Genomic DNA, 449435 nt, shown 5'->3' on the forward strand with positions numbered 1-449435 from the left:
CAACTCCACGACCTCGACTCCCTGCCCGGGACGCGAGTGGTCGTGCTGGCGAACCTGGAGCCGGCGGAACTGTTCGGCGTCGAATCCAACGGGATGGTGCTCGCCGCGGGCGAGGGGGCGGACCTCCTGACGACGCTCGAGGACGCCGACCCCGGCGAGCGGGTGCGGTAGGCGACCGCGGTCGGTGCCGACCGGCTTTTTCACCCACCCCGTCGAAGGGAGCGGTATGCGACGGGCAAAGATCGTCTGTACACTGGGCCCCGCCTCCGACGACCGGGCGACGATCCGCGAACTCGCGGACGCCGGGATGGCCGTGGCCCGCCTCAACGCGAGTCACGGCACCCACGAGGACCGGGCGGCGCTGATCGAGCGGGTCCACGAGGTCGACGCCGCCATCGACGACCCGCTCTCGGTGATGCTCGACCTCCAGGGTCCGGAGGTCCGGACGGCCCCCCTCGACGACCCCATTCACCTGGAGACCGACTCGACGGTCCGGTTCGTCGAGGGCGACGCGGCGACACCCGAGGAGATCGGGCTCTCCTACGCCCTCGGCGCGGTCGACCCGGACGACCGCATCCTCCTCGACGACGGCCGGATCGAGGCGCGCGTGACGGCCGTCGACGGCGACGTCGTGACCGCCCGCGTCGTCTCCGGGGGCGAACTCGGGAGCCGCAAGGGGGTGAACGTCCCCGGCGTCGACCTCGATCTGGACGTGGTGACCGAGCGCGACCGCCGGGACATCGAGGTCGCCGTCGAACGGGGCGCGGACTTCGTCGCGGCGAGTTTCGTCCGCGACGCCGCCGACGTCCTCGCCGTGACCGACGCCATCGAGAACGCTGGCGGCGACATCCCGGTCGTCGCGAAGGTCGAGCGGGCGGGGGCGGTCGACAACGTCGACGAGATCGTCGCGGCGTCCTACGGCGTGATGGTCGCCCGGGGCGACCTCGGCGTGGAGTGCCCGCTCGAAGACGTGCCGATGGTGCAAAAACGGATCATCGGGACCGCCCAGGACGCGGGCGTTCCCGTCATCACCGCGACGGAGATGCTGGACTCGATGGTCTCGGCCCGGCGGCCGACCCGGGCGGAGGCCTCGGACGTGGCGAACGCGGTGCTCGACGGCACCGACGCGGTGATGCTCTCGGGCGAGACGGCCATCGGCGACCACCCCGTCCGGGTCGTCGAAACGATGGACCGCATCGTCCGGGAGGTCGAAGGGAGCGCGGAGTACGACGAGACGACCGAGGGGCGAGTGCCCGCGGCCGCCGAGGAGTCCCAGACGGAGGCGCTGGCGCGCGCGGCGCGGTATCTCGCCCGCGACCTCGGGGCGGCGGCCATCGTCGCCGTCTCCGAGTCGGGCTATACGGCCCGCGCGACGGCGAAGTTCCGACCGAGCGTCCCCGTCGTCGCGACGACGCCGCGGGATCGGGTCCGCCGCCAACTCGCGCTCTCGTGGGGTGTCGACTCCCAGTACGCCGCCTACCGCGACGACATCGAGGGGATGATCGACGCGGCGGTCGACGCCGCCATCGACGCCGGCGCCGCCGAGAGCGGCGACACCGTGGTCGTCCTCACGGGGATGATGACGGAACTGGAGGGGACGAACACGACGAACACCCTGAAGGTCCACGTCGCCTCCGAGACGGTCGCGACGGGCCGGAACGTCGTCAACGGGCGGGTCGCCGGCCCCGTCTTCCGCTGTCCGGACGGCGACCTCTCGAACGCCCCCGAGGGTGCCATCGTCGTCCTGCCGGCCACCTTCGACGGCCAGTTCGCGGGCGACACCGGTCGCATCGGCGGGATCGTCGACGCCCGGCCGGGGATGACGAGCTACGCCGCCGTGATCGCTCGGGAGCGCGGCGTGCCGATGGTCAGCGGGGCGCCGCTCCCGGACGAGGTCGCCGACGGCACGACCGTGACGGTCAACGCCGACCGGGGTGTCGTGTACGAGGGCGACGTGACGCCGCGCGAACACCAGCGGTGAGCCGCCGCGGGTCGGTATCCCTTTCAGTGACCGGCCGCTACCGACGGGCATGAGCGCCGTTCCGGAGGAGGACCGCGAGGACGACGAGTCGCAATGGCGGTTCGCCCTCGACGAGGTGGGCGAGGACGCCGAACCCGACGCGCCGGACCCCATCGAACCGGAGACGCCGTCCCTGGAGAACGCCGCCTTCGTCCTCCTCGGGGTAGCCCTCTCGATCCTGCTCTTCTATGCGGCCCTCGCCGGGCTGTGACTGTGGCCGGCGGGGCCGGTAGTATAAACGCCCGCGGCTCAAAGGCGAGGACATGGTCGTCGCCACGAGCGTCCTGCAGGCGGGGATCGAACTCGGTCCCCAGACCCTTCCACTCCTCCTGGTGATCGCGGGGCTCGGCCTGTCCATCGCGGAGGCGATGGCACCGGGTGCACACTTCGCGGTCCTGGGTGTCGCCTTGCTCGGGGCCGGCATCGTCGGCCTGTTGCTGGGACCGATCGCCGGGCCGCTCGTCCTCGCAGTCCTCGTTCTCGTCTTCGGGGGCCTGGCGCTCGCGGGCTACCGCCGGTTCGACCTCTACGGGGGCGCGGGCTCCGGGCGGACGAGCGACTCCAACTCGCTCCGTGGCCGGACGGGACGCGTGACCGAACGGGTGACCGAGGGGTCGGGGGAAGTGAAACTCGACCGCGGCGGCTTCAACCCCAACTACAGCGCCCGCGCGCTCGACGGCGAGATTCCCGTCGGCGCGGAGGTGCTGGTGGTCGACCCCGGCGGCGGGAACGTGCTCACCGTCGCCTCGCTGGACGAGATGGAAGACGACATCGACGCCGAACTCGCCAGGGAGCGAGCCGCGACGGCGGCGGAAGCGGACGACGGGGAGTCAACCGGCGAGGAGGAGTCGGAACGGGCCTGACCGTGGCGTTTAAACCGACGCCGGTCCGAACGGAACGTAATGGCTTTTGAGGAGCTGCTGAGCGATCCGGTGATCCAGAAGTACCTCCACGAACTCGTCGGGCCGACGGGGATGCCGGTCGCCGCCGCGCCGCCGGACGGGGAGGTGACGGACGAGGAACTCGCCGAGGAGTTGGGGTTGGAACTGAACGACGTGCGCCGTGCCCTGTTTATCCTCTACGAGAACGACCTCGCCAGCTACCGCCGCGTCCGCGACGAGGACTCGGGGTGGCTCACCTACCTCTGGACGTTCCAGTACGAGAACATTCCGGAGAACTTGGAGGAGGAGATGCACCGGCTGCTCGACGCCCTGGAGGAGCGTCTCGAGTACGAGCGAACCCACGAGTTCTACCTCTCGGAGCCCGCGGGCATCCGCTTCGAGTTCAGCGAGGCCATGGAGTTCGACTTCCAGTGCCCGGAGACGGGCGCGCCGCTCGAACCGATGGACAACGACGACCTCGTCGAGGCGACCGAACGCCGGATCGAGGAACTCCAAGGCGAACTCAACGTGGAAGTCACCCGCTGATGGTCGTCCTCGCAACCAAGTGTTACGTCGAGGGGTCGGCTCGCGAGCGGGCGCTCGACGGGATGGACGCGCTGGTCGACAACGCGGTCGGCGACCTGGACGTGGAGTGGGAGGTCGGCGTCCGCCACGACGACTTCGTCTCGGTGACGATCACGGGCGACGACGCGGTGGCCGCGCGCAACGCCCTCGGCGAGGAGTGGGGGGCGATCGGTACGGGCTTCGAGGACGGCGAGACCTACGTCGGGACGCTCGAATCCTGGGACGACGAAGGGGTCGTCCTCGACGCGGGCGAGCGGGTCCGGATCCCGGCCGACGAACTCGGCCTCGGCCCGGGGTCGCCGTCACAGATTCGGGACCGGTTCGGTCTCGTCCAGCACCTTCCCCTGCGCTTTACCGCGGGCGATCCGCCGCGGCTGGCCGACGCCGAACGCGACCGGCTGTTCGAGTGGACCCGCGGCGACAACGGCCGACTGAACGTCAACAGCGCGACGCGGGGCGAGGTGCGGGCGACGATCAACCGCGCCGGGCACGCCCGCGACATCGTCACCGTCGAACGGCTCGGGTTGCTCGAACAGAGCGTCGTCTGTGCCGAGGGAACCGACCCGCCGGGGCTGCTCGCCAGCGTCGGCGAGTACCTCCCCGCGGAGCTGAAGTGTGTCATCCCCTGATCGATGAACCGCCGCCAGTTGCTCCCGCTGATCGGGCTCGTGGCGCTGGTCGTCACCTCGGGCTGTGCCGGCTTCTTCGGCTCCCAACCCATCTCCAACGAGCAACTGGACGAGGAGCCACCGGCCCCGTACGTCTGGGACAACGAGGTGAACGCCCACATCACGATCACCGAGAACGCGCGGTTCCAGGCGGTCTACCGGCTCGACGACGAGCGGATGGAGCTGTTCCGCCGCGACGGCTTCGGCGGTCGGAACGCCATCCCCGTCTCGGCCGTCCGCTATCGCTACCCCAACGGGACGGTGATCACGGGGACGGAACTCGTCGCCCGCGGCGGGTCGATCAACCGCTCGCGCGAGCGGGTGTCGGTCGTCCTCCCCGACGACGCCCCGAGCGACGGCGGCGGCCGCCTCGCCTTCACCTCCTCCAGTACGCCCAAGCGGTTCAGCCTCCCGACGTTCGTCAACGGCTCGTACGCCGTCGTGTTGCCCCCGAACCGCCGGGTCGAGGTGTTCCCGTTCGGGACGGTCAATCCGCGCGGCTACGAGGTAGAGACCGACGGCGACCGGCGGATCATCCGCTGGGATGGCGTGGAGGCCGACTCCGTCTCGGTGCAGTTCTACCTGCAGCGCGACCTGCTGATCTTCGGCGGGGCCGCGGCCGGCCTGACCGTCGTCGGCATCGCGGGCGCGCTCTACTACAAACGACGGATCGACGAACTCCGCGAACGGCGGGAGGAACTCGGCCTCGACGTCGAGACCGAGGACGACGAGTTCCGCGACGACCCGCCGCCCGGGATGGGGTAGCCGTCGCGAGCCTTTTCACCTCGCCCCGTCTACGGCGCCACATGCGAGTCGCGGTCGTCACCGTCGGCGACGAACTGCTCTCCGGGGACACGGTCGATACGAACGCCTCGTGGCTGTGTGACCGGCTCGACGACCGCGGGGTGTCCGTCGAGCGGATCACGACCGTCCCCGACCGGGTCGCCGACATCGCCCGCGTGGTCAACGAGTACCGCGCGGAGTACGACGCGGTCATCGTCACGGGCGGCGTGGGCCCGACCCACGACGACGTGACCATGGACGGCGTCGCGGCGGCGTTCGGTCGGGCGGTCGTCCCCAACGAGGCGGCCGCGGCGTGGATCGCCGACCACGGCGACTACTCGGCCGACGACCTGACCGAGGGGACGACCCACCTCCCCGAGGGCGCCCGCCTGCTCCGGAACCCGGAGGGGGTGGCACCGGGGGCCGCCCTCGAGTCGGTGTACGTCCTGCCCGGGGTCCCCGCCGAGATGAAGGCGATGTTCGAGACGGTCGCCGGGGAGTTCACCGGCGAGCGGGGATACGTCGAGGAGGTCCACACGACCGAACCGGAGAGCGCACTCATCGACCGTCTCGACGGGGTGCAGGAACGGTTCGACGTCTCGATCGGGAGCTACCCCGGCGACTCGGTCCGGTTGAAGGTGATCGCTGCCGACGCGGCGACGGCCCGCGACGCGGCCGACTGGCTCCGCGAGCGCGTCGATCTAGCGACGGAGGTAGAGCAACCAGAGCAGGGTGACGGCGAGACTGGCCAGTAGTACCACCGCGCCGGTCGCCTCGATGGGGAGCGGTTCCCCGGACTGTAGCGGGAGCATGGTCGCCCCTATCGCCGGCAGTCGCTTAAACGTTCGTCACGCCGCCCGCGTGGGGAGACTTTTGCCCGTCCCGACGTAGCACACACCATGCGACTCGGGTTCCTGGTCAATCCCATCGCGGGCATGGGCGGACGGGTCGGCCTCAAAGGCACGGACGGGAAAGTCGAGGAGGCGCGCGCCCGGGGTGCCGACCCGCGCTCGCCGGACCGGGCGCGACGGGCGCTCGACGCCCTTCACGACCGCCGTCCCGACGCGACGGTCCTGACCTGGGGCGCGCCGATGGGTGCCGACCTGGCCCGCGAGGTCGGTTTCGACCCCGAGGTCCTCGGCGCTCCCGCGGGCGCGGAGACGACGGCCGCGGACACCCGCGAGGCCGTCGCTGCGTTCGTCGACGCGGGCGTCGACCTCGTCTGCTTCGTCGGGGGCGACGGCACCGCCGCTGACGTCGCCGACGCCCTCGAGGGGACGGACACGCCGATGCTCGGCATCCCCGGCGGCGTGAAGGTTTACTCGTCGGTGTTCGCCGTCTCGCCGGAGGACGCCGCCGACGTGATCGACACCTTCGAGCGGACCGAGCGCCGGGAGGTGATGGACATCGACGAGGACGCGTACCGCGAGGGGTCGGTCGACCCCGAACTCCGGGCGGTCGCCCGGGTGCCGGTCGGCGAGAACCTGCAGTCCTCGAAGCAGACGGGGAGCGGCAACGTCGAATCCCTGGCCGAGGGGTTCGCCGACGGCGTCGAACCCGGCGTGACATACGTCTTCGGCCCCGGGAGCACGGTCGGCGCCATCGAGGACGCGCTCGGATTCGAGGGGTCACCACTCGGCGTGGATGTGTGGCGCGACGGCGAGGTGCTGGCCACGGACGCCACCGAGTCGGAGATCCTCGACGCCCTCGGCGAACGCAACGTGATCGTCGTCTCGCCCATCGGCGGACAGGGGTTCGTCTTCGGGCGCGGGAACCCACAGCTCTCCCCGGCGGTCATCCGTCGCTGCGACGTCGAGGTCGTCGCCTCCCGGTCGAAACTCGACGACATCGGACGGCTTCGGGTCGACACCGACGACCCCGAACTCGACGCGGAACTGCGGGGCTGGACCCAGGTCCGGGTCGGCCGGTTCGAACGGCGGCTGATGGAGATCGCCTAAAACCACCGCACATCAACGCCTTTGGTCACGTATAATGGTGCATAGTGAAGATTAAGGTCGTTGGGGGCAGTACCTGTGGTATGGAAACACGGAAAGTCCAACGGCTGGGGCCGTCGACGCTGGCGATGACGCTCCCGGCGGAGTGGGCCAAGGAACACGACGTCGAGAAGGGCGACGAGGTGTCGCTCCGTATGGGTGGGAAGGGGACGCTGACGGTGCTGCCGGAGTCGGCGAGCACCGAGGGATCGACGGCGACCATCCACGCCGACAACCTCGACGCGGGGGCGCTCGAACGCGCCATCGTCGCCCAGTACGTACTCGGGCGGCGCGTCATTCACATCCAGAAGTCGGAGGGCGCCCTCGACAGCGAGCACATCAACGCCGTCTACCGCGCCGAGACGCAGTTGATGGGCCTCGGCGTCATCGAGGAGACGCCAGAGCGGATCGCGATCCGCTGTTCGGTCGACCCCGAGGACTTCACCCTCGACAACCTCCTCGAACGGCTGGAGAACACGGGGAGCACCATGCGCGGCGAGTCGGTCAAGGCGCTGGCCCACGGCAACGCCGACCTGGCCGAACGGGCGCTGAACCGCGAGCGCCAGGCGAACAAGATCTTCGTCCTCCTGCTTCGCCTGATCTTCATGGCGTACCAGAACCCCAACCTCGCCCGCGCGGTCGGCCTCGAGTCCGGCTTCCCCCTCATCGGCTACCGGTCGGTGGCGAAGAACCTGGAACTCACCGCCGACAACGCCGAGGACATCGGCAACATCGCGCTGGACGCGAAGAACAACACCATCGACGTCGACGGTTCGACGATGCGGGCGATCCGCGAGTTCACGGATCAGGTCGACGAGATCACCGTCACCGCCGTCGAGGCCGTCGTCGAACGCGACTACGACAAGGCCATCGCCGTCGGGCGGATGTTCGAGGAGATCAGCGACCGGGAGATGGAGCTGATCCGGAGCCTCCCCGACATGCCGAAGGTCGAACTCCTGCGGACCCGCGAGGTGCTGGTGAGCCTCCAGCAGACCGCACAGTACGCCATGCGCAACGCCGAAATCGCGGCGAACCTCGCGCTCAACGAGGAGTCCGAACACGTCACCATCGAGTAGTCACCGAACCGCGGCCGCCCCGCGCGGCGACCGCACGTCGAGCAGGCCGTCGTCGTCGGTCGGCGGCGGGGTCGGCGTGGGCGCCGGTGTCTCCGTAGGTCCCGGCGTCGCCGTGTCCGTCGGCGTCGCCGCATCCGTGGGCTCCGGCGTCGCCGTCTCCGTGTCCCCACCGTCCAGCAGGCCATCGTCCGTGGGCGTGGGCGTCCCCTCGTCGTCCGTGGGCGTGGGCGTCGGCGTCGCTTCGCCGTCCACGCCCGTCCCCTCCTCGTTGTCGAAGATGTCCGTCTCGATGGTCTCGGTGTAGGTCAGCGGCGCCAGCGGGATATCGACGGTGCCGGTCGGCAGTTCGACCCGCGCCGCGAAGTCGATCCGTAGCTCGGTCCGCTGGTCGTTCTCCAGGTGGGTGACCCACCACTCGTCGATGTTGCCGTTGTCGAGGGTCGTCGTCGCCCGGATGGTGCGGGTCGACTCCGGCGGGACCGTCCCGTGGCCCTCCGTCGCGCCGGTTCCCATCTCCACGCCGTTCATCGTCGCCCGATAGCTCAGCTCGGAAATCGGGACGGGGTACGGGTTGGGGTTGTAGACGACGAATCGCATGTCGATCTCCGTCGCCGAGGAGTCGACCGTCCCCCACTGGGCGCTCGTCTCCTCGATGTAGAGGACCGGTTCGCCGTTGGGCCCCTCGTCGCCGACGGGGCGGCGTTCGGTGGAGTCGAACGCCGAGATGATGTCCGTCTCGATGGTGCGGGTGACCTTCGGCGCGCCGAAGGAGGCGCCGAGCGCCGACGAGTGGACGTCCGCGTTGACGGCGAGTTCCGTCCGCTCGCCGTTGTTGAGGTGGCTCACCCACCACGCGGGGATGCGCTCGTTCGCGAGGTAGGTCGTCATCGGCACCGTCGACTCCCCGCTGGGGAGCGCGAGTCCCTCCTTGACGCCGGTCGCCATCCGGATGCCGTTCATGTCGATGGCGTAGTCGACGGTGAGGCCCCCGAGGCTGGCGCCGACGGGGTTGGGATTTTGCACCGTCAGGTCGCTCTCGACGACGGTCGTCGTCTCGTTGACGCCGCCGAACCGGTTGTCGACCCCCGAGACGGTGGGCTGTCCGAGGACGAAGAACGCGACCCCCGCGAGTAGAAGCACGACCACGACGCCGACGGCGATGGTCCCCCTCGATGGCATACGGCGTGGGTCGGGCGGCCGGGACATACGGCTTGTGGCTTCCGCCGTCGACGCCGCCGAATCGCCCACGAGACTTTTTAACCCCTCGCTCGTAACCCAAACCGCTCCGAATGTCTCGACACGCAGCCAGACCTCCCGGTGACAACACCGACCTCGACTGGTGCCACGAGGCGGTCCAAGGCGTCTCCAGAACGTTCGCGTTGACCGTCGACGTACTCGACGAACCGATGGCGTCGTACATCTGTGTCGGCTATCTCCTCTGTCGCGTTCCCGACACCGTCGAGGACGCCGATCACATCCCGCCGGCCGAACAGGCGCGGCTGCTGCACGAGTACGACCGCGTCCTCGACCCGGCGGCCGACACCGACGCCGAGGCGTTCCGCGCCTCGGTCGACGAGTGGCTCCCGGCACCCGACGAGCGAACCGACGACTGGGAGGTCGTCGCCAGCACCCCGCGGATCGTCCGCACGTTCGAGGGGCTCCCCGACGACGTGCGCGAGGCGGTCACCCCGCCGGCCCGCGAACTCGTCCAGGGGATGGCGATGTTCGTCGAGCGCTACGCCGACGAGGGTGGACTCCGCATCCAGTCCCGCGAGGAACTGGAGGAGTACTGTTACTACGCCGCCGGCACCGTCGGTACCCTCGTGACGAACCTGGTGGCCCGCGGGAACCTCAGCGAGGGGCGTCGCGCACGCCTCTACGACACCGCCGAGGAGTTCGGGCTCCTACTCCAACTGGTCAACGTCGCCAAGGACGTCTACGACGACTACACCGAGGAGGACAACGTCTACCTGCCGGCGGAGTGGCTGGCCGCCGAGGGCGTCCCACAGGAGGAGGTCGTCGCTCCCGAACACGAATCCGGGGCGGCGGCGGTCGTCCGCCGCACCGCGCGCCACGCCCGCTCCTTTCTCGACGACGCCCAGACGTACCTTGAGACGGTGCCGACGACGGACGGCAACACCGTCGCGGCGTGGGCCATCCCCTTCCTGCTCGCGGTCGGGACCCTCCGCGAACTCCTCGCTCGCCCGGAGGACGCCCTCTCCGATACCGGCGTGAAGGTCTCGCGCCAGGAGGTGTTCGCCGTCGTCACCGAGATGACGGGCGCCTCGTCCGGGTCGCTCGAGGACCTCCGCGAGGATATCGCCGGGGAGCCCTACCACCGGGCGCGTGGCGGGGCCGACTGATCCCGTCAGGTGACGACCGCGTACGTCATGAGGAACCCGAAGTAGAGCACCACGAGCGCGCCGAGCGCGAGCAGTCTGAACCGCTGTAGCTTCTCCTCCTCCCGCTCGCGGGCGTCGTCGAACGCCGCCCGCTCGGTCGCCGACAGGTCGCCTGGATGGTCGAGGCCGCGGTGGAGCGCGAGATACTCCTCGTCGGCGAACGGGCGGCCACAGCGCTCGCAGGCGTGGGCGGTCGCGTCGGGCGGGACGTCGGTGTCGGCGTTGTCGGTCACGGTCACGAGGCGATGAAGGGGGGTGCGACGTACGGTTCGGCGACGATCCAGAGGCTGAGCATGGTGTAACAGACCATAACGGCGGTCACGCCGTACTGACTGCGGACGGCTTGGAGCCGCGAGGGGAACAGTTCGTAGGCCGTCGCGTGGGCGACCCAGACGGCCAGCAGGTGGCCGAGGAGGACGAAGGCGAACTCCAGGCCGCCGAACCAGCCGGGGAGGCCGGCGAGCTGTGGGGGCGACGGCGGCGGCGAGAGCGGCGCGGCGGCGACGGCGACGAACGTCGGCCCGAGGACCAGCACCGATACGAGGTTGTGGGCGAGGTGGTAGCCAGCGGCGATGGGGAGCAAGGACGGGGCGAAGCGCCGCGCCAGTTCCCCGACCGAGAGGTAGGTGTCGGCGCGTCGTCGCCCCACCCGTGCCGCCGCCCGATAGGCCAGGTAGAACAGCCCGGCGCCGACGAGGTACGCAGCGAGGTAGGCGGCGAGCGGCGGGACCCCCACGCCGGCGACGGCGCGGACGCCGGCCGCCCAGGGACCGGTCGCGACGAACCCGTCGTAAGTGGTGACGAAAAGCAGGGCGACGACGAAGGCCACGTCCCCGGCGCCGTCGAGTCGCGTGTCGGGGAGGTCGCTCCCGGGGAGTCGAAGCCGGAGGCGACCGTCGGCGATGCCGAGCGGCGCGAGGCGGCCGTAGAGTCGGAACGCCCGCGAGAGCGGGTCGACGGACCCGAACCATCGATCCGGGCCGAAGACGACGGCGCCCACGAGCGTCACCGCGGTGTATCCGGCGAGCGCCGTCGCGAGGAGTCGTGCGTCGTCCGCCAGCGGCGCCGTGACCTCGACCCACACTAAGAGGAGGAGGGCGGCGACGCTCGGCCACGCGCCCAGCCTGTCGGGGTAGGGGCGGTCGAGGGTCGGGAGACGCTCCGCCACCGTCCGGAAGGGGTTCAACGCCGGCCAGGTGTTCCCGAGCAGATACGTCGAGGCGACGTAGCCGCCCCACCAGCCGACCCAGACGACGAGCACCGCGAGGTTGCGGACGCCCGTCGCGTCCTCGAGGATCCCGACGCCGAACGTGACGGCGAGGACGGCGACCCCCAGGGTGCCGGCGAGGCCGTGACCCACCCGTCCCGGGGTCGGGAGCGGCCGCGCCCAGTCGTGGATCGCCGCGACCAGGCGGCGGTCGGTGACGAAACTGGCGAGGAGAAAGGAGACGCCGACGACGCCGCCGCCGGTCAGCAGGAACAGCCAGGTGGGGACGGCGACGGGGTCGCGCGTCGCGCCACGGAGGCCGCCGCTGTGGGCGGCGGCGCGGCCCACGCCGGCCGAGAGCCACCAGGCGACGCCGAGCACGGCCGCGACCGTCGGCACCCACCGCCGCCGTCGCTGGCGTCGTCGCCGTCGTGGTTCCACGGCCATCGGTCGACAGTTGGGGTGTCCCCGACGAGTAGCTTCCGGAACCGACTCGGCCGCGTGGCGGGTCCGGTTGGGAGGATTTTTGGTAGTCGAATCGCAACGGGGGGGTATGAGTACGGATCACGGCGGGGACGACCATGGACATCACCTCCCGGCAGTCGAGGACTGGCCCCGGGGGTTCGGCGAGGCGAGTTGGTGGCCCTTCATCACGGCCCTGGGTGCGGGCGGCATCTACCTGGGTGCGGCCCTCTTCATCGTCTCGGGCGGGTCCGAATCGACCATCGACCCCATGCTCGCCCCGCTCGCGACGTCGGCGAGCGTCGGCGCCTTCCTCTTTGGCCTGTACGGCTGGATCTATCACGCCTTCGTCACCGAGTTCTGGTCCAGCGGCGCCGACGAGACGAGCGCGTCGGCCCTTCGCTGGGGGATGATCGCCTTCCTCGGGTCCGAAATCGCCACCTTCGGCGGGGTGTTCACGTACTACTTTTTCATCCGCGCGGGCACGTGGCCGCCCGGCGAACTCCCGCACCTGACCGGATCGCTCGTCATCATCAACACGGCCATCCTGGTGGCGTCGAGTCTCACGCTCCACTGGGCCCACGTCGCCATCCGTAACGACGACCGCCGGAAGTTCGCGCTCGGCCTCCTGTCGACGCTCATCTTGGGACTGGTCTTCATCGGCGGGCAGGTCTACGAGTACTACGAGTTCATCGTCCACACCGAGTTTACGGTCACCTCCGGACTGTTCGGGTCGGCCTTCTACGGACTGACCGGCCTCCACGGTCTCCACGTCTCGCTCGGCGGCGTACTCCTCGCCATCGTCACGATCCGCGCGCTGGCCGGCCAGTACTCCGCCGAACGGCACGTCTCGGTCAGCACCGTCTCGATGTACTGGCACTTCGTCGACGTGGTCTGGATCTTCCTCGTCGTCATCCTCTATCTCGGCGGGTCGGTCGGCGCCTGATCGGCGTCCCCCGCCGTAAATTTATGTAGCCACACGCGACAGCTATTGCCATGGAGGATTTCGAGCAACTCGTGTCGTCGCTCACGCCCCGGGAGGAGAACGACGAGATCAAACTCTACCAGAACACCGTCTCGGTGGCGTGTCCGGTGTGTGAGGAGCCGTTCGACGACCTCGTGGCCTGCAAGAAGACCGAAACCAGCCTCGAACAGATCGAACCGCTCGACATCTGCGTCACGGTCCACGAGGGCAGTCCGCTGCTTTTCACCCACAAACACTGACCGCGCGACCGATCCCCCCGCCGTCGGCACCGCGGTTAAGGGGACGGCCACCGACCCCGTGGTATGGCACGGGAAGTGACCCACACCGCGACGGGACCGAAGATCATCACGCCGGCGGACATCGACGAGGAGAAAGGCGACGTGGCGGTCTGTCTCTGCGGCCTGAGCGAGGAGTACCCCTTCTGTGACGGCTCCCACAAGCGGGCGGAGGGGGAGGATCCGGACGAACGCTACAAGTACGTCGACGGGGAGCGCCGTCGGGTCGCCGTCGAGTTCCGCGACGAGTAGCGCCGCCGGGGCGTCGGCGCCGTCGCCGCCGGTTGCCGGAAAGTATTTGCATCGCTCGGGGGCATATTCGATAATGGACAGCGAGATTCTGGACGCGGTGACCGAGTGGGGAGCTCGCCCCGTCTCCGACGGCGTTGCCGGGTTGTACGACCTCGCTGACGAGGAGTTCTCGGGGGCCGTCACCGACGGTACTGCCTGGACGTTCGTCCTCAACGGTCGGTATCTGGGAGTGTTCGACGGCGACGTCCACGACTTCGAGGACGCGTCGCTGACGGCCTACACCGCCCCCGACGTCTCCCTCCCGCTCCTCTATGCGATGCGGGCCCGCGGCGGCCAAACCCGCGGTCAGTATTACTCCAACGAGACGCCGCTGACCGAGATCGACGAGACGCTCTCCTCGGGGAACTTCGTCGGCTACGTCGAACTCTCGGAGAACGTCCTCTCCGGGGATTACTACGTCGTCTACTACGGCGGTCGGTCGCTCCCGGTCGCCTACGTTGGCAACAGCCGACGCCTCCTGACGGGCGACGAGGCGTTCGAACGCGCGGCCGACGAGGTGGGCATCTACTCGGTCGTCGACGCCGACGTCGACATCGTCGAGTTGCCGGAACCGGACCCGCGCGAGACGGACGACGCCGGCGCGGGCGCCGGTGCCGGTGGGGCGGCCGGTGCCGCGGCCACCACGACCGACGCCGCCGGGGCGGACGCGCCCGCCGACGCCGCGGACGACGTCGCGTTCGACGACGTCGACACCGGCGACGGGACGACCCCCGCCGGAACGGGTCCCGACGACGCCGCGGACGGCGCCTTCGCCGACGCGACGACGGATCACCGGTCGGCGGACGCGGACGCTGCGGACGAGGCCGATACCGACGCGCCGACCCCCGACTGGGCGACGCCGGAGGTGGCCACCGACGACGCGGACGACGAGGCCACAGGGGAGGAGACGGCCGCCGGCGTGGACACGAACGCCGACGCGGCCCCGGAGGACGAGGAGACGGACGCCGAGGCGGACGCGAACGCCGACGCGGCCCCGGAGGGTGGGACCTCCGCCGCGGCCGACGGGGCCGACGAGCCTGCCGCGGACGACGCGGCGTCGGCGATGGACGCGGGGACGGTGACCACCGAGGACGTGGCGCTGGAGCCGGCGACAAACGAGGAAGCCGGGGATCCGACGGACGGGGACGGAACGGCCGACGAGGCGGCCGACGCGGACGCGACGGGCGACGGTGCGACGGACGCCGAACCGACGGGGGCCGACGAGGCCACCGACGCGGACGCGACGGACGACGGGACCGCCGACGGGGTGACGGCCGACCAGGTCGCCCGGTTGCGACACGAACTCGAGGCCGTCCGCGAGGCGAAATCGGAGGTCGAGGCCGAGCGCGACCGGATCGCGAGCGAGCGCGACGAGCACCGCGCCGCGGTCGAGCGTCTGCAGGAGCGCGTGGCCGAGTTGGAGGCCGAGATCGAACGTCTGGAGGACGACGACGCCGCGGCCGTGGCCACAGACCGGACGCTCACGCCCGCGGAGGCGCTCGCGGGGACGAACCTGTTCGTCCGGTACGAGGACAAGACCGCGGGGACGCTCGAACGCGCCGCACAGGGTCGGATCGACGCGTCGACGCTCCGCGACAACCTCCGGATCGACCACCACACCGAGTTCGAGACGGAGGGCTTGGCCGTCGACGGCCGGCCGTTCGAGGCGTTCCTCCGCGGGACGACCGAACACCGGTTCGTCGAGTGGCTGTTGACCGCGCTGACCTACGAGATCAGGCAGACCGACACGCGGGCGGGGCTCTCGAAGCTGTACGAGGCCATCGAGCGGATCGACCGCATCGACCTCGGCGGCGAGGTCGACGTGTCGGCAGAGACCCGTCCGGAGGCGACGTCCGAGTCCTTCGACGTGGTCTTCCGGGACAAGATGGGCGATCCGCTGTTCGTCGCCGCCATCGAGGATGATCGTGACCCGACCACGGCCTCGGCCGTCGAGGAACTGATCGAGAGCGCGAGTCGCGTGAGCGAGACGGCGACGACGCTCGCGGGTGCCTTCTTCGTCTCGACGAGCTTCTTCGAGTCGGCGGCGATGAAAGCCGTGGTCGATGCCACCCGTGGCGGCCTGTTCAGTCGGAGCTCTCGACGGAGTTACGTAAAGCTCTCACGGAAGTCGGGGTTCCACCTGTGCTTGGTCGAGGCGCGAGACGACGATCTCTTTTTGACCGTACCGGACCTCTAACTCTGGATCTCGGCCGTCTCTTCGATCTTCATCGAGTCGAGTTTGTCGACGATGGAGTCGATCTTCTCGTCGAGTTCGTCGACGAAGTCGGCGGTGTCCTCGGTGGTGATCGCTCCCTGGCTCGACGGCTCGATGAGGTTCTCCTCCTCGAGGACTCGCAGGGAGTACCGGACCTTGTGATGCGGGTAACCCGTCTCGTTGGACATCTTCACGATCCCGATGGGTTCGTTGCCGATGACCATCTTCAACACCTGAAGATGGCGTTCCAGCATATCGACTTCTTTTTCGAGCCTGTCTATCATGACACTTGTTAACTTGTCGTAGCGGGTTTTAAAAGTTGCTGTGAGACCCGGCGGCTCGGAAGCGGACGCTCTCAGGTGCGCGTTGGGAGTAGTTAACGCTTCGGGTCGCGGCCGGCGTCCCCGCGTCTCGGTCGGCGTGAGCGTATCGTAATCGGTTTAGCGAGGGGGATGGAATCCCCGATCGGACATGACTGTCACCATCGTCGGATCCCAGCTCGGAGACGAGGGCAAAGGTGCCCTCGTCGACCTGTGGGGTGGGAACGCCGACATCGTGGTCCGGTACCAAGGCGGGGACAACGCCGGCCACACCGTCGTCGAGGATGGCGAGGAGTACAAGCTGTCGCTGGTGCCGAGCGGTGCCGTCCGCGGGAAGACGGGGGTCCTCGGCAACGGCTGTGTCGTCAACCCGCGCACGCTGTTCGAGGAAATCGACACCCTCCGGGAGCGGGGACTCGACCCCGACGTCCGCGTCGCGCGCCGTGCACACGTCATCATGCCGTACCACCGCGTCCTCGACGGCATCGAGGAGGACGTCAAAAGCGACGACGACCTGGCGGCCGGCACCACGGGTCGTGGCATCGGCCCCACCTACGAGGACAAGGTCGGCCGCCGCGGCATCCGGGTCGGCGACCTGCTCGACCCCGAGGTGCTCCGCGACCGACTGGAGTACGTCGTCCCCCAGAAGCGCGCGCTCGTCGAGGAGGTGTTCGGCCTGGAGGCCGGCGAGGAGTTCGACGTTGAGGCGCTCCACGAGGAGTTCGCCGACGTCGGCCGCCGCCTCGCCGCGGAGGACATGACGGTGAACGCCGGCGACTTCCTCGCGCGCCGACTCGACGACGGCGCGGAGTTGCTGTTCGAGGGTGCACAGGGGACCTCCATCGACATCGATCACGGTATCTACCCCTACGTGACCTCCTCGAACCCGACCGCCGGTGGGGCGTCGACGGGGTCGGGTGTGGGTCCGACCGTCGTCGGGCGCGGCGAGGTGGTCGGCATCGTGAAGGCCTACCTCTCCCGCGTGGGCACCGGGCCCCTGCCGACGGAACTCGACGGCGACGACGAGGACCTCGCGGACTACATCCGCGAGAAGGGTGGCGAGTTCGGCACCGTCACCGGCCGACCGCGCCGCATCGGCTGGCTCGACGTGCCCATGCTCCGCCACGCGGCCCGGACCAGCGGGTTCACGGGCATCGCCGTCAACCACCTGGACGTACTGGCCGGCCTGGACGAGGTGAAGGTCGGCGACGCCTACGACATCGACGGCGAGCGCTTGGAGACGATGCCGGCGACGACCGAGCGCTGGGCGGAGTGCGAGCCGATCCTGAAGGCGTTCGAGCCCTGGCCGGAGGTCGACTGGACCGCCGTCGCCGACGACGGATACGACGCCCTCCCCGCGAACGCCCGCACGTATCTGGAGTATCTGAGCGACGAGGTCGGCGTCCCCATCTACGCCGTCGGCGTCGGCCCGGACCGCGCGGACACGGTCGAACTCGTCGATCCGTTCGAATAGCGGCCCGTCGCACGGTCGGCGACGGTGCAGGAGGCCTTTGACCTCCTGCGACGAGTCCCACTCATGCGCCGTTCCCTCCGCTATGCGACCGCCACCCTCGCCGCCGCCGTCGTCACCGCCTTTGCCGCCTCCACCACCGGATCGTTCAGCCTCCCGCTCATGTCGGTCCCTATCGTCTACGGCCCGACAACATCAATCATCCTGGCTCACCGAGCTACGTGGGTCGAACTGACCCGACAAGCCGACCCGTCACGAAAACTCGGAGCCATCGGCGGTGGGGTCGGTGCCTTCGCCCTCGGGGCGCTGATGCGGGTCTCCATCCCGGTCGGGATGACCGCGTTCGGCCTGTTCGTGTTCGGCATGGCCATCGCCATCGCCGACGTGTCGACGCTCGACCGGTAAGAGCGAGCCTCGACGCGGCACCGGAACACGGCCTCACCGGGGCAACGGTTTTATCGCCACCTCGCGCACGTACACGTATGGTGACCACGACCGAGCGGGACGGTATGACGTGGTACGAGTGTGAGAGCTGTGGGATGTTGTTCGACGACCGGGACGACGCCAGACAGCACGAGGACAACTGCGACAGCGACAGCGCCGACCCCTCCTATCTCCAGTAACTAGTCTCCCGCGACCAGTTCGTAGGACTCCTCGCCCCAGTCGTCCTCGACGAAGACGAACACGCGGCCGCGCGCCGTCGACAGGTCGGCCTGCACCCGACACCGCATCCCGTCGGGCGTGCCGACGGTCACGCCCGGGAATATCTCCTCGGTCTCCCCGCCGTCGAGGACGATCCGACCGACGCCCGTCGATTCGAGGATGTCCTCGTGGGTCTTGCGGTCGTTGACGTACATCAACACGCCCTCGGTCCCGTCGGGGTCGGTCACGAGGACGTGGACCGCCTTGCCGGGGGCCGCCGAGAGCGTCTCCGTTACCTTCTCCGGGACGCCGCGGTAGAACGCCGTCCGACCGTCGAGGTACTCCACTTCGACGCCCCCCTCTTCGAGGGTCACCGGAAGCGTACTCGGAGCGACGTCGGTGCGGATGGTCATACCGTCCGTACTGTGCGCCCGGGCAAAAACGTCGCGTCACGTCCCCGCCGCGTCGAGGGCCGCCGCCGCGATCAGGCGAACGCCCGCGAGACGCTCTCGTCGGTCGATTCGGCGCTGATCTTCTCCCACGCGGAGACGAAGTCGTCCATGTAGATCTCGGTCCGGTCGTCGCGGATGGCGAACATCCCGGCCTCGGTACAGATCGCCTTGATATCCGCACCGGACGCGTCGGTCGCCACGTCGGCCAGTTCCACGAAGTCCACGTCGTCCGCGACGTTCATGTTGCGGGTGTGGATCTTGAAGATGATCTCGCGGCCCGCGTGGTCGGGTTTCGGCACCTCGATGAGGCGGTCGAACCGGCCGGGACGCAGGATCGCGGGATCGAGCATGTCGAAGCGGTTGGTCGCCGCGATGATGCGGACGTCGCCCCGCTCCTCGAAGCCGTCCATCTCCGAGAGCAGTTGCATCATCGTCCGCTGGACCTCGGCGTCGCCGGAGGTCTTCGAGTCCGTCCGCTTCGACGCGATGGCGTCGATCTCGTCGATGAAGAGGACGGCGGGCTCGTTCTCGCGGGCCACCTCGAAGAGGTCCCGGACGAGCTTCGCTCCCTCGCCGATGAACTTGTGGACGAGCTCGGAGCCGGCCATCTTGATGAAGGTCGCGTCGGTCTGGTTGGCGACGGCCTTCGCGAGCATCGTCTTCCCGGTGCCCGGCGGCCCGTGGAGGAGCACGCCCGACGGGGGGTCGATGCCCACCTGCTCGAACATCTCGGGGCGGTCGAGGGGCATCTCGACCGTCTCGCGGACCTCCTGCATCTGTGTTTCCAGGCCGCCGATGTCCTCGTAGGTCACGTCGGGACTGTGGTCGACCTGCATGACGCGGGCCCGCACGTCGGTCTCCTTGTCGAGACGCTTGACGACGGACAGCGAGTTGTTCACCGCCACCCGCGAGTCGGGCTCCAGGTCCGTCCGCATCTCCTCGGTGACCTCCGTCAGGGCCTCCTGGTTGTTGCCGTGCTGTTTGATGATGACGCCCTCGTCGGTCAGTTCCTGCACCGTCGCGACGAACAGCGGCGACTGCTTGAGCTTCTTGTTCTCGTGGGTCAGCCGCTCCAGTTTCTGCTGGTACTTGTTGTTCTCCGCGTTCGCGTCCAGCAGCTTGTCGCGCATCTCCTCGTTTTGCCCCTCCAACACGTCCAGCCGCTCGCGGAGGGCCTCTATTTTTTCCTGCTGCGACGCCGCCTCCTCGTCGTACGGGAGGTCGACATCGTCCACAGTGTCGGTCATCGTCCCGTTTAAGGCGCAGACTCATAAGAGACTTCGGGTGGGCGCGGCCTTCGCCGTGACTCGGCCCCGAATCGACCCGGACCTCCGCCAATATATTACTATGAAAAATAATATTCGATAGCAAATATTATTATCCTGTATGCCCCATCGAGAGGTAAGATGAGTACGACCGAGACAGTCGCTCCGGACGCGGAATCGGATCGGTGGGCGGACGTCCGCGATCTCCCACCGAGCGCGAAGCTCGTCGCGAAGGTACTGGACTACAACGAGACGCTGAGCCAGAGTCAGCTAGCCGAGGAGACGCTCCTCCCGCCGCGGACGGTTCGCTACGCGCTCACGCGACTGGAGGACGCCGGCGTCGTCGAGTCCCGGTTCTCCTTTTCCGACGCCCGCAAGCGGCTCTACTCCCTGAAGGTTTAAGTCCGAACGGGCGACCACCGCCAGCCGTGACCGACGACGTCCGCGACGCGCTTCGCTCCCTGGCGACCGACGAACCCCCCGCCCCGGCCGCGACGGTCGACGAGGCCGTCTCGGCGCTCGACGACGTGCGCGCCCTGGCGGCGTTCGTCGACGACGGCGGGATCGACCGGCTCCGCCGCGCCGTCGCGGCCGCGGAACGGGAGGGGGCGGAGAGGACTGCTCGCCGGGGGCGGCGGGCGCTCGCGACCATCGATCGCTGTCGGACGGCGGCCGCCGACCACTTTCGCTCCGGTCGCGGAACGGTTTTGAGTGCCGACGATCAACCTCCCGAGCGATGACACGGGTGATCCACACCGGCGACACCCACGTCGGTTACCGTCAGTACCACTCGCCGGAGCGCCGGCAGGACTTCCTCGACGCCTTCGAGGCGGTGATCGACGACGCCGTCGACTCACAGTCGACGGGCAATCGGACGGGGTCCGACGGGACGGTCGACGCCGTGATCCACGCCGGCGACCTCTTTCACGACCGCCGTCCGGACCTCCCCGACCTCCTCGGCGTCCTCTCCGCGCTCCGCCGCCTGGCGGCCGCCGACGTGCCCTTCCTCGCCGTCGTCGGCAACCACGAGGCGACCCGCGGGGAGCAGTGGCTCGATCTCTTCTCGGATCTCGGGCTGGCGACCCGCCTCGGCGCCGAGCCGACGGTCGTCGGCGACACGGCGTTCTACGGGCTCGATCACGTCCCTCGGTCCCGCCGCGACGAACTCGACTACGACTTCGCCCCCCACGACGCCGACGCGGCCGCTCTGGTGGGCCACGGCCTGTTCACCCCCTTCCCGCACGCCGACTGGGACACCGAGACGGTACTCGACGAGGCGACGGTCGACTTCGACGCCGTGTTGCTCGGCGACAACCACGTCGCCGACACCGCCCGCGTCGACGGGACGTGGGTGACGTACTGCGGCTCGACCGAGCGGGCCAGCGCCGACGAACGCGACGCCCGCGGCTACAACCTCGTGGAGTTCGGATCCGACGCGGGCGGCGACGCGACCGTCGACGTCCGCCGGCGCTCGCTCGACACCCGCCCGTTCGTCTTCGTCGACGTGGAACTCGCCGCGGGCGAGGGGGTCGATCGGGTCCGCGAGCAGGTGCGCCAGCACGACCTGACCGACGCCGTCGTCGTGGTGTCGATCACCGGCGAGGGCGACCCCGTCACCCCCGCCGCAGTCGAGGAGGCGGCGCTCTCGGCGGGCGCCCTCCTCGCTCGTGTCACCGACCACCGTGCCGTGGGCGGCGATACCGACGCGACCGATACCGACGTGGAGTTCGGCGACCCCGACGCCGCCGTCCGGGAGCGCGTCCGCGAGATGGACCTCTCCCCGACCGCCCGCCGTCTCGACGAGACGGTGCGGGACGGCGCGCTCCCGGACTCGAACGTCCGCGACCGGGTCGCCTCGCTCGTCGACGACGCCGTCGCGGAGGGATCACTCGCCGACGCCGCGGACGCCGAGGACGCCGACGCCGAGACGAACGCCGCGGACGCACGGAACGGTGCGTCCGACGACCAGGTCTCCATGGAGGACTTCCAGTGAGGTTCGATCGGATCCGCCTGCGGAACTTCCGTCCCTACGCCGACGCTGACCTCGACCTCCGGGACGGCGTGACGGTGATCCACGGGCTCAACGGAAGCGGGAAGTCGTCGTTGCTGGAGGCGTGTTTCTTCGCGCTCTACGGGTCCAAGGCGCTGGAGGGGACGCTCGACGAGGTGGTGCGAAACGGGGAGACGGAGGCCGAAATCGACCTGTGGTTCACCCACGACGACGCCGCGTACCACGTCCACCGTCGACTCCGGCAGTCCGGCGACCGGACCTCGACGGCGGACTGTACCCTCGACGGCCCCGACGTGACCGTCGAGGGCGCACGCGACGTCCGCGGGTTCGTCGCCGACCTGCTCCGCATGGACGCCGAGGCGTTCGTCAACTGCGCGTACGTCCGGCAGGGCGAGGTGAATCAGCTCATCAACGCCTCCCCCGACCAGCGACGGGACGTCATCGACGACCTCCTGCAACTGGGGCGGCTGGAGGAGTACCGGGAGCGCGCCGCGACCGCCCGCTTGGGCGTCGAGGACGTCCGCTCGGGCAAGCGGGGTGAACTCGAGAAGGTGGAGTCACAGATCGAGGCGAAGGAGGACCGGAACCTCCACGCCCGTCTCGACGACTTGGAGGGCGAGCTCGCCGACGTGACCGAGCGGATCGAACACTACGAGCGACAGCGCGAGAAGGCCGAGCGGACGAGAAGCGAGGCGACTGCGATCCTCGAGGAACACGAGGCAAAGCGGGAGCGACTCGACGCCATCGAGGGCGACATCGCGGACCTCGAGACGGCGATCACGGAGGCCGAGGACGAACGCGAGTCGATCCGGGAGTCGATCCGCGAGGCGCGCGAACGGATCGCCGACCTCGAAGCCGACCTCGAGGAGCGCCGCGACGCCGCGGGGCTCGACGAGGCGACGGCGTCGGCGGTCGAACGTCGGCGGGCGGAACTGGACGATAGCGAGGAGTCGATCCGCGAGGCCAAGAGCGAAGCGAACGCGTCGGCGACGGGGCTGCGAAACCAGGCGACGAACCTCGCGGAGAAGGCCGACGACTTGGCCGACCGAGCCGACCGCGCCGAGAAGCGGGCCGCGGAGCTACGCGAGGCGGCGGAGGCGGCCACGAATGCGGCCACGGACCACGAGGAACGGATCGAGGACCTCGACGCCGAGGCGACCGACCTGCGCGCCCGGTTCGAGGACGCGCCGGTCGATCGAGGCGAGGCCGCCGACCGACGGTCGGCGCTCCGTGACCGCCGCGCGGAGCTCCGGGAGCGGATCGCGGAACTCGAGGCCAAACGCGAGGCGGCCGCGGAGCGGGTCGCCGAGGCGGAGGAACTACTGGCGGCCGGCAAGTGTCCCGAGTGTGGACAGCCGGTCGAGGAGTCGCCACACGCCGACCGGATCGAGACGGACCGCGAACGGGTCGCGGAGCTGGACGCGGAACTGGAGTCCGCCCGCGAACGGGTCGCGGAGCTCGACGACCGGATCGAGATCCTCTCCGATCTCGCCGAGGCCGAAACGCGCCTCGACGAACTCGCCGAGGAGCGCGAACGCCTCGCCGAGCGGGCGGCCGAGAAGCGGGACGAGGCGGCGGACCGACGGGAGGAGGCCGAGGAGCACGAGTCGGAGGCGGCCGACCTGCGCGAGCGGGCGGAAGAGACTCGGGAGGTCGCGGCCGAGAAACGCGAGGAGGCCGCCGAGGCCGAGGAACGCGTCGAGGAGTCGACCGCCGAACTGGAGGCCCTCGCCGAGACGCGGGCGGCGGTCGACGCCGTGGCGTCGCGGCTGGACCGTATCGCGGACCACGAGGACGAGATCGAGCGCCTGCGCGGCGAGGCGGAGCGGATCGAGGAGACGAACGACGAGCGTCGGGAACGGCTGGCCGAGAAGCGGGAGCGCCGCGACGAGTTGCGCGAGGCGGTCGACGGGGAGGCCATCGAGGCGGCCCGGGAGAACAAGGAGAAAGCCGAGGAGTACCTCGCGGAGGTCGACGAGGAACTCGATCGGCTGGCGTCGACCCGCGACGACCTGCAGACGAAGATCGGTGGGGTGCGGAACGAACTCGACGCGCTGGAGTCGCTCCGAGCGGAGCGCGACGCCCTCGCCGAGCGGGTGGCAGCCCTGGACGACCTCCACGCGGAGGCCGAACGGCTGGAAGCCATGTACGGTGACCTGCGCGCGGAGCTCCGCCAGCGGAACGTCGAGACGCTGGAACGCCTCCTGAACGAGACGTTCGACCTCGTCTACGGCAACGACGCCTACGCGCACCTGCGGCTCGACGGCGACTACGAACTCTCGGTGGTCCAGAAGGACGGGAGCGAACTCGACCCCGCCCAGCTGTCGGGCGGCGAGCGTGCGCTGTTCAACCTCAGCCTCCGGTGTGCCATCTACCGACTGCTGGCCGAGGGCATCGACGGCGCGGCGCCGATGCCGCCGCTCATCCTCGACGAACCGACGGTCTTCCTCGATGCGGGCCACGTCTCGCGGTTGGTCGACCTCGTCGAGGAGATGCGCGAGATGGGCGTGGCTCAGATCGTGATCGTCAGCCACGACGAGGAACTCGTCGGCGCCGCCGACGACCTCGTCCGGGTCGAGAAGGACCCCCGGACCAACCGGTCGACGGTGTCGCGGTCGCATCCGGCCGCCATCCCCGAGGAGTGATCCGGACCGTCGGCCCCGGGTAGCGGCGATCGGTTCACTCCGTCCCGCGGAGGGTCCGCACCGCCTCGCGGGTCGTCTCGGTCGCCTCGTAGCCGCGCTCGCCGGCGACCTGCGTCCCGGCGACCAGCCCGGCCGCCCGGAACTCGGCGAGCAGACCGTGAAGGTCGCTCTCACAGAGGTCGTAGGCGTCGAGGAGCGTCCGGGCGGCGACGGGGCCGCGGTCCACGAGTTCGACGAGGAGGCCGAGCGCCCGGTCGTTCGGCACCGCGGTGAGGACGCGCCGGGCCGGCGTGGGGATCCCCTCGGCGGCGGTCCGGAGTGGCTCGGTTTCGGCGTCGGCGTGTAGATCGGCGTTGGGCAGGTAGCGCTCGGTGCCCGTCGCCGGATCGCGGACGAGACTCGACTCCGCCGATCGCTTCACGAGCAGGTACCGGTTGCCCTCGTCGTCCCGGACGCTTCGCATGGTCCACACGAGGCGATCGGTGGGGTTAGGGGTTGTGTTCGTCGGCGTCCGTCCCGTCGTCGTCGTCGCTCCGTCGCCGGAAGGTCCGATAGTGGTGATAGACGCGCAGTCCGGCCACGGCGCCGATCAGGACGAGGACGAGGCCGGTCCGCCACTCTCCCCGGAACCCAACGAGCATGGGGGCGAAGGCGAGACAGAACACCGCCACGTTGGCCATGAGGACGCTCCGCCAGAACAGTCCCCGAACCTCGGGGTCGATGTCGCTCGGATCGACGTCCGGGGTCGGAGCGGTCGGCGCGGTCGGTGGATCGGGGCCGAGGTCCTCCGCACGCAGCTCGGCGGGCGCTTTCTCGGCGTCGTCGTCCCACGCGTCGTCGTCGCCCCACGGATCGGACGGCACGCTCTCAGAGAGCGAGCGCGGCGACAAAAGGGGTTCGCTTGCCGGATTCAGGCGAGTTCGTAGATGGGCACCGCCGTCGACGACTCCACCCACGCGAGCGGGTTCTCCGCGTCGTACAGTACCGTTCCGTCCTCGACCTCGTACGCCTCGACGGTGTCGATCCCGTCGTGATCCGGACGGCGTTCGTCCGCACTGTCCCACCGGCCTGCGTCGACGTGGTCGGACATCGTCACGCCGCTTGGTAAGAAATCACATGGTATATGTCTTTCCGTCGTGGCAGCGTTTCCGCGGCGGAGTGGCTGGGTTTTTATCCGGAAGTCCCGAAGTGAGCGGCATGGAACAGGCGGAGCTTACGGGCTCTTGGGGAGCCGACGACGCCGACAGGCCCGAGGCGGAGGCGATGGCCGTCGCCGGCGACGTCAGCCAGTCGGTCACCGAAGTCGTCGACGCGGCGGACCTGAAGTTTCCGGACCCCGAGGGGGCGGTCGACCTCGCGGTCACCCAGGTCGACTACACGGTCGAGGGACAAGGTGCCGACGAGTACCCCGTGGTGCACGTGTTCGGCCGGACGCCGGACGGCGACGCCGAACACGTCCGCGTCCTCGGGTTCGAGCCGTACTTCTACGCGCCGACGGCGAGCCTCGACGACGACGACCTTGACCGCGACGTGATCACGCGCACGGAGACGGGTTACGAGAGCATCCGTGGCGAGGACCTGACGAAGATCTGTACCCGGACGCCCCGCGACGTGGGGGCGATCCGCGACGAGTTCGACCACTACGAGGCGGACATCCTCTTTCCCAACCGGCTGTTGATCGACAAGGACATCGGGAGCGGGGTTCGCGTCCCCGTCCGCCGGCTGGAGAGCGGGGCGATCCAGGTGCCACACGACGAACTCGAACCCGTCGACGTCCCCACGGATCTGCGGGTGAACACCTTCGACATCGAGGTGGACGACCGCTCCGGGTTCCCCGAGGACGGGGAGGAGGCCATCGTCTGTCTCACGAGTCACGACTCCCGCCGCGACGAGTACGTCGCGTGGCTGTACGAGGCACCGGTGGGGTCGGGCGTGGCCCCCGCGGCGCTGGACGACTACGACGGTCTGGAGGACGACGTGACCGCCGAGATCAGGGCCTTCGAGTCCGAGGCGGCGATGCTCGATGCCTTCCTCGGCTACATCGAGGAGACGAACCCGGACGTGCTCACGGGGTGGAACTTCGAGGACTTCGACGCCCCCTACCTCATCGACCGGCTGGAGACGCTGGGCAAGCGACCGGACGTGGACCACGACCTGAACCCCGACCGCCTCTCGCGGATCGGCGAGGTGTGGCGAAGCGACTGGGGCGGCCCCACGATCAAGGGACGGGCCGTCTTCGACCTGCTCTACGCCTACAAGCGGACCCAGTTCACCGAACTGGAGTCCTACCGGCTGGACGCAGTCGGCGAGATGGAACTGGGCGCGGGCAAGGAACGCTATCCGGGCGACATCGGCGACCTCTGGGAGGACGACCCCGAGCGACTGCTGGAGTACAACCTCCGGGACGTGGAACTCTGTGTCGAACTCGACCGCAAGCGCGACATCATCTCCTTCTGGGACGAGGTGCGGACGTTCGTCGGCTGTAAGTTGGAGGACGCGCCGACGCCGGGCGACGCCGTCGACGTCTACGTCCTCCACAAGGTCCACGGCGACTTCGCGCTCCCCTCGAAGGGGCGAGCCGACGCCGAGGACTACGAGGGCGGTGCCGTCTTCGACCCGATCACGGGGATCAAGGAGAACGTCAGCGTACTGGACTTGAAATGTTTCAGTGCGGATACGGACGTCCTGACTCCGGACGGTGAGCGAAACATCGCCGAACTGGAGGTCGGCGATCCGATATACACGCTGAATCCGGACACGTTTGAGTGTGAGGTCAACCCCGTCGAGGAAACCCACCAGTACGAGAACCGGTTCGGTGAGCTCCACCACCTCTCGGGCAACACCCACGATCTGAAAGTCACCGAGAACCACCGGTTCCTCTACTCGAAAGAGCGCGGCTGGGACGACCAGCGGCCGTCCGACTTCACCTTCGACGAGTACCGAGAGATCCCGGAGAACGAACGGTTCGCGTTCCCACAGCACGAGCCGATGGACGGTCGATCACCCGAAACCTTCGATCTGATCGACGAGGTCGAGGGAGGACAGGTCGTCGTCTATACCGACGACGATCTCCGATCGTTCAGAGCCACACTCCCCGAGGACGTCACCACCTCGATGGAACTCGTGCACGGTTCATCGTCGACGATGGGGATCCAGAAGGCGGTCGGCAAGTACCTGATTCCCGTCGAGACGTACCGTACCCACCGTTCCCTCGTCGACCGACACGCGGACGAGGTGTTTCTCAAATACGGGAAACAGCACTGCGAGACGCCACTATCCTTCGAGATGGACGACTGGCTGGCGCTCGTTGGCTGGTTCGTCACTGAGGGGAGCGTTGACCACGCTGGGGGACGCATCACGATTCACCAGGAAGGCCGGACGGAGCGGGAGGCGATTCGAGACCTACTCGACCGGTTGGGTATCGATCACAACGTCGACGAGCGGGGAATCAACGTTTCGAACCGGTATCTTCTAGAGTGGTTCGCCGACAACTGCGGCGAGGGATACACCGACAAGCAGCTCCCCGAGTGGGTGTTCGACTTGGACGGCGAGCTCCTGTCGCGGCTCCTCGATACGATGATTCGAGGCGATGGGCGGTACACCGATTCCGGCCTGGCCAAATTCTGGACGAAGAGTGACGAACTCAAAGCCGGCATCGTCGATGTCGCGGTCCGATGTGGGCACAAGCCGACGGTCTCTAAGCAGGCGGACGGGACTTGGTACGTTTCCGCCGGCAAGCGCGGTTCGTTCAAGAAGGCGACGAACGCGACGGTCGAGGATCACGACGGCGACGTGTACTGCGTTACTGCGGCCGACAACCACGTGGTCTTGGCCGGTCGTAACGGGAACTACCAGTGGGTCGGCCAGTCGCTCTACCCGATGTGCATGGTGACGATCAACGCGTCGCCCGAGACGAAAGTCGACCCCGAGGACTACGACGACGACACCTACCACGCACCCAACGGGACCCACTTCCGGAAGGAACCGGACGGCGTCATCCGGGAGATGGTCGACGAGTTGCTCGAAGAGCGCGAACAGAAGAAAGCCGAGCGCAACGACCACGACCCCGACAGTCAGGCCTACGAGCAGTACGACCGGCAGCAACAAGCTGTCAAGGTCATTATGAACTGTTTCACGTCCGACACCGACGTGTTGACGCCCGACGGCGTCCGAAATATCCGGGATCTCGAGGTCGGTGACGAGGTGTACTCGCTCGACCCCGAGACGCTGCGGATGGAAGTCAAGCCCGTTACCGAGACGCACGCGTATCCGAACTACCGGGGCGACCTCGTCGACATCGAGACGAGCAAAATCGACTTCAGCGTCACGCCGAACCACCGGATGCTCGTCCGGAAGGACGATACGAACGGCGAGTCGTGGGAGGACTTCCGATTCGTCGAGGCCGGCGATCTGAACGAGTCGTCACACTACGAACTACCGCACGGTTGGGAGGGTCCGGACGGTGGGCGACTGGAGACGGTCGATCTAACCGAGTTGCTGGACGGCGACTACGAGGTGTGGGCGAACAACGACGTACACGGACACACCCTCGCCGCCGAAGTCGGCCACTACCCGGACAAGATGGAGAAACAGGGTTCCGATGGGACGGGTTACGTCTTCTCGGCGACCGAGTTCGAGGAGCACCGCGAGTATCTGAACGAGTGCTGTTCCGAGTTCTACGTTCACGCCGAACGGGGCCGGAAGTGGATTCCGCGCTTTTACGATGGCGACGACTTCCTCGAACTGCTCGCGTGGTACGTCACCGAAGGGTCGGTGTACACGTCCGAAGACAAGCAGTTCGGGGAGCAGTTCAGAGGTAGTGCCACGACGATCAAGCTTGCACAGGAGGCGGTTGCCGACGGCGGCGAGGGTGACGGCCACACCGCAATCGGCGAGTTGCTGGACCGACTCAGCTTCGACTACTACGTCGACGACCGGAGCTACCAGGTCACCTCACGATTGCTCGGCCGGTGGCTCGAAGATACGTGTGGCAAGAACAGCTTCGAGAAACGGATTCCCGAATTCGTCTTCGAGGCCAGCCGCGAGCAGAAGGAGCGATTCCTCGACACGCTCATCGCAGGCGACGGCGACCGGCAGGTGAACAGTTGGCGATACACCACGTCGAGCGAACGACTCCGAGACGACGTGTTGCGCCTCTGTGCGCACGTCGGGCTGACCGCCAGCTACAACCGCGACAGCGGATCGTGGCGCATCTACTGCACCGAGGACGCAAAGAACAGTTTCCGGATGCACCGGTCGGGAGGTCAGAGTACCGCCGACGATGGTGCGTACTGTGTCACCGTCGCGGACAACAATACGCTCCTCGCGGGCCGGAACGGTAGATTCCAGTTCGTCGGGCAATCGCTCTACGGCGTTCTGGGGTGGGACCGCTTCCGCCTCTACGACCGGGAGATGGGCGCGGCCGTCACCGCCACCGGACGGGACGTCATCGAACACACCCAGTCCGCGGCCAACGACGTGGGCTACGAGGTGGCCTACGGCGACACGGACAGCGTCATGTTGGAACTCGGGGAGGACGTGGAGTCCGAGGACGTCCCCGACGAGGTTCGGGAGGCCCACCCCGAGATGAGCGAGTCGGAACTCCGACAGGTCGCCGGCGCCATCGAGACGGGGTACGAACTCGAGGAGTCGATCAACGACTCCTACGACGAGTTCGCGCTGGAGGAACTCAACGCCCACGAACACCGCTTCCAGATCGAGTTCGAGAAGCTTTACAGACGCTTTTTCCAGGCAGGGAAGAAGAAACGCTACGCGGGCCACATCGTCTGGAAGGAGGGGAAACACGTCGACGACATCGACATCACGGGTTTCGAGTACAAGCGCTCGGACATCGCCCCGATCACCAAGGAGGTCCAGCGACGCGTCATCGAGATGATCGTCACGGGCGAGGACGTCGACGACGTCGAGGAGTACGTCCACGACGTCATCGAGGACTTCGAGGCCGGAAACGTCGACCTCGACGACGTGGGCATCCCGGGCGGCATCGGCAAGCGACTGACCGCCTACGACACCGACACCGCGCAGGTCCGGGGGGCGAAGTACGCCAACCACCTGCTCGGCACCAACTTCCAGCGCGGCAGCAAGCCCAAGCGACTGTACCTGAAGAAGGTCCACCCCGAGTTCTTCCGACGGCTGGAGGCCGATGAGGGGTTCGACCCGCAGACCGATCCGCTCTACGGCGAGTTCAAGCGTGATCCGGACGTGATCTGCTTCGAGTACGCCGATCAGATCCCGGACGCCTTCGAAGTCGACTGGGACAAGATGCTCGAAAAGACGCTCAAGGGGCCGATCGCCCGGGTCATCGAGGCGCTCGGCCTCTCGTGGGACGAGGTGAAAAGCGGCCAGCGACAGACCGGTCTCGGCCAGTTCTGAAAGCTGATTTCTACATCTCGAAACAATAGTTACTGTTGTCGGAACTCGAAGGGGGAGAATGCGTAAGCATTATGCGTGTTACACCCCAGTCACTCGATAGGGACATGGCAACATTACAGATCAACAACCTTCACGCGAAAGTCGCAGAAGAGGACGGCGAGAGTATCCTTCGTGGCGTCGATCTCACGGTCGAATCGGGCGAGATTCACGCCCTGATGGGACCGAACGGCTCGGGTAAGTCGACGACCGCGAAGGTGATCGCCGGCCACCCGGCCTACGAGGTCACCGAGGGCGAGATCACGCTCGTCCTCGACGACGAGGACCTGGCCGACGTCGACGAGGAGGTACCCCCCGAGAAGCGCGAGTGGGACCTGCTCGATCTCGAACCGAACGAGCGCGCCGCGCTCGGCATCTTCCTCGGGTTCCAGTATCCGGCGGAAATCGAGGGCGTCACGATGACGAACTTCCTCCGACAGGCGCTCAACGCCAAACACGAGGAGCGCGAGGAACTGTTCGAGGACGAGGACGACGAGGCAACCGAGGACGAGGACGACGCCGGCTACGACACCTCCCCGATGGAGGGTGAGGCCGACGACGGCGAGATCGGTGTCGCCGAGTTCCAGCAGCTCCTGAAGGAGAAGATGGAGCTGCTGGACATGGACGAGAAGTTCGCACAGCGCTACCTCAACGCCGGGTTCTCCGGCGGCGAGAAGAAACAGAACGAGGTGCTCCAGGCGGCGATCCTCGAGCCGTCGGTCGCGGTGCTCGACGAGATCGACTCGGGCCTGGACATCGACCGCCTGCAGGACGTCTCCAAGGGGATCAACGCCCTCCGTGACGAGCAAGGCACCGGGGTCCTCCAGATCACGCACTACCAGCGGATCCTCGATTACGTCGAGCCCGACCACGTCCACGTGATGATCGACGGCGAGATCGCCGAGAGCGGCGGTGCGGATCTGGCCCGGAAGCTCGAGGACGAAGGCTACGACTGGGTCCGCGAGCAGGTCTACGGGACAGCGTAATACGGCTACACCCACAACACAACACCATGAGCTCAGATCAAGACCATCTCAAAGAGACGGACACCGAGGCTCGCTTCGAGTTCAAGAAGGAGGAGCGCTCCTCCTTCCAGGCCGACAAGGGCCTGACCGAGGAGACGATCCGCGTCATCTCGGAGGACAAGGGCGAACCAGAATGGATGCTGAAACGCCGGCTCCGGGCCCTGGAACAGTTCCAGGAGATGCCCATGCCGACCGACTGGCCGGGCCAGCCCGACCTCTCCGAGGTCGACGTGGACGAAATCGTCCCGTACATCCGCCCGGACGTCGAGACGCGCGAGAGCGTCGACGACTGGACGGACCTGCCGGACGACATCAAGGACACCTTCGACAAACTCGGCATCCCCGAGGCCGAGAAGAACGCCCTCTCGGGCGTCGGCGCCCAGTACGAGTCCGAAGTCGTCTACCAGAACATGCAGGAGCAGTGGGAGGACAAAGGCGTCATCTTCTGTAACATGGACGAGGCCCTTCGGGAGCACGAGGAACTCGTCCGCGAGCACTTCATGACGAAGTGCGTGCCGCCGAGCGACAACAAGTTCGCGGCGCTCCACGGCGCCATCTGGTCCGGCGGCTCGTTCGTCTACGTCCCCGAGGACACCGTCGTCGAGATGCCGGTCCAGGCGTACTTCCGGATGAACTCCGAGGGGATGGGCCAGTTCGAGCACACGCTCATCATCGCCGAGGAGAACTCGGAGGTCCACTACATCGAGGGTTGCAGTGCCCCGAAATACTCCGCGTTCAACCTCCACTCCGGCGGCGTCGAGGTGTTCGTCGACGATGGTGCCCACGTCCAGTACTCCACGGTGCAGAACTGGTCGAAGAACACCTACAACCTGAACACCAAGCGCGCCCTCGTCGAGGGCGACGGTCGCATGGAGTGGATTTCGGGATCGATGGGGTCGAAGGCGACGATGCTGTACCCCTCGACGGTGCTCAAGGGTCGCGGCGCCTCCGACAACCACATCACCATCGCCTTCGCGGGCGAGGGGCAAAACATCGACACCGGGGCGAAGGTGTACCACAACGCCCCGGAGACGAAATCGACCATCGAGTCGAAGAGCGTCGCGAAAGACGGTGGCCGCACCAACTACCGCGGCCTGGTCCACATCGCCGACGGCGCGTCGGACTCCTCGACCAGCGTCGAGTGTGACGCGCTGATGTTCGACAACGAGTCCACCAGCGACACCATGCCGTACATGGAGATCAACGAGTCCGCCGTCGACGTGGCTCACGAGGCGACGGTCGGAAAGATCGGTGACGAGGACGTCTTCTACCTCCAGAGCCGTGGCCTGGACGACGACGACGCCAAGCAGATGATCGTCTCCGGCTTCATCGAGCCGATCACGGAGGAACTACCGATCGAGTACGCGGTCGAACTCAACCGTCTCGTCGAACTCGAGATGGAGGGGAGTCTCGGATAATCATGAGTGCGCAGGTACCAGCGGACCTCTCGGAAGCGACGGTCCACGAGATAGCCGACAGCCGCGACGAGCCGGACTGGCTCCGCGAGACGCGCCTGAAGGCGCTCAAGGCCCTCGACCACCTCGAGATGCCCGACGTCATCCAGACGCCCGGGCGTCGGTGGACCGACCTCGAACAGCTCGATTTCGCCGAACTGGCGGACCCGCTGACCCAGTCCGACGACACCGAACGGCTCACCGACGAGGGCGTCGAGGTGCTCTCCTTCGACGACGCGGTGGCGGAACACCCCACGCTCCTCGAAGCGAAGTTCGGCTCGATCATCGACCCCGAGACCGACTACCTGACGGCGCTGTCGGTGGCGCTGTTCACCACCGGCACGTTCGTCTACGTGCCCGAGGGCGTCGACGCCGAGGACGTGACGATCCGGACCGACATGAACTCCCGGTCGCTGTTCAGTCACACCCTCGTCGTCACCGAGGACTCCTCGTCGGTGACGATCCTCGAACGGATCGACTCCGGCGACGACGTCGACGGCGCGCGCTACTACAGCAACCTCGTCGAGGTCGACGCCGGCGAGAACAGCTACGTCCAGTACGGCTCGCTCCAGACGCTCGACGAGGACACCTACAACGTCACGCGCAAGCGCGGCGACGCGGGCGTCTACTCGACCATCGACTGGATCGAGGGCAACATCGGCTCGCGGCTCACCCGCTCGGACATCGAGACGGAGCTCAACGGCGACAGCTCCGAGAGCCAGATCGTCGGGGCCTTCTTCGGCCACGACGACCAGCACTTCGACGTGAACGCGCGGGTTTGGCACCAGGCCGAGCACACGACGGCCGACCTCGTCACCCGCGGCGTCCTCGACGACACCGCCCGATCGGTGTACGAGGGCGTCCAGGACGTGGGTCGCGAGGCGTGGGACACCAACTCCTACCAGCGCGAGAACACGCTCATGCTGAGCGACGACAGCGAGGCCGACGCCTCGCCGAAGCTCATCATCAACAACCACGACACCGAGGCCTCCCACTCCGCGACGGTCGGACAGGTCGACCAGGAGGACCTGTTCTACCTCACCTCGCGGACGATTCCCGAGCGGCAGGCACGGAACACCCTCGTCGAGGGCTTTTTCGTCCCCGTCCTCGAGGAGATCGAGGTCGAGGAGCTCCGCGAGGACCTCGAAGCGGAGATCACGGCTCGCCTGCGCGAGTAGGCGGTCACGGGCCGCAGGGAACGCCTTAAGTTCCCCTCGCCCCGATTGCTTCGTATGATCGTCCCGACCACACACGTTCGGAGGTGGCAGCCGTTCCGATGAGCGTCAGCCATCGGGTCGGCTCCGACCACCAGCTCGCCCGCCTCCTCCAGATCGGGATCGTCCTCGAGGAGGTCGTCGAGGCGCGGGCACACCACCACTACCAGTCGCTCGGCGCCGACCGGGAGCTCGACCCCGAAATCGAGACCTTGCTGGCCGACGCAGCCGAGGAGTCGGCCGCACACCGGGAGCGACTGGAGGACGTGATCGCCGACCTCGACGCGGAGTCGATCCCGTTCGAGGACATCGAGACGCTCGTCGAGGCCCAGTACGCCCAGACCAAACCGGACGATTTCGACGGCGTCCTCTACGATCAGCTCTGTAACGAGGAGACGGCGTACAAGTTCTACGACGACCTCGTGTCGGCCATCGAGGCCAGCGACGCGCGGTTCTCGGTGGATCGGGACCGACTCCTCGACACCCTGCGAGCCATCCGGCAGGACGAGGCCGACGGCGTCGAAGACGTAACGAAGATCATGGAGACACGCGATTAGCGATGAACACGGCAGACCAGTACCTCAAGGCGATCTACCTGATCCAGGAGATGGAAGACGGCCCGGCGGCGACGGGGACGCTCGCGGACATGCTCGACGTGAGCCCCGCCAGCGCCAACGAGATGATCGGCAAACTCGAGAGCCGGGACCTCGCGGAACACGAGAAGTACAAGGGGGTTCGCCTCACCGACGAGGGGATCGCTCGCGCCCGCGACGCGATCCAGACGTACTGCATCATCGAGCGGTTCCTCGCGAACGTCCTCGACGTCGAGGAGTTCCGCGCCGAGGCCCGTGAGCTCGAGGCCGTCATCGACGACACGGTGGCCGACCGCCTCGACACCATCATCAACCGCAACCCCAACTGTCCGGACTGCTTCGACGCCGAAACCGACGCCTGTCGGGAACTCGAAATCGAGTGCGAGCGCCCGGCGGACTGACGGAACGGCTGGATTTATACCGCGTGACCGTCGAGACGGGAACGCCGTGGTCCCACGGTGAGGGTGCAGGGCACCCGAGTCTCGCGGGACGAACGGAGTGCAGTCCCGTGGTGTAGTGGCCAATCATCTGGGCCTTTGGAGCCCAGGACGGCGGTTCGAATCCGCCCGGGACTATTTTTCAATGAAGAATACAGAGAAAATAATTCCGGCGCCGGTCACTACGCATCTTCGTCCGTCCGGAACTCGAACCGCGCACCGCCCTCGCGGCCCTCGGTGACGGAGACGGTCCAGCCGTGTGCGTCGGCGATCCGTTCGACGATGGCCAGTCCGAAGCCGGTGCCGTCCGAGGCGGTCGTGAACCCGCGCTCGAAGACGTCGTCGCGTTCGTCCGGCGGGATGCCGGGGCCGTCGTCCTCGACGGCGAAGCCGGGGGAGAAATCGAGCGGGCTGACCCACACGTGGAGGCCGTCGTCGGGATCATCAGTGGAGCCGTGTTCGACGCTGTCACCGGCTTCGCCGGTTTCCCGAGGGATCTCCGATCCCTCGCTGTCGCCGGACTGCGTCCGGCTGCTCGTGGAGCCATGCTCCACGCTGTTCCGAAACAGGTTGGCGAGCAGTTCCCGGAGCTGGTCGGGGTCGGCGTCGACCGCGATGTCCTGTACCGACAGTTCGGCGTCCGGAGCGTCGATGCCCGTCCACGCCTCGGTCGCGGCACTCTCCAGGGAGACGGGTTCGGGGTCGATCACTCGCTGTCCGTGTTCGGCCATCGTCAGCAGGTCCTCGATCAGCGTCTCCATCCGATCGACGGTGTCGCCGATGCTCGCACAGAGGTCGTTGACGGCCGCGGCGTCGACGGTGTCCGCGGGACCGTCTGCCGCCGACTCCCGGTCGACGGTCGCGCGGAACTGCTTGAGTTCGGCGTCGAGTGCGGCGAGCGGGTTCCGGAGGTCGTGGGCCACCGTCTCGCCGTACTGCTTGAGTCGGTCGTTCTGTGCCTCCAGTTCGCGTTCGTAGGCCTTGAGTTCGCTCACGTCGCGGTTGATCGCGACGAAGCCGGTGATCTCGCCGTCGTCGTCGCTGATCGGGGCGATGGTCTGGTCGACGACGTACTCGCTCCCGTCCTTGCGTTCGTTGACGACCTCGCCCTGCCAGACGTCGCCGTCGCGGATCGTCTCCCAGAGGTCGTGGTAGAACGCCTCGTCGTGTGTCCCCGACTGGAGCAGCGCGGGCGTCTGCCCGATGGCCTCCGCCGCCGAGTAGCCGGTGACGGACTCGAAGGCGTCGTTGACGTACTCGATCCGGCCCTCGGCGTCGGTGATGAGGACGCTGTGTCCCGCGTGGGCCACCGCGCTCCGGAAGCGTTCGAGGTCACGCTCCTGTCGCTTGCGCTCGGTCGCGTCCCGGACCGTGTTCACCTGGTAGGGTTCGCCGTCGATGCGCACCCGCGAGGTGACGACCTCGACGGGAACGCACTCGTCGGTGTCGAGACGTCCGATCCGCGTGTCGTAGATGCGCCGCTCGCCGTCCTCGAACGACGACCAGTACGCCGGGAACCGCGACCGATCGAGCCGCGGATCCAGCGAGCACATGTGGTGTTCCCGGAGTTCGTCGCGATCCGTCCCGAACTGCTCGGCGAGGCGTTCGTTGACGTACGTCGCGTAGCCGTCGGCGTCGTAGGTTCCGATGCCGATCCCCGCCTGGTCGATGGCGCGCTTGAGGAACGTCAGGTTCAGTTCGCGCTCCTTGCGCGCCGTGATGTCGCGGTTGATCGCGACGTAGCCGATGGCCTCATCGTCACCGTCGCCGTCGTCGTCGCTGATCGGGGCGATGGTCTGGTCGATGACGTACTCGCTCCCGTCCTTGCGTTCGTTGACGACCTCGCCCTGCCAGACGTCGCCGTCGCGGATCGTCTCCCAGAGGTCGCGGTAGAACGCCTCGTCGTGTGTCCCCGACTGGAGCAGCGCCGGACTGCGACCGAGCGCCTCCGACTCCGTGTAGCCGGTGACGGACTCGAAGGCGTCGTTGACGTAGGTGATCCGGCCGTCGGCGTCGGTGAGCAACACGACGTGGCCGGCGTGTTCGACGGCGCTCCGGAACTGGCGGTTGCGGCGCTCGCGCCGGGCCCGGGTCTCGGCGCGTTCGGTGGCGTCGGCAACGAGGGACCCCGCCGTCGTCAGGGCCTCGGTCGTCCGCTCGTCGAGCGCGTCCGCCCGGTGCGTGGCCACGTGGAGCACGCCCGTTACCGTCCCGTCGTCGCGGAGGGGGACGGCCGCGGTCGCACCGCCCTCGTCGCCCGGTGTGTCCCCGCCGCCACGCTCGACGGCGACCTCGCCGGTCCGGATCGCCCGTCCCGTCGCCCCCGCGTCGGCCGGGACCTCGTCCCCGGAGTAACCCGCGTCGTCGCCGGCCGCCGCTCGACGCGTGACGACGTCCCGTTCGGGGTCGTGGTCGCCGATCCAGACGGCGGCGTACGGGCCGGCGTCCGCGACGGCCTCGCAGACGCGTCGGTCGACCTCGCTCCGGGTCTCCGCCGCGGCGAGCGCTCGGCCGACGGCCTCGACGAGCCGATACGCCCGCTCGGCGCTCGCGGCCCGCCGCGCCGCCCGTTGTCGCTCGACGGCGCCGTCCACCCGGTCGGCGAGCGATTTCGCGTCCGGGTCCGTCAGGACGACGGACCGATCGTCGGCGAGCCCGTCGGCCTCCGTCGCCGCGACGACGAGTACCGGCAGGTCGCCGACCGCCGCCCGCACCGCCGTCAGGGACGCGTCGTCCTCGACGACGACACAGTCGAACGCGGCCTCGGCGAGTCGGACGCTCGCGTCCGCGGCGTTCGTCACCGTCTCGACCGTACAGTCGGTCCACGGTTCGAACCGGACCGTCGGCGACTCGTCGACGACGTGGAGGACGCGACCCGGTTCGGTCGTTCCGCTCATGGCGTCCGATTGGCCAGGTGCGGTAAATAACCCCTGAACGTTCTCAACGACTGGCGACGATCCGGCGAACCGCGACGGCCGCCGGTCACCACCGTTTTGCGTCGGGCGGGCGAACGCTCCCCGATGGAACGGCTCCCCCGCGACCTCGCCGTCTGTGGCACGTTCGCGTTGGTGTCGGGGCTGGTGCTGTGGCCGCCCGGTGCCGTCTACTGGACCGCCGTTGCGACGGTCGTCGGCGAGGCCCCGACGATCGGACTGGTCCTCCTCGTGGCTGTCGCCCTCGGCGCCGCCTTCGGTCGCGTGACCCGGATCGGCGTCCCCCGGTTCCTGGGCGGCGGCGTCCCGGCCTACGTCGTCGGCATGGTGGCGATCCGTCTCGTCGTCGCTCCCGACAGTCCGGCGCACCTGCTCTGGTACGCCGGCCTACTTGCCTGTCTCGGCGGCGGCGTCGCGCTCGATCGGTACGTCCGGCACGCGTCGGCGACCCCCTGATCGGGGAGAGACGTCGAACTCACAGCGCGCGCTCGATATACCGGTTGACGGCGTGCACGCGGTCCTGGCGGAACGTCCACACGGCCTCCCACGCGTCGTCGCCGACCCGTTCGGCCACGAGCGCCGCCGACCGTGCGTCCCCGTCGTCCGTGTGGTGGACGACGAACCAGGAGGAGCGAAACTCCCCGGTGTAGCCCGCGTGGACGACGCCTGGGAACGACTCCGGCGGCACCCAGTCCGGGACGCCGTAGACGTGGACGTCGACGTCGGCCGTCCCGAGCCGTCGGTACACCTCTCGGGTGCCCCGCTCGTCGTCGAGTCTGGACAGTCGCTGGAACGACGACCGCAGCCGCCCGGCGCCGTGCTCCCAGGCGAGTCGCTCGATGTACCGCGATATCGCGATGAGCGGCAGCTTCTCCGAGTGAGCCGCCGGGTAGCCACGGACCCTGAACGGCGTCTCCGCCAGCCCTTCGAGGACCGCCGGCATCGTCACGTCCTCGAGTGCCCTCGTCCCGGTCACGTAGAGGTCGGAGTTGACCAGGAGCAACTCCTCTTCGAGTGCCTGCAGCGGCGACGAGGCGATCACCTCCCGGTCGTCGTCGAGGAGCAACACCACGTCCGCCTCGGCGTCGGGAACGTCCAGTTCCTCGACGTCGACGTGCTGTTCGGCGAACAGCTCCTCCAGCATTTCCTGGATCGGTCGCGGACGGGTCCGATTCACGACCGCCAGCGACCGATCGGCGACCGGTCCCCGCTCGATGAACGACGCGAGTGAGTCCGGCGGGTCGATCATCCGTCGTCGCGTCCGGCCAGCGGGTGGATACCGTTCGTCCTCCGGTGCGTGTCCGTCGACGGGCACGGCCAGTTGCCCGCCCCGCAATCAGTCGGTCCGTGGGTCGTCACGGGGTGCCTCCTGACACTCTTCGAGGTGTTCGGGGAGGGTTTCGACGCGGTTCCCACAGAACGGGCATTGGGTTCGCATGTGGGTTCTCAGGGAACATTGCTCACGATGCGGTTTGAGACTCCCGATCAAATTATCGGATCTGGTAACCAGGGACCGAAGTCCCCGCAGTCGGCGCCGGGACCGTCCCCGGACCGCGACGCGTCTACGGGCGCTTGAGCGCGCCGTCCTCGTCGAAGAGGCTGTGGCTGTCCTTGGGTTCGCCGGGGTACTCCCGGGCGGCGTCGGGGTCGAACGTCACGCCCAGGCCCGGTTCGTCGGGCACCTCGATGCTTCCGTCCTCGACGGTGAAGTCGTGGTCGATGATTTCGTCGGCCCAGTCGACGTCGCGGCTCATGTGTTCGAGGACTTCGAGGTTCTCGATCCCCGCACACAGGTGCACCGAGGCGGCCGTACTGACTCCCGCGTTCGGGTTGTGAGGCGCGACCGTCATGTACCGGGATTTCGCCATCGACGCCGCGTGTTGGACCTCCTGGAGGCTCCCGTAGTTCGTCACGTCGGGCTGGACGATGTCACAGGCCTGCTTGCGGACGACGTCCTCCATCGTCTCGTTGTTGTAGATGCGTTCGCCGGTGGCGACGGGCATGTCGACGTGTTGGGTGACGTCGGCCATCACCTCGCGGTCCTCGAGTTCGACCGGCTCCTCGAGGAACATGATGTCGTACTCGGAGAGCGCCTCGGCGACTTCGATGGCGCCCCGACGGGTGAACCGGCCGTGGCAGTCGAGGCCGATGCCGACGTCCCAGCCGACGGCGTCGCGCACGGCCTCGAGGAGGTCGGCCACCTCGTCGAGCTGGTCGTCGGTGAGCGAGTACTCGTAGTGGGCGAAGGGATCGCACTTCAGGGCCGGATACCCGGCGTCGATGGCCTTCTTCGCGTGGTGGGCGTAGTTCTCGGGCGTGCGCTCGCCGATGTGCCAGCCGTTCGCGTAGACGGGAATCTCGTCACGGACCTTGCCCCCGAGGAGTTTCCAGACGGGTTCGCCGTAGTGTTTGCCGGCGATGTCCCACAGGGCGATGTCGACGGCCGCGGCTACGGCGTTGATGAGTTTTCCGCCGCGCCAGGCGAAGGGATAGCGGCGGAGTTTCCGGCTGATCCCCTTCCGGTTCAGCGGGTCCTCGCCGATCACGTAATGTTTGTGCGCCTCGGCGGTGGCCTCCAGCGCAGCGGTCAGCCCCTCCCCGCTCAGAGCCTCGCCGACGCCCGTAATCCCGGTGTCGGTGGTGACTTGGACGAAAAACCAGTTGCGCCAGTCCGCGTCGACGACGAACGTCTCCACGTCAGTGACTCGCATACCCGATGACGACCGAAGACGATGATACCTTTTTCGGTCGCCCGCCGGCGGTCGTCCGCGTTCCGACGGCGTGGGACAAAGTTTATCCCCGGTGCGGGGGTGGGTAGGCCCATTCACACCATGACCGATATCCGAGGGATCGTCCCCCCACTCGTGACGCCGTTCGCCGAGGACGGCAGTATCGCCGACGACCGACTCCGCGACCACGTCGACTTCCTGATCGAGGCCGGCGTCCACGGCCTCTTTCCCGGCGCCTCGATCGGCGAACTGTCGAACCTGAACACCGACGAACTCGAACGGGTGACGGCCACCGTCGTCGACCGGGCCGACGGGTCGGTTCCGGTCTACGCCGGCGTCGGCGCCAGCGGGACGCTCGAAGCCGTCGAACGCACGCGGCGGGCGGACGCCGCCGGGGCCGACGGCCTCGTCGCGATCACCCCCTTCTTCCTCGAAACGGACCAGGAGGGACTGTACGACCATTACGCCCGTATCGCCGACGCGACCGACCTCCCGATCCTCCTCTATCACCTCCCCGACATGACGGGACAGACCTTCGCGGTCGACACCGTGGCCGACCTGGCCACCGCCTTCGACAACGTGGTCGGCCTGAAGGACAGCAGCGGCGACCTCACGTGGGGCTCCCGCATCATCGGGAACACGCCCGACGAGTTCGTCTACCTCCAAGGGCTCGGCTCGTTGCTCCTGCCCAGTCTGGTGCTCGGGGCCGACGGCGGCGTCACCGGCACCGCCAACGTCGCGCCGGAGCCCTTGCTCGACGTCTACGAGGCCTACCGTGCCGGCGACCTCGACCGCGCCCGGACGACGCAGGTCGAGACGGTCACGCCGCTCGCCGACGCGCTCATGGGCGGGACCTTCCCCGCCGCGTTCAAGCAGGGCGCACGGCTCGCCGGGCGGGATCTGGGCGTTCCGCGACCCCCCATCCAACGCCTCTCCGAGTCCGAACGGACGGAGCTGCACGAGGTCATGGACGAACTCGACCTCCTCGCGTCGGGGTAGCCGCCCGCTCGCCCCCACGATTGATGTCCCTGGCGGCGAGAGGCCGAACCGATGTCCGTACCGTCACTGACCCTGCCGAGCGGAGACGAACTGCCGGTCGTCGGCCTCGGGACATGGGACCTCGACGACGACGCCGTCCGCGGGTCCGTCCGCGCCGCCCTCGACGGCGAGTACACGCACGTCGACACGGCCGAGGGCTACCACAACGAGGCCGCCATCGGCGACGTGCTGGCCGACTACGAGCGCGAGGACCTGTTTCTCACCTCGAAGGTCCTCCCCAAGAACCTCAACTACGGGAACGTCGTCCGGGCCTGCGAGCGAACCCTCGATCGGCTCGGCACCGACTACCTCGACCTGTACCTGATCCACTGGCCGAACCCGGCCATTTCGCTGCGCGAGACGCTCGACGCCATGGAGACGCTCCACGACCGGGGGAAGATCCGGAACGTCGGCGTGTCGAACTTCACCGGCTACCAACTCAGTAACGCGCTGCACGTTAGCGACGTCCCCATCGCCGTCAACCAGATCGAGTTCAACCCGCAGTTCCAGCGACACGACCTCGTCGAGTACTGCCAGTCCGAGGGCGTCGTCGTCGAGGCCGCCGCCCCGCTCGCTCGGACGGCCTGTCTCGACGACGAGACCATCCTCGAACTCGCCGAGGCGTACGACCGGACGCCCGCACAGATCGTGCTCCGGTGGGCCGTCGAGAAGGATATCGTCGTCCTCCCCAAGTCGAGTTCGGCCGCTCACGTCGCGGAGAATATCGACCTCTTCGGGTGGGAACTGGACCCCGCGGACCACCGCCGGATCGACGAACTCGACCGAGGGGAGCCGGTCTACGACACCCTCACGCGGGACTGGTCGCGGGACGTCTACGGCGTGCCGAAATAACGAGGGCGCCGACCGACTATCGCTTCTCGACTGCCCGCTTCTCCCAGTCCTTCTCGAAGAGGTTGATCGTGTGGACCTTGTCCTCGGTGTAGGCGTGTTCCGCGATGACGTCGTGGTCGAGCTCGATCCCGAAGCCCGGGCCCTCGGGCACCTGGACGTAGCCGTCCTCGACCTCCAGCGGGTCGACGAGCAGGTTGTCGACCCAGTCCACGTCGTAGGTCTGGAACATCTCCTGGATCATGAAGTTCGGCGTCGAGGTACAGAAGTGAGAGTAGATGGCCCCCGCGACCGGCCCCTGGGGGTTGTGTGGCGCGATGCTGACGTGGTCGGCCTCCGCGAGGCCCGCGATCTTCTTGCCCTCGGTGATCCCGCCGGTGTTCATCAGGTCCGGCTGGAAGACGTCGACGTCCGTCCGGGTGACGAGGTCGAAGAAGTCGTGTTTGGTCATGTGGCGCTCGCCGGTCGCGACCGGGATCGGCGACTTGTCGGCCACCTCGGCGAGGCTGTTGATCGAGTCCGGCGGACACGGCTCCTCGAACCACGTCGGGTCGAACTCGTCGAGTTCGCGGGCGATGTCGACGGCCTGCCCGGCGGTGAACCGGCCGTGACACTCGATGAGCAGGTCCACGTCGGGGCCGACCGCCTCGCGCACCGCGCGGACGATGTCGACCGAGTGGTTGAGGTCCTTCTTCGACATGCGCTGCCACGCCGTGCCGAACGGGTCGAACTTCATCGCGTCGTAGCCGTCGTCGACGACGCGCTCGGCGGCCTCCGCGAAGCCTTCGGGCTCGCCGTCCGTGTCCGTGTACCAGCCGTTGGCGTAGGCCCGGAGTTCGTCGCCGTGGACCTTCCCGCCGAGCAGTTCGTAGACCGGCTTATCGAGGAGTTTCCCTTTGATGTCCCAGCAGGCCATGTCGACCGCGGAACAGACCGTCGTGTTCACGACGCCCTTCGAGAACCACTCGTCGCGGTACATCTCCAGCCAGATCTGCTCGGTGTCGAAGGGGTCCTTCCCGACGAAGTAGTTCGACATCTCGTCGATGGCCTTGGCGACCGTCCGTGGCTTGTCGTGGGTCGTCGCCTCGGCGATGCCGGTGACGCCGGCGTCCGTCTCCACCTCGACGAACACCCACGGTTTCCAGGGGTTCGCGACCAGATACGTCTCTACTCCGGAGATACTTACGTCTGACATGTGCATACGGCTCCCGAAGGAACGTGCTTAAGCGTACCGATGCGACCAATCCCGCCGCCGTCGGCCGTCGACACGAACGTATATGACGGTCGCCGCGCATCGGACGGTCGTGCCGGACGAACACCACAGCGCGGCCGTCGACTACGAACCCATATCGGTCGACGGAAAGACGGTCGTCGTCGTCGGCGGAACGAGCGGTATCGGCCGAGCGATCACCCTCGCCCTCGCCATCGAGGGAGCGAACGTCGTTCCGACGAGTCGAACCGAGGAGCGGGTCGCCGCCACCGCGGCGGCGGCTCGGGAACGCGGCGCGGCGGCGCTCGAACATACCTGTGACGTGACCGACCGCGACTCGCTCGACGCGCTCGCGGACGCGGCCGTCGAGCGGTTCGGTACCGTCGACGCCGTCGTCAACTCCCCCGGCGCCATCGCCCGCGCGTCCGTCGCCGACGTGACCGACGACGAGTGGGCGCGCGTCCTCGACGTCCAGCTCACCGGCGTCCACCGGACCGTCCAGACGTTCCTCGACCGGGCCGACCTGGAGAGCGTCGTCAACGTCGCGTCGCTGTCCTCGGCGCTCGGCATCGAGGACTTGGCCGCCTACTCGGCGGCCAAGGGTGGCATCGACGGCTACACGCACGCGGCCGCGAAGGACCTCGGCCCCGACGTGCGGGTCAACGCCGTCCGGCCGGGGTTCGTCGCCACCCCACAGACCGCCGACGCCTACGCCGAGGGGAGCCACCGGTACGAACGCATCGTCGAGCGGGCGTCGATCGGTCGGATCGGCCGCCCCGCGGACATCGCCGGCGCCGTCGTCTACCTCCTCAGCCCCGCCGCGTCGTACGTCACCGGCGAGACCATCACCGTCGACGGCGGGTTCACCCCGAGCGCCTTCTGACCGGGGGCCGGGAGTCACCCGTCGCCGCCCGAGGTGCACACTTTTGTCGCTCGCTCGTGAGCGTGGGGTATGGATCCCGACGAACTCGACGACAGCATCGCCTTCGTCACCGGCGCCAGTTCCGGCATCGGCCGCGCCGCGGCCCACCGACTCGCCGAGGCGGGGGCGCACGTCGCCCTCGCGGCGCGCCGCGAGGAGCGCCTCGAATCGATCGCCGACGCCATCCGCGCGGACCACGACCGGGAGGCGCTCGTCGTCCCGACGGACGTTCGCGACCCCGAGCAGGTCCGGTCGGCGGTGACCGAAACCGCCGACACGTTCGGCGGCATCGATGTCGTCGTCGTCAACGCGGGCCTCGGGGTCGACAAGGACGTCGAGTCGCTCTCGGACGAGGAGTACGGACTGATGACCGAGGTGAACGTCAACGGGACCTTCTACACCGCCCAGGCGGCGCTTCCACACCTCCGCGCGTCCGACGGCAACCTGATCTTCCTCGGGAGCTTTTCGGGCCAACACCCCCGCCCCTACAACCCGGTGTACGCCGCGACGAAGTGGTGGGTCCGCGGGTTCGCCCTGAGCCTCGAGGGCGCCGTCGGCGACGACGGCGTGGCCGTCACCGTCGTCAATCCCACCGAGGTGCGAACCGAGTTCGGGTCGGAGACCGACGATCCGCTCGCGGAGCGCTACGACCCGGGCGAGGTGACCGAACCCGCGGACGTGGCCGACGCCATCGCCTTCGCGGCGGCCCAGCGCCCGCCGAACACCGTGAGCGAACTCGACCTCTACCGCCGCGACAAGTTCTCGCATTTCTGAGATCCGTCCCCGTATCGGGATGCCGCCCCCGAGTCGTCCCGCAAATTTATGGCACTGACCCGGGATGACGAGGTATGTCGCCGACGATCACGAAAATCGAGAGCACGGAGTTCTCCTATCCGCTGGAGGACGTCGGACAGAACCCGGACGGATTCAGCCTCGTCTACGACCCCGGCGAGACGACCCACCGGAAGCAGTTCGCGCTCCGGATCCACACGGATACGGGGATCACGGGGACGTACGTGGGGGGGAACTCGCCGGCGGCGGCCCAGATCAACACGTTCGCGGACTACCTGATCGGGAAGGATCCACTGAAGCGCGAGAAACACTGGTCGGAGATCAAGCGGGCGCTGCGGAAGTACGACCGGATGGGGATGGGTCCCGTCGACATCGCCCTCTGGGACTTCGCGGGCAAGTACTACGACGCGCCGATCCACGAACTCCTCGGCACCTACCGGACGCGCCTGCCCGCCTACGCCTCCACCTACGAGGCCGACGAGAACGGCGGCCTCGACTCCCCGGAGGCGTACGCCGACTTCGCCGAGGAGTGTCTGGACCTCGGCTACCCCGCCTTCAAGATGCACGTCTGGGGGTCCGACGAGTGGCGCGACATCGACCGGGAGATCGAGACGGTCCGGACGCTCGGCGAGCGCGTCGGCGACGAGATGGACCTGATGCTCGATCCGGCCTGTCAGTACGAGACCTTCGCCGACGCGCTGAAGGTGGGTCGTGCCTGTGACGAGGCGGGCTTCTTCTGGTACGAGGATCCGTACCGCGACGGCGGCATCTCCCAGCACGCTCACCGGAAGCTCCGGGAGAAACTCGATACGCCCATCCTCCAGACCGAACACGTCCGCGGGCTCGAACCCCACTCCGATTTCGTCCAGGCCGACGCGACCGACTTCGTCCGCGCCGATCCGGAGTACGACGCGGGCATCACCGGCGCCATGAAGATCGCACGCATGACCGAGGCGTTCGGTCTGGACGTGGAGTTCCACGCGCCCGGCCCGGCCCAGCGACACTGCATGGCCGCGACCCGTAACACCAACTACTACGAACTCGCCCTGGTCCACCCCGAGGTGCCGAACCCGATCCCGCCCGTCTACGAGGGCGGCTACTCGGACTACCTCGAAACCGTCGACGAGGACGGCACCGTCTCGGTGCCCGACGGCCCCGGTCTGGGCGTCGAGTACGACTGGGACTACATCGAGGACAACAGCACGGGCTCCCTGCACGTCTACGACTGATATTCGTTGTAAGTCATTACCGGTCGTTCGCCGGACTGTCCTGACGAACGACCGGGACACGGTTACAATAATCCGTACGAGTTCGGTCGCTCCCCCACCGCGGGGATCGACGTCCCGTTTCAGTCCTTCGCCTTCGCCTTCACGTACGTGACGGGACACGGGGCGTTCAGCAACACGTCCTGGGCCGTACTGCCGAAGACCGCCTTGCCGACCGCCGAGCGCGTCCGCCCCGAGACGACGACGCGGTCGCTCTCGGTCCGTTCGGCGATGCCGATGATCCCGTCGCTGATGTCGCCGACGACGCCTTTCACCTCGTAGTCGACGCCGTGTTCGTCGAAGACCTGCTCGAAGTGTCGGACCGACTCGTGGCGCTCCAGCACCTCGTCGACCTCCGTCTCGGCGAGGTCGGACATCCCGAGGTCCTCGGCGATTTCCTGGAACTGGTCCGGCGTGAAGACGTGTGTGATCACGACCGTGGCGTCGGCCGGCTTCGCGACCTGTACGACCGTCTCCGATAACTCGTCGAGGCGATTCTTGTCGTTCGGACCGACGGTGAGGAGTACCGTCTCCAGTGGCTCGAACATCGACCGTGGGTACGCGCATGGAGTTGAAAAACCCCACCGCTGTGCGGTCGCCGGTTCCGGTGACCGAGACGTCCCGGGATCCGTGCCGGCTCCGGTCGCCTGCAGTCCCTCGGTTGTCGTCGCCCTCGGAAGGTATACTTATTACGCGGTCGCCGGACTTCGGGGGTATGGCGCTGACGATCACGAAAATCGAGAGCACGGAGTTCTCCTATCCGCTGGAGGACGTCGGGACCGACGAACACGGGTTCAACCTCGTCTACGACCCCGGCGAGACGACCCACCGGAAGCTGTTCGGCCTGCGGATCCACACGGACGCGGGCGTCACGGGGGAGTACGTGGGGGGGAACTCGCCGGGAGCGGCCCAGATCAACACGTTCGCGGACTACCTGATCGGGAAGGACCCGCTCCAGCGCGAGAAACACTGGTCGGAGATCAAGCGCGCGCTCCGGAAGTACGACCGGATGGGAATGGGTCCCGTCGACATCGCCCTCTGGGATCTGGCGGGCAAACACTACGACGCGCCGATCCACGAACTCCTCGGCACCTACCGGGAGCGGATTCCGGCCTACGCCTCGACGTATCACGGCGACGAGGTGGGGGGGCTCGACTCCCCGGAAGCCTTCGCCGACTTCGCCGAAGAGTGTCGCGACGCCGGCTTCGACGGGTTCAAGATCCACGGCTGGGGCGGCGGCGACGACACCCGCGACCTCCGGCGCGAGATCGAGGCGGTCCACGCCGTCGGCGACCGCGTCGGCGACGAGATGGACCTCATGCACGACCCGGCCTGTGAACTGGAGACGTTCGCCGACGCCCTAAAACTCGGCCGCGCGCTCGACGAGGAGGGCTTCTTCTGGTACGAGGACCCGTTCCGCGACGGCGGCATCTCCCAGCACGCTCACCGCAAACTCGGCGAGAAACTCGATACGCCCATCCTCCAGACCGAACACGTCCGTGGCCTGGAGATGAAATCCGACTTCGCGGCCGGCGACGCGACCGACTTCCTGCGGGCCGATCCGGAGTACGACGCGGGCATCACCGGCGCGATGAAGGTGGCCCGGATGGCCGAGGCGTTCGGCCTGGACGTGGAGTTCCACGCGCCGGGCCCGGCCCAGCGACACTGCATCGCCGCCACCCGCAACACCAACTACTACGAGATGGCGCTCGTCCACCCCGAGTGTCAGAACACCCAACCCCCCGTCTACGAGGGCGGCTACTCCGACATGATCGACGCCGTCGACGACGACGGGACCGTTCCCGTCCCCGACGGCCCCGGTCTGGGCGTCGAGTACGACTGGGACTACATCGAGGACAACAGCACGGGCTCCCTGCACGTCTACGAGTGACGTCGCGGTCGACCGTCGACCGCCGACGATGTATTTATCTATCGTGGTCACCGACCGTTGGCATATGACGGTCGGACCCGACGCAGTACACGAACTCATCGTCGAGTCCGGGTGGTCCTATCCCGTGTCCTCGCGACGGCTCGAGCGGAACATGCCACTGGAGAACATCACCCTCGACGAGGACGGTAACTCCATGATGCTCGCGGAGTTCCTGAACGAGGCCGACGTCGAACGCTTCGAGAGTCGGGAGGACCTCGAACGGAAGCTCCAGCCGGTCTGCGAGGCCGAGAGCGCGGCCCGCCAGACGAGCATCGTCGGGCGACTCAAGCGGACCTTCCTGGGATGAACAAACTCCGGACGGTCACGTGGGGCGGCGGTGGTCTCGTGATCCTGGCGGCTATCTGGGCGACGCTTCATTACGGCGGCCCCGGGCGGTTCCTGCCGACGGCCGCCATCGGCCTCGTCGCGGCCACGCTCCCCTTCGGCATCGCCTACTCCAAGAGCGCGGTCACGTCGCTCCGGCGGCGGTTCGCCGACGTCGACGAAGGGATCAGCGCCGAGACGGGGTCGATCTTCGTCTCGCGGTCCACCGTCGACGACCCGGTCGACTGCCTCGAATCCATCGTCGACGCGGTCCGATCCGACGCCAACGCCGACGACGTGGAGCGTGAGTCCTTCCAGGAGGGGCCGGGATTGATGGTGATGTACACCGGCTTTCACAACTCCTTCGTCCGGATCACCGAGGCCGGCCGGGTCGTCGTCACCGGCACCTCCGAACACACCCACGACCTCGCGGACACCGTCGCCGAGGCGTACTCCCTCTCCTTCGACCGGACGCGGAACAACCCCTTCTCGGGCATGGAGCCGATCCGGGGCGCCCCGCGGGTGTTCCTCGGCGTCTTCGTGATCGTCCTCCTGCTCGTGGGACTCGGCACCGTCGGCGCCGCCGCGTACCCGTCGGACGCGTACAACCCCGCCGAGCGGACGGTCATCACCGGCATCGACGCCCGGGGGGACCTCGATCCCGGAACCAGCCGGGCCGAGACGCGCCTGTCGAAGGCGGCGTTTCTGGTCGCCATCGTCGACGAGGAAGCCCAGGAGGTGACGTGGGTGCAAAACGATAGCGAGCGCGTCACCGAACACGGGCGGCAGGCGTTGCGGGTCTCCCGCGACGCGGAGGCGCTCCTGGCCGCGGCGCGCGACGACTCGCTCACGCCGGCCCAGGCCGAGCGGGCGACCCGGGTGGAACGGCGGCTGGTCGACGCGCGGATGGCCGTCGCGGCGGCGATGACCGAACGGGTGGAGAACGACTCGGTGAACGAAACCGCCGACATGCGGCGGGTCGTCGAACGACTGCGGGCGACGGACGAGCGGTCGACGGCGTCCTGACATCCTCCCACGGCTAAAGCCGTGGGGTTCCCCCACCGGAGGTTGCACCCACGGACACCGAGGGGTTCGCAGGTTCGTCGTCACGCGGGACGATGACCTGCGTTTCGGGCTCTGCCAGTACAGTCCCCGCTTCAGACAGCGGTTTCGAGAACTTGCCCGCGGCTCGGTTGCCGATGTTTAGCGAACCGTTCTTGTCGTCCAGCCCCCACTCGGGACACTCGAAGCGTCCCTGCGTTGCTCGGACGCCTTCGCTGTCACAGCGGCTGCACGTCTGCGACGTGTCGTATTCGTCGATCAACTCCACGCCGATGCCTGCGTCTTGACATCCTCCCCGCCCTAAAGGGCGGGGATTCCCCGAAGGGGATATTCAGGTTGCGCGTTTCCTCGGGCCTCAAGTACGCTTTCGCGTGGGCCGTCGAAGGTCGCCGTCCAGTTGTGACCACGGACGTGCTTTCCAGCGCGTGTAGCCCTGTCAATTGGGCCTTCCTCCCCGCAATCTGCGGGCGTCAACGGCGTGGAACGTAGTTCCACGGGCAATCGGGCGTAGCCCGATGACGACGGCTGGCTATTCAACCAGCGAGGTAGCACGGTTCGCGTCAGCCGAACTGTTACGCCGTGCATGGTTCACCCTCCCGTTGTGCGATATTCTCCGAAGCGTTCAGGTCGGCGTGTCGTCCACGGCCACACTCCGTACACGAAAAGTGGTCGCCATCACGGGTTCCCATCGAACCACACGCCGAACACCGCTGGCTGGTATGGTACGCATCGACCTTTTCAACGCGAACACCAGCGCGTTCGGCTTTGTACGTAATGAACTGTTGGAGTTGGTGGAAGTGCCACGAGTGGACGCCCGACCACGAACTGTTCTCGCGGATGCCTTCGAGATCTTCCATCCGAATGACGGGGTTCTCGAACTGTTCCGCGAACGTGATGAGGCGACGGGAGAGTTTGTGGTTCATGTCTTTGATCCGACGCTGTTCTTTGTCACCCACGCGGTTGCGTGCGCGAAGCGCACCCGCTTTCGATAGCGACTCGCGTAGGGAACGATATTTGCGTCGAACGTACTTCGCCTCACCACCAGACACCAGCATCGACTCGTCCTCATCGTAGGCGGTCACAGCGAGGATGTGTCGTTCACCAATATCGACACCGATGGGCGTCTCGCCCGACGTATCGGCGTCGTACTCGATATTGAACGTACAATACCAGTCGTCTCCGCGACGGTAGACCTGTAGACGAGTCTTGTCGGCGTCACCTTCGACTAGTCGGTCTACTGGATTGGCAATGTCGTCGTACACCTCTATCGGGGTGTACCACCATTGAGAGACGCATGGGAAGCCGACGACGACCGTGCCGTTCTCAGTCGTGTCGATTTCCCAGTTCTGGTTGTTGACGGCGAACGGCTGACTCTCTCGGTAGCGAACCTCTCCGTCCTTATTATGGTCGGATTTTGCCTCCCGGATGGCTTGGTTCTGGATTGCCGAGTAGAGGTCGTTGTCGATGCTAGCCGTGGTCACGGATTTGCCAAAGTCGCCGTTCTCCCATCCGTCGATACAAAATTGCTTGGTGTCACGGTAGAGGCGAGTGGCGTGTTGCCACTCTTTGCGCCGTGAGAGGGATGGATTGTGGAACTTCGCGGTGACGGCCACCGTGACCATTACATTTGTAATTAGGTATGCTGTCTTAAGCATCTATTGGAATATCAGGCTGTGCTATCGTCGGTGGATTGTGTCGTCGTTTGTCGGATTCATCCCCGCCCTGAAGGGCGGGGCTTTCTCCTCGCACTTCCGTAAAAAAGACGTCGGGGGGTCGTCAGTCGGCGGTCGTGTCGGACTGCTCCGCGGTCGCGCTGACGTCCGTGTCGGGGAAGCCGTGGACGAGCGCCTCGCCGGACGCGCTGTCGAACAGGTGGATGTCGTCCTCGTCGAAGGTGAGCCGGACCGTCTCCCCCTCGGTCGGTTCGACCTCCGAGGGCGTCCGGACGCGGAACTCCTCGCCGGCGAGGTCCAGATAGATGAAGTTGTCCGAGCCGACGACTTCGACGACGTCGACGGTCGTCTCGATGCTCTTTGCCGTCGGCGCGTCGGGGTCGATCCGGACGTTCTCGGGGCGGATGCCGAACTCGACCTCGGTGGTGCTGGAGTCGAGGGGCTGGAGCAGTCGACTGCTCACCTCGTAGTCGAAGTCGTCGCCGACGAGCCGGCCGGAGCCGTCCGATTCGAGTTCCAGGTCGACGTCGACGAAGTTCATCGACGGCGAGCCGATGAAGTTCGCGACGAAGCGGTTCACCGGCTCGTGGTAGACCTCCTTCGGTGCGCCGACCTGCTGGAGCGTCCCCTGATCGAGGATGACGATGCGGTCGGCCATCGTCATCGCCTCCTCCTGGTCGTGGGTGACGTAGACGGTCGTGATCCCGACCTCGGAGTGGATCCGGGAGAGCTCGGTCCGCATGTGTTTGCGGAGCTTCGCGTCGAGGTTCGAGAGCGGTTCGTCGAAGAGGAACACGGAGGGCTCGCGGACGATGGCCCGACCGGTCGCGACGCGTTGCTGCTGGCCGCCGGACAGCGAGGACGGCTTCTTGTCGAGCAGGTCCTCGATGCCCATCATCTCGGCGGCCTCCTGCACGCGGCGATCGATCTCCTCGTCGTCGAGGTCCGTACTCAGGTGGAGGCCGTAGGCCATGTTCTGCCGCACCGTCTTGTGCGGGTACAGCGCGTACGACTGGAACACCATCGCGATGTCCCGATCCTTCGGCGATTTCTCGTTGATCCGTTCGTTCGCCAGCCGGATCTCCCCGTCGGTGACCGTCTCCAGGCCGGCGATCATGCGGAGCGTCGTCGACTTCCCACAGCCGGAGGGGCCGACGACGACGATGAACTCGCCGTCCTTGATGTCCAGATTGAGCTCTTCGACCGCGACGATGGTCTCGGCGCTCGTGTCGAATACTTTCGTTACGTCGTCTAGTTCGAGGCGTGCCATGGTTGTTGTAGTCGGATTCGATGTCGCACCATTTATTATTTGGCTCTCGGTTCGTCGTGGCGTTTCCGGTGAACGGGCCGTAGCGGCCCGAGATCAGCTATCCGGGCGTCCCTCCCAGGCCCTCACCGACGTACCGTCGCGACAGGCCGTAGAAGATCACCGGCGGGGCGACGAGCAGGACGAGCGACGCCATCAGCACGTTCCACTCCCGGAGCACGTCGCTCCCGAGGATGTAGTAGATGGCGACCGTCGCCGTCCTGACCTCGGTGTCGGTCGTGAGCACGAACACCCAGAGGAAGTTGTTCCACGCGGTCAGGAAGGCAAAGAGCGCCGCCGCCGCGACGGCCGGCAGGCTCAGCGGCAACACGACCCTGAGGAAGGCCGTGAGTTCGTTGTGGCCGTCGATGAGCGCCGCCTCCTCGATGCTCTCGGGGATGCCCTGCCTGAAGAACCCCTGGAGCAGCCAGATGTTCTGTGGCAGGACGAAAATCGAGAGGGCGATGATCACACCCACGAGGGTGTTCACCAGGTCGAGGAAGTAGAACACCTCGTAGACCGGAATCGTCAGCACGATCCACGGGAACATGATCGTGAACACGGCGGTGTAGAACAGCGCCTTCCGGCCCGGGAAGTCGAGTCGGGCGAAGGCGTAGGCCCCCGGGATCGCGAAGAACAGCGAGATGACCGTCGCGGCCACGGAGACGATGATGCTGTTCCGGAAGAACGTCACGAAGGCGAACCGGTCCCAGATCTGTGTGTACGATTCGAGTGTGAGCTTACTGAGCGCCGGGATGAACCCCGTATCGGGGCTGATCGCGGCGATGTTCGTCAGGAACGACGTCCGGATCACCCAGTAGTACGGGACGATGGCGAACAGCGCGAAGGCGGCGATGCCGGCGTACAGGAGCGCGCGGTTTCGTTTGGTGTCGTTGAGCATGGTTAGACGTACAGGTTCTCCTCTTCGCTGATCGCCTTCACGTAGATGACGGCGGCGGTCATCGACAGCAGGACCATCGCCATGCCGACGGTGTACGCGCGGGCGAAGTTGTTGTTGACGAACGCGACGCGATACGTGAGGATGCTGAGGAGCATCGTCCGGGTCCCCGGACCGCCGCCGGTCAGGGCGAACGGCTGGGAGAACTCGGCGATGTTCCAGGCGGTCCGCAGCGAGAGGATGACGATGGTCGGGATCAGGAGCCGGGGCACCGTCACGTCACGGAACCGCTGGAGGCGGTTGGCGCCGGACTGGGCCGCCGCCTCGTACTGTTCGCTCGGGATGCTCGCGATGGCGGCCGCGTAGATGATCGCCGAGTAGGCGTAGTCGTGCCACGTCTGGGCGACGATCAGCGAGATGAACGGCCAGACCCCCGTCGCGAGGAAGGCCGGGGCGTCGACGCCGAAGACGGCGAGCGCCTTGGCCATGAAGCCGAAGTTGTTGTCGAGGAACCACATCCAGACCACACCGCCGGCCAGCGGCGCGGCGAAGTACGGCGACATGATCAGGGCCCCGACCCAGTCTTTGGCCGCTTCGCCCAACTCGTTCAACAACAGTGCGGCGAGCAGTCCCAGTCCGAGCTGGAGGAACGTCGTCCCGGCGACGAACGCGATGGACCAGCCGAACGCGTAGACGAACAGGTCGTTCGTCACGAGCCACTGGTAGTTCGCCAGGCCGATGAACTGGCCCGGTTCGCCCAGCCTGGTGTCGGTGAAGGTCATCGTGACCCCACGGACCATGGGATAGTAGAACAGTGCCGTGAACGCGAGGAACGTGGGTATGATGAAGACGTACCCCGTCCAGTTCTCCCGGAGTCGATCCGTGAGTGTCCGCTCGTCGAGCCCGTACTGCTCACGGATCTCCTCTCGGGTGCGTCCTTGTCTCTGTGCCATGGTCTCACTGACCAATATAATCGTGATAAAAGTTTCCGTCCGCGCCGCAGGGGGTCCCGACGGCGGGTGTCGATCACCCGACGTGACGGGGATCGCCGTTCAGTTGTTCTCTTCTTCGAGTCGGGTCAGCACCCGCTCGCGGACGATCGAGGGCGTCTCCTGGACGCCGTGCTGGCCGGCGATGGCCTGGCTGATCGTCTCGTTGATGTCGGTCCAGCGGATCGGGTCGGTCGGCCAGACGTCCCACGGGCCGCCCGTGTTGCTGTACTGGTCGCCGTACTCGACCTGGTTGGTGAGCGACTGCTCGAAGTTCTGCGGGAGGTCGTACTCGTCACGGAGCGCCTCGAGCTTGGGGTCGAGTCCCGGGATGGCCTCGTAGTACTCGCCCCACGCGGGGAGGACGAAGTCGTTGTCCTCGAGCAGGTAGCGACCGAGCGCGAAGGCCCCTTCCTTCTGCTGGTCGCTCACGCCGTCGAAGATGGTGTGGCACTGCTCCAGTCCCCAGACGTGACCGCCGTGTTGACCCGAGTGGCCGCTGAGGTCGTCGATGCCGATGGCGTCGCCGAAGTCCTCGTCGAGCTGCGGGTCGGGCAGCAGCATGAAGTCGCCCTCGCCGTCGTTCCAGCCGATGCTGGCGTTCTCGTCGACGGAGTACCACCGGTTCGCCGTCGCCAGCGCGTACGTGAAGGAGGCGACCTGCCCGCTGAGCATCAGCGCCGGGATGTCCTCGTCGCCGCGCGTGGCGGCCTCGGCGCTACTGAACTCGTTGGCGAGAGTGATACACGCCTTGATCATGCCGTCGGTCTTCTGTCGGTCCTCCTCCATCTCCTCGTTGTTGATCACGACGGTCGGGTCGGTCCCCTCGCCGCGGATCCACGGGTCCGTCCCGTCGGTGTAGGCCGTTCGCGCGTAGCCCCAGTAGGACTCGAGGTCGCCCGGGACGCCCGTCTCCTCGTAGGCGATGATGTCCTGTTCCTCGTCGATGGTCTGGAGGACATCGTAGAACTGGCTCCAGGTCTTCAGCTCCTCCATCGGATCCTCGACGCCCGCCTGCGAGAACGTCTTCGGCCGGATGCCGAGGTTGCTGTTGGTGTTGCGGATGGCACCCAGCGACCAGTAGTTGCCGCGGAACTCGGCGACCTGCTGGCCTGCCGTCGTCAGGTCGTCCGGGAGGGTGTCGGTCCCTTCCATGAACGAGGCGTGGTCGACGAGCTGGTCGTTCCGGAAGAACTGGAGGCCGAGGCCGCCGGACTCCGCCAGCGCCGGCGGGTTCCCGCTCTGCACGCGGGAGGTGAGGGACTGCTGAACGTCGCCGTACGACGCCGTCTGGAGGTTGACCTCGTAGCCGTCGTTCTTGGACGCGAAGTCCTCCATCGAGTCCTGGAAGTGGCGCTGGATGTCGCCGTTCTCCACGGCGTTCGCGGAGAGGAAGTCGACGGTGACGGTTTCGCTCCCACCGCTGTCGTCGCCGCCGTCGCCGCCGTCTCCACCGTCGCCGCCGTCGCCGCCATCTCCACCGTCGCCGCCATCGCCGCCGTCGCCGCCGTCGCCGCCGTCTCCACCGCCGCCACCGCCACAACCGGCGAGCGCGCCCATGGCACCGACACTCGCCGCACCCGTCGTGATCTTCACGAAGTCACGTCGGCTCGTCTCTTCGTCATCGGTGTCCAGACTTACCCCGCTGGACCCGTCTTCCGTGTCTCGGGTTGACATACGCCTACTCTTGCTGACCCGTGATATAAATAATTAACCACTCCATTTCGACGCCCGGACGGGGATCTCTCTCTTCGTCACGCGATTTCACGGAGAGGGATGGGACTGGCGCCCTGAGGGACGCCCACAGTCACCGTTCCGCCGAACGTTTATCCTCCCTTGGTGGGGAGAGACGGACGCGTCGTGGACCCTCGGACGACGACCGTCGTCCGCCCACGAACTCACCCATGTCCGACCGATTCCGCCCAGTGTCCCCCTCGCATGGGCGCGTGACCCTGGCGCTGACGTTCGGCTTCGTACTCGCGTACCGCGTCGAACAGAACGTCGCGTACGTCCTCGGTATCTCGCCCCGACAACTCGTCACGCTCGATACGTTCCCGGCGAACGCGCTCACGCAGGTGTTCGCCCCCCTGCTCCACGCGAGCGGCGACCACCTCGTCGCGACGCTCGTGTGGGTCGTTCCCTTCGGCTACTTCCTCGAACGGCGCCGCCCCTGGCAGGACTACGTCGGCTTCGTCGTCGTCGCGGGCTTTCTCACGACGACGCTCGTCCCGGCCCTGTTCGTCGTCGGCGGCGTGGCGCCCGGACTGGGTATCGGCGGGAGTGGCGTCGCCCACGCGCTCGTCGGCCGCGAGGCCACGGCCCGACTCCGAGAACTCCCCCGATGGCGGTCGCTCCCGCGCGTCGAGTGGGGTATCGCCGCCGTCGCGACGGTCGGACTGGGGGTGACCCTCCTGGGCCTCGCCGACCCGCCGGCCGGCACGAGCGTCGTCGGCCACGCGACCGGGTTGGTGGTTGGTGTCGTCGCCGGGGTCGGTGAACGGTACGTGTCGGCGACGCCCGACCGGTCGGCGGGGTGAGGAGCCGGCGCCCCCGACGACGGTGGTCCAGCCGGTACTGACTTGCAAGCCCCGACGGTACATAGGGCCATGCAGACGCTCATTCTGGCGGCTGGCCAGGGGACCCGCATGCGGCCGCTGACCGAACGGTGGCCGAAACCGATGCTCCCGGTCGCCGGGCGGCCACTCGTTGCGCATACGGCGGCTGCGGCGGTGCAGGCGGGGGCCTCGCGGTTGGTGTTCGTCGTGGGTTACGAGGCAGAGGCCGTTCGCGCCCGCTTCGGGACGGAGTTCGAGGGCGTCCCCGTGGACTACGCCGTACAGGACGTCCAGCGTGGGACGGCCGACGCCGTGCGGGTCGGAGCGGCCGAACTCGACGACGGCCCCTTCGCCGTCCTGAACGGCGACAACCTCTACGATCCGGAGTCGCTCGCCGACCTCTTCGACCGTGGCCCGAGCGTCGGCTCCTACCGCGTCGCGAACCCGAGCGCCTACGGCGTCCTCGACGTCACGGAGGGACGGGTCACGGACGTCGTCGAGAAGCCCGAGACGCCGCCCTCGGAGGTGATCAACACCGGTGCGTACGTCTTCCCCGCGGCGGCCCGGGAGTGGCTCGACGTCGAGAGTAGCGACCGCGGGGAACGCGAGCTGACGGACGTCCTCGGCCGCGTCTGTCGGGAACGGACGGTGACGGCAGTCACGCTGGATCGCTGGCTCGACGTGGGTCGACCGTGGGAACTGCTGGCGGCCAACGAGTGGAAACTCGGGGAGTGCTCCCGACGGATCCAGGGTGAGGTCCACGAGGACGCGGACCTCCGCGGCGGCGTCGTGGTCGAGTCGGGAGCGACCGTCGATTCGGGAGTCGTCATCGAGGGCCCGGCGCTCGTCCAGGACGGCGCGACCGTCGGGCCGAACGCCTACGTCCGCGGCGCGACCCTGCTCGGTCCGGAGACGACGGTCGGCCACGCCGTCGAAGTGAAGAACAGCGTCCTGATGCGCGGCGCGACGGTCGGTCACCTCTCGTACGTGGGCGACAGCATCCTCGGACGTGACGTGAACTTCGGTGCCGGCACGACGGTCGCGAACCTCCGTCACGACGAAGCGCCCGTCACCTGCGAGGTGAAAGGCGAGCGCGTGTCCACGGGGCGACGGAAGTTCGGCGTCGTCTGTGGCGACGACGTGAAAACGGGGATCGACACGAGTTTGAACGCCGGCGTGTCGCTCGCCGCCGGCGCCACGACCGCACCGAACGAAACGGTCGTGGACTCGGTCACCCGCGACTGACGTCGCGGACGTCCCCTCGGCCGTCGTCGCTCGGGCCCGTCGGGGCTGCCGGCAGTACGTATATACTCCATCCACCACGCTAGTCGGCCATGCGTACGGTTCCCGTTCCGCTCGTCCCCCGCCGCCTTCGGTATCTCGGGGCCGGTGGGGTCGCCGCCGCGTTGCTTTAGTTCTCCGTCCTTGGCCTTCCCCCGTCGTCGCCACGCCCGAGTCCGTTCTGGGACAAGCAACTGCACGTCCTCGGGTACGCCGGCTTCGCACTCGCGTTGGCGTACGCGACTGCCCACCTTCGGGATCGCCTCTGGATCCGGATCGCGCTCGTCCTCGCCGTCGCCGTCGGCTACGGGGTCGCGATCGAACTCCTGTAGGGGCTACATCCCGACCGACACCTCTCGGCCGCCGACGCGCTGGCGAACGTCGCCGGCGCACTGCTCGCGAGTGGCTGGTTTCTCCTCGAATCGCGGATCCGATACCGCCGTCTCCGGCGGCTTCCCTCTCCGTAGCGCGAACTGCCATCCGTCGGGCGGGTCCGAGACGCCGACGGCGGCTCGCCCCCACGAGCGGCGTTCTCCCGAACGGCCCGCGTCACTCGACGGTGACGCTCTTCGCGAGGTTCCGCGGCTTGTCGATCGACCGTCCCTTCTCGTTCGCGACGTGGTACGCGAACAGTTGGAGGACGACGTTCGCGACCACCGGCTCCAAGGGGCCACACGCCGGAATCTCGAAGACGGTGTCGACGTCGGTGGTGAGCGTCGGTTCGCTCGTGACGCCGACGACGGGCGCGCCGCGTGATTCGACTTCCTTGACGTTGTGGACGGTCTTCTCGGCCGCCGTCCCGTCGGTGAGGATGGCGATGACCGGCGTCTCGGGCGTCACCAGTGCCAGTGGGCCGTGTTTCAGTTCGCCGGCGGCGAAGCCCTCCGCGTGATCGTACGAGATTTCCTTGAGTTTGAGGGCGCTCTCGAGCGCGACCGGGTAGCCGGTCCGCCTGCCGATGTAGAAAAAGGCCTCGCTGTCGGCGTAGGTCTCGGCGGCGCGTTCGATCGTGGGTTCCCGATCCAACACCTGCTGGACCGCGCCGGGGAGGTCCCGGAGGCTCTCGAGGAACTCCGTCGTGGCCTGTGACGAGAGGGTCCCGCGCACCTGTCCCAGATGCACCGTGAGGAGCGTGGCCGTCGCGACTTGGGAGACGAACGTCTTGGTCGCCGCGACGCCGATCTCCGGACCGGCGCGAATGAAGATCGTGTCGTCGGCCTCCCGAGTGACGGTGCTCCCGAGCGTGTTCGTGAGCGCGAGCGTGCGTGCGCCCGCTCCCGCGGCCTCGCGGAGTGCGGAGAGCGTATCGGCCGTCTCGCCGCTCTGCGTGATGGCGAGCACGAGCGTGCGCCACGGATCGCGCTCCCCGTTGAACTCGTATTCGCTGGCGATGTGGACGGTAACCCGGACGCCGGCGTACGTTTCGAGCAGTTCCTTCGCGTAGAGACCGGCGTGATACGAGGTCCCACAGGCGACGATCTGCACCTCCTCGACGGACTGGAGATACTCCGTGGGCAGGTCGACGTCGAGGTCGACGTCGATGGCGAGGTCGTCGATTCGTCCGGAGATGGTCTGTCGGAGCGCGCGCGGTTGTTCGTGGATCTCCTTGAGCATGTAATGCTCGTAGCCACTCTTGCCGGCGGCCTCGGCGTCCCAGTCGAGGGTGTCGGTCGGTCTGTCGACGGACTCTCCGCCGTTGTAGATCGTGACGTCATCCGCCGTCAGGTGGGCGATATCCCCCGATTCGAGGTACGTGACCCGGTCCGTATGCTCGACGAACGCGGTCGCGTCGCTCCCGATGAACGTCGCGTCGTCGCCGTGACCGATCAACAGGGGGCTATCCTCGCGTGCGACGACGATGCCGTCGTGACCGGCCGCCGTCGCGGCGATGGCGTAGCTTCCGTCGAGTCGCTGGGTCGCCCGCTGCACCGCGCTCAGCAGGGAGACGTCGTCGGCGAGCTGTTCCTCGACGAGATGTGGAATCACTTCGGTGTCGGTCTCGCTCCGGAAGACGTGTTGCTCGCTGAGTTCCGTCTTGAGGGCGTCGTAGTTCTCGATGATGCCGTTGTGGACGACGGCCACCTCGCCGGTACAGTCCGTGTGGGGGTGGGCGTTCGTCTCCGTGGGTTCCCCGTGAGTGCTCCACCGCGTGTGTCCGATCCCGGCCGTGGCGTCGGCCGACCGTGGCGCCGTGAGTTCGTCGACCTGCCCCGCCGTCTTGGCGAGGGTGAGCGTCTCGCCGGTGAGTGCGATACCCGCCGAGTCGTAGCCGCGATATTCGAGGTTCTCGAGCCCCTGGTGGACGATCCGTCCCGTGTCGTCCGAGCCGACGCAGCCGACGATCCCACACATACGATCAGCCCCGCTGTACGTGGCTGCCGTCCTCGACACGCCCCGACACGTAGGTTCCGCCGTCGAGCGTGGCGGTGTTTCCGACGATGGTTCCCGGCGTGATCGTCACGTTGCCCCCGCCAGCGACGTTGTCCCCGATCAATCCCCCGAGCGTGACGTCGCGGTGGACGTCCTCCGAAAGGACGACGTCGGCACGGCCGCCTTCGACCGTCGTGTTCGGGCCCAGTGTCGTGTTTGCGCCGACGATGCAATCTGTCATCACAGTACCACTCTTGATTGTCACATCAGTTAAAAGAATCGTATTTTTCAGTATCGCGCCGGCGCCGATACTAACGTTGTCGCCGAGGCTGACGCCGCTCAACACGGCCGCCTGTGGATGGACGACCGCGTTCTCCCCGATGGCCGTGGAATCCGCGACCACCGCCGAGGCGTCGATCGTCGCACTCTCGGGGATCGCGTCCGGCGATCGCTCCGTCCCGAGGAGTGCGTCGTTGCCCGCGAGGAGGTCCCACGGCGCCGAGACGTCCAGCCACGTCCCCTGATAGCGAACGGCTTCGAGTCGCCGCTCGTCGATGAACGTCCCCAACGCCTCCGTCAGCGCCCGTTCGCCGTGTGCCTCGATACGGCGAATCGCGGCGAAGATCTCGGGGCCGAAGGCGTAGACGCCGGCGTTGATGTAGTCCGATTTCGCGCGGTCGGGGTGTGGCTGTTCCTCCAGTCCGACGACCGTCCGGCCGTCGAGTTCGACGACCCCGTACCGACTCGGCTGTTCGATGCGGGTGATCGCCATGACCGGATCGTTGGTCTCCCGCTGGCGCTCGACGACCGCGTCGACGACCGTCGCGTCGATGACCCGGTCGCCGTTCAACGCGACGAACGACTCGCCGAGATGCGATTCCGCCTGTAACAGTGCGTGTCCGGTCCCGAGTTGTGGGTCCTGGACGACGTACGAGATATCCAAGTCGCCGTAGCTGTCCTCGAAGTGACTCTGGATGCGATCACGATTCGAGCCGACGACGATCAGTACCTCGGTGATCGCCGTCCGGGTGAGCGCGTCGACGATGTGCTCCAGGATGGGCCGATTCGCGACCGGGAGCATGGGCTTCGGACGGTTCTCCGTGAGCGGCCAGAGCCGCCGTCCCTTCCCCGCGGCGAGTACGACTGCTTTCATATCCACTGATCGTCACGATACGACATAGGCTTTTGCCGGCCGCGGCGGCGGGCTGCAGCCGTTTCGCTCGTTTCGAGCCACTGGTCGGCTGGTGGACGTGACCGACGTGGGTATGATCCCCGCCGGTCGGTGGCGCCATCGTCGCCATTCCGGTCGCGGGACCGGTGAGACCGGACGTCGATCCACCGGCGTGAGGGGAGTCCTCGTGGCTCGACCTCCCGACCGGCTTGCATTCGACCGTCGCGACTCCCTCCACACGCCGCCCCGGGCGATGGGGACGGCGGCGGATCGGGTCCGACAGCGGACCGACCGCCCTCGATGGGCGCGATGACAGCCGTCGGGCACGCCGAGACGGTCGCCGTCGTATCGAGGAACGGGCCACGGCTCCAGCCGCGGGAGCGCTCCCGGCGGATATCACGCGGCGTGAGGCGCTACACCTTTTACGTGCCGTGGCGATAGTCCATCCGATATGAACGCTGTCGTGCTCGCGGCCGGCGAGGGGACGCGACTCCGCCCACTCACCGAGGACAAACCCAAGGGGATGGTCGAAGTGGACGGGAAGCCGATCCTGACGCACTGTTTCGAACAGCTGGCCGAACTCGGTGCCGACGAACTCGTCGTCGTCGTCGGGTACCGCAAGCAGGACATCATCGAGCACTACGGCGACGAATTCGAGGGCGTTCCGATCACGTACGCGCACCAGCGCGAACAGAAGGGACTGGCCCACGCGCTACTGACGGTCGAAGAGCACGTCGATGACGACTTCATGCTCATGCTCGGCGACAACATCTTCCAGGCGAACCTCGAGGACGTCGTCCGCCGTCAACGCGAAAACCGCGCCGATGCCGCGTTCCTCGTCGAGGAGGTCGACTGGGACGAAGCCAGCCGATACGGGGTCTGTGATACGAACAAGTACGGCGAGATCACCGACGTCGTCGAGAAACCCGAGGATCCACCCTCGAACCTCGTGATGACGGGCTTCTACACGTTCTCGCCCGCGATCTTCCACGCCTGCCATCTCGTCCAGCCGTCGAACCGCGGCGAATACGAGATCTCGGAGGCGATCGACCTGCTGATTCAGAGCGGTCGGACGATCGACGCCATTGGGCTCGAGGGATGGCGCGTGGACATCGGCTACCCGGAAGACCGAGACGAAGCCGAAAGACGGCTCGCCGACGACAATGACGTCTCCGAGTGATCCTCCGACCGCCCCACCGTGACGAATCGACCGATGGTGTCTTGACACTTCGTTTCGATGTCGTCCGTGATGCGAATCCTCCGCGTCGCCCAGAAACTCTACCCCGAGGTGCCCGGCGGCGGCACCTACCACGTTCACGCGATGAGTCGCGATCAGGCTGCGATGGGGCACGACGTGACCGTGTTGACCGTCGGGACTGAATCCGACCGTCCCCACGTCGAGGAGCGCGAGGGGTATACGGTCGTCCGGTATTTCCCGACGGTCTCGCTTCTCGGGAACGATATCTCGGCCGGTCTCGCGCGTCACCTCGCCGGGATCGACACGACCGAGTTCGACGTGTGCCACGCCCACTCGCATCTCTACTTCTCGACGAACCTCGCGGCGCTGAAGCGGTGGATCGGTGGGCTTCCACTCGCGATTACCAACCACGGGCTCTACTCCCAGAACGCACCGCAGTGGGTCTTCGACGCCTACCTCCGGACGCTCGGCCGGTGGACGTTCGATCGGGCCGACGCCGTCTTCTGTTACACCGACACCGACCGCGAACGGGTGCGCGACCTCGGCGTCGACGCCCGGATCGAGGTGGTGCCCAACGGCATCGACACCGGACGATTCAGGCCCGACGGCCCCGGAGGCGACCGGATCGATCACGACGGCCCGGTCGTACTGTTCGTCGGCCGGCTGGTCGAGGGGAAGCGGCCGGCCGACGCCGTACGGGCGCTCGCCCGCGTCCGGGACGCCCACCCCGACGCCGCGCTCTACCTGTGTGGCGAGGGGCCGCGACGGGACGACCTCGTCGCGCTCGCGGCAGAACTGGGGATTCGCGAGGCCGTCTCCTTCTGCGGACAGGTGCCCTACGACGACATGCCGGCCGTCTATCGGAGCGCCGACGCGCTCGTCCTGCCGAGTCGGGCCGAGGGACTCCCCCGGACCGTGATGGAGGCGATGGCGACCGGCGTCCCCGTCGTGTCGAGCGACCTACCGCAGGTGCGGGAGCTGGTGTCGAGCGGGGGGTACACGGTCGAGTTGGGCGACGTCGAGGGGTTCGCCGAGCGGATCGATGCGTGTCTGGAGGGACAGTATCCGGCGGGTGGGCGCGAACGGATCGTGGCGGAGCACTCGTGGAGCGACACCGTAGAGCGGACGACGACGGTGTTGGAGAGGATTCGTCGGTCTCGGTGAACGCTCACGCAGCGGATCGGGACCGATCGGGACTGTCGATCGCCCCTCACCGATGTTCGTCGATCCATTCACAGAACGCCTCGAACTCCTCCGCGCCGGCATCGTCGGCGATATCGTGGAGTGTTCCGATACTGATCGAGTCGTGAGCCGGCACGGTCACGACGCGGGCGTCCGTGTCCTCGTGGCCCTCCGGCGGGTCCCAGCGGAGGATCAAGTGGTCGCCCGTGGTGCGGACGTGCCGAAAGCCACCGACGTTCACGAGTACCTTGTACACGTCCTCGCCCGAGAAGTCCCGCGTTACCATCGCTACTGTAACACGTCCGGGAGGTCGTCGGCTTGCGTCCGAGCGACCTCCGGATCGACGCCGAGGTCGCGGATCTCGGCGTCGGTCGGCGGCCGACCACCGTCGCCATCCACCGCCTCGACGACCGCGTCGAGATTCTCGAGTGCAACGCTCCGACTCTCGCCCTGTGCCGTCACGCCAGCACCGAGATCACGAGCCGTCCACTGTCCGTTCGGATTCTGCAGCAGTCGGATTTCCCGGCCGGTCGCGTCCTCATCGCCCGAGTCGGCTCGTGCCATAGACGACGGTAGTTCGCCGAAACGCAAAACGTTTCGGACGGTGTGTCCGTCTCGGGATCGGGACATCCCGACCCACGATTACCCGCGGACAGGTGCCGTACGACGGGATCCCCGCCGTCTACCGCGGCGCCGACTCATCCATTTTGCCGAGCCGAGGGCGTCCCCCGGACCGTGATGGAGGCGATGGCGACGGGCGTGCCCGTGGTGGCGAGCGACTTGTCGCAGATGCGGGATCTGGTGTCGAGCGGGGGGTACACGGTCGAGGTGGGTGACGTCGAGGGGTTCGCCGACCGAATCGAGGCGTGTCTGGACGGCGAGTATCCGGATGGGGGGCGGGCGCGGATCGTCGAGGAGCACGGGTGGGAGGAGACGGTCGAGCGGACGACCGAGGTGTTGGACGGGCTTCGTGAGGGGTGAGCGTCACTGGAGGTAGCCGAGATCCTCCAGTCGCTCTTTCGTGTCGTCGGTCATGTCGACCGTGCCCGAAACGTCCGCGTGCTCGAACGAGTCCAGCCAGTCGTCGAGCGTCGACGATAGTCGACTGACCTGCTCGGGATTGTCGTCGGACAGATCGGTTCGTTCCTCCGGATCATCGACTACGTCGTATAGTTCGGTCGAGCCATCCGATCCCCGGATCAACTTCCACTCGTCGTCGCGGATCGCCCGGAGCGAGCGGTCGTAGCGGCGCACGTCGTCGGGGAGAGTCCCGACCCGTTTCTCCAACGCGTCCATCGACGGCTGTGGGGCGAGGTATTCGCAGATGGCGAACTCGCGCGGATCGGCGTCGGCGTCGGGATGGAACGACCGTCCCTGTGCCTGTTCCCTGAATTCGGGTGCGTCGACGCCCGCGGCGTCCAACAGCGTCGGTCCGAGATCGGTCAACTGGACGAGGTCGTCGACCGTCCCGCCGCCCGTGAAGGGGCCGCCGTGGATGACGAGTGGCACGTGTAGTAGGGTGTCGTACAGGCAGTACTGGTGATCCATCAGCCCGTGATCGCCGATGTTCTCGCCGTGGTCCGCGGTGACGACGAAGATCGTATCCTCCCACTCCCCGGCCGCTTCGAGGTGGCGGCGGAGTTCGCCGATCCGGTCGTCGAGGTACGCGATCTCGGCGCGATACAGGGCACGCAGGATCTCGAAGTCGCGGTCGGTCATCTCGACCGTGTCCGCAATGTAACCCCACGCGTCCTGTGGCACGTCCATCGCCTCCTCGAACGTGACGCCGTCGGGCAAGAACCGCTCGGCGTGTTCCCGTGGCGGCCGGTATTCGAGGTGCGGTTCGAGGTAGTTGACGAACAGGAAGAACGGGCGGTCGTCGGTTCGATCCGCGAGCCAGTCGGCGATCCACTCGTTCGTTCGCTTCGCGCCGTCGTCGCCGCGGTTGCGCAGGAACTGGCCGTAGACGGCGTTGGCGAGGTTGGTCAGGGGGTTGCCGTCGAAGAGTCGGCGCACGACGGCGCGGAGCTTGTCGGTTCCCTCCTCGGTGCGTGCGATCTCGCCGAGGTCCGTGTCGGTCTGGACGTACTGCCAAGTCTTCACGAACGTCTCGAACCCGCGGGCGAAGCCGAACTCCTCGCTGATCCAGGTGTTGTTCGAGACAGCGACGGTCTCGTAGTCGGCCACAGCGAAGGTCTCGGCCAGCGTTTGGGGCTCGTCGGAGAGTCGCTTGTGGCCCGCGTGAGCGCCGTGTTTGGAGGGGTCGGTGGCGGTGAAGAGGGAGGCGTGGGAGGGGAGGGTCCAGGGAGCCTTCGCGATAGCCGTGTCGGCAGAGACCCCCGACCCGGCTATCTCGACTAACTCCGGCGTGATCGTGCTCCGTTTCGCAAGATCAACCGCTGACACTCGTGCCGTATCCAGGACCAACAGGACGACGTTCGTCATTTGTATCCGAGGGCCTTCAGGCGCTCTTCGACCCCGCTCGACTCGTCCAATTCCGGAATTTCGACGTTCTCCGAGGTCCGTTCTATCTTCTCGAATCGTTCGTCGAGCACCTGCTGGAATCGCTCCATTACGTCCGGATGGTCCTCGGATACGTCCCGGGTCTCGTCGGGATCGGTTTCGAGATCGTACAGATATCGCTCTTTCTCTTTCCCGTCGAAGAGGAACTTCCAGCGGTCGGTTCGGAATCCGAATCGGAGCGCGTCGTCGCCGCGCATCTCCTTCTCGGTCACGATCACGTCGAACGATGGCGATTCCCCGTCCCGGATCAGCGGTAGTAACGACTCTCCGACCATCCGTCTCCGCATCTCCTCGGAGAGAGTCGCGCCAGCGAAATCGAGTGCAGTCGGCAGGATGTCCACACAGCGGACGGATTCGTCGACCGTCCGCCCCTGCGAAATTCCTGCCATCTCGGGGAACCTGATGATGAGCGGAACGTGCGTGAGAACGTCGTACGGCAGGTTGCTGTGTCCGTAGTCGTCGTGTTCGTAGAACTCGTCGCCGTGATCGCCGACGATGGCGACGGTCGTGTTCTCCAGATCGCCGTTACGGTCGAGTTCGCCAAGGAAGCGACCCAGTTCGGCGTCCAAGTACTCCACCTCCAGCCGGTAGTTCCTCCACAGTTCCTCGTGTTCCGCCTCGGTTACCTCGTGCGGCGAGTTCACCGCGGCCTTTCGCCACAGCTGCTCGGCCCGGAACTTGTTCCGATAGGTAAAGTCGTCGCCCGGCAGGTACGGCCCGTGGACGTCCATGTACTGCGTCCAGAGGAACCACGGCTCCGCGGTCTCGGCGATCCAGTCGGCGAGTTGTGCGTCGATAGTCGATGCCGGGAGATACGGCGTCCGGCTGAGGATACGGACGAATTTGTTCAGATACCGAAGCACGTCGTCCGGCAACGCTTCGAGGACGCCGTCGGGATCGTAGGGCAGGATGTTCTCCTCGAACGTGTCGAATCCCCGGTGGAAGTTGCGGAGTCGGGAGACGTTCGGATTCGAGTGAATCGCGCCCGTGGTGTAACCGTTGTTCTTGAACTCCTCCGCGAACGTCGGCTGCGTGTCTTCGAGATACCAGTGGCCGCCGTATTCGAGCGGGTAACGCCCCGTGAGCATGGCGGTCATCGCCGGGGCGGTGCTGATACCCTGGGAGAAGCAGTTGGAGAAGACGATTCCGTCGTCGGCGAGTGCGTCGAGATTCGGCGTTTCGAAGGCGTCGTCGCCGAAGACGGCATCGTATCGGAGTGAGTCGACGACTAGGAAGAGTACATTCGGTGAATCGCCCGGCGTGTCCTGATCGTTGTCTACTGGTGATTCTGTCATATCTCCACCGTCTTGTCAGATGGATTTATTGGTTGGCTGTCTAAATCTTTGCACGTGTCGGATCACATATGAAAATATCGGCGTGTGGCATATGTGGCGCCTCGAAACTGACGGCGGTCGTCTCGCATGCCGAACCTGATATTTTAATAATATCATGTGATAACTAACCAGTCGTGTACGGCCTCTCCCAACTCAAAACGGTCGTTAAACACCCACGGTGGTTGTACCGGGAGCCATACCGGATATACAACCACGCCCGACAGGGAGTCCCGTATTATCGCGCCGGTGTAGATATCTTCGAGCAAGACTGGGATAACTTGGTAATTCTCGACGCGGCACGATACGACGAATTCAGTAGACATCTGGACGAAGCCGGCTTCGTTGATGGAGAGTTGCACAAGTATACATCCAGGGGTGCCACGTCGTCGGAGTTCATCCGAGGGAATTTCACCGACCGAGAACTACACGATACCGTCTACGTCTCGGTGAATCCTCACTACGCCCGTCTGCGTGACGAATTGAACTGTTCGGTCCACGACTACATTCCACTACACAACAACGAGTATCGGGATGCCATCGATGGTCTGACGACCCAACCACGAACGGTTACCGAACAGGGAATCGCTGCTTCCGAAACGTACCCCAACAAACGCTTGATCGTACACTATCTCCAGCCCCATCAGCCGTATTTAGGGAGTACGGCACAATCGAACCTCGACCACGGTCACGGGCTGATCGATACGATTCGCAAGAACAGCATCACCGACGACGAGTTGCGAATGTATTACCGCGAGAACCTAGATCTGGTCCTCGAAAGTGTTCTGACGCTACTGGACGAACTCGTCGGGCGAACTGTCATCACCGCCGATCACGGCGAGTTGCTAGGTGAGTCCGTTCCCCCGCTCGGCGTTCACGAATACGGACACTTCGCCGGAATGTACGTTCCGGAGTTGTTGGAGATACCGTGGTTCGTGGTGTCGGCTCGCTCCGAGAAAGTTATCACCTCCGAGGTGCCAGCGACCGAGGAGGATATCGATATGGATGAGGTGAAGAGCCATCTCCAAGATCTAGGATACCGCACCTAATTTACGACGAAGGGGATGGTTTCGAGTTCTTTCCAGCACGCCGAGTGTCAATCGCTCGGAACGGCCGAAGGTATGCTTTCATCGTCATTTATCGTCATCCGGAGTGCGTATCCGGTCGCCCCCGCTAACAGGAACGTGTCCGTAGAGAATCCGAAAAATGTGACGGATCCGAACAGGTCGGCGATCATAAACGTAACAAGCAGGCCGACAATCGTCAGTTCGTTGACCGAAACGGCAGTCCGGAGGCAGTTCAGCGCCCCCAGTTGAATCCGAAGGTAGGCGAGTAACCCGAGGACGCCGGTGTTGAGAAGCATTCGCAGGTAGCCGTTGTGTGGTCCGGATGGGGTGCGTCCAACGATATATGGTTCAAGCAGTTGGGACATGTTCCCTGCGCCGTATCCGAAGAGTAACGCTCTCGGGCTCTGTGAGACCGCTTCGACAGCAGCGATCCACAACGGCACGCGATTGTTGAGGTCGTATGTCGCGAGTGCGGTCGGTCCTGGGAGTATGTTGAATACGATCCCGAACACGACTAGGCTCCCGACTGCTCCGATGGCTACAACCGGAACGCTCGCCAGTGCCCCCCAGTATCGCTGTGCGAATACGACTGCAAATCCACCTGTGAGCCCTAGGAGTATGGAGCGATTCTCTGCGAGTACGATCACTACGAGACAAAGCGCTAGTCCGGCTGCAGCAACTCTGCGACGCTTTCCGCGTATCGTCTGTGGAACTAACCCCCAGACGCCTGCTCCTGCGATAACACCGAGCGACTGGGGATTCTGGAAGATGGATTTGATGACGAAACCCGATCCTGGTTTCCAGCGAAACGCCGGAAACGGCGCCAACAGGAGCGCGAGGACACTCATCGACAGCCCGACGACACCGAGACTGAGCAGGAACGACCGTTTTGGAATCGCCTCCGGGAGGAGGATCACGAGTACGACCGCTGAGAGTACGTAGGCAGGTACGCGGAGCAGCCCTGGTAGATTGGGATTCAACGCAAGATGACTTCCGTAGAGGACGAGCAGCGTTGTAAGTGCCAGTAACGTTCCGCGGTGAATGCGGAATTCGGATTTGTGCTGTACGCAAAGCGTGCCGACATAGACGAACGCCGTTAGGCACAGTGTCTGTGAGAGTAACGGCGGTGCGAAGGGCGTGTAGAGGAGTAACGTTGTGAGAAGAAGTCCTCCTACAGCGACTTCCCGTAGCGTCGTGTTCACAATATATCTTGTTGCCTGATGGATAATAATTGGTTCTCCTTGACAGTCGTTCACAAGGAGGGCGCTAATTCTCGATAAAGGTCAGCGTATTTATCAACTGTCTGTCGGATCGAGAACCGGTGTATCGCCCGTTTGTATCCTTGTTCCGCAAGTTCCTGACGAAGTTCCGGATTTTCGAGGAGGCGAACGACTGCGGTTGCTATCGCCGACGGGTCTTCGGGCTTGACGAGCAGTCCGGTGTCCCCGATGACCTCGTCGAACGCGGGGATGGTCGTACCGACGACCGGCCGCTTGGCGATCATCGCCTCGGCGACCGTGAGGCCGAACCCCTCCCACAGCGAGGGAAAGACGGCAACGTCGAAGTTCGGGAGGAAGGGATACACCTCTGGGACGTACCCCGTGAAGTGAATATCCTCGTCGTATCCCGTCTCTCTTGCCGCCGTCTCCAGCTCCTCACGTAGCGGTCCATCCCCTAAGATGAGGAGCTTCGCGTCCTCGCGTTCTTGCTTTATTTCTGGGAAGGATTGGATTATATACGAGAACCCCTTCTGTTCCAGATGTTTTCCCACTGTTCCGATAATACAATCCGATGGGGAGAAGGGCGTGTACTGGTCAAGGACCTCGTCGGAGCGATCGAACGTCGCTGTTATCGCATCCACGTCGACCCCGTTGTGGATGGTTCTCCGCTTCGTCGTATCGCCGAGGAGCCATTCCTCCCAATCCGAATACGAGTCGGACACTGCACCGGTGACGCCGACGACGACATCGGCGAGCGGTAAACTCACCCCGTTTACCGTTCGCGTGAATCTCGAATACCCCGAGTGAACGTTGTGTTCGACGCTGACGATGTGAGGGATTCTACTTGCCCGTCCAGCAGTTCGCCCCCACACGCCCGAAATCGGCGAATTGGTGTGCAGGATGTCGTGTGTCGACCGGCGGAGATGCCCGATCAGGCGATAGAACGCACCGAGGTCGTAGTTCGACGAGGCGCCGAGGTCGACGACGGTCGTGCCGTGTTGCTCCAGCTCCTCCCGAAACGTTCCCTCGCCGAACATGTAGTAGACGGTCGTCTCGAACTCCGAGTCAGGGAGGTGGCGACAGATGTCGAAGAGCAGTTGTTGGGCTCCGCCGTGTTCCTTGTTCAGGTTCCCGATGATGAATGCAATGTCGATCAATGGAATCGATCTTAGTATCTGTCAGATGAACACGGCAATCAACTTTTCGCAAAACTGAGGCCGCGTGTTTGGCTGCACGTTCTTTTCGACACCGATGATTTCCCATTAGTGAGGTAAGATTTTTAGCGCGTGTAGTCTACACGACGACAAAATGTCTGATCCGCTCGTCTCCGTTGTTATCCCAGCATATAATCGCCCCCGGAAACTCGAACGTGCGCTCCAAAGCGTCCTCGATCAACAGTATTCTGCGATTGAAATTATTGTCGTTGACGATTACTCCTCTCCCCCGATTCGTGAAGTTCTAACAGTCGAAGATCTCCCGTCTTCCTCGATCCAAATCATCCGACACGATGAGAACAGAGGCGGAAGCGCTGCTCGCAATACGGGGATTGATGCTGCTGAGGGGGAATACATTGCTTTCCTTGATGACGATGATGAGTGGAGGAAAACAAAGATTGATCAGCAAGTGAGAGTATTTCAATCAGCATCAGAAGAGCTTGGTCTGGTCTATACTGGTATTGAACAGAGAGATTCAGGCGGAAAAATAAACGGAGTGACGAGACCAGAAACTCCCAGAAATATCAAAAAGCGTCTCTTGCTTGACGACTTCATCGGGACCTTTTCATCTATAATGGTCCGCAGCGAAGTCCCCGAGGCAGTCGGAAAGTTGGATGAGAGATTTCCCTCATGGCAAGATTGGGAGTTCTATATCCGTGTTGTACAGTCGTACGAGGTCCGCGCTATTCCAGACCCACTGGTGATTCGGCATAATGAGGGCGAGCAGATCAGCGACAACTTCGAACGAAAGAAAAACACGACAGTACCGTTACTAATAGACAAATACCGTCCACTCGCTGATGAATATGGGTGGACATTTAAAAGGAAGTGGCTAGCAAATCTGAACTTTCGTCTTGGCTACTCCGCACTCTCAAACGCCAAATACGACGAAGGAAAACGGTTCTTGCGCCGCTCGATTCGTATGAACCCGTTCGCAGTTGAGCCATACCTGTATCTCGTCTTTGCTGTTGGTGGCAAAAGGACGTATGAACCGGCAAGGCGATTGAGGCGCGCCCTTGTTCGGAAGCTGAATTAATACTATGGTGTTCAGAAGACAGTGGCAGAAAGTCCCGTTAGCTCAACCTGCATTTTTATGTGCTGACTAATTATATCTGTACGTCATGTCGTATCGGGCAAAAATAGTCAGTCAACTAAAGAAGATACGATCTAAATTGTACTCTGGATGGGTCCGCCGTGCGATCCGTCAAACGGGGCTTAATAAACCACTTTCATATCTATATTGGCATCTTCTACATTTAATCTCTGATGATATTATTGAACATCGTATCCTAGATATCTCCGTAGAATTTCATACGACCACCCTCCACGAATATCTACGATTTCGTGATCTTGTTGGTGAACGAGCCATTCTGGAAGATGTTTTGATATCTATTCAAAAAGATGATATTTTTTACGATGTTGGCGCTAACGTTGGAACATATACGTGCTTTGTGGCATCTAAACTCGAATCTGGTCAAGTTATTTCATTTGAACCTGTCACTTCGAATACAAACCGACTCCGTCAAAATCTCGAATTGAATGGTCTTAGTGCAGAGACTGTGCAGGTCGCGCTTTCGGATACCAATGACACTGTTGAGTTTATGCTTTCAGATGATGCGACCGGGGCTGGTGAACATGCCATTGCGACGGACAGTGGTGGACAGACGATCGAGGTTGAAACATCTCAGGGTGACTCTCTAATTAAAAGATACGGATTACCAAAGCCAACGGTCGTGAAGATTGACGTAGAAGGGGCCGAGCACTTAGTACTCCAAGGTCTTCAAACGACACTCCGTGATAATTGCCGTTTGGTGTATGTGGAGGTACATCCAGAGAAAATATCTGATTTTGGCGGATCTGAATCGGATGTTCGTTCTTTGCTCACTCAGTGTGGGTTTGAAATTTCAGAGATGGGGCAACGGGGCAATCAAATTTTCTTACGTGCACATAAACAAGACGTTTAGTATCTCGTTTATAATCCGGAATAACGTTCATCCGTTCGAAATTTATCATGTCTGATCATGGTTTCCGCGGCATCCTCGCCAGCGCCTCCGTCGTCGGGGCGGGAATGCTCTTCTCGAAGGCGATCACCCTCTTCGCGGAGATCGCGGTCGCCCGCGAACTGGCCACCGCGGAGTTCGGTGCCGCGATTTTCGCGTACACTATCTTGCTCACGATCGGAGGCATCGCGCTCATCGGCATCCCGGAGGGCTTCACCTACTACCTCTCCATTCTGGACGAACGCGGCGACACCGAGTCCGCGTTTCGGATCGTCGTGTCGGGGGTCGTCATCCTTGCCGTCGTCCTCGGTACTAGCGTCTTCACGATATACGCCATCCCGTTCGCGCTCGTCGAACCGTTCGGCGTCTCACGCGCTCAGTGGGGGTGGCTCGAGTTACTGGCGCCGCTCGCTATCGCCTATCCCGTCTCACAACTCTCGTTCGGAATCATGCGCGGCTACGACCGCTCCCTGCCGAAAGTGCTCTCCGACGACGTACTGAACAAACTCATCGCGTTCGGCGCGCTCGGCGTCGCTATCTGGCAGAACGCCGGGATGCTGATCTTTCTGTCGTTCTATCTCGGACAATATCTTTTGAGTAGTCTATTCGCCGGCGGCTACGCGATCTACCTCCTCAAAACGAAGCTCACGCGAGTCACCGCCCTCGACCGATTCGGCGAGGACGCTCGTCGACTCTTCTCGTACTCGTGGCCGCTTGCGTTCAAGAACGCGACGCGTCGGCTGCTCGGTAATACCGATATCGTGCTCGTCGGCGCCTTGCTCGCGTCCTCTGCCGTCGGCTACTACCGAGTCGGATACGTCATCTCTCAACTCGGGATGATCGCGTTGGTTTCGATCACGTATCTGTTTACGCCGCGTATGGCTCGTCGGTACGATAACGACGATCGGGAGGGGATGGAGTATCTGTACCGTCGAGCGACGAAATGGAGTACGCTTCTCGCCTTTCCCCTTCTTCTCACGATGATATACTATCCAACTGAACTCATCGAACTGTTCTTCGGGGCGGAATACGCCCCCGGTTCCGTCGTTCTGATCATCCTCGCCGTTGATGTTCTCTTTCGGACCGGAATGGGAACGGCAGCAGCGGTTCTCCGGGCAATCGACCGTACGCGCGTCGATTTCGTCGTAACCGCGGTAACGACGATCGCGAACGTGGGGTTGAGCTACGTGCTCATTCGAGAATTGGGCGTCGTCGGCGCTGCCGTCGGTACGTTCTTGAGCATACTCTTCATGAATACCGTCCAGATTTTCTTGGTTTACTCGTTCGTTTCCATTCACCCGTTTTCGAAACGGTACATCACAGGGACGGTGAGTTTGGGTGTCGTGAGCGTCCTGATTTTCCTCTTGATCGATTCTACCATCGGCGATATGACGATCGGACGAATCAACCTCTCCGTCACGATGGTGCTCTTTGCAGCCGTATTCGTTACTGCCGAGATTCTACTCGCTTGGTTCGGCGGGCTACTCATACGGAGCGAAAAGGACGCAATACACGAAGCCGTACGCGGACTGTCGTCTCGTATTCCCTGATTTCCTGGCTGTAAGAATGTTGAAAAATAAATAGGATGGCCCAAAAGATAGGGGTATGTCGGCGTCACCGCCAAACGTACTCCTCCTCTCACTCGACAGTCTCCGTGCCGATCACCTCCCGACCGCCGGATACGCCCGCGATACCGCTCCAGCGCTCACCGAATTCGCCGACCGCTCGGACGTGACCGTCTTCGAGAACGCGTTCGCGACGACGGCGTGGACGCTCCCCTCACACACGTCACTCTTTACCGGACTCCCGACGATCCGACACGGGCTCTACGACAAAGGACTCCGTATCGACCCGGAACACACGCTCGCAGCTCACCTCTCGAATGCGGGCTACGACACGGTTGCCTTCTTGAACAACGGCTGGTTGACGAACGGCGGCGTCACCGACGCGTTCGACGAGGTCATCGAGATATTCAACCAAGATATCTCGTCCGGATTCGTCGAACGGAATCTCAACCGACTGGAGATGCTGTTCTCCATGCAGGATAGCGGTGCTGACGACTCGATTCGGCGTTTTCGGAAGCGGCTCGACGGCCCGTCCGGTTCCCGCGACGAATCGCCGTTTTTCGCGTTCTTTCACCTGATGGAACCACACTACCTGTACAATCCGAGGCGGCCGTATCACAAACAGTACGTCGGCCAGTCGGTCATGCGGTTGCTGATCAAACAGCGCGAGATATACACGCAACGTGGCAAGTACTTCGCCGGGGAAACGTCGATCTCACCGAAACAGATGCGCGGATTCGTCGATCTCTACGACTCCGAAATCCGGTATCTGGACGACAGAATCTCCACTCTGTTCGACGATCTCCGACGCGCCGACGAGTTCGACAACTCGCTCATCGTCGTCGTGGGCGACCACGGCGAACTGTTCGGTGAGCACGACCTCATCGGCCACCACTTCTCCCTCGCAGACGAGCTGCTTCACGTCCCGCTGTTCGTGAAGTGGCCTCACGGCACGAATCCGCTCGCCGCGACCCGATCGAACGCCTCCGTCAGTCTCTCGAACGTGTTCAAGACGGTCCTTGACGTTGCTGGGGTCGAGCCGTCGACTGACTTCGACCGAGTATCCTTGCAGGAGCAACACGCGAACGACAACCGGCGGATCTTTGCCCACTACCGAGCTCCCGAATCCATGCTGGAATCGTTCCGTGACCAGGTCGCACGTCCCTTCTCGTACGACGACGAGTACGATACCGAACTATCGCTCGTTCGTGACGGCACGGACACATTGGTCGTCGCCGGCGACGACGTTCGACTGTACGACCTCTCGACGGATGCGGGCGAAACGAATGATCTGAGCGACGACCGACCCGAGAGAGTTGCCGAGTTGCGAACCGTGCTTGACGAGCATCTGTCCCAAGAACCCCTCGCGACCCAGTCGACGGACGGTTTCAGTGAAGGAGTTCAACAGCAACTCGAAGACCTTGGATACATCTAACGGATGTCAGACCAACGTTCGTCCAGGAGTTCGTCTCACGCCGTCTCACGCCTGCGGAAATATTATATCAATTGATAGTTTTCTGTACAACGATGCCAAACGGTGATCCGTCGTGAACCTAATCGACGACAACGGCAACCTCTTCGGCCTTGTCAACCTCGTCGACGCCCTCGTCGTCCTCGTCGCCCTCGCCGTCGTCGTCGCGGGCGTCGCGTTCGTCCTCTCGTCCGGTTCCGACGACACCGCCTCCGCCACCGCCACCCGTTACGCCACCCTCGACCTCGGCACCCAGCCGGCCTACGTCGCCACCCTGATCACCGAAGGCGACACGATCCGGCCCGACGACGCGGAGAACCTCACCATCACCGACGTCTACGCCACGGCGGCGGACGACGGTCGTCACCTCTACGCCCGCGTCCGAATCAACGGCACGCTCGATGGCGAGGACACCGTCACCTACGGCGGCGACCCCCTCCGCGTCGGTCGCGATCTGGATCTCACGACCCCCGACTACGCCGCCGGCGGCACCATCACCGCCGTCGACGCAGCGACCCCTGACCTCCCCGTCGGCGAGACGGACGTCCTCCTGCGGACGACGGTCTCGGCCGCCAACGTCGACGCGATCCGACGCGGCGACGAGTACCGGATCGACGGTCGGACGGTCGGGACGGTGCGGTCGGTCGAGGCCTATCGAACCGGCGAACCGGGGCGGGTGACCGCCCACGTCGGCGTCACGTACCGCACCTACCGCGCGAGCGACGGGCAGCGGTTCGCCGGTGCGCCCGTCCGGGAGGGGGTGAGCCTCCCGCTGGAGACGGACGCCTACGCCTTCGAGGGCGAGGTGGTCCGCGTGGGCGCCACGGAGCCACGCGGCGAGCGAGCGACCCGCACCGTCCGACTGGAGATCGAAAACGCCGACCCCGATCTGGCCGACGGGCTCCGGAGCGGATTGGCCGAGCGCGTCCGCGACGAGACGGTCGCCGAACTCACGAGCGTCGCCGTCGAGCCGGCGACGATGGTACTCACGAGTCAAGACGGGGACGTCTACCGCCGGGATCACCCCGTCGAGGAGGACGTGACGCTGACCGCCGATCTGCGGGTGCGCGAGACGAACGCCGGGCTCCGGTTCAAGGGCGAGACGCTCCGACAGGGCCGAACGATCGCCCTCGACTTCGGGACCGTGACCGTCGAGGCGACGGTCGTGGAGGTGCGATAAGATGAGCCACTCCGACGACGCCGAGTCGCGACTCGCCGCCGCGGTCGCCGACTCGCGGATCGTCGCGACCCTCGACGACCGCCTCGCCGGGGTCGGTCGAGGGGAACGGACCGAACGTCTCGCCGCGCGGACGCGCCGCGTCGTGACCGACTCTTTCGTCTACCGCTGGCTCACCGCCGAGCCCGACCCCGAAGTGATCGTGATCGACCTCCGGGAGACGTACACCGTCGGCCCGTTCGTCGCGGTCGTGGACCGCTTGGTCGAGGGATTCGACGCGGCGGCCACGTCCTCCGGAGCGGTCGCGCTCGCCCGCGGCCTGCTCGGGGAGTTCCGTGCGGCGCCGGTCCGACTGCTCGGCGCCGCCGTCGCACTCGGCTGTGCGGGCGGACTCCTCGCGGGGGCGGTGCTGGGGGCGCTCGGCGTCGTGTCGACCGCGGTCCTCGTGGCGCTCGCGGTCGCCGGACTCGCGGGCACGCGCGTCACCGCGTCGTGGGCCGACCTCGTCGAGTCGCGGGTGGGGCGACTCGTCGCCGCCGCGCTCGAACCACCCGACACCGGTGACGACGGCTCGGTGGATGTGGACGAACGGAAGCCACCGGAGTGAGCGCGTTCCCGTACTCGCACCGCCGACACGACCAAAATCGACGCCCTGCCGGCAGTATCGGGTCGGAATCGTGGGATCGACACGTCCGGGACGCCGTCCGCCTCGGTGGGGAGTATCTCGTCGCCGGCTACTGGGACGGACGGTTTCGCGTCCCCGTCGCTCGCCGCCGGCCGCTCAGGAGTTCAACACGAGCGGCTCGTACCACTCCCGATTCGCCCGGTACCATTCGACGAACTTCCCGACGCCTTCGCGAATCGTATGGCTGGGCTCGTAGTCCAACAGGGTCCGCGCTTTCGTGGTGTCGGCGTGGGTGTGGTCGGCGTCGGCGTCGTGGCGGTCGGCGAACTGCAAGTCGAGGTCGGGGTCGATCCGGTCCCGTACCTCCGCAGCGAGCGTCCTGATCTCGATGTTGTCGGTGCTCCCGATGTTCAGCGCCTCGCCATCGGCGGCGTCCGTCGCCAGGAGCGTCAGATTCGCCTCGACCACGTCGTCGATGTAGGTGAAATCGCGTGTCTGGGTGCCGTCGCCGTAGACGACGGGCGGCTTCCCGTTCATGCATCGCGAGACGAAGTTGGTGATCGCCATGTTGGGTCGCATCCGCGGGCCATAGACGGTGAAATAGCGAAGCGCAACGACCGGCAGGTCGTACACCTCGGCGTACGCGCAGGCGTAGCGCTCGCTCGCCAGCTTGGATGCGCCGTAGGGACTCACGGGCGTCGTCGGGTGGTCCTCGTCGTAGGGGAGGTAGCGCGGTTTGCCGTACACGGAGGAGGAACTCGCGACGACGACGCGTTCGACATCGTGGTCGCGTGCCGCATCGAGGACGTTCAGCGTGCCGTCGACGTTCACCGCGTCGTAGAGCCGCGGGTCCGCGACACTCGACCGGACGCCCGCGCGGGCGGCCTGATGGAAGACGTAGTCTGCGTCGGCCACGAGGCCGGTGACGAGTTCCTCGTCCCGGATGTCGCCTTCGACGAACTCGTAGCTGCCTCCGCCCTCGGCCGCTTCCCGGCCCACAGCGACGTTTCGCTCCTTGAGCCCCGTATCGTAGAACTCGTTCAGGTTGTCGAGGACGACGACGTCGTGTCCCTTTTCGACGAACCGTTCCGCGAGGTGTCCACCGATGAACCCTGCGCCCCCAGTGACCAGTGTCTGCATCGTTCTCCTCATCCTCGAATAGTAGCAAAAGCCTGTTGCTGATCTGGCGAATCGCGCCCGTTGATCGCCGTACGGATCGACGGGGGTCGGCTGGGCCGTTCCCACCACCTGCCGGGCGAGCGGACGCCCCCGCTCCCCGTCGACGGATCGGATTGTCACCCGTGGTGTGAACGTGTCTCCGACGTTGACCGGCACCTCGTACGACAGGCCGGCGTCGAGACACGAAACGCCGCGGACTACCGGCCCTCGCCGCTGCGGCGGTCGGCCGACAGTCCGGAACACTCGGACCGTCGACCGCCTCACTCCCCATCGCGGTTCTCCCCCTCTCGGGCCCCGCTACTCGCGCAGCGCCCGCGCCTGTACGCGTCCGGGTTCGGCGACGGTAAAGCGGTCGCCGACGACCGCGTGTTCGATCACCCGGGGATACCGAAACGAGGCGGCGTGGTGGCCGAGCGCGCCCGGATCGGCGCCGAACCCGCGCCACATGTCGTAGTGGGTCGGGAGGAGTCGGTCGAGTTCGAGTTGGGTGGCCGCCTCGACGATCTGATTTTCGTCCATGTACCAGCGGTTCCGTTCGACCGTGTCGGTCTCGGGGTCGTAGGTGTTCGCGACGGAGCCGAACGCGAGGGCGCCGACATCGACGTCGAACGAGTCGGCGACGGTCCCGAAGGCCTCCGGCGCCGGCCGACTGTCGCCGCCGTGGAAGAAGGTCCCCGAGTCGTGTTCGACCACGTAGCCCACCTCCGCGATGGCGTCCGGGTCGTTGGCCGCCACCGCGTGGATCGTGAGGTCGCCGACGGTGAACGTGCGTCCGGGTTCGACGACGTGTTTCCGCTCGTTCGGCACCCGCATCTCCCCGTCGTAGTCGGGCTCCTCGTACGCCGCCGTGGTCGCGTACACGTCCGCACCCAACTCCTCGACGAGCGGGCCGTACGACGGCGGATGCATGTGATCGATGTGTTCGTGGGTCGCCAACACCGCGTCACACTCGGTCGCGTCGGCGGGATCGAGGGGGACGGGGATCATGCGGACGAGGTTCGGCGGATCGCCGTCGCCGAAGTACGGGTCGATGTAGACGGTGGCCTCGGGGGACCGGAGGACGAACCCGTTGCAGCCGAGATACCACAGGATCAGTTCGTCGGGGTCGGTCCCCTCGATCTCCTCGCGGACGAACCAGTCGCCCCACGTGGCGTGAATCATACGCCGAACACCACGACTGCGGGGATAATTCCTTTGACGATCCCACCGCCCACGTGGACGACGGATCCCCACTGACACGACTGCTATCCCACGGATTGTGCCGCGCTCGGCACGTGGAATCCCCTCTCGATCGTGTGTTCGGCGGTTCGCGTGCCACACGGTCGCCGACCGTACGGCCGACCGATACGACACATTATTCACCCCGCGGGGTACGATGGCGTGCATGGTCAACGAGGAGTTGGTTACCGGCGTCCGTACCGTCTGTGACGTCGTCGAAACCGCTCTCGGTCCGTTCGGGGCGAACAAACTGCTGATACAGCGGGACGGCACGGTGACGGCGACCGCCTCGTCGACGGAGCTACTCGATCGATTCGACGTGTCCGATCCGGCCGTCACGCTCCTGGACACCGCCGCGTCGGACTTCCACGACGCCTACGGCGACGGCACGGGGACCGTCGTGACGCTGGTCGGTGCCCTCCTCCGGGAGGCGGACCGCCTCGTCGAACGCGGCCTCCACCCGACGGCGATCGAACGCGGGTTCCGCGAGGGGCTGGACGTCGCGCTCGACGCGGTCGACGGCGCGGCCCACCCGCTCTCGGCGTACGAACCGGACGACGTCGCCAGGACCGCCCTCACGGCGACCCGGAACCCCGCGGTCCGGCGGTCCGTCTCGGCACAGGTCGCCGACGCCGTCGCCGAGGCGGGCCCCGAGGCACGCGACCGGGTTCAGGTCGTCTCCCGAACCGGTGGCGCGACGGCCGAGACGGACCTCGTGTCGGGGGTCGTGATCGAGCGGGGGCCGGTCCTCGAATCCATGCCCCGATCCCAACACGGGACGGGGATCGCCGTCCTCTCCTCGACGGTCGACGTGCCACACGCGGGGAGTCAACTCGGCCGTGTCAGCCGCCGCGTCACGCTCGACGCCGACTCCTTCGAGGACCGCGAGGCGCTGCGCGAGCGCGAGTCCGAGGCGTTCGACGAGCGGCTGGCGGCGGCGGTCGACGCCGGCTGTGGCGTCGTGATCACCGAGCGGGCGATCAACGAGCGCGTCGAGTCGGCGCTCGCCGCGGCGGGGATCCTCGGCGTCCACCGGGTCGACGCCGACGTCGTCGACCGCGTGGCGCGGGCGACCGGCGCGACGGTCGTCCCGACGCTCGAGCAGGTGTCGGCGGCGACGCTCGGCACGGGCGACGTCGACGTCCGGCGCAAGGCCGGCCGGGACATGACGTTCGTCACGTCCGACGCCGGCGAGCCGACCCACACCCTGTTCTGTCGGGCGCCCGACCCGCGGACGGTCCGTGCCTTCGAGCGCTCGGTCGAGGCCGCCATCGCCGCGACGGCCGCGGCCACCCGCGACGGGCGTGTCGTCCCCGGCGGCGGGGCCATCGAGGCGACCGCCGCGCGCGCCGTCGACCGGGCGGCCCGGTCGCTCTCCGGCCGCCAACAACTCGCCGCCGACGGCTTCGGGAACGCCCTGCTCTCCGTCCCCCGGGCGCTCGCGGCCACCGCCGGCGTCGACGCGGGGCAGGCGGAGGTCCGGCTGCGCGTCGCCCGCACCGAGGGCCGCGACGCGGTCGGGATCGACGTCCTCGCGGGGACGACCGCGGACGTCCTCGGGGAGTCGCCGGTCGTCGAACCCGCGTCGCTGAAGGCGGCCGTGTTGACGACCGCCGCCGAGGCGGCGATCCAACTGATCCGGATCGACGAGCGACTCGACGCGACCGACCTCGGCGACGAGGAGGAGATAGAGCCCGAGACCGAGTCGGCCGACGCCGACGCCGACGCCGAGGCGGCCCGCGACGGCGCCCCGTAACCGGCGACGACGGGCGGCCGACCGACGACTACTCGCGTTCCGGGCGCGGGGTGTAGCTGTACAGTTCGACGTTCGGATACAGTACCGAGTCGATCGTGAGCAGTTGCTCGACGATGGCGGCCGCCGTCTCGACCGCCTGGGAGAACACCCGTCGCGGTTCGACGATTCCGGCCGTCCACGCGTCGATCGGCTCGCCCGTCTCGGCGCTCAGTCCCGTCGCCGTGGGGCCCGACGCGTGCGCCGACCGCAGGTCGGTCACGGCGGTGACGGGGTCGTAGCCCGCGTTGCGGGCGAGGGTGGCCGGGAGTCGTTCGAGGGCGTCGGCGAAGGCGCGGACGGCGAGTTGCTCGCGGCCGCTCACCGACGTCGCGCCCTCGCGGAGCGAGGCGGCGACCGCCGCGGCCGGCGCGCCCGCCCCCGGCAACACCTGGCCGTCGATGGCGGCCGTGGCGACGGTCTCGAACGCGTCCTCGACCGCCGTCTTCCGCCGCTGTACCTCCGCCTGGGTCGCCCCGCCGGTGACGAGGGTGGCGACGGGACCCGGACAGCCGTCGAAGACGGTCCAGACCTCGTCGCCGGCCCGTCGCTCCTCGACCCGCTCGGCCCGCCCCAGGTGATCCGGCGTGAGGTCGTCGAGGTTCGAGACGACCGTCCCGCCGGTCGCCGTCGCGAGCCGGTAGACGTCCTCTTTGGGGTAGGTGGCCTTGTCCACGACCGAAAGGCCCGCCCGCTCGAACGCCGTGACGACCGATTCGTCGAGCTTCTCCTGTGAGACCACGACGTCGACGCCGCCTTCGACGAGGCGCTCGGCCGCGGCGTCGATACGGGCCGCCAACTCGGTCCGGTAGCGGGTCGCCGCCTGCGGCGAGGAGAGGTGAACTCCCTCGCCGCCGTCGAGGACGCTCGCGGTCTCCTCGAAGTCGATCTCCCGGTCGACGATGGCCACCCGGGCGTCCGTGATCGGTTCCGTGACGCCCCGGCCGGTCGGACCGGCGTCCGCCGGACGGGACAACACCAGTCCGTCGTCGGTCCGCGTCTCGACGCCGGGCGCCGCGAGCACCTTCGCGTGGTCGGTGTTGACCCAGTCGCCGTCGCCCGCGTCGCCGAGCCGGCGGACGGTCGCGGCGACGCGCGCGGACAGGTCCCGGCGTACGTCCCGGTCGAGCGCCGTCGTCATCGTCGTCGCGGCGACGTCGGCGAGTGTCTCCTCGTCGTCGGCGTCGACGGGGCGGGCGAGTTCGTCGAGCACTTCGCCGGCGTGCGAGCGGGCGATGCCGTACCCGACGATGACGCTACTGGGCGCGAGTCCCCGCTCGACGAGGTCGAACCCCTCGTCCATCAGCGCCCCCGCGAGCAGGACCGATGCCGTCGTCCCGTCGTGCAGTCGGTTCCGCATCCCGTCGACGCCGTCGACGAACAGCGCCGCGACCGGATGTCCGAACCCGTCGCCGCTCTCGATGGCTTCGAAGAGCCGTCCGGCGTCGTCGATCCGGCGTAGGTCGTCCCGGTTCCGTCGGTCCGTCGTGCCGACGAGTTTCTCCATCCCCGTCGGTCCGTACGTCGACTCGACGAGCGTCACCGTCGCGTCGACGGCTCCCCGGACGTACTCGCGGGCGTCCTCGTCGCGGAGCGTCCAGTCGTTCCGATCCCGGTCGTCGAGGCGGGCGTCGTCGCTTCGCTGAACGGCCATACCGGCCTCTCGCCGTCGACGGTGATTAATTGTCGGTGTCTAGCTCGACGCCGCAGCCGAGACCCGCACCACCTGCTTGCCGACGTTGTCGCCGCTGAACAGGCCGAGGAAGGCCTCGGGGGCGTGTTCCAGCCCCTCGACGACCGTCTCGCGGTGTTGCAGGTCGCCGGCCGCCACCCACTCCCGGAGGCGCTGGGACGCCCGCTCGAAGCGGGGCGCGAAGTCGCTCACCAGGAGCCCCTGCACCGTCGCCCGCGGCGCGATGAGTTGGGGAAGCTTCCGCGGCCCCGTCGGCACCGTCTCGTCGTTGTAGTGGGCGATCTGTCCGCAGACGGCGACGCGGGCGTCGACGGTGAGGCGCGTGAACACCGCGTCGGTGATCGGTCCCCCCACGTTGTCGAAGTAGACGTCCACCCCGTCGGGCGCGGCGTCGTCGAGGGCCGCCCGGTAGTCGTCGGTCTCGGCGTAGTTGATCGCCGCGTCGAAACCCAGGTCGTCGACGAGCCAGTCGACCTTCTCGTCGGTGCCGGCGAAGCCGACGACGCGACAGCCCTGGAGCGCCGCGAGTTGGCCGACCGTCGACCCGACGGCGCCCGCGGCCCCGGAGACGACGACCGTCTCGCCCGCCCGCGGTTCGGCCACGTCGAACAGGCCGAAGTAGGCCGTCCGCCCCGGCATCCCGAGGACGCCGAGGTACGCCGGGAGGCCGGCGACCGACGGATCCACGTCGGTCGCGTCGTCGGCGTCGAGGACGGCGTAGTCGGCCCACGACCCGCGACCCGCGACGATATCTCCGGGTCCGTACCGGTCGCTCCCGCTCTCGACCACCTCGCCGACGACGCCGCCCGAGAGCGGGTCGCCGACGGCCCACGGCTCCGCGTACGACGCCGTGTCACGCATCCGGCCGCGCATGTACGGGTCGACCGAGAGGTAGCGCACGCGCACCAGGAGTTCGCCGGGGTTCGGCGTCGGTCGCTCGCCCTCCCGCAGGTCGAAACAGTCGGCGTCCGGTTCGCCCGTGGGTCGCTTCGCCAGGTGCCACCGTCGGTTCGTCTCTCGCATGGGTGGACTTCGGGGCCGTGACGGAGATACCTTCCGTCCGCCGGCTCACTCCCGCATCGGCGACTGCGACAGCGCGACGGTGTCCCCGTCGGAGAGCGTCGCGTCCGCGTCGGCGTGGCTCCCGTTCACCAGCACGACCAGCCCGCCGGTGAACGACGACGCGTCGCCGATATCGAGAGCCGCGAGCAGGTCGGCGACCGTCGCGCCCCCATCGAGGGTACGCGGGCCGTCGCCGTCGTCGACTGCCGCCGCCACCTCGCCGTAACACCGAACGTCGACGCGCATGGCTCGGGCTGTGCGCTCGGCGGACAAAAGTCGTCCGACGACGGGGACACCTACAAGACGGCTCGGGGCGTGGTGCCGACGATGGAGGTTCACTTCGACTTCTTCGGCCCGATGCGGGAGGCCGTCGGCCGCAAGCGCGTCACCCGCACGTTCGACGAGGCGCCGACCGTCGGCGCGGCGCTGGAATCGCTCCGCGAGTCGTTCGACGGACTGGACGACTACCTCCGGGCGACGGACGGCTCCCGGCGGGCGACGGTGACCGTCGACGGCCGGAACGTCCGGCAACTGGACGGCGACGGGACGGTCCTTTCGGACGGCGCCGTGGTGCGGCTCGCGCCGCCGGTCGTCGGGGGTTAGTCCGCCGTCGACGACCGGGTGGCGGCGTACTCGGCGACGACGTCGTCGGAGACGGTGCCGTCCGGGTTCCAGCCGCGGAGGTCGTAATACTCCTCGACCGCCTCCTCCATCCCGGGGATGTCGTAGGGGAGGGTGTCGGCCTCGCGGTCCATCCCGCGCTCGTTGTTGAAGTGTCGTTCGAGTTCGACCGTCCGGGCGCCGACCTCCTGGAGTTCCTCGTAGTCACACTCGAAGAGCGCCTCCAGTGTCTCCTCGGTCACGTGGTCGGTGCCGCCGGCGAACGCACAGACGATCCCCGAGTCGCGGAAGGCGGCGTGGTTCTCGCGGCGCATCACGAGCTCCGGCTTGCCCTCCAGGGTCTCGGGGTCGACCTCGCCGTCGTACTCCACGCGGAGGGTGGTGGAGTACATGTGGTCGCCGCCGCGGTTCGCGACGGCGTAGCTGAGCGCCTGCCCGTAGAGGACGCGGCCGTCGTGGGCGGCGAACTCCATGTCCTTGACCGTGTAGTTCCGGACGCCGAGTTCGTCGGCCGCGCGGGAGACGCCTTCGGCGAGGAGGTCGCCGACCCCCTCGCGGGTGGCGATCCGTTCGATCGTCTCGTGGATCAGGTCGGCGTTGCCGAACTCGTCCTCGGCGGCGAGGTACGCGGCGACGGCGTTGCCACAGGAGATGGTGTCCAGCCCATAGACGTCACAGAGCTCGTTCGACTGCATCACGTCGACGATGTCGCCGACTTCGCAGTTGCTCCCGAAGGAGAACACCGTCTCGAACTCGGGGCCCTCCGTCTCCAGCCCCGTCGCCTCGTCGCGGGTCGGGAGCTTGCAGGCGAAGGCACACATCGAACACGACCCCTTCTTGTATTTCTTCTCCTCGACGGCGTCGCCGCCGATCTCCCCGGCGTCTTCGAAGTGGTACTTCTCGAAGTACCGCGTCGGCAAGGAGAAGTTGTCGTTGATGAACTCCGTGCCGCCGGTGGTTCCCTGCCGGCGCATCAGGTCGTCGGAGGTGGCCGCCGCGCTGTGGACCTCCTGCTGGACGTCCTCCGGCAGGGCCACGTCGGGTTCGCTGTCCCCCTCGAAGGTGATGGCCTTGACGTTCTTCGAGCCGAGGACCGCCCCCATCCCGCCCCGACCGAACGCGCGACTCTCGTAGGTCATCACGCAGGCAAAGCGGACGCGGTTCTCCCCCGCCGGGCCGATGCAGGCGATGTTCTCGGCGTCGAGGTCCCGCTCGCGCTTGACGTATTCGGTCACTTCGGGTACCGTCGCACCCGCCAGCTCCGGCGCTTCGGCGAACTCGACGCCCTCGTCGGTCACGTGGAGGACGAGGAGTTCGTCGGACGCGCCGGTGATCTCGACGGCCGGATGGCCCGTCGCGACGAAGTTCCGCGAGAGGTACCCCCCGGCGTTCGTCGACAGGAGGCCGTCGGTCAGCGGCGAGAGGCCCGTGCAGTTCATCCGTCCGGTGAACGACATCCCCGACTGCTGGAGCGGGCCGGTCGCGAAGTAGATCCGGTTCTCCGGCCCGAACGGGTCGGCGTCGAACGGGATCCGGTCGTGTGCCAGTTTCGTACAGAGTCCCCGTCCCCCGACGAACGACGACAGTTCCGTCGTGACGTCGACGGCCGTCGCCTCCTGTGTTCCGACGTCGATGCTGAGCAGTGGTCCCTTCGCGTGATTCATTACCAACTCCTCTAGCGTCGGTGGCAAAAAGTGTGTAGGCTCGACTGTGGCCCCCGGTTCCGTCAGCGTTCGATGTCCGTCTTCCCGCCCTCCTCGACGAGGGCGCGAACCTCCGCCGGCGAGACGCGGGCCATGTCGCCCTCGACGGTCCGCTTCAGGGCGGCGGTCGCCGCCCCGTAGGCCATCGCGTCGGGGACGGGAGTGCCGTCCAGCCGTTCGGCGAGGAAGCCGCTGGCGAAGGCGTCGCCGGAGCCGAGCGGGTCGACGGTGTCGGCCGGGAACGTCCCCTGCCGGCTGACGGTCCCGTCGTGGACGGCGATGGCGCCCTCCTCGCCGAGCGTGACGACCACCGTCTCGAAGCCGTACTCGGCGGCCAGGTCGCGGGCCATCCGCTCGGCGTCGCCGTCGAGCGCGAGCACCTCGCGGGCGTCACGTTCGGCGACGAACAGGACGTCGACCGACGGGAACAGGCCGGCGAGCGTCTCCCGGGCCGTCTCCGGGGTCCACAGTTTGTCCCGGTGGTTGACGTCGAAGGCGGTCGTGACGCCGGCGTCCCGCGCCGTCTCGAGGAGGGTGCCGGTCGTCTCAGCCAGACCCTCGGAGAGCGCCGGCGTGATGCCCGTGGTGAAAAACACCTCGGCGTCGCGGATCCGGTCGAGGGGCGCGTCGGCGGGCGTGGCCTCCCTGATCGGCGCCCCCTCGCGGTCGTAGATGACGTCGCGGCCGCGGGGCATCCCCCCGCGCTCGAAGTAGTAGGTGCCGACGCGACCCGTCTCCGTCCACGTGACCAGGGGTTCGACCCCCTCGCCGCGGAGCGCGTAGGCGATTCGCTCGCCCAGGTCGGTCGCGGGCAACAGCGACGCCCACGCCGCCTCGACGCCGAGGTTGGCGGCCCCCACCGCGACGTTGCTCTCGGCGCCGCCGACGTGGACGTCGAGGCGGTCGACACGCGAGAGCCGGTGGCCCCGGGGCGGCGTGAGACGCAGCATCGTTTCGCCGAACGTGACGAGTTCCGACATACACGGTTGCAAACCCCTGTGGGGGTTAATACCGGTGGTTCCGCCCCCGGCCTACAGCACGTCGAGTTCGCGGAGTTCGGACCGGAGCGCCGCCCGCTCGTCGTCGTCCATCGTCCGGAGCGGGGCCCGGAGGCCGCCGACGTCGAACTCGAGGTCACGCAGCGACAGCGCGGTCTTCACCCCGGCCATGTACGGCCCGCGTTTCAGCGCCGACCTGACGGCGAACACCCGCGACTGGAGGCGTCGTGCCTCCGACTCCCTGCCCGCGTCGTAGGCGTCGTACAGGTCGACGACGAGTTGGGGGAAGACGTTGGCGACGGCGCTCACCATCCCCGCACAGCCGACCGCAAGTCCCGTGAACAGAAGCGAATCCGACCCCGCGAGGAAGGTCAACTCTGGGTGGGCATCGATGGCCTGTGCGAGCCAGGGGACGTCCTTCGAGGAGTCCTTGACGCCGGCGACGCCGTCGAGGGTCGCGAGGCGGCCGAGGGTCGCGAGCGACAGTTCGTTGCCCGTCTTGCTCGGGATGTGGTAGACGTACACCGGGACGTCGACCGCCTCGGCGACCGCCCGGTAATGCTCGACCGCGGCGTCGCCGTCCAGCGGGTAGTAGTACGGCGTGACGACGACGACGCCGTCGGCGCCGGTCGCCGCCGCGTGCTCGGCGTTGGCGACCGTCTCCCGTGTGCTCTCGGCGCCCACGCCCGCGATGACGGGCACGTCGACGGCGTCCACTACCGTCTCGACGACGGCCCGACGCTCGTCGCCGGTCAACAGCGGGAACTCGCCGTTCGTCCCCAGGGGAAAGACCGCGCGGGCCCCGCCGTCGACGACGAACCGTGCGTGTGCGGCGGTCGCGTCGTGATCCACGGCCCCGTCGTCGTCGAAGGCCGTCACCGTCGGCGGGACGACGCCACGAAGGTCGAGCGGGTCCCCCGTCCCCGGATTCGGCGCTGAGTCCGTCATACGCCCCGTTCGGTCCGGCCCCGTGAAAAAGACGCCGACCGCTCACTCGGGTACTGTCCGGATCGAACGGTACGACTGTGACCACCTCGCTACCCCGGACTCCAGCGACTCGGGGCGTTCGGGGTGTTCCTACCCTCACTTACGTCTCCGAACACTACCGCTCACTCGAGTTCGGCGATGCGGTCGAGCGCGAGGACCGTCCGGAGCATCTCGGCGGCGTCGCCGCGGTCGAACACGAGGTCGTCGGTCGAGCGGACGTGATCGAGCACGTCGGCCGAGGCGTGGTCCGGCGCGGCGGCGACGCCCGCGTCGTGTTCGTCGACCCACTCCATCACCCGCAGATCGCTCTTGCTGTCGCCCATCACGAGCGCGAACGGGTCGTCGACGCCGAGGACGTCGAGCGCGGCCTCGACGCCGACGACCTTGTTGAGTTCGCGACTGCCGACCTCGGCCGCGTCGGCCTCGTAGTAGGCCACGTCGATCCGCTCGAAGAGCGCCGACAGCGGCCCCGGGACGGCCGTCGCGTCCGCGTCGGGTCGTGCGTCGCTCGCCGCGAGCACCCGATCGATCTCCGGGTCCGCCGCGGCGTAGTGGACCCGCGCCCACCCGTTCGGCTCGACGTCCACGTCGGCGACGTTCGCGACGGCCTCCTCCAGCAGGTCGAGGAGGTAGACCAGTCCCTCGTCGATCACCTCGCGGGCCCGGTCGCTTCCGGTCTCGAAGTTCGGCTTGAGCGTGACGTTGAACTCGTTGCCCTGGAGGTGACAGCCGTGGCGGAGGCGTTCGGGGGCCGCCGAGAGGACCCGGGATCGGATCTCCCGGAACGTCGTTTGGATGTCGTCGTCGAGTTCCTCGTAGAGCAATCGCTTCGTCCGGGCGCCGTGCCCGGGCGTGAACACGCCCGTCCCGGCCTCGTAGACGACGCTCACCGACCCCGAGTGGACGAGTTCGTTCCCCAACCCCTGGATGAGAAAGCCCTTGACGTTCTCCAGGGTCTGGCCCGTGCAGATGACGATGGGGACGCCCGCGTCGTGAAACCGGGTGAGGAGGTGGAGCGTCTCCCGCGGAATCTCGTTGTCGGTGCGGCCGGCCGAGCGGAGCGTCTCGTCGACGTCGAGGACGAGGACGTTCACCGCCCGCCCGTACGCCGAGTGGAGGTCGAGGCCGGTGAAGGCCTGCTCCCGGGTCGCGAGGCTCGCCAGTTCCGCGAACGTCTCCCCGCCGGCCGCGTACGCGGACCTGATCTCCTCCCGCATCGCACGGAGCTCCTCCGCGGCGCTCCGCCAGTGTTCGAGGGCGACCGGCGAGTCGACCGGGGGAAACAGGTCGACGAACTCCCGGTAACTGCGCAGTCGCTCCGTGTCGAACTCCTCGTACAGCCGGTACAGTTGGTCGTAGCGTTCCATGGCTTGGTCGGATCGCGTCGGGCCGAATCGGCGCCGCGTACTCCGTCGAGGTATTAACTCGAAAACCGATAAATCTTTTTCGACAGCAACCCAGGGGACGAGCATGCGAGCCATCGGCATCGAGTCCGGCGGCGACCGACCGCGACTGTTCGACGTGGACCGCCCGGAGCCGGCGCCGGGCGAGGTGCTCGTTCGGACGCTCCGGGTCGGCGTCGACGGGACCGACCACGAGGTGATCGCCGGCGATCACGGCGGCTTCCCCGCCGACGAGGAGCGACTCGTCCTCGGGCACGAGGCGGTCGGCGTCGTCGTGGATCCCACCACCACCGACTTCGAGCGCGGCGACGTCGTGACCCCGATGGTGCGTCGGCCCCCGCCCGGCGGAACCAACGCCTACTTCGAGCGCGCCGAACCCGACATGGCCCCGCCGTCGGCGTGTGTCGAGCGGGGTATCGACGGCGCACACGGCTTCATGAGCGAGTACTTCACGAGTCCCGCGCCGTTCCTGATTCCGGTCCCCGAGGCCCACGCGGCGTGGGGCTTTCTGGCCGAGCCGATCAGTGTTCTGGAGAAGGCACTCGACCTGGCGCGGGTGTCCCGGTCGTCGTTCACCTGGGAGCCCGAGACGGCGCTGGTGCTCGGCAACGGCGCGCTCGGCCTGCTGGCGGTCGCCCTCCTCGCCCCCGAGATGGACGTCTACTGTCTGGGCCGGCGCGACCGTCCCGATCCGACGATCGACCTCCTCGAGTCGCTGGACGCGACCTACGTCGACGCCCGCGAGACGCCGGTCGGGAAGGTGCCGACCGCTCACGAGCCGGTCGACCTGGTCGTCGAAGCGACGGGCGCGCCACGACACGCGGTCGAGTCGGTCGACGCGCTCGCCCCCAACGGCGTCGCCGCGCTGCTCGGTCTCCCCGGCTCCCAGGAACTCACCGTCGACGCCGGGCGGTTCCACGAGGACCTCGTGATGCACAACAAGGCGGTCGTCGGGAGCGTCAACGCCGGGCCCACCCATTTCCACGCGGCCGTCGACCGGCTCGAGACGCTCCCCGCGTGGTTCTTCGATCGGTACGTGACCGACCTCGTGCCGGTCGATCGGTTCGAGGCGGCGTTCGGTCCCGACACGACGATAAAGGCGGCCGTGGAGTTCGATACCGTATGAAGAACGTCGACGACCTCATCGAGAGCGCGGGGGAACTGTCCGAGCGCGGTTTCTCGAAGGGCGAAATCGCCGACGAGTTGAACGTCTCCCGGGAGACGGCCAGGTGGCTCGTCGAGCGGACGGGCGGCGCCGGCCCGTCGGCGCCGCCGGCGCCCACCGACGCCGGCGGCCCACACGACATCCACGTCGACTGGAGCGCCATCGGGCGCGACTCGGCCCGGCTGACCTACGTCGCGAAGGCGATGGCCGACCTCCTCTCGAAGCAGGGCGACGCGGTCGACCTGACGGTCGGTATCGAGAAGGCCGGCGGCCCGCTGGCGACGGTCGTCGCCCAGGAACTCGACACGGACGTCGCGGCGTACGCCCCCCGGAAACACCAGTGGGAGGAAGGCGACCTCGGGGAGTTCGAGGGAACGTTCTCCCGGAACTTCGCGGACATCCGCGACCGGGCGTGTTACGTCGTCGACGACACCATCACCAGCGGGACGACCATGACCGAGACGGTCGAGGCGATCCGCGAACGGGGCGGCGAACCGGTGGCCTGCGTCGTCCTCGTCGACAAGCAGGGGACCGACGCCATCGACGGCGTACCGGTCTACTCGCTGGTGCAGGCGATCCGCGTCGGCGACGACACATGACCGGACCGTCGTCGGTCGTGGACCGACTGGCTCGCGACGCGCCGGGGTGGTTGCCGTGACGGACGACGACCTGCGCCGGACGCTCGCCGCCGTGGGGGAGACGTTCGACCTCGGGGAGTACGAGATCGAGGCGTACGTGACGGTGCTCGAACACGGGCAGTTGACGGCGGCCGAGGTCGCCGAGCGGACCGACATCCCCCAGCCACGCGTCTACGACACCGTGCGGAGCCTGGCCGATCACGGCTTCGTGGAGGTACACGAGTCCCGGCCGATGCGGATCGTGGCGGTCGACCCGACGGAGGCGTTCGACGACGTGCGGACGACCCTCGCCGACCTGGTGGAGGCGCTCGAACGCCGGTACACCGCCCCCAGCCGCGGCACCGAGGCGGCGTCGCTCGTCAAGTCCCGGCCGACGATCCTCCGATATCTGGAGGACGTGATCACGGCCGCGGAGTACGAACTGCTGGTCTCGCTGACGCCCGACCTCTTCTCGCGGTTCGAGGACGCACTCGCCGAGCGACGCGCCGAGGGCGTCGCCGTCGACCTCCTGCTCTCGCCGGCCGCCGAGGTTCCCGGGGCCGACGCGTACGACTACACGGACGTGGCGTCGAGCGTCCGCGCCCGACGGGGCGTGACGACGCCGGTCGCCGCCGTCGCCGACGGCGAGTACTCAATCTACACTGCGCGCGAGGCGGTCGGATCCGGCCCGGCGGGGTACGGCGTCGTGTTCAACCGCTCGGAGCTGGGGTCGCTGGTGTCGGGATTCCTGAACACCGTCGTCTGGGGGTCGGCCACGACGCTGGTCGAACGGACCGACGACCGCCCCTCCCCGCGGCGGTACGCCTCGCTCCGGCGCTGTGTCAACGACCTTGGCGACCGGAACGGTCCCCACCACGTCACGGTCCGGGGGCGGGACGTGGAGACGGGCGAGCCACGGACCGTCGAGGGCCGGATCGTCGACGTCGCCGGCGACCGCAGCCGGATGACCGCGTCGCTCACGGTCCGCACCGACGACGGCGACGTCGCCGTCGGCGGCCAGGCCGCGGCCTTCGAGGACGTCGAGGCGACCGAACTCGTCGTGGCGCGGGACGAACCGCCGGGTCGCTGAAGCCGGCGGTCCCGCGATCCGTCCGGGCGCGGTCAGTCCCCCGGCGTCTTCGACGTGTGCTCGACGCCGGTGATCTCGAAGCGGGCCCCGCCGTCGGCACCCTCCGTGACGGAGACGCTCCAGCCGTGTGCGGTGGCGATGCCCTCGACGATCCGGAGACCGAGTCCCGTCCCGTCGTGTGACGTCGAGTAGCCCGCCTCGAACACCGCCTCGTGGTCCGCTTCCGGGATCCCAGGACCGTCGTCCGCGACGTAGAACCCACCCTCGCAGTCGCCGACGGTGACGGTGACCGTGGCGTCGTGTGGCTCGCTGTTGCCGGCTTCTCGAGGGATCGGAGATCCCTCGCGGTCTCCGGACTGCGTCCGGCTGCTCGTGGAACCGTGTTCCACGCTGTCGTCGGCCTTCGGTCGACTGCTCGTGGAACCGTGTTCCACGCTGTCGTCGGCCTTCGGTCGACTGCTCGTGGAGCCATGCTCGACGGAGTTCCGGATCAGGTTCTCGATCAGTTGCCGGAGGCGACTGCGGTCGGCGACGATCCTCCCGTCGGTCCGGACGTCGAGGGTGGCGGCGTCCGTCTCGACGGTCTCCCAGCAGGTTCGGACCAGCGTCGCCAGGTCGATGGGTTCCATCTCCCCGACTTCGGTGCCCTCCCGGGCGAGCGTCAGGAGGTCCTCGATCAGCGTCTCCATCCGTTCGAGCGACCGCCGGACTGGCGGCAGACGCTCGCTGTCACAGTCCTCGGCCAGGAGTTCGAGTTGGCCCGTGGCCACGTTCAGCGGGCTCCGGAGGTCGTGTGAGAGGACGCTCGCGAAGGACTCCAGGTGGTCGTTCCGCCCGGCGAGTTCCCGCTCGCGGGCGCGGAGCTGTTCCCGGCGGTACACCTGTTCGAGCGCCGTGGTGAGGCTACTGGCCAGGATCTTCCCGAGGACCAGATCCCGCTGGTCGAAGGCGCCGGCAGTCGTCGATCCCGCGATCAGGATGCCGTCCTCGCCGAGTGGCAGGTAGAGTTCGCTCCGGAGCGTGGAGTCGGAGTCGTAGACGTCCGGGTCGTCGTGGACGTCGTCGACCGCGAACGCCTCCCCCCGCTCGTAGCTGCGCCACGCGATACTCTCGCCCGCGGCGAACGTCGGCGGCTCGCCGATGATCTCGCCGAGGGCGTCCGTGTACGCGATGGGGACGAGCCCCGCCTCGTCGTCGAGGAGGTGGACCGAGTTCGCGTCGAGTCCGAGGAGGTCCCGTGCGGTCTCGACGCCGATCTCGGCGATCCGTTCCCGCGTCTCGGCGGCCATCAGCTCCCGCGTCGTCTCGTTCAGGGCTTCGAGTCGGCGCTCGCGCCGGGCGCTCTCGGTGACGTCCCGATACACCCAGAGGTGGCCGTCGCCGTCGGGCAGGCCGATCCGCCGGTAGTTCCGGGCGAACGTCCGGCCGTCACGGAGGGTGAGCGACTCGTCGCGGGCGTCGTCATCGCCCGTCACCGCCGCCTCGATGCCGTCGACGAACCCCTCGGAGTCCTCGAACATGGCGCTGACCGCCTCCGCGAGTCGCTCGCAGTCCTCGCCGACCGCCTCGGCGGGCGTCCCCTGCATCCCGAACAGATCGAACAGCTGTTCGTTGGTCTTCAGGACGTTGCGGTTCTCGTCCTCCGCGAGCACGCCGACCGGGAGGGTGTCGACGAGCGCCGAGAGGAGGGTGTTCGTCCGTTCCAGCGCCCGCCGGTTGCGCTTGCGCTCGCTGGTCTCGCGTGTCGAGATGATGATCGACACCACCTCGCCGTCGTCGTCCGTGACGGGGCGGAAGACGCCCGTGATCGAGTACGGGTTGCCGTTCGGTCCCGTGAGTTCGAGGTCGAACTCGACGTACTCCCCGGCGGCGGCGCGGCCGATCCACGCCTCGATCCGCGACGCGGTGTTGCCCCCCTCGTCGAACCACGGCGTCCGCGAGAAGCGCCGCCCGACCACGTCGGCGCGGTCGGCGTCCACGTAGGCCAGCGCCGTCCGGTTGATGTCGAGCACCGTCCCGTCGGTGTCGAGTAGCCCGACGAGGATGTTCGGATCCTCGAAGACCGCCCTGTACCGTCGCTCCTTGCGTTCGAGTTCCGCCTCGCGTTCCTTGTACGCGGTGATGTCCCGGGAGATGCCGACCGCCCGCCGGTCCGGTGCCCCGTCGGTGTCGACGGTGGCCCTGAGCCAGCGGTGGCCGCCAGTCTCGGGGTCGGGCGTCGTCCGGTATTCGATCTCGCCACGCTCCCGATCCCCGTCGATCACCTCCCGATGGAAACGCCGGAACGCGGCCCGGTCCTCCGGATGGACGACGGTCTCGCAGTGGTCCTCCCACGTCGGCACCTCCGCGGGTCGGTGGTCGAAGAACTGCTCGTACGCGCCGTGGCGGACGACGGCCCCGGTGTCGAGGTCGATCTCGAAGACGACCGACTGCGTCCGGTCGAGTGCGAGTTGCATCCGCTCCCGTGCCCGTTCGAGTTCGTGCTTTCGCTGCTCGCGTTCGGTGACGTCGACCGCGATACCGAGGACCGCCCCCTCGTCGCCGTCCGTGAGGTCGTACGGCAACAGTCGGGGTTCGAGGACGCGCGTCCGCCCCGCGGCGTCGGGGAGTTCGACGTCGGTCACGCGCTTCGGTTCCCCCGTCCGCAGGACCTCCTCGACGTCGCCCCGAACCCGTTCGGCCGCCTCCGCGCCGAGGACCTCGTCGACGGTGGCGCCCTCGATTTCGTCCACCGTGGTGTCGTGAAACGCCGCGAGGGTCTCGTTCGCGAGCAGGTACGTCCCCCCGCGGTCCACGACGAACAGGAAGTGCGGCAGCGAGTCGACGATCTCCCGCAGGCGGCGTTCGCTGCGCTCGACCAGTCGCTGCGAGCGGTCGTGTCCGACGGCGTTGACGATCCGGTTGGCCAGGACGGCGTACTGGTCGGTGCCCGCCTCCTTCTGGAGGTAGTCGGTCACGCCCGCGGAGATGGCGTCGCTCGCGACCTCCTCGCTGCCCTTGCCCGTAAAGAGGACGAACGGAAGCGAGGGCTCGGTCTCGCGGACGGTCTCCAGGAACTCGATCCCGTTCCGGCCGGGCATGTCGTAATCCGAGACCACACAGTCGTACGCGCCCGCCCGGAGCCGTTCGAGGGCCTCGTCGACGTCGTCCGCCGTCTCGACGGTCAGTCGGTCGCTCTCGCGTTCCAGAAACGTCGCGGTCAGTTCGGCGAAATCGGGGTCGTCGTCGACGTGCAGGACGCGAACGGGATCGGGGGGGTCCCAGCTCATCGGCGGCCGTACGACGAACGGGCGAATAACCGTTCGGATGCGAGTATCAGGGTTGAAAACCCCGCGTCGCCCCGTCCCACCAACCTATATCCCGGCGCCACGCGCAGGCTCAGGGGATGGCTCCCTACGAGGCCTTCGACGAGAACGTGGAAGTCCACGGACGGACGATCCTCAGCGTCGTCGACGACGCGCTCGCCCGGTTCGCCGAGTCCTATCGGGAGGCGGCACGCGACGCCCTCGCGGAACACGGCATCGACGATCCGTCGCCGGACGAGTGGTACCCACAGCAAGCCTGGTTGGACACGTTCGAGGTCATCGCGTCTGAGCTGGAACCGCACATCCTCGACCGCGTCGGCGAACAGATCCCCGACGTGGCCGAGTGGCCGGACGACCCCGGTTCGGTCCCCGAGGGACTCCGCGCCATCGACGACGCCTACCGACGGAATCACCGCGGCGGCGACATCGGATCCTATCGGTTCGAGGCGGTCGGCGACCGGGAGGCCGAGGTGACCTGTCGGAACCCCTACCCCTGCCCGTTCGACCGGGGACTGATCCGTGCCGTCGCCCGGAACCACGCTCCCGTCGAGTCGTTCGTCTTCGTCGAGGAACGGGGCGACCGGTGTCGCCGCGACGGCGACGACGCCTGTGTCTTCACCGTGTCCTGGTAGTCAGTCGCGCTCGTAGGCCTCGATGGCGTCGATCAGCTCCTCGACCGAGTGGTCCATCGCGAGTTCGAGAAGCGTCTCGAACTCGTCGTAGGTGGTCGCCAGGTCCTCGATGTGTGCGCGTGTCGCCGTGTCGCCGTCGTCGACGCGGGACAGGGACCGGTCGAGCGTCCGTCGCGTCGACCCCATCTCCCGGGCGACGTGTTGCTGGAGGACGTCCCGGACGACGAACCACAGATCCGTCTCGGGTTCGAACCGGACGCGCCGTCCCCCGCCGCCCGAGGAGCGTCGGCGGATCAGCCCGATCCGCGTGAGTCGCCGGGTCACGTTGCTGATCGTCGACTTCGCGTACCCCGTCTCCTCGACCAGCTCCGGGATCGAAAGCGGTTCGGCCGCGAAATAGAGGACGCCGTACACCCGTCCCGCGCTCCGACTCAGTCCGTACACCTCGGCCGACCGCTCCATCGACTCGATGACTTCCTCCCGAGCGGCCGCCGACCCGTCCCCGCTCATCGTCGCCCCCCGCCGGCTGGGGTGTCGGTCCACCGTTCGTTCACGGCCGTACGTGACGAACCGTAAGTATTAAACTGTTCGGTCTGTTCGTTCGGAATGAGCCGAACAAACAGAATAGACGGCTCACTCCCCCGCACCGACGCCGGACCCCCTCCCCCGTGGTCCGTGCGACACACGCTTCGGCCCACTCGCTCCCCGCAGATGCACCACACGTCACCCCGCACGCGTCCCCGCTGTGATCGTCTCGTCGACCACGCCACGAGCGGTTCCCTTCCCGTGGTCCTTGCCGTCGTCTCGGCGCTCGCCCTCCTCCACCCCGTCGCTCCGGTCGTCGGCCTCCTCCTCGCTGCCGGCCACCTCGGGCGCAGCCACCGCGTGTGACACCGCGGTGCGCTCGTCACCGTTCGTGGCGTTCCGGATTCCGACGTTCTATATGGGCTGACAGTTTGTCCCCCGTATGGATCCACATCTGGTGGCCGTCGTCGTGGGCATCCTTCAGGGGGTGTTCGAGTGGCTCCCCATCTCCAGCGAAGGGAACGTCGCCATCGCGTTGACCGCACTGGGCGAACGTCCGGACGTCGCCGTCTCCTACGCCCTCTTTCTCCACCTCGGGACGGCCGTCTCGGCGACGGTGTACTACCGGGAGGAGGTGCGGACGGCGCTGGCGTCGTGGTCCGACGTCCGAGTCGGCGACGCGTTCGACGGCGAGACGGCGACGCTCTCGTTCGTCGTCCTCGCCACCGCCGCCGCGTCCGCCGTCGGCCTCGTCGCCCTCGCCGTCCTCGACGCCGTCGTCTCCGAACTCACCGGCGGCGCCTTCGTCGCCCTCGTCGGCGCGTTGCTCGTCGCGACCGGGTTACTCCAGCGGTTCGCCGGTGCCTACGCCCTGGCGACCCGGTCCACCCCCGACGCCGTCGACGCCGTCCTCGTCGGCGGCCTGCAGGGACTCGCCATCCTCCCCGGCGTCTCCCGGTCGGGGACGACCACGAGCGCGCTCCTCCTCCGGGGACACGAGGGCGCGGCCGCCTTCCGGCTGTCCTTCCTCCTCAGCATCCCCGCCGCCCTCATCGGCGGCGGCGTCGGCGTCGTCCGCACGGGCGGCGTGGCCGTCTCTCCCACGGCGGGGCTCGTCGCACTCGCCGTCGCCGCCGTCGTCGGCTACGCCACCATCGACCTGTTGATGCGGGTGGTCCGCCACGTGCCCGTCTGGATACTCTGTGTCGGGCTCGGCGGGTTGGCCATCCTCGGCGGTCTGGCCGTTTAACCGTCGATTAAGCGCCGTTGGCGGTTCGGAACGCACACCCTGTAGCTCGGTAGGACCGGATTACCTTCTCCGATGGATCGGCCGTCCCCTCGGGTGTGATGTATTAACAAGTAACTAACCAAATAGATGTGCGTCCACGCCACTGGTAATGCTCTCCGGGTGGCGATACCGGCTCGTCAGTGGGGTTGGGGCCACGGCGCTCGCGGCGGGGAGTGTCGCCGCCGCGAACCACCCGATCGCGCAGCGACTGGCGGTGGTGGTTCCGGTGTTCGACCGCTTGCCGTCGACGACACTCTCCAACGGCGACCTCTCGCTCGCCATCGCGACGACGCTGTTCGTCGTGCTCGGTGCCCTCGTCCCGCTGTTCAAGCCGCGCCCGCGACGCGTGCTCGATACGATCCTGCTCGTCGAGAAGCGGGTGGCCCTCGCCGCCGTCGCCCTCGCCGCGGTCGGCTACTTCGATTACACCTACCGCCTCCCGCGGACGACGCTCGTCCTCACGACGATCGGCCTGGGCGTCGTCCTGCCGGCGTGGTTCGTCGCGGTCCGCCGGAGTCCACGGGTCGACCCCGAACGGACGGTCGTCGTCGGCGACGATCCGGAATCCATCGACGAGGTGGTCCGCGAGACGGACGTTCCGGTCGTCGGCTACGTCGCTCCGTCGATGCTCGCGAACCCGCGTCGCTCCGCCCCCGTCACCGACGGGGGGACGGCGTCGGCGACCGACGGCGGGTTGACGCCGGATTCGAAGTGTCTCGGCGGGCTCTCCCGACTCGACGAGGTGCTGATCCGCCACGACGCCGACGCCGCGCTGCTCGCGTTCTCCCACCCCGACCGCGGGGAGTTCTTCGGCGCGCTCGATACGTGTTTCGCGGTCGGCGTCCCGGCGATGGTTCACGACCAACACGCCGACGCCGTGTTGACGACCGGTGTCGAACGCGACGAGTTCGTGGCTATCGACCTCGAACCCTGGGACCTCCAGGAGCGCCTGCTCAAGCGTGCGTTCGACATCTGCTTCGCGACGGTCGCGTTGCTCGCCCTCGCGCCCCTCCTGCTCCTCATCGCCGCTGCGATCAAACTCGACAGCCCCGGCCCGGTCCTCTACAGTCAGGAGCGGACGGCCGAGTTCGGCGACACGTTCACCGTCTACAAGTTCCGGAGCATGATCCCGGACGCCGAATCCGACACCGGTGCCGTCCTCAGCGCCGAAGACGACGGCGAGGTGGATCCGCGCGTGACGCGTGTCGGGCGTCTCCTCCGGGAGACCCACCTCGACGAGGTTCCCCAGCTCTGGTCCATCCTCGTCGGCGACATGAGCGTCGTCGGCCCACGGCCAGAGCGGCCGGAACTCGACGACGACATCCAGCAGAGCGTTCACACGTGGCAACAGCGCTGGTTCGTCCGCCCCGGTCTGACGGGGCTCGCCCAGATCAACGACGTGGCGAGCACGGAACCCTCGGAGAAGCTCCGGTACGACGTGGCCTACATCCGGAATCAGTCGTTCTGGTTCGATCTGCGCATCCTCCTGCGTCAACTCTGGATGGTCGCCGAAGACGCTGTCGGGTTCCTCCGATGACGATGTCAACTGACGGAAGAGTTAACGCACGACCTGCCGAACCGCCGTACACGCACACCCCATGACTGCTCTCGGTCCCACCGATCGTTCCGTACTCGTGACTGGCGGCGCGGGGTTCATCGGAAGCCACCTCGCCGACGCGCTCGTCGACGACAATGACGTGTGCGTCCTCGACGACCTCTCGCGCGGGTCGCGCGACGCGGTCCCCGACGCCGCCGAGTTCGTCGAGGGCGACGTTCGTGATGCGACGACGGTGGAACGCGTCTGTGCGGACGTGGACGTCGTGTTCCACCAGGCGGCCAACATCAGCGTCGAGCGTTCCGTCGAGGCTCCGGTCGAGACCCACCGGGTGAACGTCGACGGCACCCTCAACGTCCTCGAAGCGGTGCGGGACGCGGACGCCCGCGTCGTGTTCGCGTCCAGCGCCGCCGTCTACGGCGAACCGTCGAGGGTGCCGGTCGCCGAATCACAGCGGAAGTCCCCGTCGTCGCCGTACGGCGCGGAGAAGCTCTCCGCGGACCGGTACGTGCGGCTGTACGCGTCACTCTACGATCTGGAGACCGTCGCGCTCCGCTATTTCAACGTCTACGGGCCGGGGGGAATCGCGACCGACTACAGCGGCGTCATCGACGCCTTCCTCTCGCGTGCGCGCAGGGACGAGGATCTGCCCGTCCACGGCGACGGGACCCAGACCCGGGATTTCGTCCACGTCTCAGACGTCGTGCAGGCGAACCTCCGTGCCGCCGTCACGGACCACGTCGGGGAGGCGTACAACGTCGGCACCGGGGGGAGCGTGACGATCGATCGGCTGGCGAATCTGATCGTCGACGTGACCGACTCGGCGTCGGACGTCGTCCACACGTCGCCCCGCCCCGGCGACATCGACGAGAGCGAGGCGGACATCGGCCGTGCGCGTGACCGACTCGGGTACCGTCCACGAATCACGCTCCGCGACGGCCTAGAAACGCTCGTGGGAACGACGACATGAGGACGACACAGCCTCGGACGGTCGGAACACGGGTGGTTTCCGATGACTGATCACTCCGAGGGGACGGACGAAGGCGGTACAGTATCCGGAGACGGCCGTCGGATTCGCGTTCGAACCGCCCTCGTTCTCGCCCTCCTGCTCGTCGTCCTCGTCCGCCTGCCCACGATCCAGGCGGTCTTCCGCGACGACTGGGTCGTCCTCGTCTCGAACGATCCCTACGCCTACCGGTACCTGGCGGATCAAGCGTTGCTCGACGGCCCGCTCCCGTCGCTTCCGGACCGGGCGGTCCAGGGGGAACCGCTCCTCGTCGCGACGCTCGCGGTGGCGACGTGGCCCTTCGGCGCGGGAACGTGGGGCTCGGGGTTCGTCGTCGCGTGGTACCCCGTCGTCGCTGCCGTCGCCACGGCGGCCTTCGTCTACGGCGCCGCCACGCGACTCACCGACGACGTCCGCGTCGGCCTCGCCTCCGCCGGGCTCCTGGCCGTCACGCCGGCGCACGCCTACCGGACCGCGCTCGGCGTCGCCGACCACCACGCCTTCGATTTCGTGTGGCTCGCGTTGACCGCGCTGGCCGTGATCGAACTGCTCACGCGGGGGGAGCGTGACCGCCGCACGTGGCTCGCCGCGGCCGCCCTCGCCGTCGCGGTGGCGGGACAGTCGCTCTCCTGGGAGGCCGCACCGCTCCTCCTGTTCCCGCTCGTTCCGGGGCTCGCACTCGCGGCGCTGGTGGAGATCCGACGGCCGGGTCCCGAGCGGCTGGTGCCGGTCGCCGCCGGCCTCGTCGGGGGCGCGGCGCTCGCCCACTTGGTTCACGTCCTGCTCGGCTGGCAGTACGCGGCCGTCGTCTACGCGCTCGACCTGCTGGCGCTGGGGAGCGTGGGTCTGGTGGCGCTCGTCGTCGCCGTCCGCCGACTCGACGGCTCGTGGACGTGGCTCCTGGCCGCCGAGGCGGGTCTCGGTGTCGCCGCCGCCGTCGCCGTCCGGTCGACTCGGCCGCTCGTGACCGAACTGCAGTCCGGTGTCGCCTTCTTCTCCTCGACGCAGGCGGCCGAACTCACGGGCGTCGGTGCCAACTACGGGGCGGTCGGCGTCCTCGTCCTCCTCGGGTTCGCGTCCGTGCTCGCCGCGCCGATGCTTCCCCTCGCGGTCACGTGGGGGTGGCGACGGCTCGAACCCAGCTGGTTCGTCGTCGGCGTCTACACCGTTCACTTCGGCGTGTTGGCGGCGCTCCAGCGGCGGTTCGCCGGCGAACTCGCGCCCTTCGCGGCCATCCTCGGCGGCGTCGGGTTCGTGATGCTCGCGTCGTGGTTCGACCTCGTGCGGGCACCCGCGCCCCGGCGAACCGAGGGTGACACCGTCTCCCCGGCCGTCGCCGCCGACGGCGGTGACGGCGCCGACCTCGCCGTCCCGGACCGGACGCGCGTGGCACTGCTCGGCGGCCTCGCGGGCGTCGCCGTCGGAGCCGGCGGGCTCTACTCCGCGCTGATCGACCGACGCCTCGTCATCGACGACGCGACCTACGAGGCGGCCCGGTGGATTGCCGGTTACGTCGACGACCACGACGTCGCGTATCCGGAGAGCTACGTCCTCAGCAAGTGGGGGCGAAACCGCGTCTACAACTACTTCGTGAACGGGGAGGCGGCGTCGTACGGCTACGCGCGACGCCACTACGAGGACTTCCTGTTCTCGAACGCGAACACCGAGGCCGACTGGTACGCGGAGTTCGACGGGCGTGTCGGATTCGTCGTCACCCGCGACTTGCCCCACCTCGGGCTGATCGCCTCGTCGACGGTTCAGTCGACGCTCCACGACCGGTTCGGGAGCGCCGAGATCCGCAGTATCAGCGGTGTCGGCCACTTCCGAGCCGTCTTCGCCACCGACGATGGGGCGCGGAAGGTGTTCCGGCCCGTCCCCGGCGCGACCGTCCGCGGGCCGGCACCGACCGGCGAGGACGACGTCCGTCTCGCCACCGAGGTGTCGATTCCGGGTGCCGACTTCGAGTACGTCCGCCGGGCACCGGTAACGGACGGGACCTTCGAGGCGACGGTCGCCTATCCGGGCACGTACCGGATCGGCGGCGGCGAGGAGAGCGTCGAAATCACGGAGCGCATGGTCAGCTCGGGGGAACGCGCCACCGTCGAGCGCTGACACCGCCGAGAAACGACGGCCATACGGCCGTTAACGGGCGATTATCTATGAGCGAGCGTGGTGTGAGTACGACCGACTCATGTCCTTCAGTGACCGAGTACACCACCTCCGACAGCCAGAGTACACCGGTGAGAACCGCTGTGTTCCGTGCACGGTGGTCAACCTCGCTATCGCGGCCCTGCTCGGTGGTCTCGTGGCGATGGTCTCCCCGCCGCTGGCAGTCGCCGTGTTCGCGGGCTCAGTCGCTGCGATCTATCTCCGGGGCTATCTGGTTCCGGGGACGCCGACGCTGACGAAACGATACCTCCCCGACGCCGTGTTGAAACTGTTCGACAAGCACGACCCCGACCCGCTGGCGATCGCCGACGAGGCGGACATCGAGTCGTTCCTCATCGAAGTCGACGCCGTCGAGGAGTGTCGGGACGGGACCGACCTCTGTCTCACGGAGGCGTTCCGGACGGCTTGGAACGAGCGCATCCACCGACTCCGCGAACGCGGCGACGAGGACGAGGGGATCGCCGCCCTGTTCGAGGGCCTGGACATCGACGCCGAACGGGTGCGGGTCGAGTCCTACGGCGACGCCTACGAGGCCTATATCGACGACACGCGCGTGGGCCAGTGGGAGTCGCGGGCGGCCTACCTCGCCGACCTGGCGGCGGAGGGCGAACTCCGCGACCGCCATGCGGGCTGGCACCGTCTCGGGTTCGACGCACGGACGGAGGTGCTCGGCTCCCTGCGACTGTGGCTGGAGCGCTGCCCGTCCTGTGACGGTCCGGTGACGCTCGGCGAGGATACGGTGGAGTCCTGCTGTCGCTCCATCGACGTGATCGCGGCCACCTGTGAGGACTGTGAAGCGCGGGTCTTCGAGGCGCAGTTCTCGCCCGAGGCGATGGCCGCGGACTGAGCGGATATCCCTACTCCTGCTCGTCGAGGATGTACTGGAAGTACGGCGTCATCGCGTCGCGGGCCTCGTCCCACCGGCGCATGTCGTGGAGTTCGACCCCGAGGGCGTAGCGCGTCGGTTCGGGGCCGAACCCGGCCTGTCCGTGGCGGGGCTTCTCGGGATAGGCTGGGTTCCCGAGGGCCGCACGGAGTTCGAGCATCTGGGCCTGCATCATCGGCGACCAGTAGTCCTCGCCGGTCTTGTGGTTTATCCAGGCAGTCGTCGTCAGTTCGGCGTACCGCGGATCGATGTCGGCGACCTCCGCCCGGCGTTCGAAGGCGTCCTCCATCGGGGACCAGTCGGCCGCTTCGAGGCGTTCGGGATCCAGGCTACCGTTGACGCGGCAGGATTCCTCGATTTCGTCTTTGACCCAGAGGGCGTCCACGTAGCCGAGGGCCGCCCGAACCGCCTCGGTCTCGTCCAAATCCGGAAACTGGAGGGCGTCGACGGCGCCGAACGCTTTGATCGACGCTTCACGCCGGCGCTGGTCGTGATGAATGAATCCGTTACAGAGCTGTTCGGCCATGTAGGACGCCGACCGTTCGACGTCTTCGGGAAGTGACGGCAGTTGTGCTTGGGTGGGGGGAGTTTCTTTCATTTACGTCTCCGACTCTGATGGACTCGGCGATAAGTTTACCCACGAAATTCTCACCTGTGATATCGCGGGTAACCATCTCCGGTTGATTCGCTCGCTTTTCGGCTCTATGAGCCCCATTGACATACGATCTATTCAGCTTTTCGCTATCACGTTCGATATTTAAACCCGGAAAAACGTTATAAATCTCACAGGAGTTGTTGGAGATAGAGCCAGCGGCGGGACCAGAACTGGTAGAGCGTCGAGGCGGCGATGGCGAGGAGGAAAAACGACGCCCAGAGGAGCGGATCGACGGCGGACACGAGGGGCGTGTCGGTCGACGCGAGTACGATCGTGAGCAAGGAGAGCGTGCCGACGGCACGATAGTACGTCGCCCAGGTGACGCCGTAGCGTGTGACTACTTCCATATACAGGTCCACCTGTCGGGCCGGTTTCCGAAGGATGATCGTCTTCCGGTCGCTGTCGTAGTCGACGATGCCCGCGTCGTCCAGTTTCGGCAGATGGGTCTGGTGGAGCGAGACGTAGACGCTGTCGCGGATGTTACTCGGTGGTGGTGATTCGTCGGTCTCGATCTCGGCGATGTGGACTGCCAGATCCCGGAGCGACACCTCGCGTCCCCGATCCTGGAGACACTTGATGACGTTTCGCCGTCGGTCATTCCGAAGGATGTCGTGGATGTCCGTTTCGGGAAGTACGTCGTCCGTCTTGAGTAGTCCGATGTTCATGGGTGGCGCCCGGGTTCACATGCACCAACACGACAGGGGGGCATAATTATCAGTATCTTAATCGATCGAAGGCTGAGTCTGTGAACGACGTTAATTCCCGGTTAGGTGTCCTTACCACTGGGAAAATTCTGGGGTTTCAGGGCCTCTAGAACGTTAACAACTGATTAACGCCCCCATCAGGGGGGCACGGGCGCTCCCGTGGCCCCGCGCCGGACGTTCGGCCTCAGTAACCGTGGCTTTACTCGCGTTAGTCCGACGTTATGTGAGCGAATTGGCGATTAGCTATGATAGTGGGTGGTATGTGATCCATGTGAGTCACCCACACCGGTTCACGACGACGGTTCGACTCCGTCGGTGGGCATCCCCTCACGGGGGGAACAAAAAATGACGGACGAACGATTCGACATCTCACGGCGGAAGGCCCTCGCGGCCTTGGGGACGATCGGCGTCGCCTCGGCCGGTGCGGGGCTCGGGACCAGCGCGTACTTCTCCGATCAGGAGACGTTCGAGAACAACCAGCTCGTGGCCGGCACGCTCGACGTGGGTGTTGGTTACTCGGCGCATTACTCTGACTGGATGGCAAACGAGGAGGGGACCCCGGAAGACGAAAACGTCGACAGTCTCCGGATGTGGGATGGGCCGATAAATACGACCGGTGGTTCGGGCGATCTTACGGGCGACGAGGTCGGGCTTCCCGCGGACGACGCGTGGCTAATCGCCGTCGGAGACGAAGATGATGCCGAAGAGTTCCTCGACAATACCGAGTACCAGTCGTTCAACGACGACGGACTGGACGACTGTCCGCTTGACGATGGTGAGCAGGCTGACGACGCAGAGGCTCCGGTGATCAATCTCGAGGACGTGAAGCCGGGCGACTTCGGTGAGGTTACGTTCGACTTCAGAATCTGTGACAACCCCGGCTTCGTGTGGCTAAACGGCCAACTCGAATCCGCCGCGGAGAACGGTCTCACCGAACCCGAAGCCGACGATCCGCAGGAGGATGGCGACGCAGATTCGACCGACCCGGAAGACGTCGAACTCCTCGACGTCGTCCAAACGGCTGTCTGGGTCGACGATGGGGACAACTATCAGGACGGTGAGGAAGAGCCGCTGGCCGTTCAATCCTTGCGCGACCTCTTGATGGATCTCGACGACGATGGCAACCGGGCTGGAGTTCCCCTCGCTGGAAACACCTCCCCGGAGGAAGGCGGTGCTGCGGCCGACGCCCGAAACTGCTTCGCGGGCGACGAGAAGCACTCGTTCGTCTTCGCGTGGTGGGTTCCGATCGACCACGGCAACCAGATCCAGAGCGATCAAGCTTCGTTCCGACTCGGCCTCTACACCGAACAGTGCCGCCACAACGACGGCAGCGGCATGAACAACGAAGGGCTCGAGGACGAGGTCGACGACGACCAGGAGACGTCGACCCCGGCTCCCTCGTAGTCGCACGCGATCCAGACCCACTCGGAGACGGCGTTTCCCCGCGCCGACGGCGGTTCGACTCCGCCGGTGGGCATCCCCGGATGGGGAGTGACACCATGACGGACGGCGAATTCGACATCTCACGGCGGAAGGCGCTGGCCGCGCTCGGCACGATCGGCGTCGCCTCGGCAGGGGCCGGACTCGGCACGAGTGCGTACTTCAGCGACCAGGAAACGTTCGAGAACAACCGGCTCGTGGCCGGCGAGCTGGACCTGAAGATGGACTGGGAGGAGCACTACTCCGACTGGTCCGCGGACGAGAACGACAATCCGGACGACGGGTCCCTCGACATCCGGATGGAGGAACCGGAGAACTCGGGCGACTACACGCGATATCCCGCCGGTGTGGAGGACGAGACCGAAGGGCTCCATTCCCTCTGGGTTGCGAACGGCGACGTGCCGCAGTTCCAGGACAACACCGCCATCGAGGCGTTCCCCGACGACGACGACGACGGCATCGCCAGTTACGGTGACTTGGTGGACAACAACGCCAGCGACGAGGGCTTCCCCGGCAACGACGAGAACGATCTCTCGCCGACAGCCTGCGATATCCTGGCGGACGTCGGCGACGACGACGGTGGACTCAGCTCCGATTCGCGGACGAACGCCACCATCGACGGACAGACGACCAGCCCCGGCGATCCGCTGATCAACTTACAGGACGTGAAGCCGGGTGACTTCGGCGAGGTCACGTTCAGTACGCACCTCTGTGACAACGACGGCTACCTCTGGATGAACGCTCCGGGTGGTCTCACGGCGGACGAGACCGGAACGACTGAGCCCGAAGCCGACGATCCGGAGGAAGGAGAGGGCGTCGAACTCGTGGACACAGTGCAGACGGCACTCTGGTACGACAATAACTGTGATAACGTCCCACAGGAGGACCCGGAGCCGGTCGATGTAATCGCAATCGCGGACACTTCGGCGTCGATCAGTGACGAAGATCCGGACAACCAGCTCGAACTACTGACACAGGGGGCGAACGCGTTCGTCGAAGAGCTGCCGAACGGTACGTTACCGAGCGGCTCACGAGCAGGCGAGGAAATCGTCCGGATCGGCCTGATGTCGTTCGCTGGCGGTGAGGACATCGATACCCCCGTGTCTCTTGAGGCGACCGTCGGACCTGTCGATCAGTTCCTCGACGGCGACGGAAACGGGATCGCAGGTGACTTTCTCCCCGACGAGACGGCGGGTAACACGCCAATGGCCGGCGCCCTCGATATCGCTCGGGGGATCCTCAATGATCCCTCGCTCGATGGCGTCCGCGAATCCGACGTCGACAAGAAGATTCTCCTCGTCACTGACGGTGCCCCGAACTACAGCTACGGGATCATCGAAACCGGTCTACCAAACGCGGGCGAGGAAGGCGTCCAGTACGGCGTTGATTACAACGGTACGTCGATATACTCCGAGAAGTTCGTCGAAGGAATCCATCCGGAGAACGACGATGGCGACGGCGGAACGCCCGGTCTTGGCAACGACCCGTTCGAGGGTTCGGACGACTTCCCCGATGGTGGCGAGGAGTCCACGTCGTCTGACCAAGAACGCTACGAGACGTGGCAGATCGCCAGCGAGGGATCGGACTACGGCTTCACCGCAATCAACGGCGACACCACAAACGACGACGACGGGATGGAGATACTCGTGGCCGGCATCGCGAACGAAGATGTGGGCCTCGGCGATGCACTCGACTCCTATCTCCAGATGCGTATCGCATCGACGCCGAGCCAGTTCTACGACACCAATTTCAGCGCCGATATTAGGGATACTGCCCGTCAGATCGCTCGCGACGTCGCTGCGGGCGGCGCCGGCGGCGAGGAGTACATCTTCCGGGGAGAGACGCTCGCGGACGCCATCGATCGCCTCTCCGACGGGAACGGCATCCCGCTCGACGGCGACCGGACCACCGAAGGCCGGCAGTGTTTCGACGCCTCCGCGACCCACTGCTTCGGCTTCTCGTGGTGGGTGCCGATCGATCACGGCAACGAGATACAGAGCGACGCCGCCTCCTTCGACATCGGCTTCTACACCGAGCAGTGCCGCCACAACGACGGCAGCGGCATGAACAACGAGGAGGTCACGCCCGCGGAAACCGACGCCTGAACCACCGCCCGCTCCCCATCCCACCCCGCGCCGGTCGCGGGAGTCACGCGGTGACTCCCCGGCGGTTCGACTCCGCCGGCGGGCCTCGATGCCACTCGATTCAGTCAGTCGGCGGCGACTCCTCGCCGCGGTCGGGGGCGTTGGCGCCCTCTATCTCGGCGCCGACAGAGCCGGTGCTATCCTCGGCGACCCGGTGGAGCTGAATCAGCGGACGGTCAACGGAACGTACGCCCGGGAACACGAGTTCACGGACGCGCCGCCGCGGATCGCGCTCTCGTGGCGCGAGGTGGTGAACGGCCAGGTCCGGGAGGACACCACGGACGACGTGGCCGAGACGGGTGGCGTGGGGTTGATCGTCGACGAGGCGGTGATGCCGGGCGACAGCGGGGCGGTGACGATGCGGGCGGAGCTACTCGAACGGGACACGGAGACCCAGGACGCGGAGCTGTACCTGGTCTACCGACTCACCGAGACGGCGGAGAACGGCATCAACGACCCCGAGCGTGAGGCCGGGGACACCTCGCCGAACGACGGCGAACTCGATGACTACACCGAGATCAGCGTCTGGATCGACGACGGCCTTCTCGGAGGAGACGGTGAGTTGAGTACGCTGCCGGTCATCGGGGACGACCCCGTCGCTTCGGGGACGCTCGCGGAAGTCGACACCTCGCAACTGGACGGCGACCCGCAGGCGAACACGGGGGGATACCAGCTCTCCGTCGACGGCGAGACGTGTCTCTCGCCAGGCGCCACGGTGTACGTCTCCTTCGAGTGGCACATTCCCGAGACCGTCGGCAACATCATCCAGGGGGATTCGGCGGTCTTCCAACTCGGCTTCGATCCGAGGCCGTGCCCGGGGGGCTAACCATGCTGATCCGTGGAGTTAATGACCAATTAGCGGGGTCCGTGCGGGTGAACGAAACCGGCTGTGCCGGTCGATTCGGTGCCTCTGACTCCGGAACGAGCCATCGCTGGGTCACTCCTTCGTTACGTTCCGTTCAGGGACGGCTTACCCGCGCCCGTGTCGTGTCAAACGAGCGGATAACTAAGACCGTTACAGGGGAGGATAGTAGTGATGGACACGACGGGGGAGACCGACGGGGGATCGAGTCACTTCGGGAGGTGCCTTCGATGATCGCCACGCATCGACACACTCCGGTTCCGAGCGCGAGGTGGCGGCGATGAACGTGCGTTCGCTGAGCGATCGGAACACGCTCCGGCTGGCGATGAACGTCCTCGGCGTGCTGATCATCGTCGCCATCGTGGTGCCCTTTATCGTGTACGCGGTGCCGGGCGTGGTCGGCGCCGACCACGGGCTGGTCGTCCTGTCCGGCAGCATGGAGCCGAAGATGAGTCCCGGTGACGCGGTCATCGTCCGCGAAGTTCCGCCGTCGGAGATCGAAACGGGGGACGTCATCACCTTCCAGCGGGAGGGCTCCGACACGCCGACGACCCACCGCGTGATCGAGATCCAGCAGACGGAGGAGGGCACCGCCTACGTTACCAAGGGTGACGCCAACGAGGACCCCGATAGGGGGACCGTTGCACACAGCCGCGTGGTCGGCGAGGTGATCTTCGTGATCCCGCTTCTCGGTCACGTGGTCCAGTTCGCGAACACCCAGGTCGGGTTCCTCGCGCTCGTGCTCACCCCGATGGTGTTGTTCGTCCTCTCGGAACTCTGGGAGCTGGCGAAGTCGGTCCGTGAGCCGGACACGCCGGCCGCGACGACGGCGACCGACGAGCCGTCGGTCACGTCGGCGTCCTCGACGGCCGCTGGCGCCGACGTCGGAACGGGCGCGACCGGTGACACCGACGAGGAGAGCGGCGGGTTCACACTCACCCGTTCGAGCCTCCAACTGATCTTGCTCCTGTTGGTGCTGTACGCCCCGTACAGCGCCTACGTTGCGTACACGATCCGGGAGGCGTGGGCGATCACCGCTGCGACCGGAACCGTGATCGCGCTCCTGTTCTGTCTGGTGATCTATCTGGCTAGTCGCGGCGCGGGAAGTGACTCGAAGCCGACGGTGGCCCGATCGACCGACGGCATCGTCCGCCACGGAGAACTCCCGGCACGGATCGGCGAACGGACGACGGTTCCGCTGGATTCGATCGAGTCGCTTGTCCAGATGGCGCTCGACCGCGACAACTGGGTCATCTACGACGAGGACGAGGACACGTACTACGTGGCTCGGGACGACGCGCTGTACCTGCACCGCACCTCCCCCGAGACGGACGGCGGGGTGACGGTGGAGGCGGCCGGTACCGAGGACGACCGGGTGTCGACCGACGAGTCGACGACTGGAGGTGGCGGTTCGTGACCGACGATCGCTTCCTCTCGCGCCGGCAACTCCTCTGGGCGGCAGCGACCGTCGGAGCTGCGGCGTCGACTGGGGGTGGCACGGCCGCGGTGTTCAAGGACTCCAACCGCTTCGAAGCGACGTTAACCGCGGGCACGCTCGATCTGACGACGTCCTGGTCCAGCGGTGATGGGAGCGACTCCTCGTTCGAGGTGTCGAGCAACGAAGGCTCGCAACGGATCGATATCGCCCTCTCCGGCAACCCCTCGTACGTCTGGTTCGGGACGAAATGCAAGGAGTGTACCGCGGTCGAGGAGGAACTGTCCGTCCGCTTCGGGGTCGACCGCGACGGCTCCATCGAGTGGCTCGACGGGTTCGACGGAACCGCGGACGGCTACCTGTCGCTCCGCGAGGCGCGGGATCGATTCGTCGACGGCGTCCTTCTCGGCGAGTTCGATCCGAGTAGCGACGCCGCGCTCCTCGTGGAGTGGACGACCGAGGAGGGGGTCACCGACGAGTACTCCGCCACGTTCGGGTTCGACTTCTACGCTACCCAGCGACGTCACGTGATGGATCCGTCGACGGTCGAACCGCCGTGGGGCTGCGATCGGACCTGCGGCGCGGAGACCGCCGGGCTGCCGGCGATCAGTTGGGTGTCGTTCTGTGGCGATCCGGACTTCGACCGCGAGTTCACCCCCGAGCGGAGCGACGACGAACGGACCCTGTTGCTCGAGACGGACGACTACACCGTCCCCGACGACGTCGAGCGGATCGGTGTCAAGTACGGGACGTACATCGACGTCTTCGAACACACGGGACAGGAGGCGGTTGAGGTCGGGACCGACGACGCCGTGGCGACCTTCGAACAGACCGGCGGCAACGAATACACGAACGTCGACACCGGCGAGGACGGCGACTGGGACAGCAGTAGCTTCTGCAACGGGCTGGGCGGCTGCAAGTACGAGTTCCCGGACCGCACGCCGGGCGGGTGGGAGGACTGCCGGGAGGCGTCGTCCGACGCCTCCCGACAGTCGTTGCTGCCCGGTCCGTTCGGAGGTGATCGTTGACCATGTCATCGCTCGACCAACCCGGATTCGACTGGACAGCCGTGGTCGCACTCGTCGCCATGTTCGTGGTCGTCGCCTCCGCGACCGGCGCGGGGACGTACACGGTGTTGTCCGACGACGAGAACGTCTCGGCGAACGTGACGATCCAACCCAACGTCCAACACGGGATGGTCGAGGTCACCCCCGTCCAGTGTTCACCGACTATCAGATCCGACGATCCCTCGAAAGTGGACATAACGAACGTCGAGGTCCTCGGCTCCGAGGAGGTGGCCGAGCGGGAGACCTGTGCGCGCATCACGTTCTGGCTCAGCCCGTCGCTGTTCGAGGGAACGAACCAATCGCCCGACGACGCCGCCCTGATGCACAAACACGACGGCGGTTGGTGGAAACTCAACACGACGGTCTCGTCGACCGATCTCGGACTCCTGTCCTTCTCGGCGTTGACCGACAAGTTCAGTCCGTTCGCGGTGGCCGTCCCGACCGGACCGGCCACCACCGTCCAGAACGGGACGACGATCAACGAGACGACGATCAACGGGACGACGAACACCACGGTCAACTCCACGACGGCCGACGAGCCGGTCAACGGGACGACGGCGAACGCGACGCCGACCGACGGGACGGCGAACGAAACGGGATCGAACGACCCCGTGCAGAACTCGTCAACGACGGGCTCCGAGAACGGGTCCGCACCGACGGACAACACGTCCGAAACCGGGGCAGCTGGCAGCTCCGGTGCCCCGAGTGGTTCCGACGACAGCGACACCGACGCCGGTACGCCGAGCGACGATGGCTCGGCGGACGACAACGACGAGTCGGCGAGTGATGAGTCGGAGACCGACGACGGTGATTCGACGGACGAGGACTCCGACAGCGAGGACTCCGACAGCGAGGACTCCGAGAGTGAGGACTCAGACAGCGAGGACTCCGACAGCGAGGACGAGTCCGACAGCGACGACGACTCCGACAGCGACGACGACTCCGACAGCGACGACGACTCCGATAGTGAGGACGGCTCCGACAGCGAGGACTCCGAGAGTGAAGACGATGACTCGACGGACGAGTCCGACAGCGAGGACTCCGACAGCGAGGACTCCGACAGCGAGGACTCCGACAGCGAGGACTCCGACAGCGAGGACGAGTCCGACAGCGAGGACCCCGACAGCGAGGACTCCGACAGCGACGACGACTCCGACAGCGAGGATTCCGACAGCGAGGACTCCGACAGCGACGACGACTCCGACAGCGAGGATTCCGACAGCGAGGACTCCGACAGCGACGACGACTCCGATAGTGAGGACGGTGACTCGACGGACGACTCCGACAGCGAGGACTCCGACAGCGAGGACTCCGAGAGTGAAGACGATGACTCGACGGACGAGTCCGACAGCGACGACGACTCCGACAGCGACGACGACTCCGATAGCGAGGACGGTGACTCGACGGACGACTCCGACAGCGACGACGAGTCCGACAGCAAGGACGGTGACTCGACGGACGACTCCGACAGTGACGACGGATCGTCGAGCGACGAGTCCGACACCGGTGGCGACGGGTCGTCGAGTGACGATTCGAGTTCGGATACCGACGACGGCGGCGACTCCAGCGGTGACACTTCCGGCGACTCGACGAGCGGGGATTCGTCCAGCGACGGCGGTGACTCGACGAGCGGTGGAGACGACACCTCGAGCGGTGATTCGTCGGACGGCGACTCGAGCGGCGATTCGTCGAGCGGTGGCTCGTCCAGTGACGGCGGCGATTCGTCCGGCGGCAGTGACTCGTCGTCCGGCGGCAGTGACTCGTCGTCCGGCGGCTCGGATGGTGGCTCGTCCAGTGACGGCGGCGATTCGTCCGGCGGCAGTGACTCGTCGTCCGGCGGCTCGGATGGTGGCTCGTCAAGTGGCGGCGGCGATTCGTCCGGCGGCTCGGATGGTGGCTCGTCCGGATCGGACGGTAGTTCCTCGGAGGATGGATCCGGATAACGATGGCGTCCGGTGGTCGCGAACTGTCTCGGGTCGTCAATCGGTTCGTCGGCGCCCTCCGTGGCTCTTCCCGACCGCTGTGGACGATGCCCGCCGCCGCGCTCGGGTTCTGGATCGTCAGGGTCCCCGGGATGCGGCCGCGGGCGCCGAAGCGAAACGTGCTCGTCTCGCTCGTCTATCTCTACGCGCTCGTCGTCCTGGTTTCGATCGGAGTGATCTGACTGTCGTAACGCCTAATAGTCGAACAGTCTTTTTTTCGACAATGAGATACACACGAACGCAACGGAGGTGGGACCGTGGGGGTTGAGATCAAGGAGTCGGCCGTCTCCGACGAGGAGTTCGCGGAGATGAAGCAGTTCGTCTCGGACTACCTCGTGGCGAGCGTCGAGAACGAGCGCGACGGCGGGCGGATGCGGTGGTATCCGTGGCACAGCGCCGAGTATCGCTTCAACCACACGCTGAACGTGGTGGACCTGGCGACGGAGATCGCCGACCGCGAGGGTGCCGATATCGACGTCGTTCGCGTCGCCGCGCTCTTTCACGACATCGCGAAACTCGAAGCCGAACAGGAGCGCCACGCCGACGAGGGGGCTCGCGTCGCCCGCGAGTATCTCGCCACGCACGGCGACTACCCCCAGTCGTTCGTCGATCAGGTGACACAGTCGATCCGCGAACACTCCTATCAGGGCCCACTTTCGGACGTCTCCCTGGAGACGCGGTGTCTCATCGAGGGCGATATCCTCGACAAAGTCGGCGCCAACGGCACCGTATTGATGCTTCTCCGCATGGGTTACGAGTCGCGCACGCATATGGACGCCGGCGAGATGATCGACCGCGTCCTCGAACGCGGCCGCGACGCCGCACGGCGCGTCGAGAGCGACGCCGCGGAGGGAATCGCCCACCAGCGGCTCAAGCGGGTGAAGTGGTTCCGCGAGTGGCTCAGCGAGGAGATTCCCGGACTCGAAGGGCGAAGCGACGACGACGAATCGTAACCGACCGGATCAGTCGTCGCCGGTCTGGGCCGTTCCCGCACCGATCTCGCCGCTTCCGGCCGCCGCCGCCGGTTCTGGGAGTTCGTTGCGCACGTCCTCGCGGCTCTCCTCGGCGATGACCTCCGCGTAGGCGTCCGGCATCACCTTCGTGAAGTTCCGTACCTCCACGCCCCAGTCGTCGAGCAGCGCGGTCGCACGGTCGCTGTCGGTGTACTCCGCGTGGTTCTCGACGAGCCGGCGCAGCATCGCCTCGTCGGCGTCCTCCAGGTCGTGGTGGATGGTCACCATGCCCGTGTTGGCGCGCTCCTCGAAGTCGCTCTCGGGGTCGTAGACGTAGGCGACGCCGCCGGACATCCCGGCGGCAAAGTTCCGCCCGGTGTCGCCGAGGACGGCGACGACGCCGCCGGTCATGTACTCACAGCCGTGGTCGCCCACGCCCTCGACGACGGCCTTCACGCCGCTGTTGCGGACGGCGAAGCGCTCGCCGGCCAGTCCGTTGACGTAGAGTTCGCCCTGCGTGGCGCCGTAGAGGGCGACGTTGCCGACGAGGATGTTCTCCTCGGGTTCGTAGGTGGCCGTCTCGGGCGTCCGGACGATCACCTTGCCACCCGAGAGGCCCTTGCCGACGTAGTCGTTGGCGGCGCCGACGAGTTCCATCGTCACGCCGTTCGCGAGGAAGGCGCCGAAGCTCTGCCCGGCGATGCCATCGAACGTACAGGAGATGGTGTCCTCGGGGAGACCGCTCTCGCCGTAGCGTCGCGAGATGCGGTTCGATAGCATGGCACCCACCGCGCGGTCCCCGTTCGAGATGTCCCGTCGCAGGTGGAGTGGCTCCCCCTCCTCGATGGCGTCGGTCGCCGCCCCGATCAGGTCGCGGTCGAGGTGGGTCTCGACGTCCGCGTGTTTCTGCTCGCGGGTCTTCCGGCGCTCGCCGCCCTCGGGTTCGGCGATGATGGCCGAGAGGTCGAGATGCTTGGCCTTGGGGTGGTCGCTCTCGACCTGTTCGAGGAGCCCCGGCCGGCCGATCATCTCCTCGACCGTCCGGAACCCGAGGTCGGCCATGATCTCCCGCAGCTCCTCCGCGAGGAAGACCATGTAGTTGATGACGTGATCCGGCTGTCCGGAGAACCGCTCCCGGAGGTCCTCGTCCTGCGTGGCGACGCCGGTCGGGCAGTTGTTGGTGTGACAGATCCGCGCCATCACACAGCCCGACGTGATGAGGCTGGCCGTCCCGAAGACGTACTCCTCGGCGCCGAGCAGCGCCGCGACGGCGACGTCGCGGCCCGTCATCAGGCCGCCGTCGGTCGAGACGCGGATCCGGTCGCGCAGTCCCGTCGCGCGGAGCATCTGGTTGGCCTCGGCGACGCCGAGCTCCCAGGGGAGACCGGCGTTCTTGATCGACGTCTTCGGCGAGGCGCCGGTGCCGCCGGAGTGGCCCGAGATGTGGACCACGTCGGCGTTGGCCTTGGCGACGCCGGCCGCGATGGTACCGATGCCCGCCTCGGCGACGAGTTTCACGTTGATGTCGGCCTCGGGGTTGGCCGTCTTCAGGTCGTGGATCAGCTGTTTGAGGTCCTCGATGGAGTAGATGTCGTGTAGCGGCGGCGGCGAGATGAGCCCGACCCCCGGCGTGGAGTAGCGCACGTGCGCGATCATCTCGTTGACCTTCTTGCCGGGGAGGTGACCGCCCTCGCCGGGCTTGGACCCCTGTGCCATCTTGATCTGGAGCTCATCGGCCGACGAGAGGTAGTTCGAGGTGACGCCGAAGCGGCCGGAGGCGACCTGCTTGATGTTGCACTCCTTCTCGGTGTCGAACCGCTCGGGCGGCTCGCCACCCTCGCCCGTGTTCGACTTCCCGCCGATGCGGTTCATGGCGATGGAGTTGGTCTCGTGGGCCTCCGGCGAGAGCGAGCCGAGCGACATGGCGGCCGTCGAGAACCGCTCGACGATCTCGTGGACCGGCTGTACCTCGTCGAGCGGGACCGGGTCGCGGTCGCTGTCGAACTCGAGGAGTCCGCGCAGGGTCTGGAGGTTCTCCTGCTGGTCGTTGATCAGCTCGGCGAACTCCTGGTACTTCTCGTAGCTCCCCGAGCGGACCGCCTGCTGGAGGGTTCCCACGGTCTTCGGGTTCCACTGGTGATGGATCCCGTTCGAGCGGTGTTCGTACTCGCCCTGGCGTTCGAGGTCCGGGTCGTCCTCGAAGGCGACAGCGTGACGCGTCTCCAGGTCTTCCTCGATCTCTTCGATGCCGATCCCCTCGGTGCGGATCTCCGTCCCCTCGAAGTACTCGCGGACGAAATCGGAGGAGAGGCCGACGGCCTCGAAGATCTGGGCGCCCTGGTAGCTCTCGACCGTCGAGATGCCCATCTTCGCCATCGTCTTCAGGAGGCCGTCCTCGAGGGCCTTCTTGTAGTGGGCGATGGCCTCGGATTCGTCGGCGCCGTCCGGTCCGGCGACGATGTCCGAGATGCTCTGGTAGGCGAGGTAGGGGTTGACGGCGTCGGCGCCGTAGCCGACCAGCGTCGCGAGGTGGTGGACCTCCCGCGGATCGCCGGATTCGACGACGAGGCCGGCGTGGTTACGGAGCCCGTTCCGGACCAGCGCGTGGTGGACCCCGCCGGTCGCGAGCAGACTCGGGATCGGAACGCGGTCCGTCCCGGTGTTGCGATCCGAGAGGACGACGATGTCTGCGCCGTCCTCGATGGCCTCGCGGGCGTCACGACGCAGGCGTTCGACCGCCGTCCGCAGGTCGCTGCCCTCCTCGTAGGTCATGTCGACGACGGCCGAGTCGAACTCCCCGTCGAGGTCCGTGATCGCGGCGGTCTGGGCGTCGGTCAGCACCGGCGAGTCGACCACCAGCTGTCGGGCGTGTTCCGGCGTCTCGTCGAGCAGGTTTCGCTGGGGTCCCAGCCGGGACTCCAGGCTCGTCACGAGCTCCTCGCGGATGTAGTCGATCGGCGGGTTCGACACCTGCGCGAACAGCTGTTTGAAGTAGGTGAACAGCGGCCGGTTGAAATCCGAGAGCACGGACAGCGGCGTGTCGTCGCCCATCGAGCCGACGGGGTCCTTGCCGTCCTCGGCCATCGGCTCGATGAGGTGGTCCAACTGGTCGTGCGTGTAACCGAAGGCCGACTGATGGGCGCGAAGCGACTCGACGCGGTCGCGGGGCTCGAAGTCGTCGTTCGCTTCCGGCGCGAGGTGGCGCTGTTCGCGCTCGACCCACTCGCCGTACTTCTCGTCGGTCAGGTCGTCGAACACCTCGTCGTCGGGGATGACGCGCCCCTCCTCGGGGTCGGCGACGAGCAGTTGCCCGGGTTGGAGCCGGTGTCGTTCCTCGATGTCGGCGGGGTCGATGTCGAGCGCGCCGGCCTCGCTGGCCATGATGAGGCGCCCGTCCTCGGTCACGTCGTATCGGCAGGGGCGGAGCCCGTTGCGGTCGAGGGCGGCGGCGATCCGGTCACCGTCGGTGCCGACGACCAGCGCCGGACCGTCCCACGGCTCGACGAGGCTCGCGTGGTAGTCGTAGAAGTCCTTGCGCTCCTGGCTCATCTCCTCGTCCTTGCGGAACGCCTCGGGGATGAGCATCCGGAGCGCGTGGGGCAGGTCGCGCCCGCCCTGCACGAGCAGTTCGAGGGCGTTGTCGACGGAGGCGGTGTCGCTCTGGTTGGGATCGTTGATGATCGGCTTCAGCGTCTCGAGGTCCTCGCCGAAGTCCGGGTGTTCGAGGTCCGTCTCCCGGGCGCGCATCCAGTTGATGTTCCCCCGGATGGTGTTGAACTCGCCGTTGTGGATGATGTTCCGGTAGGGGTGTGCGAGGTGCCACGCGCCGAGCGTGTTCGTCGAGAACCGTGCGTGGACGAGTACCAGCGTGGATTTGACGCGCTCGTCGACGAGATCCGGGTAGTACGTCGGGAGCTGTGTGGCCTTGAGCAGTCCCTTGTAGACCAGCGTCTCGCGGTCGAGCGAGCAGATGTAGAACCGGCCGGCGCCTGCCGAGTCGAGTTCCTCGATGGCGTTCTCGACGGCGCGTCGGGCCACGTAGAGCGTGCGGTCGAACGCGTCTTCGTCCATCCCCTCGGTCGGGCGGACGAACGGCTGCTGGACGTAGGGCTCGGAGTCGAGGGCCGTCTGTCCGAGTTCGTGATTGTCGGTCGGGACGTCACGCCAGTGGAACACCTCCAGGCCGTGTTCGGCGAGCGTCCGCTCGAAGATGGTCATCAGCCCCTGCCGGGCCGCCCCGTCCTGGGGCATGAACACCGACCCGACCGCGTAGGGATCGGACAGGTCGGCGTCGACGACGGCCTCGAAGAACTCGTCCGGTCGCTGGATCATGATGCCGGCGCCGTCGCCGGTTGCCTCCTCCGCCCCGGTCGTCCCGCGGTGTTCGAGGTTGATGAGCAGGTCGATGCCGTCGGCGACCGTCTGGTGGGAGTCGCCATCCTCCAAATCGAGGACGACGCCTACACCACAGTTCGATCGCTCGTCCGTGGGGTTCGCCAGCCCCCGCTGATCGGCGTGGGCGTCTCTCCGCGGCTTGGTCATACGACACATACCACGTTCCAACTTATTAGCCTGTTCCTGTTAGTGTAAGGCTTCATTAGTCACATACAAGGTAATATATACCATATTAATTCCACTGTATACCTAAGCGGATAAAAATAACGAACGATCGTGGTCGATACTCCCTGGCCGAAACTCACCGCGGACGTCACACGCACGGGCGGACGTCGATCAGGATGGTCGCCGTCCCGGCCTCGAAACGGTTAGCCGGCGATATCAGTACGAGCGGGCGAAGTAGGCGGTTTCGACGGCGTCGTCGTCACAGAGCGCGCAGGTCTCGCCGTCGTGGATCGGGTCGGTGTCGCTCTCGCTGCCCTCGAAGGGCACGAGGACGATTTCGGCGGCCACCTGCTCTTTGATCTTCGCCTCGCAGTCCTCGTCGCCACACCACGGCGCCTTGACGTACCCGCCGTGCTGGCCGATCGTACCGAGGATTTCGGCCCGGTCGGACGCTTCGCGGACGTTCTCGGTCAGGTTCTCCTCGGCGGCGGCGTAGAGCTTGGCGTGGACGGTGTCGAGGTGGTCCCGAACGGTACCCACGATGCCCTCCCGGTCGGCCTCGGCGGACTCGCCGTCCGGTCGGTGGACGAGGGTCGTCGTCCCCTCCTCGACCTCGTTGGGACCGATTTCGATCCGTACCGGGACTCCCTTCAGCTCCCACTCGTTGAACTTGAAGCCGGGGTTGTGCTCGTCGCGGTCGTCGAGTTCGACGCGGACGCCCGCCGCTCGGAGGTCGTCGGCGATGCCCTCGGCGTACGCCAGCACGTCGTCTTTCGTCTCCTCCTGCCAGATGGGAACGATCACGACCTGTTCCGGCGCCATCGCGGGCGGCAGGACGAGCCCCTGGTCGTCGCTGTGGGTCATGACGAGCGCCCCGAGCGCCCGCCAGGACAGCCCCCACGAGGTAGTGTGGGCGACCCGCTCGTCCTCGTTCTCGTCGGTGAACGTGATGTCGAACGCCTCGGCGAAGCTCTGACCGAGGTAGTGGCTGGTCGCGCCCTGGACCGACTTGCCGTCCGGCATCAGCGCCTCGACGGTCGTCGTGGTGTCCGCCCCGGGGAACTTGTCGTGTTCGGGCTTCTTCCCGCGGAGGACCGGCATCGCGAGGACGTCCTCGTACACCTCCTCGTACTGGTCGAGGCGGGTGATCGTCTCGGACCAGGCGCTCTCCTCGGTTGCGTGGGCGGTGTGGCCCTCCTGCCAGAGGAACTCTTTGGTGCGGAAGAACGGCTTCGTCTCGGTGGCCTCCCACCGGATCACGCTACACCACTGGTTGACGCGCATGGGGAGGTCCCGGTAGCTCCGGATCCACTGACTCAGATACGGCGCGATGATGCTCTCGCTCGTCGGCCGGACGGCGAGCCGTTCCTCCAGTTCCTCGTAGCCGCCCTGTGTGACCCACGCCACCTCGGGGTCGAACCCCTCGACCACGTCCTTCTCGCGTTCGAGGTACGACTCGGGGATCAACATCGGGAAGTAGGCGTTCTGCACGCCGGTCGCCTTGAAGCGGGCGTCGAGTTCGTTCCGGATGGACTCCCAGAGCGCGTACCCGCGCGGGCGCGTCACGATGAAGCCGCTCATGCCCTCGGGGCCGTAGTTCGCCAGGCCCGCCTTGCGCACCACCTCGGCGTACCACTCGCCGGTGCTGTGTTCCTTCGACTCGGTGATCCCGAGTTCCTGATCGTCGCTCATTACCGGGAGGTGACGGAGATACGGCTTAAAACGTGCGGAGCGTCGGCGACTACCCGTGTTCGGCCTTGCACTCCTCGGCGTACGCGTCGGCCAACCGCGTCGGCTCCGGGAGCTTGTAGCCGTCACAGAGCGCCGCGACGAGGTCGACGGCCGTCCCCGCGCTCACGCGGTGGCCCGGGCTCACGTACAGCGGGTTGATGACCGGGTTCGAGTCGTACTGCCGCGACTGGTAGGCGTAGCCGACGACGGTCCCGTCCGGCGCGTCGAGGTCGGCGTCGGCGACGACCGGCGCCCGCCAGCCCGCCGGTCGCCCGTCCACGTCGGCCTCGATCCGGCCACAGAGCAGGTTCTTCGCGACGCCGACGCTCGGCACGTCGAGGACGACGCCGAGATGCGTCGCGAGGCCGGCCTGCCGGTAGTGGATGCGTCCGCTCCCGTCGAAAAGGACGACGTCGGGAGTCGCCTCCAGCCGCTCGAACGCCGCGAGTATCGGGCCGCCCTCGCGGAAGGAGAGCAGTCCCGGGACGTACGGCACCGACAGGTCGGTCACCGCGTGGACGCGTTCGACCACTGTCCCGCCCCGGAGACAGACGACGGCGCTGACCGCCCGGTCGTCGAGAAAGGCCTGATCCACCCCGGCGACCACGGGCCGGTCGCCGGCGAGGGTCGCGTCGTCCGCGAGCGAGACGGCCGCCGGATCGGACTCCAGGTCGTCCGCGAACCGCGCCGCGTCCGCGACACGCCGCTGGAGCGCCTCCATCTCCGCACGGGACTGCGAGGGGTCGGGGACGAACTCGGGGCGGACGGGGGTCACGGCCGCGTCACCGCCGTCCCGGACCGCCGGGGCCGCCCGGACCGCCGGGGCCGCCCGGTCCGCCGGGGCCACCGGGCCCTCGTCCGCCCCCGAAGGTCAACTGATCGGGGACGTTCCGCGGGCGTTTGAGTCGCTTGCCGTAGGCGAGTCCGATCACGAGGCCGATCAGGTGTGCGAGGTGGGCGACGTTGCCCTGCCCGACCGACGACGCGGACTGCGGCGAGAGGAAAAAGAGCACGGAGATGACGGCGAACCCGGCCGTGAACAGCCACAGCGGGATGGGGATGATGAAATAGAGGTAGATCCGCAGCCCGGGGTTGAGCACCGTGAGAACCCCGAGGACGGCGAAGATGGCGCCACTGGCTCCGACGACGCTCACGACGCCCGTCGGGCCGAGCGAGCCGAGGAGGATGCTGACCCCGACGAACCCGAGCCCGGCGAGGGCGCCGCTGAGCAGGAACAGGGCGGCGAAGCGTTTCGACCCGGCGTACCGCTCGACGAGCGGGCCGAAGAAGTACAGCACGATGCTGTTGCCGGCGATGTGATAGAGGCCACCGTGGGCGAAGACGGAAGTGATCCACGTCCAGACGTAGGCGAGGTGGTCCGACCGGAGGACGAACAACGACGCCATCACCTCCCGGCCGAACACGCCCCCGATCAGCAACTGGAGCGCGAAGGTGACCCACATGAGCGCGAGAAACAGGTACGCCACGTTCCCCCGGAAGTAACCGAGCAGGCCGCCGGTGCCCGTCACCGACCCGTCGAGGCTGGGAAGCCTGTCGAGGACGCTCCCGCTCCCCCCGCTCTCGGCTCGAACGCTGTCGTCGAAGCCGCTATCGAACACACCGTCCGGGTCGTTCCACTCGTCCAACCCGGGACAGTCGTGGTTCTCCGGGAGTCGGTGTTCCGAGCAGAACGTCCCGCCACAGCGCCGACACTGGTACGGCAGGTTCTCGTGACTGCCGCACTCGTCGCACTGAGCCATTACCCCTGCGTAGTGGCGGGGTCGATAAAAATGGGGGCGGTCGCCGATCCGCCCGCGGGGTGCTCAGTGCGTCGCGTCGGCCGGCCGACGCGACGCCGACTGGGCGTCGTCGTCCCCGTCGTAGTTCGACGGCACGACGGTCACGTGACTGAGCCCGGGATGGCTGGTGTCGCTCATACGAGTCCGTACGGGACTCGTGCCCAAAAGATTACCCATGCGCATAATTCATGCGCGGGACTGGGTGGATAACCGACGGGAATCAGTTCAGGCGAACTTCTCGTCGTAGAGGTCGATGGCGTGTTCGATGGCGTCTTTCGCGGCGGCCTTGTCCTCCCAGCCCAGCGTCTCGACTTCCTTGCCCTCCTCGAGGTTCTTGTAGGTCGAGAAGAACTCGTCGATCTCGTCGAGGGTCTGCTGGGGGATGTCGTCGAGGTCCCGGTAGTGGTCGAACCGCGGGTCCTCGGTCGGGACGGCGATGACCTTGTCGTCCTGTTCGCCGTCGTCGTCCATCTTCATGAGGGCGATGGGCCGCGCTTCGACGATGCACCCGGGGAACGTTCCGTCCTCGACGAGGACGAGGACGTCGAAGGGGTCCTCGTCGTCGTAGTACGACTGGGGAATGAACCCGTAGTCGCTCGGGTAGTGGACGTTGCTGTGGAGGACTCGGTCGAGGACGACGCCGGGCACGTCCTTGTCGTACTCGTACTTGTTCCGCTCGCCCTTGAGACACTCGACGACGGCGGTGATCGTCTCGGGCGGGTTCGGGCCGGGTTCCAGGTCTTCCCACAGGTTTACCATAGTGATAGGACGGCCGAACCGCCAAATAGGCCTTTCGGGACGACACACGGCAACACGAATGAAAAAGTACATGAACGGCCATCACCGAGTCCACGTGACAGGTGCGAGCGGTCGACGCAGTCCCGGCCCGTTCGTATCTCTCCGGGCAACGACGTGCGACCGACGGCGACCGGGCAGTCGCCGTCACGAGCCGGTCGAATACTTACATGTTCGATTAGACACATGTCCTAAATCGGTAATGTCGGATTCCGGCGCTACGAGCCCTAATTCTCACATTCAAGAACGAGTTGAGAAGGGTTAAATATCTCCGTGACATGTCTTCAAGTATGTCAGAGGCACAAGCAGTAAGTAGCAGCCCCGGTATCGTTCGTGATCTGACTGCGTTTCAGCACAACATCCTCGTCATCCTCTCCGAGGAACCCATGTACGGGCTGGCGATCAAGCGCCAGCTCGAGGATTACTACGGGACCGAAGTGAACCACGGGCGTCTCTACCCCAACCTCGACAACCTCGTCGAGATGGACCTGGTCGAGAAGAGCGAACTCGACAAGCGGACGAACCAGTACGAACTGACCGAGGAGGGCCACGAGGCGGTCCTGACCCGGATGGACTGGGTGCTCTCGAAATTCGTCACGGACGAGGACCGGGCGGACTCGGTCCGTGACCTCATCGACGCGCAGAACTGAACTCGGGCATCTCGGTTTCCGTCACGGCGTAAACGTGTTCGAGCGACCGCTCCACTGCGTCGCGTTGCTCGTCGCTCGGCCACGCGTTCCGCGGGAAATACTCCGTCAGGAACTCCCGTAGCTCCGCCGCCGTCGCCGTCTCCACCCGCCGGGCGTAGTGGTTGCCCATGAAATCGGCGAACGCCCTCGCGTTGGCCGCGTGTACTTCGTCCGCCCGCTCGCGCACGCGCTCGACTACCTCGGCGTTGTGGCGCTCCACCGACTCCCACTCCGAGGCGTCGCCGCTCCCGGACAGCGGAATCTCGACCGCGCGGTCGGTGTCCTCGATGCGCTCGATCCGCGCCGTCTCACCCTCCAGCCACTCGGCAGGGTGGAGGACGAGCGTGTCGTCGTCCTCCCGGATGCGGGCGGTGTAGTCGAACGCCGCGAGGCGCTCGTCCCGGTCGCGCTCGTAGGCGGCCGCCTCGTTCTCGTCGACCGCCCGGCGGGCCAGGCGGGTGAGCCGTTCGGCTTCGTCGCGTACCTCCCGTGGCAGATCAGTCATCGTCGAGTGCCTCGTTCGCCAGTCGGTCGGCCCGGTCGTTTATCTCCCGCGGAACGTGTTCCAGCGACCAGCGGTCGAACCCGGCGAGCAACTCCCGGACCGTCACCCGCCGCTCCCGGAGGCCGGGGTCGTTCGCGTCCCACTCCCCCCGCACCTGCTTGACGATCAACTCCGAGTCGCCGCGGACGTCGACCGCCTCGAAGCCGTGGTCCCGGGCCACCTCCAGCGCGCGGATCAGCGCCTCGTACTCGGCACGGTTGTTCGTCGTCTCGCCGATGGTCTCGCCGCCCTCGTCGACGATTCCGTCCCCCGAGACGATGACCCACCCGACGGCGGCCGGTCCGGGGTTGCCGCGGCTCGCCCCGTCGAAGTAGACGTGCGCCCGGCCGCCGGCCGTCGAGAGCAGCGCGGTCAGGTCGGTTGGCCGGGCCCCCTGGACGACGACGCTGTCGTCGTAGGCGACGGCCACCGCGTCGCCGCGTTCGGCCCGCCAGCGCTCGTGGTCGGTGTTCCCCGCCTCGACGGCGACGCCGGCCTCCTCCAGCCGGCTGCGCGCCGTCTCGGGGTCACAGTCGATGGTCGGCATCGGGCCCACTTCGGACGACCCACTCAAATGCGATTCGTTCCGTCCGGGCCCCGACGGTCCGCGCCCTCGACCGTCGGTCCGGCACCTATTTCCGACCCTCGTGACCAGCCTCGGCCATGGTCCCCGACGACGACGCCACCCTCCGAACCGTCCAGACGGATCCCGACCGACGCGTTTCGTACGCCGAGTACGGCGATTCCGACGGCGTTCCGGTCCTGTTCCTCCACGGCACGCCGGGATCGCACGTCCTCGGTGGCCTCCTGGCCGCGTCGGCGGAGCGGGCGGGAGTCCGCCTTCTCGCCCCCGACCGTCCCGGCTACGCTCGCTCGACGCCGTGGCCGACGCGGACCCTGGCCGACACCGGCGCCTTCCTCACGCCCGTCCTCGACGACGCCGGCGTCGAGACGGCCGGCGTGGTCGGCTTCTCGGGTGGCGGCCCCCACGCCCTCGCCCTCGCGGCAACCCACCCGGACCGCGTCGACGCCGTCGACGTGGTCGCGGGGGCGCCGCCGCCCTCTCTGGCGTCTCCCCCGCCGGCACCACAGCGACTCCTGAGCGCCCTCGCCCGCGTCTCGCCCCGATTCCTCCACGGCCTCCTCGGCGTGCAGGCGTGGGCCGCGGACCGGCTCCCGCCACGGATCGTCGTCTCGCAGTATACGACGGATCCGAGCGACCTGCCACCGGGCGTCGCCGAGCGCGTCCACCGGGACTTCGTGACCGCCCTCGACGACCACCGGCGGGGCGCAGTCACCGAACTCGCCTTGCTCGCCCGGGAGTGGGACCTGCCCCTCGACGACGTCGACGTGCCGGTCCACTGCCGACACGGGGACCGGGACGCGAACGCGCCCATCGCGGGCGCGAGACGACTGTGTGATCGCCTCCCGACCGCCGATCTGACCGTCGTCGAGGGTGCCGATCACCTTCCGACGCTCCTTCGGTGTCGCGCGTCCGTGCTCGACCGATACGCCGAGGAGTGACGGCCGTACCGGCCCGCTGGAGGGCCACGACCGGGTCGTGGCGGCCGTTCGGTCGCCATCCGTCACCGACCAAGGGTTTAAGTAACCGCCAACTACGAGTATAAAAACGCGATGACACGGCCCACCCGCCAGCGGGAAGACCGAACGCGATGGCAGGGCGAGAAAGAGGAGGAAACCGACGACGCGGACGTCGATCTCGACGATCTCGATCCCGAGGACCTCGTCAGGACGGCGGATGGCGAACTGATTCACGAGGAGACCGGCCTCATCATCGAGGAAGAGCAGATCGATCCCGGGCCGGAGTGGCGGGCGTTCAACCACCAGGAACGCCAGGAGAAATCGCGGGTGGGAGCCCCAACCACCCAGACGATGCACGACAAGGGACTGACGACGACCATCGACTGGAAGGACAAGGACGCCTACGGGCGTTCGATCTCCTCGCGGAAGCGCTCGCAGATGCACCGGCTGCGGAAGTGGCAGGAGCGCATCCGGACGAAGGACGCGGGCGAGCGCAATCTGCAGTTCGCGCTGAGCGAGATCGACCGGATGGCCTCGGCGCTGGGCGTTCCCCGCTCGGTACGCGAGGTGGCCTCGGTGATCTATCGACGCGCGCTCAACGAGGACCTCATCCGCGGGCGTTCGATCGAGGGCGTCGCCACCGCCGCCCTCTATGCCGCCTGCCGGAAGGAGGGGATCCCCCGGTCGCTGGAGGAGATCTCCGAGGTCTCGCGGGTCGAACGCAAGGAGATCGGTCGGACCTACCGCTACATCTCCCAGGAGCTCGGCCTGGAGATGAAACCCGTCGACCCCAAGAAGTACGTTCCGCGGTTCTGTTCGGAGCTCGAACTCAGCGAGGAGGTCCAGTCGAAGGCCAACGAGATCATCGAGACGACCGCCGAGAAGGGCCTGCTGTCGGGCAAGTCGCCGACCGGTTACGCCGCCGCGGCCATCTACGCCGCCTCCCTGCTCTGCAACGAGAAGAAGACCCAGCGCGAAGTCGCCGACGTCGCCCAGGTCACCGAGGTCACCATCCGCAACCGCTACCAGGAACAGATCGAAGCGATGGGCATCCACAGTTAGGCTCCCGTCGGCCGTTCCCGGACGCCGACCCGGCCGACCGACAGCCGACAGTGTCAAACCTCCGTCGCCGCTATCGATCCCATGCGCCTCGACGACTTCATCGACATCGAGGCGAACGAACGCGCCGAGCGACGGCGCCTCGCCAAGGAGAAGTCCTACGAGATCCTGGATCACGTCGAGAGCGTCGCCGACCGGGTCGAACGCACCGTCTCGGGTGACTCGGTCGTCGGCAGCGTCTCCCCTTCCATCTTCGTCGGCCGGTCGAACTACCCCGAGGTGTCGACCGGCATCCTCTCGCCCGTCGGCAACGAGGGCGACGCCGGCCGCTTCGTCACCAGCGGCGCGTGGTACGACGAGGACGTCGACCTGACGGAGGTGTTCCGCCGGCGGACGAGCCTCCTGAACTCCCGCCGGTCCGCGTCGGTCGACGTCGCGGACACCTGGGAGGGGTTCGTCGGCGTCGGCCGCGAAGTCGCCATCGCCGACCGGCCGGTCGACGTGGAGATCGGTCTCGACGCCGATCCCACCGTCGACTTCGACGCCGACGGCGCCTCGCCCCCGACCGGGCCCAGCGCCCCGGCCCGCTCGGCGTCGCTCGGCGAGAACCCCCACATTCCCCGCGCGGTCGAGAAGACCCTGGAGGACGACGACTGGCGCGCCGAGGGGGCGATCAACTACCTCTACCGCCGCGGGTTCGACGTCTACGAGGTGAACACCATTCTCTCGGCGGGGGCGCTGGGGCGGGCGGAGAACCGCCGGCTCGTCCCGACCCGCTGGTCGATCACCGCCGTCGACGACACCGTCGGGGGGTTCCTTCGCGGCTCGCTCCGGGACGCGCCGAGCGTCGACGGGGTGGAGATCCACCGCAACGAGTTCCTCGGCAACGCCTACTGGGTGATCCTCGCGCCCGGACAGTGGGAGTACGAACTCGTCGAGCTGAAGGCGCCGGGGAGCGTCTGGAACCCCGACCCCGAGGCGGGGATGTGGCTCGCGGCCGACCGCGAGGGCTACGAGGGACGGACCGGCTACGTCGAGGAGACGGCGGGGGCGTACCACGCGGCGCGGCTGGCGGCCCTCGAACACCTGGACGAGCGGGGCCGGACCGCGAAATGTCTCGTCCTCCGGCACGTCTCCGACGACTACTGGGGTCCCGCCGGCGTCTGGCAGGTCCGCGAGGGGGTCCGCCACGCCTTCGAGGGCGAACACGCCACCGCCGAGACCCTCGCGGACGCGGTGCGGGGCGTCGTCGACTACCTCCCCGCGTCGCTCGCCGACCTCCGGCGCAAGTCGGCGATGGTCGCGGGCCTCCAGACGACGCTCGATCGGTTCTGACCTCCGTTCACCACCGCCAGAACGACGGCGTGAAGACGACGAGCACCGAGAGCACCTCCAGACGGCCGATCCACATCAGGAAGACCATGTAGAGTTTGGCGGCGTCGGAGAACGGCAGGAAGCTGTTCATCGGCCCGACGACGCCGAATCCCGGGCCGACGTTCCCCAGCGTGGCGATGGCGACGCTCATCGCGTCCAGTCCCGACAACGACACCGCGGGCGTCCGGAAGCTGTCGAGATAGATGACGACGGTCGAGAGGCCGAACAACAGGAGAAAGAGGAGAACGAACACGAAGACGTCGCGGATCGTCCCCTCGTCGACGGCCTCCCCCTCCAGCCGCAGGGGTCTGACGGCCTCGGGGTGGACGGACGTGAACAGCGATCGGCCGATCGACCGCTTGACGAGCACCCACCGAACGATCTTGATCGAGCCGGCGGCCGACCCCGCGGAGCCGCCGAGGAAGTACGCGAAAAGCAGGATCGTCTGGGCGGAGGCGTCCCACGTGTTGACGTCCATACTCGCGTACCCGGTGGTCGTGACGATGGCGATCACCTGGAAGAGCCCCTGGCGGAGGGCGCCCTCGACGTTCCCCGGGATCACGCCGACCGCGGACGGCGTCTCCGCGAGCCCGACGCCCAGGTAGAGGACGGCCGAGACGACCGCCCCGAAACCGGCCATGGCGAGCAGGTACGATCGGAACTCCGTGTTGTCGAGCAGCCGGCGGGGTTCCCCTTTCAGGACGTACCAGAACAGGGCGAAGTTGGTCCCCGCGACGATCATGAAGGGCATCATCGCCCACTGGACGGCGGGGGCGAACGCCTCGGCGCTCCGGGCCTCGGGCGAGAAGCCACCGGTCGGCAGCGTCGTCAGCGCGTGCGCGACGGCGTTGAAGAGGTCCATGTTCGGCGCGACGCCGACCAGAGACAGGCCGTAGTAGACCGCCGCGGCGACGAGGGTCACCCCGGCGTAGATGCCCCACAACGCGCGTGCGGTCTCCTGAATCCGTGGCGTCAGCTTCTCCAGTTCGAGCCCCGGCGCCTCGTTGTCGATGATCTGGGCCCCACCGACCGACAGCTTCGGCAGGATGGCGATCATCAGAACGAGGATGCCCATCCCGCCGAGCCACTGGGTGAGTTGGCGCCACAGCAACATCGCGTGTCCGTGTCGCTCGACGGAGATTTCGCCGAGCACGGTCGCTCCGGTCGTCGTGAACCCGCTCATGCTCTCGAAGAGTGCGTTGACCGGGTTCGCGACCGTTCCGGTCCCGGCGACGAGGTAGGGGACCGTCCCGACCAACGGGACGGCCAGCCACGCCAGGCTCACGAGCAGGAACGCCTCGCGGTTGCCCAACTCGCCGTCGCTGCGTACCCGTTCCAGGAGCGCCCCACCGCCCACCATGACGACGCTCGTCGCGACGAAGGGGAGCGGGTCCTCGCCGTAGTAGAGCGCCGCCGCGAACGGGAACGTCGGCGCGACGCCGATGTACTTGAGGACCGTTCCGACGTAGGCAACGGTCGCCCGGTAGTCGATGTACGTACGCCGCGAACGAGCCATTCGTCCCCAACTATCGCGTGGCACGGATGACCGTTTCGGCGCGTGGTCGCGTCGCCGGCGGTGACCGGGGCGGTAACGGCGCGGCGAGCGCCGCGAATTTAGGGCGCGGCGAGCGCCGCGGGTTTACAGCGCGGCGAACGCGGCGTCGACCATCTCGCCCGTCCCGGCGACGATGTCCGCCATCTCCTCGTCGTCCGGCGCGAGGCCAGCCAGCCGCCCGATCCGCATGATGCTGACGTGGTAGACGACCTGGACGCCCGGTTCCCGCTCCCAGACGACGACGTTGCACGGGAACAGCGCGCCCATCCGGCCGTCGCTGGCGTCGAGGACGCGGTCCGCCATCGCGGGGTTGCACGCCCCGAGCACGTAGTATGGGTCCCGGTCGGCGTCCACCTTCTCGTTGAGGAGGTCCGACGGCGAGAACTCGACGGGGACGCCGAACCCCGCCGCCTCGAACGTCTCCCGGACGTGTTCGACGGCCGCCTCGTGCTCCATCTCCAGGGTCGCTCGCTTCTCCCCGACGTCCGACGCGTCGAGCGTCGAGGGATCGATCGGAAGGGACATGCCCGTAGCAACGGGCGCCGTCGGAATAAATGCGCCCGTCGCTCTCCCGTGGGCTGCGGACCGGGCGGTCGCCGTTACGGTGTCGACGAACGCCGCCGTGACGGACACGTTTATTTTGGAGATGGGATTATCCCCTCGCATGGAGACGGTCCGCGTCCTCGACGTCGGCGTCGGCGTCGCGGACGCCGTCTCGGATCGCTGGGTCGACGCCGTCCCCGTCGCCACGCTAACGGCCGCCCTCGACGGAGTCGGCGCCGGCGCCGACGTCGACGGCGTCGTGACCGCCCTCGACCTCCCGGACGGCGACGGGGTGGCGCTGACCCGCGCCGTCCGCGAACGGGACCCGTCGCTTCCCGTCGTCGTGGTCGCCGACACGGGGAGCGAGGCGGCCGCGAGCGACGCCATCGCCGCCGGCGTGACCGACTACGTCCCGCGGTCGGCGGACGCCGACCTCGGCGCCCGCATCGCCGCGGCCGTCCGGGACGCCCCCGAGCGGGCGACCCGCCGGCCGGGTGCACTCCGGGCGTTCCCCGACGCGTGGTTCGTCGTCGACGCGGCGGGGCGGGTATCGGACGCGCGGGCGGGCCACGACGCGGCGGCCGTCCTCCCCGACGACCCGACGGCGATGTGTGGCCGGGCCCTCGCGGACGTCTTTCCGGCATCGGCCGCCGAGACGCTCGACGCGGCGACGACGTGTGTCCTGCAGACGGGCGAGGTGCGCACCGTCGAGTACCGCCTGCCCACGTCGTCCGGCGACGAGTGGGTCGAGGCGCGCGTCGCCACGGCCGACGGGACGCGCGCCGCCGTCGCCGCCCGCCCGATCACCGAGCGAAAGCGTGAACTGGACGAACTCCGCCGCAAGCAGGCACACCTCTCGCAGGCACAGGAGGTGGCCCGGATCGGAAGCTGGTACCGACATTTCCCGTCCGAGGAGCTCTGGTGGTCGGACATCGTCTACGACATCTTCGGCCGGTCCCGCGAGGAGACGCCGACCCACGAGACGGTCCTGTCCTCTGTCCACCCGGACGACCGGGACCACGTTGAGGACCGCTGGAACGCCGCGCTGGCGGGTGAGCCCTACGACATCGAACACCGGATCCTCGTCGACGGGGAGACACGCTGGGTCCGCGAGCGGGCCGAGCTCTCCTTTTCCGACGACGGCGACCCGGTCGATGCCCTCGGCGTCGTCCACGACGTCACCGACCGCAAGGAGTACGAGCGGCGACTGGAGACGACGAACGAACGCCTGGACGTGCTCCATCGCGTCGCGCGTCACGACATCCGCAACCGGATGAACGTCGTCCTGGGCTGTGCGTCGGAGCTTCGGTACGTCCTCGACGCCGACCCGGCGACGTCGCGGATGCTCGACCGCATCGAGGAGGCGGCCCGTGAACTCCTCGAAATCAGCACACAGCTCCGGGACGCCGACCGGGTCGTCGCCTCCGACGCCGACCGCGAACCGATCGACGTGGCGTCGCTGGCCCGCGACCTGGCCGCCGAGTTCGCGGGGGAAGATCCGACCGTCGAGTGGTACACCGCCATCCCCGACTCGCTTCCGGTGCGGGCGACGCCCGCGCTCGCCGTCGCGATCATGAACGTCTTCGAGAACGCCGTCGAACACAACGAGGGGGACCCCCGGCGCGTGGCCGTCGTCGTCTCGGAACGGGACGACGACCGGGTCGAGGTCCGCGTCGTCGACGACGGCCCCGGACTGCCGGCCGTGGAACGGGAATTGCTCGTCGGCGACCGCGAACCCACGCAGGTGGCTCACTCGAGCGGCCTCGGCCTGTGGATCACACGCTGGATCGTCGGCAACGCGGGCGGCTCCCTCGACGTTCACGACGGCCGGAACGGGGGAACGGTCGTCACCATCGACCTGCCGCCAGAGACCCCGTAACTACAGCGGGACGGGGAGCCACGACAGCAGGCGCACGACCGTCGCCGTCGGGACGATGGGTGGGTTGAGCACCAGCCAATCGAGCAGGGCGAGCCCGCCCCCGTGGGCCACGACGGAGGGGAGGATCGACTCGCTCCGGTAGTCGACGGCGCCGAAGAGCACGTCCGCCGGCGCGGACAGCAGGAGTTCTATCGGCGGCTTGTGGACGTGATGGAAGGCGTAGACGACGGGGCTGATGAAGACGCTCTTGATCCCGAGTTCGCGGACGCCGACACAGAGCAACCCCCGGTAGTACGTCTCCGCGGCGGCGGCGACGACGAACTGGGCGGCGGCGTGGGGCAGGAACGTCGCGAGCGCGGTGTCGGTCGCCCACATCGGATAGTACGCTCGGATCGTCGGCAGCGACGACCCCACGACGTAGAAGGGGATGACGACGAGGGCGAGCGCCACGGTGTTGCGGAGCACGCGCCGGTCGACGTGCCATCCGATGTCGCGACCGCGGCCGACCGCCAGCGCGCAGGGCAGACAGACGAACAGCGTCACGTCCCGAACCAGCCTGGCGGGCAGGCTGGTGGACGGCACGCTCCAGAGCGACCAGAGAACCGAGAGACAGAGACCGGCGAGCAGCGACGTCCGCACCCAGGAGAGCCGGGGGCGGTTCACCTCACTTCTCGGCCGTGGCGACCGGCCCCGTCCCGATCACCGAGCGGACCGCGGACAGGAACGTCTGTCGCGTATCGAAGTAGGTTTCGTCGACGTCGTCGAGCACCGAATCGAGCGTCCGTGGCCCGTCGGGGGTCCGGATCGTCGCCGACCCCTCCTTCCGTCGCACGTTGCTCGCCTCCTGTGGCCAGGTGAGCCGGGAGGCCACCCGTGCCAGCGGCGCCCCCTCGACCGGCTCGCCCTCGCCGAGTTCGACCGCCGGCTCCGTGTCGTCCTCGTCCTCTGCCATGGACCACGGTACTCCCGCCCGGGAGTTAATCCCTTCGAACCGCCCGGAACCGTTCGCACCAGCGACACGCCGTCACACGCCCGTCTGACGTAGGGTTTTGTGGGTGGGCGGCGTAGCTCAGCCCATGACCAGTCTCGGGGAGGTCTACCACGGGGATGACCGGAGCGGTCCGAGTCTCCGGCAGATCTACGCGGGGGCGAGCCTCTTTCTCGTTGGCATCGTCCTCGTCGTGGCTGGAATCATCGTCGCTACGACCGACGTGTTACTGGGCGGCGGAACCACCCTCCTCGACGTGCGCGAGTACGGCGGCATCCTCGCCGGCCTCGGCGTGCCCGCCGTCTTCCTCGGCATCTCGGCGGTCCTCCCCGCGGAGCGCTCGACGCGTGCCGCCGCGGGCATCGGGGCCAGCGTCGCCGTCCTCGGCGTCGCGCTGTTCTCCCACGCCTACCCCTGCCGGTGGTCCGGCGCCAACTGCGCCCCCGGCATGGTCGACCTGACGCTCCCGACAGCCGGCGTCTACTTCCTCGGCGCGCTCACCACCTTCTGGTGTCTGTTCGTCGGCATCGCCAACTTCAAGACGCGCAACGACCCCGGCGGCACCGTCACCATGGAGGTGACCCGACAGGGAGAGACGAAGGTGATCGAGGTGGACCGCTCGACGTCGCGTGGCGGGGTCGGCCTCGGCGGGAGCGCCTCCGGCCCGACGGCCACCGTCGGCGCCGAGGTGAGCGACGGCGGCGCCGACGAGGACGACATCCGCGAAGTCGCCACCGTCTCCTCCGGTTCTGAGTCGACGGGGACGTCGAGTCCCCAGTCGCCGCCGTCGCCGTCCGGTCCGACCGACGCCACCGACGAGACTTGGAAGTCGACGGCCGCGACCGACGCGACCACCGACGCCGCCGACCGCTACTGTGGCAACTGCGAACACTTCGAGTACGTCCGCACCGAGCGCGGCATCCAGCCCTACTGTGGCTACCACGACGGTGTCATGGCCGATATGGACGCCTGCGAGGACTGGCGCAGTCGCTAGCTCGGGGGTCTCACCCGCTCCGATCCTCCAGCCGTCGCCGCACGTCCGCCCAGTGGCTGCCCTTCCAGAAGTGGCCGCCACACCGCTCGCACCGCCAGACGTCGGTCTCGGCGGGGTCGGGCGCGTCCGCCGGCGCCGTCGCCGACGCGGCGACGGGGTCGAGCGGGCCGTTACACCGCCCGCACCGTCGCGGCCGCTCGGGGAGCGAGAGCGACACCCCCGCCTCGCGGAGTTCCCGCAGCTGCTTCTCGACGTCCCGTGCCGTGAGTCGGATCGCCCCCTCGGTCCGCGCGGCGAGGTCGGCGTCCCGGGTGAGCAGCCGCCGGTCCTCGCGCTCGGCGAGTTTCCGGACGGCGTCGTCGGCCTCGACCCCCCGATCGAGGGCGTAGGCGGTGTCGTACCCACACATCCGGAGGTACGTCGCCAGTTTGCCGAGCATCGCGTCACAGAGGAACCGCATCCTCAGTCGAGGAACGCCGACAGCGTCCCGACCGGGGCGGCGTTCACCACGTCGTCGGCCTCGGCCCACCCCCGGCGAACGGTGTGGACGCCGTACCGTCGATAGTCCAGTTCGTCGACCCCGTGGGCGTCGGTGTCGACGACGATCGGTGCCCCGGCCTCGACGGCGGTCCTGACCGCCGCGTCGTTCAGGTCGAGGCGATGGGGGTTGGCGTTCACCTCCAGGGCCGTGTCGGCGTCGGCGGCCGCCGCGGCCAGTCGGTCGAGGTCCGGATCGAGCCCCGGTCGGTCGTTGATGAGGCGGCCGGTCGGGTGGCCGAGGACGTCCGTCTCGGGGTGTTCGACCGCGGCGACGAGCCGATCCGTCGCCGTCTCCCGATCCTGGCCGAGCCCGCTGTGGGGCGAGGCGATCACCAAGTCGAGTTCGGCGAGGACGTCATCGCCGACCGAGAGGTCGCCGTCGGCGTCGACGTTGGCCTCGACGCCGTGGAACACCTCGACGTCGGCGTCGGCGGCCGCGTCCGCGACGGCCGCGGTCTGCTCGCGCAGGTCGTCGTCGTCGAGGCCGACGCCCCCGACCATCCCCGGGCCGGTCGCGTGGTCCGTGATGGCGACGTAGTCGTCGCCGCGTTCGGCCGCGGCCGCGATCATCGTCCCGATCGACTCGGTCCCGTCGGACCAGTCGGTGTGGACGTGGAGGTCACCCCGGACGTCGCCGGGTTCGATTAGGGTCGGGAGGCGGCCCTCCCGGGCGGCCTCGATCTCTCCCCGATCCTCGCGGAGCTCCGGCGGGATGGGCGGGAGGTCGAGCGCCTCGTACATCTCGGCCTCGGTCGCGCCGCCGATCCGCCGGCCGGTGCGCTGGCCCTCCTCCCCCTCGTCGGCGACGTCCCCGACGTCGAAGACGCCGTACTCGTTTATCTTCAGGTCGCGCTCGATGGCGAGGTTCCGGAGGTGGACGTTGTGGTCCTTGCTCCCGGTGAAATACTGGAGCGCCGAACCGAACTCGTCGGGGACGACCACCCGACAGTCCACGCGGAGGCCCCGGGCCCGGACGCTCGCTTTCGTCGTCCCCGACTCGATCACGTCGTCGACGGCCGCCCAGTCGAGGAAGGCGTCGACGGCCGCGGGGGCGTCCTCGCTCGCCACCAACACGTCGACGTCGCCGATAGTCTCGCGCCACCGGCGGAGCGACCCCGCGACATCGGCGCGCTCGATCGGTGCCGCTCGGCGGAGGCGGTCGAGGACCGTCTCCGCGACCGGGCGGGCGTCGCCGAGGAGTTCCCGCTCCTGGGCCTGGCGGGCGAAGGGGACGTTCTCGAGGATGTTCGCCTCGGTCTTGGCGCCGAACCCCGACACCTCGCGGAGCTCGCCTGCCTCCGCCGCGGCCTCCAGTTCGTCGAGGGTCGTGATCCCGAGCGCCTCGTGGAGCGTGCCGACCGTCTTCGGGCCGACGCCCTCGACGCTCGTCAACGCCGCCATGTCGACGGGGAGTTCCTCGCGGAGTTCGGCCAGTTCCTCGATGTCGCCGGTTTCGACGTACTCGACGATCTTATCGGCCAGCGCCTCGCCGACGCCGTCGATCCGCTCGACGGCGTCCCGGCCCTCCGCCACGAGGTCCTCGATCGGGGTCGGGTGCTCGCGGACGTTCTCGGCGGCGCGACGGTAGCTCCGGGGTTTGTACTCGACGCCCTCGGCTTCGAGCAGGTCGGCCATCTCCTCGAACCGGGTCGCCACCTCCGCGTTCAGGCTCACGGGCGCCCCCGGGTGTTGTGGCTCGTGTCCTCGTTCCCGAGCGCCTTCCGCAGGAACTTCATCCACCGCTTGCGGTCCGCGGCCTCCTGGGCCTCGGCCTCGCGTTCGAGGTCCGCCGGGCCGAGCGCTTCGAGGGCGTTGAGTGCGCGGTCGATGCCGACGATGCTCTCGGCCAGCCGCTCGCCCTCGGCGTAGCTCACCTCGCCGTCCTCGATGCGCTGGAGTCGTTCGAGTCGTTCGCGACGGAGGTTCCGCTTCGCTCGCTCGACCCGCTCGCGTTCGCCCGTCGGCACCGTCTCGCGGCGCTTGATCTCGAAGACGAACTCCTGGAGGTCCACCTCCTCGCCCTGCACCTCGATGGTCTCGGGGATGGCCGCGCCCACCGTCGCGGCCTCGCGGTTGACGCGTTCGAGGAGTTGCTTGCGCTCGAACTCTTTCACGCCGGAACGTTCGTGGGCCGCTCACTTCGCTCCTTCGCCCGCGTCGGTGTAGGGGTCCTCGATGTCCGGGTCGCCGCCGAGGGCGACCCCCACCCGCCGGGTGACCAGGTCGAACACGAGGACGACCGGCAGGAGGAGGCGGCCGACGATCCACACCGGCCGTGCCGTCCTGAGCGACCACTCCTCCGCGTTCCCCAGCCCGTACGCCTTCGGGATGATCTCACCGAACACGAGGACGACGCTGCTGGCGACGACCGTCGTCAGGGCGACGGCGACGCCGCCGGAGAACCGTCCAGCGAGGAGGACGGCCAGGATGCTGGAGATGGCGACGTTGACGACGTTGTTGCCCACGAGCAGCGTCACGAGGAGGCGGTGTGGATCGCCCCGGAGCCGGGCGAGCAGCGACGCCCGGCGGTCGGTGGCGGCGCGTTCGTCGAGCTACGACCCCGACAGCGAGAAGACGGCGATTTCGGTACTGGAGAAGAAGGCACTCGCCGCGAGCAGGCCGATCAGCGCGACGACGCTCAGCACCGTCGAGTCGAGCGCGGTCATGCCCCCCGTCGTGTCAGTGTCGGCAAAAAGGCCCGGGCCGGCAGACAGAAAGTTCTTGAGCACGGCCCGACCATCCCCGGCAAATGGATCGGCCCCGCGACGCCGCCGGCGTCGAGGTCAGCGTCGTCCTCCCCGCCTACAACGAGGAGCGGACCATCGAGGACACCGTCGAGACGACCCTCTCGACGCTCGCCTCCTTCCTCCCGCCCGGCTCCTTCGAGGTGCTCGTCGCCGAGGACGGCTGTGACGACCGCACGCCGGAGATCGCGGACCGACTCGCCGCCGCCGACGACCGCGTCCGCCACGTCCACAGCGACGAACGGCTCGGCCGCGGCGGCGCGCTCGAACGCGCCTTCGCCGCCGCCGCCGGCGAGACGCTCGTCTACTTCGACACCGACCTCGCGACGGACATGGGGCATCTGTCCGAACTGGTCGAGCGGGTCCGCTCCGGCGAGGCGGACGTGGCGACCGGTTCACGGTGGATGCCCGGCCAGGTCGCCGACCGCCCGGCCAAACGCGGCGTCCCCTCCCGGGTGTACAACGGGCTGGTTCGCCTGTTCCTCCGCTCGCCGCTCCGCGACCACCAGTGTGGGTTCAAGGCGCTCAGCCGCGAGGCCTTCGAGCGCCTCCACGACCGCGTCGAGGACGAACACTGGTTCTGGGACACGGAACTGCTGGTCCGCGCCCAGCGGGCCGGCCTGGAGGTGGCGGAGTTCCCCGTCGAGTGGGAGCCGAAAGGCGACACGAAAGTCGACCTCGTGCGTGACGTCTTCGGGATGGGGAGTCAGATCCTCCGGCTCTGGTGGCAAGTGTCGGTGAGTCCCCGCATCACCCGTCGGGTGAGCGTCGGCGCCGGCGCACTCCTGACCGTCCTCGCGCTCGCGCTCATGACGCTGTACCTCGATCCGGGGGCCGTGTTGGCGGAACTGGAGGACGCGGACCTCGGACTGGTCGCGCTCGCCGGCGTCGTCTACCTCCTCTCCTGGCCGCTCCGCGGCGGCCGCTACCGCGACATCCTCGCCGAACTCGGCTACCACGAGCGCCTCGGCTTCCTGACCGGTGCGGTGTTCATCAGCCAGACCGGCAACCTAGTCTTTCCCCTCCGCGCGGGCGACGGCGTGCGTGCGTACGTGATGAAGGCCCGGCGGGACATCCCGTACCCGACCGGGTTCGCCTCGCTGGCCGTCGAACGGGTGTTCGACCTGCTGACCATCACGGTCCTGGGCGGCGCGGTCCTCGTCGGCTACGTCCTCACCGGCGCGACCGAGTCGGTGGTGGCGACGCTCTCCGGGAGCGTCCCCGGCATCGACCCGCGGAGCGCCCGGACGGCCCTGACGGTGGCGGCGGGGGTCGCCGCGGCGGCCGTCCTCGCTACCGCGGCCATCGTCGTCTCCGCCCGCCGCGACGGCAACCTGATCCGGCGGCTGCTCTCCCGCGTCAGCTCCGACTCCTACGCCGACTACGTGGCGGGCGTCCTCGAATCGTTCGTCGGCGGCGTGCAGACCGTCGCCGCCGACCGCGGCGCCTTCGCCCGGGTCGGCGCGAGCAGCCTCGCAATCTGGGGGCTGGACGTGGTGACCGCCATCCTCGTCCTCGCGGCCTTCGACGTCGCGCTGGCGACGCCGACGCTCGTCGCCGTCGGCTTCTTCGCGGTCAGCGTCGGCAACCTCGCGAAGGTGTTGCCGCTCTCGCCCGGCGGCATCGGGCTCTACGAGGCGGCCTTCACCCTCCTCGTCGCGGGGCTGACACCCGTGACCGGGCCGACCGCCTTCGGCGCGGCGATCCTGGACCACGCCGTCAAGAACCTCGTCACCGTCGCCGGGGGCGTCGTCTCGATGCTCGCGCTCAACGTCTCCTTGACGACGGCCGTCGACGAGACGGGCGCCGGGGATCCCGATCCGGAGCCGGAGGTGGAGTGACGCCTCACCCCTCGTGAAACAGGTCGGCCAGGCGGTCGATCCCGTCGAGCAGGTTCGGGCTCGGCTGGTTCAAGAGCGCGTCGTCGACGACGTGGACCGCGGGGTCGACGTCCCAGTCGCGGTCGGTGATCGTCGCGGGGTCGACGTCCGTCCCCCGGCCACAGAGGTGGAGAACGGCGTGGTCGGGGTCGGCCGCCTCCACCTCCGCACGGGCGACGGGCCGGGAGCGCTCGCCCGGGTCGACGAAGGGGTAGCGACCGCCGGCGGCGGCGACGGCCTCGGGCACCCAGTTGCCGGCGGCCATCGGCGGCTCCGCCCACTCCTCGCAGTAGACGGTCGGCCGCGTCGCGGGCGCCCGGTCGCGGAGGCGGGCCAGTCGCTCGCGGCTGTCGGCGGCGAGTGTCGCGCCCGCGTCGGGGCGGCCGACGGCCCGGCCGAGTTCGGCGAACCCCTCGACGACGCCGTCGAGCGTCGTGGCGTCGGCGTGGTGGACCGCCAGCCCGCGGTCCCGGATCGCGTCCCGGACGTCGGCTTGCAGGGCGTCGCCGGTGCAGACGAGGTCCGGATCGAGGGCGTCCAGACGGTCGAGGTCGGGGTTCAGCCAGCCGCCGAGGACCGCCGGATCGGCGTCGACGCCGGCCAGTTCCCGCGGGCAGTGGCTCGTGACGCCGACGAGGCGGTCGGCGACGCCGAGTTCGCGGAGCGTCGCCGTGGCGGCCGGCGCGAGCGAGACGATGCGGCGGGGCACGGTCGATCCACGGGAGCGACGCATATGAACGCCGCGCCGCGACCGACACCGATACCTGCCGGGGGCGGCGACGTGGAGGCGATGCGGACCACACACGAACTCCACGTCGGCGACGCGGCCGCGATGGACGCGGTTGCCGACGGGTCGATCCCGCTGGTCGTCACCTCGCCACCCTACCCCATGATCGAACTCTGGGACGACCTCTTCGCGGCGCGGGATCCCGACGTGGACGCGGCGCTCGCCGCGGGCGACGGCGACGCCGCCTTCGAACTCATGCACGCCCAACTCGACGCCGTCTGGGACGAACTCGACCGCGTCCTGGCGCCCGGGGGCATCGCCTGCATCAACGTCGGCGACGCGACCCGATCCATCGGCGGGGAGTTCCAGCAGTTCCCGAACCACGCACGGATCGTCGACGCCCTGCGTTCCCGGGGACTGACCCCGCTTCCCGACGTACTCTGGCGCAAGCCGACCAACAGCCTCGCGAAGTTCATGGGATCGGGAACCCTCCCGCCGAACGCCTACGTCACCCTCGAACACGAGTACGTCCTCCTCTTCCGGAAGGGTGGGACCCGCTCGTTCCCGCCCGGCGACGACACCCGGTACGAGAGTGCCTTCTTCTGGGAGGAGCGCAACCGGTGGTTCTCGGACCTGTGGGAGGTGCGCGGCGAGGAACAGGGCGCGAACGGGGCGACCGAGCGGCGGGAGCGCTCGGCGGCGTTCCCAGTCGAGATACCGCTCCGCCTGATCCGGATGTTCTCGGTGCGGGGTGATCGGGTGCTCGATCCCTTCGCGGGGACGGGGACGACGGCGCTCGCGGCCATGCTCGCCGCCCGCGACTCGGTCGGCTACGACCTCGACGGCGACCTCTTCACCGCGCTCGACGACCGGGTGGACGGCCTGCCCGAACGTTCGCGACGGCGCGTCGACGAGCGCCTGACGCGCCACCGGGCGGCGATGGCCGACAGGGAGGGCGGGTACGAGGCCGAACATTACGACTTCCGCGTCGTCACGAAGGCCGAGCGGCGGATTCGGCTGTACGCCGTCTCCGCGGTGGAAGCGGGGACACGGACCGACGGCCGGCGCTACCGGGTGGACCACGACCCCGTCGACGGGAACGACTTTGTTCCGGGTCACGAAGGGTAGTCCATGGAGTTCGACTCGCTGATCCTCGCGGCGGCGACGGCCGACCTCGACGACGAACCCGCGGCCCGCCCCCACGCCGACGCCGTGGAGTTCCGGATGGACCTCGCGACGGACCCACTGGCCGCTCTGGACGCCTACGACGGGGACCTGCCGATCATCGCGACGAACCGCGATCCGGCCGAGGGCGGCGAGGCCGAGGGCTCGGAACGGGAGCGTCTCGACGTCCTGGAGACGGCGAGCGGCTACGACGCGGTGGAAGCGATCGACGTCGAGGTGTCGAGCCTCCGGGGCTCGCCCGGTTCGACCGTGGCGGCGACGGCACGCGACCGCGGGGTCGCGGTCGTCGCCTCGGTCCACGACTTCGAGGGGACGCCCTCGGAGTCGCGGCTGGACGACCTGCTCGCGACGGCGGCTGAGTTGGGCGACGTGGGGAAGGCGGCGGTGACGGCCACCGACCGGAACGACGCCCTGACGGTCCTGTCGGCCACCCACGCGGCGACGGCCCGCGGCGACCGGGTGGCGACGATGGCGATGGGCGAGGCCGGACGGCACACCCGTGCGGTCGCCCCCCTCTACGGCTCGAAGATCGGATACGCACCGGTCGACCCCGCCGAGGCCACCGCGCCGGGGCAGTACGACCTGGCGACGCTTTCGACGCTGATCGAACGACTCGGCGGCCGGTGATGCCGGCCGAGAGTATAAACGAGTGGCGCGCCGAGTGCGGAAGGAGATGATCGACGTGGAACGGCGGACCCTCGTCGCCGTCGCGATCAGCGTCTGTGGCGCCGCCGTCGGCGTCGCCGGGGCGGGCCACGCCTATCTCCGGGAGTGGGGACGTGCGTTCGCGTGGTTCTCCTTCGTCCTCGGGACGGGGTTGATCCTCGTCGCGGCCTTCGCGGACCCGGAGACGGCGACGCTTTCGACGCTGCCGCTCCGGGTGACCGGACCGATCGTCGCGCTCCTCGCGATGAACACGGCCGATACGTACGCCGTCGCGCGCCGGGAGCGGGGACCGACGGCCGTCGACGCCGACGGGCCGACCGTCCCGTGTCCGTCCTGTGGTCGGGAACTGGACCCGGATCTCTCCTTCTGTCCGTGGTGTGCCGGGTCGCGAACCGAGGAGGAGTGACTACGTCCGCAGGAAGTAGACCTGCTTGCGGGCGTCCTTGAAGCTGTACCGGGAGCTGACGATGTCGGACTCCTCCAGCCGGTTCAGCGCGTACCGAACCGTCCGGTCGGGGAGCAGCGACTCCTCGGCGAGTTGGCCCTGCGACAGCGGCGAGTCGCTCTCTAGCACCTTGGCGACGAGTTTCGCACTCGGGGGGAGTTCCCGAAGCCGCTCGCGGTATTCGCTGGTGGTCAGCCGGTCGTCGCCGACGGAGTCTGCCGCAGTGGTGCTCATACCCGTTCCTCCCCGTCGGTAGTGGTAAAGGTTATCTCTATATGCGTGCATATTCCGGAGATACCTTATATGACATTGTTTACCACGGACGACGGTCGCGCCCGCATCCAGTACGGTTTTAATCTTCGGGCAAAGAGACGCGGGACGTGAAAGGAGAGGAGTGGTACCAGACGGACGAAGTCGCCCAGGCGTACGAAGCCAAGCGCTTCTCGCGCGGCGGGCGACTGATCGACCGCCGGGAGAAACGGGCCGTCCTCGAGGCGCTGAGCCCCATCGAGGATCGGCGGGTGCTCGAGATCGCCTGCGGGACGGGGCGGTTCACCGTCATGCTGGCCGAGCGCGGGGCGGACATCGTCGGTCTGGACATCTCCTCGGCGATGCTGGCACAGGGGCGGGAGAAGGCCCGGGCGGCGGACGTCGCCGATCACATCGAGTTCCTGCGCGGCGACGCGGCGCGACTCCCCTTCCCGGACGATCACTTCGACACCGTCTTCGCGATGCGCTTTTTCCACCTCGCCGACACGCCGGCGAAGTTCCTCGCGGAGATGTGTCGCGTCTCGAAAGAGCAAGTGTTCTTCGATACGTTCAACGACCGCAGTACGCGGGTCCTCTACAACTGGCTGCTCCCGATGGGTTCGCGGCTCTACGGCCGCGAGGAGGTCGAACGACTCATCGACGGGGCGGGACTGGAACTCGCCGACGCGAACCACGACTTCGTCCTTCCCTACGGGTTCTACCGGAAGATCCCCAACCAGTTGGCCGGCGCCTTCCGGTCCGCGGACACCGCCGTCGGCGACACGCCGATCGGCGACCACCTCGCCTCGGTCTCCTACTGGAACGCCCACGTCTGATACCGATTATTGTAACTGTTCACCGGTGGTTCGCCGGACCGTCCTGGTGAACCACCGGTACTGACTTACGATAAACAGTATGAGCCGAGTGGGAATCGTTATGGTCTCGGAGGCGGTGTGACCGGATATGGAGCTCTCGGTAGTGATACCGACACTCAACGGCCGGGACCACCTCGCGGCGGGCCTCGACACCCTCGCGGCCCTCGTCCCGGACGCGGAGATCGTCGTCGTCAACGGGCCGTCGACGGACGGCACTACCGGGATGGTTCGCGACCGCGACGACGTAGACGTCCTCGTCGAGGTGTCGACCCGCACCGAGAACGTCGCCCGCAACGCCGGTCTGGAGGCCGCCACCGGCGACGTCGTCGCCTTTCTCCGTTACGACCTCGTGGTCGAGTCGTCGTGGCTCGACGGCCTGCGCGACGGCCTGGCCGACGCGCCGGTCGTCACCGGCCCCACCCACCGGACCCTCGGCGGCGGGATGACGACCGAGGAGTCCGAGCGCCGAACGGTCGGTTCCCGCGAGGTGACGTACTTCAACGGCGGCAACGTCGCGTTCCGGCGACGGGTCGTCGACGCGCTCGACGGCTTCGACGAGTACCTCGAAACCGGCGGCGACCGCGACGCCGCCCACCGACTGGCAGCCCTCGACTACGACGTCGCCTGGCGTCCCGGGATGGGCGTCCGGCGGGAGTACTCCGCCGACGGCGGCGTCGCCACCGACGACCGCGGCGCCGAGTTCCGGGCGCTGGCCTACCGCCTCGTGAAGAACTACGGGGTCCGGCCGGCCGTGGCGACCGGCACGACCCGCCGCGCCGTCCGGGACGCCGTCTCGGCGGGCCGGGACGTCCTCCGCGGTGACCTCGACCCGACCGAGTGGTTCGCCACCGGCCGCGCCGTCGTCGGCGGCGTCGCCCGCGGCGCCGCGGACGGGCTGATCGCCCGCGTCAAGGATCGGTCACCCGCCCGCAACCCCCACGGCGTCTCGGATCGCTCCGACCGCGCCGTCGCGCGATACGACTGGCGCTGAGTCCTCGGGCGCTCGATCAGGCGATACGGACCGCGTCGCCGGCCCCGAGGCCGAACCGTTCGTCCCCCCGTCCCCGGTTCACGTCACACTCCACGTAGCCGTGGCTGCCGACGGTGACGAGCGGATCGCCCGGGGCGACCGACGCGAACGTCTCCACGGCGGGCACTCGGTCGCCGTTCACCGTCACCGTCTCCCGGCCGTCGAGGAACGTTCCGGGGACGTTCGTGACGACGTTCCCGAAGTCGTCGACAGCGAGGACCTCCCCCGACGCGTCGCCGGCCTCGACGGTCGCCTCGGGCAGGTCCACGGTCGTCGGGTCGGCCGGCGACAGGCGCTCGTGGGCGTCGAGTGCACCGATCCCTCGCGACCTGACGACGTCGTGGACGGTCGCCGCGAGCGGCGCGAACACGTCCCGGCCGTGGAACGTACTGGAGGCCGGGTCGCCGGGGTCGGCGTGGAACCAGTCGACCCCGTCGTCGTCGGCGATCCGCCGCGCGGCGGGGACCAGGAGGCCGTTGTCCGGGCCGACGAACGCGTGGCCGTTCGCCCGGCCGACCAGGACGCCCCGGTCGGTGCCGACGCCGGGATCGACCACCGCGAGGTGGGTCGCCGGCGGGAAGGTCGGCAGGGTCTCCCGGAGCCAGAACGCCGACTCCCGGACGGCACCCCGGGGCAGGTCGTGGGTCACGTCGACGAGGCGGGCGCCGCTCCGCCGGCAGATGACCCCCCGCATCGCGGCGGGGTACGGCGAGCCGAAATCGGAGGCGAGCGTGATCATGCGCCGTTGGCGTCGGTCTCGCTCAGGCGCTGGATCCGCTCGATGCCGTCGACCTCCTCGATCACCTCGACCACCGGATCGGGGACGAGGTGGCGCCACTCGCCATCCTCGACCATCCGTTCCCGGAGCTCCGCGCCCTCCAGCACGTCGCGGTTGAACATGGGCGACTGGCGGACCTCGACGCCGGCTTCGCCGAACAGCTGGATGACCAGCGGGTTGTTGGAGTACGCCACGTCGAAAGAGGGGGACATGCTCTGGACGTGACTCACCCAGACGGAGTTCCGGTCGAGGTCCTCGATGGGGACGACGTAGCTCGTACAGTCGAACTCCGCGACGGACTTCGTGACCATCATCACGCGTTCGCCGGCGGTGAAGGGGTTGCGACGCGAGTGGGAGTGGCCGGCGGAGCCGATCCCGAGGACGACTTCGTCCACCTCCGCGACGATCTCTCGGACCATTCGATGGTGGCCGTCGTGGTACGGCTGGAACCGGCCGATGTAGAACCCCCGCATGGTGACGACGTGCACACGCGCGTTTATAAAATCGACGAGTCGGCGAACGGGCCGTATTTCGTCCGCAGACGGATTGTCGCGCCGGATCCCCGTACTTCGTCGCTGAGATTGGGGGGAGAAAGTATATCAGTTGCGCACCCTTCAAATCTATCAACGACACCGTTCTATGAACGACGACACGAACACGGACGAGCGCCCCCCCGACGACGAGGAGCGCGGTTCCTCGGACGGTCGGACTGCGTCCGACGACGGCGAGGGATCGGAGATCCCTCGGGAAGCCGGCAAAGCCGGCGACGGCGAGGAGCAACGCTCCTCGGGCAACCGGACGCAGTCCGGTGACAGCGAGGACCGGGTCGATCCGGATCCCTCCCGTAACGAGTCCGGCGGGGCCGACGACTGGGAAGACGACGTCCCTGTCCCGACCGATGGACCGGGATCCGGCAACGGTCAGGCCGACGCGCCGACCGACGAGTCGGACGAGCGGTCCATCGACGACCTCGGCAGCGACGTCGAGATCGACGCCGAAATCGACGAGGATGCCGAGGAGAGCCTCCTCGGTGGCCTTCAGATCGATTCGACCGCCGAGATCAAGGTCCCCGATCGCCTCGTCGATCAGGTGATCGGGCAGGAACACGCCCGCGACGTCGTCATGAAGGCGGCCAAACAGCGCCGCCACGTCATGATGATCGGCTCGCCCGGGACGGGCAAGTCGATGCTCGCGAAGGCGATGAGCGAACTGCTTCCGAAGGAGGAACTGCAGGACGTTCTCGTCTACCACAACCCCGACGACGGCAACGAACCGAAGGTACGAACGGTTCCCTCGGGGAAGGGCGATCAGATCGTCGAGGCCCACAAGGAGGAGGCCCGCAAGCGCAACCAGATGCGCTCCTTCCTGATGTGGATCATCATCGCCATCGTGCTGGGGTACTCCCTCATCATCGCCGGCAACATCCTGCTCGGCATTCTCGCGGCGGGGATCATCTACCTCGCCTTCCGCTACGGCTCCCGTGGCTCGGACGCGATGATCCCGAACCTCATCGTGAACACCGCGGACCAGCAGACGGCGCCCTTCGAGGACGCCACCGGTGCTCACGCCGGCGCGCTCCTGGGCGACGTCCGCCACGACCCGTTCCAGTCCGGCGGCATGGAGACGCCGTCCCACGACCGCGTCGAACCCGGTGCCATCCACAAGGCCAACAAGGGCGTGCTGTTCATCGACGAGATCAACACGCTCGACGTCAGGAGCCAACAGCACCTCATGACGGCGATCCAGGAGGGCGAGTTCGGCATCACCGGCCAGTCCGAGCGCTCCTCGGGCGCGATGGTCCAGACCGAGCCCGTCCCCTGTGATTTCGTCATGATCGCCGCGGGGAACCTCGACGCCATGGAGAACATGCACCCCGCGCTCCGCTCGCGGATCAAGGGGTACGGCTACGAGGTGTACATGGACGACACCATCGAGGACACCCCGGAGATGCGTCGGAAGTACGCCCGCTTCATCGCTCAGGAAGTGGAGAAGGACGGCCGCCTGCCCCACTTCACCGACGACGCCATCGGCGAGGTCATCCTCGAGGCGCGTCGCCGTGCGGGCCGGAAGGGCCACCTCACGCTCAAACTCCGGAACCTCGGCGGACTGGTCCGTGTCGCGGGTGACATCGCCCGTGCCGAGGACGCCGAGTACACGACCCGGGAGCATATCCTGCAGGCGAAGGGTCGTTCCCGGAGCATCGAACAGCAGCTCGCGGACGACTACATCCAGCGGCGCAAGGACTACGAACTCCAGGTCAGCGACGGCTACGTCACGGGTCGCGTCAACGGCCTGGCCGTCATGGGCGAGGACTCCGGTATCGTCCTCCCGGTGATGGCCGAGGTGACGCCCTCCCAGGGGCCGGGCGAGGTCATCGCCACCGGCCAACTGAAGGAGATGGCCCAGGAGGCGGTGTCGAACGTCTCGGCCATCATCAAGAAGTTCTCCGACGAGGACATCACCCAGAAGGACATCCACATCCAGTTCGTGCAGGCGGGCGAGGGCGGCGTCGACGGCGACTCCGCCTCCATCACCGTCGCCACCGCGGTCATCAGCGCCCTCGAAGGCGTGGGTGTCGACCAGTCGCTGGCGATGACCGGATCGCTCTCGGTCCGGGGCGACGTGCTCCCCGTCGGCGGCGTCACCCACAAGATCGAGGCCGCCGCCAAGACCGGCTGTGACCGGGTCATCATCCCCGAGGCGAACATGCAGGACGTGATGATCGAAGACGAGTACGAGGAGATGATCGAGATCATCCCGGTCAGCCACATCAGCGAGGTCCTCGACGTCGCGCTCGAAGGCGAACCCGAGAAGGACTCGCTGGTCGACCGTCTCAAGACGATCACGGGCTCCGCGCTCGACAAGCAGAGCGTCAGTCAGGGCCCGAGCAGCCCTAGCCCGCAGTAGACGTGCCCGAGTGGGCGGCGTTCGCCGGCTTCGTCGGCGTCGTCCTCGTGGGCCTGCTCGTTCTCGCTCGCGCCTCCGCCGACACGCTCGGTGCGCCCGAGTTTCCCGCGACCCTCACCGACCGCGTCGTCGAGGCGCCGACCGACCCGCCGCCCAGCGCGACCCTCCGCAGACCCACCGCGCCCTCGACGCCGACGTTGCTCGCGAACGTCGTCCTCTCGCAGGGCGCCTTCGCGTCGCTTCTGGTGGTCGGCGCGTGGCTGACGGGGGTCCCGGCCGCGGCCGTCGGCCTCGCGGCCGACGCGTTCGCGCGGTCCGACATACTGGGCGGCATCGCCCTCGGCGTCGCGCTCCACGTCGTCAACGCCGTCGGCTCGCGGCTGACCGACCGGTTCGAACTCGGCGATCCCGAGCGACTCAGGCGGGCGATGACCCCCGAGACGACCGTGGGCTGGGTGGGGCTCCTGGGAGTCGTCCTGCCGCTCGTCGCCGGGTTCGAGGAACTCCTCTTCCGGGGCGTCCTGATCGGCGCCTTCGCGACGGGATTCGAACTCTCCCCGTGGCTGCTCGCTGGCCTCTCCTCGGTCGCGTTCGCCCTCGGCCACGGCGCCCAGGGCCGACTCGGTATCGTCGTCTCCGGCGCGCTCGGGTTCGTCCTCGCCGTCGCCTTCGTGCTGACCGACAGCCTGGTGACCGTCGTGATCGCCCACTACTTGGTGAACACGCTGGAGTTCGTCGGCGGCGGTCGGTAGCCGTCGGTCGCGCGGTCAGGCCTCGACGTCGCGGAGGCGCTCCGCGACCGCCGGCGGCGTCGCGCCCGGTCCCTCGATCCGGTGGTCGGGGATGAAGAGGGGTACCGGGTTCTCCCGAAGCGCGGCGCGGACGGCCTCGAGATCGTCCGCCTCGTCGTCGAGGCCGGCCAGTCGCGCCAGCCGCGACACACTGACCGTCTCCCCGTAGGGGACGTTGCGCGCCGCCTCGAGCACCGTCCGTTGCTCGGTCGGGACGGTGAGCGCCACCTCGACGTCGTCGAAGTGGTCCTCGGCCCCATCGAGGTAGGCGAACACGCGATCGAGCAGCGGGTGGTCCGGATCGGCGTCCGCCGGCACCGTCTCGGGGAACGAGACGCTGATCACGCGGTCGCCGGCCAGCCCCACCTGGATCGCCCGCCCGAGCGTCGGCGCGTCGCGTGCGTAGAGTCCTTCCATGGTCGATCGGAGGGCAGCGCGGCCCATATGGGTTGCCGTCGGCGGGCGCCGCCGCCGCCGTGGGACGCAAGCCTTATGTGCAAATACGTCCGTTAGTGTACAATGATGGACGCTAATGGTGAAGAACTGGCGCCCGCGGTGCGGTCGATCCTGTCGGCCGCCCGCGACCGGGGCGGCGGCGAGGAGCGCGTGTCGGTCGAGGCCCGATCCGTCCCGGCGGCCTTCGCGGCCGCCGAGGCCGACGGCCGGGTGCCGGTGATCGCGGAGGTGAAACCGACCAGTCCGACGACCGACGGTCGGCGGGACGACGACCCGGTCGACCTCGCGCGAGCGATGGTCGACGGCGGCGCGGCGGCGCTGTCGGTGTTGACCGAACCCGAGCATTTCGGCGGGTCGCCGGCGTCACTGGAGCGGATCCGGGCGGCGGTCGACGTGCCAGTGCTTCGCAAGGACTTTATCCTGACCGAGGCCCAACTCGACGTCGTGGAGTCGGACGTCGTCCTGCTGATCGCGCGGTTCGTCGACGACCTGCCCGCCCTCGTCGCGGCGGCACGGGAGCGTGGCTTCCAGCCGCTGGTCGAGGTCCACACGCGGGCGGAACTCGACCGGGCGACCTCGGCGGGTGCGGACCTGATCGGGATCAACAACCGCGACCTGGCGCGACTCGAAGTCGACCTCGACACCTTCGAGTCCCTGGCGCCCTCGGTTCCCGACGACGTGACGCTGATCGCCGAGAGCGGTATCGCGTCGGTCGCGGACGTCCGGCGGATGCGCGAGGCGGGTGCCGACGCCCTGCTGATCGGGAGTGCGATCATGGACGGTGACGTGACAGCGAACGTGCGGCGATTGACTTCAGCATGAGTTCTCACACAGGCAAGTTCGACGAGTACGGTGGACAGTACGTTCCCGAGGCGTTGATGCCCGCCATCGAGGAACTGGAAGACGCGTACGAGCGGTACGTCCTCGACAACGAGGACGGATTCATGGACGAGTTCCGGCAGCGGCTGGCCGACTTCGGCGGCCGGCCCACGCCGCTTCAGCGCGCGGATCGGCTCTCGGAGCGCTACGACGCCGAGGTGTACCTCAAACGCGAGGACCTGCTCCACGGCGGCGCCCACAAACTCAACAACGCGCTCGGTCAGGTCCTCCTCGCGAAGTACATGGGGAAAGACCGGATCATCGCGGAGACGGGCGCCGGGCAACACGGCACCGCCACGGCGATGGCGTGTGCCCACTTGGGGATGCCCTGCGAGGTGTACATGGGCCGCCGGGACATCAACCGCCAGCGCCCCAACGTCTTCCGGATGCGCCTCAACGGCGCCGAGGTGACCCCGGTGACCGTCGGCCGCGGCACGCTGAAGGAGGCCATCAGCGAGACGATGCGCGACTGGGCGGAGAACGTCGAGGACACCCACTACGTCATCGGCTCGGTCGTCGGTCCCCACCCCTTCCCGGCGATGGTCCGTGATTTCCAGCGCGTGATCTCCGAGGAGGCACGCGAGCAGACCCGGGAGAAGGCGGGTCGCCTCCCCGACTCGGTGCTCACCTGCGCGGGCGGCGGGTCGAACACCATGGGCCTGTTCGCCGAGTTCGTCGACGACGAGTCGGTCGACCTCTACGCCGTCGAGGCCGGCGGCAGCAGTCTGGAGGTCGACGAAGCGGAGGGCGTCGCCCCCAACTCGGCGACGCTCTCGACGGGCACGGAGGGCATCCTCCACGGCTCCCGCACCCGCATCCTGCAGGACGGGGACGGACAGATCATGGAGTCCCACAGCGTCTCGGCCGGCCTCGACTACGCCGGCGTCGGCCCCGAACTCGCCGCCCTCGTCGACCGGGACCGGGTCACCGCCGTCAACGTCGGCGACGACGGCGCGCTCGCGGGCTTCCATCGCCTCTCGCAACTCGAGGGGATCATCCCCGCGCTCGAATCCGCTCACGCCCTCGGCTACGTCGAGGACCACCACGAGGAGTTGGGCGAGGTGATCCTCGTCAACGTCTCGGGTCGCGGCGACAAGGACCTCGAAACCGTCCTCGAGGAGACCCACGACCGCGACATCGAGGGCGCCCCGGACATGGACACCTTCGAGTCGACGGGGGGGTTCTGATGAGCCGCATCGCCGAGGCGTTCGCTGACGGCCCCGCGTTCGTCCCCTACCTCGCGGCCGGCGACCCCGACTACGAGTCCTCGCTCGCCTACGTCGAGGCGCTGGAACGCGGCGGCGCCGACGTCATCGAACTCGGGCTTCCCTTCTCCGAACCCATCGCCGAGGGGCCGACAATCCAGAGCGCCATCGTCCGCGCCCTGGAGGCCGGTATGACGCCCACCCGCTACTTCGAGTTCGTCGAGGACCTCGCCGTCGACGTGCCGCTGGTCTGTATGACCTACTACAACCTGATCTACCAGTTCGGCGAGGGCGGCGGCCCCGACGACTTCGTCCGCCGGGCCGCCGAGGCGGGCATCGACGGCTTCGTCGTCCCCGACCTGCCGGCCGAGGAGGCCGAACCGCTCCGCGAGGCCTGCGACGAACACGGCTGTGAACTCGTCTTCATCGTCGCGCCGACGACCCGGGGCGAACGTCTGGAGCGCATCATGTCCCAGGTGTCGGGCTACGTCTACGTGCAGGCGCGACTCGGGACGACCGGCGCCCGCACGAACCTCTCGGATCGGGCCGCGGAGAGCCTGGAACGGGTCGCCGAGTGGGACGTCCCGAAGGCCGTCGGCTTCGGCATCTCGACGGGCGAGCACGCCCAGCGTGTCGTCGAGGCGGGTGCCGACGGCGTCATCGTCGGCTCCGCGCTCGTCGATATCGTCGCCCAGGGCGTCGAGCGCGGCGATCCGGCGGTGACCGTCGCGAGCCGCCTGGAGGGCAAGGCCCGCGAACTCAAGGCGGGTGCGCTCCGCGGGGCGTCGGGGAACGAACGTCCGCATCCGGAACGTACATAAGCGCCACTGGTACAGGGTAACATATCGATGAACACGGGAACACGAGCGCGCCTCCGGCGTATCTCGACGGACGACCGCTACCTGATCGTCCCCATGGACCACGGCGTCACGATGGGGCCGGTCAAGGGACTGGTCGACATCGAATCGACCATCGACGCGGTCACGGACGGCGGGGCTGACGCCGTCCTCACGCAGAAGGGCATCGCCCCCCGCGTCCACGACAGCAAGAACGGATCGGGCTACATCGTCCACCTCAACGGCTCGACGAACATCGGCCCGGACGAGTCCGACAAGCGCCGCACCGGTACGGTCGAGGCGGCACTCCGGGCCGGCGCCGACGCCGTCTCCTTCCACATCAACGTCGGCTCCGAGTACGAACCGGAGCAGATGACCGACCTCGCACGGGTGACCGAACGCGCCGACGAACTCGGCGTGCCGACGCTCGCGATGGCCTACGCCCGCGGCCCCGATATCGAGGAGGACGACCCCGAGGCGCTGGCCCACGCCGTCCGTCTCGCGGAGGAACTCGGGGCTGACGTGGTCAAGACCGGCTACAGCGGCGACGGCGACAGCTTCGCCCCCGTCTGTGCGGGGTCGCGCCTGCCGGTGGTCATCGCCGGCGGGAGCCGCGGCACCGACCGTCAGACCGTCGAGATGGTCCGGGGCGCGATGGACGGCGGCGCCGCCGGCGTCTCGATGGGTCGCTCCATCTTCCAGCACGACGACCCCGGCGCCATCACGCGCGCCATCGCCGCGGTCATCCACGACGACGCGAACGTCGACGAGGCGCTCCGGCGCGGCGGTCTGCTCGAAGCCTAGCCCCCAGTCGCCACGTTGAAGCCCGGTCCCGTTCTGGTGGGGGTAATGACACGCAGCGTGTGGTTGAAAGCCGACGGGACGGTCGGCGACTGGGAGTCACGAACGGAACGCATCACCGCCGGCCTCGAGGCCGGCGTCGACTGGGTGCTCGTCGACGAGACGGACGTGGCGCGGGTCCGCGAACTCGGCGACGTGAACGTGGCGGCCTTCCGCTCGGACGCGGACCTCGTCGAGGACGCCGAGGACGAGGGCGCCGTCGCCGACGCCTACGTCGTGGGCAAGAACGGCGAGGGCGACGGCACGGTCGACCTCCCGCCGGACCTCTCGGGTTCGGCCGACCTCTCGACGCTTCGCCGCGACGACGGGTCGACGCGGGGCGCCTACGTCCGCATCCTCGGCAAGGAGTACGAGACGTTCGCGGAGGCGGCCGCCGAGGACGCCGACTACACCTTCGTCGTCGGCGAGGACTGGACGATCATCCCCCTCGAGAACCTCATCGCCCGCATCGGCGAGGAGACGGAACTGATCGCCGGCGTCACGACCGCCGAGGAGGCCCAGACGGCCTTCGAGACGCTAGAGATCGGTGCCGACGGCGTCCTGCTGGACTCGGGCGACCCGGACGAGATCCGCGAGACCTGCGAGGTCCGCGACGCCGCCGACCGCGAACACCTCGACCTGGAGTACGCCGAAGTGACCGACGTCGAGCGGACGGGCATGGCCGACCGCGTCTGTGTCGATACCGGCTCGCTCATGGAGGGATCCGAGGGGATGCTGGTCGGGTCGATGTCCCGCGGGCTCTTTTTCGTCCACGCGGAGACCGCCGAGTCGCCCTACGTCGCCTCGCGGCCCTTCCGGGTGAACGCCGGCGCCGTCCACGCGTACGTCCGTACGCCCGGCGGCGGGACGCAGTACCTCTCCGAGCTGGCGAGCGGCGACGAGGTGCAGGTGGTCGACGTCGAGGGCGACACCCGCGAGGCCGTCGTCGGGCGCGTCAAGATCGAAAAGCGGCCCATGTTCCGCGTGGAGGCCGAAGTCGAGACCGAGGAGGGCGTCGACCGCGTCGAGACGCTGCTCCAGAACGCCGAGACGATCAAGGTCCACACCCGCGAGGGGCGGACCGCCGTCACCGACCTCGACGCCGGCGACGAGATCCTCCTCCACTACGGCGACGGGGCGCGCCACTTCGGCGAGACCGTCGAGGAGAGCATCATCGAGAAGTGACGCCGTGACGGTCACGCGGGTCCCGGTTCCGACGGACACCTCGGCCCCCGGCGGTCGGACGAACGCCTACCTCCTCGACGGGCCGGCCGGCGCGGTCCTCGTCGACCCGGCCGGGCGCACCGACGACCTCGACGCCGCCGTCGCCGACCGCGAGGTGACTCACGTCGCGGTCACGCACGCCCACCCCGACCACGTCGGCGGCGTCGCCGCGTACGCCGCCGAGACGGGCGCGACCGTCTGGGCCCGCCGCGGGCGCGAGGCGCGGTTCGAGGCCGCGACGGGCCGCGCCCCCGACCGCACGTTCGCCGAGGGTGACCGCGTCGGCGACGCGACCGTCCTCGACACGCCGGGGCACGCCCCCGACCACGTCGCCTTCGCGACCGGCGCCGGCGTCGTCTCCGGCGACCTCGCCGTCGCCACCGGGAGCGTCGCCGTCGCCGCCCCCGAGGGCGACCTGCGGGCGTACCTCGTTGCCCTCCGTCGACTCCTCGCCCGCGACCCGCTCCGCCTCTACCCGGGACACGGCCCGGTGATCGACGATCCGCGGGCGACCCTGACCCGACTCTACTTCCATCGCCTCGACCGCGAGCGACGGATCGAACGCGCCGTCCGCGCCGGCGCCGAGTCGGTCGACGCGGTGGTGAGCGCGGCCTACGACCGCGAACTCGGCGACTACCGGGACCTCGCGGCCGCCACCGTCCGTGCCCACCTCGACAAACTCGCCGTCGAGGGCCGGGTTCGGTTCGACGCCGGGACCGACCGGGTCGCCCCCCGGTAGCGACGACGTTTTTCCCCTCCATCCCCCAGCGGGGGTATGAACCCGCTCGAAACCGAACTCGAACGGGCGCGGGCCCTCGACGTGAGCGACCTCGCCGACGCCATCGAGTCCATCGGCTTCGAGTGTACCCGGTGTGGCGCGTGCTGTAAGGCGGACGACGACGACCCACACACCGCGACGGTGTTCCCCGACGAGGTGCGGGATCTGCAGGCGGCGACCGACTACGACTGGCGCGACGTGGCGCGGCCGATGCCCTACGGGCTCTCCGAGGGGCCGGACGGCCCCGAGGGCGAGACCTTCGAGTGGGCTCTGGCGACCGACGCCTGCGGGGACTGTACGTTCTACGAGGAGCGCGAGGGCGAGGGGCGGTGTACCGTCCACGGGGACCGGCCGCTGATCTGCGAGACCTACCCGTTCAGCGTCGCGCTCGGCGGGACGAGCCAACCGATGGGCGAGGCCGTCGACGAGGCGGGGATGGTCCGCGCCCACGAGTGCGAGGGTCTCGGCCGCGACGTCTCGCGTGCGGACGCCGAGGATCTGGCCGCGGCGCTCAAGGAACGGGCGATCCGCGAACTGACGGAAGCCATCGACGTCCGCGACGCCTACACCCCGGTCGAGACCGGGCCGGGCGAGGTCGTCGTCCACGACTCCGAAGGGGCGAAAACGCCCGACGGACGGTCTCGATGACGGCGATACACCTTTAACGATTCCGCCACAGAACCGCATGGAGGTTTAGATTGTGGAGATCTCAGATAAACTGCTGTGTCTGTTCAGCGAGCGCGTACGGGCGGAGGACGACACGTACGTGATCGAGGTACCGCAACGCGAGATCGAGACGGGGTCGATCGACCCCGACGAGACCTACCGTGTCGCACTCATCTCTCGGGAGCGAACGGAGTCGGCCGAAGACGAGGACTCGTCGACCGACGCGCCGTCGTCGGAACCCCAGCCACCCGTCGAGAGTGGCGAGATCCGGTACGTCGAGATCGAGGACATCGGCAAACAGGGCGACGGCATCGCACGGGTCGAGCGCGGCTACGTCATCATCGTCCCCGGGGCCGAGATCGGCGAACGCGTCAAGATCGAGATCACCGAGGTCAAGTCGAACTTCGCGGTCGGCGAGATCATCGACGAGGACTTCTAGGCCGACACAAGGCCCTTGTCGCCGCACGGTCGAGAGTCCCGTGTGTACCGACGTGCCCTCCTCTCTACCGGTCCGGCGCTCGCGACGGCCGGCTGTTCCGGCTTCGGCTTCGGCTTCGGCACCGACTGTTCCCGCGGTGCCAGCCTCCGACTGCGACCCGTGACCGACGCCGAGATCGCGGAGCGGGCGAGCGAGCCACTCGACACCTTCTCGCCGCCCGAACGGACCGCCGTTCGAGCCGCCCGGCGCGACGAATCGCCGACGATCACCGCCGAAGGCACTCCCTTCTCCGGCTCCGGCGTCGAGTACGTCGTCGTGGACGGCGCGTACGTCGCCGTCGAGACGCCCGTCGTCGCCACGACCGAACGCACCGGCTACCGCTTCACGCTCGACACCGACGGTGCGACGGCCGACGGCGCGGAACGCCGGATCGCGGCGTTCGACGACCTGCCCGCCGTCGACCGGGCCGCGCTCTACGCGGGACTGGGCTTCCCGCGCACCCAGGAGATCGAGCGCTTCGACCGCGCCCGCGCCGTCGGCCTCGGCGGCGTCCTCACGTACCCGGACGACGAGGCCGAGGCGCGGTCCGAACTCGTCCCCGACCCCGCGTACGACGTCCTCCGGATCGGTGGTCGCGCGTTCCGGTTCGGTCTGGAGGGCCGGGAGTCGGTCACCGTCGAAACCCGGCGGATCGAGGTGCGCGAACTCGCGGACGGCCCCGGGGGGTTCGCGTCCGTCGTCCTCGATCGGTACGGAACCGACCTCGACGGCCTCTCGCCCGAACAGCGTGAGATCGTCGAGACGGCCATCGACGACGAGTACGAAGAGTGTGCGCCCTACTCCGAGGCCTACGCCGGCGTCCAGCGGGCGCTCGGTCGGCCGCCGACCCGGGTGACGGGCGACGGCGACGGCGTCGCGACGACGCCCGACGCCGACACCCCGGAGCGGGTCGACTACGCCAACTACGAGGCCCGGTGGTACGCCGTCGACCTCGGGGAGTACGTCGTCTAGTCGGCCGACTCCGCGACCGAGGCGAACGCCGAGAGGTCGACCCCGAGTTCGCGGTCCAGATCCGCAATCGAGCCGTAGGGTCGGTTGACGACGATGTCGCCCGCGGTCGACTGACCGACCCCCGGCAGCAGTTCGAGTTCGTCCATCGACGCCGCGTTGGGGTCGAGCGGGTGGGGGACGCCGGTCACCGACCGGTAGCCGTGATCCACCACGGCGACGTCGAGGGTCGTCCCCAGTTCGCGTTCGCCGGGGACGGCCACGAGCAGTGGGTAGGTGCCGAGCTGTCGGCCGAAGGTCTTGCCGTCCTGGTGGTACTCCAGGTGGACGTCGGGCAGGACCGTCCCCGCGGGCACGACCCGGCGGAGCATCGGGCGGTCGATCTCCTCGCGCACCTCGCGTTTGTACTCCGTGAACAGTTCCTTGTGGTCGCGGGCGATGTCCGCCCCCGTGTCGCTCATCTCCGTCCCCGCGAAGGCCATCACCTGCCGGATGTTGATCCGGCGGAGCATCAGCCCCTCGTCGTAGACGCGCTGGAGGAAGCGCTTGTTGTGCTCGAAGGTCTCCCGGCGCTCGCCTTGGAGGCCGTGGACGAGGTTGATCCCCGGGAGGAGCTTCGGCAGGCGATCCGCCGCCGACTCGCCGACGGTGGGTGCGTCGTCGGGGTCGTCGCCCGGCCGCCAGCCCGCCTCCTCGTTGACGACGCGAACCGCCTCCAGACACTCGTCGGCCGAGACGAGCAGGTTGTTCTCCTCGCGGACGACGGGATCGGCCGATTCGAGGCCGAAGGCCGCGGTGTCGCCCGCCGTGTTGTGTTCGGCGATGATCCGGATCGCCTCCCGTGACTTCTCGGGATAGTCGACGATGGTGACCGGGTTCATGTTGTCGAGGTGGAGCGTCTCCAGGTCGGGGGCGACATCCCGGATGCCCGCGTAGAGCCGGCGGAGCGCGTCGGGGTTCGGCGCCTCGCCGTCGCCGCCGAACGCGAGGATGTCGGCCTGGCGGCCCAGGCGGAAGTGCCGCACGCCGCGCTCGTACAGCGCCTCGACCTCGCGGACGACCGACTCGGCCGACCGGAAGCCCGGATCGCCGTACAGCGGTTCGGTGCAGAAGGAACAGCGGTACGCGCAGCCGCGGGAGGTTTCGAGTTCGGCGATCAGGTAGTCCGGATGATTGGGGTGGTCCTCGACGACGAACGCCCCCTTCGCGGCCCAGCGGTCCAGTTCCTCGTTGTCGCGCATGCGGTCGCCGAAGCCCTCCAATCCGCTTTCGACGAGGTCGTGGGCCGCCGCCTCGACGTCGCCCTTGGCGACGAAGTCGTAGTCGAGATCCTTGCGCTCCATCTCCTGGGCGCCGGCGTTCTCCTCGCCGACGCCGAAGCGGACGGGCCCGCCCATCAGCGTCGTCCCGTCGGCGGTCCAGGCCAGTTCCCGCACCTCGTCGGGTTCGGCGGGCGTCCCGCCGACGTACTTCCCGGGGACGGTCATGCCGCCGAGGTAGATCACCAGGTCGGCGTCGGCGACGTCGGCCCACTTCCGCCGCTCGTCGCGGAGTTCGTCGATGGTGTGGTACGTGATCGATCCGGCGGGCACGCCGGCATCGACCAGCGCCCCCGCGGTGAAGCGGGGGTACGTCGAGACGTACGGCGGGACCCCGAAGTGTGCGGGTTCGTCGACGTAGCCGTCGACGACGGTGACGGTGAGATCAGCGGGGTCGGTCATAGGGGCGAGTTGGCGGCCGACGCGTAAAACCGTGTTCGTGTCCGGCGCCGGATTTAAGGCGTCACTCGCGGGTGATATTCCTCATGCGACTCGTGTCGGATCGGGTGCAGTTCGGGGTGGCGACGGTCGTGGCGGTGGTGGGGTGGCTCGCGGTCACGTTGATCTTCGATTTACGCCCGTTCATGCCGATGCTCGCCGCCGGCTTCTCGTCCGTCTCTGGGTCGCTTTCGACTGGCGCCGGTCCCTGCGGGGCGCCGTTACCCTCTCCTGTGTCCTGCTCGGCCTCTTGGTGATTCTGTCTTCCTTCCTGTATCGTCCATCCACCTTCTTTTATACGTCTCCGAGTGCCGAATCCCTAGTCGTCCTCGCGGCGACGGAGAAGGCCGACCGCCACGAGTCGGTGCTCTACCTCCGGGACGCGTTCCGGGACCTGGCCGACCGCTGATCGCCGGCCCGCCCCCGCCTCCACGCCACTTATGCCGGTCGCGGCACTACCTCCGGCCATGCCCGCCACGAAGGAGCTCGAGTGTACCAGCGACGACTGTGAACTCGACATGTTCGAGAACCACTACACCTACGACATCGCCGACGACCACACCGTCGCCGACCTCTCCTGTCCGCTCTGTGGGGGGACCGACTGTCTGGAAGAGATCGAACTATGACCGGGTTCAAGGAGTTCGGCAAGTCGGCGGCGAACGCCGTCCTCGAACGGGTGGGACGTGGCGTCGGGAAGGTCCAGGAGCGCCGACCGCTCTCCTACGACGTGCTCGAATCCGAGGACGCCTACCTCGTCGTCTTCGACGCGCCGGGCGTCACCCGGAGCGACGTGCAGGTGCGCTACGTCGAGGGCGAGGTGCAGGTTCGTCTCGACCGGTTCCGCGACTTCCACGAGGGCTTCGAGATGCGGTTCCCGGGGCGGGGCCTCTCGCTCGACGGTCGTGCGCGCCTGCCGCCGGACGCCGACGTCGACGCCGGCGAGGCGTCGGCGACGCTGAGCGACAGCGGAACGCTCCGCGTCGAGGTGCCGAAGCGGGCACACGGGACGGACGTGGCGGTCCGGTCGGAGGCGGAGGCGGAGGAAACGGACGCCGCCGACGAAACGGACGCCGCCGGCGAAACGGACGAAGCCGACGGAGCGGACGCCGCCGACGAAACGGACGAAGCCGACGAAACGGACGCCGCCGACGAAACGGACGACGCAGAGGACGAGTGAGGGTCGGCGGTCAGACCGGAAAGTCGGCGTCGGGGCCGACGACCCGGTCGACGTCGGGTGGCATCTCCCAGTCGGTCGCGAGTTCCAGCAACTGGACGAGCATCCGGCCGGTCGCGCCCCAGACGGTGTAGTCGTCGACCCGGAAGAAGTGGAGACGGATCTCCCCGTAGTGGGGATGATCCCGGCGTTCGGATGCGTAGTTGTCGAGATCGGTGAGCTCCGCGACCGGTAGGATCGCGATTTCGGCGACCTCCCGTTCGTCGGGGACGTACGTGCGATCCGGCACCCGCGAGACGAACGGGCGGACGGCGTACTCGCTGACGGTCGGGATGTCGTCGAGACGGCCGACGACGTCGATCTCGCCGGGTTCGAGACCGATCTCCTCGTTGGCCTCGCGACGGGCGGTCGCCTCGAGGTCGGCGTCGCTCGGTTCGCGACCGCCGCCGGGGAAACTCATCTGTCCCGCGTGCTCGCCGAGGTGGTCGGCGCGCTTGGTGAACAGGAGGGCGTCGCCGTCGCTCCGGTCGACGACGGGCGCGACGACCGCGGCCTCGCGCCCGGCGCCGTCGATGGTCTGCGGGGCGTGGTCGGCGACGGCTGACAGGTCCATGCGCATGGTGATGGGTCGTGTGGTGTGTCTCTATCGTGGGTTCCGGCTGCTCACCCCCACCTACGCCCGGAGGGGTGGTTTCAGTTGTGGTTCGCCGCCGCGTCGTCGAGACGAGCGCGGACGTCGCCGACGTCCACCCCGCCCCACGTCTCCAGATCGTAGCTCACGTCGAGGAGCCGTTCGATCCGCTCGGCGTCGCCGTCGTCGACCGCACCGGCGGCGTCGGCACGCAACCGACGCTCCGCGGCCTCGACGAGCGACTCCCGGTCCGGCTCCCGGTCGGGGATATCGAGGATGTGTGGCAGATCCTCGGCCCCCTCGGGGAGCGCGGGGAACGCCGCGGGCCCCGGCGCGAGCAGCGGCGGCTCGTCCCCTTCGCGTTCGAGGGCGACGAGGTAGTAGTTCTCGACGGCGGCGTCGACGGCGTCGGTCGCCGCGTCGTCGTCGACCGTCTCCCCACGCTTGAAAGCGAGTTCGCCGAGCGCGCACTCGAGTTCCGCGCGGGTCACCGCCCCGAAGAGGTCCGCGACGCCGGCGAGTTCGTCGCCGGTGTCGGTCGGGATCATCGGGCCGCCTCCAGGTCGGCCTCGGCGGCTTCCGCCACGGTCGCCGGCGATATCGGCGCGTCGGCCCACGCCGGGAGCCGGCGGTCCGGTCCCGGTGGTTCGATGGCCGCCGCGTAGGTCTCCACCTGTTCGAGTTCGTCCCCCCGGTCGTACCCGAGCCCGTTGAACCCTGCGTCGAGTTCGTAGCTCCGGACGAGCGAGCGGGCGGCCTCGCAGTAGCGGTCGGGCAGCGACCCGTAGTCGGGATCGACGCCGTGGTCGGCGACCGCTCGGAAGAGCGCCGCGCCGACGTGGCGGCTCATATCCGAGAGGCCGGTCGGGCCGCTCACCGCACGGTGGTCGTGTTCGTACGTCCCGAGGTCGACCTGTGCGCTCCCCGCGAAGCCGGCGTGTTCGAAGGCGTCACCGAGGGTCCCGACTTCGAGCCCCCACGACCGCTGGGTGCGCAGGCGCTCCGCCAGCGCCGTCGTCGCCGCGAATTCCCCGGCCAGCGCGTACCGAAACGACGCCAGGTACCGCAACACGGCCGCGTCCCGTCTCCCCTGGAGCGCACGCACCAGCGGGACGAAAAAGAGCCGGAACAGGCGGCCGTAGAGCCGGCCGTTCTCGACCCGCGCGTAGTATCCCTTCGAGAAGTCGTAGCCCTCGGCGAGCGGGTAGAGGAGGCGAGCCACGTCCGCCCGGGAGTAGCTCTTCGTGTCGGCGTCGTGGACGACGACGTACTTCCCGTCGAGGGCCTGTCCCAGTCCAAGCCAGACGTCCCGGCCCTTCCCGGCCTCGCCGTCGAGGCCGTGGTCGTCGAGCAGCCCCTCCAGTCGCGGCCCGTTGCACCAGAGGACCGACAGCGTGAGGTCGTAGTCGGCGAGCCAGTCCGCAAAGGGGCCGACCCGGTCGCCCGGCGCTCGGAGCGGGACGACGACCCGCGCCGGATCGACCCGCTCCAGTTCCGAGAGGACGCGATCAGGTGCCAGCCCGGCGTACTCGCGTTCGGTCATCGGGACGACCACCGTCGCCCGGTCCGTCGGCGCCGCCGGCGTCGGGTCGGTCAGGTCGTGGAGCGTCGTCACGCGTTCCTGGACGTACTCCATCACCCGCGTCTCGGAACGGCGTGGACAAAAGCCCGCGGGTGTCGTGACACCCACGGGGTGGCCGGATCGTTTTTTAAACAGGGGACTCCAAGGTTGGGACATGAAATCGACCCGGAAGGGGCTCCGTGACGGCGAACTCGTCAAGGACACCTACGAGCGGCTCACCTGCGCGGAGTGCGAGAAGGTGTTGAAAAAGCGGGACGATCCGGACGAGGTGTTCGCCGTCCGGTCCTGTCCCGAGTGTGGGCGGGAGTGGAAGGACCTGCGGTAGTCACGCGGTCCTCGCCCCCCGTTCCGGATCGATCCCCTGCCGACTCCCTCACTCGAAGACGGCGTCGAACGCTCGCGCACCGAGCGGATCGAACGTACCCGCGGCGACGTTCTCGGCGACGTGGTCCCGATCGCTCGTCCCGACGAGCGCACAGGTCACGCCGGGAGCGCTCCGTGCGAAGTTGATCGCCCGCTGGGCGGGCGTGTCGCCGCCCAGTTCGGCGTCGACGCCCGCCGGCAGTCCGCGCACCAGGTCGCCCTGTGCGAGGCTGGCGCTGGTGAAGACGTCGACGTCGAGTGCGTGTGCCACCGACAGGGCCGACCGTCGCTCCCCCTCGAACTCGTGGGCCGGCGTCGTGAACGCGTCCGCCATGACGGCGCTGAAGGGCAGTTGGATCGCCACGAACCCACACTCCTCCCGCCCGACCGTCTCCGCGGCGCGGCGAGCGCGTTCGATCACCGTCGGGAGCGACAGGTGGCTGTCGTGGTCCGGCGGTCGGCGGAACGCCTCCCAGGTCGCCACGCCGTACCCCCCGATGTCGCCGTCATCGACCCGTCGTTCCAGCCGTTCGAACGTCGCTTCGAGCTGGTCGTACACCCCTTCGCGCGAGCGGATCCGGAGCTGTGTCTCGGGGTTGTGGACGTAGTAGCAGTCGACCGTCTCGACGCCGAGTCGGTCGAGCGAACGGTCGACCATCGTGTCGACGAACTCGGGGGCGATGCAGTGCTGGCCGGCCGCGAGGTCCGCGGGGTCGACCGGGCCGTCGTCCACGAACCGCTCCCTGAGGTAGCCGGCCGGGTCGTCGGGTCGGGCGCCGTCGAAGGGGAGGAACCCCCCCTTGGTCGCGACGACGACGGTCGATCGGTCGACGTCGGCCCGCTCCAGCGCCTGCCCGACCACGCGCTCGCTCCGCCCGCACCGGTAGTTCGACGCGGTGTCGACGACGTTGCACCCGCCCTCCAGGCCGGCGACCAGCGCCCGCTCGTACTCCCCGTCGACGGTCTCGGTCGGATCGCCGAGATAGGTGCCGAGACCGACGCTCGAGACGACGCCGGGGCCGAACCGGCGGAAGTAGGTCCGGCCGAAATCGTCGCCGAAGCGGTCCCGATACCCCCAGGTGCCGCGTGCAGTCGCCATGCGCCCGCTACGCGCGACCGGAACAAAAGGGGCGGGCCATCACACGTCGCCTTCGAGCGCCCGCCGCAGGCGGTCGGTGAGCGTCGCCCGTCGCGCCGGCCAGACGAAGTCGCCGTCGTCGATGGGTACCTGCCCCCCGCCCATGCGGGCGTGGCCGCCGCCCGTCGCACCGGGGACGTCGTTCAGTGCGGCTTTGATGGCCCGGCCCATGTGGACCCGGTCGTCCCGGGACCGTCCGGAGAGATAGAGCGTGCCGTTGCGGATGCCACAGACGATGGCGGCGGTGACCCCTTCGAGGCGGATGAGTTCGTCGGCCGCCTGCGGGATCGCGTCCACGTTCGAGACGGTCCCGACGTCGCTGATCGCGAAGGCACCGCTGACCTCGCGCTCCTCGATGGCGGTCGCCTTGATCTCCAACACCTCCGCGCTCACCTGGGGGTTCGCGATGCGGTCGAGCAGGTTCTCGTCGACGCCCGGCGACAGGTAGGAACTCGCGTCGAAGTCGGCCGGAATGGTCCCGTTCGTGAGTCGTCCGGTGTCGGTGAGGACGCCGAAAAAGAGGCCGGTCGCCACCCGCGAGGGCACCACGTACGACGCGTCCACCTCGCTCTCGTGGTTATCGGGTGGGATCGGTGTCGCGTCGAGGTCCCGGAAGTACTCCGCGATCACGCTCGAACAGGCGCCGTACTCGGTCCGGACGTCGGTGAACGAGTCGCCGCGGCCGTCGCCGGGGTGGTGGTCGATGACCGCGAGCGGTCGAACCCCCTCCGCGCCCGTGAACCCCCGCGGGCGGTTGTGATCGACGAGGATGACCGCCTCCGAGTCGAGATCATCCACCCGCTCGATCGGTTCGAGATCAACGTCCAGCACGTTCCGGAACGTGCGGTTCTCCTGGTGGCGGATCTGCCCCGGGAACCGGATGGTCGCTTCCGTGTCCACCTGTTCGGCGAGCGAGGCGACGCCCATCGCCGCCGCCATCGCGTCCGGGTCCGGGTTCGGATGCGTGAGCACCACCACGTCGTCGCGGTCGGACAGCAGGGATGCGAACCGGACGCCGGCGGACCGGGTGAGGCGATGGAGGAGGTATCCCCCGCCGACTAGCACGGCGACGACGACCAGTAGTGTGGCCAGCAACTCCGGGTGGGACCGCGCGAACGCCACCGCTCGCTCGACGACCTCCGCGGGTGCGACCGACATACCCTCTCCGACAGAGTCGAATGACAAGAGTATTCTCCTATTGTGTCGGATCGCTCCCGACTCGATCCGGGGGACCGTTCACTCCCCGCGGAACGCCCGAATCGCCGGCCGGAAGCCGTCCCGAACGGTCGGATAGCGGAAATCGTAGCCGAGTTCGTGGAGTCGGTCGTTGGCACACCGCTTGTTGGCCCGGGCGCGACGGCTCACCGACCCTTCCGCCGCCGCCCGCTCCGCGACGGTCCACTTCTCGGGCGGCGAGACGCCACACTCCTCGGCCAGCCAGTCGGCGAACTCCCACTTCGAGACCGGCTCGTCGTCGACGGCGAGTACCACCTCGCCGCGGGCCACGTCCGCCGTCAGGAGGTGGGCCACGGCGCCCGCCGCGTCGTCACCGTGGATCGAGTTGAGGTAGCCGTCGGTCACCGGGCCGTCGAGGTAGCGGTCCATCCGGTACCGATCCGGACCGTAGAGCCCGCCGAATCTGACGACCGTCCCGTCGATTCCCCGGTCGGCCGCCTCCGATAGGGCGATCCGCTCGGCCTCCAGCAGGACGCGCTGTCGCTCCGTGGCCGGGTCGGGCGTCGTCGACTCGTCGACCCAGTCGCCCTCGTGATCGCCGTACACGCCGGTGCTCGACGTGTACACCAGTCGATCCGGTGACGACGCACGGTCGCCGAAGGTCTCGACGACCGTTCGTAGCCCGTCGACGTACGCCGTCCGTGCGGCGTCGGCGCCGCGACCGCCCGCGCTCGCGGCGTACACCAGCCAGTCGGCATCGGGGACCGACGCGAGCGACGCCGCGTCCGTCAGGTCGGCACGGACTGCCTCGAATCCCGCGTCCTCGATGGCAGCGAGGCCGTCGTCCGAGCGGCGGACACCGACCACGTCGTGACCCGCGTCGGTCAGCCGGCGGCCGAGGCGGAGCCCGACGTATCCACACCCGAGGATGGCGACTCGCACGGCGATCAGGGGCCCGACCGCCCCGCCACGTAGCCGTGGATCGATGCGAGTTCGTCGAGCGTCATCCGGATCCGACCCTCGATCGCTTGTTGGATCTCCTGACCCGAGAGGTCGAGGTCGACGTTCGAGGCGATGGTGTCGACGTCGAGGACACCCGTCGTCATCCCCATCAGCAGGTAGTCGCGGACCTCTTGGACGATCACGTCCGCGTCCCGGCCCTCGGAGTCGACTGCGAGGATGGCCGCCGCTTCCGACAGCGTCATCGACGGCGACTCCCCACTCGCGAGCGCGGCGACCGACTCGGTCGGGAGGTCGGCCGCCGTGGCGACCCGTTCGATCCCCTGGGCATCGATTACGGCACGGAGTTCGGCGTCGTAGGCCTCGCGGAGTTGTTGTGGCGACAGCGTCTCGGGTTCGTCGACCGCTTCGTGGAGCATACGTTCGATGGGCGCCCCGTGATCAAAAGGCTTCACTCCGAGGCGGGACAGGCGTCGGCCGCCCAGGACGTACAACCGGGATCCGGCCAGCTTCCCCCTCGCTCGTCGGCGTCGCCGTCGACGTCGCCCACGCCGTTCCGGTACGGGGGAACCGCGACGGCGACGACCGTCCGCGTCCGGAAGTCGATCCGCTCGTCGCGGCCGAGCCGTTCGTCCCGTCCGTCGCCGTCCACGTCCAGTCGGACGGTCGAGCCGTCGCGGACGTACCGGCTCGCTCCCCCGGGCGTCGGCGCACCACGCCGGGTTCGAAGCGTGAACCGCGCGTAGGCGCCCCGCACCTGCACCTCCCAGACGTTGACCGTCGCGTACCAGTACCCCGGAACGGGGGCGACCGGGATCCCGGCGGGTACCGCGCCGAGCGTCTCGTTCAAGCGCCCGCGGGCCAGCCGCTCCGTCGCCGCCTCGCTCGCCCGCTCCAGCGACCGGTCTCGCATCCGAGTCAGCGTCTCCGACACCAGGTCCTCCGCGACGGTCGTCGTGTCGGTTCGCAGGCTGTCGGCGACCGCCGTGTCGAGTCGCCGCTCCAGTCGATCCACACGCTCCGGTTGCGGGGACGCAGCCCTGCGGTCCGCGGCGACGGCTATCGCCCCGGCGAGCGAGCCGTTGGCCGCGGCGAGCGCCCGTCGCCCGGGATCCGGCCACCGATCGAAGGCGGCCGCGACCGCCGCCTCGGCCTCGGGCCGGGTGAGCCGCGTGCCGTTCCGGACGGCGCGGCGCGCCCGCCCCCGCAATCCGTCGAGCGACGCCGCGACGGCCCGCGAGAGCGCCCGCCGTCGGTCGCGAACGGAGCCGTTCGCGACCGGTTCGGACGCGACGAGAACCCGTGCGGCGGTCCGAAGCCTGACCCGCGACGGATCGGCCGTCACCGACGCCGACACCGCGTCCGCGGCGTCGCCGTACGGCGCCGCGAACAGGTTGACGTTCCTCGTCGCGAGGGGACGGTACGGACGCGACGGCGGCACGCCCCGCGCCCGTTCGTGACTCACCGACTCGACGGTGAGGTACGCGGGCGAACCGTCGGGGACGACGCCGACGGGACCGCCGGGCGGACTGCCGGCGATCCGATCCCGTGGACTCACGACCGGCGTCCGCCGCGTTTCGACGATCCGCCGGAGGGTCCGTGGCGATTCGACGCCCACGCGCCCGAGGACGTCGCCGAACGTCTCCCGTGTCCGTTCGTGCGTCCGCGCACGCCGTTCCAGTCGGTCGATCGTCGCATCGAGCAACGCCACCCGCGCGTTGACGCGGGCCCGGTCCGCCGCTCCCCGATACTGCTCCGGTGGGTCGACCAACGCCGCCCGCCGCTCGCGGAGCGTGGCCGCCAGTTTCGCCGGCGGGTTGACCGTGTAGGTCGCCACTCGGCCCGCACGAACCTCGACCGAGCGGTCCGCGAGCTGCTCCCGAAGCCGCGTCAGGTCGTCGTACGTCCACGACCGGAGGTCGGACGGCCGATCACCGTACACCGCCGCCTCGGTCGTGCCGAGGCTCGCGTTGGCGACGGCCGCCGCCACGGCGTCCCGTCCGCCCTGTCGCTCCACCAGCCGTGTCTCCACCTTCTCGGGTACGTCCGCGAGGTTCGGCCCGTCGAGTGCTCCGCCGCGCTCGAAGCGCGGCGCAGTCGGGCGGTCGGGCGCCGAGCCGTTCGGCGCGTAGGACCCCACGACGGCCACGCCGACCCGGTAGCGCTCGGTCCACGTCCCGCCCGTCGTTAGCGTGTCGTTGCCGCGCTCCCAGGTCCACCTGATCCGCCGGTCGAGGACCACGTGCCGGGAGAACGAGTCGAACTGTCGTTCGCCGTCCCCGGCCGTCGGCGCCATCCCGACGCTCGACTGCACCTCCGGGTCGGTCGAGACGCTCGTGTCGGTCAGGCGCCACTCCGGGCCGGGTGGGTCCGGCTCCGGCCGCGGTTCGTGGTAGGTTCGATCGCGGCTCGTCCGGAGCGCCGCCTCGACGCGGTAGGCGGCACGGAGCGCGGCGTCGAGCGACCGGTTCGAAGGCACCGACTCGATCCGTAGCCCCGCCAACGCACGTCCGGCCAGCGGCCCCACGTCGACGTCGAGCCGGCGGTCCGGCGAGGGGGCCGACGCTCCACGGCGGCCGGGAAGTTCCCCCGACATGTTCGCCCGCCGGTTCGGCCGCGGGAGGACGCGTTTCGCCCGCTGCCCGTCGACCGACGACGCCGCCGTCACGTCCTCGACGCCGAGTTCCAGCGTCGCCCGTCGCATCGCCCGGCGTCCGGCGGGGTCGCTCCGCCCGAACACCGCCCGCTGGGTTTCGAGCAACGCCCCGTTGGTCGTCGTCTCCACGTGTCGGGTGCCGACGACGTTGGCGATGGGGAGACCCCCGTACTGGGCGTACCCCCGTGCCCAGGCGACCGGGTAGAGCCGTGCGGTCAGCCGTCGGCCCAGCCCCGGGCCCTCCAGCGGACGCCGGTTCAGCCGCGTCTCGAAGGCCGACGCACGGTCGTGGAGCGCGAGGACGGGTGTCGAGACGGTCACGGTCCGGGTTCGATTCTCCCGGGCGACGAGACGCTCCCCGTCACGAACCGTCAGCGTCAGGTTCCGCACCGTCACCCGGAGCGCCGTTCCGTTCTCGACGCGGGTCACCGTCACTTGATCCATGGCGCGGCGGAGTTCCGCCGGCGTCGTGGCCGCGGGAACCGACGCGACGGCCGTCACCGACCCCCGCCGGTAGCGGGTCGCGTCCAAGCGCTCGCGCAGACGGAGGTAGATCCGGAGCCGGAGCGCGTCACGGAACGGACGCCGGTCGGAAAGCAGCCGCCCGTACGGCGTCGCGGCGGGGTCGGTGACGGGCTCGGCGGCGGCCGCCCGCGCCGCCTCGCCGACGGCCGATCGCAGGGCCGCCGTCGACCCGGCCGACGCGCGGTCCATCGCCGCTGCGGCCCCGCGGTCCACCCGGCTCGGTCCCTGCGTGGTCACCGCCGCCGCGTACGTCGACGCCCCGACCAGCAACAGGACGCCGAGCAGGGCAAAGGGGACGCGCGCCCGCCGATCCTCGGCCAACCGGGTCACGGCCACGTCCTCACGACGATTCGTACGCGGCCGACGCCGACGCGTTCGGCGGCCGCCGACGCGGACGCGTTCGAGCCACGCAGGTCCCGGGCCACCCGCTCGGAGAGCGCGGCGGCGAGGCGGTCGTTCGCGTCGTCGACGTCGCCGTCGGCCGGGGTCGCGCGTCCGTCGGCGCCGAATCGACGCTCGGCGAGCCGATACCGGTGGCGGACGAGCGAAGACGCCCGTCCGCCGGCCGCCTGACGGGTCCGCGTCGGCGGGAACAGTCCATCGACGACTCCGGCCGCGACGGCGTCGGCGACGCCCGCCATGCCGTTCGTCGCCGCGGCCGTCCGCGCGTCGGCCCGCGTCGCGGGGAGGCCACTCGGCACCGTGAGCGTCGCCGCGTGGACCGACACGTCCGGCGGTGGCCGACTCCCGACGGCGATCCGTCCGGTCACCGACGCGTTCGGATACGGTCGCCAGACCGCAGTGATCCGCGTGTTGTTGGTCCGAGCGGCCGCTTCGACGGCCCGGACGACGGCTCGAGAGAGGCCCGCCCGCTCGTGTGACAACGGCCGGCCGCCGACTGTCAGTTCCCCCACCGCCGCCCGCGCCAGGAGTTCCGCCAGCGTCCCGTGGGCCGTCCGGCCGAACGCGTCGTCGTCCTCCGTCCCCTCGACGTCGGTTAGTTCGGTCCGCGGCGTGAGCGTGTAGTTCACGGTCGCCGTCGACGTCGCCAACGTCGACGCGACGTCGGCCGCGCGTCCCTCGCCCGCCGGCTCCCGCGGCGTCGCCGTCGTCACCGTCACCACCGCGGCGCTGATCAACAGCAGGCAGAACACTCCGTCGAGGACGGTACTCGTCACGACCACACCTCCACGCGGACGCGCCCGGGTCGCACCCGTCCCGGGCCCAGACGGACGCCCACGGACCGACTCGCCGCGTCGGTCGTCGCGCCCGGCGACGGGGTCGCCCCCGCGTGCCACCGCCGGCCGGCCGCGGCGACGGTCACGTTCACCCGGTATCCGTCCGGGCCGGCGCGGTGGGCCCGCGCCGTCCGTGTCGGGTCGGCGACCCCGCCGGTCACGAGGACGTCGGTGACCCGGTCGAGGGTCGGTCCGGCGAGTTCCCGTTCGTCGCGGCGCTCGGCGCCGACGTCGTCGAGCGCGACGGCGTACGCCGAGACGGCGCTCGACACCGCCAGCAGGACCGCGAGGGCGGCGACCGGTTCGACCTGCCCCCTAGCCGACGAGCGTGACATCACACCCCTCCCAGACGACGCGTCGGACGAGCAGTGGGCCGTCGACCGGCCGCCACCGCGCGGCGCGGTCGCGTGCGCTCGCCGCGGCGTCACAGAGCGCCTCGGGCGAGTCGAAACGCGACGACGGCGGCGCCCCCCGGAGGACGTCGGTCAGCGCCGCCGCTCGCGCCGCTGGCGTCACCGGACCGAACGCGAACGTCGCGTGAGTGGTGCCGGCGTCGTTCCGGAGGCCGAGTCGGTTCGGCGCGATTCGAACCGCCCGCGCGTCGAGCGGGTGTTCGGCCGTGACGGGGGCCGAGGCGCTCGCCGCCCGGTCGACCGTGTCGGCGGCGTCGGCCGCGGCCGGCGGCGGAGCGGTCGGCAACGATGCGCCGACGCCGAACAGCGCGGCGCTCGCCAGCGATAGCCCGAGCCAGGTGTACCACGCGTCGACCGGAACGTCGAACATGGCACGCGGTGGCCGCGTCACCGCACTTGAACCTTCACAGGAAGACGCCGGCCCCGACGTACGCCGCGAGGTAAGCGACGGTCGCGAGCCAGAGCGCGGCGCCGACGCGGTAGCCGACGAGCGTCCGGTCGAGTCCGTGTGTCAGTCCCGTCGAGAGGGTCGTGAGCGCGGCCGCGAGCCAGAGCACGTACGCACCCACCGCGACGCCCAGGGAGCCGGTCGGGAGGGGCGCGGCACCGAACCCGGCGCTCGTCCCGGTGTGTGCGACGCGGGCCGAGAGGGCCACCGTCGCGCCGCCGACCAGTGGACCGAAGACGGCTGCGGTGTTGGCGAGCGTGTCGGTCACCTTCGAAAGCTGCCGCCGGGCCGTGCGCTCCACCCGGCCGAGTTCCTCGACGTGTTCCGCCGTCGCGACCAACGCCTCGCCCGCCGGCTCCCCCTCGGTCGCCGCGAGGCCGACGAGGGTCACCATCTCCTCGGTTCGACGGCTCGGCAGGTCGTTCGAGGGTCCTCCGTCGCCACGAAAGGCGGCCGTCACCGTGAGGCCCAGCCGCCGCTGTCGGCGTACCGCCTCGTCGAGCAGGTCGCCGGTCGAACCCTCGATCCGTCGTGCCGCCCCGTCGAGCGCCGACTCGACGGCCTCTCCGGCTGCTACCCGTCGGCCGATCAGATACAGCGCGTCGTCGAGCTCCGACTCGACCGCGCGCACCCGCTTTCTGACCTCGTTGGCGGCGTGAAAGCGGACCACGAGCACAGTGCCGACGCCGAGTCCGACCCCGGCTATCGGGGCCGCCCACGGTGCCACCACCCGCGTGGCGACGACGCCGCCGCCCGCGCCGGCCACGACGCCCGCCGCGAGTGCGGGCACGGGACCGTCGGGCGTCTCGGGATGGGACGCGTCGATCCGCGGCGGCGGGAAGGCGACCGGGCGGCGGGCAAGCAGCCACGCCCCGGCCCCGACCATGACGACCGGGAGGACGACGTCGTAGAGGGCGACGATCACGGCCAACGGGATGCGTGCGCCCGTCGCCCGCGCCGCGGGAAGCACACCTACGAGGGCCAGCGGGAGCAGGACGCCGAAGGCGTACAGCCCCGTGACGGGGCCGCGGATCTCGCTCGCGAACGCCGCCAGCTCCTCCCGGGCGCCGTCGAGCGCCGCCGAAACGGCTCGGTCGAGGTGGCGCTCCCGTTCGTCGGGGGGCGCCGCCGCCGCGGCCTCTAAGCGCGAGACCGCACGCGAGAGCGCCGGGAAGGACTCGCTCCATTCCTCGTCGAAGCCGTCGAACCCGTTCCGGGGCGTGCCCGCGGCCCGTGCCACGTGGCCGTCGAGGCTGCGGGCGAGCACGCCGCGTCCGGTCCGTGCGGCGAACGCGGCCGCCCGTTCGACCGTCGGATCGATCCGCAGGCACATCGCCGCCCGGCCGACGAGCGCCGCGGCCGACCCGAGCGCCCGCGTCCGTGCCAGACGCGCCGCCAGTCGGGGGCCGCGGTTCGCGGCGAGGGGGACGCCGGCGCCGACGGCGACGCCCGTAGCCGCGGCCACGACCCCCCATCGTGGCGTCGTCGCGACGCCCACCACCACTCCGAGGACCGCGACGACGACACCGACGAGCGTCCCCGCGACCCGCGCTGCCCGTTCGAGCGCCGGGGCGTCGACGGGCGCACGGAGGTACGCGAGCGCCCCCTCGAGGGCCGGATCGGCGGGCGTGGGCCACGGCCATCGCTGGGCGAGGGTCTCGACGACCACCGTGCCTTCGATCATTCGGCCACCCGTTCCCGGTGGACCGCGTCGACCGCCGCCGGATCGGTTCGCTCCGTCCCCGCGAGGTTGGCGAGCAGCGAGGCCCGTTCGTCGATGACGCCGAGCACGTCGGCGTAGGACTCGCCCGGCCGCGCCAGCGACGCGACGAGACGGCTGTTTCCACGGTCGACGACGCCGGTCGCCTCGGTGCCGTCCCCGACGGGTTCGAACAGCGATTCGAACGCGACGCCGTCCCCGGTGTCGCGCACTTCCTCGACGCTCGAAACGGTGCGTCGCTCGCCGGCCGAGAGCGTGACGAGGAAGTCCGTCGCCCCAAAGGAGGACGCGGGGACCTCGAGGTCGGACACCACCCGTTCGAACACCGCGTCGGCGCCGTCGCCGTGGATCGTACCGAGGACGGCACTGCTCGCGGCCCCGACGCGCATCGCCTCGTAGAGCGTCGCCGCCTCCTCGCCCCGAACCTCGCCGACGACCAGCGCCCCCTCGCCGAGGCGGAGCGCGGTCCGAAGCGCCTCAGTCGGCGAGAGCGCCGGACCGTCGCCGGACTCGACGCGGACGGTCTGGACGTCCCGGCCGGCCTCTTGGAGTCTCGCCGCCGGAAGTTCGGGCGTGTCCTCGACGACGACGGCGCGCGTCGACGGCGGGAGTTCCCACAGGAGCGCCGAGAGGAGCGTCGTCTTCCCGGCACCACGCGGTCCGGCGATCAGCCCCGCGCCGGCGCGCTCGACGGCGACCGAGCAGAGCGCCGCGGCGTCGACCGGGAGCGTCCCGTTGGCGACGAGCGCCGGGAGCGTCCACGCCTCCCGTCCGCCGGTGCGAAAGACGAACGCGTAACCGTCGCTCGCCGGGTCGGCGACGCCGGCCACGCGGACCCGCCCGTTACGGGTTCGTGTCGTCGCGTCGAGGGTCGGCGCCGCCCGCGAGAAGGCACGTCCGCTCTCCCGTCGGAACCGGGAGGCCAGCGCTTCGGCCCCGCGACGGGTCAGGTGGACGTTCGTCGGCACCCGCTCGCCGTCGACGGCGACGCGAACCGGGTTGTCGGTGACCGGCGCCGTCACCAGCACCTCAGACACTCGCGGATCGGCGAACAGGTCCTCCAAGACGCCGTGCCCGCGGGTGTGGCGCCGGAGAACGCGCTCCACCGTCGCCACCGACATCGATCCGTCGGCCGGCGCCACCGTCCGGACGGCACGCGAAACCGCCGCCGCGTCGTCCCCGGTCGTCGTGTCGGCGAGCCGGTCGTACGCGTCGGCGAGCGTCGTCAGTTCCGCCGCGTCCAGCCTCCACCCCGGCGGATCGAGCAGGTAGCGGTCGCTCGCCTCCGTGCGGTACCGCCGCACCGTCGCGCCCGTGCCGAGTTCGCGGCGAGCGACCAGCGTCGCGTCGCGTGGCGGGCACCGATCCAGGCGCGTGTCGGCGACCGTCGGTCCCGTCCGCGCCCCGAACGCCGCCTCGTAGCCGTCGACCCGGTCGGCGCCGGCGGCCAACCCCGTACTCGCGGCCAGCGTCGACGCGGGACCCGCGCGGCCGGTCGCGGCTCGGGCCGCCCCCAGCGGGTCGCGACGTGCCCGCTCGGCCAGTCGTTCGTCGTGGACGGCCACCCGGGCGGCGAACCGACCCGCCGCGACCAACAACCCGACCGCTCCGTCGTCGTACACCCGTTCGCGGCCACCCGCCCTGACGTGGACGGCGTCGACCCCACTGCCCGCGAGCGCGTCGACGACCGTCGCTCGACAGTCGGGGCTCGCGACCAGGTCACCCCTCGCTGGACAGCCGTCGGCCGCCACGACGAGCGTGCCGGACCGGTCGGGGTCGTTTCCGCGGGGCGACCGAACCGCCGGGTCGCAGCCACAGCCGTCGTCAGTCTCGTCGTCCCCCTCCCGCAGTCGGTCCAGTAGACGCATGGGACGCCGTGGCCCCCCGATCACTCTTGAACCTCGGCCTCACCCTCGGGCGATCACGACTCCGACGCCCCGGTCCCGGACGAGCGAGACGACGAGCCGGTGTCGCCCCGGTCGTTCGAGGACGACCGGTCCCGCTGGCGTCCGGAGGTCGATTCCTCGGAGTGTCGTCCAGCGTGGCGGCCGGCCGTCGAGTCGGTAGCCGACGCGGTCCTCATCCCCCTCGATTCGCAGGCTCGCCCCCGCGGCGCTCCAGGAACGGGCCGGGAGGGAAACACGGACGATGCGTCGTGCGCCCGATACCGACGGGCGGGTGGGATCCTCGTGGGCGCGCAGCGAGTGGACCGTCCGTTCGATCCGGTCGGTGACGCCGTCGAGGTGTGTCGCCGTCCGCGACCGGCGAGCCTCGTCGATACCCGGGACGACGGCGGCGAACAGGGCGACCGACAGCAGGACCGCGAGGACCGCGCGGATCACAGCAGTCGGCGGATCCGGTCGGCGAGCGTCGCGTCCGTCGTTTCGTCCTCTTCCGCCGACGCGTCCGGTCCCGTCGCCAGTTCCGTCCGGGCGGTGTCGGCCGCCGCCGCGGCGAGCGTCGAGGCGGACCGATTGCCCGCCTCCGCACGTCTTCCTGCGGCCGAACGGCAGCGTCCTTCGTCGTTCCGACCCGCGTCGGCGTCCGGGCCGGATCCGCCGGCGCGACGGCCCCGTTCGCCGTCGGCGTTCGTGGCGGACGCGCCGTTCGCGACGCCGTCGGCCGGACGTTCGCCGTCACGCAGTGGACGGGCCATCCCCCGCCCGCTCGCGCTGTCTCGTCCCGACACCCGAGCGGCGGTGTCGCCGCCGCCCCGTCCCGAATCGGTCCCTGTCGTCCGTCCACCGTCCGTCGTCTCCCGGAGTTCGGCTTCGAGCCGTTCGACCCGGGCGATTGCGGCGTTCGCCCGACGCTCGACCGCCTCGTCGACGGCGTCGACGCCGCCGGCAAAGCCCCGGAGGGCTTGGACCGCCGCCTCCAGTTCCGTCACCCGGTCGTCCACGGCTTCGACGGTGGCCTCGACGTCGTCGAGGCGTTCCTCCAGTTCCGCCGCCTGGGGGAGGCCGTCCCAGTCGGTGGTCCGTCCGTCGGTGAGCGCCCGTTCCAGCGCGTCGACACGTTGCTCCAGGGTGTCGCTCATGGCCCGCGGTGGGCGCGGCATCCTTCCTAAAGTCTCGGCCGTTGGGGACGGGACGCCGTCGGGCCCGTGCCCGTGTCGTGTCGGCGGACCGGCGGCCTGCACGCTCCGAGACTCGTCGATGAATTGAAGGTCCGCAAGACGCACGTCGGACGCATGAAGTCCGTCCTGATCGGTGTCGGACAGGCCGGCGGCAAGGTCGTCGACGCCCTGTCCGATTTCGACGCGCGGAACGGGTTCGGTGCGGTCACCGGTTCCCTCGCGGTCAACAGCGCCCGCTCCGACCTGCAGTCCCTCCCTCTCGATACGGTCCTGATCGGCGGGGCCGAGGTGAACGGCCACGGGGTCGGCGGTGACAACGAACTCGGCACGAAAGTGATGCGAGACGACGTACAGGAGGTGCTCGGCGCCATCGACGGCCGGGTGACCGCCCGCGCCGAGGCCATCTTCGTCGTCGCCGGCCTCGGCGGCGGCACCGGGAGCGGCGGCGCCCCCTACCTCGTCAAGGAGCTCCAACGGATCTACGACGTGCCGGTCTACGGCCTCGGGATCCTCCCGGGCCGTGACGAGGGGGCGCTCTACCAGGTGAACGCCGGGCGGTCGCTGAAGACGCTGACCCGGGAGGCCGACGCGACCCTGCTGGTCGACAACGACGCCTGGCGATCAGCCGGCGAGAGCCTCGAATCGGGCTACGAGGCGATCAACGAACGCATCGCCCGTCGGGTCGGCCTGTTGCTCGCGGCCGGCGAGTCCGTCGACGGCGTCGGCGAGTCCGTCGTCGACAGCTCCGAGGTCATCAACACCCTCCGTGAAACGGGCGTCGCGACGCTCGGCTACGCCGCCGCCGAGTCGTCGTCGGACGCGGCAGCGAACGTGAACGTTGTCACGAGCACCACACGTCGGGCGATCCGGTCGGGGCTGAGCCTCCCCGATACGACCAGCGCCGAACGCGGACTGCTGGTCGTCGCCGGCCGTCCCGAGACCATCTCCCGGAAGGGCGTGGAGCGCGCCCGCTCCTGGCTGGAGACCGAACTCGACACGATGGAGGTTCGCGGCGGCGACTTCCCGCTCTCGGACGACCGCCTCGCGGCGCTCGTCCTGCTCGGCGGGGTGGCGGACTCCGACCGCCTCGACGACTTCCTCGAACGGGCACGGCGGGCCGTCGAGGAGGAAAACGAGCGGGACGACGAGGACGCCGCGTCGGCGCTCGAAGACGAACGGATCGACGGGCTCCTCTAGGCTATTTCGACGTGACGAGGCTGCCGCCGTCGAAGTCGGTGCGTCCGTAGTCGACGTCCATCAGGTCGAGGATGGTCGGCGCGATGTCGAACAGGTCCGCGTCCGTCACCGACGCCGAGGGGTCGTCGACGAAGAGCGTCGCGTTGTCGAAGCTGTGCATGCCGTTCCGGGGGCCGACGCCGAACACCTCGTCGTGGCCCTTGAACCCGGACTTGAGGTCGAACCCGTGGTTGGGGATGGCCACGAGGTCCGGCGCGATGTCGTCGTGGTCCCCCCGGAAGGCGTCCTCCTTCTCGACGACGCGTTCGCAGACCGGGTTCCCGTCCGGCCCCTCCAGGTCCTCCAGTGCCGTCTTCAGTTCGTCGCGGGTCGACTCGTACTCCTCCTGGGGTACCGAACCGCGCGGTTCCCGCCCCTCGAGGTTGATGTAGAAGCGCCCGGGGATGAGCGAGTACGCGCGGGACTCCTCGGCGATGTCGGTCAGGTCGTCGTGGTCGTCGTCCTCGAAGGAGAGCCAGCCCTCCTCCTGGAGCCACGCGTTGCAGTGCACCTCGTAATCGAGGGAGGTGAACCCGTGGTCGCTGGCGACGACGAGCGTCACGTCGTCGTCGAGTCCCTCGCGGATCTGCCCGATGTAGTCGTCGACCTTCCGGTAGAACTCCATGAACGCCTCCTCGTTCGGGCCGTCGCGCTCGTAATCCTTGAACAGGAAGTGGTTGACCCGGTCGGTGGTCATGAAGACGCCGAAAAACAGGTCCCAGTCGTCGCGTTCGAGGTAGTGAGAGAAGGCCTCGAAGCGCGTGTCGATGGTGTCGTGGGCGTCCTCCACGAAATCGCTTTTGTCCTCCCTGTGTCCGAGTTTGGCGTTCACGTCGATGGCGTAGTCGATAGACTGCAGGTAGTCCCGGAGTTCGTCGGGGTGGGCCGCCTTGTCGACGCCGGGCGAGAGGAAGCCCGACACCATCCGCGTGACGTTCCGCTGTGGCGGGAACGTGACGGGGACGTTCAACACCGTCGCGGTGCGATCCTGTTCCTCCAGCCGGTCCCAGATGCGCGGTGCCTGCACGTCCTGTCCCATCGGGACGTAGGTGTCGTAGGAGCCGGCTTCGCGGTCCTGAAAGCCGTAAACCCCCGTCTCGCCGGGGTTGACGCCGGTCGTGAGCGCCGGCCAACAGGCACTCGACTCCGGCGGCACGATGCTGTCGATGGCGCCCGCGCTCCCCTCCGACGCCAGCGCCGCGAAGTTGGGGAACTCCTCGGGATGGTCGTCGAGAAGGCTAAACGGCACCCCGTCGATGCCGATGAACGCGACACGCGGGTGGTCCTCTCCGCGCAGTCTATCGAACAGACCCATACCACCGCATATCCGGGACGCCAATAAGAACCTTCGTTTCCGGCGGGTACGGGCGGTTTCTGCGACACGGTGCTGTGCCCCGTCGACGTCCGACGCCTGTTAGGTAACCGTACCTCCCCGTCCGCTCAGGGGCCACTTCGACCCCCGTGGTGGTCGGATAATCGGCAGACGGGACGGTGTTAACCGTCCGTACCAAACCCCCTATTATCGACGGTCCCCACCGTACGGGTATGAGCACGAGTGCCGCCGGCAACGACCTCACCGACAAACAGCGTCGCATCCTCGCGTACCTGCGTGAACACGCCACGGACGAGACGTACTTCAAGTCCCGACTCATCGCGTCGGAACTCGGCATGACTGCCAAGGAGGTCGGGGCGAACATGACCGCTATCCGAACCGGCGAGTTCGACGTGACCGTCGAGAAGTGGGGGTACTCCTCGGGGACGACCTGGAAGGTCGACGTTTAGGGATCGTACCGGACCAGGTCGTCGGCCTCGGCCGCGAACGCGCGTACCTCGGCGTCGAAGGAGTCCGCGTACCGCACCAGGAGCGTGATGATCGTCTCCGGGCGCGCGACGACGTAGCCGTCGTCACGGGCGAGCAGTCCGGCGTCCACGAGCTCCGAGGCGTACGTGCTCACCGTCGCCCGCGACACCCCGATGGCGTCGGCCACCGCGCTTCCGGTCGCGTCGGGGTGACGAAGTAGCGTCAGCAACATCCCCCGGGGAGTCTCCCGGCGCAGGTAGCCGAGCGCCACCTGCTCGAACGTCGAGAACCGGCCGGCGACGAAGAAGCGACGGTAGTCGCCGTCGCGCCGCGAGACGATGGCGGGGTCCTCGGACCGCCGGCCGGCCGCGTCGCCGTCGTCCAGCAGTCGGCGCAGGTGGTGTTGTGTCTCCCCCGTCCCCAACTGTAGGTCGTCGCGGAGTTTCGAGAAGTGCGCTCCGGGAGTCGTGCTCACGTAGCCGAGGATGGCGTCCCGAACGTCGGAGCCGTCGGCCGACGACCGCGCGGCCGCCTCGCCGCTCCCCAGTCCAGCGAGCGGCGTCGCCGCTCCCAGCGCGGCGAACCGCCGCAACGTGGAGCGTTTGTCCTCGTCGACTCCCCGGTCCCCGTTGGGCATCCACTCGCACACTCGGCTGCTGGCGACTAAAGGGTACCGCCCCGGCGGTCAGCGGGTCATTCCGTCTCGGGTTCGGGCTCCGCCCCCGAGCCGGCGACCTCCGCGTCCTCGGCGTCCTCGACCACCTCGTCCGGGCTCTTGATGTCGGTCCCCGCGCCCGACTTGATCGCTTCGGCCTCCTGCTCCAGCTCCTCGATGTCCATCTCCGCGGCCTCGTCGATCTGGCCGAGGATCTCCTCGATGTCGTCGAGGCCGATCAGCTCGCGGGTCTCCGCGTCGAAGTCGAGCGAGTCGAGGCCCTCGGTGTCCTGAACGTCGCTGCCGGTCAACTGCTTGCCGTACCGGCCGACCAGCGACGTGAGTTCCTGCGGGAGGACGAACGTCGTCGACTCGCCCTGACCGATGCCCTCCAGCGTCTCCATCCCCTTCTCGATGATGGCGCGCTCGCCCATCGACTCGGCGGATTTCGCGCGCAGCACGGTCGAGATGGCGTCACCCTGCGCTTCGAGGATCTGGCTCTGTTTCTCACCCTGGGCGCGGATGATGTTCGACTGCTTTTCCCCCTGGGCGGTCTCGACGGCGCTCCGCCGTTCCCCCTGGGCTTCGAGGATCATCGCCCGGCGGCGACGCTCCGCGGAGGTCTGCTGTTCCATCGCCTGCTGGACGTCCTTCGAGGGGTTCACTTCCCGCACTTCGACGGACTCGACCCGGACGCCCCACTCGTCGGTCGGCTCGTCGAGTTCCTTCCGGATGCGGGCGTTGATCTCCTGACGTTTGTTCAGCGTGTCGTCGAGTTCCATGTCGCCGAGCACCGCGCGCAGGGTCGTCTGGGCGAGGTTCGACACCGCCATCTTGTAGTCGTCGACCTCGAGGAACGCCTTCTTGGCGTCCATCACCTTGATGTAGACGACGGCGTCGGCGGTCACCGGCGAGTTGTCGCGGGTGATCGCCTCCTGGCGCGGCACGTCGAGGGTCTGGGTCCGCATGTCGAAGGCGTAGGTCCGTGAGACGAACGGAGGGATGAACGTGATCCCCGGTTCGAGCAGTCGGCGGTACTCGCCGAACACGGTGAGTGCTTTCTTTTCGTAGGCGTCCACGATCTCGACCATCTGGTAGACCGTGACGATGGCGAGCAACAGGACGAGCACGCCGACGAGGAGCGGTCCGAGGCCTGGGATCAACTGCAGTGCGACGGGGGCCATGGCATCGAGTTGGGGTGACGTCGGCAAAAGGGTTCGCACGGTACCCCTCGACACCCATCGAAGCGATTAAATCCGGACTGTCCGAAGCGACGCCCATGCAACAGCTCATCGTCAGGGGCGACCCCGGCATCCGCAAGGACGCCGTCATCGAGTACGACGGCGAGGAGCAGGTCTGTTTCTCGATCCAGCGGCAGGGCGACTACCACGGCCCCGACGAGGTACAGCTCTGGTGTACCATCGGCACGCCCGACGAGCGGGAGGCTTTCGCGAAGCGCCAGTATGTCCCCCACTGGCTCGACGTCGACTCCGTCGACGCCGACGCCCTCGACGTGGTCTCTCGGGGTCGCGACTGATCAGGCGACGCCCAGTTCCGCCGAGTCGATCCGGTAGATCGTCACCGCCTGGTTCTCGAACACCGGCGTCACCCCCGAGACGTCGGTGAAGGACACCTCGCCGTAGCGCTCTCGCTCGGCCGGCCCGACCCAGACGTAGTCGACGCCGTAGCGTTCGAGCACGGCGACCGTCCGCTCGGGCGGCCCGGTGTAGGCGTCGTCGACGGCCCGGACCCGCGTGAGGTACGGCTCCCGGCCGCGATAGCCGACCTCGTGGTGCCAGCCCGCGACGGTCGGGACGCCGGTGAGGCTGGCCGCCGGGCTCGACTGCCAGCCGTACATCCCGGGCGGCGCCGGCGAGTCGCGCTCCGGCCCGGGGTACCGGCTCGTCGCCGGCGCCGACAGCAGGGTCGGCTGTCCCGACAGGCCGTCGACGTAGGCGATGGCGCGGGCCTCCTCGGGGTGTTCCCGCTCGACGAATCGGGTGGCCTCGAGCGTCGGCTCGGCCGCCCCGTCGAAGTGCGCGGAGAGCGCCAGCCCCGCGTAGGGCACCGTCGCGAGGACGACGACGACGGCGAGCCCCGCGCGCAGCCAGCGGCTGCGGGTCCCGGGCACCGAGACGCCGCCGGGCCACCGGACGAACGCCGGCAGGGCGACGCCGGCGGCGACCCCCCACAGCACCCACACCTGCGCGTACGTCTTGAACACCGTGTTCATCCGGAGGGGGCCGGCGAGTTCACGGACGTACACGAGTTCGACGAGGCCGACCAGCCCCGCGCCGGCGACGATCAACACCGTCTCGAACCCGACCGGACGGTCGGTGCGGCAGGCGGCCCAGCCGAAGATCAGGAGGGGGCCGACGACCAGGGCGACGGCGAGGTCGGCGGTCAGCGCGAGGACGCCGAGGGCGACGAGGCCGACCAGCGGCGCCAGCACCCGGTCGACGGACAGCCGATCCAGCAGGTACGCGAGGAAGACGGCGACGAAGGCGCCGTGGACCAGGAGGAGCGCCGGGAGGCTGGAGCGCTCCGCGGCCGGCAGGAGCGCCACCGACCGGCCGCCGGCAGCCCCGAGCAGGAAGGGGAGCGCGAGGAGGCCGCCGAGGGCGCCGGCGACCCCGGCGACGGCGAGGGCGCCCGCGAGGTGCTCGAGTTCGGCCGTCGCCGGGTCGGCGTCGCGGGCGGCACGCCACCGGGCCACCCGCGCCGAGAGGACGCTCCACGGCTCGGCGCGTCCGAGCGCGAGCGCGAGGAAGAGCAGGCCGAAGAGGGAGGGAAAACTCCAGGTGTCGACGACGGCCTGGAACCCCGCCAGGATCGGCACGGCGACGAACGCGAGGACGCGACGCCGCCGCAGGTCGGCGGCCGGCGTCCGGTAGAGCGCGAACGCGAGTGCGGCACCCAACAGGAGGAAGGGCGTGCCCATCATGTGGGCGTGGAGGTCGCCGTTCAGCCAGCCGAAGAGGGGAAACTCGTTGATCGTCCCCGGGATGACGCGGCTGGCGGTCCAGTAGGAGAAGGAGTCCAGCCCGGCGAGGACGGCGTCGGTCGAGTAGCGAGTCCGGGCGGCGACGACGCCAGCGACGTCGGCCCGCAGGGGGGCGGGGAGTGCGCCGACGAGGAGGCGGGACGCCGTGACGAGGTTGCTCGCGAGGCCGACGAAGAAGGCAGCGGCGAGACCCGCGAGCCGCCACGATTCGGCCCGTTCGCGGGCGATGGCGCCGGCGAGGCCGTACGCCGCGGTGACCAGCGTGGCGTAGAAGCCCGCGAGCGAGAGGTTGTAGGCGTAGCGGGGGGCGGTGCCCGTGAGGTCGGCGAGCGTCGCCGTCAGGAGGTGGCCGCCGTAGTAGTAGGCGACCGGTTCGCCCGCGAACCACATATCCTGGGGCGGGAGCCGAGTCGTGCGGTCGAGCGACTTCAGCAGGCCGAAATCGAGGAACTTCTCGCCGCCGACGGGGTAGACCGCCGGGTCGACCGCCCGGACGGCGAGCAGGAGGGCGAAGGCGACCACGAAGACGGCCGCTGCCGCCCGCCACTCGCGTCCGGGACGGACGCCGTCGGCGAGTTCGAGTCGGCGGTCGGCGAACGCGTCGCGGTCCAGCCCCGCGAGTAGGGCGAGACCGGCGAGAACGGCGACGGCGGCGGCGAGGGTCAGAGGGGTGAACGCGAGGTGGCCGAGCCAGTAGACGGTGATTCCGAGGACGGCAAGCGCCGTCGGGAGGCTCAGCCCGACCCCGCGGCCGGGGAGCGTCGAGAACAGGCGGGCGGCGAGCGGGCGGCCGAGCGCCGCGAGGACGCCGTAGAGGACCAGCCAGCGGAGGACGAGCCCGTACTCCATCTACCCGGAGTCGAGTCAGCGACGATAAACCGTTTGTGGTGTGGGCCGGGAGTCGAAGTCGTTCGCTTTTTTACGCCCGTCGCGAAAGGGCTCCCCATGTCCCGATCCGTCGGGGTGGTGATCCCCGCCTACCACCCGGACGTCGACCGTCTCGAACGCTACGTCGACGCCCTCCGAGAGACGGTCGCTCCCGAAACGATTCGCGTCGAACTCGACGCCCCCGGCCCCGGCGTGCTGGACCGGATCGACGCCCTTCCGGTCACCGTCGGCGAGTCGCCCTCCCGCCGGGGCAAGGGTGCGGCGATCACCGCCGGGTTCGAGGCGCTCTCGACGGACGTGGTGGCCTTCGCCGACGCCGACGGCAGTACGCCCGCGACGTCCGTCGCCGACGTGATCCGGCCGGTCGCGACGGGCGAGACCGACCTCGCCGCCGGGTCGCGCCGACACCCCGACGCGACCGTCGAGTCCCACCAGACGGTTGCGCGCCGGTACCTCGGCGACGGCTTCGCGTGGCTGGCCCGCCGGCTCCTCGACGTCCACCTCTACGACTACCAGTGTGGCGCGAAGGCGCTGACGCGGGAGGCCTGGACGCGGATCCGGCCCCACCTCCACGAACCCGGCTTCGCGTGGGATATCGAACTACTGGCCGTCGCCGACGCGGTCGATTGCCGGATCGCCGAGGTGCCGGTCGTCTGGGAGGATCGTCCGGAGTCGACCGTCTCCCCCGTCGGCACGACGCTCCGGCTGGCGCGGGGACTCCTCGTCGCCCGCCACCGGGCGCGCCTCCTCCGGAACGACCGCCTGCACGAGATGCTCGACCGGTCACGGGACTCGGCGCCCGCACTCGTCGACCGGGATCACCGATGAACGGCGGCTTGGGCAAACTGGAGGAGCTCTATTCCGGGATCCGGTTCGGACAGTTCGCCTCCGTGGGCGCGGTGGGCGCCACCGCCGAGACGGTCGTCGTCGCGGTCCTGACGGCCGGATACGGCGTCCTCCCGCAGCTGGCCAAGGCCGTCGGGGCCGAGGTGTCGATCACGCTGATGTTCCTGATCAACGACCGGTGGACCTTCGCGGAGGCCGGGGCGGCCGGGTGGCTCCCCCGCGGCCGCCGCTACCTGAAATCCCACCTGGTGCGAGCGGGCGGCCTGTTCGTCGGGTTCGCCGTCCTGACGGCGCTGACGTCGTGGACGGACGTCACGCTCGTCGTCGCCGGCGCGGACCTCTGGCCGACGGTGGCCAACGCCATCGGCATCGGCTGTGGGATGCTACTCAACTACCTCACCGAGGGGCTGTTCACGTGGCGTGTCGGTGCCGACTGATCGCCGTCACCGTCCCCCGGCGGTCGCCGACCGGCGTGCCGTCGACCGGCGGACCCGACTTCCGACGGTGCGTATGGGGCGCCGAGAATCCCCGTCCGGCACGCGAATCACAACCCTTAATGCCGCGACCGGACTCGAATTCGATAGCGGGATGGGATAGCCAGGAGATTCCGCCGGGCTCATAACCCGGAGATCGGTAGTTCAAATCTACCTCCCGCTATTTTTGGCCGGCACCTGCGACCGAGGAACGGACGCCGCGCGCCGATTCCATCCCCATCGTCCGCTCGAAGGCCCAGTACGGGTTCTTCGCCGACAGGGTTCCCGCCAACTCCCGCGGAGCCCGTCTCTAAACGGCGTTTCAGAGGTACTGGTACGTCTCGTAGATCCGATCCACGTCGTGGGACGGACACAGTGCGAAGCCGTACCCGGAGGGAGTTCTCGACGACATTCGGGCTGATCCAACAGACAGAACTCTGATCGTTATGACGTGTTTACCGGCTTCGGTGCGGGTGTAGGCTTTATTTGGACGGTCCCCTCCCGCCCCGGTCGAGTCTTTCCTTCCCCCCTCCGAAGACCATCGCGGGTCGGGGCGTCGACCGAATCGCGTCACCGGAGTTCGTACACCGACGACCCCGCGGCGACGAACACGCGGTCCTCGACGAGCGCCAGGCCGCCGACGCCCGGCGTCTCGAACCGGTGGGTCCACAGCCGCTCGCCCCCGGCGCGGTCGTAGGCCCGCACCACGCCGGCGACGACGTCGCCGTCCTCCCGGTCCTCGCCCGCGACGACGAGCGTGTCGCCGCCGACGGCGGGGGCGACGGCGTGCCACCCGACCGCGTCGCGCCAGTCGGCCTCGCCGGTCCGCAGGTCGAGCGCCGCGACGAGTCCGGCCCGTCGGTCGTCGGTGCCGGCGGCGACGTAGCCGCGAGCGCCGACGACGGCCGGCGTGGCGACGTCGACGCCGAGCGGCCGGGGTTCCCACAGGGACTCGCCGGAGTCGGCGTCCAGGGCGGCGACCACGCCGCCGCCCTCCGCGTAGGTGCCGACGACGAGGCGCCCGTCGGCGACGGCGGGGGCGTGGACGAAGCCGGATACGGGGCCGGCGCTCCAGGCCCGTTGCGGCCCCGGCCGGAGGTACCGGTCGCGGCCCGTGCGCTCCGCGTAGGCGACGGTTCCATCGAGGGGCGCGTCCGCGGCGTACAGCCGGCCGTCGACGAGGGCGGGCATCGCACCGTCGACCTGCCAGCGTCGGCCACCGCCGGCGTCGATGCCGTGGAGCGTCCCGCTCCCGGTGCCGAGGTACACCTCGTCCGCACCGACCGTCAGGCCACGGGGGTCGTCGGTGTCGACCGGGCTGCGAGAGGTCTCTTGCAGGTCGGCGCCGTCGTAGCCGACGACGGCTACGGGATCGGTGGCGGTGCCCGAGTCGAGGCTGACCGCGTGGAGGCGGCCGTCGGGGCCGAACCCGGCGCGGGGCGTCGCGGCCTCGACGGTGCGGGCCGCCGTGCCGTCCTCGCGGGCGTAGGCCGCGAGCCCCGACCCGTAGACGACGACGTGGTCGGGGCCGACGAGCGGCGAGAGCGAGGGGCGTCCGGCAGCCGTCGGGAGCGCGGTGAACTCGCGGCGCGCGGGTCGCTCCCGCGGCGGCGTCGCGCTCGGGTTGTGCGCGGTGTTCGCGGGGTCGTACCGGCGGAGCGGCCACGTTCCGGGGGCTGGCGTCCAAGTGTCGAACGTCGCCGCGGCCGCACCGCGGTGCAGGCGGTAAGCGCCGTAGCCGCCGACCGCGAGGGCGACGCTTCCCCCGAGGAGTCGGCGGCGCGTGATGGAGGGCATCGGACCGTACGTCCCACTCGGGGACAAAAAAGGTGGGACAGTCGTCGCGTGCCGGGAGCCGAGTCAGAGCGTCACGTCCGGCTGCTCGGCCGTCGTCCGTCCCGCCCGGAAGCTACGGAGGCCGGCGGCGACGGAGAGCAGGAGCGCGAACGGGGCGACCGCTACCCCACCGGCCGTGGGCGTGAGCACGGCGACGACGGCGGCCGTTCCGGCGAGCGACCACACCAGCCACCGGCGGCGGCTCCAGAGCGCGTAGCCCGCGAGCAGCGAACAGCCGAGGACGAGCACCGCCCACGCGAGGGGACGCGCCAGCGGGGCGTACGGCGGGACAGCCCGTCCGACGGCGACGACTGCGTGCAGGCGGTCGACGGCGGCGGGGAGCGCCCCCCGGTCGCCGAGGAGCGTCAGCGAGCCGACAACGCCCGCGAGGACGGCGAGTGCGTCGACGAGGGGGGCGATACGCCTGACGGTGGCGGGGACCGTGGAGGGGAGGGGGGACCGGGCGGACATGGATAGGGGTGCGACCGGTAGCGACAAAAGTCCTTGCCGGCGTCGTCGGTCAGAACTCCACGTTCGACGACGAGGCTGGGCCGCCGTCGTCGAGCGATCCGGTCGTGACGAAGGCGTAGTCGTCGTCGGTCAGGTAGACGGCCCCGTCGTCGACGGTCACGTCGACGGCTTCGAGGGTGGCGCCCTCACAGGGACCGAACGTGCAGTAGCCGGAGTCGGCCTCGAAGTAGGCGCCGTGGTTCGCACAGACGAGTTCGCCGTCGCGCATCGGGGCTCCGGAGCCCTTGTCCAGGCGCACGTCCAACAGGTGTCGACAGTAGTTCAGCCAGCCGCGCACCTCCCCGTCGGCGACGCGGACCAGCACCGCCTCGCGCTCCTCGCCGGTGTCGAGACGACGGAGGGTGACGAGGAAGGTGGTGTCGTCGGGGACCGAATCGAGCGACGTCATCCGTCGGTCGGCGTCCATCGACTCCGGATATCGACCGCCGGAATTTATACCTCACGTCGCCGGGACGGCGTCAGCCACGGGTCGCCGCGACACGCTCCGCGAACAGTCGGGAGAGCAGGTCGGTGACGGGGCCGCCGCCGACGGCGACGCCGTCGAGTCGGGCGACCGGACGGACGCCCGCGCTGGGTTCCGCGACGAAGGCCTCCTCGGCCTCGCGGACGTCGGCGGGCGTGTAGCTGCCGGTCACGACGGGGAGGTCCTCCGCCGCGGCGAGTTCGCGGACGACCGACCGGGTGCCGGTCCGGGCCGGTCGGTCGCCGAGCGCCGGCAGTCGGACGGCGTCGCCGTCGACGAAAAGGGGGTCGCTCGCCGTCCCGCCCACGACGTGTCCCTCTGCGTCGAGCAGGAGGGCTTCGTCCGCCGGGCCGCCGTCGGGGGGCGCCGCCCGCCGGAGTTCGGCCTGTGCGCGGACCGCGTCGAGTCGGTTGTGCGTGAGCGGCGCCGCCGGCACCGCGTCGGGCGCGATGGCGCGGGTGCGGACGGTCTGGAGGGTCAGCGGCGCCGCCTCGGTCCCCGCGTCCGCCGACGGGGCCGGCGTCGCCGTCACGACCACGGTCGGGTCGGGGTCGGCCGGGGGGCGTAGGCGGTCGGCGTCCGGCAACACGGAGCCGGCCCTCCGGCCGTCGCCGTCCGCCGTGTTCCCGTCCCCGATTTCGCGTCCGGCGCCCCCGCGACCACGCGTGATCGAGACCCGAACCAGCGCGTCGTCGAGCCCGGCGGCGGCGAGCGTCTCCTCGACGCGCGCACGGAGGGTGGCGGCGTCGACGCCGGGGTCGAACCCGTGGCGCTCGCAGGCGCCGAACAGGCGGTCGACGTGGGGTCGCCACGCGAAGGGCGTCCCGTCGTAGACCCGCAGGGTGTCGGTCACGGCGTCGCCGAGAGCGACCCCGCGGTCGTCGAGCGGGAGCGTCGCGTCGTCGGGGTCGACGAGGCGGCCGTCGACGTGGTACATCGCCGGTCAGCGGTCCTTCGCGCGGTCGATCCAGCGGCCGACCCGCTTCGCCGAGAGGTCGACCTTCGGCGCGAGTTCCTCGGCGTCCGCGGCCGCGAGGTCGGCCACCGACTCCACGCCGGCCGCCGAGAGCCGTTCGGCGTAGGCGGGACCGATGCCCTTGATGACCTCGACCGATTCCCCGGTCGTCGCCGGCTCCCCGTCGTGTTCGCCGGTCGTCTCGCCGGCGGATTCGGCCGCCGCCGTGTCGAGTTCCGTCTCGGTGTCGCTCGCGTCGGGCCCTGCCGCCTCGGCGGGTTCGGCGGCGTCGGCGTCCTCGTCGACCAGCGAGTCCGTCGACGCCGCGGCCTCCGTCCCGGCGGCGGCCTCGTCGGCGGAGTCCGTGCCCTTGACGGCCGCTTCGGAATCGGTCTCTACCCGGTCGCGTTCGACGCTGACGGTCGTCTCCCGTGGCTCGTCGTTCGACGACGACCCGTCCAGTCCGAGCAGCGACAGCAGCGTGTCCAGAATTCCCATTGAAGACACGTATGGCCGCCCGATATTTAAAAACCGGCGAGGCGGTCAGAGGCGTGATCTGAGCGCGTCGTTCATCGCGCCGACGGGCGCGTCCCGACCGGTCCAGCGCTCGAAGGCGGCGACGCCCTGGAACAGGAGCATCCACGCGCCGTCGATGGTCGTCGCACCCGCCTCGGCAGCCGTCCGGAGCAGGCGCGTCTCGATCGGCGAGTACACCGCGTCGAGGACGGCCAGGTCGGCGTGGAGCAGGGCCGCCGGCACCGGGGTGGCGTCCTCCTCCATCCCGACGCTCGTCGCGTTGACCAGCAGATCGGCCGCGGGCACTCGGTCCCCGAGGGTGTCCAGTCCGCCCGCCGTCACGGTGGCGTCCGGGTCGCCCGCCCGGACGTCGGCCGCGAGTTCCGCCGCTCGCTCGACGGTCCGGTTCGCGACGTGGACCGCCTCGCAGGCCTCGGCGAGGGTGATGGCGACGGCGCGGCCGGCGCCGCCGGCGCCCACGACGACGGCTTCGGCGCCGGCGAGCGGGACGCCGTGGTGTTCGAAGGCGCGGCGGACGCCCGCGGCGTCGGTGTTGTATCCGCGGGGCGGCGACGTGGAGAAGTCGACGGTGTTGACCGCGCCGATCCGTGCCGCGAGGTCGTCCGGGTCGACGTGTTCGAGGACGTCCTGCTTGAACGGGATGGTGACATTGAGGCCGTCGATGCCGAGTGCCGCCGCCCCGTCGAGGGCGCGGGCGACGTCGTCGGGGGCGGGTTCGAACGTGACGTAGCGGGCGTCCATGTCGAGTTCGCGGTAGGCCGCCTCGTGCATCGGCGGCGAGAGCGAGTGGCCGACCGGGTTGCCGATCAGTCCGTAGACGTGCATCGGCGACGGCTTCGTCGCGGGGGGAGAAAAGCCCCCGCGTCCGACGCGCCAGCACGGCCGCCGATTTATTGGGTCACCCCCGCGTACGTCCGCCCGGTATGTCAACCGCACCGCGGTTCGAACTGTATCAGGACAAGGCCGGCGAGTGGCGGTGGCGACTCGTCGTCGCCAACGGGAACATCATCGCCGACAGCGGCGAGGGGTACGCGTCGAAACAGGGGGCAAAACGGGGCATCGGGAGCGTAAAATCGAGCGCCCCCGAGGCAGCGGTCGTGGCGACGGACGCGGAGTGATACCGTCGACTGGCTCCGGTTCGACCGATTCGCCGCCCCGAACCCGGCTCTCTCGGCCTGAAACGGCTGAATTCGGCGCCGAGCGGATCCCTACCGAACGTTCACACGGTTCCCCGCTTCTCGCCGCATCGGCCGTCGAGGGCGCTTCTACCTCCGGATATCGGGCGTGTCGCGGACAACTTGTGTTTTATTAGCCGGGGGCGTGGTATCGACAGACACGACTCCATGATTCGGACACCCGACACGGGACGTCCCGTCGCGTCCCGGGATGGCGGAGGCGAACCATGAACCGACAGGCTTTCGGTGCGCTCGGCGGCGCGTTCGCACTGACGCTCCCGTGGATCGTCAGTTACCTGACTGGGACGGCCCACGGGTTCTCGACCGGGGTGACGGTCCTCGTGAGCGGGCTCTCGGTACTCGGCGCGTCCTTCCTGCTCGCGTGGGGAGCCGAAACCGCGGAGAAGGACGTCCCCCGGGCCTTCGCCATCGCCGTCCTCGCGGTGCTGGCGGTCGCCCCGGAGTACGCGGTCGACGCGCTGTACGCCTGGAACGCCGGCGTGTTCGCGGGGACGGAACGCGGGGTCGAGGCGGGCAACCTCGCCGTCGCCAACATGACCGGTGCGAACCGCATCCTCATCGGCATCGGCTGGGCCGGCGTCGCCCTCTTTACCGTCTTCCGCCACGGATCGGCGGAGGACCCCGCGGTGAGAAGCCGGGACGGCTTTCTCGCCGACGCCGTCTCGCTGGACCGCGACATCGGCCTCGAAATCGTCTTCCTCTTTCTCGCCACGCTGTGGGCCTTCCTCGTCCCCCTCGGCGGCGGGATCGACATCCTCGACATGGCGGTTCTCGTGGGACTCTACGTCGCGTACATCGCCATCGTCCTCAAGGGCGACGTCGAGGCCGACGAGGCACACGTGGGCGTGCCGGCCTACCTCCAGACGTTCCCGAAACCCTACCGCGCGGCGACGGTCCTCGGCCTCTTTGCCTACTCAGGGTTGATGATCTTCACCGCCGTCGAGCCGTTCGCTCACGGGCTCGAACAACTGGGGCAGAGCATCGGCGTCCCCTCCTTCTTCATGATCCAGTGGATCGCCCCCCTGGCCTCCGAGTCGCCGGAACTCATCGTCGTCGTCTATCTGGTGAACAAGGCGCGGTCGACCGCGGGATTCAACGCGCTCATCTCCTCGAAGCTCAACCAGTGGACACTCCTGATCGGGACGCTCGTTCTGGTCTACTCCCTCGCACTCGGCCAGTACGGCGCGCTCCCGTTCGACCAGAAGCAGTCCGGCGAGATCTGGCTGACCGCCGCGCAGTCCTTCTTCGCCATCTCCCTCCTGATCAACTTCGAGATATCGGTCCGCGAGGCCGTCGTGTTGCTCGTCCTCTTCCTCTCGCAGGTGCTCTCCGAGTTCCTGCTCATCCGGGGGGTCCTCGTGATTCCCATCTCCGATTACGAACTCCTACTCGTGTTCACGGGCATCTACCTCGTCCTCGGGACGGGGCTGTTCGTCGCCCGGCGGCGGGCGCTCAAGGGGATCCTCACACAGACCGCCGGGACGGTGAGAAATGCCTTTTCGACCGGCAGCGACCGACCACGGGGGGCAGACTGATATGTTCGATACGATCCTGATCGCGGTCGACGGCAGCGACTGTGCGCACAGAGCGGCCAAACACGGCCTCGAACTCGCGGCCCGGTACGACGCCGCGGTCGACGTCGTCACCGTCTACGGCGGCGAGACCGAGCGGGGGAACGCGACCCTCGACGAGGCCACCGACCTGGCGGCCGACGTGGGCGTGACCGTCGAGACGGACCTGCTCTCGGGCAAGCCGGCCGGGGCCATCGCCGAGTACGCGGCGGAACGGGGGACGGACCTCGTCGTCGTCGGGCGCCGTGGGCGCTCCGGCGTCCGGGCGCGACTGCTCGGGAGCGTCACCGAACGCGTCCTGCGCCGCAGTCCCGCGCCCGTGCTGACCGTCCCACCCGGCGACGTCGACGACGGGACGGGAGCCGCCTACGGGGACGTCCTCGTGACCACCGACGGCAGCGAGGTGGCCGCGGAGGCGGCCCCCTACGGTGCCGATCTGGCCCGTCGCTTCGGCGCGGCGTTCCACGCGCTCAACGTGGTGGACGTCCAGGCCGAGGCCGGCGTCTTCGACGCCGGCGGGGTCGACAGCGAGTACATCGAGCGCCTCGAAACGCGGGGGCATCAGGCGGTCGACGAACTCGTCGCGGCGGTCGACGTCTCGGATCTCGACGTCCGACGGTCGGTCGTCCGCGGGCGGCCACACGAGGCCATCGACGAGTACGTCCGCGAGGACGACGTCGACTTGGTCGTCATGTCCTCCGAGGGGCAGTCGAACCTCGCCGGCCAGCAACTGGGGACCGTCGCGGGGCGCGTCCTGCGGACGGTCGACCGGCCGGTTCTGGTCGTCACCGCGAACTGATTCGCGCCAGGGGACTGTCGCCGGCGACTGCGCCGGTGGCGACGACCGACGGTCCGGCCGGGGGACCGGCCGGGACCGATCCGGTTTTGGGGATCGACGGCGAGGTTCCGCCGTGATCGCCATCGTCGTCAGCCGCGCCGACAGCGCCTCCGAACGCATCGGCGAAGCCTTGCTTGATCTCGCCGACTGGACCGAACGACGCGACGAGCGCCGCCCCGACGGCGAGGGGGGCGGCACCTACTACCACACCGAGGGCTTCGAACTGCGGACCTTCGACGACCTGCACATCCACCTCGACCGCCCGGACGCCGCCTTCGACGACCCCGACCTCCTGGTCGTCGTCTCCCGGCACTCGGGGGAGACGGGGCCGCTCCTGACCGCCCACTTCACCGGCAACTTCGGCGAGGCGGAGTACGGCGGGACGGCCGGGGCGTTCGCCCGGGCCTGCCCCAACGCGGCGGCCGTCGCCGTCTCGGCGCTCGAAGCACACGCCCCGCCGGCGTACGAGGTGGGCACCGAATGCACCCACCACGGCCCGACGGCCGTGGGCGTCCCCTCGATGTTCGTCGAACTCGGGAGCGACGAGGCCCAGTGGTCCGATCCGGCGGGGGCCCGCGCCGTCGCGCGGGCCGTCCTCGACCTGCGCGGTGTCGACGCCGACCGCGAGAAACAGATCGCGGGCTTCGGCGGCGGCCACTACGCGCCGCGGTTCGGCCGAATCGTCCGCGAGACGGCGTGGGCGGTGGGTCACGTCGCCGCCGACTGGGGCCTGGAGGCGATGGGCAACCCCGCGGCGAACCGCGAGGTCCTCCGCCGAGCGGTCGAGGAAAGCGGCGCCGACCACGTCCTCGTCGAGGGCGGGCGCTCGGGACTCGCGGACGTCCTCGCCGACCTGGGCTACCGGGTCGTGACCGAGACGTGGCTCCGGGAGACGAGCGCCCATCCCCTCCCGGTCGTCGCCGCCGTCGAGGAGCGACTCGACCCCGTGGCCGAGGGACTCCGGTTCGGCGAGGTGGTGCCGCGGGTCGAGGGCGACGCGGCCGACGCCGTCGTCGTCGCGGCCCTGCCGACGGAACTGGTCGACGCCGCGAGCGCCGTCGACATCGAGGCGACGCGGGCCGCCGTCGCCGACGTCGCCGTCGCCTTCGAGACGACCGAGGGTGGGACGCGGCCCCGGGGACAGGTCGCCCTGTCGGCCGACGACCCCGGGGCGGCCGCCGAGGCGCTGACCGACGCGTTGGCGGCGATCCTGCGGACGGACTACGACGACGTGAGCCGGCGGGACGGCGAGGTGGTCGCCCGGACGGAGACGTTCGACCCGGCGGCCGCGCGCACCCTCGGCGTCCCCGAGGGGCCGGCGTTCGGGCGCCTCGCCGACGGCGAGGCCGTCGAGGTGGACGGCGAGCGGATCGATCCCGACGTCGTCCGCACCGAGCAGGTGGACCGTTTCCCCGTCGTCGCGCCGCCGGAATAGTTTCTAATCTGATCATTGTCTGACGCACGCGTGACGCGTTCAACACGTCGATTCCGCGGAGCGTCAGACGCGTGCGTGACAACGGGCGGAAAGATAATGTGGCTGCCTTCGAAACGCGTTGGCGTACTATGGACTCCATCGTGGAGGATGCAATCGAGGAAGCCGAGGAGCCGGGGGATGGGGCCGCGGCCGACGTCAGTGCCGACCGGGAGCCCGCGACCGACACGTCCGCCGACACGGAGAACCGAACCGGGAAGATGACCGACGAGGAACTGGAAGACGTCCTGAAGGACCTCCAGACGGACATCACCGTCGTCGGCTGTGGGGGCGCCGGCGGCAACACGGTCAACCGGATGGCCGAGGAGGGGATCAAGGGCGCGAACCTCGTCGCCGCCAACACCGACGTCCAACACCTCGTCGACGTGGAGGCCGACACGAAGATCCTGATGGGTGAGGAGAAGACCGGCGGGCGGGGGGCGGGGTCGCTCCCGCAGGTCGGCGAGGAGGCCGCCATCGAGAGCCAGGAGGACATCTACGGCGCCATCGAGGGTTCCGACATGGTGTTCGTCACCGCCGGGCTGGGCGGGGGTACCGGCACCGGGTCGGCGCCCGTCGTCGCGGAGGCGGCCCGCGAGTCCGGCGCGCTCACCATCGCCATCGTGACCACGCCCTTCACCGCCGAGGGCGAGGTCCGGCGGACCAACGCCGAGGCGGGCCTGGAACGACTGCGCGACGTGGCCGACACCGTCATCGTCGTGCCCAACGACCGCCTGCTCGACTCCGTCGGGAAGCTTCCGGTCCGGCAGGCGTTCAAGGTATCCGACGAGGTGCTCATGCGCTCGGTGAAGGGGATCACCGAACTCATCACCAAGCCCGGGCTGGTCAACCTGGACTTCGCCGACGTGAAGACGGTCATGGAGAAAGGCGGCGTCGCCATGATCGGCCTCGGCGAGAGCGACTCCGAGCAGAAGGCTCAGGACTCGGTGCGCTCCGCCCTGCGATCGCCCCTGCTCGACGTCGACATCTCCGGGGCCAACTCGGCGCTCGTCAACGTCACCGGCGGCACCGACATGGCCATCGAGGAGGCCGAGGGCGTCGTCGAGGAGATCTACGACCGGATCGACCCCGACGCCCGCATCATCTGGGGCACCTCCATCGACGAGGAACTCGACGGGAAGATGCGGACGATGATCGTCGTCACGGGCGTCGAGTCGCCACAGATCTACGGCCGCGGCGACGACGCGCCCGCGCCGGAGCCGACGAGCGGCGGTGGCGACGACATCGACTACGTGGAGTAGCCGCCGACCGCGCTCGGCTTATCAATAGATAGAAAAAGCCGGCTCGCATATCGCCCGGTATGGACGTCAAATACGATCTCTCAAGCTACGTCCGCGTGCTCAAGATGGCGAGCACGCCGTCGTGGAACGAATTCTCGCAGATCGCCAAGGTCGCGGGGGCGGGAATCTTTCTCGTCGGCCTCCTCGGATTCGTCATCTTCGCGGTCATGACCTTCATCCCCGGAGGCGGGTAGCATGGGTATCTTCGCCGTCAAGACCACCGCGAGCCAGGAGCGCACGGTCGCGGACATGATCGCCAGCCGCGAGGAGGACGAGGTGCACGCGGTGCTGGCACCCGACTCCCTGACGAGTTACGTGATGGTCGAGGCGGACAACAGCGCCGTCCTCGAACGCGTCATGGACGAGATTCCCCACGCCCGATCGATCGTTCCCGGCACCTCCTCGCTCACCGAGGTGGAACATTTCCTCTCGCCCACCCCGGACGTCGAGGGCATCGCCGAGGGCGACATCGTCGAACTCATCGCCGGCCCGTTCAAAGGCGAGAAGGCCCGCGTCCAGCGGATCGACGAGGGCAAGGACCAGGTGACCGTCGAACTGTACGAGGCGACGGTGCCCATCCCCGTCACCGTCCGCGGCGACCAGATCCGCGTCCTCGACTCGGACGAACGGTAACGCACTCCTTTCATCGAGTCGACACTCCGTCTTCCGAATAGCAACCCCTAACTGCGCCGTCCGTTCAGGTGTTCCCGTGACGTCGGCAGGGCCGACCCGGATCGACATGCACGTGAAGGTGCTCGACGAGGACGTCGTCGAGCGGGCGAAAGCCCGCGACATCGACGCACTCGTCTACGCGCCACATTTCACGCGCCTCCCGACCATCCGCGAGCGGGCCGCGCGGTTTTCGGACGACGAACTCCTGGTCGTGCCCGCACGGGAGGTGTTCACCGGACCGTGGTACGCCCGCCGCCACCTCCTCGCCATCGGCCTCGAGGATCCGGTCCCCGATTTCGTCAGTTTCGAGGGGGCGCTGGCGGCCTTCGACCGACAGGACGCCGCCGTCCTCGTGCCTCACCCCGAGATGCTGAACGTCAGTTGCTCCCGGGCGGAGGTGGCCGCCCACGCCGACGCCGTCCACGCCGTCGAGACGTACAACGCGAAATGTCTGCCGCCACAGAACCGGCGGTGTCGGGCGGTCGCCCGCGAGACCGGCCTCCCGGGGTTCGGATCGTCGTACGCCCACCTCCGGCGGACCGTCGGCGAGGTGTGGACGAGGTTCGAGGATCCCCTCGACTCGGAGGCGGCCCTCGTCGAGGCGCTGCGGACGGGGGCGCCGCGGCGCGTCGTCCACCGGGGCGGCGCCGACCACCACCTTCGCGGCCTCGCGGAGTTCGCTCACCTCGGCGTCGAGAACACGTGGGGGAAGCTGGATCGACTCTTCCTCTCGGGCACCGAGCCGACCCACCCCCGACACATCGCGTACGACGGTCGGTTCGACGACGTGGCCGTCTACTGACCGGTCACGCCAGGAGGGCGTTCATCGTGGCCGCCGTCTCCCCCAGGGGCACCACGTAGACGTGCACGGCCGCGAGGACGGCGATCTCGAGTCCCGTGACGACGACCGTCACGAGGTCCGCGTACTTGCTGCTGGTCGTCACGCCGCTGGGGAGTCCCCACTCCTGGCTCGTCAGCGGGTAGAAGAGGGCGATCCCTCGACGGCTCCCGACCACGTCGAGGAGGTAGTGGGTCGCGATGCCGATCCAGACGAACTGGAGGTTCCCGAAGACGACGGGGAAGGCGGCGACGACCCCCAGGACGAACAGGTTGTGGAGCGTCTTGCGGTGCTTGCCGAAAGCGGTGTCGACGTCGGGGAAGAGCGCCCCGAGGACCACGGGCACGGAGAGTTCGGCGATCGTTTCGGCGACGGCGAGTGCGTCGGCCGCCGTGAGCGCCGTCGGCGCCGCGAGGACGACCCCCAAGCCGACGCTCAACAGCGCGGCGTTGAGCACGTGTCCTTTCTTGTTCACGTCGGCGACTTTGGCGCCCCCCGACACAAGCGTGTCGGCACGGGAGAGCGAAAGAAGGATTTGACGCCCGTCCGGAGGGCGGGCATGGACTACGACACGCCGCTGTTCTTTCACGTCATGCAGTACGCGGCCGCCGCCGACCGCGACGTGATCGACCTGGTGAGCGGGGGGCCGGACTGGGAGCCGCCGGCCCCCCTCCGTGAGGGCCTCCGGGAGTTCGCCGACGCCGACCCCGCGGAGTTTCAGTATCCGCCGAGCGACGGCCTGCGCGCCCTCCGGGAGGAGATCGCCGCCCGCCGTGGCGTCGACGTCGACCGCGTGGTCGTCACGAACGGTGCGGGCGAGGCGAACTACCTCGCGATGGCGGGCGCGCTCGAACGCGACGCCGGCAACGAGATACTGCTGACCGATCCCGTCTACCCCTACTACCCGGGCAAGGCGCGGATGCTCGGGGCGGACGTGCGTCTCGTCCCCGTCGCCGAGGACGGCGGCCTCGACGTGGCGGCGATGCGCGAGGCGGCGAGTGCCGACACCGCCGCCGTCCTCGTCAACACGCCCAACAACCCGACCGGGGCGGTCTACGACGCCGACACGATGGCCGCGGTCGCCGACCTCGCGGCCGAGCACGACGCCGTCCTGATCTCCGACGAGGTGTACGACCACTACGACTTCTCCGGACGCTTCGAGAGCGCCCTGTCGGTCGACGGCGACCGCGCGGTCGTCACCAACTCCTTCTCGAAGTCGATGGCAGTGACCGGCCTCCGGGTGGGGTACGGGATCTTCCCCCCGGAACTCGCCGACGCCGCCCGCACGCGACACATGCTCGTGAACGTGACGGGCGCCCGCCCCTCGCAGGCCGCCGTCCTCCGGGCGCTCCGGGAGACCGGCCCCGAGTATTACGAGGCCTCGCGTGACCTGTTGCGCGAGCGCATCGACGCCTTCACCGACGCACTGGACGCCGCGGGCGCGGAGTACGTCGTCCCGGAGGGTGCGTTCTACGTCTTCGCTCGCTTCGAGGGGTTCCCCGGCACCTTGGAGAACGTCGAACGCCTCGTCGACGAGGCGGGCGTCGCCTGCATGCCCGGCGACACGTTCGGGAGCTACGACGAGTGGGTCCGCTTCGCGCTCGTCAGCCCGCGGGCCGAGGAGGCCGCCGAACGCCTGGCCGACTACGACGGGTTCTAGGCGGTGGCCTAACAGACGACGACGCTCGCACGATAGTAGGTTCCCTCGTGGACGACGACGTCGACGTCGTGCCACGCGTAGTCGAAGCCCTCCACGCTCCCGTTTCGCGCGCGGTCGAACGTCTCGCGCTGTGCGGCCGTGAGGTTCCCGTAGGCGACGGCCGAGCCGCGATCCGCGGGCTCCGCGTCGAGTTCGTAGACGGTCAGCGCCGGCGGACAGTCCGTGTTGGCGGTGGGACTCGGCGTCAGCGTCGGCGTCGGCGTCGGCGTCGGCATCGAGGGCGCGGTCGGCCCCGCACCGAGACAGCCGGCGGTCGCGAGCGAGACCACCGCCACGGCGGCGAGGACGGTTCGCCCGGGGGGACGGTCGGACATGCGCGATCGGTGCGCCGCCCACCGGGAACTGTCTTCCCCGTATCGACGGGTACAGGTGTCCGGACCGTCTCGGGCCGGACATGAGCGAACTCGACGTGGAGCCGGTCGACGAGGTCGACGAGGACGACGGTCCCGCGCGGATCGGCGTCGAGGCGGCGACCGACCTCCCCGAGACCGTGGACGCGCCGGAGTACGTCCTCTACGGCGGGAAAGGCGGCGTCGGCAAGACGACGATGGCGGCGGCGACGGCGCTCGCCTCGGCCGCCACGGGGACGGCGACGCTCGTCGTCTCGACCGACCCCGCCCACTCCCTGTCGGACACTCTCGACGTCGACATCCCCGCGACGCCGACGCGCATCCGTGACGAGGATCCGCTGTGGGCCGCGGAGATCGACCCCGAGGCGGCCATGGAGGAGGGACTGTTCGGCGCGGGCGGCATCGGCGTCGGCGAGGACGGGGACGACGACGACGTCGGCGCCGGCGCGCCGCTCGGCGGCCTCGGCGAACTCGGCGAGGCGCTGGGCGACGACGCCGTCGACCCGCTGATGGGCGGCTCGATGCCCGGCGCGGACGAGGCGGCGGCGATGCGCCAGTTGCTGGAGTATCTGGACGACCCCCGGTTCGACCGGGTGGTGATCGACACGGCGCCGACGGGCCACACCCTGCGACTGCTCGAACTGCCCGAGGTGCTCGACTCGATGGTCGGGCGCCTGCTCTCGATGCGCGAGAAGTTCTCGGGGATGATGGAGGGGTTCAAGGGGATGTTCGGCGTCGGCGGCGACGACCCCGACGCGCCGGACCTGGACGAACTCGGCGACCGGATCGAACGCCTCCGGGCCGTCCTGCAGGACCCCGCCCGGACCGACTTCCGGGTCGTGATGGTGCCCGAGGAGATGAGCGTCGTCGAGTCCGAGCGCCTCGTCCGCCGACTCGACGAGTTCTCCATCCCCGTGCGGACCGTCGTGGTCAACCGGGTGATGGAGGACTTGGCGGACGTGGCCGACGTCGACCCCGAGTGGGTCGTCTCGCCGAACCTGGAGGACTGCGAGTTCTGTCAGCGCCGGTGGGACGTCCAACAGCGGGCGCTCCGCCGGGCGAGCGACCTCTTTCGCGACCACGACGTGAAGCGCGTCCCCCTGCTCGCCGACGAGGTGCGCGGCGAGCGGGCGCTCCGCGTCGTCGCGGCGTGTCTACGCTAGCCGGTCCAGAAGCGAGAAGGCCCGGTCGCGAAGGCGGTCGGGGACGAACCGCCCGAGGACGCTCACCCGGGCGAGCGTGCCGACCGGGACGCGGCTGGCGGGCTTGGTCGCGCTCGCGGCGTTCAGCACCTCCTCGGCGACGCGTTCTGGCTGGACGGCGCCCGGCCCCCCGCCGCCGATGGCCTGCGTGTCCTCGAAGACGTCGTAGAAGTCCTCGTAGGCGCCGGAGCGCTCGACGCCCTCGATTTCCGCCTCGGCCCGGTCGGTAAAGTCCGTGTCGACGGGCCCGGGTTCGATCAGGACGGCGTCGACGCCGTACTCGTCGACCTCCGCCCGGAGGGCGTCGGTCATGGCTTCGAGGGCGAACTTCGATCCGGCGTAGACGCCGCCGCCGGGAAAGGAGAGGCGGCCGGCGACGCTGGAGACGTTGACGACCGTCCCCTCGCGGCGCCGCCGCATGTGCGGGAGGACCGCCCGCGTCAGCCGGTGGGCGCCGTAGACGTTCACGTCGAACTGTCGGTGGACGGCCTCGACGGGCACGTCCTCGATGGGCCCGAACTGGGCGTAGCCGGCGTTGTTGACGAGGCAGTCGATCCGTCCGTGGTCGTCGAGGATCCGGTCGACGACCCGATCCACGTCGTCGTCCTCGGTCACGTCGAGCGTCGCGACGGTACAGCCGCGGTCGCCGAGTCGCTCGACGTCGGCGGGGTTGCGCGCCGTGGCGTACACCTCCCAGTCCGCGTCGAGGAAGGCCTCGGCGGTCGCACGGCCGATACCGGACGAACAGCCCGTGATGAGGACGGTCTTCGGTTGCACACGCCATCCCTCGGCCCGACGGCAGTTAACTCATTCCCGCGCCACCGCGAACGGACTGGCCCCCTCGGTCCACTCCCACCCCGGGAGCCGGGTCTGGAACCCCGCGGCGAGGGCGGCGTCCAAGTCGTCGGCCCCCGCGACCCCCTCGGTGTGGGTCGTCACGTCCGCGAAGTGGAACGTGGCCTGGGCGAGCAGGGAGAAAGGCTGTCCGCCGGCGACGGCCGCGGCGAGTTCCCGCCCGAGCACTTCGTCGACGACGAAGCCCGGATAGTCGCCGGTCACGTCGAGGTCACGGAGGAGGGCGACGTAGGCCGCGACGTTGACCGCGCGGGCGCCGTCCCCGAAGACGACGGCCACCTCCTCGCGGTACTCGTCCCGGCCGACGTGGCCGACGTCGACGCCGAAGCAGTCGCCGAGGCGGTCCCGCGTCTCGTTGATCAGCGGGACCACCGCCCCGCGCTCTCGCACCCACTCGTACTCGCGTTCCACGGCGGCCGGGGTGAGTTCCATACCGCTACTCCGGCGCCGAACGCCTTCGATTTTGCGAAGGCTTTTATAATGCCCGGCTGATAGGGTGACGCAAGCGGGTTTTCGCTGCCTCTTCCCGCAGCCGAGCACCTCCCGTACGGAACGTACCTATGCGATTCGGCACGACCACCATCGTCCGACGCCGACCGTCCACGCGGACGCCGTCGCGGGCCGAGGATCGAACGGGAACGACCGTGCGGAGGGCTCTCACCCGGTACATATGAGCTCCGTAGACAAGCAACTCGAGGAACTGAAAGCAGAGATCGAGGACGAACTACCGCCCGGAATCTCCGTCTCCGACGTCAAATACGAGGGGCCGGAACTGGTCGTCTACACGCGCGACCCGAAGGATTTCGCCAGCAACGGCGATCTCATCCGCAAACTGGCGAGCAAACTCCGGAAGCGAATCACGGTGCGCCCGGACCCCGACGTGCTGATGGAGGTCCGCGAGGCCCGCGAGCGGATCCAGGACGTGATCCCCGAGGACGCCGGCGTGACCGACCTCGACTTCCACGCCGACACCGGCGAGGTCGTCATCGAGGCCGAGAAACCCGGGATGGTGATCGGGCGTCACGGCTCGACGCTCCGTGAGATCACGAAGGAGATCGGCTGGACGCCCGAGGTGGTCCGTACCCCGCCCATCGAGTCCTCGACGGTCTCGAACGTCCGGAACTTCCTCAAGCAGGAACGCGAGGAGCGCCGCGACATCCTCGAACGCGTCGGCCGGCAGATCCACCGCGAGGAGATGGCCGACGACCAGTGGGTGCGTATCACCACCCTCGGCTGCTGTCGGGAGGTCGGCCGCGCGAGTTTCATCCTCTCGACCGCCGAGACGCGCGTCCTGATCGACTGCGGCGACAAGCCCGGCGCCGAGGGCGAGGTGCCCTACCTCCAGGTGCCAGAAGCGGCCCCCCTCAACTCCATCGACGCGGTCGTGCTCACCCACGCCCACCTCGATCACTCCGCGCTGATCCCCCTCCTGTTCAAATACGGCTACGACGGCCCCATCTACTGCACCGAACCCACCCGGGACCTGATGGGCTTGCTCACGCTCGACTACCTCGACGTGGCCGTCAAGGAGGGCCGCACCCCGCCCTACGAGAGCGAGATGGTCCGTGAGGCGATCAAACACACCGTCCCCCTCGAGTACGGCGACGTGACCGACATCGCGCCGGACGTGAAGCTCACCTTCCACAACGCCGGACACATCCTCGGCTCGGCCGTCTCCCACTTCCACATCGGCGACGGCCTCTACAACGTCGCCTTCTCGGGCGACATCCACTACGAGGATACGCGCCTGTTCAACGGCGCCATCAACGACTTCCCGCGGGTCGAGACGCTCGTCCTCGAATCCACCTACGGCGGCCGCAACGACTACCAGACCGACCAGGAGGACTCCGAGCGCAACCTGCTCCGGATCATCAACGAGACCCACGAGAAAGGCGGCAAGGTCGTCATCCCGGCGTTCGCAGTCGGTCGATCACAGGAGATCATGCTCGTGTTGGAGGAGGCCATGCGGAGCGGAAAGATCCCCGAGATGCCCGTCCACCTCGACGGGATGATCTGGGAGGCGACGGCCATCCACACCACCTACCCCGAGTACCTCCGGGACGACCTCAGAGACAGAATTTTCCACGAGGACGAGAACCCCTTCCTCGCCGAGGAGTTCAACCACATCGACGCCGGCGAGGACGAACGCCAGGAGGTATCCGACGGCGACCCGGCGATCATCCTCTCCACCTCGGGGATGGTCACCGGCGGCCCGATCATGTCCTGGCTTCGCCACCTCGGTCCGGATCCGGACTCCACGCTCGTGTTCGTCGGCTACCAGGCACAGGGAACCCTCGGCCGGCGCATCCAGAACGGCTGGGACGAGATTCCGATGAACGACCGCGAACGCGGCGGCCGCGGCAACACCCTCTCGCTGAACATGGGCGTCGAGACGGTCGACGGCTTCTCCGGCCACGCCGACCGGCAGGGCTTGGAGAACTTCGTCAAGACGATGAACCCGCGCCCGGAGAAGGTGCTCTGTGTCCACGGCGACGAACGCTCCGTGCAGGACCTCTCCTCCGCGCTCTACCACGACTACAACATGCGGACGTTCGCGCCGAAGAACCTGGAGACGTTCCGCTTCAAGTAGCTGCGGACCGCGATGCACGCGATCACCCCCCACCTCCACGTCGGCGACCGGGCGGACGCTCGGGACGTCGAGTCGATGCTCGACGCGGGCGTCACCGCCGTTCTGCGACTGACACACGGCGCACCTCCAGCGTACCCCGATTCGGTGACCCTCGTCGAGCGCCCACTCGTCGACGGCCCCCAAAACGATCCCTCGAACGTTCGGGACGCCGTCGATCGGCTGACGACGTTGCTCGACGCCGACGAGACCGTTCTCGTCCACTGCTCGGCGGGGAGTTCCCGGAGCGTGGCCGTGGCCGCGGCCGCGCTCGCTCGACTGAACGGGACCGACGTCGAGACGGCGCTCGAGCGTCTGCGCTCGGTACACCCCGATGCCGAGCCACACCCTGCGCTGGTGGACAACGCCCGCCGTGTCGTGGAGTGAGCCTCAGCCGTCGGAGTCGGCCGGATCGACCACCGTCCCCGCTCCGGAATCGACGCCGACACGGTCACAGCGGTCGGCGAGCGGGCACGCCTCCGGACCGTCGAGACACGACGGGTTTCTGGCCGAACAGTACTCCCGCCCGAACTGGATCATGGCGGTGTGACCGAAGCCGCACTTCTCGGTCGGCACCGCCGCCTCCAGGGCCGCCCGCACTCCCTCGTGATCCGCGTCGGGCGGCGCCAGGCCCATCCGGCGGGCGATGCGGTGGACGTGGGTGTCGACGGGGAAGACGCCGCCCCGCCCGCCCGAGAAGAGAAGGACGCAGTCGGCGGTCTTCGGCCCCACCCCGCGCAGCTCCAGCAGTCGCTCGCGCACCGCCTCGGGGTCGCCCTCGCGGACGAAGGAATCGAACGCAGCGGCGTCGCCGAAGTCGGCGAGGACCGCCTCGGCGGCCTCCTGGATGACCCGCGATTTCTGGTTGTAGAGCCCGGCCGGCTGGATGACCTCGGCGACGACGTCGCGGTCGGCGGCCGCGAGCGTCGCCGCGAGGTCGCCCTCGCCGCCGTACCGTTCGATCAGGGCGTCGAAGGCCGGTTGGCTGGCGACGTCGCTCGTGTTCTGGCTCAGGATCGTGCGGACGAGACAGGGGAAGGCGTCGCGGCCACCGTAGGCCTTCTGCCAGTAGATGTCGCCGAGCGCGTCGACGACCGCCTCGGCCCGCGTCTCCGGATCCCCGGTGGCGAAGCGGGCCTCGCTCCCGCCGTCGGTGCCGCCGCTGATGTTCTCGACGGGTTCGTCGGGCATGGGCGTCCGTTGGCGGCCGATCGGAAAAAGCGCGGCGTCACTCGACGGTCAGCGTCAGGGTAGGGTCGGCGCCGTCCGCGAGGGCGGCGACCATCCCGCGGTCCAGGTCGGCCGCGGCGGCGTCGGCGGCGACGGCGACGGTGCGGTCGTCGACGTAGGTGCTCGTCCGGACGACGGCGCTCCGGTCGCTGTCGAAGGTGAGGTCGGGGTGCCCGCGGGCGCGCACCTCCTGGGTCGCCCCGTCGACGTCGAGGGTCAGGGTGATCGTCGCCGCGGGGTCCCGGCAGGCTTCGGCGAAGTCGGTATCGAAGTCGGCGGGCGCCCGGTCGGCCTCGATACCGACGATGCAGTCGCCGGCGGGGGTCAACCAGTCGTCGGTCGTCACCTCGAAGGTGGTGTCGTGGGTCGCGGCGACGTGTTCGTGGCCGCGGGCGTGTACGACCTCTCGCATGGCGGGTCGTCGCCGGCGAGCCCGTTTAGCGGTGACGGTCACTCCCTGACGACGGTCACCGTCACCGCGCCACAGGCACACTCGTAGGCCCGGCGCTCGCCCCCCTCGGTCCGCATCGCCACCATCAGGGCGTCGTCGTCAAGGGGTCGATCACAGCCGGCCGCCTCGCAGGTACTCGTGAGGTTCTCGAGCATATCCGGTGGTAGTCGGGCGACCGACATGAATCCGCGCCGTCCCCACGGTGAAACTGAAACTGGAGCGGTATTGATGGGGGGTTCTTTATATACTCCGCCGAGGACGTTGTGAACGGTTCACACGGCCGGTACAGCGGCTTGTGGTACCGTTTCGCACCCCTTCAGCCACCGAAGTGTTTATGTATATGTCGGCTGTATACGTTGTTACCAACGCGTCTCCGGCGCGTGGCGGTATCGCTCGCAGAATGATCGGGAACTCTTATCCACGGTTGATTGCGGGACGACCAGCCGTCAGTCCGCCCGGAGCGGTGGTATCGAGGTTTCAACAATGGTAACAACAGAAGAAGTACTCGACGAATTCGACGTTGCGGCGCTCGAAGAGGAGAACAACGTCGAACTCACCGACGACCAGCTCGAAAACGACTCGAAGGGACAGCTCATCAAACTCGCCGGCCAGCTTCGCGACCGGCGTAACGAACTCAACCAGATGGCCTCGGAGCGGGCCTCGAAGCGCGACGACCTGAACGCCAAGACCCGCGAGAAGGTCGACGAGGCTCAGGAACATCGCGAGAAGCGCGACGAGCTCAACGAGCAGGTCCAGGAACACAAGGAGAGCCGCAACGAGCTCAACGCCAAGGCCAACGAGCTCTTCGACGAGGTCGAGGAGATGAAACAGGACCTCGAACTCGGCGACGGCAAGGACCTCGAGGAGCTCGAAGAGGAGATCGAGCAACTCGAGTTCCGCCAGCAGACCGAGGTCCTCAGTGCCGAGGACGAGCGCGAACTCATCGAGAAGATCGAGGACAAGCGCGAGGAGTACCAGCAGCGAAAGGAGAAACTCGACGACGCGAGCGAGCTCGACGAGCTCGTCGCGGAGGCCGAGGAGGTCCGCTCCGAGGCGTCCCAGCACCACCAGAAGGTGACCGAGCTCGCGGACAAGGCCCAGGAACACCACAACCAGATGATCGAGGCCTACCGCGAGGCCGACGAGATCCGCGACAAGGCCGACGAGATGCACGAGCTCTTCGTCGAGGCCCAGGAGGCAGCTGACCGCCACCACGAGGACTTCGTCCGCGTCCAGAAGCGCCTGCGCGAACTCGACAAGGAAGAGGAGCAGGAACAGCAGGACGAGCGCGAGGCCGAGCGCGAGGCCGCCAAGGAGGAGGCCGAGGAGATCTACCAGAAGTTCAAGGAAGGCGAGACCCTCGACACCGAGGACCTGATGAAGCTGCAGAAGACGGGTCTCCTGTAGACCGGATACGCCGACGCAGGTGTTTTTATGCCGATCCGTTCCCCAGCAGTGCGTATGGTGACAGAACGTGAGTGAGGACGACGTCGGTCGGGGCGCGATCGTGATCGTCGGTGGGATCGTCGCGGCGGTCCTCGGGTTCCTGATCTTCGTGGTCCTCCCGGGATCGCTCGCGGATCTCCTCGGCCTGCTGGTGACCGTCGGCGTCGTGATCCTCGGGACGCGTGCCGCCGGGGATCTGGCCGACTCGGTCTTCCCGGATTACAACGCCGCGGAGGTCGCAGTCGAGGGACCGATCACCCGCGACGGAGCGACGCCCGGGCCGATCCCCGGCGGGTCCGTGGGCACCACGGCCGACGACGTGGTCGAACAGATCGAACGTGCCGACGAGGACGACGCCGCCGAGGCGTTGCTGGTGAAACTCGACACGCCGGGCGGGGAGGTGGTGCCGAGCGACGACATCCGGCGGGCGGCCGCCGACTTCGACGGGCCGACCGTCGCCTACGCGACCGACGTCTGTGCCAGCGGCGGCTACTGGATCGCCAGCGGCTGTGACGAACTCTGGGCGCGGCAGGCGAGCATCGTCGGGAGCATCGGCGTCATCGGCTCCCGGGTGAACGTCTCCGAGTTGGCCGACGAGTTGGGCGTTTCCTACGAGCGCTTCGCGGCGGGCGAGTACAAGGACGCGGGGATGCCCCTGAAGGAACTCTCGGCGGACGAACGCGAGTACCTCCAGGGCATCATCGACGGCTTCTACGAGGACTTCGTCGAGCGCGTCGCCGAGGGCCGAGGGATGGACCCCGAGGCGATCCGGGACACCGAGGCCCGCATCTACCTCGGCGACGACGCCCACGAGTTGGGTCTGGTCGACGAACTCGGCGACCGGGACGATATCGAGGAGCACGTCGCGGATCTGATCGATACGGAGGTGTCGGTCCGCGAGTTCGAACCCGAGCGGGGGTTGGCGGACCGGCTCCGTGGCGGCGCGGCGGCCGTCGCCTACGCCTTCGGCGCCGGTGTGGCTGGCACCGTGGCCGACGACGAACGGGGCTTCCGGCTCCGCTTCTGACCGGTCGGGGACGGGAGATATTTATCCCCGTGGATAGTTCTCACGACCGTGACGACGCTCGTCCTGTGTGTCGACCGCGCCGACGACATCGGGCGGACGGTCGGCGTGTCGATGCCCGTCGACGGGTGGGACGCGGTGCAGTCGCTGGTGACGGAGGTGGGCCTCGCGGACCCCGAGGACTCGACGGTCAACTGCCTGCTGGAGGCGCTGCGTGTCACGCGTGACCTCCGGAGCGACGGCGAGGACGCCCTCGTCGCCGTCGTCTCGGGATCCGGCGACACCGCGGTCGGTGCCGACCGCTCGGTGGCCGCACAGGTCGACGAACTCCTCGACCGCCACGACCCGGACTCGGCGATCATCGTCACCGACAGCGCCGACGACGAACGTCTCGTTCCCATCGTGGAGAGCCGCCTGCCGGTCGACTCCGTCGACCGAGTCGTCGTCAGGCAGGCCCGCGACATCGAATCCACGTACTACCTCCTCAAGCAGTTCCTCGCCGACGAGGAACTCCGATCGACCGTGTTGGTCCCGCTCGGCGTCGGCTTGCTCCTCCTGCCGGTGTTGCTCGTGCGGTTCTCGTTGCCCGTGGCGCTCGCGGGGCTCGCCTCCCTGCTCGGCGCCGCGGTGCTGTACAAGGGGCTCGCCATCGACACGTACATCGCGCGGCTCCCGGACCGAACCCGGGACGCGCTCTACTCCGGACAGGTGTCGGTCGTCACCTACGCCGTCGCCGGCGGCCTCGCTCTCGTCGGCGCCTTCCTCGGCGCGCTGGCCGTCGAGACGACGGCGGAGGGCGTCGTCGTTCCAGTCATGCAGTTCGCGTACAGCGCCATCCCGTGGCTGGCGCTGGCGGCGCTCACGGCCAGCGCCGGCCGTCTCCTCGACGAACTCATCGACTCGGACCGCGTGCCGCGACCGTATCTGAACCTCCCCTTCGGCGTCGTCGCCCTCGGCCTCGTCGTCCGTGGATTCGCGGGGTACTTCCTCGAACGCGAGGGCGTCCTCGGGAACCTGCGGCTGTTCGGACTCACGGTCCCGGCCACCGAACGGCTCGCGCTCTTCGTCGTCTCGGCCATCGTCGTCTCGCTCGTCGGCGTGCGGGTGGCCGCGAACGTCGCCGATCATCCCGAGGAGGAGGCCGACGTCGACGCGGCCGAGCGCTCGTAACGGCGGTCGTCGCGTCTACCAGGGGGCGAAGTCGGGATCGACCATCCGCTCCCGGCGGTCGATGCCGTCGATCCGCGCCACGTCCTCGTCGTCGAGGTCGAGCGTCCGCGACGCCCAGTTGTCGCGGACGTGCTCCTCGCCGGTCGCCTTCGGGATGGCGGTCACGTCCTTCTCGCGGAGCCAGGCGAGCGACACCTGCGCCTCGCTGACGCCGTGTTTCTCCGCGACCGCCTGGATCTCCGGGACGTCGAACACCTCGCCGCGGGCCAGCGGCGAGTAGGCGACCACCTCGATCCCGTGGTCGGCACAGTGGGCGCGCAGTTCCTCCTGTGGGAGCAGCGGGTGACACTCGATCTGGTTGGCGAAGATGGGGGCGTCGGCAGTCTCGACGGCCTCGGTCACCTGCGCCGGCTCGAAGTTGCTGATCCCGATCCGGTCGATCAGGCCGTCGTCGTACAGGTCGTCGAAGGCGCCGAGGGTCTCGGCGGGGTCGTACGCCCGGGCCGGCCAGTGGACGTAGAGCAGGTCGACGGCGTCCACGCCGAGTTTCTCCAAACTCCGTTCGGTCGTCTCCCGGACGTCCGCCGGCGCGAGGTTGTCGATCCACACTTTCGTCGCCAGGAACACGTCCTCGCGGGGGACCGACGCCCGTGCGATTCCGTCCCCGACCTCCGCCTCGTTGTCGTAGGCCTGTGCGGTGTCGACGTGGCGGTAGCCCATCTCCAGGGCCGTCGCCACCGTCCCCGCACACTCCTCGGGATCGGTGTTCTGCCACGTTCCGAGGCCGAGGACTGGCATTCCCTTCGACCGTTGCACGTCGCTGGAGGATCGAGACATACGCGAACGGAGGGTGGAGACGCCGAAAGGAGTTGTGGAAGGGCCGGTTCGTGCCGGTACCGTCGTCCCGCGTCGTCGAACGCTTCCCGTGTGGCCGTTCGGGTGTCGGAGGCTACGGTCCGGCCAGACGTTCGCGGGCGAACTTGCCGAGCAGGGGGATGTCGCCGAGATGGAGGAGCTTCAGCATCGCGCGGACGTTGCCCGCGTTGGCCTTCGCCAGCGTGTCGCTCCCGGTGCCCTTGAGGTCCGTCATCAGCGTGTCGTACCGTTCGTTGGACGCGAGATAGAGGAGTTCGGTCATCAGCAGCCGTTCGCGCATCCGGGGGGCGACCTCGCTGTGCCACAGCTTGCTGTAGACGGACATCGCCTCCGCCGAGGTGTCGGGGTCGGCCTCGGTGAAACAGCGGTCGGCGGTGATGGCGGCCATCCGCCCCGACTTCATCCCCTTGTGGATGCCCTCGCCCCAGAGCGGATCGATCGTCGGCACGGCGTCGCCGATGGCCATGAAGCCGTCCGTACAGAGCTGTCCGGGCATCTGGATGTGAGCCGAGCCGCGGTGTTGCTGTTTCTCGGAGATGCGTTCGGCGTCGGCAAAGCGCGGGTCGGCATCGAGCCAGTGGTTGAAGTAGTCGTCGATGCTCGCCCCGTCGCGGCCGTAGCGCTCGTGGCTCTCGTTTTGGATGTAACAGAGGCCGACCTTCGCGGTGTCGCCGCCGGTGTGGAAGATCCAGGAGTAGCCACCGGGGGCGTACTCGTGGTCCAAGCGGAGCATCATCGTGTCGGTCAGGTCGGCGTAGTTCGGGTGGTCGACGTCCACGCCGGACATCTCCCACTCGATCCCGATGGCCTGCTGTTCCCGCCGCAGGTCGCTCACCCCGAGTTCCTTGGCGAGGGGCGCGGCCGGCCCCGTCGCGTCGACGACGATGTCGGCGTACGCCTCCTCGCCGCCCGCGTACCGGACCCCGGCGATGTCGCCGTCCTCCATGATCGCTCCGTTCGCGCGGGCGTCGAACCGGTAGGTCGCCCCCTCCGATCGGCCCTCCCGGACCAGCCACTGCTTGAACTCCGCGAACTCCAGGACTGCACCGGGCTGGTGCTGGACGTAGTGGTGGTTCGGCGACTCCAACACCACGTCGTCGGTGTAGTTCATCACCACCTCGTCGGGCACGCCGAAGGAGGCCATCATCGAGGGGAAGGTCCCGGCGGTCGACTTGTTGCTCTGGCGGGGGAAGGTGTCCTCGGGTTCGGCTTCGAGGACGAGAACGTCGTAGTCCCGCTGAGCGAGGTCGCGCGCACACTGGGCCCCGGCAGGCCCCGCGCCGGCGACGATCACGTCGAAACGGTCGGACATATGTTTCCCTACCGGGAGAGCGTAATCAGTCTTGCTGAACCGGACGAGAGCGATACGTCGGGTGCTCTCGCCGACCGTTCTCGCTTCCCGGTGCCGGTCGATCAGACGTCGCCGTCGCAGACGTTTTCCAACACGTCCCGGAGCGCGTCACGGAGGTAGAGCGTCGACTCGTAACGATCCTCCCGTTCGGTCGCCAGCGCGGTCAGGACGACGTCGTCGACGGCCTCGGGGACGTCCGCGAGGTCGCTTGGCGGTGCAGGCCTCTCGGTCCGGGGCCATCCGGCGTCACCGCGGAACGGCGGTCGTCCGGTGGACAGTTCGTAACAGATCGCGCCCAGTTGGTAGACATCGGTGACCGTATCGACCGGGGAATCGTCGTCGAACTGCTCGGGCGCGGCGTACGTCGGCGTGTACTCCGCCCGCTCCCGCGCCCCGTCGAGCAGCCGCCGGGAGAGCCCCCAGTCGGCCACCTTCGGGACGTCCCACCCGTCCTCGACCGACCGGAAGAGCACGTTCGCCGGTTTCAGATCGAGATGGGCGACGCCGTGCCGGTGGGCGTGGTGGACACCCCGCGTCGTCGCGAGGGCGGTCCAGAGCGCCTGTGTCGTCGACAGTTCCCCCGCCCGGTCGCTCAGATCCCCGCCCTTCATGAACTCCATCGCGATCCACGGCACCGGCCGCTCGCCCCAGTCGACGACGCCGACGACGTGGTCGTGATCGTCGAGCCCCGCCCACGTCCGTGCCTCCTCGACGAACCGTTCGCCGATCTCAGCGTGGAGGGTCCCCGAGAACCGCGGTTCCTTGAGCGCGACCGTCAGGTTGCCCCCCTCGACCGTCGCCTCGTAGACGTCGGCGCGGCCACCCCGGCCGATCCGGTCGCCCCGCACGAGCGCCCCGTAGTCGAGGCTCCGGTCGGGCGCCCGAGGGACCTCCTCGGGTGGGCCGCGCTCCGCCGTCCCCGACCCGTCGCTCACGACGACCGTCGCCGGCCGTTCGACCCGTCCGTCCCGCGCGTAGCCGACGCGACGGACCTCGAGGATCGCCCCCTCCGGACGCGTGGACTCCACCGTCGTGCCCGCACTGTGCCGATCGGGGTCCAGCGACGTCCCCGGGTCGGGGTCGACGAGCGCGACGCCGATCCCTTCGAGCGCGCTGTCGATCCGTCGACGCGTGGAGCGAACCCACCCGTGGAGCCGGTCGACGGTCCCCGGATCGCCGTCGACCGCCCGGTCGATGTCGTCGGCGACCGCGACCACGTCGTCGGCGATCGTCCCGGTCACCTCCCCGGCCGTCAGCCGGTCGAGCTTCCGACGCGTCGCGCGCAACCCCTCCTGGATCCGTCCGGGGCCGTCGGCGTCGGCGGCGAGCGCCCGCGTCAGGTCGTCGCGGACGTCGAGGAGGCGTTCGACCTCGTCGCCCGTCGGCGACCGGTCGACACGGCGGGGGGCCACCTCCCCGTCCCGTCCGTCACCGTCGACGCCCTCGGCGTCGGCCGTCCCCGCGCCGTCGGTGTTCGCGTCGCCGTCCCCCTCGTCCGCCGCCGCGAACGCCCGGAACTCGGCCGTCTCGGCGGCGCCGTCCGTCTCGGCCGTCGACGAGACGGTCAGGATACCGTCCGCGTCGACCGCGAACTCGATCCCGACCTCGGGGGTGCCCGCCGGCGCCCGCGGAACCTCCGGGACGGTGAACTCGCCGATCGGTTCCGGGTCGTCCTCGCCGCGCAGGACCCGCACCCGGACGGACGTCCGGTCGTCCTCGTCCGTGGTGACCGTCTTCGACTCCCGGCAGGGGAGCGGCGTCCCCGCCTCGACGAGCGTGTCGACCCCGCCAGCCGCCGTCTCGACGCCGAGGGCGGCCGGCAGGAGCGGTGGCCGGGTTATCCCGGGCACGTCGCCGGTGTGAACGCGGTTCGTCGGGAGCGGTTCGTGGGCGTACGCCGGCCTGTAGGCGGCGATCGGCTCCGGATCGTCCGGCGGGACGTCGGGAAGGTCCGAGTCGTCCAGCCGGACGTCGGGAGGGTGGTCCAGGTAGTCCGGCAACTCCCCGAACAGGACCCACCGACTCCAGGCGATCGCCGAGTCGGTGAGTCGCGGTCCCTCCCCGATCGAGAGGCCGCCCAGCGTCTCCCCGTCCGCACTCTCGGCGCCGACGTTGACGACCTCGCGGCCGACGTCGACGCGAACGTCGATCCGGGGCTCTCCGGCCGGCGCGTCCGGGATACCCGTCGCCACGAAATCGCCGAGGTCGACGCCGTCGGCCACGCCGGGGCCTCCCTCGCGTATCCGAATCCGGGCCTCGCGCTGTCCGTCGACCGTCGTCGTGAACGTCTTCGACCTGTCGGTGGGGATCGACGTGTCCCCCTCGACGATCGGCTCGAAGTCCTCGTCGTCGACCGCGACGCCGATCGGACGCGGACGCTGATCGATCAGGACGACGTCGTCGACCGGTCCGGCGAGGATCCCGCCCTGGACCGCGGCTCCGAACGCGCCGGCGACGGCCGGATCGACGCCGGTCGAGGGGACCAGATCGACGGCCGCTTCGATCGCCTCCCGAACCGCGGGCATCCGCGTCGCACCCCCGACGAGGACGACGTCGTCGACGTCGGTAGGCGCGACCCCGGCCGCGTCGAGGACGGCTTCGATCCGCTCGACGAGACGGTCGCGGAGTTCGGCGGTCATCCCGTCGAGTTGCTCCCGTGTCAGGGTCTCCTCCAGGTCGAGCGGGCCGTCGTCGGTGAAGGTGACGTACGGCAGGCTGATCTCGTATCGGTCGCGGGCGGTGAGGTCGGTCCGGGCGTCGGCCGCCGCCTCGATCAGCCGTCGCCGGGACCCTGCGTCGTCCCGGAGGTCGACGCCGTGGTCGGCGTCGAACCGCTCCGCGAGGTGGTCGACGACCGCCCGGTCCCAGTCGTCGCCGCCGAGGTCGCTCCCGTCGGTCGCCTCGGCGATGTACGCACCGCGGTCGACTTCGAGGACGCCCACGTCGAACGTTCCGCCGCCGAGGTCACAGACGAGTACGTTCGGTTCGGTCCCGTGGCTCGGCTTCGCGGCCATCGCGGCCGCGGACGTCGCGAGGAGGATCCGCTCGGTCCGGAGGCCGGCGAGCGAAACCGCGTCTCTCAGACGCCGTCGGTACGCCGACGTCGCACGGTTCGGGACCGTGAGGACCACGCCGCGCGGCGTCGACTCGTCGCCGTCCGTCGCCGCGGGGACCGCCGTCGCGACGACCGCCGCCGCGAGCGTCTCCGGCGGGTAGGAGACGCCGTCGACGACGAGCGCGTCGCCCGTCCGGAGGCGATCGACGAGGTCGGTCGCCCGCCGCTCGGGGTCGATCGTCGCGGCGGTGGCTCGTTTCCCGGCCAGTAGCGTCCCGTCGTCGCCGACCGCGACGACGGTCGGGGTCGCCTCGCGACCCTCCGCGTTCGTGACCGGCCGGGGACGGTCGCCGTCGTAGACGGCACAGCGGGTCGTCGTCGTGCCGAAATCGAGTCCGATGAAACTTCCCTGCAGGGACGGTGACACGGTCAGAAGGGGAGCGGTCGGCCGTGTTACTTCTTGGGTGGGTCGGCCGCCTCAGTAGAACTCGCGGACGAGGTCCATCGCGTCCTCGGGCGCGCCGTCGGGGATGTCGGACATGTCCGCATCGACGCCGTGGCTCCGCTCGTAGGGCACCGACTCCTCGTCCCGGTAGAGGACGCCCTGGTACTCCTTGCCCGGATCGAGGATGCGCGAGCGGGCGTCGTCGTAGCTCGTCGGATCGTGGTCGGTGTCCGCGAGGTCGACGATGTGATCGCGGAAGTAGTCGTAGGTGTCCACGTCGTTGAACGTCACGCAGGGGGAGAACACGTTGACGAAGCCGAAGCCGTCGTGTTCGACGGCCTGTTTGACGATTTCGGCGTGGCGCTGGGCGTCCGTCGAGAACGACTGCGCGATGAAGGTACCGCTGGCGGCGAGCGCGAGCGCCAGCGGGTTGACCGGCGGTTGCTGGGGCCCCTCGGGCGTGGTCGACGTCTCGAAGTCCTCGCGACTGGTCGGCGAGGCCTGCCCCTTGGTGAGCCCGTAGATGCGGTTGTCCATGACCACGTAGGTCATGTCGATGTTGCGGCGGACGGCGTGGATGAAGTGCCCGGCGCCGATGGAGTAGCCGTCGCCGTCGCCGCCCGCGACCATCACCTCGACGTCGGGGTTGGCGAGTTTGACCCCGGCGCCGACCGGGAGCGCCCGGCCGTGGACGCCGTGGAGGGCGTAGGAACGCATGTACGTCCCGATCTTGCCGGAACAGCCGATGCCGGCGACGACGAACGTCTCGTCGGGGCTGTTGCCGGTTTCGGCGAGCGCTTTCATCATCCCGTTCATCGTCCCGAAGTCGCCGCATCCGGGACACCAGGTCGGCTGTGCGTCGGACTTGAAGTCGGTGAATCGAACGTTGGAACTCATGCGGTGGCCTCCTCGGCTCCTTCGTCGGTCGCTAACACGTCCGCGATCCGCTCGGCGAGTTCGTCCGCCTTGAATCGGACGCCGTCGTACTTGTTGATGCGGGTGACCCGCGTCAGCGTGTCGTGTTCGATCAGGTCCGCGAACTGCCCGGTCGCGTTACACTCGACGACGATGGTCTCCTCGGCGGCGTCGACGGCGTCCGTCAGGTCCGGCCGCGGGAAGACGTAGGGCACCGAGAGATAGCGGGCCTCGATCCCCTCCTCGTCGAGGAAGGACTTGGCCTCGATCAGCGCCCCCTCGTTCGATCCCCACGAGAGCACGAGCGTGTCGGCGTCGGGGTCGCCGAACTCGCGTGGCTCGAACGGTTCGCGCTCCCGGGCCGTCTCGACTTTCCGGGTCCGCTTGTCGACCTGGCGGACGCGCATGTCGGTGTCCTCCGTCCGGCGACCGAGTTCGTCGTGTTCGAGGCCGGTGGACATGTGGACGCCGCCCTCGGTCCCCGGGAAGGCGCGAGGACTGATCCCGTCCTCGGTGAGGGCGTGGGGTTTGAACCGCCCCGACTCGTCTTGCCACTCGCCGACCGTCCCCTCGTCGACGACCTTGCCGCGCTCGATTTCGACGGCGTCCATGTCGAACTCCTCGGGCGGGTAGGTCTGTTCGGTGACCGCAAGCGAGAGGTCGGCGGTCAGGTAGACGGGAAGCTGGTACTTCTCCGCGAGGTTGAACGCCTCGACGGTCTTGTGGAAACACTCGGCGATGGTCGTCGGCGCGAGGACGAACCGCGGCACCTCGCCGTGGCCGCCGTAGAGCATCGCGTTCAGGTCGCCCTGCTCCTGTTTGGTCGGCATCCCGGTCGAGGGTCCCGAGCGCATCACGTTACAGATGACCAGCGGCGTCTCGCTGGTGGCGACCAGGCCGAACGTCTCGGCCATGAGGTCGATTCCGGGCCCGGAGGTGGCAGTCATCGAACGGGCGCCGGCGCGCGCGGCGCCGAGGGCCATGTTGATGGCCGAGAGTTCGTCCTCGGCCTGGACGACGTGGCCGCCGTACTGTTCGATCCGTCCGGTGAGGTACTCCATCACGTCCGTCGCGGGGGTGATCGGATAGCCGGCGTAGAACCGACAGCCGGCGGCGATGGCACCCATCCCGATGGCCTCGTCGCCGTTCAGGAGGACGTAGTTCTCGTCGGTGCACTCCAGTTCGAACCCGAACGCCTCGTCGTAGTTCTCGAGGACGTACTCCCGGCCCTTTCGGGCGGCGGCCTTGTTGTTCTCGACGATGGCGGCCCCCTTGTCGCCGAACCGCTTCTCGAGGGCGCTGTCGAGGTTCTCGATCGGGAACTCACTCACTGCGCACGCGGCCCCGAGCGCGACGACGTTCCGCATGATCGCGCCGCCGGCCTCCTCGGCGAGGGCCTGCAGCGGCACGTCCAGGCCGATCATCCCCTCGGGGATCTCGACGTCCTCCATCGTCGTCCGGTCCCCGTCGTAGATGATGACGCTGCCCTCGTGGAGTTCGTCGAGGTTCTCGTCGATCGTCCGCTGGGTGAGCGCGATGAGTACGTCCAGACGGTCGACGACGCTCTGAACCTGGTCTACGGACGTGCGGACCTTGTACGCCGTGTACCCGCCCCGGATGCGGGACGCGAAGTCCTTGGAGGTGAACACGTGCCGACCGGCCCTCGAGAGCGCCTGGGCGAAGATTTTCCCGGTGGAGTCGATGCCGTCACCCGCTTCTCCACCGATCGCCCAGTTGAAGTCCGCAGGCATGCTGTGTGGGACGTATCCCCGGATCGGTCAAAAGCCTTCTGAATGGTTCGGGTTCCCGCAATACCAGCCGCGCGCGGGCCGATGCGTCCGCGTTCTCGGCGCCGAACCGACCGCCGGGGCCGGCGTCCACACTGACGCCGGACGCTATGGCGTAGGTTTATCACGAATGATTGGAAAGTCTATTCTGACATATGTCCGAGGAAGACATCGAACTGGAGGCGAGGCTCGAAGAGCAGGCGACGTTCGAGCCCTCGGATTCGTTCGTCGAGCAGGCGAACGTATCGGATCCCAGTGTATACGAGGAGTTCGACGAGAACTGGCCGAACTGTTGGCAGGCGGCGGCCGAACTCCTCGACTGGGACGAGGAGTACGATCAGGTGCTCGACGACTCGAACCCGCCCTTCTACGAGTGGTTCACCGACGGCACGCTGAACGCGTCGACCAACTGTCTCGACCGCCACCTCGACGAGCGCGGCGACGAACCGGCCATCGAGTGGGTCGGCGAACCCGTCGACGAGGACGACCGGACGTTCACCTACGCGGAGCTCCACCGCGAGGTCAACGAGTGTGCGGCGGCGCTTCGGGACCTCGGCGTCGGCGAGGACGACGTCGTGACGATGTACATGCCGATGATCCCCGAGCTCCCCATCGCCATGCTGGCGTGTGCGCGGATCGGCGCGCCCCACAGTGTGGTGTTCGCGGGCTTCTCGGCGGATGCGCTGGCGACCCGGATGAACGCCGCGGACTCGGAGTACTTGATCACCTGCGACGGGTACTATCGCCGTGGCGACCCCCTCGATCACCTCTCGAAGGCCAACGAGGGCCTCGCGGGCGTCGACCACGAAGTGTCCGACGTGGTCGTGGCCGAGCGGCTCCGCGACGGCGACGGCTTCGGCCACGGCCTGGCGGCCAACCAGCACACCTACGACGGCCTCGTCGCCGACCACGAGGGGGCGACCGTCGACCCCGTCAAGCGGGACGCCGAGGACATGCTGTTCCTGATGTACACTTCGGGGACGACGGGCCAGCCGAAGGGGGTCAAACACACCACCGGTGGCTACCTCGCGTGGACCGCCTGGACTTCGCAGGCGGTGCTCGACATCAAGCCCGAGGACACCTACTTCTGTTCGGCCGACATCGGCTGGATCACCGGCCACTCCTACATCGTCTACGGCCCGCTCGCGCTCGGGACGACGACGATGATGTACGAGGGGACGCCGGACCACCCCGATCGGGACCGCCTCTGGGAGATCGTCGAGGAGTACGAGGCCACCCAGCTCTACACCGCACCCACCGCCATCCGCGCGTTCATGAAGTGGGGCGGGGAGTACCCCGACCGACACGACCTCTCCAGCCTCCGGCTGCTGGGCACCGTCGGCGAGCCCATCAACCCGCGGGCCTGGAAGTGGTACTACAAACACATCGGGAACGAGGAGTGTCCCATCGTGGACACCTGGTGGCAGACCGAGACGGGCGGCATGATGGTCACCACCCTCCCGGGCGTCAAGACGATGAAGCCCGGCTCCGCCGGGCCGCCCCTCCCGGGCGTCGACGCCCAGGTCGTCGACACGAACGGCGATCCGGTCGAAGCCGGGCGCGCCGGCTACCTCACCGTTCGGAAGCCGTGGCCCGGGATGCTCCGAACGCTGTACAAGAACGACGAGCGGTACATCGAGGAGTACTGGGCCGAGTACTCCGACACCGACAGCTCGGACCCCGAGGACTGGGTGTACTTCCCGGAGGACGGCGCCAAACTCGACGAGGACGGCTACATCACCGTCCTCGGTCGCGTCGACGACGTGCTCAACGTCTCGGGCCACCGCCTCGGGACCATGGAGATCGAGTCCGCCATCGTCGGCGTCGAGGGCGTCGCCGAGGCCGCGGTCGTCGGCGGCGACCACGAGGTGAAAGGCGAGGCCGTCTACGCCTACGTCATCACCGAGGACGGGTACGAGGAGGACGACGCGCTCCGCGACCGCATCGTCCAGGCCGTCGAGGACGCCATCGGCCCCATCGCCCGCCCCGAGCGCGTGGTCTTCTCGCCGGACCTGCCCAAAACCCGGTCGGGCAAGATCATGCGCCGTCTGCTGGAGGATATCGCCAACGAGGCCGAACTGGGCGACACCTCGACGCTCCGTAACCCCGACATCGTCGAGGACATCCAAGGCAAGATCAGCGGCGACTGATCGGTCGTCGCGACCGGTCGATCCCGCTCCGAGGCCCCCGCTTACCCCGCGTTTCGTCGCGACTCCCGCCAGATCGTCGCCAGTTCGTACACGAAGACCCCGGCGACCAGCGCCAGCGATCCCCAGATCAGGACCGCGAAGCCGAGCGCGGAGAGGGTCACCGTCGCTCACCCCCCGAGCCGTCGGTCGCCTCGTCGTCGAGGCGTCGGATCGTCCGGTCGAGCCGGTCGAGGTCGAACCGCTCGTCGCCGACGCGAGCGGCCACGACGGTCAGGGCCGTCGAAAGGGCGGCGGCGCCGATAAAGGAGCGGAAGTAGGTGGCCGCCGGCAGCCCGGAGAGCGGCAGGACACCGCGGGCGGGCGGGAAGAGGGCCAGTCCGACGACGAGGGCAACCAGACTCGCCGTCAGGGCGCCGGCGGACGTTGCACGCCGCGAGAAGAGGCCGTGCAGGAGCGGGATGAAGGTGGCCGCCGCGAGCAGGTCGGCGAGGAGAAAGAGCGTGAGCACGGAGTAGCCCTGCGCGCCGACGACCGTCGCGGCCGCGGCGACGACGACGGTCACGCCGCGGGCGGTCGCGGTGAGGCGGTCCCCCGAGAGGTCGAGGAGCCGCGGAAGATCCGCGGTGACGACGCTCGCGATGGCGTTGAACAGCGTGTCGGCGCTGGAGACCACGAGCAGGACGGCCAGGACGGCGACGGCGACGACGGCCGCGTCGGGGAGCACCTCGGTCACGACGAGGAAAAAGGAGACGCTGGCGTCCCCTGGCGCCTCGACGAGGCCGAGGCCGACGGCGATGGGGCCGAACACGCCCGCCAGGAGGACCATCGGGACGACGGCGACGGCGGCGACGAGGAAGGACCGACGGAGCGTCCCCTCGTCGCTCGCGGCGTAGACCCGCTGCCACCACGCCTGGTTCAGCATCTCGGCGCCGACGACGGCGACGACGACGTAGGCCCCGAACTCCAGGCCGGTGGCCGACCCGACGGTCAGGAGTTCGGGCGCGCTGTCGACGACGGCGGCGTGGGCGGCGTCGGTCCCACCCAGCGCGAGCACCGTGACGACGACGCTCACCATCAGGAGCGGGAGGATGAGCACGGTCTGGACGGTGTCGGTGACGATGCTCGCACGGAGGCCGCCGTAGCCGGTGTACGCGAGGACGGTGACGCCGACGACGGTCGCGGTCTGCCAGCCGGGCACCCCCGCGACGAGCGAGAGCGCGCTCGCGATGCCGGTGAACTCCGCGGCGAGGAAGACGAACATGTAGGCGACGCTGACGACGAGGACGTACGCGTACATCGCCGTCCCGTAGCGGGCGTAGGCGTACTCGGTGAGGCTGTGGCCGCGGGGGAGGAGTTGCCGGATGCGGGGGCCGACGACGGCGAAGGCGGCGAGCGCGAGCGCCGACCCGGCCGCGTAGCCGGCGACGGCCGTGATTCCGCCGAAGGCCGCGCCGGCCTCCGCGGGACTGAACAGGATCCACGCCCCCATGCTCGAGGCGACGAGCGTCGCGGTCAGCGTCCCGCCGCCGGCCGAGTTCCGGGCGGTGAGGTAGTCCTCGACGGTCTCGATGCGCCCCCGGGCGTACCACGCGCCGAACGCCGCGAAGGCGAGCAGGACGACGGTCAGCAGTCCGAGCAGCGCCGTCGTGGTCACCACGGTGATTCCTCCGTTCGCGTCGGTCGTGCCATACTCCCGGCTGGACGGCCGACGAAATAATACTTTGTGATATAACCGGGTAATCGCCGCTAGAGGTAGCTGGCGTCCCACCGGGTCGGCTTGCGTCGGTTCTCGCAGTCGTTACAGACGACACGGCCCATCGTGTCCATCGAGACGGCGAAGCTATCGCAGTTGCCACAGAGGTAGCCGTACCGCTCCGAGCGGTCCCGGTCGAGGTACACCGAGTAGAACGGGCCGTCGGCACCGCGGACGCTCTCCTCGAGGGCGACGTACACCTGCCGGCCGTCGGGGAGCGTCGCCGCCTCGGAGAGCACCTGTCGGCCGCCGGCACCCGGGAACTTGGAGTAGAGCATCTCGACGAACGGCTCGCCGCCGATCTCGACGGTCCGTTCGCCGATCCGCTCGAAGTCCTCGTTCTCGTAGAAGTCGGTCCCCGCCTCGTTGGCGGACAGCACGCGCCCCTCGATGCGGCCGACGCCGTGTTCGAGCAGGCGCTGTTCGAGCGTCTCCAGCAGCCGGTCGCCGATCCCGACGCCGCGGCTGTCGGGTTCGACGTGGAGCCAGTCGATCTCGCCGACGGTCTCGCGCCGTTCGACGACGTAACTCTGGGCGAACCCGACGAGCCGACCGTCGTCGTCCGCGACGAGGAACTCGGTGTCCGGATCGTCGAGGTCGTCGGTGAGCGTCCCCTCGTCGTACCACCGCTCGACGGCCTGTGCGATGATTTCGTCCTCCAGTGCGTGGCCGTACGACGCGGCGAGGGAGTGGTGTGCGACGGTTCTGATCCCTTCGATGTCCTCAGCCCGTGCCTCGCGAATGTCCATGTTGAAACTGTGTACGGTGACGCTCCTTAAAGTGTCTCGGTGAGCGTGACGGGAGTGTCGAGGAACGCCGGCCCGTCCTGTCGCCCTTTTGATGATGGCTCGGAACGATCACGCTCAGTTCGAGCACGGGTCGTCGGCGACGTCCGGCAGCGTCGTCACCTCGCGGTCGGGGTGTGCGCCGATGGCCTCCGGCGGGTCGCGCCGACGGTTCACCCACGTCGTCGCCATGCCCGCGTTGCCGGCGCCGGCGACGTCCCAGGCGTTCGAGGAGACGAGTCGACAGTCGTCGAGCGGTCGGTCGAGGGTCTCGGCGGCGTGTTCGTACACCGAAGGGTCGGGCTTGAAGGTCCGTACCCCGTGGGCGCTGACGATTCCGTCGAGGTGAGACCGAAGCCCAGCGTTCTCCGCGAGCCGTTCCAGCATCGCGGGGTTGCCGTTCGAGAGAACCACCACCTCGTGGCCGGCCGTCGACAGGCGGTCGAGGGTCTCCGCCGCTCCCGGGAACGGCTCCAGATGGTCGTACGTCTCGCGGATGCGTTCGCGGGTCGACGCGTCGGGATCGAGGTCGAACTGGGCCAGCGCGTACTCGAGCGCGTGGCCGGTGATCTCCCAGAACGGCTCGTAGTCGTCCATCTGTGCGCTCTGGTAGGAGTACTGGAGCTGTTTGCGGCGCCACACCTCGTCGACCGCCGCCACCAGCCGGTCCGCGACGTCGAGTTCCTCGCCCAGGCGGGCGCGCACGCTACTCGTATCACACAGGGTTCCGTACATGTCGAAGCAGATGCCGGCCATGTCCGGTGGATAGGGGCGATTCGCTTGTATTCGTTCCCCCGCTCGATGGTGCACGAAGACGAACGGATCGGCGTCGATCAGTGCCGCGTCGTCGACGACGGTATTGCCTCTTCGTGGCCGATTCGAATCCATACCGTCCCCGAGCCCGACATTTTATGACGATTGTATGATTGTATCGGACAGTGATGCCAGGGCCAGCCGACGACGACCGGATCCCGGAGGCGGTCGCCCCGCACACGTTGTCGGACTTCGGGTATGGCGACCTGGAGAAAGGGAAGCGGATTGGCACGGGGGGCGACGCGGACGTGTACCGTGCGACCCTCGACCAGGACGGCTATACGTACCCGATCGCAGTCAAGGAACCGCGATTCGAAGGTACGATTCGGAAGCGCGTCTTCCAGAGGTTCGAAACGGAGGCAGAGACGTGGGAAAGCCTAAACCACCACGAAAACGTCGTCTCCGTCTACACGTGGGGTGCGGAACCACTCCCGTGGCTCGCCCTGGAGTTCATGGACGGTGGGACGCTCGAAGCACAGCTCGGATCGATCGACGTCGCCGAGGCACTGTGGCTCTCCGGCCGTATCGCCGAGGGGATTCGATACGGCCATCGTCACGGTGTCGCCCACCTCGACATCAAACCCACGAACGTGCTGTTGCGGGATACGCCGGAGGGCAAGTGGGACTATCCGAAGGTCAGCGATTGGGGCTGGCCAAGATGCTACTGGACCACTCCAATAGCATCGAGGGAATCTCACCGACGTATGCCGCGCCGGAACAGTTCGACGCCGAGGAGTACGGAAGCCCCGACGATATCACCGACATCTACCAACTGGGGACGCTAGTGTACGCGTTGGTGGCGGGTGAGCCGCCGTTTTCCGGATCGTCGACGGCCGTCATGCAGGGTGTTCTACGGGAGGACCCGGACCCGCCGTCGACGGTCAATCCCGAGGTACCGGCGGCCGTCGACGAGGCCGTGCTGAAGGCGCTGGCAAAGGACAAAGCCGATCGGTACGACGGGGTCCTCACTTTCAGGAAGGAACTGGATCGGCTCTTTGCGGAACACGTCTCGGACGACGTGGTCGGCGGGAACCCCCCGACAGCGTCCCCGGCACCCGAACCGACGGATCGGACGACCGAGAGGGATGCCGAAACGGTGGCAGACAGCACCGAAACGGTTGCCACCGGCTCCCGGACTGGGTCGCGGTCAGCAGTCGACCAGGACGAGGGTTCGCCGGCCTCCGCTACACGACACGGGACGGGGTCGGACGGCGCTCCGCTGGTGTCGCGCCGATCCGTACTCGGCCTCCTGAGTGTGGGCGTGCTGGGAGGGGGTGGCGTGATGGTCACCCGAATCACCGGCGACGACGAACCCTCTTCGTCGGGGTCGGCCCCACTCGGGGGTAGCGGTGACGGTGGCGGCGGATCGGAGTATTCCGAACTCGGCAACTACCCCATCGAAGGCGACACAGCGACGTTCGGGTTCACCGTGCCCCAGTCCGGGCCCTACGCCGCTGAGGGGGAGGACGAACTCCGGGGGTACGAGCTCGCGGTCGATCACCTCAACAACGGCGGCGGCTGGGTCGACTCCCGGTTCGACGACCTCTCCGGTGACGGCGTCCTCGACTATCGGATCGATTCGGTGAGCGGAGACACGGAGACGGACGCCGACACCGCGCGCCAGTGGGCGGCGCGGATGATCCGGCGTGACGACGCGATCATGGTGAGCGGTGGCTCGTCCTCGGCGGTGACCATCGCGGTCCAGGACCTGTGCCAGCAGGAACGGACCGTGTTCATGGGGTGTCTGACCCACTCGAACTACACGACTGGACGGGACTGCTTGCGTTACGGCTTCCGCGAGATGTTCAACGTGCACATGACGGGACAGGCGCTGGCGCCGGTCCTCCGTGACGAGTACGGCGAGGGGCTGCAGTTCTACCAGCTCTACGCCGACTACAGCTGGGGACGGACCCAGCAGGAGTCGATGAACCAGTTCCTCTCCGAGACGGCCGGGTGGAAGCAGGTCGACTCGGTGGCGACGCCGCTCGGCACCAGCGACTACTCCTCGTACCTCTCGGAGGCATCGAACTCCGGGGCGGACGTCCTCGTGCTCAACCACTACGGACTGGACGGCGCGACGTCGGTCAGTCAGGCGGTCGACGCCGGTCTCGCCGAGGACATGGAACTCGTCGTCCCGTTATACAACCGGCCGATGGCCGAGGCCGCGGGTGCCGCCATCGAGGGCGTCTTCGGCACCGTCGCGTGGGACGCCCAGATCGACAACACGCCGTCCCAGGAGTTCCTCCAAGCGTTCCAGGACGAGTACGACCGCGTCCCCTCCGGCGTGGCACACCTCGCCTACGCCCAGACGCTCCAGTACGCGGCGGCCGTCGAGCGCGCCGGCACCTTCTACCCGCCCGAGGTCATCCGCCAACTCGAGGACTACGAGTACGACAACATCGGCATGGGCTCCGAGACGATGCGCGCGTGCGACCACCAGGCCCAGCGTGCCGTTCCGGTCGTCCGCGGCCTCCCGGAGTCCGAACAGCGGACGGGGCAGTACTACGAGCTCATCGACCTGACCAGCCGCGACGAACTCGGCTACGGCTGTGACGAAGGCCCGGCCGCGGAGTGCGAACTCGGCGAGTACGGCGACGAGTAGTCGTCGCGCTGTCCCCCGTCGAACACGACCGACCGATACGCAACACAACGCCGGTCACTAGACGGGTCGGGCCCGACGCCGGGGAATCCTGGAGTTTCACATCGAATCTAGGACGCCGCGTGACGGTCGTGACCGGCGGGGAGTCGCCGCCAGATGCGTCTAGTCGTCGGTGTCGCCGGCCACCATCACCGGCCGGTCGGCGTTCAGAATCACCGACTGCGTGACGCTCCCGAACAGCGCCTTGCCCGTCGGCGACCGCTTCCGTCCGGCGACGACGATCAGGTTCGCGTCCTCGCTTTCCGCCACGTCGAGGATCTGCTCGGCGGGGTCGCCGCTGGACTCGGTCACCGTCACCTCGACTCCTTCCCCTTCGAGATACTCGGTCGCCTCGCGGACGGACCCGATCTGGGGGGCCGAGGCCCCGGTCGGGTTGTCCGTGAAGCTGTGGATGATGGTGACCCGGGCGTCCGAGCCGGCACCCGGCAGGTCGGCGACGGCCTGCGCACACGCGATCGCCCGCTCCTCGTTGTCGTCGACACCCATAACGGCGTGGTACATATTCGGTCTTGGAGCGGCCAGGTCCTAAGTGTCTTCCCTCGAATCCGCCTGCCGGGAAACGTAGGCGACGAGCGCGAGCGGGAGGCCGAGTGCGACCGCCACGGTCACGACGCCGTACACCGCGAAGCCGGCGCCGTTCGGCGGGAGCGGAACGAGAAAGAAGAGTCGGGGCGGTTCGCCCATGTCGACGACCTCGCCGAGGACGACCCCGAGGGCGCCGGCTATCGCCACGATGACGACGTAGAGGTACAACACGAACCGGCGGCCGTTCAGGGGCGTCTGCGTCCCGGACACGATCCAGGCTAAGGGAACCGGCCGATTAGCGCTTTCCCTTCGGACCGATGGTCATTTGCCCGCACGCACCGTTGGACCCCGTATGAGCAACACGGACCTCCTCGGGATCGTCCTCGGTTCGGTCGCACTCCTGATGTTCGTCACCGGAATCCTGCTTGCGACCTGACGGAGAACGGCGCCGTCCTTACTCCTCGGTGCCGCCGTCGGCGACGACCTCCTCGTCGCCGCCGTCCGCGATGGCCGTCTCCTGTTTGTCCTCGAACCACTGCCACTCGTTGGTGTACATGCCGTCGTCGCGGAGGTTCCACGGGTCGCCGTCCTGCACCTTGGGACCCTCGAGCCACGAGACGACGAAGTTGTACGTCCAGACGAGGCCGCCGACGAACATCAGCACCGCCCCGAGCGTGGCGAGTTGGTGGAAGGTGGCGAACTGGGGGAGGTACGTGGCGTACCGGCGCGGCATTCCGCCGTAGCCCAGCACGATCATGGCGAGGAAGGTGATGTTCGAGCCGATCATCCACGTCCAGAAGTGGATCTTCCCGAGCCGGCGCTGGTACATCCGACCGGTGAACATCGGGAACCAGTAGTAGAGCCCGGCGAAGCCGGCGAAGGCGATGGCGCCCATGACGACGTAGTGGAAGTGACCGACGACGTAGTAGGTGTCGTGAAGCACCAGGTCGACGGGGATGGAAGCGAGGAAGACGCCCGTGACGCCCCCGAGGATGAAGTTCGAGACGAACCCGACACAGAACAGCATCGGAGTCGTCAGCCGGACCTTCCCGTTCCACATCGTGGTGATCCAGTTGAACGTCTTGACCGCCGAGGGGATGGCGATAGCCATCGACACCGCCATGAACGAGGCACGCAGGCGGGGATCCATCCCCGTCGCGAACATGTGGTGTGCCCAGACACCGAACGAGAGCACGCCGATGGCGAGCGTGGAGTAGACGACGAACTTGAACCCGAACAGCCGCCGCCCCGCGAAGCGCGGGAGGACGTAGCTGACGATGCCCATGGGCGGGAGGACGAGGATGTAGACTTCGGGGTGTCCGAAGAACCAGAACAGGTGTTGCCAGAGCATCGTGCCGCCGGCCTCGATGGCGAAGAAGCTCGTGCCGAGGTTACGATCCAGCAGGAGCATCACGAGCGCGCTCCCGAGCAGCGGGAAGGCAAAGAGGATGAGCCCCGACTGGGTGAGGATGGTCCACGAGAAGATGTCGAGGTTGGCCCAGGTCACCTCCTCGGCGCGTTCGGTGATGATGGTCGCGATGAAGTTGATCGACCCCATCGTCGCCGAGACGCCGGTGAGGTGGAGGCCGAGGATCATCAGGTCGACGCCCGCGTTGGCCTGATTCCCGCCGCCGACGCCGGCCGAAAGCGGCGTGTAGAGCGTCCAGGCGGTCTGGGCGGGGATCACGTCACCGAGCGGGAAGAACCCGGCCCAGATGAGCAGGGCGCCCGGCGGGAGCAGCCAGAACGCGATGGCGTTGATCCGCGGGAACGCCATGTCGTCCGCCCCGATCAGGAGCGGCACGAGGTAGTTCGCGAACGCCGCGATGATGGGCGTTCCGAACAGGAACAGCATGGTGATGCCGTGACTGGTCAGCAGGGAGTTGTAAAACGAGTTCGAGATGAGCGTCATCCCGGGGTCGAGCAACTCGATCCGCATGACCATGATCATCAGGCCGCCGACGACGAAGGCGAGGACGCCGTAGGCGCCGTAGAGGAGCCCGATGTCCTTGTGGTCGACGGTTGTCAGCCAGCGACTGAGTCCCGTCGGTTTCTCCCGTGAGACGTATCCCGACTCGCCGGCCGCACCGCCGCTCCCGAGCGGCGTGTACGACCGCCAGTCTTCGATCCGCGCGAGCCACGCGGCGATGATCACGAGGAAGAACCCCATGAGCACCGTCAACGTTAACTGTCCGGTGATCTGCATGGAAGTTGCTCAGGAACGCAGGGTTAAGAAATATTCGGGTGCGGTTCTCGACGGATCCGCCGCCGTGGGTATGATTCCGGCCCGCCTACTCCTCGTGTTCGTCCTCGATCGGCTCCGCCCCGTCGACCGTCGCCGCCCCGGGCATGTACACCGGGCTGGTCTTCTCCGTCGACGCGATCGCCTTCCCCGAGAGGTAGGTCAGAATCGCGAGCAGGGCGAAGGGTGCGCCCAGTAGCACGTACTGGAGAATGCGCTCGGTCGACCCCAGGGTGAATGGGTTGTATAGGCTGTAGCCGACGATGAAAAAGAAGAGGATGAACAGTGGGATGAAATTCACCGTCAGATCGAGCATCGTGTCCCGATCGAACACTTTCGTCGACATGGCTCATCAAAAATACCGGCCGAACAAATAGGTTTCCATCCGCTGGGAACGGCGTCGACGCGGTGGCCGACGGTCGCTCAGATCGGTTCCCGCTCGGGGACGAACAGTTCCCCGGCCACGCCGGCGGCGGCGAGGATGGCGCCCGCGGCGATGACGGCGTAGCCGCGGGTCACGAGTGCGACGTCGGTGAAGGCGAGGACCCCGCCCACGGCGAACAGGAGGACGGCGAAGACCGCAAGCGGCCGCCAGGCCGTCTCGGCGTAGCCCGCCTCGCGGATCATTCCGGTGAGGCTCCCACAGAACAGGAGCAGTCCCGCCACGGCGACGACGAACACGTCGAACAGGATGCCGAGTTCCGCGATGGGGATGCCGAGCGCGACGAAGGGCGGCCAGGGGCTCGCCATCCGGTACTGGTCACTCAGCCCCGGTTGCTCGTCCATGCCCGCCCGTTTGCGGTCGAGGGTAGAAAACGCTTCGACCCGTCGCCGTCCGCTATCTCGGACGTCGGCGTTCGCCCGCGTCACGCGAGGTTGATCCCGTGCCGGGCGAGAAATCGCCCGACAGCCTTGATCTCGACCGGACTGCCGACGATCCGACACACGGCGTCGTCCGTCGCGAAGACGGTGACGGCGAACTCGGACTCTAGCGTCTCCCTGAGTCCGGAGAGCTCCTCGCAGGGGAGGACGATCTGTGTGCTGTCTCGCAGCCGCTCGGGATCCGGCATCGGTAGCTACCCGACACGTCTCCGTACCCCAGTATAACCGTGTCGAAGTTCTATCACTTGGCGTGGGGACGTCGAAGGAACAGGTTTTTCGACGCCGCCGGCCGAGTGGCGGGTAATGGGTCTGGAGGAGGAGATCGAGGACCTCCGCGAGGAGATCGCCGAGACGCCGTACAACAAATCCACCGAGCAGCACATCGGTCGGCTGAAGGCGAAACTGGCGGAGAAAAAGGAGAAACTCGAACGGCAGGCCTCCTCGGGTGGCGGCGGCGGCTACGCCGTCGAGAAGACCGGCGACGCCACCGTCGGCCTCGTCGGTTTCCCCAGCGTCGGCAAGTCCACCCTGCTCAACGCCCTCACCAACGCCGAAAGCGAGGTCGGCGAGTACGAGTTCACCACCCTCGACGTGAACCCGGGGATGCTCAAACACAACGGCGCCAACATCCAGATCCTCGACGTGCCGGGGCTGATCGAGGGAGCCGCCGGCGGCCGCGGTGGCGGACAGGAGGTGTTGTCGGTCGTGCGGACGACCGACCTCGTCGTCTTCCTCCTCTCGGTGTTCGAGATTCAGCACTACGACCGCCTCCGCGAGGAACTGTACGCCAACAAGGTCCGCCTCGACACGTCGCCGCCGAACCTCTCGATCAACAAGACCGGCAAGGGTGGCCTCCGGGTCACCACTACGGACGACGTGAGCCTCGACGAGGGGACGATCAAGAGCGTCCTGCGGGAACACGGCTACGTCAACGCCGACGTGACGATCCGGGGTGACTGCTCCATCGACGAACTCATCGACGGCATCCAGGACAACCGGGTCTACCTCCCCTCCATCGTCGCGGTCAACAAGGCCGACCTGATCGACAAGGACTACCTCCCGACCGTGGAGGAAGCACTCCGCGACCACGGCCTCGACCCCGACGACGTGGTCTTCATCAGCGCCGAGGACGGACGCGGTCTCGACGCGCTCAAAGAGGAGATCTGGGACGCACTGGGCCTGATCCGCGTGTACATGGACAAGCCGGGCCGCGGCGTCGACTACGAGGAACCGCTCGTCCTGCGCGACGGGGAACACACCGTCGACGACGCGCTCTCGAAACTCGGCGGGACCCTCGACGAGCGGTTCCGCTTCGCCCGCGTCACCGGCCCCAGCGCGCAACACGACGAACAGCAGGTCGGCCGCGACCACGAACTTCAGGACGAGGACGTGATGCGCGTCGTCGCCCGACGATAGTGCCCGCGTCCCCGACCCGCCGACTCGGCGCCATCCTCGCGCTCCTCGCGGTGCCGTGGTCGGTCCAGACCTTCGCCGGCGGGCGTCCGCCGACGTTCGTGTTCCCGTGGGGACTGGCCAACGTCGATCCCGTCGGCGTCACTTTCCTCTGGGACTTCCTCCTCCGTTACACGCGCGGTCTGCCACCGTACATCACCGCCTGGCCGCTCTCGGTCGCGTGTTACCTCCTCGCGCTCACGAGCGCCGCCGCGGGCTGCCGCGGCCGCGAGGATCGCCGGGTGACTGCCGGCCTCCTCGTCGCCGCCGGCGTGGCGCAGTTGACCCTCGCCCGCGGCTTCTCGGTCCAGCCCGGACGGGTCGCCTGGCCGCTCGGAACCGTCGCCTGCTGGGCGGTCGCCTGGTGGTACTACGCACGGCCGTTCCTCGCGTCCGGCGGGAACGGCTGATCGCGACCCGCCGGTTGCGGTACGCTTTTCGCCCCGCCGGTCCACCCGTCGGATATGGACGGAACGCTCGATCACGTCATGATGCGAGTCGCGGATCTCGACGACTCGCTGGAGTGGTATCAGTCCACCCTCGACTACGAGGAGAAGGACCGCTGGGAGGCCGATGACTTCACCATCGTCTACCTCGGTCCCGAGGACATGCACGAGGAGGGGGCGATGCTGGAGCTCACGCACAACCACGACGGCGGGCCCACGGAGATGGGCGACGCGTGGGGGCACATCGCCGTTCGCGTCGAGGACGTCTACGACGCCTACGAGGAACTGATGGACGCCGGCGTCGAGGATTACCGCGACCCCGACTCCTGTGGCGGGAGTTACGCGTTCGTGACGGATCCCGACGGCCACGAGGTGGAGCTGGTCGAACGGGACCAGGGCGCCCGGTGGAGCCTGGATCACACCATGATCCGCGTCGAGGACGCCGACGAGGCTCTGGGCTTCTGGACCCGGAAGTTCGAACACGTCCCGACGGGTCGCTGGGAGGCCGGTACCTTCGCCAACTACTTCACCAAGCCCGCGGGCGCGGCGCCGGAGGCGATGGCGGTCGAGCTCACCTACAACTACGACGGGCGGAGCTACGACATGGGCGACGGCTGGGGACATCTCTGTGTCCGCGTCGACGACCTGCACGAGGACTGGGAGCAACTGATGGAACGCGAGGCGGCTGACTATCGCGACCCCGCCTCCTGTGACGACATGTACGCGTTCACGACGGACCAGGACGGTCACGAGATCGAACTCATCGAGCGCGAGAGCCTGTCGCCGCCGCTGTTTCCCGAGTGATCGGCGGCCGGTCCCGGAACCCGGGCCGAGGGCCCCCAGGGGCCGGCTGCCCGCCGTCGCGGCGAGCGGACACCGAACGGGTTTTAACGCCCGACGCGAAATCCTCGGTAAGGTAGATTATCTATGCAGATGCCACGCCGATTCAACACGTACTGCCCGCACTGCAACGGGCACTTCGAGCACGAGGTCGAGAAAGTGCGTCGCGGTCGCGAGACGGGGATGAAGTGGATCGACCGCCAGCGCGAGCGCAACACGTCCACCATCGGCAACGCCGGGAAGTTCTCGAAGGTGCCGGGTGGCGACAAGCCCACCAAGAAGACCAACCTGAAGTACCGCTGTTCCGAGTGTGGCAAGGCTCACATGCGCGAGGGATGGCGCGCGGGTCGACTGGAGTTCCAGGAATGACGGGGAACTTCGTCACCGTCGAGTGCGCCGACTGTGGCAACGAACAGACCGTCTTCGACAAGGTGTCGACGACGGTGAACTGCGCGGTCTGCGGGAGCACGCTCGCCCGCCCGACGGGCGGCCACGCCGCCTTCGAGGGCGAGGTCACCGGCACCGTCGAGGCACGCTGACACCATGAAGTACAGTGGCTGGCCCGAACCGGGTGAACTCGTCGTCGGCAAGGTCGACGAGATAACCGACTTCGGCGTGTTCGTCGACCTCGAGGAGTACGAGGACAAGCGCGGGCTCGCACACATCAGCGAGGTCGCCAGCGGCTGGATCAAGAACGTCCGCGACCACGTCCGCGAGGGACAGACGGTCGTCGCGAAGGTGCTCGACGTCGACGAGGGGTCCCAGCAGATCGACCTCTCGATCAAGGACGTCAACGAGCACCAGCACAAGGAGAAGATTCAGGAGTGGAAAAACGAGCAGAAGGCCGACAAGTGGATGACACTCGCCCTCGGCGAGGACGTCGCCGACGAGGAGTACCGGCGGGTCGCCGACGCGCTCCTCGCGGAGTTCGAGAGCCTCTACGACGCCTTCGAGTCGGCGGCCATCCACGGCACCGAGGCCCTCGACGACGTCGACCTCGACGACGACGACGTCGAGACGGTCGTCTCCACGGCCCGCGAGAACGTCTCGGTCCCCTACGTCAACGTCACGGGCTACGTCGACCTGGAGTGTCCGAACGGGGACGGCGTCGACCACATCAAGGAGGCGCTGCAGGCCGCGGAAGGCAACGGCGACGTGAGCGACGAGATCGAACTGTCGGTCTCCTACGTCGGGTCGCCGGAGTACCGTATCCAGGTGCAGGCCCCCGACTACAAGCGGGCGGAGTCGGAACTCGAAGCCAGCGCCGAGCGCGCCCGCGAGGCAATCACGACGGCGGGCGGCACGGCACGGTACCACCGCGAGCGCGAGACCGACGACGAATGACCGCTCCGATCGCGTGCCGGAGCCGGCACACGCTCACCGATGCCGGTGCCCGGACGCGAACGGGAGCATGAAGGCGGACATCCGGGTGTGTGGCTCGTGGGAGCGTGCCCACGACCGCCCGGTGTACACGCTCGACGAGACCTGTCCGGAGTGCGGCGCCGAGGCGGTCAACAGCGCGCCCGCGCCGTTCGATCCTGCGGACCCGTACGGGGAGTACCGACGCGCTCTTAAGCGCCGCGAACGCGAATAGGCGGTATGGACGCCATCGAGATCGAGACGGTCGCGGAGGCGACGCCGTCGGACCCGGTGTTGATCGAGGGGCTCCCCGGCGTCGGCCACGTTGGCAAACTCGCCGCGGAGTACCTGCTGGAGGAGTTCGAGAGCGAACTCGTCCGCCGCGTCTACGCCGACGAGTTCCCGCCGCAGGTGAGCATCGACGACGAGGGTGTCGCCGAACTGGTCTGTGCCGAGTTCCACGCCGTCGAGACCGAGGGCCGCGACCTGCTCGTCCTCACCGGCGACCACCAGGCCGGGAGCAACGCCGGCCACTACCACCTCACCGAGGCGTTCCTCGACGTCGCCACGGAGCTCGGGACCGACCGGCTCTTCGCCCTCGGCGGCGTCCCCACCGGCGAACTCATCGAGGAGTACCACGTCCTCGGCGCGGTGACCGACGCCGACCTGAAGGGGGACCTGACGGACGCGGGCGTCGAGTTCCGCGACGACGAGCCCGCCGGCGGCATCGTCGGCGTCAGCGGCCTGTTGCTGGGGCTCGGCCGCCGTCGCGGCCTCGACGCCGCCTGCCTGATGGGCGAGACCAGCGGCTACTTGGTCGATCCCAAGAGTGCCCGGGCCGTCCTCGAAGTGCTGGAGTCGGTCCTCGGGTTCGAACTCGACTACGAGTCCCTGGAGGACCGGGCCGAGGAGATGGAGGAGGTCGTCGGCAAGATCCAGGAGATGCAAAACCAGAGCGCCCAGGTGCCGACCGACGACGACCTCCGGTATATCGGCTGAGCGGGTCGCCGCCGTCGGGAAACTCTTTACCGCGCGACTCCAACAGGGGGGCGTGCCTCTGGAGTGGGTGTCCCTGCTGCCGACGTGGCTGGTCGCCGGGGTCGCCATGGGCGTCGCCGTCGCCCTCCTGATCGCGGGCATCTTCGTCGCCGGGGATCGGCTCTTCCCCACCCCGTCGCCGGATCGGCGCCGCCGGATCGACGGGACCGACCGCCGTCGCGCGGAGATCCGGACCTACCTCGACACCGTCGGCGAGCGGTACGTCGAGGATGCGTCGGTCCACGCGGAGACGGTCGCTTTCTACCTGCCCGAACGGGCGGTCGCCATCACCTTCGATCCGCAGGCGTACTTCGCCATCGACGGGACGGACACACACGCCGTCCTCTGTGAGCACGAGATGCCCGCGTCGGCGCTCGGTCGGCGACTCCCCTTCGACGTGCCCGAGGCCGGACGCCGGCGGTCGACGGCGGGAGGCGAGTCGGTCGGCGCCGCGTTCTCGCGGCTCGGCCTCCAGCCGACGGCCGACGCCGAGGAGGTCCGAGCGGCGTATCGACGGCGCGTGAAGGACGTCCACCCCGATCAGGGCGGGGACAGCGAGTCCTTCCGTCGCCTCCGCGAGGCCTACGCGACGGCCAAAGAGCACGCTGACTAGCGTCACCGCTTTGGCCGTCGGGTCCCACCGGGCGAGCGTGCCCCCCTCGACTCCGCCGACGCAGGGCCGTGCGGTCCACCTCCCGTCGGCCGCGGCGCTCGTCGTCGCCGACCTCCACGTCGGCCGGGCCGCGGCGTCGAACGCCGGTCCCCTGCTCGACGAGCGCGCGGACCTCCGGGAGCGCCTCGCCGCGGTCGTCGCGGCGACCGATCCGGAGACGGTCGTTCTCGCGGGCGACCTGCTCCACCGGTTCGGGACGCCGCGGGCGCGGGCGGTCGGGACGCTCCGGACGCTCGCGGGGCGGATCCGGGCGGCCGGTGCCCGCCCCGTCGCCGTCGCGGGCAACCACGACGGCGGCCTCGACGACGCGTGGCCGGGGCCGGTCCACGACGCCTACCGACTCGCCGACGGAACCGTCGTCTGTCACGGTCACGAGGCGCCCGCGACCGACGCCGCGCGGTACGTCTGCGGGCACGTCCACCCGGCGCTGACGGTCGAGGGCGACAAGCGCGACTGCTTTCTCTGGACCGAGTCGGGGTACCGCGACCGGCCGACGCTCGTGCTCCCGGCGTTCTCGGCGGTCGCCGCCGGCGTCCGGGTCGAGCGACGTGACGACGTCGACTCGCCGCTGGTGTCGACCCTCGACGCGGCCCGTCCCGGCGTGGTCGCCGACGGGGAGACGCTGTGGTTTCCCCCACTTTCCGACCTGCGCCCCCACCTCCGGCGGCGATAGGATTTACTCGGCGGAGGTTCTCGACCGAGGTATGCAAGGACGGTCACGGCCACGGCGAAGAGCCGCCCCCCGCGTCGCCCGACGGCGCCCCGGGGAACGAGGACGTGGGCGGGGGTGGGGTGATTGACCGTGGACTACGAGGACGCCGACTTCGTCCGGGTGCTGGACGAGGACGGCGTCCCGGTCGACGAGGACGCGATTCCGGATCTGGACGACGGGACGCTCCTCGACATGTACCGCGACATGCGCCTGACCCGTCACTTCGACGAGCGGGCGATCAACATCCAGCGGCAGGGCCGACTCGGCACCTTCGCCTCGTGTGCGGGGCAGGAGGGCGCGCAGGTGGGCTCGACGTACGCCCTCGCCGACGACGACTGGATCCTCTATCAGTACCGCGAACACGGCGCGGTGGTCGTCCGCGACCTGGACGCCGGCTACCTGTCGTACTGGATGGGCCACGAGTCGGGCAACGCGACCCTCGCGGACAAACACGTCTTCCCGCTGAACATCACCATCGCCGACCACCTGCCCCACGCGGTCGGGATGTCGTGGGCGTCGAAGCTGAAAGGCGACGACCGTGCGGCGGTCGTCCACTTCGGCGACGGCGCCACGAGCGAGGGCGACTTCCACGAGGCGATGAACTTCGCGGGCGTGTTCGACACCCCGACGGTCTTCTTCTGTAACAACAACGGCTGGGCCATCTCCCATCCGGTCGAGCGCCAGACGGCGAGCGACACCATCGCGGAGAAGGCGGCGGCCTACGGCATGGAGGGCGTCCGCGTCGACGGGATGGATCCGCTCGCGTGTTACACGGTGACGAAGGAGGCCGTCGAGCGGGCCCGCGACCCCGACGACGACGAGACGCGCCCGACGCTGATCGAGGCCGTCACCTACCGCTACGGCGCCCACACGACCGCGGACGATCCGACCGTCTACCGCGACGAGGAGGAAGTCGAGCGTTGGAAGGACCGCGACCCGCTGGACCGGTTCGCGGCCTTCCTCCGTCGGACCGGCCGCCTGGACGACGACCGGGACGACGAGATCAGGGCGGGAGTCGAGGACCACGTCGCGGCGGTCGTCGAGGCGGCGGCCGAGGTGGAGGCCGACCCGGCCTCCATGTTCGATCACGCCTACGGCGACCTGCCGCCGGCACTCCGCCAGCAGCGCGCGGGCTTTCTCGACATCCTGGACCGCTACGGCGACGAGGCGTTCGTGCGGGACTGATCGTCGGGGTCGCCGTCCTCCTCGCCGTCCGCGAGCCGACGCTCGACCCGTTCGAACGCCTCGCGGGTGGCCCGGACCTCCTCGATCAACTCGGCCAGCTGGTCCGCGCTCGCGGGCCGGTCGCCGCCCTCGCCCTCGCCGCCCTCTCGCTCCGTCCGCTGGCGCTTCAACTCGGTGATGCGGTCGCGGACGGCGGGGGCGTCCGGGATGCCGTCGAAGGATATCTCGGCGCCGCTGCTGCCGGCCGTGCTGATCGAGATGGAGCCGTAGTCGAACTGCTTGCCCCAGAAGCTCCGGTTGAACTCCGTGTTCTGGATGCGGTCGAGGTCGACCGTCTCGATGTTGGTCGAGAAGATGCCCTGCTTGACGTACAGCGACTGGGTGGTGACCACGTACTCGGTGTTCTGGATCCGGAAGTAGGCGAAGGGCACCCCGAGGAGGATCAGGAAGCCGATCAACACGACGGTCAACACGAGGCCGGTCGCGATGGTGCCGTAGAGCGTCTCGAAGGCCGGCTGGCCGGTCCAGACGACCTCCTCGTCGGGGTCGAGCGAGAGCCACTCGGGCGGGGGTCCGTCGTCGACCGACGCCTCGCTCATCCGTCGCTCACCTCCCGGTCCAGGCGGTCGGCCGCCGCGCGCAGCGCGCCGAACTCGGTCAGGAGCGTATCGGCCGTCGCGGCGTCCAGTCCGGCCCCCGCGGGTCCCGACGACGCCGCGGCGAGCCCGCTTCCCCTCTCCGCGCCCACCAGCCGTCGGAGTTCGTCGCGGAGGGTCTCGGGGTCGTCGAGGTCGGTGAACCGGAGGTCGACGCCGTCGGTGCCCGCGGTGCTGATCGAGACGGCCCCGTAGTCGAAGAGGCGCCCCCAGACGTCCTTGTGGAGGGCGGTGCGCTCGACGTCCGCGAGGCCGACGCGCGTGACGCTCGTCGACAGGACGCCCCGCTTGCGGTAGCAGTTCCGGTCGGTGAGGACGTACTCGACGTTGACCGTCCGCAGGTAGCGCCACGCGACCCCGGCGACCGCCGGGAGCGCGAGGAGGACGGCACCGCCGACGACGACCGGCGTGGACAGGACGAGCGTCCGGCCGGCGAGGACCGCGCCGGCCGCGAGGAGAGCGATCCAGAGGGTCGCCGCGACGACCGCCGGCAGGACGCGACGCACCCGCGGCGCGCCCTCCCAGACGACCGTCTCGCCGGTGTCGAGCGAGAACCAATCGGGACGAGAGGCCATACGCGGCGTTCTCCGGCGAGGCTTGTAAACGTTGGTCGCGGGTTTCGGGCCGAGACACGCCCGGGGTCTCCCCGTTCTTTCGGACCCGCAGTCACACCCCCGATAGCGCCGCTGCTGCGGCCTCCCGCCCGCTCCGCATCGCCCCCTGAATCGACGACCACGCCGTGTAATCCCCGGCGAGGTAGACGGGACCCGACGGGTCGTCGACGGCCGGCAGGTCGTCGTGGACGCCCGGCGGCTGGGCGAACTGGGCGAACTCGATCCGGTCGGTGTGGACGTGTTCCAGCCCGCCGAACCGCCGCTCGGGGTACCACGCCGCGAGCGCCTCGCGGGTCGCCTCGACGAGCGCCTCGTCGGCCGTATCGAGCGCGTCGTCGCCGAGGAAGGTGGCACAGAGCAGTCGGCGGTCGTCGGGGGCGTAACTCGGCGCCACCGCGGAGAGCGGGACGACGGCGTTCGGCCGGTCGTCGGCCGCGTTCAGGTGGATCTTCCGCGCGTCGTCGAGGGCGGGTCCGTCGGGCAGGGAGAGATACGCCGTGACGGACGGCCGGGCGGCCGTGGGAACCGACGGCACGCCGGTCAGACGCTTTGCCGTCCGCGGGTCGGTGGCGACGACGGCGGCGTCGGCCTCGACGGTTCGGCGCTCGGTTTCGACGGTCACCCCGCCGCCGTCGGCCGTGACCGCGGCGACGGGCTCCTCGCGGTGGACCGTCGCCCCGGTCTCGCGGGCCCGCGTCGCCAACTGTTCGGGGACGGCGGCCATCCCCGCCGCCGGGAGGGCGATCAGCCCCTCGCTCATCGCCTTGAAGGTGTACTCGAAGACGCGCTTGGACGTCGAGAGCGACCGGTCGAGCATGATGCCGCCGTAGAAGGGCGCGACGAAGTTGTCGAGGTAGTCCGTGGAGAAGCCCCAGTCGCGGAGGTACTCGTCGATGGGGGCGTCGGGGCTCCCGAAGATGGCCGCCTCGTCGCGCCCGCCGACGTGCTGGCGGAGGGCGAGCGTCCGGAGCTTGTCGGTCGTCGTCACCTCGCGGTTGAACAGGGTGTCGGTGAGCGAGAGGGGGTCGCGCAGGGGATCCGAGAGCGTCGACCGCTCGCCGGGGCGGGCGATGACGGCGCCCGGCGAGAACGACTGCAGATCGAGCGCGGCGAGGTCGAGTTCCTCCCGGACGGCCGGATAGGCGGTGAAGAGGACCTGGAAGCCCCGGTCGAGGGTGAAGCCGTCCCGGCGGCGGGTCCGGACCCGGCCGCCCACCTCCTCGCGGCGTTCGAACACGGTGACGTCGGCGCCGGCGTCGGCGAGGTGTCGCGCGGCGACGAGCCCCGCCAGTCCGGCGCCCGCGACGGCGACCGACGGTGTGTCGTCCATACCGATCGGTCGGCCGGCGGGGGTAAAGAAGCCATGCCCATGGACAGGGATTTGCCCCTCCGGTCGCAACCGCCGGCATGGACACCCCCGAACGGCTCCTCGGGCTCGATTGCACGGCAACCGGCGAACGGTACGACCCCGGCCACGTCGGCCGGAGCGACGCCGGCGCACCGCTCGATCCCGTCTACGACCTCGACGCCGTCGATCCCGCGGCCCTGCCGGCCGATCCGGGATCGATGTGGGACTACGACGCGCTCCTGCCAGTCGACGCCGGGGACGCCGTCTCGGCCGCCGAGGGAGCGACGCCGCTGCTCGACGCGCCCGACCTCGCCGCGGACCTCGGCGTCGGATCGGTCCGTCTCAAGGACGAGGGCCGGAACCCGACGGGGACGGTCCTCGACCGGGGGCTCTCGGTCGCGGTGACGATGGCCGACCGGCGGGGGGCGGACCTGCTGGCGCTCGCGGCCGCGGGCAACGCCGGCCAGTCCGCCGCGGCCTACGCCGGCCGCGCCGGCATCGACTGTTACGCCTACCTCCCCTCGCGGGCCCCCTTCCCGAACAAGGCGATGGTGAACGTCCACGGTGCGGACATGCGCGTGACCGGCGGGCGCTACTCCGACGCGCTCGCCGCCCTCCACGACGACCTGGCCCGCGAGTGGTACTCGCTCCAGGAGTTCACGACGCCGTACCGCCACGACGGCTACCGGACGCTGGCCTACGAAGTGGCCGGCGCGCGCGACTGGACGGCACCCGACGCCGTCGTCGTCGGCGTCGGCACCGGCGAGACGTTGGTGGGGATCGAACGCGGCTTCCGCGACCTCGTCGCCCTCGGCTTGACCGACCGAGTGCCCCGAATCCACGCCGTCCAGGCCGAGGGCTGTGCGCCCCTCGTCGACGCCCACGACGACGACGGCGGGATCAGTGCGGTCGAGTATCCCGACACCATCTGCGGCGAACTCGAAATCCCCGAGCCCGCGGGTGGCGCCCTTGCCCTCGACGCCCTCGCCGCGAGCGGCGGCGAGGCAGTCGCCGTCGCCGACGAGGACCTCCTGGAGAGCGCGGTGGCGCTGACACAGCGACTCGGGACCGAAGTGGGCGCGACGGGCGGCGCCGCGGCCGCCGGCGCTTGGGCGCTCGCCGAGCGGGGGGAACTCGACGACGACGGGACGGTGGTGCTTGTCAACGCCGACGCCGGCGTGAAGACGGCCGACCTGCTCCGGAGCCACCTGATGGGCCAGGGCGTCTGAGAGTTCCCACCCGCCCACTCCGATATTCGGCGCGACAGGTTTATAGATTAGACGCGTCTAAATCGGGCCGAGTAGATGTTGAGCGACGTCATGGAGGACTATCTCAAGGCGATCTATCGGCTCCAGTCGGAGGGGGGGACGCCGGTCGCCACCTCCGCCATCGCCGACGAGGTCGGCAAGACGGCGCCGACCGTGACCAGCATGGTCGAGAAGCTCGCCGAGCGGGACCTGCTGGAACGCGAGAAGTACAAGGGCGTCGAACTGACCCCCGAGGGCGAGACGGTCGCTCTGGAGGTGATCCGTCACCACCGGCTGCTCGAAGCCTACCTCGCCGAGCACCTCGATTACTCGTGGACGGACGTCCACGCGGAGGCGGACGCGCTCGAACACCACATCTCCGAGGAGTTCGAGCGCCGGGTCGCCGAGGCGCTCGGCGATCCGGAGGTCGACCCGCACGGCGATCCGATCCCCGGGGCGGACCTGCATCCGCTCGACGGCGACGAGACCACGCCCCTGACCGACCACGACCCGGGCGCGCGGGTGGTCGTCGAGCGGGTCCGTGACCGCGACGAGGCGGAACTCGCCTACCTCGACGACGCGGGCGTCCGCCCGGGGACGGAACTCGAAGTCGTCGACGTCGCCCCCTTCGGTATGGTGACCGTCCGGATCGGCGACGGCGAACAGAGCCTCCCCGAGGGCGTCGCCCGGACCATCCGGGTGCGGCCGGTCGACGCGGACGCCGGCGATGGCTCCGACCGGGACGAACTCGAGGGGGTGAGCGGTGCGTGACGGGCTGGCTGGAGATCCTCACCGTCGCCTTCGTCGCCCAGCTCGTGGTGTTGCCCGGTGAGAAGGTGCAGTTCATCATCGCGGGGCTCTCGACCCGGTACAACCCGCTGGTGGTCGTGAGCGCGGCGGGCGCGGCCTTCGCGGGGTGGACCGCCCTCGAGATCCTGTTCGGCGAGGCGCTCCAGCGCGCCCTGCCGCCGCTCGTGCTCGAGCTCTTCACCGCCGGCCTGTTTCTGGTCTTCGCCGTCCTGCTCTACCGCTCCGCGCCCGAGGGCGGCGACCCCGAGCACGTCGACGCCGCGACGACCGACGGCGGGGTGACCTCGCTGTCGACGGAGTTCGAGCCACGGGTGTTCGGCCGGGAACTGCCCGACGCACTCGGCGGGTTCGTCCCCATCTTCGCGATGATGGCGGTCGGCGAGTTCGGCGACAAGACCCAACTGGTCACCATCGGCCTCGCCGCGCAGTACGGCGCCCACCCGGCCATCTGGGCCGGCGAGATGCTCGCCATCATCCCGGTGAGCCTCGCCAACGCCTTCTTCTTCCATAAGTTCTCCCACCGACTGGATCTCCGGAAGGCCCACTACTTCTCGGCGGGTCTCTTTGCCTTCTTTGCGGCGGACACCGTCCTGAGCATCGCCACCGGGTTCTCCGTCTGGGAGACGATCGTCGAGGCGGCGTCGACGGCCGTTCTGGCGCTGTTCTGACACGGCCGACAGGAGAAAACGCCAGCGTTTTTCTCGACGCCGCCGAGGCTCGACCCGTGCCGAACCCCCTCCCGTCGCTCCTAGCCGGCGTCGTCTTCGGCCTCGCGCTCGCGGCGCCGCCGGGACCGATGAACGCCGTCATCGCCGAGGAGTCCGTCAACAACGGCTGGGTCGCGGGCGCCCGGACCGGACTGGGCGCGATGACCGCCGACGCCGTCTTCCTCGTCTGCTCGTTGCTCGGCGTCGTCGCCTTCGTCGAGCGGTTCCCCACCGTCCGCGCCGCCATGGTTGGCGTCGGGGGCGTGCTCATGCTCTACTTCGCGTACGGGGCCGCCGCGGACGCCACCGGCGGGGTGGACGCGGTCCCGACCGACGGCGCCGCGACCCGCGCGACCACCGGCTTCCGGAAGGCGTTCGTCCTCGCGCTCACCAACCCCTACCAGATCCTGTTCTGGCTGACCATCGGCGTCGGGCTACTCGAACCCGGCCGGCTGGACGTCTTCGCGTACACGCCATACGTCGGCGGGGACCTCACGGGCCTGCTCGTGGTGCGGACCGGGAGCCCGGCGCTCATCGTCGGCTTCTTCCTCGGGATCACCGTCTGGATCACGGGCTTTCCCGCCGCACTCCGGGCGGCCCAGCGGCGGGTCGACGCCTTCGCCCCGGTCGTCGCCGGCGCCAGCGCCCTCGTCCTCGCCGGGTTCGGCGTGGTCTTCCTCGTCGACGCCGTCCGGACGCTCGCGTAGGACTCACCCCGTCGAGGACTCGTCGCCGTATCTCGCGAACTCCACCAGGTTGTCGTCCGGATCACGGACGTACACCGACGTGAGCGTCCCGACGGCCCCCGTCCGTTCGACCGGGCCCGCGACGATGTCGATCCCCCGGTCGCGCAGCTGTTCGATCACCGTCGGGATGGGCGTCTCCGTCAGGAGACAGAAGTCCCCGGCTCCGGGCGTCGGCGCCGCGGCCACGTGGTCGACGTCGTTGTCGACAGGGTGGAGGTTGATCTTCTGTGCGCCGAACCGCACCGCCTTCCGGCCGTCACCGAAGGTTCGGACCTCGGCGCCCAGATCCGCGTAGAACTCGCAGGTCCGTTCGACGTCCTCGACGGTGAGGACGAAGTGATCGATCCCGGTCAGCGTCGGTCGGTCGTCGGATTGGCGTGCCATGGGTTCCCTCCCGACGCCAACGGCATAACTGTCGCGCGCCGCCGGACCAAGCGTATTAGTCGCCCGCCCCCCGAGGGGAGGCATGGATCCGGATCGCTCCGCCCTCGATGCGGCCCTCGGCGACTGCGACGGCTACCTCGTCGACGCCGACGGCGCCGACTCGACCCAGCGGTATCTCTCGGGCTTCGACGCGCCCGACCCCTTCGTCACCTGCTACACTCCCGACGGCGTCCACCTCCTCGTCTCGGGGCTGGAGTACGGTCGCGCACGGACCGACGCCCGGGCCGACACCGTCTCGCGGCTCTCGGCGTACGACTACCGCGACCGGGTGAGCGAGGTCGGTCCCGTCGCCGGCCGGGCCGCCGTGGTGGCCGACTTCCTCGCCGACAGGGACGTGGCGTCGGTGACCGTCCCCGCGCGCTTCCCGCTCGGCACCGCCGACGGCCTGCGCGAGGCCGGCGTGACCGTTCGCGTCGACGACGACGACGCGGTGACCCGCATCCGCGCCGTCAAGACCGACGCCGAACTCGACCACGTCCGCCGGGCCCAGCGGGCGAACGAGCGGGCGATGGCGACCGCCGAGTCGCTGATCGAGTCGGCGACGGTCGTCGACGGCGTCCTCCACCGCGACGGCGACCCGCTGACCAGCGAGGCCGTCCGCCGGGCCATCGAGCGGACGCTGCTCGACGAGGGCTGTGCACTCGACGAAACCATCGTCGCCTGCGGGGCCGACGCGGCCGACCCACACGAGCGGGGGTCCGGCCCGCTGCGCGCCGACGAACCCATCGTCGTCGACATCTTCCCCCGGGACAAGGAGACGCGCTATCACGCCGACATGACGCGGACGTTCCTGCGGGGCGAGCCGGACCCCCGGCTCCGGGAGTGGTTCGCGTTGACCGACGAGGCCCGGCGGGCGGCGCTCGACGCCGTCGAACCCGGCGTCACGGGGGAGGCGGTCCACGACGCCGCCTGCGAGGTCTACGAGGCGGCCGACGTCCCGACGCTCCGGACCGACCCGTCGACCGAAACGGGGTTCATTCACAGCACCGGCCACGGCGTCGGCCTCGACGTCCACGAACTGCCGCGGATCGCCCCCGACGGCGACGAACTCGAACCGGGGAACGTGATCACGATCGAACCGGGGCTGTACGACCCACAGGTGGGCGGCGTCCGCATCGAGGACCTCGTCGTGGTCACCGCGGACGGCGCGGAGAACCTGACGGAGTACCCGGTCGAACTGATCGTCTGATCGCAAAGCACTTCCTTGCGGTGGATCCAGAGCCCGTGTGAACTGGCGGTACCGCCACACGGTTCTCGCGCTCTGTACGCTCGCGTTCACGTCGACGATGCTGGCGCGACTGGTCATCAGCCCGGTCGTCCCGGACGTGACCGGCCACTTCGGCGTCTCGACCGGAGCGGTCGGGCTCGCGCTCTCGGGGATGTGGGCCGCCTACGCACTCACCCAGTTCCCGTCGGGGGTTCTCGGCGACCGCTTCGGCGAGCGACGGGTGATCCTCGCCGCCGTGGGCATCACCGCCGCGGCCAGTCTGTCGCTCTCCCTCTCGCCCACCTTCGCCGTCTTCGCCGTCCTGACCGTCGTTCTCGGCGCCGGTGCCGGCCTCCACTACAGCGTCGCCACCACCCTGCTCACCAAGGAGTTCGACGACATCGGCCGGGCCATCGGCGTCCACGTCGCCGGTGGGCCGCTAGCGGGGCTGATCGCGCCCGTTGTCGCCACCGCCGTCGCCGTCCGCTTCGGCTGGCGGGCCGCCATCGCCGTCGGCGCCGCCGTTGCCCTCCCCGCGTTCGTGGCCTTCGCCTGGCGGGTCGAGCGGACGACGCCCGACCACCCCGACGAGCCGATGCGCGACCGGATGGCGGTCCGGCCGTTGCTCGAGTTGCTCTCCCGCCCGTCCATCGCGTTCACGACGCTCGTGGCCGGCATCGGCGCCTTCTCCTGGCAGGCGACCGCCTCCTTTCTCCCCACCTTCCTCGTCGCCTTTCGGAGCCTCCCCGAGACGACCGCCGGCCTGCTCTTCTCGGCGTACTTCGTCGTCAACGGGCTGGCCCAGCCGACGACCGGGTGGGTGTCCGACCGGATCGGCCGCGACGGCGCCGCGGCGGTGACGATGGCCCTCGGCGTCGTCGGGTACGCTCTGCTCGTCGCCGGGCCGCGGATCGCGCTCCTCCCCGCCGTCGTCTGTGTCGGCGTCGCGATGACGTGGGGGGCGCCCCTCCAGTCCCGCTTCTTCGACAAGTTCGAGGCCGACGAGCGCGGCGCCGCCTTCGGCCTCGTCCGCACCGCGTACATGGTGATCGGGTCGACCGGGAGCGTCGTCGTCGGCGTCCTCTCGGACGTGAGCGGGTGGGCGGCCGCCTACGGCCTGCTCGTGGGCGTGACGGGGGTGGCGCTCGTGGCCCTGCTGGCCAACCGGGCGTTCCGGCTGGGACTGTGAGCCCTCCCCGCGACCGCCCGCACCGAACCCCTTTTGATCGGTGAGGAGGAAGCACGGCGCATGGAGCTGTTGGTGGTCGGCGCGGGCGAGATGGGCCGCTGGGTCGCCCGGACCGTCGACCGACCCGTCGCCCTCGCCGACGTCGACGCCGCGGCCGCGGAGCGGGCCGCCGCGACCCTCGGCTCGGACGTTCGGGCGGTGTCGACCGACACGACCGAAACGTTCGCGGCCGTCTGTCTGGCCGTCCCCATCTCCGCCGTCGACGCGGCCGTCGAGCGGTACGCCCCCCGCGCCGAGCGCGCGATGTGTGACGTCACCGGCGTGATGGCCGCACCGGTGACGGCGATGCGGGTGGCCCTGCCCGACCGCGAGCGCGTGTCGATGCATCCGCTCTTCGCCGCGTCGAACGCGCCCGGGAACGTGGCCGTCGTCGCCGACGCCCCCGGTCCCGTGACCGACGCCATCCGGGCCGACGTCGCCGCCGCCGGCAACCACACCTTCGAGACGACCGTCGAGGAACACGACGCCGCCATGGAGACGGTTCAGGCGGGGGCCCACACCGCCGTCCTCGCGTACGCCCTCGCCGCGGCCGACGTCCGCGAGGAGTTCGCGACGCCCGTCTCCGCGGCGATGGACGACCTCGTGGCGACGGTGACCGGCGGCACCCCCCACGTCTACCGCGAGATCCAGGAGACGTTCGACGGCGCCGACGCCGTCGCGGCGGCCGCCCGGCGGGTCGCGGACGCCGAGGGCGAGGCGTTCGAGGACCTCTACCGCGAGGCCGGCGAATGATCGACCGCGAGGCCGTCCGCTCGAACGCGAAGTACCTCCGACAGGTGCGGCCGATCGATCCCGACGAGATCGCCGACTACGTCGACGGCCGACCGCATCCGGCGGCCGTCCGCCGGGTGCTCCGGGAGGAGGCCTACGACCTCGGCCTGTTCGAGCGCGAGGACGGCACCTTCGTCCCCGCGTCCGAGGACCCCGTCCCGGCGACCGACTGGGCGCCGACCCACCTCCCCGACCGGTACGTCGAGACCGTCGAGGACCTGCTGGTCGCCCGTTACGGCGCGAACTGGCACCGTGGCGGGACCGGTGACCGCCTGCGGGAGGTGATCCGGCGGCTGAAGGACGACTACTACCGCGGGAACCCCGTCGAGTACGACGCGGAGGTCGCGCTCGGCTACGCCCTCTATCACCTCCCCGACTACTACGCCGCCGTCGGCTACCCCCTCGGCGACCTGGTCGAGCGGTCGCTGCTCCCGCGTCGCCTCCGCGTCCTCGACGTCGGCGCGGGGGTCGGCGGCCCGGCGCTCGGCCTCCTCGATTACCTCCCCGACGACGCCGTCGTGGACTACCACGCCGTCGAGCCGAGCGCCGCGGCCGACGTCCTCGATACCCTGCTCGACGGAACCCGGCGCAACGTCCGGACGACGATCCACCGCGACCGGATCGAGGACTTCGCGTTCGGGGACGCCCCCTACGACCTGATCCTCGCGGCGAACGTCCTGAGTGAACTCGACGACCCGGTCGCCGCCGTCGACCGCTGTCTGGCGGCCCTCGCCGACGACGGCACCCTCCTCGCGCTCTCGCCGGCCGACCTCGAAACCAGCACGGGCCTCCGACGGGTCGAACGCGCCGTCGCCGACGACGGGGCCACGACCGTCTACGCCCCCACCCTTCGGCTGTGGCCCGGCGCCGCCCCCTCCGACCGCGGCTGGTCGTTCGACGAGCGGCCGCCGGTCGGGGCGCCCCGGCCACAGCGTCGCCTCGACGACGCCGGCACGGATGCCGGCACGTTCACCAACGAGACGGTGAAGTTCTCCTATACGCTCCTCCGGCGGGACGGGACGCGCCGGGTGGACGTCCGTGCCGACGCCGCCCGCCACGCCCGGATGGCCGACATGGAACGCCACGTCACCGAGCGGATCGACCTGCTGGCGGTGAAGCTCAGCCGGAACCTCGCCGACGACGGCAACCCCCTGTTCAAGGTCGGGGACGGGAGCGAGCGCCTCGAACACTACGCGGTGTTGACGCGCGAGTCGGGGCTGAACCGTCCGCTCCGGGACGCCGACTACGGGGCCGTCCTCCGGTTCGAGAACGCCCTCGCGCTCTGGAACGACGACGAGGGGGCGTACAACCTCGTCGTCGACGACGAGGCGGTCGTCGACCCGGTGGCGTAGGGTTCGATTCGCCGTGCCGCCCTCGCCCGCCGCCTGGGCCGGAGCGCCTAACTCGGCGGCTCCCCCAGGGGAGGGCATGGACGAGCCACACGTTCTCCTGACGAACGACGACGGCATCGACTCCGTGGGGTTCCGGGCGCTCTACGATGCGCTCTCGACGTTCGCCGAGGTGACGGCCGTCGCCCCGAATGGCGACCAGAGCGCGGTCGGACGAGCCATGTCGCGGGAGGTCGACGTCGAGACACACGACCTCGGCTACGCCATCCACGGGACGCCCGCGGACTGCACCGTCGTCGGCCTGGAGGCGCTCTGTCCCGACGTGGACATGGTGATCGCTGGCTGTAACCGCGGAGCCAACCTCGGCGCGTACGTCCTCGGACGCTCGGGCACCGTCAGCGCCGCCGTCGAGGCCGCCTTCTTCGACGTGCCCGCCCTCGCCGTCTCGCTGTACGTCCCCGGCGCGGACGGCGAGTGGCAACACGCCGCCGACGAGACGCGGGACTACCGCAACGCCACCGAGGTGACGACGTACCTCGTCGACCACGCCCTCGGCGCCGGCGTCTTCGAACAGGCCGACTACCTGAACGTCAACGTGCCCATCCACGAACCCGGCGACGACCTCGCACCCATCGAGATCACCGAACCGTCGAGGCTCTACGACATGCGCGCCGAACGCGACGGCGACCGGATCAGCCTCACCGACAACGTCTGGGCGCGGATGCACGAGGGGACCCTCCCCGATCCCCAGGGGACCGACCGCCGGGCCATCGTCGAGGGCCGGGTCAGCGTCTCGCCCCTCACGGCGCCACACACCTCCGAGCACCACGAGGCGCTCGACGCCCTCGCGGAGACCTACCGGTAACTCCTTTGCTCGACCGCTCGCAACCGACGGGCGATGGATGACGCCTTCGTCGACCTGCTGAACCGGAACCTGGAGCACGCCGCGGCGTTCGCGGATCGGTTCGACGACGTTCAGGACGTCCAGCGCCCGCCGGTCGTCACCGTCTGTTGTTCCGACTCCCGGGTCCTCCAGGACCACATCTGGGGGAACGACCGACCGGGCCACCTCTTTACCTGTGGCAACATCGGCAACCGCGTCGTCGAGCGCACCGACGCGGGCGAAGTGGTCTCGGGCGACGTGCTCTACCCGATCGCACACACGGGGACCGAAACCGTCGTCGTCGTGGGACACACGGGCTGTGGGGCCGTGACCGCGGCCTACGACGATCTGACCGACGGCGTCGACGAACCGCCGGGGATCGCGCGCTGTCTCGACCTGCTGGAGCCACATCTGGAGGCGGGCATCGACGCGCTCCCCGACGACCTGGGTCGGGCGGCCGCCATCGACCGCCTCGTCGAGTACAACGTCGACCGGCAGGTCGACGTCCTCGTCCGGAGCGCCGACGTCCCGGCCGCCGTCGACGTGCTCGGCGTCGTCTACGACTTCCGGGACGTCTACGCCGGCCGGCGGGGCGAGGTCCACGTGATCAACGTCGACGGCGAGCGTGACCCCGCGGCGCTGCGGGCGGCCCATCCCGCCATCGAGGAACGGATCGCGCGGCTGTGGACGTACTGACCGCGACCCGTCGCGGCGCGCTCGGGACAAGCGCCGCCCCGGCCGTCGCAGCGGTCGTCCTACCGGCTCTCGCGCTGCTCCACCTTGTTCAAATGGATAAAATTCACCATACGGAGTGGAGAACCGAACGACCGATCAATCGTGCCAAGCGTGACGAAAATGCACACCCCTCACCGTTCTCGTGAAAACAGCAGTCGCAATTCTACGCGATGAGGTCGCTCGGTTCGGTGGCTCCGCTTTCGAGTAGTTCGCCGTCGAACGTAGCGAGCGTGGCGTCGAGGTCGTCGGCCAGAGCGAGGAGAACGCAATCGAGTGTGTACAGCAGCGTGTCCTGTTGCAGACTGTACGCGGAGATCTGGTCGCTGATTTCTGGTGCGTAAATCTCGACTTGCGTGTAAATGTCGGAGAGTACGTCCTCGACTTTGTCCTGTTCGACTTGCTTTTTTTTCGTCATTACCGACCGAATCTCCATGAGATTCAGGATGGACGTACAGAAGTCGTGATCCTGATTGAGAAACTCCGTCGCAACGTCTCCTCGGGCGGGTTCGTCGGTCAAACTGGCGATGAAGCCGTTCGTATCAACCAGGACTTTCATCGACGCTCGCGCACGTCTCGAACCGCTTCGACAGAGTCGATATCGACATCTGCCAGCCGTCCGGAGAGTACATCTCCGAGTTTGGCCGGTGTGCCGTCAGCCTCGTCACCGGAGTTAGCCCAGTCGGGCGGAGTCGCATAACTTCCCATAGATCCGAATAGGACTAACTGACATAAATCCCTTCGGACAGTACGTGAAGTAAAACCGTTTGTTTGGTAGAGAGCATTCCACCGGCTGGGTCACTCGGTTCAGGGGGTCCGAGACGGGGTAGCATCTTCCGATTGCCCATCGAGCCCAAAATTCGCAAGGTGGCGTCAAGAAGCGACGAACTAACCCACTAATATGCGGCTATAAGCATTGTAACAGCCGCTCTGCCGGTTATCGACTCTCCCTTTGCTCTACTTTGTTCAGCTCGATCAACAGCCGGAAGATGGCCTTCACGAGGTTCGCGTCGACGTCGAAGTGTTCGGCGTTCTCGCCCGCCCGCTCCATCACGCGGGCCTCCTGTGACTCGTCGGTCGTCGGGAGGTCCCGCTCCTCTTTCACCTCGGCGACCGTGCCCGCGACGTAGGTCCGGCGGGCGATGAGTTCGACGAGTTCGCGGTCGATCCCCTCGATCTCCTCGCGGAGTTCCGCGAGGGACATCTCCTCGGTCGCGTCGTTCATTCGATCACCCGTGCGCCGTCCGTTCGTGTCGTCGTCATCCATGTGTCTCCGGTCCGTTGATTCCAGCGTTCGCACACCTGTTCCAGTTCCTCGCGGTCGCCCACGGCGACGACGCTCGGTCCCGTCCCCGAGAGCGAGACGCCCGCGGCGTGGGGCATCGCCTCGACCGCCGGTTCGGTCGGGAACTCGAGGGCGGCCGAGAACGCGAGTCCGTTGACGGTCATCGCCGCGCCGTAGCGCCCGTCGAGCGCCAGGTCGGCGACGAGGCGGGCCATCGGCGCCACCCGCGCGCACCGCTCCACGTCGGCGTCGGCCGAGAAGGCCCGCGCCGCCGGCGTCCACACGAGGACGTCCCACTCGACGGCCTCGCGAGCGAGCAGGTCGTCCGCGTCGTTGTCGGTGACGGTGACGCCGCCGAGCATGCTCGCGCTCGCGTCGTCGAACGCGCCGGTGACGGTGACGCCGGCGTCGCGGGCGGCCTCGACGCCGATCCGACAGGCCGCCTCGCGGTCGAGCGGGGCGTCCGTCGCGTCCGCCGCGGCGGGTGGCTCCGCGCCTCCCGCGGACCGTGACTCCGCGCCTCCCGCGGACCGTGGCTCCGCGCCTCCCGCGGACCGTGGCTCCGCGCCCTCCACCGGCACGTCGAGCGCCGACAGCGTCGCGAGCACCGTCGCGTTCGCGGCGGCGCTCGAACTCTTCAGCCCCGCGGCCATCGGCACCTCGCTCTCGGTGCGGACGTGACCGCCCTCGCCGTCGCCGAACCGCTCGACGACGCGCTCGACGGCGCGGCGGATCAGACGGGTGTCGGCGTCCGGTACCCCCGCAATCTCGCCGTCGACGGTCCCGGAGTCGTCGAGTTCGACCCGGGCGGTCGTCTCCGCGTCGATGGCGAAGGCCGATCCCATCCCCGTCGACAGGGCGTTCAGGATCGTCCCCGCCCCGAGTGCGGCGGCCTCGCCGTACATACCGAAGCCCCCGCGGAGCGGACAGTTATGTGTGCCGGTCTCACCGGACGAACCGACATCCCAGCAGTCCCGCCACCCCGCCCGTGGCCGCCGTGGCGACCCCCGCGAGCAGGAGCGGGCCGACGGCGCCCACGAGCGGGTACGTCTGGTCGGTTCCGGGCCCCGAGACGAGGGCGACCCCCGCGAGGCCCGCCCCGGCCAGCACGAAGAAGCCGACGAGCGAGCCGCCGGCGGCGACGGCGCCGGCCGTGCCGTCGTCGACGAACCGCGATCCGGAGAGCAGTCCGACCGTCGCGGCCAGGACCGGCCCGGCGAAAAACAGCGTCACCGTGGTCTGCAGGGCCGAGAGCGCCACGAAGACGGGGCCGAACGTCTCCGGGGCGTTGCCGGTCGCCCCCGTGACGAACTGGGTCCGCGCCCAGTCGGTGCCGACGAAGCCGACGACGCCGAGGGCGACGCCGACGGCGGCGAAAGCGGTGACGATCAGGGCGACCTGTCGGCGCGCGACGGGGCGGGTCGACTGCCGGGACACGTCAGGGTCTCCACAGCCACAGCCTGTCCAGCGGCTCGGTCCAGTCGACGCGCTCCTCCCACGCCACCTCGGAGGGCGCGGCGACGAGGACGAACGGCCCCGCCCTGATCAGGAAGGCGTAGGTCACGTCACCGTCGGCCTCGTAGTACACCCGATCCCACCGATCCCGGCCGAACGAGTAGCTCCCCTCGCGACTGACCGCGGTGTCGTAGAGGCGCTCGGCGGCCTCCCCGGCCGCTGCCACGTCCTCGTACCGTTGGACGAACAGGGACGTGTGATCGTAGTCGAGGGGCTCGAGGTCGGTCGGTTGCTCCGCCTCGTCCGGGACGGCGTAGCTCACCACGTACGCGAACCCGGTGCGACCGGTCGCCTCGCCCACCGATCCGAACTGCGTCCGCTGGCGGGCCAGCAGCTCCGCCCCCTCGTTCGTATCGTTCGCGTCGTCGTCGCCGAAGGGGTCGCGTTCGACGTACCGTGGGCCGCCGTAGGCGTACCCCGCGTATCCCGACGAGTGGTAGACCTCGAACAGGCCCGGATCCGCCTCGTCGTCGTCCGTCTCGTCCTCGCCGTCCTCCTCGTCAGGCGTGTCGTCGTGGAGGTGTCGGTAGAGCCGCGCGTCGACCTGCCGGTCCGAGAGGACGCGGCGGACGAACAGGTCGCTTCGGATCCCCCTGAGGTAGTCGTAGAGCCGTTCGAGTTCCACGTCGACCCGGTCGAGATCCCCCCGGCCCCCGAACCGGCGGATCGTCTCGACGTGGGCGTCGACCTCGTCGCGCATCTGTCCGGGGAGACCGAAATGTCCCCCGAGTTCCGCCTCCGCGGTCGCGACGGCCTGGTCGGTCGCCCGCCGGACGAGTTCGAGGTTGCCGGCGTCGAACTCCGAGGAGTCCCGGACCCGCTGGACGGTCGCCATCGCGTTGCCGAGGACGCGCCGATAGGTTTCGATCGCGTCGTCGTACTCGGTCGCGAACCACTCGATCTCCCCGTACGCCCGTTCGACTTCGGTCGCGAGCTGCCGGTTCGGAACCGACGGCTCGGTCTGCTGTGCCGGCTCGTCTCCGTCGTCGGTCGCCGGGCCAGCCGTCTCGGCGTCGACCAGCGCCTCGTCGACCGCGGTTTCGGTCCCGGCGGCCGTCTCGGGGTAGTCGACGTTCGATCGTCCGGCGGACAGACAGCCGCCGAGCCCGACCGCCGTCCCGGCCAGCAGCGCCCGCCGAGTCCACTCCATGACCGCGACAAGGGAGCCCCCCGGTAAATAATGTCCGGCCCCGGTATCGAACGTGAGAGCGGCCCGGCCCAGCCGACAGACTCAACGGGGATCGGTGCCGACCGCGAGCCATGGGTACGCCACTGGCGTCGCGCGAGGCGCAGGCCACCGAGGTGGTCGACCGACTCTCCGCGGAGTATCCCGACGCGACCATCTCGCTGAACTACACGAACCGGTTGGAGTTGCTCGTCGCCGTCGTCCTGTCGGCGCAGTGTACCGACGAGCGGGTCAACGAGGTGACGGCCGACCTCTTCGAGACGTACACCGACGCGGCGGACTACGCCGCGGCCGACGAGGACGAACTCGCCGACGACATCTACGGCATCACCTTCCACAACAACAAGGCGGGTTATCTGAAGTCCATGGGCGAGACGCTCGTCGCGGAACACGACGGCGAGGTACCGGACACGATGGCCGAACTCACCGACCTCTCGGGTGTCGGGCGCAAGACGGCGAACGTGGTCCTCCAACACGGTCACGACGTCGTGGAGGGAATCGTCGTCGACACGCACGTCCAGCGGCTCTCCCGACGGCTCGGCCTCACGACCGAGGAGACGCCGGAACGGATCGAGGCGGACCTGATGGACCTGGTGCCCGAGTCGGACTGGCAGCAGTTGACACACCTGCTCATCAGCCACGGGCGGGCGACCTGTGACGCACGGAACCCGGACTGCGAGGACTGCGTCCTCGAGGACGTCTGTCCGTCCTCGAAGTTGGATTCGGACGTCGACCTCGCGAGCGGCGAGGCGTGGTAGCGTAACGTCCGCGTCTCACACGCTACAGGACGTGCAACTGGAAATACCGGAGGACGCCGACGAGGTAGGCTCCGAGCCAGAAGAGGACGTAGCCGAAGACGCCGACGCGGAGGCGCCCGCGCCACGCGCTCATGTTCTCGTGGAGGTCGTTCAGATCGACGTCCTGATCGGGGTCGCGATAGAGATCGGCCGCGTATTTGGCCTGAAAGATGCGGACGATACCCGTCATCGCGAACGCGAGCATCGCGTAGGCCTGGAGGCCGAGGACCGCGTGGAGAACTGCCAACCCGCCGAACTGGTCCATCAGCCGCGGCGCCATCCAGCCGACCACGGGCACCGTCGTCAACACCAGCCCGACCGAGATGTACTTCAGGTGCCTCGTCAACACGCTCCACGTCACCGTGTCGTTGTCCAACACGATCCACGCGCCGTAGAGGTAGAAGGGGAGGCTCGCGGTCACGGCGAGGCCGGCGAGGGTCGCCACCGTCGCGTCCCGTACCATCGTCGACCGTTGGGATGGGGTGGTTAAAACGGACCCGGCTCGGGGGAGAGGTCGGAAAGCGTATGCCACTCGGGACCCAATGCGAACCGATGGCTGAACCGTCACCGTCGTCGACCGACGGGTCCGACGACGCACCCGAGGACGTGCCGGCCACGGCCGACTCCGGCGGGGACGACCCGACGGCGGGGGATACGGACGTCGAGGCTCTCCGCCGCGAGGTCGAAGAGAAGTACGACTTCGAGGACTTCGGCCCCAGCGACATGGCGAAGATGAGCGCCGAGGAGTGGGAGGCGGCGTTCGATCCCGAGACGTGGATCGTCGGCGCGGAACTGCTCGACCGGGTGGAGGCTGACCTCAAGAGCCGGATCGCCACCCGCGAGGTGTTCGCCGTCCTCGAACGCTACGAGGACGAGGGCGAGGAGCGACTGGTCGCCTACTCCGACGAGGGGTACGCCATCGTCGGCCCCGACGGGAGCGTCGAGGGACGGGGGACGGTCCTCCGGGACGTGAAACCGACGGTGGCGCTGTGTTCGATGGACTCCTACGAGGTGCCCGACGCTCCCGACGACGTCTCCCTGCCAGCCCCCGACGACGTACCGGAAGGGACGGGTCAACTGGGGAACAACCTCCTCCAGGTGGTCGCGCTCGCCCAACTGCTGACGGGGATCGGACTGATCGGCGCCTGGCTGTTCACCGACGCCGTCCCCGCGCCGGGCGGGTACGTCAACCTCGTGCCGCCGCTCATGGGGCTGATCTTCGTCGGCATCGGCGTCTTCCTCTTTGCGGTCGTCGCCAATGCCCGGCTCTCGGATCGCTTCCGGGCCGAGGAGTTCCGCGACCGGCTGCGTGCGACCGGCGTCGACGACGGCGACCGGCCCGATTTCCTCCCGCCGCTGGAGGGGTCGGAGACGGCGCCGTCGCGGGGGTCGACCGCCGGCGACGAGGCCGGCGAATCCGGCTGACGACCGCTGGGGAGTCGGTGGGTTTAAGCGCGTTCCATCCTCAGTTTCGACCGTATGAAGAGGCGGGATTTCCTGAGAGTGGCCGGTGGGTCCGCCGCCGCCGGAACGGCCGCCGCGACGGCGACGCCAGCCGCCGCACAGGCGTCGTTCGACGGGTGGATGAGCGACGTGGGCAACTACAGCGAGGTGGCCGACGCGACCGGCCAGGACGAGGTGACGATCACCGTCGGCGCCCAGGGCAACGGCGGGAACTTCGGGTTCGACCCCGCGGCCGTTCAGGTCGACCCCGGGACGACCGTCGTCTGGGAGTGGAACGGCGAGGGCGGTCAGCACAACGTCGTCGCCGAGGAGGGCGGCGACTTCGAGAGCGAGCTCACCGCCGAAGCCGGCTTCACCTTCGAACAGACCTTCGAGGAGGCGACAGTCGCCAAGTACTACTGCCAGCCCCACCGCGGCCTCGGCATGAAAGGCGTCGTCGTCGTCGGCGAGATGCCCGGTGGCGGTGGCGGCGGTGGCGGCGAAGGCGGCGGCGAGGGCAGCGGCGAGGTCGACCTCCACACCCTCGGCGTCCCGATTCAGGCCCACTGGGTGGGCGGCGCGACGATGCTCGGCATCATCGTCTCGCTCGTGTTCACCTTCTACGTCCTGAAGTACGGCGAGTCGCCGAACACCGGAACCGGGAGGGGAGAGTAGATGTCGTCCAGCGGCAGTACCTACGGCGACATCCACCGGTACGAACCGGCCCGGGAGAGCACGGCCGCGGCCATCGCCATCGTCCTCCTGACGGTCATCGAGGTGGTGTTCGTGTTCATGTTCGCCTACGGCCTCGTGAGCGGGTGGGGCCTGACCGAGACGGGCAACATGTTCCTCGGCGCCATCCTAGCCGTCATCTTCGTCGACCTCGCGTTCATCCTCGCGCTGTACCGTAAGGAGTTCCTCCCCGACGTCGTCATCGTCAAGAAGCGACGCCGGAAGTGGGAGGACCTCTACATCCGCGAGGAGGACGTCGACGGGGAGGCCCTCGGCGACGGCGCGTGGGACACCGTCAAACGCGCAGTGTACCCCTACTACAAGCGATAACCCATGAGCTTAGAAAAGAAAGACGAGATGGACCACGAGGGGTGGATGAAACGGAAGGACCTGACCCCCGTGGAAGCCACCTTCCTGACGGCGCTGATCTGGATGGACAAGCGGCTCCGCATCGTCGACTACCTGGAGCTGCTGGAGAACCTGTACTACAAGGTCAACCTCCAGATGCCGAAGAGTCACACGGAACAGTACGACCTGGACAACAAGTTCTGGTACTGGTACCCGCTGTACGCGCTGGGGTCGTTCTCGACGCTCGCGTACATCGTCGCCGCCGTCAGCGGCGCGTTGCTCGGGTTCTACTACGCCCCGGCACAGGCGGGCGACCCCAGTACGGCGTACAACTCGATCACGTTCATCATGACCGACCTCCAGTTCGGGTTCATGCTGCGGTCCATCCACCGGTGGTCGGCACAGGTGATGGTCGCGGCCGTGTTCCTCCACATGCTCCGCGTGTACTTCACGGGCGCGTACAAGGAACCGCGGGAACTCAACTGGCTGCTGGGCATCGTCCTCATCAGCCTGACGATGGTGTTCGGGTACACCGGTTATCTGCTCCCGTGGGATCAGCTGGCCTTCTGGGCCGGCCAGATCGGCGTCGAGATGTCGCTGTCGATCCCGCTCGCCGGCGAGTGGATCGCCCAACTGCTGTTCGGCGGCTTCACGCTCAGTCAGGCGACGCTCCAGCGGATGTACATCCTGCACGTGTTCCTGCTCCCATTCGTCGTGACGACGCTGATCGCCATCCACATCGGTATCGTCTGGGTGCAGGGCATCGCGGAACCCCACTGATCATGACCGAGACAGATTCCACCACGGACGACGCGGACGCTCGCACCGACGGCGGCGGCCCGGGGATCGTCGCCCCGGACGACGAGACGCCGACGTGGCGCGAGCGAAAGGAACGGACGACGGGCCTCTCGCGGCTCACCTACGAGTATTTCGAGCGCGCACGGCGCGAGGACCAGGACCTGCGGACCGAGTCCGACTACGTCGAGCGTGACGTGCTCGCCTTCCCGACGTGGCCCCACGAGACGGTCCGGAACCTCTCCATCGCGGCCTTCTTTACCGGGATGATCTTCTTCCTCTCGGCGACGATGCCACCACACATCGGCTCGCCGGCCAACCCGAGTTCGACCCCCGCCATCATCCTGCCGGACTGGTATCTCTACTGGTCCTTTGGCCTGCTGAAGCTCGGCCCGCTGAACCCCGACCTCGCCATCCTCGGCGGGCAGAAACTCACGGCCGACCGCACCTACGGGGTGCTGGCGAACGTCGTCGTCGTCGGCGTCATCGCCATCGTACCCTTCCTGAACAAGGGTTCCGCGCGGCGTCCCGTCGAACAGCCGTTCTGGTCGGCCGTCGGCGTCGGCGGCGTCGTCTTCGCGCTGACCATCAGCCTGCTGGCGATCAAGAACCTGATGCCGATGAACGTCCACCTGCTCTTCGATCTGACCTTCCTCCTCCCCATCGTGGCGACGACGGTCACCTACGCCGTTCTGAAGACGATGCGCGAAGGGTACATGTACGACCTCAACCGTCGGTACTACCGGCTTCGGCCGCCGAAGTGACCGACGGTCGATGACCGATTCTTCGGACGACGAGGCGAGCGGCGAGTCCGCCGACGTCGACGGACCCACGACCACCGAGGGCGGCCGCCGCGACGTGGTCGTCCCCATGCGCCTCTACAAGACGGTCACCGTCTTCTCGACGCTCATCGCCGTCGCCGGTGTCGTTTTCGGGTTCGTCCTGCTCGACGCGGCGACGATCAGGCTCAGCCTCCTGCGACGTCTCCTGATCGGACTGCTCGGTGCTCTCGGCGTCACGCCGCCGTCGACGGTACTGAGCGCGGTCCTCGCCGTCGCGGGGCTCGTCTCCATCACCGTCGGCGCCGGCGTGTACGTTCTCGGGACGCGGTTTCGCGCCCGCGGAATGGGAAACCCTCAAGAGGACGCCGACGAATCCTCAGATAATGGCTGACGAATTCATCAAGGGGCTCGGCATCTTCACCGGCGCCGGCCTCGGCTGGATCGTGCTCGCCGGCTGGTACCGCACGCCGAGTTTCGAGAGCACCCGACAGCTCGTGAGCCCGGTGTCGCCCACCCCGGCGAACGCGGACCTGTTCAACCTGCTTGCGATCGGGCTGATGGACGTGCTCTTCTGGTTCGCGCTCCTCGGCCCGCTGGCGTTCTGGGTTCTGCTCCCCGCCGCCAGACAGACGCGCAAGGCGGTCGAAGATCGGCGGAACGCCTGAAAGCGGGACGCGAGCGACGGCGCTCTTTTCGACGACCGACGGAACCGGCTTCGGTGCTCGGGCGTCACGACGCCGGAATCCGGTGAAAAAAGCCGACCCGTCGTCGTACGGATTATTGTACCTGTTCTCCGGTGGTTCGCCGGGACAGTCCGGCGAACCACCGGTACTGACTTACAATGAACAGTATCAGACGATGGCGCTCCAGACGGGTTCGATGACGACGAACAGGCTCTGGTAGCCTGCGTACAGCAGGGCGAGCAGCGACGCCGCGACGGCGCCCTTGGGGCGTTCGAAGGTCATGTCGTTTCGGGCCTCGACCTGCCGGGACTCGAACTCGAAGAAGTCGGTCAGGAGCAGGCCGACGGCGATGACCGACATGACCATCCCGCCGTGCGGCTCGACGAGCAGGAACACGAACGAGGCGAGGACGAGCAGGATGGTCGACAGCGAGTGGGGGAGGTACCGGCTCAGTTCATCGGCACCGTCATCGACCTGCGCGGCATGGACGGAGTGGGCCCGAATCCGCGTGAGCATGTTCACCACCACCAGCGCCAGCACCACGTGCGCGATGTACGGTTCGAGCGCGTCGAGAGCGCCGACCGGGACGACGAACTGTAGCGGTTGCATGGTTCAAACTGGGCCGGTGACTCATTAGAACTTTTCCGTTCCTATCCGGTATCGGTGCCGACGCCGGGGCCATCGGGGCCGCGGCCGACGTCCGCGGTCACCAGGTCGACCGAGCCGACGCGTTCGATCCGGAGGTCGACCCCGGCGTCGACGGTGTCGCGGCGGACGCCGTCGGCGAAGAGCGCGACCGCCCCCTCGCGTTCAACCGACAGGTCGAGTCCCGTCCCCGGGTCGACGACGCGGTGGTCCGGCGCCGTCGAGAACGGCGAAATCGGGACGACGGCGACGCCCGCGCCGGCTTCGAGGACCGCCCCACCCGCCGCGGCGGCGTAGCCGTCGCTGCCGAGCGGCGTCGCGACGACCATCCCGTCGGCCCGGACGGTATCGAGGCGCGTCCCTCCCGCCGCGACGGCGTACTCCGAGATGCTCGCCGGGGCGTCGGTGACGAGGGCGACGTCCCGGAGCGCGCGGGCGACGACGGCCCCGTCGCGACGAACGCCGAGGACGGGATGTGACTCGCGACGGCCGTCGCCCGCGACCAGCGCGGCGAGTGCACCCGACAGAGCCGGACGGGCGACGCGGTGTCGACCCCCCGCGGTCGTCACGGGGAGGACGGGCGCGTCCGGCGGATCGGCCGTGACCGAGCGGACGGCGTCGTCGCCGACGGCCACGACGACGTCCGCGTGTCGGTCCCCGTCCTCGGCGACGAGCGACGCCCCGGCGACGCCCACCGCCGCCGCGACGGTCCCGTCGTCGCCCCTGACGGCGACGTTCACTGCCCGCACCCGTCCCGGTTCTCCGGCCGTCCCCTGCCGGGTCGCTCCGCGCGAGGCGTCCGCTCCATGCGAGACACCTCGACCCACGACGGTAAAAAGCCCGTGCGATTCAGAACGGCCAGTCGCCGGTCGCGCGCATGCCGGCCGCGAGGTCCTCGCGCTCCAGGTCGGCGGCGACGCCCTCGGGCGACCGGCGGTCGATCCGGTCGGCGTCCGCGAGGGCGGCGACGACGCCCGTCACGAGGATGGCCCCCTCCCGCAGCGTCCGTCGTTCGAGTTTGTCGAGCGTGTCCGCGCGGGTGTGTCCCCAGCCCCGTCCCCGGTCGTCGCCCTCGCTCGAGACGAGGAGCGCGGGGAACCCGCGCGCGACGAAGGGCCAGTGGTCGCTGTGTGGGTGCTGGCTCGGGCGGACGGAGACGGGGTGGCCGAAGCGGTCGGCGACGTCCCTGACCGCGTCGCCGAGCGCCTGGAAGCCGTGGGTGTACCACTGGAGCGTCCGGCCGCGACAGACGCCGTCGCAGTTGACCAGCGCCTGGACGGCGTCGGGGTCGATCCGTTCGGCCTCGCGTTTCGACCCCCGGAGGCCGACCTCCTCGGCGCCGAAACAGACGATCCGGACCCGCCGGGAGAGGTCGGCGTCGCGCGCGAGGAGTGCGCGCACCACCTCGAGGACGGTGGCCGTGCCCGCGGCGTTGTCGACGGCGCCCTCGGCGATGTCGTGGGCGTCGACGTGGCTGGTCAGGTGGACCGCACGGTCGGTGTCGGGGCCGATATCGGCACGGACGACGCCGCTCGTGGCGTCGGGTGTCTCGCAGTCGACACGGACGGTGACGCGCTCGCCCTCGTGTCGGCGGACGAGCCGCGTGCCGACCTCCCGGCTGACGCCGACCGCGGGGATGGGGCCGAGCGGCGTGTCGTCGGTGCCGACGCTGCCCGTGGGCGCCAGACAGCCGGGCGTGTCGTTGCGGAAGACGAAGGCGGCGGCGCCGGCCTCGGCGGCGCGGTAGTACTTCTCGCGGCGGTGGACGAACCGGTCGTAGTGGTCCGGAACCGTCGAGGAGGCGACGACGACCGCGCCGTCGAGGTCGGTCTCGAAGTCCGCGGGCAGGCCGTCACCACAGTCGACGAGGCGGCCGGTCGCGGCGCCGGCGGGACTCCGCGGCAGGGCGATCGACTCCGTCTCGCCACTCGGCGTCTCGATCCCGCTCGATCCCCGAACCCACCCCTGGACGTCGAACGTCTCGACGTGTGCGTCCCGGGCGCCGAGGTCGGCGAGGGCGTCGCGGGTCGCGGTCAGCGCTTCGCGCTCGCCGGGACTCCCGGCCATCCGGTCGCCGATGTCGGCCAGTCGCTCCAGATGCGACCACCCGACGTCGCTCGTGAACGTCTCGCCGATCCAGCCGTGCATGCGCGCACCTGTTCCCCCGGGCGACTAACCGTTTCGGTCCGGCGGGTCCGTCCGGACACCCGAACGTCGAACGTCGATCCAGCGGGTGACAGTCGTCGAAGCGAAACCGTCGATACGGTGCGGTAGCGGCGCCGAATCCGGCAGGTCTTTATCTGCTCGTGCGCCTATGTCACGGCATGACAGGCGTTCGAGTCGCCGGCGTCGGGTTGACGCAGTTCGGCCGACAGCCGGAGCGTACCGGTCGCGATCTGTTCGCCGAGGCCGCCCTCGCGGCGCGCGAGGACGCCGGCGTCCCCGGGGACGAAATCGAGGAGATCAACTACGGGAACTTCATGGGCTCGCTGGCCGAGCGCCAGGGCCACCAGGCACCGCTGATGGCGGAGATGGTCGGGGTGAACTGCCCGGCGACCCGGTACGAGGAGGCGTGTGCCTCCGCCGGCGTGGCGGTCCGCGAGGCCGTCCGCACGGTCCGCTCGGGCGAGGCCGACGTGGTGCTCGCCGGCGGCTGTGAGCGCATGACCAACCTCTCGACGGCGGCCGTCACCGAGGGGCTGGCGACCGCCGCCGACGACCTCTACGAGATCAGGGCGGGGATCACCTTCCCCAGCGCGTACGCCCTGATGGCGCGGGCCTACTTCGATCGGTTCGGCGGGTCGCGCGAGGACCTCGCCCACGTCGCCGTGAAGAACCACGACAACGCCCTCCCCAACGAGTACGCCCAGTTCCACCGCGAGATCACGGTCGAGGAGGCGCTCGACGCACCGATGGTGGCCGACCCGCTCGGCCTCCTCGACGCCTGTCCCGTGACCGACGGCGCGAGCGCCGTCGTGTTCGTCAGCGAGGAGTACGCCGAGGCGAACGACCTCGACGCACCGGTGTCGGTGACCGGATCCGGACAGGGCGGCGACAACCTCGCCCTCCAGTCCCGCGAGCACCTCGCGGTCACGCCGGCGACGGAGCGCGCCGCGAGCGAGGCGTACGCCGAGGCGGGCCGCGAACCCGCCGACGTGGACCTCGTCGAGGTCCACGACTGCTTCACCATCGCCGAAGTGATGGCCATCGAGGGGCTCGGCTTCTACGAGACGGGCGAGGGCATCGGCGCCGCGCGCCGCGGCGAGACGACGGCGACCGGCGACCGCCCCGTGAACCTCTCCGGGGGGCTGAAGGCCAAGGGCCACCCGGTCGGCGCCACCGGCGGCAGTCAGATCGCCGAGATGACCCGGCTCCTCCGGGGCGATCACCCCAACAGCGACCACGTCTCGGACGCGACGGTCGGCGTCACCCACAACGCGGGCGGGACGGTGGCCTCCGCCGTCGTCCACGTCCTGGAGGTGGACCGATGACCGACGAGAACGCGGGGTACGACGAGTGGCTCGAAGCCATCGACGACGGCGAGGGCTACTCCCTGGTCTGTCCCTCGGGACACGGCTCGCTCCCGCCCCGGCGGGTGTGTCCCGACTGTGGCTCCCCGGACCTCGACCGAACGCCGCTGCCGGAGACGGGCACCGTCGAGACGTTCACGGTGTGTTACGTCGCCGCCCCGGACTTCGCCGACGAGGAGCCGTACGCCACCGCCATCGCCGACTTCGGCGACGTGCGCCTCACGGGCGTCGTCCGCGGGGTCGACCCCGAGGACGTGTCCGTCGGGACCGTCGTCGAACCGGCCATCGGAACCAACGAGACGACCGGGGACGACCTGCTAGTGTTGCGGACGCGCTGATCAGACGGCCGAAACGACCGTCTCGACGAACTCCTCGGGATACTCGACGTGTGGCAGGAGTTTCGCGTGATCGAACACGACCAGCCGCGCGTCGGCCGCCTCGGCCAACTCCCGCCCCCGCGACAGCGGCGGGAGCGTCGCGTCGCGTCCCCAGACGACGGTCACTGGCGCGTCCGCGTCCCGGAGGGTCGCATCGAGGTCGAGCGACGAGTTGCAGTCGCCGGCGACGAAGGAGGCGACGGCAAAGCGGGCGTTCGGCTGGTGGGTGGTTCGCCACTGGTAGTCGGTCCACTCGGCGGACACCACGTCCGGATCGGCGTAGGCGTGGTCGGCGTTGAAATACCGGATCGAGGGTTTGGAGACCAGCGCGTCGAACAGCGCCGTCCCGACGACCGGCGCACGCAGGAGTTCGCGGAGCCACGCCTTCGGCGGATCCGGACCGCCGACGGTCGTCGGACAGACGAGGACGAGCGATTCGACGTCGACGCCGGGCGTCAGCGCCCGGGCGACGTAGGCACCGGAGAGCGACGACGCGACGACCGCCGGCGCGTCGAACTCGTCGAGGAAGTCGGCGACGAAGTCCTCGTAGAGCGCCGCGGAGTAGCGAAGCGGCGGCCGATCCGAGCGGCCGAACCCCGGCAGGTCGGGGGCGACGACGTGGTGTGTCTCCGCGAGCGTCCCGAACACCTCGCGGAACTCGCCGCTCGAGCCGGCGGCGTTGATCCCGTGTAGACAGACCAGGTCCGGGTCGTCGGGGTCGCCGGCCTCCGCGTAGGCGACGTCCATCCCCCGCCAGCTGTACGTCCGCTCGGTCGCGTCGAGGGCGGGTTCGAGTTCGCCCGCCGCGTCCCGGAGGACGCGGTCGGTGACGGCGGTCGCCGCCCCCAGTCCGAGGAGGGCACCCCCGAGGCGTCTGAGCTTCATACCCGCCCTTCGGACGCGGTGCCCTTATACCGGCCGGCTGCCGGTCCCGGGCCGTCACCAACTTCGCATCCCGGCTTCGAGGAGGAAGACGACCGCCTCCTGTGAGAGGAGCAGGGCGCCGTAGGCCACCGCGGGCAACAGGAGGGAGTCGGTCCGGTCGTAGCCGTCCGCGGCCGTCCAGAGGACGGCGACCTGGGTGGTGCCGTACAGCAGTACCGCGACCGAGTCCGTCGCCGCCACCCAGGAGACGACGACGAGGCCGAGGACCGCGGTGAGGGGGAGGTACGCGAGGAACGCCAACGCGTCGCTGTCGACGGACTCGGCGGCGTGCAGGGCGAGCCAGAGCGTCCCGACGAACGTGACCGCGAGCGCGAGTTTCCCCGGCCGCGGGAAGGCGGTCAGCCCCGCGGGTGCCCCGGTCAGCACGACCGCCGCCAGCACGGTCGTCAGGACGGCCGCCCGCCGGCCGTCGACGACGCGCTCGAACGTCCCCTGGACGAGCAGTTGGCAGACGACGGTGAGCGAGCAGGCGCCGACGACGACGCCCGGACCGAGCAGCGCCAGGAACGTCGTCGCGGGCGTGCCGGCGCTCCACGCCGAGGTCGTGAGCGCGTTGTACGGGACGCCGGTGGCGTCGCCGACCAGTTTCGTGCAGGCGACGAGCCCCGGCGGGAGCAGGAGTGCCAGGGCGAGGCGCCGTCGGTCGCGCCCCGTCGGCAGCGCCAGCCCCACGTCGACGCCGCGGAGGGCCGCGTACGCGCCGGCGTACGCCACGAGACCGGCGGGGAGGAGCGCGCCCGTGAGGGGGCCATCCCCGCCGACGGGGACTGCGTTCGACACCGCCGGCCCCAGGACCGTCACGATCCGTCGCCAGAGGTGGACGCCCAGCAGTGCGAGGACGACCGCCGCGAGTTCCGTCGCGAGTGGGTGGTCGCCGAACCACGGCGTCGCCGAACGGAGGGACATATCCGGCTCTCGTCGTGCGGTGATTTCATCCTATCGGAGACGACCACCGGAGTCACTCGGCCGGGTCGTCGCGCTCGCGACGCTCGCGGACGCAGTCGGCGAGGGGGTCGAGGAGCCGGTCGACGACGGTGTAGGGGTCGGTCTCGCGGGCGCGCACCTCGTCGACGAGCGTCGCCATCCCGCCGTGGCGATCGATCTCCTCCTCCAAGAGATCGGCCGCGTCGGACCGGAGTAGCCGCCGGATCTCCTCGGCGGTGCGGGTCCGCGCGCGCCGGTCGAGTTCGCCGGTCGACCGGAGGTGGTCGTAGTGGGCGTCGAGGGCGTCGATCAGCGCCGCGACCCCCTCGCCCTCGGTCGCGACGGTCTCGACGATGCGGGGATCCCACCCCTCGTCCTCGTCCCCGTCGCTCCCGTCGGCCGTCGTGCCCGCGCCGTGGTGGCCGGCACCCGCCGTCGTCCCGTCGCGCATGTGGAGCATCTCCCGGAGGTCCGAGACGGTGGTCGCGGCGCCGTCCATGTCGGCCTTGTTGACGACGAACACGTCGCCGATCTCGAGGATGCCGGCCTTGAGCATCTGGACGTCGTCGCCGCTGCCGGGTTGGACGAGGACGACCACGCTGTCGGCGGTCCGGACGACGTCGACCTCGTTCTGGCCGGCGCCGACCGTCTCGACGACGATCCGGTCCTTGCCGAAGGCGTCGAGGGCCTTGACGGCGTCGGCGGTGGCCGTCGAGAGCCCGCCCAGCTGGCCGCGGGCGCTCATCGACCGGAAGAAGACGTCCATGTCGCCGACGTTCGAGGCCATCCGGATGCGGTCGCCGAGGACCGCCCCGCCCGTGTACGGCGAGGAGGGATCGACCGCGATGACGCCGACGGTGAGCCCGCGGTCCCGGTAGGTCTTCGCGAGTTTGTCGACCAGCGTGGACTTACCGGCGCCCGGGCTGCCGGTGACGCCGATCACCTCCGCGTCGCCCGTGTGGGTGTGAAGCGCCGAGACGATGTCGCGGTAGCCGGGAGCGCGGTCCTCGATCTTCGAGATGGTGCGGGCGAGCGCTCGGTGGTCGCCGTCGAGGACGTCGGCGACCAGTTCCGGCTCCTCGGCGTCGGCCTCGCTCATCGGTGCGGGACGTTGTCGCGGACGAAGTCGATGGTGTCCTGCATCGGCGTCCCCGGGCCGAACACCTCGGCGACGCCCGCCGCCATCAGGTCCTCGCGGTCCTCGTCGGGGACGATCCCGCCGACGATGACGAGGGTGTCCTCGAAGGCGCCGTACTCCTTCAGCCCCTCGATCACCGTCGGCACCAGCGTGTTGTGCGCGCCCGAGAGGATGGAGATGCCGAGGACGTCCACGTCCTCCTGGACCGCCGCCTGGACGATCTCCTCCGGCGCGCGGTGGAGGCCGGAGTAGATGACCTCGAAGCCGGCGTCCCGGAACGCCCGGGCGATGACGTGGGCGCCCCGGTCGTGGCCGTCGAGACCGACCTTGGCGACGAGACACCGGATGGTCCGCTGTTCCTGCCCTGCGCTCATGTGTTACCGTTCGGCGCACGGGCGTTTGACTCTAACGGAGCCCCCGTGCCGGCGGCCGACGACGACCCGCGCCGTCCGTCTCAGTCGGTCGCCTCGCGCACCAGGAGCGCAACCCCCGTGATCGAGACGGCCACCCCGAGGAGGATCAGACCGAGGTATCCCACGGCGATCGATCCGATGTCCACGATGGCCGCGTGGTACTCGCTGGTCACGTGTGCGAACAGCAGTAGCGTCCCCACGATACTGATCGATACGCCCGCCAGGTTCGTCCACAGTCCTAGGCTTGCCACACTACCACCTCGTTCGACTCGGCACGTACGGCGGTCGGAGCGGCTTGATTTTCGCTCCGTCCCCGCCAGCCCCCGAGCGCGAAAGCCGAACCTACCGGCGTACTCCGGTCTGGAGCAACGCGAGACGCCGACGGGCCCGGTCGCTCTCCGATCCACCGTTCACCGTCGGACGGTTCGTTACTCGTGTAATCACAACATAGCTTTCCGTGAAACGTGAGGGGTTGAAAGGGGAACCACCGCATCCCTTCGGACAGTGAACGATTTCGACGGGGTGATGCGCGCTATCGGACGGTCGCCGCCGCCGGATACTGATCGAACTCCGTGACGCGGAGCCCCTGGACCCGTTCGCCGGTGTGGAAGACGACCGGGAACGAACGATCCCACTCCATCACGTCCACCTCCCGCTCCTGGAGGAGATGGACCTCGTCACGTGGGACCGGGAGACCGGGACCGTGCGACGAGGGGACGATTTCGAGGCGGTCGACCCCGTCCTCGCGGCGCTTGCGGCCCGACGTGACGCGTTGCCCCACGGCTACCTTCCGGACGAGGCCGACGAGCGCGCGGGCGACGCCGGCGTCGACCCGGTCGGATAGACCGCTCGGGATGTTCAGGTATCCCTCTCAACGGCGTCGAGTCGCCACGTGAAGATCGCTTTCAGCACGGCGACCAGACTGTTTGCCTCGCCTTCGCCCCAGATGGCGGTCTCAGAGCGCGCGTCGGAGGGGCTCGCGTCCACCCCGTTGACGAGCGCGCTCACGAGCGTCTTCTCCCCGTCGATCATCATGAGCCGGGCGGCCGGCGTCTCCGACCAGACCCACAGCGACTCGAACATCGTCGCCCCGGGGATCTCGTCTTGAATACGCTCCTGGACGTCCGCCGAAACGCCGCCGAGCTTGATCGAGACGTCCCGTTCCGCGGCGCCGCTCAGCGCCTCGATCAGGCCGTCGGTGAGCAACTCCCCGACCGTCATGTAGACGATCTCCGACTCCGCGTCGCCGAAAAACTCCACGACCCGTTCCGTGACTGCGGGCTGGCCGTCGACCGTCCAGACGCCGCGCTGTGAGTCCCGCCGCTCGATCGGTTCCAGTTCGGTCAGTGCGGTCCGCAGGACGTCCGTCCGGTGTCGGAGTTCGTGTTCGAAGGACCGGCTCGCGGTTTCGGCGGAGATGGCCCAGAACCGTTTGGGCGAGGACTGCTGGACGTCGACGAGTCCCCGGTCGTGGAGTTCGTCGATGGCGTCGTACACGCGGGTTCGTGGCACTTCGGACGCCTCACTGACGTCTCTGGCCGTCCCGGTGCCGAGGCTGGCGAGCGCGACGAACGTCCGTGCGGCGTACGAACTCAAGCCGAACTGTTCGAGTTGCTCGATGGCGGCGGACTGCGGGTCTTGGCTGGGGTCGGTGGTCATCGATGAGGGGGTTTCGTCGAACGCCGCCACGTGCGGTGGCCGGTCGGCACGCCGCGGCGAGTGGGTGCGACACTTCGTCTCGGGTGTGACGTATGCGCCCAACCGGAATATAGATGTTGTGATCAAACGGGTGAATATTCGTAACAGGGCGATACGGTCCATCGAGTGACACGTTATCGGCCGAAACGATGTTGTAATTTTTCGGATCACAACCAGTTCCTTCCATTCGTCCATCGGGTTGCGTACGGTCGCGTTTCGAACTCGTCGCCGATACGCGGGGCTCCCAGAGTCACGATATGAGTAACAAAATCTATCCGTAACCCCATCCTAACTAACACTCTGAAAACGCTCAGATCGGACAGTTGGGACACAATGAACGTATCCGAAAACATAGAAGAAGCGATCGAAGCACTCCAGCAACTCGGGCTGAAGGAGTACGAGGCACGGTGTTACGTGGGGTTGTCTCAGTTAGAGACCGGCACGGCGAAGAGACTCAGCGAGATGACCGAAGTGCCCCGGACGCGGGTGTACGACGCGATCCGCGTGCTGGAAGCACAGGGGCTGGTCCAGATTCAGCATTCGAATCCACAGCAGTTCCGCGCCGTCTCGCTGGACGAGGCGACCGAGACGCTCCGCGACCAGTACGAGGCCCGCGTCGAACGCCTGCACGACGCCCTCGAAACGGTCGAAATCGTCGACAGCGACGACGAGGAACCGGTCCAGCAGGTGTGGGCGATGGCCGGAAACGACGCGATCGAAAACCGGACTGAAGAGCTCATCGAGACGGCCACCGACGAAATCGTCCTCGTCATCGGCGACGAATCGCTGCTGACCGAGGACCTCGTCGCCACCCTCAACGAGGTCGGGAACGGCGTCGAGTTGCTCATCGGTGCCCTGACCGAACCGCTCCAGGAACGGATTCAGGCCGCCGTCCCCGACGCCACGACGTTCATCTCCGGACTGGAGTGGTTACACGGTGCGACCGGTAGCCAGGACGAGACCGCGATCGGCCGTCTGTTGCTGGTCGACCGCTCGACGATCCTCGTCAGTTCCATCATGCCGGATTCGAAGGCCGAACAGGCCATCTTCGGGGAGGGGTTCGGGAACGGCCTCGTCGTGATCGCCCGCCGACTCATGGCACAGGGACTCCTAACCCAGCGCGATCCCGCCGTCTGACACCGTCCGGGGCGACGTTCTACCCGGCAGTGCGCACGCTCGCTCGTCACCCGGTCGCCGATTCGTCACCGAGGTCCGCCTCGACGATCTCGGCGTCGCGTCGGTCGCGGGTCCGGGGATCGATCGGGTGGAGCGTGAGGTACTCCCCGTTGTCGACCGTGACCCGGCACCTGCTGTAGACGAACGTGAGACTGCCACCCGGCCGGGGGGTTCCGTCGTGTCGGGGACCGAACAGGGCGTCCAGCGCGTCCGGATCGAGTACGTCAGTGAGCGGCCGCATCGACCGTGGGTCGCGGCCTTCGACCGCACTCACCGCACGCACCACGGCCGTACTCGTCGACTCGTTCGGTCCGATGTCGTACTCCATGCTGTCCCAACGCGGTAGACGCTGAAAACGCGTCCGAATTTCACCCAGATTATCAAAACAATGTTCGAATCCGACGGAAGGGCGGTGTTTGTCGACACGGAACCCCTGGGACGACGCGTGAGCTGAACCCACGGCCGTGTCTCGGTGGCACCCCCTTCGAGTCCGTCGTCGAACCTCGGTGGCGCGGAGCCGTTCACGACCCCGGTCGAGCGGTTCGGGGATCACTTCGGCGCGAGCGCGAGGGGAAGTGATCCGGCCACGGTCCCGGGGACCGGGCTGGTGGTGATGCGACCGGCGTGAGGCCATCCTCGGTGTGCTCGTCCTGCTCGCGACCACCACCCCCTCGGGGCGAACTGGCGACCGTCGGAGTCGACGGCGTCGCCGACTGCGACGTCCCGGGCCCCTCGAGTGCCGGGTCGGCGGTGACCACCGATTCTAGGGTGGCGATGCCCGCGGCGACGTGGGTGAGACCGACGGTCAGCGCCGACGGCCGAAGCGACGGGGCACCGATCCAGCGGCCCGCGGCCGCCGCGACGAGCACGCCGAACCGAACGGCGGTTCCGCCACCCACCATCGCGTGTCGTGGATGACGTTCACGGGGAGACACAGCCGTCGATGGGACCCGCCGCGAGCGACGCGTCCCGCCGCCAATCAATCGGCCAGCAGGGACGTCGCCGGGAAATCCTCGAACGTGCCGTCGGTGAACACCGTCACCCGCCCGTTCTCCTCGCTCAGCGTGATGGCGGCGATCACCTCCTCGCGGATCGAGGTTTCCAGCGCGCTCATGTGACGGGCGCCCATCCACCCCGCGTGGGGAAGCTCGTCGGTCCGTCGGCGCTCGCCGGGCGAGAGCTGATCGACTCGCACCATCCCCTCCGCGATGGTACCGTCGCGGTGAACGACGACCGCGCCGTCGCGGGACAACGCCACCGTCCGTGCGGTCTCGAGGAACGTGTCGGTCTCGGCGAAGACGGTGGCACAGTTCTCGACCGGCCAGCGGTTCGTGCCTATCGGAGCCACGAACTCGGTCATGGAACCCTCCTCGACGATGAGATCGAGGACGTGGCCGCGAAGTACGGCGAGATGAGCCTGATCAAAGCCAGCATCGAACTCCAGGAACACGACGAACGGTCCCGAGGCGTGCCGCTGGTGCTCGCACGGATTCGACTGACGACCGACCGGGGTTACTTCACGGCCCACGGGGAGGGGTACGGTGCGTCACACGCGCTCGGACTGGCCGCGAACAAAGCCGAGCGGCAGATCCTCAAGGGGAAGACCTGCCGTCGGCCGAAGAAGCCGTCCGACGACCGAGCGGCGGAACACCTCTACGGGTGGTGGCTCGGCGGGTGACGGCTTCGGGACCCGCAGGGCAGTGAGCTCGGGACGACATCGGTGACCGGGTGGGCGACGTCGACCCGCCAGACTGTCACTGAGATGATGAGAATGATGAATCGAGTGAGTGTGATGAATTAACACGATGAGTATTCTGGAGCCGATATGCCGAAGTGTGACAACTGCGAGTCCGTCGTGACGGAGCAGTACGTTCGCGTGTTTTCACCGACCCACCTCGACACCGTGCGGGTCTGTCCGCGGTGTGAGGACTTGGTCCGGGACGGGAGCGAGGCCCGCGCTGCGCGCTCGAAGCGGTAGTCCCTTCCTGCCGCCGATCCGGACGCCCGCTCGACCCGCACGACCGGGCCGACACCGTCAGGGGCGCTCGCCCGCGATGTCGGCCCGCGGCCGGCGACCGGCGGGCGGCGAATCCCCCCGACGCTACCGGTGGGCCTGCCGGATCTCTCCCGTAGCCCGAGCATGACAATGACGCTGTGGACGCGGTAGTGGGCTATGGAATCGGAGGCTCTCGAGCGCCGGTGTGACGGGGGGTCCCGTCGTCGACCGGCCGCGGATACACGGCGTACTCGCTCGCTAAGAACGCCGACGCGGGGATGCCCCACTTCGAGAGCAGGTGTTCGCCGTACACGGCGGCGTGATAGGAGGTGCCACAGACGACGAAGTGGACGTTCGAGACGTCGGCGAACGCCCCCTCGGGCCGGAGACGAACCTCGGCGCCGGAACGATCACGGCGAACCTCCGACACGACGGGAACCCCATCGCTGCCGGGGCCGAGGGCCACTCGACCGGCGGTCGGAAGTTCGGTGCCGTCCTGGGGTCTGGAACCAAGACGGGCGTCACCACCAGTTTACAGCCCGGAACCGCCCTGCCGACCGATTTCTGGACCGCTCCGGTCGGGGCCGTCCATCCGGACCGGTGAACGCGCGGTGAGCGCGGCGTGAAACGGACGGTCCCGACCGCTACGGCGTCGCGACACGCATCGAGGCGAAAATCGACGAGTTCGTCCGGCAGACGCGGCGGTGAATCCCGCCGCCGACGGCGCGGTGGCCGTCAGTCCCCGTCGGCGTCGTTCATGAACGCGAACGCGATTCCCTTCGCCGACTCCAGGTCGGCGGCGGTGCCGAGGTCACCGCCGACCCCCGACCGGTGGATGGCGTACTCCCAGACGTTGTCGCCGTCGATGACCTCGTTGATGTACACCGCGCGTCCGGTATCCTCCTGTCGGTAGAGAACCGTGGTGTAGTCCCGGCCCATCAGTTCGTCGTGTGTCGTCCGCTCGGTCTCCAGCGTCCAATCCGTCGGGAGGGAACGCTCGGCCGTCACGCTCCGTCACCGCCCTGGTCGGCGTCCGCGGCGTTCGGAACGCCGTCCTTGACCGCCTTGGCCTGTTGCTCTAGCTCCTCTACGTCCATCTCTGCTGCCTGGTCGATCTCGCCGAGGATCTCCTTGATGTCGTCGAGGCCGACGAGTTCGCGCGTCTCGGCGTCGAAATCCAGGCTGTCCAACTGCTGTCCGTCGGCCGCGACGTCGCTTCCGGTGAGGTGCTTGCCGTAGCGACCCACCAGCGAGGTGAGTTCCTGCGGGAGGACGAACGTCGTCGACTCACCCTGCCCGATCCCCTCCAGCGTATCCATTCCCTTGTCGATGATCGCCCGCTCCCCCATCGACTCCGCGGACTTCGCGCGCAGTACCGTCGAGATGGCGTCGCCCTGGGCTTCGAGGATCTGGCTCTGTTTCTCGCCTTGGGCTCCGATGATGTTCGACTGCTTGTCTCCCTCGGCCTTCTCGACCGCACTCCGGCGTTCGCCCTGGGCTTCGAGGATCGTCGCCCGCCGCCGCCGCTCCGCGCCGGTCTGCTGTTCCATCGCGTGCTGGACTTCCTGGCTGGGGTTGACCTCGCGGACCTCGACCGACTCGACGCGGATCCCCCAGTCGTCGGTCGGTTCGTCGAGTTCCTTCCGGATGCGAGCGTTGATCTCCTGGCGCTTGTTCAGCGTGTCGTCGAGTTCCAGGTCGCCGATGACCGCCCGGAGCGTGGTCTGGGCGAGGTTCGAGACCGCGGTCTTGTAGTCCTCGACCTCGAGGAACGCCTTCTTCGCGTCCATCACGCGGAGGTAGACGACGGCGTCGGCCGTGACGGGGGAGTTGTCCCGCGTGATCGCCTCCTGTTGGGGCACGTCCATCGTCTGTGTCCGCATGTCGAACCGGTACGTGCGCGAGACGAACGGCGGAACGAAGTTGATGCCCGGTTCGAGCAAGCCGCGATACTCGCCGAACACGGTGAGTGCCCGTTTGTCGTAGGCGTCGACGATCCGGACCATCTGCCAGACCGTCACGATCGCTAGCCCGAGCACCAGCAGGCCAACGATCCCGAACAGCGGGACGTCGAGCTGCATCGGGAGCGGATGAAGCATACACCAGCCGGTTCTCGCCGCGACCGCATCAAGCAACGAGGTTTTCACACTAATCCGATTTTTACTTATCCGAGTAACACGACGAGCACGGCCCGCTCACCGGCGCTGGACCTCGAATCGGGGCCCCACATTTATAATGAGTGCCATGGTAACGAAAGCCATGCACCGTTCCAGACCGACGGCTAGCGAGTTGGCCGCCGCCGTCACGAGCATCGTGTTGACCATCGTCTCCGTCGCGACGGGCGGGCTCGACCGGCCGACGAGCGACGCGACGCTCCGATCGACGGCCCCGACTCGCTCCCTGCCGACCGGCTGTCCGCTCCGCTCCGCCGACACCGCGTGGGGGGGTGCGTCGGCATGAGCCTGCTCGGCAAGATTCTCTCCATCTTCGGCGGGGGCTCCAGCGACGAGGCGTCGACGTCGTCGAAATCGGAACCGGACTCGGAGCCCGAACCGGAACCGGACTTGGAGGCCGAACCGGAACCGGACTCGGAGGCCGAACCGGAACCGGACTCGGAGGCCGAACCCGAAGCCGAGGAAGCGGAGGCCGAACCCGAAGCCGAGGAAGCGGAGGCCGAACCCGAAGCCGAGGGGGAAGAGGAGGGCGACGAGAACGTCCCGACGAAGAGCGTCGCGACGGCCGCCGACCCGCGGCGCGCCGAGGACGAACCCAACACGGTGGGGAACCGCGCGGCCAACCCCGAGGATCACGAGGCGGAAGGGGCCGAAGCGGAGGAGGCCGAAGCGGAGGAGGCCGAAGCCGAGGAGGCCGAAGCCGAGGAGGAAGAGGAGGGCGACGACGTCCCGACGAAGACCGTCGCCACGGCGGCCGACCCGCGGCGCAGCGAGGACGAACCGAACACGGTGGGGAACCGCGCGGCCAACCCCGAGGATCACGAGGCGGAAGGAGCCGAAGCGGAGGAGGCCGAAGCGGAGGAGGCCGAAGCCGAAGAGGAAGAGGAGGGCGACGACGACGTGCCGACGAAGACCGTCGCCACGGCGGCCGACCCGCGGCGCAGCGAGGACGAACCGAACACGGTGGAGAACCGCGCGGTCAACCCCGACGACCAACGGGCGACGTAGGCGGCGGGCTACGTCGCCTCGGTTCCGGTTCCGAGGTGTTCGTCCAGAAAGTCCACGATGGCGGTGTAGGCCTCGATCCGGTTTTCCAGTTTCGTGAAGCCGTGCCCCTCGTCCTCGAAGATCAGTTCGCGGACGGGGACGCCGGCCTCCCGGGCCCCTTCGACGATCCGGTGGGCCTCGCTTACGGGCACGCGCGGGTCGTTCTCGCCGTGGAGGACGAAGAGGGGGGCGGCGATGTCGTCGACGTTGTGGACGGGGCTGATCGACTCCAGTAGGTCGCGGTCCTCGTCGAGCGACCCGTATTCGGCCTCGCGGAGTTCGCGCCGCCAGTCCCCGGTGTTCTCGAGGAACGTCACGAAGTTGGCGATGCCGACGATGTCGACGCCGGCCGCCCAGACGTCGGGATACTCGGTGAGCGCGGCGAGGGTCATGAAGCCGCCGTAGGAGGCACCCATCACCGCGATACGGTCCGGGTCCACGGCGGGGTGGTCGTGGAGCCATTCGACGCCGGCCTTCAGGTCCGCGACCGCGTCCATGCGCTTTTCGACGTCGTCGAGGTGGGTGTAGGCCTTGCCGTAGCCCGTCGAGCCGCGGACGTTCGGTTCGAAGACGGCGTAGCCCCGGGAGAGGAGATACTGTTTCACCCGGCCGAAGGAGGGTCGGCGCTGCGATTCGGGGCCGCCGTGGACGTCGACGACGACGGGCGTCTCGCCGTGCCCGGTGTCGGTCTCGGGGAGGGAGAAGAAGGCGGGCACCTCCAGTCCGTCGACGGAGGGGTAGTGGACGAGTTCCGGGGCGACGAAGGAGTCACGCGGGATGCCCGCGGTGGAGGCCCGGGTCCAGCGCTCGACCGTCCCGCTTGTCACGTCGACGACGTAGACGTTGGCGGTGTCGTCGCTTCGGGTGACGGTCAGCGCGAAGCGGTCCCCGTTCGGGCCGAAACTCACGCCGCCGGCGACGGACTCCGGGAGGTCGGGGGTCGGGAAGTGATCCAGCCGGCCGGGCGCGACGAGCTCGCCCACGCCGAGTTCCGTGTAGCCGTCGACGTTGCGGGAGTAGACCACGCGCCGGGAGTCCTCGTCGACCGCGACGCCGTCGACGTTCCACTCGTCGTCGGCGAGGGCCGTGGTCGCGTCGCCGGCGTCGGCGGCCACGACGGACGACAGGTCGCCGGTCGCGAGGTCGATCCGGGCCAGCGAGAGCGTGTCACCGTCGCGGTCGGTGGCGAGGTAGACGTTCTCGCCGTCGGGTCCCCAGGTCGCGCTCAGGTGCCGGATCGTCCCCTCGTGGGGCGTCAGGTGGCGGCGCGTTCCCGTCCCGACGTCGAGGACGTAGACGTCTTGGTCGAAACTGGAGTGGGACTCGACGAGGAGGAGGCGGTCGCCGTCGGGGCTCCAGCCGGCGACGGAGAGCCAGCCGGCGCCCTCGTGAACGCGCTCGGCGTCCGCGCCGGTCGCGTCACGATCCTGGACGTAGATGTCGAACACCGCGTCGTCGCGGCGGTTGGAGGCGAAGGCGAAGCGGTCGCCGTCGGGACTCCAGCCCCCGAACCAGTGTTTCGCGTCGGGATGTCGGGTCAGATCGATGATTTCGCCGGTCGCGACGTCGAGGCGGTAGAGCGCCTCGCGTTCGTCGCCGCCCCGGTCCCGGCCGACGATCAGTTCGGGACGTTCGGGCGACCAGGAGGCGAAGGTGACGCGGTCGTCGAAGAAGGTCCGCTGCTCGGGCCAGGCGCCGGGCGCCGAGAGCGTCCATACCTGCGGAACGCCGGTGGTGTCCATGAGGAAGGCGAGTCGGTCGCCGTCCGGACCGACGGAGGCGCCGTGGGCGCTCCGCACGTTGAGGTACCGCTCGATGTCGAACATACCGGGCGTTGGTCGGGCGTGACCAAACCCCTTCCCCCGGCGAGCGCTCCCTCGGCCCCGTGGGCGGCCTCGATTCATCGCACGCGAGCGAACAAGAACTGATATACTACTGGTATGAATCGGTAGGAACGTAGATGGTCTACCGGTTCCAGTGTCGGCAGTGTCCCTTCACGATCTGGTCGACGAGCCGAGACACGATCGGTGACGCTGTTGGCACCCACATCCTCGGACACCACCGCGAGCGGGTGACCAAACAGGATTTCCGGATCCGGTGGAGCTGCCCTCACTGTGAACGGAGCGGCCAGCACCACGACCGCGACGCCGGGATCGAGCGCTTCGAGCGGCACCTGTTCGAACACGTCGAGTCGTCCGTGGAGTCGGGAGTCCACGTCGCGGACGAATTCGACCGAACCGGTGGCGTGTTGGTCCGTGCCCCGCGTGGGAGCGACGGCCTCGACAACGCCCGAGTCCACTTTCTCTCCCCCGGAGATATCGTCCTGTTCGTGACGACGGCCCCCGCCGAACGGATTCGGCTGATCGACGATGCGCTCCGGGAGTGGCCGAGACGGACGATCATCCTCACGACCAAGCCCGATCCCCTCGGCGACGTCTCGGATCTCGACCTCTCGGAGGGGTCGCTGGAAGTCGTCCGTCTCGACAGTCGACTCGGCCTCTCCGAGGTCGGCGAGACGATTTCGCGGATCGTCGGCGAGTACGAAGACGTCGGCGGGAAGATAGCCGCCGAATTCGACATCCTTCCCGAACTCGTCGAGAAGTTCGACCTGCAAACGGTTTTCAAGTTCCTCCACGTCCTCGCCGTGCGCTTCGACCGGGCCGATGCACTCTCTCACTATCACGTCGACCCGCGAGCGCAGTCGAAGTCGACGATCAACGTCCTCGATCAGGTGTTCGACCTCTCGATCGAGGCCGACGACCGGCGGTTCATCGCCGGGCCACATTCCGAACTCGACTGAGTCGGCGATCCGGGGCGCGTCGTGGGGCACTCACGGCTCTCGGTCGGCATCGTCGTGGTTGGCCGTGTAATCCGACGGATCGCGGACGTACGTATAATCGACGGCGTTGGTCACGACCTCTCCCGAGAGGCTCCCTCCGATCTCGTCGAGTACCGCCTCCGCGCGCTCGGCGACGTCCGACGGCACGTCCTCGTCGTGAACGAGGATCTGGAGCCGGCGTTCGAGCTTTTCACTCTCGAGTTCGGCCAGACTGCTCGCCGCGAGCCGGGCCGTTCGGTCGTCCGGGTCGCCGAGTGCGGCGATCAGGCAGTCGTACACCGCATCGCGCCGATCCGCGTCCGGATCGTCGGCGTCGGCCACCCGACCCAGGAGCCACGCTGCGTTGTGTCTCACGTCCGTCCGTCGGCTCTCGTCGAGCATGTCGATCACGTGGGGGACCACCGTCAGCGTGTCCGCGTTCGAGAGCCGGTCGGCGACGGCCTCACGGACCTCCTGCCGTCGTTCCGCCGGGGCGTCGACGAACAACTGGACGAGCGACAGGAGCGCCGCACGCTGTACCGGTGCGGTATCGTCGACCAACGCTCGAAGCAGGACGTCGATGGGTTCGAGGGTCGCAAACTGACCGAGTTCCTCGATTGCGGCCCGTCGGAGCGATTCCTCGTCGGCCTGGACGACCGGCGCGAGCGACCTGAGTGCGGCCTCGCTCCCGATGGCACCCAGGGCCCGCACCGCCTCCTCACGGACGCGGCGCCTGTCATCGTCGAGGCGATTCCGGAGGGCCCCGACACACCGTTCGTCACCGATCCACCCACAGGACTGCACGGCACGGGCACGTACCCGTGGAGACGGATCGGTCGTCGCCGCCACGAGCGCGGACAGTGATCGCTCCCCACCCATCCGTCCGAGTGCGGTCGCCGCGACCATGCGGAACTCCGGATAGTCGGCGTCGAGCCACTCCTCGAGGAGCCTCGCCGTCGCTCGTTCCGCAGCCGTATCGGATCGCGTCCCCTCCTCGGGTTCGATGTCGAACTCGCCCATCTCGTGGACGAGCCGTTCGAGCGTGTCCGGGCCGTGTCGGTACAGTGCGTCGATCGCTCGCGCACGGACGCTCCGGTCGTCGTCCTCTCGGACCGCCTGAATGAGGGCACGGATGACCTCCTGGGTGTCGCCGTCGTTCCGCGTCGTCTCCTCGGCGAAGTCGCCCAGCATCTCCGCGGCCCGTCGCCGGACGACCGGACGCGATCCGCGTCGGAGATACGCGACCAGCTCCGTCGTGTTCGACTCCCGTGCGAGTTCGTAGAGAAACGCCGTATCCGCCTCGGATCGGTCTTCCACCATCCTTGTCGTCCTCCCCGAGCCGTCGTCCGGGCTCCAGGGACTCCGGTTTGCTGTACGGGATGGAGAATAAAGTTGTTTCGCGCCGGGGGCGGCACCCCGATCCGGGATCAGTCCAGCAGTCCCTCGGTTTTCAGCGCCGCCATCACGTCGTCGACGAGTTCGTCGACCGATTCGTAGGGGAACTCCTGGTGGCCGTCGAGGTTGGCCGCGAGTTCCATCGCGGAGAAGGACACGTCCCCGGCCTCGAACCGGGTGCCCGGGCCGTCGGGGAGCGTCGGGACGAGATCCATCTGGTCGGTCACGGGGAAGTCGGCGCCCTCGAACGCCGAGCGAAACTGCTTGCGGAGTTCGGCTTCGGTGTCGTCGTTCATGGGAATTCGTGGACGTATCTGGCGGATAAGCGTTCCGAAAGCCGGGACGGCCGTCAGAAGAGCCCGTAGTCCGTCACGAGTTCCCGATAGCGATCGACGTACCGGTCGAGGACGGCGTCGTGGTCGTAGGCGGCGTAATCCTCGTTGACCGTCCAGCGCTCGGTCTCGGTCGCGGCGACGATCTCCTCGGCGAGTTCCTGTGGACTGGTCACCAGCGAACTCCGGGGGTCGGCCTCGACGAGTTCGTGGGCGGCGGAGTCGGCCTGGTACTCGACGACGCCCACGCACCCACAGGCGAGCGCCCGCAGGAGGTCGGTCGCGAACGGCTCCCAGGTGGCCGTCTGGGCGAAGACGTGCGCTCCCTTGAGGATCGGGACCTGTTCGGCCGGGGCGAGGTCGCCGAGGAACTCGACCCGGTCGTCGATCCGGAGGTCGCTGGCCATCCGTTCGGCGTCCGCCCGTGCGGGACCGTCGCCGATGATCGCCGCCCGCCACTCCCATCCGCGGAGTTCCGCCAGCGCGAGCAGGAACTCCTCGACGTTCGCGTGCTCGTCGAGGCGGCGGGCGTACACCAGGTCCGCCCGATCGTCGACCGGCGCGTCGCGGATGCCGGCCACGTCGACGCTGTCGGGGAGCACCTCGACGGCGTCGGCGGCGGCGCCACACTCCCGGGCCGTCGTCGCGACGGTCTCGGAGGGAACGAGGAGGGTGTTCGGGGATCGGGCGGCCCAGTGGCGACGCCAGGAGCGTTCGGCCCCGCGTTCCGGTGGATCCCACCACTCCGCGACGACGGGCACCCGTCGGAGGCGGCCGGCGGCCTTCGCGGCCGGCACTGCGAGGGCGGGATCCGTGGCGACGTGGATCACCTCCGGCCGGACGCCGTTGAGGACGAACGGGAGCTTCGCGACGAACGTCGACGGGGAGCGGTCGGTCGTCACGCGGCGATAGGAGACGCCGTCGAAGTCGAAGGCGGCGTGGTCGCCACCCCACCACTGCGTACAGACGACGGACACCTCGTGGCCCCGGGACGCGAGGCGTTCGGCGACCGCCCGCGTCCGACGGGCGTACCAGTGGTCCACGTGGTGGGCCGTCGTCATCGTCACGAACGCGACGTGCACGTGCCGGCCCACGGAGCCGGTGACCAAAAATCCCCTCCGTCGCCGGGCAGTCCGCGATATCTCGCCGCCCCGTTCCCGCGGGCCGGGAACCGACACGTGGGTTGAGGGGTCGGGCGACCGGACGGCCGACCATGTACGACGACGTCCTGGTTCCGACCGACGGGAGCGAGGCGGCCGTGACGGCACTCGACCACGCACTCGGCGTGGCCGAGCGGTTCGACGCGACCGTCCACGGGCTCTACGTCGTCGAGACGGACGCCCTCGCCCACGAGGCGCCGACGCTGTCGCTCGACGACCTGCACGAGACGCTCCGTGCCGAGGGCGAGACGGTCCTCGACGACCTGCAGGCGCGGGCGACCGACCGCGGGGTCGACGTCACGGCGACGGCCGTCGAGGGCGTCGCCGAGAACGTGATCGTCGAGTGCACACGGGAGCGGGGGATCGACCTCGTGGTGATGGGGACCCACGGCCGCCACGGGGCGGAGCCGTATCCGGTCGGCAGCGTCACCGGCCGGGTCGTCCGCCAGGTCGACGCACCGGTGCTCGTGGTGGGCGGCGCGTAGCCGGCGTGTGCGGCCGCGACGAACGTCCGTCGCTCGTCGGCGGTTCGTGGCCGGCTACGTAACGCCCGCGGCGACCGCGACGAACTCCCAGCTATAGACGTGGTTGAGGAGCAGGTACGCGAGGACGCCGAGCGTGAGCGAGAGGATCCACGATCCGGCGGCGATGCGGCCGACGCGGGCGTGAGCCGTGTCGCGGAGTTCGTTCGGCGTGTGTGTCAGGCCGAGGACGATGGCGTAGAGGACGACGGGCACGGAGACGATGGAGAGGAGGATGTGGATCGCGAGCATCGCGAGGTACGCGAAGTAGGGAAGCTGTGGCCCGACGAACTCCTTGGTGCCGCCGCCACCGATCTTCGTCAGGTAGATGACGAGAAACAGGAGGATGAGACCGAACGCCGTCGACATCGCGGCGGCGTGTTTCTTCACCTCGTCGCGGCGGATCCACCGCCACCCGGCGATCAGACAGAGGGTCGCCGCGGTGTTGACGACGGCGATGGCGTCGGAGAGGGCATTTACCTGTGCGAGCGAGAGGTCGGGGAAGACCGATTCGGGGACGACACCCGCGAACGTGCCCACGACGAGGGTGTAGCCCACGACCGACAACACCGCGGTGGCGGCGGCGGGATGTTCCTTCACCGGACCGCTTGCGCTGGCCGTTGCCATGGTCGACGGTCGGACCGGATCGGCTTGCCTCTTCCGTTCCTACCCGATCACGTCGGTCACGGTGACGGCCTCGCGGGCGGCCGCCTCGCTGATGCCGTCGCCGAGGATGGTGTACCGGTCGCGGATGCGGTGGGCGGTCGTCAGCGCCTCGATCACCGTCTCGTCGTCGAAGCCGAGCTCGTCCGCGGTGGTCGGCGCGCCGATGACCGAGAGGGCGTCGCGGATGTCGCGCCACATCCCCCGCTCGCCCTCGTGGAGGTAGGCGACGATGATGGCGCCGACGCCGACCTGGTGGCCGTGGAGCGCGCGGCCGGGCGCGATACGGTCGAGTCGGTGCGAGAAGAGGTGTTCGGCGCCGCTGGCGGGCCGTGACGACCCGGCGATCGACATCGCGACACCCGAGGAGACCAGCGCCTTCATCACCACCCACGCGGACTCCTCGAGGCCCTCCTTGATCGAGCCCGCGTTCTCGACGAGCAACTCGGCGGTCATCCGCGACAGCGCGCCCGCGTACTCGGAGTAGGGCACGTCCTGGAGCCGGTAGGCGAGTTGCCAGTCCTCGACCGCGGTGTAGTTGGAGACGATGTCGGCACAGCCCGCGGTAGTGAGTTCCCAGGGGCCGGCGGCGATCACCTCGGTGTCGGCGACGACGGCGAGCGGCGGGTCCGCCGCGACGCTGTGACGGGTGTCGCCCTCGGGGATGGAGGAGCGCCCGCTGACGATGCCGTCGTGACTGGCCGCGGTGGGGACCGACACGAGTCCCAAGCCGAGGCGGTCGGCGGCCATCTTCGCGGTGTCGATCGGCTTCCCGCCGCCGAGCCCCACGAGGTAGGTCGTCTCGGCCGCCCGCGCCCGCTCGGTGACGCGTTCGACCGCGTCGAACCCCGCCGCCTCGACGGCGACCGTGGCGGGGTCCTCGCCGAGTTGGGCGCGGACGCGGTCGCCGACGAGGCGGTTCGGCGTCGGGCTCGTGACGACCAGCGGCCGGCCGGCGACCGCGAGGTCGTCGACCACGGCCCCGAGGTCGTCGAGGACGCCGTGGCCCACGACGACGTTTCGGGGCAGCTTGATCCACGTCGACTTCTCGAACATGGGCCTCCTACTTCGCGGAACCATTTAGAAGATGAGGTCCGCGCGGTACTTCGATCCCGCTCCGCCGTCGGAAGTTCTCGTCCCATCGAGCCGGGCTCGGACGGGACGGCGCCACCCTGGAACGATCACGGAGCGGGATCAGACGGTGGACTCGGACGGCTCGTCGCCCGGCCACGGAAACAGCAGGTCCGCGGCCAGTGCCCCGACGACCTGTTGGAGGACGTAGTAGACCACGACGACGACCGTCGCGGCCGGCATCCCGAGGACGTCCACGACGAGCAGGCTGACGCCGAGGTTCTTCAGGCTCCCGGAGAAGAACACCGCGGAGCGAACGCCCGGAGCGAGTCCACAGAGGAGACAGAGTCCGACGCTCGCGACGAAGCCGACGAGGAGGAGGGTCGCCGTCGTCACCGACAGGAGCGGCAGGTCCGCCGTCACCCGCCCGGGGTCGACCCCGGCGACGCCGGCGTACACGAGGACGGCGATCGACGCGCGCGCACCGGCATCGAGCTGGGACGCCGAGAGCGCGTCGTCCGGCACGACCACCCGCAGACCCACACCCCCACCGACGATGAACAGGAGGTTCGACACCACCGAACCGGGGGACAACGCCACCGTGGAGCCGACGAGCGCCGACAGCACCGGCGGCGTGACCACGGGCGAGAGCACGATCGACGTAACCGCGACGAGGGCGGCGAGTTCGACGTCGCCGTCCGAGAGTCGCGTCCAGACGATCGAACTGCCCGCCGTGATCGGCACGGCACTGACGACGTACAGTCCGACCCGGTGTTCCGGCGTCGCCAGGACGGGACCGAGGAGGAACGCTCCCGCCGGGAGCACCGCATAGGAGACGGCGAGACCGACCGTGAGGGCACGAAGCGGGACGCCCGACGCGAGGGAACGCGGATCGACGTCACGGAGGGAGATATACACGAGAAAGGCGACGATGGGGAGGGTGAACGAACCGACGCCGGCGAGTTGCGGGAACCACGTTCCCAGCGCCGCCGCGGCGACGACGAGCACGACGTTGCGACCCCGGGCGAGTAGCGTTCGCGGCGTCATCGGGCGTGTGCCGCCCCGGGGTGGGAACTCACCTTCTCCCGCCCGTTCCGCCGGGTGGGTCGCCGACCCCCGTTTTTCCACTCACCGAGACGGTCGCGGGAATCCGAACTGTACCGCACATAGTTAGATGAAATGGGGAATTTCACGATTGCACGTCACATTATTGGGCGAACGCATGGACGTTTGTATATATTTCGACCGTCTCCGACGAAACAAACAGTTAGATTTAGACGTACGACCATAGTTATCGGCTAACGATGGTTGATAGCTCCATTTCGAGGAGAAAAGTACTGCAAACGGTCGGTGGATCGGTCAGCGTCGGTGCCTTGGCGGGCTGTGCGGGTGGCGGCGGTGGCGGTAGCGAGGGCGACGGTGGCGAGATGACGACGACCGCACAGGCGTCCCAGGACCAGGACTCCTACACGTTGAATCTCGCGGAGTCGGCCACCCAGGAGAGCGCCCACTACCGTGGGACCGAGTTGCTCGCGGAGACCATCGAGGAGAACTCGGACGGCCGGATCAGCGTCGACGTCGTCTGTTGTCAGAACGCCGGCGGTCCGCCGGAGATCACGAGTTCCGTCAACTCCGGAACGCTCGATATGGGCGTCTCGGCGGTGAACAACCTCGCGAACCTGACTGACGCGTGGCTGTTCGTCCAACTCCCGTACCTCTGGTCGGACCACGAGAACCTCTACGGCTTCTGGAGCGAGAACTACGGCGACGGCGGACGTGGGGAGGTCGTCGAACGGGTCCACGAGGCCGTCTACGAGGACCTCCCGAACATCGAGATCCTGGACTACTGGGGGAGCAACGGCGGGAGCATGCGTCACATGCACTTCTCGGACGACTCCACGCCGGTCGTCCCGACCGACGGGAGCGGCCAGGGGATCCGGGTGACCGAATCCCCCATCGAAGGCTCGACCGTCGGGAACTGGAACTTCAGTTCGACGCCCGTCGCGTGGTCCGAGACGACGTCGGCGATGCAACAGGGCGTCGTCCAGGGCATCCACATCCACTACTGGTGGCTGTACGCCTCGGGGATGTTCGAGGAGATCAACTACACCGTCGAAACACAGACCCAGGACAGTCCGGCGATCCTGCACATCAACTCCGACTCGTGGGGCCGGCTTCCCAGCGACCTCCAGGAGGTGGTCACGTCGTCGGTCGCGGAGGTCACGCCCCAGCAGATCGAGATGGACCTGGAACAGGGTGCCGAGGCCAAGCGCATGATACAGGAGGAGAACTCGGAGATCGAGATCTACAGCCCGACGGACAGCGAACTCGAGGAGTGGCAGCAGGTCACCGAGCCGACCTACGACGAATGGCTCGGGGAGGACGGCGTTCCCGAGGAGTTCGTCACGAGCGCCCTCGAGTTCCAGGACCACGACGTCCCGGGCGTGGAGCTGTAATCCCCGCCGTCCCCCTCCGAGCCCGAACGACATGATGGCCCCCTCGACTCCCGTGCTCCCCCCATGAGTACGGATACGCGCGTCAAGACCGGACTCCAGCAGAGCCTCGGGCGGATAGAGCCGGGTATCGACCAGGTCGAGCGATGGCTTCGGCTGGTACTCAAGTGGGCGTCGATCTGTGGATTGATCGGTATCGCCGTCGCGATCAACCTCAACGTCGTCGCGCGGTACGCCTTCGGGTTCTCCTTCGGCTGGGCGAACCCGCTGTCGGTGGTCCTCGACCTCTACGTCACGTACGTCGGCGGTGCGGTCGCGTACTACGTCGGCGATCACGTGAGCGTATCGTATCTCTACCGGAAGTTCTCCGATCGGGTCAGGCGCTCGCTCACGATGATCAACAACGGCCTGATCCTCGTCCTCGGCGTCGCGATGCTGTGGTTCGGCTCGCAGCTCGCCTTGAACCAGTCGAGTAGCCAGCACGCGCTGCTCGGCGTCTCGCTGTTCTGGACCCAACTCCCACTCGCGGTCGGCGGGCTGTACGTCTCGGTCGAGTCGACACGGCGGATCGTCGAGGCGGCCGGGGAGGATCTGGAGGCGAACTCGGTGGGTGCGATCGGCACCTTTCTGGCGTTCTCGGCCGTCGCACTGGCGCTGTACGCGGTGGGCCTCCCGTTGCCTCGGAACGCCGTCCTGGAGGTCGGGCTGGTGTTCGTCGCGTTGATCGCCATGATCCTGCTGAACGTGCCGGTCGCCTTCGGGATGGCGCTCAGCACGCTCCTCTTTCTCCTCGTGTTCCCGAACTCGCTCGATATCCTCCAGCCCCTGTTGGTCGTCCAGCAGATGGGCCAGGCCATCGGCGGCTTCTCCATCCTGGCGATTCCGATGTTCATTTACGCCGGTCGCCTGATGACCGCGACCGGGATCACGCGGCGCATCATCGACTTCGCGAACCTCCTCGTCGGCCGACTGCGGGCGGGGCTGTCACACGTCAACGTCGTGACCAGCATGCTCTTTGCCGGCATCTCGGGGTCGGCGGTGGCCGACACGGCGGCCGTCGGGAGCGTGCTCATCCCCGCAATGAAAGAGGAGGGATACGACAGCGGGTACGCCTCCGCGATCACTTGCTCGTCTTCGATCATCGGCCCCATCATTCCCCCGAGCATCATCATGATCGTCTTCGCTATCACCATCCCCGAGGTGGGTGTGAGTGCCCTGTTCATCGCCGGGGTGGTCCCGGGGATTCTCTTCGGTCTCGGGCTGATGGTAGCGACGTACGCCATCGGTTGGCGAACCGACTGGGAGCGCGTCCCCGAGGTCGACAGCGCGGACCGTCCCTCGGCCGGCGAGGCGCTGTCGATCACCCGGGATGCCCTGCTCGCGCTCGTCATGCCGGTCATCATCGTCGGGGGGATCCTCTCGGGGGTGTTCACCCCGACGGAGGCGGGCGCGGTGGCGGTCGGCTACACCCTCCTCGTCGGCGTGTTCGTCTACGACGAGATGGATCTGGAGAGCTTCGTCGAGGCGTCGTACAGCACCGTCACGATGGCGGGGGTGACGCTGTTCATCATCGGCGCTGCCCGACCAATCACGTATCTCATGGCGATCAAGTCCGTGCCCGAGGCCGTCGGGAGCGCCCTGTTCGCCTTGACCCAGCACCCGACGGCGTTGATCCTGCTGATCGTGGGAATCCTCGCCGTCCTGGCGATGTTCATCGAATCGATCGCCAACATCCTCCTCTGGGCGCCGGTGTTCACGCCGCTCGTCGTCCGGGTCGGTGGCGACCCGCTCCATTTCGCCGTCGTGATGATCATGACGCTGGCGATGGGGATGATCACGCCACCGTTGGGGGTGACCCTGTTCGTCGCGGCGCCGATCGCCGACACCGACATCGAGACGATAACCAAGAACCTGGTGTGGTTCTTCCTCGTCGAGGCCGTCGTGTTGCTGTCGGTGATCCTGTTCCCGGAGATCGCCCTCTGGCTCCCCCGGGCGCTGGGGTACGCGTGATCGCACCCCCTGTCGCACCGACCCGTCCCCGCTTCGGGGTCGTCGCCGCCGTGGATCCGTCGTCGGTCGGTACGCTGATACGGCGGCCGTCCGACCGTGGCATATGGACGTGGAACTCACGCGGTCGCGCGTCGGCGGCCGGGCGCGCGCCCCTCCGTCGAAGAGCTACACACACCGGGCGATCCTCGCGGCGGGGTACAGCGACGGTGCCGCCGTCGCCGATCCGCTGGTGAGCGCGGACACGCGCGCGACGATGCGGACCGTCGAGGCGTTCGGCGGCCGCGTCGACCGTGCGACCGGCGACCGCCGCCTCGACGTCGAGGGGTTCGACGGCCGCCCCGGCGTCCCCGAGGACGTGATCGACTGCGCCAACAGCGGGACGACGATGCGGCTCGCGACGGCGTGTGCGGCCCTCGCCGACGGATTGACGGTGCTGACCGGCGACGGCTCGCTCCGCTCGCGGCCCCAGGGACCGCTGCTCGACGCCGTCGAGCAACTGGACGGCCGCGCGGAGAGCACCCGCGACAACGGGCAGGCGCCGCTCGTCGTCGGCGGCGGCGTCGACGGCGGCACGGTGTCGATTCCGGGCGACGTCTCCTCGCAGTACGTCACGGCGCTGTTGATGGCTGGTGCCGTGACCGAGGCGGGGATCACCATCGACCTGGAGACGGAGCTGAAGTCGGCGCCCTACGTCGACATCACGCTCGAAGTGCTGGCGGCCTTCGGGATCGAGGCCACGGAGACGGCCGACGGCTACCGGGTGCCCGGCGGGCAGGCGTACGGCCGGGACGCAGCCTACGCGGTACCCGGCGACTTCTCGTCGATGTCGTACCTGCTGGCCGCGGGGGCGGTCGCCGGCGGCGACGACGGGGTCGTCGTCGAGGGTGCCCGGCCGAGCGCCCAGGGCGACAGCGCCATCGTCGACGTGCTGGAGCGGATGGGTGCGGACGTGACCTGGGACCGGGAGGCCGGCGAGATCACGGTCCGGGAGAGCGACCTCTCGGGGGTCGAGGTGGCGGTGGGCGACACCCCCGACTTGCTACCGACGATCGCCGTCCTCGGGGCCGTCGCGGACGGCGAGACGCGAATCGTCGACTGCGAGCACGTCCGGTACAAGGAGACCGACCGCGTGAGCGCGATGGCGACGGAACTGGAGAAGCTGGGTGCCGCCGTGACCGAGGAACACGACGTGCTGACGGTCCACGGCGGCGACTCGCGACTCCGCGGGGCGACCGTCGCGGGCCACGACGACCACCGGATCGTGATGGCGCTGTCGGTGGCGGGACTGGTCGCCGGGGGCACGACGACCGTCGAGGGTGCCGACCACGTCGACATCTCCTTCCCGGGGTTCTTCGACGTGCTTTATGATCTCGGGGCCGAACTGGAGGAGCATGAACGGTAACCGATTCGGTCGTCTGTTCCAGCTGACGACCTACGGCGAGAGCCACGGCGACGCGATGGGGGTCGTCGTCTCCGGCTGTCCCGCCGGGGTCGAACTCTCCACCGAGGACATCCAGCGCGACCTGGACCGACGCAAGCCCGGGCAGTCGATGATCACGACCAGCCGCGGCGAACCGGACGAGGTGCGCATCCAGAGCGGCCTGCAGGACGGCTACACGACGGGGACGCCGCTGGGGATGGTCATCGAGAACAAGGACGCCCGCTCGGGCAAATACGAGCCGTTCGTCACCGCGCCGCGCCCGAGCCACGGCGATTTCACTTACTCCGCGAAGTTCGGCACGCGCAACTGGGGCGGCGGCGGGCGGTCCTCGGCCCGGGAGACGGTGAACTGGGTCGCCGCCGGCGCCGTCGCCAAGCGGGTGCTCGAGGCCTCGGACCACGACGTGCGGATCAAGGCCCACGTCAGTCAGATCGGCGACGTCGAGGCCCCCGAGGTGACCTTCGAGGAGATGCTGGAACACAGCGAGGAAAACGAGGTGCGGTGTGCCCACCCCGAGACGGCCGAGGAGATGCGCGAGGTGGCCGACCAGCACCAGACGGCCGGCGACTCCATCGGCGGCGCCATCTACTTCGAGTGTCGGGGCGTCCCCCGGGGACTCGGTGCGCCACGGTTCGACGGGGTCCCCGCCCGACTCGCGCAGGCGATGTACTCCATCCCGGCCGTCAACGACTTCGAGTACGGTATCGGTCGCGAGGCGCGGACGACGACGGGGGGCGAGTACAACGAGGACTGGGAGTTCGACGGGAACGGCGACCCGACGCCCGTCGGCAACGACCACGGCGGGGTCCAGGGCGGCATCACCACCGGTCAGCCGATCTACGGCGAGGTGACCTGGCATCCCCCTGTGTCCATCCCGAAATCCCAGCGGACCGTCGACTGGGAGACGCGCGAGGAAAAGGAGATACAGGTCGTGGGCCGGCACGACCCGGTCCTGCCGCCGCGGGCCGTCCCCGTCGTCGAGGCGATGCTCTACTGTACGGTACTGGATTTCATGCTCCTCGGCGGTCGGATCAATCCCGACCGGATCGACGACCGGCCGGGCGAGTACGACACCGACTACCACCCACGGAGCCCCGAAAACGTCGACGACTGAGACGGCGGCTGCGCGCTCGAAGCCGGGACTGGCGGCGGTGGGATTCCTACGTTCGTGGGATTCGAGGCGCGCTCGATTTCACGGTTGATAATACTCCGTGGTCTATATCACCCGCCTGTCCGATCCACGGATAGAGATGGTCGCCGACGTCCCACAGTCGAGCATCCGCGACTTCTTCGCCGATCTGGCGGACGCGTCGGCGTCGCTCGTCACGGTCAACCGAACCCGCCCGGAGCCCGTTCGGGACCTTCTGGCGGACGCCTTCGCCACGCAGTCGGTGGAGCTGTCGGAGCGGACGCTCCCCACGGATGGCGACGACCTACTGGCGCTGCGCAAGGACGGTGAAATCGCCGCGATCTCGTCGCTCGATCGGGTGATGCAGTCGTACCTGCTCGTGAACGCCGACCAGTTCAGGACGAGTACGCGGGCGTTCGACGACGACGTCCCCGCGGTGTTGACGAACCTGGACGAGACGTTGTTCGACCTCCGGGGGTATCCGGCCTCCAACAAGGAGAAACTCCTCCTGGTGTTGATCTCGCGGCATATCGAACGGATGGCCTACGAGGCCGGCGAGGGGACCATCCGGTCGACCTTCCAGCGGCTCTCCCGCCTCGTGGACGAGTTCGGCACCCGGCAGGTGTACGAGCGCCTCTCAGGACGGACGCTCGACGTCCACGTCTACGGCGTGCCCGACGAGTCGCCGACGTGGCTCGACGCGACGATCCACCGCGGCACCAGCGACGAGTACCGCAACTCGTGGTGTGTGGTGTACCGCCCGGCGAACGGGGCGACCGCCGACGGTCCGCGGTCGGCGGCGCTGGTCGCCAACCAGTACGAACCGAACCGCTGGCGGGGGTTCTGGACGTACGATCCGGAGCGCGTCGCGCGGATCGACGACTACCTCGAACGCGCCTTCTGATCGCCGCGAGATCGGCCCGCACGGGTAGTTTCATCGGTTCCGGTTCGCAGGTCGGTCACGGGATGACGATCAACCAACGACTAGGCGGAACTGCTCGATGCGGTCGAGTCCCTGCGGGCGGACGTCGTATCGGCATAGTGTCCACGATCTGATACGACCGCGATCGGATATCGTGACGGGGACGAGCGCATCGCCCGGGCCCCGGGCGGACGATTCCCGACCGAGGATCCGGTCGACGTTCCGAATCGCCCGGTCTTACATCATTTTTGCTTGGTAACGTATAGCAAAGGCTTTAGTCGAGCCGTGGTCAATTCTTTCGGTAGTGGCCCCCTGCGGGCCGTGATGTGAATATGACTGATCACGAACTCATGTGGCGGATCGCTGGTGGGTCGGGCGACGGTATCGCATCGACCAGCCAGAACTTCGCCAAGGCCCTGATGCGAGCGGGGCTCCACGTCTTTACGCATCGACACTATCCGTCGCGGATTCGCGGCGGTCACACGTACACCGAGGTACGAGCCAAGCCCGAGCCGGTACGCTCCCGGGGTGACGGGTTCAATTGCCTGCTCGCGCTGGGTGACTCGTTCGCACGCAACCCCCAGGAGGGCGCCTACTACGGCGACGAGGAGGTGAAGCCGCTCTCGGAGAACCTCGACGAACTCAACGAGGGCGGGGTCATCGTCTACGACACCGGCCTGTTGGACAGCGACGACATCCCCAACTTCGACCAGCGGGTCGAGGAGAACGACTGGCACGTCTACCCGCTCAACCTGCGCGAGATCGCACGGGACCACGGACGGGAGGTCATGCGGAACACCGCCGGCGTCGGGGCGACGGCCGCCCTCCTCGGCATCGACCTCCAGTACTTCGAGGAGCTGATGGCCGAGTCGATGCCCGAGGACATCCTCGAACCCAACACGGAGATCCTCCATTACACCCACGACATGGTGAAAGAGGAGTTCGAGTTCACCCACGACCTCCGGGTCCCCGAGGGCAACCACGACGAGGAACAGGTGTTGCTCTCCGGGAGCGACACCATCGCCTACGGTGCCCTCGACGAGGGCTGTCGGTTCATCGCGGGCTACCCGATGACGCCGTGGACCGAGGTGTTCACCATCATGTCCCAGGCCCTGCCGGAGGTCGGCGGCATCTCCGAACAGGTCGAAGACGAAATCGCGGCCGCCGCGCTCGCGCTCGGGGCCTCCCACGCCGGCGTCAAGGCGATGTCCGGATCCTCCGGCGGCGGCTTCGCGCTGATGTCGGAGCCACTGGGACTGGCGGAGATGTCCGAGACGCCCGTGGTGCTGGTCGAGGCGATGCGTGCCGGCCCCTCGACGGGCCTGCCGACCAAGCCCGAACAGGCCGACCTCGAACACGTGCTCTACACCAGCCAGGGTGACTCGAACCGCGTCGTGCTGGCGCCGGGGACGGTCGCCGAGGCTTACGAGCAGTCGCGGCTTGCCTTCCAGCTCGCCTACGGCTACAACATCCCGGTGATCCTGCTGTACGACCAGAAGCTCGGGGGCGAACTGATGAACGTGCCCGCGAGCCACTTCGACCGCGAGCCGAACCCCGACCTTGGTGCGGTGACCACCGAGGAGGAACTGGAGGAGGCTCCCCACGGTCCCGGCGGGAAGTTCCACCGCTACCGCTACGACGCCGAGGACGGCGTCAGTCCGCGGTCGATCCCCGGGCAGAAGGGCGGTCACTTCCTCGTCACTGGCAACGAACACAACCCGGCCGGCCACATCGACGAGGACCCCACCAACCGGGTCACGCAGGTCGAGCGCCGGATGTCGAAACTCGATGGCGTCCGTGAGTTCCTCGACGACAAGAACACGCAGACGTACATGGGCCCGGAGGGGGCCGACTACGGTCTCATCACCTTCGGGAGCCAGCAGGGCACCGTCCGGGAGGCGGTCGACCGCCTCAACGAGGCCGGCCACTCGGTGAAGGGGATCGGCGTCAGCGACATGATGCCTTACCCCGTCGAGGAGATGACCGAGTTCCTGGAGAGCGTCGACGAGGCGCTGGTCGTCGAGATGAACGCCTCCGGACAGTTCCGGGGGCTGACCCAGAAGGAGCTCGGCCGGTTCGGCGACAAGCTCTCCAGCCTCCTGAAGTACAACGGCGAACCGTTCGAACCCGCCGAGATCGTCGCGGGCTTCGAAGCGAGCATCGAGGGGCAGGACGTCCCCGACCAGCAGACGACCTACGTCCCGGCGGCAGGTGACTAACCCATGAGTGCATTCTCAGCCATCGGTGAGGACCGCGAGATCGACCGCGAAGAGTTCACGCCCACCCTCGAACCACAGGCGACGTGGTGTCCGGGTTGTGGCGACTTCGGCGTCCTGAAGGCGCTGAAACAGGCCATGCCCGAGGTCGGCCGCAACCCCGACGAGGTACTGCTCGTCACCGGGATCGGCTGTTCGGGCAAGCTCAACAGCTACTTCGAGAGCTACGGCTATCACTCGATTCACGGGCGCTCGCTCCCCATCGCGCGGGCGGCGAAACTCGCCAACCCCGAACTCGAAGTGATCGCCGCCGGCGGCGACGGCGACGGCTACGGGATCGGCGGGAACCACTTCATGCACACCGCCCGCGAGAACCACGACATGACCTACATCGTCTTCAACAACGAGATCTTCGGCCTCACGAAGGGGCAGACCTCGCCCACGTCGCCGAAGGGCCACAAGTCGAAGACCCAGCCCCACGGGAGCGCCAAGGATCCGATCCGCCCGCTGTCGCTGGCGCTGACCTCCGGGGCCTCCTACGTCGCGCGGACGGCGGCGGTCAACCCGAACCAGGCCAAGGAGATCCTCGTCGAGGCGATGCAACACGACGGGTTCGCCCACGTCGACTTCCTCACCCAGTGTCCGACCTGGAACAAGGACGCCCGGCAGTACGTCCCCTACATCGACGTCAACGACAACGACGACTACGACTTCGATCCGACGAACAAGGAGGAGGCCGCCGCGATGGCCACCGAGGCCGAGCAGTCGCTCTACGAGGGCGAGGTGCTCACGGGTCGGTTCTACGTCGACGCCGACCGTCCCTCCTACTCCGAGGAGAAGCAGGCCATCGGCGAGATGCCCGAGGAGCCCCTCGCCGAGCGGTACTTCGACGACGACTACGAGTGGGAGCGGACCCACGACCTGCTTCTCGACCGACACAAGTAACGTTCCCTTCGGGGTGAGCAACCCGTTTTCTCCTTCGCAACATATTTTTTCCGTGGACCGAAAGACACGTTCATGGGAACGACAGCTACGGAACGTCGCATCCTCTCCGTACTCGAGGAGGACGCCCAAGCCTCCTACGGGGAGATCGCGGACCGCGCCGGCGTCTCGAAACCGACGGTCCGGAAGTACATCCAACAGATGGAAGACGAAGGGGTCATCGTCGGCTACTCCGCCGAGGTCGATCCCAAGAAACTCTCGGGGCAGTCCATCGCCATCGTCGGTATCGAGGTCGAGAGCGAGCGCTACGTCGAGGTGACGCGGGCGCTGAAGTCGTTGGACGCCGTCGAAGCCCTCTACACCTCTTCCGGGGACCACATGCTGATGGCGGAGGTGCGCGCGCCCGACGGCGACGCCCTCGGCGAGGTCATCAACGACGATATCCTCGACCTCGACGGCATCACGGCCACACACCCGTCTTTCCTGCAGGAACGGTTGAAGTGAGGGCGACGGGCCGGATCCGGCCGAATCGGGCGGAATCTTGAGGGGCCTCGGCGACCGAGCGTGACCATGGCCGGCGGCGGGACGCTCCCGAGCGTGACCGACGACGGCGACGACCGCATCGTCTGCCACGTCGACGTCGACTGCTTCTACGCCTCCTGTGAGCGGCTGCGCGACCCCGACCTGCGGGGCGAACCCGTCGTCGTCGGGATGGGGTACGAGGCGGGCGAGCCCCACGGCGCCGTCGCGACGGCGAGCTACGAGGCCCGCGAGTACGGCGTCGAGAGCGCCCAACCCATCTCGCAGGCGCTCGAACGGCTGCCACGCATGGCGCGCGCCCGCCAGGACCCCGACCTCGACCCGGCCGACGCCGGCCACTACCGCCCGGTCGACCTGGAGTACTACCGCGAGGTGGCCGCGGAGATCAAGGAAATCCTCCGGGAGTGTGCGGACCGGATCCGCGAGGTGAGCGTCGACGAAGCGTACCTCGACGTGACCGAGCGGACGGCCTGGACCGTCGCGGACGGCCGCCCGCTGGCGGAGGGGTACGCCCGGCATATCAAAGACCGGATCGCCCGGGAGGTGGGCGTGCCCGCCAGCGTCGGCGTCGCTCCCAACATGAGCGCCGCGAAGGTGGCGAGCGATCACGACAAGCCCGACGGACTCGTGGTGGTCGAACCCGGCGAGGTGCGTGACTTCTTCGCCCCGCTTCCGGTCTCGGCGGTCCACGGCGTCGGGCCGGTGACGGCCCGGGAGTTGCGGGACCTGGGCGTCGAGACGGCCGGCGACCTCGCGGCGGCCGACCCCGGACGGCTCCGGGCGGCGTTCGGCGAGCGGGGAGCGACGCTCCACGACCGGGCGCGCGGACGCGACGACCGCGAGGTGACGCCGAAGGGGCGGCCCAAGAGCCTCTCGCGGGAGTCGGCGTTCACGGAGGCGACCGACGACCCCGAGCGACAGCGGGAGACGGTCGTCGGGCTGGCGGCCGACGTGGCCGACCGGGCCGCGGGGAAGGACGCGCTCTATCGGACCATCGGGATCAAGGTGGTGACACCCCCCTACGACGTGAACACGCGCGAGCGGTCGCTCCCCGGACCGGTCGCGGACGCCGACCTGGTTCGGGAGGTGGCGCTCGACCTCCTCGGGGAGTTCGTGGGCGAGCCGATCCGCAAACTCGGCGTGCGGGTGTCGAACCTGCAGTTCGCGGCCGCGGAACAGGCGCGTCTCGACGGGTGGGACGGCCCGCCGGGGACGGACGGGGACGAGGCGGGGACCGACACCGGGACCGAGGACGACGCCGACACCGACGCGAACGGCCAGTCGTCGCTCGCCGACTTCGACGCGTAGCGGCCGGCATCGGACGCCCGTCTGACGCGGAACTATGGGGGGCGGGACCCTCTCACACGTCGATGACGGAGACGGAAACCATCACGGTCGCGGACGTGAGCGAGGGTCCCGGCGGCGACGCCGACGCCGACCCCGGGACGCCGGTCTCGCTCCCGGTGGTGGAACTGCTCACCGGTCGTGGGTTCGTCACCGGGAAGTCGGGGTCGGGGAAGTCCAACACCGCGTCGGTGCTGGTCGAGAACCTGCTCGAAAACAACTTCCCGGTCCTCGTGGTCGACACTGACGGGGAGTACTACGGCCTGAAAGAGGAGTTCGAACTCCTGCACGCCGGCGCCGACGACGAGTGTGACATCCAGGTCAGCCCGGAACACGCCGAGAAGATCGCGTCGCTGGCGCTGGAGGGGAACGTCCCCATCATCCTCGACGTCTCGGGCTACCTCGACGAGGGCGAGGCCAAGGAGCTCCTGCTCTCGGTCGCCCGTCACCTGTTCGCCAAGGAGAAGAAGCTGAAAAAGCCCTTCCTGATGCTGATCGAGGAGGTCCACGAGTACATCCCCGAGGGCGGCGGGCTCGACGAGACGGGGAAGATGCTGATCAAGATCGGCAAGCGGGGGCGGAAACACGGCCTCGGCATCGTCGGCATCAGCCAGCGGCCGGCCGACGTGAAGAAGGACTTCATCACGCAGTGCGACTGGCTGGTGTGGCACCGGCTCACGTGGAACAACGACACCAACGTCGTGAGTCGGATCATCGACGCCGAACACGCGAACGCCGTCGAGGACCTCGGGGACGGCGAGGCGTTCCTGATGACCGACTGGAGCGAGTCGGTGCGGCGGGTGCAGTTCCACCGCAAGCGGACCTTCGACGCGGGGGCGACGCCCGGCCTCGACGACTTCGAGCGCCCGGAGCTCAAGTCGATCAGCGACGACCTGGTCGCCGACCTCCGCGAGATCAGCGACGAACAGGAGCGCCGGGAGAGCGAACTCGCCGACCTGCGACAGGAACTGGAGCGGAAAGAGCGGCGCATCGAGGAACTCGAAGCGGACCTAGAGGAGGCCCGCGACCTCTCCCGGATGGCCGACCAGTTCGCGCAGGCGATGCTCCAGAAGGCCGAGGCGCCCTACCGCGGCGGCGACGGGCGGAACCTCGCTCGGTCTCGCGACCTCCCGCCGGATCAGGCCGAACTCCCGGCGTACGAACCCGACGACTCGTCGGACGACGGGACCGAGGAGGCGACCGACGGGGACCGCGAGGCGAGCGACACGGCCGACGCCGAGGGCGGGGCGTACCCCACCATCGAACCGACCGACTGGCCGACGCCCGGCCTCGTTCCGGAGGTCGAGGGCGTGGACGAGGGAGCAACGGCCGACGACGGGAGCGAGGGTGACGCCGACCGCGGGGACGCAACCGCCGGCGCCTCCGCGGCGGCGCAGGCGGACGTGACCATCGGGGCGGCGGGCGACGCCGACGCGACGACGGACACGGGCGAGGGGTCGGGGACCGTCGACGCGACGGACGCCGCCGAGGGAGCGGTGAGGGCCGACGCCGGGGCGGACGCGGCGGCGAGCGGTCCGGAACCCGGCACCCGCGAGGCGGTCGTCGCCACGCTCCGTCGGCGGATCGAGGACCTGCCGTCGCTCTCCCGCGAGATGCTGGCCCACTACCGCGAGGCGGGGCAGGCCGATCCGGTCGACGCCCACGTCGCCGCGGGGGGAACGCCGAAGCAGACCCTCGCGTACGGGCGGAACCGCCCGCTCCGCCGGGCCGGGCTGATCGAACACGTCGAACAGGACACGTACCGCTACGCCCTCCCCGACCGGGTGGCCGAGCGGTTCGACGGCCACCTCGACGGGGCTGCGCTGGCGTCCGTCCAGCGGGCGGTCGAAGAGTCCTTCGTCGACGAGGCGGGGCTCGGCGGCAAGACGGTCGAGCCGCGGGAGGCCGACGCGGACGGCGACGGCCGCCCGGAGCACGACGTCCCGGACGAAGAACGGACGGACGTGGAGATGCTCCCGGACGACGAGACGGTCGAACCGGACGACGGGTTCGTCACCGAAGACGTGGCAATCATCGACGACGCGGACGACGACGACGGGAACGGGCCGAGCGACGACGCGGACGACGGCGGGAACGGGCCGAGCGACGACGCGGACGACGACGACGGGAACGGGCCGAGCGACGACGCGGACGACGGCGGCGACACGGGTCCCACGAGCGCCGCCGAGGAGGACACCGGCGGCGTTGAGATCCTCTAAACTCCGGAAACCAGGTTTTCGAGCGCGGCCGTCGGATCGTCGGCCTTGGCGACACCGCTGGCGAGGAGGACCCCCTCGACGCCGAGGTCGGCGGCCGCGGCCAAGTCGTCGCCGGTCGAGACGCCGGCACCGCAGTACACCGCGACGTCGGGGTCGACGGCGTCGGCGGCGGCGACGGCCCCCTCGACGATGCCGGGGTCGGCGGTGGCCACGGAGACGTCGCCGCCGATGAGCGCCGGGGGTTCGACCGCGACGGCGTCGGGGCCGAGCGCCGCCGCCGCGGCCACCTGTTCGGGGTTGTTGGCACAGACGACGGTCGACAGGCCGGCGCGCTCGGCGGCGTCGAGGGCGCCGTCGACGTCCGCGAGCCGGAGGCGGCGTTCGGAGTGGTTGAGGAGGGTGCCGGTCGCGCCGGCGTCGGCGACCGCCTCGGCGAGCGCGTGGCCGGTGTGGCTCCCGTGGTCGACGGGCGCGACGTGTTGGGCCCACGTCTCGACGCCCGTCGCCGCGACGCGGTCGATATGGGCGGCCTGGGGGGCGACGGCGATGCGGACGCCGTGTGCGTCGGCCACCGTCCGGGCCGCCTCGGCGACGGCGACCGGGTCACAGGGGTACGCCTTCAGGTTGACGAGGACGAACATATCCGGGATGGGGGTGCGGGTGGGGAAAAAACGTGGCTATCCGTCGTCGGCGACCGCCTCGGCGACGGCCTCGACCGTCTCGACGGACACGTCGTACTCCTCGGCGAGCGTCTGGGCGCGGGCGGCCGAGAGCGCCGGTCGGTCGTCCGGGTGGTGGTCGTGGACCGGTTCGGGACGGCCGTCCCGCACCTCCAGGTTCACGGCGTCCCAGCGGGCGTAGTGGCCCATGGCGTCGAAGTAGGCCTTCGTCGCGCGGCGCTCGTCGCGGTCGAACTCCGCGGTCAGGAGCGTCTCCTCGCCGACCGCCGGCCCGGCCTTCACGATGCCGGCGGGGTTGACGAGCATGCTCCCGCCGTTGCCGACGCCGAATCCGATCTCGCCCTCCTCGAACCCCTCGGGGACGTCGTCGCTCATGTAGGCCGAACAGGAGGCGACGAAGGACTGCGTCTCGAAGGCGTACTCCCGGACGGCGGGGTAGATGTCGCAGGTGTCCCGCGCCGCGGCGGAGTCGGCCCGCGTCTTGTCGCCGGGGTGGCCGTGCTGTTCCCAGAAGCCGGGCCAGACGGCCGCGTGGATCTCCTCGCCGTCGGCACACAGCGCCGCCTTCGACAGCGTCATGTGGTTCTCGTAGCAGACGAGGCCGCCGAGCCGGCCCACGTCGGTGTCGTGGGTGGTGAGATGTTCGGGGTCGCCCCGGCCCCAGATGGTCCGCTCGTCGTGGGTGGGCATGAGCTTCCGGTGCCGGCGGACGAGTTCGCCCGACCGATCGAAGAAAAAGAGCGAGTTGTAGAGCGTCTCGCTCCCGCGGCGGTCGTCGACCTCGTTGGTGCCGAGCACGAGGTGGCAGTTCGCGTCGGCGACGGCTTCGCCGATGGTCTCGACGGCGTCGTCGTCGACGTGGAGGCTGTTGGCGCCCAGGTCGACCATCAGGTCGGTCCACCGGGCGATGGAGGTACTACGTCGCCAGTAGGGGTAGCCAGGGAAGTACGTCTCCGGGAAGACGAGGACGTCGACGCCGCGGTCGCCGGCGCGTTCGATCCATCGGCAGGTCTTATCGAGGGTTCCCTCGGCGTCGTGGTACTCCGGTTCGATCTGTGCGGCACCGAGCGTGAACGTCTCGGCCACGTCACGGGGCATGGCCGGGGTGTCGGCCCCGACCACCATAGTCGTCTAGTCCTTTCGCTTGACCACGTCGCCGAGGGTGGTCGTCGTCGAGGAGCCACCGGACCACTCGGCGTCCCCGTCGTCGTTCCCCTCCGACAGCGAGATATCGAGTTCGCGTTCGAGTTCCGTCTGCACCTCGTCGCTCGGGAGCACGTCGCCCCGTTCGAGTTTGCGGATGAGGCTCGCCTTCTCGTTGAGTTCGTTCGCCAACTCCTCCTGACTCAGGCCGCGGTCCTCCCGAGCCGAGCGGATGCGCTCGTCGTAGTCGGTGGCGACCTGGTCCATGTCGTCGAACATGTCGCGACGGCGGGAGGAGCCGCCACCGCCGCCGCCGGTCGAACTCGAACCGTCGGACGACGAGGACGACGAGGACGACGATGACGAGGTGGAGTACTTCGTCGAGGCGGAACTCCCCGAGTCGGTCCGCACCTCGGTTCCGAAGTCCGTACACTCGTCACAGAGGTCCAGTTCCGCCCCTTCGACTTTCGTCGTCGTGAGGGATGAGCTTTCGGCACCGCACATTTCACACTGGGGCATACTCGAACGTTGCGGACGCCCCGGGATAAAAGGTGCGCCCCGCCGGAGCGGTGCTGTTCAGATTAGTTGATTCCATGCGAAGGCGAACGATCTAAGCCACTCGTTTGCAGTTTCTGCTTCGGCGTTGCTGAAACAGTTCGAGAAACTGGTAGTTCTGCGTTTTACTTCACGAAAACACGTTCAACGCTGTTCCGATTTCCATGGCGTTCGTATCTGAAATCGAGGCCGTGGCGACGGCACGCGTCGTTCAGGGGTTTCGCACCGTCGACGAGAAACACCGCGTCGTCAACGTCGTGTTTCTCGCGTAATTCGCGAAAGAACGAGTAAGCGATAACGTTCGTTCTCGTCGGTTCGAGCTTTGTATGGAGTAATTCGTTCGTCTCCGGATCGACCGCGGCGTACAGCCAATACTGCTCATCGTTGAGTCGGATCACCGTTTCATCAACCGCAACGTGATCCGGGCATCGACCCTCTTCGGGCTGTAGATCGGCTTTGTGGACCCAGTTGTGAACGGTAGATCGTGCCCTCTCAACACCGAATATTTCAAGAATAGAGACAGTATTCGAAAGTGATAGTCCAGCAAGATGGAGCTGAATACTGAGCTTCATCAACAGCCGCGGTGTTGCTTCTCGTTCCACAAAACCTAACTCGATTCGGTCGATACACCCGTTGAGGCTAGCGTTTTCGGGCATGAACAACTTAGAAAACGCTACGCCTCACCTTTCAATCCTTATCTGAACACGAGGGCCGGAGCGGTCGATCAGGTCCCGAGGTCGCGCCACGCGCCCCAGAACCGTTGGAGCGCCGTCAGATGCCCCACGACGGCGAAGAGGACGAGCAGCCAGCCGACCACGGAGAGGGGGCCGAGTGGGTCGGTCACGACGGCGGCGACGACGCCCATGACGCCCACGAGCGCGAGGCGGTCGGCCCGCCCGACGAGGCCGCCGTACTCCCGCCCCAGTCCGACCGCCTGGATCTGCGTGCCGAGATACGACGTCATCAGGACGCCGGTGACGGCGAGCAGTCCCAGGCCGTACCGGTCGACGCCCGCGGCCAGCCCCACCACGAGGACGATGTCGGCGTAGCGGTCGAGGACGTGATCCAGCAGGTCGCCAGCCCGGGAGTCGACGTTCTGCGTGCGGGCGAGCGCGCCGTCGAGCAGGTCGAGCCAGCCGTTCGCCAGGACACAGAGGGCCCCGAGGAGGTAGCCGAGCGGCGTGGCGAGATAGAAGCCGCCGGCGGCCGCGAGCGCGAACCCGAAGGCGACGACGCTGACGCCGTCGGGCGTGAGGCCGATCCGGTCGGCGGCGGCGACCATCGGATCGAGAAGGAGTTCGGCGACGGGACGCAGGCGGTCGAGGGTCATAGGTAGTCGATGAAGTCCACGTCACCCGCGCTGGGTTCCCGGTTGCCGGCGATCACCGCCTCGATTTCGGCCGCCACCTCGGCTGGCGTCCGGTCGGTCGTATCGACCTCGTAGACGTTTTCGACCCCGTGACGCTCGACGGCCTCGGAGAGGATCACGTCGAGGGCCTCGCTCTCCGCGTTCTCCGTGGCCTCCTCCTCGCTCGCGCCCCGTTCGCGTAGGCGCTCTTCCAGCGTGTCGGGGTGACACCTGAGCACGACCACCCGGTCGGCGTCGAGGTGGTGGGCCAGGTGTGACTCGGCGACGCCGGTCCAGTCGCCGACCGCCTCGCGGACCGCCTCTAAGTCGGCCACCAGCGAGTCGCGGTCCGCGTCGCGCTCGGTCCACAGCCCAGCCTCCCGGATCAGGTCGTTGAGGTGGATCACCGTGACGTCGAGTAGCGTCGTCGCCGACGTCTTGCCGGTGCCGGGGGTCCCGGTGACGGCGACGCGTCCCTCGCTCATGCCCGCACCTCGGTCAGCACGTCGTTGATGATCTCGACGGCCCGTCGGGTCCCCTCGCGGGTGCCACACGAGACGCGGACACATTCGGGCAGGCCGAAACTCGAACAGTCGCGGACGATGACGCCCCGCCGCTGGGTGGCGTCGGCGACGGCGCCGGCATCACCCACCTCCGCGAGGACGAAGTTCCCGCCGCTCTCCCAGGTCGGCGCGTCGAGGTGGTCGCGGAGGTAGTCCCGCGCCCAGCGGGCCGTCTCGACGGTCCGTTCGAGGTGCTCGTCGTCGTCGAGGGCGGCCAGCGCGGCCCGGCACCCGACCTCGCTGGCGGCGAAGGGGGTGTTGACCCGAGCGTAGGCCTCGCCCCACGCCTCGGGGACGACGCCGTAGCCGACCCGCAGGCCCGCGAGGCCGTAGGCCTTCGAGAACGTCCGCGTGACCGCGAGGTTGTCGTGGGTGTCGAGGAGGTCGATGGCCGAGGGGGCGTCGGTGTACTCGGCGTAAGCCTCGTCGACGACCAACAGCGTGTGGTCCTCGACCGCCTCCGCGAGGTCGACGATGGCCGCCCGCGAGAACTCGGCGCCCGTCGGGTTGTGGGGCGTGGTGAGGTAGACGATCCGTTCGCCGTCGTAGGCGTCGAGGACGGTGTCGGGGGTCTGGGCGAAGTCGTCGGCCTTCGCGAGGTCGTAGGTCGCCACCTCGCCGTGGTGATAGCGGGCGCTCATCCGGTAGTACGAGAAGCCGGGTTCGGGCGCGAGCACCCGGTCGCCGGGGTCGAGGAAGGCCCGGGAGAGGTAATCGAGCGCGCCGTCGGCGCCCGGCGTCACCCAGACCTGTTCGGGCGTGACGTCCCAGCGAGCCGCCAGTTTCTCCGCGAGGTCGGTGTGGGACGCCTTGGGGTAGACGCCGACGTTCGGCGCCGTCTCGCGGATCGCCTCGACGGCCGCCGGACTCGGGCCGTGGGGGTTCTCGTTCGAGGAGAGCTTCGTGAGGTCGTCGGGGTCCATCCCCAACTCGCGGGCGACCTCCTCGGCGCCGCGACCGGGGACGTACGGCGAGAGATCGGAGAGATCCCGTGGTTGCATGGTCGGAGGATGCGGGCGCCGACGCTTAAGCGTGGCCAATGGGTCGCGCGAACGGGTCAGCGATCGCCCCCCTCGATCGCCTCGACGCCGTCGTGGACCACTTCCAGCGTCTCCGTCGCGACGGCCGGACCCTCGGCCACCAACTCGGGGCCCCGCCACCGAACCGGTGTGGCGCCGAGACAGCGCCACCCCCGTCCGCGGGTTCCCGAAGCGTCGAGGAGATACACACTGACGTCCCGCGGCTCGATCGCTCCCTCGATCCAGTCGCGGAGCCAGGTCCACAGCCGTCGGTCGTCGGTGACCCCGCGCCGGAGCGAGAGGTGTGGAGACGCGGCGTCGTGCGGGTCGGCGTCCCCGTCCCCGGTCGCGACGCGCACCGACAACCCCCGGATCTCGCTGAACCCCATCGGTTCCAGGCCGTCGATCGCCACGTCGAAGCGGTGGCGCGTGTAGGGGTCGACGGGGCGGTCGCTCATCGCTCCGTCGGGCGGGTCGCGTTCCCCCTGCCCCGGCGCCGGCCGCCGTCCGTCTCCTCCCCGCCGCCGTCGACCCGTTCGTACGCCTCGAACACGACTTCGAGCGCCTCGACGGCGACCGCCGACCGCTCGGCGTCGAGGGTCGGCGCCTCGTACCGGGACGGCCACGCGCGGCCGAACTCCCACCGTGCGCCCGGGGCCCCCTCGCGGTCGAGGAGGACGACCGCGACGGAGCGACGCGCCGTCTCCACCTTCCCGTCCTCGACGAGGCGCCGCCATTCGGCGAGCGCGACGGAGTCCTCGGTGACCCCCGACTCCAGGACCAACGGCCGGAACTCGTTCAGCCCGGCGAGTTTCCGAGCCGTCGGCGGATCGTTTCCCTCGCGGTACTCGACGACGCCCGTCGACGCCGACGGGAGGCGACAGACGTTGAACCCCGCTTTGGCGATCCCGTCGATCTCGACGAGAAACCGGAACGAGCGAAACGGCCCGTGTCGGTCAGGCATCGGCCCTCCGTGCGCTCCCGTGAGTGTTGGTATCGGTAGACATACGACAGCCACCCACACGTTCACTGCTATTGAAGCTTTCCGCGAGGCCTCAGAGCCACCCGTCGAGGCGGTCGGCGAGCCGACAGGAGAGCGCCGCGATGGTGAGCGTCGGGTTCATCGCGCCGCCGGTGGGGAAGACGCTGCTGCCGGCGATCCAGAGGTTGTCGAGGTCGTGGGTCCGGCAGTCGGGCGCGACGACGCTCTCGGCGGGGTCGGTGCCCATCCGCGTCGTCCCCATGTGGTGGAAGGCGGGGCCGGTCGCGTCGGGACCGACCACCCAGTCGATTTCGGCGTCGAGTTCCTCCAGGATGGCCACCTGCACCTCGTTCGCCCGCTCGATGGCCGCGCGGGTCCGCTGGCCGATCGACCACCGGACCTCGGGGACCGGGTTGCCGTGGTCGTCGGTCGTCGAGCGGTCGAGCGTGATCCGGTTCTCGGCGTCGGGGAACTGCTCGACGAGGCCGCCGACCGCGAGGTGGGTGCCGTAGGATTCCCGCAGCGATTCGAGGAGGGCGTCGCCCCAGTCGTCGGCGTCGAGCGCCTGGGTCACGGGCGAGGGGCCGGCGTAGTTGAGGAACTCCAGTTTGACGCCCGGGAGGGGGTCCGTACCGTCGTAGAGGGCGTGACACTCGGTGGTGTTGAACCCCACGTGGTTCTGCCGAGTTTCGCGGTCGATCCGGCCGCCGGCGCCGGCGAAGCAGTGGTCCATGAAGTACCGCCCGACGAGACCCGAGGAGTTGGCGAGGCCGTCGGGGTAGGACTCGGAGGCCGAGAGCAGGAGGAGGCGGACGTTCTCGACGCCGCCGCAGGCGAGGACGACCGCCCGGGCGTCCTGTCGGTGTTCGGTCCCGTCCGGGGTGGCGTAGACGGCGGCCTCGACACGCTCCCCGGCGTCGTCGTGGACGAGTCGCTGAACCGGCGCGCGGTCGATCACCCGGGCGCCGGCCGCCTCCGCGCGGGCGACGTGGCGCTCGGCGGTGTATTTCGCGCCCGAGGGACAGACCGGCTTGCAGGTGCCGTAGCCGACACACGCCGACGCGCCGTCGTAGGGTTCGGAGTTGCGGGCGTTCGGCACCGAGTGGGTGGGGAGGCCGAGCGACTCACAGGCCTCGGCGAAGATGGCGTCGCTGTGGGAGGGCGGGAACGCGGGGAGGGGGAACGGCTCCTCGCGGGGCGGGGCGAAGGGGTTGTCGTCGGCGCCGGCCACGCCGAGTTCGCGTTCGGCCTCGGCGTAGTGCGGGCGCAGGTCGGCGTAGTCGAGGGGCCAGTCGGCCCCGACGCCGTGTCGGGACCGCATCGCGAAGTCGCGTTCGTGCAGGCGCATCACCATCCCCTGCCAGTGGAGCGTCGACCCGCCGACGCCTTTCACCCGCGCAGCGTTCAGCGGGTAGTCCCGCGGCCCCTCGGTGGCGTAGGCGTCGCGCTCCCCGCCCATGCCCCAGAGCCCCTCGACGCCGGGTCGCAGGTGGGCGTCGAGTTGCTCCTCGCGGTCCGCGAGGTCGAACCGCGGTCCGGCGTCGAGGACGACGACGTCGTGGCCCGCCTCCGCGAGGCGGGCGGCGACGATGGCGCCCGCGGGGCCGGCGCCGACGACGCAGGCGTCCGCGCGCGGCGCTGGCGTTCGATCGGCCGCCGCGTCAGCCATGGTCCTCCATCCCGGCCCGGCGGTAGCTCTCGGTTCCGCCGGGGTGACCGATCGGGTTCTCGATGCCGACCAGTCGACCGCCGGTGGGCGACGCGTAGAAGGCATAGAGCAGTTCGTTGACGACGTAGAAGCGAACCCGGCCGGGGATCCCGCCGTTCGGGTCCGGATCGCTCGCGTCGACCCGGAGGTCCCTGAGCATGCCGTCGAGGGTCCCGGGGTCGAGTTCCGTCAGGGGCGTGTCGAACCAGTCGCGGGCCGTGGCGTCCAGTTCCGCGGCCGCGTCCACCACGCCGGCCCGTCGTTCGTCGTCGTCGGCCACCCGGCCGGATACGTACGTCTCGACGAAGTCGTCGACGCCCGTCGCGGCGTCGGGATACACCACCTCCGCGACGGCGACGAGCGTCGCGAGGGCGTCCTCGGGGACGTCGGCGTCGGCGGCCGTCGCATCCGCGGACTGATCGTCGTCGAGGAGCGTGCGTCCGACGGCGACCGCTCCGCCGGTCGCCGCCAGCGCCGCGACCGCGTCCCGCCTGGTCAGGTCCATCGGGACGGGAATTAGGCAGGCCTAAATTTATGGCTTGCCTTCCACTCTCGCGGACTGTGGCTCAGTCCCGTCGAACGGTAAACGAGAGGGTTTCGACGCCCTCGACCTCGACTTCCACCTCGTCGCCGTCGGCGAGGCCGCCGACGCCCGAGGGGGTCCCCGTCGAGATAACGTCGCCCGGTTCGAGGGTCATGTACGTCGAGATCTCCTCGATCAGCTCCGGCACCGTGAAGATGAGCTGTGAGATGTCGGAGTCCTGTTTCGTCTCGCCGTTGACACGGAGTTTCACCTCGGCTTCCTCTGGCAGGTGTTCGGGGTCGGCCACCACGGGGCCGAGCGGGGCGCCGCCGTCGAAGGCCTTGCCGCGCACCCAGTTTTGCTCCTGGCGCTGGTCGTCGCGGTTGGAGATATCACAGACGACGGTGTACCCCGCGATCACCGACTCGGCGTCGGCGGCGTCGACGTTCCGGCACTGCTCGCCGATGACGACGCCGAGTTCGGCCTCCCAGTCCACCTGCTCTTTGCCCGCGGGCAGGGTGATCGTATCGCCGTGGGCGGCCACGGTGTTCGGGGGCTTCAGGAAGAGCATCGGTCGGTCCGGGATCTCCATCCCCGTCTCCTCGGCGTGATCGGCGTAGTTGAGTCCGATACAGACGATCTTCGACGGTTCGCAGGGCGGGAGGACGTCGACCTCGTCGAGGGCGTAGGTTTCGTCGGCGAAGCTGACCGCGTCGCCGTGCCACTCGCCGGTGCGGACCATCCCTGCGGGGTCGCGGAATCTGACCTGTCGCATGGAGGGCGCTCGCCGGCCGACGGAATAAGCCTTCCCCGTTCGATCGGTGGGTAAGATTGACGGTCGCTTCCCGACAACTCCCCGACGCAATGGAACTCACTTGGCACGGCCACTCCACGTGGTACGTCACGGTCGACGACACGTCGCTGTTGATCGACCCCTTCTTCGACAACCCGCACACGTCGCTCGATCCGGCCGACGTCCCGGCACCCGACTACGTCCTGTTGACCCACGGCCACGCCGACCACGTCGCCGACGTGGGCGCGTTCCCGGACGCGACGGTCGTCGGAACGCCGGAGCTGACCGGCTGGGTCGCCGACGAACACGGCGCCGGGGACACGATCGGGATGAACCTCGGCGGCACCGTCGAGTGTGGCGACGCCTACGTGACGATGCACCGCGCGGATCACACCAACGGGATGATGACCGACTACGAGTACAGCGCCGGCACCCCAGCCGGGTACGTCGTCGGCGACACCGAGCCGACCCAGGAGACCGACGAGGACGCCTTCGCGTTCTACCACGCGGGCGACACCGGCCTGATGACCGAGATGCGCGACGTGATCGGGCCGTTCCTCGAACCCGACGCCGCGGCCCTGCCGGTGGGCGATCACTTCACGATGGGCCCGTCACAGGGCGCCATCGCCGCCGACTGGCTCGACGTGGACCACGTCTTCCCGATGCATTACGACACCTTCCCGCCGATCGAGATCGACGTGAGCCGGTTCGAGCGCGAGGTCGCGGCGACCGGCTCCGACGCCGACGTCCACGTCCTCGACGGCGACGAGAGTCACACGTTCGAACGGCCGTACGGCGACGGGTGAGCCCCGCCCGGATCCGGGGAGGGATAGTATTTAGACGCGGCGGCGCCTTTCGGGCGGTGGCATGAGCGATATCGAGACCATCACCGTCAGCGAGGAGGGCTTCGCCTGCGTCAACCAAGTCGGCGACTTCGAGTTCACCGTCGACGCGACCGACGAGGAGGGGCCGAACCCGAACGCGGCGCTCGTGGCGACGTACGCCTCCTGTTTCCTGCCCGCGTTCCGCGTGGGCAGCCAGCAGCGGGATCACGACGACCTAGGCAAGATCCAGATCGACGCGGACGCCGAACTGGACGACGAGGACGACCTCGCGTCCATCGAATTTGCGGTCCACGTCGCCGCCGACCTCTCCGACGAGGAGTTCGACGAGATCGTCGCCCGCGCGGAGGACATCTGTCACGTCCACGCGGCGCTCCGAGAGGGCCTCCAAGCCGATATCGAAGTGTACGGCGACGCCTTCTGAACGGCGCCGCCGCTGGCCGTACGGTGTGGTGACGCGGAGGAGTTCCGTCAGCGGCGGTACCAGCGGTAGCTCATCGCGCGCCCGTCGACGATCACGACCTCCCGATCGTTCGTCGCCGGCGGGCGTTCGGTATCGTCGTCATCGTCGTCCGGCCGCTCCCGGAAGACGTACGGGCTGTCGTTCGGTGGCATATGTCGTGGTAACGTGCCACACGCAAATAAAGCTGCGTCAGACACGGCGCGAATCGCCCGTTTCGGCGCCCGCCGAGACCGCGGGTCGACGACGGCTCCGTCGCCCGGCGGGCGTCGAATCGTCGCTTCCGGGTCCGCATCAGCCGAGGATCCGGTCGACGTCGGCCAGCGAGTCGAGGACGTAATCCGGCGAGACGTCGCTCTCGGCGATGTCGTCGTCGTCGCTGACGCCGGTGCGGACGAGCGCCGTGGTCATGCCCGCACGCTCGCCGAGGGCGATGTCGGTGTCGAGGCGGTCGCCGACGACCAGACACGACGAGGGCGACACTCCGAGGCTGTCGCGGACGATGCGAAGCGCCGGCTCGGAGGGCTTGCCGAGGACCACGTCCGGTTCGCGGCCGACGACGCCGGCGACGGCGTTGATGATGGCACCCGACCCGGGGAGGTCGCCGCCGGCCGCGGGGATCAGCATGTCCGGATCGGTGCCGACGAGTGGCACGTCGTCGTCCTCGCAGGCCCGGAGCGCGGCACAGAGGCGGTCGTAGTCGAACGACCGATCGATCGAGAGGACGACGGTCTCGGCGCGGGAGGCCTCGTCGACGACGGTCAGTCCTGCGTCGGTCAACTGCTCGACGAGCGCCGGTTCGCCGACGACGAAGAGCGCGTCGTCGGCGTGGCGGTCGGTGAGGTAGGTGGTCGTGACCGTCCCGGCAGTGACGATCTCGTCGGCGTCGACGTCGAACCCCGCCCGACCCAGGCGTTCGGCGTACGCCGGCGGCCGCTTCGTCGGATTGTTCGAGACGAACAGCCGCCGACAGCCCGCGGCGGCCAGTCGGTCGAGGCCCTCCGCCGCGCCGGGGATCGGCTCGTCGCCGCGCACCACGGTCCCGTCCACGTCGAGGACGACGCCACGATAGGTCATCACGCGGGGTTGGAACCCGAGGCAGTTGAACTTCGCGCTCGGCCTGAACGCCGTTAACGATCCGTTAGGTGTCACAAGGCGTCATTAGCTAATGGGATACCCCTAGTGGACTGGCGTAACCAGAAGGGACGACCGATCGTCCCGATCCGGGAGAGCAATCATGGACGGTAACTTCGAACTCACGAGACGGCGGGCCCTCGCGGCCATCGGAAGTATCGGCGTCGCGTCGGCGGGCGCCGGTTTGGGAACGAGCGCGTACTTCAGCGATCAGGAGACGTTCGAGAACAACCAGCTCACCGCGGGAACGCTGGACATGAAGGTGGCGGCGACCGAGCACTACTCGGACTGGTCCCCCGACGAGGCGGAGTACGCCGGGATGGCGTCCGACGAGGCAGCGACGGACATTCGCCTCCCACCGGGTGGGGACCAAGCCGACGCCCGGGACATCGCGATCGACGTCGACGGCGACAACTACGCGAACTTCTTCGACGCCATCTCGACCGACGGGGACGGCGACCCGTACAACCGTGTCAACGGCGGCGTGTCGGCGGCGACCGACGGCCTCTGTGGCACCGAGAGCGACGCCGACGGCCCGGTGATCATCGACATCTCGGACGTGAAGCCCGGTGACTTCGGGGGCGCGCAGTTCGCGTTCGAGCTGTGTGACAACCCCGGATACGTCTGGCTCACCGGTGGGCTGGACTCGGCGAACGAGAACGGCGTCACCGAACCGGAGGCCGACGACCCCGACGAGGAGAGCGGCGTCGTCGAACTCCTCGACGCGATTCAGGTGACCTATAGCGTCGGCCCGATCAACGGCGACCCGTCGGGCTTCGAGGACACCGACGCGGGCTTCCAGCCCGTCGAACAGTACACTCTCCGCGAGTTCTTGGCGACCCTCGACGGCGACGGCATCGCGCTGGACGGGGATATCGACGCCGAGGTCGGCGGCGGGACCGGCGAGCAAGGCTGTTTCGCCGGCAGCCTCGACGACGGATCGGCGGTTCACCAAGTGAGCGTCGTCTGGTGGCTGCCGATCGACCACGGCAATCAGGTGCAGTCCGACTCCGCGACCTTCGAACTGGGCTTCTACACCGAGCAGTGCCGCCACAACGCGGGCGAAACCGACCTCGTCGCGTACTACCCGTTCGAGAACAGCGCCGACGACCTGAGCGGGAACGGGTACGACGGGTCGAACAGCGGCGACGTGTCGTACACGAGCGGGCAGGTCGGACGGGCGGCGTCGTTCGATGACGGAGACGCCGTTACAGTCACCCATGACGGATCGCTCACCGACCTCGCGGACTTTACCGCGTCGGCGTGGTTCCGATCGACAGAAGACGGTCGGAGGGATCAGGTCGTGTTCGGAATCCGGCAGGGATACGAAATCGTCTTCGATTCGGCCGGAGGACGAACTTCGTCCGACAATTCGCTATGGTGGGCCATCGATAACGGTACCGGCGACTGGGCCGTCAACGACACCGGTGCGGGCCCCCTCACGCTCGGCGAGTGGCATCACGCTGTACTCGTACAGGATACCGATGACGACGAGGTTCGAGTCTACGTCGACGGGTCACTAATCGTCACCGACGATGGGACTGGGGCGGTCAACTCGACGACGGGTGATCTCGGGATCGGATCTCGCGGCGATGGGTTCGGGCAGTTCGTGGGCGATGTCGATGACGTCCGCATCTACTCCCGGGCCCTCTCGGCGAGCGAGGTGCAGTCCATCTACGATTCGGCCTGACCCCCCCTCACGGAACCAAAGAGCCATTTGGACGCCGCCCTACCTTCCGGTACCGTGACGAACACGCAGCTGACACTCGTTCAGATCGACAACTACGGGCCGTGGACGGTGACGCCGGAACCGCGCCGCGAGATGGACCTCCAGACGCTCCAGTCGCGCCTCTTCGCCGACATCGCGCAGTTCGTCGGCTACCGGGGCGGATACGCCTTCTTCACCCGATTCGACAACATGGTCGCGGTGACGAACGGCTTGGACGCGGCCGACCACGAACTCCTTCAGGAGTCGATGGGGAACCGCTATCCGGTCACTCTCAGCCTCGGCGTCGGCGTCGACCCGAACCCGGCAGTCGCGCTGGAGCGGGCGACCGAGGGCCTCCAGGGTGCCGGAAGCGCACAGGACGGCGACCGGCGCGAGGTCCTCGTCGGCGAACCGATCGACGACGGGAGCGACGACGTATCCATCGCCCACTTCGACGTGAACGACGCGACCGAGAAGTACACCGACCGACTCAACGAGTTCGACTCCTTCATCCAGATCGAACAGGGGTACGCGACGCTGATGCGCTACCTCCGCGAGGAACACGGTGGACTCTCCTTTTTCGTCGGCGGCGACAACATCATCGCCGTCACGCCCGAGATGACGTCCGACGACTACCGGAACGCCATCGACCACGTCGAGGAGGCCGTCGGCGTCGACCTCAAGGTCGGTGTCGGCCGTGGCGCCTCCGCTCACGAGGCGGGGATGGCGGCGAAACACGCCCTGGAGGAGTGTCGCCACCGTGGGACCGCGGTCGAGCGCGGCGACGTGACGGCGGACGGCGACGGCGAGTAGGTTACGCCTCGATGACGGCTTCGCCCACGTCGAAGTTCTGGGCTTCGAGCGCCTCTTCCATCGCCGTCAGCAGGCAGGCGACGTTCTGTCGACGCGCGGAGTAGCCCATGCACCCGATCCGCCAGACGTCGCCTTCGAGGGCACCGAGACCGCTCGCGATCTCGATGTCGTACTCCTCCATCAGGAACTCGATGACGGCGGTGTCGTCGACGCCGTCCGGCACCTCGATGGTGTTCAGGCTGGGCAGCCAGTACTCCTTCTCGGCCGCGGGTTCGAGGCCGAGTTGCTGGAGCCCCTCCCGGAGTTCGCCCGCGACCTCGCGGTGGCGCTCCCAGCGGTTCTCCAGGCCCTCCTCGGCCACGAGGCGAAGCGCCTCGCGGAGCCCGTAGAAGTTCGTGGTCGGGGCGGTGTGGTGGTAGTTACGCTCGTCGCCCCAGTACTCCATGACGAGGTCGAGGTCGAGATACCAGGAGCCGGTGTCGGTCTCCCGGTTCAACACCTTCTCGCGGGCGCGGTCGTTCATCGTCAGCGGCGTCGCCCCGGGGGTACAGGAGAGACATTTCTGGGGGCTGCCGTAGGCGGCGTCGATGCCCCACTCGTCGAGGTGGAGTTCGACGCCCGAGAGGGACGTGACACAGTCCGCGAGCACGAGCGCGTCGTGGTCGTGGGCGATGTCGGTCAGCTCCGGGACGTTGGGCTGGCGAACACCCGTGCTGGTCTCGGCGTGGATGAACCCGAAGACGTCGGGCTGGTGTTCGTCGAAAGCGTCGGCCACGTCCGCCGGCTGGAGCGGCTCGCCCCAGGGGGCGTCGACGGTCACCACGTCGCCGCCCGCACGGCGAGCGAGTTTCCCCATGCGGTCGCCGAAGTACCCGTTCGTGGGGACCAGCATCGTATCGCCCGGCTCGACGAGGTTGCCGATGGCCGTCTCCATCGCGGCCGTGCCCGTCCCGCTCGTGGCCAGCGTCCACTCGTTGTCCGTCTGGAACGTGTACCGCAGCAGCTCCTGGATGTCGTCCATGATCTCCAGGAAGGCCGGGTCCATGTACCCGAGCGCCTGCGTCGACATCGCGCGCAGGACACGTGGGGCGATCATGCTCGGGCCGGGACCCATCAAGATCCGTGACGGCGTGTCGAATTCGCTCGTGTCAGGTGGGCTCTTCATACCGGACCCGAAGGGCGAGCGGAATAAAAACCTGGGTGTTCGTGGCAATACATCGTCGAAGTTCGATTCGACGATTGCTACATGCAGACGTTTCACGTGGTGGCAGGTGTCATCCCCACCGCGCCCACGCGAACCGCCAGCCGAGCGTCAGAACCGCCACGACGACGTAGGCGCCGATCAGCGAGGCGAGGAAGTAAAGCGCCAGTCGCACGGGCGGCATGGTCTCCGCGGAGACGGCGGCGCTGACGCTGTAGGCGAGAGCGAGCGCGTGATGGTACCAGTCGAACGGCCAGGCCGACTCGCCGCCGTCCGTCGGGTCCGGAAACGACTCCCCGTCCGGTGGTGCGGACATACGTCCGCGTCGACGGCCCGCGTGAAAAGCGGCGGGGCCACGCGTCCGACGCGACCTCCCACAGGAACTTTGGCGACGCCGCGCCAGCGCCTCCCTATGGACCGCCGCGCGTTCCTCGCTGCCCTCCACGCCGCTCTGCTCCCTACCGGCTGTCTGACCGCGCCCGACGGTGGCGGCGACGCCTCGACTACCCCCGATGGATCGACGGCGACGCCCGAGGGCGACCGTACCTCGTCCACCCCCGATTCCGACCGGATCGCCATCGTCGTCACCAACGGCCGTGACGCCACCCTCGACGTCACGCTGACTGTCACGAGCGACGGCGACCGCGTGTACCGCGGGACCGTCGCCGTCGGCGCGGGCGCGCGACGGACCGTCGACCCCGGCATCGATCGGACGGGTGCGTACGAACTGACCGTGGCGCTCCCCGACGGGAGCGAGTCCGTTCGCCCCTTCGACGTCGAGGAGTACGACCGCCGGACGGGGGCGAACCTGATCGTCGAAATCGGCGAGCGGATTCGGATCCTGATGGAGGAGTGATCGACCGGCGGTTCGTCGTCGCTATTCCATTCGAGACTGATCCGAGGTTGGGGGGGTTGTGAACTCCTCCTCTGGAAGAGATATCTGTTCCACTCCTCTCGGTAGTCCGGTGATAACGTAGACGATCAGGGGACGTAAAGTGCAAAAATAGTAATATTTATAAATATGATCTAATTAACATGTAGCCATGAGTGAACTTGAAACCACAAAAGAGTTCACAGGAGAAATGGGATTTACGTTCTTTGTCGCGGCCTTTTGTTGTCTACCGTACGGAATTTATAATTACTATTCAAACAGGGAAGAGAGAGTGATCTGCCCGGAGTGCAGGGAGACGGCCGACATGCAGGCATCGACGTGCCCTAATTGTCAGGAAGATCTAGATCAGTACAAATAATGGATAATGGAAAACCCGCTAAAGAAACTGGTTAGAAAGGTCGGAAAAGAGGACCCGCTGCTGCTAGCGCATCATCCTACCTGCGAGTATTATTCCCATCATGTGGTCGAATTATACGGACAGAAGCTCTGTATGGGCTGCTTCATTGTGTATCCCGTTGGCTTTGTCTCCTTATTCGCTCTAATCGTATTGCGTTTGACTGTATTCAGCGAACAAATAGCGAATACAACGACACTCTCGTTGTATATGATCGGATTTCTGCTCATTTCACCAAAGGTTTTACTCAAAATCATCCCCGGGCGGCGAACGAGCTGGCAGAGAATATTGACAAAGGCTACATTAGCCGTCGGTTTGGCGTTTGTCACTCTTCCCTTCGTTTTCAGGCCGAGTGAGCGGGTCCTCACCCTGTGTTTGTTTTTCGGCTTCCTCATCCCCTACGTCGGGTACAAGGCCTGGACAGCGACTGACGACTGTGAGGGCTGCCCAGAAGCCGACGATTTCCCTAATTGCTCTGGCATGTCCTTCGATGGGACCTATACGTACTCCACAGACGATCAGGACCGGTAAAAATCACTCACTCCCGCTTAGCAACTCTGGGATCCACTATAGTAGCGATTGAAACTGTTTGCACAGCCGACCGTACGCAGTACTGGGATCGGCTGTGTGATGACTTTCAATCGCTACTATAGTTAGCAGTGGACACGTCAGGAAGAGAGCCGTGCGTACGTTTGGACGGCGCCGAACCGCTCGGCGAGCGGATGGCCCGCGACCTCCACCTCGACGAGGCGTTCGAGGAAGTCATGGAGAAACGCGGGCGGGCCGACATGCCCCCCGAGAAGGAGCTTCTGATAGGGACGCTCATCCTCGCCGGCACGGTCGTGCTCTCGAAGACCGACCTGCCGGCGCAGGCCCTCTCGGAGGTGGGCGGGGACGCTTGACCGGGCAAAAGAGCGGATGATGCGCGAGGCGATGGGACAGGTGACGCCCTCGGAGACCCCCCGTCGCCCAGGCCTTCGCCGACGTCATCGCGAACATCGAGGCCCGGCAGATGGCCGCGGTCTCCCGACTCGCCGAGGCCGCCGACGTCGACGGGGCCTACCTGGTCGCTCCTCAAGACGTCAAGCTTCCCGAAGCCATCAAACTCCTCGCGACGACCGGCCGCGGCAAGGTCCCGTCCATCCGGATCACCCAACGACTCCAAGAGATCGACGAGGCAGTCATCTCCCGAAACAACGCGAACCTGCTCGGCGGTTTCGGGAGCGACCGTGATCGTGGGAAGCTCGACGCCGAGTACCCTGTAGAGGTGCACAACCCCGAGGCCGACCAAGTGCCGAACCTCCCCGCCGAACTCCATCACCCCGAGGACGGTCCCGTCCCCTGCAGAAGACCGAGGTTGACGGCGTGGTCCGGTCGAGCGAGTGGACCTATCGACCGACGAGGGCGAGATGGAACGGCTGGACTCGGCGAGCATCGAGATGACGGCTAAACACTACGGCGGGAGTGACCAGAAACTCCGCCATCCCTTCGACTCATGACCGAACCCAAAGAACCGATCACGCTGTACGGATCGAAGGCCGCCCGATTCAGGGAGATACGGGATCAACTCGAAGACGAGTACGGCGTTCGGCCGACGAACCCGGAGGGGGTGTTCGAACTCATCAAGAAGTGGGACGGGCCGACCTGAGTCAGTCCCAGACCGTCTCGACTTCGGATTCCTGTATGACCCCGTCCGAGGTGATGATCGCGTCCGTTTCCTGGGCTCGGTCGCTGGCGACGATCATGCCGTCGTGAATACTGAACTCGTCGACCATTGCGGCGTACTCGAGGAGTTCGGCGTCGTTGACGGGCGCGATAGAAATCGGCCCTTCACCGACTAACGCCTGCCGCGTTTCCTCCGGCGTTCCGGTGAGTGTGACCCCGCGGACATCCCCGTCCCGAGAGACGGCGTAGAGAACTTCTGCGAGGGCCGTGCTCGGCGCTTGAATCACCGTCTCTCCGGCTTCCGCTTCGGCGAATATCCGATCCGCTCTGGGCGGAAGCGAATCGACGAGATACACCAACAACGCGACCGCGTCGGCCGTGTACGTCGCCACGATTAGGCTTCCTCGTAGTTGCGGTCACGGCGCTCGCGGACGCGCTGTTCGAGTTCCTCCGCAACGGCTTCGCGTTCTTCTTCGGAGGTGTCGTCAGGCAGGAGCATCCCGCGTCCCGACGTGCGCGTGCGCTTCTTGACGACGATACCCTCCTCCGTATCCATCCAGACGACCTCGTCGCCCGGTTCGAGGTCGTACTTCTCGCGCAGTTCTTTCGGGATCGTCGTCTGTCCCTTCTCGGTGACGCGCGTCGACTTGCTCATACTCGGTAATACTCGTCGTAATACCTTAGCTGTTAGGTGAATCCTCATAGAACCTATTCCGTTCTAAGAGAGTCTTGCGCGGTCGATTACAAGCGAACGTCCATTTGGTCGGAGCGTCGCATGGGAGAACTTGCAGACAGCTTCGACACGCTCGCGGACTCGGACATGTGGACCGACATCGGCATCCTGTTCGGGTCGTTCCTCGCGGGCACGGTCGTACGGAACCTGATCGAACCGCACTCGCCGTGGGATCTCCCCGACGAGGTGTACGGTGTGGCTATCGTACTCGGCGCCGGCTACCTCCCCGAGGGGACGAACATAGCCCGAATGGGCGGTGGTCTCTACACCGTCGACAAGCTCGCCGAACGGCTCGACCTGAAACAGCGCGTCACCTCCGTCGGTGACGGGGGCGGTAACTGATGGTCGAGATCTTCGTCGTGGAGGGAGAAACCAGCGACGTCGTCGAGACCGAGACCAACACCCCCCCGGGGTGATGACGCCCATCGCCAAGATCACACCGTACCGGGGCACCTTCTTGCGCCTGCTCAACCGCGTGGCCAAGGGCTCCGAGCAGGGCGTCCCGATCTACGCCAAGCTCCGAGACAGCAACGGCGACCTGCTCGCCGTCTCGACGAAGCTTCAGTTCGAGATCTCGCCCGCGGGGACCGACGAGCAGGTCGACGATCGGACGGGGGGCGAGTGATGCTGGTCCCCTGTCCCGATCCCGACGACGCCCCGTTCAACGAGACGGTGAGCGCCACACTCGCGCCGGGGCAGAAGCTCACGGCCGAGTTCACGCCCGAACAGAGCGAGACCCCGATGTACCTGCCGATCCTCGCGGTCTCGAAGTACAAGACCTTCAAGATAGGAATGGGGTTGGAGGGATTTGAACCCCCGATCGACTGATATCTCCGGTTGCGCCTCGGTACTCCAGAGGGTCGTCGTCGCGCGGCGATGATCAGTCGCGCGCTCGGTATATCAGCTGGAGTGTCGTCACCGGGCGTGGCCTCTGGAGTCAGTCGCCATGCCGGGCTTGGCCACAACCCCTCGCTACTTCGTTACCCGAAGGACCGTAAAGGGATTTCGGTTATCGGTCGGCGTCGGACCAGTCGCAGTCCTGACACTTGTAGCCCGTGATGAGTTCGGTAACCGTGGGCATATACGAGACGGCGAGGACGTCGCCCCCGCACTCCGGACACGCCCTGTCGGCGTCCTCGATGCCGTCGGCTTCCATCGGTCGTTCGCCCTCGATCAGTTCGGCCAGTCGCTCGGGGGTCACCATGCGGCCCTGGACTACGCGGTTTGACATACGTCGACGGTGGGCGTGGAGACGGGTAAGCCCTGTGTACCGGCAGTCGGCGGGCGGGGACAGTCGCCGCCGACCCGGCGGCGACCCCCCGCGTCGACGACCGGTAGCTTTTGGTACTATGGAGTGGTATGGATGGATACGTACACCACCGATATGCACGGGGTAACACTCGGTCAACACGGCGGCGAGGTGGGGTGGCTGTGACAGCACCGTACAACTACGACGGGATGCTCGATCTGGGGCCGGAGTCGGGGTCGACGTACGTCTGCTCCAGGTGCGAAACGACGTTCGAGGAAGACCTCTGTCTCTGCCCGGTCTGTGGAACGCTCACCGTCGAGCGGCGCTCGCGGTCCGCGGACTCCTGATACTGTTCGCGGTGAGTCATTACCGGTGGCTCGACGGACTGTCCTGGCGAACCAGGGGGACACAGTTACAGTACCCCGACCCCGTCGGCGACGCGTGAGCACGCTGGGCGGGAGAAATAACTTTGAGGGAGCCGTCGTTATGGGTGGGTAGCCGGTTCGATTCGGCCATCACATGAGCTCACCACCCTGCGTCCTCGTCGTCGAAGACGAAATCGAGTTGGCCGAACTGTTCGCCGAGTGGCTCTCGGAGGACTACGAGGTGCGCGTGGCGACAAGTGGGGAGGAGGCCCTCGAACGGGCCGACGAGGACGTCGACGTGGTGTTGCTGGATCGACTGATGCCCGGGCTCTCGGGCGACGAAGTGCTCGAACGGATTCGCGACCAGGACCTCTCGGTCAGGGTCGCGATGGTGACTGCCGTCGAGCCCGACTTCGACGTCCTCGAGATGGGGTTCGACGACTACGTGGTCAAACCCCTCTTTCGGGAGGACGTGCGCCGACTCGTCCGTGGGCTCCTCGAACGCAACGAGTACGACCGTACCCTCTCGACGCTCTTTGCCCTCGCGTCGAAACTGTCGGCCCTCGAATCCCACAAGACCGAGGACGAACTGGCCGAGAGCGAGGAGTACGCCCGGCTCAAGGACGACTTCGAGCAAACACGGGACCGGATCGCGGAGCTGGAATCCGGGATGACCGAGAACGACTTCGAGGCGGTGTTTTACGACTTCGACCGGGTGGATCTGTAGTCCGATCCCGCCCGTCTCCCCACGCCGCACCCACGAGACGGACGCCCTGCCCGTCGTCGCCGATCCGCGGTCTCGCAAATCGCCCGCCTGGGACGACCACGCCGTCCTCCTTTCGATGATCGTACCAATCGAACTTTGTTTCGCGACGTTGACAGCCGAGTGTATGATACGAGCCGAATTCGGTGTCCGCACGTCCCCGTCGACGCCGCCGACCGACCCGCGGCCGGTCGAGTCGGCGCGTACAGTGCATGGACGAACTCTCGACTCGAACGACACGGAGGGTGTGCGATGAGCGTGAGCAACACCACGGCTGGCGAGTCGTTGGTCGACCTCTCGAAGAGCCCGCTCGGCTACGTCGCCATCGTGTTGGCCGTCGTGACGGGCGTGATCCACCTCTTCCTGGCGCCGCAGGTGATCGGATTCAGTCGGACGCTGGCCATCCTCTTTGCCCTCAACGGCTTGGGCTTTCTGGGTGGGATCGCGATCTACCTAACCCGCTACTGGCGTCGGGAACTGTACCTCGTCGCCGCACTCTATGCCCTCGCGACGGTCGTCGCCCTGTTCGTCTTCCAAGGGTTCGGCGTCGACGCGTTCTACCAGGGAGGTAGTTTGAACCCGATGGCGGTCATCGCCAAGGGTGCCGAAGCGGTGTTGGCCATCGTCACCGGCTACCTCTATACGAGCACGGGGTGACCCCGGCCGTCAGGGTTCCGGCCCGTCGAACACCTTTCCGGGGTTCATGATCCCTGCGGGATCTAGCGCCTCCTTGATCGAGCGCATCGCGTCGACGGCCGCCTCGCCGTGTTCGGCGACGAGGTAGTCCTGTTTGCCGAGGCCGATGCCGTGCTCGCCGGTCGACGTGCCGCCGACTTCGATGGCGTGTTCGACGATCCGCCGCGAGACGTCCTTGCCGTGGGCCACGTCCTCGGGGTCGTCCGGATCGATCATGACCGTGTAGTGGAGGTTGCCGTCGCCGGCGTGGCCGAAACAGGAGATGAGAAAGTCCTCCCGCTCGCCGAGCTCTTTCACGTACCGAACGAGGTCGGGATACTCGCTGATGGGGACGGTCACGTCGCCGGGGGTGAGCGGCGAGAGGTCGTCGTCGTAGGGCTCCAAGGCCTCCGCGAGTTCCCGGCGCGCCGCCCACAGCTCGTCCATCCCGTGTTCGTTTTCGGCCACCTCGAACTCGGTCACCCCGTGGGCCTCGAAGATGGTCCGACAGAACTCGATCTCCTCCTCGATGCCGTGATCGGCGTGGAACTCCACGAACACCATCGGCACGTCCGGGAGGTCGGTGTCGAGGTGGGCGTTCGACATGGCGGCGCTCAGGCGGTCGATCAGTTCGATCTTCGCCACGTCGACCCCGGACCGGACGGCGTCGAAGACGGCCTCCGCGGCGTCGTCGAGCGTCTCGAAGTGGGCTCGGCCGCCCCTGACCTGCTGGGGGCGTCCGGCCAACTGGATCGTCACGCGCGTGATGACGCCCAGCGTCCCCTCGCTGCCGACGATCAGGTCACCTAGGTCGTAGCCCGAGGAGGTCTTGGCCGCCTTGCTCCCGGTCGTGATGACCTCGCCGGTCGGCAGGACGACTTCCATGCCGAGCACCCAGTCGCTCACCTCGCCGTACTTGACGGTCTTCATACCGCTGGCGTCGTTGGCGAGCATCCCGCCGATGGTCGAGATGGCGCCCGAGGAGGGGAGCGCCGGGAGGAACAGGCCGTGTTTCGCCACCGCCTCGTTCACGTCGTCGCCGAGGATTCCCGGCTGGACGTCGATCTGCAGGTCGTCCGGGCGGACGTCGAGGACGGCGTCCATCCGGTTCATATCGAGGGTGATGCCGCCCTCGACGGGGACGGCGTTGCCCTCCAGGCTCGTCCCGGCGGCGTAGGGGGTGACGGGGACGCCGTGTTCGGTCGCCGCACGCAGGACAGCGGCGATGTCGTCGGTCGACTCGGGCCAGACGACGACGTCGGGGCGGACGCCGTCCTCGCGTGCGGTCCCCCAGTCGTGGGAGCGTTCCTCCCGGTCCGCGTCGCCGACCGAGATCTGATCCGCCGCCAGACCCAGGTCGTCGACGAACGTGGTATCGTGTTGCATACTCCCAGTCAGCGGGAGCCCGAGTATTAGACCTGTTGCTCGACGACGGGAACCGGCGGCTATCAGCGCGGAGAATCGGCCACTCGGCTTTTATGCGCCGCGTGTCTTCTCTCCCCAATGTCGCGGCCACGCACCCCCTGGCTGTACCGGTTCGTGCGGGACCGGCAGTCACAGGCCGAGCCGCTCGGGGTGATCCTCGTGATCGGTCTCGTCCTCGTCTCGACGACGGTGGTCGTCACGTTCGGCTTCACCGCCATCGAGGACGTCCAGTCGCGGTCGGAGATCGACCGCGCCGAGAACGGCATGACGCTTTTGGACTCCCGACTGTCGACCGTCGCGCTCGGCGATTCGGAGCGTCAGTCCGTCGACCTCCCCACGTCGAACGGGGGGTACACCGTCGACGAGGACGCGGGAACCATCAAGATCGTCCACCGGAACTACGACGGGAGCAACGACGTCGAGCTGGTGTCGAACACGTCCCTCGGGGCCATCGTCTACCGAAACGAGAACGGCGACGACGCCATCGCCTACCAGGGCGGCGGCGTGTGGCGGCGGTACGACGACGGCTCGACCCGCATGGTCTCGCCGCCGGAGTTTCACTACCGCGAGGGGTCGCTCACCTTCCCGCTCGTCCGCATCCGGGGGAACGGCAGCGCCGCGGGCCGGACCACCGTCGGCGCCAGTACCACGGAGACCAGCACCTCGCTCTATCCCCGCAACGAGACGTACCCGGACGGGACCGAGTACCGGAACCCGGTCGAGAACGGGACCGTGGCGGTCACCATCTGGAGCGAGTACGCCGAGGCGTGGGGGTCGTACTTCGAGACTCGGACCGACGGCAACGTCTCCTATCCGGCACCCAACCAGGTGACGGTCGAACTGATCAGCATCGGCACCCTCGGGGACTTCCAGATGCCACCGGAGACACAGGGGATCACGGTCCGCGGGATGGACGCCGGCCACTCCCTCGACGACTTCTCCTTTACCATCCGCCCGCAGGACACCGAGGAGTCCTCGTTCTCGAACCTCGATTGGTCGTTCTACGCCAAGCAGGGCCAGCGGGAGTTCGAGATTCACGTCGGCGGTAACGGCGTGAACAGCTGTAACGAGGACGTGGCGCTGTCGATCTACTACAGCGACGACGGCGGCGATACCCACCACGGCTGGTACAGCGACAGCTACCTGGAGACGGAGTGTGGCGAGGTGAACGGGAAACCCGCCGACGGCGACGAGATCTGGGTCGACGTCGATCTCACGCCCGAAAACTCGACGGACATGACCTTCCAGAAGGTGAAAAACGACAACGTCCACTTCAAATCCGGCTCGAAGACGCTCGCGAGCGACGCCAAATTCGAGGAGCACTCCCCCGACCCGAACGTCACCTACTCGTCGGGCAACACCGAGAACTTGACGCTCGTCACCAGACATTACTTCGCCCAGATGGGTCCCGACTTCGACCTCGTCGTCGCCGACGGGAACAACGCGGGGATCGGCGAATCCGGCTCCTCGGGCTACATCTACTACGGGGGCAGCGGCAAAGTCGTTACCTACCTCCACATCACGGAACACAACGTGACGGCCACGGTCGGCTGATCAGTCGATCGAGGTACGGATCGTGGTCCGGCTGATCCGGAGGTCGTCGGTCCGGAACGTACAGCTGACCGTCCCGTTGCCGGCGAGGGGGTCACAGGGCGTGGCCGCAGGTGACATCCCGTCGAGTTCGTCGTCGAGATACCGCTTCCAGGCCGCCGCCCGTCGGGGTTCGGTGTCGACGGTGAGCGTGACGTTCCCGGTCGGTTGCTCGTGGGCCAACACCGCCGTGGTACCCCTGACCCCGCGCACGAGGACGGTCGTCGAGCCGGACCGGCGCTGGACGTCGCCGGTCCGGGATTCGAGCGCGACGTAGTGGATCACGGTCCGGTCCTCGTCGAAGTAAAAGGGCGGTTCGCGACGCATCGCGGCTCCGCCCCGATCGACTCGGATCACCGCACCCATCTCGTAGACGACGCCGCTGTCGAGGCTCTCGCCCGAACGGCCGAACGTGATCGACCGGCTCTCGACGGTGCCCGGAACCGAGCCGTTCTCCAGTGTGACCTCGGAGTCCGAGGTGTCCCCGAGTGTCAGCGTCGTCTCCGCGAGTTTGATCTCGGTCGCCCGCGAGGGCGCCCCGCCGTGGACGATATCGCCGTGGTTGTCGGCGAGCACCTCGAAGGCCCGCTCCCCGTTGTCGATCCGCTCGGCGTTGCGGGCGTCCTGGAGGCTCCCGAGGCCGACTACGCTCACCAGCCCCACGGAGGCCGTGATGAGCGAGAACACGAGGACGAAACTCAACACGTCGCTGACGGCTCGGTCGGTCATTCCGCGTCCCGCACCTCCAGCGTCCCCGAATCGTAGACGATCACGACCGGGCCGCCAGCGAGGCTGGTCTCGGCGACGGGGAGGCGCGACCGGAACCGAACCCGGATCGTCACGCCCGTCACGCTCGTGTTCAACACGAGCCGATGGATCCCCGCGTCGGCGGTGTCGGTCACCTCGATCAGATAGGATCCGCCGGCGACGCGGCTGGGCAGGTCGACCCGGAGCCGGAGTTCACACGACGGACAGTCCGCGAGTCGCCCCGCGCTCGTCACCTCCTCGGCGAGCGTCTGTCCGATCACCTCGAGTTCGGTCCGCGCCGACTGGTCGCGCTGGCTCTCCATCAGCCCGCCCCCGGCGACGATCAACCCCGAGATGAGGACGGCGGCGATGCCGAGCGACAGGACGTAGCCGAGCGCCGTCGAACTCCCCCGGCGGTCCGACCGGAGGGTCACGGCGGACACCCCCCGCCGCCGTCGGGGCTGTGGATCTCCGAGACGGTCCGACGGTTCTCTGGCGTCGCGCCGTCGACCGCCGTCGCGTTGATCGCGTACGCCGTACTGTTGGACAGCCCCGTGAAGGTGACGTCGCCGTCGGAGGTGGTGTAGTTCGAGGGCGAAACTTCCGTCGACCCGTCGGAGACGTTGTAGAGACCGACCGCGACGTAGTCGAAGTCGCCGTTCGGATCCGTCACGTTCCAGTTCACCCGGAGCGACGTCGAGGTGTTGGTCACGTCGTATCGCTCGAAGGTGGGATCGGTCGGCGGCCCGCCGACCTCGCCGGGGGCCGTCCGCACCGTCCGCCGGTAGTCGATGTCCGGGCTCGCGACCGAGACGTTCGCCGTCGCGGCGTACACCGCCGGTGACGTGTACGGCCCGCCGGCGTCGCTGTCGTTGTACGTCGGCGGCGACGGGGGCGCACACTGACCGGGGTAGTTCTGCGTGTCGACCGCCGACCGGATTCCGGCCTCGTACCGGTCGACCACGAGCGAGTACGTCCCCGTCGCGTCGGTTCCGTTCGCTATCGAGACGTTCACCTCGTCGTCGAACGGGAGCGTCGTCAGCGGACGGCACCGCTCGCCGTCGACCCGTGCGGCCGTCAGGTCGACCCAGTTGCGTCCGCCGCCGAGCGAGCACGCCTCGCTCTCGCCCTCGACGCGGAGTTCGTTCGCGGTCCCGTCGAGGACGACGTCCCGCGCCGTGCCGTCGTCGACGACGATCCGGACAACGTCGTCGGTTTCGACGTGCAGTCGGGCGTTGCGCACCCGCGCGTCCGTCACGACCGTCCAGTTGCCCCTCGAGTCGTTCTCGGGTGTCAGCGTCGAGGTGGCGTTGTCGTCGGCGATGCGCGTCCCCCGGCTGACGGTCCGCCGCTCGACGTCGGTCGCCAGGCTATCGGTCGCCGACTGGTTTCCGAGGGTCCGTATGGCGACGCCGGTGACGTTTCGGTAGTCGTCGCGGCGGGTCCCGAAGTCGGACGCGTCCCCGCGGTTGACGTGTTCGATGGCGTCGCCGAGCACGTCGACGGCCACGAAGCGGAACGTCGTCGCCTTCTCGACGTCCGTGTTCGTCTGTCGGGTCGCCAGGTTCTCCGTGTAGATGACCGAGTTGAGCAGCAGGCTGAGCGAGAGGAACACGACCGCGAGGGTGAGCGCGCCGACCAGCAGTAGTTGGGCGCGGTCGCTCGATCCGTCCATCGGGAGGCTCACATCCGCCATACGACCACCTCCACCCTGACGACGTTGTACAGGCCGGTGTCCGACCTCGACGGGACGAAGTTGCCGTAGGTGCTCGACCCGTTGACGGTGGTGTCCGTCGCCGTCCCGTTCGCGTCGTACAGCGGGTCGTCGTCGTAGAGCGCCAGCGACGTCGTGGCCGTGGCGGCGTTGTCGCTGGGTTCGCCCCGGTAGATGAACCGCTCCCGGGCGACGGTTCCCGTATCGCCGGTGTAGGTGACGTAGACGTTGAACGCGACGCCGCGGGACTGGAACGTATCGAGGAGCATGCGCCCGAGACGCGTCTCGTTGACCTCGGCGTCCGTCGTGTAGGCCCCGGCGGAGACGCCGTGTAACGTCCCGTTCGTGTCGTCCCAGTGGACGACGGCGGCCTTGAGCGCACCCGTCTCGCGGGCCGTATCGAGCACCCCCACCGCCGACGACTGCTGTTGGTTCTCGATGTGTTGGCTCGACGTGCTCGCGGACAGCGGGGTGACCGCGGTCACCTGCAGCGCGAAGACGACGCTCGCGAGCAGGATCATCCCCGCCGTGACGGCTTCGAGCGTGTGTGCCTGTGCGCGCACTGTCACCACATCCTGACGACGACCGTCGCGGTGGTTCCGTCGACGTGGACGACCCGCCGACCGATCACCGACGCGCCGCTCGACGGGACGGGTTCGCCCGCGTTCAGTGCGACGCCCCCGGTGCAGTCGTCGGTGTCGCTCACCGTGACGTGTTGACCGTCGGTACAGACCGGGTTCTGCGAGCCGCCGTTCGGGTCTCCGCCGACGACGGTGACGTTCACGTGGTGCCCCTCGGTGAGGCCGACCTGCTCGGAGAGCGGGTCCGAATCGTCGAACGGACAGGTGCCGGTAGGGTCGGTGTCCGTGTCGTTGAACAGGTAGATAGTGCACTCCCGGTCCAGCGTGGTGGTGTCGTCGCCGCCGTCGAGCAGGTCGTGGACGACCGTGTCGGCGATCCGGTCGACGCTCGCGAGTTCCTCCTGGGGGCCCTCGGCGAACGGCTGGAAGATGCCGGGGACGAAGGCCACCACGAAGGCGACGGTGACGAGGAAGACGCTCGTCCCGATGGCGAAATCGATGGTCGTCTGTCCGCGCCCGTTCATCCGACCACCAGCCAGACCGCCAGCGCGATCGTCTGCAGGATCACCACGAACTTGATTCCGGCCATCAGCTTCGCCGTCCGGATGTACCCGCTGATGATCCCCGAGAGGATGGCCTGCAGGGTCACGGCGTGGAAGAACAGCAGCGAGAGGAGCTGCACGTCGATGCCGCCGCCGAACTGCTGAGAGCCGCCACCGCCGCCACCCGAGGCCTGCTCGGTCAGCCCCGCCATCACGTCGAGGAACTGGGTCTTCAGGATGGCCATCACGCCCAGCAGGGTGAGATACGTCATCAGGATGATCGCCACCTGCATGCGGGTCCGGGACCGACGTTCGCGTTCGATGTCGTCCTGGTTCTCGCTGGCCTGTGCCGCGGTGGTCAGGACCTGCGTGATCTGACTGGAGGCCTCCTGGGCCTTGCTGATGAGCTTCACCGTCCGGGCCAGCCGCGGGACGTGATATTTGTTGTTGAACTCCACGAGCGCGTTGCGGAGGCTCATCCCGTAGTTCACCTTGGCGTAGACGACGTCGAACTCGTCGGCGAGTTTGCCCGACGACGTCTCCGCGACGGTGTCGACCGACTCCAGCAGCGTCTGTCCGGTGTCGTTCGCGCTCGACAGCTTCCGCAGGTTGTCCGAGAGTTTGCCGGTGATCGCCGCCCGCGTGCGGACGTTCCACTCGTGGAAGACGCCGAGCGGGATCAAGGTCAGGTAGAGCGGCACGTAGATCCAGACGAAGGTCCCCCACACCGGTGCCTGTACCATGCCACCCCACGTCGTCGGGGCCGCACCGCTCACCCCGGCGAAGGCGAGCAACACCAGCGCCGCGGGGGCGGTCAACAGGAGCGTGAACTGCGGGTGGTCACGGAAGAAGTGGTGTGGCTGCCGCAGCAGCTGTTTCGTCCGGAAGGTGCCCTCGCGGGACTTGATGCGGTCGAAGATCCCGAACTCGCCGACGTATCGCTCGATCAGCCCGAGGTGAAAGAGGCCGTCGTCGCCGGTCTCCTGGACCCGGTCGCTCCCGTCCGACGGGTCGAGGTATCCGTCGCCCGGTTCGTCCTGTTTCACCGTCGAGACCAACACCAGGAACATGACGCCGGTGATCGGGATCAGGCCGTACACCGTCGCGTACAGCATGAACGACTGAGCCTCCCCGAGCATGCTCATGATGACGAGGATGATGATCAACAGGAGCGGGAACAGCGAGAGGGTCATGTACATCTCGCCGAACAGTTCGAGGGTGTCGAGGGTGACCTCCTGTTGCTGTTTGGCCGTCCGCATGTGTTTGTCCTTCTTATCGGAGAGGAAGGCCTGCATGTTCCCCCCGGAGTTGACGATGGAGAGCATGTCCGTCAGGAACTGCGAGAGGTCGTCGCTGGGCGTCTCCGCGGCCTGCTCCTGGATGGCGTTCCGGTAGTCGGTGCCGAAGTACTCCGTCTCCTGGACGATACTCTGGAACTCCCGGGCCACTTCGCCGTAGGTGTCGTCGGCGCGGGCCATCGCCTGCAGGATCTCCAACTGGTTCAGCCCCCCGACCGACAGCGCGTACATGAACGAGATGGAGTCCGAGAGCAGCATGTTGATCTCCCGCTTCCGGCCCGAGGCCCGCGAGTAGGGGATGCCGACGAGGGTGCCGAACCCGGTGACGAACCCGATGGAGCCCATCACGAGCCCGACGATGCCGATGGCGAGCGGGACCTTCACCTGCTCGATGAGCCTGACGACCGTCTCGTTGGGGATCCGCGCCCCCGTCGAGAACAGGTCCGGGGAGACGATTCCGAGGGCAAAGAGGCTGTAGCCGACGAAGGTTCCCAGGAGCCACAGCACGAGGCCGAGAAGGACGCCGACCGCGAGGGCCCGCGAGAGGTAGAGTTCGACCGTCGTGGACATCCGCGCCTGGGCCAGTTTCGTCTCCACGTCGTCGACGAAGTCGCCGTCCTCGTCGAACAGCCGCTGGAAGAGGGGGTAAAACAGGTCGCCGAGGCTGTCGATGCTCCGATCCAGCCCGGTTCCGGTGTCGAGGCTCACGTCAGCCCTCCCCGTCCGCGTCGGTCACGTCGCCGAACCCCCAGTCGTCGATGTCGGCCTCGCTCTCGTCGGCCTCGCTTTCGTCGGCCTCGTCCGGCGACGATTCCGGATCGAGGTCGACGCCGGGATCCGGGTCGGGATTCGAGTCCTCATCCGGATCGAGGTCGGGATCCGGGTCGGGATTCGAGTCCTCATCCGGATCGAGGTCGGGATCCGGGTCGGGATTCGAGTCCTCATCCGGATCGAGGTCGGGATCCGGGTCGGGATTCGAGTCCTCATCCGGATCGAGGTCGACGTCTGGGTCCGGGTCGATCGACACCTCGTCGTCGGTCCCAACGTCCGTCACCGGGTCCGTGTCGGACCCGGCGGGCGACTCCCACCCCTCGTCGTCCGACGATTCGAACGAGATGCCGAACTCCTCGTCGGGGTCGTCCGCGAACGGGCTCGCTCCCTCGTCGCCGGCGTCGTCCACGTCGAACTGGGCGTCCACCTCGTCCCCGACACCGTCTTCGGAGTCGGCTTCGCTCCCCGTCTCGGTCGCCGCGTCGGTCGGTTCGGCCGTCACGTCCGCGGCTCGGTCCATCCCCACCAGCGCCGTGTCGACCCCGTCGACGTCCTCGCCGCGGTACTCGTCGAGCAGTTCCGTCTCCGCGCGGTCGAGGATGTCGGCACACAGCGCCAGTGCCTCCTCGCTCGGGTCCGGTCGGGGCACCATCGCCTCCTTCTCGGGGTCGATGTCGATCAGGACGGACTCCATCTCGCGGAGGTCCTCCAGGCTGCGTTCGAGTCGATCCTCGGCCATCAAGCCGAGGATCGTCTCCTCGTCGTTGATGAACGCCTGGACCGTGGCGGCCACCTGCGTGTACGTGTTGAGTCCGTTCTCGATGAGGTACGCCAGGACGACCTGCCGTTTGAAGATTTCCTCCTCGAGGGTCTCCCGAGTCCACCCGCGGTCGAAGCGGATCTCCTCCAAGGTGTTGGAGTCGCTCATGCGGAGGAACTCGTCGGTCTCGGCCTGCCACTGGTAGACGTCCTGCACGTTGATCTCGTCGTTCTCGGCGTCGTAGAAGTTGATCTCGGTGAGGTTCTTGTTCCGGCGGACCTTCCGCCCCTCGACTCTGGTCTGGGTCTGGATCGACACCAGATCGAGCGCCGTGAACATCGTCTTCGAGACGTTGATCGGCTCGGTCGTGAACCGCTTGAGTACCTCACCCACGCTGTCGGCGTGGAACGTCGTCAGCGTGGTGTGCCCGGTCGACATGACCTGGAAGAGGGTCCGGCCCTCCTCGCCACGGATCTCGCCCATGACGATGTACTCCGGGCGCTGGCGGAGCGCGGCCTCCAGCAGGTCGAACTCGTCGACTTCGCCCTGTTCGTCGTCGGAGAACGAGGGCCGGGTGACGGAGGCGACCCAGTTGCGCTGGGGCAACTCCACCTCGCGGGTGTCCTCGATGGAGACGATCTTGGAGTTCGAGGGGATGAAAAGCGAGACGGCGTTCAGGCTGGTCGTCTTCCCCGATGCCGTCCCGCCGGCGAAGATCAGCGACTTGTTGTTCTCGATGGCGAGCCACAGGTACGCCATCTCCTCCAGCGAGAACGTCTTCCAGTTGATGAGGTCGACGGGCGTGAACGGGACGTCCTTGAACTGGCGGATGGTGTAGTTGGTGCCGTGGTCGGACACCTCCTTCCCGAGGGTCAACTGGGCGCGGGACCCGTCGGGGAGGGTCGCGTCCACCTGCGGACGGCGCTTGCTGATCCCCTTGCCGGACCGCTGGGCGAGCTTGACGACGAAGTCGTCGAGTTCGTTCTCGCCGTGGTAGACGTTGGAGATGATCTGCTCGTAGTCGCTGTGGTAGACGAAGACGGGCGAGTTGTAGCCGTCACACGAGATGTCCTCGACGTTGATGTCGTGTTTGATGGCGTCGATCCGTTCGTAGCCGATGAAGTCCCGCTTGAGATAGTACAGGAGCTTCTCGACCTGATACTCCGAGAGGTCGTTCGCGTCCTCGGCCATGACGGCTGGTTCGGGGCGGGCCCTGATGCCGCGGAGCTCCTCGTCGGTGTCGCTTCCGGGCTGCCAGCCCAGCCGTGACAGGAGCCGGCCGGCGGTGCCGTCGCCGCTCTCGACGCCGAGTTGGCTGGCGATGGTGTCGAGCAGGCCCGTCCCCGACGTGCGCGCGTAGAGGTCGTACCGTTCGAGCAGGGCGAACGTCTCGTCGCGGATGACCCGTTCGCGCTCGTCCAAGCCGCCGGCGACGCCCACGTCGGCGTACTTGATCGCGTTCTGGAGCTTGGCCGTCAGAAACTCGACCAGATCCTCCTCGATGGGCGTGGTGTGGGGTTGGATCACGTAGTACTTCTGCTCGTTTTCCTTCAGCGAGCGGAAGATGACGACGTAAGCGTACGGCTTGTTCACCCAGTATCGGTCCACCTCGACGAAGTGTGTCTTCTTCTCGAGGGGGACCGTCTTCTCCATGTCGTACCGGTTCGCGATGGTCGTCGTTCCGAACTCGTCGCTGAAGAAGGCGTCCTCGTCGATCTCCTCGTCGACCGACACCGTCCGCTCGTCGACGACCGCGTCCAACTCCGCCGCGACGTCCGCGGCCCCCGACAGCACCCGTTCCGTCTCCGCGGGGTCGAACCCGAGCGTGTCGGTCGGATCGAACGGGGCCGGCTCCCCGGACCCGTCGGTCGGCGGATTGCCGTTCGCGTCGTAGTAGAACTCCTCCTTGTAATCCTCCCACGACCAGAGATCCTTGACGACCGGCGGCCCGTCCCCCTGCACCCGCGAGACGGCGGCGTCGAGCCGTGTCGCGGCCTCCTCGCCCGCGGCGAGCAGCGCGGATAACCGCTCGATGTCGACCGTCTCGCGGTCCGGGTCGACGGTCGCCGCGCCGTCGAGCTCCCCCGACTCGGAGCTCTCGGCGTCGTCGATAGCCATTGACCGTTTCAGGGACTTCACGAATATAAACTCTGTTGGCCGATCTAGTCGGCTGATAATCGGAGTACCCCACGGCGTCGGCGTCGGGGCAACCTCGAATGTTTTTTGAAGGGGCCTCGCTTAGCGAACGCCACGACACCATGACATTCAGTCGCAGGAAGATCGTCGCGGCCGCTGCCGGGCTCGTTGGTTCACTCGCCGGCTGTTCGGGGGGTTCGGACGGCGGCGACGGTGCGGAGGAGACGGACACGGCGACGGCCACGGCGACGGCCACCGAGACGCCGACCGCCACCGCGACGTCGACGCCCTCCGGTCCACCCGAAGACGCGCCGGAGTTCACGATCAACAACGAGAACAAGACGTTCATCCCGATGGTCGCCGAGGTGGAGCCGGGAACCGTCGTCAGGTGGACCACCGAGAGCCTCAGCTCGCACAGCGTCACCTCCATGTCGCCGTCGAGTTCGGAGAGCGGTCGGCGGGCGTGGAACCCCGAGGTGGCCTCGGACTGGGAGCTGGACGAGGACCTCGGCTCCGAGCCGGTCACCCACTACTTCCCCGAACCGGGAGTCTACGAGTACAAGTGCGACTACGACTTCGGCCACATCGGCGGCTGTGCGGCCGTCGTCGTCGGCGATCAGGAGTACGACCAGGAGATGCTGCCCTGCGAACCGCAGTAATCTAGGGCGCAGGGGACCGGTCACCGGTGCCGGTCCGCACGCACTTTTATCACTCATTCGACCGTTCCCCCAAGTGTCATCCGTATGAGTGGGCTCGATCGTATCGCGAACGTGACCGGTGAGGTGGGGGAACGCGACGCGGCGGCGGCGACCGTTCGGGCCGGGGTCGTCCTATCCGAGATGCTCCGGACGACGCTCGGGCCGACCGGCCGCGACAAGATGCTCGTCGGCGACGGGACGGTCGTCCTGACGAACGACGGAGCGAGCATCGTCGACCGGATGGAGATCGAGTCGCCGGCGGCACGGATCGTGGCCGACGTGGCGCGCGCCCAGAGCGGCGAAGTCGGCGACGGGGCGACGTCGGCGATCGTCCTCGCGGGGGCGCTGCTGGACGAGGCGAGTTCGCTGCTCGACGACGGGTTCCACCCGACGACGGTCGTCGACGGCTACCGGACGGCGGCGGCCCGAGCGGGCACGGTTCTCGACGACGTGGCGTGGACGCCCGATCCTGACGACGGATCGACGCGCCGGAACGTCGTGGCGACGTCGATCACCGGCCGCTGGGACGAGGCGCGGACGGCGTTTCTCTCCGACCTCGCGGTGCGGGCGTTCGACGCCGTCCGCGGGTCGTCGGGGCGGCGGCTGTCGAACGTGACGATCCACGGCGTCGCGGGCGGGGGGACGACCGACTCCGAACTGCTCGACGGCCTGGTCGTCGACACCGACGCCTCCTCGACGAGCCTCTCGGAGGTCGCCGCGCCGGTGCCACAGCGCGTCGACGACGCCCGCGTCGCCGTCGTCGACGACGAACTCACGATCCAGTCGCCGGACGCCGTCTCCCGGTACTCGTTCGAGGATGTGGGTGATCTCGAACGGGCACAGGCGTTCGAGACGGGGGAGTACCGCCGGTACGTCGAGGCGCTGTCCGCACACGACGTGGACGTGCTGTTCTGCCAGAAGTCCGTCGACGACCGGCTGCGAACCATGCTCGCGCGCGAGGGTGTGCTGGTCTTCGAGCGGACCCGACAGGACGAGGTCCACAAACTGGAGCGGGCGACCGGCGCCCGCCCGGTGATGCGTCTCGACGCGCTCGACACGGCGTCGGTCGGCCGGGCGGACGCGGTCGAACGGGTCACTCTCGGCGACGGCGCGTTCGTGATCGTCCGCGAGTCGACGTCGTCGCAGGTGTCGGTGCTGCTCCGCGGCGGGACGGACCACGTCGTCGACGAGACGGAGCGCATCGTGGTCGACGCCGTCGGCCTGCTCGACGAGTTCGACGCGCGGCCGCGACTCGTCGCCGGCGGCGGCGCCGTGGAGGTGGCGCTCGCGACGGACGTTCGGAGATACGGCCGGCGCATCGGGGACCGCGAAGCCGTCGCGGTCGAAGCGTTCGCGGACGCGCTGGAGACGATCCCCGTCTCGCTGGCGCGGAACGCCGGCCTGGACCCGATCGACAGCCTGCTGGAACTCCGGCGACGGCACGCGGACGACGAGACGCGGATCGGCGTCGACGGCGAGGCGGGCGGGATCGCCGACGTGTCCGACCGGGGCGTCGTCGAACCCGCTCGCCTCAAGCGGCGCGTGGTCGCCAACGCGACCGACGCCGCCGCACTCCTCCTCCGGATCGACGGGATCATCGAGACGGGGCCGTCGGAGGACGGGAGCGGCGGCCACGATCACGACCACGACCACGACGGACCCCACGCCGGCGGCGAGTTCGAGACCGATCCGCACGGCTACCCTTGGGCGATCGGCCACTGAAAAACGCGGCCGCGATCAGGACGGCCGGGCGGACGTGCCGCGGGACTGGCTCTCGACGTCGCCGAGGTCGTCCGGATCGATGGAGAAGTCGAACGCCGCCTGCGGGATGGAGACGGTGACGCAGGTGTTCGGCAGGTCGACGATGCCGGCGATGCGGCTCTCGACAGGGATGGTGCTGAGCGCGAAGTATGCCTGCTCGCCGGTGTAGCCGAAGTTCTCCAGGTAGTGGATGGCGTCGAGGCACGCCCGGCGCATGCCGACGTTGGCGTTCTTGTAGTGCTGGGTGCCGTCCTCGTCGACGGAGTAGCCCTCGAAGGTGACGTACTCGCTGAACTGCGGTTCGACGTTGCCCGGCTTGAAGATGGCGTGGTCGAGGCCGAACTGTTCCTGCCCCCCTTTGATGAGGTCGACCCGGAAGTCGATCCAGCCCGCCATCTCGATGGCGCCACAGAACGTGATTTCGCCGTCACCCTGCGAGAAGTGGATGTCGCCGGTGATGAAGTTCGCCCCCTCGACGAAGACGGGGAGGTAGACGCGGGAGCCGCGGCTGAGGTTCTTGATGTCGCAGTTGCCCGCGTTCTCCCGGGGCGGGATGGTTCGGGCGGCCTCCTGACTCGCCTGCTCCAGTTCCTCGCCCTCCATCGACCCGAGCATGGCGTCTTTGGGCTCCGGCGGGAGCGCCAGCGGGGGTTGCTCCTCGCGGGTCTCGTGGTTGACGGCCGTCTCGACGTCCGGGCCGTCGTCGATGAGTTTCCGCTCCCGGCGGTTCCACTCCTCCAGCAGTTCGTGCGATGGCGCCGTCCCGAGGATGCCGGGGTGGGTCAGCCCGGCGAAGTCGACGCCGGGGACGTGCCGCGACCGGGTGTAGACGCCGTCGAGTTCCCAGATGGCCTTGCGCGCCTCGGGGAAGTGATCGGTGAGGAAGCCGCCGCCGTTCTCCAGGTCGAAGATGCCGGTGAACCCCCACTCGTGGTCCGGGAAGGCGCCGATATCGAGGATGTCGACGACGAGGACGTCGCCGGGTTCGGCGCCGTTCACCTCGATCGGACCGCTCAGGTGGTGGTTCGGCGCGAGTTCCATGTCCCGGATGTCGTTCGCGCTGTCGTCGTTGACGACCTGGCCACCCGTCCAATCGAGACACTCCACGCGGAACTTCTCGCCGGGTTCGACGCTCGCCGCGGGCGGCGTGTCCGGGTGCCACCGGTTGACGATGGGGTCGGGCTGTTCGTCGGGGGGTGCGTCGGTGTCGACCTCGAACACTGTTTCGGGCATGGTCCGTTCAAAAAATTATAATTAATCAATATATACTTTGGCATCGTTTCAACTGATAATCATTTACGGGCGGCTGTCCGAGGGCGAAATTTAAGCACTGCCGACACGTTTTTCGGGGGGATGACGGAGGAAGAGCGAACCGACGCCGAGGCGCGGATCGACCTCTACGGGGCGGTCTGGACGCTGTTTCGCGACCGACCCTTCGACGCCGAGACGCTCGGACGGCGGCTCGTCGAGCGGGGGGACCACAAGGTGGTCGCCGGGAGCGACGAGCCGGCGGCGTCGCTGGCGCGGTTGGTCGAGGCGGGCGTGCTGGAGTCGACGCCGGAGGGCTACCGCGTGGTCGTCGAGCCGAACGCGGCCGCGGACGCGCTGGCGGCGGACGAGCCGCTGTCGACGGAGGCGGCTCGTCGACGCGTCCTGTCGTCGTTGACGGCGTCGGCGTCGGACGAGTCGGGGACGCTCGTCCGGGAGGGGGAACGGTACGCAGTCGTCGAACTCGGGGTCGAGGAGTCGGTTGAGGCGGCGGCCGACCGGGCGGTCGCCGCCGTCGACGCGGACCACCGGGGCGTCGTCGTCGCGACGCCGGGGACGAACGCCGACAGCGCCCAGCGGCTCGCCGACCGGCTGATCGAGACGCGCTCGTGGGCGAAGGCCGGATCGACCGTCGTGGAGGGCGACGACGCCGCCGACGAACTCGTCTTCCGGCTGTATCTGGACGCTCCGGGGGGCGTCTGACGGTCGTCGACACCCGTCACAGGGACGCGGCCGCGAACGCCAGCCCGATGCCCGCGAGCGCCCCCAGCAGGTTCGCGGCGGCGTACCACGCGGCGAGGCGTCGGTCGCCGTCCTCCCAGAGCCGGACGGTGTCGACCGAGAAGGAGGAAAACGTCGTGTAGGAGCCGCAGGCGCCGGTACCGACGAGGAGGAGGACGTCGGTGCCGGCACCGAGGGACGTGACCAGCGCGAGGACGAAGGAGCCGACGACGTTGACGGTGAAGGTTCCGTAGGGGAACCGCCGGTCGCCGGTGACGCCGCCGACGTACTGGTTCGTGGCGTACCGCAGGACCGCCCCGACGGCCGCACCCGCGCCGATCAGGTAGGCGGGTGTCACCATTCGCCGACCGCCTCCAGCGACCGCGCGAGTCGTCGGCCGACGAGAACGGCGGCGAAGCCGGACGCGTAACTCGCCGCCACGTAACCGGCGCCGACGAACGTCGGCGACTGGACGGCCTCGAGGGCGAACGTGCTGTAGGTGGTAAACGAGGAGAGAAAGCCGGTTCCGGCGACGATGCTCGTCTCCTCGCTGAGGACGCCGACGAGTTCGGCCTCGTAGGTCAGGAAGCCGAGCGCGAGACAGCCGAGGACGTTCGCCGCGAACGTGCCGCCGAGTCCGGGCACGACCAGCGAGAGGAGGTGACGGAGGTTCGCGCCGGCGAACCCGCCGACTGCGATGAGAAAGACGAGTTCGACCGTCCGGAGGCGCGCTGCCGTATCCCGTGCCATCGTTCCGTCCCAGTTCGAGCTACCGATCCGGAGTTCGCGGCCCCTCGGTATAAGTGCGACGCCCCGACGCGCGTTTGTAACCGCCCGGAGTAAATGTTGTTTCAATGTAGTATCTATGCAGTAAATTATGGAAAAATTATAAGTCCCGGTTCGGTGACGTATAACTGTCATGCGTCCAATCAGTCAACACGGCCGAACTGCGGGGATCGGAGACGATGGCGCTCTATAGCGTCCTCGGGATGGGCCTCCTGTTCGTGGGGGGCGTCCTGTTCGTCAACGGGCTGTGGTTGCTGGGACACGGATCGGACAGGGACGTGGCGACGTTCAACCTCCTGACCGGGTTGATTACGTTCCTGATCGTCCTCTGGTGGGGATTCGGCGGCGACGCCTCGGAGGGGACGCCGTTCAACGCGGCGGGAACCCTGTTGTTCTCGATGACGTATCTCTGGATCGCGGCGAACGCGTACCGCGGCGTGGAGGACCAGCGCTCCTTTGGCTGGTACTGCTTTTTCGTCGCGCTCACGGCGCTGCCGACGGCGTATCTCGTCTTCCTCGGCGGTGACCTCGGTCTCACCGGTCTCTGGCTACTCTGGGCGGTGCTCTGGGCCGCGTTCTTCCTCCTACTGGGCCTCGAGCGCGACGAACTCACCGAACCGGTCGGCTGGTTCACCGCCGCGACGGGCGTCGCCACCGCCGTCGGCGGCTACCTGATGGCCGCCGGATTCTGGCCCTGGGCCTGACCGCATTTTATTTCTGATATGTAATATGAATACAAACGTCAGTTGGTCTGATTTGTTACAATAACGTTAAGTCATTTTCCGAGACATTTCTTCCCGGGTTTAACGACCCCTGGTACCAATGCCCGAAGTAAAATTCGAAGTCGACACGGACAGTCCGCCGGACGAGCAACCCGGAGCCAACCCGTTCAACCGGTGGCATCCGGACATCCCCGCGGCGGTGGAAGTCGACGACGGCGAGACGGCGCGCCTCGAGGCCCTCGACTGGACGGGAGGGCAGATCACCGACAACGACGACCCCAACGAGGTACGGGACGTCGACCTCAATCAGGTCCACTATCTCGCCGGCCCCGTCCACGTCAACGGCGCCGAACCCGGCGACCTCCTGAAAGTCGAGTTCCTCGATATGGGGCCGCTCAACGGCCGCTCGGAGTTCGGCTTCACCGGCACCTTCTCCCAGCAGAACGGCGGCGGCTTCCTCACCGACCACTTCTCCGACGCCGCCAAGTCGATCTGGGACCTCGACGGCTACACCGTCTCCTCCCGACACATTCCCGACGTCCGATACGAGGGGAAGATCCACCCCGGACTCGCCGGCTGTGCCCCGAGTCAGGAACTCCTCGAACGGTGGAACGAACGCGAACAGGAACTCATCGACAAACACGAGGCGGATCCCGAGTCCATCCAGAACCATCCGACCGGCGAGGAAGTGCCCGGGGTCGCCAACCCGCCGACCAAAGACGGCGCCCTGATGGGCGAGATGGATTCCGAGGAGGCCGATGCGGCCGCCGAGGAGGCCGCCCGGACCGTGCCGCCCCGCGAACACGGCGGCAACCACGACATCAAGGACCTCTCCATCGGATCGACCGTCTACTTCCCCGTCTACGTCGAGGGCGGGAAGTTCGGCATCGGCGACTTCCACGCCTCGCAGGGCGATGGCGAGATCACCTTCTGTGGCGCCATCGAGATGGCCGCCTACATCGATCTCAAGTTCGAAGTCGTCAAGAACGGGATGGAGGACCACGGCGTCACCCACCCCATCTTCGAACCGGGTCACCGCGGCCCCAACTTCGAGGACTACGTCACCTTCTGTGGCTACTCGGTCACCGAGGACGGCGAACAGCATTACATCGACTCCCATACGGCCTACCGGCGGGCCTGCCTCCAGGCCATCGACTACCTGAAGAAGTTCGGGTACACCGGTCAGCAGGCCCTCCACATCCTCGGGACGGTGCCCATCGAAGGCCGGCAGAGCGGCGTCGTCGACGTGCCCAACGCCTGCTCGACGCTCGCGCTCCCGACCGGCGCCTTCGAGTTCGACCTCTCGCCGGGCAGCCTCGGCAACGCCGAGGACCGCGGCGACCTCGTCGTCACCGACGACCCGCTCGGCTGATCGAGTGCGGAGGATCGACGCTCACCCGTCCGGGTCCCGATCCTCCATCGCCTCGTGGACGGCCGCGGTGAGTGCCCTGATGTCCGGACGCGACGCGTCGTCCTCCGACCGATCGGTTTCGTGATACCGCGCTCCCGCACGAAGTGCCAACTGTACCACGTCGTTCGTGTTCAGGATCGACTCGCCGGCACGGTCGTTCAGATCGTCCCGGATCCGGCTCAACAGCTCGCGGGTGTCGTTCGACAGCGTCACCGAGACACGCACCGCGTGTGGTGTCTCGTCGTGGAGTCGCGTCGCCTGCCGCGCGACGGCGTCGTCGTGATCGTCCATGTTCCGTCCGTCGCGAGGAAGCGTCTAATGTATTGCCCCGGCTGGTACGGAACGGTGGCGTACCGAAATCGATGGAATCAGTTGTTCGTGCTGGGTTCGGTCTCGTCGTCCGCCGTGGCCGTCTCCTCGGTCGTGGTCGTCGAGGAGTCGCCGCTCGAGGGATCGGCGCCCTCCTGGAGTTCCTCCTCGATCTCCTCGCGCCCGCGTTTGAACTCGCCCATCGCCTGGCCGGTCGAGCGAGCCAGCTTGGGGATCTTGTTCGCCCCGAACAGCAAGACGAGGACGAAGAGGACGATGAGCAACTCCGGCCCGCCGGGCAACCCGGGGAACAGTGGGACGATTGGGTCGTGCATCACTACCTCGGGGTAGCCGATTGGCGATTATAGGCTTTTTGGACCGGTCAGTCCGACTCGACACCCCGACGACCCAGTCCGGCCGTCCGGCCGGATCGCCGCAGCCGACAGTATAATAGCCGCCACCGACGAACGGGGACCATGGTCGACATCGGCGACGAGGCTCCCGATTTCACTGCGCCGCTCGCGAACGGTGACGTCGAGACGTTCACTCTCTCGGAGCACCTCGACGAGTCACCCATCGTCCTCGCGTTCTTCCCCGCGGCGTTCACCCCCACTTGCACCAGCGAGATGTGTTCGTTCCGCGATCACATGGCCGAGTTCGAGGCCATCGACGCGACGGTGTACGGCATCAGCGTCGACCTCCCCTACACCCTCAACGAGTTCCGCGAGCGGAACGACCTGAACTTCGGGCTCATCAGCGACGAGCGCCGGGAGCTGATCGACGCCTACGGCGTGGCGTCGTCGTTCTCCCCGCTCGAGATGCGCGTCGCCCGGCGGGCGGTGTTCGTCGTCGACGGCGACGGTACCGTCACGTATCGGTGGGTCGGGGACAACCCCAAACAGGAGCCGGATTACGAGGCGGTCCGCGAGGCGGCGGCCGAGACGGCCTGATACTGTTTATTGTACGTCAGTACCGGTGGTTCGCCGGACTGTCCTGGCGAACCACCGGTAAACAGTTACAATAGTCCGTACGAGACCGACCGCGCGCTTTTGTGACTCGGGAGTGCACGGTGACTATGGGCACCGACGACGCCGACACCGACGACGCCGACGGCCGGAAGTACGATCCGGACGCGTCACACGCCTTCCCGGACGGGAAACTGAACCGGGTCCTCCCGGCCCTCGTCGAGGACCCCGAGGTGCGGACGTATCTCGACGCTCAGAACGTCAACGCCGTCACGCGCAAGGGGTACAACGATCACGGTCCGAAACACATCCAGATCGTCCGCAACCGCGCCCTCCGGCTGTACGAACTCCTGAAACGGGCCGGCGTGGCGTTCAACGGGGCGACGGATCAGGGGCTGTCCGAGGCGGACGAACCGGTGATCGTCGCGCTCGCGGCCACGCTCCACGATGTGGGACACGTCGTCCACCGCGACCGGCACCCTTACTACTCCATCCCGCTCGCCGCGGACCTCCTCGACCGGTTCCTGCCCGAGTTCTACGACACCGAGGCGGCGGTCCGCGTGAAAGCCGAGACGCTCCACGCCATCCTCTGTCACCACACCGAGGAGGACCCGCTCACCCGCGAGGCGGGAGTCATCCGCGTCGCCGACGCCCTCGACATGGAGCGTGGCCGCTCCCGCATCCCCTACGAGAAGGGCGGCCGCGGGATCAACACCCTCTCGAGTCGGGCGATCCGCGACGTCTCGCTACGGGAGGGCGACGACAGGGCGGTCCTGGTCGAAATCGAGATGGTGAACGCCGCGGGCGTCTACCAGGTCGACAACCTGCTCAAGGCGAAACTGGAGGACTCGACGCTGGAGGATCACGTCCGCATCGTCGCCATCAACACCAAAGAGGAGAGCGGGCTGGTCGAACGGATCGAACTCTAGTCCGAGACGACCGTCTCGTCGACGCCGGCGAGTTCGAGCGAGCCACCGAGGGTCCGGTTCGGGTAGGGGATGTTGATATCCTCCTCGTCGAACCGCTCTTTGACGCCCGTGACGTACTCGCCACGGGTCTTGACGAAGTCGGAGCGGCTGGGGTCGTCGATCCAGACCCGCGATTTGAGCACGACCGACGAGTCGCCGAGTTCGGTCAGCCGCACCGACGGCGCGGGGTCTTCGAGGATGTCGGGGTGGGCGTGGGCCTCCTCGAGGATGATCTCGTTCGCCCGCTCGATGTCGTCGTCGTAGCCGATGCCGAAGGGGACCTGCAGGCGGAGCTGCCCCTTGGCGACGGGGTTCTTGATGACGCCGTCGGTGAGGTGGGAGTTGGGGACCGTCAGGAGTTCGTTGTCGAAGGTCCGCACCCGCGATACACGGAAGCTGATGTCCTCGACGATGCCCGAGTTGCCGTCCCACTCGATCCAGTCGCCGATCTTGAACGGCTTGTCGGTGAAGATGAAGACGCCGGCGACGAAGTTGGCGATGACGTCCTGCATGGCGAAGCCGATGGCCAGGGTCGCGGCCGCCGCGACCGTCGCCAGCGACTGCAGGAAGTCGCCGTAGCCGGCCATGCCGAACGCGACGGCGACCCCCGCGAACACCACCACCAGGAGCGTGAGCTTCCGGAGCGGCCGGCGGGCGTGTCGCTCCAGCCCTCGATTCTCCATGAGACGGTCCACCAGCGGGAGGACCACCGCGCGTCCGATCACGTAGACGGCGACGAGGACGACGACGAAGATGACCGCCGAACCGATGGCGTCGGCGTACGGCACGCCGTTCCGACCGAGGAACTCCGCGAGTGCGCCGTTCTGGAGCGGAACCGCGGCCCCGGTCATCGGTGCAGCACGGCCGTGTTGCCCCGCGTCTCGACGACGGCCGCGTTCGTCCGCTCCGCGAGGTCGGTCGCCAGCGACTCGACGTCGGTTCCGCCCTGGGCCGAGCGCAGGAACTTCACTTTCACCAGCTCCTCCCCCTTCAGTTGGTCGTCACACTCGTCGACGACGGTGTCGACGCCCCCCTTGCCGACCCACAGGGTCACGTCGAGGTCGTGGGCCCGCTTGCGCAACGCTTGCGTATCCATACCCGCAACTGACTCCGAATCGGTTTGAAACTTTATATTAACGACCCGGAAACCGCGTCGACGGCGCGGGAACCGACGGAATCGGCGCCGCCACGGCGCTCACTCGTATGGGTAGCGGGCCGTCGCGCCACAGTCACACCGGACGACCACGTGCCCGTCCGCCAGCCGGACGCGGGCGTTCCGCCCCGGTCGGAGGTAGGCGTCACACGCGTCACAGGTGAACCGCCGGAACGATCGGGGGAGCGTGAGGCGGTTGCGCTCGGCGATCCGCCGGGCGAGGCGGACGTACCGCCGGGCGCGGTCGGGGTCGTCCGCCGCGACCGCCTCCCGAGCGAGCGCGGCCAGCCGGTCGATCCGTTCCTCGGCGATGCCCATACTCGAATCCGGCCGGGCGGTGGCAAAGGCCTTCCGACAGACCGGTAGCGTGAAAACCGTCACCGCGCAATCGACCCCCGTGCGGGTGTTGAACTACCTCGAACTGGCGGACCGACTCGATCGGAGCGGGATCGGGACCGCGGCCGACCAGCAGCGCGCGGCCCTGGCGACGACCGACGTGTCGGTGCTCACGTCGCCGTGGACCGGCGGATCGCCGCCGCGAGCCCTCGGTGCGGCGCTCCGCGGCGGCGACGTCTTCCGGTCGTACGACGTCGCGCACTGCAACATGATCGGGCCGGGATCGATCGCGGTGGCCCGCCACGCGAAGCGGACCGGGACGCCGCTGGTGCTCCACGCCCACGTCACGCGCGAGGACTTCGCCGAGAGCTTCCGGGGGTCGACCCACCTCGCCCGCCCGCTCGGGCGCTACCTCCGGTGGTTCTACTCGCAGGCCGACCTCGTGCTCTGTCCCAGCGCCTACACGAAGCGAATCCTGGAGTCGTACCCCGTACGGGCGCCGATCCGGCCGATCACCAACGGTGTCGACGTCGACTCCCTCTCCGGCTTCGAGTCCCTCCGCGGGGAGTACCGCGACCGCTTCGACCTGGAGGGCCTGGTCGTCTTCTCCGTCGGCAACGTCTTCGAGCGCAAGGGGCTCACTACCTTCTGCCGCCTCGCCGAGGCGACCGACTACGAGTTCGCGTGGTTCGGCCCCTACGACACGGGGCCACAGGCCTCCGAGACGGTCCGGCGCTGGGTGCGGAACCCCCCGGAGAACGTCACGTTCACGGGCTGGGTCGACGACAAGCGCGGCGCCTTCGCCGCCGGCGACGTCTACTGCTTCCCGACGAAGGCGGAGAACCAGGGTATCGCCGTCCTGGAGGCGATGGCCTGCGGGAAGCCGGTCGTCCTCCGCGACATCCCCGTCTTCGATGAGTTCTACACCCACGAACACGACTGCCTGAAATGTTCGACCCGGGCGGAGTTCCGCGCGGCGCTGGACCGACTGGCCGACGACCCGGACCTGCGGGCGCGCCTCGGCGAGAACGCGGCGGAGACGGCGGCCGAACACTCCCTGGAGCGGGTTGGCGAGAAACTCGTCGACGCCTACGACGAAGTCACAAGCGATTAACCCCTGCTTGCCGAACCGCCGGCAATGCGTTCGGTCGCCGCCTTCACCGATACCTATCTGCCCACGGTCAACGGCGTCACCTACACGGTCCAGACCTGGCGCGACTGCTGGGGCGACCGCGGCGGCCGCATGGACGTGGTGTACCCGCGGACCGACGGCTACGCCGCCCGAGCCGGCGAGTATCCGGTCCGGAGCCTCCCCTTTCCATTCTACCCCGGATTCCGCCTCGGCGTCCCCTGGATCCCACGCCGGGTTCGCGACGTCGACGTCGTCCACGCGCACACGCCCTTCGCGGTGGGCTTGGCGGGCCTCCGCCTCGCCGCCCGACACGACCGACCGCTGGTCGCCTCGTATCACACGCCGACCGCGGAGTACGCCGACTACGTCGCGCCGAGCGAGACGGTCGAGGCGCTCGTCGAACGGGTGAGCGAGCGGTACGAACGGTGGTTCCTCGACCGGGCCGACGCCGTCGTCGCGCCGAGCGAGGCGACCGCCACCCACCTCGTCGACGAGGTCGGCGTCGCCACGCCGGTGACGGTCGTGCCGAACGGCATCGACACGGAGCGGTTCCGCCCGGTCGATCCGGCGTCCTTCCTGTCCCGCCACGACCTCGACGACGCCGGCACGCTGATCGGCTACACCGGGCGACACGGCTACGAGAAGCGCCTTGGGGACCTCGTCGACGCCGCGGCGGACCTGGAGGCGACCGTCGTCTTCGGCGGCGACGGCCCGGCCCGTGCCGACCTCGAAGCCCGCGCGGCCGAGCGGGGCGTCGACGCCCGATTCCTCGGCTTCCTGGACCGCGAGGAACTCCCCGCGTTCTACAGCGCCCTCGACGCCTTCGTCTTCCCGAGTCCGGTCGAGACACAGGGGCTCGTCGCGCTGGAGGCAAACGCCTGTGGCACGCCGGTCGTGGGGGCGGACGACGGCGCCCTCGCCAACACCGTCGTGGACGGCGAGACCGGCTATCACTTCGAGACGGGCGACGTCGCGGCGCTCCGCCGGGCGGTTCGGCGGACCCTCGACGAGCGAGACCGACTCGGGGAGACGTGTCTCGTGGTGCGGGACCGACACGCGGTCGACCGAGCGGTCGACCGCCTCGCCGAGGTCTACGACCGCGTGAGCTGATACTGTTTATTGTAAGTCAGTACCGGTGGTTCGCCGGACTGTCCTGGCGAACCACCGGTAAACAGTTACAATGATCCGTATGAGAACGGGCCGCGGTCAGTCGTCTTCGAGCGCCTGTGCGATCCGCTGGAGCTGTCGGGTGGCGTCGCGCACCTCGTCCCTGAGCTGTCGGACCTCGCGGACGAGCTCTTCGTTCCCCACCGACTCCTCCTCGCCGCGGCCGCCACCCATGCCGGGCGGGCCACCGCCGCCGCCGCCCATCCCCGGCGGACCGCCGCCCATGCCGGGCGGGCCACCACCGCCGCCGCCCATCATGCCGCTCATCATCTGTGCGAAGGGGTTGCCGCCCTCGCCGCCGCCCATCATCTCCTCGGGGTCGGGACGCTCGCCCTCCTCGCGTTCCTCGGCGCGGCGTTCGCGGATCTCCTCGACGCGCTCGCGGAAGGACTTCTCCTCGCCGTCGCCCTCGCCGCCCTCCACGTCGCCGGTTTCGCCGTCCGCAGTCTCGGACTCGTCGCCAGTGTCGTCTGCCATGCGACCGAGTTCACGAGCCATGCCGAAAAGGGTTGCCGTCTTCGGAACGATGCCGCCGCGATCGGTCGCCGGCTTCCGTCGGCCGGACGACGACCGTGTCACCGTCCAGTCGCCGTCTCACGACGCTCCCTACTCCTCGCCCCCGTCGCCGTCGTCCCCGCGCTCCCGGACGGTCATGACCGGCACGTCGGAACGCCGGAGGACCCGCTCGGTGACGCTCCCGAGGAGGCCGCGTTTCAGTCCGGTCCGACCGTGGGTCCCCATGACGACGAGGTCGACGTCGTGTTCGTCGACGTAGGTGCCGATCGCTTCGTGGGGGACGCCGACCCGAATCGCCTCGACAACGGGCACGTCCGCGGCCGACGCCCGGGCACGGACCGAGTCGAGCGGTCGTCGGTCCGACGCCTCGACCAGGTCGCGCGCCGCTTCGCGGTCCACGTCGGCGTCGATCGGACTCATCCGCACGTCGACGACGTAGAGGGCGTGCACGGTCGCCCCGTAGGTCCGTGCGATCCCGACCGCGTGGTCGGCGGCGGCCGCCGCGGCGTCGCTTCCGTCCGTGGGGACGAGCACTCGTTCGTACACGGCCGTCACTCCGACCGCAGGGGGCTTGAGTGTACGGTGTCCGCGGCGTAACGTATAGGGGCGCTTCGACCGGTGGTACGGACGATGCCCTCCACCCCCGCTGCCGACGATCCGGCGGCCGTCGAGGCGACCGACCTCCGGAAACGCTACGGCGACGAACTCGCCGTCGACGGCGTGTCGCTGTCCATCCCCGCCGGCACCGTCTACGGCTTTCTCGGCCCAAACGGGGCCGGGAAGACGACGACGATGCGGCTGTTGACCGGTCTCGCGAGGCCCACCGACGGCGAGGCCCGCGTCCGAGGGACGTCCGTCACCGACCGCCGCGGGCTGGTCTCTCACATCGGCTACCTCCCTGAGACGCCGCCGCTCCACGAGGAGTTCAGCGGGCGCGAGCAACTCGACTACGTCGCCGACCTCCGGGACATCCCGCCGTCGACGGCCGACGAGCGGATCGACGCCTACCTCGACCGCTTCGAGTTGCGTGACGACGCCGCGAAACGGATCGGCTCCTACTCCAAGGGGATGAAACGGAAGACGGCGTTCGTCCAGAGCGTCCTCCACGACCCGGACGTGCTCTTCCTGGACGAACCGACCAGCGGCCTCGATCCACGGGCGGCGCGCCGGATCCGCGAGTCGATCACCGACTTCGCCGACGACGGGACGACCGTCTTCCTCTCGACGCATATCCTCCCCGTGGTCGAGGCGGTGGCCGACACGGTGGGCGTCCTCTACGAGGGGCGACTCGTCGCCGAGGGCCCGCCGGCCGACCTGACCGACCGCGCGGCCGCCGGGGCCGTCGGGTCGGGGACCCTGGAGGACGCTTTCCTCGCCGTCACCGGTGACGACGGCGAGGGCGACGGATGAGCCACCGCCGTGACCTCCGTCACGGCCGTCGCATCGGGCGCGCGGAGTTCGTCCGCTCCGTGCGCGGATACACGCGGGATGCCCGGCGGCTCCTCGGTCTCGCCGTGGCCGTCCTGTTTTTCGGCGGCCAACTCGTCTTCGCCCTGCCGGCTGCCTACGCGCTCGGCCGGAGCGTGCGAACCGCGGCCGCGGTGCCGTATCTCGACCCCGTGGCGACCCTCCTTCCCGTCGGACTCCTGGCGCTTTCGACGCTGCGAACGATGGAGCGTCTCGGCGGCGCCGAGGCCGAGGACCTCCTCCTGACGACGGTCCAGCCGCGAGCGGTGGTGATCGGCCTCGTCGTCGCCGAAATCGGCCGTCTGACGCTCTGGTTCGGCCTTCCCATCGCGGCGCTGGTGGTGGCGTTCGCCGCCGGACTGGGCGCGCCGACGCTCCCCTTGACCGTCGGCGCCGTCTTTCTCCCCTTGCTCGCCTGTACCGCGGTCTGTGGATACGCGCTGGGGATCACGGGGCTCCGCGTCCTCCGGCGGATGCCGACGCTCAGGCGCCTGCTGAAAGCGGGCGCAGTCGTCGGGGTCGTCGGCCTCTTCGTCCTCTCGCAGGTCGCCGCTCACTCCGTCGTCGAGGGCGACGTCTCGGTCGCCACCCTCCTGGACCGCCTCTCGGTTCCCGTCCTGACCGACTACCTCACGCTCGCGTTCGTCGGCACGCCGCTTGCCGGCGGGGTGCCGCCGGCGGCCGTCGCCGTCCTCGTCGGGTTGCTCGCGGCGACGCCAGTCGGCCTCGCGGCCGCCGAGCGAAGCGCCCGCGCGCTCTGGTTCGGGGACGACGACCGCGGCTCCGCGGCGTCGGCGACGGCCGCCGGCACCCGCGGGGGGTTCGCCCCGCCGCGGCCGTTCGCCTGGCGGCCGGCAGGGCGGATCGCCTGGGGTCACCTCCTGCGTGCAGTCCGACATCCACAGGAGTTCTCGCACCTGCTCATGCTCGTCTTCCTCGCCGGGCCGGCGCTGGGGTCGCTGGTCAGCGGCCACGACGGCGGCGCCCTCGCGTCGCTGCTCGCGGGCACGGGGACGGCCGTCGGCGTCTACCTCGCGGGCGCGACGTTCGGCCTGAACCCCCTGGGTGACGACCGCCCGCAACTCCCGCTACTGCTGCTCGTCGAGACGCCGCCACGAACCCTCCTCCGTGGTCGAACCGCGGCCGGGCTCGCCGTCGGCCTGCCCGTCGCCGTCGGTCTCCCCCTCGGTACCGTCGCCCTCGGGACGCCACCGACCGTCGCCCTCGGATACGCGGCCCTCGGCCTGGTCCTCGCGCCCGCCGCCGCGGGGCTCGCCGTCGGCCTCGGCTGTGCGTATCCCATCTACGAGGCGCGGGAGCTGTGGGGTGCCGAAACGGTCGCCCCGTCGACGCTCGTGTTGCTCGGCTACTCCCTCGTCGTCCTCGGCGGGACGTCGACGTGGCTGGTGCTGGTCGGGGCCGGCCTCGCGGCCGGAGTACCCTCGCCGCTCCTCCTGGGCGGGGGCGGGGTGCTCGCCCTCCTGACGGGCGTGCCGTCGGTCCTCTCCTACCGGTACGCGCGGAACCGGTACCGCGGATACACCCTCTGAGGCCTACCGTATCGTTCAGTGGTACCATGGCCCAAAGGGTCAATAGCACCGATTACTGATATACCGACGGAAAGGCCAATGACGGAGACGATCCGGGTTCTACTCGTCGACGACTCGTCGGACCTCGCGTCGGTCGCCGCGGAGTTGCTGGCGCGCGAGGACGACCGGTTCGACGTCTCGACCGAGACGGACCCCTCGGCGGTCGTCGACCGGGTCGAGGCGGAACCCGTCGACTGTCTCGTCTGTGATTACGGCATGCCGGGGATGGACGGCCTCGACGTCCTCCGGGCGGTCCGGGAGCGGTGGCCCGACCTCCCCTTCGTCCTCTTTACCGGCAAGGGAAGCGAGGAGATAGCGAGCGAGGCCATCTCCGCGGGAGCGACCGACTACGTGCGGAAAGGGACGGCCGCCGACAACTACGCCCTACTCGCCAACCGGGTGGCACAGGCGGTGGCGAAACGCCGGAGCAGTCGGCGGGCCGCGCGGCTCGAAGCCCTCCGCGACCTCGCGCGCGACGTGAACGGGGCGCTGGTCCGAGCCGACGACCAGGCGGCCGCGGAGCGGGCGGTCTGTGACCGGCTCGTCGCGACCGATCCCTACACCGTGGCGTGGATCGGCTCGGTCGACGTCGCCGAGGGGTCGACGACGGTCCGGACGGCGGTCGGCGAGCCGGTCGACGCCGTCGACCACCGCCGCGAGCCGGTCCGTCGGGCGGCGACGACCCGCGAGCCGGCGGTCGCGACCGATCCCGACCGTTCCGACCCGGAGACGGTCGCCGCCGTCCCCCTCGACGTCGACGAGGACCGGTACGGCCTCCTCGTGGCCGGTGCGGCGGCCCCGGACGCCATCGACGGGTTCGAACTCGACTTCCTCGCGGAGCTGGGCGAGGACGTGGCGAGCGCGCTCGAACGCCTGCGCATCCGCGCGGAGCTGTCGGAGTCCGAGGCGAAGTACCGGCGACTGGTCGAACAGAACCTCGTCGGCGTCTACCTCATCCAGGACGGCGAGTTCGAGTACGTCAACCCGCGTCTCGCCGCGATGTTCGGCTACACTCAGGAGGAGTTGCTGACGGAGCTGACGCCGTCCGACGTGGTGATCGAGGCGGACCGGGAGAAACTCCGTCGGAACCTCGAACGCCGGGAGTCCGGCGACGTCGACGACCTGCGGTACACGCTCCGGGGCGAGCGGAAGGACGGCTCCGAAATCGAGTTCGAGGTCCACGGCGGGCGCATCGACTACCGAGGCGAGCCGGCGATCATGGGGACCCTCCTCGATGTGACCGAACAGCGCCGCCACCAGCGCGAACTCGAACGGTCGCGAACCGAATACCGCGAACTGTTCGAGGGGTTCCCCGACGCCGTCTTCGTCCGCGAACCCGGCGACACCTTCCGGATCGTCAGCGACATCGCCGTCGACCGACTGGGCTACGACCGCGAGGAACTCCTGTCGATGAAGCCGATCGACATCGACCCGAACCTGGATCCGGACGACGAGGACGACCGCTTCGACGCCCTCTCGGACGACGGATCGCTCCGGTTCGACACCGTCCACGAGACGAAGGCCGGCGACCGGATCCCCGTCGCGGTCAACTCCACGCTGATCCCCTACCGGGGCGACGAGGCGATCCTGTCGACCGCCCGTGATATCAGCGAGCGGGTGGCCCGCGAGGAGGAACTGCGACGGCAGCGCGACCGCATGGAGGGGATAGCGAGCGTCGTCTCACACGACCTTCGGAACCCGCTCAACGTCGCCGCCGGTCGGATCGAGGCGGTACGCAGGGCGTGTGACTGCGATCACGACGACCTCGACGGCGCGTTGGACGCGCTCGACCGCATGAACCGCCTGATCGACGACCTGCTGACGCTCACCGGCCGGCACGACGTCGACCCGTCGCCGGTGTCGCTGTCGTCGACGGTCGACCGCGCCTGGCGGAACGTGGCGACCGACGGCGCGACCCTGCGGTGCGAGGTCGACGGAACGATCCGGGCCGACGGGAGTCGCCTAGAACAGGTCTTCGAGAACCTGTTTCGTAACTCCGTCGAGCACGGCTCCTCCGAGCGGGGCGACGGCGCGACCGCCGACCCGGACCTGACGGTCACCGTCGGCGAGTTACCCGACGGGTTCTACGTCGCCGACGACGGGTCGGGCATCCCGACGGCGGACCGGGAACGGATCTTCGAGTCCGGGTACTCCACGGACCAGGGAGGGACGGGGCTCGGGCTCTCCATCGTCCAGGACGTGATCGAAGCGCACGACTGGGAGATACGGGTCACGTCCGGTTCGGAGGGCGGTGCGCGCTTCGAGATCACCGGCGTCGAAGGCGTCGAGTAGGGGTGGTCGATCAGGCCGTCTCGAACTCCTCGCCGTAGTCGCCCCCGTACCTGATGAAGAAGTACGCGAGTGCGAGCACGGAGACCAGTCCGCTCGTCAGCGCCACGACCAGGGCCTTGGCGCTGTCGGGGACGGCGGGACCGGTGGCGCCGCCACCGCCGCCTCCGCCACCGCCACCGCCGCCTCCGCCACCGCCGGAGTCGGGCATCGACCCGACGACGACGACGCCTTTCATGCCGAGCGCCCGGTGGGGCTGACAGAAGTACTTCACGACGCCCTCCTCTTCGAGCGTCTGTTCGAAGGTGGAGCCGGCTTCGGCGGTGAGTTCGCTCTCGAAGTCGCCGCCTTCCTCGGCGACGACGTTGTGCTGGCCGCCTTCGCCGTTCCACTCCCAGACGACGGTCGTCCCGGGGTCGATCTGCACGGCGGGCGGTCCGAAGGCGAAGGCCCCGCCGTTGCCCTCGGCGCCGACCGTGATCGTCACCTCGTCCTGGCCGGTCGCGTCGGCCACCTCGCTGTAGTTGCCCACGTCGCTCATCCACCCGTCGAACGACGGCTGTGCCGTCGCGGTTCCGGCGGCGGTCGCCGTCGCCGCGGCGCCCACGACGGCGGTCAGAAACCCGCGCCGCGAGGCGGAACGTTGGCTACCCATACCGGAGGGTAGCGACCCATCCTACGAAAACCTGACTATCCCGGTCGGACCCGTCGGGTTCTCGACGGCCGGGAGCGGACCCCCACGCTTACGGTGTCCTCGTGCGGACTCCTTCCCATGACGAAACGACTGCTCGTTCCGGTCGACGGCTCGGACCCCGCCGACACCGCACTCGAGTTCGCGCTGGAGGAGTATCCCGACGCCGACATCACCGCCCTCTCGGTCACCGACCCCACGGACGTGGGGTACGGGTCGGTCGAGGCGGCGCCGAGCACCTTCGAACATCTGCAACGGACCGCCGAGGAGCGGACCGAGGCGGTCCTCGAGGCGGCGCGCGAGACGGCGTCCGAACGGGGGATCGAGTTGGCGACGGAGACGGTGATCGGGATGCCCTCGCGGGCGATCGTCGAGTGGGCGGAGAACAACGAGATCGACGGCATCGTCATCGGCAGTCACGGCCGCGAGGGCGTCACACGGGTCCTGCTCGGGAGCGTCGCGGAGTCGGTCGTCCGCCGGTCGCCCGTCCCGGTGACGGTCGTCCGCTAACCTTCGGTCGAGTCCACCGCGCCGCCGCCCGGGAGGTCCCTGAACGCGACCGTGAAGTCGGTGTCGTCGAACTCCTCGACGGCCGAGTCGAGTTCGCGCTCGATGGTGTCGAGTTGCCGAACCAGCTTCTGGTACTCCTCGCTCTCGTCGAGTTCGTGGGGCGTCTTCGCCGCTTCGAGTGTCACTTTCTTCTCGACGAGCTGGAACTTGCGCTGGAGCTGATCGTCGTAGGAGTTCCGGACGACCATCCGTTCGACGGTCTCCATGATTTGTGGCTGGTCGACGGGTTTCACGAGGTAGTCGTCGATCTCCATGTCGACGATCTCGAATCCCGGATCGACCGCCGTCACCATGACGATCCGGACGTCGTACCCTCGTTCGGTCACCGCCTCGACGACCGCGTCGCCCGAGCGCCCGGGCATCCGGCGGTCGAGCAACATCACGTCGACGTCGTCGTCGAGTGTCTCCAATGCCTCGTCGCCGTCGTAGGCCGTCCGCGCCTCGGCGAACTCGTCGACCCAGTAGGCGTATAGGTCCGCCAGAGACTGCTCGTCGTCTACGATGAGCACCGTCGCGTCCGAGAGTTCGGCTGTCATGTTCGTACTCCTTGATGTCGGGGGTCACACGGTCGACCGGAGGCGGTGTCGCGAGACGCCGTCCACCCCGCCGGTTCGGACCGTCCATCGTTGCCGCAGGCCGTGGGCACGACGCCGGCGGTCGGGTGCCGGACGTTCGGTCCGCGGGTCTTCGTCATACCGGTCCGACTGGGCGTACAAGTACCTATTGGCCGAATTATCTCCGCTGATTCCGATTTCGGGGCCGCCGGCCGGCCCGGGACGGCGCTACGCATCGACGACGGTCGGGCGGACCCAGATGACGAAGTCCCCGTCGCGCTTGATCACGCCCCTGACCGCCTCGTCCTGATCACCGGGTGCGGATTCGATGTCGTTTCGGGCGACTTCGACCACTTGGTCGACTTCGTCGACGATCCAGCCGACCGACTTCCCGTCGGCCGTCCGTTCGGGGTCGAAGACGATGATCCGCTTGCGGGCCCCGTCGTCGTCGATGCCGAACACGACCTTCGGGTCGACGATGGTCGTCGTGTTTCCCCGGAGGTCCATCACGCCCTCCACGTGGCTCGCCGAATTCGGGATAACCGTGAGATCGTTCACGTCCACGATCTCGGCGACGTGGCCGATGTCGACGCAGTAGGTCTCGCTCCCGAGTTCGAACTCTAGAAGCTGTACCGTTCGCGACCGGGTCGCCGTCTCGCTCATGGGTTCGCCTCCGGCCCGTCCTGGTCGACGGCCCCGGTTCCGTCGCGTCTCTCCATACTCGTACGGTCGGGAAATCTCCCGTTAAACGTACTGGTCGAATTATCCTACGTGATAACCGTGCCGGTGTATTTATCTCGTCGCTGTGGAAAGGTCGGGCAACGAATGATCGGACAACTCCCCCCGGAAGACACCGGGTTGCGGTCGTCGGCTCCGGCGTGCGGACGGCTCGACGGAGGGGTCGGACGACGATGAGCGGCGCGAACCCACGGGCCGTCGTCGTCGACGATTCCCACTTCATGCGCACCCTGCTGTCCGACATGCTTGAGGACGGCGGGCTGACCGTCGTCGACACCGCCGCCAACGGTGCCGAGGCCGTGGCCGCCGTCCGCGACCACGGTCCCGACGTGGTGACGATGGACCTCCAGATGCCCGAAGTCGACGGACTGGAGGCCGTCGAGCGCATCATGGCCGAGCGCCCGACGCCGATCCTCATGCTGAGCGCACACACGGCCGACGGCGCCGACGTGACCTTCGAGGCGCTGGAGAAGGGCGCGGTCGACTTCTTCACCAAGCCGGGCGGCGAGGTGAGCACCCGGATGTCGGGCAAGGAAGAGCAGTTGGTCCGCAAGGTGAAAGCCGTGGCCGAGGCCGACGTCGGCGGCGGGCGATCCGGGCCGACGACGGTGTCGGGGACGACCACCGGAGCGAGCGACGACGGCGGCGTCGCCACCGCGGACCGGGAGTTCGGGGAGGGCGGCACCGTGGTCATCGCCTCCTCGACTGGCGGCCCGACAGTCGTCGAGGGCGTGGTCGGATCGCTGCCCCGGGACGCCGACCTGCGGGTGCTCGTCGTCCAGCACATGCCCGACGCGTTCACCTCGCGGTTCGCCGACCGACTCGACGCCGCGAGCGAGTACGACGTCTCCGAAGCCACCGGCGGGGATCGGATCGGAGGCGGCGAAGTGCTCGTGGCACCCGGCGGCAAACACCTCGTCGTCGCGGGGGCCGGCGGCGGCCGACTGCGCACCCGCCTGACCGAGGACCCGCCGGAACACGGCGTCCGGCCGGCCGCCGACGTGACGATGCGCTCCGCGGCCGACGCCGTCGACGAATCGCTAGTCGGCGTCGTCCTCACGGGCATGGGCGCCGACGGTGCCGCCGGCGTGCAGGCCATCCACGACGCCGGCGGCCGCGTCATCGCCCAGGACGAGGCATCCTCGGCGGTGTTCGGGATGCCCAAGCGGGCAATCGAGCGTGGCTGTGTCGACGACGTGTTGGCCGCCGGAGAGATTCCCGGCGGAATCCTCGATGCCGTCAAGCTGGAGGTTAACCCATGACAGAAGAGTACGTCCAGGCGTTCGTCCACGAGAGCGAAGAGCAGTTGACCGACCTGAACAACTCGCTGCTGGCACTGGAGTCCGATCCGGACGACCAGGAAGCGATGGACGACATCTTCCGGACCGCCCACACCCTGAAGGGGAACTTCGGGGCGATGGGCTACGACGACGCCAGCGACCTGGCCCACGCCATCGAGGACCTCCTTGACGAGCTCCGCGAGGGCGCGATGGAGGTGACTCCCGAGGTGATGGACCTGGTGTTCGCCGGCGTCGACCGACTCGAACTCGCCGTCGAATCCATCGACGAGGACGGCACCGTCGACGTCGAGACGGCGGACCTAGAGGACGACATCCGGACCGTCCTCGAGGAGGGGGCCGCCGGGAGTGGCGACGCCGGGGACGACACCGGCGGGGAAGACGATGCCGACGGCGGGGACGCCGCGGACGGGGACGCCGACCAGGTCGACACGTTCGACGTCCGCATCGAGGTCGGCGAGTCGGAGATGGAAGGCGTCGACGGGATGCTCGTCCTCGAAGCCGTCCGTGAGGAGTTCGATCTGGTGTCGACGACGCCCGGGACCGAGGCCATCGAGGACGGCGAGTACGAGGGAGGGTTCGACCTCGTCGTCGCCTCGACGACCGCCGACGAACTGCGCTCGACGCTCGACCGGGTCTCGGCCATCGAGGACGCCGAGATCGTACAGGCGGGGACCGAGACGGCCGACGACGACGGTACGGACGACGACGCGGCCGACGACGACGGTACGGACGACGACGCGGCCGACGGCGACGACGCGGACGACGACGCGGCCGACGGCGACGACGCGGACGACGACGCGGGCGACGAGGCGGCCGACGGCGACGACGCGGGCGACGAGGCGGCCGACGGCGACGCGGGAAGCGCCAACGGCTCCTCCCGCGAGATCAGTTCCGTCCGCGTCGATGTGGACCAGCTGGACGACCTGCACGGGCTGGTCGAACAGCTCGTCACCAGCCGGATCAAGCTCCGGCGTGCCGTCGACGACGGCGACGTGGGGAGCGCGACGGACACGCTCGGCGAACTCGACAAGATCACCGGCAACCTCCAGAACACGGTGATGGATATGCGGCTGATCCCGATGCGGAAGGTGATCAGCAAGTTCCCGCGCCTGGTCCGTGACCTGGCCCGCGAACAGGAGAAGGAGATCGACTTCCGGATGGAGGGACAGGACATCGAACTCGACCGGACGATCCTCACGGAGATCAGCGATCCGCTGATGCACATCCTCCGGAACGCCGTCGACCACGGCATCGAACCGCCCGCGGAGCGCGAGCGGGCGGGCAAGGACCGCGAGGGCGCCATCGAACTCCGGGCGAGTCGCGAGCGCGACCACGTCACCATCACCGTCGAGGACGACGGCCGCGGGCTGGACGTGGACGAACTCCGGGAGAAGGCCCTGGAGAAGGGCGTCCGCTCGGAGGCGGAGCTCGATTCGATGGAGGATTCGGAGGTGTACGACTTGGTCTTCCACCCCGGGTTCTCCACCGCCGACGAGGTGACGGACGTGAGCGGCCGTGGCGTCGGCATGGACGTGGTCCACAGCACGGTCAAGCAGCTCGACGGCTCGGTGAACGTCGAGAGCGAGTACGGCGAGGGGACGACCGTCACCCTCCGGCTCCCGGTAACCGTCGCCATCGTCAAGGTGCTGTTCGTCGAGGTCGGCGACGAGGAGTACGGCATCCCCATCAAGAACATCGACGAGGTGAGCCGGGTGCCCACGGTCAAGACGATCAACGAGGAGCCGATGATCGAACACGACGACGACATCTACCCGGTGGTCGACCTGGCGGACGAACTCGCCGTCCCCGGCGAGACGAAAAACGGCGACGGCATGTTGCTCCGCATCCGGAAGTCGGAGCGCCGCGCCGCGCTTCGTTGTGACGCCGTGAACAAACAGGAGGAGGTGGTCGTCAAACCGCTCGAAGGGGTCCTCAGTGGGATTCCGGGGCTCAGCGGGACGGCGGTCCTCGGCGACGGCAACATCGTCCCCATCCTCGACGTGGTGACGCTGTAAGCCGATGAGTTCGAACTCCGCGGACAGCGAGGCCTTCGAGCGCCTCCTCGCGCATCTGGAGCGACAGCTGGACTTCGAGTCTTCCTACTACAACGAGTCGTACCTGGACCGGCGGATCTCGGCGCGCATGCGGCGCCGGGACGTCGACTCCTACGACGCCTACCTGGACCTCGTGCGGTCCGACCCGGAGGAACCGACGGCGCTGCTCGACTCGCTGAGCATCAACGTGACCAGCTTCTACCGTAACCCGGAGGCCTGGGAACCGATCCGGGAGGTGCTCCGCGAGGTGACGAGCGGCCGCGGCCGGGCGACCGTCTGGAGCGCGCCCTGCTCGGACGGCCGCGAGCCCTACTCGGTCGCGATGCTCGCGCTCGACGACGACGAGGTGTCGACCCGGCGCCTGGACATCGTCGGGAGCGACATCAACGCCGACGTGCTGGAGCGGGCCCGTGAGGGGATCTATCAGACCACCAAGACCCGCGACGTGGCCGAGGAGCTCGAACCGCTCGACGACGCCGCGTCCTACGTCGACCGCGACGGCGACCAGTTCGCCGTCCGCGACGAGGTGAAAGACCTCGTCACCTTCGAACAACACGACCTGATCGCCGACGAACCGAAACGGAACGTCGACCTCGTACTCTGTCGGAACCTCCTCATCTATATCAACGCGGAATCCAAACGTGCGGTCGTGGACACCGTGCTCTCGTCGCTTCGCGACGGCGGCTACCTCGTCATCGGGATGACCGAGACGCTGCCGCGCGAGAGCCGACCGCAGGTCGAAACGGTGGACAAACGAAGACGGGTGTATCGACGGACCTGACAATGTCTCTCTACCAGCTCGAAAAGGACGAGGACGTCGACTCCCTGCTCGATCACCTCAAGCTCAGCGACTCCCCGACGATCCGGACGCGGGCCGCGGAGATACTGGGCGACGTCGTCGGCGACGAACCGCAGGCCGTCGACGCGCTGGTGAACGCCGCCCGGACGGACGACGACGAGGACGTCCGGGGGGCCGCCATCGACGCCCTCGACGCCATCGGGCCCGACGCCATCGAGCGACTGATCGCCGAGATGGCCGGCGTCGACACCGACGGTGGCGCCGACTGGGTGCGCGCCGAGGCGTTCGTCGAGACGCTGTCGGCCGACCGCCCGGAGCTCCGGATGGCGGCGGCGAACGCGCTCCGGCGCCTCGCCGACCCCGGGACGCTCCCGGCGCTGGTCGACACGCTCGACGACCCGAACCCTGGGGTGCGGGCCCGCGTGGCGCGGGCCTGCGGGAGCGTCGGCGACGAGCGGGCGGCCGACGCGTTGGCCGCACGGCTCGACGACCCCGCGAGCCGCGTGCGCCGCGAGGCGGCCGACGCCCTGGCGGCCATCGGCACCGAACGGGCCCTCTCGCCCCTGCTCGACGCCACCACGGACGAGAACGAGGAGGTGCGGTACGCGGCGGTCATGGCCCTCGGTGGCTACCAGGGGCCGGAGGCCATCGACCCGCTGATCTCGGCGCTGGACGACGACGTCGGCGTGGTTCGGCGGGCGGCGGTCTTCTCGATCATCGAACTGCTCGCGGCGGCCCCGACCGAGCAGAGCCACCGTATCCGTGAGACGGTCGTCGACCGCCTCGAATCGGCCGATCGGAGCGTCGTCAACCCGCTCGTCGAACTCCTCACGGAGAGCGACCAGCCACGCGAGCGGCGGAACGCAGCGTGGCTCCTCGGGCGCGTGGCCGACGAGACGGGCCGCGCCGACGCAGTCGAGGCCCTGGTCGACGCCCTCGACGCCGACGACGGGACGACCGCCCAGTTCGCCGCGACCAGCCTCGTCGAACTGGGCGGCCGGAGCGTCGAGGACGCGCTCCTCGACCTGCTCGAAGACGGCGAGGTGGCCGACGCCGCCCGATCGAAGGCGGTGTTCGTCCTCGGGAAGGTCGGCGGCGAACGCGCCCGCGACGAACTCGAGGCGCTGCTCGACCGGAGCGACGACGAGGAGGTCCGCAAACAGGTCTTCTCGGCGCTGTCCAAACTCGGAGGGCGACGCTGAATGAGCGAAGGGGAGCGAAAGATCGTCGACACGCGCGGGAAGTTCACGATGGTCGTCAAGGACGGCCGGGAACTGAACGACGCGGAGTGGACCGGCGGTCGCATCCTCCTCTCGAACAAGCGGCTGATCCTGGCCCGATCGGACGGTAAGCGGACGATCCCGCTGAAGCAGATTCGGAGCCTCGAAGGCCGTAACGACGTGAATCAGCTCGTCGCGAAGGTCTCCGGCTACGTCAGCCTCCAGCTTTCGACCGGCGACGTGTTGCTCGTCTCCGCCGAGGATCCCGAGTCGTTCGAGCGCATGCTCTATCGTGCGCTGCTCGACCGGACGGTCGTCCTCGCGCGCCACCCCGCGGTCGAGGGCGGCGTGGTCACGGACGTCGAGTGGGAGAAAGCGCGCCTGAAGATCGGCGAGGGTTCGGTCGACATCGCCATCGCCGACGGCTCGTTCGTCGAAATCGACCTCGACGACATCGGCTCGATGGAGGCCAACGAGCGGTCGGTCAAGGGCGAGGACCGTCGGGTGCTGGAGGTCGAACACAGTCAGGAGGGCACGAGCGTCCAGACGTACATCTCCGGCACCACCCGCCGGTGTTCGATCCTCGAGACGCTCCTGCGGAAAGGGGAGAGCCGGAGCGAGATCGGCGTCGACCTCACCGAGCGACAGAACGAGGTGTTGATGGCGCTTTACTCAGGCGTCTCACCGTTCGAGATCCCCGACTTCCTCGGGATGGACGTCGACGAGGTCGAGGAGGTGTTCGACCGCCTGATCGAACTCGAGGTGATCGAGGAGATCCGCACCCGACGGGAGGTCGCGCTCAACGCCCGCGGCCGCAACATCGCCAGCGAGGCGATGAACGACCAGTAGTCATAGGGGTTATCGTAACTGTCCATAGGTTCTCGCCGGGACGACCCGGCGAGAACCTATGATGACTTCCGATAATTCCTATCAGTTGTTGACCTCTTCGAGCCGGCTGTTCACGACGACCCGCCCCTTGGGCGTCAGTTCGGTCCCCTCGTCGCCGTCGACGACGAGTTCCTTCTCCCGGAGGCCGTTGAGGACCATCGTCGTCTGGCTCGCGTCGGCGGCGACCACCTCCAGCGGGTCGACGCCCTCGCCCGCCGAGTAGATGGCGAGCAACACCTGCACCTCCTCGTCGGAGAGCGACACGTCCGAGAGCGACTCGACGATGTCGCTGTACTCCAGCCGGAGGTAGCGGCCGAGGAGGTTCATCACCCGATCGGAGGAGAGTGCGACCACGGAGACGAGCGAGGTGGTGCGCGGCACGTGGCTGACCGACAGCGCCGGCCGCGACTCGCCGCCGAGCGTCCGGCGCTCCTTCTCGAAGTTCGTCACCGTCGCCAGGTCGATGGTGAACGAGCCGTCGCCGCTGTCGAAGCTGAGCGTCCCGTCGTTGACGGTGAGTCGCGCCTGTTTGGCCGGCGAATCGACGACCCGTCCGCCGCGCCGGGCGGGATGTTCGACCGTCACTTCCCGGCCGTTCAGGTGGGCCTTGAAGAGGACGGTGGCGAACTTCTCGATGGTGTCCCCGTCGCCCTCGACGACGGCCATCCGGCGGCCGCTGTCCGTGTTGTAGGCGATGGTGACGGTGTCGCTGAAGAACCCCCGCATCTCGGGCGGGACGTGCCCCACTGACACGTCGAACATCGCTCCCATGGGGATGGTCACCTTGTCGTCCTCGCCGGCCAGGACGAGCCGTTTGGGGCTCAGCATGATCCGGCCCCGGACCGGTTCGCTCCGGTCCATGTCCGTCAGGTAGAACCGGCCGACGAAGTCGGCGATGACGCGTTCGCTCACGCCGCCACCTCCGACGGTCGGTCACACATCCAGGAGTCCCCCCACGACGGACATGGTCAAGACGGCGACGAGACAGCCGATCCAGGTGAGCATGACGAAATGTAGGAGCGCGTTGGCCTTGTGCCCACCGTCGACGGTGCGGATGATGAGCGCGGAGAGCACGGCGTTGATCATCACGACCCCGAGTAGCAGGAACTGGATGACCGGGAGGTCGTACACCTCGGTGTGGATGAGCTGGGCGGCGCTGAACTGCGAGGAGGTGGAGAGATCGAGCGACATGCCGGCGAGGATGTCGACAATTTTGAACCCGATGAAGAAGGCGAAGGAGGAGGCCGCGGTGATCCCGTACAACAGGCCGATCATCGTGACCGTGGCCTGTTGGCGCTGTTGTCGGAGCTGGTTGACGTGGTTCATGTTCTCGCTGATGAGTTCGCCGAGCTGTTTGGGTTCGCCCCCCATCTGTCTGCCGACGAGATACATCTCGCTGAACTTCTGGATGAGGTACGAGCGCGTGTTGGCGGTGAAATACTCCCAGGCTCGGTCGGGTTCCAGCCGCATGTTCAGCCGCTTGAACAGGTCGTCGACGTCGCCGGTGAGCGGCCCGAAGTCCTTCTTCCGGAGGGTCTTGAGCACGGCCGTGGTGGTGGACTGTTTCGCCGTCTCGCTCGCCCCGAGCGCCCGGATGAAACTCGGGAACTCGTCGTCGCGGGCCTTGATCCGCTCCTCCTGGATCCGGAACACGACCCCCGGAATGGCGAGTGGCGTGACCGGGATGGCCATGTAGATGGGTCGCGGCAGGGACGCCACGGGGAGCAGGTCGGTTATTCCCGGCCCGATCCGGAACAGGTCACCCGCGACGAGGGCGATCAGCACCATCGAGAGCAGTCCGCCGGCGGCGAGGCTGGCGATCATCGACCACTCGCCGTCCGGGCGGATCTCGTCGGGGTAGTACCAGATCGGGTCGTACGGCGACATCGTCCGGATGACGAGGAAGAAGCCGATCTGGATGAACGCGTAGAGCACGATGACGGCACCGACGGTCATCGTCGGGTTCGTCCCCGTGAGGATGGGCAGGACGATGGCGAACACGAGCGCGAAGGTCATCGAGAGCACCATCGACATGTAGAGGTCCTTCATGACCTCCAAGTTGTCGAGGGTGCTCTCGTACATCGTCACGTAGTTCTGGATCATCACCTGCTGTTCGCTGAGGAGGAACTCGCTGAGTTCCTGGCCGGCGTTGACGGTGTAGGCGAGCCGTTCGAAGAAGTCCGCGAGCGGATCGCTGGGGATCTGCCGCGCCCGTCGCCGGCAGGCGTCGTCGAGGCTCTGGTTCCACGTGTCGACGAGTTCGACCACCCGGCCGACCTCGGTCGCCAGCGCGCCGTACTCCTCCTCCTCGGCCAGTTTGCGGAACACCTCCATGCGGTCGATGTTCGTCGTCGACAGCACCGTCATGTGTGTCATCATGAGGTGGTACTGGTTCTCCATCTCGACGCGCTCCTGACTGACGAGCAGTTTCGGGTAGGCGACGGCCGCCACGAGGACGAGGCCGCCGAGGAGGGGCACGGGGAGCCGCACCGACAGCGGCAACTCGACGAAGACGGCGACGGCGACGGTGCCGAGGAAAAACAGCGCCGACGGGAGCACGATGAACAGGAGGTACCGCGACAGCTCCATGTCCATCCGGTGGTAGGCGTCGACGATGGACGCGAGCGTCTCGGAGGCGGTGATCTCCGTGTCGTTCGTCGCGGCTGGTTCGGATGCCATTATCGGTGGATATCGAAGGGGAGTCCCTCGACGCCGTCACGCTGGAACGACTCGATGGCCTCGTTGACCTCGTGGTAGCCGAGGATGTTCTCCTCGATCATGCGCTCGATCAGTCGCGCCCGGAAGTCGAGGTCGTCGTAGATCTCCCGAGTGTCGGCGTAGCCGAGCAGGGTCGCGATCTGCTCTTCGAGCACGTAGGAGTTGTTCATCCCTTGGAAGACGATTTCGTCCTCGACGGGGTCCCAGCTGAACACCTGGCGGGTGACGACCCCGTCCATCTCCTTGGAGTAGCCCTCGATCTCCTGGACGCTCGTCACCCGGCGCAACACGTCGTCACCCTGCTTGACGCGGTTCTGGAACAGCGCCACGTCGGCGTTGTCCATGAACGGCTCGGGGACGTTGATCGGATCGCCGGTGAACCGCTGGATCATCGAGACGATGTCGGAGGCGTGGAAGGTCAGCATGACCGGGTGCCCGGTCTGGGCGGCCTGGAACGCCATCCGCCCCTCCTCCCCACGGACCTCGCCCACGATGATGTAGTCGGGACGGGATCGCAACGCCGCGGCGACGAGGTCGAACATGTCCACGTCCGAGTCCTCCTCGCCGCCGCCCTCGCGGGTGAGGAGCTGTTGCCACGTGTCGTGTGGCGGGAGCACCTCGGCGGTGTCCTCCGCGGTGTAGATCTTCGAGTCGCGGGGGATGAACGACATGATCGTGTTGAGCGTCGTCGTCTTCCCCGACGCCGTCTCGCCGACGACGAACACCGTCTGTTCGTTCTCCAGACAGAGCCAGAGGTAGGCGACGAGCTTCGGCGAGAGCGTCCCCCACTTGGTGATCTGGTTGATCGAGAGCGGCGTCTCGTCGCCCTGGCGGATGGTGAGGCTCGGCCCCTGGACGCTCACGTCGTCGGAGTAGATGACGTTCAGGCGGGAGCCGTCGGGGAGCGTCGAGTCGACGATGGGGTTCGAGTCCGAGACGGGGTCGCCGATGCGCTCGCCCATACTCCGGATCCAGGAGTCGAACTGCTCCGGCGTGCCGAAGTCGACGGTGGTCTCGATCAGGCCGTACGTGCCGTGGTCGACGTAACACTGGTGGGGGCCGATGACGTGGATGTCCTCGTTGGCCGGGTCGCGCATCACCGGTTCGAGCGGTCCCAGCCCGACGATGTCGCGGTTGAGCCGGTAGCGGATGTTCTCGTAGGTCTGCTCGCTGACGCGGTAGTCGCCGAGGCCGAGGAACCGTTTGAGGCGGTCGATCCAGTAGCGGAGGCCGCTCCGGTCCCGGTCGATGGTCGTCGTCTCCTGGAGCAACTCCTCGATCCGGTCGTCGTACTCCGACTCCTCCTCCGGGACGGCCTTGCTGACGCTGCGGTCCAGCAACTCGTCCCGGATCTTCCCGAACAGGCTCCGCTCCTCGCCCGAGAGGGAGGGCTCGATGGCGTAATACTTCATATCCTGACCCAGGTCGCCGTAGATGTGACAGTAGATCGGCCCCCCGATGGGATAGAGGACGTTCGGACGGCTGGTCTCGTACTCTCCCGACGGCTCGTCGATGAGTAGCGGGAACTCGCCGGTGATCTGCTTGAACTTCTTCAGGTGATCGCGGAGGTGGGGCCGCTGGGCCGCGATCTGTTTGAGTTCGTCCGATGGGGTGGCGGTTCCGAGTTCAGTCATGGTTCAGGCGACGCTCCGGCTCTCGATGACGATTCCCGTCCCGGAGCGGACGGAGTACCCGATGCTGTCTCCGACCTGCTGTCCCATGCCGGCGAACCGTTTGACCGCGATCTGACGGCGGACGTCGTTGCCGACCTCCACCATCTCCAGTTCGAGGAAGACGTCGGCGATGGAGCGGAACGGACCGATCGCCTCCTCGTCGACCGTCGACGGGTCGACGGTCAGGACGATGACCTTTCCCTGGGAGATCACGTCGCGGAAGAACCCGATGATCTCCAGGGCCGCCTGTCGCTCCTCGTTTTGCCTGACCAGCGCCTCGAACTTCGGGTCGTTGCGGAGGATGGCGTCGAACGTGTCGATCACGATCACGTCCGAGTCCCACATCGTCTCGGCGTTCATCAGGCGCTTGAGCAGTTCCTTCCGCTCGCCCTCCCCCTCGTCCGAGAGGCGACCGCCGGTGTCGAAGTCGGCGTGGAGAAAGAGGACGTTCTCGTCCAGCAGGTGATCGACCATGTCGTAGGACAGCGAGTGCATCTGGTCGATGAACCCCCGGACCGTCAGCTCCGTCGAGAGGAAGGTCACCGAGTGTCCCTCCTCGCAGAACCCGTACGTGAATCGCTGGGAGAGGGCGCTCTTGCCCGCCCCGTAGTCGCCCTCGGCGAGGACGATGCTCCCCCGTGGGATGCCGCCGCCGAGTTCCTTGTTGAGGCGGTCGTGATCCTCCAGTCCGAGCGAGAGTAAGTTCGATCCTGTCTGACTCATACGCGGAAGGCAAACACCTCCTCGTCGCCGTTGACGATGATCTTCGCGCGATGGTCGCCGCTCGACAGGTCCGCCCCGCCGATCTCGAGGCGAACGACGTTGTTCGGTCGCCACTCCTCGCCGTCGACAACCGTCACCGTGACGTTCGTGCGGTATTGGCCGTCGACCAGTATCTCGATGAACTGGCTGTCGGCGGGGATGTCCGCCGTCCCGGTGTTTTTCACCAGCAGCGTCACGGTGTTCGTGGAGTTGTTGTAGACGGGGCTGCCGGCGTCGCTGATGATCTCGATGTCCGTCCGCACCTCCTCGGAGACCTCGAGGCTCTGATCGTCGATGCTCTGGCTGAGTCGGGAGATGCCTTGGGTGAACGTTCCGGCCACGCCGGCGGCGATGACCAGACTCGCGATGAACAGGATCAGATGCGAGGCCGAAACGCTCGCCATCAGAGCACCTCCACGTCGGCCACACCCGGACCGGTGACGATCTTGACCCGGGTCGGTCGGTCGGAAAGCGACACTTCGAGGTGGAGCCGTTCGCCCGGCAGCCACAGGTCCGTCGACGCGTCGCCGTCGACGTTCCGGGCCGTGAAGTTGTCCCGGTAGTCGTTGTCCACCAGGAGGTCGACGGCCCCGACCGAAAGCCCCGTCGAGCCCTCGTTGTCGACGTCGACGATCAACGTCCCGTTGCCGGCGTCGTACGTGACGTTCGCGATGTCGAGGGCCGTGTTCTGGCGTTCGAGCGCCTCGTCGTCGACGTCCGTTCGGGCGTCGCTCACGCGTTCGAAGCCGTTGGCCGACGCCGTGTAAGCCGTCGAGAAGGCGAGGAAGATGCCGACGAACACGATGGCCGCCGACCCACTGACGCTAAAGCCCAAACGGAACACCCCCGCCGCCGCTCCAGCACTCGAAGACGATCGAATCCGCCGTCGAGCCGGTGAGCCGGCTGATGTATCGGAGGCTGGCCACGTGGTGGTCGATGGAAAGCTCCGACGGCGCCCCCGTCACCTCGTCGTCGACGTCTCCGAACCCGTCGAGGAAATCGTGTAGGTCGTCGGCCGCGTCCTCGCCGACCCACTGAATCCGCCGGTAATACTCCACGGCCCGTGCGGCGTCCGCCACGCCGCCCTCCTCGACGAGGTATTCGAGCCACTCCATCACGAGCAGGTCGCTCACGTAGCCCGGTGGCAACCCATCGAGGTAGGGCTTCGTGACCGCCGCCTCCGAGCCGTTCATCAGCGTGTTGGCGGCGAACTGGAGGTCACCGGCGCCGTCGGCGTTGGCCGCCGCCTCGGCCGCCCGCTCGGCGGCTTGCGCGTCGGCCTGGGCGGTCGGTTCGTCGTCCGGAGCGTCCGGCGACCCCGGCGCCGTCGGGGTCGGCTCCGGCTCCGGTTCGGGCTCCGCGACCGGCTCCTCGCCATCGTCCTCGCCGAAGTCCTCGTCCACGCCGCCGAAGTCGGCGTCGTCACCGAAGTCCTCGCCGACGTCGCCGAAGTCGTCGTCCACGTCACCGAAACCATCGTCCGCGTCCCCGTTCGTCGGCTCCTCGGCGAACTCCTCGTCGAAGGCGTCGTCCGCGTCCCCGTTCGTCGGCTCCTCGGCGAAGGCGTCGTCCGCGTCCCCGTTCGTCGGCTCGTCGTCCGCCCACTCGGCGTCGCCGCTCTCGTATTCGTCTTTCAGTTCCTCGAACGATTTGCCGGAGTCGTCGTCGGAGTCGTCGGAATCCTCGGCCATGGTTGTCTCGGTGGTCGGCGCGTCGTCGGTCGGTTGCTCGAAGTCGTCGTCGAAGTCGCCTTCGTCCTCGTCGAGGAAGTCGTCGTCGAAGAACTCCTCCGCGTCGGCACCGGCGATGTCGTCGTCTAGATCCTCCTCTTCCTCGTCGTCGCCATCGTCGAACAGTCCGAGGGACCCGCCGCCCCCGCCGTCGAAGCCGCCGCCACCCTGGGCGTCGTCGACGAACGGATTGACGCCACGGGTGACCATCTCGTAGATGTCGAGCAGTTTGCGAACGTTCTCCTCGACGTCCTCGACGGTGTTGCTGATCTCCTCGTTCTCGCTCCGGATGGTGCTCACCGTCGAGGAGAGGCTGGCGACCTCGTTTTCCATTTCGTCGATCCGCCCCTCGAGTTCGGCGGTCGCGGCACCGCCGTCGTCCCCCTCCTCGAACCCGAGTTCGTCGTCGAAGCTGTCGTCCCCGAACTCGTCGTCGCCGAACCCGCCGAGGTCGTCGTCCTCCTCCTCGAAGAGCATGTCGTCGTCGCCGTCGCCGTCGCTCTCGGGCGCCTCGTCGTCCCCGCCCAAGAAGCGCTCTAGGAGCTCCATCCGACACCTCCCGCGGTCCGGGCCGTCGAACCCATTCTAACGCGTAATATATTGATCTCGCGTACTTTAACCGTTCCCCTTCAGTTATCAATATTGATACGTGTGTGACGCGCGTCTGTCAGAGCTGACGCTCGTCGCCGGCGCTTTTGACCACGAGGACACCGGTATCGCCGCGGAAGCGCAGCGACCGCCCCGAGTCGCCGCCGACGTCCGCGGCGACGACGGGAATACCGAGCCGTTCGAGGGTCGCTCGACCCACCGCGACGTTGCGCTCGCCGATGGATTGCTCCTGGCTGTCGAACTCGAACATGGCGCTCCCGCCGGCCAGCTTGGCCGTGATGTCGTCGACGGAGCTTCCCTCTCGGCGCATCTCGTCCACCACCGCGGCGATGCCCGTGTCGGCGAACTTCGCGACCTCGTCCGCGTCGCCGGGGGCGGTCGGTAACATCGTGTGTGCCAGGCCGGCGACCCCTGCCGACTCGTCGAAGAGGCCGACACCGAGACAGGAACCGAGCCCGCTCGTCGTCAACACGGCGCCGTCGCCGGTGACCGCGAAGTCGGCGATGCCGACGCGTCGGCGGGTCTTCCCCGAGTCCGCTTCCCGGCCGTACGTCTTCATCTCAGAGTTCCCGTCCCCGGTTCATATCAGAACAACGACTCTTGATCGGCTTCGAGTTGGTCGCTTCGCTCGACCAGCAGCGAGTCGAGTGCCTCCTTGAGTTTCCGCTCGTCGGGGATGGCGTAGAGTTCGCAGTTGAACTCGCCTTCGGGGGTGACCACCGTCGAGTCCATGAGGAAGGCGTACTCCTGGGACCGGCCGAGGCGGCCGGCGATGGGGCTGAGGATGGCCCTCCCCATGTCGTGGACCAGTTCGGGGGGCGTGTGGTCGATGCTCGTCTGGAGGACGTTCGCCCACCCGTCGATGAACCCGCTGGTCATGATGTTACCGAGTTCCTCGATGGCGCTTTCCCCCATCTCGCCGAGCGGTTCGTCGAGCTCCATCGGCACCGTCGCGTCGACGATGGTGCGGGCCGACGGCTCGTCGAAGAGGATCGCGAGGTATCCGCCCGGTGTCCCCTTGAACTCCATAACCGTCCCGACGTACACCTCGTCTCTGGCCGTGTTGGGGACGTCCTCGATGGGGACGAAGCTGAGCCGGCTCACGTCCACGTCCGTCTCGATGCCGGTCATCGAGGAGACGTTCTCGGCCGCCCGCTCGGCACCCTGTCGGGTCATCTCGTCGAAGACGGTCAGCTTGTCCATCGGGATCGCGTCCTCGTGGTCGTCGCTGGCGGCGAGCATATCGGCGAAGGCGCTGTACTCCGGGAGCATGTAGATGTAGGCGTCGATCTCCTGATCGACGGCCGTCATCTGGCTCTCGAAGACGAAGACGTGTTCCTCGTCGGCCCGGTCCAGGGCGCCGTCCGGAAGCACGTCGGTCCCCGCACGCTCGACGTAGTTCGGCGGGCTCATGTCCACGCTCGTCCCGAGGTAGTCGGCCCACCCGTCGACGAACCCGCCCATCATGATGTTGCCGATTTCGTTGATCCCGCTCCGAGCCATCTCGTCGAACTCGTCGTCATCGCCGGCCGACGCCCCCGGAACCAGGACGTCGACGATGCTCGCGGCGCTCTCGCGGTCGAAGGCGAGCGCCGTCTCCCCCGACAGGCCGCCGCCGAGACCGATCTGGACGCCCACGAACTCCGTTCCCCCGAAGACGTCCTCCACGTCCTGTTTCGACATCAGCGTGACGTTGGTCACGTCGACGTACGTCTCGATCCCCGTCATCTGGGTCAGCGACGCCGCGGCGTGTTCCGCCCCCTCCTGTGCGAGGCGGTTGTACGTGCCGAGCGACTGGATATCGACACGCATGATCAGGCCACGACGTCGTCGATGGCTTCGAGCACGTTCGGTTTCTGGAACGGTTTCGTGATGTAGCCGTCCGCACCGGCCTTGACGGCGTTTTTCATCTTCTCCTCCTGGCCGACGCTGGTACACATGATCACGTTCGCGTCCGGATCGCTGCCGGTGATCTCGCTCGTCGCCTCGATTCCGTCACGGATCGGCATCACGATGTCCATCATGACTAAGTCCGGATCGTGTTCACGGTAGAGTTCGACCGCCTCGACCCCGTTTTCCGCCTCATCGACGATCTCGAAGTTCTCCTCGAGGATCTCACGCAGGAGATTACGCATGAAATCCGAGTCGTCGACGATGAGTACTTTCGGTGGCATCTGTCCCGTGAATTCGGGAGTCGCTAAATAAATACTCGGACGCGATTCTCAGCGCTGATACGGGATCGGGCTCAGTCCTCGGACAGCGTGACGGCTTCCTCGTCGGAGACGGCCTCGATCAGGTCGCCGATGGAGTCCTCGCGGTCCAGCTCGTACCGCTTCAGGAGGCCGGTGAGGGTCCCGACCGGGTAGCGGACGGAGACGTTCGACTCGGCCAGCAGGATGCCGAGCACCTCCTCGACTGGGGTGCCGCCGCCGACGTGCTGGGCGTACCAGATCAGCAGCGACTCGAAGCTGGTGACGACGTCGTTCGAGACGACCTGGTGGCGGCTGACCCCGTCGTCGAACTTCGCCGTCGCGTGAAAGCCGTACTGGGCGTCGATGCCTCGGAAGTGGTCTTCGAGCCATCGGTTGACGTCCATCTCGGTGAGTTCGGGGTCCTCGCTCTCCGTCCCGTCCTCGCTCTCCGCTCCGGTCTTTCGGGCGTCGATGGCGTCCGCCCGGCGCTGTGCGGCCTCGTCACTCATCGACTCTCCCGTGGAGACGAGAAAGCGCCCGTCGTCGAGTTCGGAGACGTTGTCGTGTCGCGTGAGGTCGAGTTCCTCCTCGGTGATCACCTTCCCGCGTTCCGAGACGGAATCGTCTGGATCCGATGGCATACCCTGTGCAGTGTTTCCACTTGCGGTGCGTGAAAATATAAAGATTCGGTGCCGCGCCGCGAGGGTCGAACGGGGTTACAGTTCGACCGACTCTTCGCCGGCGAGCGACTGGGGCACCTGGATGCGGATGATGCTCGTGGCACCGCTCTCGGTGTTGATCCGGAGGGTGGCCGTCTCACCCGGCCCCAGCGGACCGTTGCTGAACTGGTCGTTGTAGTCGAGTGCGGTCATGTTGATGGTGACGACCAGCCGGTCGGTCCGACTGTTGAGGATCAACCCGGATCCGCGGCTCTCGTTGAGAGAGTCGTCGTCGTCCTGGAGCGCCCGGGTCCGGTCGTCGGGACCGATCGCCCCGCTCCGGTTGATCGCCGTATCGTTGGTGAACGCGAAGCGATCGGTGCCGTTCGGGCCGACCAGTTCGAAGGTGGTCGCGCTCATATTGATGTCGCTCGCGCCCGGGGCCTTCTGGACCACCAGCGACACCTCGTTCACCGCCCGAGACGTGTTGTCGAGCGACGTGTTCGCCTGCGACTCGGTCAGGGTGACGTTGTCGCTCGTGTTGTAGTACGAGACGTTGCCGGTCTTCGACACCGGTTCGAGGCGGTCGGTGACCTGTGCGCTGCTCTGTTGTCCGGTCTGTTCTGACTGGGTCTGGAGGAAGCCGGCCGTGTTGATGAGGACGCCGGCCGCGATCGCCGCGACCAAGACCATCGCGATGAACACGATGAGCGTCCCGATACCGACCTGCCCCCGCTCTCGTTCTTCGAACATGTGTTGTGGTCCCCGAGGCGACGGTGTCCCGGGTTCTACACGCCAGTTGTCGAACCGCCGTGTTAAACCTATAGACCAAAATATCACGGCTGAAATCCGGGGGCGGCGAGCCGGTGGCTGTCGGAGTTGGGAAAAACGAAAAGCGTCGCGGATTACAGTTCGACCGACTCTTCGCCGGAGAGGGACTGTGGCACCTGGATGCGGATGATGCTGGTGGCGCCGCTCTCGGTGTTGATGCGGATCGTCGCCGTCTCACCGACCTTCAGCGGACCGCCGGCGAACATCTCGTTTTGCGCGAGTTCGGTCATGTTGAGCGAGACGACGAGTCGGTCGGTGCGGCTGTTCAGGATGAGGCCGTCACCCTGCGACTCGTTGAGGGAGTCGTCGTCGTCCTGGAGCGCCCGGGTCCGGTCGTCGGGACCGGTCGCCCCGCTCCGGTTGACGACGCTCTCGTTGGTGAACGCGAAGCGGTCGGTGCCGTTCGGACCGACCCGTTCGAAGGTGGTGGCGCTCATGTTGATGTCGCTCGCGCCCGGGGCCTTCTGGACCACCAGCGACACCTCGTTCACGGCCAGGTACGTGTCGCTCCGCGACAGGTTCTGCCTGGATTCGTTCACGATCACGTCGTCGCTCTGGTTGTACACCGAGACGTTGCCGGTCTTCGACACCGGTTCGAGGCGGTCGGTGACCTGTGCGCTGCTCTGTTGTCCGGTCTGTTCTGACTGGGTCTGGAGGAAGCCGGCCGTGTTGATGAGGACGCCGGCCGCGATCGCCGCGACCAGGACCATCGCGATGAACACGATGAGCGTCCCGATACCGACCTGCCCCCGCTCTCGTTCTTCGAACATGTGTTGTGACCCCCGGGACTATGCTGTCCTGGGTTCTACACGCCGGTTGTCGAACGGCCGTGTTAAACCTATAGACCAAAATATCACGGCTGAAATCCGGCGACTGCGAGCCGACGGCTGGTCGGTGGGTGGAAAACGAAGAAGGCGACGCGGGCTTAGAGTTCGACCGACTCTTCGCCGGAGAGGGACTGTGGCACCTGGATGCGGATGATGCTGGTGGCGCCGCTCTCGGTGTTGACGCGGATCGTCGCCGTCTCACCGGCTTCGAGCGGACTGTTGACGAACGGATCGGTGTTGGCCGTCTCGTTGAGGTCGAGCGTCACGACCAGCCGGTCGGTCCGACTGTTCAGGATCAACCCGCTCCCTTGAGACTCGTTGAGGGAGTCGTCGTCGTCCTGAAGCGCCCGGGTCCGATCGTCGGGACCGGTCGCCCCGCTCCGGTTGACGACGCTCTCGTTGGTGAACGCGAAGCGGTCGGTGCCGTCGGGTCCGACGAACTCGAAGGTGGTGGCGCTCATGTTGATGTCGCTCGCGCCCGGGGACTTCTGGACCACCAGCGACACCTCGTTCACCACGAGCGACTGATTCTCCTTCGAGAGGTTCGACGCCGAGTCGGACACTATCTCGGTATCCTCACTCGAATTACTGGCGTACGTGCTGTTGTACACCGAGACGTTGCCGGTCTTCGACACCGGTTCGAGGCGGTCGGTGACCTGTGCGCTGCTCTGTTGTCCGGTCTGTTCTGACTGGGTCTGGAGGAAGCCGGCCGTGTTGATGAGGACGCCGGCCGCGATCGCCGCGACCAGGACCATCGCGATGAACACGATGAGCGTCCCGATACCGACCTGCCCCCGCTCTCGTTCTTCGAACATGTTGATGTGTAACCCGGGGTCGTGGGTCCCGCGGGCTCTGCTTGAACGTACTCGAAGGTAGTGATAAAGGTACGTTCCCAGATATCAGCGGTGAAAATGAACGCCTGAACCGGTCGAATCCCCAGAAACGCCCCCACGGTCGCCACGGCTCAGTCGTAGATGATGAGGCTGTACACGACGAAGATGAACCCGAGGGAGGCGAGGCCGTTGTTGACCAAGAGTAGGGAGCGGACGCCGTTGAAGTCGTTGATGAACGCGCTGATCGCCGTCGCGATCGCCGCGGCGGCGATCAGGCTGAAGCCGAGTGACACGTGGATCATGGCGCGGCGGGTCGTCTGGAGGTAGGCCTTGATGGCCATCCCGACCATCGTCAGCCCGGAGACCACCAACACCGCCGTGGCGGCGAAGTAGAGGGATTCGACGACTAACATTGTCTCGACCGAGTCTTGGTGTATCCGGTTATAAATCTGGCCGTGATATTCTCAGGTATGATAGACACTCCCGAGAGCGACCGTCCGCCACGCGTATGACAGTACGATTTATTGTTCAGGGCCGTATCTAAACTGATAACGAATGGACGGAACCGAGATGTTGCGGGTTCTGGGCAACGAGTACAACCCCCAAATACTGAGTTTCGCACACGAACCACGCTCGGCCCAAGAGCTCAGCGACGAACTCGACGTACCGATCGCCACCTGCTACCGCCGTATCGAGGAACTCACCGACGCGAACCTCCTCGAACACCACGACCGGGTGCTGTCGGACGAGCGACGACGAGTCAACGTCTACCGGCGGAACATCGAGGAGGTCGTCGTGAACTTCTCGGAGGGGGAGGTCTCGGTCGACGTCGAGGAGCGACGACAGGTCACGAACCGACTCGACGAGGCCTGGCGGACGCTCTCGGAGTGATCACTCGCCCGGGAACGAATCGTTGCCCCCGCCCATCATCGAGAACCCCGCCGCCCGTTCGTGGACGGTGATGCCACCCTCGTCGATGTCCATCGGGAAGATATCCGTCTCGATGTCCTGTTTTCGCATCTTGGCGACCCAGATATACCGGTTGACCCCCGACTCCGTCGGGGTCTGGATCAGGTAGATGTTCCCGTCGGTTAGGAAGTTCTCCAGCCCGATGTCCTGTTCCGGGAACACGGCGGACTGCTCGGCGATGAGCAGCGAGGTCAACCCGTTGGCTTTCAGGATATCCGAGAACTTCAGCAGGTACGTCCGCTTCTCCTGTTCGTCCTCGAAGAACAGTTCGAACATCGTCAGCGAGTCGAGGACGAGCCGTTCGTACTCCGTCTCCTCGAACGCCGCCAACAACCGGTCGAGCGTCGAGTTGAAGTCGTTGTGTCGCAACAGCTCCTGTTTGTCGTAGATGAGGATCTGATCGTCCTCCACGAGCTCCCGCCAGTCCGCGAAGCCGATGGATTCGGCCGCCTGGGCGATGTCCTCGGCGTTCTCCTCGAACGAGAGGTAGATCCCCTTCTCGTCGAACTTGGTCACGCCGTTGTAGATGTACTGCAACCCGAGGATGCTCTTCCCGGTCCCCGGGTTCCCGCTGATCAGTACCGTCGCGTTGTCGACGATGCCGCCGCTCAGTATCGAGTCCAACCCCTCGATTCCCGTTCGCGTCAGGTCAGTCATTGCGGTACAGTTACGCGGACTGACTGAAATAAATTCGCAACGCTGGCGGCCCACCGAATCGTCGGCCCGCTCCCGCCGATTTTCACCTCTGAGAACCCGGACGCAACCTATTTGACGCCGCCGGGACACTCTCCGTCGATGAGGCTTTCCACCGGCGTGGACGGTTTCGACGAACTCGTCGACGGGGGACTCCTCCGGAATCGGTTGTACATCCTCAGCGGACCGCCGGGAAGCGGGAAGACGACGTTTTCCTCGCAGTTCGTCACCGAGGGGGTGCGTGCCGGCGAGAAATGTCTCTATCTGAGCATGCACGAGACCGAGGAGGAGTTGGTCCACGACATGAGCGCCTACCAGTTCGGCTTCGAGAAGGCGGCTCACTCGGGCAAACTCCAGTTCCGGAACGTCTTCGACTCCAACGCCAAGCGACTGTTGAAGGGACCGGGCGGCAACGACTTCTCCTCGGGCGTGAAGAACATGACGAACCGGCTCGTCAGCTTCATCAACTCCCGGGAGATCGACCGGCTGGTCATCGACTCGACGATGATCCTGCAGTATTTCTACCCCGACAACCACGAGGCGTTCGTCCAGTTTCTCACGTCGCTGAAGCGCGTCGACGCGACCACCCTGCTCATCTCCGAGATGACCGATCCCACGTCCTACGCCGACGAGCATTACCTCGCCCACGGCGTCATCTTCATGCACAACTACCTGGAGGGCGGGGGAATGCACCGCGGGGTCCAGATCGTCAAGATGCGGGGGACCAGCATCGACAGCAACATCCACGCCATCGAGTTCGAGGACGACGGACTCCACGTCCGTCCGGAACAGCAGATTCAGGCCTGATATGTACGAATCCGAGTTCGACACCGAGTGGGACGACCTCGACAAGGCGGACGCGCTCGAACGCGCGTTCGCCCTTGGTGTCGCTCGAAGTCTCGGCGAACCGAACCGCGAGGAGTACCGGCGCGTGTGTGACGCCGCCGATACGACCTACGAGCGGAGCCTGATCGAACTGTCCTACGAGGAGGGGCGACGCAAGGCGTCCGGCCGGACCGCCGCGGAGTCGACGACAGTGTGGGAGGAACTCGTCGTCGACACCGACGACGTCGACGTGTCGCCCGGCAACGAGGATCCGCGCGGCTCGCCGGACGGGCCGCCGGGGATGTTCTCGCGGCCGGATCCGACCGCCGTGCCGGAGGACGGACTCGACCGGGTTCGACTGCCGGAGTTCCTCCGACGGCGCTGAACGCGGTCCGTCCGTCGTCCCGTTCGCCGGTCCATCGCCGTCCTCGACCGCCTGACGACTCATACGGATTACTGTAACTGTGTACCGGTGGTTCGCCGGACCACGCTGGCGAACCACCGGTAACGACGTACAATAAACAGTATCAGGCGTCGGAGCGCATGAGTTCGCCCGGCTCCGTCCAGATGACGAACTCACCGTCCTCGTCGCGTTTGACCACGCCGTTGATCCACGGTTCGTCGACCGGCGATTCCTTGACCTCCGCCAGCGAGACGGTCGAGACGCGCCGGACGCCGTCGACCGCCCACCCGACGCTCCACTCGTCGTCCATCTGCGCCGAGTCGAAGACGACGATCAGGTCGCCGTCGTCCTCTTCCTCCGCGGCCAGCGTCTCCTTGGGATCGATGACCGTCGTGATGTCGCCACGCAGGTCGATCACCCCCTCCACGAACGGCGGTGCGTTCGGGATCCGTGTGACCGTCCCCCGCTCGACGATCTGTTCGATGAATGAGATGTCCAGGCAGTACCGCTCGTCGCCGAGGACGAACTCCAGGACCGAGATGGTCTCCTCGTCGGCCGTCCCGCCCTCGTCCCGGCCGTCGTCGGTTTCGACGTCGTCGGGACCGTCGCCGAACGATGGTACCGACTCGACGCCGGTGCCCCCGTCGTCGTCCGAGGGCCCGGCCACGTCGAGTTCGCTCAGGGAGGTTTCGATCCGGTCGTCGAGTTCCGCCTCGTCGGCCCCGTCCGCCGCCTCGGCGACTTCGGCCGCCGAGGGGCCGTTCTCTTCGCTCATTCCCATCCCCCGTCTCGCCGGCCGTTCTCGCGTGCGCGCTCCGAGCGCGTCGTTGTCGATTCCCGCGTCATGTGTTCGTTGCACCGTCGTTCACGCCACCCCGTAATAAGTTCCGTCGTCGGGTTCTCAGGACTGATACTCCACGCACCTCCGGCCGTCTCATACTGTTTATTGTGAGTCATTACCGGTGGTTCGCCGAGGCGGTCCGGCGAACCACCGGCAACCAGTCACAATGATCCGTATCAGTCCGTCGCCGGGTCGGCGTCGCCGAGCGCCAGGTCGCTTCCGGGGCCGGTCGCGACGTACCGGTCCCAGAGGACGAGCGTCGTCGGGAGGACGAGGATCGACGACAGGTACGAGTAGAGGACGCTCAGTGCGATCAGCAGGCCGAACTGGCCGAGGATCGGCGAGATGGCGAGCCACAGCACGCCGAGGCCGGAGACGGTCGTCAGCATGCTCCCGGTGAGGGCGCCGCCGGTCCCGCGGACGGTTTCGATAAGGGCGTCGTCGACGTCCGTCGCCCCGTCGTACTCCTCGACGAACCGGTGGAGGAGGTGCGCCGAGTAGTCGATACCGAGGCCGATGGCGATGGAGAGGCTCGTCCCGGTGAGGACGTTGAAGGGGATGTCGAGATAGCGCATCGTCGAGGCGAGGGCGGCGACGGTGACGGCGATTGGGAGGACGTTCACCAGCCCCAGCGAGGGGCGCCCCTCCAGGACCGCGTACACCAGGATCAGGAAGGCGGCCGCGGCGACCAGCGCGATGACGAGACTGCGGAACGCCGACTCGCCGATCACGTCGGACACCGCCTTCAGAACGATGACGCCGCCGGTGGCCGTCGCTTCGAAGCGGACCCGGTCGGCCACCTGTCGGGTGTCCTCGGTGACCGCCTCCTGTGAGGCGTCGGCCTCGACGGAGTAGACGATCCGGGCGCTCGTGTAGTCGTCGGTGATGTAGTTCAGCGCCCGGTCGCGCGCCGGCGAGTCGAGCAGCGCGGCGTAGATAGCCCGGAGGTTGTCGTCGGGGATGCCGTTGTCGTTCCGGTCGTTCCGCGCGACCAGTGCCGCGAACTCGGGGTCCCGCTCTGCCCGACTCCGAATGACGGTCACGATGCTCGTCTCCCGGGCGTGACCGCCGTCGGCGACGAAACTCGACGGCGGGTCCTCGCCAGCCCTCCAGAGCGCTTCGAGGGCGTAGTCCTGGTGTAAGGGCCCCTCGACGTAGACGGTCGTGGTGTCCTCCTCGCCGGTCTGGAAGTTCCGCTCCAGGAAGTTCGTCGTCTCGGTGACGGTGTAGTCCCCGGGGCGGAACGGCTCCGGAACGTATTCGAGATACGCCGGCGGTTCCTCGGGCGGGAGGAAGTCGTCCTCCGTGAACCGGCTGTCGACGCCGGCGCCGTACTGGCCCATCACCGCCGTCGACACGAGGATGACGACGAGGAATAGCCGGGGGGCTCCGCGGGCGATGTAGACGCCGACGGGCAGGACGCGGCCGAGCAGCGATTGCTCGGAGCCGAGCGCGGCCGAGCCGAACTCGGGAACGCCGAGGCGCTCGCGCCAGCGGTCGGCGAACACCTTCGTCGCCGGCAGGAAGACGCCGAACACGAAGAAGGTGAAGACGATGCCGACGGCGGCGACGATGCCGAGTTCGCGGATCGAGCTCAGACCGCTGCTCAGGTTGGCCGCGAAGCCGAGGACGGTCGTCCCCGTGACGATGAAGAAGGCGACGACGAGCTGGTCGGTGGCGATCCGCATCGCCTCGCGGACGCTCACGTCGCCCACGTGCTCCTCGCGGTAGCGGTTGATCGCGTGAATGCCGAAGTCGATGCCCACTGCCAACAGTAGGGGTGGGATGGCGACCAGCAACTGAGAGAAGGCGATGCCCGCGAGGCCCATGAAGCCGAACGTCCAGAGCATCGCCATGCCGAGCGAGACGAGTCCGAGCAGGAGGTCGACCGGATCGCGGTAGGCGACGATCAGGAAGAGGAGGATGAGCGCGAGCGCCGCCGGAATCACCAGCCCGAGCGAGTCGTTGATGACGTTGCCCAGTTCCTCGCTCGTGATGCCGCTCCCGAAGACGGTGATGTCACCGCCCACCGACGAGACGATATACTCCGCGCGGAGTTGGATCGACGTGAGGGGGCTCGACCCGCTCGTCCCTGGCCCCTCGCTCGCCCCGCCGGGGAGGCGGTGGGAGACGGTACCGATGGTCGCCGACGCCGACGCCGATCGGGCGTTGTAATCGTCGCTGAGGAGGGCCCGCAGCCCGGGATCGTCGGCGACGGTCATCCGCACCGCGCGATCGATCTCGCCGGGCGTCGATCGTTCGACGGCCCTGATCTCGTCCTCGATGGAATCCGCCGACGGGTCGAGGGTCCGCGCGACGGCGCGGGCGACGCTCGTCGTCCGCTCGACGTTGAGGTCCGGCTTGTCGGCGAGGCGTCGTTGGGCCTCCAGCATCCGCAACAGTTCGGGCTTCGAGAGGACGTTCGCCCCCGACTGGATCAACTGCGTCGTCCCGGAGTCGTCGCCGAAGGTGACGCGCTCGAAGTTGTCGTTGACCGCCTGCAGCGCCTGCTCGGCGGGGACGTCCTCGGTAAACTGGTCGGTGCCGGAGTCGGTGCCGCCCCCGCCCAAGCCGAGGACGAACAGCCCGGAGACGAGCAGGAACAGGAGGATGACGCGACCGGGACGGTCGACGATCCACGAATCGAGGGTGTCGACGAACCGCTGGGAGTCGACCCGGATGTCGTCGATACTCGGTGCCACGTGTCGGTCAGGCGCTCCCGTCCTCGCTCTCGGCGTCGGTGCGCCGCCGCCGGTAGACGAACAGCCCTACGCCCACGACCGCGAGGGCGCTGACGGTGATGGGAAGGAATGGCAGGCCCCCGCTCTGTCGCCGTTCGACCGTCACCGGCACCTGATAGGTCCGCGACACCTCCGTGTCGCCGTCCGGGAGTTCGTACTGGAAGTCGAGCGAGACGGGGTACTGCTTCTCGAGGGCGTTCCCGCTCGTGCTCAGGCCGATGGTGATCGTCGCCGTCTCGCCGGGATCGAGCGCGGAGACGATGCCCTCGTCGTCGTCGCTCGCCAGCGGCGACTGGACGAACGCCTTCGCCTCGATGTCACGTAACGGTTCGTCGCCGTGGTTGGTCACGCGGATGTCGAGGGTCGTGGTCCCGCCCGCGACGACGGTCCGGTTGGTCGCCTCGACGCGGAACCGGTCGCGCTGGGGCTCGATCCGGAGGCGGTTTTCGAGCGTGTCGCTCCGGCGGACGTCGCCACGCTGGTTACGGTAGCGGACGCTCACGTTGAACTGTTGGGTGCTCGCGCTCGCGCCGTCGCTCACGGACACGTCGAAGTCGAAGGTGCCGGTCTCGTCGGGTTCGAGGGTTTCGAGCGCGTACTCGTTCGATTCGATCACGACGTTCGGGTTCGACGACGAGAGAACGACGACGGGTTGGCGGGCGGTGTCCGGGCCGCGGTTGACGACGGTGCCGGCGAACTGCCCGTCCTCGCCGACCCGCAGGGATGCGTTCGTCTCCCGGAGTGCGAAGGACTGCTCGCGGTCGGGACGGAGCCCCACCGCCACCGGGTTCGAGGAGCGCGCGATGCCGTCCGTATCCTCGTACTCGACGGTCGCGCTCAGGCTGTAGTTCCTGAGCGCCGCGTCGTCGCCGACGTCGACGGTGTACTCGACCGTCTCGTTCGTGCCGGGATCCCACTCCCCGACGTACCCCGTCGAGGAGGTGGAGCCGCTGAAGGTGAGTTCGTCCGTCGACGAGGAGAGGACGACGCTCGCGTCGCGGGCGGTCCGCGTCCCGTGGTTGCGGAGTTCGACGGCGAGGGTTCCGGTGTCGCCGACCTGTGTCGTCGTCTCGGTGTCGACCACCTCGAACTGCGCCTGGTCGCGCACCCGGAGCGTGACGTATTGGGTCTCCTCGCGGGTGAGGTCGTTGTACTCGGGGGAGCCCACGGAGCTGTACTCGACGCTCACGGTGTAGGCGTAGGAGACGGTGACGGGGATCCGGTATCGCCCGGGGTCGGCGTCCTCGGGGACGGTGATCGATATCGGGCCGGCCGTGGTGGTGCCGCGGGGAACCTCCCCGACGGCGACCCGGCCGGTGTTGATTTCGAACGGGGTGTCGCCGCTCTCGACGTCGACGGCGACGCCGCGGGCGGTGGTGACTCGCTCTTCGTACTCCGCCGGTCCGCCGCGACTCAGACGGCCGTCGTTCGAGAGGACCAGATCGAGCTCCGTCTGCGTTCCCGGTTCGACTTCCGCCGTCGAGCTGTAGACGTCGATGGTCGGGCGACCGATCACGGTCCCTGACGAGGACTGACCGGCCACGACGCCCGTCGCAGCGACGGCGGCGACGACGACGAGGGCGGCGAGGAGGACGTTGCGGTGTGGGGCGTGCATGGATGGGTGGTCGGTTGATAGCTCGGAGGGCCGGCTGCCGACGGGGCTGATCGCCCGCCGACGTGTCGAAACGTCACCTGAGAGGTGGAGGGAACGAGTTATATAACTTGTGAATGAACGTTCAGTCACCGTGGCGTTCGACTCCCCCTTCGGCTCCCCCGCGGACACGCGTACTTCGATCATGCGCGCCACCTACGACGCGTTGATCGAACACGGGTACGAGAACCTGACCATCCAGCGGATCGGGGACGAGTTCCCGAAGAGCAAGTCGCTCATCTACCGGCATTACGACGGCAAGGACGACGTCCTGGTCGCGTTGCTGGAGTTCCTGCTCGATCACCTCAAATCACAGATGCCACAGCCGACGACGGCGGACGCACACGACTGTCTCCGGAACGTGCTCGATTTCGTGCTCGCACCCGACCTCGACGCGGAGCGAGCCGAGCTCACGAACGTGATGGTGGAACTCCGGGGACAGTCGCCGCACAACCGGGTGTTCCGGGAGTACTTCTCGGCCAACGACCGCACCTTCCGACGCGGCCTCGCGGACATCGTGGAACGCGGTATCGAGGAGGGGGTCTATCGCTCGGTCGATCCGGAACCCGTCGCCGAGTTCGTCCTGACGACGATGAGCGGTGCGACGGTCCGCCGGGCGACGACGGAGGACGTCGCCGACGTCGCGGCCGTACGTCGGGAACTGGATGCGTATCTCGAAGCGCGGCTACTGCGGGCGGAGGAGAGCGGACTCAGTCGACGATGACTCGCCCGGTGCCGTCGACGTGGACCGTGTGATCGTCGTACTCGAATGTGAGACTCCGGTTGGCTCGCTCCGCCGGTGTCCCGGCGAAAAAGGCCTCTAGGGCGTCGGGGTCGACGTACTCCGCGAGAGGGTCGAGTTCGGTTGCCGAGCAATCCTCGACGTCGCTAAGAGCGGCCTGCACGGTGTGGCTCACCGGTTCGCGTCGATCCCAGTCGACCTCCGACCGGTGAAGGGCCGAATCCGACCGCATCCGTGCACTTTCGTCGCTCGTCGCTGACATACCTTTATCTTCGGGTAGTAGTATTTAACGCTACTGGCGAGATTATCAACCGTGATACTCGAACCTCCGTCGTGGGGCAACAACACTCATCCGGCGGGGCACCGAACGTCGGGTCGACTCGCCATGATACCCGAGGCGTTCGCCGCGTCGACCGTCCCGACACGCTCGCACACATGGAAATCCTGATCCTCGGGGCCGGTAGCCTCGGGAGTCTCATCGGCGGGCTGTTGGCCCGCGCCCACGACGTGACGCTCGTCGGCCGGGACCCGCACGTCGCGGCGGTCCGGGACGCAGGCCTCCGGATCACGGGCGTCGAGACGCTCACGACCCATCCCGCGGCGACGACCGACGCGTCGGGCGCGAGCGCGGACCTCGCGCTCGTGACGGTCAAGGCCTACGACACGCCCGGCGCGGCCGACGCGCTGGCGACCTGTGACGTGGACGCGGTCTGCTCGCTCCAGAACGGGATGGGCAACGAGGAGCGCCTCGCCGCGGGCCTCGACGTCCCGGTGCTCGCGGGGACGACCACCTACGGGGCACGGCTCGCCGATCCCGGTCACGTGGAGTGGCTCGGCCGTGGGCGGGTGACGGTCGGCCCCTGGCGGCCGGTCGACGCCGTCGCTCGCAGCGAGCGCGTGGCTGCGGCCTTCCGCGCGGCCGACATCGACGCCGCGGCGACGACCGACGTGCGTCGCCGACTCTGGGAGAAACTGGCGGTCAACGCGGCGATCAACCCCGTCACGGCGCTGGCCCGCGTCGAGAACGGGGCGTTGACCCCGCCGGGGGCGCTGGCCGAGGTGGCGACGGCCGCCGGGACGGAGACGGCCCGGGTCGCGCGCGCCGACGGGGTCGACCTGTCGACGGCGACGGTACACGAGGCCGTCGAGGACGTCGTCCGCGGGACGGCGCGGAACCGCTCGTCGATGCACCAGGACGTGGCCGGGGGTCGCCGGACGGAGGTCGAAGCGATCAACGGCTACGTGGTCGACCGGGCCGCGGCGGCCGGGGAGTCCGTGCCGGTCAACCGGACGCTCGCGGCGCTGATCCGGGGCTGGGAGGCCGGCGCGGGGCTCCGCTAAGGGGTATCGTTAATTCCCCGGCGGCCGAGTCGGACGACGATGCCAACGGTACAGGAGATCAGGCAGGCGTCGGCGGACGAGGAACCGCTGACGATGCTGACGGCCTACGACGCGCCGACGGCCGAACTCGTCGACGCGGCCGGGATCGACATGATCCTGGTCGGCGACAGCATGGGCAACGCCGTGCTCGGGTACGACTCGACGCTCCCCGTGACGATGGACGACGTGGCGGGCCACACCGGCGCCGTGGTACGGGCCACCGAGGACGCGCTCGTCGTCGCGGACATGCCGTTTCTGAGCTACGGCGCGACCGACGACGCGGGGATCGAGAACGCCGGACGACTCGTCAAGGAGGCGGGTGCGAACGCCGTCAAGATCGAGTCGGGCCCGCACACCGTCGAGTTGACCGAACGCCTCGTCCAACTGGGGATCCCGGTGATGGCCCACCTCGGGTTGACGCCCCAACGTCTCAACCAGGTCGGCGGCTACACCAGACAGGGGACCACCGAGGCCGACGCCCGGGAGATCAAGGACCTCGCGCGGCGCCACGAGGAGGCGGGCGCCTTCTCGCTGGTGCTCGAACACGTCCCCTCGGAGCTGGCTGCCGAGGTGACCGCCGACCTCGACGTCCCGGTGATCGGCATCGGGGCCGGGCCGGAGACGGACGGCCAGGTGCTCGTGTTGACCGACGTCATCGGCCTCTCGGCGTCGCCCCCGCCGTTCGCCGAATCCTTCGGCGACGTGCGTGGCGAGATAGCGGACGCGGTGGCGTCGTACCGCGAGGCCGTCGAGGACGGCGACTTTCCGGACTAGTCGCCCCGGATCGCCGAGGCCAGGAGCGGGCGCATCATGCCGACCACGGGCGCTTCGGCGCTGTCGGTCCAGATAGCCCGGTGTTTGCGGACGCCGGGCAGGTCCGTCGTGGCGTCGGCGCTGACGAGGAGCGCGTTGCCGTCGACCATACAGACGCTCGTGACGGCGCCGGCGTCGATCGGGACGGCGTCCCACCACGTCCAGGTCTCGACCACCTCGGCGCCGTCGACGGCGTCGGTCAGTCGCTCCCGGATCGCCCCGTCGGGTGACCCGATCACCACCTCGACGTCCCGGTCGACGGCGTCGTCGAGCGCGTCGATCAGGTCGTCCCCGAGGAGGGCGTCGACGGCGACAGCCAGCAACACCTCGTCGTCGGCGTCGCCGACGAGCGTCGCGAGCCGCTCCGAGACGGCCGTCTCGCCTTCCATCGTCCAGACTTCGCCGGCGCTCGACGAGCGATCCGGCGATCCGAGGCGGGGCAGGACCGCCCCGAGGGTGTCGAGGCGGCTCCGACACTCCTGTTCCAGCAGTTCGACCGACTCGCGCGGCGAAACCGCGCGGAACCGTCGCGGCTTCGACTCCTGGACGCTGACGAGACCCCGGTCCTGGAGGGTGTCCATGCTGTCGTAGATCCGCGCGCGCGGCACGTCAGCGACTTCGCTCACCTCCTTCGCCGTGCCCTCGCGCAGGCGCGCAAGCGCCACGAAACATTTCGCCTCGTACTCGGTGAGTTCGAACGTCCGGAGCGTCTCCACTGCCTCCTCGACGAGCGAGTCGATGCCGGCGTCCGAAGATGTGGTTTTGGTCACGACGGGCGTCTCCTGTGTCGCTCCCGCGTTAGGATGACACCACCAAAAAGAGTCGGGTCCGACGGGCGCCGCTTGTGTACCGTCGGCACACTCTGTTTCTATTGGAATCAAAACACAGGAGAAACTATTAAGATACTACCAAACGTAGGGGTAGGTGAGAGGAGCGGACCGCGGCCACGTGCCGCCATCGACAATCATGAGCCACCAGCCCCACTCCCTCCGAGAGGCCGGCGGGGAACAGCACGAGACGACCGACGTCGAGACCGAAGAACGCGTCGACGAGTTCGCCTGTCCGGAGTGTGACGCGGCGCTCGTCGCCGACGAGGCACACGGCGAGACGGTGTGTGAGTCCTGCGGTCTCGTGGTCGAGGAAGACGAGATCGACCACGGGCCGGAGTGGCGTGCCTTCGACTCCAACGAGCGAGCGGAGAAGAGCCGTGTCGGCGCACCGACGACGAAACTCCTCCACGACGACGGTCTCTCCTCGGTCATCGACTGGCAGGACCGGGACGCGAAGGGGCGGACCATCGACGGGAGTAAGCGTCGCAAGCTACAGCGACTCCGGACTTGGGACGAGCGGTTCCGTTCGAAGAGCGCCCAGGAGCGCAACCTGAAGCAGGCGCTCGGCGAGATCGACCGGATGTCGTCGGCGCTGGGGTTGCCCGAGAACGTCCGCGAGACCGCGAGCGTCGTCTACCGCCGCGCGCTCGAGGACGACCTGCTCCGCGGTCGCTCCATCGAGGCGATGGCGACGGCGTCGCTGTACGCCGCCGCCCGCCAGGCCTCGGTTCCGCGGAGTCTCGACGAGTTCGAACCCGTCAGCCGGGTCGAGCGCAAGGAGTTCTCTCGAGCCTACCGCTACATCGTCCGCGAACTCGGCCTCGCCATCGAACCCGCCAACCCCCTCGAATACCTCCCGCGCTTTGCCTCCGATCTCGACCTCGACGGCGAGACGAAGACGCGTGCACGTTCGCTCCTCGAGGAAGGCATGGAGAGCGGCGTCCACAGCGGCAAGAGCCCGGTCGGCCTCGCGGCGGCCGCGCTCTACGCCGCCTCCATCCTCGAAGGGGAGAAAGTGACCCAGAAGGAGGTGTGTTCGGTGAGCGACGTCTCGGAGGTGACGGTCCGCAACCGGTACACCGAACTGCTGGAAGCCGGCACCGACCCCGATGCGGCCCGCGCCGCCTAGGGGCGGATCGCCGTCTTTTGACCCGTGACCGCCAGCGCCGACTTCAGGCGTCCGGCGGCCCCGTCGGCCTCCGCCACGTTCTCCATCAGCACCGTCTCGCTCGGGAACAGATCCTCGCCGACGACGAGGCCGTTATCGCGGGCGGTCGATCCCGTCATCGTGAGGTAGACGCCGAGACCAACGTCCGCGATGGCGGCCTCCTCCTCCGCGGTCGCGTCGGGGTACTGGAACGTCACGTCCTCCAGCGCCCTCGTCCCGAGGACCGCCCGCACGAGGCGTTCGTAGCGCGGCGAGATACAGAGCGGGCCGGCGTAGTCCGTGACGAAGTCCCGATCGAGGTCGGTCCCCGGCGGGAGGGTTTCCGGGGTCGCCAGCAGGGTGTGATACACCGTATCGCCGAGGCCGCTCACGATCCGTACGTCGGTGTCGCGGGGGTCGATCCGCGCGTTCACGTCGGCGATGGTCGCCACGCCCGTCTCGTCGAGCGTGACCACCTCCTCCAACACCAGGTCGGCGCTGTCGAACCCGAGGCCGAACTCGTGGGTCCGGAGCGCCCGGAACGGCTCTTCGCGGCCGATCAACTCCACGGTGACGCCGTCGACCGGCACGGTCGCGCTGTCGAAGACGATCCGCCGCGGTTTCCCCTCGCGGTCGTCTCGGAGCAGGGTGTACTCCGGGTGTGTCGGTTCCGAGAGGTCGGAGTAGGCCGCCAGCCGCTCGTACACGTCGCGCTCGGCCGTCGCCTCGCCCTTGGTGACCGCCTTCTCGTAACGGAGCGTCGACGACACGTCGTCGGCCAGGTCGTCGGCGTCGGCGACGGCGGCGAACCGTTCGAGAACCGCCTCCAGCGGGCGCCCCTTGCGTGGAACGGCGACCCGAACCGTCTCGGTCATTACCGGATCGATGCGGCCGCGGGCTTTACCGATTGCGCTTTTCGCGTCACTCCTCGCCGGTGCCGAACGCGTTGCTGAGGCGGTCCCGGAACGACCGCAGGTCCGCCAGTTCCGACCGGATCTCCTCGATGTCGTCCTCGACGTCCTCGACGGCGGACAGCCCCTCGTCCAGACGCTCCAGGCGCGACTCGATCCGGTCGAGGTCGTCCCCGACCGCCTCCAGTCGCTCGTCCGTCTCCGCAACGGCGTCGGCCGTCTCCGTCACGTCCTCACGGAGGGCGGCGCGGTCGTCGGCGGCCGCCGACAGCGACGCGTCGAGGTCGTCGACCCGGTCGTGCAATTCGGCCAGGTCCTCGCTCACGTCGCCGAGTACCTCCTCGGCGGTCCCGTTCTCGTCGAGGAAGTCGGCGAGCGCGTCGCGGTAGGCCAGCACGTCCTCCACCTGGGACTGGAGCCGACTCACCCGGACGTCGACGCTCGTCGGCACCTCGCCCTCGAAGGCCTCGCGGAGGACCGCCATGTCGTCGTCGTCGACCGATCCCTCGCGAATCTCCGCGGCGAGGGCCGACGCGACCGATCCGGGCGCTGCCGCGGGCCCAGTGTCGGCCGTCGCGTCCGTCCCGTCGTCGGCCGTCGCGTCCGTCCCGTCGTCGGCCGTCGCGTCCGTCCCGTCGTCGGCCGTCGCGTCCGCCCCGTCGTCGGCCGTTGCCGGTGTCGGCTGCTCCTCGGGCGTGTCGTCGTCGGGCGTCTCGTCCCCTGCCCGCGGATCGAGCGCCGCCGCGGCGTCGGCGGATCCCACCGCTTCCGGTTCGTCGTCGTCCGCCTCGTCCGGCGCCTCGGCATCCTCCGCCTCGCTCCCGTCCGTGCTTCCCGCGTCGACGGCGTCCACCGACTCGTCCCGGTCGCGCATGGCGGCGGAGAGGTCGTCGTCGGTCGAGCGGGGCGTGAGATCGTCGTCGGTCGAGCGGGGCGTGACCTCGTCGTCGGTCGAGCGGGGCGTGACCTCGTCGTCGGTCGAGCGGGGCGTGACCTCGTCGTCGAGGAGCGGCTCCGGCGTCGAATCGTCCGCCTCCTCGGTGTCCTCCGGGGCTGAGAGGTCGGTCGTTCCCTCCCCGGAGAGGGCGTCGCGGACGACCTGTGTCGTCTCGCGACCGAGGACGTCGTCGCTTCCCGCGTCGCCGTCCGCGTCCTCTTCGGCGTCGCCCGTGTCGACGTCCATCAGTTCGACCGTCGGTTCCTCGAGGAAGGCCTCCGCCTCGTCGGGGTCGTCGATGCGGATACCGTACACCGTGAGCACGGATTCACCGGGTTCGAGCGTTCGCTCGTAGGCGACCCGGTGGTCGCGGTAGGCCGTCCAGTTGTCGCTGTCGTAGTCCGGGTGGAAGCCGACGCCCTCCATCGCGAACGACTCGGGGATTCGGTCGACGAGTCGGATTCTGGTCGGGTCGTCGGCGAGCGATTCGATCTCGAAGGCAATGGCCGGAACTGGAAACCGATCGGCCTCGAAGTCCTTCCCCACGCGGACTTCCCCCGTCGACACGGACACCGGGGTCTCGGGGTCTGAGTCGTTCGCCATGCGCCATACCTTTCCCAGTAGTAGCATAAAACAACCGGCGGCGAATTTCATCGACGTGACATCCTCGCCGGCGACTCGGCGAACGTCCCGAGGCGTTCCCAGCCACCGGGGGCAGTCACCGCCGTTTATATCCTCGACGGGTCAACGTCGATACATGAACGGACGAACGAACGGGTGCACGACGGCACGACGATCGACCGGGGGCAAGTAGCCGATGTACGACTCCATCCTGGTTCCGACCGACGGCAGTGCCGGTGCCGAGACGGCGGCCGAGCACGCTTTCTCGCTCGCCGCCGCCTTCGACGCCGAGGTGACCGTCCTCAGCGTCGTCGACGCGGGACCGGTCGGGGACGCGGTCGCCGACCGGCGGGAGGCACTGGAGCAGGCAGCCCAGGAGTCCGTCGAGGCGGTCGCGCGGAACGCCGACGACGAGCTGCCGGTCCGCACGGCGGTCAAGCGGGGCCGTCCGTACGAGACGATCCGCGAGTACATCGACCACGCGGGAATCGACCTCGTCACGATGGGGACGCACGGTCGAACGGGGCTCGACCGCCTGTTGCTCGGGAGCGTCGCCGAGCGCGTCGTCCGGACGAGTCCGGTGCCGGTGCTCACGGCCCGTGCCGACGACGGTGATGCCGACGGCGCCGTCGCCGGCGTCGACTCGACGTACGAGTCGGTGTTGGTGCCGACCGACGGAAGCGAGGCGGCGACGGCGGCGGTCGAACACGCCCTCGCCGTCGCGGAACGGTACGACGCGACCGTTCACGTGCTCTCGGTGGTCGACATGGAGGCGCTGGCCGGCGCCTCGAGTGTCGGCATGAGCGTCCCCGACGTCGCTCAGGACTTGGAGGCGGAGCACGAAGCGGCCGCCGAAACGATCGCGGACCGGTGTGAGCGCCGGGGGATCGAGGTGGAGATACGGGTCGAACAGGGCACACCCCACCGAGCCATCGACCGGTACGTCGACGAGAGGGGCATCGATCTCGTGACGATGGGCACCCACGGGCGGACGGGACTCGACCGCCTGTTGCTCGGGAGCGTGACCGACCGCGTGATCCGAACGAGTTCGGTGCCGGTGCTCACGGTGCGATGATCTATAGTAGCGATTGAAAGTCATTACACAGCCGATCGCAGTACTGCGTACGGTCGGCTGTGCAAACAGTTTCAATCGCTACTATAGAGGTCGATCCGGTCGCCGATCTCGACGACGTCCAGCCGGTCCGGGTGGTCGAACCCCCGCGCGTGGTGGTGGAGGACCGTCGGATCGGCGGTGAGACGCTTCCACATGTCCCAGTGGCTCGGCACCAGTCGGTCGAGTTCGAGGTCGTTCGCCGCGCGGATCACGTCGTTCTCGTCGGCGTACCACTGCGTCCGTTTCGGCTCCCGTGTCTCCTTGTCGGGGAGCATCCCCACCGAACCGAACGCGAGGACGCCGAGGTCGAGGTCGAACCGGTCCGCGAGTTCGGGGAAAGAGTCGGCGGGACGGGTGTCGCCGCCGTGGAAGACCGTCCCCGCGTCGCTCTCGATCACGTAGCCGACGGGGTGCTCGGCGTCGGGGTCGTTCACCGGGACGACGTGGACGGTGAACTCCCCGACCTCGAACCGGTCGCCCTCGGCGACGGTGACGAACTGGTCCGCGACGACGCCCCACTCCTCGGTCCAGGTCTCGCCCTCGACGACGGCCATGCTCGCGTCCGGCGCGTAGTAGTCGGCACCGGTCGCGGACAGGATCGGCGCTTGCGTCGGCCCGTGGACGTGATCGGAGTGCTCGTGCGTGGCGAGCACCGCGTCGGCCTCGACGACGTCCGTCGGATCGAAGGGGACGGGGATCATCCGCACCGTCCGTGGCGGGTCGCCGATGCCGAGGTACGGATCGATGAAGAGGGTCGTCCCGTCCGCGCCCTTCAGGACGAACCCGTTACAGCCCAGATACCAGACCGCGACCGTGTCCGGATCGGCCTCGGCCACGGCGGCCGGCAGCCAGTCTCCCCAGTCGCTCTCGCCCAGTTCGTGTGCCATATCCGCCCTCGGGTCGGTCGCGGGCTAAGCGTTGTGGTCGGCCGCGTCTCGCCCCCGGCTGTCGATCGTTCGGCGTTCTCGGGAAACGGTTATGTGTCGCCCTCGAAACCGTGGTGACGATGGGATCGTCGGACCCCTCGAACACGGGGCCGCGGGGCTACGCCTTCGAGGATATCGAAGTACTCGATCGTATCGGCGCGGGCGGGACCGCCGACGTCTACCGGGCGCGGATCGACGGCGTCGAGGGGGACCGCCGGATCGCACTCAAGACGCCGCGCCTCTCCGATTACGAGACCGTCGAGGCTTCCTTCTTCGACGACTTCGTCGAGGAGGCGAGCATCTGGAACCGGCTCGACGACCACGAGGGCATCGTCGACGTACTGGACTGGGGGACGGAGCCGTACCCCTGGATCGCGATGGAGTACATGGACGCCGGTCACCTGGGCGACCGTGCGCCCGACCTCCCCCTCGAACGGCGGGTCGACCTCTTCGCCGACGTCTGTGACGCCGTGTTTCACGCCCACAGACACGGGATCACCCACGGCGACATCAAGCCCGAGAACGTCCTGCTCACGCGGTCGGACGGGGAACTGGTCCCGAAGGTCGGGGACTGGGGGTTGGCGACGGTCCTGCTCGAACACTCGCGGTCGCGGGACGGGTTGACGATGGCGTACTCCGCACCGGAACAGATCGATCCCGACACACACGGCCGAACCGACGACCGTACGGACATCTACCAGCTCAGCGCCGTCGCGTACGAACTGTTCACGGGATCGACGCCGTTCGACGCGGCGGGCACCGGGGAACTCGTCCACCGGATCCTGCACGACCGGCCGACACCGCCGTCCGAGCGGGCCGACGTTCCCGCGCCCCTCGACGACGCGATCCTCACGGGGCTCGAACGGGACCGGGAGGACCGCTACGAGACGGTCCTGTACCTCCGCGACGCCGTCGAAGAGGCGATGTCGGCGGGCCGGACGACGCCGGACGGGACGGCGACCGACGACCGATCCGGACCGGCGGACGACCCCGACGACACCGAGGACGACGCCGGACGCAGCGTCGGCGGCGGACCGGCGACCGAACCGGACGTAGGAACGACGGCCGACGCCACCTCGACGACCGACGGGCGGACGGTGACCGAGTCGGCCACCTCCGACGAGGGTCGGGGGCCGTCCGATCCGACCGAAACCGGTACCGTGACACTCGACGCGGCGAGCGACGACGCGCAGTCCGGTGGACTGATCGCCCGGCTCCACCGACCGGTCGAGTCGCTGGCGACCGGTCGCGGCGTCGCTGCCAGCGTCGCGTTCGCCGTTCACTACCCCCGGTCGATCGACCGGCGAACCCTGCGCAACTGGTGGGCGGTCGTGCTCGCGTCGACACTGGTGGTTCCGGCACCGCTCGTGATGGGGTTCGTCCTGGAGGCGATCCGCGGGGCGGCCGACGGCCGCGCACTGGAGTTTCGGCTGGGCGACGGGGCCTGGGCGGACCACTACCGACGCGGACTGGTGGGGTACGCACTCCCTCTCGGGCCCTTCCTGTTGTTCGCGGCCGTCGCCGAGCCGGGCGGCGCCGCCGCCAGCGCCACGACCGCCGAAGGGCTCGCGGCCACCCTGACGCTCGTCTCCTGGGTGCTCCTCCCGGGTCTGCTCTCGACGTACGCCACGGGGGGACTCTCGGCGCTCGCAACCCAGGCCCACTGGCGGGGGTACGCGACGCGGCACTACGTCGGGACGTTCGCGGGCACCCTCCTCGTGGGAGTGATCGCCTACTTCGTCGCGACGGGTCTCGCCCTCACCATCGTCGGCATCGTCGTCGCGTATCTGTACCCCATGGTCGCGGTCGGTGGGTTCCTGGGCCGACGCGTCCGCCCCGCCGACTGAGCGGAGCCGTTTTGTCCGTGGGCGCGCGAGAGCCGCCATGACTCGCGACGAACTCCCGCGGCTCCGGACGGTCGCGGACTACCAGTTCGGGGCCGGCGCCGGCCGGGCGCTCTTCCCGCCCGACGAGGCGCCGACGGTGACGCGCTCGACGAGCGGTCGCCCCCGGCAGGTCCGCGTCGACGCCGGTCGACTCGTCTCCTACGGCACCGACGGCCGGTTCACGCTCGGCCTCGAGGGTGGCCGACGGCTGGTCGACGCGCTCCCCGATCCGGAGGCACGCGTCGTCGTCGGCTCCGAGAGCGAGCCGTTCGTCCGCGACGGCAAGAACGTCTTCGCGAAGTTCGTCCGGGCCGTCGACGACGACGTACGCCCGCGCGACGAGGTGGCAGTGGTCCACGACGACGGCGACCTGCTGGCCGTGGGCCGGGCGGAACTCGCTGCCGACGCCATGCGCGACTTCGAGACGGGGATGGCGGTGAAGGTGCGCGCCGGCGCCGATTAGAGGTACGGCGCCAGGCCGAGCGCCCGCACGAGCGACACGCCCGCGAGAGTCGATCCGAGGAGGTAGCCGCCGATGGCGCCGCCGTTCAGGAGCGGCAGACCGGCGTGAGCCCGTCCCTTCATCACCGCCCACAGCAGGACGCCGAGCCCGAGGAAGGTCCCAACCATCGCCAGGAGCGCGGGGAGGTTGAGCGCGGGGAGGGCGGCCACGCCGAGCGACGGCGCCGGCGAGAAGAAGGCGCCGCTCGCGACCATCACCGTCGGCATCACGGCGTCGCCGAGGCCGATGAAGAAGGCGTTCCGTTCGCCCTCGGCGCCGTCCGCATCGCCGCTCCCCTCGCCGTCCGCCGCCACCGGATCGTCGTCCTCGTGGACCTCGTTCGCGCCGCCGAAGTCGTCGTCGAGCAGCGAGTACGAGAGCGTGAGCGGGACGACGAGGATGACGGGCACGCGGAGGTCCATCACGCCCTCGGCGAGGCTGAGCATGTGGCGGGTCCCGTAGACGCTGATGGCGTCGTACACCGCGAGCACGGACAGGAGAACGATGGCGGGCAGGAGGCCGAAACTGATGCCGAACAGGGCGCCGGCGCCGATGCCCATCACCACGCCGGCGCCGTCGATGACGTACCACTCGGGGTAGACCAGCAACGCGACGGCGACGCCGACCGAGAGGGCGACCGCGAGGACGTTGACGGCGCCGACGACGACCAGCGGCGGGGTGACGACGCCGAAGACGTACCACGAGACGAGGGCACTGGAGAGGACGACGACCGCCCGGACAGCCCGCTCGAAGGCGTACTTGAAGGCCGCGAGCATCGCCCCTGTGGCGACGAGGATGGCGGCGAAGTAGACGAGGCTGTTGGTCGGGTCGGAGGGGTCCTCGACGGCCTGATAGCCGGCCGTCTCGAACGGGCCGACCATCGCCAGCGCGCCGACCTGGACGAGCAAGAACAGCGCCGCGGCGACGGCGACGCCACGGGCCTCGCGTGCGTTCATGCTCGTCCGTTGGTCGGGGGGTGGTTTGGTGGTTGCGACTCTCCGTCCGATCCCGTGTCGTGGGCGGGTCCGCGGGTCGACGGCCGATCCGCCCAGTCGATACGGTCAACACCGTGGGCCCCCTATTCCCGCCGATGTCCTCCCTCGCGGAAGCCCTCCGGTTCGTCACTCGTCGGATCGCTCGACTGCGTGGCCGGTCGCCACGGTCGCTCGGCGGCGGCGCACTCATCGCCCTGGCGGTGATCGCCGCCGTCGGCTGGTATTTCCGTCCGTGGCTGCACGGCATCGTCTACGCGATATACACGACGCCGATCCTCCCCGTCGCCCTGCTCGTCGCCGGCCTCGTGGTGTACGGCCTCCACCAGCGAACGACCCTGGTCGGCCCACAGGTCGCGCTCGCCGTGTTCCTGCTCGTCCTCGTCGTCGGGAGCGGAGTCGCGGGGTTGCTGGCCGGCGAACGGCTCGGCAAATCGACCCTCGAGTCGGCGACGACGGCCGACTCGCTCGCCGAGACCGACTCGGGGATGCCGCGTGTCGTCCCGAAAAGCGTCGCCGCGCGGTACGCCTCGAACACGCTCAACTTCCCCCAGTACCGGATCACCGGAAGCGAAGTGACCGTCGACGACGGAACGCCCTACTGGTCGTACGCACTCGCGCCGGACGGGACGTACAACCACTTCACCAAGCGACAGCACGGGACCGTCCTCATCGACATGACCGAGCAGAACGCCGAGGTGCGGACGATCACCGGCGACTTGGAGCGCGGCATCGGGCCGGCGTTTTACAACAACTACCGGTTCGAACTGCTCAAGCGCGGCCAGTATCTCGTCGACTACGGCGACCCGTTCATGGTCGTCAAAGATGGCGAGCAGTACATCGCGGTCCCGTACACGACGCCGACCTTCCACTGGGCGCCGCTCCCGTACACGACGCCGGAGTGGGGTGGGGTCGCGCTGATCGACGGCGACGGCAACGTCGAGGACCTCAGCCCCGAGGAGGCGCGTCGCCACCCGGCGCTCGAAGAGCAGAAGCTCTACCCGTTCGCCCTCGCCCGCAAAAAGGTCGCGACGACGAAATACCGGCGCGGGATCGTCAACACGTTCACGAGCCACGAAGACGAAATCGAGGTGGCACCCGTTCCGGGCGCGGACAACGACCAACCGTTCTTGGTGTTCACCGAAGACGGGCCGGAGTACGTCGTCGCGGTCGAACCGTACGGCGAGGCCCAGGGGCTCAAGGAGATCTGGACCGTCGACAGCCGGACCGGCGACTACGAGGTGTACACCCCCGACCAGTCGCTGTTCGGCGCCAGGAAGGCGACCGACTACGTTCGGCAGGCGGCACGGACGACCGACTGGAACCGGTTCACCCCCTCGGAGCCAGTCCCCGTCGTCGTGGACGGGCAACTCTACTGGCAGGTTCGTGTCGTTCCTGGCGATAGCAGTGGTATCGCGTACATCGCGTTCGTCCACGCCCGGTCGAGCGACGTGCAGGAGGTCTCGACGACCCGCGAGGTCGTCGCGTTCCTCGACGGCGACGTCGGCGCCGCCGACGACGGCTCGACGGAGGGGCGCCGTCCCTCGCTGATCGTCCAGCGCGTCGCGCCGAACGGCACCGTCGTCGGGACGCTTGCGGTCTACGGCAACGAATCCGTCCGGGTCGTGCAAGGTACTGCGACGGCGACGAACGGGACGGCGACGAACGGGACGGCGACGAACGGGACGGCGACGAACGGGACGGCGACGAACGGGACGGCGACCGCGGCGGCCTGACGCTCGGTGCCGGGCCGCCGCGGGGTGTGGCCGTGACGACCCGGGGCTAGCGCGTGTACAGTTTCTCGCCGAGGAGGTCGGGCAACCGGATGCGGTCGTCGGGCGAGACGGCGAGGTAGGGGCGGTCGACGGGCCCGAAGACGTCGACGACGCGACCCACGCCCGAGAGCGACTCGTCGACGGCCATCGTGCCGATGTCGGGTGCGTCGTCGCCGTCGTCGCCGTCGTCGGGGCGGACGATGGCGAGACCCTGTGCGGTCCGGGTGACGGTGCCGAGACGGCGCACGGTCAGTCCCGTAGGATCGCCACGTAGGCCGCGACGGCCTGGACGAGGTCGGTCTTCGAGGCGTCGTCCGCCCCCTTGACGAGCACCCGGCCGCGGGGTTCGTACTCCCGAGGGTAGGTCTTGTCACGTTCGATGACCGCGTCGTAGCCGACCTGCTGGACGGACTCGGCGATCTCGTCGACCGTCGGGTCGTCGATCGCCTCGTCGAGGGGGACGCGCCGCCCTTCGGCGCGACTCTTCGTCGCGTCCAGGTAGGCCGGCCAGATGACGTTCTCCACCATACGGACACGCCGCGGGCCGACCCTAATACGGTTTTGGATGGGGGCGGTGATCTTCACCCGGAGCGTCCCCCGGCCCGGGCGGATCGGCCGGGTCCCGGAGGCCGGCTCGCTCCCCGTCGTACAACAAGCCTTTACCCACTGTAAGCAGGGTTTAGTGTATGCACGTCGGCGTTCGGACGGGCGCGTGGGTCGGCGGGTTGTCCGCCACGCTCGTGGCCGTGGCGCTCGTCAGTTCCGCCGTCGGCCCGGTCACCATCGGCGTCGGGAGCGTCGCCGACATCGCGCTCGCGGCCCTCCTCGGTGGGACCAGCGACGCCCCGACGACCCACCGGACCATCGTCCTCTCGATCCGGATGCCCCGGATCGCCCTGGGTGCCGTCGTCGGCTTCGCGCTCGCGGCCGCGGGGACGGTCATGCAGGGCTTCTTCCGGAACCCCATGGCCGACCCCTCCATCGTCGGCGTCTCCGCGGGGGCGGCCACCGGCGCCGTCGCCGCCATCGTCGCGCCCGTCTCGGTGCCTTTCGGCCTGCCCGCCGCCGCCTTCGCCGGCGCCCTGCTCGCCGCCTTCGGCGTCTACCTCATCGCGAGCGAGGGCGGCCGGACGCCCGTCGAGACGCTGTTGCTCGCCGGTATCGCGGTCCAGACGTTCCTCGGGGCGGTCGTCTCCTTTCTCCTCGTCAACGCGGGTCGTGACCTCCGGGAGGCCATCTACTGGCTGATGGGCCACCTCCACGACAGCACGTGGACCGAGGCGACCGTCGCCGCGGCCGTCGTCGTCCCCGGCTTCTTCGCCCTGCTCGCCTACGCGCGCGACCTGAACGTCCTCCTCCTCGGCGAGGAGGACGCCCACTCGCTGGGCATCGAGGTCGAGCGCACGAAGCGACTCCTCCTCGCCGTCTCGAGTCTCCTGACCGCGGCCGCCGTCGCCGTCGCCGGCGTCATCGGCTTCGTCGGCCTCGTCGTCCCGCACGTCATGCGGCTGCTCGTCGGTCCCGATCACCGCATCCTCCTCCCCACGAGCGCGCTGGCCGGCGCCGCCTTCCTCGTCGCCACGGACACGATTGCCCGCTCCGGCACCGCCGAGGTTCCGGTCGGCATCGTCACCGCCGCCGTCGGCGCCCCTTTCTTCCTCTACCTGCTCCGAAACCGCGAGGTGAACGCGCCGTGACCGACCCCGCAATCGCCGTCGACGACGTCGTCGTCGAGTTCGGGGGCGTGACCGTCCTCGACGGGGTGTCGACGACCGTCCCCTCGGGAACCTTCGTCGGTCTCGTCGGCCCCAACGGCGCGGGGAAGACGACGCTGCTCCGGACGATCACCGGCGCGCTCGACCCCACCGCGGGGAGCGTCGCGGTGACCGGTGAGCGACTCGCAGACCGCTCCTCCCGCGCGGCGAGTCGTCTCGTGGCGACCGTCCCCCAGTCCACCGCCTCGACGTTCGCGTTCGACGTGCGCCGGATCGTGGCGATGGGCCGGACACCCCACGTGGACCGACTCGGCTCGCCCACCCCCGCCGACCGGCGGGCGGTCGCGACGGCGATGGAACGGACCGACGTCACCGACTTCGCCGACCGCCCGGTGACCGAGGTCAGCGGCGGCGAGCGCCAGCGGGTGTTCCTCGCCCGCGCGCTCGCCCAGGACACGCCCGTCCTCCTCCTCGACGAGCCGACATCGGACCTCGACGTGAACCACCAGGTGCGGACGCTGGAACTCGTCGCGGCCCTCGTCGAGGAGGGGCGGACCGTCGTCGCCGCCATCCACGACCTCGACCTGGCGGCGCGGTACTGCGACGAACTCCGGCTGCTCGCGGACGGCCGGATCCGGGCCGCCGGCCCGCCCGAGTCGGTCCTCACCGACGCGACCGTCGAGGCCGCGTTCGACACCCGGGCGACGGTCGTCGACCACCCCGTCACCGGCACGGCGTCGGTGACCGCGTTCGCCGGCGTGGACGCGGGCGACGCCGCCGGTCGCGTCCACGTCGTCGGCGGCGGCGGCGCGGCCACGCCCCTCCTCCACCGCCTCGACGCCGCCGGCTTCGACCTCTCGGTCGGCCCCGTCGGCGCGGCCGACCGCGACGCCGAGACGGCGCGGGCCCTCGACGCCGACCCCGTGACCGTCCCGCCGTACGCGTCCGTTGACGACGCGACCCGCGCCACCGTCGCCGAGCGCGTCCGCCGTGCCGACGCCACCGTGGTCGCTCCCGTCGCCGTCGCCGACGGCAACCTCCCCGCACTCCGGGTCGCCGGCGAAACCACGTCGCTCGTCGTCGTCGACGGCGGCCCCTTCGAGGCGCGCAACCACGCCGGTGCCGCCGGCCGACGGGTGGACGCGACGCTCCGGGAGCGTGGCCACGTGGTCGCCGCCGCCGACCTCGTCGACGCCGTTCGGACTGCGGTCGCCGCCGACGGCGACGGCGTCCGCTCCCAGTACGGGAGCGTCGACTCCGACGGCCCCCGCCCCTGATCGGGCCGAAACGCCACCCTTACTCCCGCCGGGGACGATCCCTCGGCATGGAACGGCCGTGCGTTCGCGTCCCACGCGAGGCTGGCGAGCGAACCCGTCGAGCCCTTGCCGACGCCGACCTCGTCGACGAGGATCACGAAATCGTCGTCGACGACGACGTCATCTATCTCCCCGTGACCGACCCCGAGTCGCTGTCGGGCGACTACGAAGTGGTGTACCGCGACGTCCCCGCACACGACCGCCAGCGGACGCCAGCCGACCTGCTGGGGTTCGATCCCTCCTACGAGCGTCTCGGGGACGTGGCCATCCTCGATACGGACGACTCCGAACGCGCCGACCGGATCGCCCAGGCCATCCTCGAGTCGGATCTGCCGGTCCGGGCCGTGATCGACCGCGCCTCGAAAGTGAAAGGCGACCTCCGGGTGCGCGACTGGACCGTCCTCGCGACCGACCCCGACGACGGGGACGACCGCCCGGCGACGGAAACCGTCCACCGCGAGTACGGCTTCGAGTACCTGCTCGACCTCGCGGCGGTCTACTTCTCGCCACGCCTGGCCACCGAGCGCCACCGCGTCACCGAATCCGTCGCGGCCGACGAACGCGCCGTCGACATGTTCGCCGGCGTCGGCCCCTTCGTCGTTCCGATGGCCGCCCGTGGAGCGACCGTCGTGGGCGTCGACCTCAACCCCGCCGCCGTCGAGTACCTCCGCGAGAACGCGCGCCGGAACGGCGTCGCGGACCGCGTAACCGCCGTCGAGGGCGACGTGCGGGACGTCGCCGCCGACTACGCCGGCTGGGCCGACCGGATCGTGATGAACCTCCCCCACAGCGCCGACGACTTCCTCGACGCCGCCGTCACCCTCGCCGGCGACGACTGCGTCATCCACTACTACGACATCCAACACGAGGACGACCCCTTCGGCCCGGGCGAGGCGGCCATCCGCGACGCCGCCGAACCCGCGGGCTACGACGTCGAGGTGCTGACCCGACACGTGGTCCGGTCGTACGCGCCACACGAACTCAACGTCTGTCTCGACGTGCGACTGTCCCGGTGAGGGCAGGCCGTTTCGGAACCCTTATTTGAGTCATGGCAGTACGGTGGAGTGCGCGCCGGTGTAGCTCAGACTGGCAGAGCGATTCCTTCGTAAGGAATAGGCCGAGGGTTCAAATCCCTCCACCGGCTTTCTGCTGCGAACGACGTGAGCAGCGAAAGCTGTGACGGAACTGCCTGGACCCTCACCCCTCCCGCCGCCACAGCCACACGGGCACGGCCACGGCGAGGGCGACGACGGCCGGCCAGACGTCGGTACTCGCATAGAGGTTACCGGCCGGGGGGAGCCACGTCGACAGCGGGAAGAGGTAGGGCGGCGCGACGCCGTCGACGCGGATCACGAAGGCGTCCAGAAACAGATGACTGACGCCGCCGGCCGCGAGGGCGGCGAAGGCGGTCCGGCGGTCACGGGAGCGGATCGTCAGCGCGCCCACCCCGGCGAGGACGAGGGCGCCCCCGAGCGTGTGGAGGCCCCAGGCGGAGTACGGAACGCCGGCGACCACGCCGGTGCTGCGGTCCAGCACGACGGCGAGTTTCATCGCGTCGGGGGCGACGCTCCCGACCGTCACGACCGGGACGTAGCGGTCGTCGAGCCGTCCGGCGTCGGCGACGACGGCCGCGAGCACGTAGGCGACGAGCGCGTGCGTGAGCAGGTCGGGCATCAGTCGTCCCCCCGAGGAACGAACCGGAGTCGGTCGCGGTCGACGCGCCAGCGCCGGAGGAAGGCGCCGGCCGCGAGGGCGATGCCCAAAACGGAGACGCCGTACATGTAGCGTCGGTCGCCCGGCGTCTGGACGTGATACGTCCGGGTCTCCATGCGGTGGCCCGGACGGAGTTCGCCGTAGACCTGGATCCGATCCCCGACGTCGACCGCCGAGGGCGGCGGTGCGGAGAGTTCCAGGCGGAGGCCGTCGACGGCGACGACGACGGAGCCGTCGCGCTCGTCCGCGACGACGGGCCAGAGGTGGACCCGCTCGCCGACGTGCGCGTCGTAGTTCGCGTCGATAGCGCCGGCATCGGGGTAGACGGGGGTGCCGTTGAACTGGGCGCCGAACCCGACGGCGAGCGCGAGGAGGAGCAGACAGAGCCCCAGACCGGTGGCGACCCGTCGCATGGGCGTACCGACGCGGGTGTGGTACAACTACGTTGTGGAGTCGGAGGGGAGTCAGTCACCCGACCGTGATCCCGCGCGCTCGACCAGCCCGGCTGCCCGCCCGAGTTCCGCGGCGACGACGTGGCGTTCGAGGAGGCAGACGCCGGCGACGACGATACAGAAGCCGACGGCCGTCGCGAGCGTGACCGGTTCGCCGAGCAGGAGCCACCCGGTGAGCGCGGCGACGATGGGGACCACGTACGCCACCAGGTTCGTCCGCACGGGACCGATTCGCCTGATGAGGACGAAGTAGATGGGGTAGGCTACCGCCGTCGACGGGATGGCGACCACCAACACAGCGAGCACGAGGGTCATCGTCGGCTCGGTCCGAAGCGCGGCCGCGGTTTCGCCGGCGGCGACGCTCCAGACGTGCAGGAGAGCGGCGCCGAGACCCATCGCCCAGGCGGTCAGCGGGATGCTGGCCATCGTCGCGTCGATGCGGCGCATGAGCACGCTCCCGAGGGCGATGATCGCCGCGGCGGCGAGGACGTACAGTTGACCGATCGTCGACCCCGACGCGAGGGTCTCGGGCGAGGGCTGGACGATGACGACGACGCCGAGCAGGCCGAGGAGGATGCCGACGGCCCCGCGGAGGTCGAGCCGTTGGCCGAGCAGGACGAACGCGACGGCAGGTGAGAGGATCGGATTGAGACCGTACATCACCGACGCGGCGGCGGGCGTGATAGCTCGCTGGCCGAGAAAGAGCAGGCCGTTGTTCGCAGCGACGATGGTCACCGCACCGACGGCGATGGCCACGACGTCGGCGCGGCTCCGCGGATACCACGCCGCGAAGCGCCACGCCGCGTAGGCGAGGAGGAGCGGCGCGGCGACGTCGAATCGGAGGGCGGCAAAGAGGAGTGGTGGGACCTCCGCCAGCCCGGCCTTGATCGCGACGAACGAACAGCCGAACAGTCCCCCGAGGAGGACGAACAGACCGGCGTTCCGGTAGCGGCCGACGGGCACGCTTGCCGGTCGTTCGTCGGCGGGCATGGGTGTGTCGATCCGTCGACGTGGCGGCGACGGGGACTTCACCCTGCGACGACTTCGTGGAGTCGTGACCGACGACCGAGAGCGCTGGAACGAGAAGTACAGCACGGACGAGGCGTTCGACCTGCCGGATCACCCCATTCCCGCCCTCGAACGCCTGATCGACGCGTTCCCGACGGGGCGTGCACTCGACGTGGCGACGGGGACGGGGCGAAACGCCCGGTTTCTCGCCCGACGGGGGTACGACGTCGACGCCGTGGATGTCTCCGACGAGGCGCTCGACCGGGCCGCCAGCGCGGCCGACGCCGAGGGCGTCGACGGCGTGACCTGGATCCGCAGTGACATCGCCGACTACACGTTCGAACCCTCGACCTACGACGTGATCACGGTGAGTTTCTTCGCCGCACTGGAACACCTTCCGGAGATCAAGGAGGCGCTGTCGCCGGGCGGGGTGCTGGTCTACGAGCACCACCTTCGGTCGAGCGATCCGATCGACATCGGCCCGTCGAGCGACCGCTACCGCTACCGGGCGAACGACCTGCTCCGTGCGTGTCTCGATCTGACGATCCTGGAGTACCGCGAGCGGACGCGACTCGACGACGAGGGGCGGACGCAGGCGGTCGCCACGCTCGTCGGACGGAACTCCGCGGGCGGGAGTCAGTCGTATCCGCGGGAGTGACCTATCCCTCGTACTCGTGATCGAGGAGCGTCGAGAACGGGATCTCCTCGAGGACGGCCTCGGTGGTCGCTTCGAGGACGACCGGCGGTGCGACCCCCTCGCGTTCGGCCTCGATCCAGCGACCGAGACAGACACACCACCGATCGCCGGGTTCGAGGCCCGGGAAGTCCAGTTCCGGACGCGGCGTGACCAGATCGTTGCCCTGCGCCCGCGAGAACGTCAGGAACGTCTCGGTCATCACCGCACAGATCTCGTGTCGACCCCGGTCGGCGTCGAGGTGACGACAGCAACCGTCACGGAGGTAACCGGTCTCGGGATCGGTGCTACACGGTTCGAGGTCGGTGCCGAGGACGTTCGACTCCGCGGACGGGGGCGTGGACATGGCCGCAGTACGGTCGTCGGGGAGGAGAGGGTTTGGGTCAGGCCGGCTGCTCGACCGACAGGGCGTCGGCGGCCTGCGAGGCCTCGTGCTGGACGAGGTAGGCGCGGTCGTCGTCGTACTCGGCGGCGGCGGTGAGCGCGCGTTCGGTGCCGATCTGTCGCAGGGCCCACGCGGCCGCGGCGCGGACCTCGTCGCTCTCGTCGTCGTCGAGCACGTCCGCGAGCGGGTCGATGGCCCGCGTGTCGCCGATGAGTCCGAGAGCGCGGGCGGCGTAGGGTCGGATCCGGTCGTTGTCCGCGACGAGTTTGTTCGCGATGGGGCCGGTGGCCTCCTCGTTCCCGATCTCGCCGAGCGCCTTGAACGTCACCTTCTGGAGGCCGGGGTCGGAGTCGGCGTCGACGTACTCCAGCAGCGTCTCGACGGCGTCCTCGGCGCCCATCTTGCCGAGCGCCTTGATGCCGGGCTTGTCGCGCTTGCCCGCGCGCTGGTGCATGGCGTCGAAGGCTCCCTCGTCGTTCATCCGCGTGATCGCTTCGAGGCAGTGACGCTCCATGAACTCCGACTGGAAGCTGTCGAGTGCCAGCAACACCATCTCCACGTTGCCCTGCTGTTCCCACTCCTTGAGCGCCGCCCACTCGGGCGGGTAGTCCTTGTAGTGACCGAGGACGTCGTAGAAGCCCTGTGCACGGAGCTGTTCGTGGGTTTCGAGGTCGTCCCACTCCTCGGCGTCGTCGAGGCCGGCGGCGAGGTCGTCGGTCGCATCGAGCAGCGTCGCGATGGTCTCGGCGTCGTCGTCGGCGTCGAGGCCGGCGTCGGCGACGGCCGCAGCGGCCGCATCGAGGGCGTCGGCGTCGTCGCCGTCGAGCTCCGTCTCCAGGATCTCGCTCACCTCGGCGACGAAGTCCGCGACGGCCGCGGCGGCCTCGCCCTCGCCGTCCTCGGTCCACTCCGTGTCCGTGAGCGTCGCCGTCGCACTCTCGACGCCGTCGACGACGTCGCTCGCGTAGGGACCGCGAGCCGCCTCGAGGTCGTCGCGGAGGTCCTCGAGGTGCGTTTCGAGTTCCTCGCGGGGATCCGCTTCGTCCTCGTCCTCGGGTTCCGGGAGGTCGGCGGCGTCGAGGTCCTCGGCGATCCCGTCGAGCGTCTCCTCGACCGCGTCGAGGTCGCCCTCGGTCTCGGCGGCGTCGAGGTCCTCGGCGGCAGCGTCGAGGCGGGAGTCCAGGGTCTCGGCCGGTAGGTCGGTCTCGTCGTCCCCGTCGGTCATACGGACACACTCCGTGTGACTCTCAAAAGAGCGTTTCCATTCCCGGCAGGGGCCCCACCGCCGTCGCCAAGACCCATTACGCCCGATCACGTAGCCCCCCGTATGCGCCCCGCGTCGCCCTCCGGCAGCCGAACGGTCCTCGTCTGTACCGTCGCCGGCCTCCTCCTCGTCGGGAGCGTCGGTCTCGCCGTCGCCGTCGACGAGCCGCGGGACGCGCCGGCCGACACGTCGCCGCCCGTGACCGTCTACGTCAGCGAGTCGCTCGATATCTCGTCGGTCCAGCTCACCGGCGGCGGAACGCTCGGCACCGGCGAGAAGACGTTCGTCGCCACCAGCGGGAACGGCGCGTTCTCCGTCTTCGCCGAGGACGCGAGTTTCGACGGCGTCGACCCCGGCTCGTACGACGCGGACGCCGACGGCGATGACCGGGCCGACCTGCTCGTCGTGCGCCCCCGGATCACCGACCTCGAGGTGCGCAACGAGCGCGGGGTCGACGTCGCCGGCGACACCGTCGACGCCGACGACTTCGAGGAGGTGCGGATCACGGCCGAGTACAACTTCGCCGAGGCCGACCGCCTCGACGTGACGGTAGAGAGCCCGGACGACGTGGACCTCGCCGGGAATCGGCGGATCACCGAGAGCGGCGGGACGGTCACCGTCGACACGAGCGGGGCCGTGCGGGGCACGTACCGCATCACCGTCGAGGGAAGCGACGTCGACGACGGCTCCCGGACGGTCGAGGTGACCGTCGGCGGGGGTCGCACGGCCACCGCGACGCCCACGGCGACCGCCACGTCGACGCCCGAACCGACGCCGACGCCCACGGCGACCGCCACGTCGACGCCCGAACCGACGCCGACGCCCACGGCGACTGCCACGTCGACGCCCGAACCGACGCCGACGCCCACGGCCACCGACGCGCCGACCGCGACCCGCACGCCGACCGCCACCGAGTCGTCCGGTGACGGCTTCGCTCCCGTCGGCGCCGTCGTCGCCCTCCTGACGGTCGCGGGCGTCGCTCGGCGGCGCGAATAGGTAAATGCCTCCGGGCGCAAGTGACGGTATGAGCCGAAACGACGACGAGGTCGCGGGCGAGACGGAGGAGCTTGCGGTCCTGCTCGCGGACCTGGAACGGACCCTCGCCGACCTCCGGTCGGCCGTCGAGGACGACGTCCGCGACGGGGGACGGGAGAGACGCAACGAGAGCGTGACGCCGCCGCGTCGGCCGCCGACGCCCGGCGAGATCCTCCGGTTCACCGAGCAGTACACCATCCCGACGCTCGTTGCCCTGCTCGAAGCCACGGTCCAGTCCCTGGAACTGCTCCGGGCGGTGCTTCGACTCGCCGGGCCGCGACCGACCGAGGAACGCCTCCGGACCCGGCTGCGCTCGCCGGAGTCGCCCGACGCAGCGACGCTCCGGGAGACCCTCGCGGACCTGCGGGCGGCCCTCACCGGCGCGGACCTCCCCGAGGAGTCGGCGGCGGGGTCAGTGATCGCCGACGCCCGGTCGCTGACGACCGAAATCGACGACCGGCTGGCGTCCATCGAGGAGGAGCCGGATGCGGAGCGCGAACGGCGGGACCGTTCGGAGTCGGCGACCGACGAACGGGGTGTCGCCATCGACGTCCGGGAGGAGAACGAGGACGACACGGCGGACGGATCGACCGACGTGGACGTCGACGCGGAACTGGCCTCGATCAAGGAGTCGCTGGAGGACGACGGGGCCGACGACGAGGAGTAGGCTCCGTGCGGGTGCGGGCCTACGCCGCCGAACTGACGTACTCGCCGTCGACGCGGTCGATGAGTCCCCGTTCGGTGAGGGTGTCGAGGACCGGAAAGAGGCCGATCTTCCGCATGTCGAGCGTGGACTGGAGGTCGTCGACGGTGACGCCGTCCGAGACGGCGACGAAGAGGTAGACGAGTTTGGAGTCGGTCGCGGTGAGTTCGTCGGGAACGTCGAAGCCGTCGGGGGTCGGAACGGCCGTCCGGGCCGCGTTCTGTGTCGTACTCATGATCTACCCGAAATGTTCTCTTTCCAAGTAATAAGTGCTTCCAACATATTCCTCATATCCTCAGAACTGGTAATATGTGTTAATATAACGCTCGTACTCAAACGATCGTTACTGGTCGTCGGGGAACGGTCGAGGGGGGTGGGCACCGTCGGCGGACCCGGCGGGAAGCGGTCTACGGCGTGCGTTCGTTCGCCGCCTCGATCCACCCGCGGATCCGCCCCTCGTCGATGTCGGCCTCGGCGGAGAGCGTGGCGGGTTCGGCGTCGGCGAGCGCCTCCACGGAGGTGACCCCCGCACCGGTCAGGCGTTCGGCGTACGCCGGGCCGATGCCGTCGAGTTCCTGTAGATCGGTGTCCGCGACGTCCGCCTCCGTCGTCTCGACGTCCTCGGCGACGGCGGCGTCGGGGGTGTCGGCTTCCGGCGGTTCGGCGGCGGGCTCGGACGGTTCGTCGTCGACTGGGTCGATCGAGCGCTCGGCGAACCAGTCGGCCACGTTCGGCCAGAGGTGCTCGTGGGTCGAACTCGACACGGAGAGCCCGATGTGGCCGGTCGAGAACTCCATGATCTCGGTGTCGTCGCTGGCGACCTTCTCGTTGAAGGGCTTGCTCGCCTCCGGCGGGATGAGGTGGTCGTACTCGCCGACCACCTGCAACACGGGCATGGTGATGTCCCCGAGATCGACCCGTTCGCCGTTCAGCTCGAGTTCGTTGCGGTAGAGCTCGTTGCCCTGGTAGATGTCCTCCAGGAACTCCCGGTAGGCGGTTCCGGCGACGTCGATGGGGTCGTTGAGCCACCGCTCCATCCGGGCGAAGTTCTTCACGAAGTCCTCGTCGTCGATGTTGTCGTAGAGGTTGCCGTACTTCGTGACGTAGTTGTGGACGGGATCCATCAGCGCGAAGCCGACGTCGAGGAACTCCGCGGGCACGTTGCCGAAGGTGTCGACGATCGCGCCGGGGCTGAAGAAGTCCTCGTCGCCCCACATCTCGAGGATGCCGCCGGTGCCGTCGAAACAGAGGCCGGCGGCCATCAGGCCGAGGTTGCGGACCTTCTCGGGGTGGAGCGCCGCGTACATCACGCTCATCGTGCCGCCCATGCAGTAGCCGAGGACGTTGATCGAGTCCTGGCCGGAGCGCTCGCGCACCTCGTCGACGCAGTTGTCGATGTAGCGGTTGACGTAGTCGTGCAGCGAGAGGGACGTGTCGAGTTCGGAGGGTTCGCCCCAGTCGATCATGTAGACGTCGAAGCCGGCTTCGAGCATCCGGCGGATCACGCTCCGGTCCGGCTGGAGGTCGAGGATGTACGGCCGGTTGATGAGCGCGTAGACGAACAGGAGGGGCACGTCGTGGCGCTCCTCCTCGGGCACCAGCGGCTCGTAGTGGTGGAGTTCGAGCTTGTTCTCGCGGTAGACCACCTCGCTCGGCGTCTCGCCGACCTCCACCTCGGCCATCGTCTCCAGCCCGTCGGGGATGGCGCCGACCGACGACGTGTCCTCGGCCGCACGCTCCCAGAGGTCGCGCTGGGCGTCCAACGGGAAGGTGAAGGGGTTCATTGGTCGTCGAGCAACCGATCGAGCTTCTGTTCGATGGAGTGCTGCCGGCGTTCGAGTTCGACGAGCCGTTCGCCCACCTCGCGCACGTCGCCGACCGTCGCGAAGTTGAGTGCGTGGAGCGTCTCCTCGGACGCCTCGTCGATGTTCTGTCGCATGTTCATCGCCTCCTCGACGGTCTGGCCCGTCGCTGCCGCGAAGGCGGTCGTCGTCATCATCTCCTTGAAGGCCTCGTTGGCCGAGGAGAGCCAGATGTCGCGGAACTCCTCCGGTTCGACGTCCTCGCCGTCGAAGGCGGCGCCCATGCGTTCGAAGGAGGTTTCGGCGGCGTCCATCCACGCCTCGTAGGCGCGCATCGACCCCTCGTAGCCCTCCTGAATCCGCTCCTCGGAGAGGTTGTCCTCCATCGAATCCATCCAGGATTCGAGAAACGCCGACTGGGCGTCGAGGTTCCGGTCGAGGGCGTTCATATACGTCTCGGTCATGTGTTCGAGGAAGGCGTCCATCCCTCCGTCGAACGTACCGCTGGCATCGTTGGTCATCGTATGGAAATAGGGGGTTCGGGGTGGAATAGGCTCCGGTTACGCGGACTCGGCCAGTTCCTCGGCGGAGGCGACGGCCTCTTCGGTCGTCTCCTCGGCCTCGGCCTGGACCTGCTCGACGGCGTCGAAGCCATCAGCGAGCAGTTCGAGCTGCATCTCGGTCAGCTCGTCGTAGGTCGCCTCGGCCTCGTCGAGGCCGTCCAGGAAGGACTGCCAGGCGTCCTCGTGAATCTCGTCGACGGCCTCGAACTGCTCGTCGACGGCCGCTTCGAGTTCCGCGACGGACTCTTCGGGGTAGACGGACTTGAGACCGTCGAGGTAGGCCTCGATGGCCGACTTCGAGAGCGTGACGCCGCTCTTCTGGGCCGACTTGACCGACTCGAAGGAGCCGAACCAGGTCTCCATGGCGGAGCGCTGGGCGTCGACGCCGGTTTCGGCGGCACGGCGGGTCTGTTCGATCATCGTACGTTGCAGCTCGAAAGCCGAACTGAAGGGGTTGGTAGTACTCATTGGGTCTCACTCGGAGTTTCGTTTGACGGGGATGACGATCGTCTGGACGATGTCGCCGTCGTCGATACCGAGCGTCTCGCGCTCGGCGTCGGGAATGCTGATGCGACCCCCGCTCTGCACGCGGGTCTTGAACATCGCCGTGCCCATGCTCATCGCGCCCAGTTGCGAGAACCCGTCGAACCCGCTTCCGGAACCGCCCGACATGAACTGTTTGAACAGCTTCATCTGCTGCTCGACCGCCTCTTCGCTGGCGTCCTGAAACCCCTGGGCGAACGGCATGGGGGGCCACGACGGCGATCCATCGTCCTCGTCTTGCGTCATCCTTGTAACATCACAGGCGGCCCACAGGCATAAGCTTTACTTTAGTTACCACTCAATACCATTCAAAGACATCGGATGGTTTCGGCCGGATGTACCCGGCGACGAAAGCGACCAGTCTTTAACGGACCGACACCAATTATGGATAGACACACGATGCAGGAACGATCACGGACCCCGATGGGCAGCCTCACGGACGCGTGGGTAGAGTCGGGCAAACACTTCTCGAACAGCGTCGAGCACTTCTGCAGCAGCATGATGGCCGCCAACCGGGCGATGTTCCCGGGGCTGTCGAACGGCGACGACCGCCAGCCCCCCGTTTCGCCGGAGGTGAGCTACTCGAAGGCGGACTGGACGTTCGAACACGCCGACGAGACCGACGACGCCGACGGCGTCGTCAGCGTCGGCGACACCATTCGCTTCTCGAAGACGCTCACCGAACGGGAGATCCGGGAGTTCGCGGACGCCAGCGGCGACACGAACCGGCTCCACCTCGACGACGACTTCGCGGAACGGACCCGCTTCGGCCGACGGATCGTCCACGGGACGCTCGTCTCCGGGCTCATCAGCGCCGCGCTCGCGCGCCTGCCCGGGCTGACGATCTATCTCTCCCAGGACCTCCAGTTCCTCGGTCCCGTCGACATCGGCGAGACGGTCACCGCCATCTGCGAAGTCGTCGAGGACCTCGGCGACGGCCGCTACCGGCTCACTACCGTCGTCGAGGACGAGGACGGCGAGACGGTCATCGACGGCGAGGCCATCGTCCTCATCGACGACGCACCCGAGGACGCCCTCGAAGACTGACCGTTCCCGGATCCCCGGTCACCTCGTTGCCGTCGCTCTTCGAGGCCGAGGACGTCGTCACGCATCCACGGTTCGTCGGCCCGCGTCGGGGACGAACCGCGCTCGCGGGAGCGACCGTGTCCCGTCCGGAACGGTCGCCGGCGATCCGACTCAGACCGGCTCGAACCGGTAGCCGTCCCACTCCTGGCTCTCGGGTTCGCGGATACCGGCACCGGGTTCCCGGAGCTCCTCGACGTACACCGGCCGTACCTCGTCGCCGATCTCGACGTCGTCGGTGGTCACGCCGCCGATCGCACGGACCGGCTCGCCGTCGACGTCGAACTCGACGATGGCGAGGGTGTTCGGTTCGCGGACGCCCGGTGGGGCCGCAGTGCTCGTCGTCCACGTGATCACCTCGGCGGTGTACTCGCTGAGGTCGACCGTGTCGACCGGTTCCTCGCCTCCGGGACCGATCGGGTGGCCCGGGTAGGTGATGCTGCCGTCGGGGTACTGGTACGCTTCCATCATTAGACTGCCTCCATGAGGGTGGTGATGACGCAGTTGCCGAAGCCGCCGACGTTACACGCCAGTCCGGTGTCGGCGCCGTCGACCTGCCGCTTGCCCGCCTCGCCGAGCAACTGTTCGTAGATCTCGTACACCTGTGCGACGCCGCTCGCGCCGAGCGGGTGGCCCTTCGATTTCAGGCCGCCCGAGGGGTTGATGGGGAGGTCGCCGCCCATCTCCGTGCGACCCTCCTCGACCGCCTTCCATCCCTCGCCCTTCTCGAAGAAGCCGAGGTCCTCGCTCTGGAGGAATTCGAGGATGGTGAACATGTCGTGGAGTTCGGCCACGTCGACGTCCTCGGGACCCAGATCGGCCGTGTCGTAGGCGATCCGGCTGGACTCGACGACCCCGCGCATCGTGGTCGGGTCCGCGCGCTCGTGGACGACGTGCGTGTCGGTCGCACCGCCCACGCCCGAGACGAGCACGTAGTCGTCGGTGTACTCCCGGGCGACGGACTCCGGACAGAACATGAGCGCCGCGCTCCCGTCGGTGATGGGACAGAAGTCGTAGAGCCGGAGCGGGTCGGCGACGATGGGCGACTCGAGGACCGTCTCCAGGTCGACTTCCTTCTGGAACTGGGCGTGTTCGTTGTGGACGCCGTGACGGTGGTTCTTCACCGCGACCTTGCCGAGGCTCTCACGCGGGGCGTCGTACGTCTCGAGGTAGAGCCGCGCGGTCAACCCGGCGAAACTCGGGAGCGTCACGCCGTGTTTGTACTCCGCCGGGTGAGTGATGGAGGCGATGACGTCCGTCGCTTCCGGCGTGGTTCGGTGGGTCATCTTCTCGGCGCCCACGAGCAGCGTCATGTCGCTGGCGCCGCTCGCGACCGACTGCCAGGCGTGTTTGACGCCGGCCCCGCCGCTCGAACTCGTCTGGTCGATACGGGCGGTGTACGCCGGCATCGCCGCCAGGTCGTGGGCCACGGCGTTCATGATGCCCGTCTGTCCCTCGAACTCGCCGCTCGCCATGTTCGAGACGTAGAGGTGATCGATCGCGTCCGGTGAGACTCCCGCGTCCTCCAGACAGGCCGTGCCGGCCTCCGAGAGCAAGTCGAGGACCCAGCCGTCCCGCTGGCCGAACTGCGTCATCGACGCGCCGATGATCGCGACGTTCTCCATACACCCGTTCGCGACGGCCACCGGCTTACCGTTTACCCTTGTCCGCTCATAGGGGTATCGTAACTGTCCATAGATTCTCGCCGGGAGGGTCCGGCGAGAATCTATGATGACTTCCGATGATCCCTATCAGAACGCCAGCGTGTCGACGACGACGGCGAGCAACAGCGCCCCGAGGTAGGCGTTCGAGGCGTGGAAGGCCCGGAACGCCGCTGATTCGGTCCGGTCGACGTGGAGCCGAACGACCGCCCACAGGAACGCCGCCCCCAGCGCGACGGTAGTGAGGACGTAGAGCCAGCCGAGCGACTCCCAGGTCGCCAGCACGCCGGCACCGACCAGCGTCGCCGCCAGCCACCAGAGGATGTGTTTCCGGGTCTCCGTCTCGCCGCGGACGACGGGCATCATCGGGAACCCGCCGCGGGCGTAGTCGTCCTTGTACGCCAGCGCGAGGTTGTAGAAGTGCGCGGGCGTCCACAGGAAGATGACCGTCGCGAGCACGAGGCCGCCGAGGCCGACCGACCCCGTGACCGCCGCCCACCCGATCAACGCCGGGAGGGCGCCGGCCGCCCCGCCGATGACCGTGTTCTGGACGGTGTTCGGTTTCAGGATCAGCGTGTAGATCACGCTGTAGAAGACGATGGCGATGAAGCCGAGGACGGCGACCAAGGGGTTGACGGCGGCGAAGGCGACGAGCGACCCGAGCGTCAGCAGACCGCCGAAGGCCAGCGCGTTGCGAACCGACACCACGTCGGTCGCGATTGGCCGATCGTTGGTTCGGTTCATTCGCCGGTCGACGTCCCGTTCGAGGACGTGGTTGAACGTCCCGCTGGCGCCGATGGAGAGGACGCCGCCGAGCAGTGTCAGGACCACCGTGCGCGGTTCGAGCGCCGGGCCGGCGGCGAGTGCCATCCCCGCCGAGGCGACGAGACAGAGCAGCCACATCAGGCGTGGCTTCGTGAGCCGGAGGTACGCCCCGGCCACCGCCCGCACGCGGGCCACCGGCTCCTCGGGGAGCGCCGACGGCTCGGGGTCTGCCGGGACCGTGGGCGGCGAGAGGTCCTCGGGGTCCGTGACGGATCCTTCCGACGGATCGCCGGTCTCCGCTTCGAGCGTCCAGGCGAGGGCGGCGACCAGTCCCCCGAAGATGACGATGCCCACGAACAGGTGTGCGGCCGAGAGCACGGCGGTCGCTCCGGTCGTCGCGACGACGGCTCCGAGGGCGGCTTGGACCGGGTAACAGCACATCGAGACGGCGAGGGCGGCTCGGACGCGACGGCTCCGGTTCCCGCGCCACGCGGCGACGCCAGCCACGAGGACCAGTAAGCCGACGGCGACGGCGGCGAGGCGGTGGCCGATCACCAGGGTTCCGGCGACGGTCGTCGGGAGCGCCGTCCCGTCGCCACACGCCGGCCACGCGCCACAGGTCGAGGCGGCGTCCGTGACGGCGACTGTCGTCCCGACGAGTACGAGCAGGTACACTCCCATCGCGCTCGCCGCGAGCAGACCGGGGACGCGGTCGGTCACGCGAACCACGTGTCGATCACTATCGGGACTTGGCAATCCGCCTATTTAGGAGCCCCGCTTTTTCTCACCCCACGGTCGAAACCCGACGCCGGCCGATCCGTCCTATCAGTAGCTATTTACGGGGGAGATTCTAACGGCCCATAGAGCATGAAACGGTCGCGCCTCCTGCTGGTGTCGCTGCTGTCGGCGGTCGCTCTCGCCCTCGCCGCCGATCCAGTCGCGGCCCAGAGTTCGGTGTCCGCAGAACTCATCAACAACCTGAACAACAAGCTGTTGCTGATCGCCGTCCCCATCACGCTCCTGGTGGAGGGCATCCTGATCTACACCGTCTACCGGTTCAAGAACGCCGACGAGGCGTCGCCGACCGAGGAGAACCGTCGACTGGAGATCACCTGGACCGTCGCCACGGCCATCATCCTGCTTTTCGTCGGCGTCGCCTCCTACGGCGTCCTCGCCAACGAGAACGTCACCTTCGAGGGCGGCGAGGACGAGGTCGCCCCCGACGAGGGCGACGTCCTCGTCAACATGGAGGGCTTCCAGTGGGGCTGGCGTGCGAGCTATCCCCAGGAGGACGTCTCGCTTGCCAGTACGGCGCCCACCATCGTGGTCCCAGTCGGGCAGGACATCTACTTCAACGTCACCTCGAGTGACGTGTTACACGCCTTCCACGTTCCCGAGATGGGGCTGAAACAGGACGCCATGCCCGGGCAGTCCAACGTCATCAAGACCAGGACGCTGGAGACGGGCACCTACCAGGGCTACTGCGCCGAGTTCTGTGGTGTCGCCCACTCACAGATGTACTTCGAGATCAAGGTCGTCTCCCAGGACGAGTACCAGCAGTTCCTCGAGGAACAGCAGGGCGACTCCGCTAGCGACCTCGAACCCGAGGGGACCGACGACGTCGTCCGCGCACACGACGAGGCGGCCGCCCAGGCACCCGCCGTCGCGTAACGACCGACTCTTCTAACACCGACGCTCGACGATCCGGTCGACGATCCGTCCCGTCGAGGACAGTTCCTCCCCGGGCGCGTCGCGCGCCGACGCCCGCTCGACCCGACAGTCGATGCCACGGTCCCGGAGGGCGGACTGGAGTCGCTCCTCGTCGTGGTGCTGGTCGTAGCCGAGGACGATGACGTCGGGGTCGATCCGTTCGATGGGGACGAAGATGTCCTCCGGATGGCCGAGGTGGGCCTCGTCGACGACGTCGAGTGCGTCGACCATCCGTCGGCGCTGTCCGTCCGATAGGATCGGTTTCGGCTTGTGGGTCACGTTCTCCCCGCGGGCGACGATGACGTGGAGTCGATCACCCATCGCCGCGGCGTCGGAGAGGTAGTGGACGTGGCCCGGGTGGAGGATGTCGAACGTTCCCTGGGCGACGACGACGGTCATGGGTCGCGGTCGACGCCTCCCCGCCGCGGGCGTCCGGCCGTGCCCGCGACGGTGGGTCGCTCGGCGGTCCGGTCGACGGGGTCCGTCCGGAGACACCGCATGGCTACGCGTCGGTGGCGTCGCCTTCTAAGGGTTCCGGATGGTGGGCGGCGCTCCGGACGCGGGGGCGGGCGTATTCTGCAAGGCTTAACTTCGGGCACCGATCACACAGTGGTATGACAGCTGGGAATGCCGGGGATTCCGGCACTGACACCCGGGGTGACTCCCGCCCCGTCGTCTACGATCTCGCACCCGACTGCACGGCCGAGGACGTGGAGGTGGGCGAGTACTACCACGCCGTCGTCAACGGCGTCGTCGCCTACGGGATCTTCGTCGACGTCTCGGACGAGGTGTCCGGGCTCGTCCACGAGTCGAACCTCGACGGCGACTTCGACGTCGGCGACCGCCTGCTCGTCGAACTCGACGAGGTCCGCGACGACGGCGACGTCGCCTTCGCGGAGGCCGACCTGGACGACTATCGCACCGTCGCGGTCGATCACCAGCCGACGATCACGCCCGTCGAGGACCTGTCGGTCGGCGAGACGGTCACCGTCGAGGGACGGATCATCCAGGTCAAACAGACCGCGGGGCCGACCGTCTTCCGTTGCTGTGACGCCACCGGCATCGTCGCCTGCACGGCCTTCGAGGAGGCGGGCGTCCGCGCTCACCCCGACGTGGAACTCGACGACGCCGTCCGTATCTCCGGCGCCGTCGAGGAACACGAGGGGAGCCCACAGATCGAGGTCGAATCGCTCGCTCGACTGAGCGGGTCGGCCGCCGAGCGGGTTCACGAGGCCGTCGACGCCGGCCTGTCAGAACGCGCCGCCCCCCACGATGTCGAGCCGCTGGTCGAGTGGGACGAGTTCGAGAAGCTCCGCCCCGGTCTCGAATCGCTCGCCAGACGACTCCGGCGGACCGTCCTCGAAGGGCGGCCGATCCGGGTCCGACACCACGCCGACGGCGACGGCATGTGCGCCTCGCTCCCGGTGCAGGTGGCGCTCGAACGCTTCATCACGGCCGTCCACGACGACGAGGACGCCCCGCGCCACCTCATCAAGCGCCTCCCGAGCAAGGCGCCGTTCTACGAGATGGAGGACGTGACCCGCGACCTCAACTTCGCGCTCGAAGGCCGCGAGCGCCACGGGCAGAAGCTCCCCCTCCTGCTCATGCTCGACAACGGCAGCACCGAGGAGGACGTCCCCGCCTACGAGAACCTCGCACATTACGACGTGCCCATCGCCGTCGTCGACCACCACCACCCCGACCCCGAGGCGGTCGAGGACCTGCTCGACGCCCACGTTAACCCGTACCTCCACGGCGAGGATTACCGCATCACCACGGGGATGATGTGTGTCGAACTCGCGCGGATGATCGACCCGGAGATGACCGACGAACTCCGGCACGTTCCCGCGGTGGCGGGGCTGGCCGACCGCTCGAAGGCCGAGACGATGGACGCCTTCGTCGACCTGGCCGGCGAGGCGGGCTACGACCGGACGGACCTCGTCCGCATCGGCGAGGCCCTCGACTACGCCGCCCACTGGCTCCGGTACAGCGAGGGCAAGATCCTCGTCAGCGACGTCTTGAACGTCGACTGTGACGACGAGCGCCGCCACGAGGAACTCGTCGACTTCCTCGCCGACCGGGCCGAGCGCGACATCGACCGCCAGTTGGCCGCGCTCGACCCGCACGTCGAACACGAACGGATGGACAACGACGCCCACCTGTACCGGGTCGACCTCGACGACTTCGCCTACCGGTTCACCTACCCCGCTCCGGGGAAGACCACCGGCAACCTCCACGACCGGAAGGTCGAGGAGACGGGCGACCCCGTCATCACCATCGGCTACGGCCCCGACTTCGCGGTGCTTCGCTCGGACGGCGTCCGCCTCGACATCCCCGAGATGGTGGCCGAACTCGACGAGGAAGTCGTCGGCGGCGGCGTCTCCGGCGGCGGCCACCTCGTCGTCGGCTCGATCAAGTTCGTGGAGGGAATGCGAAGCGAGGTGATCGACGCGCTCGTCGACAAGATGGCCGACGCGGAACTCGACGAGGCGCTATCGAGCGCGACGACGCTCGACACCTGAGCGGCCCCGACCACCTACCGCCTCTCCTCGAATCGGATCGTCTTCCTCGCGACGACGACGGCGACGATCAGCGCCGCGAGCGCGCCGGCCGCGAGGATCCACGCCGTCCGCCCCGTGCCCTGCCCCCAGTCGGCGGCGAAGGCCTCCCGGAAGTACGTCGCCAGCTCGTCGCTCCGGACGGCGACTGCCACCTCGCGGTTGTCGGATACGGCGTTCGCGTTCCAGTTCAGGCTCCCGACGACCACGACGTCGTCCGCGACGACGCCTTTGGCGTGAACCTTCTCGTATCGACCCCGTGGCTCGGCGAGGCGCGCCGAGAGCGGCAGGTCGCGCCGCTCGGCCACCCCGTTCAGCCAGTCGACGAGGGCGGCGTTCTCCTCCGCGACGTACCACGCCCCGGAGAGCAGGACGCGAACCCGGACGCCGCGCTCGGCGGCCCGAACCGTCGCCCGGAGGAGCGGCCCGTCGCGACGGCCGACACTCGGCTGGATCACGTCCACCCGGTCGTCGGCGCCGTCGATCACCCCCACGACGGCCGCCTCGGCGTTCCCCGGCGCGGTGAGGACGCGAACGCTCCCGGTCGTCGCCGCCGGATCGATCCGCGACGGGTAGCTCCCGTTCGCCGGCGTCCCCGGTTCGAACGTCTGCCCCCGCCGGTATCGGCGCCAAGGAACGGCGTCCCGCCCGCCGGCGTCGCTCCGAAAGAGCCCGGCGAGGTCGTTCGCGACCGACCGGGCGTCGATGACGACGCCCCATCCCCGACTGCTCCGACCGCCGACGCCCGCCGGTTTCCAGTTCTCCGACAGCACGAGCGCCCGGTCGTCGACGACGGCGTACTTCGGGTGGTGGTACTCGAAGCGGGCGTGCGGGCCGCCGAGGACCGACACGTCGATCCCCGCGTCGGCGAGTTCGTCGAGGACCGCGGCCCCCTGCACGGAGCGGCCGCCCACCGGATCGGCGTCGACGAGGACGCGGACCTTGACCCCGCGCTCGGCGGCGGCGACGAGCGCGTCGGCGACTCGGTCGCTGGTGAACGTATAGCCCGCGAGCAGCAGTCGGTCCTCGGCGCCACGGAGCGTCCCGACGGGCACCCCGGGCGAGTCCGGGAGGAGGAAGCCACGGACCGCCGCGGTGCCGTGGCGCCGGACCTCGCGTGGCTCGAACCCGACGGGACGCCACCGGCGGCCGTCGTCGCCGAGGACGAGTCGTTCGCCCTCCGGGGCGTCCCGGTAGTCGAGGGTCGCGACGGCGACACCGTCGCGGCGGAGCACGAGCCGTTCGCCGGCGTTCGAGAGCGACAGTCGGTCGACGCCGACGACCGGCGCCTCGGCCAGCCGTCGTGTCGCGTTCGGGTCGTCGCCCACGGCGAACCGCGTTCCCGGGCGCTCGGCCGGATCGTCCGGAAGCGCCACGGTCGTCTCGCCGTCGCTCAGCGTCCAGTTCGCGGCGACCCGCGGGACGTCCACGACGACGAACTCGCCGGCGTCGCCGTCCGCGACCGGGTTGGGGACGGCAGCGACGAAGGCCGGCGGATCGGTGGCCGTCGCGGCCGCGGGCGCCGCGACCAGTGTCGGCGCCGCGAGGACGAGGGTGGCCGCGACCACGAGCGTCGGACCGGGGGAACGGGTACTGGGCACGGCCGGCCCTGGCCCCGCTCTCACGGATGAAGCTTCGGAGGATTTTTGTCCCCGTCAGTCGCCCCTCCGGGCATGGTCGCGGTCGCGAACGCACTCAGACTGCTCGGATCGGCGCTCGGCGCGCTCGGCGGCGCGCTGGTGTTCGTGGAGTTCTTCCAGATGCCGAGCTACGTCGAGTACAACGAGGAGTTCCAGGATTACCGGATCGAGGGGAATCGCACGGAGGTCCGGGAACACACCTGGATCGGCCGGATCGGGGGCTTCTGTCTCTCACTCGGGTTCGCCCTGCTCTTTCTGGCGACGTTCCTCGGCTAGTCGGCGCCGCCGCCCGAGTGTATTAGTGGATCGCCCACCAACGGCCACCGAGGATCGACCGTGTCACCTTCCCTCCAGCAGTTCATCGACGAACTGGAGTCCCACCGGCGCCGGATCGTCGTCGTGAACGGGACGGCAGTCGGCGAGCAGATCGGGGACATCGTCGATTACTTCGATCGGTTCGACCTCGAGACGGAACACGTCTCCGCGTCGGCGCTTCCCGACGCGTTCCTCGTCCTCACCGACGGCGACGACTATCTCGGCTCGATCGGCGTCGCCGAACTCCACGAGTACCTCTACGACTCCTTCGCCGGCGACGTCGATCCCGATCCGGACGTCGAGATGGGCCGGAGCCCCGCAGTCGAGGGCTTCCTCTCCCGACTCGACGGCAACGTCTACTCGTTGTCCGCCGAGGGGAAACTCGCGCTGGCCTGCGTCTCGCACCTCCTGGAGACCCGCGCGTGGCGTCGCGGGCTCGGCGAACTCCACGCGGGGATCCAGCGGTTCTCCCTCCTCCGCGACGACCCTGCGCTGTGGTCGCGATACCGGAAGCTCGCGGCGTGCGGGGTCGAGACGTCGGTGTACGGGCAATCCGACTGGACGCCCGCGGACTGGCACGGCGTGACCGCCTACGCCGACGAGTCGGGCGCCTGCCTCGGCGACTACTGGTTCGTCGCGTACCGCGGCCCCGAGGAGCGTGACGACGGCGCCCTGCTCGCCCGCGAGGACGACGACGGCCGGTACACCGGCTTCTGGACGTTCGACTCCGACACCGTCGACGCCATCGTCGACACGCTCGTCGGCGACCACCAGTCGACCCTGACACGCCTTCCGGACGGCCCGTCCTGACCGGTCGCCCTGTCGCCGAGCGTGATACCTCTGCCGTCCCGCCGCTTCCGGGCGGTGTGGACGCCCACCGCATTCTCTTCGTGTCGGCCGACGCCGCCCTGCTCACCGACCTCGCGTGGCAGATTCACGGGGGAGCCACGACGTGAAATACGACGTCGAAGCCGAGTGCGACCGGGGTTTCTCTACGTCGGCAACGAGGACGACGGCAGTGACGTCGTCGACGTGCCGACCGCCTACGAGGAGGCGTTGGCTCTCCCGGCTCCCCTAGGCGGACAGCCGCGCCATCTCGTCGTCGGTGAGGTCGAGTCCGGCCGCGGCGACGTTCTCCTCCAAGTGATCGACGCTCGACGTGCCGGGAATGGGGAGGATCACCGGCGAGCGCGCCAACAGCCACGCGAGCGCGACCTGTCGCGGCGTCGCGTCGTGGGCGTCGGCCACCGCGCCGAGGGTGTCGGCTTTCGCCCCGAGGTCGCCGCCCCCGAGCGGGAAGTAGGGGACGAAGCCGATGTCGTTCGCCTCGCAGACTTCGAGGACGTCGTCGTGGGTGCGGTCGGCGACGCTGTACTCGTTTTGTACCGTCGCTACCTCGACGACGTCCCGTGCACGCTCCAGTTGGTCGAGGGAGACGTTGCTGACGCCGACGTGACGGATCAGGCCGCGGTCTTTGAGGTCGGCGAGCGCCCGCATCGACGCCTCGATGGGGACGTCGGGGTCGGGCGCGTGATACTGGTACAGGTCGATCGTCTCGACGCCGAGTCGGTCGCGGCTACAGAGTGCGGCGTTCCGGAGGTAGTCGGGGTCGCCGTGGCGGAGCCAGTCGCCCTCCGGCGAGCGGAGGAGGCCGCCCTTGGTGGCGACGAGGGCTTCCGCGGGCATCCCGGCCTCCCGGAGCAAGCGTTCGCTGGTTCCCGGTCCGTACGCGTCCGCGCTGTCGACGAAGTCGACGCCGAGTTCGACCGCCCGGTCGAGGACGCGGCCGGCCTCGTCGGCGTCGTCTGGCGGGCCGAGGACGCCCTCGCCGGTGATGCGCATCGCGCCGAATCCGAGGCGGTTGACGGCGTGGTCGCCGCCGACGGCGAACGTCTCACAGGTGTCGTCGAGCGATCGCATGGGATCCGTTGGACCGCCGGTGGGATATAGTCAGCGCGCCGGGGGGCGCCGCAACTCGACGACGACTTCGGTCCCGCGGGGGTCGTTGTCGCGCACCTCGATGTCGCCGCCGTAGTGGTTCAACAGCGTCTTCACGAGGGCGATTCCCCGTCCCTCGCCGGACTCGATGGCGGACTCGAAGAGGTGAGCCTTCACGTCGTCGCGGATGCCCGGGCCGTCGTCGGCGACGGACACGCGGACGGTGCGCTCCCCGCGTTCGGCGACTACCCACACCGTCGGGTCAGAGTGGTCGTGGTGCTGGATCGCGTTGCGGAGGAGGTTCGTAAAGACCGCCGAGACGGCGTCGGTCGCCAACACGTACAGCTCCGGTTCGACGTCCGTCTCGACGGTCGCCTCCGGATACGCCGAGCGGACGTCCTCGACGGCCCGCAGGACCCGCGTCGAGACGTCCATCGGCTCCGGCTCCTGCTCCCCGGCGAACACGTCCGACAGCCGCTTCACGTCCTCGATGAGCGCGGCGATGGCGTCGCTCCGGCGCTCGATGGGATCGAGGTACTCCTCGGTCCCCTCGGTCCGCTCGCCGAGCAGTCCGGTGTACCCCTGGATGACCTGGGTCGCGTTCAACACGTTGTGCCGGAGGTGGCTGTTCAGAAAGACGAGCGCGTCGCGGCGGCGGTCGGCCTCGCGGGCCGCACGCTTCGCCCGGGCGTAGTAGATGCCGACCATCCCGCCGCCGATGCCGCCGCCCGTGCCGACGACGATGACGCCGAACGCCGCCCCGCCGACGGCCCGTCCCTCCAGGAGGCGCACGGCGACCGTCAGCGAGGACAGGGTGACGAACGCGGCCATCCCCCCGAGACACCACCGAACGACCGACCAGGTGTCGGCGAGGGGGAGATCGGACGTCGACAGCCAGCGACCCAGCCAGAGCAGGCCGGCCGAAAGCGAGAGACAGAGCGCGAGCGCGAGGACGGGGCCGATACCGACGCCGAGACGCTCGATGTCGGCGACGAAGTTGGCGACCGAGACGACGGCGACGGCGAGCGCGAGGACGACGATCAGCGACGGCGCATGGACGACGAGTCGCCGTTCCCACGCCGGTACGTCCATACGCCCGAATCGTGTACCTCCTACAAAACGGTTACCTGTGTTCGCCCGGTCGCGGTGACCCGACCGATCGGTCGGGTTCTGTTGGCTTTACCTGTCTGGGCACCCAATCGACGACCATGACGACGCCGACGCGTCGGAACCGTCTCGACGAGGAGGCCAGCCCGTATCTCGAACAGCACGCCGACAACCCGGTGAACTGGCAACCGTGGGACGAGGCGGCGCTGTCGGCGGCCCGGGAGCACGACGTGCCCATCTTCCTCTCGGTCGGCTACGCCGCCTGTCACTGGTGTCACGTCATGGAGGCGGAGAGCTTCCAGGACGAGGCTGTCGCGTCGGCGCTCAACGAGGACTTCGTCCCGATCAAGGTCGACCGCGAGGAGCGCCCGGACGTCGACAGCGTCTACCAGACCATCTGCCAACTGGTCTCGGGCGGCGGCGGATGGCCCCTCTCGGTCTTTCTCACGCCGGAGGGCAAGCCCTTCTACGTCGGGACGTACTTCCCGCGGGAGCCGAAACGTGGCCGCCCCGGCTTCCTGCAGTTGCTCGAGGACATCTCGCGGTCCTGGCGGGAGGACCGCGAGGAGATCGAGAACCGCGCCGACCAGTGGACCGCGGCCATCACCGACGAACTGGAGTCGACGCCGGAGTCCCCGGGCGACCCGCCGGAATCGGACCTCCTGGGGTCGGCGACGGCGGCGGCGATCCGGAGCGCCGACCGCGAACACGGCGGCTTCGGCTCCGGCGGACCGAAGTTCCCCCAGCCCCGCCGGCTCGACCTCCTGCTCAGAGCGGCGACCCTCGACGGCGACGAAGCGTCCCGCGAGGTAGCCGTCGAGGCGCTCGACGCCATGGCGACCGGCGGCCTCTACGACCACGTCGGCGGCGGCTTCCACCGCTACGCGACCGACCGCGAGTGGACCGTCCCCCACTTCGAGAAGATGCTCTACGACAACGCGGAACTCCCGCGGGTGTACCTGCTGGCCGCCCAGGTGACGGGGGCGGACCGCTACGCCCGCGTCGCCGCCGAGACGGTCGCCTTCCTCGAACGCGAGTTACGGCACCCCGAGGGCGGGTTCTACAGCACGCTCGACGCCCAGAGTCGTCCGCCCGCGTCGCGCGGCGGCGACGACGCCGGGGACGCCGAGGGTGCGTTCTACGTCTGGACCCCCGAGGAGGTCCACGACGCGCTCGCGGACCTGGACGTCGACGGCGTCGACGCCGGGACGGCTGCGGACCTGTTCTGTGACCGCTACGGCGTCGAGTCCGGTGGCAACTTCGAGCGCGGGACGACCGTCCTCACGGCGACGACGGGGTACGCCACCCTCGCCGAGTCGTACGACCTGCCGGTCGAGGCGGTCGAACGCGCTCTGATGGCCGCGCGGGGTCGGGCCTTCGAGGCCCGCGCCGAGCGCCCTCGACCGGCCCGCGACGAGAAGGTGCTAGCGGGGTGGAACGGCCTCGCTATCTCCGCCGTCGCGGCCGGGGCACGCGTTCTCGATCCGGCCCTCGCGGACACCGCGACGGACGCCCTCGCGTTCGTCCGCGAACACCTCTGGGACGCCGACACGAAGCGCCTCTCCCGCCGCTACAAGGACGTCTCCGAGCCAGGGTCGGAGGCAGGCGAGACCGCGTCTCGACGTGGCGACGTCGCGGTCGAGGGCTACCTCGACGACTACGCCTTCCTCGCGAAGGGGGCGTTCGACTGCTATCAGGTGACCGGCGAGGTCGACCACCTCGCGTTCGCGCTCGACCTCGCTCGCGTCGTCCGGTCCGAGTTCTGGGACGCGGAGGCGGGGACGCTCTACTACACGCCCGCGGACGGCGAGGCGCTGGTGACTCGACCCCAGGAACTGAACGATCAGTCGACGCCGTCGAGCCTCGGCGTCGCCGCCGCCCTCTTCGAGGACCTCGACCTCTTCGTCCCCGACGAGGACTTCGCGGCGATCACCGAGCAGGTCCTGTCGACCCACGCCGACCGGATCCGGGGAAGTCCGCTCGAACACGCCTCGCTCGTCCTCGCGGCCGACGCCCACACCCGCGGCCCGGTCGAGTTGACGCTCGCCGCCGACGACCTGCCGACCGCGTGGCGGGAGACGCTCGCCGAGACGCCGCTCCCGACGGGCGTGATCGCCCCTCGGCCGGCCGACGACGACGCCCTCGACGACTGGCTCGCGACCCTCGGCGTCGACGCGGTGCCGCCGATCTGGGCGAACCGGGACGCCGTCGACGGGGAGCCGACGGCGTACGCCTGCCGCGATTTCACCTGTTCGCCGCCACAGACGGATCTGGACGCGGCGCTGTCGTGGCTGGCCGATCGCTGAAGAAAAGCGGCTACGCCTGTGCCCGCTCGTCGCGCTCGGCGATCCGTGCCGCGAGGTACTCGGCGATCGGTTCCGGCTCCTCCTCGACGAACCGGGCGACCTCCTCGCCCGCCCGTTCGACGACGACCGTCGGGATGTACTCGACGCCGTACGCGTCGACGCCCTCACCGTGCTTGTCGTCGTCGACGGGGTACCGCTCGATCCGCTCGTCGGGGACGCCGGCGGCCTCGAGCGCGGCCGCGAAGGCCGGCAACTGTCCCCGGCAGTCGCCACACCAGTCCGCGCCCCACACCATGTAGGTCAGTCCCTCGCGGCCGAGCGCCGCCAGTACCTCGTCGTCGCCGTCCCACGTCCCGGTCGGATCCATCGTTTCCAGTGTCTCGGTCATGAGGGTGGCTACCACGTCCACGGGCTTAACCCCGACGTTCCCGCCCCAGGCCGACCGGCGCGCCGGCGAGTCGCCGGCTATTCGTATCCGGCGGTCCCCTGTGTGGACAGCGAGATGGTCGAGGAACCAGCGGACAACCCGTACGTACGCGACCCGGACACGTCGTTCGCGCCGGTCGACGACCTCGACGCGGCGACCGCCCGCGAGCAGGTCCGGCGACTCAGGGAGGCGATCGAGTACCACGACTACCGGTACTACGTGGCGAACGACCCCGTTATCGCCGACCGAACCTACGACGCGCTGTTCGACCGGCTGGCCGAACTGGAGGCGGCGTTCGACCTCGACGACGAGCGCTCGCCCACCCGCCGGGTCGGGGGCGAACCGCTCGACGGACTGGAGACGGTCGAACACGTCGTGCCCCTCCTGAGCCTGCAGTCCTCGGGCGACGCCGCGGAGATCCGCGAGTTCGACCGCCGCATCCGGGAGGCCGTCGGCGACGTGACCTACTCCGCGGAGCCGAAGTTCGACGGGTTCTCGATCGAGGTGGTCTACGAGGACGGCGTCTTCGAGCGTGCGGTCACCCGCGGCGACGGCGAGGAAGGCGAGGACGTCTCCGCGAACGTCCGCACGGTCGGCAGCGTCCCCCTGCACCTGCGGGATGCCCCGGAATTTCTGGCCGTGCGCGGCGAGGTGTATATGCCCCGCTCGGGGTTTCAGGCGCTGAACGAGCGGCGGATCGAGCGCGGCGAGGACCCCTTCGCCAACCCGCGGAACGCGGCGGCGGGGACGGTCCGCCTGCTCGACCCCTCGACTGTCGCCGACCGTCCGCTCGACGTCTTCTTCTACGACGTGATCGAGACGTCGGCGACGCTTTCCTCCCAGCGCGAGGCGTTCGATCTGCTCCGCGAGTTGGGGTTCCGGGTGAACGACGAGACGACGCTGGTCGAGGACGTCGAAGCGGTGCTCGACTACCGCGACCGGCTCATGGCCGCCCGCGACGACTTGGAGTACGAGATCGACGGCGTCGTCGCCAAGGTCGACGATTTCGAGGCCCGCGAGCGCCTGGGGTCGACCGCGCGTCACCCCCGGTGGGCCTTCGCCTACAAGTTCCCCGCCCGGACCGGCGAGACGACCGTCGAACGGATCGTCGTCCAGGTGGGGCGGACGGGCAAGCTGACGCCGGTCGCCCTCCTCGACCCCGTCGACCTGCAGGGAGTCACGATCAGCCGTGCAACGCTTCACAACGCCGCGCAGGTCCGCGACCTCGGGGTCCACGAGGGCGCGGCCGTCCGGATCGAACGCGCCGGCGACGTCATCCCGGAGGTGGTCGAGGTGGTCGACGACGACGCCGGCGAGGCCTTCGAGATGCCCGGGACCTGTCCCGTCTGCGACGGGCCGGTCGTCGAGGAGGGCGAGCACCACTACTGTACGAACGCCTCGTGTCCGGCACAGCTCCGGCGCAGCCTCCAACATTTCTGTTCGCGGGACGCGATGGACGTCGAGGGGATCGGTGAGGCGGCGGCCGACCGGCTGGTCGAGGCGGGGCTGGTCGAGTCGCTCGCGGATCTCTACGCCCTCGACGTCGGGGACCTCGCCGCGCTCGACGGCTGGGGCGAGCGGTCGGCCGAGAACCTGCTGGCCGAACTGGAGCGGAGCAAGACCGTCGACCTCGGGACGTTCGTCTACGCGCTCGGCATCCGCCACGTCGGGACCGAGCGGGCGCGCGCGCTCGCGGCCGCCTTCTCGCTCGACGAGTTGCTGGACGCGAGCGTCGACGACCTGCTGGCCGTCGAGGACGTCGGTCCGGAGGTGGCCGAGGCCGTCGTCTCCTACTTCGACGCCGAGGCGAACGTCGAGACGGTCGAGCGCCTGCTCGACGCCGGCGTCGACCCCGAGCGCCGGGACAGGGGGGACGAACTCGACGGCCTGACCGTCGTGTTCACGGGCAGCGTCCCGGGGTACACCCGGTCGGAGCTCTCGGAACTGCTCGAAACCCACGGCGCGAACGTCACGTCCTCGGTCAGCGGCGAGACGGACTTCCTCGTCGTCGGCGAGAACCCCGGGCGGCGAAAGCGCGAGCGCGCCGACGAGGAGGGTGTCGAGACCCTCGACCCCACGGACTTCGAGGAGCGGATCCTGTCGCGGCTGTAGGGTATCCCCGGTTCCACCACCGATTTAGGCACCGATCCCGAACCGAGTTCCCATGCACGACAGCGTCCTCGACGCCATCGGCTCGCCCTTGGTGCGGATCGACTCCCCGCCGGGGACGACCGTGGCGGCGAAAATCGAGTCGAAGAACCCGGGCGGCTCCGCGAAGGACCGCCCGGCGAAGGCGATGGTCGAGGCCGCGGAGGAGCGGGGCGAACTCGAACCCGGCGACACCATCGTCGAACCGACCAGCGGGAACACGGGTATCGGCCTCGCCGTCGTCGGCGCCGCCAAGGGGTACGACGTCCGGGTCGTGATGCCGTCCTCGAAGTCGCCCGAGCGGCGGGCGCTCATGGAGGCCTACGGCGCCGAGGTGGAACTCGTCGACGGCGAGATGGACACGGCGAGGGAGCGCGCGGACCGACTGGAGGCCGAGGGGATGGTCCAGATGCGCCAGTTCGAGAACCCCGCGAACCCCGAGGCCCACTACCGGACGACGGGTCCCGAAATCGTCGAACAGGTGGGCGACCGGACCGTGGACGCGCTGGTCTGTGGGGTCGGCACCGGCGGTACCATCTCGGGAACCGGCCGTCGCCTGCAGGAGGCGTTCCCCGAGATGACGGTCGTGGGCGTCCAGCCCGATACCAACCGGTTCCTGAGCGGCGACCCGGGCGACGACGACTTCCAGGGCATGGGGCCGGGATTCGTCGCCGAGAACGTCGACGTGGACCTGCTCGACGGCGTGGAGGACGTATCGCTCTCGGCCGCCGAGGCGGAGTGTCGGCGCCTCGCCCGCGAGGAGGGGATCCTCGTCGGTCAGTCGAGCGGCGCGTCGAGCGTCGGCGCGAAACGCGTCGCCGAGCGCCTCGACGCCGAGGACCCGCTCGTGGTCACGGTGTTCTGGGACAGCGGCGAGCGCTACATGTCGACCGGGCTGTTCGACTAACCGCCGAACTCGGCTTCGGTCACGCGGACGACGACCGTCTCGTCGACCGGACGGAGGTCGTACTCCGGGACGCTCCCGTCGACGCGGGTCGCGTACATGGGTTCGACGAGTTCGTCGCCGTCGAGGCCGTAGACGCGGAGGAACCCTCCGGTGTCGTCGGGGTCGACGTCGCCGTCGCGGACGGCCGTCGCGAGGTCACGGGAGAGCCACTCGTCGGTCGAGACGGAGGGCTCCCGGACTAGCGCGCAGTCGGCGAAGCGGACGAGATACCAGTTCAGGTCGTTCAGAAGCGAGACGGCGGCCCCGAGGCTGACGGTGTCGACGGCCACCGTGTTGGCGAACGGCTCGTGGAGGTCGTAGGTGGCCAGCGCCGCCCGCGACGTCTCCCGCGAGAGCAGTTCGTACCGGAGATCGACGGCTGCGTCCCCGACGAGACAGACCTGCGTCACGGTCGTGTGGTCGGCGGGCGACCCTAAATCGATTGCGCCGTCCCGCTCACTCATCGGCGATCCACAGGTCGTCGACGGCGGCCGCGGCGTCGGCGAGCAGGCCGTCCGGCTCGGCCGCCTCGACCGCGTCGAGGGTCGCCCCCGTCGCGGGGGTGTCGGGATCGAGCCGTTCACAGCCAATCGGGATCGAGGAGTCCTCGTAGGTGTCGATGGCGCGTGCTTGCTCGACGATCGAGTCCTTGTCCCGGGTGAGCAGCGGCCGGTGGACCGGGGCGTCGACCGCCGCGTCGGTGACCGCGAGGTTCGCCGCGGTCTGACTCGACTTCTGGCCGATGGCCTCGCCGGTGACGACCCCGACCGCGTCGGTGCGCTGCACGACGGCCTCGGCCATCCGGAGGAGCGCGCGCCGCCACGAGAGCATCCGCGTGTCCCCGACGTCGGCCACCAGCCGTTCGGCGATCCCGCCCCCGGGGACGATCCGGAGCCGACAGTCGAAGTTGGGGGCGTAGCCCGCGAGACGGTCGACGGTCGCGGCGGCGCGGGCCTCGTGGTCGGGGCCGCCGTAGACGCCCAGACTGACGTACAGGGGGCGGATCGGCGACCCGCGGCGCATCGCCTCGTAGGCCGCGACCGGGGAGTCGTGGCCGCCGCTGACGAGCGCGACGAGGGGTGCCTGCGTCCCCACGGGCAGCCCGCCGGGTCCCGCGACGCTCCGGGCGGCGACGTGGGCGCGGTCGTCCCGTACCTCGACGTGGTACGTACGGTCGGGGTCCTCGAGGTCGACCGAGGCGTCGGTGACGGCGCCGACGACCCGCCCGCCCTCGCGTTCCAGGTCGCGACTGGAGAAGTCGTGGTCGTCGTCGTCGCCGACCCGTCGGGCGCGGACGGCGTAGGTGTCGACGGGTGGCGCGGCCCGCGCGAGGGCGGCGAGCGCGTCGCCGACGGCGTCGGGGTCGGCGGGGCGGGTCGTCGACGGTCGTGCCCAGACGACGCCCGGCGCGTCGGCGGCGGTCCGGGCCGCGCGTTCGGGATCGGGGGTGTGGACGACGAGCCGAGCCCAGGTCCGCTCGACCGTCGCCTCGACACCGCGGTCCGCGAGGAGTGCGGCGACGTTGTCCCGGAGGCGACGGGTCATCCTCCCCCGCACCTCGCTGCTCTTCGTCGAGAGTTCGCCGAAGCTCACGAGGACGGCGTCGGTGGGGGAGTCGGCGTCCGCGTCGGCTTCGGCGTCGGTGCCGGCGTCGCGCTCGTCCACGGTCACGGCTGCCGTAGGCGGTCGGGGTACTAGGGTGGTTCGATCCGGCCGTCATACGGTTTAGTGTAAGTCATCACCGGTGGTTCGCCGGACCGTGGCGGCGAACCACCGGTAAACAGTTACACTAATCGGTATCAGAACGTGCGGAGTTCGCCCTCGATGACCGAGCGGGTCACGTCGGTCACGTCGGCGAGTTCCCGGTCGACGATTGCCTCGATGTCGGCGTCGATGTCGGAGAGGGAGACGTCGTCCTCGCACACGACGAAGGCGTCGGCGACGTGGGGTCGGTCGATCGGGCGGCCGATCTGGGAGAGCAGGCGAACCCGGAACTCCCGGATTCCGGGGACCTCCTCGACGACCGACTCCGCGATGCGCGTGCTGAGGAGGTTGTAGATCTTGCCGATGTGGTTGACGGGATTCTTGCCGCTCGTGGCCTCCATACTCATCGGCCGGTTGGGCGTGATGAGGCCGTTGGCGCGGTTGCCGCGGCCGACGGAGCCGTCGTCGCCCTGTTCGGCGCTGGTGCCGGTCGTGGTGAGGTAGATGGAGCCTTCCTGGTAGTCGTCGGCGGTGTTCACCTCGACGGCGACGCTGCGATCGGTACGGGACTCGGCGAGGTCGGTGACGGCCTCACGGACCCGGTCGACGGCGTCGCGGTACGCCGCCATATCGGCGAGGTGACGGTCGATCATCGCCGCCGCCACCGTCAGGTCGATGTGGTCGCCCTCGCGTTTGCCCATGATCTTCACGTCCGGGCCGAGTTCCGGGTTCTCGTCCGCGTAGGGACCGTTGAGGTACTCCTCGGCGTCGCGGACGATCCGCTCGGTCTCGGTCAGCGGCGCGTGGCCGACACCGAAGCTCGTGTCGTTCGCCATCGGGACGGACGCCCCGTCCTCGCCGAAGACGGTCTGGAGGTCGCCGCTTCCCTCGCCCAGCCGAACGTCCACGACGACGTCGGTTCCGAAGTCGAGCTCGGGGACCACTTCGTTCAGGTAGTCGCGGGCCGCCGCGAGCGCGGTCGAGTCGACGGGGAGGGTGTACTCGGTGCCGTCCGCCGCCTCGTACTCGCGGGTCGCGCGCCCCACGATCAGGACGTAGATCGGTTCGACCACCTCGCCGCCGCCGAACGCGGGCGCGGCGTTGCCCGCGGCCAACTGCGTCTCGTCGGTGTTGTAGTGAAGCACTTCGCCCACGCGTTCGAGATAGAGGTTCGACAGCGCACGCGAGACGTTCTCGGCGATCCCGTCACAGAGGGAGTCGGGATGACCGATCCCCTTCCGCTCCACGATCTCCACCTCCTGGTCCTCGACCGCGCGCCGGTCGACGGACTCGATTCGGATGTTCCGGTCGCTCATCGACGGAGGTTGTCGCCGCCGGGTGCTATAACTTGCGGAAACCTTTGGCCACCGCAGTATTACTACGAGGAATCGTCGGCGTCCAGCAGGAGGCCGAGATACGACGTCCGGAGCTGTTCGTCGGGATCGAGGCCGAGGTCCCGGAGGTGGGCGGCGGCGGCCTCCCGGACCGTCTCCAGATCCGTCTCCGACGCCTCGCGATCGATCTCGACGAACTCCCCGAGGTCGCCGACGGTGTCCAGCGTCACGGTATAGCCGTCGAGGGCGTACCGCTCGCGGTCCTTCTCGACGACGGCCGCCGGCGAGAAGCCGAGCGCGCCGAGGATCTCGTCCAGCCGATCGGCGTCGTCGACCCCCGTCTCCACCTCGCGGCGGGTCTTCGAGGCCGCCTCGACCAGCGGACCCTTGTACGTGATCCGGGTCGTGGAGCCGTCGTCGGCCTCCTCGCGTCGGATCCGGAGCGCCTCGTCGGTCTCGGCGAAATCCCGGTGGGGAGCGTCGTAGTAGGTGTCGACCTGTCGGACGCGCCCGACGCGCTCGGCGCCGAGCGCCGACAGTCGCTCCCGGACCGCCTCGTGGGACGCCCGCACCTTCAACTCGACTTCGTACATACCGCACCCGTCGGGAGCGGGGCCGAAAAAGCCCGCTGTCGGCGATGAGGGGGGTCCCGATCCCGTCGGACGGGAAACGTGATTCTTAAGGGTCGCACGGGAGTTGTGGGTGGTATGAGTGACGAACAGGCCGAATCGGCCGACGAGCCGGTAGACGCCGACACGGCCGATGACCCCGACGCGGAGACTGCAACCGAGTCCGAGACCGAGGAGGCGTCCGGCCTGCAGGACGGTGACTTCGTCCGCCTCTCCTACACCGTCCGCACCGCGGACGACGGCCAGGTCGTCGACACGACCAGCCAGGAGGTGGCCGAGGAGGCCGGGATCGACGAGGAGGACCACGAGTTCGAGCCCCGGACCGTCGTCATCGGCGCCGGCCACGTCTTCCAGGCCGTCGACGACGACCTGATCGGCAAGTCGGTCGGCGACGAGAACACCGTCGAGATCGATTCCGTCGAGGCGTTCGGCGAGTTCGATCCCGACGACGTGCGCACCGTCAGCGCCGAGAAGATCGACGAGGACGACCGCTACCCCGGCGCCCACGTCACCGTCGACGGCCAGCAGGGCCACGTCGAGACGATCATCGGCGGCCGCGCGCGCGTCGACTTCAACCACCCGCTGGCCGGCGAGGACCTCGAATACGACTACGAGATCCTCGACGTCGTCGACGATCCCGCGGAACAGGCCCAGGGGCTGCTCGGCATGTACCTCGACCACGCGCCCGAGGTTTGGATCGAGACCGACGAGGTCGAGGAGGAGGTCCAGGTCGAAGTCGAGGGTGACGACGACGAGGACCCCGAGTACGAGACCGAGACCCAGACGGTCGAGAAAGAGACGCTGTACATCGAGGCCACGCCGACGATGACGATGAACCAGCAGTGGCTCTTCCAGAAACAGCAGATCGCCCAGCAGATCATGGACCGACTCGACCTCGATCGGGTCATCGTTCAGGAGACCATCGACGGGACGGGCGGCATGATGGGCGGCATGGGCGGTATGATGGGCGGCATGGGCGGCGCCGGCGGTGCGGACGTCGAGGAAGCCCTCGAAGACGTCGACGTCGACGCCGACGAAATCGTCGAGGAACTCGACGAGGACGTCGACCTCGAGGAGTAATCCGGTTCTCGGACCGGGGGCGCACGTTCCCCCAGCCGCGTCGTTCCCGACCCGTGGGAGCGTCGACGCCGTCTACGCGATGTCGCGGCTGGTGTCGATCGTGACGCCGTCGGTGAGCTTCAGCTTGATCGTCTCCTCGAGGGCGCTCCCGCCGCGGAACTTGGGAACGGCGAGTCGGTTGACGATCTGTGAACCGCTGGTGTCGGTGCGGAGGTCGAACACCACGTCGGCCATGTGTTCCGTGAGCGCCCGGTTCGGGCTGCTCTCGCCGTGCATGGCGTGTAACACCGCGATCGACCCCGTGTTGACCATGTGGGTCTGGAGTTCGTTGAGGAAGCGGCGGTACCGGGTCGGCTCGGCGTCCTCCAGCGGATCGACGACGTCGATGAGGAGGTTGGCGTTCTCGGGGACGTCCTTCACCAGTCGGGTGGCGTTGTCGATGGGCGGGTAGTCGCCGGCGTCGCGGACCGACAGACGGTCGACGCTGCCGCCGTACCGGTCGATGGCGTCGCGAACCGCCTGTTCAGAGCGGATCGTCGTCACGTACAGCGTCCCCCTCGCGGCCGCGATCTCGTACAGTAGCGACTCCGACTGGCTGGCCGGATCGGCGCTCAACAGGAGGATGCTCCCCGGCGGAATCCCCCCGTCGAGCTGTCTGTCGAGGACCGAGATACCCGTCGGCAGACGCCTGGCCATCGTTCCTTCTCACGACTGGGACGCTAATATGTCTTCTCCCAGATTCGTCGCGAGGCGCCGGTAGGCGCGCCGTACCCGTTCGTCGTCGAGCACCGGCGGGTCGGCGGGCGGAACCGACGCGGCCACCGGACAGCCGAGGAGGTCGGTCACCGCGTCGGGTGCCGACCGCGTGCGGGTCAACACCACGCCACACACCGGCGCGTCGAGGGTCCGAGCCATCGCGGCCGTCTTGACGGCGTCCCGGAGTGCCGGCGCACAGAGCGTGGTGACGAGCAGCGTCGCATCCGCGCTCCGGAGCGGGGCGGCGGCGTCCGGGCCGGCCCCACCGGGGCAGTCCACGAGCGCCGGCCGGTCGGCCGCGGCCACCCTGTCGAGCGCCCGGGCGAGCGCGGCCGGGTCGGCGTCGCCGACGTGTGGCGCGGGCAGGACGTCAACCCCTGAATCGCCGGACTTGGACTGTGCGACCCCGGCCACCCCCCGGTCGTCGACGGCGGCGAGCGTCGGGTCGCGGTCCACGCCGGCGAGCGCGTGCAGGTTCGGCATGTCGGCGTCGGCGTCGGCCGCGACGACCGGTGGGGCGAGCGCCGCGGCTAGGCCGAGCGCCGTCGTCGTCTTCCCCACTCCACCCTTGCCTCCGGCGATGGCGAGCATGGGGGGAGTGGGCGCGGCACCGGATTTGAACGTCGGGGGACCGGTCGCCGCCCGACTCACTCGATCGGTTCGGTCAGTCCTGACAGCACCCGCCCGCTTCCCCACCGAAGTCGACGGAGAGCGGCTCCGAAATCGCCACGTTGATCGCCTCGAGCTGGCTCTGGAGCGCCTCCTGAGCGTTCAGGTACTCCTCCATCACCGGCATCGAGTGGAGGTCGTTCTGTGCCTGCTGGAGCTTCGCGACGTGGTCCTGGCTCGCCTCGCCGGCCTCGCGGGCCGCGACGAACTCGTCGCGGAGGCGTTCGACCTCGGCGATCCGCTCCTGGGCGTCCGGGTCGTCCTCGACGGCGGCCTTCGCCTCCTCGAACCGTTCGTAGGCGGGCGAGTCCGCGATGGCTTCGCCGAGTTCCGTCCCCAGATCCTCCAGCCGGCTCGTCGTCGTGCTCATACCTTCCCTTACCCCTCACCGCGTTTCAATTTGCCGCCCTCGGTCCGCCCGCCCGATCCGCCGCCGCGGCCGGGGCCCGGGCGGAGGTTTATGAGCCCCCCTTCCCTGCCACCGGTATGGAAACCGACACACGTGTCGGGGTCGACGTCGGCGGCACCTTCACCGACGTGGTCGTCGCCGACGCCGACGGACTCGCGACGCTGAAGGTGCCGTCGACGCCCGACGCCCCGGACCGGGGCGTCCTCGACGGGGTGGACGCCGCCGGCGAGGCGGCCGACCTCGATCCCACCGCGGTCGACTTTTTCGCCCACGGGACGACCGTCGCCACGAACGCCCTCCTCGAACGCGAGTGGGCCGAGACGGCGCTGGTGACGACCGAGGGGTTCCGCGACGCGGTCGAGATCGGGCGCCAGACCCGCCCCGACCTCTACGACCTGGGCGCCGAGAAGCCGTCGCCGGTCGTGGACCGCGACCGGCGGTTCGAGGTGCCCGAACGCCTCGACCACCGGGGCGAGGTGGTCGAACCCCTCGATACGGACGCCGCCCGCGAGGTGGCCCGCGCCGTCGCCGACGCCGACGTCGAGAGCGTCGCCGTCGCCTTCCTGTTTGCCTTCGAGGACGACGCCCACGAGCGGCGGATGGCGACGCTCCTGCGCGAGGCGGGCGTCGACGCCGAACTCTCGCTGTCGAGCGACGTGTTGCCCGAGATTCGGGAGTACGAGCGCACGCTGGCGACGACGATCAACGCCGCGCTCAAGCCGGTGATGAACCGCTATCTGGGGCGCTTGGAGGACGGCATCGCCTCGGCCGGCGTCCCCGCGGCGATGCAGGTGATGCAGTCGAACGGCGGCGTCGCCTCGGCGGCCGCCGCGCGGGAGCGTCCGGTGAACACGCTCCTTTCCGGCCCGGCCGCCGGCGTCCGCGGCGCCGCCCACGTCGCGGGCGTCGCCGGGTTCGAGGACGTCCTCACGATGGACATGGGGGGGACCTCGTGTGACGTGTCGCTGGTCCGGGACGGCGACCCCGTCGTCTCGACGGAGGGCACCGTCGGCGAGTATCCGGTCAACGTCCCGATGGTCGACGTCCACACTATCGGCGCGGGCGGGGGGTCGGTCGCGTGGGTCGACGAGGGTGGGAGCCTGCGCGTCGGCCCCCGGTCGGCCGGCGCCGACCCCGGGCCGATCTGTTACGGCCGTGGCGGAACCGAACCGACGGTCACCGACGCCCACCTGTTGCTCGGCCGGATCGACCCCGGCGCCTTCTTCGAGGAGAGCGCCGACGAGGCGACCGTCCGCGAGGCGGTCCGGGAACGGGTCGCCGATCCGCTCGATCTGAGCGTCACCGCGGCCGCACAGGGGATCCTCGACGTCGCCAACGCGAACATGGAGCGGGCGCTGCGGGTCGTCTCCGTCGAACGCGGCCACGACCCTCGCGACTTCTCCCTCGTCGCCTACGGCGGCGCCGGTCCGCTCCACGCCGCGGAACTCGCCGCGGAACTCGACGTCCCGCGGGTCGTGGTCCCCCGGTCGGCCGGCGTCCTCTCCGCGCTCGGCCTCCTCATCAGCGACGTGGTCTACGAGGACGGTGTCTCGGCGGTCCGGCCGTGGAGCGAGGTCGACCCCGCGGACCTGACCGAGCGCTTCGAGTCGCTGATCGCGGAGCGCCGGGACCACCTCGCCGACGAGGGCTACCCGCCGGAGCGCCGGCGGTTCGAGCGCGCCGTCGACCTGCGGTACCGCGGACAGTCCTTCGACCTCCGGGTGCCGCTCCCGGACGGCCCTCTCGACGACGACGCGCTCGCGGCCGTCGCGGACCGCTTCCACGAGCGCCACGAGCGCCGGTACGGCCACGCCTCTCCCGGGGAACCGGTCGAACTCGTCACCCTGCGCCTGCGCTCGCGGGGCGTCGTCGACCCACCCGCACTCGCGATGGCCGACGAGGTGGCCGGCACGCCCGCTCCGCGGACGACGCGGACCGCCTCGTTCGACGGCGAGCGCCACGACACGCCGGTCTACGACCGCGGGGCGCTCGGGCCGGGCGCCGAACTCGACGGCCCGGCGGTGATCGAGGGCACGGAGAGCACCGTCGTCGTCCCGCCGGGGGCGGCGGCGAGCGTCGACGACATGGGGAACGTGGTGATCGAGCCATGAGCGGGGAGGTCGATCCGGTCACGCTGGAGGTCCTCCGCAACGCCTGTGTCGCCGTCGCCGAGGAGATGAACGCGACGCTCGTCCGGACGAGCTACTCGCCGAACATCAAGGACCGCCGCGACTGCTCGTGTGCGCTGTTCGACCTGACCGAGGAGGGTGCCGAGATGATCAGTCAGGCCGAGAACATCCCGGTCCACCTGGGTGCGATGCCGTACTCGGTGGCGGCGGCCATCGAGGCGTTCCCGCCCGCGGAACTGGAAGACGGCGACGCCGTCCTCCTGAACGACCCCTTCCACGGCGGCGCCCACCTCCCCGACATGACGCTCGTGACGCCGGTCTTCGTCGACGACGAACTGGTGGCCGTCGCGGCCAACCGCGCCCACCACGCCGACGTGGGCGGGGGACGGGCCGGCAGCGTCGCTGCCGACTCGACCGAGATCTACCAGGAGGGACTCCGCGTCCCGCCCGTGAAGCTCTACGAGGGCGGCGACCCCGTCGAGGACGTCTTCGACCTCCTCCTGACGAACGTCCGGACGCCCGACGAGCGGCGGGGCGACTTCCGCGCCCAGCGGGCGGCCAACCGGACGGCCGTCGAGCGGGTCCGCGAGGTGGTCGAGCGTCACGGCCTCGACACCGTCCGCGCGGCGACGACGGAGATCAAGGCCTACGCCGAGCGCCGGATGCGCGCGGAGATCGACGCCCTCCCGGACGGCACCGTCGCGTTCGAGGACCACCTCGACGACGACGGACAGGGCCACGAGGACCTCCGGATCGCCGTGGCGGTGACCGTCGACGGCGACGAACTCGTCGTCGACTTCGCGGGGACGAGCGACCAGGTCGCGGGCGCGATCAACGCCCCCCTCGCGGTGACGGCGTCGGCGACGTACTACGCCGTACGCTGTGTCACCGACCCCGACGTGCCGCCGAACGCGGGGACGTACCGCCCCATCGACATCCGGACGCCCGAGGGGTCGATCGTCGACGCGCGGCCGCCCGCGGCCGTCGTCGGCGGGAACCTGGAGGTCTCACAGCGCGTGACCGACACCCTGCTCGGGGCGTTCGGGACCGAGGCGCCGGAGCGCTCCGTCGCCGCCGCCCAGGGGACGATGAACAGCGTCACCTTCGGCGGTACGGACCGGGCGGGCGAACCCTTCGCGTTCTACGAGACCATCGGCGGCGGCTACGGCGGCCGGGCGGGCGCCGACGGCATGGACGGCGTTCACGCCCACATGAGCAACACGCTCAACACGCCCGCGGAGGTGCTGGAGACCGTCTACCCGCTCCGGGTGTGCCGCTACGCGTACCGCCCGGATTCGGGAGGGGCCGGCGAGTTCCGCGGCGGCCTCGGCCTCCGGCGCGACATCGAGGTGCTGACCGACGACGTGGCCTTCAGCCTGCTCGCCGACCGGCGGCGCCACCGGCCGTACGGGATCGCCGGCGGCGACGCCGGCGCCGCCGGCGAGGACCGACTCGACCGGGACGGCGAATCCGGCCCCATCCCGGGCAAGTCGACTCACGACCTCGATGCCGGCGACGTGGTCCGGATCCGGACGCCGGGCGGCGGCGGGTACGGCGACCCGGCGGACCGCGACCCGGACGCCGTGTACCGCGACCTGCGTCTGGGGAAGCTGTCGGCGTCGCGGGCCCGCGAAATGTACGGGATCGACCCCGACGGTCAGTAGGGGAACTCGGTCCACTCGGCGGCCACGCCGGGCAGGCCGCGCACCCGGATCTCGCGGGTGCCGTCCTCCTCACGGAGTTCGATCGCGGCGTCGAAGATGGAGGTGACGACGTTGACGAAGCGGTCCTCGTGGGTCGTGGGATCGAGGCTGTAGACGCCGAGGTAGCCGGCGGCGCTCGTCCGTCGGGAGAGGACGTGGAGAAAGGAGAACGCGCGCTCGGCGTCGACGTACTGGAGGAGCGTCGAGATGGAGACGAAGCCCAGGCGGAGACGGGGCGGCGAGTCGACCTCCTCGACGGCCTCGGTAAACGCGACGCCCATGCCGGTGAGGTCGGCCGGGGAGTTGACCCGGTGGACCGTGGGGTCGTCGTCGCCGGGGGCACCCGAGGCGTCGACGACGCGGAACGTTTCGGGGTCGATCCGAACGCCCCGGTCCTCGAACTCCGCGTGGATGCGCGGCGCCGGGTCGTCGGTCGTCATCACGACGATGGGGTCGGTCGGTTCCGAGGGCGCGAGCAGGTCGAACACCAGGTCGCGCTTGCCCGACATCGCCGGCCCGGAGACCAGTACGTTCATTCCGGGGTCGAGGGCGTCGACGTCGAGCGGCAGGACGTCACACAGCGGGTAGCCCTCGGACTGGGCGTCGCCTTCAGCCATCGGCATCACCCCCGACCGCCTCGTCGTCGATGGCCCGGAGCGTGGCGACGAAGCGCACGTCGTCGGTGTAGCTCTCGGCCTCGGCTTCGAGCGTGCACCGCAGCGATTCGATCCGCTCCTCCAGGTCCGCGAACGCCTCGCTCCGCTCGAGTTCGTACGTCGACTTCCCCTCGCGCAGCGCCGCGCGTTTCGCGAGCAGCGAGTGATACTCCCTGACGTCCTCGGCGTGTCGGTTCAGGGAGAGCAGTTCGTCGATGGTCGATCGGAGCTCGTCGTGACTCGTCGGCTTGGTGATGTAGGCATCGAACCCCATCTCGAGGATGTCGAAGTCGGGGTCGACGGCCGTCACCATCGCAACCCGAACCCCTAGGTCACGCTCGCGGATGCGGTCGAGCACCTCCCCACCGGAGACGCCGGGCATCAGGCGGTCCAGGAGCACCACGTCCACCGACTCGTCGAGTTTCGCCAGCGCGTCCTCGCCGTCGTACGCCTCGCGGACGTCGTACGACGTCTCCAGATACCGGCGGTACGTGCGGACGACTTCCCTGTCGTCGTCGACGATGAGCACCGTTCCCCCCTCGGTCGTGGTCATTCTCGCGGTCTATCGCTAGTCCGTGATGGCGACAATTAAACCCCCCTGTCGATGGGGCGGGGCGGAGGGTTTTGGCCCTCCGGGCACGCACTCGTCAGTGATGACCGACCTCCCACGCATCGTCGGCATGGTCCACCTACCACCCCTCCCGGGGTCGCCCGGGTTCGACGGCGACCGCGCGGCGACCCGCGACCGCGTGCGCGCCGACGCGCGAGCGCTCGCCGAGGGCGGCGTCGACGCCCTCCTCGTCGAGAACTTCGGGGACGCCCCATTCTATCCGGAGACCGTCCCCCGGCACGTCGTCGCGTCGATGACCGATCTGACCCGACTCGTCGTCCGGACGGTCGACCGCCCGGTCGGGGTGAACGTCCTCCGCAACGACGCGACGGCGGCGCTGTCGGCCGCGGCCGCCGCCGGCGCCGACTTCGTCCGCGTCAACGTCCACACCGGTGCGCGCGTCGCCGACCAGGGCGTGATCGAGGGGCGGGCCCACGAGACGCTCCGCCTGCGCGACCGCCTCGATACCGACGTGTCGATCCTCGCGGACACGGCGGTGAAACACTCGGCGCCACTGGGCGGGACGACGGCCGCCGACGGGCGGACCACCACGGGTGACGACGTCGACGACCTGGTCGAGCGCGGGCGTGCGGACGGCGTGATCGCGAGCGGTCCCCGGACGGGCGAGGGCGTCGACCGCGCCCGCCTCGAAGCGGTCGCCGAGCGGTGTGGCGCCCACGACGTCCCGCTGTACGTCGGGAGCGGCGTCACCGCGGGGACGGTCGGCGACCTCCTCGACGTCGCCGACGGGGTGATCGTCGGGACGGCGCTGAAACGGGACGGCGAGACGACCGCCCCGGTCGATCCGTCGCGGGTCCGGGCCCTCGTCGAGGCGGCCGACTGTAGTAGCGATTGAAAGTCATTACACAGCCGATCGCAGTACTGCGTACGGTCGGCTGTGCAAACAGTTTCAATCGCTACTATAGGCGAGCTCTTCCCGGGCGAGTTCCGCGGCCCGGGTGACCGCGCCGATCGAAGAGAGGTGGCCGGCGCCGACGGTGGCCTTCATCGCCCGCGCGGCGGCGCCGCGGAACACCTTCGGCCCGACCGTGGCGACGGCGTCGTCGCCGACGGAGGCGATCCAGCCGGGGGCGTCGAACCGGAACGGCTCCAGTCGAGGGTCGAAGCCGTCGTCGCGGGGGTCGCCGAGGCCGAGGTCGGCACGGACCAGGCGGTCGAGGTTGGTGGCGACCGTCTCCGCCTCGCGGATGGCCGCCGCGGCGCTCGCGGGGACGGCCTCGCCGTCGGCGTCGACGACCTTCGCGGCGTCGCCGACGGCGAAGGCGTGGGAATCGAGTCTGAGGTCGCCGCGCACGACCGGGCGGTCGCCGCCGAGCGCCGCCGGGCCGCGGATGCCCCCGGTCCAGACGAACGTGTCGTAGGGGACGCTCCGACCGTCCACTTCCACCGCGTCGGCGCTCGCTTCGGTCACCCGGGCGCCGGTCTCGACGGCCACGCCCGCGTCGTCGAGGGCGTCGCGGACGGCCGACCGAAACGCCTCCGGGAAGGCCGGCGCCACCGAGTCCAGCCGTTCGAGGACGGTCACCTCGACGGCGGCGTCGCGTTCGTCGGCGAGCGCCGCGAGTTCGCCCGCCACCTGCACGCCCGAGAGGCCGGCGCCGCCGACGACCGCCCGCCCCCCGGCGTCGCAGGTGTCGAGGAAGTCCTCGCGGAGGCGACGGGCGTGTGCCAGCCGCTTCAGCGGGAGCCCGTGCTCGTGGACGCCGGGGAGGTCGTAGAAGGCCGTCTCGGCGCCGAGACAGACCGCCGCGTAGTCGTAGTCGAGGGCGCCGTCGTCCAGGTGGACGCGGCGCGCCTCCCGGTCGACGCGCTCGACGCTCGCGGTGCGAACCGTCGCCCGCGAGAGGGCGTCGTCGAGGGGGACGGTGATGGCGTCGGCCACCGACGGACGGCGGACGACCCGGTGGAGTTCGTGCTGGACGAGGTGGGTGTCGGACTCGTCGACGACGACGAGGTCGACCGCCTCGGGGAGTCGGGATTCGAGGCGACGGGCGAGTGTCAGGCCGGCGTAACCGGCACCGAGGACGACGACGCGCATACCTCCCCGTTGACCCACACGGCAAAGAAGGGTCGCCCGGGGGGGGGGGGGTGGCGGCTTTCGGCCGTCCCATATAAGTGCGAGCGCGCCGACGCCCGAACGGATGGGCGTCGAAGGGTTCGTCTGTTGGACGGCACACTCGATCAACGACCGGACCGAGCTGCGGCGCGTCCTGAACGCACAACTGCCCGCGGGGACGCGTGCGCTCCGGGAGGCTCGCGAGGCGGGACTGCTCGACGGCACGAGTCTGCGTCCGCGGGGACTCGCCGCCGCCCACGAGTTCGCGGCGCGGAGCGACCTGCCGATGGCCGGCCCGAGCGACGCCGTCGCGGACTTCAGCGCGCTCCTCGATGGGATTCGGGCCGCCGCCGACGCGGGCCGCCCGCTCACCGTCGAGGCCGTCCCCGACGGGTTCGACCGGGTCGACCCCACGGTCGATCGGTTCGACCGGGCGTATCACACGGTCAACGTCGCCAAGGAGTACCCCGGGGGCGCGGAAGTGGAGTTGAATTACCGCTCGCGCGACCCGAGTCAGCCGGGCGAGGCCAAACCCAACCGGTCGACGGCGATCCTGTGGCTCCGCGGTGACGTGGACCACGAGTACGACCACCGGCGCGAGTGGGTCGAAGGTTAGAAGAGGGCGTCGGACGCCGGGCGGATCTCCGCTGGACCACCCACCTCCCACACTTCGGTTTCGACGCCGCAGTCGGCGACGGCCGAGACCACGCGGTCGACGTGATCGGCGGTGGTGTTGACGTAGACGCTCGCGCCCGTGTCCGTCGAGAAGTAGACGGGGACGCCCTCGTCACGGAGCGCACGGACCGTGTTGAACACCGCGACCGTCCGGGGCTGCCAGTACACCCACCCCGCGGGTCCGGTCATCGTCGTCGCCGCCAGCGACAGGGAGTCGTGTTCGGCGAGTTCGAACGCGCGGTCGAAGTCGCCGCTCCGGAGTGCGTCGCGCATCTCGGCCAGCTGTTCGTGGATGTGAGCCAGCCGCGCCTGGAACATGTGGCTGTCGGCGGCCTCCTCGTGGGCCTGTTCGGTCTCCTTGTAGGAGGGAACGAGCGCGGCGACGATCCGCAACTCGTCTTCGAGGTCGGTCTCGATGCGCTCGGAGCGGCAGTCGGCGTCGTTGAGACCCGTCCGGAGGTGGGAGAAGGCGCCGGTGACGGCGCGGGCGGCCGACGAGGACCCGCGGCGGGCGATGGTCGATATCTCCGGCCGCGTGAGGTCGAGGTCGGCCGCCTCGGCGAGCGCCATCGCGGCCGCGGCAAAGCCCGAGGAGGAGGAGCCGAAGCCGACGTTCGACTGGAAGGAGTTCTCGCTCTCCAGGCGGACGGGTGCGTCGATACCCGCGCGCTCGCGGACGTGATCGACGACGGCGTCGATTCGCTCGGCGCCCCGCCCCTCGACGGGGTCGCCGTCGACGACGTACACGTCCTCGTCGGTCGCGCCGAACTCGACGGTGGTGGTGGTCCGACTGGGCGCCGTACAGACGCTGATGCTGTCGTGATACGGGAGTCGGAGTTCGGGGTCGCGCATCCCGTGGTACTTCACGAGCCCCTGGATGGGGTGGGCCGTGGCGGTCGCCTTCATGTTCGAAGGGGCGTCGGACTGGCGGATAAACGTCCCGAAACGGCCGGCTCCGACCCCCGTCCGGGGCAAGTATAAGAGCCGCCGGGCCGAGTGAGGGGTATGCCGCGCCTCTCTCGACGGCGACTCCTCCGGACCGCGGGGGTCGCCGGCGCGTTCGCGCTCGCGGGCTGTTCCAGCGACGGCGACGATGACGACGGCGAAACGACGGGAACGCCGCGCCCGACCGCGACCGGGACGCCGACACCGACGCCGACACCCACGCCGACGCCACGGGCGCCGGCCGACGAGGCCCTCGGGTTCGAGGCGATGCTGGCGCGGACGCCCACCCACCCCGAGATGGACGACGCGGCCTACGTCTGGGCGCGGTATCTCGACGCGGCGCCTCTCCTCGCGAACGTGGACGACGACACGGTCGGACGGCGACTCAGACAGGGGTGGCTCGGCTCGGGGCCGCCGGCGTACGCCGACTCGGACGCGTTCGAACTCGTCCACGTCCAGCCGGCGACGCTGCCGAACGTGACCCTCGGCCGGGGCGTCTACGACGTCGAGACGACCGTCGAGGGGATGACGGCCGACGGCTGGACCGAAGCGGACGCCGACGGCAGCGACACCTACCTCACCTACGGCGGCTACGCGGCCGCTGTCGGGGAGCGGTTTTGGATCGTCACGAGCGTCGCCGACGCCGACGTCGTCGGGACGCTCGCGTCGTCGGCGACGGCCGACCCGCTCGTCGACCGACTCGAGGACGTGGACCGCGAGGCGGCCGCGCGGGCGGCCGACGAACGGGGCAACTACACGGTGGTCGAGCGGTCGGTACCGGGCGACTACGCGGCCGGAATCTCCGTCGACTACGAGGCCTACCGGTTCCCAATCGGCGTGTTGCAGTACGCCGCCAGCCGGGCGTCGCCGTCGTGGGAGCGAGTCGAACGCCGCTTCGAGACGCGGATCGCCGGCGAACTCCGGGCGACCGACTTCGGCGACGACTTCGGGTAGCCGACGGGGCGGTCCGGCCCACGGTTTAAATATCCGGTCGCCGTACAGTGGGAGTATGACTACCTCCGAGAGCGGAGAGGCCGGCGCCGACGACGGTGCCGATACCGCGGAGGAGGCGGAGCGGACCTACGCGGTGGTCCTCGATTACCTGCCCCACGGACGGCCGGGTGACGACCGCCCCCAGTACAAGAAATCGCCGCTGGCGTATGCCCTCGAGGAGTCGACGTTCCGACTGCTCGAACTCACGCTCGAAGACGACACGGACGTGGGAATCGGCGACCGGATCGTGATCGACCCCGCCGAGGAGCGGACGGCCGTCCAGCGCCTCCGGGAGGTGGACTACGACGACCTGTCGAACGCTGCGCACTCGGAACTGGAGTACGTCGTCGAGGAGGTCGTCGAGCGCCACGAGCGGCGGTTCGTCGACTTCTACAACGACGCTCAGCCGATCACGCTCCGACTGCACCAGCTCAACCTCCTGCCCGGCATCGGGAAGAAGCTCCGCAACGACGTGCTCGACGAGCGCAAGCGCGCGCCCTTCGAGAGCTTCGAGGACCTAGAGGAGCGGATCGCCGGCCTCCACGACCCGAAGGGCGTCCTCGTCGACCGCATCTTGGAGGAACTCCGGGACGAGGACCTCAAGTACCGGACGTTCGTTGGCGACGCGGCCGAGTGAGGGGTCGGTCCCGTCGGCCGCCGCCGGAAACGGGAAACTTACCCGAGTCGGTGTGCTATCGGGGACGATGACAGCGTCGCGCGATCCGGACCGGCTGCTCGAACGCGCCGGGGTGTCCGGCAACCCCGACCGTGATCAGCACTTCCTCGTGGACGAGCGCGTGCTGGACCGGTTGCCGACGCACCTTCCGGCGGACGTCGACCGAAGTCACGTCCTCGAGATCGGCGGCGGCACGGGCGCGCTCACCGACCGCCTGCTGGCGACCTGTGACCGCGTGACGACGATCGAGCGCGATCCGGCGCTCGCCGAGTTCCTCCGCCGGGAGTTCGACGCCGAGATCGACGCGGGTCGGCTGACGGTCGTCCACGGCGACGCCCTCGACGTGACGCTCCCGGACGCCACCGCGAGCGTCTCGAACCTGCCGTACGGCGTCTCCAGCGAGATCGCGTTCCGCCTCCTGCCGCTCGGGATCCCCACCGTGCTCATGTTCCAGCGGGAGTTCGCCGAGCGCATGGCCGCCGCATCCGGCTCCGACGAGTACGGCCGCCTGTCGGTGAGCGCGGGCCACTACGCCGACATCGAGGTGGTCGAGCCAGTACCGCCGACGGCGTTCTCGCCGCCGCCGGCGGTCGAGAGTGCGATCGTTCGGACGACGCCGCGGGACCCGGACTACGCGGTCGACGACGAGG

General features: G+C 68.5%; 467 protein-coding genes, 4 tRNA genes and 4 pseudogenes (2 of these 475 running past the window's edge). 238 read left to right on the forward strand and 237 right to left on the reverse strand.

All coding sequences use genetic code 11. The features are described from left to right. The 10 genes from metG to NO364_RS00955 form a co-directional block, all read left to right on the forward strand. Window positions 1-171 carry the final stretch of a methionine--tRNA ligase gene (gene metG, locus NO364_RS00910; RefSeq protein WP_257628286.1) on the forward strand. It extends 1947 nt beyond the left edge of the window, so the window shows 171 of its 2118 coding nt (coding positions 1948-2118); its start codon lies beyond the left edge, outside the window; it ends in the stop codon at window positions 169-171. A gap of 55 nt (window positions 172-226) precedes the next feature. Then, on the forward strand, window positions 227-1981 hold the full coding sequence (pyk, locus tag NO364_RS00915) for a pyruvate kinase (protein WP_257628287.1): 1755 nt from the start codon (window positions 227-229) through the stop codon (window positions 1979-1981). Window positions 1982-2030: 49 nt separating this feature from the next. After that, a complete protein-coding gene (locus tag NO364_RS00920) occupies window positions 2031-2231 on the forward strand; it encodes a DUF7312 domain-containing protein (RefSeq protein WP_157689365.1) in 201 nt (66 codons plus the stop codon). 52 nt (window positions 2232-2283) lie between these two features. After that, window positions 2284-2883 (forward strand): NfeD family protein, encoded by a 600-nt coding sequence (locus NO364_RS00925; protein ID WP_257628288.1) that lies wholly within the window; start codon window positions 2284-2286, stop codon window positions 2881-2883. A gap of 39 nt (window positions 2884-2922) precedes the next feature. Beyond that, a complete protein-coding gene (locus tag NO364_RS00930; RefSeq protein WP_157689363.1) occupies window positions 2923-3447 on the forward strand; it encodes a transcription factor in 525 nt (174 codons plus the stop codon). Beyond that, window positions 3447-4115, forward strand: a complete 669-nt coding sequence (locus NO364_RS00935; protein ID WP_257628289.1) for a DUF2110 family protein — start codon at window positions 3447-3449, stop codon at window positions 4113-4115. The genes NO364_RS00930 and NO364_RS00935 overlap by 1 nt, the downstream gene beginning before the upstream one ends. A 3-nt stretch (window positions 4116-4118) precedes the next feature. Next, window positions 4119-4919 carry a DUF5803 family protein gene (locus NO364_RS00940; RefSeq protein ID WP_157689361.1) on the forward strand — a complete coding sequence of 267 codons (801 nt, stop codon included), beginning with the start codon at window positions 4119-4121 and terminating at the stop codon, window positions 4917-4919. A 41-nt stretch (window positions 4920-4960) separates the two neighbouring features. Further along, a complete protein-coding gene (locus NO364_RS00945) occupies window positions 4961-5692 on the forward strand; it encodes a competence/damage-inducible protein A (RefSeq protein ID WP_157689360.1) in 732 nt (243 codons plus the stop codon). 144 nt (window positions 5693-5836) lie between these two features. Then, window positions 5837-6895, forward strand: coding sequence for an ATP-NAD kinase family protein (locus NO364_RS00950; RefSeq protein WP_257628290.1), 1059 nt, complete (start codon window positions 5837-5839; stop codon window positions 6893-6895). 80 nt (window positions 6896-6975) lie between these two features. Continuing rightward, window positions 6976-8007: a phosphate signaling complex PhoU family protein gene (locus tag NO364_RS00955; RefSeq protein WP_157689358.1), complete on the forward strand. Its 1032-nt coding sequence runs from the start codon at window positions 6976-6978 to the stop codon at window positions 8005-8007. Here NO364_RS00955 and NO364_RS00960 read toward each other — a convergent pair whose 3' ends face one another. Continuing rightward, complete coding sequence (locus NO364_RS00960) at window positions 8008-9186, reverse strand: LEA/WHy family protein (protein WP_257628291.1); 1179 nt, start codon at window positions 9184-9186, stop codon at window positions 8008-8010. It abuts the gene before it with no gap. Window positions 9187-9296: 110 nt separating this feature from the next. Here NO364_RS00960 and NO364_RS00965 point away from each other — a divergent pair, with 110 nt between their 5' ends. Then, window positions 9297-10370: a phytoene/squalene synthase family protein gene (locus NO364_RS00965; protein WP_157689356.1), complete on the forward strand. Its 1074-nt coding sequence runs from the start codon at window positions 9297-9299 to the stop codon at window positions 10368-10370. 5 nt (window positions 10371-10375) lie between these two features. Here the strand turns inward: NO364_RS00965 and NO364_RS00970 are convergent, their stop codons facing one another. Together NO364_RS00970 and NO364_RS00975 are read right to left on the reverse strand one after the other, a co-directional pair. Continuing rightward, a complete protein-coding gene (locus tag NO364_RS00970; RefSeq protein WP_157689355.1) occupies window positions 10376-10642 on the reverse strand; it encodes a C2H2-type zinc finger protein in 267 nt (88 codons plus the stop codon). 2 nt (window positions 10643-10644) lie between these two features. Then, the gene (locus NO364_RS00975) at window positions 10645-12063 is read right to left on the reverse strand and encodes a hypothetical protein (protein WP_257628292.1); all 1419 of its coding nucleotides are present in this window, start codon (window positions 12061-12063) and stop codon (window positions 10645-10647) included. Between the two features lie 106 nt (window positions 12064-12169). Between NO364_RS00975 and NO364_RS00980 the strand changes: the two genes are divergently transcribed. The 4 genes from NO364_RS00980 to NO364_RS00995 all read left to right on the forward strand — a co-directional run bounded on the left by NO364_RS00980 (window position 12170) and on the right by NO364_RS00995 (window position 15826). Further along, a complete protein-coding gene (locus tag NO364_RS00980) occupies window positions 12170-13024 on the forward strand; it encodes a cytochrome c oxidase subunit 3 (RefSeq protein WP_157689354.1) in 855 nt (284 codons plus the stop codon). A 50-nt stretch (window positions 13025-13074) separates the two neighbouring features. Then, window positions 13075-13302 carry a DUF7385 family protein gene (locus tag NO364_RS00985; protein WP_157689353.1) on the forward strand — a complete coding sequence of 76 codons (228 nt, stop codon included), beginning with the start codon at window positions 13075-13077 and terminating at the stop codon, window positions 13300-13302. A gap of 63 nt (window positions 13303-13365) precedes the next feature. After that, on the forward strand, window positions 13366-13590 hold the full coding sequence (locus tag NO364_RS00990; RefSeq protein WP_157689352.1) for a CDGSH iron-sulfur domain-containing protein: 225 nt from the start codon (window positions 13366-13368) through the stop codon (window positions 13588-13590). 73 nt (window positions 13591-13663) lie between these two features. Then, window positions 13664-15826, forward strand: coding sequence for a DUF7527 domain-containing protein (locus tag NO364_RS00995; protein WP_257628293.1), 2163 nt, complete (start codon window positions 13664-13666; stop codon window positions 15824-15826). Here NO364_RS00995 and NO364_RS01000 read toward each other — a convergent pair. Continuing rightward, entirely contained in the window at window positions 15823-16128 is a 306-nt protein-coding gene (locus tag NO364_RS01000; protein ID WP_157689350.1) for a hypothetical protein, read from the reverse strand. The genes NO364_RS00995 and NO364_RS01000 overlap by 4 nt on opposite strands. A gap of 187 nt (window positions 16129-16315) precedes the next feature. Here NO364_RS01000 and NO364_RS01005 point away from each other — a divergent pair, with 187 nt between their 5' ends. The 3 genes from NO364_RS01005 to NO364_RS01015 all read left to right on the forward strand — a co-directional run bounded on the left by NO364_RS01005 (window position 16316) and on the right by NO364_RS01015 (window position 18258). Then, window positions 16316-17638: an adenylosuccinate synthase gene (locus NO364_RS01005; RefSeq protein WP_157689349.1), complete on the forward strand. Its 1323-nt coding sequence runs from the start codon at window positions 16316-16318 to the stop codon at window positions 17636-17638. Window positions 17639-17701: 63 nt separating this feature from the next. Continuing rightward, window positions 17702-18040 (forward strand): DUF8153 family protein, encoded by a 339-nt coding sequence (locus NO364_RS01010; RefSeq protein ID WP_157689348.1) that lies wholly within the window; start codon window positions 17702-17704, stop codon window positions 18038-18040. Between the two features lie 77 nt (window positions 18041-18117). Then, the gene (locus NO364_RS01015) at window positions 18118-18258 is read left to right on the forward strand and encodes a DUF7128 family protein (protein WP_199243773.1); all 141 of its coding nucleotides are present in this window, start codon (window positions 18118-18120) and stop codon (window positions 18256-18258) included. Here NO364_RS01015 and NO364_RS01020 read toward each other — a convergent pair whose 3' ends face one another. Next, window positions 18259-18690 (reverse strand): DUF5796 family protein, encoded by a 432-nt coding sequence (locus tag NO364_RS01020; protein ID WP_157689347.1) that lies wholly within the window; start codon window positions 18688-18690, stop codon window positions 18259-18261. Between the two features lie 71 nt (window positions 18691-18761). Further along, window positions 18762-19976, reverse strand: a complete 1215-nt coding sequence (pan1, locus tag NO364_RS01025; protein WP_157689346.1) for a proteasome-activating nucleotidase Pan1 — start codon at window positions 19974-19976, stop codon at window positions 18762-18764. A gap of 159 nt (window positions 19977-20135) precedes the next feature. Here pan1 and NO364_RS01030 point away from each other — a divergent pair, with 159 nt between their 5' ends. Genes NO364_RS01030 through rad50 form a run of 4 tightly spaced genes read left to right on the forward strand, consistent with a single transcriptional unit; the run spans window position 20136 to window position 24650 of the window. Then, on the forward strand, window positions 20136-20396 hold the full coding sequence (locus tag NO364_RS01030) for a MarR family transcriptional regulator (RefSeq protein ID WP_157689345.1): 261 nt from the start codon (window positions 20136-20138) through the stop codon (window positions 20394-20396). 26 nt (window positions 20397-20422) lie between these two features. Beyond that, the gene (locus NO364_RS01035; protein WP_157689344.1) at window positions 20423-20734 is read left to right on the forward strand and encodes a DUF7966 family protein; all 312 of its coding nucleotides are present in this window, start codon (window positions 20423-20425) and stop codon (window positions 20732-20734) included. Continuing rightward, window positions 20731-21987 (forward strand): DNA double-strand break repair protein Mre11, encoded by a 1257-nt coding sequence (mre11, locus tag NO364_RS01040; RefSeq protein ID WP_257628294.1) that lies wholly within the window; start codon window positions 20731-20733, stop codon window positions 21985-21987. Before NO364_RS01035 ends, mre11 begins: the two co-directional genes overlap by 4 nt. Next, window positions 21984-24650, forward strand: coding sequence for a DNA double-strand break repair ATPase Rad50 (rad50, locus tag NO364_RS01045; RefSeq protein ID WP_157689342.1), 2667 nt, complete (start codon window positions 21984-21986; stop codon window positions 24648-24650). Before mre11 ends, rad50 begins: the two co-directional genes overlap by 4 nt. 34 nt (window positions 24651-24684) lie before the next feature. Here rad50 and NO364_RS01050 read toward each other — a convergent pair whose 3' ends face one another. From NO364_RS01050 to NO364_RS01060, 3 genes are read right to left on the reverse strand one after another with little or no spacing between them, the layout of a single operon-like run. After that, window positions 24685-25113 carry a DUF7346 family protein gene (locus NO364_RS01050; RefSeq protein WP_157689341.1) on the reverse strand — a complete coding sequence of 143 codons (429 nt, stop codon included), beginning with the start codon at window positions 25111-25113 and terminating at the stop codon, window positions 24685-24687. Between the two features lie 25 nt (window positions 25114-25138). Continuing rightward, a complete protein-coding gene (locus NO364_RS01055; RefSeq protein WP_257628295.1) occupies window positions 25139-25513 on the reverse strand; it encodes a DUF7322 domain-containing protein in 375 nt (124 codons plus the stop codon). Window positions 25514-25560: 47 nt separating this feature from the next. Next, window positions 25561-25740 (reverse strand): DUF7331 family protein, encoded by a 180-nt coding sequence (locus NO364_RS01060; protein WP_157691111.1) that lies wholly within the window; start codon window positions 25738-25740, stop codon window positions 25561-25563. A gap of 107 nt (window positions 25741-25847) precedes the next feature. Between NO364_RS01060 and NO364_RS01065 the strand changes: the two genes are divergently transcribed. The 7 genes from NO364_RS01065 to NO364_RS01095 all read left to right on the forward strand — a co-directional run bounded on the left by NO364_RS01065 (window position 25848) and on the right by NO364_RS01095 (window position 35940). Beyond that, window positions 25848-31043 carry a DNA polymerase domain-containing protein gene (locus NO364_RS01065; protein ID WP_257628296.1) on the forward strand — a complete coding sequence of 1732 codons (5196 nt, stop codon included), beginning with the start codon at window positions 25848-25850 and terminating at the stop codon, window positions 31041-31043. A 104-nt stretch (window positions 31044-31147) separates the two neighbouring features. After that, the gene (locus NO364_RS01070; protein ID WP_157689338.1) at window positions 31148-32065 is read left to right on the forward strand and encodes an ABC transporter ATP-binding protein; all 918 of its coding nucleotides are present in this window, start codon (window positions 31148-31150) and stop codon (window positions 32063-32065) included. A 26-nt stretch (window positions 32066-32091) separates the two neighbouring features. Further along, the gene (gene sufB, locus NO364_RS01075) at window positions 32092-33522 is read left to right on the forward strand and encodes a Fe-S cluster assembly protein SufB (RefSeq protein WP_157689337.1); all 1431 of its coding nucleotides are present in this window, start codon (window positions 32092-32094) and stop codon (window positions 33520-33522) included. A gap of 2 nt (window positions 33523-33524) precedes the next feature. Next, a complete protein-coding gene (gene sufD, locus NO364_RS01080) occupies window positions 33525-34736 on the forward strand; it encodes a Fe-S cluster assembly protein SufD (protein WP_157689336.1) in 1212 nt (403 codons plus the stop codon). Between the two features lie 98 nt (window positions 34737-34834). Further along, on the forward strand, window positions 34835-35329 hold the full coding sequence (locus NO364_RS01085) for a ferritin-like domain-containing protein (protein ID WP_157689335.1): 495 nt from the start codon (window positions 34835-34837) through the stop codon (window positions 35327-35329). A 2-nt stretch (window positions 35330-35331) separates the two neighbouring features. Beyond that, complete coding sequence (locus NO364_RS01090) at window positions 35332-35766, forward strand: metal-dependent transcriptional regulator (RefSeq protein WP_157689334.1); 435 nt, start codon at window positions 35332-35334, stop codon at window positions 35764-35766. Between the two features lie 101 nt (window positions 35767-35867). Then, window positions 35868-35940: transfer RNA gene (locus NO364_RS01095), tRNA-Gln, on the forward strand. 44 nt (window positions 35941-35984) lie between these two features. On the opposite strand, the gene NO364_RS01100 is transcribed toward NO364_RS01095, so the two are convergent. Continuing rightward, window positions 35985-38699, reverse strand: coding sequence for a PAS domain S-box protein (locus tag NO364_RS01100; RefSeq protein WP_257628297.1), 2715 nt, complete (start codon window positions 38697-38699; stop codon window positions 35985-35987). Window positions 38700-38822: 123 nt separating this feature from the next. On the opposite strand from NO364_RS01100, the gene NO364_RS01105 reads away from it, so the two are divergent. After that, window positions 38823-39191, forward strand: a complete 369-nt coding sequence (locus NO364_RS01105) for a hypothetical protein (protein ID WP_157689332.1) — start codon at window positions 38823-38825, stop codon at window positions 39189-39191. 19 nt (window positions 39192-39210) lie between these two features. Here NO364_RS01105 and NO364_RS01110 read toward each other — a convergent pair whose 3' ends face one another. Next, on the reverse strand, window positions 39211-39984 hold the full coding sequence (locus NO364_RS01110; RefSeq protein ID WP_157689331.1) for a DICT sensory domain-containing protein: 774 nt from the start codon (window positions 39982-39984) through the stop codon (window positions 39211-39213). A gap of 313 nt (window positions 39985-40297) precedes the next feature. Further along, on the reverse strand, window positions 40298-41446 hold the full coding sequence (locus NO364_RS01115) for a mandelate racemase/muconate lactonizing enzyme family protein (protein ID WP_257628298.1): 1149 nt from the start codon (window positions 41444-41446) through the stop codon (window positions 40298-40300). A gap of 120 nt (window positions 41447-41566) precedes the next feature. Here NO364_RS01115 and NO364_RS01120 point away from each other — a divergent pair, with 120 nt between their 5' ends. Further along, the gene (locus NO364_RS01120) at window positions 41567-42463 is read left to right on the forward strand and encodes a dihydrodipicolinate synthase family protein (protein ID WP_257628299.1); all 897 of its coding nucleotides are present in this window, start codon (window positions 41567-41569) and stop codon (window positions 42461-42463) included. 51 nt (window positions 42464-42514) lie between these two features. Beyond that, on the forward strand, window positions 42515-43354 hold the full coding sequence (locus NO364_RS01125) for an aldo/keto reductase (RefSeq protein ID WP_157689328.1): 840 nt from the start codon (window positions 42515-42517) through the stop codon (window positions 43352-43354). Window positions 43355-43370: 16 nt separating this feature from the next. Here the strand turns inward: NO364_RS01125 and NO364_RS01130 are convergent, their stop codons facing one another. Then, window positions 43371-44546: a mandelate racemase/muconate lactonizing enzyme family protein gene (locus NO364_RS01130; protein ID WP_157689327.1), complete on the reverse strand. Its 1176-nt coding sequence runs from the start codon at window positions 44544-44546 to the stop codon at window positions 43371-43373. An 82-nt stretch (window positions 44547-44628) separates the two neighbouring features. On the opposite strand from NO364_RS01130, the gene NO364_RS01135 reads away from it, so the two are divergent. From NO364_RS01135 to NO364_RS01145, 3 genes are all read left to right on the forward strand, one after another. Further along, complete coding sequence (locus NO364_RS01135; RefSeq protein ID WP_157689326.1) at window positions 44629-45444, forward strand: SDR family NAD(P)-dependent oxidoreductase; 816 nt, start codon at window positions 44629-44631, stop codon at window positions 45442-45444. Between the two features lie 69 nt (window positions 45445-45513). After that, the gene (locus tag NO364_RS01140) at window positions 45514-46257 is read left to right on the forward strand and encodes an SDR family oxidoreductase (protein ID WP_157689325.1); all 744 of its coding nucleotides are present in this window, start codon (window positions 45514-45516) and stop codon (window positions 46255-46257) included. Window positions 46258-46331: 74 nt separating this feature from the next. Continuing rightward, window positions 46332-47504 carry a mandelate racemase family protein gene (locus NO364_RS01145; RefSeq protein WP_257628300.1) on the forward strand — a complete coding sequence of 391 codons (1173 nt, stop codon included), beginning with the start codon at window positions 46332-46334 and terminating at the stop codon, window positions 47502-47504. A 119-nt stretch (window positions 47505-47623) separates the two neighbouring features. On the opposite strand, the gene NO364_RS01150 is transcribed toward NO364_RS01145, so the two are convergent. Beyond that, window positions 47624-48088, reverse strand: a complete 465-nt coding sequence (locus NO364_RS01150; RefSeq protein ID WP_157689323.1) for a universal stress protein — start codon at window positions 48086-48088, stop codon at window positions 47624-47626. Between the two features lie 167 nt (window positions 48089-48255). On the opposite strand from NO364_RS01150, the gene NO364_RS01155 reads away from it, so the two are divergent. The 3 genes from NO364_RS01155 to NO364_RS01165 all read left to right on the forward strand — a co-directional run bounded on the left by NO364_RS01155 (window position 48256) and on the right by NO364_RS01165 (window position 50820). Beyond that, on the forward strand, window positions 48256-49431 hold the full coding sequence (locus NO364_RS01155; protein ID WP_257628301.1) for a mandelate racemase family protein: 1176 nt from the start codon (window positions 48256-48258) through the stop codon (window positions 49429-49431). Window positions 49432-49495: 64 nt separating this feature from the next. Next, window positions 49496-49777 carry a hypothetical protein gene (locus NO364_RS01160; RefSeq protein ID WP_157689321.1) on the forward strand — a complete coding sequence of 94 codons (282 nt, stop codon included), beginning with the start codon at window positions 49496-49498 and terminating at the stop codon, window positions 49775-49777. Then, window positions 49774-50820 (forward strand): CPBP family intramembrane glutamic endopeptidase, encoded by a 1047-nt coding sequence (locus NO364_RS01165; protein WP_157689320.1) that lies wholly within the window; start codon window positions 49774-49776, stop codon window positions 50818-50820. Before NO364_RS01160 ends, NO364_RS01165 begins: the two co-directional genes overlap by 4 nt. A 13-nt stretch (window positions 50821-50833) precedes the next feature. Here NO364_RS01165 and NO364_RS01170 read toward each other — a convergent pair whose 3' ends face one another. The 6 genes from NO364_RS01170 to NO364_RS01195 form a co-directional block, all read right to left on the reverse strand. After that, window positions 50834-51124, reverse strand: a complete 291-nt coding sequence (locus tag NO364_RS01170) for a zinc ribbon domain-containing protein (RefSeq protein ID WP_420191790.1) — start codon at window positions 51122-51124, stop codon at window positions 50834-50836. Window positions 51125-51428: 304 nt separating this feature from the next. After that, entirely contained in the window at window positions 51429-52478 is a 1050-nt protein-coding gene (locus NO364_RS01175) for a transposase (RefSeq protein WP_257628302.1), read from the reverse strand. A 154-nt stretch (window positions 52479-52632) separates the two neighbouring features. Further along, window positions 52633-53799 (reverse strand): ABC transporter ATP-binding protein, encoded by a 1167-nt coding sequence (locus tag NO364_RS01180; protein WP_157689318.1) that lies wholly within the window; start codon window positions 53797-53799, stop codon window positions 52633-52635. A 97-nt stretch (window positions 53800-53896) separates the two neighbouring features. After that, the gene (locus tag NO364_RS01185) at window positions 53897-54736 is read right to left on the reverse strand and encodes a carbohydrate ABC transporter permease (protein ID WP_257628303.1); all 840 of its coding nucleotides are present in this window, start codon (window positions 54734-54736) and stop codon (window positions 53897-53899) included. A gap of 2 nt (window positions 54737-54738) precedes the next feature. Continuing rightward, window positions 54739-55686, reverse strand: coding sequence for a carbohydrate ABC transporter permease (locus NO364_RS01190; RefSeq protein WP_157689316.1), 948 nt, complete (start codon window positions 55684-55686; stop codon window positions 54739-54741). Window positions 55687-55785: 99 nt separating this feature from the next. Then, window positions 55786-57399 carry an ABC transporter substrate-binding protein gene (locus tag NO364_RS01195; protein WP_257628304.1) on the reverse strand — a complete coding sequence of 538 codons (1614 nt, stop codon included), beginning with the start codon at window positions 57397-57399 and terminating at the stop codon, window positions 55786-55788. Window positions 57400-57668: 269 nt separating this feature from the next. On the opposite strand from NO364_RS01195, the gene NO364_RS01200 reads away from it, so the two are divergent. Beyond that, a complete protein-coding gene (locus NO364_RS01200) occupies window positions 57669-58259 on the forward strand; it encodes a rhomboid family intramembrane serine protease (protein WP_257628305.1) in 591 nt (196 codons plus the stop codon). A gap of 69 nt (window positions 58260-58328) precedes the next feature. Continuing rightward, complete coding sequence (gene glmU, locus NO364_RS01205) at window positions 58329-59522, forward strand: bifunctional sugar-1-phosphate nucleotidylyltransferase/acetyltransferase (RefSeq protein ID WP_257628306.1); 1194 nt, start codon at window positions 58329-58331, stop codon at window positions 59520-59522. Window positions 59523-60107: 585 nt separating this feature from the next. Here glmU and glmS read toward each other — a convergent pair. Both glmS and NO364_RS01215 read right to left on the reverse strand, forming a co-directional pair. Beyond that, window positions 60108-61910, reverse strand: a complete 1803-nt coding sequence (glmS, locus tag NO364_RS01210; RefSeq protein ID WP_257628307.1) for a glutamine--fructose-6-phosphate transaminase (isomerizing) — start codon at window positions 61908-61910, stop codon at window positions 60108-60110. Between the two features lie 4 nt (window positions 61911-61914). Then, window positions 61915-63081, reverse strand: a complete 1167-nt coding sequence (locus tag NO364_RS01215) for a sugar phosphate nucleotidyltransferase (protein WP_257628308.1) — start codon at window positions 63079-63081, stop codon at window positions 61915-61917. Between the two features lie 469 nt (window positions 63082-63550). Here NO364_RS01215 and aglF point away from each other — a divergent pair, with 469 nt between their 5' ends. Both aglF and NO364_RS01225 read left to right on the forward strand, forming a co-directional pair. Then, complete coding sequence (gene aglF, locus NO364_RS01220; RefSeq protein WP_257628309.1) at window positions 63551-64279, forward strand: UTP--glucose-1-phosphate uridylyltransferase AglF; 729 nt, start codon at window positions 63551-63553, stop codon at window positions 64277-64279. A gap of 69 nt (window positions 64280-64348) precedes the next feature. Further along, on the forward strand, window positions 64349-65461 hold the full coding sequence (locus tag NO364_RS01225; RefSeq protein ID WP_257628310.1) for a glycosyltransferase family 4 protein: 1113 nt from the start codon (window positions 64349-64351) through the stop codon (window positions 65459-65461). 46 nt (window positions 65462-65507) lie between these two features. Here NO364_RS01225 and NO364_RS01230 read toward each other — a convergent pair whose 3' ends face one another. Both NO364_RS01230 and NO364_RS01235 read right to left on the reverse strand, forming a co-directional pair. Next, entirely contained in the window at window positions 65508-65765 is a 258-nt protein-coding gene (locus NO364_RS01230) for a type II toxin-antitoxin system HicA family toxin (RefSeq protein WP_257628311.1), read from the reverse strand. A 2-nt stretch (window positions 65766-65767) separates the two neighbouring features. Next, a complete protein-coding gene (locus NO364_RS01235; RefSeq protein ID WP_257628312.1) occupies window positions 65768-66043 on the reverse strand; it encodes a type II toxin-antitoxin system HicB family antitoxin in 276 nt (91 codons plus the stop codon). A 42-nt stretch (window positions 66044-66085) separates the two neighbouring features. Between NO364_RS01235 and NO364_RS18240 the strand changes: the two genes are divergently transcribed. Then, the gene (locus NO364_RS18240; protein WP_420191789.1) at window positions 66086-66460 is read left to right on the forward strand and encodes a glycosyltransferase; all 375 of its coding nucleotides are present in this window, start codon (window positions 66086-66088) and stop codon (window positions 66458-66460) included. 3 nt (window positions 66461-66463) lie between these two features. Here the strand turns inward: NO364_RS18240 and NO364_RS01245 are convergent, their stop codons facing one another. Both NO364_RS01245 and NO364_RS01250 read right to left on the reverse strand, forming a co-directional pair. Then, a complete protein-coding gene (locus NO364_RS01245) occupies window positions 66464-67924 on the reverse strand; it encodes a sulfatase family protein (protein WP_257628314.1) in 1461 nt (486 codons plus the stop codon). Further along, a complete protein-coding gene (locus NO364_RS01250; protein WP_257628315.1) occupies window positions 67921-69297 on the reverse strand; it encodes a sulfatase family protein in 1377 nt (458 codons plus the stop codon). Before NO364_RS01250 ends, NO364_RS01245 begins: the two co-directional genes overlap by 4 nt. A gap of 173 nt (window positions 69298-69470) precedes the next feature. Between NO364_RS01250 and NO364_RS01255 the strand changes: the two genes are divergently transcribed. Continuing rightward, window positions 69471-70382 carry an alkaline phosphatase family protein gene (locus NO364_RS01255; RefSeq protein WP_257628316.1) on the forward strand — a complete coding sequence of 304 codons (912 nt, stop codon included), beginning with the start codon at window positions 69471-69473 and terminating at the stop codon, window positions 70380-70382. Window positions 70383-70429: 47 nt separating this feature from the next. Here NO364_RS01255 and NO364_RS01260 read toward each other — a convergent pair whose 3' ends face one another. Both NO364_RS01260 and NO364_RS01265 read right to left on the reverse strand, forming a co-directional pair. Continuing rightward, on the reverse strand, window positions 70430-71602 hold the full coding sequence (locus tag NO364_RS01260; RefSeq protein WP_257628317.1) for an O-antigen ligase family protein: 1173 nt from the start codon (window positions 71600-71602) through the stop codon (window positions 70430-70432). A 50-nt stretch (window positions 71603-71652) separates the two neighbouring features. Next, entirely contained in the window at window positions 71653-72777 is a 1125-nt protein-coding gene (locus tag NO364_RS01265) for a glycosyltransferase (RefSeq protein WP_257628318.1), read from the reverse strand. Window positions 72778-72928: 151 nt separating this feature from the next. On the opposite strand from NO364_RS01265, the gene NO364_RS01270 reads away from it, so the two are divergent. From NO364_RS01270 to NO364_RS01295, 6 genes are all read left to right on the forward strand, one after another. Then, the gene (locus NO364_RS01270) at window positions 72929-73870 is read left to right on the forward strand and encodes a glycosyltransferase family 2 protein (protein ID WP_257628319.1); all 942 of its coding nucleotides are present in this window, start codon (window positions 72929-72931) and stop codon (window positions 73868-73870) included. 85 nt (window positions 73871-73955) lie between these two features. Further along, window positions 73956-74798, forward strand: a complete 843-nt coding sequence (locus NO364_RS01275; RefSeq protein WP_257628320.1) for an FkbM family methyltransferase — start codon at window positions 73956-73958, stop codon at window positions 74796-74798. A gap of 47 nt (window positions 74799-74845) precedes the next feature. Then, window positions 74846-76384 carry a flippase gene (locus tag NO364_RS01280; protein ID WP_257628321.1) on the forward strand — a complete coding sequence of 513 codons (1539 nt, stop codon included), beginning with the start codon at window positions 74846-74848 and terminating at the stop codon, window positions 76382-76384. A 55-nt stretch (window positions 76385-76439) separates the two neighbouring features. Next, window positions 76440-77834, forward strand: coding sequence for a sulfatase (locus tag NO364_RS01285; protein ID WP_257628322.1), 1395 nt, complete (start codon window positions 76440-76442; stop codon window positions 77832-77834). A 112-nt stretch (window positions 77835-77946) separates the two neighbouring features. Next, window positions 77947-79050, forward strand: coding sequence for a DUF4330 domain-containing protein (locus NO364_RS01290; RefSeq protein ID WP_257628323.1), 1104 nt, complete (start codon window positions 77947-77949; stop codon window positions 79048-79050). Between the two features lies 1 nt (window position 79051). After that, window positions 79052-79654 (forward strand): hypothetical protein, encoded by a 603-nt coding sequence (locus tag NO364_RS01295; protein ID WP_257628324.1) that lies wholly within the window; start codon window positions 79052-79054, stop codon window positions 79652-79654. A gap of 174 nt (window positions 79655-79828) precedes the next feature. Here NO364_RS01295 and NO364_RS01300 read toward each other — a convergent pair whose 3' ends face one another. Further along, complete coding sequence (locus tag NO364_RS01300; protein WP_257628325.1) at window positions 79829-80812, reverse strand: NAD-dependent epimerase/dehydratase family protein; 984 nt, start codon at window positions 80810-80812, stop codon at window positions 79829-79831. 336 nt (window positions 80813-81148) lie between these two features. Next, window positions 81149-82012, reverse strand: a complete 864-nt coding sequence (locus tag NO364_RS01305; RefSeq protein ID WP_257628326.1) for an MBL fold metallo-hydrolase — start codon at window positions 82010-82012, stop codon at window positions 81149-81151. 223 nt (window positions 82013-82235) lie between these two features. On the opposite strand from NO364_RS01305, the gene NO364_RS01310 reads away from it, so the two are divergent. Beyond that, window positions 82236-83825: a TCP-1/cpn60 chaperonin family protein gene (locus NO364_RS01310; RefSeq protein ID WP_257628327.1), complete on the forward strand. Its 1590-nt coding sequence runs from the start codon at window positions 82236-82238 to the stop codon at window positions 83823-83825. A 28-nt stretch (window positions 83826-83853) separates the two neighbouring features. Here the strand turns inward: NO364_RS01310 and NO364_RS01315 are convergent, their stop codons facing one another. From NO364_RS01315 to NO364_RS01325, 3 genes are read right to left on the reverse strand one after another with little or no spacing between them, the layout of a single operon-like run. Beyond that, the gene (locus tag NO364_RS01315) at window positions 83854-85515 is read right to left on the reverse strand and encodes a TCP-1/cpn60 chaperonin family protein (protein WP_257628328.1); all 1662 of its coding nucleotides are present in this window, start codon (window positions 85513-85515) and stop codon (window positions 83854-83856) included. A gap of 39 nt (window positions 85516-85554) precedes the next feature. Beyond that, a complete protein-coding gene (locus tag NO364_RS01320) occupies window positions 85555-86577 on the reverse strand; it encodes an NADP-dependent oxidoreductase (RefSeq protein WP_257628329.1) in 1023 nt (340 codons plus the stop codon). A 45-nt stretch (window positions 86578-86622) separates the two neighbouring features. Beyond that, window positions 86623-86862 (reverse strand): MoaD/ThiS family protein, encoded by a 240-nt coding sequence (locus NO364_RS01325; protein WP_157689218.1) that lies wholly within the window; start codon window positions 86860-86862, stop codon window positions 86623-86625. Window positions 86863-86943: 81 nt separating this feature from the next. Here NO364_RS01325 and NO364_RS01330 point away from each other — a divergent pair, with 81 nt between their 5' ends. Further along, window positions 86944-87219, forward strand: coding sequence for a MoaD/ThiS family protein (locus NO364_RS01330; RefSeq protein WP_157689215.1), 276 nt, complete (start codon window positions 86944-86946; stop codon window positions 87217-87219). On the opposite strand, the gene NO364_RS01335 is transcribed toward NO364_RS01330, so the two are convergent. From NO364_RS01335 to NO364_RS01350, 4 genes are all read right to left on the reverse strand, one after another. Next, window positions 87216-88901 carry an aldehyde ferredoxin oxidoreductase family protein gene (locus NO364_RS01335; RefSeq protein ID WP_257628330.1) on the reverse strand — a complete coding sequence of 562 codons (1686 nt, stop codon included), beginning with the start codon at window positions 88899-88901 and terminating at the stop codon, window positions 87216-87218. The genes NO364_RS01330 and NO364_RS01335 overlap by 4 nt on opposite strands. Before the next feature lie 62 nt (window positions 88902-88963). Continuing rightward, window positions 88964-89920 carry a bifunctional 2-dehydro-3-deoxygluconokinase/2-dehydro-3-deoxygalactonokinase gene (kdgK1, locus tag NO364_RS01340; RefSeq protein WP_157689211.1) on the reverse strand — a complete coding sequence of 319 codons (957 nt, stop codon included), beginning with the start codon at window positions 89918-89920 and terminating at the stop codon, window positions 88964-88966. Between the two features lie 51 nt (window positions 89921-89971). Continuing rightward, entirely contained in the window at window positions 89972-90886 is a 915-nt protein-coding gene (locus tag NO364_RS01345; RefSeq protein ID WP_257628331.1) for a dihydrodipicolinate synthase family protein, read from the reverse strand. 161 nt (window positions 90887-91047) lie between these two features. Further along, window positions 91048-92292: an HAD family hydrolase gene (locus NO364_RS01350; protein ID WP_157689207.1), complete on the reverse strand. Its 1245-nt coding sequence runs from the start codon at window positions 92290-92292 to the stop codon at window positions 91048-91050. A 103-nt stretch (window positions 92293-92395) separates the two neighbouring features. On the opposite strand from NO364_RS01350, the gene NO364_RS01355 reads away from it, so the two are divergent. From NO364_RS01355 to trmB, 3 genes are read left to right on the forward strand one after another with little or no spacing between them, the layout of a single operon-like run. Further along, the gene (locus NO364_RS01355) at window positions 92396-93454 is read left to right on the forward strand and encodes a glucose 1-dehydrogenase (RefSeq protein WP_257628332.1); all 1059 of its coding nucleotides are present in this window, start codon (window positions 92396-92398) and stop codon (window positions 93452-93454) included. After that, entirely contained in the window at window positions 93451-94092 is a 642-nt protein-coding gene (gfcR, locus tag NO364_RS01360; RefSeq protein WP_157689203.1) for a transcriptional regulator GfcR, read from the forward strand. Before NO364_RS01355 ends, gfcR begins: the two co-directional genes overlap by 4 nt. A 55-nt stretch (window positions 94093-94147) precedes the next feature. Further along, window positions 94148-95200: an HTH-type sugar sensing transcriptional regulator TrmB gene (gene trmB / locus NO364_RS01365; protein WP_157689201.1), complete on the forward strand. Its 1053-nt coding sequence runs from the start codon at window positions 94148-94150 to the stop codon at window positions 95198-95200. 32 nt (window positions 95201-95232) lie between these two features. Here the strand turns inward: trmB and NO364_RS01370 are convergent, their stop codons facing one another. Next, window positions 95233-98469: a hybrid sensor histidine kinase/response regulator gene (locus NO364_RS01370; protein WP_257628333.1), complete on the reverse strand. Its 3237-nt coding sequence runs from the start codon at window positions 98467-98469 to the stop codon at window positions 95233-95235. A 116-nt stretch (window positions 98470-98585) separates the two neighbouring features. On the opposite strand from NO364_RS01370, the gene NO364_RS01375 reads away from it, so the two are divergent. Next, window positions 98586-99137 carry a hypothetical protein gene (locus NO364_RS01375; RefSeq protein ID WP_257628334.1) on the forward strand — a complete coding sequence of 184 codons (552 nt, stop codon included), beginning with the start codon at window positions 98586-98588 and terminating at the stop codon, window positions 99135-99137. Here NO364_RS01375 and NO364_RS01380 read toward each other — a convergent pair whose 3' ends face one another. After that, the gene (locus NO364_RS01380; RefSeq protein WP_257628335.1) at window positions 99138-99647 is read right to left on the reverse strand and encodes a GbsR/MarR family transcriptional regulator; all 510 of its coding nucleotides are present in this window, start codon (window positions 99645-99647) and stop codon (window positions 99138-99140) included. It abuts the gene before it with no gap. 213 nt (window positions 99648-99860) lie between these two features. Further along, window positions 99861-100019: a hypothetical protein gene (locus NO364_RS01385; protein WP_257628336.1), complete on the reverse strand. Its 159-nt coding sequence runs from the start codon at window positions 100017-100019 to the stop codon at window positions 99861-99863. Window positions 100020-100104: 85 nt separating this feature from the next. Here NO364_RS01385 and NO364_RS01390 point away from each other — a divergent pair, with 85 nt between their 5' ends. From NO364_RS01390 to NO364_RS01410, 5 genes are all read left to right on the forward strand, one after another. Then, on the forward strand, window positions 100105-100911 hold the full coding sequence (locus tag NO364_RS01390) for an undecaprenyl-diphosphate phosphatase (protein WP_257628337.1): 807 nt from the start codon (window positions 100105-100107) through the stop codon (window positions 100909-100911). 148 nt (window positions 100912-101059) lie between these two features. Further along, window positions 101060-102487: a sugar transferase gene (locus tag NO364_RS01395; protein ID WP_257628338.1), complete on the forward strand. Its 1428-nt coding sequence runs from the start codon at window positions 101060-101062 to the stop codon at window positions 102485-102487. A 61-nt stretch (window positions 102488-102548) separates the two neighbouring features. Further along, entirely contained in the window at window positions 102549-103475 is a 927-nt protein-coding gene (locus NO364_RS01400; protein WP_420191788.1) for an NAD-dependent epimerase/dehydratase family protein, read from the forward strand. 42 nt (window positions 103476-103517) lie between these two features. Then, window positions 103518-105623 (forward strand): STT3 domain-containing protein, encoded by a 2106-nt coding sequence (locus NO364_RS01405; protein WP_257628340.1) that lies wholly within the window; start codon window positions 103518-103520, stop codon window positions 105621-105623. A 79-nt stretch (window positions 105624-105702) separates the two neighbouring features. Beyond that, window positions 105703-106527, forward strand: a complete 825-nt coding sequence (locus NO364_RS01410; RefSeq protein ID WP_474509142.1) for a DUF8054 domain-containing protein — start codon at window positions 105703-105705, stop codon at window positions 106525-106527. Between the two features lie 10 nt (window positions 106528-106537). On the opposite strand, the gene NO364_RS01415 is transcribed toward NO364_RS01410, so the two are convergent. Both NO364_RS01415 and NO364_RS01420 read right to left on the reverse strand, forming a co-directional pair. After that, the gene (locus NO364_RS01415) at window positions 106538-107164 is read right to left on the reverse strand and encodes a hypothetical protein (RefSeq protein WP_257628342.1); all 627 of its coding nucleotides are present in this window, start codon (window positions 107162-107164) and stop codon (window positions 106538-106540) included. Between the two features lie 185 nt (window positions 107165-107349). Continuing rightward, window positions 107350-107886: a DUF7344 domain-containing protein gene (locus NO364_RS01420; RefSeq protein ID WP_157689182.1), complete on the reverse strand. Its 537-nt coding sequence runs from the start codon at window positions 107884-107886 to the stop codon at window positions 107350-107352. Window positions 107887-108270: 384 nt separating this feature from the next. On the opposite strand from NO364_RS01420, the gene NO364_RS01425 reads away from it, so the two are divergent. The 8 genes from NO364_RS01425 to NO364_RS01460 all read left to right on the forward strand — a co-directional run bounded on the left by NO364_RS01425 (window position 108271) and on the right by NO364_RS01460 (window position 117808). Next, on the forward strand, window positions 108271-109329 hold the full coding sequence (locus NO364_RS01425) for a CalY family protein (protein ID WP_257628343.1): 1059 nt from the start codon (window positions 108271-108273) through the stop codon (window positions 109327-109329). 95 nt (window positions 109330-109424) lie between these two features. Then, complete coding sequence (locus NO364_RS01430; protein ID WP_257628344.1) at window positions 109425-111470, forward strand: vWA domain-containing protein; 2046 nt, start codon at window positions 109425-109427, stop codon at window positions 111468-111470. A gap of 88 nt (window positions 111471-111558) precedes the next feature. Further along, window positions 111559-112335, forward strand: a complete 777-nt coding sequence (locus tag NO364_RS01435) for a hypothetical protein (RefSeq protein ID WP_257628345.1) — start codon at window positions 111559-111561, stop codon at window positions 112333-112335. A gap of 316 nt (window positions 112336-112651) precedes the next feature. Next, window positions 112652-113788, forward strand: a complete 1137-nt coding sequence (locus NO364_RS01440; protein ID WP_257628346.1) for a signal peptidase I — start codon at window positions 112652-112654, stop codon at window positions 113786-113788. Then, the gene (locus NO364_RS01445; RefSeq protein ID WP_257628347.1) at window positions 113785-114834 is read left to right on the forward strand and encodes a hypothetical protein; all 1050 of its coding nucleotides are present in this window, start codon (window positions 113785-113787) and stop codon (window positions 114832-114834) included. The genes NO364_RS01440 and NO364_RS01445 overlap by 4 nt, the downstream gene beginning before the upstream one ends. Before the next feature lie 2 nt (window positions 114835-114836). Next, complete coding sequence (locus NO364_RS01450) at window positions 114837-116816, forward strand: PGF-pre-PGF domain-containing protein (protein WP_257628348.1); 1980 nt, start codon at window positions 114837-114839, stop codon at window positions 116814-116816. A 2-nt stretch (window positions 116817-116818) separates the two neighbouring features. Further along, the gene (locus tag NO364_RS01455; protein ID WP_157689170.1) at window positions 116819-117037 is read left to right on the forward strand and encodes a hypothetical protein; all 219 of its coding nucleotides are present in this window, start codon (window positions 116819-116821) and stop codon (window positions 117035-117037) included. Window positions 117038-117112: 75 nt separating this feature from the next. Then, the gene (locus NO364_RS01460; protein ID WP_257628349.1) at window positions 117113-117808 is read left to right on the forward strand and encodes an HD domain-containing protein; all 696 of its coding nucleotides are present in this window, start codon (window positions 117113-117115) and stop codon (window positions 117806-117808) included. Window positions 117809-117817: 9 nt separating this feature from the next. On the opposite strand, the gene gltB is transcribed toward NO364_RS01460, so the two are convergent. From gltB to NO364_RS01485, 5 genes are all read right to left on the reverse strand, one after another. After that, window positions 117818-122350 (reverse strand): glutamate synthase large subunit, encoded by a 4533-nt coding sequence (gene gltB / locus NO364_RS01465; protein ID WP_157689166.1) that lies wholly within the window; start codon window positions 122348-122350, stop codon window positions 117818-117820. A gap of 234 nt (window positions 122351-122584) precedes the next feature. Beyond that, complete coding sequence (gene proS, locus NO364_RS01470) at window positions 122585-124060, reverse strand: proline--tRNA ligase (RefSeq protein ID WP_257628350.1); 1476 nt, start codon at window positions 124058-124060, stop codon at window positions 122585-122587. Window positions 124061-124109: 49 nt separating this feature from the next. After that, the gene (locus tag NO364_RS01475) at window positions 124110-124874 is read right to left on the reverse strand and encodes an endonuclease V (protein ID WP_257629133.1); all 765 of its coding nucleotides are present in this window, start codon (window positions 124872-124874) and stop codon (window positions 124110-124112) included. 7 nt (window positions 124875-124881) lie between these two features. Beyond that, window positions 124882-125859, reverse strand: coding sequence for a rhomboid family intramembrane serine protease (locus tag NO364_RS01480; protein WP_157689162.1), 978 nt, complete (start codon window positions 125857-125859; stop codon window positions 124882-124884). A 264-nt stretch (window positions 125860-126123) separates the two neighbouring features. Beyond that, complete coding sequence (locus tag NO364_RS01485) at window positions 126124-126657, reverse strand: inorganic diphosphatase (RefSeq protein ID WP_157689160.1); 534 nt, start codon at window positions 126655-126657, stop codon at window positions 126124-126126. 326 nt (window positions 126658-126983) lie between these two features. Between NO364_RS01485 and NO364_RS01490 the strand changes: the two genes are divergently transcribed. Then, window positions 126984-127343, forward strand: a complete 360-nt coding sequence (locus tag NO364_RS01490; RefSeq protein ID WP_157689158.1) for a PadR family transcriptional regulator — start codon at window positions 126984-126986, stop codon at window positions 127341-127343. Here NO364_RS01490 and NO364_RS01495 read toward each other — a convergent pair. Beyond that, entirely contained in the window at window positions 127324-127887 is a 564-nt protein-coding gene (locus NO364_RS01495; RefSeq protein WP_257628351.1) for a DUF7108 family protein, read from the reverse strand. The two genes, NO364_RS01490 and NO364_RS01495, sit on opposite strands and share 20 nt — an antisense overlap. Then, the gene (gene rnhA, locus NO364_RS01500) at window positions 127880-128473 is read right to left on the reverse strand and encodes a ribonuclease HI (protein WP_157689154.1); all 594 of its coding nucleotides are present in this window, start codon (window positions 128471-128473) and stop codon (window positions 127880-127882) included. The genes NO364_RS01495 and rnhA overlap by 8 nt, the downstream gene beginning before the upstream one ends. A gap of 116 nt (window positions 128474-128589) precedes the next feature. Here rnhA and NO364_RS01505 point away from each other — a divergent pair, with 116 nt between their 5' ends. The 3 genes from NO364_RS01505 to nreA all read left to right on the forward strand — a co-directional run bounded on the left by NO364_RS01505 (window position 128590) and on the right by nreA (window position 131862). After that, on the forward strand, window positions 128590-129450 hold the full coding sequence (locus NO364_RS01505) for an alpha/beta fold hydrolase (protein WP_257628352.1): 861 nt from the start codon (window positions 128590-128592) through the stop codon (window positions 129448-129450). A gap of 111 nt (window positions 129451-129561) precedes the next feature. Then, window positions 129562-130530 (forward strand): transcription initiation factor IIB, encoded by a 969-nt coding sequence (locus NO364_RS01510; protein ID WP_157689150.1) that lies wholly within the window; start codon window positions 129562-129564, stop codon window positions 130528-130530. 81 nt (window positions 130531-130611) lie between these two features. Then, window positions 130612-131862 (forward strand): DNA repair protein NreA, encoded by a 1251-nt coding sequence (gene nreA, locus NO364_RS01515; protein WP_257628353.1) that lies wholly within the window; start codon window positions 130612-130614, stop codon window positions 131860-131862. A gap of 7 nt (window positions 131863-131869) precedes the next feature. Here the strand turns inward: nreA and NO364_RS01520 are convergent, their stop codons facing one another. Then, window positions 131870-133417: a TrkH family potassium uptake protein gene (locus tag NO364_RS01520; RefSeq protein WP_257628354.1), complete on the reverse strand. Its 1548-nt coding sequence runs from the start codon at window positions 133415-133417 to the stop codon at window positions 131870-131872. Window positions 133418-133540: 123 nt separating this feature from the next. Then, entirely contained in the window at window positions 133541-133981 is a 441-nt protein-coding gene (locus NO364_RS01525) for a DUF302 domain-containing protein (RefSeq protein WP_157689144.1), read from the reverse strand. 139 nt (window positions 133982-134120) lie between these two features. Between NO364_RS01525 and NO364_RS01530 the strand changes: the two genes are divergently transcribed. Further along, window positions 134121-135878: a PAS domain-containing protein gene (locus NO364_RS01530; RefSeq protein ID WP_257628355.1), complete on the forward strand. Its 1758-nt coding sequence runs from the start codon at window positions 134121-134123 to the stop codon at window positions 135876-135878. On the opposite strand, the gene NO364_RS01535 is transcribed toward NO364_RS01530, so the two are convergent. Beyond that, window positions 135879-136541: a CPBP family intramembrane glutamic endopeptidase gene (locus tag NO364_RS01535; RefSeq protein WP_257628356.1), complete on the reverse strand. Its 663-nt coding sequence runs from the start codon at window positions 136539-136541 to the stop codon at window positions 135879-135881. 1 nt (window position 136542) lies between these two features. Further along, entirely contained in the window at window positions 136543-136830 is a 288-nt protein-coding gene (locus tag NO364_RS01540) for a DUF5789 family protein (protein WP_157689138.1), read from the reverse strand. A gap of 124 nt (window positions 136831-136954) precedes the next feature. Between NO364_RS01540 and NO364_RS01545 the strand changes: the two genes are divergently transcribed. Next, the gene (locus tag NO364_RS01545) at window positions 136955-137860 is read left to right on the forward strand and encodes a cell division protein CdpA domain-containing protein (protein ID WP_257628357.1); all 906 of its coding nucleotides are present in this window, start codon (window positions 136955-136957) and stop codon (window positions 137858-137860) included. Between the two features lie 10 nt (window positions 137861-137870). On the opposite strand, the gene NO364_RS01550 is transcribed toward NO364_RS01545, so the two are convergent. The 4 genes and pseudogenes from NO364_RS01550 to NO364_RS01565 form a co-directional block, all read right to left on the reverse strand. Continuing rightward, on the reverse strand, window positions 137871-138320 hold the full coding sequence (locus tag NO364_RS01550; RefSeq protein ID WP_157689134.1) for a Mut7-C RNAse domain-containing protein: 450 nt from the start codon (window positions 138318-138320) through the stop codon (window positions 137871-137873). Between the two features lie 2 nt (window positions 138321-138322). Further along, a complete protein-coding gene (polX, locus tag NO364_RS01555) occupies window positions 138323-140074 on the reverse strand; it encodes a DNA polymerase/3'-5' exonuclease PolX (protein WP_257628358.1) in 1752 nt (583 codons plus the stop codon). After that, complete coding sequence (locus NO364_RS01560) at window positions 140071-140514, reverse strand: DUF5788 family protein (RefSeq protein ID WP_157689130.1); 444 nt, start codon at window positions 140512-140514, stop codon at window positions 140071-140073. Before NO364_RS01560 ends, polX begins: the two co-directional genes overlap by 4 nt. Window positions 140515-140535: 21 nt before the next feature. Then, window positions 140536-141066, reverse strand: a pseudogene (locus NO364_RS01565) (CNNM domain-containing protein). An 83-nt stretch (window positions 141067-141149) separates the two neighbouring features. Here NO364_RS01565 and NO364_RS01570 point away from each other — a divergent pair. Beyond that, window positions 141150-142985 (forward strand): flippase-like domain-containing protein, encoded by a 1836-nt coding sequence (locus NO364_RS01570; RefSeq protein ID WP_257628359.1) that lies wholly within the window; start codon window positions 141150-141152, stop codon window positions 142983-142985. Between the two features lie 4 nt (window positions 142986-142989). On the opposite strand, the gene NO364_RS01575 is transcribed toward NO364_RS01570, so the two are convergent. Beyond that, a complete protein-coding gene (locus tag NO364_RS01575) occupies window positions 142990-143757 on the reverse strand; it encodes a helical backbone metal receptor (RefSeq protein WP_257628360.1) in 768 nt (255 codons plus the stop codon). 57 nt (window positions 143758-143814) lie between these two features. Here NO364_RS01575 and NO364_RS01580 point away from each other — a divergent pair, with 57 nt between their 5' ends. Genes NO364_RS01580 through NO364_RS01590 form a run of 3 tightly spaced genes read left to right on the forward strand, consistent with a single transcriptional unit; the run spans window position 143815 to window position 146008 of the window. Further along, window positions 143815-144879 carry a DNA-methyltransferase gene (locus NO364_RS01580; protein ID WP_257629134.1) on the forward strand — a complete coding sequence of 355 codons (1065 nt, stop codon included), beginning with the start codon at window positions 143815-143817 and terminating at the stop codon, window positions 144877-144879. Between the two features lie 3 nt (window positions 144880-144882). Beyond that, window positions 144883-145563, forward strand: coding sequence for a type I 3-dehydroquinate dehydratase (locus NO364_RS01585; RefSeq protein ID WP_157689122.1), 681 nt, complete (start codon window positions 144883-144885; stop codon window positions 145561-145563). A 46-nt stretch (window positions 145564-145609) separates the two neighbouring features. Then, complete coding sequence (locus tag NO364_RS01590) at window positions 145610-146008, forward strand: DUF7575 domain-containing protein (protein WP_157689120.1); 399 nt, start codon at window positions 145610-145612, stop codon at window positions 146006-146008. Here NO364_RS01590 and NO364_RS01595 read toward each other — a convergent pair whose 3' ends face one another. After that, window positions 146009-146281 (reverse strand): winged helix-turn-helix transcriptional regulator, encoded by a 273-nt coding sequence (locus tag NO364_RS01595; protein ID WP_257628361.1) that lies wholly within the window; start codon window positions 146279-146281, stop codon window positions 146009-146011. It lies immediately after the preceding gene. Window positions 146282-146427: 146 nt separating this feature from the next. Here NO364_RS01595 and NO364_RS01600 point away from each other — a divergent pair, with 146 nt between their 5' ends. Both NO364_RS01600 and NO364_RS01605 read left to right on the forward strand, forming a co-directional pair. Next, entirely contained in the window at window positions 146428-147132 is a 705-nt protein-coding gene (locus NO364_RS01600) for a class I SAM-dependent methyltransferase (protein ID WP_157689118.1), read from the forward strand. A 127-nt stretch (window positions 147133-147259) separates the two neighbouring features. Beyond that, window positions 147260-148162, forward strand: a complete 903-nt coding sequence (locus NO364_RS01605) for a glycosyltransferase family 2 protein (protein ID WP_157689116.1) — start codon at window positions 147260-147262, stop codon at window positions 148160-148162. Window positions 148163-148178: 16 nt separating this feature from the next. On the opposite strand, the gene NO364_RS01610 is transcribed toward NO364_RS01605, so the two are convergent. Further along, window positions 148179-148940: an SAM hydrolase/SAM-dependent halogenase family protein gene (locus NO364_RS01610; protein WP_257628362.1), complete on the reverse strand. Its 762-nt coding sequence runs from the start codon at window positions 148938-148940 to the stop codon at window positions 148179-148181. Then, window positions 148937-149452 carry a nicotinamide-nucleotide adenylyltransferase gene (locus NO364_RS01615; RefSeq protein ID WP_157689112.1) on the reverse strand — a complete coding sequence of 172 codons (516 nt, stop codon included), beginning with the start codon at window positions 149450-149452 and terminating at the stop codon, window positions 148937-148939. The genes NO364_RS01610 and NO364_RS01615 overlap by 4 nt, the downstream gene beginning before the upstream one ends. Window positions 149453-149618: 166 nt before the next feature. Here NO364_RS01615 and lonB point away from each other — a divergent pair, with 166 nt between their 5' ends. Together lonB and NO364_RS01625 are read left to right on the forward strand one after the other, a co-directional pair. Next, entirely contained in the window at window positions 149619-151886 is a 2268-nt protein-coding gene (gene lonB / locus NO364_RS01620) for an ATP-dependent protease LonB (RefSeq protein ID WP_257628363.1), read from the forward strand. A 2-nt stretch (window positions 151887-151888) separates the two neighbouring features. Then, window positions 151889-152638 (forward strand): CPBP family intramembrane glutamic endopeptidase, encoded by a 750-nt coding sequence (locus NO364_RS01625; protein WP_257628364.1) that lies wholly within the window; start codon window positions 151889-151891, stop codon window positions 152636-152638. Window positions 152639-152653: 15 nt separating this feature from the next. Here the strand turns inward: NO364_RS01625 and NO364_RS01630 are convergent, their stop codons facing one another. Continuing rightward, window positions 152654-153094 (reverse strand): MGMT family protein, encoded by a 441-nt coding sequence (locus tag NO364_RS01630; protein WP_257628365.1) that lies wholly within the window; start codon window positions 153092-153094, stop codon window positions 152654-152656. A 105-nt stretch (window positions 153095-153199) separates the two neighbouring features. Here NO364_RS01630 and trpC point away from each other — a divergent pair, with 105 nt between their 5' ends. Genes trpC through NO364_RS01675 form a run of 9 tightly spaced genes read left to right on the forward strand, consistent with a single transcriptional unit; the run spans window position 153200 to window position 161011 of the window. After that, window positions 153200-153955: an indole-3-glycerol phosphate synthase gene (trpC, locus tag NO364_RS01635; RefSeq protein WP_257629135.1), complete on the forward strand. Its 756-nt coding sequence runs from the start codon at window positions 153200-153202 to the stop codon at window positions 153953-153955. After that, window positions 153952-155199 carry a tryptophan synthase subunit beta gene (trpB, locus tag NO364_RS01640; RefSeq protein WP_157689104.1) on the forward strand — a complete coding sequence of 416 codons (1248 nt, stop codon included), beginning with the start codon at window positions 153952-153954 and terminating at the stop codon, window positions 155197-155199. The genes trpC and trpB overlap by 4 nt, the downstream gene beginning before the upstream one ends. Then, window positions 155199-156038 carry a tryptophan synthase subunit alpha gene (gene trpA, locus NO364_RS01645; protein WP_257628366.1) on the forward strand — a complete coding sequence of 280 codons (840 nt, stop codon included), beginning with the start codon at window positions 155199-155201 and terminating at the stop codon, window positions 156036-156038. The genes trpB and trpA overlap by 1 nt, the downstream gene beginning before the upstream one ends. 27 nt (window positions 156039-156065) lie before the next feature. Further along, on the forward strand, window positions 156066-156857 hold the full coding sequence (locus NO364_RS01650; RefSeq protein ID WP_157689100.1) for a 2-amino-3,7-dideoxy-D-threo-hept-6-ulosonate synthase: 792 nt from the start codon (window positions 156066-156068) through the stop codon (window positions 156855-156857). A gap of 45 nt (window positions 156858-156902) precedes the next feature. Then, window positions 156903-158078 carry a 3-dehydroquinate synthase II gene (locus NO364_RS01655; RefSeq protein ID WP_157689098.1) on the forward strand — a complete coding sequence of 392 codons (1176 nt, stop codon included), beginning with the start codon at window positions 156903-156905 and terminating at the stop codon, window positions 158076-158078. 4 nt (window positions 158079-158082) lie between these two features. After that, complete coding sequence (locus NO364_RS01660) at window positions 158083-158856, forward strand: MBL fold metallo-hydrolase (protein WP_257628367.1); 774 nt, start codon at window positions 158083-158085, stop codon at window positions 158854-158856. Between the two features lie 36 nt (window positions 158857-158892). Beyond that, window positions 158893-159543, forward strand: coding sequence for a YkgJ family cysteine cluster protein (locus NO364_RS01665; RefSeq protein WP_157689094.1), 651 nt, complete (start codon window positions 158893-158895; stop codon window positions 159541-159543). A gap of 52 nt (window positions 159544-159595) precedes the next feature. After that, complete coding sequence (locus NO364_RS01670; RefSeq protein ID WP_157689092.1) at window positions 159596-160000, forward strand: TRAM domain-containing protein; 405 nt, start codon at window positions 159596-159598, stop codon at window positions 159998-160000. A 42-nt stretch (window positions 160001-160042) separates the two neighbouring features. Beyond that, entirely contained in the window at window positions 160043-161011 is a 969-nt protein-coding gene (locus NO364_RS01675; RefSeq protein ID WP_257628368.1) for a hypothetical protein, read from the forward strand. Here NO364_RS01675 and NO364_RS01680 read toward each other — a convergent pair. Next, window positions 161008-162729 carry a radical SAM protein gene (locus NO364_RS01680; RefSeq protein ID WP_157689088.1) on the reverse strand — a complete coding sequence of 574 codons (1722 nt, stop codon included), beginning with the start codon at window positions 162727-162729 and terminating at the stop codon, window positions 161008-161010. The two genes, NO364_RS01675 and NO364_RS01680, sit on opposite strands and share 4 nt — an antisense overlap. Window positions 162730-163015: 286 nt before the next feature. Here NO364_RS01680 and NO364_RS01685 point away from each other — a divergent pair, with 286 nt between their 5' ends. From NO364_RS01685 to NO364_RS01695, 3 genes are read left to right on the forward strand one after another with little or no spacing between them, the layout of a single operon-like run. Then, window positions 163016-163174, forward strand: a complete 159-nt coding sequence (locus NO364_RS01685) for a hypothetical protein (RefSeq protein WP_257628369.1) — start codon at window positions 163016-163018, stop codon at window positions 163172-163174. Between the two features lie 58 nt (window positions 163175-163232). Beyond that, on the forward strand, window positions 163233-163391 hold the full coding sequence (locus NO364_RS01690; protein WP_199243762.1) for a DUF7559 family protein: 159 nt from the start codon (window positions 163233-163235) through the stop codon (window positions 163389-163391). Beyond that, window positions 163388-163942, forward strand: coding sequence for an Hsp20/alpha crystallin family protein (locus tag NO364_RS01695; RefSeq protein WP_257628370.1), 555 nt, complete (start codon window positions 163388-163390; stop codon window positions 163940-163942). The genes NO364_RS01690 and NO364_RS01695 overlap by 4 nt, the downstream gene beginning before the upstream one ends. 10 nt (window positions 163943-163952) lie before the next feature. Here NO364_RS01695 and NO364_RS01700 read toward each other — a convergent pair whose 3' ends face one another. From NO364_RS01700 to NO364_RS01710, 3 genes are all read right to left on the reverse strand, one after another. After that, entirely contained in the window at window positions 163953-164552 is a 600-nt protein-coding gene (locus NO364_RS01700) for an NUDIX hydrolase (protein WP_157689082.1), read from the reverse strand. A gap of 80 nt (window positions 164553-164632) precedes the next feature. Further along, window positions 164633-165115 carry a DUF7109 family protein gene (locus tag NO364_RS01705; protein WP_199243800.1) on the reverse strand — a complete coding sequence of 161 codons (483 nt, stop codon included), beginning with the start codon at window positions 165113-165115 and terminating at the stop codon, window positions 164633-164635. After that, complete coding sequence (locus NO364_RS01710) at window positions 165115-166206, reverse strand: glycosyltransferase family protein (protein WP_257628371.1); 1092 nt, start codon at window positions 166204-166206, stop codon at window positions 165115-165117. Before NO364_RS01710 ends, NO364_RS01705 begins: the two co-directional genes overlap by 1 nt. A gap of 100 nt (window positions 166207-166306) precedes the next feature. Between NO364_RS01710 and NO364_RS01715 the strand changes: the two genes are divergently transcribed. Then, window positions 166307-166477 carry an HVO_0758 family zinc finger protein gene (locus NO364_RS01715; protein WP_199243761.1) on the forward strand — a complete coding sequence of 57 codons (171 nt, stop codon included), beginning with the start codon at window positions 166307-166309 and terminating at the stop codon, window positions 166475-166477. Window positions 166478-166525: 48 nt separating this feature from the next. Here the strand turns inward: NO364_RS01715 and NO364_RS01720 are convergent, their stop codons facing one another. The 12 genes from NO364_RS01720 to NO364_RS01775 form a co-directional block, all read right to left on the reverse strand. Then, complete coding sequence (locus tag NO364_RS01720) at window positions 166526-167614, reverse strand: aldo/keto reductase (protein ID WP_257628372.1); 1089 nt, start codon at window positions 167612-167614, stop codon at window positions 166526-166528. Between the two features lie 39 nt (window positions 167615-167653). Further along, a complete protein-coding gene (locus NO364_RS01725; RefSeq protein WP_257628373.1) occupies window positions 167654-168811 on the reverse strand; it encodes a DHH family phosphoesterase in 1158 nt (385 codons plus the stop codon). 78 nt (window positions 168812-168889) lie between these two features. Further along, window positions 168890-169771 carry an SDR family oxidoreductase gene (locus NO364_RS01730; protein ID WP_257628374.1) on the reverse strand — a complete coding sequence of 294 codons (882 nt, stop codon included), beginning with the start codon at window positions 169769-169771 and terminating at the stop codon, window positions 168890-168892. Window positions 169772-169776: 5 nt separating this feature from the next. After that, window positions 169777-170208 (reverse strand): DUF5791 family protein, encoded by a 432-nt coding sequence (locus NO364_RS01735; protein WP_257628375.1) that lies wholly within the window; start codon window positions 170206-170208, stop codon window positions 169777-169779. Between the two features lie 32 nt (window positions 170209-170240). Continuing rightward, window positions 170241-173300, reverse strand: a complete 3060-nt coding sequence (locus tag NO364_RS01740; protein ID WP_257628376.1) for a DUF7286 family protein — start codon at window positions 173298-173300, stop codon at window positions 170241-170243. Beyond that, complete coding sequence (locus NO364_RS01745) at window positions 173297-174148, reverse strand: DUF7284 family protein (protein WP_257628377.1); 852 nt, start codon at window positions 174146-174148, stop codon at window positions 173297-173299. Before NO364_RS01745 ends, NO364_RS01740 begins: the two co-directional genes overlap by 4 nt. Next, window positions 174145-174543 (reverse strand): DUF7285 family protein, encoded by a 399-nt coding sequence (locus NO364_RS01750; RefSeq protein WP_257628378.1) that lies wholly within the window; start codon window positions 174541-174543, stop codon window positions 174145-174147. The genes NO364_RS01745 and NO364_RS01750 overlap by 4 nt, the downstream gene beginning before the upstream one ends. Beyond that, a complete protein-coding gene (locus NO364_RS01755) occupies window positions 174524-174991 on the reverse strand; it encodes a DUF7283 family protein (protein ID WP_257628379.1) in 468 nt (155 codons plus the stop codon). The genes NO364_RS01750 and NO364_RS01755 overlap by 20 nt, the downstream gene beginning before the upstream one ends. Before the next feature lie 34 nt (window positions 174992-175025). Then, window positions 175026-176753 (reverse strand): type II secretion system protein, encoded by a 1728-nt coding sequence (locus tag NO364_RS01760; RefSeq protein WP_257628380.1) that lies wholly within the window; start codon window positions 176751-176753, stop codon window positions 175026-175028. Then, window positions 176750-178657 (reverse strand): ATPase, T2SS/T4P/T4SS family, encoded by a 1908-nt coding sequence (locus tag NO364_RS01765; protein WP_157689057.1) that lies wholly within the window; start codon window positions 178655-178657, stop codon window positions 176750-176752. The genes NO364_RS01760 and NO364_RS01765 overlap by 4 nt, the downstream gene beginning before the upstream one ends. A 39-nt stretch (window positions 178658-178696) precedes the next feature. Beyond that, on the reverse strand, window positions 178697-179131 hold the full coding sequence (locus NO364_RS01770) for a DUF7311 family protein (RefSeq protein WP_257628381.1): 435 nt from the start codon (window positions 179129-179131) through the stop codon (window positions 178697-178699). Further along, complete coding sequence (locus NO364_RS01775; protein WP_257628382.1) at window positions 179128-179829, reverse strand: DUF7310 family coiled-coil domain-containing protein; 702 nt, start codon at window positions 179827-179829, stop codon at window positions 179128-179130. The genes NO364_RS01770 and NO364_RS01775 overlap by 4 nt, the downstream gene beginning before the upstream one ends. Window positions 179830-179982: 153 nt before the next feature. Here NO364_RS01775 and NO364_RS01780 point away from each other — a divergent pair, with 153 nt between their 5' ends. Then, a complete protein-coding gene (locus NO364_RS01780; protein ID WP_157689050.1) occupies window positions 179983-181065 on the forward strand; it encodes a tubulin/FtsZ family protein in 1083 nt (360 codons plus the stop codon). A gap of 1 nt (window position 181066) precedes the next feature. On the opposite strand, the gene NO364_RS01785 is transcribed toward NO364_RS01780, so the two are convergent. Continuing rightward, complete coding sequence (locus NO364_RS01785; RefSeq protein ID WP_257628383.1) at window positions 181067-182419, reverse strand: alkaline phosphatase family protein; 1353 nt, start codon at window positions 182417-182419, stop codon at window positions 181067-181069. A gap of 230 nt (window positions 182420-182649) precedes the next feature. On the opposite strand from NO364_RS01785, the gene NO364_RS01790 reads away from it, so the two are divergent. Further along, the gene (locus tag NO364_RS01790; protein ID WP_157689046.1) at window positions 182650-182886 is read left to right on the forward strand and encodes a DUF7123 family protein; all 237 of its coding nucleotides are present in this window, start codon (window positions 182650-182652) and stop codon (window positions 182884-182886) included. On the opposite strand, the gene NO364_RS01795 is transcribed toward NO364_RS01790, so the two are convergent. Together NO364_RS01795 and NO364_RS01800 are read right to left on the reverse strand one after the other, a co-directional pair. Then, window positions 182883-183542: a winged helix-turn-helix transcriptional regulator gene (locus NO364_RS01795; protein WP_257628384.1), complete on the reverse strand. Its 660-nt coding sequence runs from the start codon at window positions 183540-183542 to the stop codon at window positions 182883-182885. The genes NO364_RS01790 and NO364_RS01795 overlap by 4 nt on opposite strands. Window positions 183543-183598: 56 nt before the next feature. Beyond that, on the reverse strand, window positions 183599-184744 hold the full coding sequence (locus tag NO364_RS01800) for an SPFH domain-containing protein (RefSeq protein ID WP_157689042.1): 1146 nt from the start codon (window positions 184742-184744) through the stop codon (window positions 183599-183601). A gap of 95 nt (window positions 184745-184839) precedes the next feature. Between NO364_RS01800 and NO364_RS01805 the strand changes: the two genes are divergently transcribed. Continuing rightward, entirely contained in the window at window positions 184840-185097 is a 258-nt protein-coding gene (locus NO364_RS01805) for an HAH_0734 family protein (RefSeq protein WP_157689040.1), read from the forward strand. Here NO364_RS01805 and NO364_RS01810 read toward each other — a convergent pair whose 3' ends face one another. Beyond that, window positions 185098-187413 (reverse strand): DUF2298 domain-containing protein, encoded by a 2316-nt coding sequence (locus tag NO364_RS01810; protein ID WP_257628385.1) that lies wholly within the window; start codon window positions 187411-187413, stop codon window positions 185098-185100. 96 nt (window positions 187414-187509) lie between these two features. Here NO364_RS01810 and NO364_RS01815 point away from each other — a divergent pair, with 96 nt between their 5' ends. The 3 genes from NO364_RS01815 to NO364_RS01825 all read left to right on the forward strand — a co-directional run bounded on the left by NO364_RS01815 (window position 187510) and on the right by NO364_RS01825 (window position 188955). After that, window positions 187510-188280: a glycosyltransferase gene (locus tag NO364_RS01815; RefSeq protein WP_157689036.1), complete on the forward strand. Its 771-nt coding sequence runs from the start codon at window positions 187510-187512 to the stop codon at window positions 188278-188280. Beyond that, window positions 188277-188735 (forward strand): GtrA family protein, encoded by a 459-nt coding sequence (locus NO364_RS01820; RefSeq protein WP_157689034.1) that lies wholly within the window; start codon window positions 188277-188279, stop codon window positions 188733-188735. The genes NO364_RS01815 and NO364_RS01820 overlap by 4 nt, the downstream gene beginning before the upstream one ends. Before the next feature lie 145 nt (window positions 188736-188880). After that, window positions 188881-188955 (forward strand) — tRNA-Met (locus NO364_RS01825). A 386-nt stretch (window positions 188956-189341) separates the two neighbouring features. Here NO364_RS01825 and NO364_RS01830 read toward each other — a convergent pair. From NO364_RS01830 to NO364_RS01855, 6 genes are all read right to left on the reverse strand, one after another. Continuing rightward, window positions 189342-190568, reverse strand: coding sequence for an outer membrane protein assembly factor BamB family protein (locus NO364_RS01830; RefSeq protein ID WP_157689032.1), 1227 nt, complete (start codon window positions 190566-190568; stop codon window positions 189342-189344). Between the two features lie 63 nt (window positions 190569-190631). Beyond that, window positions 190632-191078, reverse strand: coding sequence for a hypothetical protein (locus NO364_RS01835; RefSeq protein ID WP_157689029.1), 447 nt, complete (start codon window positions 191076-191078; stop codon window positions 190632-190634). Window positions 191079-191127: 49 nt separating this feature from the next. Further along, complete coding sequence (locus NO364_RS01840; RefSeq protein WP_157689027.1) at window positions 191128-191544, reverse strand: Rieske (2Fe-2S) protein; 417 nt, start codon at window positions 191542-191544, stop codon at window positions 191128-191130. A 52-nt stretch (window positions 191545-191596) separates the two neighbouring features. Then, window positions 191597-192538 carry an aminotransferase class IV gene (locus tag NO364_RS01845; protein ID WP_257628386.1) on the reverse strand — a complete coding sequence of 314 codons (942 nt, stop codon included), beginning with the start codon at window positions 192536-192538 and terminating at the stop codon, window positions 191597-191599. A 6-nt stretch (window positions 192539-192544) separates the two neighbouring features. Next, entirely contained in the window at window positions 192545-193054 is a 510-nt protein-coding gene (locus NO364_RS18120) for a helix-hairpin-helix domain-containing protein (protein WP_157689023.1), read from the reverse strand. Between the two features lie 45 nt (window positions 193055-193099). Further along, window positions 193100-193918, reverse strand: coding sequence for a shikimate dehydrogenase (locus NO364_RS01855; protein ID WP_257628387.1), 819 nt, complete (start codon window positions 193916-193918; stop codon window positions 193100-193102). 98 nt (window positions 193919-194016) lie between these two features. Here NO364_RS01855 and NO364_RS01860 point away from each other — a divergent pair, with 98 nt between their 5' ends. The 8 genes from NO364_RS01860 to NO364_RS01895 all read left to right on the forward strand — a co-directional run bounded on the left by NO364_RS01860 (window position 194017) and on the right by NO364_RS01895 (window position 200944). Beyond that, window positions 194017-194211 (forward strand): HVO_2922 family protein, encoded by a 195-nt coding sequence (locus NO364_RS01860; protein ID WP_257628388.1) that lies wholly within the window; start codon window positions 194017-194019, stop codon window positions 194209-194211. Between the two features lie 284 nt (window positions 194212-194495). Next, on the forward strand, window positions 194496-195824 hold the full coding sequence (locus NO364_RS01865) for a sodium:calcium antiporter (RefSeq protein WP_257628389.1): 1329 nt from the start codon (window positions 194496-194498) through the stop codon (window positions 195822-195824). 1 nt (window position 195825) lies between these two features. Then, a complete protein-coding gene (locus tag NO364_RS01870) occupies window positions 195826-196659 on the forward strand; it encodes a universal stress protein (RefSeq protein WP_257628390.1) in 834 nt (277 codons plus the stop codon). A 112-nt stretch (window positions 196660-196771) separates the two neighbouring features. Then, window positions 196772-198133: a D-aminoacyl-tRNA deacylase gene (locus NO364_RS01875; protein WP_257628391.1), complete on the forward strand. Its 1362-nt coding sequence runs from the start codon at window positions 196772-196774 to the stop codon at window positions 198131-198133. A 128-nt stretch (window positions 198134-198261) separates the two neighbouring features. Then, entirely contained in the window at window positions 198262-199431 is a 1170-nt protein-coding gene (ftsZ, locus tag NO364_RS01880) for a cell division protein FtsZ (RefSeq protein ID WP_157689010.1), read from the forward strand. Window positions 199432-199490: 59 nt separating this feature from the next. Next, window positions 199491-199664, forward strand: a complete 174-nt coding sequence (locus NO364_RS01885) for a protein translocase SEC61 complex subunit gamma (RefSeq protein WP_157689007.1) — start codon at window positions 199491-199493, stop codon at window positions 199662-199664. Between the two features lies 1 nt (window position 199665). Then, the gene (locus tag NO364_RS01890) at window positions 199666-200103 is read left to right on the forward strand and encodes a transcription elongation factor Spt5 (protein WP_049936914.1); all 438 of its coding nucleotides are present in this window, start codon (window positions 199666-199668) and stop codon (window positions 200101-200103) included. Window positions 200104-200209: 106 nt separating this feature from the next. Beyond that, window positions 200210-200944 (forward strand): PHP-associated domain-containing protein, encoded by a 735-nt coding sequence (locus tag NO364_RS01895; protein WP_157691091.1) that lies wholly within the window; start codon window positions 200210-200212, stop codon window positions 200942-200944. 4 nt (window positions 200945-200948) lie between these two features. Here NO364_RS01895 and NO364_RS01900 read toward each other — a convergent pair whose 3' ends face one another. Further along, entirely contained in the window at window positions 200949-201455 is a 507-nt protein-coding gene (locus tag NO364_RS01900) for a metal-dependent hydrolase (RefSeq protein WP_257628392.1), read from the reverse strand. Window positions 201456-201539: 84 nt separating this feature from the next. On the opposite strand from NO364_RS01900, the gene NO364_RS01905 reads away from it, so the two are divergent. Further along, window positions 201540-202640, forward strand: a complete 1101-nt coding sequence (locus tag NO364_RS01905; RefSeq protein ID WP_257628393.1) for a pyridoxal phosphate-dependent aminotransferase — start codon at window positions 201540-201542, stop codon at window positions 202638-202640. 8 nt (window positions 202641-202648) lie between these two features. On the opposite strand, the gene NO364_RS01910 is transcribed toward NO364_RS01905, so the two are convergent. Beyond that, window positions 202649-203014 carry a DUF7979 domain-containing protein gene (locus tag NO364_RS01910; protein WP_257628394.1) on the reverse strand — a complete coding sequence of 122 codons (366 nt, stop codon included), beginning with the start codon at window positions 203012-203014 and terminating at the stop codon, window positions 202649-202651. Window positions 203015-203094: 80 nt separating this feature from the next. Between NO364_RS01910 and NO364_RS01915 the strand changes: the two genes are divergently transcribed. Next, entirely contained in the window at window positions 203095-204213 is a 1119-nt protein-coding gene (locus NO364_RS01915; protein WP_257628395.1) for an ArsA family ATPase, read from the forward strand. On the opposite strand, the gene NO364_RS01920 is transcribed toward NO364_RS01915, so the two are convergent. Both NO364_RS01920 and NO364_RS01925 read right to left on the reverse strand, forming a co-directional pair. Further along, window positions 204205-205029: an SDR family oxidoreductase gene (locus NO364_RS01920; protein WP_157688997.1), complete on the reverse strand. Its 825-nt coding sequence runs from the start codon at window positions 205027-205029 to the stop codon at window positions 204205-204207. The genes NO364_RS01915 and NO364_RS01920 overlap by 9 nt on opposite strands. 30 nt (window positions 205030-205059) lie before the next feature. After that, window positions 205060-205539 carry a DUF7984 family protein gene (locus NO364_RS01925; RefSeq protein ID WP_157688995.1) on the reverse strand — a complete coding sequence of 160 codons (480 nt, stop codon included), beginning with the start codon at window positions 205537-205539 and terminating at the stop codon, window positions 205060-205062. A gap of 238 nt (window positions 205540-205777) precedes the next feature. Here NO364_RS01925 and NO364_RS01930 point away from each other — a divergent pair, with 238 nt between their 5' ends. Both NO364_RS01930 and NO364_RS01935 read left to right on the forward strand, forming a co-directional pair. After that, on the forward strand, window positions 205778-207697 hold the full coding sequence (locus tag NO364_RS01930; protein ID WP_257628396.1) for a beta-CASP ribonuclease aCPSF1: 1920 nt from the start codon (window positions 205778-205780) through the stop codon (window positions 207695-207697). A 12-nt stretch (window positions 207698-207709) separates the two neighbouring features. Further along, complete coding sequence (locus NO364_RS01935; protein ID WP_157688991.1) at window positions 207710-208120, forward strand: dual specificity protein phosphatase family protein; 411 nt, start codon at window positions 207710-207712, stop codon at window positions 208118-208120. A 3-nt stretch (window positions 208121-208123) separates the two neighbouring features. On the opposite strand, the gene NO364_RS01940 is transcribed toward NO364_RS01935, so the two are convergent. The 3 genes from NO364_RS01940 to NO364_RS01950 are packed head-to-tail and all read right to left on the reverse strand — an operon-like array spanning window position 208124 to window position 209569. Then, a complete protein-coding gene (locus tag NO364_RS01940) occupies window positions 208124-208924 on the reverse strand; it encodes an endonuclease III domain-containing protein (protein ID WP_257628397.1) in 801 nt (266 codons plus the stop codon). Between the two features lie 37 nt (window positions 208925-208961). Further along, the gene (locus tag NO364_RS01945; RefSeq protein WP_157688987.1) at window positions 208962-209375 is read right to left on the reverse strand and encodes a DUF371 domain-containing protein; all 414 of its coding nucleotides are present in this window, start codon (window positions 209373-209375) and stop codon (window positions 208962-208964) included. A 38-nt stretch (window positions 209376-209413) separates the two neighbouring features. Continuing rightward, a complete protein-coding gene (locus NO364_RS01950; RefSeq protein WP_257628398.1) occupies window positions 209414-209569 on the reverse strand; it encodes a hypothetical protein in 156 nt (51 codons plus the stop codon). Window positions 209570-209897: 328 nt separating this feature from the next. On the opposite strand from NO364_RS01950, the gene NO364_RS01955 reads away from it, so the two are divergent. The 3 genes from NO364_RS01955 (at window position 209898) to NO364_RS01965 (ending at window position 213054) form a co-directional block, all read left to right on the forward strand. Then, window positions 209898-210821 carry a coiled-coil protein gene (locus tag NO364_RS01955; protein WP_257628399.1) on the forward strand — a complete coding sequence of 308 codons (924 nt, stop codon included), beginning with the start codon at window positions 209898-209900 and terminating at the stop codon, window positions 210819-210821. 67 nt (window positions 210822-210888) lie between these two features. Continuing rightward, a complete protein-coding gene (gene sppA, locus NO364_RS01960; protein ID WP_257628400.1) occupies window positions 210889-211887 on the forward strand; it encodes a signal peptide peptidase SppA in 999 nt (332 codons plus the stop codon). Window positions 211888-211935: 48 nt separating this feature from the next. Continuing rightward, on the forward strand, window positions 211936-213054 hold the full coding sequence (locus NO364_RS01965; RefSeq protein WP_157688981.1) for a DUF373 family protein: 1119 nt from the start codon (window positions 211936-211938) through the stop codon (window positions 213052-213054). A 15-nt stretch (window positions 213055-213069) separates the two neighbouring features. On the opposite strand, the gene NO364_RS01970 is transcribed toward NO364_RS01965, so the two are convergent. The 5 genes from NO364_RS01970 to NO364_RS01990 form a co-directional block, all read right to left on the reverse strand. Continuing rightward, window positions 213070-213891 carry an aldo/keto reductase gene (locus NO364_RS01970; RefSeq protein WP_420191785.1) on the reverse strand — a complete coding sequence of 274 codons (822 nt, stop codon included), beginning with the start codon at window positions 213889-213891 and terminating at the stop codon, window positions 213070-213072. A 112-nt stretch (window positions 213892-214003) separates the two neighbouring features. Further along, window positions 214004-215242 (reverse strand): digeranylgeranylglycerophospholipid reductase, encoded by a 1239-nt coding sequence (locus NO364_RS01975; RefSeq protein ID WP_257628401.1) that lies wholly within the window; start codon window positions 215240-215242, stop codon window positions 214004-214006. A gap of 101 nt (window positions 215243-215343) precedes the next feature. After that, window positions 215344-218763, reverse strand: coding sequence for a nucleotide exchange factor GrpE (gene grpE, locus NO364_RS01980; protein ID WP_257628402.1), 3420 nt, complete (start codon window positions 218761-218763; stop codon window positions 215344-215346). A gap of 51 nt (window positions 218764-218814) precedes the next feature. Beyond that, window positions 218815-219678 carry a 2-oxoacid:ferredoxin oxidoreductase subunit beta gene (locus NO364_RS01985; RefSeq protein ID WP_157688976.1) on the reverse strand — a complete coding sequence of 288 codons (864 nt, stop codon included), beginning with the start codon at window positions 219676-219678 and terminating at the stop codon, window positions 218815-218817. Next, entirely contained in the window at window positions 219675-221447 is a 1773-nt protein-coding gene (locus tag NO364_RS01990; RefSeq protein ID WP_157688974.1) for a 2-oxoacid:acceptor oxidoreductase subunit alpha, read from the reverse strand. Before NO364_RS01990 ends, NO364_RS01985 begins: the two co-directional genes overlap by 4 nt. Window positions 221448-221638: 191 nt before the next feature. On the opposite strand from NO364_RS01990, the gene acs reads away from it, so the two are divergent. After that, on the forward strand, window positions 221639-223633 hold the full coding sequence (gene acs, locus NO364_RS01995) for an acetate--CoA ligase (protein WP_257628403.1): 1995 nt from the start codon (window positions 221639-221641) through the stop codon (window positions 223631-223633). Window positions 223634-223790: 157 nt separating this feature from the next. Here the strand turns inward: acs and NO364_RS02000 are convergent, their stop codons facing one another. The 3 genes from NO364_RS02000 to NO364_RS02010 all read right to left on the reverse strand — a co-directional run bounded on the left by NO364_RS02000 (window position 223791) and on the right by NO364_RS02010 (window position 226927). After that, window positions 223791-225290, reverse strand: a complete 1500-nt coding sequence (locus tag NO364_RS02000; protein ID WP_157688970.1) for a sodium:solute symporter family transporter — start codon at window positions 225288-225290, stop codon at window positions 223791-223793. 89 nt (window positions 225291-225379) lie between these two features. Beyond that, entirely contained in the window at window positions 225380-226135 is a 756-nt protein-coding gene (locus NO364_RS02005; RefSeq protein WP_157688968.1) for a GNAT family N-acetyltransferase, read from the reverse strand. Window positions 226136-226249: 114 nt separating this feature from the next. Next, window positions 226250-226927, reverse strand: coding sequence for a haloacid dehalogenase type II (locus NO364_RS02010; RefSeq protein ID WP_257628405.1), 678 nt, complete (start codon window positions 226925-226927; stop codon window positions 226250-226252). Between the two features lie 185 nt (window positions 226928-227112). Between NO364_RS02010 and NO364_RS02015 the strand changes: the two genes are divergently transcribed. Both NO364_RS02015 and NO364_RS02020 read left to right on the forward strand, forming a co-directional pair. Beyond that, window positions 227113-227769 (forward strand): protein kinase domain-containing protein, encoded by a 657-nt coding sequence (locus NO364_RS02015; RefSeq protein WP_257628406.1) that lies wholly within the window; start codon window positions 227113-227115, stop codon window positions 227767-227769. A gap of 497 nt (window positions 227770-228266) precedes the next feature. Further along, window positions 228267-229586: a substrate-binding protein gene (locus tag NO364_RS02020; RefSeq protein ID WP_257629136.1), complete on the forward strand. Its 1320-nt coding sequence runs from the start codon at window positions 228267-228269 to the stop codon at window positions 229584-229586. Window positions 229587-229745: 159 nt separating this feature from the next. Here NO364_RS02020 and NO364_RS02025 read toward each other — a convergent pair whose 3' ends face one another. The 6 genes from NO364_RS02025 to NO364_RS02050 all read right to left on the reverse strand — a co-directional run bounded on the left by NO364_RS02025 (window position 229746) and on the right by NO364_RS02050 (window position 233480). Then, window positions 229746-230144, reverse strand: coding sequence for a universal stress protein (locus NO364_RS02025; RefSeq protein ID WP_157688962.1), 399 nt, complete (start codon window positions 230142-230144; stop codon window positions 229746-229748). Window positions 230145-230168: 24 nt separating this feature from the next. After that, window positions 230169-230438 (reverse strand): DUF7520 family protein, encoded by a 270-nt coding sequence (locus tag NO364_RS02030; RefSeq protein WP_257628407.1) that lies wholly within the window; start codon window positions 230436-230438, stop codon window positions 230169-230171. Between the two features lie 184 nt (window positions 230439-230622). Then, a complete protein-coding gene (locus tag NO364_RS02035) occupies window positions 230623-232338 on the reverse strand; it encodes a cbb3-type cytochrome c oxidase subunit I (protein WP_157691089.1) in 1716 nt (571 codons plus the stop codon). Window positions 232339-232459: 121 nt separating this feature from the next. Beyond that, window positions 232460-232756 carry a DUF6684 family protein gene (locus NO364_RS02040; protein WP_157688958.1) on the reverse strand — a complete coding sequence of 99 codons (297 nt, stop codon included), beginning with the start codon at window positions 232754-232756 and terminating at the stop codon, window positions 232460-232462. A gap of 77 nt (window positions 232757-232833) precedes the next feature. Continuing rightward, window positions 232834-233196, reverse strand: coding sequence for a DUF7541 family protein (locus NO364_RS02045; RefSeq protein ID WP_157688956.1), 363 nt, complete (start codon window positions 233194-233196; stop codon window positions 232834-232836). Window positions 233197-233276: 80 nt separating this feature from the next. Then, window positions 233277-233480 carry a VNG_1110C family protein gene (locus tag NO364_RS02050; protein WP_157688954.1) on the reverse strand — a complete coding sequence of 68 codons (204 nt, stop codon included), beginning with the start codon at window positions 233478-233480 and terminating at the stop codon, window positions 233277-233279. Between the two features lie 115 nt (window positions 233481-233595). On the opposite strand from NO364_RS02050, the gene NO364_RS02055 reads away from it, so the two are divergent. From NO364_RS02055 to pdhA, 11 genes are all read left to right on the forward strand, one after another. Next, on the forward strand, window positions 233596-234708 hold the full coding sequence (locus tag NO364_RS02055; RefSeq protein WP_157688952.1) for an OBG GTPase family GTP-binding protein: 1113 nt from the start codon (window positions 233596-233598) through the stop codon (window positions 234706-234708). Then, entirely contained in the window at window positions 234708-235154 is a 447-nt protein-coding gene (locus NO364_RS02060) for a TIGR04206 family protein (protein ID WP_157688950.1), read from the forward strand. Before NO364_RS02055 ends, NO364_RS02060 begins: the two co-directional genes overlap by 1 nt. A 54-nt stretch (window positions 235155-235208) precedes the next feature. Continuing rightward, window positions 235209-235994 carry a VOC family protein gene (locus tag NO364_RS02065; protein ID WP_257628408.1) on the forward strand — a complete coding sequence of 262 codons (786 nt, stop codon included), beginning with the start codon at window positions 235209-235211 and terminating at the stop codon, window positions 235992-235994. Between the two features lie 123 nt (window positions 235995-236117). After that, the gene (locus tag NO364_RS02070) at window positions 236118-236399 is read left to right on the forward strand and encodes a 50S ribosomal protein L44e (protein ID WP_092631957.1); all 282 of its coding nucleotides are present in this window, start codon (window positions 236118-236120) and stop codon (window positions 236397-236399) included. Then, window positions 236396-236569 carry a 30S ribosomal protein S27e gene (locus tag NO364_RS02075; protein WP_157688946.1) on the forward strand — a complete coding sequence of 58 codons (174 nt, stop codon included), beginning with the start codon at window positions 236396-236398 and terminating at the stop codon, window positions 236567-236569. The genes NO364_RS02070 and NO364_RS02075 overlap by 4 nt, the downstream gene beginning before the upstream one ends. Before the next feature lie 4 nt (window positions 236570-236573). Beyond that, the gene (locus NO364_RS02080; RefSeq protein ID WP_157688944.1) at window positions 236574-237374 is read left to right on the forward strand and encodes a translation initiation factor IF-2 subunit alpha; all 801 of its coding nucleotides are present in this window, start codon (window positions 236574-236576) and stop codon (window positions 237372-237374) included. 67 nt (window positions 237375-237441) lie between these two features. Further along, complete coding sequence (locus NO364_RS02085; RefSeq protein WP_157688942.1) at window positions 237442-237624, forward strand: RNA-protein complex protein Nop10; 183 nt, start codon at window positions 237442-237444, stop codon at window positions 237622-237624. A 5-nt stretch (window positions 237625-237629) separates the two neighbouring features. Continuing rightward, complete coding sequence (locus NO364_RS02090) at window positions 237630-238388, forward strand: proteasome assembly chaperone family protein (protein WP_157688939.1); 759 nt, start codon at window positions 237630-237632, stop codon at window positions 238386-238388. Window positions 238389-238494: 106 nt separating this feature from the next. Beyond that, complete coding sequence (locus tag NO364_RS02095) at window positions 238495-239040, forward strand: J domain-containing protein (RefSeq protein WP_420191868.1); 546 nt, start codon at window positions 238495-238497, stop codon at window positions 239038-239040. 37 nt (window positions 239041-239077) lie between these two features. Next, entirely contained in the window at window positions 239078-239773 is a 696-nt protein-coding gene (locus NO364_RS02100) for a metallophosphoesterase (protein ID WP_157688936.1), read from the forward strand. A gap of 123 nt (window positions 239774-239896) precedes the next feature. Next, window positions 239897-240997, forward strand: a complete 1101-nt coding sequence (pdhA, locus tag NO364_RS02105; RefSeq protein ID WP_420191784.1) for a pyruvate dehydrogenase (acetyl-transferring) E1 component subunit alpha — start codon at window positions 239897-239899, stop codon at window positions 240995-240997. Here pdhA and NO364_RS02110 read toward each other — a convergent pair. The 3 genes from NO364_RS02110 to NO364_RS02120 form a co-directional block, all read right to left on the reverse strand. Next, window positions 240967-241596 (reverse strand): PH domain-containing protein, encoded by a 630-nt coding sequence (locus tag NO364_RS02110; protein ID WP_257628411.1) that lies wholly within the window; start codon window positions 241594-241596, stop codon window positions 240967-240969. The genes pdhA and NO364_RS02110 overlap by 31 nt on opposite strands. Continuing rightward, window positions 241593-242228, reverse strand: coding sequence for a PH domain-containing protein (locus tag NO364_RS02115; protein ID WP_257628412.1), 636 nt, complete (start codon window positions 242226-242228; stop codon window positions 241593-241595). The genes NO364_RS02110 and NO364_RS02115 overlap by 4 nt, the downstream gene beginning before the upstream one ends. 91 nt (window positions 242229-242319) lie before the next feature. Then, the gene (locus NO364_RS02120) at window positions 242320-243597 is read right to left on the reverse strand and encodes an NAD(P)/FAD-dependent oxidoreductase (RefSeq protein WP_257628413.1); all 1278 of its coding nucleotides are present in this window, start codon (window positions 243595-243597) and stop codon (window positions 242320-242322) included. Between the two features lie 77 nt (window positions 243598-243674). Here NO364_RS02120 and NO364_RS02125 point away from each other — a divergent pair, with 77 nt between their 5' ends. The 4 genes from NO364_RS02125 to NO364_RS02140 all read left to right on the forward strand — a co-directional run bounded on the left by NO364_RS02125 (window position 243675) and on the right by NO364_RS02140 (window position 247086). Beyond that, the gene (locus NO364_RS02125) at window positions 243675-244844 is read left to right on the forward strand and encodes a pyridoxal-phosphate dependent enzyme (RefSeq protein WP_157688925.1); all 1170 of its coding nucleotides are present in this window, start codon (window positions 243675-243677) and stop codon (window positions 244842-244844) included. 75 nt (window positions 244845-244919) lie between these two features. Then, complete coding sequence (locus NO364_RS02130) at window positions 244920-245633, forward strand: metal-dependent transcriptional regulator (protein WP_157688923.1); 714 nt, start codon at window positions 244920-244922, stop codon at window positions 245631-245633. After that, window positions 245630-246340, forward strand: a complete 711-nt coding sequence (locus NO364_RS02135) for a TMEM165/GDT1 family protein (RefSeq protein WP_157688921.1) — start codon at window positions 245630-245632, stop codon at window positions 246338-246340. The genes NO364_RS02130 and NO364_RS02135 overlap by 4 nt, the downstream gene beginning before the upstream one ends. Before the next feature lie 56 nt (window positions 246341-246396). Further along, window positions 246397-247086, forward strand: a complete 690-nt coding sequence (locus tag NO364_RS02140; RefSeq protein WP_157688919.1) for a LysE family translocator — start codon at window positions 246397-246399, stop codon at window positions 247084-247086. A gap of 3 nt (window positions 247087-247089) precedes the next feature. On the opposite strand, the gene NO364_RS02145 is transcribed toward NO364_RS02140, so the two are convergent. Then, on the reverse strand, window positions 247090-247509 hold the full coding sequence (locus tag NO364_RS02145) for a VOC family protein (protein WP_257628414.1): 420 nt from the start codon (window positions 247507-247509) through the stop codon (window positions 247090-247092). A gap of 82 nt (window positions 247510-247591) precedes the next feature. Here NO364_RS02145 and NO364_RS02150 point away from each other — a divergent pair, with 82 nt between their 5' ends. From NO364_RS02150 to NO364_RS02175, 6 genes are all read left to right on the forward strand, one after another. Beyond that, window positions 247592-248758, forward strand: coding sequence for a M24 family metallopeptidase (locus tag NO364_RS02150; RefSeq protein ID WP_157688915.1), 1167 nt, complete (start codon window positions 247592-247594; stop codon window positions 248756-248758). A gap of 37 nt (window positions 248759-248795) precedes the next feature. Beyond that, on the forward strand, window positions 248796-249965 hold the full coding sequence (locus tag NO364_RS02155; protein ID WP_257628415.1) for an MFS transporter: 1170 nt from the start codon (window positions 248796-248798) through the stop codon (window positions 249963-249965). 60 nt (window positions 249966-250025) lie between these two features. After that, window positions 250026-250757, forward strand: a complete 732-nt coding sequence (locus tag NO364_RS02160; protein WP_257628416.1) for a prephenate dehydrogenase/arogenate dehydrogenase family protein — start codon at window positions 250026-250028, stop codon at window positions 250755-250757. Next, window positions 250754-252148 carry a small ribosomal subunit Rsm22 family protein gene (locus tag NO364_RS02165; protein WP_257628417.1) on the forward strand — a complete coding sequence of 465 codons (1395 nt, stop codon included), beginning with the start codon at window positions 250754-250756 and terminating at the stop codon, window positions 252146-252148. Before NO364_RS02160 ends, NO364_RS02165 begins: the two co-directional genes overlap by 4 nt. Before the next feature lie 76 nt (window positions 252149-252224). Next, window positions 252225-253010, forward strand: a complete 786-nt coding sequence (surE, locus tag NO364_RS02170) for a 5'/3'-nucleotidase SurE (RefSeq protein ID WP_157688907.1) — start codon at window positions 252225-252227, stop codon at window positions 253008-253010. Window positions 253011-253043: 33 nt separating this feature from the next. Next, window positions 253044-253724, forward strand: coding sequence for a carbonic anhydrase (locus tag NO364_RS02175; protein ID WP_157688905.1), 681 nt, complete (start codon window positions 253044-253046; stop codon window positions 253722-253724). A 202-nt stretch (window positions 253725-253926) separates the two neighbouring features. Here NO364_RS02175 and NO364_RS02180 read toward each other — a convergent pair whose 3' ends face one another. From NO364_RS02180 to NO364_RS02200, 5 genes are all read right to left on the reverse strand, one after another. After that, complete coding sequence (locus tag NO364_RS02180; protein ID WP_257628418.1) at window positions 253927-254319, reverse strand: type II toxin-antitoxin system VapC family toxin; 393 nt, start codon at window positions 254317-254319, stop codon at window positions 253927-253929. A 378-nt stretch (window positions 254320-254697) separates the two neighbouring features. After that, window positions 254698-254985 (reverse strand): chorismate mutase, encoded by a 288-nt coding sequence (locus NO364_RS02185; RefSeq protein WP_157688903.1) that lies wholly within the window; start codon window positions 254983-254985, stop codon window positions 254698-254700. After that, on the reverse strand, window positions 254982-255950 hold the full coding sequence (locus NO364_RS02190; RefSeq protein WP_257628419.1) for a shikimate kinase: 969 nt from the start codon (window positions 255948-255950) through the stop codon (window positions 254982-254984). Before NO364_RS02190 ends, NO364_RS02185 begins: the two co-directional genes overlap by 4 nt. A gap of 40 nt (window positions 255951-255990) precedes the next feature. Beyond that, entirely contained in the window at window positions 255991-256482 is a 492-nt protein-coding gene (locus NO364_RS02195) for a hypothetical protein (RefSeq protein WP_257628420.1), read from the reverse strand. Window position 256483: 1 nt separating this feature from the next. Then, window positions 256484-257710: a hypothetical protein gene (locus NO364_RS02200; RefSeq protein WP_257628421.1), complete on the reverse strand. Its 1227-nt coding sequence runs from the start codon at window positions 257708-257710 to the stop codon at window positions 256484-256486. Window positions 257711-257820: 110 nt separating this feature from the next. Between NO364_RS02200 and nth the strand changes: the two genes are divergently transcribed. Then, window positions 257821-258504, forward strand: a complete 684-nt coding sequence (nth, locus tag NO364_RS02205) for an endonuclease III (RefSeq protein ID WP_157688895.1) — start codon at window positions 257821-257823, stop codon at window positions 258502-258504. A 22-nt stretch (window positions 258505-258526) separates the two neighbouring features. Here the strand turns inward: nth and NO364_RS02210 are convergent, their stop codons facing one another. Beyond that, complete coding sequence (locus NO364_RS02210; RefSeq protein WP_157688893.1) at window positions 258527-259006, reverse strand: DUF7321 family protein; 480 nt, start codon at window positions 259004-259006, stop codon at window positions 258527-258529. Window positions 259007-259095: 89 nt separating this feature from the next. Here NO364_RS02210 and NO364_RS02215 point away from each other — a divergent pair, with 89 nt between their 5' ends. The 7 genes from NO364_RS02215 to NO364_RS02245 are packed head-to-tail and all read left to right on the forward strand — an operon-like array spanning window position 259096 to window position 263308. Beyond that, the gene (locus tag NO364_RS02215; RefSeq protein WP_157688891.1) at window positions 259096-259968 is read left to right on the forward strand and encodes a DUF7319 domain-containing protein; all 873 of its coding nucleotides are present in this window, start codon (window positions 259096-259098) and stop codon (window positions 259966-259968) included. Between the two features lie 54 nt (window positions 259969-260022). Further along, window positions 260023-260661 carry a halocyanin domain-containing protein gene (locus NO364_RS02220; protein ID WP_157688889.1) on the forward strand — a complete coding sequence of 213 codons (639 nt, stop codon included), beginning with the start codon at window positions 260023-260025 and terminating at the stop codon, window positions 260659-260661. Then, entirely contained in the window at window positions 260662-261048 is a 387-nt protein-coding gene (locus NO364_RS02225) for a DUF7318 family protein (RefSeq protein ID WP_157688887.1), read from the forward strand. A gap of 3 nt (window positions 261049-261051) precedes the next feature. Continuing rightward, the gene (locus tag NO364_RS02230) at window positions 261052-261846 is read left to right on the forward strand and encodes a cytochrome b (protein WP_157688885.1); all 795 of its coding nucleotides are present in this window, start codon (window positions 261052-261054) and stop codon (window positions 261844-261846) included. Window positions 261847-261848: 2 nt separating this feature from the next. Continuing rightward, a complete protein-coding gene (locus NO364_RS02235) occupies window positions 261849-262625 on the forward strand; it encodes a cytochrome b family protein (protein WP_257628422.1) in 777 nt (258 codons plus the stop codon). 10 nt (window positions 262626-262635) lie between these two features. Continuing rightward, a complete protein-coding gene (locus NO364_RS02240; RefSeq protein WP_257628423.1) occupies window positions 262636-263034 on the forward strand; it encodes a DUF7315 family membrane protein in 399 nt (132 codons plus the stop codon). Further along, window positions 263027-263308, forward strand: coding sequence for a DUF7314 family protein (locus NO364_RS02245; protein WP_157688882.1), 282 nt, complete (start codon window positions 263027-263029; stop codon window positions 263306-263308). Before NO364_RS02240 ends, NO364_RS02245 begins: the two co-directional genes overlap by 8 nt. A gap of 186 nt (window positions 263309-263494) precedes the next feature. Here the strand turns inward: NO364_RS02245 and NO364_RS02250 are convergent, their stop codons facing one another. The 3 genes from NO364_RS02250 to NO364_RS02260 all read right to left on the reverse strand — a co-directional run bounded on the left by NO364_RS02250 (window position 263495) and on the right by NO364_RS02260 (window position 266119). Continuing rightward, entirely contained in the window at window positions 263495-263935 is a 441-nt protein-coding gene (locus NO364_RS02250) for a DUF7313 family protein (RefSeq protein WP_257628424.1), read from the reverse strand. 41 nt (window positions 263936-263976) lie between these two features. Next, complete coding sequence (locus tag NO364_RS02255) at window positions 263977-264711, reverse strand: NAD(+)/NADH kinase (RefSeq protein WP_257628425.1); 735 nt, start codon at window positions 264709-264711, stop codon at window positions 263977-263979. A 109-nt stretch (window positions 264712-264820) separates the two neighbouring features. Then, window positions 264821-266119: a M28 family metallopeptidase gene (locus NO364_RS02260; RefSeq protein ID WP_257628426.1), complete on the reverse strand. Its 1299-nt coding sequence runs from the start codon at window positions 266117-266119 to the stop codon at window positions 264821-264823. Between the two features lie 176 nt (window positions 266120-266295). Between NO364_RS02260 and NO364_RS02265 the strand changes: the two genes are divergently transcribed. Continuing rightward, a complete protein-coding gene (locus tag NO364_RS02265; RefSeq protein WP_157688878.1) occupies window positions 266296-267462 on the forward strand; it encodes a thiolase domain-containing protein in 1167 nt (388 codons plus the stop codon). Beyond that, complete coding sequence (locus NO364_RS02270) at window positions 267459-267839, forward strand: Zn-ribbon domain-containing OB-fold protein (protein WP_157688877.1); 381 nt, start codon at window positions 267459-267461, stop codon at window positions 267837-267839. Before NO364_RS02265 ends, NO364_RS02270 begins: the two co-directional genes overlap by 4 nt. Here NO364_RS02270 and NO364_RS02275 read toward each other — a convergent pair whose 3' ends face one another. The 5 genes from NO364_RS02275 to NO364_RS02295 all read right to left on the reverse strand — a co-directional run bounded on the left by NO364_RS02275 (window position 267840) and on the right by NO364_RS02295 (window position 271549). Beyond that, window positions 267840-268763, reverse strand: a complete 924-nt coding sequence (locus NO364_RS02275) for an alpha/beta fold hydrolase (RefSeq protein ID WP_257628427.1) — start codon at window positions 268761-268763, stop codon at window positions 267840-267842. It lies immediately after the preceding gene. Window positions 268764-268817: 54 nt separating this feature from the next. Further along, window positions 268818-269729: a hypothetical protein gene (locus tag NO364_RS02280; protein WP_257628428.1), complete on the reverse strand. Its 912-nt coding sequence runs from the start codon at window positions 269727-269729 to the stop codon at window positions 268818-268820. A 52-nt stretch (window positions 269730-269781) separates the two neighbouring features. Next, window positions 269782-270846, reverse strand: coding sequence for a methylmalonyl Co-A mutase-associated GTPase MeaB (gene meaB, locus NO364_RS02285; RefSeq protein ID WP_257628429.1), 1065 nt, complete (start codon window positions 270844-270846; stop codon window positions 269782-269784). Next, entirely contained in the window at window positions 270843-271259 is a 417-nt protein-coding gene (locus NO364_RS02290; protein WP_157688873.1) for a cobalamin B12-binding domain-containing protein, read from the reverse strand. Before NO364_RS02290 ends, meaB begins: the two co-directional genes overlap by 4 nt. Window positions 271260-271339: 80 nt before the next feature. Continuing rightward, window positions 271340-271549: a hypothetical protein gene (locus NO364_RS02295; protein WP_157688872.1), complete on the reverse strand. Its 210-nt coding sequence runs from the start codon at window positions 271547-271549 to the stop codon at window positions 271340-271342. 416 nt (window positions 271550-271965) lie between these two features. On the opposite strand from NO364_RS02295, the gene NO364_RS02300 reads away from it, so the two are divergent. Continuing rightward, window positions 271966-272142: a hypothetical protein gene (locus tag NO364_RS02300; RefSeq protein WP_157688871.1), complete on the forward strand. Its 177-nt coding sequence runs from the start codon at window positions 271966-271968 to the stop codon at window positions 272140-272142. Between the two features lie 14 nt (window positions 272143-272156). Here the strand turns inward: NO364_RS02300 and NO364_RS02305 are convergent, their stop codons facing one another. Further along, window positions 272157-272957 (reverse strand): TrmB family transcriptional regulator, encoded by an 801-nt coding sequence (locus NO364_RS02305; RefSeq protein ID WP_157688870.1) that lies wholly within the window; start codon window positions 272955-272957, stop codon window positions 272157-272159. 372 nt (window positions 272958-273329) lie between these two features. On the opposite strand from NO364_RS02305, the gene NO364_RS02310 reads away from it, so the two are divergent. Further along, window positions 273330-274133 carry a TrmB family transcriptional regulator gene (locus tag NO364_RS02310; RefSeq protein ID WP_257628430.1) on the forward strand — a complete coding sequence of 268 codons (804 nt, stop codon included), beginning with the start codon at window positions 273330-273332 and terminating at the stop codon, window positions 274131-274133. A 46-nt stretch (window positions 274134-274179) separates the two neighbouring features. On the opposite strand, the gene ddfA is transcribed toward NO364_RS02310, so the two are convergent. The 3 genes from ddfA to NO364_RS02325 all read right to left on the reverse strand — a co-directional run bounded on the left by ddfA (window position 274180) and on the right by NO364_RS02325 (window position 275532). Beyond that, entirely contained in the window at window positions 274180-274500 is a 321-nt protein-coding gene (gene ddfA / locus NO364_RS02315) for a DdfA family disk-determining factor (RefSeq protein ID WP_157688868.1), read from the reverse strand. 193 nt (window positions 274501-274693) lie between these two features. Next, a complete protein-coding gene (locus tag NO364_RS02320) occupies window positions 274694-275074 on the reverse strand; it encodes a hypothetical protein (RefSeq protein ID WP_257628431.1) in 381 nt (126 codons plus the stop codon). Window positions 275075-275151: 77 nt separating this feature from the next. Continuing rightward, on the reverse strand, window positions 275152-275532 hold the full coding sequence (locus NO364_RS02325) for a diadenylate cyclase (protein ID WP_257628432.1): 381 nt from the start codon (window positions 275530-275532) through the stop codon (window positions 275152-275154). Between NO364_RS02325 and NO364_RS02330 the strand changes: the two are divergent. Further along, window positions 275488-275850: pseudogene (locus NO364_RS02330) on the forward strand (CBS domain-containing protein); the annotation flags it as partial. The gene NO364_RS02325 and the pseudogene NO364_RS02330 sit on opposite strands and share 45 nt — an antisense overlap. Window positions 275851-275997: 147 nt before the next feature. After that, complete coding sequence (locus NO364_RS02335; protein ID WP_199243758.1) at window positions 275998-276150, forward strand: DUF7563 family protein; 153 nt, start codon at window positions 275998-276000, stop codon at window positions 276148-276150. A gap of 193 nt (window positions 276151-276343) precedes the next feature. Here NO364_RS02335 and NO364_RS02340 read toward each other — a convergent pair whose 3' ends face one another. The 3 genes from NO364_RS02340 to NO364_RS02350 form a co-directional block, all read right to left on the reverse strand. Next, window positions 276344-276598, reverse strand: a complete 255-nt coding sequence (locus NO364_RS02340; RefSeq protein WP_257628433.1) for a hypothetical protein — start codon at window positions 276596-276598, stop codon at window positions 276344-276346. A gap of 305 nt (window positions 276599-276903) precedes the next feature. Then, window positions 276904-277176 carry a hypothetical protein gene (locus NO364_RS02345; protein WP_157688863.1) on the reverse strand — a complete coding sequence of 91 codons (273 nt, stop codon included), beginning with the start codon at window positions 277174-277176 and terminating at the stop codon, window positions 276904-276906. Next, window positions 277173-278267 carry an SPFH domain-containing protein gene (locus NO364_RS02350; protein ID WP_257628434.1) on the reverse strand — a complete coding sequence of 365 codons (1095 nt, stop codon included), beginning with the start codon at window positions 278265-278267 and terminating at the stop codon, window positions 277173-277175. Before NO364_RS02350 ends, NO364_RS02345 begins: the two co-directional genes overlap by 4 nt. Before the next feature lie 160 nt (window positions 278268-278427). Here NO364_RS02350 and NO364_RS02355 point away from each other — a divergent pair, with 160 nt between their 5' ends. Together NO364_RS02355 and NO364_RS02360 are read left to right on the forward strand one after the other, a co-directional pair. Further along, entirely contained in the window at window positions 278428-278628 is a 201-nt protein-coding gene (locus NO364_RS02355; protein WP_157688861.1) for a hypothetical protein, read from the forward strand. Beyond that, complete coding sequence (locus NO364_RS02360; RefSeq protein WP_257628435.1) at window positions 278625-279350, forward strand: hypothetical protein; 726 nt, start codon at window positions 278625-278627, stop codon at window positions 279348-279350. Before NO364_RS02355 ends, NO364_RS02360 begins: the two co-directional genes overlap by 4 nt. Before the next feature lie 8 nt (window positions 279351-279358). Here the strand turns inward: NO364_RS02360 and NO364_RS02365 are convergent, their stop codons facing one another. Next, on the reverse strand, window positions 279359-281215 hold the full coding sequence (locus tag NO364_RS02365) for a S9 family peptidase (RefSeq protein WP_257628436.1): 1857 nt from the start codon (window positions 281213-281215) through the stop codon (window positions 279359-279361). 134 nt (window positions 281216-281349) lie between these two features. On the opposite strand from NO364_RS02365, the gene NO364_RS02370 reads away from it, so the two are divergent. After that, entirely contained in the window at window positions 281350-282189 is an 840-nt protein-coding gene (locus NO364_RS02370; protein ID WP_157688858.1) for a DUF7504 family protein, read from the forward strand. Between the two features lie 30 nt (window positions 282190-282219). On the opposite strand, the gene NO364_RS02375 is transcribed toward NO364_RS02370, so the two are convergent. From NO364_RS02375 to NO364_RS02385, 3 genes are all read right to left on the reverse strand, one after another. Then, window positions 282220-283527: a HEAT repeat domain-containing protein gene (locus NO364_RS02375; protein ID WP_257628437.1), complete on the reverse strand. Its 1308-nt coding sequence runs from the start codon at window positions 283525-283527 to the stop codon at window positions 282220-282222. A 107-nt stretch (window positions 283528-283634) separates the two neighbouring features. After that, on the reverse strand, window positions 283635-283898 hold the full coding sequence (locus NO364_RS02380) for an MTH865 family protein (protein ID WP_257628438.1): 264 nt from the start codon (window positions 283896-283898) through the stop codon (window positions 283635-283637). 53 nt (window positions 283899-283951) lie between these two features. Next, complete coding sequence (locus tag NO364_RS02385) at window positions 283952-285016, reverse strand: glycosyltransferase family 4 protein (protein ID WP_257628439.1); 1065 nt, start codon at window positions 285014-285016, stop codon at window positions 283952-283954. 131 nt (window positions 285017-285147) lie between these two features. Between NO364_RS02385 and NO364_RS02390 the strand changes: the two genes are divergently transcribed. Further along, window positions 285148-285579: a universal stress protein gene (locus NO364_RS02390; RefSeq protein WP_157688854.1), complete on the forward strand. Its 432-nt coding sequence runs from the start codon at window positions 285148-285150 to the stop codon at window positions 285577-285579. A gap of 54 nt (window positions 285580-285633) precedes the next feature. Here NO364_RS02390 and NO364_RS02395 read toward each other — a convergent pair whose 3' ends face one another. The 3 genes from NO364_RS02395 to NO364_RS02405 form a co-directional block, all read right to left on the reverse strand. Next, entirely contained in the window at window positions 285634-286242 is a 609-nt protein-coding gene (locus NO364_RS02395; RefSeq protein ID WP_157688853.1) for a DUF420 domain-containing protein, read from the reverse strand. Window positions 286243-286281: 39 nt separating this feature from the next. Next, window positions 286282-287334: an NAD(P)-dependent glycerol-1-phosphate dehydrogenase gene (locus tag NO364_RS02400; protein ID WP_257628440.1), complete on the reverse strand. Its 1053-nt coding sequence runs from the start codon at window positions 287332-287334 to the stop codon at window positions 286282-286284. Between the two features lie 138 nt (window positions 287335-287472). After that, window positions 287473-288396, reverse strand: a complete 924-nt coding sequence (locus NO364_RS02405; RefSeq protein ID WP_157688851.1) for a bile acid:sodium symporter — start codon at window positions 288394-288396, stop codon at window positions 287473-287475. Between the two features lie 257 nt (window positions 288397-288653). On the opposite strand from NO364_RS02405, the gene NO364_RS02410 reads away from it, so the two are divergent. The 10 genes from NO364_RS02410 (at window position 288654) to NO364_RS02455 (ending at window position 302565) form a co-directional block, all read left to right on the forward strand. After that, window positions 288654-289805, forward strand: a complete 1152-nt coding sequence (locus NO364_RS02410; protein ID WP_157688850.1) for a TRAP transporter substrate-binding protein — start codon at window positions 288654-288656, stop codon at window positions 289803-289805. Between the two features lie 63 nt (window positions 289806-289868). Beyond that, a complete protein-coding gene (locus NO364_RS02415) occupies window positions 289869-291812 on the forward strand; it encodes a TRAP transporter large permease (protein WP_157688849.1) in 1944 nt (647 codons plus the stop codon). 103 nt (window positions 291813-291915) lie between these two features. Beyond that, window positions 291916-293214: a 3-phosphoshikimate 1-carboxyvinyltransferase gene (gene aroA / locus NO364_RS02420; RefSeq protein WP_157688848.1), complete on the forward strand. Its 1299-nt coding sequence runs from the start codon at window positions 291916-291918 to the stop codon at window positions 293212-293214. Next, on the forward strand, window positions 293204-294367 hold the full coding sequence (gene aroC / locus NO364_RS02425) for a chorismate synthase (protein ID WP_257628441.1): 1164 nt from the start codon (window positions 293204-293206) through the stop codon (window positions 294365-294367). Before aroA ends, aroC begins: the two co-directional genes overlap by 11 nt. Window positions 294368-294503: 136 nt before the next feature. Continuing rightward, on the forward strand, window positions 294504-295286 hold the full coding sequence (locus NO364_RS02430) for a DICT sensory domain-containing protein (protein WP_157691087.1): 783 nt from the start codon (window positions 294504-294506) through the stop codon (window positions 295284-295286). A gap of 350 nt (window positions 295287-295636) precedes the next feature. After that, a complete protein-coding gene (locus tag NO364_RS02435; protein WP_257628442.1) occupies window positions 295637-297523 on the forward strand; it encodes a 2-oxoacid:acceptor oxidoreductase subunit alpha in 1887 nt (628 codons plus the stop codon). 3 nt (window positions 297524-297526) lie between these two features. After that, entirely contained in the window at window positions 297527-298465 is a 939-nt protein-coding gene (locus tag NO364_RS02440) for a thiamine pyrophosphate-dependent enzyme (RefSeq protein ID WP_157688845.1), read from the forward strand. A 72-nt stretch (window positions 298466-298537) separates the two neighbouring features. Continuing rightward, window positions 298538-298966 carry an HTH-type transcriptional regulator LrpA1 gene (gene lrpA1, locus NO364_RS02445; protein ID WP_157688844.1) on the forward strand — a complete coding sequence of 143 codons (429 nt, stop codon included), beginning with the start codon at window positions 298538-298540 and terminating at the stop codon, window positions 298964-298966. A gap of 66 nt (window positions 298967-299032) precedes the next feature. Then, a complete protein-coding gene (gene dinB / locus NO364_RS02450; protein ID WP_157691086.1) occupies window positions 299033-300310 on the forward strand; it encodes a DNA polymerase IV in 1278 nt (425 codons plus the stop codon). Between the two features lie 62 nt (window positions 300311-300372). Next, window positions 300373-302565 carry an ATP-binding protein gene (locus tag NO364_RS02455; RefSeq protein WP_257628443.1) on the forward strand — a complete coding sequence of 731 codons (2193 nt, stop codon included), beginning with the start codon at window positions 300373-300375 and terminating at the stop codon, window positions 302563-302565. Here the strand turns inward: NO364_RS02455 and tpiA are convergent. The 12 genes and pseudogenes from tpiA to NO364_RS02515 form a co-directional block, all read right to left on the reverse strand. Then, on the reverse strand, window positions 302562-303206 hold the full coding sequence (tpiA, locus tag NO364_RS02460) for a triose-phosphate isomerase (RefSeq protein ID WP_257628444.1): 645 nt from the start codon (window positions 303204-303206) through the stop codon (window positions 302562-302564). The two genes, NO364_RS02455 and tpiA, sit on opposite strands and share 4 nt — an antisense overlap. Before the next feature lie 36 nt (window positions 303207-303242). After that, window positions 303243-304343, reverse strand: a complete 1101-nt coding sequence (locus NO364_RS02465) for a carbon-nitrogen hydrolase family protein (RefSeq protein ID WP_157688841.1) — start codon at window positions 304341-304343, stop codon at window positions 303243-303245. 33 nt (window positions 304344-304376) lie between these two features. After that, window positions 304377-304907 carry a multiprotein bridging factor aMBF1 gene (locus tag NO364_RS02470; RefSeq protein ID WP_157688840.1) on the reverse strand — a complete coding sequence of 177 codons (531 nt, stop codon included), beginning with the start codon at window positions 304905-304907 and terminating at the stop codon, window positions 304377-304379. A gap of 57 nt (window positions 304908-304964) precedes the next feature. Next, window positions 304965-305599, reverse strand: a pseudogene (locus NO364_RS02475) (IS6 family transposase). Window positions 305600-305667: 68 nt separating this feature from the next. Beyond that, the gene (locus NO364_RS02480) at window positions 305668-306273 is read right to left on the reverse strand and encodes a CDP-alcohol phosphatidyltransferase family protein (protein WP_257628445.1); all 606 of its coding nucleotides are present in this window, start codon (window positions 306271-306273) and stop codon (window positions 305668-305670) included. Next, window positions 306270-306776, reverse strand: coding sequence for an adenylate kinase family protein (locus NO364_RS02485; RefSeq protein WP_157688838.1), 507 nt, complete (start codon window positions 306774-306776; stop codon window positions 306270-306272). Before NO364_RS02485 ends, NO364_RS02480 begins: the two co-directional genes overlap by 4 nt. Next, entirely contained in the window at window positions 306773-307855 is a 1083-nt protein-coding gene (hisC, locus tag NO364_RS02490) for a histidinol-phosphate transaminase (protein WP_157688837.1), read from the reverse strand. Before hisC ends, NO364_RS02485 begins: the two co-directional genes overlap by 4 nt. A 56-nt stretch (window positions 307856-307911) precedes the next feature. After that, on the reverse strand, window positions 307912-308331 hold the full coding sequence (locus NO364_RS02495) for a phage tail protein (RefSeq protein WP_257628446.1): 420 nt from the start codon (window positions 308329-308331) through the stop codon (window positions 307912-307914). Next, window positions 308328-308837 (reverse strand): phage tail protein, encoded by a 510-nt coding sequence (locus NO364_RS02500; RefSeq protein WP_257628447.1) that lies wholly within the window; start codon window positions 308835-308837, stop codon window positions 308328-308330. The genes NO364_RS02495 and NO364_RS02500 overlap by 4 nt, the downstream gene beginning before the upstream one ends. Window positions 308838-308928: 91 nt before the next feature. After that, window positions 308929-310524 carry a GMC family oxidoreductase gene (locus NO364_RS02505; RefSeq protein WP_157688829.1) on the reverse strand — a complete coding sequence of 532 codons (1596 nt, stop codon included), beginning with the start codon at window positions 310522-310524 and terminating at the stop codon, window positions 308929-308931. Next, on the reverse strand, window positions 310517-311068 hold the full coding sequence (locus tag NO364_RS02510; protein WP_157688828.1) for a gluconate 2-dehydrogenase subunit 3 family protein: 552 nt from the start codon (window positions 311066-311068) through the stop codon (window positions 310517-310519). The genes NO364_RS02505 and NO364_RS02510 overlap by 8 nt, the downstream gene beginning before the upstream one ends. 61 nt (window positions 311069-311129) lie before the next feature. After that, a complete protein-coding gene (locus tag NO364_RS02515) occupies window positions 311130-311861 on the reverse strand; it encodes a fumarylacetoacetate hydrolase family protein (RefSeq protein ID WP_157688827.1) in 732 nt (243 codons plus the stop codon). An 89-nt stretch (window positions 311862-311950) separates the two neighbouring features. Between NO364_RS02515 and NO364_RS02520 the strand changes: the two genes are divergently transcribed. Then, complete coding sequence (locus NO364_RS02520; RefSeq protein ID WP_257628448.1) at window positions 311951-312685, forward strand: metal-dependent hydrolase; 735 nt, start codon at window positions 311951-311953, stop codon at window positions 312683-312685. A 61-nt stretch (window positions 312686-312746) separates the two neighbouring features. Next, window positions 312747-313145 (forward strand): OsmC family protein, encoded by a 399-nt coding sequence (locus NO364_RS02525; RefSeq protein ID WP_257628449.1) that lies wholly within the window; start codon window positions 312747-312749, stop codon window positions 313143-313145. A gap of 47 nt (window positions 313146-313192) precedes the next feature. On the opposite strand, the gene NO364_RS02530 is transcribed toward NO364_RS02525, so the two are convergent. Together NO364_RS02530 and NO364_RS02535 are read right to left on the reverse strand one after the other, a co-directional pair. Next, a complete protein-coding gene (locus NO364_RS02530; protein ID WP_157688824.1) occupies window positions 313193-313336 on the reverse strand; it encodes a hypothetical protein in 144 nt (47 codons plus the stop codon). A gap of 139 nt (window positions 313337-313475) precedes the next feature. Next, window positions 313476-314258 carry an HAD-IIA family hydrolase gene (locus NO364_RS02535; RefSeq protein WP_257628450.1) on the reverse strand — a complete coding sequence of 261 codons (783 nt, stop codon included), beginning with the start codon at window positions 314256-314258 and terminating at the stop codon, window positions 313476-313478. A 160-nt stretch (window positions 314259-314418) separates the two neighbouring features. Between NO364_RS02535 and NO364_RS02540 the strand changes: the two genes are divergently transcribed. Then, the gene (locus NO364_RS02540; protein ID WP_257628451.1) at window positions 314419-316005 is read left to right on the forward strand and encodes a LamG-like jellyroll fold domain-containing protein; all 1587 of its coding nucleotides are present in this window, start codon (window positions 314419-314421) and stop codon (window positions 316003-316005) included. A 54-nt stretch (window positions 316006-316059) separates the two neighbouring features. Next, entirely contained in the window at window positions 316060-316836 is a 777-nt protein-coding gene (locus tag NO364_RS02545; RefSeq protein WP_157688821.1) for a GTP cyclohydrolase IIa, read from the forward strand. 1 nt (window position 316837) lies between these two features. Here NO364_RS02545 and NO364_RS02550 read toward each other — a convergent pair whose 3' ends face one another. Together NO364_RS02550 and NO364_RS02555 are read right to left on the reverse strand one after the other, a co-directional pair. Further along, complete coding sequence (locus NO364_RS02550) at window positions 316838-318001, reverse strand: pyridoxal-phosphate-dependent aminotransferase family protein (RefSeq protein WP_257628452.1); 1164 nt, start codon at window positions 317999-318001, stop codon at window positions 316838-316840. Window positions 318002-318110: 109 nt separating this feature from the next. Continuing rightward, window positions 318111-318353, reverse strand: coding sequence for a hypothetical protein (locus NO364_RS02555; RefSeq protein WP_257628453.1), 243 nt, complete (start codon window positions 318351-318353; stop codon window positions 318111-318113). A 96-nt stretch (window positions 318354-318449) separates the two neighbouring features. Here NO364_RS02555 and NO364_RS02560 point away from each other — a divergent pair, with 96 nt between their 5' ends. The 5 genes from NO364_RS02560 to NO364_RS02580 all read left to right on the forward strand — a co-directional run bounded on the left by NO364_RS02560 (window position 318450) and on the right by NO364_RS02580 (window position 320971). Further along, window positions 318450-318893: an Ig-like domain-containing protein gene (locus NO364_RS02560; RefSeq protein WP_257628454.1), complete on the forward strand. Its 444-nt coding sequence runs from the start codon at window positions 318450-318452 to the stop codon at window positions 318891-318893. A 187-nt stretch (window positions 318894-319080) separates the two neighbouring features. Beyond that, window positions 319081-319287 carry a hypothetical protein gene (locus tag NO364_RS02565; protein ID WP_157688817.1) on the forward strand — a complete coding sequence of 69 codons (207 nt, stop codon included), beginning with the start codon at window positions 319081-319083 and terminating at the stop codon, window positions 319285-319287. A gap of 728 nt (window positions 319288-320015) precedes the next feature. Then, complete coding sequence (locus tag NO364_RS02570) at window positions 320016-320225, forward strand: hypothetical protein (protein WP_257628455.1); 210 nt, start codon at window positions 320016-320018, stop codon at window positions 320223-320225. Between the two features lie 110 nt (window positions 320226-320335). Continuing rightward, on the forward strand, window positions 320336-320773 hold the full coding sequence (locus NO364_RS02575) for a hypothetical protein (protein ID WP_257628456.1): 438 nt from the start codon (window positions 320336-320338) through the stop codon (window positions 320771-320773). Between the two features lie 45 nt (window positions 320774-320818). Then, window positions 320819-320971, forward strand: a complete 153-nt coding sequence (locus NO364_RS02580) for a hypothetical protein (RefSeq protein ID WP_157688814.1) — start codon at window positions 320819-320821, stop codon at window positions 320969-320971. A 1-nt stretch (window position 320972) separates the two neighbouring features. Here NO364_RS02580 and NO364_RS02585 read toward each other — a convergent pair whose 3' ends face one another. Together NO364_RS02585 and NO364_RS02590 are read right to left on the reverse strand one after the other, a co-directional pair. Continuing rightward, entirely contained in the window at window positions 320973-321380 is a 408-nt protein-coding gene (locus NO364_RS02585) for a hypothetical protein (RefSeq protein WP_157688813.1), read from the reverse strand. Between the two features lie 2 nt (window positions 321381-321382). Then, window positions 321383-321643 (reverse strand): AbrB/MazE/SpoVT family DNA-binding domain-containing protein, encoded by a 261-nt coding sequence (locus NO364_RS02590; RefSeq protein WP_257628457.1) that lies wholly within the window; start codon window positions 321641-321643, stop codon window positions 321383-321385. Between the two features lie 120 nt (window positions 321644-321763). Here NO364_RS02590 and NO364_RS02595 point away from each other — a divergent pair, with 120 nt between their 5' ends. Together NO364_RS02595 and NO364_RS02600 are read left to right on the forward strand one after the other, a co-directional pair. Next, window positions 321764-322063 (forward strand): hypothetical protein, encoded by a 300-nt coding sequence (locus NO364_RS02595; protein WP_157688810.1) that lies wholly within the window; start codon window positions 321764-321766, stop codon window positions 322061-322063. A gap of 73 nt (window positions 322064-322136) precedes the next feature. Next, on the forward strand, window positions 322137-322346 hold the full coding sequence (locus NO364_RS02600) for a hypothetical protein (RefSeq protein WP_157688809.1): 210 nt from the start codon (window positions 322137-322139) through the stop codon (window positions 322344-322346). A 168-nt stretch (window positions 322347-322514) separates the two neighbouring features. Here NO364_RS02600 and NO364_RS02605 read toward each other — a convergent pair. Next, a tRNA-Trp gene (locus NO364_RS02605) sits at window positions 322515-322690 on the reverse strand. Between the two features lie 40 nt (window positions 322691-322730). After that, window positions 322731-322952, reverse strand: coding sequence for a DUF5795 family protein (locus tag NO364_RS02610; protein ID WP_157688808.1), 222 nt, complete (start codon window positions 322950-322952; stop codon window positions 322731-322733). A gap of 200 nt (window positions 322953-323152) precedes the next feature. Between NO364_RS02610 and NO364_RS02615 the strand changes: the two genes are divergently transcribed. The 3 genes from NO364_RS02615 to NO364_RS02625 all read left to right on the forward strand — a co-directional run bounded on the left by NO364_RS02615 (window position 323153) and on the right by NO364_RS02625 (window position 324755). Next, window positions 323153-323317, forward strand: coding sequence for a hypothetical protein (locus NO364_RS02615; protein WP_157688807.1), 165 nt, complete (start codon window positions 323153-323155; stop codon window positions 323315-323317). Window positions 323318-323489: 172 nt separating this feature from the next. Continuing rightward, a complete protein-coding gene (locus tag NO364_RS02620; protein ID WP_257628458.1) occupies window positions 323490-324062 on the forward strand; it encodes a response regulator in 573 nt (190 codons plus the stop codon). Window positions 324063-324350: 288 nt separating this feature from the next. Beyond that, window positions 324351-324755: a DUF7475 family protein gene (locus NO364_RS02625; RefSeq protein ID WP_157688805.1), complete on the forward strand. Its 405-nt coding sequence runs from the start codon at window positions 324351-324353 to the stop codon at window positions 324753-324755. 9 nt (window positions 324756-324764) lie between these two features. Here the strand turns inward: NO364_RS02625 and NO364_RS02630 are convergent, their stop codons facing one another. Next, window positions 324765-326159 (reverse strand): FAD-binding oxidoreductase, encoded by a 1395-nt coding sequence (locus tag NO364_RS02630; RefSeq protein WP_257628459.1) that lies wholly within the window; start codon window positions 326157-326159, stop codon window positions 324765-324767. A 117-nt stretch (window positions 326160-326276) separates the two neighbouring features. Between NO364_RS02630 and NO364_RS02635 the strand changes: the two genes are divergently transcribed. Beyond that, window positions 326277-327752: a DUF7289 family protein gene (locus NO364_RS02635; RefSeq protein ID WP_257628460.1), complete on the forward strand. Its 1476-nt coding sequence runs from the start codon at window positions 326277-326279 to the stop codon at window positions 327750-327752. On the opposite strand, the gene NO364_RS02640 is transcribed toward NO364_RS02635, so the two are convergent. Genes NO364_RS02640 through NO364_RS02670 form a run of 7 tightly spaced genes read right to left on the reverse strand, consistent with a single transcriptional unit; the run spans window position 327753 to window position 336319 of the window. Beyond that, window positions 327753-328517, reverse strand: coding sequence for a DUF7289 family protein (locus NO364_RS02640; RefSeq protein WP_257628461.1), 765 nt, complete (start codon window positions 328515-328517; stop codon window positions 327753-327755). Further along, window positions 328514-328969: a DUF7266 family protein gene (locus tag NO364_RS02645; protein ID WP_257628462.1), complete on the reverse strand. Its 456-nt coding sequence runs from the start codon at window positions 328967-328969 to the stop codon at window positions 328514-328516. Before NO364_RS02645 ends, NO364_RS02640 begins: the two co-directional genes overlap by 4 nt. Then, window positions 328966-330231, reverse strand: coding sequence for a fibronectin type III domain-containing protein (locus tag NO364_RS02650; protein ID WP_257628463.1), 1266 nt, complete (start codon window positions 330229-330231; stop codon window positions 328966-328968). The genes NO364_RS02645 and NO364_RS02650 overlap by 4 nt, the downstream gene beginning before the upstream one ends. Beyond that, the gene (locus NO364_RS02655) at window positions 330219-330821 is read right to left on the reverse strand and encodes a DUF7288 family protein (protein WP_257628464.1); all 603 of its coding nucleotides are present in this window, start codon (window positions 330819-330821) and stop codon (window positions 330219-330221) included. The genes NO364_RS02650 and NO364_RS02655 overlap by 13 nt, the downstream gene beginning before the upstream one ends. Continuing rightward, window positions 330815-331354 (reverse strand): DUF7287 family protein, encoded by a 540-nt coding sequence (locus NO364_RS02660; RefSeq protein ID WP_257628465.1) that lies wholly within the window; start codon window positions 331352-331354, stop codon window positions 330815-330817. The genes NO364_RS02655 and NO364_RS02660 overlap by 7 nt, the downstream gene beginning before the upstream one ends. Then, window positions 331351-333378 carry a type II secretion system F family protein gene (locus NO364_RS02665; RefSeq protein ID WP_257628466.1) on the reverse strand — a complete coding sequence of 676 codons (2028 nt, stop codon included), beginning with the start codon at window positions 333376-333378 and terminating at the stop codon, window positions 331351-331353. The genes NO364_RS02660 and NO364_RS02665 overlap by 4 nt, the downstream gene beginning before the upstream one ends. Window position 333379: 1 nt before the next feature. After that, a complete protein-coding gene (locus NO364_RS02670; RefSeq protein ID WP_257628467.1) occupies window positions 333380-336319 on the reverse strand; it encodes a type II/IV secretion system ATPase subunit in 2940 nt (979 codons plus the stop codon). Between the two features lie 140 nt (window positions 336320-336459). On the opposite strand from NO364_RS02670, the gene NO364_RS02675 reads away from it, so the two are divergent. Further along, complete coding sequence (locus tag NO364_RS02675; RefSeq protein WP_257628468.1) at window positions 336460-336996, forward strand: cupredoxin domain-containing protein; 537 nt, start codon at window positions 336460-336462, stop codon at window positions 336994-336996. An 84-nt stretch (window positions 336997-337080) separates the two neighbouring features. Continuing rightward, window positions 337081-338757 carry a thermosome subunit alpha gene (gene thsA, locus NO364_RS02680; protein WP_157688794.1) on the forward strand — a complete coding sequence of 559 codons (1677 nt, stop codon included), beginning with the start codon at window positions 337081-337083 and terminating at the stop codon, window positions 338755-338757. Between the two features lie 15 nt (window positions 338758-338772). Here the strand turns inward: thsA and fmdA (NO364_RS02685) are convergent, their stop codons facing one another. Further along, window positions 338773-340029 carry a formamidase gene (fmdA, locus tag NO364_RS02685; RefSeq protein ID WP_157688793.1) on the reverse strand — a complete coding sequence of 419 codons (1257 nt, stop codon included), beginning with the start codon at window positions 340027-340029 and terminating at the stop codon, window positions 338773-338775. Between the two features lie 120 nt (window positions 340030-340149). On the opposite strand from fmdA (NO364_RS02685), the gene NO364_RS02690 reads away from it, so the two are divergent. Then, window positions 340150-340767, forward strand: coding sequence for a hypothetical protein (locus NO364_RS02690; protein ID WP_157688792.1), 618 nt, complete (start codon window positions 340150-340152; stop codon window positions 340765-340767). A gap of 16 nt (window positions 340768-340783) precedes the next feature. Here NO364_RS02690 and crcB read toward each other — a convergent pair whose 3' ends face one another. Then, window positions 340784-341146 carry a fluoride efflux transporter CrcB gene (gene crcB, locus NO364_RS02695; RefSeq protein WP_157688791.1) on the reverse strand — a complete coding sequence of 121 codons (363 nt, stop codon included), beginning with the start codon at window positions 341144-341146 and terminating at the stop codon, window positions 340784-340786. Further along, entirely contained in the window at window positions 341140-341535 is a 396-nt protein-coding gene (locus tag NO364_RS02700; RefSeq protein ID WP_157688790.1) for a fluoride efflux transporter FluC, read from the reverse strand. Before NO364_RS02700 ends, crcB begins: the two co-directional genes overlap by 7 nt. A gap of 215 nt (window positions 341536-341750) precedes the next feature. Between NO364_RS02700 and NO364_RS02705 the strand changes: the two genes are divergently transcribed. Together NO364_RS02705 and fmdA (NO364_RS02710) are read left to right on the forward strand one after the other, a co-directional pair. Next, window positions 341751-342275, forward strand: coding sequence for an AmiS/UreI family transporter (locus NO364_RS02705; RefSeq protein WP_199243755.1), 525 nt, complete (start codon window positions 341751-341753; stop codon window positions 342273-342275). A gap of 118 nt (window positions 342276-342393) precedes the next feature. Beyond that, complete coding sequence (fmdA, locus tag NO364_RS02710; RefSeq protein WP_157688789.1) at window positions 342394-343665, forward strand: formamidase; 1272 nt, start codon at window positions 342394-342396, stop codon at window positions 343663-343665. 21 nt (window positions 343666-343686) lie between these two features. Here the strand turns inward: fmdA (NO364_RS02710) and NO364_RS02715 are convergent, their stop codons facing one another. Both NO364_RS02715 and NO364_RS02720 read right to left on the reverse strand, forming a co-directional pair. Then, a complete protein-coding gene (locus NO364_RS02715; RefSeq protein ID WP_157688788.1) occupies window positions 343687-343995 on the reverse strand; it encodes a hypothetical protein in 309 nt (102 codons plus the stop codon). Window positions 343996-344072: 77 nt separating this feature from the next. Continuing rightward, window positions 344073-344348 carry a Sec-independent protein translocase subunit TatA/TatB gene (locus NO364_RS02720; RefSeq protein ID WP_157688787.1) on the reverse strand — a complete coding sequence of 92 codons (276 nt, stop codon included), beginning with the start codon at window positions 344346-344348 and terminating at the stop codon, window positions 344073-344075. 141 nt (window positions 344349-344489) lie between these two features. On the opposite strand from NO364_RS02720, the gene NO364_RS02725 reads away from it, so the two are divergent. Both NO364_RS02725 and NO364_RS02730 read left to right on the forward strand, forming a co-directional pair. Continuing rightward, window positions 344490-344963 (forward strand): redoxin domain-containing protein, encoded by a 474-nt coding sequence (locus NO364_RS02725; protein ID WP_157688786.1) that lies wholly within the window; start codon window positions 344490-344492, stop codon window positions 344961-344963. 125 nt (window positions 344964-345088) lie between these two features. Continuing rightward, on the forward strand, window positions 345089-345907 hold the full coding sequence (locus NO364_RS02730) for an HD domain-containing protein (RefSeq protein ID WP_157688785.1): 819 nt from the start codon (window positions 345089-345091) through the stop codon (window positions 345905-345907). Here the strand turns inward: NO364_RS02730 and NO364_RS02735 are convergent. From NO364_RS02735 to NO364_RS02745, 3 genes are all read right to left on the reverse strand, one after another. Then, entirely contained in the window at window positions 345904-346797 is an 894-nt protein-coding gene (locus NO364_RS02735; RefSeq protein ID WP_257628469.1) for a mechanosensitive ion channel family protein, read from the reverse strand. The two genes, NO364_RS02730 and NO364_RS02735, sit on opposite strands and share 4 nt — an antisense overlap. Next, on the reverse strand, window positions 346794-347042 hold the full coding sequence (locus tag NO364_RS02740) for a YhbY family RNA-binding protein (RefSeq protein ID WP_157688783.1): 249 nt from the start codon (window positions 347040-347042) through the stop codon (window positions 346794-346796). Before NO364_RS02740 ends, NO364_RS02735 begins: the two co-directional genes overlap by 4 nt. A 99-nt stretch (window positions 347043-347141) precedes the next feature. Beyond that, window positions 347142-347417, reverse strand: coding sequence for a ribonuclease P protein component 4 (locus tag NO364_RS02745; RefSeq protein ID WP_157688782.1), 276 nt, complete (start codon window positions 347415-347417; stop codon window positions 347142-347144). Between the two features lie 79 nt (window positions 347418-347496). On the opposite strand from NO364_RS02745, the gene NO364_RS02750 reads away from it, so the two are divergent. Both NO364_RS02750 and NO364_RS02755 read left to right on the forward strand, forming a co-directional pair. Then, complete coding sequence (locus NO364_RS02750) at window positions 347497-348549, forward strand: glycosyltransferase family 4 protein (RefSeq protein WP_157691084.1); 1053 nt, start codon at window positions 347497-347499, stop codon at window positions 348547-348549. Between the two features lie 24 nt (window positions 348550-348573). After that, window positions 348574-349677: a glycosyltransferase family 4 protein gene (locus NO364_RS02755; protein ID WP_257628470.1), complete on the forward strand. Its 1104-nt coding sequence runs from the start codon at window positions 348574-348576 to the stop codon at window positions 349675-349677. 96 nt (window positions 349678-349773) lie between these two features. Here the strand turns inward: NO364_RS02755 and NO364_RS02760 are convergent, their stop codons facing one another. Together NO364_RS02760 and NO364_RS02765 are read right to left on the reverse strand one after the other, a co-directional pair. After that, entirely contained in the window at window positions 349774-350211 is a 438-nt protein-coding gene (locus tag NO364_RS02760) for a hypothetical protein (RefSeq protein WP_157688780.1), read from the reverse strand. Between the two features lie 129 nt (window positions 350212-350340). After that, a complete protein-coding gene (locus NO364_RS02765) occupies window positions 350341-350796 on the reverse strand; it encodes a universal stress protein (RefSeq protein ID WP_157688779.1) in 456 nt (151 codons plus the stop codon). A gap of 84 nt (window positions 350797-350880) precedes the next feature. Between NO364_RS02765 and NO364_RS02770 the strand changes: the two genes are divergently transcribed. The 3 genes from NO364_RS02770 to NO364_RS02780 all read left to right on the forward strand — a co-directional run bounded on the left by NO364_RS02770 (window position 350881) and on the right by NO364_RS02780 (window position 355598). Then, on the forward strand, window positions 350881-351660 hold the full coding sequence (locus tag NO364_RS02770; RefSeq protein ID WP_157688778.1) for an ABC transporter ATP-binding protein: 780 nt from the start codon (window positions 350881-350883) through the stop codon (window positions 351658-351660). Continuing rightward, window positions 351657-353267: a hypothetical protein gene (locus NO364_RS02775; RefSeq protein WP_257628471.1), complete on the forward strand. Its 1611-nt coding sequence runs from the start codon at window positions 351657-351659 to the stop codon at window positions 353265-353267. Before NO364_RS02770 ends, NO364_RS02775 begins: the two co-directional genes overlap by 4 nt. A 78-nt stretch (window positions 353268-353345) precedes the next feature. After that, window positions 353346-355598: a PAS domain S-box protein gene (locus tag NO364_RS02780; RefSeq protein WP_257628472.1), complete on the forward strand. Its 2253-nt coding sequence runs from the start codon at window positions 353346-353348 to the stop codon at window positions 355596-355598. A gap of 10 nt (window positions 355599-355608) precedes the next feature. On the opposite strand, the gene NO364_RS02785 is transcribed toward NO364_RS02780, so the two are convergent. Continuing rightward, window positions 355609-356250, reverse strand: coding sequence for a halocyanin domain-containing protein (locus NO364_RS02785; RefSeq protein ID WP_257628473.1), 642 nt, complete (start codon window positions 356248-356250; stop codon window positions 355609-355611). A 117-nt stretch (window positions 356251-356367) separates the two neighbouring features. Here NO364_RS02785 and NO364_RS02790 point away from each other — a divergent pair, with 117 nt between their 5' ends. Then, complete coding sequence (locus NO364_RS02790; protein ID WP_157688774.1) at window positions 356368-356796, forward strand: universal stress protein; 429 nt, start codon at window positions 356368-356370, stop codon at window positions 356794-356796. Here the strand turns inward: NO364_RS02790 and NO364_RS02795 are convergent. Both NO364_RS02795 and NO364_RS02800 read right to left on the reverse strand, forming a co-directional pair. Continuing rightward, window positions 356793-357392 (reverse strand): response regulator transcription factor, encoded by a 600-nt coding sequence (locus NO364_RS02795; protein WP_257628474.1) that lies wholly within the window; start codon window positions 357390-357392, stop codon window positions 356793-356795. The two genes, NO364_RS02790 and NO364_RS02795, sit on opposite strands and share 4 nt — an antisense overlap. A 246-nt stretch (window positions 357393-357638) precedes the next feature. After that, the gene (locus NO364_RS02800) at window positions 357639-358073 is read right to left on the reverse strand and encodes a chemotaxis protein CheW (protein ID WP_157688772.1); all 435 of its coding nucleotides are present in this window, start codon (window positions 358071-358073) and stop codon (window positions 357639-357641) included. A 248-nt stretch (window positions 358074-358321) separates the two neighbouring features. Here NO364_RS02800 and cheB point away from each other — a divergent pair, with 248 nt between their 5' ends. The 5 genes from cheB to NO364_RS02825 are packed head-to-tail and all read left to right on the forward strand — an operon-like array spanning window position 358322 to window position 364371. Beyond that, a complete protein-coding gene (cheB, locus tag NO364_RS02805) occupies window positions 358322-359410 on the forward strand; it encodes a chemotaxis-specific protein-glutamate methyltransferase CheB (protein ID WP_157688771.1) in 1089 nt (362 codons plus the stop codon). After that, a complete protein-coding gene (cheA, locus tag NO364_RS02810; protein ID WP_257628475.1) occupies window positions 359407-361464 on the forward strand; it encodes a chemotaxis protein CheA in 2058 nt (685 codons plus the stop codon). The genes cheB and cheA overlap by 4 nt, the downstream gene beginning before the upstream one ends. Window positions 361465-361468: 4 nt before the next feature. Next, window positions 361469-362284, forward strand: a complete 816-nt coding sequence (locus NO364_RS02815; RefSeq protein ID WP_157688769.1) for a CheR family methyltransferase — start codon at window positions 361469-361471, stop codon at window positions 362282-362284. Between the two features lie 2 nt (window positions 362285-362286). After that, window positions 362287-363504 (forward strand): HEAT repeat domain-containing protein, encoded by a 1218-nt coding sequence (locus NO364_RS02820; protein WP_157688768.1) that lies wholly within the window; start codon window positions 362287-362289, stop codon window positions 363502-363504. Then, window positions 363505-364371 (forward strand): CheF family chemotaxis protein, encoded by an 867-nt coding sequence (locus NO364_RS02825; RefSeq protein ID WP_157688767.1) that lies wholly within the window; start codon window positions 363505-363507, stop codon window positions 364369-364371. An 81-nt stretch (window positions 364372-364452) separates the two neighbouring features. Here NO364_RS02825 and NO364_RS02830 read toward each other — a convergent pair whose 3' ends face one another. The 15 genes from NO364_RS02830 to NO364_RS02900 all read right to left on the reverse strand — a co-directional run bounded on the left by NO364_RS02830 (window position 364453) and on the right by NO364_RS02900 (window position 377657). After that, window positions 364453-365322: a CheF family chemotaxis protein gene (locus tag NO364_RS02830; RefSeq protein WP_157688766.1), complete on the reverse strand. Its 870-nt coding sequence runs from the start codon at window positions 365320-365322 to the stop codon at window positions 364453-364455. Window positions 365323-365343: 21 nt separating this feature from the next. Continuing rightward, window positions 365344-367089: an archaellar assembly protein FlaJ gene (gene flaJ / locus NO364_RS02835; protein WP_257628476.1), complete on the reverse strand. Its 1746-nt coding sequence runs from the start codon at window positions 367087-367089 to the stop codon at window positions 365344-365346. Then, the gene (locus tag NO364_RS02840) at window positions 367089-368762 is read right to left on the reverse strand and encodes a type II/IV secretion system ATPase subunit (RefSeq protein ID WP_157688764.1); all 1674 of its coding nucleotides are present in this window, start codon (window positions 368760-368762) and stop codon (window positions 367089-367091) included. Before NO364_RS02840 ends, flaJ begins: the two co-directional genes overlap by 1 nt. 3 nt (window positions 368763-368765) lie before the next feature. Then, a complete protein-coding gene (gene arlH, locus NO364_RS02845) occupies window positions 368766-369524 on the reverse strand; it encodes an archaellum protein ArlH (RefSeq protein WP_157688763.1) in 759 nt (252 codons plus the stop codon). Next, window positions 369521-369967 (reverse strand): archaellum stator protein ArlG, encoded by a 447-nt coding sequence (arlG, locus tag NO364_RS02850; protein WP_257628477.1) that lies wholly within the window; start codon window positions 369965-369967, stop codon window positions 369521-369523. Before arlG ends, arlH begins: the two co-directional genes overlap by 4 nt. Further along, window positions 369967-370398, reverse strand: a complete 432-nt coding sequence (arlF, locus tag NO364_RS02855; protein ID WP_420191781.1) for an archaellum stator protein ArlF — start codon at window positions 370396-370398, stop codon at window positions 369967-369969. The genes arlG and arlF overlap by 1 nt, the downstream gene beginning before the upstream one ends. Further along, on the reverse strand, window positions 370388-371842 hold the full coding sequence (locus NO364_RS02860) for a FlaD/FlaE family flagellar protein (protein WP_257628479.1): 1455 nt from the start codon (window positions 371840-371842) through the stop codon (window positions 370388-370390). Before NO364_RS02860 ends, arlF begins: the two co-directional genes overlap by 11 nt. Before the next feature lie 118 nt (window positions 371843-371960). Then, window positions 371961-372461 (reverse strand): chemotaxis protein CheD, encoded by a 501-nt coding sequence (locus tag NO364_RS02865; RefSeq protein WP_257628480.1) that lies wholly within the window; start codon window positions 372459-372461, stop codon window positions 371961-371963. Window positions 372462-372487: 26 nt separating this feature from the next. Next, on the reverse strand, window positions 372488-373714 hold the full coding sequence (locus NO364_RS02870) for a chemotaxis protein CheC (protein ID WP_257628481.1): 1227 nt from the start codon (window positions 373712-373714) through the stop codon (window positions 372488-372490). A gap of 2 nt (window positions 373715-373716) precedes the next feature. Further along, window positions 373717-374076: a chemotaxis protein CheY gene (gene cheY, locus NO364_RS02875; RefSeq protein ID WP_157688752.1), complete on the reverse strand. Its 360-nt coding sequence runs from the start codon at window positions 374074-374076 to the stop codon at window positions 373717-373719. A gap of 71 nt (window positions 374077-374147) precedes the next feature. Further along, entirely contained in the window at window positions 374148-374735 is a 588-nt protein-coding gene (locus NO364_RS02880) for a DUF7500 family protein (protein WP_157688750.1), read from the reverse strand. A gap of 75 nt (window positions 374736-374810) precedes the next feature. Next, window positions 374811-375506 carry an archaellin/type IV pilin N-terminal domain-containing protein gene (locus tag NO364_RS02885; RefSeq protein WP_257628482.1) on the reverse strand — a complete coding sequence of 232 codons (696 nt, stop codon included), beginning with the start codon at window positions 375504-375506 and terminating at the stop codon, window positions 374811-374813. Window positions 375507-375658: 152 nt separating this feature from the next. Further along, complete coding sequence (locus NO364_RS02890; RefSeq protein ID WP_257628483.1) at window positions 375659-376354, reverse strand: archaellin/type IV pilin N-terminal domain-containing protein; 696 nt, start codon at window positions 376352-376354, stop codon at window positions 375659-375661. Between the two features lie 155 nt (window positions 376355-376509). Then, entirely contained in the window at window positions 376510-377226 is a 717-nt protein-coding gene (locus NO364_RS02895) for an archaellin/type IV pilin N-terminal domain-containing protein (protein WP_157688744.1), read from the reverse strand. 149 nt (window positions 377227-377375) lie between these two features. Beyond that, a complete protein-coding gene (locus NO364_RS02900) occupies window positions 377376-377657 on the reverse strand; it encodes a DUF7521 family protein (protein WP_157688742.1) in 282 nt (93 codons plus the stop codon). A 142-nt stretch (window positions 377658-377799) separates the two neighbouring features. Between NO364_RS02900 and NO364_RS02905 the strand changes: the two genes are divergently transcribed. Then, on the forward strand, window positions 377800-378135 hold the full coding sequence (locus tag NO364_RS02905; RefSeq protein ID WP_157688740.1) for a winged helix-turn-helix domain-containing protein: 336 nt from the start codon (window positions 377800-377802) through the stop codon (window positions 378133-378135). On the opposite strand, the gene NO364_RS02910 is transcribed toward NO364_RS02905, so the two are convergent. Then, the gene (locus tag NO364_RS02910; RefSeq protein ID WP_157688738.1) at window positions 378136-378870 is read right to left on the reverse strand and encodes an RAD55 family ATPase; all 735 of its coding nucleotides are present in this window, start codon (window positions 378868-378870) and stop codon (window positions 378136-378138) included. It abuts the gene before it with no gap. 138 nt (window positions 378871-379008) lie between these two features. Here NO364_RS02910 and NO364_RS02915 point away from each other — a divergent pair, with 138 nt between their 5' ends. Further along, window positions 379009-379713: an RAD55 family ATPase gene (locus tag NO364_RS02915; RefSeq protein WP_157688736.1), complete on the forward strand. Its 705-nt coding sequence runs from the start codon at window positions 379009-379011 to the stop codon at window positions 379711-379713. A gap of 1 nt (window position 379714) precedes the next feature. Then, window positions 379715-380116: a DUF8057 family protein gene (locus tag NO364_RS02920; protein ID WP_157688734.1), complete on the forward strand. Its 402-nt coding sequence runs from the start codon at window positions 379715-379717 to the stop codon at window positions 380114-380116. Window positions 380117-380258: 142 nt separating this feature from the next. On the opposite strand, the gene NO364_RS02925 is transcribed toward NO364_RS02920, so the two are convergent. The 3 genes from NO364_RS02925 to NO364_RS02935 form a co-directional block, all read right to left on the reverse strand. Next, entirely contained in the window at window positions 380259-380909 is a 651-nt protein-coding gene (locus tag NO364_RS02925; RefSeq protein WP_257628484.1) for a chemotaxis protein CheW, read from the reverse strand. Between the two features lie 242 nt (window positions 380910-381151). Continuing rightward, window positions 381152-383677: an efflux RND transporter permease subunit gene (locus NO364_RS02930; RefSeq protein WP_257628485.1), complete on the reverse strand. Its 2526-nt coding sequence runs from the start codon at window positions 383675-383677 to the stop codon at window positions 381152-381154. Between the two features lie 7 nt (window positions 383678-383684). Continuing rightward, window positions 383685-385331: a COG1361 S-layer family protein gene (locus NO364_RS02935; protein ID WP_257628486.1), complete on the reverse strand. Its 1647-nt coding sequence runs from the start codon at window positions 385329-385331 to the stop codon at window positions 383685-383687. A gap of 130 nt (window positions 385332-385461) precedes the next feature. Between NO364_RS02935 and NO364_RS02940 the strand changes: the two genes are divergently transcribed. Further along, window positions 385462-386091 carry a TetR/AcrR family transcriptional regulator gene (locus NO364_RS02940; protein WP_199243754.1) on the forward strand — a complete coding sequence of 210 codons (630 nt, stop codon included), beginning with the start codon at window positions 385462-385464 and terminating at the stop codon, window positions 386089-386091. On the opposite strand, the gene NO364_RS02945 is transcribed toward NO364_RS02940, so the two are convergent. After that, a complete protein-coding gene (locus tag NO364_RS02945; RefSeq protein ID WP_157688731.1) occupies window positions 386078-386371 on the reverse strand; it encodes a HalOD1 output domain-containing protein in 294 nt (97 codons plus the stop codon). The two genes, NO364_RS02940 and NO364_RS02945, sit on opposite strands and share 14 nt — an antisense overlap. Before the next feature lie 173 nt (window positions 386372-386544). On the opposite strand from NO364_RS02945, the gene NO364_RS02950 reads away from it, so the two are divergent. Together NO364_RS02950 and panB are read left to right on the forward strand one after the other, a co-directional pair. Continuing rightward, window positions 386545-387450, forward strand: coding sequence for a ketopantoate reductase family protein (locus NO364_RS02950; RefSeq protein WP_157688730.1), 906 nt, complete (start codon window positions 386545-386547; stop codon window positions 387448-387450). A gap of 39 nt (window positions 387451-387489) precedes the next feature. Beyond that, the gene (gene panB / locus NO364_RS02955) at window positions 387490-388263 is read left to right on the forward strand and encodes a 3-methyl-2-oxobutanoate hydroxymethyltransferase (protein WP_257628487.1); all 774 of its coding nucleotides are present in this window, start codon (window positions 387490-387492) and stop codon (window positions 388261-388263) included. On the opposite strand, the gene NO364_RS02960 is transcribed toward panB, so the two are convergent. Further along, window positions 388260-389072, reverse strand: a complete 813-nt coding sequence (locus NO364_RS02960) for a TrmB family transcriptional regulator (protein ID WP_157688726.1) — start codon at window positions 389070-389072, stop codon at window positions 388260-388262. The two genes, panB and NO364_RS02960, sit on opposite strands and share 4 nt — an antisense overlap. Window positions 389073-389268: 196 nt before the next feature. On the opposite strand from NO364_RS02960, the gene NO364_RS02965 reads away from it, so the two are divergent. After that, window positions 389269-390261, forward strand: coding sequence for a transcription initiation factor IIB (locus tag NO364_RS02965; protein WP_157688724.1), 993 nt, complete (start codon window positions 389269-389271; stop codon window positions 390259-390261). On the opposite strand, the gene NO364_RS02970 is transcribed toward NO364_RS02965, so the two are convergent. Further along, window positions 390258-391154, reverse strand: coding sequence for a phosphoribosyltransferase HisG-related protein (locus NO364_RS02970; protein WP_157688722.1), 897 nt, complete (start codon window positions 391152-391154; stop codon window positions 390258-390260). The genes NO364_RS02965 and NO364_RS02970 overlap by 4 nt on opposite strands. A gap of 10 nt (window positions 391155-391164) precedes the next feature. Between NO364_RS02970 and NO364_RS18245 the strand changes: the two genes are divergently transcribed. After that, on the forward strand, window positions 391165-392247 hold the full coding sequence (locus NO364_RS18245; RefSeq protein ID WP_420191867.1) for a calcium-binding protein: 1083 nt from the start codon (window positions 391165-391167) through the stop codon (window positions 392245-392247). A gap of 697 nt (window positions 392248-392944) precedes the next feature. Continuing rightward, window positions 392945-393823: a universal stress protein gene (locus NO364_RS02980; protein WP_257628489.1), complete on the forward strand. Its 879-nt coding sequence runs from the start codon at window positions 392945-392947 to the stop codon at window positions 393821-393823. Between the two features lie 71 nt (window positions 393824-393894). Here NO364_RS02980 and NO364_RS02985 read toward each other — a convergent pair whose 3' ends face one another. Beyond that, on the reverse strand, window positions 393895-394737 hold the full coding sequence (locus tag NO364_RS02985; protein WP_157691080.1) for an MBL fold metallo-hydrolase: 843 nt from the start codon (window positions 394735-394737) through the stop codon (window positions 393895-393897). 131 nt (window positions 394738-394868) lie between these two features. On the opposite strand from NO364_RS02985, the gene NO364_RS02990 reads away from it, so the two are divergent. After that, the gene (locus NO364_RS02990; protein ID WP_257628490.1) at window positions 394869-396635 is read left to right on the forward strand and encodes a serine/threonine-protein kinase; all 1767 of its coding nucleotides are present in this window, start codon (window positions 394869-394871) and stop codon (window positions 396633-396635) included. 37 nt (window positions 396636-396672) lie between these two features. Continuing rightward, on the forward strand, window positions 396673-397137 hold the full coding sequence (locus NO364_RS02995) for a PUA domain-containing protein (protein ID WP_157688715.1): 465 nt from the start codon (window positions 396673-396675) through the stop codon (window positions 397135-397137). On the opposite strand, the gene NO364_RS03000 is transcribed toward NO364_RS02995, so the two are convergent. Beyond that, entirely contained in the window at window positions 397134-398132 is a 999-nt protein-coding gene (locus tag NO364_RS03000) for a presenilin family intramembrane aspartyl protease PSH (RefSeq protein ID WP_257628491.1), read from the reverse strand. The two genes, NO364_RS02995 and NO364_RS03000, sit on opposite strands and share 4 nt — an antisense overlap. 134 nt (window positions 398133-398266) lie before the next feature. Between NO364_RS03000 and NO364_RS03005 the strand changes: the two genes are divergently transcribed. Then, window positions 398267-399904 carry a hypothetical protein gene (locus NO364_RS03005; protein ID WP_257628492.1) on the forward strand — a complete coding sequence of 546 codons (1638 nt, stop codon included), beginning with the start codon at window positions 398267-398269 and terminating at the stop codon, window positions 399902-399904. Between the two features lie 46 nt (window positions 399905-399950). Here the strand turns inward: NO364_RS03005 and NO364_RS03010 are convergent, their stop codons facing one another. Both NO364_RS03010 and srp19 read right to left on the reverse strand, forming a co-directional pair. Beyond that, complete coding sequence (locus tag NO364_RS03010; protein WP_157688713.1) at window positions 399951-400190, reverse strand: H/ACA ribonucleoprotein complex subunit GAR1; 240 nt, start codon at window positions 400188-400190, stop codon at window positions 399951-399953. A 2-nt stretch (window positions 400191-400192) separates the two neighbouring features. Further along, a complete protein-coding gene (gene srp19, locus NO364_RS03015) occupies window positions 400193-400471 on the reverse strand; it encodes a signal recognition particle subunit SRP19 (protein ID WP_157688712.1) in 279 nt (92 codons plus the stop codon). Between the two features lie 158 nt (window positions 400472-400629). Between srp19 and btuC the strand changes: the two genes are divergently transcribed. The 4 genes from btuC to NO364_RS03035 all read left to right on the forward strand — a co-directional run bounded on the left by btuC (window position 400630) and on the right by NO364_RS03035 (window position 404118). Beyond that, window positions 400630-401640, forward strand: a complete 1011-nt coding sequence (btuC, locus tag NO364_RS03020; RefSeq protein ID WP_157688710.1) for a vitamin B12 ABC transporter permease BtuC — start codon at window positions 400630-400632, stop codon at window positions 401638-401640. Continuing rightward, on the forward strand, window positions 401637-402935 hold the full coding sequence (locus NO364_RS03025) for an ABC transporter ATP-binding protein (protein ID WP_157688708.1): 1299 nt from the start codon (window positions 401637-401639) through the stop codon (window positions 402933-402935). The genes btuC and NO364_RS03025 overlap by 4 nt, the downstream gene beginning before the upstream one ends. 47 nt (window positions 402936-402982) lie before the next feature. Beyond that, a complete protein-coding gene (locus NO364_RS03030; RefSeq protein ID WP_257628493.1) occupies window positions 402983-403990 on the forward strand; it encodes a class I SAM-dependent methyltransferase in 1008 nt (335 codons plus the stop codon). Between the two features lie 54 nt (window positions 403991-404044). Beyond that, window positions 404045-404118, forward strand: a tRNA-Thr gene (locus NO364_RS03035). Between the two features lie 53 nt (window positions 404119-404171). Here NO364_RS03035 and NO364_RS03040 read toward each other — a convergent pair. From NO364_RS03040 to NO364_RS03050, 3 genes are read right to left on the reverse strand one after another with little or no spacing between them, the layout of a single operon-like run. Beyond that, on the reverse strand, window positions 404172-404648 hold the full coding sequence (locus NO364_RS03040; RefSeq protein WP_157688704.1) for a metal-dependent hydrolase: 477 nt from the start codon (window positions 404646-404648) through the stop codon (window positions 404172-404174). After that, window positions 404648-405100: an OB-like fold-containing membrane protein gene (locus NO364_RS03045; RefSeq protein ID WP_157688703.1), complete on the reverse strand. Its 453-nt coding sequence runs from the start codon at window positions 405098-405100 to the stop codon at window positions 404648-404650. Before NO364_RS03045 ends, NO364_RS03040 begins: the two co-directional genes overlap by 1 nt. A 51-nt stretch (window positions 405101-405151) precedes the next feature. Then, window positions 405152-406129, reverse strand: a complete 978-nt coding sequence (locus tag NO364_RS03050) for a DMT family transporter (RefSeq protein WP_257628494.1) — start codon at window positions 406127-406129, stop codon at window positions 405152-405154. Between the two features lie 64 nt (window positions 406130-406193). Here NO364_RS03050 and NO364_RS03055 point away from each other — a divergent pair, with 64 nt between their 5' ends. Continuing rightward, window positions 406194-406805 carry a class I SAM-dependent methyltransferase gene (locus NO364_RS03055; protein ID WP_257628495.1) on the forward strand — a complete coding sequence of 204 codons (612 nt, stop codon included), beginning with the start codon at window positions 406194-406196 and terminating at the stop codon, window positions 406803-406805. Window position 406806: 1 nt separating this feature from the next. On the opposite strand, the gene NO364_RS03060 is transcribed toward NO364_RS03055, so the two are convergent. Together NO364_RS03060 and NO364_RS03065 are read right to left on the reverse strand one after the other, a co-directional pair. Beyond that, window positions 406807-407187, reverse strand: a complete 381-nt coding sequence (locus NO364_RS03060) for a DUF2237 family protein (protein ID WP_257628496.1) — start codon at window positions 407185-407187, stop codon at window positions 406807-406809. A 37-nt stretch (window positions 407188-407224) separates the two neighbouring features. Continuing rightward, the gene (locus NO364_RS03065) at window positions 407225-408451 is read right to left on the reverse strand and encodes a HEAT repeat domain-containing protein (RefSeq protein ID WP_157688699.1); all 1227 of its coding nucleotides are present in this window, start codon (window positions 408449-408451) and stop codon (window positions 407225-407227) included. A gap of 102 nt (window positions 408452-408553) precedes the next feature. Between NO364_RS03065 and NO364_RS03070 the strand changes: the two genes are divergently transcribed. Together NO364_RS03070 and NO364_RS03075 are read left to right on the forward strand one after the other, a co-directional pair. Further along, window positions 408554-409486, forward strand: coding sequence for a PGF-CTERM sorting domain-containing protein (locus NO364_RS03070; protein WP_157688698.1), 933 nt, complete (start codon window positions 408554-408556; stop codon window positions 409484-409486). Window positions 409487-409514: 28 nt separating this feature from the next. After that, window positions 409515-410192, forward strand: coding sequence for a DUF7547 family protein (locus NO364_RS03075; protein WP_257628497.1), 678 nt, complete (start codon window positions 409515-409517; stop codon window positions 410190-410192). A 19-nt stretch (window positions 410193-410211) separates the two neighbouring features. Here NO364_RS03075 and NO364_RS03080 read toward each other — a convergent pair whose 3' ends face one another. From NO364_RS03080 to NO364_RS03100, 5 genes are all read right to left on the reverse strand, one after another. Next, window positions 410212-410463, reverse strand: coding sequence for a MarR family transcriptional regulator (locus NO364_RS03080; RefSeq protein ID WP_157688695.1), 252 nt, complete (start codon window positions 410461-410463; stop codon window positions 410212-410214). Window positions 410464-410635: 172 nt separating this feature from the next. Continuing rightward, window positions 410636-412012 carry a class III poly(R)-hydroxyalkanoic acid synthase subunit PhaC gene (phaC, locus tag NO364_RS03085; protein WP_257628498.1) on the reverse strand — a complete coding sequence of 459 codons (1377 nt, stop codon included), beginning with the start codon at window positions 412010-412012 and terminating at the stop codon, window positions 410636-410638. After that, window positions 412009-412551, reverse strand: a complete 543-nt coding sequence (locus NO364_RS03090) for a poly(R)-hydroxyalkanoic acid synthase subunit PhaE (protein WP_157688692.1) — start codon at window positions 412549-412551, stop codon at window positions 412009-412011. The genes phaC and NO364_RS03090 overlap by 4 nt, the downstream gene beginning before the upstream one ends. Before the next feature lie 39 nt (window positions 412552-412590). Further along, window positions 412591-413013, reverse strand: a complete 423-nt coding sequence (locus NO364_RS03095) for a hypothetical protein (RefSeq protein WP_257628499.1) — start codon at window positions 413011-413013, stop codon at window positions 412591-412593. A gap of 54 nt (window positions 413014-413067) precedes the next feature. Then, window positions 413068-413382 carry an AbrB/MazE/SpoVT family DNA-binding domain-containing protein gene (locus NO364_RS03100; protein WP_157688690.1) on the reverse strand — a complete coding sequence of 105 codons (315 nt, stop codon included), beginning with the start codon at window positions 413380-413382 and terminating at the stop codon, window positions 413068-413070. Between the two features lie 153 nt (window positions 413383-413535). On the opposite strand from NO364_RS03100, the gene NO364_RS03105 reads away from it, so the two are divergent. Next, window positions 413536-414183 carry a MaoC family dehydratase gene (locus NO364_RS03105; RefSeq protein ID WP_257628500.1) on the forward strand — a complete coding sequence of 216 codons (648 nt, stop codon included), beginning with the start codon at window positions 413536-413538 and terminating at the stop codon, window positions 414181-414183. Window positions 414184-414333: 150 nt separating this feature from the next. On the opposite strand, the gene NO364_RS03110 is transcribed toward NO364_RS03105, so the two are convergent. The 3 genes from NO364_RS03110 to cyoE all read right to left on the reverse strand — a co-directional run bounded on the left by NO364_RS03110 (window position 414334) and on the right by cyoE (window position 417326). Then, on the reverse strand, window positions 414334-414687 hold the full coding sequence (locus tag NO364_RS03110; protein ID WP_157688687.1) for an OB-fold domain-containing protein: 354 nt from the start codon (window positions 414685-414687) through the stop codon (window positions 414334-414336). 2 nt (window positions 414688-414689) lie between these two features. Continuing rightward, complete coding sequence (locus NO364_RS03115; protein WP_257628501.1) at window positions 414690-415844, reverse strand: thiolase domain-containing protein; 1155 nt, start codon at window positions 415842-415844, stop codon at window positions 414690-414692. Window positions 415845-415970: 126 nt separating this feature from the next. Further along, on the reverse strand, window positions 415971-417326 hold the full coding sequence (cyoE, locus tag NO364_RS03120) for a heme o synthase (RefSeq protein WP_157691079.1): 1356 nt from the start codon (window positions 417324-417326) through the stop codon (window positions 415971-415973). Window positions 417327-417512: 186 nt separating this feature from the next. Between cyoE and coxB the strand changes: the two genes are divergently transcribed. Continuing rightward, a complete protein-coding gene (gene coxB, locus NO364_RS03125; protein ID WP_257628502.1) occupies window positions 417513-418316 on the forward strand; it encodes a cytochrome c oxidase subunit II in 804 nt (267 codons plus the stop codon). 12 nt (window positions 418317-418328) lie between these two features. Here coxB and NO364_RS03130 read toward each other — a convergent pair whose 3' ends face one another. Next, on the reverse strand, window positions 418329-418754 hold the full coding sequence (locus NO364_RS03130) for an FAD synthase family protein (RefSeq protein WP_257628503.1): 426 nt from the start codon (window positions 418752-418754) through the stop codon (window positions 418329-418331). A gap of 215 nt (window positions 418755-418969) precedes the next feature. Here NO364_RS03130 and han point away from each other — a divergent pair, with 215 nt between their 5' ends. Next, on the forward strand, window positions 418970-420877 hold the full coding sequence (gene han / locus NO364_RS03135; RefSeq protein ID WP_257628504.1) for a Hef-associated nuclease: 1908 nt from the start codon (window positions 418970-418972) through the stop codon (window positions 420875-420877). Between the two features lie 14 nt (window positions 420878-420891). Here the strand turns inward: han and NO364_RS03140 are convergent, their stop codons facing one another. Then, window positions 420892-422514 (reverse strand): phospholipase D-like domain-containing protein, encoded by a 1623-nt coding sequence (locus NO364_RS03140; protein WP_257628505.1) that lies wholly within the window; start codon window positions 422512-422514, stop codon window positions 420892-420894. Window positions 422515-422586: 72 nt separating this feature from the next. On the opposite strand from NO364_RS03140, the gene NO364_RS03145 reads away from it, so the two are divergent. The 3 genes and pseudogenes from NO364_RS03145 to NO364_RS03155 all read left to right on the forward strand — a co-directional run. Further along, the gene (locus NO364_RS03145; RefSeq protein WP_157688678.1) at window positions 422587-422829 is read left to right on the forward strand and encodes a hypothetical protein; all 243 of its coding nucleotides are present in this window, start codon (window positions 422587-422589) and stop codon (window positions 422827-422829) included. A 60-nt stretch (window positions 422830-422889) separates the two neighbouring features. After that, complete coding sequence (locus tag NO364_RS03150; protein WP_257628506.1) at window positions 422890-423678, forward strand: hypothetical protein; 789 nt, start codon at window positions 422890-422892, stop codon at window positions 423676-423678. 56 nt (window positions 423679-423734) lie between these two features. Next, window positions 423735-423853 (forward strand): annotated as a pseudogene (locus NO364_RS03155) (phosphoribosylamine-glycine ligase); the annotation flags it as partial. Between the two features lie 89 nt (window positions 423854-423942). On the opposite strand, the gene NO364_RS03160 reads toward NO364_RS03155, so the two are convergent. Both NO364_RS03160 and NO364_RS03165 read right to left on the reverse strand, forming a co-directional pair. Continuing rightward, entirely contained in the window at window positions 423943-424788 is an 846-nt protein-coding gene (locus NO364_RS03160; protein WP_257628507.1) for an aldo/keto reductase, read from the reverse strand. Between the two features lie 30 nt (window positions 424789-424818). Beyond that, complete coding sequence (locus NO364_RS03165; protein WP_257628508.1) at window positions 424819-425898, reverse strand: ATP-binding protein; 1080 nt, start codon at window positions 425896-425898, stop codon at window positions 424819-424821. Window positions 425899-426014: 116 nt separating this feature from the next. Here NO364_RS03165 and NO364_RS03170 point away from each other — a divergent pair, with 116 nt between their 5' ends. Further along, on the forward strand, window positions 426015-428219 hold the full coding sequence (locus NO364_RS03170; protein WP_257628509.1) for a thioredoxin domain-containing protein: 2205 nt from the start codon (window positions 426015-426017) through the stop codon (window positions 428217-428219). Window positions 428220-428229: 10 nt separating this feature from the next. Here the strand turns inward: NO364_RS03170 and NO364_RS03175 are convergent, their stop codons facing one another. Then, complete coding sequence (locus tag NO364_RS03175) at window positions 428230-428607, reverse strand: thioredoxin family protein (RefSeq protein ID WP_157688671.1); 378 nt, start codon at window positions 428605-428607, stop codon at window positions 428230-428232. Between the two features lie 114 nt (window positions 428608-428721). Between NO364_RS03175 and ligA the strand changes: the two genes are divergently transcribed. Both ligA and NO364_RS03185 read left to right on the forward strand, forming a co-directional pair. After that, window positions 428722-430758 carry an NAD-dependent DNA ligase LigA gene (gene ligA, locus NO364_RS03180; protein WP_257628510.1) on the forward strand — a complete coding sequence of 679 codons (2037 nt, stop codon included), beginning with the start codon at window positions 428722-428724 and terminating at the stop codon, window positions 430756-430758. A 52-nt stretch (window positions 430759-430810) separates the two neighbouring features. Next, window positions 430811-431701, forward strand: coding sequence for a PLP-dependent cysteine synthase family protein (locus NO364_RS03185; RefSeq protein WP_157688667.1), 891 nt, complete (start codon window positions 430811-430813; stop codon window positions 431699-431701). Here NO364_RS03185 and NO364_RS03190 read toward each other — a convergent pair. The 4 genes from NO364_RS03190 to cyaB form a co-directional block, all read right to left on the reverse strand. After that, entirely contained in the window at window positions 431698-432150 is a 453-nt protein-coding gene (locus NO364_RS03190; RefSeq protein ID WP_157691077.1) for a DUF5804 family protein, read from the reverse strand. The genes NO364_RS03185 and NO364_RS03190 overlap by 4 nt on opposite strands. 46 nt (window positions 432151-432196) lie before the next feature. Beyond that, window positions 432197-433333, reverse strand: a complete 1137-nt coding sequence (locus NO364_RS03195) for a tRNA sulfurtransferase (RefSeq protein ID WP_257629137.1) — start codon at window positions 433331-433333, stop codon at window positions 432197-432199. A gap of 206 nt (window positions 433334-433539) precedes the next feature. Next, window positions 433540-434760, reverse strand: coding sequence for a methionine adenosyltransferase (locus NO364_RS03200; protein WP_257628511.1), 1221 nt, complete (start codon window positions 434758-434760; stop codon window positions 433540-433542). Between the two features lie 62 nt (window positions 434761-434822). Continuing rightward, on the reverse strand, window positions 434823-435371 hold the full coding sequence (gene cyaB / locus NO364_RS03205) for a class IV adenylate cyclase (RefSeq protein ID WP_157688664.1): 549 nt from the start codon (window positions 435369-435371) through the stop codon (window positions 434823-434825). A gap of 114 nt (window positions 435372-435485) precedes the next feature. On the opposite strand from cyaB, the gene NO364_RS03210 reads away from it, so the two are divergent. Next, window positions 435486-436487, forward strand: a complete 1002-nt coding sequence (locus NO364_RS03210) for an FKBP-type peptidyl-prolyl cis-trans isomerase (RefSeq protein WP_257628512.1) — start codon at window positions 435486-435488, stop codon at window positions 436485-436487. A gap of 72 nt (window positions 436488-436559) precedes the next feature. Here the strand turns inward: NO364_RS03210 and NO364_RS03215 are convergent, their stop codons facing one another. From NO364_RS03215 to NO364_RS03225, 3 genes are all read right to left on the reverse strand, one after another. Further along, window positions 436560-437183, reverse strand: a complete 624-nt coding sequence (locus NO364_RS03215; protein ID WP_157688661.1) for an RAD55 family ATPase — start codon at window positions 437181-437183, stop codon at window positions 436560-436562. A gap of 9 nt (window positions 437184-437192) precedes the next feature. After that, window positions 437193-437834 carry a MinD/ParA family ATP-binding protein gene (locus tag NO364_RS03220; RefSeq protein ID WP_157688660.1) on the reverse strand — a complete coding sequence of 214 codons (642 nt, stop codon included), beginning with the start codon at window positions 437832-437834 and terminating at the stop codon, window positions 437193-437195. Window positions 437835-437907: 73 nt separating this feature from the next. Continuing rightward, window positions 437908-438282 (reverse strand): YlbF/YmcA family competence regulator, encoded by a 375-nt coding sequence (locus NO364_RS03225; RefSeq protein ID WP_157688659.1) that lies wholly within the window; start codon window positions 438280-438282, stop codon window positions 437908-437910. Window positions 438283-438398: 116 nt separating this feature from the next. Between NO364_RS03225 and NO364_RS03230 the strand changes: the two genes are divergently transcribed. Together NO364_RS03230 and NO364_RS03235 are read left to right on the forward strand one after the other, a co-directional pair. Next, window positions 438399-440432, forward strand: a complete 2034-nt coding sequence (locus NO364_RS03230) for a hydantoinase/oxoprolinase family protein (RefSeq protein ID WP_257628513.1) — start codon at window positions 438399-438401, stop codon at window positions 440430-440432. Then, window positions 440429-442114, forward strand: coding sequence for a hydantoinase B/oxoprolinase family protein (locus NO364_RS03235; RefSeq protein ID WP_157688657.1), 1686 nt, complete (start codon window positions 440429-440431; stop codon window positions 442112-442114). The genes NO364_RS03230 and NO364_RS03235 overlap by 4 nt, the downstream gene beginning before the upstream one ends. On the opposite strand, the gene NO364_RS03240 is transcribed toward NO364_RS03235, so the two are convergent. Beyond that, window positions 442108-442770: an RAD55 family ATPase gene (locus NO364_RS03240; protein WP_257628514.1), complete on the reverse strand. Its 663-nt coding sequence runs from the start codon at window positions 442768-442770 to the stop codon at window positions 442108-442110. The two genes, NO364_RS03235 and NO364_RS03240, sit on opposite strands and share 7 nt — an antisense overlap. After that, window positions 442763-443362 carry a response regulator gene (locus NO364_RS03245; protein WP_157688655.1) on the reverse strand — a complete coding sequence of 200 codons (600 nt, stop codon included), beginning with the start codon at window positions 443360-443362 and terminating at the stop codon, window positions 442763-442765. Before NO364_RS03245 ends, NO364_RS03240 begins: the two co-directional genes overlap by 8 nt. Window positions 443363-443462: 100 nt before the next feature. On the opposite strand from NO364_RS03245, the gene NO364_RS03250 reads away from it, so the two are divergent. Beyond that, window positions 443463-444275, forward strand: a complete 813-nt coding sequence (locus tag NO364_RS03250) for a BtpA/SgcQ family protein (RefSeq protein ID WP_257628515.1) — start codon at window positions 443463-443465, stop codon at window positions 444273-444275. Window positions 444276-444329: 54 nt separating this feature from the next. Here NO364_RS03250 and NO364_RS03255 read toward each other — a convergent pair whose 3' ends face one another. Next, window positions 444330-445478 carry an NAD(P)/FAD-dependent oxidoreductase gene (locus NO364_RS03255; RefSeq protein ID WP_157688653.1) on the reverse strand — a complete coding sequence of 383 codons (1149 nt, stop codon included), beginning with the start codon at window positions 445476-445478 and terminating at the stop codon, window positions 444330-444332. Between the two features lie 103 nt (window positions 445479-445581). Between NO364_RS03255 and NO364_RS03260 the strand changes: the two genes are divergently transcribed. Continuing rightward, the gene (locus tag NO364_RS03260; protein ID WP_157688652.1) at window positions 445582-446112 is read left to right on the forward strand and encodes a hypothetical protein; all 531 of its coding nucleotides are present in this window, start codon (window positions 445582-445584) and stop codon (window positions 446110-446112) included. Here NO364_RS03260 and mvaD read toward each other — a convergent pair. Continuing rightward, entirely contained in the window at window positions 446109-447077 is a 969-nt protein-coding gene (gene mvaD / locus NO364_RS03265; protein WP_157688651.1) for a phosphomevalonate decarboxylase MvaD, read from the reverse strand. The two genes, NO364_RS03260 and mvaD, sit on opposite strands and share 4 nt — an antisense overlap. A gap of 99 nt (window positions 447078-447176) precedes the next feature. On the opposite strand from mvaD, the gene NO364_RS03270 reads away from it, so the two are divergent. From NO364_RS03270 to NO364_RS03280, 3 genes are all read left to right on the forward strand, one after another. Continuing rightward, complete coding sequence (locus NO364_RS03270) at window positions 447177-448070, forward strand: hypothetical protein (protein WP_157688650.1); 894 nt, start codon at window positions 447177-447179, stop codon at window positions 448068-448070. A 55-nt stretch (window positions 448071-448125) separates the two neighbouring features. After that, window positions 448126-448746, forward strand: a complete 621-nt coding sequence (locus NO364_RS03275; RefSeq protein ID WP_157688649.1) for a DUF655 domain-containing protein — start codon at window positions 448126-448128, stop codon at window positions 448744-448746. Between the two features lie 67 nt (window positions 448747-448813). Further along, window positions 448814-449435: the 5' portion of a 16S ribosomal RNA methyltransferase A gene (locus NO364_RS03280; protein ID WP_257628516.1), read on the forward strand. Its footprint extends 227 nt past the window's final position; 622 of the gene's 849 nt are visible here — the first part of the coding sequence; it begins with the start codon at window positions 448814-448816; its stop codon lies beyond the right edge, outside the window.

Origin of the sequence: Haloplanus salinarum (assembly GCF_024498175.1) — an archaeon.
Classification (GTDB): Archaea; Halobacteriota; Halobacteria; order Halobacteriales; family Haloferacaceae; genus Haloplanus; species Haloplanus salinarum.

Bases quoted from the DNA above. Each gene is read 5' to 3' on its own strand.
- NO364_RS02770 (WP_157688778.1), top strand. From the start codon at position 350,881: ATGCCCTCCACCCCCGCTGCCGACGATCCGGCGGCCGTCGAGGCGACC.
- NO364_RS00925 (WP_257628288.1), top strand. From the start codon at position 2,284: ATGGTCGTCGCCACGAGCGTCCTGCAGGCGGGGATCGAACTCGGTCCC.
- NO364_RS01125 (WP_157689328.1), top strand. From the start codon at position 42,515: ATGTCCGTACCGTCACTGACCCTGCCGAGCGGAGACGAACTGCCGGTC.
- NO364_RS02265 (WP_157688878.1), top strand. From the start codon at position 266,296: ATGACAGGCGTTCGAGTCGCCGGCGTCGGGTTGACGCAGTTCGGCCGA.
- NO364_RS02045 (WP_157688956.1), bottom strand. From the start codon at position 233,196: ATGGACGAGCAACCGGGGCTGAGTGACCAGTACCGGATGGCGAGCCCC.
- NO364_RS01175 (WP_257628302.1), bottom strand. From the start codon at position 52,478: ATGGTCACGGTGGCCGTCACCGCGAAGTTCCACAATCCATCCCTCTCA.
- NO364_RS03225 (WP_157688659.1), bottom strand. From the start codon at position 438,282: ATGAGCACGACGACGAGCCGGCTGGAGGATCTGGGGACGGAACTCGGC.
- NO364_RS01245 (WP_257628314.1), bottom strand. From the start codon at position 67,924: ATGACGAACGTCGTCCTGTTGGTCCTGGATACGGCACGAGTGTCAGCG.
- NO364_RS02470 (WP_157688840.1), bottom strand. From the start codon at position 304,907: ATGCCCCAGTGTGAAATGTGCGGTGCCGAAAGCTCATCCCTCACGACG.
- fmdA (WP_157688793.1), bottom strand. From the start codon at position 340,029: ATGCCCGAAACAGTGTTCGAGGTCGACACCGACGCACCCCCCGACGAA.
- NO364_RS02300 (WP_157688871.1), top strand. From the start codon at position 271,966: ATGGACCTCGTCACGTGGGACCGGGAGACCGGGACCGTGCGACGAGGG.
- trpA (WP_257628366.1), top strand. From the start codon at position 155,199: ATGAGCCGCATCGCCGAGGCGTTCGCTGACGGCCCCGCGTTCGTCCCC.
- NO364_RS02480 (WP_257628445.1), bottom strand. From the start codon at position 306,273: ATGACCCTCGACCGCCTGCGTCCCGTCGCCGAACTCCTTCTCGATCCG.
- NO364_RS01795 (WP_257628384.1), bottom strand. From the start codon at position 183,542: ATGCCCAACGGGGACCGGGGAGTCGACGAGGACAAACGCTCCACGTTG.
- NO364_RS02440 (WP_157688845.1), top strand. From the start codon at position 297,527: ATGAGTGCATTCTCAGCCATCGGTGAGGACCGCGAGATCGACCGCGAA.
- NO364_RS03230 (WP_257628513.1), top strand. From the start codon at position 438,399: ATGGAAACCGACACACGTGTCGGGGTCGACGTCGGCGGCACCTTCACC.
- NO364_RS01250 (WP_257628315.1), bottom strand. From the start codon at position 69,297: ATGACAGAATCACCAGTAGACAACGATCAGGACACGCCGGGCGATTCA.
- NO364_RS02275 (WP_257628427.1), bottom strand. From the start codon at position 268,763: ATGAAGCTCAGACGCCTCGGGGGTGCCCTCCTCGGACTGGGGGCGGCG.
- NO364_RS01325 (WP_157689218.1), bottom strand. From the start codon at position 86,862: ATGCGCGTCGACGTTCGGTGTTACGGCGAGGTGGCGGCGGCAGTCGAC.
- NO364_RS02620 (WP_257628458.1), top strand. From the start codon at position 323,490: ATGAGCTCACCACCCTGCGTCCTCGTCGTCGAAGACGAAATCGAGTTG.
- NO364_RS01310 (WP_257628327.1), top strand. From the start codon at position 82,236: ATGGTCAACGAGGAGTTGGTTACCGGCGTCCGTACCGTCTGTGACGTC.
- NO364_RS02725 (WP_157688786.1), top strand. From the start codon at position 344,490: ATGGTCGACATCGGCGACGAGGCTCCCGATTTCACTGCGCCGCTCGCG.
- rnhA (WP_157689154.1), bottom strand. From the start codon at position 128,473: ATGCCGACCATCGACTGTGACCCCGAGACGGCGCGCAGCCGGCTGGAG.
- NO364_RS01060 (WP_157691111.1), bottom strand. From the start codon at position 25,740: ATGTCCGACCACGTCGACGCAGGCCGGTGGGACAGTGCGGACGAACGC.
- NO364_RS01570 (WP_257628359.1), top strand. From the start codon at position 141,150: ATGGATCGGCCCCGCGACGCCGCCGGCGTCGAGGTCAGCGTCGTCCTC.
- mvaD (WP_157688651.1), bottom strand. From the start codon at position 447,077: ATGAAGGCGACCGCCACGGCCCACCCCATCCAGGGGCTCGTGAAGTAC.
- NO364_RS01295 (WP_257628324.1), top strand. From the start codon at position 79,052: ATGAGCCACTCCGACGACGCCGAGTCGCGACTCGCCGCCGCGGTCGCC.
- NO364_RS02560 (WP_257628454.1), top strand. From the start codon at position 318,450: ATGGACCGCCGCGCGTTCCTCGCTGCCCTCCACGCCGCTCTGCTCCCT.
- NO364_RS02500 (WP_257628447.1), bottom strand. From the start codon at position 308,837: ATGCCTGACCGACACGGGCCGTTTCGCTCGTTCCGGTTTCTCGTCGAG.
- NO364_RS02355 (WP_157688861.1), top strand. From the start codon at position 278,428: ATGCACCGTTCCAGACCGACGGCTAGCGAGTTGGCCGCCGCCGTCACG.
- NO364_RS02190 (WP_257628419.1), bottom strand. From the start codon at position 255,950: ATGTACGGCGAGGCCGCCGCACTCGGGGCGGGGACGATCCTGAACGCC.
- NO364_RS01015 (WP_199243773.1), top strand. From the start codon at position 18,118: ATGGTGACCACGACCGAGCGGGACGGTATGACGTGGTACGAGTGTGAG.
- NO364_RS02215 (WP_157688891.1), top strand. From the start codon at position 259,096: ATGGCTGAACCGTCACCGTCGTCGACCGACGGGTCCGACGACGCACCC.
- NO364_RS02530 (WP_157688824.1), bottom strand. From the start codon at position 313,336: ATGCCACCGAACGACAGCCCGTACGTCTTCCGGGAGCGGCCGGACGAC.
- NO364_RS01865 (WP_257628389.1), top strand. From the start codon at position 194,496: ATGAACCGACAGGCTTTCGGTGCGCTCGGCGGCGCGTTCGCACTGACG.
- NO364_RS02310 (WP_257628430.1), top strand. From the start codon at position 273,330: ATGAACGTATCCGAAAACATAGAAGAAGCGATCGAAGCACTCCAGCAA.
- NO364_RS03160 (WP_257628507.1), bottom strand. From the start codon at position 424,788: ATGCGATCGCTCGACGACACCTGTGAGACGTTCGCCGTCGGCGGCGAC.
- NO364_RS02065 (WP_257628408.1), top strand. From the start codon at position 235,209: ATGGACGGAACGCTCGATCACGTCATGATGCGAGTCGCGGATCTCGAC.
- NO364_RS01830 (WP_157689032.1), bottom strand. From the start codon at position 190,568: ATGCCCTCCATCACGCGCCGCCGACTCCTCGGGGGAAGCGTCGCCCTC.
- NO364_RS02395 (WP_157688853.1), bottom strand. From the start codon at position 286,242: ATGGCAACGGCCAGCGCAAGCGGTCCGGTGAAGGAACATCCCGCCGCC.
- NO364_RS02465 (WP_157688841.1), bottom strand. From the start codon at position 304,343: ATGCCCCGTGACGTGGCCGAGACGTTCACGCTCGGTGCCGCACAGATC.
- NO364_RS01005 (WP_157689349.1), top strand. From the start codon at position 16,316: ATGACTGTCACCATCGTCGGATCCCAGCTCGGAGACGAGGGCAAAGGT.
- NO364_RS03040 (WP_157688704.1), bottom strand. From the start codon at position 404,648: ATGCCCGACCTGCTCACGCACGCGCTCGTCGCCTACGTGCTCGCGGCC.
- lonB (WP_257628363.1), top strand. From the start codon at position 149,619: ATGAACGACGACACGAACACGGACGAGCGCCCCCCCGACGACGAGGAG.
- NO364_RS01815 (WP_157689036.1), top strand. From the start codon at position 187,510: ATGTCCCGATCCGTCGGGGTGGTGATCCCCGCCTACCACCCGGACGTC.
- gfcR (WP_157689203.1), top strand. From the start codon at position 93,451: ATGAAGAACGTCGACGACCTCATCGAGAGCGCGGGGGAACTGTCCGAG.
- cheA (WP_257628475.1), top strand. From the start codon at position 359,407: ATGACAGAAGAGTACGTCCAGGCGTTCGTCCACGAGAGCGAAGAGCAG.
- NO364_RS02415 (WP_157688849.1), top strand. From the start codon at position 289,869: ATGAGTACGGATACGCGCGTCAAGACCGGACTCCAGCAGAGCCTCGGG.
- NO364_RS01000 (WP_157689350.1), bottom strand. From the start codon at position 16,128: ATGATAGACAGGCTCGAAAAAGAAGTCGATATGCTGGAACGCCATCTT.
- NO364_RS02245 (WP_157688882.1), top strand. From the start codon at position 263,027: ATGGCTGACGAATTCATCAAGGGGCTCGGCATCTTCACCGGCGCCGGC.
- NO364_RS01530 (WP_257628355.1), top strand. From the start codon at position 134,121: ATGGAGACGGTCCGCGTCCTCGACGTCGGCGTCGGCGTCGCGGACGCC.
- NO364_RS01595 (WP_257628361.1), bottom strand. From the start codon at position 146,281: ATGAGCACCACTGCGGCAGACTCCGTCGGCGACGACCGGCTGACCACC.
- aroA (WP_157688848.1), top strand. From the start codon at position 291,916: ATGGACGTGGAACTCACGCGGTCGCGCGTCGGCGGCCGGGCGCGCGCC.
- NO364_RS01410 (WP_474509142.1), top strand. From the start codon at position 105,703: ATGTCCTTCAGTGACCGAGTACACCACCTCCGACAGCCAGAGTACACC.
- NO364_RS02230 (WP_157688885.1), top strand. From the start codon at position 261,052: ATGAGCTTAGAAAAGAAAGACGAGATGGACCACGAGGGGTGGATGAAA.
- NO364_RS03080 (WP_157688695.1), bottom strand. From the start codon at position 410,463: ATGAGTACGACACAGAACGCGGCCCGGACGGCCGTTCCGACCCCCGAC.
- NO364_RS18245 (WP_420191867.1), top strand. From the start codon at position 391,165: ATGCGGCCGCGGGCTTTACCGATTGCGCTTTTCGCGTCACTCCTCGCC.
- NO364_RS02485 (WP_157688838.1), bottom strand. From the start codon at position 306,776: ATGAGCGAGGGACGCGTCGCCGTCACCGGGACCCCCGGCACCGGCAAG.
- NO364_RS01160 (WP_157689321.1), top strand. From the start codon at position 49,496: ATGACGGTCGGACCCGACGCAGTACACGAACTCATCGTCGAGTCCGGG.
- NO364_RS01940 (WP_257628397.1), bottom strand. From the start codon at position 208,924: ATGCCCGACGAACCCGTCGAGAACATCAGCGGCGGCACCGACGGCGGG.
- NO364_RS01890 (WP_049936914.1), top strand. From the start codon at position 199,666: ATGGGTATCTTCGCCGTCAAGACCACCGCGAGCCAGGAGCGCACGGTC.
- NO364_RS02790 (WP_157688774.1), top strand. From the start codon at position 356,368: ATGACGAAACGACTGCTCGTTCCGGTCGACGGCTCGGACCCCGCCGAC.
- NO364_RS01330 (WP_157689215.1), top strand. From the start codon at position 86,944: ATGGAGGTTCACTTCGACTTCTTCGGCCCGATGCGGGAGGCCGTCGGC.
- NO364_RS03245 (WP_157688655.1), bottom strand. From the start codon at position 443,362: ATGACCACGACCGAGGGGGGAACGGTGCTCATCGTCGACGACGACAGG.
- NO364_RS00960 (WP_257628291.1), bottom strand. From the start codon at position 9,186: ATGCCATCGAGGGGGACCATCGCCGTCGGCGTCGTGGTCGTGCTTCTA.
- NO364_RS02745 (WP_157688782.1), bottom strand. From the start codon at position 347,417: ATGGGCATCGCCGAGGAACGGATCGACCGGCTGGCCGCGCTCGCTCGG.
- NO364_RS03145 (WP_157688678.1), top strand. From the start codon at position 422,587: ATGGTCGCGGTCGCGAACGCACTCAGACTGCTCGGATCGGCGCTCGGC.
- NO364_RS02865 (WP_257628480.1), bottom strand. From the start codon at position 372,461: ATGAAGACGTACGGCCGGGAAGCGGACTCGGGGAAGACCCGCCGACGC.
- panB (WP_257628487.1), top strand. From the start codon at position 387,490: ATGCCAACGGTACAGGAGATCAGGCAGGCGTCGGCGGACGAGGAACCG.
- NO364_RS02630 (WP_257628459.1), bottom strand. From the start codon at position 326,159: ATGCAACACGATACCACGTTCGTCGACGACCTGGGTCTGGCGGCGGAT.
- NO364_RS01765 (WP_157689057.1), bottom strand. From the start codon at position 178,657: ATGCGTCTACTGGACCGACTGCGGGAGGGGGACGACGAGACTGACGAC.
- NO364_RS01400 (WP_420191788.1), top strand. From the start codon at position 102,549: ATGACTGCTCTCGGTCCCACCGATCGTTCCGTACTCGTGACTGGCGGC.
- NO364_RS02270 (WP_157688877.1), top strand. From the start codon at position 267,459: ATGACCGACGAGAACGCGGGGTACGACGAGTGGCTCGAAGCCATCGAC.
- cyoE (WP_157691079.1), bottom strand. From the start codon at position 417,326: ATGGGAGTGTACCTGCTCGTACTCGTCGGGACGACAGTCGCCGTCACG.
- NO364_RS03200 (WP_257628511.1), bottom strand. From the start codon at position 434,760: ATGAGCGACCGGAACATCCGAATCGAGTCCGTCGACCGGCGCGCGGTC.
- coxB (WP_257628502.1), top strand. From the start codon at position 417,513: ATGAAACGGTCGCGCCTCCTGCTGGTGTCGCTGCTGTCGGCGGTCGCT.
- NO364_RS02690 (WP_157688792.1), top strand. From the start codon at position 340,150: ATGACGGAGGAAGAGCGAACCGACGCCGAGGCGCGGATCGACCTCTAC.
- pan1 (WP_157689346.1), bottom strand. From the start codon at position 19,976: ATGACCGACACTGTGGACGATGTCGACCTCCCGTACGACGAGGAGGCG.
- proS (WP_257628350.1), bottom strand. From the start codon at position 124,060: ATGAGCGACGATCAGGAACTCGGGATCACCGAGTCGAAGGAACACAGC.
- NO364_RS02600 (WP_157688809.1), top strand. From the start codon at position 322,137: ATGACGCCCATCGCCAAGATCACACCGTACCGGGGCACCTTCTTGCGC.
- NO364_RS01605 (WP_157689116.1), top strand. From the start codon at position 147,260: ATGGAGCTCTCGGTAGTGATACCGACACTCAACGGCCGGGACCACCTC.
- NO364_RS01935 (WP_157688991.1), top strand. From the start codon at position 207,710: ATGCACGCGATCACCCCCCACCTCCACGTCGGCGACCGGGCGGACGCT.
- NO364_RS02925 (WP_257628484.1), bottom strand. From the start codon at position 380,909: ATGAGCGAAGAGAACGGCCCCTCGGCGGCCGAAGTCGCCGAGGCGGCG.
- NO364_RS02050 (WP_157688954.1), bottom strand. From the start codon at position 233,480: ATGCCGGATCCCGAGCGGCTGCGAGACAGCACACAGATCGTCCTCCCC.
- NO364_RS01050 (WP_157689341.1), bottom strand. From the start codon at position 25,113: ATGCGAAGCGTCCGGGACGACGAGGGCAACCGGTACCTGCTCGTGAAG.
- NO364_RS02010 (WP_257628405.1), bottom strand. From the start codon at position 226,927: ATGGCCGGCATCTGCTTCGACATGTACGGAACCCTGTGTGATACGAGT.
- NO364_RS02780 (WP_257628472.1), top strand. From the start codon at position 353,346: ATGACGGAGACGATCCGGGTTCTACTCGTCGACGACTCGTCGGACCTC.
- NO364_RS02965 (WP_157688724.1), top strand. From the start codon at position 389,269: ATGAGCCACCAGCCCCACTCCCTCCGAGAGGCCGGCGGGGAACAGCAC.
- NO364_RS01225 (WP_257628310.1), top strand. From the start codon at position 64,349: ATGCGAATCCTCCGCGTCGCCCAGAAACTCTACCCCGAGGTGCCCGGC.
- NO364_RS01070 (WP_157689338.1), top strand. From the start codon at position 31,148: ATGGCAACATTACAGATCAACAACCTTCACGCGAAAGTCGCAGAAGAG.
- NO364_RS01105 (WP_157689332.1), top strand. From the start codon at position 38,823: ATGGAACGGCTCCCCCGCGACCTCGCCGTCTGTGGCACGTTCGCGTTG.
- NO364_RS02700 (WP_157688790.1), bottom strand. From the start codon at position 341,535: ATGGCACGGGATACGGCAGCGCGCCTCCGGACGGTCGAACTCGTCTTT.
- NO364_RS03100 (WP_157688690.1), bottom strand. From the start codon at position 413,382: ATGACGCAAGACGAGGACGATGGATCGCCGTCGTGGCCCCCCATGCCG.
- NO364_RS01495 (WP_257628351.1), bottom strand. From the start codon at position 127,887: ATGACTGATCTGCCACGGGAGGTACGCGACGAAGCCGAACGGCTCACC.
- NO364_RS02515 (WP_157688827.1), bottom strand. From the start codon at position 311,861: ATGCGACAGGTCAGATTCCGCGACCCCGCAGGGATGGTCCGCACCGGC.
- NO364_RS01820 (WP_157689034.1), top strand. From the start codon at position 188,277: ATGAACGGCGGCTTGGGCAAACTGGAGGAGCTCTATTCCGGGATCCGG.
- NO364_RS02885 (WP_257628482.1), bottom strand. From the start codon at position 375,506: ATGTTCGAAGAACGAGAGCGGGGGCAGGTCGGTATCGGGACGCTCATC.
- thsA (WP_157688794.1), top strand. From the start codon at position 337,081: ATGAGTGGGCTCGATCGTATCGCGAACGTGACCGGTGAGGTGGGGGAA.
- NO364_RS02990 (WP_257628490.1), top strand. From the start codon at position 394,869: ATGGGATCGTCGGACCCCTCGAACACGGGGCCGCGGGGCTACGCCTTC.
- NO364_RS03000 (WP_257628491.1), bottom strand. From the start codon at position 398,132: ATGAACGCACGCGAGGCCCGTGGCGTCGCCGTCGCCGCGGCGCTGTTC.
- NO364_RS01610 (WP_257628362.1), bottom strand. From the start codon at position 148,940: ATGATCACGCTCGCCTCCGATTTCGGCTCGCCGTACCCCGCCGCGATG.
- NO364_RS01525 (WP_157689144.1), bottom strand. From the start codon at position 133,981: ATGTCCCTTCCGATCGATCCCTCGACGCTCGACGCGTCGGACGTCGGG.
- NO364_RS01305 (WP_257628326.1), bottom strand. From the start codon at position 82,012: ATGATTCACGCCACGTGGGGCGACTGGTTCGTCCGCGAGGAGATCGAG.
- NO364_RS03105 (WP_257628500.1), top strand. From the start codon at position 413,536: ATGCAGGAACGATCACGGACCCCGATGGGCAGCCTCACGGACGCGTGG.
- aroC (WP_257628441.1), top strand. From the start codon at position 293,204: ATGAACGGTAACCGATTCGGTCGTCTGTTCCAGCTGACGACCTACGGC.
- NO364_RS01455 (WP_157689170.1), top strand. From the start codon at position 116,819: ATGGCGTCCGGTGGTCGCGAACTGTCTCGGGTCGTCAATCGGTTCGTC.
- NO364_RS01855 (WP_257628387.1), bottom strand. From the start codon at position 193,918: ATGCACGTCTACGGACTGATCGGCAACCCGGTCGGCCACTCGCTCTCG.
- NO364_RS01335 (WP_257628330.1), bottom strand. From the start codon at position 88,901: ATGAATCACGCGAAGGGACCACTGCTCAGCATCGACGTCGGAACACAG.
- NO364_RS02920 (WP_157688734.1), top strand. From the start codon at position 379,715: ATGTACGAATCCGAGTTCGACACCGAGTGGGACGACCTCGACAAGGCG.
- glmU (WP_257628306.1), top strand. From the start codon at position 58,329: ATGCAGACGCTCATTCTGGCGGCTGGCCAGGGGACCCGCATGCGGCCG.
- NO364_RS02980 (WP_257628489.1), top strand. From the start codon at position 392,945: ATGTACGACTCCATCCTGGTTCCGACCGACGGCAGTGCCGGTGCCGAG.
- NO364_RS02555 (WP_257628453.1), bottom strand. From the start codon at position 318,353: ATGTCCGCACCACCGGACGGGGAGTCGTTTCCGGACCCGACGGACGGC.
- NO364_RS02870 (WP_257628481.1), bottom strand. From the start codon at position 373,714: ATGCGTGTCGATATCCAGTCGCTCGGCACGTACAACCGCCTCGCACAG.
- NO364_RS01985 (WP_157688976.1), bottom strand. From the start codon at position 219,678: ATGAGTTCCAACGTTCGATTCACCGACTTCAAGTCCGACGCACAGCCG.
- NO364_RS02435 (WP_257628442.1), top strand. From the start codon at position 295,637: ATGACTGATCACGAACTCATGTGGCGGATCGCTGGTGGGTCGGGCGAC.
- NO364_RS03115 (WP_257628501.1), bottom strand. From the start codon at position 415,844: ATGGAGAACGTCGCGATCATCGGCGCGTCGATGACGCAGTTCGGCCAG.
- NO364_RS01375 (WP_257628334.1), top strand. From the start codon at position 98,586: ATGGCTCCCTACGAGGCCTTCGACGAGAACGTGGAAGTCCACGGACGG.
- NO364_RS02290 (WP_157688873.1), bottom strand. From the start codon at position 271,259: ATGAGCGCAGGGCAGGAACAGCGGACCATCCGGTGTCTCGTCGCCAAG.
- NO364_RS02820 (WP_157688768.1), top strand. From the start codon at position 362,287: ATGTCTCTCTACCAGCTCGAAAAGGACGAGGACGTCGACTCCCTGCTC.
- NO364_RS01270 (WP_257628319.1), top strand. From the start codon at position 72,929: ATGTCTGATCCGCTCGTCTCCGTTGTTATCCCAGCATATAATCGCCCC.
- trpB (WP_157689104.1), top strand. From the start codon at position 153,952: ATGAGTTCTCACACAGGCAAGTTCGACGAGTACGGTGGACAGTACGTT.
- hisC (WP_157688837.1), bottom strand. From the start codon at position 307,855: ATGCAACCACGGGATCTCTCCGATCTCTCGCCGTACGTCCCCGGTCGC.
- NO364_RS02225 (WP_157688887.1), top strand. From the start codon at position 260,662: ATGTCGTCCAGCGGCAGTACCTACGGCGACATCCACCGGTACGAACCG.
- cheB (WP_157688771.1), top strand. From the start codon at position 358,322: ATGAGCGGCGCGAACCCACGGGCCGTCGTCGTCGACGATTCCCACTTC.
- NO364_RS02180 (WP_257628418.1), bottom strand. From the start codon at position 254,319: ATGAAAGTCCTGGTTGATACGAACGGCTTCATCGCCAGTTTGACCGAC.
- NO364_RS02200 (WP_257628421.1), bottom strand. From the start codon at position 257,710: ATGGAGTGGACTCGGCGGGCGCTGCTGGCCGGGACGGCGGTCGGGCTC.
- NO364_RS01840 (WP_157689027.1), bottom strand. From the start codon at position 191,544: ATGGACGCCGACCGACGGATGACGTCGCTCGATTCGGTCCCCGACGAC.
- NO364_RS02160 (WP_257628416.1), top strand. From the start codon at position 250,026: ATGGAGCTGTTGGTGGTCGGCGCGGGCGAGATGGGCCGCTGGGTCGCC.
- NO364_RS03090 (WP_157688692.1), bottom strand. From the start codon at position 412,551: ATGACCAACGATGCCAGCGGTACGTTCGACGGAGGGATGGACGCCTTC.
- NO364_RS02625 (WP_157688805.1), top strand. From the start codon at position 324,351: ATGAGCGTGAGCAACACCACGGCTGGCGAGTCGTTGGTCGACCTCTCG.
- gltB (WP_157689166.1), bottom strand. From the start codon at position 122,350: ATGACCAAGCCGCGGAGAGACGCCCACGCCGATCAGCGGGGGCTGGCG.
- NO364_RS02055 (WP_157688952.1), top strand. From the start codon at position 233,596: ATGGGTCTGGAGGAGGAGATCGAGGACCTCCGCGAGGAGATCGCCGAG.
- fmdA (WP_157688789.1), top strand. From the start codon at position 342,394: ATGCCCGAAGTAAAATTCGAAGTCGACACGGACAGTCCGCCGGACGAG.
- acs (WP_257628403.1), top strand. From the start codon at position 221,639: ATGTCCGAGGAAGACATCGAACTGGAGGCGAGGCTCGAAGAGCAGGCG.
- NO364_RS02540 (WP_257628451.1), top strand. From the start codon at position 314,419: ATGGACGGTAACTTCGAACTCACGAGACGGCGGGCCCTCGCGGCCATC.
- NO364_RS01085 (WP_157689335.1), top strand. From the start codon at position 34,835: ATGAGCGTCAGCCATCGGGTCGGCTCCGACCACCAGCTCGCCCGCCTC.
- NO364_RS01540 (WP_157689138.1), bottom strand. From the start codon at position 136,830: ATGGCAGAGGACGAGGACGACACGGAGCCGGCGGTCGAACTCGGCGAG.
- NO364_RS02260 (WP_257628426.1), bottom strand. From the start codon at position 266,119: ATGCACGGCTGGATCGGCGAGACGTTCACGAGCGACGTCGGGTGGTCG.
- NO364_RS03255 (WP_157688653.1), bottom strand. From the start codon at position 445,478: ATGCGCGTCGTCGTCCTCGGTGCCGGTTACGCCGGCCTGACACTCGCC.
- lrpA1 (WP_157688844.1), top strand. From the start codon at position 298,538: ATGGGAACGACAGCTACGGAACGTCGCATCCTCTCCGTACTCGAGGAG.
- NO364_RS01130 (WP_157689327.1), bottom strand. From the start codon at position 44,546: ATGTCAGACGTAAGTATCTCCGGAGTAGAGACGTATCTGGTCGCGAAC.
- NO364_RS03165 (WP_257628508.1), bottom strand. From the start codon at position 425,898: ATGGACGTACCGGCGTGGGAACGGCGACTCGTCGTCCATGCGCCGTCG.
- NO364_RS02550 (WP_257628452.1), bottom strand. From the start codon at position 318,001: ATGAAGAGCCCACCTGACACGAGCGAATTCGACACGCCGTCACGGATC.
- NO364_RS02775 (WP_257628471.1), top strand. From the start codon at position 351,657: ATGAGCCACCGCCGTGACCTCCGTCACGGCCGTCGCATCGGGCGCGCG.
- surE (WP_157688907.1), top strand. From the start codon at position 252,225: ATGGACGAGCCACACGTTCTCCTGACGAACGACGACGGCATCGACTCC.
- NO364_RS01580 (WP_257629134.1), top strand. From the start codon at position 143,815: ATGCGGACCACACACGAACTCCACGTCGGCGACGCGGCCGCGATGGAC.
- NO364_RS02535 (WP_257628450.1), bottom strand. From the start codon at position 314,258: ATGACCTATCGTGGCGTCGTCCTCGACGTGGACGGGACCGTGGTGCGC.
- NO364_RS01185 (WP_257628303.1), bottom strand. From the start codon at position 54,736: ATGCTCAACGACACCAAACGAAACCGCGCGCTCCTGTACGCCGGCATC.
- NO364_RS01390 (WP_257628337.1), top strand. From the start codon at position 100,105: ATGGATCCACATCTGGTGGCCGTCGTCGTGGGCATCCTTCAGGGGGTG.
- NO364_RS01700 (WP_157689082.1), bottom strand. From the start codon at position 164,552: ATGGACCTGTCAGCCGTCGCCGACCACGCCCCGCAGACCATCGACGGC.
- NO364_RS03075 (WP_257628497.1), top strand. From the start codon at position 409,515: ATGAGCCGAAACGACGACGAGGTCGCGGGCGAGACGGAGGAGCTTGCG.
- NO364_RS01090 (WP_157689334.1), top strand. From the start codon at position 35,332: ATGAACACGGCAGACCAGTACCTCAAGGCGATCTACCTGATCCAGGAG.
- NO364_RS02735 (WP_257628469.1), bottom strand. From the start codon at position 346,797: ATGACCGGGGCCGCGGTTCCGCTCCAGAACGGCGCACTCGCGGAGTTC.
- NO364_RS02410 (WP_157688850.1), top strand. From the start codon at position 288,654: ATGGTTGATAGCTCCATTTCGAGGAGAAAAGTACTGCAAACGGTCGGT.
- nth (WP_157688895.1), top strand. From the start codon at position 257,821: ATGGGTACGCCACTGGCGTCGCGCGAGGCGCAGGCCACCGAGGTGGTC.
- NO364_RS01275 (WP_257628320.1), top strand. From the start codon at position 73,956: ATGTCGTATCGGGCAAAAATAGTCAGTCAACTAAAGAAGATACGATCT.
- NO364_RS01510 (WP_157689150.1), top strand. From the start codon at position 129,562: ATGACACGGCCCACCCGCCAGCGGGAAGACCGAACGCGATGGCAGGGC.
- NO364_RS03170 (WP_257628509.1), top strand. From the start codon at position 426,015: ATGACGACGCCGACGCGTCGGAACCGTCTCGACGAGGAGGCCAGCCCG.
- kdgK1 (WP_157689211.1), bottom strand. From the start codon at position 89,920: ATGTCGGAACTCGTCACGTTCGGCGAAACGATGCTGCGTCTCACGCCG.
- NO364_RS01485 (WP_157689160.1), bottom strand. From the start codon at position 126,657: ATGGTAAACCTGTGGGAAGACCTGGAACCCGGCCCGAACCCGCCCGAG.
- NO364_RS02120 (WP_257628413.1), bottom strand. From the start codon at position 243,597: ATGGACGACACACCGTCGGTCGCCGTCGCGGGCGCCGGACTGGCGGGG.
- NO364_RS02095 (WP_420191868.1), top strand. From the start codon at position 238,495: ATGGGCGTCGCCGTCGCCCTCCTGATCGCGGGCATCTTCGTCGCCGGG.
- NO364_RS01720 (WP_257628372.1), bottom strand. From the start codon at position 167,614: ATGGCGACTGCACGCGGCACCTGGGGGTATCGGGACCGCTTCGGCGAC.
- NO364_RS02815 (WP_157688769.1), top strand. From the start codon at position 361,469: ATGAGTTCGAACTCCGCGGACAGCGAGGCCTTCGAGCGCCTCCTCGCG.
- NO364_RS02520 (WP_257628448.1), top strand. From the start codon at position 311,951: ATGGAACTCACTTGGCACGGCCACTCCACGTGGTACGTCACGGTCGAC.
- NO364_RS01975 (WP_257628401.1), bottom strand. From the start codon at position 215,242: ATGTCCGACCGTTTCGACGTGATCGTCGCCGGCGCGGGGCCTGCCGGG.
- NO364_RS02145 (WP_257628414.1), bottom strand. From the start codon at position 247,509: ATGGCACGCCAATCCGACGACCGACCGACGCTGACCGGGATCGATCAC.
- pyk (WP_257628287.1), top strand. From the start codon at position 227: ATGCGACGGGCAAAGATCGTCTGTACACTGGGCCCCGCCTCCGACGAC.
- NO364_RS01215 (WP_257628308.1), bottom strand. From the start codon at position 63,081: ATGAAAGCAGTCGTACTCGCCGCGGGGAAGGGACGGCGGCTCTGGCCG.
- NO364_RS01480 (WP_157689162.1), bottom strand. From the start codon at position 125,859: ATGGCTCAGTGCGACGAGTGCGGCAGTCACGAGAACCTGCCGTACCAG.
- NO364_RS01110 (WP_157689331.1), bottom strand. From the start codon at position 39,984: ATGATCGACCCGCCGGACTCACTCGCGTCGTTCATCGAGCGGGGACCG.
- NO364_RS02610 (WP_157688808.1), bottom strand. From the start codon at position 322,952: ATGTCAAACCGCGTAGTCCAGGGCCGCATGGTGACCCCCGAGCGACTG.
- NO364_RS02730 (WP_157688785.1), top strand. From the start codon at position 345,089: ATGGGCACCGACGACGCCGACACCGACGACGCCGACGGCCGGAAGTAC.
- NO364_RS01165 (WP_157689320.1), top strand. From the start codon at position 49,774: ATGAACAAACTCCGGACGGTCACGTGGGGCGGCGGTGGTCTCGTGATC.
- NO364_RS01725 (WP_257628373.1), bottom strand. From the start codon at position 168,811: ATGTCGGTCGCACCCGCGGAGGTCGTCGAGCGAGCGGTGGCGTTCGCG.
- NO364_RS03220 (WP_157688660.1), bottom strand. From the start codon at position 437,834: ATGCTCGCCATCGCCGGAGGCAAGGGTGGAGTGGGGAAGACGACGACG.
- sufB (WP_157689337.1), top strand. From the start codon at position 32,092: ATGAGCTCAGATCAAGACCATCTCAAAGAGACGGACACCGAGGCTCGC.
- NO364_RS02900 (WP_157688742.1), bottom strand. From the start codon at position 377,657: ATGTTAGTCGTCGAATCCCTCTACTTCGCCGCCACGGCGGTGTTGGTG.
- NO364_RS01710 (WP_257628371.1), bottom strand. From the start codon at position 166,206: ATGGAGTACGTCCAGGAACGCGTGACGACGCTCCACGACCTGACCGAC.
- NO364_RS01915 (WP_257628395.1), top strand. From the start codon at position 203,095: ATGAGCGAACTCGACGTGGAGCCGGTCGACGAGGTCGACGAGGACGAC.
- NO364_RS02325 (WP_257628432.1), bottom strand. From the start codon at position 275,532: ATGACCGAGTTCGTGGCTCCGATAGGCACGAACCGCTGGCCGGTCGAG.
- NO364_RS01665 (WP_157689094.1), top strand. From the start codon at position 158,893: ATGAACCCGCTCGAAACCGAACTCGAACGGGCGCGGGCCCTCGACGTG.
- NO364_RS02590 (WP_257628457.1), bottom strand. From the start codon at position 321,643: ATGAGCAAGTCGACGCGCGTCACCGAGAAGGGACAGACGACGATCCCG.
- NO364_RS01140 (WP_157689325.1), top strand. From the start codon at position 45,514: ATGGATCCCGACGAACTCGACGACAGCATCGCCTTCGTCACCGGCGCC.
- NO364_RS00940 (WP_157689361.1), top strand. From the start codon at position 4,119: ATGAACCGCCGCCAGTTGCTCCCGCTGATCGGGCTCGTGGCGCTGGTC.
- btuC (WP_157688710.1), top strand. From the start codon at position 400,630: ATGCACGTCGGCGTTCGGACGGGCGCGTGGGTCGGCGGGTTGTCCGCC.
- NO364_RS01895 (WP_157691091.1), top strand. From the start codon at position 200,210: ATGCACGTGAAGGTGCTCGACGAGGACGTCGTCGAGCGGGCGAAAGCC.
- NO364_RS02455 (WP_257628443.1), top strand. From the start codon at position 300,373: ATGACGGAGACGGAAACCATCACGGTCGCGGACGTGAGCGAGGGTCCC.
- NO364_RS02935 (WP_257628486.1), bottom strand. From the start codon at position 385,331: ATGCACGCCCCACACCGCAACGTCCTCCTCGCCGCCCTCGTCGTCGTC.
- NO364_RS01350 (WP_157689207.1), bottom strand. From the start codon at position 92,292: ATGGAACGCTACGACCAACTGTACCGGCTGTACGAGGAGTTCGACACG.
- NO364_RS01950 (WP_257628398.1), bottom strand. From the start codon at position 209,569: ATGCTCGAGAACCTCACGAGTACCTGCGAGGCGGCCGGCTGTGATCGA.
- NO364_RS02890 (WP_257628483.1), bottom strand. From the start codon at position 376,354: ATGTTCGAAGAACGAGAGCGGGGGCAGGTCGGTATCGGGACGCTCATC.
- NO364_RS01300 (WP_257628325.1), bottom strand. From the start codon at position 80,812: ATGCAGACACTGGTCACTGGGGGCGCAGGGTTCATCGGTGGACACCTC.
- NO364_RS03235 (WP_157688657.1), top strand. From the start codon at position 440,429: ATGAGCGGGGAGGTCGATCCGGTCACGCTGGAGGTCCTCCGCAACGCC.
- NO364_RS01020 (WP_157689347.1), bottom strand. From the start codon at position 18,690: ATGACCATCCGCACCGACGTCGCTCCGAGTACGCTTCCGGTGACCCTC.
- NO364_RS02595 (WP_157688810.1), top strand. From the start codon at position 321,764: ATGGGAGAACTTGCAGACAGCTTCGACACGCTCGCGGACTCGGACATG.
- tpiA (WP_257628444.1), bottom strand. From the start codon at position 303,206: ATGTTCGTCCTCGTCAACCTGAAGGCGTACCCCTGTGACCCGGTCGCC.
- NO364_RS03130 (WP_257628503.1), bottom strand. From the start codon at position 418,754: ATGACCGTCGTCGTCGCCCAGGGAACGTTCGACATCCTCCACCCGGGC.
- NO364_RS02430 (WP_157691087.1), top strand. From the start codon at position 294,504: ATGGTCGCCGACGTCCCACAGTCGAGCATCCGCGACTTCTTCGCCGAT.
- NO364_RS01785 (WP_257628383.1), bottom strand. From the start codon at position 182,419: ATGGGTCTGTTCGATAGACTGCGCGGAGAGGACCACCCGCGTGTCGCG.
- NO364_RS02970 (WP_157688722.1), bottom strand. From the start codon at position 391,154: ATGACCGAGACGGTTCGGGTCGCCGTTCCACGCAAGGGGCGCCCGCTG.
- NO364_RS02240 (WP_257628423.1), top strand. From the start codon at position 262,636: ATGACCGATTCTTCGGACGACGAGGCGAGCGGCGAGTCCGCCGACGTC.
- NO364_RS01190 (WP_157689316.1), bottom strand. From the start codon at position 55,686: ATGGCACAGAGACAAGGACGCACCCGAGAGGAGATCCGTGAGCAGTAC.
- NO364_RS01420 (WP_157689182.1), bottom strand. From the start codon at position 107,886: ATGAACATCGGACTACTCAAGACGGACGACGTACTTCCCGAAACGGAC.
- NO364_RS01650 (WP_157689100.1), top strand. From the start codon at position 156,066: ATGAACACGGGAACACGAGCGCGCCTCCGGCGTATCTCGACGGACGAC.
- NO364_RS01155 (WP_257628301.1), top strand. From the start codon at position 48,256: ATGGCGCTGACGATCACGAAAATCGAGAGCACGGAGTTCTCCTATCCG.
- NO364_RS01405 (WP_257628340.1), top strand. From the start codon at position 103,518: ATGACTGATCACTCCGAGGGGACGGACGAAGGCGGTACAGTATCCGGA.
- NO364_RS01195 (WP_257628304.1), bottom strand. From the start codon at position 57,399: ATGTCAACCCGAGACACGGAAGACGGGTCCAGCGGGGTAAGTCTGGAC.
- NO364_RS01690 (WP_199243762.1), top strand. From the start codon at position 163,233: ATGCCCGCCACGAAGGAGCTCGAGTGTACCAGCGACGACTGTGAACTC.
- han (WP_257628504.1), top strand. From the start codon at position 418,970: ATGACAGCTGGGAATGCCGGGGATTCCGGCACTGACACCCGGGGTGAC.
- NO364_RS02075 (WP_157688946.1), top strand. From the start codon at position 236,396: ATGACGGGGAACTTCGTCACCGTCGAGTGCGCCGACTGTGGCAACGAA.
- NO364_RS01750 (WP_257628378.1), bottom strand. From the start codon at position 174,543: ATGTCACGCTCGTCGGCTAGGGGGCAGGTCGAACCGGTCGCCGCCCTC.
- NO364_RS02220 (WP_157688889.1), top strand. From the start codon at position 260,023: ATGAAGAGGCGGGATTTCCTGAGAGTGGCCGGTGGGTCCGCCGCCGCC.
- NO364_RS02525 (WP_257628449.1), top strand. From the start codon at position 312,747: ATGAGCGATATCGAGACCATCACCGTCAGCGAGGAGGGCTTCGCCTGC.
- NO364_RS01860 (WP_257628388.1), top strand. From the start codon at position 194,017: ATGTCAACCGCACCGCGGTTCGAACTGTATCAGGACAAGGCCGGCGAG.
- NO364_RS02915 (WP_157688736.1), top strand. From the start codon at position 379,009: ATGAGGCTTTCCACCGGCGTGGACGGTTTCGACGAACTCGTCGACGGG.
- NO364_RS03095 (WP_257628499.1), bottom strand. From the start codon at position 413,013: ATGATCGAACAGACCCGCCGTGCCGCCGAAACCGGCGTCGACGCCCAG.
- NO364_RS02675 (WP_257628468.1), top strand. From the start codon at position 336,460: ATGACATTCAGTCGCAGGAAGATCGTCGCGGCCGCTGCCGGGCTCGTT.
- NO364_RS18120 (WP_157689023.1), bottom strand. From the start codon at position 193,054: ATGGGAATTCTGGACACGCTGCTGTCGCTGCTCGGACTGGACGGGTCG.
- NO364_RS02895 (WP_157688744.1), bottom strand. From the start codon at position 377,226: ATGTTCGAAGAACGAGAGCGGGGGCAGGTCGGTATCGGGACGCTCATC.
- arlH (WP_157688763.1), bottom strand. From the start codon at position 369,524: ATGAGTCAGACAGGATCGAACTTACTCTCGCTCGGACTGGAGGATCAC.
- NO364_RS02635 (WP_257628460.1), top strand. From the start codon at position 326,277: ATGTCGCGGCCACGCACCCCCTGGCTGTACCGGTTCGTGCGGGACCGG.
- ddfA (WP_157688868.1), bottom strand. From the start codon at position 274,500: ATGGAGTACGACATCGGACCGAACGAGTCGACGAGTACGGCCGTGGTG.
- NO364_RS01415 (WP_257628342.1), bottom strand. From the start codon at position 107,164: ATGAAAGAAACTCCCCCCACCCAAGCACAACTGCCGTCACTTCCCGAA.
- NO364_RS03185 (WP_157688667.1), top strand. From the start codon at position 430,811: ATGCACGACAGCGTCCTCGACGCCATCGGCTCGCCCTTGGTGCGGATC.
- NO364_RS03275 (WP_157688649.1), top strand. From the start codon at position 448,126: ATGACTACCTCCGAGAGCGGAGAGGCCGGCGCCGACGACGGTGCCGAT.
- NO364_RS00980 (WP_157689354.1), top strand. From the start codon at position 12,170: ATGAGTACGGATCACGGCGGGGACGACCATGGACATCACCTCCCGGCA.
- NO364_RS01615 (WP_157689112.1), bottom strand. From the start codon at position 149,452: ATGCGGGGGTTCTACATCGGCCGGTTCCAGCCGTACCACGACGGCCAC.
- NO364_RS01945 (WP_157688987.1), bottom strand. From the start codon at position 209,375: ATGCGAGAGGTCGTACACGCCCGCGGCCACGAACACGTCGCCGCGACC.
- NO364_RS02110 (WP_257628411.1), bottom strand. From the start codon at position 241,596: ATGAGCGAGGCGTCGGTCGACGACGGACCCCCGCCCGAGTGGCTCTCG.
- NO364_RS02235 (WP_257628422.1), top strand. From the start codon at position 261,849: ATGACCGAGACAGATTCCACCACGGACGACGCGGACGCTCGCACCGAC.
- NO364_RS02115 (WP_257628412.1), bottom strand. From the start codon at position 242,228: ATGGCCTCTCGTCCCGATTGGTTCTCGCTCGACACCGGCGAGACGGTC.
- NO364_RS01870 (WP_257628390.1), top strand. From the start codon at position 195,826: ATGTTCGATACGATCCTGATCGCGGTCGACGGCAGCGACTGTGCGCAC.
- NO364_RS00975 (WP_257628292.1), bottom strand. From the start codon at position 12,063: ATGGCCGTGGAACCACGACGGCGACGACGCCAGCGACGGCGGCGGTGG.
- NO364_RS02365 (WP_257628436.1), bottom strand. From the start codon at position 281,215: ATGTTCGACATCGAGCGGTACCTCAACGTGCGGAGCGCCCACGGCGCC.
- NO364_RS02565 (WP_157688817.1), top strand. From the start codon at position 319,081: ATGAGTGAACTTGAAACCACAAAAGAGTTCACAGGAGAAATGGGATTT.
- NO364_RS01550 (WP_157689134.1), bottom strand. From the start codon at position 138,320: ATGCGGTTCCTCTGTGACGCGATGCTCGGCAAACTGGCGACGTACCTC.
- NO364_RS01630 (WP_257628365.1), bottom strand. From the start codon at position 153,094: ATGGAAGGACTCTACGCACGCGACGCGCCGACGCTCGGGCGGGCGATC.
- NO364_RS02510 (WP_157688828.1), bottom strand. From the start codon at position 311,068: ATGGACCTGACCAGGCGGGACGCGGTCGCGGCGCTGGCGGCGACCGGC.
- NO364_RS03070 (WP_157688698.1), top strand. From the start codon at position 408,554: ATGCGCCCCGCGTCGCCCTCCGGCAGCCGAACGGTCCTCGTCTGTACC.
- NO364_RS02995 (WP_157688715.1), top strand. From the start codon at position 396,673: ATGACTCGCGACGAACTCCCGCGGCTCCGGACGGTCGCGGACTACCAG.
- NO364_RS01775 (WP_257628382.1), bottom strand. From the start codon at position 179,829: ATGAGCGACACCCTGGAGCAACGTGTCGACGCGCTGGAACGGGCGCTC.
- NO364_RS01435 (WP_257628345.1), top strand. From the start codon at position 111,559: ATGCCACTCGATTCAGTCAGTCGGCGGCGACTCCTCGCCGCGGTCGGG.
- NO364_RS02130 (WP_157688923.1), top strand. From the start codon at position 244,920: ATGTTGAGCGACGTCATGGAGGACTATCTCAAGGCGATCTATCGGCTC.
- arlG (WP_257628477.1), bottom strand. From the start codon at position 369,967: ATGGCGAGCGTTTCGGCCTCGCATCTGATCCTGTTCATCGCGAGTCTG.
- NO364_RS01805 (WP_157689040.1), top strand. From the start codon at position 184,840: ATGCAACAGCTCATCGTCAGGGGCGACCCCGGCATCCGCAAGGACGCC.
- meaB (WP_257628429.1), bottom strand. From the start codon at position 270,846: ATGAGCGAGGCCGACGCCGAGGAGCCGGAACTGGTCGCCGACGTCCTC.
- NO364_RS02210 (WP_157688893.1), bottom strand. From the start codon at position 259,006: ATGGTACGGGACGCGACGGTGGCGACCCTCGCCGGCCTCGCCGTGACC.
- NO364_RS01655 (WP_157689098.1), top strand. From the start codon at position 156,903: ATGACACGCAGCGTGTGGTTGAAAGCCGACGGGACGGTCGGCGACTGG.
- NO364_RS01520 (WP_257628354.1), bottom strand. From the start codon at position 133,417: ATGGCTCGTTCGCGGCGTACGTACATCGACTACCGGGCGACCGTTGCC.
- NO364_RS01925 (WP_157688995.1), bottom strand. From the start codon at position 205,539: ATGGAACTCACCCCGGCCGCCGTGGAACGCGAGTACGAGTGGGTGCGA.
- ftsZ (WP_157689010.1), top strand. From the start codon at position 198,262: ATGGACTCCATCGTGGAGGATGCAATCGAGGAAGCCGAGGAGCCGGGG.
- NO364_RS01425 (WP_257628343.1), top strand. From the start codon at position 108,271: ATGACGGACGAACGATTCGACATCTCACGGCGGAAGGCCCTCGCGGCC.
- NO364_RS03250 (WP_257628515.1), top strand. From the start codon at position 443,463: ATGACCGACCTCCCACGCATCGTCGGCATGGTCCACCTACCACCCCTC.
- NO364_RS02720 (WP_157688787.1), bottom strand. From the start codon at position 344,348: ATGCACGACCCAATCGTCCCACTGTTCCCCGGGTTGCCCGGCGGGCCG.
- NO364_RS01370 (WP_257628333.1), bottom strand. From the start codon at position 98,469: ATGAGCTGGGACCCCCCCGATCCCGTTCGCGTCCTGCACGTCGACGAC.
- NO364_RS02795 (WP_257628474.1), bottom strand. From the start codon at position 357,392: ATGACAGCCGAACTCTCGGACGCGACGGTGCTCATCGTAGACGACGAG.
- NO364_RS03240 (WP_257628514.1), bottom strand. From the start codon at position 442,770: ATGGCTGAAGGCGACGCCCAGTCCGAGGGCTACCCGCTGTGTGACGTC.
- NO364_RS01845 (WP_257628386.1), bottom strand. From the start codon at position 192,538: ATGTACCACGTCGACGGCCGCCTCGTCGACCCCGACGACGCGACGCTC.
- NO364_RS01135 (WP_157689326.1), top strand. From the start codon at position 44,629: ATGACGGTCGCCGCGCATCGGACGGTCGTGCCGGACGAACACCACAGC.
- NO364_RS02905 (WP_157688740.1), top strand. From the start codon at position 377,800: ATGGACGGAACCGAGATGTTGCGGGTTCTGGGCAACGAGTACAACCCC.
- NO364_RS02715 (WP_157688788.1), bottom strand. From the start codon at position 343,995: ATGGACGATCACGACGACGCCGTCGCGCGGCAGGCGACGCGACTCCAC.
- NO364_RS01490 (WP_157689158.1), top strand. From the start codon at position 126,984: ATGTCAGAGGCACAAGCAGTAAGTAGCAGCCCCGGTATCGTTCGTGAT.
- NO364_RS01010 (WP_157689348.1), top strand. From the start codon at position 17,702: ATGCGCCGTTCCCTCCGCTATGCGACCGCCACCCTCGCCGCCGCCGTC.
- NO364_RS02650 (WP_257628463.1), bottom strand. From the start codon at position 330,231: ATGGCGGATGTGAGCCTCCCGATGGACGGATCGAGCGACCGCGCCCAA.
- NO364_RS03060 (WP_257628496.1), bottom strand. From the start codon at position 407,187: ATGTCCACGCCCCCGTCCGCGGAGTCGAACGTCCTCGGCACCGACCTC.
- srp19 (WP_157688712.1), bottom strand. From the start codon at position 400,471: ATGGTGGAGAACGTCATCTGGCCGGCCTACCTGGACGCGACGAAGAGT.
- NO364_RS01450 (WP_257628348.1), top strand. From the start codon at position 114,837: ATGTCATCGCTCGACCAACCCGGATTCGACTGGACAGCCGTGGTCGCA.
- NO364_RS02580 (WP_157688814.1), top strand. From the start codon at position 320,819: ATGACCGAACCCAAAGAACCGATCACGCTGTACGGATCGAAGGCCGCC.
- NO364_RS02755 (WP_257628470.1), top strand. From the start codon at position 348,574: ATGCGTTCGGTCGCCGCCTTCACCGATACCTATCTGCCCACGGTCAAC.
- NO364_RS01235 (WP_257628312.1), bottom strand. From the start codon at position 66,043: ATGGCACGAGCCGACTCGGGCGATGAGGACGCGACCGGCCGGGAAATC.
- NO364_RS02575 (WP_257628456.1), top strand. From the start codon at position 320,336: ATGGCCGCGGTCTCCCGACTCGCCGAGGCCGCCGACGTCGACGGGGCC.
- NO364_RS02335 (WP_199243758.1), top strand. From the start codon at position 275,998: ATGCCGAAGTGTGACAACTGCGAGTCCGTCGTGACGGAGCAGTACGTT.
- NO364_RS00990 (WP_157689352.1), top strand. From the start codon at position 13,366: ATGGCACGGGAAGTGACCCACACCGCGACGGGACCGAAGATCATCACG.
- NO364_RS01285 (WP_257628322.1), top strand. From the start codon at position 76,440: ATGTCGGCGTCACCGCCAAACGTACTCCTCCTCTCACTCGACAGTCTC.
- NO364_RS02495 (WP_257628446.1), bottom strand. From the start codon at position 308,331: ATGAGCGACCGCCCCGTCGACCCCTACACGCGCCACCGCTTCGACGTG.
- NO364_RS01030 (WP_157689345.1), top strand. From the start codon at position 20,136: ATGAGTACGACCGAGACAGTCGCTCCGGACGCGGAATCGGATCGGTGG.
- NO364_RS02825 (WP_157688767.1), top strand. From the start codon at position 363,505: ATGAGCGAAGGGGAGCGAAAGATCGTCGACACGCGCGGGAAGTTCACG.
- NO364_RS03050 (WP_257628494.1), bottom strand. From the start codon at position 406,129: ATGCCCGCCGACGAACGACCGGCAAGCGTGCCCGTCGGCCGCTACCGG.
- NO364_RS02185 (WP_157688903.1), bottom strand. From the start codon at position 254,985: ATGAACGACGCGACCGAGGAGATGTCCCTCGCGGAACTCCGCGAGGAG.
- NO364_RS02400 (WP_257628440.1), bottom strand. From the start codon at position 287,334: ATGTTCGAGAAGTCGACGTGGATCAAGCTGCCCCGAAACGTCGTCGTG.
- ligA (WP_257628510.1), top strand. From the start codon at position 428,722: ATGGTCGAGGAACCAGCGGACAACCCGTACGTACGCGACCCGGACACG.
- NO364_RS02080 (WP_157688944.1), top strand. From the start codon at position 236,574: ATGAAGTACAGTGGCTGGCCCGAACCGGGTGAACTCGTCGTCGGCAAG.
- NO364_RS02950 (WP_157688730.1), top strand. From the start codon at position 386,545: ATGGAAATCCTGATCCTCGGGGCCGGTAGCCTCGGGAGTCTCATCGGC.
- NO364_RS02910 (WP_157688738.1), bottom strand. From the start codon at position 378,870: ATGACTGACCTGACGCGAACGGGAATCGAGGGGTTGGACTCGATACTG.
- NO364_RS02785 (WP_257628473.1), bottom strand. From the start codon at position 356,250: ATGGGTAGCCAACGTTCCGCCTCGCGGCGCGGGTTTCTGACCGCCGTC.
- NO364_RS01180 (WP_157689318.1), bottom strand. From the start codon at position 53,799: ATGGCACGCCTCGAACTAGACGACGTAACGAAAGTATTCGACACGAGC.
- NO364_RS03270 (WP_157688650.1), top strand. From the start codon at position 447,177: ATGCCGCGCCTCTCTCGACGGCGACTCCTCCGGACCGCGGGGGTCGCC.
- NO364_RS02035 (WP_157691089.1), bottom strand. From the start codon at position 232,338: ATGGGGTTCTTCCTCGTGATCATCGCCGCGTGGCTCGCGCGGATCGAA.
- NO364_RS01800 (WP_157689042.1), bottom strand. From the start codon at position 184,744: ATGGCCCCCGTCGCACTGCAGTTGATCCCAGGCCTCGGACCGCTCCTC.
- NO364_RS01585 (WP_157689122.1), top strand. From the start codon at position 144,883: ATGGAGTTCGACTCGCTGATCCTCGCGGCGGCGACGGCCGACCTCGAC.
- NO364_RS01380 (WP_257628335.1), bottom strand. From the start codon at position 99,647: ATGAGCGGGGACGGGTCGGCGGCCGCTCGGGAGGAAGTCATCGAGTCG.
- glmS (WP_257628307.1), bottom strand. From the start codon at position 61,910: ATGTGTGGGATCGTCGGCTGCGTCGGCTCGGACGACACGGGACGGATC.
- NO364_RS00935 (WP_257628289.1), top strand. From the start codon at position 3,447: ATGGTCGTCCTCGCAACCAAGTGTTACGTCGAGGGGTCGGCTCGCGAG.
- trpC (WP_257629135.1), top strand. From the start codon at position 153,200: ATGGACGCTAATGGTGAAGAACTGGCGCCCGCGGTGCGGTCGATCCTG.
- nreA (WP_257628353.1), top strand. From the start codon at position 130,612: ATGCGCCTCGACGACTTCATCGACATCGAGGCGAACGAACGCGCCGAG.
- NO364_RS00955 (WP_157689358.1), top strand. From the start codon at position 6,976: ATGGAAACACGGAAAGTCCAACGGCTGGGGCCGTCGACGCTGGCGATG.
- NO364_RS01930 (WP_257628396.1), top strand. From the start codon at position 205,778: ATGAGCTCCGTAGACAAGCAACTCGAGGAACTGAAAGCAGAGATCGAG.
- NO364_RS02305 (WP_157688870.1), bottom strand. From the start codon at position 272,957: ATGACCACCGACCCCAGCCAAGACCCGCAGTCCGCCGCCATCGAGCAA.
- cyaB (WP_157688664.1), bottom strand. From the start codon at position 435,371: ATGTACGAAGTCGAGTTGAAGGTGCGGGCGTCCCACGAGGCGGTCCGG.
- NO364_RS01780 (WP_157689050.1), top strand. From the start codon at position 179,983: ATGAAGTCCGTCCTGATCGGTGTCGGACAGGCCGGCGGCAAGGTCGTC.
- NO364_RS02375 (WP_257628437.1), bottom strand. From the start codon at position 283,527: ATGGTGGAAGACCGATCCGAGGCGGATACGGCGTTTCTCTACGAACTC.
- NO364_RS03215 (WP_157688661.1), bottom strand. From the start codon at position 437,183: ATGGCCAGGCGTCTGCCGACGGGTATCTCGGTCCTCGACAGACAGCTC.
- NO364_RS03210 (WP_257628512.1), top strand. From the start codon at position 435,486: ATGAGTGACGAACAGGCCGAATCGGCCGACGAGCCGGTAGACGCCGAC.
- mre11 (WP_257628294.1), top strand. From the start codon at position 20,731: ATGACACGGGTGATCCACACCGGCGACACCCACGTCGGTTACCGTCAG.
- NO364_RS00995 (WP_257628293.1), top strand. From the start codon at position 13,664: ATGGACAGCGAGATTCTGGACGCGGTGACCGAGTGGGGAGCTCGCCCC.
- NO364_RS02175 (WP_157688905.1), top strand. From the start codon at position 253,044: ATGGATGACGCCTTCGTCGACCTGCTGAACCGGAACCTGGAGCACGCC.
- NO364_RS03045 (WP_157688703.1), bottom strand. From the start codon at position 405,100: ATGCGACGGGTCGCCACCGGTCTGGGGCTCTGTCTGCTCCTCCTCGCG.
- NO364_RS01910 (WP_257628394.1), bottom strand. From the start codon at position 203,014: ATGTCCGACCGTCCCCCCGGGCGAACCGTCCTCGCCGCCGTGGCGGTG.
- NO364_RS02090 (WP_157688939.1), top strand. From the start codon at position 237,630: ATGGACGCCATCGAGATCGAGACGGTCGCGGAGGCGACGCCGTCGGAC.
- NO364_RS01790 (WP_157689046.1), top strand. From the start codon at position 182,650: ATGAGCACGAGTGCCGCCGGCAACGACCTCACCGACAAACAGCGTCGC.
- NO364_RS01760 (WP_257628380.1), bottom strand. From the start codon at position 176,753: ATGATCGAAGGCACGGTGGTCGTCGAGACCCTCGCCCAGCGATGGCCG.
- NO364_RS02945 (WP_157688731.1), bottom strand. From the start codon at position 386,371: ATGTCAGCGACGAGCGACGAAAGTGCACGGATGCGGTCGGATTCGGCC.
- NO364_RS01280 (WP_257628321.1), top strand. From the start codon at position 74,846: ATGTCTGATCATGGTTTCCGCGGCATCCTCGCCAGCGCCTCCGTCGTC.
- NO364_RS02165 (WP_257628417.1), top strand. From the start codon at position 250,754: ATGATCGACCGCGAGGCCGTCCGCTCGAACGCGAAGTACCTCCGACAG.
- NO364_RS03065 (WP_157688699.1), bottom strand. From the start codon at position 408,451: ATGACCGACGGGGACGACGAGACCGACCTACCGGCCGAGACCCTGGAC.
- NO364_RS01395 (WP_257628338.1), top strand. From the start codon at position 101,060: ATGCTCTCCGGGTGGCGATACCGGCTCGTCAGTGGGGTTGGGGCCACG.
- NO364_RS01755 (WP_257628379.1), bottom strand. From the start codon at position 174,991: ATGTTCGACGTTCCGGTCGACGCGTGGTACACCTGGCTCGGGCTATCG.
- NO364_RS02085 (WP_157688942.1), top strand. From the start codon at position 237,442: ATGAAGGCGGACATCCGGGTGTGTGGCTCGTGGGAGCGTGCCCACGAC.
- NO364_RS01440 (WP_257628346.1), top strand. From the start codon at position 112,652: ATGAACGTGCGTTCGCTGAGCGATCGGAACACGCTCCGGCTGGCGATG.
- phaC (WP_257628498.1), bottom strand. From the start codon at position 412,012: ATGAACCCCTTCACCTTCCCGTTGGACGCCCAGCGCGACCTCTGGGAG.
- NO364_RS01955 (WP_257628399.1), top strand. From the start codon at position 209,898: ATGGTAACAACAGAAGAAGTACTCGACGAATTCGACGTTGCGGCGCTC.
- NO364_RS02040 (WP_157688958.1), bottom strand. From the start codon at position 232,756: ATGTCGACGAAAGTGTTCGATCGGGACACGATGCTCGATCTGACGGTG.
- NO364_RS02070 (WP_092631957.1), top strand. From the start codon at position 236,118: ATGCAGATGCCACGCCGATTCAACACGTACTGCCCGCACTGCAACGGG.
- NO364_RS01575 (WP_257628360.1), bottom strand. From the start codon at position 143,757: ATGCGTCGCTCCCGTGGATCGACCGTGCCCCGCCGCATCGTCTCGCTC.
- NO364_RS03030 (WP_257628493.1), top strand. From the start codon at position 402,983: ATGGAACGGCCGTGCGTTCGCGTCCCACGCGAGGCTGGCGAGCGAACC.
- aglF (WP_257628309.1), top strand. From the start codon at position 63,551: ATGAACGCTGTCGTGCTCGCGGCCGGCGAGGGGACGCGACTCCGCCCA.
- NO364_RS02505 (WP_157688829.1), bottom strand. From the start codon at position 310,524: ATGGCTGACGCGGCGGCCGATCGAACGCCAGCGCCGCGCGCGGACGCC.
- NO364_RS01885 (WP_157689007.1), top strand. From the start codon at position 199,491: ATGGACGTCAAATACGATCTCTCAAGCTACGTCCGCGTGCTCAAGATG.
- NO364_RS01355 (WP_257628332.1), top strand. From the start codon at position 92,396: ATGCGAGCCATCGGCATCGAGTCCGGCGGCGACCGACCGCGACTGTTC.
- NO364_RS01545 (WP_257628357.1), top strand. From the start codon at position 136,955: ATGACCAGTCTCGGGGAGGTCTACCACGGGGATGACCGGAGCGGTCCG.
- NO364_RS01100 (WP_257628297.1), bottom strand. From the start codon at position 38,699: ATGAGCGGAACGACCGAACCGGGTCGCGTCCTCCACGTCGTCGACGAG.
- NO364_RS02015 (WP_257628406.1), top strand. From the start codon at position 227,113: ATGCCAGGGCCAGCCGACGACGACCGGATCCCGGAGGCGGTCGCCCCG.
- NO364_RS02390 (WP_157688854.1), top strand. From the start codon at position 285,148: ATGTACGACGACGTCCTGGTTCCGACCGACGGGAGCGAGGCGGCCGTG.
- NO364_RS01345 (WP_257628331.1), bottom strand. From the start codon at position 90,886: ATGACGGACTCAGCGCCGAATCCGGGGACGGGGGACCCGCTCGACCTT.
- NO364_RS02705 (WP_199243755.1), top strand. From the start codon at position 341,751: ATGGCGCTCTATAGCGTCCTCGGGATGGGCCTCCTGTTCGTGGGGGGC.
- NO364_RS01505 (WP_257628352.1), top strand. From the start codon at position 128,590: ATGGTCCCCGACGACGACGCCACCCTCCGAACCGTCCAGACGGATCCC.
- NO364_RS01150 (WP_157689323.1), bottom strand. From the start codon at position 48,088: ATGTTCGAGCCACTGGAGACGGTACTCCTCACCGTCGGTCCGAACGAC.
- NO364_RS02360 (WP_257628435.1), top strand. From the start codon at position 278,625: ATGAGCCTGCTCGGCAAGATTCTCTCCATCTTCGGCGGGGGCTCCAGC.
- NO364_RS02760 (WP_157688780.1), bottom strand. From the start codon at position 350,211: ATGGCAGACGACACTGGCGACGAGTCCGAGACTGCGGACGGCGAAACC.
- NO364_RS02880 (WP_157688750.1), bottom strand. From the start codon at position 374,735: ATGCCATCGGATCCAGACGATTCCGTCTCGGAACGCGGGAAGGTGATC.
- NO364_RS01810 (WP_257628385.1), bottom strand. From the start codon at position 187,413: ATGGAGTACGGGCTCGTCCTCCGCTGGCTGGTCCTCTACGGCGTCCTC.
- NO364_RS01230 (WP_257628311.1), bottom strand. From the start codon at position 65,765: ATGGTAACGCGGGACTTCTCGGGCGAGGACGTGTACAAGGTACTCGTG.
- NO364_RS00965 (WP_157689356.1), top strand. From the start codon at position 9,297: ATGTCTCGACACGCAGCCAGACCTCCCGGTGACAACACCGACCTCGAC.
- NO364_RS02405 (WP_157688851.1), bottom strand. From the start codon at position 288,396: ATGACGCCGCGAACGCTACTCGCCCGGGGTCGCAACGTCGTGCTCGTC.
- NO364_RS01970 (WP_420191785.1), bottom strand. From the start codon at position 213,891: ATGTCTCGATCCTCCAGCGACGTGCAACGGTCGAAGGGAATGCCAGTC.
- NO364_RS00945 (WP_157689360.1), top strand. From the start codon at position 4,961: ATGCGAGTCGCGGTCGTCACCGTCGGCGACGAACTGCTCTCCGGGGAC.
- NO364_RS02370 (WP_157688858.1), top strand. From the start codon at position 281,350: ATGGTCTACCGGTTCCAGTGTCGGCAGTGTCCCTTCACGATCTGGTCG.
- NO364_RS02660 (WP_257628465.1), bottom strand. From the start codon at position 331,354: ATGAACGGGCGCGGACAGACGACCATCGATTTCGCCATCGGGACGAGC.
- NO364_RS02020 (WP_257629136.1), top strand. From the start codon at position 228,267: ATGGTCACCCGAATCACCGGCGACGACGAACCCTCTTCGTCGGGGTCG.
- NO364_RS01145 (WP_257628300.1), top strand. From the start codon at position 46,332: ATGTCGCCGACGATCACGAAAATCGAGAGCACGGAGTTCTCCTATCCG.
- crcB (WP_157688791.1), bottom strand. From the start codon at position 341,146: ATGGTGACACCCGCCTACCTGATCGGCGCGGGTGCGGCCGTCGGGGCG.
- NO364_RS01715 (WP_199243761.1), top strand. From the start codon at position 166,307: ATGAAATCGACCCGGAAGGGGCTCCGTGACGGCGAACTCGTCAAGGAC.
- NO364_RS01680 (WP_157689088.1), bottom strand. From the start codon at position 162,729: ATGACCGACCCCGCTGATCTCACCGTCACCGTCGTCGACGGCTACGTC.
- NO364_RS02380 (WP_257628438.1), bottom strand. From the start codon at position 283,898: ATGAACGACGACACCGAAGCCGAACTCCGCAAGCAGTTTCGCTCGGCG.
- flaJ (WP_257628476.1), bottom strand. From the start codon at position 367,089: ATGGCATCCGAACCAGCCGCGACGAACGACACGGAGATCACCGCCTCC.
- NO364_RS02320 (WP_257628431.1), bottom strand. From the start codon at position 275,074: ATGGTGGGTGGCGGAACCGCCGTTCGGTTCGGCGTGCTCGTCGCGGCG.
- NO364_RS03005 (WP_257628492.1), top strand. From the start codon at position 398,267: ATGTCCTCCCTCGCGGAAGCCCTCCGGTTCGTCACTCGTCGGATCGCT.
- NO364_RS02670 (WP_257628467.1), bottom strand. From the start codon at position 336,319: ATGGCTATCGACGACGCCGAGAGCTCCGAGTCGGGGGAGCTCGACGGC.
- dinB (WP_157691086.1), top strand. From the start codon at position 299,033: ATGGCCGGCGGCGGGACGCTCCCGAGCGTGACCGACGACGGCGACGAC.
- NO364_RS01695 (WP_257628370.1), top strand. From the start codon at position 163,388: ATGACCGGGTTCAAGGAGTTCGGCAAGTCGGCGGCGAACGCCGTCCTC.
- NO364_RS00950 (WP_257628290.1), top strand. From the start codon at position 5,837: ATGCGACTCGGGTTCCTGGTCAATCCCATCGCGGGCATGGGCGGACGG.
- NO364_RS01835 (WP_157689029.1), bottom strand. From the start codon at position 191,078: ATGTCCGCCCGGTCCCCCCTCCCCTCCACGGTCCCCGCCACCGTCAGG.
- NO364_RS01115 (WP_257628298.1), bottom strand. From the start codon at position 41,446: ATGCGAGTCACTGACGTGGAGACGTTCGTCGTCGACGCGGACTGGCGC.
- NO364_RS03260 (WP_157688652.1), top strand. From the start codon at position 445,582: ATGGGCGTCGAAGGGTTCGTCTGTTGGACGGCACACTCGATCAACGAC.
- NO364_RS01735 (WP_257628375.1), bottom strand. From the start codon at position 170,208: ATGCTCCACGAAGCGGTCGACGAACCCGAGACGCTGTCGCCACAACAA.
- NO364_RS01590 (WP_157689120.1), top strand. From the start codon at position 145,610: ATGATCGACGTGGAACGGCGGACCCTCGTCGCCGTCGCGATCAGCGTC.
- NO364_RS00930 (WP_157689363.1), top strand. From the start codon at position 2,923: ATGGCTTTTGAGGAGCTGCTGAGCGATCCGGTGATCCAGAAGTACCTC.
- NO364_RS02125 (WP_157688925.1), top strand. From the start codon at position 243,675: ATGGACACCCCCGAACGGCTCCTCGGGCTCGATTGCACGGCAACCGGC.
- NO364_RS01315 (WP_257628328.1), bottom strand. From the start codon at position 85,515: ATGGCCGTTCAGCGAAGCGACGACGCCCGCCTCGACGACCGGGATCGG.
- NO364_RS01990 (WP_157688974.1), bottom strand. From the start codon at position 221,447: ATGCCTGCGGACTTCAACTGGGCGATCGGTGGAGAAGCGGGTGACGGC.
- sufD (WP_157689336.1), top strand. From the start codon at position 33,525: ATGAGTGCGCAGGTACCAGCGGACCTCTCGGAAGCGACGGTCCACGAG.
- NO364_RS02740 (WP_157688783.1), bottom strand. From the start codon at position 347,042: ATGGATACGCAAGCGTTGCGCAAGCGGGCCCACGACCTCGACGTGACC.
- NO364_RS01320 (WP_257628329.1), bottom strand. From the start codon at position 86,577: ATGCGAGAGACGAACCGACGGTGGCACCTGGCGAAGCGACCCACGGGC.
- NO364_RS00985 (WP_157689353.1), top strand. From the start codon at position 13,075: ATGGAGGATTTCGAGCAACTCGTGTCGTCGCTCACGCCCCGGGAGGAG.
- NO364_RS00920 (WP_157689365.1), top strand. From the start codon at position 2,031: ATGAGCGCCGTTCCGGAGGAGGACCGCGAGGACGACGAGTCGCAATGG.
- NO364_RS02350 (WP_257628434.1), bottom strand. From the start codon at position 278,267: ATGCTTCATCCGCTCCCGATGCAGCTCGACGTCCCGCTGTTCGGGATC.
- NO364_RS01430 (WP_257628344.1), top strand. From the start codon at position 109,425: ATGACGGACGGCGAATTCGACATCTCACGGCGGAAGGCGCTGGCCGCG.
- NO364_RS02250 (WP_257628424.1), bottom strand. From the start codon at position 263,935: ATGCAACCGCTACAGTTCGTCGTCCCGGTCGGCGCTCTCGACGCGCTC.
- NO364_RS02280 (WP_257628428.1), bottom strand. From the start codon at position 269,729: ATGTCCCTCCGTTCGGCGACGCCGTGGTTCGGCGACCACCCACTCGCG.
- NO364_RS03110 (WP_157688687.1), bottom strand. From the start codon at position 414,687: ATGGAAGCGTACCAGTACCCCGACGGCAGCATCACCTACCCGGGCCAC.
- NO364_RS02860 (WP_257628479.1), bottom strand. From the start codon at position 371,842: ATGGAGCTCCTAGAGCGCTTCTTGGGCGGGGACGACGAGGCGCCCGAG.
- NO364_RS02800 (WP_157688772.1), bottom strand. From the start codon at position 358,073: ATGAGCGAGACGGCGACCCGGTCGCGAACGGTACAGCTTCTAGAGTTC.
- NO364_RS03175 (WP_157688671.1), bottom strand. From the start codon at position 428,607: ATGACCGAGACACTGGAAACGATGGATCCGACCGGGACGTGGGACGGC.
- NO364_RS02025 (WP_157688962.1), bottom strand. From the start codon at position 230,144: ATGTACCACGCCGTTATGGGTGTCGACGACAACGAGGAGCGGGCGATC.
- NO364_RS02005 (WP_157688968.1), bottom strand. From the start codon at position 226,135: ATGGACATTCGCGAGGCACGGGCTGAGGACATCGAAGGGATCAGAACC.
- cheY (WP_157688752.1), bottom strand. From the start codon at position 374,076: ATGCCACCGAAAGTACTCATCGTCGACGACTCGGATTTCATGCGTAAT.
- NO364_RS01120 (WP_257628299.1), top strand. From the start codon at position 41,567: ATGACCGATATCCGAGGGATCGTCCCCCCACTCGTGACGCCGTTCGCC.
- NO364_RS01065 (WP_257628296.1), top strand. From the start codon at position 25,848: ATGGAACAGGCGGAGCTTACGGGCTCTTGGGGAGCCGACGACGCCGAC.
- NO364_RS02150 (WP_157688915.1), top strand. From the start codon at position 247,592: ATGGATCCGGATCGCTCCGCCCTCGATGCGGCCCTCGGCGACTGCGAC.
- NO364_RS02840 (WP_157688764.1), bottom strand. From the start codon at position 368,762: ATGACTGAACTCGGAACCGCCACCCCATCGGACGAACTCAAACAGATC.
- NO364_RS02640 (WP_257628461.1), bottom strand. From the start codon at position 328,517: ATGACCGACCGAGCCGTCAGCGACGTGTTGAGTTTCGTCCTCGTGTTC.
- NO364_RS01905 (WP_257628393.1), top strand. From the start codon at position 201,540: ATGGACTACGACACGCCGCTGTTCTTTCACGTCATGCAGTACGCGGCC.